We start from the raw sequence: 448,610 nt of genomic DNA on the forward strand, positions 1-448,610 counted from the left end.
CCCTGGACCTGCCGGGCCATGAAGTGGTTGGACGGAAACACCACGTCATAACCGGAGTTGCCGGTCATCAGCTTGCCGTCGAGGGTCTCGTTGCTGTCGTACACGTCGTAGGTCGGCACGATGCCGGTGGCTTGCTGGAAGTTCTTCAGGGTGTCGGGCGCGACATAGCTGGACCAGTTGTAGATCTTCACCGTGTCGGCGGCGCTGGCCACGCTGGCGGCCAGCATCAGGGGTGCGATAAGGAGCGTGCGCATGTCGGGGTTACCTTGCTTTGTCTGTTGTTATCGAAGGCAGGCGATCAGCGGATCAGAAGATGAGAACGTAGGTCTTGCGCACGGTTTCCTGGATGTCCCAGATACCGGTGCTGTTGGCCGGTAGCATCAATGCGTCTCCGGCTTCTATGAGCAGGGTCTCGCCACCGTCGGGGGTGAAGGTGCAGCGGCCCTTGATGAAATGGCAGAACTCCTGTTGCACGATCTGCCGCCGCCAGCGCCCGGGGGTGCACTCCCAGATGCCGGTCTCGACGCCGTCGCTGCGCTCCACGCAAGTGACCGAGGCCACTGACACGGGTTCGCCAAGGGGTACCGCGACCGGGTTGGCGCTGTCCAGCACGGCGCTGTCGGTGTGTTTGAACTGGGTGATGCTCATTGCCGGTGAGTCCTGTGCAGATGAAAGGGAAGTCAGTGCATGAAGCCTTCCATGAAGTCCGCGAGCGAGCTGGCCAGGCGCCGCCTCCAGGGCGCGCTGGCGGGGTTGGCGAGGGTCCGGTCCTCGTGGACGAAACTCTGGATGATGGCGTTGTAGCCCAGCCAGCGGCAGGGTTCTGGCGGCCAGCTGGCCAGGCTCGACAGCGGGCGGTTGTCGAGCACCCAGGGCTGGGCGGTCAGTTCGTTGTGCTGGTTGAGGATCAGTGCTGCCAAGGTGCGCCCACCCAGGTTTGTGGCGCCGACGCCTTCGCCGCCGTAGCCGCCGGACAGGGCGATACCGCGCTGGCGGTCGCACAGCATGTGCGGGCGGAAACGCCGGGCCATGCCCAAGTTGCCGCCCCAGGTATGGGTGATGCGCACGTGCTTGAGCTGCGGGAAGAGTTCGCTGAACAGGTAGCGGCGCAGCTCCACTTCGGCTTCGGTCAGGGTGAAGTTCTCGCGCAGCCGGCCGCCGAAGCGGTAGCCGCCACGGGCGCCGAACACCAGGCGGTTGTCGGCGGTGCGCTGGCCATAGGTGACCTGGCGGCTGTTTTCGCTGAACGCTTGACCTTGGGCCAGGCCGATCTGTTGCCAGGTCGACTCGGGCAGTGGTTCGGTGGCGACCAGCAGGCTTTGCACGGGGAGCTGGTGCTTGCCCAGGGGCGGCAGGCTGGCAGCGTAGCCTTCGACTGCAGGCACCATCCATTGGCAGCGCAGGCGGGCCAGCGGAGTGCGCACTTCGCCAGGCTGCCAGTCGATGGCCGGGGTGTTTTCATAGATGGGCACGCCCAGCGCCTCTACCGCCCGGGCCAGCCCTCGCACCAGCTTGGCCGGCTGGATGGTCGCGGTGTGCGGGCTGTAGATGGCGCCATAGGCATTGCTCACCCGCAACTGCGCCGCCAGTTGTTCGGGGCCGAGCCAGCGGTAGTCCTCCTCGCGCATGCCCTGGCTGTACAGGTCATCAAGGTAGGCACGCAGGCTGCGCTCCTGTTCCGGGTAGCGGGCGGCGCAATACAGCACGCCACCTTTGCGGAAGTCGCAGTCGATGGCCTCGCGCTGCAGCACGGCATGAACTTCATCGGGGATGCCTTGCAGCAGGTCGATGCTGGCGCGTCGCTGCTGAGGCGACAGGCTGGCCAGCAGGCGGTCTTCGCCGAGCATGTTGCCCATCAGCCAGCCGCCGTTGCGCCCGGAGGCACCGAAGCCGGCGATATTGGCTTCGATCACGGCGATATTCAGGTGCGGGGCCTGGCGCTTGAGGTAGTAGGCGGTCCACAAGCCCGTGTAGCCGGCGCCGATGATGCACACGTCCAGGTCGAGGTCTTCGCGCAGGGCCGGGCGGGCGCACAGCGGCTCGTCGAGCTGGTCCATCCACAGGCTGAGCGTGCGCAGGGGTTGCATTGGGTTCGGCTCCACATCCGTCTAGGTCTGTGGGCGATGCTAGTGGGGTTGGCGGATGGCTGTCCTACGTGCGTGCACGCAGGGAATTTTGCTTGAGGTAGGCCTTGGGCGTGAGCCCGGTGTGCTCGCGGAAGCACTTGTAGAACGCCGACAGGGAGTTGAAGCCGGCGCTGAATGCCAGGTCGTCGATCGACGCCGCACGGCTGTGGTCGCCAAGGCTGGCCATCAGGTGTTGCAGGCGCGCCTGGTTGACGTAGCGGTAGAAGCTCTGGCCGAGCACCTGGTTGAGCAGATAGGAGATCTGGTTGCGGCTGTAGCCGCTGGCATCGGCCACTTGTTGCAGGTCCAGTTCTGGGTCGAGGTACGGGCGCTTGCGCTGGAAGTAGTGCTCCAGGTCCTGGGCCATGGTTGACAGCTGCCGGGGCGACAGGCCCAGGCGGCTGGTAGCCGGGCGCGGGCCGCTGCGGGTCAGCCCCGGGCTGTTCTGTCGGACCAGCGTGGCGTATTCGTTGACCCGCCAGATAAGCCCGTCCCTGACCGTGATCGCTTCGCTCGACTGGAAGGCCACCAGGCCTTCGCCACCCTGTACCGTGACCTGGTACTGGATGAACGCGGTGCAGCCATCGACACGGATGCGGTCGCTGTGGACGATGTCTTCGCCAGCCTCGTGCGGCAAGCAGGCGCGCACGTAGTCGCGCAGTTCGCGATACCCGAGCACGCGGTTCTGGAAGAAGTCGTGGTACTGGATCTCGGGGTGATAGAGCGCGATCACGCCGTCGAGGTCGCGGTGCTTCCAGCACAGGTGGTAGCGCAGGACCGTTTCGGCGGTGATCGGCGTTTGTTCGGGGCCGTCGGGGAGTGTGTTCGGGCTCATGCGCAGATAGTGCCGAGGGGCGGGAATGGAGGCAAGTCAGTGCCGGCCATTTCGCGGGGCTCGCATTGCATAAACCCTGAGCCATTAGCCGTAATCCGGGATTTTTGCACGATGTAAAAACAGCGAGTGAGGCTAAACCCTTGAATTTGCTGAAAGTCATTTTTTGACACATTTGGCACAGCCTCTGCACCGGTAATAGCGCGACTGGTCTTGCTGCTCACAACAAAAGGCGAAAATCACATGATCCCCTCTGCCGAATACCCCTATGCCGATGCTCAGTCCCGCTCAGGCGTGTCCTGGGCGGCCATCTTTGCCGGTGCCGCTGCGGCGGCGTCCCTTTCCCTGATCCTGGTAGTACTCGGTGCAGGTCTCGGCTTTGCCGCCACCTCGCCCTGGGCGAATGAAGGTGCCAGCGCCAAGGCGTTAGGTATCTCGACGATCATCTGGCTGTTGCTGACCCAGATCCTCGCCTCCGGCCTGGGTGGCTACATTGCCGGTCGCCTGCGGGTGAAGTGGGCCAACCTGCACGGTGATGAGGTGTATTTCCGTGACACGGCCCATGGCTTCCTGGCTTGGGCGGTTGCCACGCTGGTGGCAGCCATGTTGATCGTGAGTACCGCCGGTGGCCTTGCGAGTGCCGGTATTCAAGCCGGGGCGAGTGCCGTGGGCGCTGCCGCGAGCATGGCACCTAAGCCTGACCCCAACGCCTATTTCGTCGACAGCCTGTTCCGTGGCGACGGCCCGGCTCCGGTAAGCGAGGATGCCGCCAACGGCATCGCGGCGCGGATCATCGCCAAGTCGATCACGCAGGGAACGCTTGAAGAAGGCGACCGTGCCTACCTGGCGCAGCTGGTGGCGCAACGTACTCGCTTGAGTCAGCCCGAGGCCGAAGCACGGGTGGATCAGGTGTTCGCACAGGTGCAACAGGCCAAAGTACAAGCCAAGCAGGCGGCCGATACCGCAGCCAAAGTGGCGGCATGGACCGCGCTGTGGACATTCGTTGCGCTGTTGTGTGGGGCGTTCTTTGCCAGCCTGGCCGCGCTGTTCGGTGGCCGTCAGCGTGACCGTGTGCTGTGGCTGGAAGGGGAAGGGGTGGAATACACCGCGCGTCGTACCGTTCAACGTTGAGGAAGGAGAAACGTCATGCGCTCATTACTGCTGTGGATGCTTGGGGTACCGATTCCGGTGATCATCCTGATCGCGATATTCATGCATTGAGATCGTCGGGGCCGCTTTGCGGCCTATCGCCGGCAAGCCGGCTCCCACAGGGGCATCACTGTTACCTGTGGGAGCCGGCTTGCTGGTGAAGGCGATGCGGGGCTAGAGGAACTGCTCGGCGTAGTGACAGGCTACTTGGCGTGTACCTACCTGCCGAAACGCTGGCACTTCCTTGGCACAGCGCTCCGTGGCATACGGGCAGCGCTTGTGAAACGCGCACCCATCCGGCGGGTTCAACGGGTTGGGCAACTCCCCGGCAATGCGGATCTTCGGCTTCAACGGGTCCGGATGAATCGCCGGAGTGGCCGACAACAACGCCTGCGTATACGGATGCAGCGGCTTCTCGTAGATATCCTCCTTGGGCCCCATCTCCGCCGGCCGGCCCAGGTACATCACCAGTACCTGGTCCGCTACATGGCGCACCACCGCCAGGTTGTGGGAGATGAATACATAGGCCGTGTTGAATTCCTTCTGCAAGTCCATGAACAGGTTAAGCACCTGCGCCTGGATCGACACGTCCAGTGCCGAGGTCGGCTCGTCCGCCACCAGCACTTTTGGTTGCAGCATCATCGCCCGGGCCAGGGCGATGCGCTGGCGCTGACCACCGGAGAACATGTGCGGATAACGCTGATAGTGCTCGGGGCGAAGGCCGACCTGTTCCATCATCTTCTGCACTTTCTCACGCCGCTCCGTCTTGCTCAGCGCGGTATTGATCAGCAGCGGTTCGGCCAACTGGTCGCCGATCTTCTGCCGTGGGTTGAGCGAGGCGTAGGGGCTCTGGAACACCATCTGCACATCGCGGCGCAGTTGCTTGCGCTCTTGCTTGCTGGCGCCCTTGACCTCGGTGCCGGCAATCTGCAGCGAACCCGAGGAGGGCTCCTCGATCAGGGTCAGGGCACGTGCCAGGGTCGACTTGCCACACCCGGACTCTCCGACCACGGCCAGGGTCTTGCCTGCCTCCAGTTCGAACGACACGCCATTGAGTGCTCGCACCAGGGCGTGGCCCTTGAACAGGCCGCGTGAAACCTCGTAATGCCGGGTCAGCTCCCGTGCGGTTAGAACGACGGCCATCACGCCACCTCCTGGTTCAGCGGGTAGAAGCAACGCACCAGGCTGTGGGCCTGGGGATCGAGGGTGGGGCGCTGGCGCCGGCAGTTGTCCTGCACGTACGGGCAGCGCGGTGACAGCAGGCAGCCGTCGGGGCGGTCGTAGCGGCCGGGGACGATGCCGGGCAGGGTAGCCAGGCGTTCGGCGCCGATGCTGTGCTCGGGGATCGCCGCCAGCAGCGCTTCGCTGTAGGGGTGGGCCGGGACGTCGAACAGCTGCGGCACCTGGCCCACTTCCACGGCCTGGCCGGCATACATCACGCATACGCGCTTGGCGGTTTCCGCGACCACGGCGAGGTCGTGGGTGATCAGGATGAGCGCCATGTTGCGCTCCTTCTGCAGGTTCACCAGCAGCTCCATGATCTGCGCCTGGATGGTCACGTCCAGCGCGGTGGTCGGCTCGTCCGCGATCAGGAGCTTGGGCTCGCCGGCAATCGCCATGGCGATCGCCACGCGTTGGCTCATGCCGCCCGAGAGTTGGTGCGGGTAGGCGTCCAGGCGACTTTCGGCGGCCGGGATCTCGACTTTTTTCAGCAGCTCCAGGGCGCGCTGGCGTGCAGCCTTGCCCTTGAGCCCCAGGTGCTGGCGCAGCACCTCCTCGATCTGGAAGCCGACGGTGTAGCTCGGGTTGAGCGCGGTCATCGGGTCCTGGAAGATCATCGCGATGTCCTTGCCCACCACCTTGCGCCGCTGGCGGCCGCTGAGCTTGAGCATGTCGGTGCCGTCGAAGCTGAGGGTGTCGGCGGTGATGCGCCCCGGCGCGTCGATCAGGCCCATGAGGGCCATCATGGTCACCGACTTGCCCGAGCCGGATTCGCCGACGATGGCCAGGATCTCGCCAGCTTCGACCGACAGGTCCAGGCCGTCGACCACGGGTACGGCATTGGCGTCGCCGAAGCGCACGTTCAGGTTGTTGATCTGCAACAGTGACATGGCGCTCTCCTCAGGCGGCGTTCTTGAGTTTCGGGTCCAGCGCATCGCGCAGGCCGTCGCCCATCAGGTTGATTGCCAGCACACTGAGCAGAATCGTCAGGCCGGGCAGGCTCACCACCCACCAGGCGCGTTCGATGTAGTCACGCGCCGAAGCCAGCATGGTGCCCCACTCCGGGGTCGGCGGCTGCACGCCCAGGCCCAGGAAGCCCAGCGCGGCGGCATCGAGAATGGCGGAGGAAAAGCTCAGGGTGGCCTGCACGATCAGCGGCGCCATGCAGTTGGGCAGCACGGTGACGAACATCAGCCGCGGCAGGCTGGCCCCGGCCAGGCGTGCGGCGGTGACGTAGTCGCGGTTGAGCTCGCCCATCACGGCGGCGCGGGTGAGGCGCACATAAGAGGGCAGGGAGACGATGGCGATGGCGATCACCGTGTTGATCAGGCCAGGGCCGAGGATCGCGACAATCGCCACGGCCAGCAGCAGCGACGGCAGGGCCAGCATCACGTCCATCAAACGCATGATCGACGGGCCGAGGATGTGCGGGAAGAAGCCGGCCAACAGGCCCAGGAGGATGCCGGGAATCAGCGACATCACTACCGAGGAAAGGCCGATCAGCAGCGACAGCCGCGCGCCCTGGATCAACCGCGAGAGCAGGTCGCGGCCCAGTTCGTCGGTGCCGAGGATGAACTGCCAGTTGCCGCCTTCGAGCCACACCGGTGGCGTCAGCAGGAAGTCGCGGTATTGCTCGCTCGGGTCGTGCGGGGCGACCCACGGCGCGAACAGGGCGCAGAACACCACCAGGCACATGAAGGCCAGGCCCATTACCGCGCCCTTGTTGCGCGAGAAGGCCTGCCAGAACTCTTTGTACGGTGAGGGGTAGAGCAGGCTCTGGTCCACCGGGTTGGCCGGCGCGACGGATTTCGGGATCGGGCTAGTCATGACGAGGGCCTCAGCGCTGATGACGGATGCGTGGGTTGGCCAGGCCGTAGAGGATGTCCACGACGAAGTTGACCAGGATCACCAGGCAGGCGATCAACAGGATGCCGTTCTGGACCACGGGGTAGTCACGGGCACCGATGGCTTCGATCAGCCATTTGCCGATGCCCGGCCAGGAAAAGATGGTTTCGGTGAGCACGGCACCGGCCAGCAGGGTGCCGATCTGCAGGCCGAACACCGTCAGTACCGGCACCAGCGCGTTGCGCAGGCCGTGCACGAACACCACACGGGCCGGCGAGAGGCCCTTGGCGCGGGCGGTACGGATGTAGTCCTCGCGCAGCACTTCAAGCATCGACGAGCGGGTCATGCGGGCAATTACCGCCAGCGGGATGGTGCCCAGCACGATGGCCGGCAGGATCAGGTGCATCACCGCATCCTTGAATGCGCCTTCTTCGTCGCTGAGCAGGGTATCGATGAGCATGAAGCCGGTTTTCGGCTCGATGTCGTAGAGCAGATCGATGCGCCCTGAGACCGGCGTCCAGCCCAGGCTCACCGAGAAGAACATGATCAGAATCAGGCCCCACCAGAATATCGGCATGGAATAGCCGGCGAGCGAGATGCCCATCACCCCATGGTCGAACAGCGAGCCGCGCTTGAGGGCGGCGATCACACCGGCCAGCAGGCCTACGGTGCCAGCGAACAGCAAGGCGGCGAACGACAGTTCCAGGGTGGCCGGGAACAAGGTGAGGAACTCGGTCCACACGCTCTCGCGGGTGCGCAGGGATTCACCCAGGTCGCCCTGGGCCAGCTTGCCGACGTAGTCCAGGTACTGGACCGGTAGCGGCTTGTTCAAGCCCAGGCGCTCCATGGCCTGGGCATGCATCTCGGGGTCGACCCTGCGCTCGCCCATCATCACTTCCACCGGGTCGCCGGGGATCAGGCGTATGAGCGCGAAGGTCAGCAAGGTGATGCCGAAGAAAGTCGGAATCAGCAAGCCCAGGCGCCGGGCAATAAAACTCAACATTGTCGGGGTTACCTCATCAGCCGTTGTACGGCGGTGCCGCCGGTGCCCGTGTGGGTTGCCGGCGATCGTTGTTGTTCTACTTCACCTTGGTGGTGGCGAAGTTGTTGTTGGTCAGAGGGTTGATCACGTAACCCTCCACGTTTTCACGCATGGCGGTGAACATCTTCGGATGGGCCATGCTGATCCAGGGTTGATCGTCATCGTACACCTTCAATGCCTCGGCATAGAGCCTTGCGCGTTCGTCGTTGTCGATCACTTCGCGGGCGCGAGTGATCAGGTCCTGGAATTTCGAGTTGCACCAGCGGGCGTAGTTCTCGCCGTTGCTGGCGGCTTCGCAGCTCAGCAGCGGGCTGAGGAAATTGTCCGGGTCGCCGTTGTCGCTGGCCCAGCCGGTGGACACCAGGTCGGCCTCGCCTTTCTTGGCACGGCGCAGCATTTCAGCCCACTCCATCACGCGGATATCCAGCGTGAGGCCGATCTGCTTGAGGTCGGCCTGGAGCATTTCGGCGGACAGGCGCGGATTGGGGTTGGTGGGGCCGCCGCCGTTGCGGGTGAACAGGGTGATCACCGTGCCTGGTGGCAAGCCAGCTTCCTTGAGTAGTTCACGGGCCTTGTTCAGGTCGCGGGGTGGGTTCTTGTTATCGGTGTTGTAGCCGATCATGGTCGGTGGGTACGGGTTTACCCCGACCAGCGCATTACCCTTGCCGAACAGCTGATCGACGTGGGTCTGACGGTCGAAGGCCATGTCGATGGCTTTGCGCACACGTACGTCGCTCAAGTACTTGTGCTGGGTGTTCATGGCGATGTAACCGGTGACCAGGGCTTCGGTCTCGGCCACCTTGAGCCTGGGGTCGGCCTTGATCGAGGGAACGTCGTCCGGTTTGGGGTACAGCGCCACCTGGCATTCGTTGGCGCGCAGCTTCTGCAGGCGCACGTTGCTGTCGGTGGCGATGGCGAAGATCAGCGCATCGCTTGGCGGCTTGCCGCGGAAGTAGTCAGGGTTGGGTTTGAAGCGGACCTGGGCGTCCTTGTTGTAGCGCTGGAAGATGAACGGGCCGGTGCCGATCGGCTTGCTGTTGAGCTCGGCCGTCTTGCCGGCCTTGAGCAGTTGGTCGCCGTATTCGGCAGAGTAGATCGAGGTGAAGCCCATGGCCATGTCCCGCAGGAAGGGGGCTTCCGGGCGCGTGAGGGTGATGACCACGGTGTGGTCGTCGGTCTTGGCCACCGACTTGAGCAAGTCCTTGAAGGCCATGCTTTCGAAGTACGGATAGCCGACGCTGGTCTTGGCGTGCCAGGGGTGGTTCGGGTCGAACTGGCGGTTCAGGCTCCACAGCACGTCGTCGGCGTTGAAGTCGCGGGTCGGCGTGAAGTAGTCGGTGGTGTGGAACTTCACACCTTGGCGCAGGTGGAAGGTGTAGGTCAGGCCGTCGGGCGAGATGTCCCAGCGCTCGGCCAAGGCCGGCTGGATGTCGGTGGTGCCGGGCTTGAAGTCGACCAGGCGGTTGAACACCGTTTCGGATGAGGCATCGAAGGTGACCGCCGTGGTGTACTGAACGACGTCGAAGCCTTCCGGGCTGGCTTCGGTGCACACTACCAAGGGCTTGGCCGCCAGTTGCCCGGCCGTGCCAAGAATGATCGCGGCCAGGGCCGCGCGCAGTGCTAGCGATGTCATGGAACCTCCCTGCTGCATTGATTCTCCAGCGTAGCCGCCACGGCTCGGGGCGAGCGGGCCGTGGCGTCAACGGTCAGAGGATGTTGAACGGAATGGTGGTGACGATGCGCAGCTCGTCCAGGCTGCCATCGCCCTGGGCCTTGCTGGCGCGGTGTGCGGTGTAGGTGGCGCGGATGCTGGTGTCTTTCAGCGGGCCGCTCTGCACCGCGTAGCTGGTGCCGATGCCCCACTCGTAGTGGGTCTCGCCGTCGAGGCCATTCACGTCATAGGCGGTGCCACGGTAGTGGGTGCCGTCGATGCCCCAGCCGCGGGCGTTGTACAGATTGAACTTGAGGCCTGGCACGCCATAGGGCGCCATGTTCAGCACGTACGAGAGCTGCAGGGATTTCTCGTTGGGGCCGTTGAAGTCCGAGAGCAGCGAGTTGGCCAGGTAGATGCCGTTGGTTTCGTGCAGGTAGTCGAAGTATTCGTTGCCGTTGACCTGCTGCCACGATGCCGTGAGGGTGTGCGCCTGGTGGGTCAGGCCGAACGACAGGCTGTAGGTGTCGTTGTCGATTTCGCCCATCTTCTTGCTGCCTTCGTCCACGGTCTTGTAGTAGTTCAGACCGGTGGTCAGGCTCAGTACCGCGTTGTCGCCCAGTACATGGTTGGCGCCGAAGTAGTACTGGTTCCAGAAGTCATCGACCTTGCTGGCGTAGAGGCTGGTGGTCAGGCTCTTGAATGGCTGGTAGTTGACCCCGGCGGTGCTGGCGCGGTCGGTTTCCACGCCGGTGGCGCTGTATTCGGTGCGGAACTTGCTCAGGCTCTGTTCGGTGCGTGGCGAGACGCGGTCGAAAGTGCCCAGGTCGAATGACAGGTTGTCGAACTCGGCGCTGTGCAGGAACGCGCCCTGGAAGCTTGAGGGCAGGGCACGGTTGCCGATGTAGGCGATCATCGGTGTATCCACCGATTGGCGGCCCACGGTCAGGGTGGTGTTGGACACGCGTGCCTTGACGTTCGCCAGGCCCATCTTGCTCCACTGGCCGACGGGGTCGCCGTCGCTGTGGGTAAGGGTGCGGTTGTTCGGCCCGGCGATGGCCGCGCGGCCCTGCTCCAGGGCGATGGCGTTGTAGCCGGCGGCTTCCACGGCGAAGCCCACGGTGCCCTGAGTGAAGCCCGAGCTGTAGTTGAGGATGGTGCCTTGCACCCAGTTGTCGCGGCTGTGTGTGTCGTGGCGCGTGCCGTCGCTCTTGTAGTACTTCCACAGTGGTGCGCGGGTGGCGCGTTCGCGGGCGTACCAGTTGCGGGTGCTGCCGGACAGGCTCTGCCCGTCGATCAAGCCCTTGGCCTGCTCTTGTTCGCTGGTGGTTTTGAGGGTGAACGGGACGTAGTCCTGGCTCTGGGTGTCGGCCTGGGCCATGGCGCAGTACGTGCCGATGGACAAAGCCAGTGCGGTGAGCGTGAAAAGTCTCAAGGTTAAAGCTCCCTTTCTGTTCTTTTAGTTATTGCCTGGCCTTGTGGGCCGGGTGATTTGCTGCGGTGTTGCCAGGGTTGCCGCGGGGTCGCCGGGCAGAATCGAGGGCGTTGTGTTGAGCCCTATCGCTGGCAAGCCAGCGCCCACAGAGGGTGCACAAGCCTCGGGATCTGTAGCGATCCCTGTGGGAGCCGGCTTGCCGGCGATAGAGCCAGTACAGGTCAGAACCTAATCAACACTCACACCGGAAAAGTCATTGGAGGGTGAACACCACTGTCAGCGGGCTGGTCTTCTCGATGGCGGCGATGTTCTTGACCAGGCCCATGTCGGTGTAGGAGGGGAATTCGGTGGGGTAGGCCTTACGGAACGGGTGGGCCTTGTCGAGCATGCGGTTGAAGGTGAACAGCACATCGTCGGCGTTGAAGTCACGGCTGGGTGTGAAGGCCTTGTTGGCGTGAAACTTCACGCCTTTGTTCAGGTGGAAGGTGTAGCGCAGGCCATCGTCGGATACGTCCCATCGGCTTGCCAGCGCCCGGTGTACGGCTGTGCCGCCGCGTTCGAATTTCACCAGGCGGTTGTAGATCGGCTTGGTGGTGTCGAAGCCGGCCGGGCTGCCCTCGGAGCAGAACACCAGGTTGTTGGCCAGCAGTGCAGGGGTCTGGCCCATGAAGCCGAGGCCGAGCAGGCTTGAATTCAAGGTGAGGTGGCGCATGTACAGGTCCTTCTCCGTCTGTTTTCACCGCCTCGGGGTAGGAAGGCCGGCAACAGGAGCCCAGCCCCGGCGCGGGTAGCGTCGGGGTGGGTGTGGTTTACGGGAGTGGGCGAGGGTTGCCCGGGGTTATTTGTCCACGCTGACGCCGTAGAACGCATTCAGCGCGAACGGACTGATCTTGAAGTCCTTCACCTTGGCGCTCATCGGCTGGTACACGGTGGAGTGGGCGATCGGGGTGATCGGCACCTGTTCCTTGAGGATGTGTTGAGCCTTCTTGTACAGCTCGGTGCGCTTGGCCTGGTCGGAGGTGGCCTTGGCTTGCTTGATCAGGTCGTCGTAGGGCTTGTAGCACCACTTGGAGAAGTTGTTGCCGTCGACCGCATCGCAACCGTAGAGGGTGCCCAGCCAGTTGTCCGGGTCACCGTTGTCGCCGCTCCAGCCGATCAGCATGGCGCCCTGTTCGCCGCCTTTGGAGCGTTTGATGTACTCGCCCCACTCGTAGCTGACGATCTTGGCCTTGATGCCGATCTTGGCCCAGTCCGATTGCAGCATCTCGGCCATCAGCTTGGCATTGGGGTTGTAGGGGCGTTGCACGGGCATGGCCCACAGGGTGATCTCGGTACCTTCCTTGACGCCGGCTTTCTTGAGCAGTTGCTTGGCTTTCTCGGGGTCGTAGGCGGCGTCCTTGATGCTGTCGTCGTAGGACCACTGGGTCGGCGGCATGCCGTTGACGGCGAGTTGGCCGGCGCCCTGATAAACCGATTCGATGATCTTCTTCTTGTCCACGGCCATGTCCAGTGCCTGGCGCACTTCAAGCTTGGCCATCGGATTGGGCTCGTTGCTGCCCTTGATCTTGTCCATCACGTTGTAGGCGATGTAGCCCAGGTTGAAGCCGGCCTGCTGCGGCATCTGCAGATTCTTGTCGGCCTTGAGCGGTTCGATGTCCGCCGGGCGCGGGAACAGGGTGACCTGGCACTCGTTCTTCTTCAGCTTCTGCATGCGCACCGAAGCGTCGGTGGTGATGGCGAAGATCAGGTTGTCGATCTTCACGTCTTCGGGCTTCCAGTAATCCTTGTTGCCCTTGAAGCGGATCTGCGCGTCCTTTTGGTACTTGCTGAACACGAACGGCCCGGTGCCGATCGGTTTCTGGTTGATGTCGGCGGCCTTGCCTTGCTTGAGCAACTGGTCGGCGTACTCGGCCGACTGAATCGAAGCGAAGCTCATCGCCAGGTTCTGAATGAACGCAGCGTCCACTTCGTTGAGGGTGAACTTGACGGTGTGATCGTCGAGCTTCTCCACCTTGGCGATGTTCTTGTCCATGCCCATGTCGGTGAAGTAGGGGAATTCGGTGGGGTAGGCCTTACGGAACGGATGGTCCTTGTCGAGCATGCGGTTGAAGGTGAACAGCACGTCGTCGGCGTTGAATTCGCGGCTGGGTTTGAAGTAGTCGGTAGTGTGGAACTTCACGCCTTCTCGCAGGTGGAAGGTGTAGGTCTTGCCGTCGTCGGCCACATCCCAGGTGGTCGCAAGACCCGGAATGACCGCGGTACCGCCGCGCTCGAACTGGGTCAGGCGGTTGAACACGGTTTCGGCCGAGGCGTCGAAGTCGGTTCCGGTGGTGTATTGCCCCGGGTCGAAGCCAGCCGGGCTGCCTTCGGAGCAGAACACCAGGTTGGACGCGGCATGGGCGAGTGGTGCGCCGGTGAGCAAGCCTGCGCCTAGCAGGAACGGAATGACTGCGTGTTTGAGCATGGTGGCCTCATTGTTGTCATTTTTGGATTGAGGTGGCCTCGTGAGCCGACCTGCGGATACTTATGCAGGGGGTGTTCCCAATGCAACACTCAGAAGGTTAGTTGGCAGTAGAAAGGTTGTACGAACGTACATGGATGTCGCATCGCTGTAACTTTCGAGGAAGTTGAACGTTTGCGCGGGCAAAATGATGGCTTTTTGCAGAATATTTCGGGGATGGGATTTCTATCAGATGCACCGTCGCAGTGCGTAGGAAAAGTCTAAAAGCTTTGTAGTCAGTGCTAGCCCAATCACTGGCAAGCCAGCGCCTGTATGGAGCCGACTTGCTCGCGATCGGGCCGCTAGGTCAAGGCATCTGCACTTCGATCAAACCATCGGCATTCATGCTGACTTCGCTGGTACCCGCTTCGATATCCGGCGCTGGCGCGGCTTCATCGGCGCCCATGGCCTTCATGGCCATCGGTGCACTGCGCAGGTAAGGGCGTGGGTAGCCACTGCTGTTGAGGTTCAGGTTGACCACTTTGTAGCCCTTGCCACCCAAGGCCTCGGTGGCCAATTGGGCGCGCGCCTTGAAGGCATCGACCGCATCCTTGAGCAACGCGTCTTCGCTGGCCTTGCGCGTGGCCGGGGCGATGGAGAAGTCCATGCCGCCCATCTTCAGGTCCTGCAGCAGCTCGGCGGTGAGCTTGGAAAGGGCAGGGAAATCGGCACTTTCCAGGCGCAACTCGGCGCGCTCGCGCCAGCCAGTGATCTTCTGGCCCTTGCTGTCGTAGATCGGGTAGCTGTTGCGGCTGCCCTGGCTGATCTTCACGTCCTTGACCTGGCGCGCCTGCTGCACCGCCTTGTTCATGGTCTCGGTGATCTGCTTGGCGAGCTTGCCGGGGTCGTTGTCCTGGGCTTCGCTATAGAGGGTCACGACCATCAGGTCGCGCGGTACTTCCTTGCTGACTTCGGCGCGCAGCGATACCTGGTTGAAGCGCGGCTCATCGGCTGCCAGCACTGGCAGGCTGGCAAGCAGGCCGCAGGACAGGATCAGGGCCGCGCCGCGACGTGGGATTTGCATGGGATACTCCTTGGCAATAATAGGCGTGGGGTCTGGCCATCCATTCCACGCATGGCCCATCAGACCGAAACCAGTGTAGTGGGTTCAAAAGTGCCATCATGAACCTGTGACAAAGTGTGGCGGTTTGCCGCATCGCTGCAGTGAAGGGCCTCGCTTCGGTATACTCCAGCCGATTTTCCTGGAGCACTCATCAGGAGAGCTCATGCTCGCCGCCGCACAACCGCTGTCCGCTACCCGTCAGAATCTCTGGCGTCTGACTGTCATTCGCGTCCTGGTCCTGGCTGCTCAGGCTGGCTCCGTGGGCGTGGCCTACTGGACCGAACTGCTGCCGCTGCCGTGGCTATCGCTGGCCGCCACGCTGGCGCTGTCATCCTTGCTGTGCGCCTTCACGGCGCTGCGCTTGCGCCTGTCGCTGCCGGTCACCGAACTTGAATACGCCCTGCAACTGGCCTGCGACCTGTTGATTCACAGTGCCTTGCTCTACTACTCCGGCGGTTCGACCAACCCGTTCGTTTCCTACTACCTGGTGCCGCTGGCGATTGCCGCGGTGACCTTGCCCTGGCTGTATTCGCTGATTCTTTCCGGCATCGCGCTGACCGCCTACAGCCTGCTGCTGGTGCAGTTCTACCCGCTCGAAGGGCTACCGATGGCGCGGGACAAGATGCAGGTCTACGGCATGTGGCTGAGCATCGCCCTGGCCGCTGCGGTCATCACTTTCTTCGCCGCACGCATGGCAGAAGAACTGCGTCGCCAGGAGAAACTGCGCTCCGAGCGCCGTGAAGAAAGCCTGCGCGACGAGCAACTGCTGGCCGTGGCCACCCAGGCTGCCGGTGCTGCCCACGAGTTGGGTACGCCACTGGCGACCATGAGCGTGCTGCTCAACGAAATGCGCCAGGATCACCCCGACCCACTGCTGCAGGAAGACCTGCAGATACTTCAGGACCAGGTCAAGCTGTGCAAGGAGACCCTGCAGCAGCTGGTACGTGCTGCCGAGGCCAACCGCCGCCTGGCGATCGTCGAGCAGGACGTCACCGCCTGGCTCGATGAAGCGCTCAACCGCTGGCACCTGATGCGCCCAGAAGCCAGCTACCGCTTCCAGCGCCTGCGCGACGGCCAGGTGCCGCGCCTGACACCGCCGCCCGACCTGACCCAGGCGTTGCTCAACCTGTTGAACAATGCCGCCGATGCCTGCCCCGACGACCTGGAAGTGCGCCTGGACTGGGACGCCCACGACATCGTCATCAGCATCCGTGACCATGGGCCCGGCGTGCCGCCGGCCATCGCCGAGGCGATCGGCAAACCTTTCATTACCACCAAAGGCAAAGGCTTCGGCCTGGGCCTGTTCTTGAGCAAGGCCAGCGTGACCCGTGCGGGCGGTTCGGTGAAACTCTATAGTCATGAACAGGGTGGCACCCTGACCGAATTGCGCCTGCCCCATGGCAAGCGAGGAGATGAATGATGAGCGAAGAAAACCAGGTCGAAGGCGAAGAGCTGCCGCACCTGCTGTTGGTGGATGACGATGCCACCTTCACCCGGGTGATGGCCCGAGCCATGAGCCGTCGCGGTTTCCGCGTGAGCACGGCGAGCTCCGCCGAAGAAGGGTTGATCCTGGCCCAGCAGGACCTGCCGGACTACGCCACGCTGGACTTGAAGATGGAAGGTGACTCGGGCCTCGTGCTGCTGCCCAAGCTGCTGGAACTGGACCCGGAAATGCGCGTGGTGATCCTGACCGGTTACTCGAGCATTGCTACCGCGGTGGAAGCGGTCAAGCGCGGGGCCTGCAACTATCTGTGCAAGCCGGCGGACGCCGATGATGTGTTGGCGGCGCTGCTGTCGGAGCATACTGACCTGGATTCCCTGGTGCCGGAAAACCCGATGTCGGTGGACCGCCTGCAGTGGGAGCACATCCAGCGCGTGCTCAACGAGCACGAGGGCAATATTTCGGCTACAGCGCGGGCGTTGGGCATGCACCGTCGGACGTTGCAGCGCAAGCTGCAGAAGCGGCCGGTCCGGCGCTGAATCGCGCTGCCTTCATCGCCGGCAAGCCGGCTCCCACAAGCTCAGCGCTGATCCCTTGTGGGAGCCGGCTTGCCGGCGATGAGGCCGGTACTGACGGAAATTTCCTAAAATTGCAGCCGATTCCGCAACTCCTGGCGCGTTGACGTATCATTAACCGCCTCAGCGCTGATCCCTTGTGGGAGCCGGCTTGCCGGCGATGAGGCCGGTACTGACGGAAATTTCCTAAAATTGCAGCCGATTCCGCAACTCCTGGCGCGTTGACGCATCATTAGCCGCCTCAGCGCTGATCCCTTGTGGGAGCCGGCTTGCCGGCGATGAGGCCGGTACTGACGGAAATTTCCTAAAATTGCAGCCGATTCCGCAACTCCTGGCGCGTTGACGTATCATTAGCCGCCTAACGGCAACCCTCCCAGGATCGCTTGCGCATGCTCGCCCTTCTCATCCAGACGCTGAACATCACGGCGCCAGTCTTCGCCATGCTGTTCATGGGCGTGCTGCTCAAACGCATCCACCTGATCGACGACAACTTCAACCGAGTTGCCTCGCAGCTGGTGTTCAACGTGTGCATGCCGGCACTGCTGTTCCTCGGCATCTACCATGCGGACCTGGCCACCGCGGTCAAGCCAGGCGTCCTTCTCTATTTCGTCGCCGCCACCCTGATAGGGTTCGCCATTGCCTGGGGCCTGGCCATCTGGCGCAGCCCACTGGCCGATCGCGGCATCTATACCCAGGGCGCGTTCCGCGGCAACAACGGTGTGATTGGCCTGGCCTTGGCCGCCAGCCTGTATGGCGACTACGGCATTTCCCTGGGGGCGGTGCTCGCGGGCCTGGTGATCCTGATGTACAACTCGCTGTCGGCCGTGGTGCTGGCGGTGTACAGCCCAGACCTGAAATCCGACCCCTGGAGCATCTGCAAGAGCATTTTCAGCAACCCGCTGATCATCAGCGTGCTGGTGGCCACGCCCATGGCCTACGGCCAGGTGCCGTTGCCCAACTGGTTGCTCACTTCAGGCGACTATCTGGCGCAGATGACCTTGCCACTGGCCTTGATCTGCATTGGCGGCACGCTATCGTTGGCGGCGCTGCGCGACAGCGGCAAACTGGCCGTCGATGCCAGCCTGGTGAAGATGGTCTGGTTGCCGCTGCTCGGCACCCTCGGTGCCTGGCTCTGCGGCTTTCGCGGGGCGGAGCTGGGGATCCTGTTCCTGTACATCGGCAGCCCGACCGCTGCGGCCAGCTATGTCATGGCACGCGCGGCCAACGGCAACCATGAGTTGGCCGCCTCGATCATCGTGATAACCACGCTAATGGCGGCGATCACCACCAATATTGGGATTTTCATCTTGCAGTGGGGCGGATGGATCTAGATCCTTCACTGCACACAACGACACTTGCCTCACTGAGCTAAAGGACACTTCATGCAAGACCAGAGCACGCCCGAGCGCTTGCAGCGCGGGCTGAAGAACCGCCATATCCAGCTGATTGCGCTGGGTGGGGCCATCGGCACCGGGTTGTTTCTGGGCATCGCCCAGACCATCCAGCTGGCCGGCCCCTCCGTGCTGCTGGGCTACGCCGTGGCTGGCCTGATGGCCTTCCTGATCATGCGCCAGCTCGGCGAAATGGTGGTCGAGGAGCCGGTGGCAGGCAGTTTCAGTCACTTCGCCCACCAGTACTGGAGCGAGTTTGCCGGCTTCGTTTCGGGCTGGAACTACTGGGTGGTATACGTGCTGGTCGGCATGGCCGAGCTCACCGCCGTGGGCATCTACGTGCAGTACTGGTGGCCGGAGTTCCCGACCTGGGCCACGGCAGCGATCTTCTTCGTGGCAATCAACCTGATCAACCTGACCCAGGTGAAGGTCTACGGCGAAATGGAGTTCTGGTTCGCCCTGGTCAAGGTGGTGGCGATCGTCAGCATGATCGGTTTCGGTGCCTGGCTGCTCGGCAGTGGCCACGGTGGCCCGGATGCCAGCGTGGCGAACCTGTGGCAGTACGGCGGGTTCTTCCCCAACGGCGTCACCGGTCTGGTGATGGCCCTGGCGGTGATCATGTTCTCCTTTGGCGGCCTGGAGCTGGTGGGCATCACCGCCGCCGAGGCAGACAACCCGCGCCAAAGCATTCCCAAGGCCACCAACCAGGTGGTGTACCGCATCCTGATCTTCTACATCGGTGCCCTGGCAGTACTGCTGTCACTGTACCCGTGGCAGAAGGTGGTGCAGGGCGGCAGCCCGTTCGTGATGATTTTCCACGAGCTGGACAGTGACCTGGTGGCGACCATCCTCAATGTCGTGGTGCTGACGGCTGCGCTGTCGGTCTACAACAGCTGCGTCTATGCCAACAGCCGTATGCTGTTCGGCCTGGCCAGCCAGGGCGATGCGCCGCGCCAGTTGCTCAAGGTCAGCCGTAGCGGTGTGCCGCTGACGGCGCTGGGCGTGTCGGCATTCGCCACGGGCTTGTGTGTACTGATCAACTATTTGATGCCGGGTGAGGCGTTCGGCCTGCTGATGGCGCTGGCGGTGTCGGCGCTGGTGATCAACTGGGCGAGCATCAGCATCACTCACCTGAAGTTCCGCAAGGCCAAGCTGGCGGCGGGGATCACTCCGTTCTACCGCAGCTGGGGGCATCCACTGACCAACTACCTGTGCCTGGCGTTCATCGTGCTGATTCTGGTGGTGATGTACCTGACCCCGCCGATCCGGATTTCGGTGATGCTGATCCCGGCGTGGATTGCCGTGCTTTATGTGGCCTTCCGCTTGAAGAAGGCGCGGCAGGCCAAGGGCTGAGGCTGCAGCGGCCCTATCGCCGGCAAGCCGGCTCCCACAGATAATCAGCAGCGCTGAGGTCGATGTGGGAGCTGGCTTGCCAGCGATAGGGTCAAGGCTGATAACTGTCGATCACTTCCTGCGCCGCCCTGAACGCATCGATCGCCGCCGGCACCCCCGCATACACTGCGCAATGCAGTAGCGCTTCGCGAATCTCCTCCACCGTGCATCCATTGTTCAATGCCCCGCGCACATGCCCTTTGAGTTCCTGTGGGCACTTGAGCGCCGTCAGCGTGGCCAGTGTGATCAGGCTGCGGGTTTTCAACGGCAGCCCGTCACGTGCCCAGACACTGCCCCAGGCATGTTCGTTGACGAAGTCCTGCAGCGGTTGGGTGAACTCGGTGGCGTTGCCCAGGGCGCGGTCGACGAATGCATCGCCCATTACCTGGCGGCGGATCTGTTCGCCGGTCTTGCTTTCAGCCATGTTGTTTTCCTTAGTGTTGGCGGCGCCAGGCGCGAACCGTGGTGAACAGCAGCACCACGCCGAGCACTGGCAGGACATAGAACAGCATCAACCGCTCCAGGCGGCCGGCCAGCGGCATGCCGGTGGTGAACGCCACCACGTGCAGGCCGTAGGCCAGGTACAGGCACAGGAACACCAACCCTTCGGCACGGGTGATCCGGTAGCCGGAGTAGAACACCGGCAGGCTCAGGGCAGCGACGCCCAGCATCACGGGCAGGTCGAAGCCCAGGGCATTGGGCGAAATGGTCAACGGTTCGGGGGTGATCAACGCGGTCAGGCCCAATACCGCCAGCAAGTTGAACAGATTGCTGCCGATGACCGTACCGACGGCAATTTCTCGCTCGCCACGCAGGGCGGCGATCAGTGCAGCGGCCAGTTCAGGCAGCGATGTGCACACCGCCACGACGGTCAGGCCGATGATGCGTTCGGACAAGCCAAGGTCGGTCGCCACCTCCACGGCAGCTTCCAGCAACAGATGGCCAGCCAGGCTCAGCAAGCCGAGGCCGAACAACACCTGCAGCAGCGTGCCTGACCAGAAGCGTGCATTGCTGCTGGCAAGCGGGCGTGGGGCGGGATAGGTGCGGGCATAGTGCCGTGACTGATGCCAGAGCATGGCCAGGTAGCCAAGCAGGCCGAGCAGCAGCAACAGGCCCTCCACTCGCCCCAGGTGGCCATTGGCTGCCAGCGCATACACCAGCCCGCTGGCGAGGATCATCAGCGGAATGTCCAGGCGCACCAGCTGGCGGGAAACACGCAATGGGATGATCAGGGCCGCCAGGCCGAGGATGACCAGTACGTTGAAAATGTTGCTGCCTATCACGCTGCCCACGGCCACGTCGGGCGCGCCCTGGTAGGCCGCCTGCAGGCTCACGGTCATCTGCGGCGCGGTGCTGCCGAATGCTACCAGGCTCAAGCCGATGATCAGCGGGCGCACATGCAGGCGCAGGGCCAGGCGCAGGGCGGCTCGCACCAGCAGTTCGGCACCGGCCACCAGCAACAGCAGGGCAGTGCCCAGTTGCAGGAGGCTGAAGGTGGGGAGGGTGGCCAGGTCGAAAATGGTCGGGGCTCCAGTGGCGTCAGTCGCTCAGACCTTGTACCCGGACGCGCGCCGTTCCGCTACGGACCATGCCGATTTTTTCTGCTGCAGCACGTGACAGGTCGATCAGCCGGCCGCGGGTATGCGGGCCGCGGTCGTTGATGCGGACCACCACGCTGCGCTTGTTGGCAAGGTTGGTGACCAGTACCCGGCTGCCGAAGGGCAGGGAGCGGTGGGCGGCAGTGAGGCCATTCTGGTTGAAGGCTTCGCCGCTGGCGGTGCGTTTGCCGTGGTGGCGCGAGCCGTAGTAGGAGGCGGTGCCGGTCTTGTCGTAACCGCTGGGGTCGATGTCTTGGCTGGCGCAGCCGGCCAGGAGGGAGAAGAGGGCGAGCGTGGTGAGGGATCGTTTTAGCAAGTCGGATGCTCCGGTGCTGCTGTTGGGGCCGCTGTGCGGCCCATCGCCGGCAAGCCGGCTCCCACAGGTGATCCTGGGAGTTGGCTTACCGGCGATCGAGGGCAAAGCCCTCGCCGCAGTTTTCAGCTCACCCTTCGAGCTTGGCCTTGAGCAATTGGTTCACTTGCCCGGGGTTGGCCTTGCCCTTGGATGCCTTCATCGCTTGGCCGACGAAGAAGCCGAACATCTTGCCGCGCTTGGCCTCGTCAGCGGCGCGGTACTGTTCGACTTGCTCGGCGTTGGCAGCGAGCATTTCGTCGAGCATCTTGTCGATCGCACCGGTGTCGGTGACCTGCTTCAGGCCTTTGCTTTCGATGATGCTGTCGGCATCGCCTTCACCGGCGGCCATGGCCTCGAACACGGTCTTGGCGATCTTGCCGCTGATGGTGTTGTCGCGGATGCGCAGCAGCATGCCACCCAGTTGCGCGGCGGAAACCGGCGCCTGGTCGATCTCGATGCCCAGCTTGTTCAGCAGGCTGCCCAGCTCGACCATGACCCAGTTGGCGGCCAGCTTGGCATCACCACCGATCTTCACCACTTCTTCGAAGTAGTCTGCCTGCTCACGGCTGGAGGCCAGCACGTTGGCGTCGTAGGCCGACAGGCCGTACTGGCTCTGGAAGCGCTCGACCTTCTGCGGTGGCAGCTCCGGCAAGCCGGCACGGACGGTTTCCAGGAAGCTGTCCTCGATGACCACCGGCAGCAGGTCCGGGTCGGGGAAGTAACGGTAGTCGTTGGCTTCCTCCTTGCTGCGCATGGAACGGGTCTCGTCCTTGTTCGGGTCGTACAGGCGGGTTTCCTGTACCACCTTGCCGCCGTCCTCGATCAGGTCGATCTGGCGCTGGATCTCGCTGTTGATGGCGCGCTCGATGAAGCGGAACGAGTTGACGTTCTTGATCTCGCAGCGAGTGCCGAATTCGACCTGGCCTTTCGGACGGATCGACACGTTGCAGTCACAACGCAGCGAGCCTTCGGCCATGTTGCCGTCACAGATGCCCAGGTAGCGCACCAGGGCGTGGATCGCCTTGACGTAGGCCACGGCTTCCTTGGCGCTGCGCATGTCCGGCTCGGAGACGATCTCCAGCAGCGGTGTGCCGGCGCGGTTCAGGTCGATGCCGGTGGAGCCGCTGAAGTCTTCGTGCAGGCTCTTGCCGGCGTCTTCTTCCAGGTGCGCACGGGTCACGCCGATGCGCTTGATGGTGCCGTCTTCCAGGGCGATGTCCAGGTGGCCCTTGCCGACGATCGGCAGATCCATCTGGCTGATCTGGTAGCCCTTGGGCAGATCCGGGTAGAAGTAGTTCTTGCGCGCGAACACGTTGCGCTTGCCGATCTCGGCATCGATCGCCAGGCCGAACATGCAGGCCATGCGCACGGCTTCCTGGTTCAGCACCGGCAGTACGCCAGGCATGCCCAGGTCAACCAGGCTGGCCTGGGTGTTCGGCTCTGAGCCGAAGGTGGTGGCGCTGCCGGAGAAGATCTTCGACTGGGTGGCCAGCTGGGTATGAATTTCCAGCCCGATCACAACTTCCCATTGCATGTGTGAATTCCTCAGAAGCCGTTGGGGGCGCGGGTGTGCCAGTCGGTGACTTGCTGGTAGCGGTGCGCGACGTTGAGCAGGCGGCCTTCCTGGAAGTACGGGGCCAGCAGCTGTACGCCGACCGGCAGGCCATCGACGAAGCCGGCTGGCATCGACAGGCCCGGCAGGCCCGCCAGGTTGGCGGTGATGGTGTAGACGTCTTCAAGGTAGGCGGCGACCGGGTCGCTGCTCTTGGCGCCGAGTTTCCAGGCCGGGTTCGGTGTGGTCGGGCCAAGGATCAGGTCGACATCTTCGAAGGCGGCCATGAAATCGTTCTTGATCAGACGGCGAATCTGCTGCGCCTTGACGTAGTAAGCATCGTAGTAGCCAGCCGACAGGGCGTAGGTGCCGACCATGATGCGCCGCTGCACTTCGGCACCGAAGCCTTCGCCACGGGAGCGCTTGTACAGGTCGGTGAGGTCTTTCGGCTCCTCACAGCGGTAGCCGAAGCGCACGCCGTCGAAACGCGACAGGTTGGAGGAGGCTTCGGCGGGCGCGATCACGTAGTACGCCGGAATGGCGTGCTGCATGTTCGGCAGGCTGATTTCCTTGATCACCGCGCCGAGCTTCTCCAGCTCCTTGACGCTGGCCTGCACCAGTTCGGCGATGCGCGGATCAAGGCCTGCACCGAAGTACTCCTTCGGCAGGCCGATGCGCAGGCCCTGGAGCGAGGCATTGAGGTTGGCGCTGTAGTCCGGCACCGGCTCGTCGATGCTGGTGGAGTCCTTGGCGTCGAAACCGGCCATGCCTTGCAGCAGCAGGGCGCAGTCTTCGGCCGTGCGGGCCAGCGGGCCGCCCTGGTCGAGGCTGGAGGCGTAGGCGATCATGCCCCAGCGCGATACACGACCGTACGTCGGTTTCAGGCCGGTGAGGTTGGTCAGTGCCGCCGGCTGACGGATCGAGCCGCCGGTGTCGGTGCCGGTGGTGACTGGCAGCAGGCGCGCGGCCACGGCAGCGGCGGAGCCACCGGACGAACCGCCAGGCACGTGCTCCAGGTTCCACGGGTTCTTCACCGCACCGTAATGGCTGGATTCGTTGGCCGAACCCATGGCGAACTCGTCCATGTTGGTCTTGCCCAGGGTGACCATGCCGGCTTCGGCCAGCTTGGCCACCACGGTGGCGTCATACGGCGCCTTGAAGTTGTCGAGCATCTTCGAGCCGCAGCTGGTGCGAACGCCGTTGGTGCAGAACAGGTCTTTGTGGGCGATCGGCGCTCCCAGCAACGCGCCGGTCTCGCCAGCGGCGCGACGGGCGTCGGCGGCACGGGCCTGGCCCAGGGCCAGTTCCTCGGTGACGCTGATGAAGCTGTTGAGTTGCGGGTCGAGCTGCTTGATGCGCGCCAGCAAGGCGCCGGTCAGCTCTTCGGAGGAAAACGACTTGTCGGCGAGTCCGCGGGCGATCTCGGCCAGGGTCAATTGATGCATGGCAGGCTCTATCCCTTACTCGATGACTTTCGGAACCAGGTACAGACCGCTTTCGGTCGACGGTGCGATGGCCTGGTAGGCGTCGCGCTGGTTGCTTTCGGTGACTTGGTCCGGGCGCAGGCGCTGGCTGGCCTCCAGCGGGTGGGCCAGGGGCTCGATGCCGGTGGTGTCGACCGCTTGCATCTGGTCGACCAGGCCGAGAATGCTGTTCAGGGCGTCGGTAATGCGTGGCAGTTCGCCTTCATGCAGGCCCAGGCGGGCCAGATGGGCGATCTTTTCCACGTCGCAGCGTTCAAGCGCCATGGGAATCTCCAGGGGAAACAAAGAACGGAAAAGGGTCCGCGATGAGGAACATGTCAGCTTTCTGGCGGTCATACGGCCGCGATCATCGGCTGGCATGCTCGGAAAAACGACCAATTTAACATATTGGCTCCTTGCCCAAAATCCCTGCCATTGTTAGAGTTTGCCGCACTTTTTTACCCACGCTTTCCCAGGGTCACTTTCCCATGTTCAAGAAACTGCGTGGCATGTTTTCCAGCGATCTGTCCATCGACCTGGGTACTGCCAACACCCTTATTTACGTGCGTGAGCGCGGTATCGTCCTGAATGAGCCCTCGGTTGTTGCCATCCGTACCCACGGCAACCAGAAAAGCGTCGTCGCCGTCGGTACCGAAGCCAAGCGCATGCTGGGCCGCACGCCTGGCAACATTGCTGCCATTCGTCCGATGAAGGACGGCGTCATCGCCGACTTCAGCGTTTGTGAAAAAATGTTGCAGTACTTCATCAACAAGGTTCATGAGAACAGCTTCCTGCAGCCCAGCCCTCGCGTGCTGATCTGCGTGCCGTGCAAGTCGACCCAGGTAGAGCGCCGCGCCATTCGTGAGTCGGCCCTGGGTGCCGGTGCCCGTGAAGTGTTCCTGATCGAAGAGCCGATGGCCGCTGCCATCGGTGCCGGCCTGCCGGTTGAAGAAGCACGTGGCTCGATGGTCGTCGATATCGGTGGTGGTACCACCGAAATCGCCCTGATCTCGCTCAATGGCGTGGTCTACGCCGAGTCCGTACGCGTCGGCGGCGACCGCTTCGACGAAGCCATCGTCACCTATGTGCGCCGCAATTACGGCAGCCTGATCGGCGAATCCACCGCCGAACGCATCAAGCAGGAAATCGGTACCGCCTATCCGGGCGGCGAAGTGCGCGAAGTCGACGTGCGCGGCCGTAACCTGGCAGAGGGCGTACCACGCGCCTTCACCTTGAACTCCAACGAAGTGCTGGAAGCGCTGCAGGAATCGTTGGCGACCATCGTCCAGGCGGTCAAGAGCGCCCTGGAGCAGTCGCCGCCTGAGCTGGCCTCCGACATCGCCGAGCGCGGCCTGGTGCTGACCGGTGGTGGCGCGCTGCTGCGCGACCTGGACAAGCTGCTGGCACAAGAAACCGGCCTGCCGGTGATCGTCGCCGAAGACCCGCTGACCTGTGTCGCCCGTGGCGGTGGTCGCGCGCTGGAAATGATGGACAAGCACGCGATGGACCTGCTCTCGAGCGAGTGATATCCGCCGCTTTCCAGTGCCCGGTTTACAGGTAGCACGCGCAGTGCTACCTGTATGCGCTGGGCTGGCGTCCTTCCGGGCGTCGTTTCCGTCAACCCGCAACCAGGCTGGTGCGTTGTCCCATGTCCAATGACCTCCTGAGTCGTCCACGAGGAACGGCCCATTAAACCGCTTTTCTCCAAGGGCCCGTCGCTGGGCGTTCGCCTGCTCGTTCTGGTAGTGATGTCGGTCGCGTTGATGGTTGTCGACGCGCGTTTCGACGTGCTCAAGCCAGTGCGCAGCCAGATGGGCCTGGTGCTGATGGAGTCGTACTGGATCACCGACCTGCCGCAGCGTGCGTGGCAAGGAGTGGCCGGCCAGTTCGGCAGCCGTACCGAGCTGATCGCCGAAAACGAAAAACTCAAGACCGAAGCCCTGCTGCTGCAGGGGCGCCTGCAAAAACTGGCGGCCCTGACCGAGCAGAACGTGCGCCTGCGCGAGCTCCTCAACTCTTCGGCGCTGGTCAATGAAAAGGTCGAAGTGGCCGAGCTGATCGGGGTCGATCCCAACCCGTTCACCCATCGAATCCTGATCAACAAGGGCGAGCGCGATGGCGTGTTCCTCGGCCAGCCGGTGCTCGATGCCCGCGGCCTGATGGGCCAGGTGGTCGAGCTGATGCCATACACCTCGCGGGTATTGCTGCTCACCGACACCACCCATAGCATCCCCGTGCAGGTCAACCGCAACGGTTTGCGCGCTATCGCCAGTGGTACCGGTAACCCGGAGCGCCTGGAGCTGCGCCACGTGGCGGATACCGCCGACATCAAGGAAGGCGACCTGCTGGTGAGTTCCGGCATGGGCCAGCGTTTCCCTGCGGGCTACCCGGTGGCCACGGTCAATGAAGTGATCCACGACTCCGGCCAGCCTTTCGCGATCGTTCGTGCCATTCCTACCGCCGCCCTCAACCGCAGCCGCTACATGTTGCTGGTGTTCAGCGACCGGCGTTCGCCGGAGCAGCGTGCCACCGATGCCGCGATTGCCCAGGAAGAAGCCGATCGCAAGGGGGCGACCAGCCCGGCCCAACCTGCCGCCAGTGGCGATCAGGTCGCGCCGACCAGCGCACCGGCTCCTGCCGGCGCAGCGCCTGCTCCCGCCGCAGCACCTGCACCCGCTGCAGCGCCGGCCAGTCCAGCCCCGGCGCCTGCTGCGCCGGCTCATCCACGGAGGCAATGATGGCCAAGTCGCGCCGTAATCACGGTTGGGTCATCTGGCTGACGTTCGCCATCGGCCTGCTGCTCAGCGTTTCACCCATGCCCCAGTTTCTCGAAGTGTTCCGGCCCATGTGGCTGGCGCTGCTGGTATCGTTCTGGACGCTCATGGTACCGAACAAGGTCGGCATGACCACCGCGTTCCTGCTGGGCCTGGCCGAGGATGTGCTGTACGGCACCCTGCTTGGGCAGAACGCCCTGATCCTGACCCTGATCACCTTCCTGGTGCTGTCCCTGCAGCAGCGCCTGCGCATGTTCCCGATGTGGCAGCAGAGTTTGGTGATACTGGTGATCTTCGGTATCGCCCAGCTGATCCAGCTATGGCTCAGCGCCCTCACCGGCAACCGTCTGCCAACCTTGGCGCTGGTCTGGTCTGCAGTCATCAGCGCCTTGCTCTGGCCATGGATCAGTTTCGCCCTGCGCGACCTGCGCCGGCGCTTGCATATCAACTGACGGCGCTGCCGCGACTGACAGGGAGATGTCTGCATGAACCCGCTTTACCTGGCCTCCGGCTCGCCCCGTCGGCGTGAACTGCTAACTCAGATCGGGGTGCCGTTCACGCTCATCAGTGCTCCCATCGATGAAACCCCTCTGCCGGGCGAAAGCGCCGTGGCCTACGTCGAGCGCCTGGCCCTGGCCAAGGCCGAAGCCGGCCTCGCCAGCTTGTCGGGCCCGGCAGTAGCGCTCGGGGCTGACACCGCAGTGGTGCTCGATGGTCGAATTCTCGGCAAACCTGAAAACCGTGAACATGCCTTGGCCATGCTGGCCGAGCTGGCCGGCCGAGAGCATCAGGTGCTGACTGCGGTAGCGCTGAGCGATGGCCAGCGCAGCCAGAGCCTGTGTGTCACCAGCACCGTGCGTTTTCGCCCCATCAGCAACACGGAAGCCGAGCGCTATTGGGCCAGCGGCGAGCCTGCGGACAAGGCGGGTGGCTATGCCATCCAGGGCTTGGGTGCGGTGTTCGTCACCGGGCTCGAGGGCAGCTATTCCGCGGTGGTTGGCCTACCGTTGAGCGAAACGGCCGACCTGCTCGCCCAATTCGGTATCGCCTGCTGGCAGGTACCGGCGCTTTGCCAGAGGTAACAAACCAGCGGTGGCCAGCCTGGCACGCGCGATCCATCATTAGCGAATACCTTTGACGAGAGCCTGCCATGAGTGAAGAGATCCTGATCAACATCACCCCGATGGAATCACGTGTGGCGGTGGTGGAAAACGGGGTGCTGCAGGAAGTGCACGTAGAACGCACCCTGCGCCGCGGCATCGTCGGCAATATCTACAAGGGCAAGGTGGTGCGCGTGTTGCCGGGCATGCAGGCGGCATTCGTCGACATCGGCCTCGAGCGTGCGGCGTTCATCCATGCCTCGGAAATCTCCCAGCGCGAAGGCTCGGCGGTGGAAACCATCACCGCCCTGGTGCATGAAGGCCAGGCCCTGGTGGTCCAGGTGACCAAGGACCCGATCGGTACCAAGGGCGCACGCCTGACCACCCAACTGTCGATTCCATCGCGCTATCTGGTGTACATGCCGCGCAGCAGCCATGTGGGCATTTCGCTGAAGATCGAAGACGAGGCCGAACGCGAGCGCCTCAAGCAGGTGGTCAGCGACTGCATGAACAACGAGAACATCAAGGACGCCGGTGGTTTCATTCTGCGTACCGCGGCCGAGGGCGCGCGCGCCGAAGAGATCGTCCAGGACATCCGCTACTTGCGCCGCCTGTGGGAGCAGATCGGCAGCCAGATCCAGACCTGCGGTGCGCCGACGGTGATCTACGAGGATCTGGGCTTGGCCCTGCGTACCCTGCGCGACCTGGTGAACCCGAAAATCGAAAAAATCCGTATCGATTCGCGGGAAACTTTCCAGAAGACCACGCAGTTCGTCGCCGAATTGATGCCAGAGATTGCCGATCGTCTGGAACATTACCCGGGCGAGCGTCCAATTTTTGACTTGTATGGCGTCGAGGACGAGATCCAGCGCGCACTGGAACGCAAGGTTCCGCTCAAGTCGGGTGGCTACCTGGTGGTCGACCCGGCCGAAGCGATGACCACCATCGACGTCAATACCGGCGCCTTCGTCGGCCACCGCAACCTCGAAGAGACCATCTTCAAGACCAACCTCGAGGCGGCCACCGCCATCGCTCGGCAACTGCGCCTGCGCAATATCGGCGGCATCATCATCATCGACTTCATCGACATGGAGGACGAGGAGCATCAGCGCCAGGTGCTGCGCACGCTGGAGAAGCAGCTCGAACGTGACCATGCCAAGACCAACATCATCGGCATTACCGAGCTGGGCCTGGTACAGATGACCCGCAAGCGCACCCGTGAAAGCCTTGAGCAGGTGCTGTGCGAGCCGTGCGTCGCCTGCCAGGGCCGAGGCAAGCTGAAAACTCCGGAAACCATCTGTTACGAAATCTTCCGCGAGATTCTTCGAGAAGCCCGGGCATACCAGGCCGAAGGCTACCGGGTGCTGGCCAACCAGAAGGTGGTCGACCGCCTGCTCGATGAAGAATCGGGCAATGTGGCCGAGCTGGAGACCTTCATCGGCCGAACCATTCGCTTCCAGGTCGAGTCGATGTATTCGCAGGAACAATACGATGTGGTGCTGCTCTGAGGCCTTCTGACGCACGCTACAGGATGGCCGGGCTGGCAAAAGCGGCACCAGCAGCCATCATGGATAAACGAACCGGAGGGCCATGGCCATGGGACGTCTGACCCGCGTTCTTGTCGCCTTGACCCGTTGGGGCCTGGGTATCTGCGCCCTGTTGGCGGTGCTCGTGGCGTTGTATGTCAGCCTTGGGCGCGAGCTGGTGCCACTGGTGGCCGAGTACCGCGCCGATGTCGAGAGCAAGGCCGAAAAGGCCTTGGGCATGCCGGTGCATGTGGGCGCCCTCGAGGGGCGCTGGAGTGGCCTGGCCCCGGTGCTCAGCGTACGTGACCTGCAGCTGGGCGAGGGCGCCTCGGCCTTGCGTCTCGATGAGGTGAAGCTGGTGCCCGACCTGTGGGCCAGCCTGACTTCGCGCGAAGTGCGGCTGGCGCATGTCCAGCTCGCAGGCCTGCAACTTATTCTGCGTGAAAACGAGCAGGGTGCCTGGGCCCTTGAAGGCCTGCCGAAGAAAGACGACGCACCATTGGACCCGGCCGAGATCCTGGAACGCCTGCGCCAGCTCGGGCGCCTCGATGTATTCGACAGCCAGGTCACGCTGCAGCCATGGCAACGCGATCCCCTGACCCTCACCTACGTCAGCCTCGGCCTCAAGGCCGGCGCCTCGCGCCAGGCACTCGACCTGCGTGCGACCTTGCCGGACGGCCAGCCGCTGGCGGTCAACCTGCGCAGCCGGGCAACGGCCAAAGACTGGCGTGACGGCCAGGTCGAGGCTTACCTGAGCCTGCCGCAGAGCGACTGGGCAAACTGGTTGCCACCCCGCCTGCTTGGTCAGTGGCATGCCGAAGCATTGCGTGCTGGTGGCGAATTCTGGGTCGACTGGGGCAAGGGGCAACTGCAACAGGCTGTGGTACGCCTCAATGCCCCTCAGTTGCGCGGCGCCTATGCCGAGCGCAAGGCCGTCACTCTTGACAACCTGGCGCTGTCGGCCTGGTTCCAGCGTCAGGAGCAAGGGTTCGATGTGGTGGTCGATTCATTGGCCGCCAACATCGGCAAGGCCCGCTGGGAGTCGCACCTGCAGCTACGCCAACAGCCCGGCGAGAACCCTGCGGCCGAAAGCTGGCAAGTGCAGGCCGACCGCCTCGATCTGACGCCACTGACGCCGTTGATCGATGCACTGGCACCGCTGCCGGAAAAACTCATGGCCGTGGTCGATGGCCTGAAAGTCACGGGCGCGCTGCGCAATGTACGGCTCGACGTGCGGCCCAAGGCCGAGGGCGACCAGCGTCTGCAGTTTGCCGCGAACCTTGAGAAGGTCGGTTTCGATGCCTATCACGGTGCGCCCGCCGCCGGTAACGTCAGCGGCAGCATTAGCGGCGACCTGGGGCATGGAGAGCTGCGCCTGGATACCGATGCATTCATGCTGCACCTGTACCCGATCTTCGCCAAACCCTGGCATTACGAGAAAGCCAATGCCAGGTTGACCTATGCCCTGGACAAGGACGGTTTCACCCTGACCGCTCCCTACCTCAAGGTGTTGGGCGAGGAGGGCAGAATTGCCGGCGATTTCCTGATTCGCCTGCTGTTCGCCGAAGGCGCCGAGAGCTACATGGACCTGCGTGTCGGCCTGACCGAAGGCGACGGCCGCTACACCGCCAAATATCTGCCCGAGGTGCTCAGCCCGGCCCTCGACGAGTGGCTGCGCAGTGCCATCGTCAAAGGCAATGTGGACCAGGGCTACTTCCAGTACCAGGGTTCGCTGAACCATGGCGCCACGCCTGAAGCACGCAGCATCAGCCTGTTCTTCAAGGTGCATGACGCGGCATTGGACTTCCAGCCGGGCTGGCCCCAGGTACAGCACGTCGATGGCGATGTGCTGATCGAAGACAGCGGTGTGCGCATCAAGGCCAGCAAGGGCCTGCTGCTGGACACCCAGGTCAGTGATGTCAGCGTCGATATTCCCCACGTCGAGGGCAATGAGCACAGCCACCTGTTCCTGGATGGCCGCTTCGACGGCACGCTCGGTGACGGCCTGAAAATCCTGAAAGAAGCGCCTATCGGCACGGGCGAGATCTTTGCGGGTTGGGAAGGTGAAGGCCCGCTCAAAGGCAAGATCAAGCTCGACATCCCCCTGGCTCATGGCGAACGGCCGAAGGTCCAGGTGGACTTCGCGACTGCCGATGCACGCCTCAAGGTGGCCCCGCCGACCCTGGAGCTGAGTCGCCTCAAGGGTGATTTCAGCTTCGATTTCGACAAAGGGCTGAGTGGCAAGAATATCGCCCTGCAGGCGTTCGGTAAGCCGGTTACCGCACAAATTACCGCCGAAGGCCAGGCCGGGCAGATGCAGACGCGCATCAATGCCAATGGCCAGGTATCGCTCAAGGCCCTGACCGAATGGTTGCAGTTCAAGCAAGCCTTGCCTGCCTCGGGCGATCTGCCTTACCAATTGCAAGTCAACCTGGGCAGCCGTGACAACAGCCTGAACGTCAACTCTTCGCTCAAGGGGCTGGCCATCGACCTGCCGGCACCGTTTGGCAAGGCTGCGCAGGAAACCCGGGACACGCGCTTCAACATGAACCTGCAGGGGCCGGAGCGGCGCTTCGATGTTGCCTATACCGATCTGGCCCGCTTTGCCTACGCTGCCCCCTCCGACAAGCTGAGCCAGGGCCGTGGCGAGCTGTTGCTGGGCGCAGGCACTGCGCAATTGCCTGCCAGCCCGGGCCTGCGCGTGCGCGGGCGGCTGGAAAAGCTGGATCTGGCACCTTGGCAGGAACAAGCGTCGCGGCTGGCCGGTGACGATCCTGGGGGCAATGCCCGGCAGAACCTGCAGAGCGTCGACCTCAGCATCGGCCAGTTGAAGGCCTTTGGCATTGACCTGAACCAGGCGGTGGTGCGCCTGGCGCGCAGTGGCCCGGCCTGGGACGCGCGCCTGGACAGCAAGGAAGTGATCGGCAATGCCCGGTTGCCGGATGCCAAGGCCGCAGCGATGACCGTGCGCCTGCAGACCTTGCGCCTACCTGCCGCCGACCCGGCCCAAGCCCAGACCGAGGAAGGCCCTGACCCGCTGGCTACATTCGACCCGCGCAAGGTCCCCGCACTGGACCTGACCATCGACAAGCTGTACCGCGGCAACGACCTGTTCGGCAGTGCCGCACTGAAGTTGCGCCCGACCGCTCGCGGTGTGGCCGCACAGGATATAGAGCTGGACTTCAAGGGGCTGCACGTCGACGGCAGTGGCGGCTGGGAGGGCAATCCTGGGGCTACCAGCAGTTGGTACAAGGGCCGCTTGGACGGCAAGAACTTGGCCGACGTGCTCAAGGCCTGGGGCTTCGCTCCCACCGTTACCAGCCGCGATTTCCGCCTGGATGTGGATGGCCGCTGGCCAGGCTCACCGGCATGGGTAGGCCTGAAGCGCTTCTCCGGTAGCATGGATGCGGCCCTGCGCAGTGGCCAGTTCGTTGAAGTGGAGGGCAGTGCCCAGGCGTTACGTGTGTTTGGCCTGCTCAACTTCAACTCGATCGGCCGGCGTCTGCGGCTGGACTTCTCCGACCTGTTCGACAAAGGCCTGGCCTATGACCGGGTCAAGGGCCTGCTGGTCGCCAGTGATGGTGTCTACGTCACCCGCGAACCGATCACCGTGACCGGGCCTTCGAGCAATTTCGAACTCGATGGCACCCTCGACATGGTCCGAGACCGGGTCGACGCCAACCTGCAGGTGACATTGCCGGTGACCAACAACCTGCCGCTGGCGGCATTGATCGTGGGTGCGCCGGCGGTCGGCGGTGCGCTGTTCCTGGTGGATCGGCTGATCGGCGACCGTGTCTCGCGCTTCGCGAGCGTGCACTATCGCGTCGAAGGGCCGTGGAAAGAGCCTAGAATCACCTTTGTGAAACCCTTCAACAAGTAGTCTCGGGAGTGCCCATGAAGGCAGCGGTAATCCAGATGGTCAGCCAGGACGATGTGCTGGCCAACCTGCAACGGGCGGGTACTCTGCTTGAACAGGCGGCCTTTGGAGGTGCGCGGCTGGCCGTGCTGCCCGAGAACTTTGCGGCCATGGGGCGCAAGGATGCCGCTGCAATCGGCCGGGCTGAAGCGTTGGGCGAGGGGCCGATCCTGCCCTGGTTGAAACGCACCGCCCGCGACCTCAGATTATGGATAGTTGCCGGCACCTTGCCGCTGCCTCCCGAGGGTCGGCCAGAGGCCAAGGCCCATGCCTGCTCGCTGCTGATCGACGAGCATGGCGAGGTCGTGGCGCGCTATGACAAGCTGCACCTGTTCGACGTCGACGTGGCCGATAACCGTGGGCGCTACCGCGAGTCCGACGACTATGCCCATGGCGCCCAGGTGGTGGTTGCCGATACGCCGGTGGGGCGCCTGGGGCTCAGCGTCTGCTACGACCTGCGCTTCCCCGAACTGTACAGCGCGCTGCGTGGCGCCGGCGCGGAACTGATCACGGCACCTGCCGCCTTCACTGCGGTCACAGGGGCAGCGCACTGGGAAGTGCTGATTCGCGCCCGCGCCATCGAGACCCAGTGTTACGTGCTGGCAGCTGCCCAGGGCGGCACCCACCCCGGCCCGCGGGAGACCCACGGGCATGCGGCGATCGTCGACCCGTGGGGGCGGATCGTCGCCGAACAGGCGCGTGGCGAGGCGGTATTGATCGCCCCGCGCGACACAGATGAACAAGCGTCCATACGGGCGCGCATGCCGGTGGTTTCGCACCGGCGCTTTTTCTCGCAGGACGCCTTGCGGCCTGCGCACACTTCGGAGTGACTATGAGCCAGATGTTATCCACCGTCAGCGAGCAGCTCCTGGCCCCAGGCGGATTGACCCTGGACAGCCTGCAGGCTGTGCTGGGCGAGTTGGCCGGCCCGGGCATCGACGCCGCCGACCTGTACTTCCAGGGCCAGATTTCGGAAACCTGGGCGCTGGAGGACGGTATCGTCAAGGAAGGCAGCTTCAACCTCGACCAAGGTGTGGGCGTGCGTGCCCAGTCGGGTGAGAAGACCGGTTTTGCCTACAGCAACGCGATCAACCTGGAAGCGCTGACCTCGGCGGCACGCGCTGCCCGTTCGATTTCCCGTGCCGGGCAGAATGGCCAGGTGCAGGCCTTCCGCAGCCAGGACGTCGCGGCGCTGTATGCGCCCGATAACCCGCTGGATGTGCTCAGCCGCGCCGAGAAGGTCGAGCTGCTCAAGCGCGTCGATGCCGCCACCCGTGCCCTGGACCCTCGTATCCAGCAGGTCAGCGTGAGCATGGCCGGGGTCTGGGAGCGCATTCTGATTGCGGCGGCCGATGGCAGTCTGGCTGCCGACGTGCGTCCGCTGGTGCGCTTCAACGTCAGTGTCATCGTCGAGCAGAACGGCCGCCGCGAGCGCGGTGGGCAGGGCGGTGGCGGGCGTACCGACTACCGTTTCTTCACCGAAGAAAAAGTCATGGGCTATGCCCGCGAAGCACTGCGCCAGGCGTTGGTGAACCTGGAGGCGATCCCGGCACCGGCAGGCACCCTGCCGGTGGTACTGGGTTCCGGCTGGTCCGGCGTATTGCTGCACGAGGCGGTCGGCCACGGCCTGGAAGGCGACTTCAACCGCAAGGGTAGCTCGGCGTTCAGTGGCCGCCTGGGCGAGAAAGTAGCGTCGAGCCTGTGCACCATCGTCGACGATGGCACCCTGCCGGGGCGCCGTGGTTCGCTGAGTGTGGACGACGAAGGCACTGCGACCGAATGCACCACGCTGATCGAGAACGGCGTGCTCAAGGGCTACATGCAGGACAAGCTCAATGCCCGCCTGATGGGCATGGCCGTCACCGGTAACGGCCGCCGCGAATCCTATGCTCACCTGCCGATGCCGCGCATGACCAACACCTACATGCGTGCCGGAGAAAGCGACCCTCAGGAAATCATCGCGTCCGTGAAGAAAGGCATCTACTGCGCCAATCTCGGCGGTGGCCAGGTGGACATCACCAGTGGCAAGTTCGTGTTTTCAACCAGCGAAGCCTACCTGATCGAGGACGGCAAGATCACTGCCCCGGTCAAAGGCGCGACATTGATCGGCAATGGGCCTGAAGCGATGAGCCGGGTATCGATGGTCGGCAACGACCTGGCGCTGGACAGTGGCGTGGGCACGTGCGGCAAAGATGGGCAATCGGTGCCGGTGGGGGTTGGGCAGCCGACCTTGAAGCTGGACGCAATCACCGTCGGCGGTACCGGCGCGTGATGGCTGCACCGGGGCTGCAGCAAAGGCAGCCCCAGGTGCTTGCCATCAGCGCAGGCCGCGCTGAATTTCGTCGAGGTCGCGAATGTACTTGAACACCTTGCGCGCAGCGGCAGGCGGCTTGTTCCGCGCCTTTTCGTGCTGGGCATGGCGGATCAGCGAACGCAGTTGCTGGCGGTCGGTGTCGGGGTATTCGTTGACGAAGCGCTCGAGGTCTTCGTCATTGCCGTCGATCAGGCGGTCGCGCCAGCGTTCCAGGTTGTGGAACCGTTCGTTGTACTGGCGGCTGGAGCTGTCGATCTGTTCGAGCACCGCGTGGATGGCGTCCAGGTCCTGGTCGCGCATCAGCTTGCCGACGAACGACATGTGCCGTTTGCGCGCGCCGTGGGCAGTGTGTTTGCTGGCATCGGCCAGGGCCTTGCGCAGCTCGTCGGTCAGCGGCAGGCGCGCCAGGGTATCGGCCTTGACCGTGGTCAGGCGTTCGCCGAGTTCGACCAGTGCATGCAGCTCGCGCTTGATCTGGGTTTTGCTTTTTTCGCCGTCGAAGGCGTCGTCGTATGAATCAACCATGGTGGCAGTCCGCTAGAAATCGCCGCCATGATAACCAGTCGGGGGCCGCTTGTCCGGCCCGGTCGTAGAATGACCCTCGCCGAACGCAGAATTTGAGTGGAGAAAACCATGAGTGCAGTCCAGAGCGTAGGCCCCAAGGACCTGCCAGCGTTGCAGGAGCAGGTCGAAGCGATCGTCGCCGAGGCGCGCCGGCAGGGCGCCAGTGCCTGCGAGGTGGCAGTATCGCTGGAGCAAGGCCTGTCCACCACGGTGCGTCAGCGTGAAGTCGAGACGGTCGAGTTCAATCGCGACCAGGGCTTCGGTATCACCCTCTATGTCGGCCAGCGCAAGGGCTCGGCCAGCACGTCGGCCAGTGGCCCGGACGCCATCCGCGAAACCGTTGCTGCCGCACTCGCGATTGCCAAGCATACGTCGGAGGATGAGTGCGCCGGCCTTGCCGATGCAGCGTTGATGGCCCGCGAGATTCCCGACCTCGACCTTTACCATGACTGGGATATCGAGCCGGAGAAGGCTATTGAAATGGCCTTGGCCTGCGAGGCTGCGGCGTTCGACGCCGACCCGCGCATTCTCAATGCCGATGGCACCACCTTGAATACCCACCAGGGTTGCCGGGTATATGGCAACAGCCACGGATTCATCGGCGGCTACGCCTCCACCCGGCACAGCCTGAGCTGCGTGATGATTGCCGAGGGTGACGGGCAGATGCAGCGCGACTACTGGTATGACGTGAACCGCCAGGGCAGCCTGCTGGCCGACCCGCGCAGCATCGGCCAGCGCGCTGCCCAGCGTGCCGCGAGCCGCCTCGGCGCCCGCCCGGTGCCGACCTGCGAGGTTCCGGTGCTGTTTTCCGCCGAACTGGCGGGTGGTTTGTTCGGCAGCTTCCTCTCGGCCATTTCCGGCGGCAACCTGTACCGCAAGTCGTCGTTCCTCGACGGCGCGATGGGCCAGCGGTTGTTCCCGAGCTGGCTGACCCTCGATGAACGCCCACATATTCCACGCGCATTGGGCAGCGCTGCCTTCGACGGTGATGGCCTGGCAACCTATGCCAAGCCGTTCGTCGACAAAGGCGAGCTGGTGTCCTACCTGCTGGGCACCTATTCCGGGCGCAAACTTGGGTTGCCGAGTACGGCGAATGCCGGTGGTGTACATAACCTGTACGTCACCCATGGCGTGGAAGACCAGGCGGCGTTGATCCGTCGCATGGGGCGCGGGCTGCTGGTGACGGAGTTGATGGGGCATGGCCTGAATATGGTGACGGGCGACTATTCGCGCGGCGCAGCGGGCTTCTGGGTCGAGAATGGCGAGATTCAGCATGCCGTTCAGGAAGTGACCATTGCCGGCAATATGAAAGACATGTTCCAGCAAATTGTCGCGATTGGCAGCGATCTTGAAACCCGCAGCAATATTCATACAGGCTCGGTGCTGATCGAACGGATGACGGTCGCAGGTAGCTGATACTTTGCCCTTGCCGGCCTTGTCGCGGGCTTGCCCGCGTTAAGGCCGGTACATCCACAACACGCCAACCTGCAAAAAAGAACCCGGCCCTCGCGCCGGGTTTTTTACTTTCGTTGTATGCCTCTTGAAGTGATTCTATTTATCACTTAATAATGAATATCATTATCCAGTAACCCGGCGATGATGTTCATGAAACCCGTCCTCCAAGAACTGCCCTACCTGGAAAACTGGCGCTGGCTCAGCCGGCGTATCCGCTGCGCCCTCGAACCCGACGAGCCGCGCCTGATCGAGCATTACCTGGCCGAAGGCCGCTACCTGGTGTGCTGCACCGAAACCTCGTCATGGACGGTGGCGCTGACGTCGTTCCGCCTGCTCCTGGATACCGCCTGCGATCGCATGCTGCCGTGGCATTGGCGCTGCCTGTGCCTGGACCAGGCCTGGCGCCCGTTGCTCGACCTGCGCAACCTCGACCGCCGCGAGCAGAACCAGCGCTGGCAACCCTATGCCTTGCAACTGGCCAATTGCCGGTTGCTGCCGTCGATCTCTCCCGATGAACTGATGCAAGGATTTGATGATGAGTGATACCCGTATCGAGCGTGACAGCATGGGTGAACTGCAGGTGCCGGCCCAGGCCCTGTACGGCGCCCAGACCCAACGCGCGGTCGACAACTTCCCGATCAGCGGCCAGCGCATGCCGGCCCAGTTCATTCGTGCCTTGCTGCTGGCCAAGGCCGCAGCGGCAAAGGCCAACATCGAACTGGAACAGATCTCGGCAGGGCAGGGCGAGGCCATCGTCAAAGCGGTCGAGCAACTGCTTGCCGAAGGTTTCATCCAGCACTTCCCGGTGGATGTGTTCCAGACCGGCTCCGGCACCAGCTCCAACATGAACGCCAACGAAGTGATCGCCACCCTGGCCAGCCGTGTGCTGGGCGAGTCGGTCAACGCCAACGACCATGTCAACTGTGGCCAGAGCAGCAACGACATCATCCCCACCACCATCCACGTCAGTGCCGCGCTTGCCCTGCATGAGCAGCTGTTGCCGGCGTTGAGCCATCTGGTACAGGTGATCGAAGGCAAGTCGGTGCAGGTGCATCAGTACGTGAAAACCGGCCGTACCCACCTGATGGATGCGATGCCGGTGCGCATGAGCCAGGTGCTCGATGGCTGGGCAGCACAGATCAACGGCGCCAAGGCGCACCTCGAAGCCACGTTGCCGAGCCTGCAGGCCTTGGCCCAGGGCGGTACCGCCGTGGGCACCGGCATCAATGCCCATCCACAGTTCGCCGCCGGCTTCGCTCGGCAGTTGAGCGCCTTGACCCAGGTCGAGTTCACCCCTGGCAAGAACCTGTTCGCCCTGATCGGCTCCCAGGACACCGCCGTGGCGCTGTCCGGCCAGCTCAAGACCACCGCCGTGGCACTGATGAAAATCGCCAACGACCTGCGCTGGATGAACTCCGGTCCACTGGCCGGCCTTGGCGAAATCGAACTGCAAGGCCTGCAGCCGGGCTCTTCGATCATGCCTGGCAAAGTAAACCCGGTGATCCCGGAGGCCACCGCCATGGTTGCTGCGCAAGTGATCGGCAACGACGCCACCATCGCGGTCGCCGGCCAGTCGGGCAACTTCGAACTCAACGTCATGCTCCCGGTGATTGCTCGCAATCTGCTGGAAAGCATCGAGCTGATGGCCAATGCCAGCCGCCTGCTCGCCGACAAAGCGATCGGCAGCTTCAAGGTCAACGAAAGCAAGCTCAAGGAGGCCTTGGCGCGTAACCCGATTCTGGTTACCGCGCTGAACCCGATCATCGGCTACCTGAAGGCCGCCGACATCGCCAAGACCGCCTACAAGCAGGGCCGGCCGATCATCGACGTGGCCCTGGAGCACACCGACCTGTCGCGCGACCAGCTCGAAGCGCTGCTGGATCCGGAAAAACTCACCGCTGGCGGCATCTGACCTGCGTCAGCGCCCTGGAGACGTGTCATGCAGCACTGGAAACGCACCACTCAAGCTGCCAATCGCTTGTTCGAACAGGGCGATTTGGTTGATGCGCGGGAACTCTACCTGCAAGCACTGGCCCTGGCCCAGGTGCTGTTCGAGCGCTGGCATGACGTCGATGAGGCGGTGGCGGCGTTCGTCATCGCCCACCACAACTTGGCCGACCTGCACCTGCGGCTGAATCAGCCTCAGGAAAGCGCTGACTACCTGTGTGCGGCTCACCAGCGCCTGCTGCAGGCCAGCCAGGAATCCCGGCTGCCGCAGGTGCTGCGAGCTGCAGCGCTGCGCCACAGCGGGCGTACCTACACCGAGCTGCTGAGCTTCATCGCCGAATACGGCCAGTACCCGCGTACCGAACGCCTGCTCAATCGTCACACCCCGGGGGCCAGCGAGCTGGCCGGCCGGGCTGAAGTGACACCTTGCCCCCCAATCTACGGAATCCATTGACATGCCCCATACCTTGCCTGCGTTGCCCTATGCCTACAACGCGCTGGAACCGCACATCGACACCCAGACCATGGAGATTCACCACACCAAGCATCACCAGACCTACGTCAACGGCATCAATGCAGCCATCGAAGGCACCGAATGGGCCGAGTGGCCGGTTGAAAAGCTGGTCGGTGCGGTCAGCCAGTTGCCGGAGAGCCTGCGAGGGGCGGTGATCAACCACGGTGGTGGCCATGCCAACCACTCATTGTTCTGGACCGTCATGTCGCCACAGGGCGGCGGCCAACCGAAGGGGCAGGTGGCCAAGGCCATCGAGGCCGAGCTGGGTGGTTTCGACGCCTTCAAGGACGCTTTCACCAAGGCCGCCCTGACGCGCTTTGGCAGTGGTTGGGCCTGGTTGAGCGTCACGCCAGAAAAGACCCTGGTGGTGGAAAGCAGCGGTAACCAGGACAGCCCGTTGATGCACGGCAACACACCCATTCTCGGCCTGGATGTCTGGGAACACGCCTACTACCTGAAGTATCAGAACCGCCGTCCGGAATACATCGGTGCCTTCTACAACGTCATCGATTGGGCGCAAGTGGAACGTCGTTACCTTGAAGCCCTGAAGTGAGTCGAACCGGTATGCGCTCGGAGGTCATGTCTGTCAGTAGTGTGCGCCTGTTCCGCCTGGCCATAGGTACGCTGTTGCTTCTGGTCGGCACGGCCTTGCTGGTGGCGCGGGGCATCGCCTGGCTGGACCTTGAGCCGCGCATGCTGCGCGCTCTCGAGGGCGGTGCGCTGTGTGCACTCGGCACGGCGCTGGGCGCGGTACCGGTGTTGGTTATTCGCAATATGCCGGTGGCCCTGGCCGATACCTTGCTGGGTTTTGGCGCCGGGGTGATGCTGGCAGCCACTGCGTTTTCCCTGATCATTCCTGGGCTGGATGCTGCCCAGTCTATCGGCTTCAGCCCATGGGGCGCCGGCGCCCTGATCAGCTTCGGTCTGCTGTTCGGGGCAATGTGCCTGTTCGTTGTCGATCTGAAGGTGTCCGGTGCGTCGCCGGAGGCATTGGTCGGCAGCGAGCAGCAACCGGTGATCGCGGCGCGGATCTGGCTGTTCGTGATTGCCATCATTGCTCACAACATTCCCGAAGGCATGGCCATCGGCGTATCGGCCGGTGGTGGAATGGCCGATGCCGACAGCCTGGCGATGGGCATTGCGTTGCAGGATGTTCCCGAGGGCCTGGTGATTGCGCTGGTGCTGGCGGGGGCGGGCATGCCGCGCATCAAGGCGTTTCTGATTGGCGCCGCGTCTGGCCTGGTGGAACCGTTGGCGGCGGTGTTGTGTGCGTGGCTGGTGAATGTCGCCGAGTTGCTGTTGCCGTTGGGCCTGGCTTGCGCGGCGGGGGCGATGTTGCTGGTGGTGACTCAGGAAATCATTCCCGAATCGCGCAGCAATGGGCATCACCGGCTGGCCAGCCTGGGGCTGTGCGTTGGGTTCTGCCTGATGATGGTGATGGATACGGCGATGTCTTGAGTTGACAATACTGGCCCTATCGCCGGCAAGCCGGCTCCCACAGGTACGGCGCTATGCTTGACCTGTGGGAGCCGGCTTGCCGGCGATAGGGCAGGTTCAATCAGCTTAGATGCAGCGGCTCACTCGCCTTCGTCGAAGTAGTTGTTGATCAACGCTACCAGCGCTTCCAGCGCTTCGTTGTCCTGCTCGCCCTCGGTATGCAGGTGCACTTGGGTGCCTTTGCCCGCCGCGAGCATCATCACGGCCATGATGCTCTTGCCGTCCACCATTTTGTCTGGCGCACGCCCCACCCGCACCTGGCAAGGGAAGCGCCCGGCCACGCCAACGAACTTGGCGGCCGCCCGGGCATGCAGCCCCAGCTTGTTGATGATGGTGATTTCGCGGGCGGGCATCGTGGGGCGGATCCTGTGGGCTAGAGGTCGCGGTGGCGGACCTGGACGTTTTTCAGGGACTGTTGCAGCAGCTGGCCAAGGCGTTCGGTGATATAGACCGAACGGTGATGGCCGCCGGTGCAGCCGATGGCGATGGTGACATAGGCGCGGTTGCTGGCGGCGAAGCGCGGCAGCCATTTGAGCAGGTAACTGGAAATGTCGTTGAACATTTCTTCGACATCCGGCTGGGCGGCGAGATAGTCGATAACTGGCTGTTCCAGGCCGGAATGCTCACGCAGCTCGGGTTTCCAGTACGGGTTGGGCAGGCAGCGCACGTCGAACACCAGGTCGGCATCGACCGGCATCCCGCGCTTGAAGCCGAACGACTCGACCAGGAACGCGGTGCCAGGCTCAGGCTGGTTGAGCAGGCGCAGCTTGATCGTGTCGCGCAGTTGATAGAGGTTGAGATTGGTGGTGTCGATCTTCAGGTCGGCAAGGTCGGAGATCGGCCCCAGCAACTCGCTTTCCACGCGGATCGCTTCGGCCAGCGAACGGTCGGCGTTGGTCAGCGGGTGACGGCGACGGGTTTCGGAAAAGCGCTTTAGCAGCGTTTCTTCATCGGCGTCGAGAAACAGCACATCACACTTGATATGGCGGCCGCGGGCTTCCGAAAGCAGCTCGGGAAAACGTGACAGGTGGCTGGGCAGGTTGCGCGCATCGATCGAGACGGCCACTTTCGGCTGCAACAGCTCGGTGTTGATCAGCGCATTCTCCGCCAGTTGCGGCAGCAAGCCGGCCGGCAGGTTGTCGATGACGTAGTAGCCGTTGTCTTCCAGCACATCGAGGGCGGTACTCTTGCCGGAGCCGGACCGGCCGCTGACGATGATCAGGCGCATGTTCAGTGCTCGTTCTGTGCGTCCAGGACAACCTGGTACAGGGCCTCGCTGCTGTGAGCAGCACGCAGGCGCTCGCGAACTTCCTTGCGATCGAGCATGCTGGCGATCTGGCGCAGCAGTTCCAGATGGGCATCGGTAGCGGCCTCTGGCACCAGCAGGACGAACAGCAAATCGACCGGTGCGCCATCGATGGCGTCATAGTCGATCGGAGCATCCAGGTGCAGCAGGGCGCTGACGGGTGAAAGGCACCCTTCGAGCCGGCAGTGGGGAATGGCAATGCCATTGCCGAAACCAGTGGAGCCGAGTTTTTCCCGGGCGATGAGCTTTTCGAAGACGTCTTGCATCTCAAGCTCGGGTACTTGCTCGGCAATCAGGTTGGCGACCTTTTCCAGGGCGCGCTTCTTGCTGCCGCCCGGCACGTTCACCAAGGAACGGCCGGGGGTCAGGATGGTTTCAAGTCGGATCATGGATGAGGGGGATCAGCGGGCGGCTGCACCTTGCAGCAGGCTTTGCTGTTTTTCCTTGTGTTTTTTCAATTGGCGGTCGAGCTTGTCGGCCAAGGCGTCGATCGCTGCATACATGTCTTCGTGTTCCGCGTTGGCAACCACTTCGCCGCCAGGAATCTGCACGGTCGCTTCGACCTTCTGTTGCAGCTTCTCGACCTTCATGATGACCTGCACGTTGGTAATCTTGTCGAAGTGACTCTCCACCCTGGCAAGCTTTTCAAGCACGTAATCGCGCAGCGGCTGGGTGACTTCTACATGCTGTCCACTGATATTGACTTGCATACAGCTTCTCCTTTGTTGCCCGTGCATAAAGAGGCAGGTATTGCACCTGCCCCACAAACGCTGTGGCACACCCAGGGGCTACATCAGTCGCTTGCGCTCGCTCGACGGTGCGATGCCGAGGGACTCGCGGTACTTGGCGACGGTGCGACGGGCTACCTGGATGCCTTGTGCCTCCAGTAAACCAGCGATCTTGCTGTCACTCAATGGCTTTTTCTGATTTTCCGCCGCAACCAGTTTCTTGATGATCGCGCGGATCGCCGTGGACGAGCATTCACCGCCCTCGGCGGTGCTGACGTGGCTGGAGAAAAAGTATTTCAGTTCGTAGATGCCGCGCGGCGTGTGCATGTATTTCTGCGTGGTGACCCGCGATATGGTCGACTCGTGCATGCCCACTGCTTCGGCGATATCGTGCAGCACCAGCGGCTTCATGGCTTCGTCGCCGTGGTCGAGGAAACCACGCTGGTGTTCGACGATCTGTGTGGCCACCTTCATCAGTGTTTCATTGCGGCTTTGCAGGCTCTTGATGAACCAGCGCGCCTCTTGCAGCTGGTTGCGCATGAAGGTGTTGTCGGCGCTGGTGTCGGCGCGGCGGACGAAGCCTGCGTACTGCGGGTTGACCCGCAGCCGTGGGATCGCCTCCTGGTTCAGTTCGACCAGCCAGCGCTCGCTGTCCTTGCGCACGATCACGTCGGGCACCACGTATTCGGGTTCGCTGGATTCGATCTGCGAGCCTGGGCGCGGGTTGAGGCTCTGCACCAATTCGATGACCTGGCGCAGCTCATCTTCCTTGAGCTTCATGCGGCGCATGAGCTGGCTGTAGTCGCGGCTGCCGAGCAGGTCGATGAAATCGCTGACCAGGCGCTGGGCTTCGCTCATCCAGGGGGTGCTGGAAGGTAGCTGGCGCAGTTGCAGCAACAGGCATTCACCCAGGTTGCGCGCGCCTACCCCGGCGGGCTCGAACTGCTGGATGCGGTGCAGCACCGCTTCGACCTCGTCCAGTTCGATATCCAGCTCAGGGTCGAAACCGGCACAGATCTCTTCGAGCGTGTCTTCCAGGTAGCCTTGGCCGTTGATGCTGTCGATCAGGGTGACGGCGATCAGGCGGTCGGTGTCGGACATCGGTGCCAGGTTCAGTTGCCACAGCAGGTGGCTCTGCAGGCTCTCGCCGGCAGATGTGCGGGTGGTGAAGTCCCACTCGTCGTCATCGTTGCTCGGCAGGCTGCTGGCGCTGGTCTGGTAGATGTCTTCCCAGGCGGTGTCGACCGGAAGCTCGTTGGGGATGCGCTCGTTCCACTCACCCTCTTCCAGGGTTTCGGCACTGCTGGTGCTTTCCTGGAAGCTGTTGTCCTGCGCTTCGGCGACTGGCTTGTTCTCGGCGTTGTCCGCCATAGGGTCGCTGTTGTCGAAGTCGTCGCCGTCTTCCTGACGTTCGAGCATCGGATTGGACTCCAGCGCCTCCTGGATTTCCTGCTGCAGGTCCAGGGTGGAAAGCTGAAGTAGGCGAATGGCCTGTTGCAACTGCGGGGTCATCGTCAGTTGCTGGCCCATTTTTAGGACGAGCGATGGTTTCATGGCAGGGGCTAAATACCTTGTTCGCCGGCGCGCATGCGCCATCCACTACACGAGGGCGCCGAAGCGCCAAATTCAAGCAAGTTTTATGCCTTAAATTGTAGCGTTTGCCTAGAGCACTGTAACAACTTAAGCCCCGTCAAGGGCGGTTTGCCAGTGCTCCAGGCCTACCTCGGATTCAGAGTCGGAACTCGTGGCCCAGGTAAACTTCCTTGACCAGGTCGTTGGCCAGGATGGTTTCGGCATCGCCTTCGGCGATCAGTTGGCCATCGTTGACGATGTACGCGGTTTCGCAGATATCCAGGGTTTCGCGGACGTTGTGGTCGGTGATCAGTACACCGATGCCCTTGGCCTTGAGGTGGTGGATGATCTGCTTGATGTCGCCCACGGAAATCGGGTCGACACCGGCAAAGGGTTCGTCCAGCAGGATGAACTTCGGTGCGGTCGCCAGTGCACGTGCAATCTCGACGCGGCGGCGTTCGCCACCGGAAAGGCTCATGCCGAGGTTGTCGCGGATATGGCTGATGTGGAACTCCTGCAGCAGGCTTTCGAGCTCCTTGCGCCGGCCTTCACGATCGATGTCCTTGCGCGTTTCGAGGATCGCCATGATGTTATCGGCCACCGAAAGCTTGCGGAAGATCGAGGCTTCCTGGGGCAGGTAGCCGATGCCGGCACGGGCGCGGCCGTGCATGGGCTGGTGGCTGACATCGAGGTTGTCGATCAGTACCCGGCCCTGGTCGGCCTGGACCAGGCCGACGATCATGTAGAAGCAAGTGGTCTTGCCGGCGCCGTTGGGGCCGAGCAGGCCGACGATCTGCCCGCTGTCGATCGACAGGCTGACGTCACGCACGACTTGCCGCCCTTTGTAGCTCTTGGCCAGGTGCTGGGCTTTGAGGGTTGCCATTTACTCGGCCTTCTTCTTCGGCTGGATCACCATGTCGATACGCTGACGTGGTTGAGTCACGTTACCACCGCGACCGGCGGTCGCAACCTGGGTCTTGGTGTTGTAGACGATCTTCTCGCCTTCGGTGGTGTTGCCTTCGTTCTCGACTTTGGCGCGGTCGGTGAGGATCACCATGTCTTTCTGCGCCTGGTACTGGATGGTAATTGCCCAGCCTTTCATCTTGTCGGGCTTGGCGGTGCTCTGCTGCTGCTCGAAATAGGCCAGGTTGCCCACCGAGGTGACCACGTCGATGTCGCCGTTGGCGGCGCGGGTCATCGTCACGGTGTTGCCTTTGATCATCATGGAGCCTTGGGTGATGATCACGTCACCGGTGTAGGTGGCCACGCCTTGCTTGTCGTCCAGGTGCGCGTTGTCGGCCTGGATGCGGATAGGCTGGTCACGGTCGGTCGGCAGGGCGAAGGCGCTCGCGCTTCCCAGTGCTGCGCTCAGGCTGAGCAAAAGGGGGAGGGTTTTAACGAGCCTCATACTGTCCTCTTACGTTAGAAAGCAGGTCCATCCTGCCTTCTTTCAAATACGCTTTCATTCCCTTGCCTGTGGTCGTGCCACCGGCGCCGTCGATTCTAACGGCTTGCTCGGTCTGCGCATATTGCTTCTGTGGGAATACGGTCATGCGCGAGCTGGTAATGATGAGTTCGCGCTGTTTTTCGTCAGTGCGGGCGACACGCACCTGGTCGATCAGTTCGACCTCGCTGCCGTCGGGGTTGACCTCGGCGCGAACGCTCTGCACATGCCATGGGTACTCCGTACCCCTGTACATATGCAGGTCCGGCGTGGTCAGCAGTGTGACCTCGCTGGCCTTGAGGTGTTCGACCTTGTCGGCAGTCATTTCGTACTGCAGCTTGCCGTCGGGAAGAAATTGCAGGCTGTGAGCGTTGGTCGCGTAGTAGTCGATGGCCGTTTCGTCCACCTCGGCCACGGGTTTGTCGAGGAAGCTTTCAGGGCTGACGTTCCAGTAGCCGATCGCCACCAGCACGGCGGCGATCAGCGTTAGCAGCACAACATTGCGGGCTTTCTTGCTGAACATGGTCGGCCTTAGAGGTAATGGGCGTTGGCAGCGTCCAGGGTGCCCTGGGCCTGCATGATCAGTTCGCAGAACTCGCGGGCAGCGCCTTCGCCGCCGCGCGCCTGGGTCACGCCGTGGGCGTGCTGGCGAACGAATGGCGCGGCATTGGCCACCGCCATGCCCAGGCCCACTCGGCGAATCACCGGCAGGTCGGGCAGGTCGTCGCCCAGATAGGCGACCTGTTCATAGCTTAGGCCCAGTTCGGCGAGCAGGCCGTCGAGCACGACCATTTTGTCTTCGCGGCCCTGGAACAGGTGTGGAATACCGAGGTTCTTCGCCCGGCGCTCGACCACCGGAGTCTTGCGCCCGCTGATGATCGCCGTGGTCACGCCCGAGGCCATGAGCATTTTGATGCCGTGGCCGTCGAGGGTGTTGAAGGTCTTGAACTCGCTGCCGTCCTCGAGAAAGTACAGGCGCCCGTCGGTGAGCACGCCGTCGACATCGAAAACCGCGAGTTTGATGGCTTTGCCGCGTTGCAGCAGATCCTGGGTCATTAGCAGGGTTCTCCTTACATCACGCCAGCGCGCAGCAGGTCGTGCATGTTCAAGGCGCCGGTCGGGCGGTCGTCCTTGTCCACGACCACCAGGGCGCTGATCTTGTGGTCTTCCATGATCTTGAGCGCTTCGGCTGCAAGCATGTCGGCGCGGGCAGTCTTGCCGTGCATGGTCATCACCTGGTCGATCAGGGTGGTGTGCACGTCGATGCTGCGATCCAGGCTGCGGCGAAGGTCACCGTCGGTGAAGATCCCGGCCAGCTTGCCGTCGCTTTCCAGGACGACGGTCATGCCCAGGCCCTTGCGGGACATTTCCAGCAGTGCGTCCTTGAGCAGTGTGCCGCGTTGTACCTGCGGCAGCTCGTCACCGGCGTGCATCACGTTCTCGACCTTGAGCAGCAGGCGACGGCCCAGGGCGCCGCCTGGGTGCGAGAAGGCGAAGTCTTCGGCGGTGAAGCCGCGCGCTTCGAGCAGGGCAATGGCCAGCGCGTCGCCCAGTACCAGCGATGCCGTGGTGGAGGACGTGGGGGCCAGGTTCAGCGGGCAGGCCTCCTGGGCGACACGGGCGTCGAGGTTGACCTCGGCGGCCTGGGCCAGTGGGGAGTCCGGGTTGCCGGTGAGGCTGATCAACTGGATGCCAAGGCGCTTGATCAGCGGCAGCAGGGTGACGATCTCGGCGGTGCTGCCCGAATTGGACAGGGCGAGAATGACGTCATCGCGGGTGATCATGCCCATGTCACCGTGGCTGGCTTCGGCCGGATGCACGAAGAACGCCGGAGTGCCGGTGCTGGCCAGGGTGGCGGCGATCTTGTTGCCGATATGCCCCGACTTGCCCATGCCGACGACCACGACCCGGCCCTTGCTCGCCAGGATCAGTTCGCACGCCTTGACGAAGTTGGCGTCGATACGGGCCATCAGGCCTTCTACGGCCTCGAGTTCAAGGCGCAGAGTACGCTGGGCGGATTGGATCAACTCGCTGGATTGGCTCATGTGTCAAAAACGATGCCTGATGAAAAGGCGGCGATTATAGCCGCAATGTAAGAAAGCCTCACCCTTTCGATTGCGCTGACAAATGTCATGAAAGCCTGTCGTTGGCCTGAACGACTCGTTTCATGGCCTTGGGGGCGCGCTGTGAGCGGTGCTATAGTTCGCCGCTATTCGGCCCGTCAGGGGCGCGTGTGCCTTCATGAAGGGGGCCGGCGTCCATTAGGACGAGGCTGCACTAGCAAGGAGTCTAGATGAGTGTGGATAGCGCCTACGCGGTCGAGTTGAAGGGAGTCACCTTCAAGCGCGGTTCGCGCAGCATTTTCAGCAACGTCGACATACGCATCCCGCGTGGCAAGGTCACCGGTATCATGGGCCCGTCGGGCTGCGGCAAGACGACGCTGCTTCGTTTGATGGGGGCTCAGTTGCGCCCGTCGAGCGGTGAGGTATGGGTGGCCGGGCAGAACCTGCCGAGCCTGTCGCGCAGCGACCTGTTCGATGCGCGCAAGCAGATGGGCGTGCTGTTCCAGAGCGGTGCGCTGTTCACCGACCTCGATGTGTTCGAGAACGTCGCGTTCCCGCTGCGTGTGCATACCCAGCTTTCGGACGAGATGATCCGCGATATCGTGCTGATGAAACTGCAGGCCGTTGGCCTGCGCGGGGCCATCGACCTGATGCCCGATGAGCTGTCGGGTGGCATGAAACGTCGGGTGGCACTGGCCAGGGCAATCGCGCTCGATCCGCAGATCCTCATGTACGACGAGCCGTTCGTCGGCCAGGATCCGATCGCCATGGGCGTGCTCGTGCGGCTGATCCGTCTGCTCAACGATGCCCTGGGCATCACCAGCATCGTGGTGTCCCATGACCTGGCGGAAACTGCCAGCATCGCCGACTACATCTACGTGGTGGGTGATGGTCAGGTATTGGGCCAGGGTACCCCGGACGAGTTGATGGGCTCGGACAATCCGCGCATTCGCCAGTTCATGAAAGGCGACCCGGACGGCCCGGTGCCATTCCACTTCCCTGCGCCTGACTACCGCGCCGATCTGCTGGGGGCGCGTTGATGCGCAGAAAATCCTTACTCGAACGTATCCGCCTGCTTGGCCGCTCGGCCATCGACGTGCTGGCGGTGCTGGGGCGCTCGTGCCTGTTCCTGTTCCATGCGCTGGTCGGCCGCGGCGGCATTGGTGGCGGCTTCCAGCTGCTGACCAAGCAGCTTTACTCGGTGGGCGTGCTGTCGCTGGCGATCGTGGTGGTGTCGGGCGTGTTCATTGGCATGGTGCTGGCCCTGCAGGGCTACAGCATCCTGACCAAGTACGGCTCCGAGCAGGCTGTCGGGCAGATGGTCGCCCTGACCCTGCTGCGCGAGCTGGGCCCGGTAGTGACCGCGCTGCTGTTCGCCGGGCGTGCAGGTTCTGCCTTGACGGCCGAAATCGGCAACATGAAGTCGACCGAGCAGCTGTCGAGCCTTGAAATGATCGGCGTCGACCCGCTCAAGTACATCGTCGCACCGCGCTTGTGGGCCGGTTTCATTTCCCTGCCGTTGCTGGCGCTGATCTTCAGCGTGGTCGGCATCTGGGGTGGCTCGTGGGTCGCGGTAGACTGGCTGGGTGTTTACGAGGGCTCGTTCTGGGCCAACATGCAGAACAGTGTTTCCTTCACCGACGACGTGCTCAACGGGCTGATCAAGAGCCTGGTGTTCGCCTTCGTCACGACCTGGATCGCCGTATTCCAGGGGTACGACTGTGAGCCCACCTCAGAGGGGATCAGCCGTGCCACCACCAAGACCGTGGTCTATGCCTCGTTGGCAGTACTGGGTCTGGACTTTATTCTGACCGCCTTGATGTTTGGAGATTTCTGATGCAAAACCGCACCCTGGAAATCGGTGTCGGCCTGTTCCTCCTGGCCGGGATCCTGGCGCTGCTGCTGCTGGCCCTGCGTGTCAGCGGGCTGTCGGCCAGCCCGAGCAGCGATACCTATAAAGTTTATGCCTACTTCGACAATATCGCCGGTTTGACGGTCAGAGCTAAAGTGACCATGGCCGGTGTGACGATCGGCAAGGTCACCGCCATCGATCTGGACCGTGATTCCTACACCGGTCGGGTGACATTGCAGCTGGACAAGTCGGTGGATAACCTGCCGACCGACTCCACGGCCTCGATCCTGACTGCCGGCCTGCTTGGCGAGAAGTACATCGGTATCAGCGTGGGCGGCGAAGAAGAGGTGCTCAAGGACGGTGCAACCATCCATGACACCCAGTCTGCCCTGGTGCTGGAAGATCTGATTGGCAAGTTCCTGCTCAACACCGTTGGCAAGGAACCGAAAGAAGCGCAACCGGCTAATTAAGGAGTTTCCATGATTTCGATCTTGCGACGTGGCCTGCTGGTCCTGCTGGCGACCTTCCCCCTGTTGACCCTGGCAGCGCAATCGCCCCATGACGTGGTGCAGAACACCACCAACGCGCTGTTGAGCGATCTGAAGGCCAACAAGGAGCAGTACAAGACCAACCCGAACGCCTTCTACGATGCGCTCAACAACATCCTGGGCCCGGTGGTCGATGCCGATGGCATTTCCAGGAGCATCATGACTGTCAAGTACTCGCGCAAGGCTACGCCCGCGCAGATGCAGCGCTTCCAGGAAAACTTCAAACGCAGCCTGATGCAGTTCTACGGCAATGCCCTGCTCGAGTACAACAACCAGGGTATCGTGGTCGATCCGGCCAAGGCTGACGACGGCAAGCGCGCCAGCGTCGGCATGAAGGTCACCGGCAACAACGGTGCCGTCTACCCGGTGCAGTACACCCTGGAAAACCTCGGTGGCGAGTGGAAGGTGCGTAACGTGATCGTCAACGGCATCAACATCGGCAAGCTGTTCCGTGACCAGTTCGCAGATGCCATGCAGCGCAACGGCAACGACCTGGACAAGACCATCGACGGCTGGGCCGGCGAAGTGGCCAAGGCGAAGCAGGCTGCCGAAAACTCCGATGAGAAGACCGTCAAATGAGTGAGACCGGCGTAAGCATGGCCGAGCCGGGCGTGCTGCGCCTGGCCGGTGTGCTGGATTACCGCAGCGGCCCGGCCTTGCGCAAGCAGGGCAAGGCGCTGATCGCCGCCGCCCGCGAAACACAGCTGGTGCTCGATTGCTCGTCGGTCGAGAAGTCGTCCAGCGTTGGTTTGTCGCTGCTGCTGGCGTTCATGCGCGATGCCCAGGCGGCTGGCAAGGTCTGCGAAGTGCGCGGCATGCCGGACGACATGCGGGAAATCGCCGGGGTCTATGACCTCGATGAAGTACTGGCGAGCTGATGGCTCGTTACTGATGGTAGGCCCCTCGGTCAGCGCGCTCACTCGGTGGGCTTCGCAGGCGAGGGGCTTTTTTGTATGATGGCCGACCCGTGCGCATCGGGCGCCGATTGAGGTTGAGCATGCAGGCCGTAGAAGTTAAGAGCTTCCTTGAAGAGAAATTGCCGGGATCCCGGGTCGAAGTTGAAGGCGAAGGCTGCAACTTCCAGTTGAACGTGATCAGCGACGAGTTGGCTGGCCTGAGCCCGGTCAAGCGCCAGCAGGCAATCTATGCTCACCTGAATCCCTGGATCGCCAATGGCAGCATCCATGCGGTAACCATGAAATTTTTCAGCAGCGCAGCCTGGGCTGAGCGCACCTGAGCCAACTTGGCGGCGAGACTCCAATGGACAAACTGATTATTACTGGCGGCGCTCGCCTTGACGGCGAGATCCGCATTTCGGGCGCGAAGAACGCGGCCCTGCCGATTCTGGCGGCGACCCTGCTGGCCGATGGCCCGGTCACCGTGGGCAACCTGCCACACCTGCACGACATCACCACCATGATCGAGCTGTTCGGTCGCATGGGCATCGAGCCTGTGATCGACGAGAAGCTGGCGGTGGAGATCGACCCACGCACCATCAAGACCCTCGTGGCGCCATACGAGCTGGTCAAGACCATGCGCGCCTCGATCCTGGTGCTCGGCCCGATGGTCGCGCGCTTCGGCAAGGCCGAGGTGGCTCTGCCGGGTGGCTGTGCCATCGGTTCGCGCCCGGTTGACCTGCACATCCGCGGCCTGGAGGCCATGGGTGCGAAGATCGAAGTGGAAGGCGGCTATATCAAGGCCCAGGCGCCTGAGGGCGGCCTGCGTGGCGCGCACTTCTTCTTCGATACCGTCAGCGTGACCGGTACCGAGAACATCATGATGGCCGCAGCCCTGGCCAAGGGCCGCAGCGTCCTGCAGAACGCTGCGCGCGAGCCGGAAGTGGTCGACCTGGCCAACTTCCTGATCGCCATGGGCGCGAACATCCAGGGCGCCGGCACCGACACCATCACCATCGATGGTGTCGAGCGTCTGCACTCGGCCAACTACCGGGTTATGCCGGACCGTATCGAAACGGGTACCTACCTGGTCGCCGCTGCCGTGACCGGTGGCCGCGTCAAGGTCAAGGACACTGATCCGACCATCCTCGAAGCGGTGTTGGAGAAGCTCAAGGAAGCCGGTGCCGATGTCACTACCGGTGAAGACTGGATCGAGTTGGACATGCATGGCAAGCGGCCGAAAGCCGTCAACCTGCGTACCGCCCCGTACCCGGCGTTCCCGACCGACATGCAGGCGCAGTTCATCTCGCTCAACGCCATTGCCGAAGGCACCGGCGCGGTCATCGAGACGATCTTTGAAAACCGCTTCATGCACGTTTACGAAATGCACCGCATGGGCGCGCAGATCCAGGTCGAGGGCAACACCGCCATCGTCACGGGCGTGCCGGCACTCAAGGGCGCTCCGGTCATGGCTACCGACCTGCGGGCTTCTGCCAGCCTGGTGCTGTCGGCCCTGGTCGCAGAAGGCGATACCTTGATCGATCGCATCTACCACATCGACCGTGGTTACGAGTGCATCGAAGAAAAACTGCAGATGCTGGGCGCGAAGATCCGTCGCGTACCGGGCTAGTCATCTGCCTGGCGCAGGGACGCGCCTCACGAATTGAATGCGGCCAGGTCGACGACCTGGCCGGCAGTAGCCGCTTAAGGACCGACGTTCCAATGTTGACCATCGCGCTTTCCAAAGGCCGCATCCTCGACGATACCCTGCCGTTGCTGGCCGAGGCCGGCATTGTGCCGACCGAGAATCCGGACAAGAGCCGCAAGCTGATCATCCCCACCACGCAAGACGACGTGCGCCTGCTGATCGTGCGTGCCACCGATGTGCCGACCTATGTCGAGCATGGCGCCGCCGACCTTGGCGTGGCAGGCAAGGACGTGCTGATGGAGTACGGCGGTCAAGGCCTGTACGAGCCGCTTGACCTGCAGATCGCCCGTTGCAAGCTGATGACCGCAGGCGCGGTCGGTGCGCCGGAGCCCAAGGGCCGCCTGCGTGTGGCCACCAAGTTCGTCAACGTGGCCAAGCGCTACTACGCCGAACAGGGGCGCCAGGTCGACATCATCAAGCTGTACGGCTCGATGGAGCTGGCCCCCTTGATCAACCTCGCCGACAAGATCATCGACGTCGTCGACACCGGCAACACCCTGCGCGCCAACGGCCTGGAACCCCAGGAACTGATCGCCACGATCAGCTCGCGCCTGGTGGTCAACAAGGCATCGATGAAGATGCAGCACGCCCGCATCCAGAGCCTGATCGATACCCTGCGCCAAGCGGTCGAATCGCGACACCGCGGCTGACTTCCTTGCGCGACCTTCGCTGTCGCGCCCGTCTATCCGCGTCATAGCCATTTTTCTCGGGTGCCCGCGCGGATGGATTGGTAGCCTAGGGCGCCTGAGCATTCGCCAATAATCGAGGCCCTCGCCATGACCGTGTCCACTGCAATTGCCCGTCTCAACGCTGCTGATCCGGATTTCGCCCGACATCTGGATCATCTGCTGAGCTGGGAAAGTGTGTCCGATGACGCGGTCAACCAGCGCGTGCTCGACATCATCAAGGCCGTGCGCGAGCGTGGCGATGCGGCACTGGTGGAGTTCACCCAGCGTTTCGATGGTGTCGATGCCAAGACTATCGATGACCTCATCCTGGGGCGCGAGCGCCTGGAACTGGCCCTGACCCGCATTACCCCGGTCCAGCGTGAAGCCCTGGAGAAAGCCGCCAACCGTGTGCGCATGTACCACGAGCGGCAGAAGCAGGACTCCTGGCAGTACACCGAAGCCGACGGCACCGTGCTGGGCCAGAAGGTCACGCCACTGGACCGCGCCGGCCTGTACGTGCCGGGTGGCAAGGCGTCGTACCCGTCTTCGGTGCTGATGAACGCCATTCCTGCCAAGGTCGCCGGCGTCACCGAGGTGGTGATGGTGGTGCCGACCCCGCGCGGCGAGGTCAATGAGCTGGTGCTGGCAGCGGCCTGCATCGCCGGTGTCGACCGGGTGTTCACCGTGGGTGGCGCCCAGGCAGTCGCAGCGCTGGCCTACGGCACCGAGAGCGTACCGCAGGTGGACAAGATCGTCGGTCCGGGCAACATCTATGTGGCCACTGCCAAGCGTCACGTATTCGGTCAGGTCGGTATCGACATGATCGCCGGCCCTTCGGAAATCCTCGTGGTGTGCGATGGCCAGACCGACCCGGACTGGATCGCCATGGACCTGTTTTCCCAGGCCGAGCACGATGAAGACGCCCAGGCCATCCTGGTCAGCCCTGATGCTGCGTTCCTCGACCGGGTTGCCGCCAGCATCGACAAGCTGCTGCCAACCATGGAGCGCGCCGAGATCATCGAAAAATCCATCAATGGCCGCGGGGCGCTGATTCAGGTGCGTGACATGCAGCAGGCCATGGACGTGGCCAACCGTATCGCTCCGGAGCACCTTGAGCTGTCGGTCGCCGATCCGCAGGCCTGGCTGCCGCAGATTCGCCACGCCGGCGCGATCTTCATGGGCCGCCACACCAGCGAGGCACTGGGCGACTACTGCGCAGGCCCCAACCATGTGTTGCCGACTTCCGGTACCGCACGTTTCTCGTCGCCGCTGGGGGTGTATGACTTCCAGAAGCGTTCGTCGATCATCTACTGCTCCGAGCAGGGCGCATCCGAACTCGGTCACACCGCCTCGGTGCTGGCCCGTGGCGAATCGCTGACCGCCCACGCACGCAGCGCCGAATACCGTATCCTGACCCAAGACAAGGGGAACTGAGCATGAGTCGATTCTGGAGCCCCTTCGTCAAGGACCTGGTGCCTTACGTGCCGGGCGAGCAGCCAAAGCTGGCGCGGCTGGTCAAGCTGAACACCAACGAGAACCCGTATGGCCCGTCGCCCAAGGCGCTGGACGCCATGCGCGGTGAGCTCAACGACAACCTGCGCCTGTACCCGGACCCGAACAGCGACCGGCTCAAGCAGGCAGTGGCCGAGTATTACGGTGTAACGCCCGCCCAGGTGTTCGTCGGCAATGGCTCGGACGAGGTGCTGGCGCATATCTTCCACGGTCTGTTCCAGCACGGCGGCCCGCTGCTGTTCCCCGACGTCAGCTATAGCTTCTACCCGGTGTACTGCGGCCTGTACGGCATTGCGTTCGAACAGGTGCCGCTGGACGAGCAGTTCCAGATCCGTGTCGAGGACTACAACAAGCCCAACGCCGGCATCATCTTCCCCAACCCTAACGCGCCGACCGGCTGCCTATTGCCGCTGCAGGCGATCGAGCACATGCTGCAGGCCAACCGCGACTCGGTGGTGGTGGTGGACGAAGCCTACATCGACTTTGGCGGTGAGACGGCCATCAGCCTGGTAGGGCGCTACGACAACCTGCTGGTCACCCAGACCCTGTCGAAGTCGCGCTCCCTGGCCGGCTTGCGCGTCGGCCTGGCGGTCGGCCATCCGGACCTGATCGAGGCGCTGGAGCGGATCAAGAACAGCTTCAACTCCTACCCGCTGGACCGCATGGCGATCGTCGGTGCGGCGGCGGCGTTCGAAGACCGTGCGTATTTCGATGAGACCTGCCGCAAGGTGATCGACAGCCGCGAGGCGTTGGTCGAGCAGTTGGTGGCCAAGGGGTTCGAAGTGCTGCCGTCGGCTGCCAACTTCATCTTCGCCCGCCATCCGCAGCAGGATGCCGCGCAACTGGCGGCGCGCCTGCGTGAACAGGGCGTGATCGTGCGCCACTTCAAGCAGCAGCGCATTGCCCAGTTCCTGCGTATCACCATCGGTACGCCGGAGATGAACCAGGCGCTGATCGACGCATTGGGCTGATTGCCATCGGGGCCGTACTGCGGCCCCTTTGTTCAATAGGCAACTCTCTCGTTGGCGGGCGGTTTACCGGCCGGTTCATTGCGTACCGCTGCCGCTGTGCCATTGAGCATCAGCAGGTAATCATTGACCTGTTCCATCCCGTCCGGATCTGTCCACTGCCCGTGAGCCGCTGGCACTTCTGTCAGCAGCTGCCCGTTCCTGTAGATCGTTACGCCTGCGCTGGAAGTGCTGTTCCATAACAGGCGCGCGCGGCTTTCGTCGGCCCTTGCCTTGCGCACCCCGGTTTCGCCCAGTAGCGGAGTGCCGTCGAGGTTCCATTGGGGCTGCAGATCGACCCCCATGTGCCGTAGCACGGTGGGCGCAACCGACGTTTGCGCGGCATGGCTGTACAGATTGTTGGGGCCTGGGTTGTCTTCTGGAATGCTGGGCTCGGTCAGCTCTTCGTTCAGCACCTTGTTGCTGGCGATGAACACGGTCTTTTCCTGCTCCGTCACGCCGCCATGTCCTTTGCCCCAGAAGTCGCGGCCATGGTCCGTGCTGACGATGACCAGCCAATCTTCCTGGGGATGTTCCTTCACGCGTACTTCGATCTTGTCCAGCAACCGCCCGATTCGGTTGTCGGTTTCGCGCAGCGCGAACTGATAGCGCTCGCCGAAACCGCTGCTATGGCCAACCTGGTCAGGCTCATCGAGCTGGATGAAGGTGAAGTCGGCAGATTGCCTGTCGAGAATTTCCAGGGTGCGCTCGACGACCTGATCATCCGACAAGCCGCTTTCACGCACATCATTGCCCTGTGCGTCTTCGAGCAAGAACGAGGTGTTGATGGGAGGCCAGTTCACCACGCTGGCCAGGTAGGCATTCGGCAACGCCTGTCGCAGCCTTTTGAACAGGCTGGGGAATGCAGGATCGACCCGTAGTGACTCGGCATTGGAGGTAACGCCATGCTTGTTCGCCCACACGCCGGTCAGCAAGGTGATCCAGCCGGGGCCGCTGACGGTCGCTTGTTCGCTGGCCCGGCCGTTGATGCCGCCAGCGTATGCCTTGGCGTAGTGCAAGCGGCGCTTGAGCTGGGTGTCGTCACCCAACGCTTCGTAGTGCTGCAGTTGAACGCCATCGATACCGATGAACAGAGTCTTGGGCTGCGACACCTGAGATCCTGCGCCGCAGCCTGATAGCAGCAGGCATGCCAGCAGTAGCGAGTCGGTCATGCGCATGAGGTGGCATCCCTGATCCTTTTGTCGGAAGCGTTGCAACAAAATGCGGCATTCACAACTGGTAAAAATGTCAGTTGCATTGAAGACCCGAGAGTGTTCGAGTAAGCTTCGAAAATTCATCGGATGATTGGTTGAGTACCATGAGTAGCGAATTGCCTCGGCGCTCCCTGGTCGAGCTCGCCGTCGAGCGGATGCGCGAACGCATCCTCCAGGGCGACTGGGCCGTTGGGGAGCGCTTGCCGACCGAGCCTGTGCTGGCAGTGGAAATGGGCATCAGCCGCAACACCGTGCGGGAAGCCATGCGCGTGTTGGCATTCAGCGGCCTGGTAGAGATTCGTCAGGGAGATGGTAGCTACCTGCGCACCTGCCAGGACCCCTTGCAAGCCGTGCTGGCCATGTCCCGCTGTACGCCTGAGCAGGCCCGGGAGACCCGGCACATTCTCGAAAGCGAAGCCATCGGGCTTGCGGCGCTGCGGCGCACCGACGAGGACTTGCGAGGCTTGCACGAAGCCCTTCAAGCCAGCGCAGCGCACTTTCACGGCGACATCAATGCATATGTCAGCTGCGACCTGGTATTTCACCAGCGCCTGATCGATGCCGCACATAACCCGGCCCTGAGCGAGTTGTACCGTTATTTCTCGGGCGTAGTCAGCGCGGCCTTGCAGCGCAACATGGCCACGGTGCCCCGCTGCCAGGCGACTTTCGACCTGCATGGGCAGATCCTCGTCGCCATCGAACAACGCGATCCGGAGCAGGCCAAGCGCCTGAGCCGCACCCTCATCGAATCCTGAACACGAGAAGGCCATGGCTGAACCTGTCACCCGCGAGCGAGAGCTCGATGAACTGCTGATCGACGCCGAAGCCGACGACGCCCAGGTACAGCAACAGGCTGTCGTGCTGCGACGGCCATGGCTCTTGTTGCTTGGGCTGGTGCTGGTGGCGCTGAACCTGCGCCCAGCGCTGTCGAGCATGGCGCCTGTGCTGGGCCAGGTGTCTGAGGGCCTGGGCCTGAATGCATCGCAGGCCGGCCTGCTGACCACCCTGCCAGTACTCTGCCTAGGGTTGTTCGCGCCACTGGCGCCGATGCTTGCGCGCCGGTTCGGCAGCGAGCGGGTAATCCTCGGCATCTTGTTGACCCTAGCGCTGGGCATCCTGGTGCGCAGTGCATTGGGGGCAGTCGGGGTGTTCGTGGGCAGCCTGATGGCGGGCGCCAGTATCGGCGTCATCGGCGTGTTGCTGCCGGGTATCGTCAAGCGGGATTTCCCTCAACATGCCGGGACCTTGACCGGGGTCTATACCATGGCACTGTGCCTTGGGGCAGCCATGGCCGCTGGCGCCACCGTGCCACTGAGCCAGCATTTCGACGACAGCTGGGCCGCTGGCCTGGGCTTCTGGATGCTGCCGGCGCTGCTGGCGATGCTGGTCTGGTTGCCCCAGGCGCGTCAGGGCCATGGCTTGCACAAGGTGGCTTATCGGGTGCGCGGATTGTGGCGTGATCCGCTGGCATGGCAGGTCACCTTGTACATGGGCCTGCAGTCGTCATTGGCCTATATCGTCTTTGGCTGGTTGCCGTCGATCCTCATCGGCCGTGGCCTGAGCCCGACCGAGGCCGGCCTGGTGCTGTCCGGCTCGGTGATCGTGCAGTTGATCAGCTCGTTGGCTGCACCGTGGCTGGCGACGCGGGGTAAGGACCAGCGGCTGGCCATCGTGATCGTGATGCTGGTCACCCTGGCTGGCCTGTTCGGCTGCCTGTATGCGCCCATCGAGGGGCTCTGGGGGTGGGCGGTTCTGCTCGGGTTGGGGCAGGGGGGTACCTTCGCCCTGGCGCTGACGCTGATCGTGCTGCGCTCGAAGGATGCGCATGTGGCTGCGAACCTTTCGAGCATGGCTCAAGGGGTGGGGTACACGCTGGCGTCCATGGGGCCTTTCGCAGTCGGCCTGGTGCACGACGTGACCGGTGGCTGGGCGGCGGTGGGGTGGATCTTCGCCGTACTGGGCGTTGGGGCCATCGTGTTCGGACTCGGCGCCGGGCGGGCGCTTCATGTGCAGGTGACCAGCGAAAGGCTCTGAGGGTTGGCCTGGCCTTCACTGGCCCTGTCGCCGGTACTGGCGAAGCCAAGCGGGGCAGATTATTGTGCTGCTTTCAACTGCCAGGAGGTCCCCGCCCATGAGCGACGCCAATCGTGACCTGATCACCCGCTTCTACCAGGCCTTCCAGCGCCTGGACGCCGAAGCCATGGTGGCCTGCTACAGCGATGACATCGTCTTCAGCGACCCAGTCTTCGGCACCTTGCGTGGGCGGGATGCCGGTGACATGTGGCGCATGCTCACCATCCGAGCCAAGGACTTCTCCCTGACCTTCGACCAGGTACGCGCCGACGTAACCAGCGGTTGCGCCCATTGGGTGGCGACGTACCTGTTCAGCCAGACTGGCCGAGTTGTCATCAACGATATTCAGGCGCGCTTCGTCATCCGCGATGGCCTTATCTGCCAGCATGACGACAGCTTCGACCTGTGGCGCTGGTCGCGTCAGGCACTGGGCATGCCAGGCGTGTTGCTGGGCTGGACGCCGCTGTTGCAGAACAAGGTCCGCCAGCAGGCGTACAAGGGACTGCGCGCGTACCAGCAGGCGAGTTGAAGGAAGGTGAGTGACGTGATCGCAACCCCAGTTGGCAAACCCTGGTTCGTCTACCTGGTACGGGCTGCCAATGGTTCGCTGTACTGCGGCATCAGTGATGACCCGCAGCGGCGTTTCGTGGCGCATCAGAAAGGGCAGGGAGCACGCTATTTCAAGACCAGCCCGGCGCAGGCGTTGGTCTATGTCGAGCAGTGGCCGGACAAGGGCGAAGCGCTGCGCCAGGAGCGTCTGGTGAAGCGGCTGCGAAAGTCTGCCAAGGAGGCCCTGGTGGCCTCCTATGCCGCCAGCTGATCAGTCCTTGCGGCGCTTCAGCTGATCCACCAGCTGGGTGGGCAAACCTTTGATGATCAAGGTGCCGGCCACCTCGTCGTACTCCACCTTGTCACCCAGCAGGTGTGCTTCGAAGCTGATCGACAGGCCCTCGGCGCGGCCGGTGAAGCGGCGGAATTGGTTGAGCGTGCGTTTGTCCGCCGGAATCTCTGGCGACAGGCCATAATCCTTGTTGCGAATGTGGTCGTAGAACGCCTTGGGGCGGTCTTCGTCGATCAGGCTCGACAGCTCTTCCAGGGTCACAGGTTCGCCCAGCTTGGTCTGGGTGGTGGCGTAGTCGACCAAGGTTTGGGTCTTTTCCCGGGCAGATTCCTCAGGCAGGTCCTCGCTTTCGACGAAGTCGCTGAAGGCCTTGAGCAGGGTGCGGGTCTCGCCCGGGCCGTCGACGCCTTCCTGACAGCCGATGAAGTCGCGGAAGTAGTCCGATACCTTCTTGCCGTTCTTGCCCTTGATGAACGAGATGTACTGTTTGGAGTTCTGGTTGTTCTTCCACTCCGACAGGTTGATGCGCGCTGCCAGGTGCAGCTGGCCCAGGTCGAGGTGGCGCGAAGGCGTCACATCCAGTTCGGCGTTCACCGCCACGCCTTCACTGTGGTGCAGCAGGGCGATCGCCAGGTAGTCGGTCATGCCTTGCTGGTAATGGGCGAAGAGGATGTGGCCGCCGGTGGAGAGGTTGGATTCTTCCATCAGTTTCTGCAGGTGTTCGACGGCTACCCGGCTGAAGGCTGCGAAGTCCTTTTCCTCTTCCAGATACTGCTTGAGCCAGCCGCTCAGCGGGTAGGCGCCCGATTCACCGTGAAAGAAACCCCAGGCCTTGCCCTGTTTGGCGTTGTAGCTGTCGTTGAGGTCGGCCAGCAGGTTTTCGATAGCGTCCGATGCCGCAAGCTCCCTGTCACGTGCATGGAGCACGGCGGGGCTGCCATCGGGCTTCTTGTCGATCAGGTGGACGATGCAGTGACGGATTGGCATGGGGGTCTCGGCGAGTCTGGGGCGGTCAGGGGCCGCGCTGCAAAAGTCGTCCAGTTTACCCCAGGTCACAGGTGGTGCAGTGGCCGGATGTTGGCAGAAATGCCGGTTGTTCGTTTTTTGTTCAATTTTGTGCGTTTTTGGCTAAAACCCCCTAAAAACCTGCATAAAAACCAAGTGGGCAGCGGATATTTATCCATTCCTGTGGTAGCTTTGCGCGGTCTTGCGCACCTCGGGTGGCGCATTGCTGGCAGCGTACTCATGCCGTGTCGAACCAAACGCCAATTTGCGTATCTACATTCGCGATTGGCGCGGCCCTCCAGTATTCAGGGGCTGGCCCGATAACGTCGTAGAACGCTGCATAACCACTGAATTAGATAGGGAAGGAACACCACCATGGCATTGACCAAAGACCAACTGATTGCCGACATCGCCGAAGCCATCGACGCGCCGAAAACCACCGCCCGCAACGCGCTGGAGCAACTGGGCCAGATCGTTGCCGACCAACTGGAAAACGGTGCTGAAATCACCCTGCCAGGCATTGGCAAGCTGAAAGTCTCCGAGCGTCCTGCCCGTACCGGCCGCAACCCTTCGACTGGCGCCGCCATCGAAATCGCTGCCAAGAAAGTCGTCAAGTTCGTTCCGGCCAAAGGCCTGACCGACGCCGTCAACAAGTGATTTGTTGATGCATTGACGAAGCCGCGCCCGGCTTGTCCGGGCGCGGCTTTTTCATGCCTGTGTTTTGCGCCGGGCGTGCCAGGCTTGGCGTGCAGCTTCGTCATGGAAGCTCCAGGCGACCATCCGGCTCTGCTTCTGCCCCTGGCCCATTTCGACGATGCGCCGGGCTTTGACGCCAGCCTTGTCCAGGGCCGCTTCGATACCAGGCAGGTTGCTGGCCTTGGACACCAGGGTGGTGAACCACAGCACCTGTTCAGCGCACTGCACGCTTTCGCCGACCAGTTGCGTGACGAAACGAATCTCGCCGCCCTCGCACCACAATTCGTTGTTCTGCCCGCCGAAGTTCAGCACCGGCAGCTTTCGCTTGGGGTCCTGCTTGCCCAGGTTCTTCCACTTGCGCTGGCTGCCACGGGTGGCTTCATCACGTGAGGCGTGGAAGGGTGGGTTGCACAGGGTCAGGTCGAAGCGTTCATCGGCTTGCAACAATCCGCCAAGGATGTGCTTGCGGTTGCCCTGCTGGCGCAGGGCAATGCCCTTGACCAGGCCGTTGGCCTGCACGATGGCCTTGGCCGAGGCCAGGGCCACAGGGTCGATGTCGCTGCCGAGAAAGCGCCAGCGGTAGTCGCTGTGGCCGAGCAGCGGATAGATGCAGTTGGCGCCCACGCCAACGTCCAGGGCGCGCACCTGGGCACCCTTGGGCACCTCACCGGCATTGTCCTCGGCTAACAGGTCGGCGACCACGTGGATGTAGTCGGCGCGACCAGGTATGGGTGGGCACAGGTAGTCGGCGGGGATGTCCCAGTGCTGGATGCCGTACTGGGCCTTGAGCAAGGCGCGGTTGAACACCCGCACGGCTTCGGGGTTGGCGAAGTCGATGCTGGGCTTGCCATGGGGGTTGGTGATGGTGAAGCGAGCCAGGTCCGGGTGGGCCTTGATCAGGCTGGGGAAGTCGTAGCGGCCCTGGTGGCGGTTGCGCGGGTGAAGGGTGGGTTTCTGGGTCATGTTTTGGATCCTGAAAAGCATCGCCGGCAAGCCGGCTCCCACACACAGGTACAGCGCTGTACTTGTGGGAGCCGGCTTGCCGGCGATGGGCTGCAAAGCAGCCCGCTATGGCTTCACGTTAGGTTACAGCGCAGCGATCCGCGCATGCTGCTCGGTGAAGTTCGCCAGCGCCTGCTCGGACTCAGCCAGCTTGGCGCGCTCCTTTTCGATCACCGCAGGCGGTGCCTTGTCGACGAAGGCCGCGTTGGACAGTTTGCCGCCCACGCGCTGCACTTCACCTTGAAGGCGCTGGATTTCCTTGTTCAGGCGAGCCAGCTCGGCGTCCTTGTCGATCAGGCCGGCCATCGGTACCAGCACCTGCAGGTCGCCGACCAGTGCGGTAGCCGACAGCGGGGCTTCGTCGGCATCGCCGAGCACGGTGAACGACTCGACCTTGGCCAGCTTCTTCAGCAGCGCTTCGTTCTCTTGCAGGCGACGCTGGTCGTCGGCATTGGCGTTCTTGAGGAACAGCGGCAGTGGCTTGCCCGGGCCGATGTTCATCTCGGCGCGGATGTTGCGCAGGCCGACCATCAGCTGTTGCAGCCATTCGATATCGCCTTCGGCGGCCACGTCGATACGGGCCTCATTGGCCACCGGCCACGGCTGCAGCATGATGGTCTTGCCATCGATGCCGGCCAGCGGCGCGATGCGCTGCCAGATCTCTTCGGTGATGAACGGCATGAACGGGTGCGCCAGGCGCAGCGCCACTTCCAGCACGCGAACCAGGGTGCGACGGGTGCCGCGGGCGCGCTCGACCGGGGCATTCTCGTCCCACAGGACCGGCTTGGAAAGCTCCAGATACCAGTCGCAGTACTGGTTCCAGATGAACTCGTACAAGGCCTGGCTGGCCAGGTCGAAGCGGAACTGCTCGAGCTGGCGGGTCACCTCGGCTTCGGTGCGCTGCAGCTGCGAGATGATCCAGCGGTCGGCCAGCGACAGCTCGTAGGCTTCGCCGTTCTGGCCGCAGTCCTCGCCCTTGTCCAGGACGTAGCGGGCGGCGTTCCAGATCTTGTTGCAGAAGTTGCGGTAGCCTTCGACGCGGCCCATGTCGAACTTGATGTCGCGACCGGTGGAGGCCAGCGAGCAGAAGGTGAAGCGCAGGGCGTCGGTGCCGTAGCTGGCGATGCCTTCGGGGAACTCGGCCTTGGTCTGCTTGGCGATCTTCTCGGCAAGCTTGGGCTGCATCATGCCGCTGGTGCGTTTTTCCAGCAGGGCGTCGAGGGTGATGCCGTCGACGATGTCCAGCGGGTCGAGGACGTTGCCCTTGGACTTGGACATCTTCTGGCCCTGGCCGTCGCGGACAAGGCCGTGCACGTACACGGTCTTGAACGGTACCTGCGGGGTGCCATCCTCGTTCTTGATCAGGTGCATGGTCAGCATGATCATGCGCGCAACCCAGAAGAAGATGATGTCGAAACCGGTGACCAGCACGTCGGTGGAGTGGAAGGTCTTGAGGAATTCGGTCTGCTCAGGCCAGCCCAGGGTGGAGAAGGTCCACAGACCCGAACTGAACCAGGTGTCGAGCACGTCGTCGTCCTGGCGCAGCTTCACGTCGGCGCCGAGGTTGTGCTTGGCGCGCACTTCTTCCTCGTTGCGGCCTACGTAGACCTGGCCGGCTTCGTCGTACCAGGCCGGAATGCGGTGGCCCCACCACAGCTGGCGGCTGATGCACCAGTCCTGGATGTCGCGCATCCAGGAGAAGTACATGTTCTCGTACTGCTTGGGCACGAACTGGATACGGCCATCTTCCACGGCAGCGATCGCAGGCTCGGCCAGCGGCTTGGTGGACACGTACCACTGGTCGGTCAGCCACGGTTCGATGACGGTGCCGGAGCGGTCGCCTTTCGGCACTTTCAGGGCGTGGTCGTCGATGCTGACCAGTAGGCCCTGGGCATCCAGATCGGCGACGATCTGCTTGCGCGCGACGAAGCGGTCGAGGCCGGCGTACTGGGCAGGCAGGCTGGTGTCGACCTGCTCGTTGACGCTGCCGTCGAGGTTGAAGGCCTGGGCGGCGGACAGCACCAGGGCATTCTTGTCGAAGATGTTGAGCAGCGGCAGGTTGTGGCGCTTGCCGACTTCATAGTCGTTGAAGTCGTGGGCCGGAGTGATCTTCACGCAGCCGGTGCCGAACTCGGGGTCGCAATAGTCGTCGGCGACGATCGGGATGCGACGGCCGACCAGCGGCAGCTCGACGAACTTGCCGATCAGTGCCTGGTAGCGCTCGTCGGTCGGGTTGACCGCGACCGCGGCGTCACCCAGCAGGGTTTCCGGACGCGTGGTGGCGACCACCAGGTAGTCCTTGCCTTCGGCGGTCTTGGCGCCGTCGGCCAGCGGGTAGCGCAGGTTCCACAGGTGGCCTTTCTCGTCGTGGTTTTCCACTTCGAGGTCGGAGATCGCCGTGTGCAGCTTGGTGTCCCAGTTGACCAGGCGCTTGCCGCGGTAGATCAGGCCATCTTCGTGCAGGCGCACGAAGGCTTCCTTGACCGCTTCGGACAGGCCGTCGTCCATGGTGAAGCGCTCGCGGCTCCAGTCGACCGACGAACCCAGGCGGCGGATCTGCCGGCTGATGTTGCCACCGGACTGCTCCTTCCATTCCCAGACCTTGTCGAGGAAGGCCTCGCGGCCCAGGTCGTGGCGGTTCTGGCCCTTGGCTTCGAGCTGGCGCTCGACCAGCATCTGGGTGGCGATACCGGCGTGGTCGGTACCCGGCTGCCACAGGGTGTTGCGGCCCTGCATGCGGCGGAAACGGATCAGGGCGTCCATGATCGCGTTGTTGAAACCGTGGCCCATGTGCAGGCTGCCCGTCACGTTCGGTGGCGGGATCATGATGGTGTAGGACTCACCTGCACCTTGCGGGGCGAAATAGTTCTCGGACTCCCAGGTGTTGTACCAGGAAGTTTCGATGGCGTGCGGCTGGTAGGTCTTATCCATGCGCGGCGGGACCCTATGGCATTTATTCGGGAAAGCCGGGAAGTATAACCAAGGTGGGGGCCGCAGGCGACAGCTGTACTTGTGTTGCCCGTATGGGCCTGATCGCCGGCAAGCCGGCTCCCACAGGTTCACCAATGCGCTGGGGGCTGGTGCTTTACCTGTGGGAGCCGGCTTGCCGGCGATGAGGCCGGTGCAGTCTTATTCGGAGCGCTGGATCAGCCGCTCGATGCGCGCATCCAGCCGACGCTTGATCTCGGTCTCGATATGCGGGGTGAAGTCGTTGATCACGTCCTGCATGATCAACTGCGCCGCGGCACGCAGTTCGGCTTCCAGGTGCAGCAAGGTGTCCTGGCGGCGGGTCTGCGGGTCATCCTCGGGCTCGGCCTTGGCCGGCTCTGGTGCGGGCTCGGCGTCGCCGGTCGGGGTGTCCAGCAACAACGGAATCTGCTCGACCGTCTCGGTCAGCAACGGCGGCTGCAGGTCGGCATCGCCCAGCAGCTGGCGAATCGACTCCAGGTCGTCGAGCAGATGGGCGGAATCGGGTAGGGCGGAAGGCTTGTCCATCGTCGTCAAAGTCGCTGTAAGCGGTGGTCTTGCAGAGCATAGCCCTGTTCGCGGTAGAAACGGAAACGTTCACGGGCCGATTGGCGGATGCCAGGCTCCTCGACCACGATCTCGGCAACCCGCTCGAACTGGCCGACGAACGTGGGCACATCGGCACCCAGGTTGATCAACAGGTCGTGGTGTTCACCGGCATTGTCGGCCAGGCCCAGGGCGACAGTGGCATCGGCATGGGCTTCGGCCAGGTCGTGGGGGACGAATGCCTCGCCCTTGAAACGCCACAGGCGCTGGTCCAGCGCCTCGCGTTGTTCGGCGTCCTGGCAATGCAGGTAGACGCGGTGACCGAGGCGCCAGGCCTTCTCGCACAGCTTGCAGGCGAAATCCAGCCGCGCCGACAGCGAGTCGGTGGGAAGGATGTAGAAATCGACTTTGCTCATGGTCAGTTCTGCCGACCGGCGGCGCCTTCAGGCGCCACCAGCCTTGCGCCGTCAGGCGCCGGCGCGGTCCAGCAGGTACTGGGTCAGCATCGGCACAGGACGGCCAGTGGCGCCCTTGTCCTTGCCGCCGCTGATCCAAGCGGTACCGGCGATGTCCAGGTGCGCCCAATCGTAGGCTTTGGCAAAGCGCGAAAGGAAGCAGCCCGCAGTGATGGTGCCGGCCTTCGGCCCGCCGATGTTGCCCATGTCGGCGAACGGGCTGTCCAGTTGCTCCTGGTACTCGTCGAACAGCGGCAGCTGCCAGGCACGGTCATCGGCACGCTTGCCAGCGTCCAGCAGTTGGCCGACCAGTTCGTCGTTGTTGCCCATCAGGCCCGAAGTGTGGCTGCCCAGGGCGACGATGCAGGCACCGGTCAGGGTGGCGATGTCGATCACGGCCTGCGGCTTGAAACGCTCGGCGTAGGTCAGGGTGTCGCACAGCACCAGGCGGCCCTCGGCGTCGGTGTTGAGGATCTCAACCGTCTGCCCGCTCATGGTAGTGACGATGTCGCCTGGGCGGGTGGCGCCGCCACTGGGCATGTTCTCGGCACAGGCGAGCAGGCATACCAGGTTGATCGGCAGCTGCAGTTCGAGCACCGCGCGCAGGGTGCCGAACACGCTGGCGGCCCCGCACATGTCGAACTTCATCTCGTCCATGCCGGCGCCTGGTTTCAGGCTGATGCCGCCGGTGTCGAACGTGATGCCCTTGCCGACCAGCACGAAGGGTTTGTCGGCCTTCTTGCCACCCTGGTAGTTCAGCACGATCAACCGTGGCGGCTGGTCGCTGCCCTGGCCCACGGCGTAGAACGCACCCATGCCCAAGTCCTTGATCTTCTTCTCGTCCAGTACTTCGACCTTCAGGCCCTTGTGGGCCTTGCCCAGGTCCTTGGCCTGTTCGGCGAGGTAGCTGGGGTGGCACAGGTTCGGCGGCAGGTTGCCCAGGTCGCGGGTGAAAGCCATGCCGGTGGCGATGGCGCTGGCATGCTTGACGGCGCGCTCGACCTCGGCCTGGCCGGCCTTGTCGGCCAGCAGGGTGATCTTCTTCAGGGCGCGAGGTTCGGCTTTCTGGCTCTTGAAGCGGTCGAACACGTATTCGCCGTCGAGCAGGGTCTCGGCCAGCAGGCGGTATTTGCCGTAATGGGCATCGCGGTTGTTGACGGCGATGTCGTCCAGGGCGAGCACGGCATCGCTGCCGTTCAGGCCCTTCAGCACGCCAGCCACACTGGCGACCAGCTTGCGCCAGGCGCGGTCGCCGAGGGCTTCGTCCTTGCCGCTGCCTACCAGCAGTACGCGCTCGGCTTTAAGGCCCGGCAGGCTTTGCAGCAGTAGGGTCTGGCCAGGCTTGCCGGCCAGGTCACCACGCTTGAGCACGGCGCTGATGGCGCCTTCGCTGGCCTGGTCGACGGCCTTGGCAACGGCGCCGAGCTTGCGGCCTTCACCCACTGGAACGACCAGTGTGGCGGTTTTTACGGATGCAGCGGCTACGCTTTTTACAACCAGTTCCATGTCAGGATCCCCGAATGGTCTATGCAGTTGGCGCTTGGAGGTCTCGCGCTCTGGACGGGCCTGGCCGCGTGCTCGCGTACCAGTGGAAAAGCTGCCAGTTTGAGCCTCTGGCAAGCGTGCTGACAACCCCGTTGTCCGCCTTCATGCGCGGCCAAGTGACAGGCGCGGCCAATCACAGGATAATGCGCGCACTTTACATGGAGGTTCGCCCCCGGCGAACCGGCATTGGTCTTGGCTGTCGTAAGCCTTTGTTTGGCAATCCGCCCCTGACAACCCAGGAGTGTCTGGCTTGATCGTCTTTCGTTATCTGTCCCGCGAGGTCCTGTTGACCTTGAGCGCCGTCAGCGCCGTGCTGCTGGTGATCATCATGAGCGGGCGCTTCATCAAGTACCTGGCCCAGGCGGCCCAGGGCGTGCTCGACCCGAGCGTGCTGTTTCTGATCATGGGTTTCCGCCTGCCGGGCTTTCTGCAACTGATCCTGCCACTGGGGCTGTTCCTCGGCATCCTGCTGGCCTACGGGCGGTTGTACCTGGAAAGCGAAATGACCGTGCTGTCGGCCACTGGCATGAGCCAGCAGCGCCTGCTCGGCCTGACCATGGCGCCGGCTGCACTGGTGGCGCTGCTGGTGGCCTGGCTGAGCTTGAGCCTGGCGCCGCTGGGTGTGGCCCAGGTGCAGCAGATCATCAGCCAGCAGGACGCCCTGACCGAGTTCGATACCCTGGTGCCCGGTCGCTTCCAGACCCTGCGCGATGGTTCGCGGGTGACCTACACCGAAGAACTGTCGGATGACCGCAGCAACCTCGCCGGTGTGTTCATCTCCGAGAAGCGCTTCAATCAGGACAAGACCAAGGACCGCGCGCCTTCCGTTCTGGTCGCCGAAAAAGGCCACCAGGAAGTGCAGGCCGACGGCAACCGCTACCTGGTTCTGCAAAATGGTTATCGCTACGACGGCAACCCCGGCCAGGCCGACTACCGCGCGATCAAGTACGACACCTACGGTGTGCTGCTGCCAAAGCCGGAAGTCACCGAGGAAGTGACCGAGCGTGAAGCGATCCCTACCTCGGAGCTGTTCGGCAGCAACGGCCTGCGCGAGCGAGCCGAGCTGCAATGGCGGATCTCGCTGCCGATCCTGGTGTTCGTGGTGACCCTGCTTGCGGTGCCGCTGTCCAGGGTCAACCCGCGCCAGGGCCGCTTCCTCAAGTTGTTGCCGGCGATTCTTCTGTACATGGCTTACCTGACAATGCTGATTTCCGCTCGCGGCGCCCTGGAAAAGGGCAAGTTGCCGATCGCCCTGGGCCTGTGGTGGGTGCATGGGCTGTTCCTGTTGATCGGCCTTGGCCTGATGTACTGGGAACCGCTGCGCCTGAAGATGGCTGCCCGTCGTGCGGAGGTGGCCCATGGCTAAGCTCGATCGCTATATCGGCCAGAGCGTACTGCTGGCCATTCTGGCCGTGCTGGGGATCATCCTCGGCCTGGCCTCGCTGTTCGCCTTCATCGATGAGATGAGCGACCTGAGCGACACCTATACCGTGATGGAAGCGGGCAGCTTCGTGTTGCTGACCGCCCCGCGGCGCCTGTACGACATGCTGCCGATGGCCGCCCTGATCGGCTGCCTGATCGGCCTGGGCAGCCTGGCGAGCAGCAGCGAACTGACCATCATGCGTGCTGCCGGGGTTTCCATCGGCCGTATCGTCTGGGCGGTCATGAAGCCGATGCTGGTGCTGATGCTGGCGGGTGTGCTGATTGGCGAATACGTGGCCCCGGTAACCGAGAACAAGGCCCAGGCCGATCGTTCCCTGGCCCAGGGTGGTGGTGAAGCGCAGAGCTCCAAGCGCGGCATGTGGCATCGTCAGGGCGAAGAGTTCGTGCACATCAACGCCGTGCAGCCCAATGGCCTGCTGCTGGGTGTGACCCGTTACCACTTCGACAGCGAGCGCAAGATCGTCACCTCGAGCTTCGCGCGCCGTGCGCAGTACAACCAGGACCACTGGTTGCTCAGCGATGTCAGCACCACGTATTTCCGTGGCGACCATACCGAAGTGGTCAAGGCCCCTGAAGAGCGCTGGGATGTGTCGGTGACGCCGCAGTTGCTCAACACGGTGATCCTGGCGCCTGAATCGCTGTCCATCTCGGGGTTGTGGGACTACATCCACTATCTGTCCGACCAGGGACTGAACAACTCCCGCTACTGGCTGGCGTTTTGGACCAAGGTCTTGCAACCGATCGTGACCGCAGCGTTGGTGCTGATGGCGATTTCCTTCATCTTCGGGCCGCTGCGTTCGGTGACCCTGGGCCAGCGCGTGTTCACCGGTGTTCTGGTGGGCTTTGTGTTCCGGATCGCCGGCGATCTGCTGGGCCCTTCGAGCCAGGTGTTCGGCTTCCCGCCGTTGCTGGCGGTGGTGATACCGGCGGGGGTGTGCGCCCTGGCAGGGATCTGGTTGTTGCGCCGGGCCGGATAATGGCCTGAGCGACACAAGAAAGCCGACCTTGAGGTCGGCTTTTTCATTGGCCCCTATCGCCGGCAAGCCGGCTCCCACAGGTTCATCGCAACCTTTGAACGCTGCGGCGTACCTGTGGGAGCCGGCTTGCCGGCGATAGGGCGCTTTGCTATTTGCTCCGCTTCGGCACCCGCACCAGTTGGGTCTCCGAATAGATGTCATGCCAGCCGCGCTTGCGTTTGTCTTTCAGCGACCAGAAGAACCCCAGCCCCAGGCACAGCCACGAGGCGATCGACACCACGAAGCGCAGCAACGCCTGCCACAGGCTGATGGCGCTGCCATCGGCATTCTGCACACGCACGCCCCACACCTGCATGCCAAGGGTCTGGCCGCCATGGGTCCAGAACTTGGCAAAGAAGCCGAACAGCACGAACAGCAACACCGTTGACAGCAGCGGGTCGCCATCCAGGGCGCCAGCTTCGGTCAGTTCGCGCATGCGCGCTTCACCGATGATCGCCATCTGGATCATCTTGTAGGCGCCAGCGGTCACGATCAGCAGCGCCGTGCACAGCAGGAAGTCATAGAACATCGCCGCCAGGCGCCGGCCGAAGCCGACCGGTGGGAAATCACCCTGGGGTGAGAGCAGAGGCTTGGACATGCAAAACGGCTCCGAAAGGCGAAGCCGGTATTCTACGGGCAAAAAAAAGCCCCTGCACTGGGCAGGGGCTTTCTTGTAAGTCTCGAGCCGCTTAGCCGAGGACCTGAACCTTGTCAGCCTGCATGCCTTTCTGGCCTTGGACTGCTTCGAAGGTTACTTTCTGGCCTTCCTTCAGGCTCTTGAAGCCGTTGCCTTCGATGGCACGGAAGTGCACGAACAGATCAGCACCGCTTTCCGGGGTGATGAAGCCGTAACCTTTTTCGTCATTGAACCACTTGACGGTACCGTTCTGACGCTCAGCCATTGTCTTATTTCCTATGAAGCTTGAATTTTAATGACAGTTTCTTTCACGTTATAAAAGAGTGAAAGATTACTGGGCTGGGTTGCAGGAAAGTAAGAGACGTCGAACGGGTTGTAGCAGATTGCGGCTACTGGCCCAGGTCACGAACTGTTGCGACCCATGCAAACACAGTGCAGTGACTCTACGCCAACTCCCGAGAAAAAAACAAGCCCTTGGTCGAATGGAAAATCAGGCTTTTTCCGGGAACCTATCAATTTGTTGGAAACGGCGTGGCGCCTGGCCTGGCGCCATGTTCAAAAGTTATTGGGCAGGTTCGAAATCGAATATCGCGAACCTGCCGAAAAACCTCACAGAGTGCCTTCAACCCCGATAGTAACGTTGCGGAACAAAAGGCATTTTGCTGACTTTCAAGGCAACCTTCTTTCCTCGCACCATGGCATACAGTGGTGTATCGATTGCGCCATGTTCGATATCGACATAGCCCATGGCGAGCGGTGCGCCGAGTGTCGGACCAAAGCCACCACTGCACACTTTGCCTACCACTTTGTCGGCTGCATCGACGATCTCGGCGCCTTCACGTACCGGCGTACGTTCCTGTGGCAACAGCCCGACACGCTTGCGTGCCACACCTTGTTGCTGCTGGGTGAAGATCGTCTCGGCACCGGGGAAGCCGCCGGCGCGGGCGCCGTCGGCGCGGCGCACCTTGGAGATCGCCCAGAGCAGGCTGGCTTCGAGGGGCGTGGTGCCGGTGTCCATGTCGTGGCCATACAGGCACAGGCCGGCTTCCAGGCGCAGCGAGTCGCGCGCACCCAGGCCGATCGGTTGTACTTCGGCTTCGGCCAGCAGGCGACGAGCGAGGGCTTCGGCGGCGTCTACCGGCACCGAAATCTCGTATCCGTCTTCACCGGTGTACCCCGAGCGACTGACGAAGCAGTCTTCGCCAAGCAGCTGGAGCGGGCGGAACTGCATGAAGGTCATGCCGGCCACTTCCGGCGCCAGGCGCTCCAGCACCTTGACCGCAGCAGGGCCTTGCAGGGCAAGCAGGGCACGTTGCTCGAACAACGGCTGGATCTCGCAACGATCACCGATGTGCTTTTGCAAGTGAGCCAGGTCCTGCTCCTTGCAGGCTGCATTGACCACCAGGAACAGGGTGTCGTCACCCAGATTGGCGACCATCAGGTCATCGAGGATGCCGCCTTGCTCGTTGGTGAACATGGCATAGCGTTGCATGCCTACCGGCAGATCGACGATATCCACCGGCACCAGGCTTTCCAGGGCCTGGGCGGCATCCTTGCCGCACAGCATGATCTGGCCCATGTGGGAGACGTCGAACAAGCCGGCCTGCTCGCGGGTGTGCAGGTGCTCCTTGAGCACGCCGAGCGGGTACTGCACCGGCATCTCGAAGCCGGCGAACGGCACCATGCGCGCGCCCAGTTCAATGTGCAGGGCGTGCAGCGGGGTCTTTTGCAGTGTTTCGGACATCGGTGACTCCTTGGTTTTATTGTCGGGTCAACATTCGATGATGTTGACGGCCAGACCGCCGCGAGCGGTCTCCTTGTATTTGCTTTTCATGTCGGCGCCGGTCTGGCGCATGGTGCGGATGACCTTGTCGAGCGAGACGAAGTGCTGCCCGTCGCCACGCAGGGCCATGCGCACAGCGTTGATCGCCTTCACCGAGCCCATGGCATTGCGCTCGATGCACGGCACCTGGACCAGCCCGCCGATCGGGTCGCAAGTCAGGCCCAGGTTATGTTCCATGCCGATCTCGGCCGCATTCTCGACTTGCTGCGCAGTGCCGCCCATCACCTCGCACAAGGCCCCAGCAGCCATCGAGCAGGCCACCCCGACCTCGCCCTGGCAGCCGACTTCGGCCCCGGAGATCGAGGCGTTTTCCTTGTAAAGGATGCCGATAGCGGCAGCAGTGAGCAGAAAACGCACAACGCCGTCCTCGCTAGCACCAGGCACGAAGCGCATGTAGTAGTGCAGCACCGCCGGAACGATACCCGCCGCGCCATTGGTCGGTGCCGTGACCACGCGCCCGCCGTAGGCATTCTCCTCGTTTACTGCCAAGGCATAGAGGTTGACCCAGTCGAGCACCGACAACGCATCACGCAGGTTGGCTTCCGGGTGCTGGCTGAGCTGGCGATACAGTGCCGGGGCTCTGCGTTTCACTTTCAGCCCGCCCGGCAGGATGCCTTCATGCCGGTAACCGGCCTGGACGCAATCCTGCATCACCTGCCAGATGCGCAGCAGGCCGGCACGGGTTTCGGCCTCCGGGCGCCAGGCCGCCTCGTTGGCCAGCATGATCTGGCTCACCGATTGGTGTTGCGCGGTGCAATGCCCGAGCAGTTCCTTGGCAGTCTTGAACGGGTAGGCAAGCGGCGTGCTGTCCTCGACGATACGGTCGTGGCCGGCGGCATCTTCGTCGACCACGAAACCACCACCGACCGAGTAGTACTCGCGGCTGCGGATCTGCAGGCCGGCCTGGTCGAAGGCGCGGAAGATCATGCCGTTGGGGTGGTAGGCCAACGGCTTGCGGATCATCGCCAGGTGCTGCTTTTCAACGAACACGATGTCGTGCTCGCCGAGCAGGCGCAGGTGGCCGCTGTCGCGGATTGCCTGCAGGCGGGAGGGGATGGTTTCGGTGTCGACGGTATCGGGGTGCTCGCCTTCCAAGCCGAGCAACACCGCCTTGTCGCTGCCATGGCCCTTGCCGGTGGCACCCAGCGAGCCATACAACTCGGCCTTGACGCTGGCAGTGCTGGCCAGCAGGCCGTCGCGGCGCAGGCCTTCGGCAAAGCGTGCGGCGGCGCGCATCGGGCCGACCGTGTGGGAGCTGGAGGGGCCGATGCCGATCTTGAACAGGTCGAAGACACTCAGGGACATTGCTCATACCCTCCAGAAGGTAAATACGAGTGCTGCGCACTCGATCGCTGGCAAGCCAGCTCCCACAGGTACAGCGCCGTCCATGTGGGAGCCGGCTTGCCGGCGATGGGCCGCGCAGCGGCCCCTCACTATCAGGCGTCCTGATAGCTCTCGATCGATGGGCAGGCGCAGACCAGGTTACGGTCGCCGAACACGTTGTCGACCCGCCCGACCGGTGGCCAGTACTTGCCTTCGACCAGGCTCGGCAGCGGGTACACCGCCTGCTCGCGGCTGTAGCCATGGGCCCATTCGCCAACCAGCTCGGCCGCGGTGTGCGGGGCGTTCTTCAGCGGGTTGTCGTCCTTGTCCAGGCTGCCATTTTCCACGGCGCGAATTTCTTCGCGGATCTTGATCATGGCATCGCAGAAGCGGTCCAGTTCTTCTTTAGACTCGCTTTCGGTCGGTTCGATCATCAGCGTGCCGGCCACCGGGAAGGACATGGTCGGGGCGTGGAAGCCGAAGTCGATCAGGCGCTTGGCCACGTCGTCGACGCTGATGCCGCTGGTGTCCTTCAGCGGGCGCAGGTCGAGGATGCATTCGTGGGCGACCAGGCCATTGCCGCCGGTGTACAGGACAGGATAGTGCTCTTCCAGGCGACGGGCGATGTAGTTGGCGTTGAGGATCGCCATCTGCGACGCACGCTTGAGGCCGGCACCGCCCATCATGCGGATGTACATCCAGGTGATCGGCAGGATGCTGGCGCTGCCGAACGGTGCGGCGCACACCGCGCCCTCGCGGTTTTCCAGCTGGGCATGGCCCGGCAGGAAGGGCGCCAGGTGCGACTTGACGCCGATCGGGCCAACGCCCGGGCCGCCACCGCCGTGGGGAATGCAGAAGGTCTTGTGCAGGTTCAGGTGCGAGACGTCGCCGCCGAACTTGCCGGGGGCGCACAGGCCGACCATGGCGTTCATGTTGGCGCCATCGATGTAAACCTGGCCGCCGTTGTCGTGGATGATCGCGCAGATCTCGCCGATCGCTTCCTCGAACACGCCGTGGGTCGACGGGTAGGTGATCATGATCGCGGCCAGGCGCTCGCGGTGCTCGATGGCCTTGGCGCGCAGGTCTTCAACGTCCACGTTGCCACGGGCGTCACAGGCGGTGACCACCACGCGCATGCCGGCCATGTGCGCGGTTGCCGGGTTGGTGCCGTGGGCCGAAGACGGGATCAGGCAGATGTCGCGATGGCTTTCACCGCGGCTGCGGTGGTAGGCACGGATCGCCAAGAGGCCAGCGTACTCGCCCTGGGAACCGGCGTTGGGTTGCAGCGACACGGCGTCGTAGCCGGTGGCGGCGCACAGCATCGCCTCGAGCTCCTGGGTCATCTGCAGGTAGCCCTGGCTCTGCTCGGCGGGGGCGAACGGGTGCAGGTTGCCGAACTCGGCCCAGGTCACCGGGATCATTTCGCTGGCGGCGTTGAGCTTCATGGTGCACGAGCCCAGCGGGATCATGCTGCGGTCCAGCGCCAGGTCCTTGTCGGCCAGGCGGCGCAGGTAGCGCATCAGCTCGGTTTCGCTGTGGTAGCGATTGAATACCGGGTGTTCGAGGATCGCCGACTGGCGCAGCAGGGCGGCAGGCAGGCGCGAGCCAGTGCTGGCGGCCAGGGCCGCGAAGTCAGGTTGTGCCTGGTCGCCGGCGAACAGCTGCCACAGCGTTTCGACATCGGCCTGGGTGGTGGTTTCATCGAGCGACAGGCCAAGCTTGTCGGCATCGATCTGGCGCAGGTTGATGCGCTGGGCGCGGGCTTTGTCGTGCAGGCTCGCGGTCGCGGCGCCGGTGGCCAGGGTCAGGGTGTCGAAGGCAGTTTCGCCGATCACGTCGATGCCCAGGGTCTTCAGGCCGGCGGCAAGGATCGCGGTCAGTGCATGGGTGCGTTCGGCAATGCGCTTGAGGCCGGCCGGACCGTGGTAGACGGCGAACATGCTGGCGATGTTGGCCAGCAGCACCTGCGCGGTGCAGATGTTGCTGGTGGCCTTCTCGCGGCGGATGTGCTGCTCGCGGGTTTGCATGGCCAGGCGCAGGGCGGTCTTGCCGAAGCGGTCGATCGACACGCCGACCAGGCGGCCTGGCATGTCACGCTTGAAGGCATCGCGGGTGGCGAAGTAGGCCGCGTGCGGGCCACCGAAGCCCAGTGGTACACCGAAGCGCTGGGCGCTGCCGATGGCCACGTCGGCGTCGAATTCGCCCGGCGGGGTCAGCAGGGTCAGGGCCAGCAGGTCGGCGGCCACGGCCACCAGGGCGTTGGCGGCATGGAAGCGCTGTACCAGTTCGCGGTAGTCGAACACTTCACCGTTGCTGGCCGGGTACTGCAGCAGGGCGCCGAAGAAGGCGCTGACATCGCTCAGCTCACGCTCGTCGCCGACCACGATTTCGATACCCAGTGGCTCGGCACGGGTGCGCAGCACGTCGAGGGTTTGCGGGTGGCAGTGCACGGAGACGAAGAAGGCATGGCTGGCCTTGTTCTTCGACAGGCGCTTGCAGAAGGTCATGGCCTCGGCGGCGGCAGTCGCCTCGTCGAGCAGGGAGGCGTTGGCGATCGGCAGGCCGGTCAGGTCGCTGATCAGGGTCTGGAAGTTCAGCAGGGCTTCCAGGCGGCCTTGGGAGATTTCTGGCTGGTACGGGGTGTAGGCGGTGTACCAGGCCGGGTTTTCCAGCAGGTTGCGCAAGATCGGCGCCGGGGTATGGGTGTTGTAGTAGCCCTGCCCGATGTAGTTCTTGAACAGCTGGTTGTTGCCGGCGATGGCCTTCAGCGCGGCCAGTGCATCGGCTTCGCTCTGGCCGTCTTCGCTGCCGAGCACGCTGGTGCCTTTGATGCTGTCGGGGATGACAGCGGCGCTCATGGCTTCCAGCGAGTCGAAGCCCAGGGTGGCCAGCATGGCCTGCTCGTCGGCGGCGCGCGGGCCGATGTGACGGGCGATGAATTCGTTGGCGGTGCCGAGGTTGTGGGTCATGGTCAGGTTCCTCAGGCGTCGTCGTTGGCTTTGATCAGGCGGTCGTAGGCGTCCTGGTCGAGCAGGGCGGCCACTTCACTGGCGTCGGCGGGGATGAAACGGAAGAACCAGCCTTCGCCCAGCGGGTCTTCGTTGACCAGTTCGGGGCTGTCATTGAGCGCATCGTTGACGGCGACCACTTCACCAGCCAAAGGCATGTACACGCCGCTGGCGGCCTTGACCGATTCGACGGTGGAGGTTTCGGCAGCTTTGTCGTAATGCTGCAGCTCTGGCAGTTGCACGTAGACCACATCGCCCAGGGCATTCTGCGCGTAGGCGGTGATGCCCACGGTGACGCTGCCGTCGGCTTCTGTGCGCAGCCATTCGTGATCTTCGGTGAAACGCAACTCGCTCATGGGGAATCCTCGGGGGCAGGGCATGGGGCGCGGTGGGTTCGCGCTCTTGGGTTGGGATTCACCAAGCAAAAATTCAGCCAATTACAAAAAAATGATAATTATCAGCTACATATGTCAAATTCTGACGACACGATTGAAGCCTTCGTAATGAAATCATTCCACTAGTTGTCGCTACTGAAACACGCTTTGGAATCATGGCCTCGGCATTACTGGGCAAAGTAGGCGTGTAATGAATTCAGTACGATGTATCGAAATCAATACGCCAGCGTTGGGCACTTTGAATAAGTGCTTGGAAGTACATTGGGTAGTTCTCGTAGTCCGCTTTTTTCCTTGCCTTCTTTTTGCTTGGTTTAAGTATTTATAATTTTCTGTCTTTTAGCGGGTAGCTTTACCTTCTGCAACTTGGGGTTTGTTTTTGTGCAAATTCCTCGCTGGCTGCTGATGATTGGGTGGTCGGTTGAAGTTTTGTGTAAGTGTAAAAATGTGCCCAATCTATTGTAAAGAGCAGCTGCCTATTCGAACACATGTTTTCGAGGAAAAATGGATGTCCAGAAAGCGCAGGCAGATTGAGTTACCCCACAGTTATGTGGAAGGAAAGCCACCTGAAGGTGCATTTACACTTCCTCCCGGTTATTCAGGGCCGCTACCACCTTTGGGTAATAATCCTCATGGTGACTGGTTGAGAAGGCTGAATTCCGGTAGTAAAGATGCAAAGCAACAGTTGGCACTTTTCAATAAAGCGCCATATGTCATGAAAGCGGCTGATGATGATGCGAAGAATGAGTATGTGACAAAGCTGGCAACGGCGTCGCAGCGCATTGAATTGGATGCACAAACCCTTCGCCAGAGCTTGGGTGGCCAGCCACAATCTCATATTGATGTGCTGAGGCAAGACATGGCTGTAAGGAATTTGCTAGTCGAGCGAAAAACACAAGACTTAAGTAGGCATCGCGCGGCTGCAGATAGTTATTTTGGGTCGACGCCGTTCGGCAAAGGCCCAGTTGAATATGCAATTGCCACGCATCGCTTGATGGTACGGATGCGTCTGCGGCCTCCGGCGTTGGAACAAGCTTTGAAAAGTGCCTACCACGCTGCTTATTCGGCTCAGTTGGATGAAGCTGAGATACGTCTACTTCAGACGCAGATCGGAACGTTGCATCAGGCCATTGCTAATGCCGAAGCACAAGCGCTAGCGCAGGCCGAGGCTGCGGCCAGAGCCAAGGCAGAAGCGGAAGCTGCGGCCAGAGCCAAGGCAGAAGCGGAAGCTGCGGCCAGAGCCAAGGCAGAAGCGGAAGCTGCGGCCAGAGCCAAGGCAGAAGCGGAAGCTGCGGCCAGAGCCAAGGCAGAAGCGGAAGCTGCGGCCAGAGCCAAGGCAGAAGCGGAAGCTGCGGCCAGAGCCAAGGCAGAAGCGGAAGCTGCGGCCAGAGCCAAGGCAGAAGCGGAAGCTGCGGCCAGAGCCAAGGCAGAAGCGGAAGCGGAGGCCAGAGCCAAGGCAGAAGCGGAGGCTGCGGCCAGAGCCAAGGCAGAAGCGGAAGCTGTGGCTAAAGCCAAGGCACAGGCGGAAGCTACCCGCCTGGCAAACACTTTTACTATGTCCGGGGCCACTACTTTCGGTGGGCCATTCGTCGTCACCGCTGCCGGGCATGTTGTTTCAACAGCCCTGAACATTTCTCTGTCAGCTTCAATCGGGGCAGCATTGGCGGCTCTTCGCGGAGCAGCGGGCGGTGTGGCAGTCCCATTAGTCGCTGGTGTAGCAGCGCTCTTGTACTCCTCTCGTCTTGGCAATGGTGAACTGCCGGAACGCTACGTCCTGCAAACGCCTCTGGAGACGCTCGATCCTCAAATTGATTTGCCACTGGGACCCGGTAATGCGATTGGCAGCCATGCCAAACTCCCATATCGCTTCAGTTCCCAAGCCACCGAGGCAGGTGATTCTGAAATACTCGTCATCAAGACAGACGGGCAGGTCGTGCCTTCGCAAGTGCGCGTCCTGACTGCTACTCATGATCGAGAGCGCAATCTCTATAGCGCCACCACCACGGATGTGCCGACCCGGACCTTAATCTGGACACCTATCGCACAACCGGCTAATGCCTCGACCGGCTTGCCTGCCGAGCAACCGGAGGCAGCGATATATGAAGGGGCGACGTTGACACCGGTCGAGGTGAGGATCGACAGCTATCCAGGTGTCGCCTACGCGAGCCTGGATGACTACATCATCGTTTTTCCGGCAGACTCGGGGTTGCCGCCGCTGTATGTGGTGTTCAGGGATCGGCGGGAGGAGCCAGGCACAATGAAAGGCTTCGGCCAACCCGACGCAACTGTCTGGCTGGCAGGTGCCAATCAAGGTCAGGGAGTTGCCATTCCACCTCGCATAGCTGACAAATTGAGAGGAAGAAATTTCAGTAGCTGGAGGCGTGCACGTGAAGCAATATGGGCTGCAGTCAGTGAGGATCCGATCCTGTGAGAATCACCACTCCAAAAAATCACGTGCGGATACACAGAAATAAAGGTGCCGATAAATGATTCTTAAAAATAAGATTGAAGAATATTCAGAAGCTGAATTCACTGAGTTTCTGAATGAGTTTTTCGAAAACCCTAGGCAGCTCAAAGGCGATGCACTGGGGGCGCATATCAACCGATTGACCGATTACTTTGAAAGTCTTATCGATCATCCAGATAAAAGCGGTCTGATCTTCTATCCTGCAGAGGGCGTTGAAGATAGCCCCGCCGGGGTGATTTCGGTTTTGAAAGCGTGGCTCGCTGCAAATGGAAAACCCGGGTTTCGCCAGGACTGAGTCAACGCTAAATCCGTCTCCATGATTCACTTCATCATCCCCCTTTCTGACGTAATCCGCGAAGGGGGATGATTGCATTGCCTCTCTGTAACGCTCAGTACGGCGCACTAAGATCTGTAATGTATCGCGTATCAGAGAGCGGTGAAGAAGGGCAGTGCAAGGTAGAGCTTGATCACGATCACATTGATGATGTCGATGAAGAACGCGCCCACCATCGGCACCACCAGGAACGCGATCTGCGAAGGGCCGTAGCGTTGCGTCACCGCCTGCATGTTGGCAATCGCCGTCGGTGTGGCGCCCAGGCCGAAACCACAGTGCCCGGCCGCCAGTACTGCCGCATCGTAGTTGCTGCCCATGACCCTGAAGGTCACGAATATCGCGAACAACGCCATCACCAGCGTCTGCACCGCCAGGATGATGAAGAACGGCAGCGCCAGCGCCGCCAGGTCCCACAGCTTCAGCGACATCAGGGCGATCGCCAGGAACAGTGACAGGCTGACATTGCCCAGCACCGAGACTTCCCGCTCGAACACCTGGTACAGGCCGATCGCTGCAAGCCCGTTGCGCACCACGACGCCTACGAACAGGACACAGACGAAGGTCGGCAGTTCGAACGAAGTACCGAGCAACAGGCCGTTGAGCAAGGAGCCGCCCATCAGGCTGATCGCGATCAGTGCGAGGGACTCGATCATTGAAAAAGGCGTGATCAGACGTTCCTTGTTCGGCTGTTCGAAGCCTTTGGGCACGCGGGGTGTTTCCTGTTCGAGGCCGGGTGTCTGCACGCGGCTGATCAGCAGGCGGGCGACGGGTCCGCCAATCAGGCCGCCGAGGACCAGGCCGAATGTCGCGGCGGCCAATGCCAGTTCCGAAGCGGAGGCAAGCCCGTACTTTTCGCTGAAAGTCGCACCCCAGGCAGCGCCTGTGCCATGACCGCCCGCCAGGGAAATCGAACCTGACAGCAGGCCCATCAAGGGGTCGAGCCCCAGTGCCGTAGCCAGGCCGATGCCCATGGCGTTCTGCACCACCAGCAGGCCGGTGACCGCAAAGAGGAAGATAGCCACGACGCGGCCGCCCTTCTTCAGGCTGGCCAGGTCGGCGTTCAGGCCGATGGTGGCGAAGAAGGCGAGCATCAGCGGGGATTGCAGCGACGTGTCGAACTGCACCTGCACATCGAAGCTGCGCAGGGCCAGCAGTATCAAGGCAACCACCAGGCCGCCGGCTACCGGTTCCGGAATGTTGTAGATACGCAGGAAGGTGACGCGGGTGACGAGGCCGCGCCCGAGTAGTAGGACCAATGAGGCGGCGACCAGCGTTCCATAGAAATCGAGTTCAAGCATCAGGTAGCTCTTTGTTATTTCAGCAACGTGAACGGGACCTCCATTTTCGTGGCGAAACTGCCTGTAGATGTGTAAGGGAAATCTGAAAAAGCTTAGGAATTAGTTTTCGGAATGCCGTATTTGCGCAGGCGCTGGGCAATCGCGGTATGTGAGGTCTGCAAGCGCCCGGCCAGTTGCCGTGTCGACGGGTAGCTGGCGTACAAGCGCTGCAGCAGTTCGCGTTCGAAATCGCCCACCGCCTGTTCCAGGCTCGCCACTTCGCCATCCTGCCCGCGTGCCACCGAAGTCCCGGCGATGTCGAGGTCGCCGATGTCCACCAGGTTGCCTTCGCAAATGGCTGCGGCGCGGAAGATCACGTTCTGCAACTGGCGCACGTTGCCCGGCCAGGGGTTGGCCAGCAGGGCCGAGTGGGTGGCAGGCGTCAGCCGGCAGGGCGGGCGCTGGATCTGCGTGCAGGCCTGCTGCATGAAGAAATGCGCGAGCACGAGGATGTCCTGACCACGGTCACGCAGCGGTGGTACCTGCAGGTTGAGCACGTTCAGGCGGTAGAACAGGTCTTCGCGGAAGGTGCCTTCGGCGACCATGCGTTCCAGGTCGCGGTGCGTGGCGCTGATGATGCGCACATCGACTTTCACTTCCCGGTCGCCCCCCACGCGCCGGAAGCTGCCGTCGCTGAGAAAGCGCAGCAGCTTGGCCTGCAGGTAGGGCGACATTTCGCCGATTTCGTCGAGAAACACCGTGCCCTGGTTGGCCAGCTCCATCAGCCCCGGCTTGCCACCGCGCTGGGCGCCGGTGAAGGCGCCGGGGGCGTAGCCGAACAGTTCGCTTTCGGCCAGGCTCTCGGGCAGGGCGGCGCAGTTCAACGCGAGGAACGGTGCCGCGTGGCGGCTGCTGATGGCATGGCAGGCGCGGGCCACCAGCTCCTTGCCGGTACCGGTTTCACCATGCACCAGCAGCGGGGCATCCAGCGCCGCCACGCGCAGGGCGCGGGCCTTGAGGGTGCGGATCGCCGGGGACTCGCCGAGCAAGGCATCGAAGCCTTCGGCATGGTCGTGGTGCAGGGCCGACAGGCGTTCTCCCATGCGGTTGGGCGGGTACAAGGTCAGGAGGCCGCCGGCGTTGGTGATGGGTGTGGCGTCCAACAGCAGGCTCTGGCCGTTGAGCTGCATCTCGCGCATCGGCAGGTGGAAGTTGTTGTCCAGCAAGGCTTGCAGCAGGCCGGGGTCGTTGAACAGCTCCCCCACCGAGCGCCCGGCCGATTCGCGGCCACACAGGGCGATCAGCGCAGGGTTGGCCAGCAGCACCTTGCCTGCACTGTCCACCGCCAGTACCGGATCGCTCATGGCGGCCAGCAGGGCATCCAGCTGCAGGTGGCGGCGTTGGCCGGGGAGGATGTCGACCACGTCCACCGATTGCACGCCACGCACATCGAACAGTGCATCGTGCAATTCTTCGAGCACCGCGGGGCTGAGGGTCGGGGCGTCGATGTAGACGTTCGGCGGGACCATCTCCACGGCGTCCAGGTTGAGGTTGCGGGCACCGAGCAAGGCCAGGACTTCCTGGGTAATGCCGACGCGGTCGATGAAGCTGACGTGGATGCGCATGGGGAGGGCAGGGGTGGTTGCCTGAGGAGGGCAGTAGTATGCCTTGGCTTATGGGTGAAGCCCAATCGCCGGCAAGCCGGCTCCCACAGGTACTGCGCTATTTTGGGTTCAGCGCAGTACCTGTGGGAGCCGGCTTGCCGGCGATGGCTTCACTCCAGGTGTTCGGGCTTGATCGGGTCGCCAGATTTCACATCCAGCTGTTTGCGTACATCTTCGAACATCTGGTCGTAGTAATCATGCATCGACCCGATGCTGCTGGCTGATTTGGGGATGCCGTACTTTTCCGCCACCTTGGTCACATACCGTGCGAAGTCGAACGCTTGGTCCTTGGGCAACGTGAACCCCTCATTTTTCGCGAGCTCCTTGCCCTGAATGGTTCCACGCATGTCGAACCTCATTCCCCTGCCTTCCTTGGGATCCTGCACAACCTGGTAATCAATGTGCAGGTCGTAGCTGACGTCGTTGTTGTTCAGCGCATGTCGCTCGATGTGCAGATGGCCGGGTTCGAACTGAGCCATGACGAAATCCTCCAAAAGGTTGAAAACGGCGGGCACCCTGGTGCCCGCCTACTGCAGTCAACGGTAGCTGATTCCTGGCTTGGCGATGCTGACACGGGTGCCGCCGGTGCCTTGAACGATCTTTTCGATGTTCTCCAGTGAACCAATCACCGCAACCCTACCGGTCAAACGAGCAAACTCACAAGCCGCCTGGACTTTCGGCCCCATGGACCCCGCTGCAAAGCCCAGTCGCTCGAGTTCGTCGGGGTGTGCTTCTGCGATGGCTTTCTGGGTAGGCTTTTTGTAATCGATGTACGCCGCGTCGACGTCGGTGGCGATCACCAGCAGATCGGCGCGCAGCTCCCTGGCCAGCAGGGCCGAGCACAGGTCTTTGTCGATCACCGCTTCGATGCCCTTCAAGGTGCGTTTGGTCTTGTCCGGGTCGTACATGGTGGGGATACCACCGCCGCCGGCGCAGATCACCACGGTGCCGCGCTCGAGCAGCCAGGTGATCGGCTTGATCTCGAAAATACGGATCGGCTTGGGGCTGGCGACGACACGGCGGTACTTGTCGCCGTCGGGTTTGACCTTCCAGCCTTTTTCGTCGGCCAGGCGCAGTGCTTCATCTTTTTCGTAGACCGGGCCGATGAACTTGGTCGGGTCTTTGAAGGCGGGGTCGTTAGGGTCGACTTCGACCTGGGTGAGCAGCGAGGCGAACGGCACTTCGAACGGCAGCAGGTTGCCCAGCTCCTGTTCGATCATGTAGCCGATCATGCCCTCGGTTTCGGCGCCGAGCACGTCCAGGGGGTAGGCTTCGTCCGGCTTGTAGGAGAGGCCCTGGAGGGCCAGCAGGCCGACCTGCGGGCCGTTACCGTGGGCGATGACCAGCTCGTTGCCAGGGTGAACCTTGGCGATCTGTTCGGCGGCGGTGCGGATATTGGCGCGCTGGTTGTCAGCGGTCATGGGCTCGCCGCGGCGCAGCAGGGCGTTGCCGCCCAATGCAACAACGATACGCATGGGGAATGTCCTTTGCGAAGATGGGGTGAACGCCTCGTTGCTGGGTGGGAGCCGGCTTGCCGGCGATCACCGGCGAAGCCGGTGCCTTGCACCGTGTTGCCTGCATCGCCGGCAAGCCGGCTCCCACAGTAGCGAGGTAGTTGTCAGAGATCGGCCAGGGTCGAGACCAGGATCGCTTTGATGGTGTGCATGCGGTTTTCAGCCTGCTCGAAGGCGATGCACGCTGGCGACTCGAACACGTCGTCGGTCACTTCGATGCCGTTGGCCAGGTCCGGATACTGTTCGGCAATCTGCTTGCCGACCTTGGTTTCGGAGTTGTGGAACGCTGGCAGGCAGTGCATGAACTTGGTGCGTGGGTTGCCGGTAGACTTCATCAGCTCCTTGTTCACCTGGTAAGGCTTGAGCTGCTTGATGCGCTCGCCCCAGGCTTCGATCGGCTCGCCCATCGATACCCAGACGTCGGTGTGCACGAAGTCCACGCCCTTGACCGCCGCTTTCGGGTCTTCGGTCAGGGTGATGCGTGCGCCGCTTTCTTCCGCGTATTTCTTGCAGCGCTCGACCAGGTCGTCGTGTGGCCACAAGGCCTTGGGCGCGGCGATGCGTACGTCCATGCCGAGCTTGGCACCGATCAGCAGCAGCGAGTTGCCCATGTTGTTGCGGGCATCGCCCAGGTAGGCGTAGCTGATGTCGTGCAAGGGCTTGTCGCTGTGCTCACGCATGGTCAGCACGTCGGCGATCATTTGGGTCGGGTGGTATTCGTCAGTCAGGCCGTTGAACACCGGCACGCCGGCGAACGTGGCCAGCTCTTCGACGATTTCCTGCTTGAAGCCACGGTATTCGATAGCGTCGTACATGCGCCCGAGTACGCGGGCGGTGTCCTTCATGCTTTCCTTGTGGCCGATCTGCGAGGAGTTGGGGTCGATGTAGGTGACGTTGGCGCCTTGGTCATAGGCGGCGACTTCGAAGGCGCAGCGGGTGCGGGTCGAGGTCTTCTCGAAGATCAGGGCGATGTTGTTGCCCTTGAGGTGCTGCTGCTCGGTGCCGGTGTACTTGGCGCGCTTGAGGTCGCGGGACAGGTCCAGCAGGTACTTCAGCTCGCGGGTGGTGTGGTGTTCGAGGCTGAGCAGGTTGCGGTTGTGGATATTGAACGCCATGACAGTTTCTCCTTGAGTTTGGTGAACATCCCGGTCGCGGCCTTGTGGGCGCGACCGGGCGTATGGACGTTAGTAGTCGATAGGGTCGCGGACGATCGGGCAGGTCATGCAGTGGCCGCCGCCACGGCCCCGGCCCAGTTCGCCGGCGCTGATGGTGATGACCTCGATCCCGGCCTTGCGCAGCAGGGTATTGGTGTAGGTGTTGCGGTCGTAGCCGATGACCACGCCGGGCTCCATGGCCACCACGTTGTTGCCGTCATCCCACTGTTCGCGCTCGGCGGCGAAGCTGTTGCCGCCGGTCTCGACCACGCGCAGCTTGACCCCAAGCTGCTCGCCCACCACTTCGATGAACGACTTGTTCACCCGGCGCACATCCATGCCATATGGCTTGCTTTCGTCCGGGCGGATGATGAACGGCACGATCTCTTTCACCACTTCCGGGAAGACCGTTACCAGGTCGCGGTCGCAGAAGCTGAACACGGTGTCCAGGTGCATGGCCGCACGAGACTTCGGCAGGCCGGCGACGATCACTTCCGTGACTGCACCCTTGGCGAACAGGTTCTGTGCCAGGGTACCGATGGCCTGGCGCGAGGTACGCTCGCCCATGCCGATGAGCACGATGCCCTTGCCGATCGGCATCACGTCGCCGCCTTCGAGGGTGGCGTTGCCATGGTCCTTGTCAGGGTCGCCGTACCAGACCTGGAAGTCGGCGTTGGTGAATTCCTTGTGGAACTTGTAGATGGCGGTGGTCAGCAGGGTTTCCTGACGTCGCGCCGGCCAGTACATCGGGTTCAGCGTCACGCCACCGTAGATCCAGCAGGTGGTGTCGCGCGTGAACTGGGTGTTGGGCAGCGGTGGCAGGATGAAGCTGGAATGTCCCAAGTAGTCGTTGTACATCTTGACCACGTCGGCGCCTTCGCTCTGCGGCAGGTCCTGGCCTGCCACGCCACCGATCAGGAATTCGGCCAGGTGGCGAGGTTCGAGGCCTTCGAGCCAGCTGCGCACTTCGTTGGTCAGGCCTACACCGACGGTGTCAGGGGTGATCTTGCGGTCGAGGATCCACTTCAGGGCCTCTTTGTTCTGCACGATGTCGGTCAGCAGGTTGTGCATTTCCAGCACATCCACACCGCGCTCGCGCATCTTGGTGACGAAGTCGAAATGGTCACGCTTGGCCTGGTCGACCCAGATCACGTCATCGAACAGCAATTCGTCGCAGTTGCTCGGCGTCAGGCGCTTGTGCGCCAGTCCCGGGGAGCAAACCATCACCTTGCGCAGCTTGCCGGCTTCGGAGTGGACACCGTACTTCTGTTTTTCAGCGGACATGGTTCAATCCTCCATTAGTGCAAAGACGTGGGATCACAAAGTCAGGAAGCCGTCGTACAGTCCATAGGCCGCCACCAGGGCGCCGATGACCACGGCTGCGAAGAGCAGTTTTTCCACGTTGGTGAAGATCGGTTGGCCAATTTCATGTTTGGCCTTGGCGAACAGGATCACGCCCGGGGCATACAGCAGGGCGGAGAGCAGCAGGTACTTGGTGCCACCGGCGTACAGCAGCCAGATGGCGTAGATCAACGCGACGGCGCCGATGAACAGGTCCTTGCTGCGTTCCTTGGCAGCCTGTTCATAGGTTTCGCCGCGCATGGCCAGCAGGAATGCATAGGCCGCCGACCACAGGTAAGGCACCAAGATCATCGAGGTGGCGAGGTAGATCAGCGACAGGTAGGTACTGCTGGAGAAGAGGGTGATGACCAGGAAGATCTGCACCATGGCGTTGGTCAGCCAAAGCGCATTGGCCGGTACCTGGTTGGCGTTTTCGCGGCGCAGGAACTCCGGCATGGTGTGGTCCTTGGCCGCGGCGAACATGATCTCGGCGCACAGCAGCACCCACGACAGCAGGGCACCTAGCAGCGAGATGATCAGGCCGACGCTGATCAGCACCGCACCCCAGTGGCCGACCACGTGCTCGAGCACGGCCGCCATCGACGGGTTCTGCAGCTTGGCCAGTTCCGGTTGAGTCATCACGCCCAGCGACAGCACGTTGACCAGCACCAGGAACAGCAGCACGGTGATGAAGCCGATGACCGTGGCTTTACCCACGTCGGAGCGTTTTTCCGCACGGGACGAGAAGATGCTCGCGCCCTCGATACCGATGAACACCCAGACGGTGACCAGCATCATGTTGCGCACCTGGGTCATTACGCTGCCCAGTTCAGGCGTACCGGTGCCCCAGATGTCAGCGGTGAAGATGTCGAGTTTGAAGGCGAACAGGCAGATCAGAGCGAACAGCACCAGCGGCACGACCTTGGCCACGGTGGTGACCAGGTTGATGAACGCCGCTTCCTTGATGCCGCGCAGCACCAGGAAGTGCACTGCCCAGAGCAGGATCGAGGCACCGATGATGGCGGCGGGGGTGTTGCCTTCGCCGAAGATCGGGAAGAAGTAGCCGAGGGTACTGAACAGCAGCACGAAGTACCCGACGTTACCCAGCCAAGCACTGATCCAGTAACCCCAGGCCGACGAGAAGCCCATGTAGTCACCGAAACCGGCCTTGGCGTAGGCGTATACCCCGCCGTCCAGGTCAGGCTTGCGGTTGGCCAGGGTCTGGAACACGAACGCCAGCATCAGCATGCCCACGGCTGTGATAGCCCAGCCGATCAGCACGGCGCCGACGCCGGCACTGGCCGCCATGTTTTGTGGCAGCGAGAAGATCCCGCCGCCGATCATCGACCCGACGACAAGAGCAACTAACGCGCCGAGTTTTAGTTTTCCGGAAGAATCAGACATTTAACAACTCCTGCCAGGAGAAAGTTGCGACAGAATAGATCCGACGCCGGGACCATGCCCTGACCTAGATCAGTTTCATGGTCACGCGATGTAGGAAATGCCCTACATGCGGCTCCTGGAGAGTGCCGACAGCTCTGCTGCAGGCCTTGTGCGCTGGCACCTCCATGTACGTCTAGAGCAAACGCTCTGTTACACCTGCGATGTCTGAAGCTAGCCGTTTTTGTCGCTTTCGCAAATTTTTCACAAGAATATTGAGTTTTATCAGTTTCTTTTCTAGTTGCTCGGTAGCTGCTAATTTTCACAGGTAGGGTTGATAGACAAAGCAGTTATGAGCACGCTGTCTTAAATACCCCTGCTTATATAAGCGAGTAGTATTCATATGGCCATCACGGCTGTTTCAAATGCATGACAACACAGGAAAAAAGATCTCCATGAGCGAACCAGGACAGAAGCTACGCCTTGGTGCATTGATCGCGCTGGTGGTCGGTTCGATGATCGGCGGCGGGATCTTCTCGCTGCCACAAAACATGGCGGCGCGTGCCGATGTCGGTGCGGTGCTGATCGGTTGGGGTATCACGGCGGTGGGCATGCTGGCGCTGGCGTTCGTGTTCCAGACCCTGGCCAACCGCAAGCCTGAGCTGGACTCCGGGGTGTACGCCTACGCCAAGGCCGGCTTTGGCGAGTACATGGGCTTCTCCTCGGCCTGGGGTTACTGGATCAGCGCCTGGCTGGGCAACGTCGGGTACTTCGTGCTGCTGTTCAGCACCCTGGGCTTCTACTTTCCGGTGTTCGGTGAGGGCAACACACCGGTCGCCATCGGCTGCGCTTCGCTGCTGCTCTGGGCTGTGCACTTTCTGGTGCTGCGTGGCATCAAGGAAGCGGCCTTCATCAACCAGGTGACCACCGTGGCCAAGGTGGTGCCGCTGCTGATCTTCATCGTCATTGCCGCCTTCGCCTTCCGCGCCGACATCTTCACCCGTGACATCTGGGGCCTGAGCAACCCGCAGTTCGGCAATGTGCTGGACCAGGTACGCAACATGATGCTGGTCACCGTGTTCGTGTTCATCGGCATCGAAGGCGCCAGTGTGTACTCCGGGCGAGCGCAGCGGCGCTCGGATGTGGGTAAGGCCACGGTGATCGGTTTCATTGGCGTGCTGGCGCTGCTGGTGCTGGTCAACGTGTTGTCACTGGGGGTGATGACCCAGCCGGAACTGGCCGGGTTGCAGAACCCATCACTGGCCACGGTGCTCGAGCATATCGTCGGCCCCTGGGGCGCCTTGCTGATCAGTATCGGCCTGGCCATCTCGCTTTTGGGCGCGTTGCTGTCGTGGGCGCTGCTGTGTGCCGAGATTCTCTTCGCCACGGCCCGGGACAAGACCATGCCGCGCTTCCTGGCCAAGGAAAACGCCAACCATGTACCCGCCAATGCCCTGTGGCTGACCAACTGCATGATCCAGGGCTTCCTGCTGATCACCCTGGTGTCGGCAGGGACCTACACCAGCCTGATCTACCTGGCGTCGTCGATGATTCTCGTGCCTTATCTATGGTCGGCGGCCTATGCGGTGCTGCTGGCCGTGCGTGGCGAGAGCTACGCCGGGCAGCCGGCACTGCGTCGCAAGGACCTGCTGGTGGCGTCGGTGGCGTTGCTGTATGCGGTGTGGCTGCTGTACGCCGGTGGCCTGAAATACCTGCTGCTGTCGGCGCTGCTGTACGCCCCGGGGGTGATCCTGTTCGCCCGGGCCAAGCGTGAGCAGGGGCAGCCCCTGTTCACCCACTGGGAAAAGCTGATTTTTGCGGCAGTGCTGGCCGGCGCGGCGGTGGCGGCCTACTTGCTGTACTCAGGGCTGTTGAGCTTGTGACCCGGCAGGGCATGGCCGCTCCGGGCGCGACCAGATCCACAGGTTGCCCAGGGTCATGCCGGCAATGGCCAGGAACACTGGCCAGTGGTGTTCGAGGAAGGTCAGCATCAAGGCTGCGCATAGCAGCATGCTGACAGTGGCGCTGACCTTGTCCCGGCGCTGGATCACCTTGCCGTTGCGCCAGTTGTAGAGGATCGGCCCGAACAGCCGGTGGTTCTCCAGCCAGGCCGACAGCCTTGGCGAGCTGCGGGTCGCGGCCCAGGCGGCCAAGAGAATGAACTCGGTGGTCGGCAAGCCGGGAATCACGATCGCCACGAGGCCAATGCCCAGGCTCACGTAAGCCAGGATGCCGTACAGCAGGCGCGACAGTTTCGAGCGGGCAGGTCGGGTCATGGTCTCACTGCGTAAAACGTCCGGCCGCCGGAGGGGCGGCCGGGTGATGCGTATCAGGCCAGCGCGGCGTCAGCGGCGTAGGCATGCTTGAGCAGTTCGGTGAAACGCTCGAAGGCGGCGACTGCACCGCGTTCGGCAGCAGCGTCTTCTTCGTCCGACAGCGTCAGGCCATCGAGGATACGGGTGAACTGCTTCCAGCCTTCGGCACGGCCACCGGCCGGTTCGCCCAGGTGGCGAGCACCGAAACTGTCGGACAATTCCAGCGCCACGGCACGCTTGATCAGAAACGCAGCGCCCAGTTTGGAGCCTTCGGAGACGAAGATCCAGCCCAAGGCCTCACCCAGGCTCGGCTTCTGCAGCGCGCCGGGTACCGCTGCCGGCACTTCGGTGTCGAGGTCGGCGAGGTCAAGGCGGGCCTGCTCGGCGCGGCAGCGCTCTGCCAGGTCGGGGACGATGGCAATCAGTTGCGGGTCGTTGTACAGGGCCTGCAGTTCGGACTGGAACAGGTACTGGGCGACGACGAAGCGGGCGAAGCTTTCGCGGCTGTCGAATGGCTTGTGGGATTTGACCAGGGCGTCGAGCTCGGTGTGCGGGGCGTGGGTGACCTGGTTGAGGCGTTGCGAGCGCAGGGCTGGGCGGTCGGTCATGGGGTGGTCCTTGGAAAATGAGGGCGTCTAGTGACAAGACGAAGCAACGGGGTGGGGAGAGTAAAAAAATGCGATCTTGGGTGGTTTGTGCTGGCCTCATCGCCGGCAAGCCGGCTCCCACAGGTACACCACAAGTCTTGAAATCTGTGGTGTACCGGTGGGACCCGGCTTGTCAGGCGATGGGGCCTGATCGGATCAGATGTCCCACACCACATTGATGGCGAAGTTACGCCCCGGCATGGTCAGGCGATCCAGGTTGGCCGGCTGAGTCACAGCGGCCTCGCCCTGGCCGTCGTAGCCGCGCACGTCATCCCACTGCCAGTACTTCTTGTCGGCCAGGTTGTAGAGCCCGGCATTGACCGTCACATCGTCGGTGACTTTGTAGAAGCCAGTCAGGTCCAGCACGCCGTAGCCCGGCGTGCGGAACTGCGAGCTCGCGCCGTCGGGGGCGAAGAAGGTGGTGTCGTCGACGCGGGTCTTGCGCTTGACCAGGGTCCAGCTCAACAGGCCGCCGTAGTTCGGCTGCTCATAGCCCAGGCCGAACACGCCGGTCAGCGGGTTGACGCTGTTCAGCGGCTGGCCGTTGTCATCGTTGCGACCGTGGGCGTAAGCGATCGAGCCCTGGGTGTAAAGACCCTGCGGTGCACCGAAGTGGTCGAGGTTGAGGCGGCCCTTGACCTCGGCACCCTTGATGGTGGCGTGCTTGATATTGTTGGCCTGGAAGGTGGTGCCCAGGTTGGCCGACTGCACGGCGTCTTCGTCGATGAAGTCGCGGTACTTGTTGTAGAACACCGCAGCGCTGAAGTTGCCGGCATCGAAGTTGCCGCGCAGGCCGGTTTCGTAGCTCTTGCTCTTTTCCGGCTCGAGCCCTGGGTTGCCGCGCACGCTGTAGCCCAGGCTCGGGTTCTCGAAGCGGCCGTACATTGATTTGGCGGTCGGTGTGCGGAAGCCTTCGGCGTACTGGCCGTACCAGGTGTAGTGGTCGTTGAAGGCGTAGGTCAGGCCGAACTTCGGCGATACGCGGTGCCACTTCTTGTCCGAGTCGTCGAGTTCGGTAGGCGCCGTGCCCGACCCCTGAATGCCGCGCAGGAATTCGTCGGTGAACTTGGGCTCCATGCGCGTGTAGTCATAACGGGCACCGGGCAGGAAGGTCCAGTTGTTCCAGCGGATTTCATCCTGCACGAACAGGCTGTAAGTGTTGACCGTCGGATCCGGGAAGTCGCTGACCAGTGCCTGGCCGTCGCGCGGGCTGTCCTGGCCGATCGCCGTGCAGCCACCACCAATGGCCACGCAGGTGCCGGAGCCGCTGCGTGAACCGGTCACTTCTTCATGCTTGATCGTGGTGCCGTAGGTCAGCAGGTGGTCGGTCTGGCCAAGGCTGAAGGCTTTGTCCAACTGAGCGTCGAAGACCCATTGGCGGTCTTTGTAGGTGGTCTGGCGGTCGCGGAACACTTGCCGTCCCGAGGCGACATACAGCTCATCCGTGCGTTGGTCGGTCTTGGCAATCTGATAGTTGAGGCTCCATTTGACATGGTCGGCGACCAGGCTATCGAGGCCGAACTCGTGGTTGATGCCAAAGCGCTCGCGGGTGACGGTGTCGTTGCCCTGGCGCATGCGGTAGGCGTTCATCCCGCCGAAGCCTGGAATGAAAGGCCCGCCTACGGCACTGAGGATGTTCTGGTCGCGGTCATCCTTGTAGCGCTCGTAGGTGAAACCCAGGCGCGCATCGTCGGCGTAGTTCCAGCCGAGCTTGGCTAGCACGTTGGTGGTGCGCACATCTTCCGGGTTGGCTTCGGTACGGGAAAGGCCGGTGCCGCCGTGCTCGCCATAGGATTCGGTTTCATGGCCGTTGCGCTGGCTCAGGTGCAGCAGGCCGTCGAAGTCGCCCTGGCGGCCGGCCACGGTGGCCGAGGTCAGCCAGCTTTCGTCTGCCGAGCTGTAGCCGGTCTTCAAACGTGCACCCACGTCCTTGCCGGGCTTGATGATGTCGTCCGGGTCGAGGGTGAAGTAGCTCACCGCGCCGCCGATGGCATTGCTGCCGTACAGCACCGAGGCCGGGCCGCGGAGGATTTCCACGCGCTTGACGATCTCGGGGTCGACGTAGTTGCGCTGGGTCTGGGCGTAGGGGCCGTAGAAAAAGCTGTCCGGGATCGACACACCGTCGACCTGGGTCAGGATGCGCTCACCGTCGATGCCGCGGATGTTGTAGCCGTTCAGGCCGCTGCGCTGGCCCACACCACCGACCGAGACGCCTGGCTCGTAACGCACCAGTTGCTTGATGTCGTTGACGTTCTGCCGGTCCAGTTGCTCGCGGGTCTGCACGCTCACGGTGCTCGGTACCTGGCTCACGTCCTGGGCGCTGCGGGTAGCGCTGACGGTCATCTGCTGCAGGGCGATGGCGTTGCCCGCCGACTGGCGCTCCAGTACCACGTTGCCGTTGCTGATCTTGCGATAGCCCAGGCCCGTGCCTTGCAGCAGACGTTTGAGCGCGGCTTCCGGCGCCAGAGAACCCTGCACGCCAGGCGATGCCACGCCGTCGGCCAGCTCTGCGCTGAAACCGACCTGCCAGCCGGTGACCTGGCTGAAGGCATTGATTGCTTCGACCAAAGGCTGCTGGGCGATGCTGAAGCGGTAGTCGCCCATGCGCGGGCTGCTGGCCTGGGCTGGTTCTGCAGCCAGCGCCGGCAAGCTGCAGGCGCCGCTGGCGAGCAGGGCCAGCGTCAGCAGCGACAGTTGCCCTGTACGGCGGGGAAGGGTGGACGGGCGAGTTGGACCTGTGGACATCGAAAGCGCTCCCTGACGCGCGAACTGTTATAGGTGATGACCGTTCCTGTTTTGAAACAAGAATCAGTTGCATTGGCTATAACGAGACGGACGGGGCAGCGCGATCGCGTAAAAATAAATTTCAGGTCAGTTGAGGATCACCACGGCAGGGTATTCGTGTAGCTGCGCCGAGGTGATGTGAGCCAAGGCGCGCAGGGTCTCCAGGGGCTGGTCGAGGCGGTAGTTGCCGGTCACGGCCATGTCATCGAGGTGGCTGTTGCGGTTTATGATCCAGCCAGGGTAGTAACGCCGCACTTCGGCCAGTACCTGGCTCAGCGGGCAGTTCTCGAACACCAGGCGGCCTTCGACCCAGGCCAGGTCCTTGTGCATGTCTGGCCGCTGGCGCTCGCCGAAGCCCTGGGGGCCGACACTTATGCTGTCGCCGGCGCTGAGGCGGATTCGCTGGTCGCTGGCGGCTTGCAGGTCGACATCGCCGCGTTGCACGCGGACCTGCGCTTCGCCATCGAGGAAGCGCACGGCGAAATCGGTGTCGCGCACCTGCGCGCGCAGCGGGCCGGCCTGAACCTCCAGGGGCATTTGCGCACCGCCTGCTACCTGGAAATACGCCTCGCCTTGCAGCAAGCGCGCCACCTGGCGGCCCTCACGCACGTCGCTGGCGAACGCCGAGTTGGTGTTGAGCAGCACCTTGGCGCCGTCATCGAGTTGCACACGCTGGCGCTCGCCAACCACGGTCAGGTGGTCGGCCTGCAGGCGCACCGGCAGGTTGCCGACAGTGAACAGCCCGACCAGCAGCACGGCTGCAGTGGCCAGGGGTTTCCAATGGCTGCGCAGGCGACCGCGCAAGGACCGCCGCCGACCGTGGTGCATCTGGGTGGCGGCCTGGCGCAGTGGCGTGCCGTTCCACAGGGCCTCGGCCTCGACGTAGGCCTCGGCATTTTCCGGGGCCGCACTGAGCCACTGCTCGAAGGCCAGGGTATCGGCGTCGCTGGCGCATTGCAGGCGAACGAGCCAGTCTAGTGCCTCGTCCATCGCACGGGCGCGGGCGTCGAGCCCGGCGGCAGACGGGCGAGTGACGGGGCTGTCGGTCACGGTGAGTCCTTGAATGGAATTTTTCGAATGATCAAGGCTAAGGCGGGACGTGGCAAGGGCTTCGGTTCATTCAGGCGGCCAACGGTCGGCTCATTTGAGGCGATCGGCCACGCCCATGCAGATGGCCATGATCAGTTTCAGTTCCTTCTGAACTGTACTGGCCGAAACCTTGAGTTGATCGGCAATTTCCAGGTAGCTGGCGCCGTGCAGGCGGCTGAGGATGAAAATCCGTTGCTGGCGCTCGGTGAGCTGGTTGAGGCTGACGCTCAGGTGCTTGAGCAACTGCTCGGCATGAGCGGCGTCCTCGCTGCTGCTCAGCGGCGCTGCGACATTGTGCAGGACGTCGTCGGGCACATCGTCTACCAGCATGCGCGCTTGCACCCGGCGTGTGCGCAGATGGTCCAGGGCCAGGTTGCGGGCGGTCTGGAAGACGAACGGTTCGAGGTGCTCGATGGGCCGTTCGCCGAGGGCACGGGAAACCCGCAGGTAGGTCTCCTGAAGCAGGTCCTCGGCAGTGCTGGGGTTGCCCACCATGCGCTGCAAGGTACGCAGCAGGGAAAGGCGCTGGACAAGGAAGACGGAGTTGAACCGGGACTGATTCACGGGGGGACCTGGCCGACGAAAGGTGAATGATAATGCTTATCATCTTGTCTGTAGGTCAAGCCTGGAAGTGTTATGGAAAAGTAAAGATTGTAGTTTTCCGGGGCGGCCCTATCGCCGGCAAGCCGGCTCCCACAGGTTGGGTCCGGTTCCTGTGGGAGCCGGCTTGCCGGCGATAGGGCCAATGCAGATCAGCGGGCGTTGCACAACGCCAGGCAGTTATCCAGCATGCGGTTGGAGAAGCCCCACTCGTTGTCGTACCAGGCCAGTACCTTGAGCATCCGCCCATTGGCGCGGGTGTGGTTGGCATCGAAGATCGACGACAGCGGGTTATGGTTGAAGTCGCACGACACCAGCGGCAAGGCGTTGTAACCGAGCACCTTGGAATGCAGGCTTGCCTCCTGGAACAACTGATTGACCTGCTCGGCAGTGGCCTCGCGCCTGAGGTTGACGGTGAGGTCGACCAGCGACACGTTGATCACCGGCACCCTCACGGCCATGCCGGTCAATTTGCCGGCGAGCTCTGGCAGCACCAGGCCCACGGCCTCGGCGGCGCCGGTCTTGCTCGGGATCATCGACTGGGTCGCGGAGCGGGCACGGTACGGGTCGCTGTGGTAAACATCGGTCAGCACCTGGTCATTGGTGTAGGCATGGATAGTGGTCATCAAACCCTGCTCGATACCGAATTCGCGGTGCAGCACCTGAGCGATCGGCGCCAGGCAGTTGGTGGTGCAAGAGGCGTTGGAGATGACCTGGTGCGAAGCGCGCAGGATGTCATGGTTGACCCCGTACACCACCGTGGCGTCGGCGCCCTTGGCCGGCGCCGAGACGATCACCTTGCCAGCCCCCGCAGCCAGGTGTGCGGCCGCCTTGGCGCGGTCGGTGAACAGCCCGGTGCATTCGAACACCACGTCGATCGCCTCGGCCTTCCAGGGCAGTTCGGCCGGGTTGCGGATGGCACTCACGGCGATGCGGTCGCCGTTTACCGTCAGGCTTTCGTGATCGGCCTCGACCGATGCAGCGAATGTGCCGTGCACGCTGTCGAACTTGAGCAAGTGAGCGTTCATCGCGCTGTCGCCCAGGTCGTTGATGGCGACGACCTGCAGGTCCTGGCGGTAGCCTTGGGTATAGAGTGCGCGCAGGATGTTGCGCCCGATGCGTCCGAATCCGTTGATGGCGATGCGTAGGGTCATGGCAGTACCTCTGGCAGTCCGAGTGAAACCTGTGACACAAAGTAGCTTCACTGAAACGGTTTTGTTGTTGGAATTACAAGATTATTCACTGAGAGATAGAAAACAAGCCTTTTTGCTGGCAGTATTTTGTTTAAATATACAACGAGCGGTCGAGCAAGCCGTCTCCGTCGATTCACTGGGCCTCTTACCTTGAGCCTAGGTCGCAATCGTTTGGAGGGGAAATGCCTGGTAAACCGCCCTAATCGTTAGCCTGGAGTCCAGTACATGCACCCGCGCATCCTTGAGGTCACCCAACGGCTGATCGAACGCAGCCGTGCCACCCGTGAACGCTACCTGAAGCTCATTCACGGTGCGGCCAGTGACGGACCCATGCGGGCCAGCCTGCAGTGCGCCAACTTCGCCCACGGCGTGGCTGGGTGTGGCGCCGAAGACAAGCAGAGCCTGCGGCTGATGAACGCGGCCAACGTGGCCATCGTCTCGGCCTACAACGACATGCTGTCGGCCCACCAGCCCTACCTGCACTTCCCCGAACAGATCAAGAAGGCCCTGCGCGAGGTCGGCTCGGTCGGCCAGTTCGCCGGTGGGGTGCCGGCCATGTGCGATGGCGTGACCCAAGGCGAGCCCGGCATGGAGCTGGCCATCGCCAGCCGTGAAGTGATTGCCATGTCCACCGCAGTGGCGCTGTCACACAACATGTTCGACGCCGCGCTCATGCTCGGCATCTGCGACAAGATCGTGCCTGGCCTGATGATGGGTGCGCTGCGCTTCGGCCATCTGCCGACCATCTTCGTCCCCGGCGGGCCGATGGTGTCGGGCATTTCCAACAAGCAGAAGGCCGATGTGCGCCAGCGCTATGCCGAGGGCAAGGCCAGCCGCGAGGAGCTGCTGGAGTCGGAGATGAAGTCTTACCACGGCCCCGGCACCTGCACCTTCTACGGCACCGCCAATACCAACCAGCTGGTGATGGAAGTGATGGGCCTGCACCTGCCGGGTGCCTCGTTCGTCAACCCCTACACCCCGCTGCGCGATGCCCTCACCGCCGAGGCTGCGCAGCAGGTCACGCGTCTGACCAAGGCCAGCGGCAGCTTCATGCCCCTGGGCGAGATCGTCGACGAGAAGGCGCTGGTCAACTCGATCGTGGCCCTGCACGCCACGGGCGGCTCCACCAACCACACCCTGCACATTCCGGCCATTGCCCAGGCCGCCGGCATCCAGCTTACGTGGCAAGACATGGCCGACCTCTCCGAGGTGGTGCCGACCCTGTCCCACGTCTACCCCAACGGCAAGGCTGACATCAACCACTTCCAGGCGGCAGGCGGCATGGCTTTCCTGATCCGCGAGCTGCTTGATGCCGGCCTGTTGCACGAAGATGTAAACACCGTGGCTGGCCACGGCTTGCGTCGCTATACCCAGGAGCCGTTCCTCGACAACGGCAAGCTGGTATGGCGCGAAGGCCCGCTGCAGAGCCTGGACGAGAGCATCCTGCGCCCGGTGGCGCGGCCGTTCTCGGCCGAAGGCGGCCTGCGGGTGATGGAAGGCAACCTCGGTCGCGGGGTGATGAAAGTGTCTGCCGTGGCCCCTGAGCACCAGGTGGTGGAAGCCCCGGCGCGGATCTTCGATGACCAGCAATCGTTGGCCGATGCGTTCAAGGCTGGCGAGCTGGAGTGCGATTTCGTCGCCGTGGTGCGCTTCCAAGGGCCGCGTTGCAACGGCATGCCGGAACTGCACAAGCTGACGCCGTTCCTCGGCGTGCTGCAGGACCGCGGCTACAAGGTGGCGCTGGTGACCGACGGGCGCATGTCCGGCGCTTCGGGCAAGATCCCGGCAGCCATCCATGTGTGCCCCGAAGCGTTTGACGGTGGCCCGCTGGCACGGGTGCGCGATGGTGATATCGTGCGCGTCGATGGTGTCGAAGGCACGCTGCAGGTGAGGGTGTCGGCCGAGGAATTGGCCAGCCGCGACCTGCCGGCACCGCCCCAGGGCAACGACCTGGGCTGCGGCCGCGAGTTGTTCGGCTTCATGCGCATGGCGTTCAGCCCGGCAGAGCAGGGTGCAAGCGCCTTCACCTCGGCCCTGGAGAACCTCAAATGAAAGACTTGCTGGTTGGCGACATCGGTGGCACCAACGCCCGCTTTGCCATGTGGCGCGGCAACCAGCTGCATGAGGTGAAGGTCTTCGCCACGGCGGACTACACCAGCCCCGAGCAGGCTATCGAGGCGTACCTGGATGACCAAGGCATTGCCCGCGGTGGATTGTCGGCGGTATGCCTGGCGGTGGCCGGGCCGGTCGATGGTGATGAGTTTCGCTTCACCAACAACCATTGGCGGCTGAGCCGCAGTGCCTTCTGCAAGACCTTGCAGGTCGAGCGGCTGATGCTGATCAACGACTTCTCGGCCATGGCCCTGGGCATGACGCGTCTGAAGCCCGGTGAATACCGCGAGGTGTGCCCCGGCCAGGCCGACCCGGTGCGGCCGGCGCTGGTGATCGGCCCGGGCACTGGGCTTGGCGTCGGCAGCCTGCTGCGTCTGGGCGAGCAGCGCTGGCTGGCACTCCCAGGCGAGGGCGGGCATGTGGATCTGCCCGTGGGCAATGCCCGCGAGGTGGCGATCCATCAGCAGATACACCAGCAAATCGGCCACGTCAGCGCCGAGACAGTGCTCAGTGGTGGTGGCCTGGTGCGCCTGTACCAGGCCATTTGTGCGCTGGACGGTGACACACCACGACACAAGACGCCTGCGCAGATTACCGATGCCGCCTTGAGCGGCGAGCCAGGGGCGTTGGCGGTGGTCGAGCAGTTCTGCCGCTTCCTCGGACGGGTAGCCGGTAACAATGTGCTGACCCTGGGCGCGCGGGGTGGGGTCTATATTGTCGGCGGCGTGATTCCGCGTTTTGCCGAGCTGTTCCTGCGCAGTGGCTTTTCTGCGAGCCTTGCCGACAAGGGCTGCATGAGCGGGTACTTCGCCGGGGTGCCGGTGTGGCTGGTGACGGCGGAGTTTTCCGGGTTGCTGGGCGCAGGGGTGGCCTTGCAGCAGGCGCTGGAGCATTGATTTGACAATGGGGCTGCTTCGCAGCCCAATCGCTGGCAAGCCAGCTCCTACAGGTGCTGTGTGATCCCTGGGGGCACGGTGTCTGTAGGAGCTGGCTTGCCAGCGATTGGGGCGCGAAGCGGCCCCTGAAACAGGCAACAAAGACCTGTGACAACAACAAGAGGGGCGGGACACCTTGAGCACTGCCGGTAAATCGATCCTGATGGTCGACGACGACCAGGAAATTCGCGAGCTCCTGCAAACCTACCTGAGCCGCTGCGGCCTGCAGGTGCATGCCGAAGCCGACGGCCAGGGCTTTCGCCGGGCGCTGGAAAACACCGCGTGCGACCTGGTCATCCTCGATGTGATGCTGCCCGACGAAGATGGCTTCAGCCTCTGCCGCTGGGTGCGCCAGCACCCCCGCCAGTCGCGGGTACCGATCATCATGCTGACGGCCAGTTCCGACGAAGCCGACCGTGTCATCGGCCTGGAGCTGGGTGCCGACGACTACCTCGGTAAGCCTTTCAGCCCGCGCGAGCTGCAGGCACGAATCAAGGCCCTGCTGCGCCGCGCGGAGTTCGGCCAGGCAGCGCCGCCCAGCGCCGTACTGGCCTTCGATGAGTGGCGCCTGGACACGGTCAGCCATCGCCTGTTCCACCGTGACGGTGAAGAGGTGATTCTCTCGGGCGCCGACTTTGCCCTGCTCAAGCTGTTTCTCGATCACCCCCAGCAGATCCTCGACCGCGATACCATCGGCAACGCCACCCGTGGCCGCGAGCCGATGCCGCTGGACCGCATCGTCGACATGGCCGTCAGCCGCCTGCGCCAGCGGCTGCGTGATACCGACAAACCACCCCGGTTGATTCGCACTGTGCGTGGCAGTGGCTACCTGTTGGCGGCGCATGTCTGCTGTGCGAGCTGAGCGGCGCTGGCGCCTGTTGCCACGCTCGTTGCTGGGGCGGATGCTGCTGCTGACCCTGCTGGTGGTGCTGCTGGCCCAGGGGCTGTCCAGCGTGATCTGGGTTGCCCAACTGCGTGCCAGCCAGTTGCAGGGCTTGCGCGCCAGCGCCAGCAGCCTGGCCCATTCCATGAGCGCCAGTGTCAGCTACTTCCGCTCCTTGCCCGTGGGCTATCGGCCCATGGTGCTCGACCAGCTGCGCAGCATGGGCGGTACGCGCTTTTTCGTCTCGCTCAACGACAAGCCGCTGGACATGCCGGTATTGCCCGTCACGCCGCGCAAGCAGGCGGTCATCGACGTGTTCCAGCAAGTGTTGCACGAACGCCTGGGCGCGCAGATGGACATCTCGGTAGAGTTCGTCGGCCCGGATGACCTGCGCATCTTCAACAGTGGCTTGAAGCTCGACGAACTGCCTCGCTCCTGGGCGCACTATTCCCTGACGCTGGAACCGCTCAACCCGCCCGTTCTGGTTACTCAGATTCGCCTCGGCGAGGGCGAGTGGTTGTACATCGCATCGCTGTTGCCCGAGCCGTACACCAGCCTTGAGGCCGAACGCCTGCCGCGCCAGCAGATCGGCTTCATCGTGCTGACCACCGCCTTGCTGCTGCTGTTCATCGGCCTGCTGGTGCACTGGCAGAGCTGGCCGCTCAAGCGCCTGGCCCGCGCCGCCCGCGAACTGTCGCTAGGCGCCGATGTGGCGCCGGTGGCCGAGGGAGGCGGCAGCGAGGTGGTCGAGGTGGGGCGGGCCTTCAACAGCATGCGCGAGCGCATCAGCCGTTACCTTACCGAGCGTTCGCAGTTGTTCAGCGCGATCTCCCATGACCTGCGCACGCCGATCACGCGGTTGCGGCTGCGTGTGGAACTGCTGGAGGACGAACGTCTGCAGGCCAAGTTCAGCCAGGACCTGGACGAGTTGGAACTGCTGGTCAAAGGCGCGCTGCAATGCGTTAAGGACACCGATATCCACGAGAACATCGAGCCGATCGACCTCAATCAGGTGCTGGAAATCCTCGCCGAGCCGTACCTGGGCGATGGCCGCATCACGGTCGAGGGCCAGGCCCTGGCGCCGTACCCGGGCAAGCCGCTGGCGGTGCGGCGGTGCATCGGCAACCTGATCGACAATGCCATCAAATATGGTGAACGGGCCCGCCTGCGCATCATCGACAGCGCCGAAGCCTTTGTGCTGCAGGTCGATGACCAGGGGCCGGGCGTTCCGCAACAGCGCCTGGAGCAGGTGTTCGAGCCGCATTTCCGGCTGGCCGGTCAGCAGCAGGGTTATGGCCTGGGCCTGGGGATCGCGCGCAACATCGCCCACAGCCATGGCGGTGAGGTGAGTTTGCTGAACTTGCGCGAGGGTGGGTTGCGGGTGACGTTGTACCTGCCGCGGGGCGTCGACTGACACAGGCAAGTGTCACCGGTTTGTGACACAGCCACTGGCCTTCGTGACATTCCAGCCAGGACGGCTGGCTAGACTCTGCAAACTTTTGGCATGGATGAAGCCATAACATGGACCACCTGGATTTTCCCACCGAGCCCTGGCTCATTGCCGAAGGCCAGCGCTTGTTGGCTTTCGCCAAGGCCTCGCGGGTACCCCTCGGCTTCGCCAGCCTTGATGCGAACGGCGAGCTGGCACCTTTGGCCGCAGCCGAAACGCTCATCACCGCCCGCATGACCCACAGCTTCGCCCTGGCCCACCTGCAGGGCGAGCCCGATTGCCTGGCCTTGGTCGAGCATGGCGTAGCCGCCTTGCGTGGGCCTTTGCACGATGGCCAGAACGGTGGCTGGTTCACCACGCCCTTCGGGCACCCCGATCAGCGCAAGGCCGCCTACCTGCATGCCTTCGTCGCCCTGGCCGCCAGCTCCGCCGTGGTGGCCGGCGCACAGGGCGCGCAAGGGTTGCTGGTGGATGCGATCCGCGTCATCGAGGCGCATTTCTGGAGTGAGGAAGAAGGCGCGCTGCACGAGTCATTCGCCACGGACTGGCTGCAGCCCGAGGCCTACCGCGGCGCCAACAGCAACATGCACGCCCTTGAGGCGTTTCTGGCGCTGGCCGACGTCACTGGCGACACCCTCTGGCTCGATCGCGCCCTGCGCATCGCCGAGCGCATCATTCACCGCCACGCCGCCGCCAACGGATACCGTGTCATCGAGCATTTCGACGCGCACTGGCAACCCTTGCCCGACTACAACCGCGAACATCCCGCCGACCACTTCCGCCCCTATGGCACCACCCCAGGCCATGCCTTCGAGTGGGCGCGCCTGCTTCTGCACCTGGAGGCGGCGCGGCGCTTGGCTGGGCTCGAAGCGCCCGAGTGGTTGCTGGGCTGTGCCCGTGGCCTGTTCGACAGTGCCTGCCGGCTGGCGTGGGGCGTCGATGGCGAAGCAGGCCTGGTCTACACCCTGGATTGGGATGATCGGCCACGGGTGCGCGAGCGCCTGCATTGGGTGCATGCCGAAGCCTGCGCCAGTGCCGTGGCCCTGCTGCGGCGCACTGGCGAGCAACCCTACGCGCAGTGGTATCGCCGCTTCTGGCGGTTCATCGACCGCCATTTCATCGACCGCAGCGCCGGTAGCTGGCATCACCAGCTCGACCCAGCAAATCAGCCAGCCGGCACCATCTGGGCCGGCAAGCCGGACCTTTACCACGCCTATCAGGCCGTACTGCTGCCAAGGCTCGCGCTGGCACCCAGCCTGGCGTGCAATGTAACCAAACGATGACATTCACGCATCGCTTCGTTACCTGGCGCAGCGAGCACTCTGTTTAGACTCCATGCAATGCAAGCGACAGACTTGCCCGCATAACAACAAGAAAGGTACTCCGATGAACTCCACGCTCCGTCTCGCTGCCGCGATCTCCCTTGCATCAGTCTTCCCGCTCAGTGCCCTGGCCGCCGACTCCAAAGGCAGCGTCGAGGTAGTGCACTGGTGGACCTCCGGTGGCGAAAAGGCCGCCGTCGATGTGCTCAAGGCCCAGGTCGAGAAAGATGGTTTCACCTGGAAGGACGGCGCGGTTGCCGGTGGCGGCGGCGCCACGGCGATGACCGTGCTCAAGAGCCGCGCCGTGGCCGGCAACCCGCCGGGCGTGGCCCAGATCAAGGGGCCGGACATCCAGGACTGGGCAGCCACCGGCCTGCTCGATACCGATGTGCTCAAGGATGTGGCCAAGGAAGGGAAGTGGAACACGCTGCTCGACAAGAAAGTCGCCGACACCGTCAAGTACCAAGATGACTACGTGGCCGTACCGGTGAACATCCACCGCATCAACTGGCTGTGGATCAACCCCGAGGTGTTCAAGAAGGCCGGCATCGACAAGGCGCCGACCACCCTCGATGAATTCTACGCGGCCGCCGACAAGCTCAAGGCCGCCGGTTTCATTCCACTCGCCCATGGTGGCCAGCCCTGGCAGGACAGCACCGTGTTCGAAAGCGTGGTGCTCTCGGTGATGGGTGTGGACGGCTACAAGAAAGCCCTGGTCGACCTCGATGACGCGACGCTAAAAGGGCCGGAAATGGTCAAGTCGCTGACCGAGCTGAAGAAGGTCGCCACCTACATGGACCCGGACGGCAAGGGCCAGGACTGGAATTTGGAAGCGACCAAGGTGATCAACGGCAAGGCCGGCATGCAGATCATGGGCGACTGGGCCAAGAGCGAGTGGACGCTGGCGAAGAAGGTCGCCGGCAAGGACTACGAGTGCGTGGCGTTCCCGGGCACCCAAAAGGCCTTCCTGTACAACATCGACTCGCTGGTGGTGTTCAGGCAAAAAGACCAGGGCACGGCCGCAGGTCAGCAGGACATCGCGAAGAGGGTCCTGGATGAAAACTTCCAGAAGGTCTTCAGCACCAACAAGGGCTCGATTCCGGTGCGAAACGACATGCTCGCCGACATGGGCAAGTACGGATTCGACACCTGCGCACAGACCTCTGCCAAGGATTTCCTTGCCGATGCCAAGAGCGGCGGCCTGCAGCCGAGCATGGCGCACAACATGGCCACCACCCTGGCCGTGCAGGGTGCGTTCTTCGATGTGGTAACCAACTACATCAACGACCCCAAGGCCGACCCGGCCGATGCGGCGAAGAAGCTGGCAGCGGCGGTGAAGGCGGCCAAGTGAAGGCCTGACGGCCTCATCGCCGGCAAGCCGGCTCCCACAGGTACTTCGCCGATTTCGAAAGCAGCGCTCCCTCACCTGTGGGAGCTGGCTTGCCAGCGATGAGGCCAGTACTGACAACACAAGAGGCAGTGCTCGACACTGCCCAGCCTTCGGGTAGACAACCCATGACTACAGCAACCGCCCAACTGCGGGCCTCCCCCCTGGACGCGTTGCAGCGCTGGCTACCCAAGCTGGTGCTGGCGCCGAGCATGTTCATCGTCCTGGTGGGCTTCTACGGCTACATTCTCTGGACGTTCGTCCTGTCCTTCACCACCTCGACCTTCCTCCCCACCTACAAGTGGGCAGGCCTGGCGCAATACGCCCGCCTGTTCGACAACGACCGCTGGTGGGTGGCGAGCAAGAACCTGCTGCTGTTCGGCGGCCTGTTCATCGCCATCAGCCTGGCCATCGGTGTGTTGCTGGCGGTGCTGCTCGACCAGCGCATACGCCGCGAAGGTTTCATCCGTACCATCTACCTCTACCCCATTGCGCTGTCGATGATCGTCACCGGCACCGCCTGGAAGTGGCTGCTCAACCCCGGCATGGGGCTGGACAAGCTGCTGCGCGACTGGGGCTGGGAGGGTTTTCGCCTGGATTGGCTGATCGACCCCGACCGGGTGGTGTACTGCCTGGTGATCGCTGCTGTCTGGCAGGCCTCTGGCTTCATCATGGCGATGTTCCTCGCCGGCCTGCGCGGTGTCGATCCATCGATCATCCGCGCCGCACAGATCGACGGTGCGAGCTTGCCGCGCATCTACTGGAGCGTGGTGCTGCCCAGCCTGCGCCCGGTGTTCTTCAGTGCGTTGATGATCCTCTCGCATATCGCCATCAAGAGCTTCGACCTGGTGGCGGCAATGACCGCCGGTGGCCCGGGGTACTCGTCCGACCTGCCGGCAATGTTCATGTACTCGTTCACCTTCAGCCGCGGCCAGATGGGCATGGGCTCGGCCAGCGCCATTCTCATGCTCGGGGCGATCCTGGCGATCCTCGTGCCGTATCTATACTCGGAGCTGCGGAGCAAACGCCATGCATAGCCCTGCTGCAAAATTGAGCCTGAGCCGCATCGCCATTCACGCCGTGCTGCTAGCGGCCGTGCTGCTCTACCTCGTGCCGCTGGTGGTGATGCTGCTGACCAGTTTCAAGACCCCGGAAGACATCAGCAGCGGTAACCTGCTGAGCTGGCCCGCCGTGTTTAGCGGCATCGGCTGGGTCAAGGCCTGGGACACGGTCAGTGGCTATTTCTGGAACTCGATCATGATCACCGTGCCGGCGGTACTGATCTCAACCGCCATCGGGGCGCTGAACGGCTATGTGCTGTCGATGTGGCGCTTTCGCGGTTCGCAGCTGTTCTTCGGCTTGCTGCTGTTCGGTTGCTTCCTGCCGTTCCAGACCGTGCTGCTGCCGGCCTCGTTCACCCTGGGCAAGCTGGGGTTGGCCAGCACCACCGAGGGCCTGGTGCTGGTGCATGTGGTCTACGGCCTGGCGTTCACCACGCTGTTTTTCCGCAACTTCTACGTCAGCGTGCCCGATGCGCTGGTCAAGGCCGCACGCCTGGACGGCGCCGGCTTCTTCACCATCTTTCGCCGCATCATCCTGCCGATGTCGACGCCGATCATCATGGTCTGCCTGATCTGGCAGTTCACCCAGATCTGGAACGACTTCCTGTTCGGCGTGGTGTTCTCCAGCGGCGATTCGCAACCGATCACCGTGGCCCTGAACAACCTGGTCAATACCAGCACCGGAGCCAAGGAATACAACGTCGACATGGCGGCGGCGATGATCGCCGGCCTGCCAACCCTGCTGGTCTACGTGGTGGCAGGCAAGTATTTCGTCCGCGGGCTCACTGCCGGCGCCGTCAAGGGGTAAGTCATGGCAACACTTGAACTTCGCAATGTGAACAAGACCTACGGCAGCGGCCTGCCGGACACCCTCAAGGACATCCAGCTGTCGATCAAGGACGGCGAATTCCTGATCCTGGTCGGCCCTTCGGGCTGTGGCAAATCGACCTTGATGAACTGCATCGCGGGGCTGGAAAACATCACCGGCGGGGCGATCCTCATCGACGAGCAGGACGTCAGCGGCATGAGCCCCAAGGATCGGGACATTGCCATGGTGTTCCAGTCCTACGCGCTGTACCCGACCATGAGCGTGCGCGAGAACATCGAGTTCGGCCTGAAGATTCGCAAGATGCCGCAGGCGGCCATCGACGAGGAGGTGGCGCGGGTGGCCAAGCTGCTGCAGATCGAGCACTTGCTGGCGCGCAAGCCGGCGCAGCTCTCCGGTGGTCAGCAGCAACGGGTGGCCATGGGCCGGGCGCTGGCGCGGCGGCCGAAGATCTACCTGTTCGACGAACCGCTGTCGAACCTCGACGCCAAGCTGCGAGTCGAGATGCGCACCGAAATGAAGCTGATGCACCAGCGCCTTAAGACCACCACGGTTTACGTCACCCACGACCAGATCGAGGCCATGACCCTGGGCGACAAGGTGGCGGTAATGAAGGACGGCATCATCCAGCAGTTCGGCACTCCGCAGCAGATCTACAACGACCCGGCCAACCAGTTCGTCGCCAGCTTCATCGGCTCGCCACCGATGAATTTCATTCCGGTACGCCTGACCCGTCAGGACGGGCGCCTGCTGGCCCTGCTCGACAGTGGCCAGGCCCGATGCGAGCTCCCTCTGGGAATGGCCAGTGAAGGGCTGGAGGGGCGTGAAATCATCCTCGGTATCCGCCCGGAGCAAATCACGCTGGGTAGCGGGGAGGGTAATGGCCTGCCAGGCATCCGCGCCGACGTGCAGGTCACCGAGCCTACCGGGCCGGACTTGCTGGTGTTCGTAACCCTCAACCAGACCAAGGTCTGCTGCCGCCTGGCGCCGGATGTGGCGTGCCGGGTTGGTGACAGCCTGCACCTGCAGTTCGACCCGGCGCGGGTGCTGCTGTTCGACGCCGCCACCGGCGAACGCCTGGGCTTGGGCAGCGGCAACGCTTCAGTGAAGGACAACGTGGCTCACTTCAAGAGCCGTTGAATCGTCTACACCATCAATAAGAAAAAAGAGGACGCAAAGGGATGGAACAGCGCAATCGCATCAGAACCTTGGGCTCGCTGGCCTTGCTCGCTGCGGTCGGCAGCAGTGGCGTGCAGGCCGCCGAGGCCTTTTCCAGCGAGTCGAAATGGATGACCGGCGACTGGGGCGGCACCCGCACCGAACTGCTGGAGAAAGGCTACGACTTCACCCTCGATTACGTCGGTGAAGTGGCCGGCAACCTCAACGGCGGCTACAACGACGACAAGACCGCCCGCTACAGCGATCAGTTCGCCCTTGGTGCCCACCTCGACCTGCAGAAGATCCTTGGTTGGCATGATGCCGAATTCAAACTGGCGATCACCGAGCGCAGCGGCCGCAACCTGTCCAACGACCGCATCAGCGACCCGCGTGCCGGGCAGTTCAGCTCGGTGCAGGAGGTGTGGGGGCGAGGCCAGACCTGGCGTCTGACGCAGATGTGGGTCAAGCAGAAGTACTTCGACGGCGCTCTGGATGTGAAATTCGGCCGCTTCGGCGAGGGCGAGGACTTCAACAGCTTCCCCTGCGACTTCCAGAACCTGGCCTTCTGCGGTTCGCAGGTGGGTAACTGGGTGGGCGGCATCTGGTACAACTGGCCGGTCAGCCAGTGGGCGCTGCGGGTCAAGTACAACATCACCCCCGACTTCTTCGTCCAGGTCGGCGCCTTCGAGCAGAACCCCTCGAACCTGGAAACCGGCAACGGCTTCAAACTCAGCGGCAGCGGTACCAAGGGTGCGATCCTGCCGGTGGAAATGGTCTGGTCGCCCAAGGTCAACGGCCTGCCGGGTGAATACCGTCTGGGCTACTACTACAGCACGGCCAAGGCCGACGACGTGTTCGATGACGTCAACGGCAACCCGCAGGCGCTGACCGGTGCAGACTTCAAGTCACATTCGAGCAAGCACGGCTGGTGGGTGGTGGCGCAGCAGCAGGTCACGGCCCATGCCGGCGACGTCAACCGCGGTCTGAGCCTGTTCGCCAACTTCACCGTTCACGACAAGGCCACCAACGTGGTCGACAACTACCAGCAGGTCGGCCTGGTCTACAAGGGTGCCTTCGATGCCCGTCCCAAGGACGATATCGGCTTCGGCGTGGCGCGCATTCACGTCAACGACGATGTGAAGAAACGTGCCGAGCTGCTCAATGCCCAAAGTGGCATCGACGACTACGACAACCCAGGTTTCGTGCCGCTGCAGCGTACCGAGTACAACGCCGAACTCTATTACGGCTTCCACGTCACCAACTGGCTCACCGTGCGGCCCAACCTGCAGTACATCAAGAGCCCGGGTGGCGTTGACGAGGTGGACAACGCGCTGGTCGCCGGCCTGAAGATTCAGTCGTCATTCTGAGCAGATTTGTTGTAAATTTACGCCAATCCAATTCGGCTCCCGGCATCCACTGGCTTGCAGTGGTTGTCGGGAACAGGCCGAGACAGCGCTATCTCAAACAACAAGAGCTTGGAACCATGCCCGAACATCCGCTACATCGCTTCTTTACCTCGCAACGGCCCAGGCCGACATTCGAGTGGGAGCGTTACCAGCAGCGCGATGTGCTGATCATCGATCACCCTCGCTGCCAGGCGGCCTTCAGCCGCCAGGGCGCGCAACTGCTGCACTTCCAGCCCGCCGGTGAACGGCCCTGGCTATGGTGCGCCGAGCAGTGGCCGCAGGTGGGGGCAATTCGCGGTGGTGTGCCGGTGTGCTGGCCCTGGTATGGCCGCCACCCCAGTGAAGACCTGTGGCCGGCCCATGGTTGGGCACGCTTGCTGGACTGGAAGCTGGTGGACAGCCGCGAAGACGAGGAGGGCGTGACGCTCAAGTGGCGGCTCGACGTGTGCGACTGGCAGGTGGACTTGCAGGCAAGGCTGGGCAGCCGCATGGAGTTGAGCCTGAGCACCGAGCACCAGGACAGTGAACCTTGCCAGTTGAGCCATGCTCTGCTGGCCTACTGGCGTATCAGTGACGTTTCCGAGATAGCGCTGTCTGGGCTCGAGGATATCGAAGGCTACGACCGCCTTAACCGTCAGGCCTGCCGGGAAGACGGTGCCTTGAAGGTCAAGGGCGGATGCCAGAAGGTCTACCCCGGCACGCCGCGGGTGCAGTTGCAGGACCCGGCGTGGCAGCGTGAGCTGTGCATCGACACCGGCGATAGCGATGACACCGTGGTCTGGCACCCTGGCAACCGCCCGTTGATGGGCGTGAGTGGGCGGGAGAGCCAGGGTTTCGTCTGCGTCGAGGCCGCCAGCGGCAGCGGCGAAGGCCTGAGCTTGGCGCCAGGCCAGCGCGCCCATCTGCGCTTGCAGGCGCACCGGCTCAGTTGAGTTCGTCGTCCTCGATCGGGTAGCGGCTGGCGTTGAGGCTTTCCTTGATCTTGCGCAGGTGTGGCTGGAAGTCCACGCCGCGGCGCAGGGTCATACCGGTGGCCAGCACGTCGAGCACGGTGAGCTGGATGATCCGCGAGGTCATCGGCATGTAGATGTCGGTGTCTTCCGGCAGCGGAATGTGCAGGCTCAGGCTGCAAGCCTGGGCCAGTGGCGAGCCGGCGGCGGTCAGGCCGAGCACCGAGGCGCCGTTTTCCCGCGCCAGGCGTGCCACCTCGACCAGCTCGCGGGTGCGCCCGGTGTAGGAGATGATCACGAACAGGTCGCCGGTGTGAGCCACCGAGGCCAGCATGCGTTGCATCAGTACGTCGGCATGAGCCGACACCGCCAGGTTGAAGCGGAAGAACTTGTGCTGGGCGTCGAGGGCCACCGGGGCCGAGGCGCCGAGGCCGAAGAAGTGGATCTGCCGGGCCTGGATCATCATGTCCACGGCGCGGCTGACCTGCTGCGGGTCGAGTTGCTGGCAGGCGGCGTCGAGCGAAGCGATGGCGCTGCCGAAGATTTTCTGCGTGTAGGCCGCCGGGTCATCGTCGGCCTCCACCGCACGGCTGACGTAGGCTGCGCCGCTGGCCAGGCTCTGCGCCAGTTGCAGCTTGAGCTCCGGGTAGCCGCTGACGCCGAATGAGCGGCAGAAACGGTTGACGGTCGGCTCGCTGACCTTTGCCGCCTGAGCCAGCGCGGCAATGCTGAAGCGGGTGGCTTGTTGCGGGTTGAGCAGAATGACTTCGGCGACTTTGCGTTCGGCCTTGTTCAGCTCGTCGAGGCGTCCCTGGATCTGCTCCAGGAGGTTTCGCACGCGGTCCATGGGGGTGTCCTTGGGTCGGAAAGACAGCCGGCTGACGGAGCAGCAGGCTTCTTGCAGGGTCCTGTATCGTACTGTTGGTGCGGGTGGCGCACCACTTGTCTGTAATCTTAGTGTGTAATGTTGTGGTTTTTACTACATTATTCCTTGAAAACCGTATGTGAAAGCGGTATTCCTAGACCAACTTTAGGAAAGAACCAACATCATGGCTGCGATCAGTGTCGAACCTTGCACCTTTGCCCTGTTTGGCGCCTTGGGCGACCTGGCATTGCGCAAGTTGTTTCCCGCGCTCTATCAGCTCGACCGTGCCAATCTGCTGCATGCCGATACTCGGCTGCTGGCGTTGGCCCGCGAGGCTGGTAGCGCGCAGGAGCATTTGAATACCATCGAAGCCCACTTGCGCCGGCACGTCTCGGAAGGTGACCTGGAGCCCGCGGCGCTGGGGCGTTTCCTTGGCCGCCTGAGCTACCAGCATCTGGACTTCCTGCAGCCTGAGGGCTACCAGGCCCTGGCTGAGCAGGCGCCCGGCGAGTTGCCGTTGATCGCCTACTTCGCGACGGCCGCCGCCGTGTATGGCGCCATCTGCGAAAACCTCGACAGGGCCGGCCTGGCTACGCGCACCCGGGTCGTGCTGGAAAAGCCCATTGGCCACGACCTGGAGTCGTCGCGCCGGGTCAACGATGCCGTGGCGCGCTTTTTCCCGGAAAGCCGGGTGTACCGCATCGACCACTATCTGGGCAAGGAGACGGTGCAGAACCTGATCGCCCTGCGCTTTGCCAACAGTCTGTTCGAAACCCAGTGGAACCAGAACTCGATCTCCCATGTGGAGATCACCGTGGCCGAGAAGGTCGGCATCGAAGGCCGCTGGGGCTATTTCGACAAGGCCGGGCAGTTGCGCGACATGATCCAGAATCACCTGTTGCAGTTGTTGTGCCTGATCGCCATGGACCCGCCCAGCGACCTGTCGGCCGACAGCATCCGTGACGAGAAGGTCAAGGTGCTCAAGGCGCTGGCGCCGATCACGGGCGATGGGCTGAGCACTCGCGTGGTGCGTGGCCAGTACATTGCCGGCTACAGCGACGGCAAGGCGGTGCCCGGCTACCTGGAAGAAGACAACGCCAACGCGCAGAGTGACACCGAGACGTTTGTCGCCCTGCGTGCCGACATCCGCAACTGGCGTTGGTCTGGCGTGCCGTTCTACCTGCGTACCGGCAAGCGCATGCCGCAGAAGCTGTCGCAGATCGTCATCCACTTCAAGGAAACGCCGCACTACATCTTTGCCCCGGAACAGCGTTTGCAGATCGGTAATAAACTGATCATCCGCCTGCAGCCGGACGAAGGTATCTCTCTGCGGGTGATGACCAAGGAACAGGGGCTGGACAAGGGCATGCAACTGCGTAGCGGCCCGCTGCAACTGAATTTTTCCGACACCTGGCGCACTGCACGGATTCCGGATGCCTACGAGCGCTTGCTGCTCGAAGTGATGCGCGGCAACCAGAACCTGTTCGTGCGCAAGGACGAGATCGAGTACGCCTGGAAGTGGTGCGACCAGCTCATAGCGGGCTGGCGCAACGCAGGCGATACCCCCAAACCTTACGCGGCCGGTTCCTGGGGGCCAATGAGCTCGATTGCACTGATCACTCGTGATGGGAGGGCGTGGTATGGGGATATCTGACCTGAAATTGCCGGCAACCGTTAGGGCGCATGCGCTGGCCGACGCCGGGACGCTTTCGACAACCCTGGCCGCTGACGTGGCCGAGCGTCTGCGTGCCGCGATCAGCGGCAAGGGCCAGGCCTGCCTGGTGCTTTCCGGCGGCCGTAGCCCGGTGCCGTTTCTTGAGCAGTTGGCAACCGAGACGCTGGACTGGTCGAAGGTCACCGTCAGCCTGGCTGACGAGCGCTGGGTGCCGGTCGAGCATGCCGACAGCAACGCAGGCCTGCTGGCTCGCCATCTGTTCCAGGGCGCTGCGGGCAAGGCGCGTTTCATTAGTTTGTATCGGCAGGCCGAGAGCCTTGAGGCTGCAGCTCAAAGTGCCGACCAGGCCCTGGCCGAACTGCCAGCCATCGATGTGCTGGTGCTCGGCATGGGTGACGACGGCCATACCGCGTCGCTGTTCCCTGGCAGCCCCAACCTGGCCTCAGGCCTGGACCGCGACAGCCAGCGACGTTGCCTGGCGATGCTGGCGCCGAGCGTACCGCATCAGCGCCTGTCGATGACCCGCTCGCTGCTGGCCAGCGCCGCTTTCATCGCACTGTCCGTGCAAGGCCCGGGCAAACTCGCTACCCTGCGCGCCGCGCTGGCGGGCAACGACCCATCCGAAATGCCGATTCGCGCCTTTCTTCACGACCCCCTGGACATCTACTGGTGCCCATGAGCCAAGGATCCACTGTCATGACCACCCTCGAACGCCCACAGCCCAAGCTCTCGATGGCCGAGAAAGCCGCCCGGATCGACGCGATCTGTGGCGCGGCGCGTATCTTGCCGGTAATCACCATCGCCCGCGAAGAAGACATCCTGCCCCTGGCCGATGCCCTGGCTGCCGGCGGCATCCGTACCCTGGAAGTGACCCTGCGCTCGCAGCATGGCCTGAAGGCGATCCAGGTGTTGCGCGAGCAGCGCCCGGAGTTGTGCGTTGGCGCCGGCACGGTGCTCGATCGCAGCATGTTCGCTGCCGTTGAAGCGGCGGGTGCCCAATTTGTCGTGACGCCGGGCATCACCCAGGACATTCTCGAAGCCGGTGTGGACAGCGAGATTCCGCTGCTCCCAGGCATCAGCACGCCATCGGAAATCATGATGGGCTACGCCCTGGGTTACCGCCGCTTCAAGCTGTTTCCGGCGGAAATCAGTGGTGGCGTAGCAGCGATCAAGGCCTTTGCCGGGCCGTTTGGTGATATCCGCTTCTGCCCGACCGGTGGGGTAAACCCGGCCAATGTGCGCAATTACATGGCTTTGCCCAACGTGATGTGCGTGGGTGGAACCTGGATGCTCGACAGCGGCTGGATCAAGAACGGCGACTGGGCACGGATCGAGGCGTGCAGCGCCGAGGCCATGGCCTTGCTGGACTGAAATTGAATTTGTTGTGTGCTTTACGGCTTATGGGGCGCTTGGTCGGCGCCCCTTTTTTTGCCTGCAGGTTTTGTGCGGCAGCGTCAGGCCCTCTCGGCGGCAAGCCGGCTCCCACAAGGTCGCCACAGATCTCAACAACGGTGGAGTACCTGTGGGAGCCGGCTTGCCGGCGATAAGGCCAGTACAGGCAAAAAAAAGGCCCGCATCCAGGATGCAGGCCTTGGTCTTTGCGAAGCTGCTTACGCCGCCTTGGCCTCTTGCTGGCTCAGTGAGCGGTTCAGTGCACTGAACAGTGCCTTGAAGCTTGCGGTGGTGATGTTTTCGTCGATACCCACGCCGTGCACCGGGCGACCACCGGCCACGCGCAGCTCGATGTAGGCCGCTGCCTTGGCGTTGGTACCGGCGCCAATGGCGTGCTCGTTGTAGTCCATGATTTCCACGGCGATTGGCAGGCCGGCAACCAGGGCTTCCAGGGCGCCATTGCCCTTGCCGCGCCAGTGCAGGGTGGTTTCGCCTTCACCGGCGACTTCCACTTCCACGGCGCTGTGGCCGTTTTCTTCCTGCAGGCGATGGCTGACCAAGGCGTACGGGCTGTTGGCCTGGAGATATTCCTTGTGCAGCAGGCTGTAGATCTGCTGGGCGGTCATTTCCAGGCCCAGGCGGTCGGTTTCACCCTGCACTACCTGGCTGAATTCGATCTGCATGCGGCGCGGCAGGCTGATGCCATATTCCTGTTCGAGCAGGTAGGTGATACCACCCTTGCCAGACTGGCTGTTGACGCGGATGACCGCCTCGTAGCTGCGGCCGATGTCGGCCGGGTCGATCGGCAGGTACGGCACTTCCCACAGTTCGCCTTCCTGCTGCTTGGCGAAGCCCTTGCGGATGGCGTCCTGGTGCGAGCCGGAGAACGCGGTGTGCACCAGGTCGCCGACATACGGGTGACGTGGGTGAACCGGCAGTTGGTTGCATTCTTCGACCACCTTGCGCACGCCGTCGATGTCGGAGAAGTCCAGTTGCGGGTCGATACCCTGGGTGTAGAGGTTCAGCGCCAGGGTTACCAGGTCGACGTTGCCGGTACGCTCGCCGTTGCCGAACAGGCAGCCCTCGGCGCGGTCGGCGCCGGCCATCAGGCCCAGCTCGGTGGCGGCGATGCCGGTGCCACGGTCGTTGTGGCAGTGCAGGCTGATGATCACGCTGTCACGGCGGCTGACGTTGCGGCAGAACCACTCGATCTGGTCGGCGTAGATGTTCGGCGTGGCGACTTCCACAGTGGCCGGCAGGTTGAGGATGACCTTGTGCTCAGGGGTCGGGTTCCACACCTCGATGACCGCGTCGCAGACTTCCTTGGCGAACTCCAGTTCGGTGGCGCTGAAGGTCTCGGGTGAGTACTGGAAGGTCCAGTGGGTTTCCGGCTGCTGGGCGGCATATTTGACGAACAGCTTGGCTGCGTTCACCGCGATGTCCTTCACGCCTTGCTTGTCCTGGTTGAAGACGATGCGGCGGAACGACGGGCTGGTGGCGTTGTACAGGTGGACGATGGCCTTCTTGGCACCGCGCAGCGACTCGAAGGTGCGGGCGATCAGGTCCTCACGGGCCTGGGTGAGCACCTGGATGGTGGTGTCGTCCGGGATGTGGCCATCTTCGATCAGGGTGCGCACGAAGTCGAAGTCGGTCTGCGACGCGGATGGGAACGAGGCTTCGATTTCCTTCACGCCAACCTGCACCAAAGTCTTCCAGAAACGCAGCTTCTTCTCCGAGTCCATCGGCTCGATCAGCGACTGGTTGCCATCACGCAGGTCGGAGCTGCACCAGATCGGCGCCTCGGTGATGGTCTTCGACGGCCAGGTACGGTCCGGCAGGTCGATGGTCGGGAAAGCGCGGTACTTCTTCGATGGGTCTTTGAGCATGGTCATGGAAGCAATCCTTTTGTGTGCGGCCGAGATCGGGCCTGCCGAGCGATAACGAGATGAAGAGGCGAGGCGACGCGATTCAACCTGGTAGTCGGGCGCTGACCAGGCAGAGGCTGCGATGTTGTCGGAGCAGGATGAGGGTGCTGAAGGTTTTCATGCCTTCAACCCTAACCAGTGGGGTGGGGGATGGCAAGTGCTGGCGGAAAATTGAGAGGAATGCTTAAAAAAAGCTTAATGACGAGATTTTATAGCTTGAATTCTTTTCAAGCTTTTAGCGTGTTGCGCTGTATTTTTTGATCGCGCAAGACGGGGGAAGTGATGCCGAGGGTGCTGGCCCCATCGCCGGCAAGCCGCCTCCCACCAGGACAGCGGCGATCCTTGTGGGAGCCGGCTTGCCGGCGATGCGGGCGCTACGGTCTCAGGGCTGGAACGCGCCAATGAAGATTGCCGGATCCACCCGTGCATCGTTCAGGCTGACATTCCAGTGCATATGTGGCCCGGTGGCCCGCCCGGTCGAGCCGACCCGGCCAACCACCTCGCCCCGGCGCAACTGCTGGCCGACCGCCACATCGATCTTCGACATATGGCAGAACATGCTGATGAACCCCTGTCCATGGTCGACAAATACCGTGCGTCCGTTGAAGAAATAGTCGCCCACCAGAATCACCTTGCCATTGGCAGGTGTCTTGATCGGCGTACCCGCCGGCACCGCAAAATCCAAACCCGCATGCGGGTTGCGCTCCTCCCCATTGAAGAAGCGGCGCACGCCGAACTTGCTCGACAGCGGCCCGCTCACCGGCTTGTCGAGCACCAGGTTGCTCGGCAGGGAGGGGCTGAAGCTGCGGTAGGCCTTGATCTGTTCGGCCAGTTCACGGTCGATACGCTTGAGGTCGTCGGGGTTCGGGTTGACCTGGCGGGTGTTCTTCAAGGTGATGTGTTGCTCGGGGTACTTCTTGCTGCCTACGGTGAAAGGCAGGCTGCGACCGCCCTGGGTGAGTACCGCGGTGCCGGGCTTCTGAGTCAGCGGTATGCCGACGATGGCCAGCCAGTTGTCCTGCTCCTTGACCACCAGCACCGGCTTGCCGTCGAAGCGTGCGCCCGGTGCCGTGGCCGCCGGGCCGAGGTCGACCACCGCCACGCCTCCGGGGACGGGCTTGTTCAAGGTGCGGGTGATGTAGCTGGCCTGGGCGCCACTGGCCAGCAACAGGAGGGAGAGAGCGAGCAGGGGCGCGAACAGGCGGGGCATGTGTCAGTCCAGTAGGGAAAGGGTGACCGGGGTCAGGTGATTGTCCTCGACCCGCACCTGCAGCTCACCTTCGTTCAGGCGGGCAGTCAGGCGCTGGCCGTTGTGGGTCTGCTCGGCGCTGCGGATGGCTTGCCCCCGCTCGTCGAGGAGGATGCTGTAGCCACGCGCCAGGGTGGCCAGCGGGCTGACCACCTGCAGCGTCTGCAACTGCGCCTGGAAACGCTGGCGGCGGTCCTTGAGCACGTCGCGCATGGCCCGTGGCAGGCGTTCGGCGAGGCTGTCCAGGCGCTGCCCGAGCAGCTTCAGGGTGCGGCCCGGATGCTGTGCGGCCAGGCGTGTGTCCAGGCGTGCCAGGCGCTCGCGGCGCTGGTTGAGGTTGAGCATGAACGCGCGGCGCAGGCGCATGTCCAGGTCATCCAGGCGCTGGGCCTGTTGGCGCAGGCGCTCGCCGGGGTGGCGCAGGCGCCGGGTCAGCGAGTCCAGGCGCAGGCGGTCGTGGGTCAGGCGGTTCTGCATGCGCAGCAGCAGGCGCCGTTGCAGGCCGTCCAGGCGTTGCTGCAAGCCACTGTTGTCGGGGGCCAGCAACTCGGCGGCGGCAGACGGCGTGGGGGCGCGTACGTCGGCGACGAAGTCGCTGATCGATACATCGGTTTCATGGCCCACGGCGCTGACGATCGGCGTCACGCAGGCGGCCACCGCACGCGCCACGGCTTCTTCGTTGAAGCACCAGAGGTCTTCCAGCGAACCGCCGCCACGGGCCAGGATCAGGGCATCGAAGCCAAGCCGGTCGGCCTGCTGCAAGGCACGGACGATCTGGTTGATCGCCTCGCGGCCCTGAACGGCGGTGGGAATCAGGTTCAGCTCGACCTGGGGCGCGCGGCGGCCGAACACGCTGATGATGTCGCGGATCACTGCGCCGGTGGGCGAGGTGATGATGCCGATGCGCTGTGGGTGGGCCGGCAGCGGCTTCTTGCGTTCGGCACTGAACAGCCCCTCGGCGCCGAGTTTTTCTTTCAGCGCCTCGAAGGCCAGGCGCAGCGCGCCGTCACCGGCCGGCTCGACCGTATCGAGAATCAGCTGGTAGTCGCCCCGCCCTTCGAACAGCGAAACCTTGCCGCGTACCCGCACCGCCAGGCCGTCGCGCAGGGCCTGGCGCACCCGCGTTGCGTTCTGCCGGAACAGCGCGCAGCGCACCTGGGCGCCACTGTCCTTGAGGGTGAAGTACAGGTGGCCGGAGGCCGGGCGGGCGAGGTTGGAGATTTCGCCTTCCACCCAGACGCTGCGGAACACGTCTTCCAGCAGCACGCGAGCGCGGCCGTTGAGCTGGCTGACGGTGAGGACCTCGCGGTCCAGGCCAAGTCGTTCGAAGGGGTCTTTGATCATGGTGGGCATCATAAAGGACATGGCGGGCCGATGCACCGTGTAGCACGTTGCACCTTCTGCGGTGGGGGGATGGGGACTACTGCCCTGGTCGACGATGCGGACTTACCTGGCCGCGGGGCGTGAATCTATCTTTTGCGCTCCTTCCAAATGAGCAACTGCCGTGTACGACATCGACGCCACGACGTATCGCTCCCAGGCTTACAGCAGACGGGTGCGTTTTCTCGTATTCCATTACACCGCACTGAATTTCAACGGTTCGGTCAACGCCCTGGCCAAAGGTAGCGAAGTCAGTGCCCATTACCTGTTGCCGACGCCAACGGACCCGAGCTACCGGCGTGCGGGGTTCGACAAGGTTCGCATCTTCAATCTTGTCGATGAGCACGAACGGGCGTGGCATGCCGGCGTCAGCGCATGGGGCGGGCGCAATAACCTGAACGATACGGCGATTGGCATCGAACTGGTCAACGAGGCTTCGATGAGTGACGGTCAGTTCAACTTCGTGCCCTACCATCCGGAGCAATTGGCAGCGTTGGTGCAACTGAGCCAGGACATCCTTCGGCGCTATCCGGATATCACCCCGACGCATGTGCTGGGCCACAGCGACATCTCCATCGGGCGCAAGAGCGACCCCGGCGCCGCGTTTCCCTGGCACAGCCTGCATCAGGCGGGTATCGGGGCCTGGTATGAAGAGGCAACCAAGGCACGCTACCTGGAACAGTTGGCAGGCAACATGCCGGAACCCGCCGTGCTTGTCGAAAAGCTGCGCGCCTATGGCTACCACGTTCCTGATCAGCCGGATGCGAGGTATGTGCGGTCGTTGCTCAGGGCGTTTCAACTGCATTTTCGTCCCGCCGACCACCGGGGTATGGCGGATGCCGAGACGGTCGCGATTCTGTACGCCTTGGTGGAGCGCTATAACGCCTGAGGCGTGCGCATCACGTTGACGAACTGCCTCAGCAGGCCCACGGCGCCTTGTTGGCAGGCCAGGGCCACGGTGCTGTTGCACGTCTCCTGCACAGGGATGAAACGTACCGAGGTGGGTGCCAGATCGCGCGTGGGTGGTTAACCTTCCGCGTGTCTCCCAAGGAAGTGACGCCATGTTCGCTCAACTGTCTATTTCCGGCCTCGACTGGCTGCCCATCCTGCTCGGTGTCGGTGTGGCCTACATCGTTTTCGGCATCGCCGGCTTCGGCACTGCGCTGGTGGCCGGCCCGATACTGATCCATTTCATGCCGCTGTCACGCATCATCCCGCTGCTGGTGCTGCTGGATTTCGTCGCCGCCTTCGGCAACCTGCTGCCGTCGCGCCGGGATGTGGTGCGCAGCGAACTGCTGCGCCTGCTGCCGTGCATGGCCATCGGCTGCACCGTGGGCGTGGTGTTCCTGCTGCACCTCAACTCCGATCTGTTGCTGTTGCTGATGGGGCTTTTCGTGACGGCCTATGCGCTTTACATGCTGGCGGTGAAAGTACGACCGGCCAGGCTGTCCGGTTTCTGGGGAGTGCCGATGGGCACGCTGGGCGGGCTGTTCGGTGCGCTGTTCGGCAGTGGCGGTTTCCTCTATGCCCTCTACCTGAGCGCGCGGCTGGAGCTAAAAGAGCAGGTGCGCGCCACGCAAAGCGCGCTGATCAGTTGCAGCACCGTGGTCCGCCTGTCGCTGTTCCTGATCGCCGGCGTGTATGCCGATACCAGCCTGCTGTTGCTCGCCGCCTGCCTGCTGCCGGTCATGCTCATCGGCCTCTGGGCGGGCCGTCGGTTGACGCTGAAACTGTCCCGCGAAGCCTTCGTGCGACTGGTCACCTGGCTGGTGCTGGCCAGCGGCCTGGCGCTGATCGGTCGCTACCTGGGAGCGTGAGCGGTAGAATTGCGCCATCACCGCAATCCCCAGGCCTGTTTCGCCAATGAACACCCAGAGCATCATCGTTCCCAAACTCTCTACCGTGCCGGTGCACGAGGCCCGCGCCAGGGCCATCCTGCGCTGGCTGGTGCGCGAGAAGATCGTCGAAGAGCAACTGACCACCTGCGGTCGCACCGGCAACCGCATGGGCCATGCCTTAGCCGCAGGCGCACGCAAAGTGGCCCTGCACCCTGAAAAGTTGCCACTCGGCGAACAGCTCAACGGCCTCGAAGTGGTACTCAAGCGCTGCATCTATACACCCAGCGACGGCTTCCTGGAAGAAGCCGGCTGCCCGGAGTGCCGACGCGAGGTGGGTGAGCCGTTGTTCGAGAGCCTGGAAGAGTGGATGCCGGGAGTGAGCGACAACTTCACCTGCCCGCTGTGCGGCTTCGAGGACGACATCAATGGCTTCATTTACCTGCAGCCATGTGCCTTTTCCAACCTCGGGTTCATCTTCAACAACTGGGGCGAGGCCGGGTTCACTCAGGCCTTTCTCGACAGCTTCGCCGACTGGCTCGACCAGCCGGTGGCGGTGGTGCAGGTAAAACTGCCAGAACGCTGACCGAAGGCCCTTATTTTGCATTGAGCGGCGCGCCGTGGATGAGTATAATGGCGCGCTTCCATTTTTCCCGCCCGGGAGCCCCCGCGATGCTGCGTATCAGCCAAGAAGCCCTGACCTTCGACGATATCCTCCTTGTACCTGGCTATTCCGAGGTACTGCCCAATGAAGTCAGTCTCAAGACCCGTTTGACCCGTGGCATCGAGCTGAACATTCCGCTGGTCTCCGCCGCCATGGACACCGTGACCGAAGCGCGCCTGGCCATTGCCATGGCCCAGGAAGGCGGTATCGGCATCATCCACAAGAACATGACCATCGAACAGCAGGCCGGCGAAGTGCGCAAGGTCAAGAAGTTCGAGGCTGGCGTGGTCAAAGACCCGATCACCATCGACGCCGACGCCACCGTGCGTGACCTGTTCGACCTGACCCGCCTGAACAACATCTCGGGTGTTCCGGTGCTGGAGAACGGCGACCTGGTCGGTATCGTCACCTCCCGTGACGTGCGCTTCGAAACCCGCCTGGATGCCAAGGTGCGCGACGTGATGACGCCCAAAGAGCGTCTGGTCACCGTCCGCGAAGGCGCCGACAAGAACGAAGTGCGCGAGCTGCTGCACAAGCACCGCCTGGAAAAGGTCCTGATCGTCGACGACAAGTTCAGCCTCAAGGGCATGATGACCGTCAAGGACATCGAAAAGGCCAAGGCCTACCCGCTGGCCAGCAAGGACGACCAGGGTCGTCTGCGCGTTGGTGCTGCAGTCGGCACCGGCAAGGACACCGGCGAGCGCGTTGCCGCCCTGGTGGCTGCCGGCGTTGACGTGGTTGTCGTCGACACCGCCCACGGCCACTCCAAAGGCGTGATCGACCGCGTTCGTTGGGTCAAGGAAACCTACCCGCAAGTGCAGGTGATCGGCGGCAACATCGCCACCGGCGCTGCGGCCAAGGCCCTGGCTGAAGCCGGCGCCGACGCCGTCAAGGTTGGTATCGGCCCAGGCTCGATCTGCACCACCCGCATCGTCGCCGGTGTCGGTGTACCGCAGATCAGCGCCATCGCCAACGTCGCTGCCGCACTGGAAGGCACTGGCGTGCCGCTGATCGCCGATGGCGGCATCCGCTTCTCGGGTGACCTGTCCAAGGCCATCGTCGCCGGTGCTTCCTGCGTGATGATGGGTTCGATGTTCGCCGGTACCGAAGAAGCACCGGGTGAAGTCGAGCTGTTCCAGGGCCGCTCCTACAAGGCGTACCGCGGCATGGGCTCGCTGGGTGCCATGGCACAGGCACAAGGCTCCTCCGACCGCTACTTCCAGGACTCCTCGGCCGGCGCCGAGAAGCTGGTACCGGAAGGCATCGAAGGCCGCGTACCTTACAAAGGTGCCCTGGCCGCGATCATCCACCAGCTGATGGGCGGCCTGCGTTCGTCCATGGGCTACACCGGCAGCGCGACCATCGAAGAGATGCGTACCAAGCCGGAATTCGTGCGCATCACCGGTGCCGGCATGGCCGAGTCCCACGTGCATGACGTGCAGATCACCAAAGAAGCCCCTAACTACCGCGTAGGCTGAGGCTTCCAGCTACTACAGAAGCGGGGCTGTCACGACAGCCCCGCGTCGTTTCCGATTTCCACTGACGAGATTGAGTCATGGCCCTCGACATTCACGCTCACCGCATCCTCATCCTCGATTTCGGTTCCCAGTACACCCAGCTGATCGCCCGCCGCGTGCGCGAGATCGGCGTGTACTGCGAACTGCACCCGTTCGACATGGACGATGAAGCGATCCGCGAATTCAACCCGCGCGGCATCATCCTCGCCGGCGGCCCCGAGTCTGTCCACGAAGCCAACAGCCCGCGTGCCCCGCAGGCCGTGTTCGACCTGAACGTACCGGTGCTGGGCATTTGCTACGGCATGCAGACCATGGCCGAGCAGATGGGCGGCAAGGTCGAAGGTTCCGACCTGCGTGAGTTCGGTTACGCCCGCGTCGACGTGGTCGGCAAGAGCCGCCTGCTCGACGGCATCGAAGACCACGTCGACGACGACGGCGTACTGGGCCTGGACGTGTGGATGAGCCACGGCGACAAGGTCACCCAGATGCCGGGCAACTTCCACGTGCTGGCCAGCACCCCGAGCTGCCCGATTGCCGGCATGTTCGACGATAGCCGTGGCTACTACGGCGTGCAGTTCCACCCGGAAGTGACCCACACCAAGCAGGGCGGTCGCATCCTGTCCCGCTTCGTGCAGGACATCTGCGGCTGTGAAGCCCTGTGGACCCCGTCCAACATCGTCGAAGACGCCATCGCCCAGGTGCGTGAGCAAGTCGGTTCGGCCAATGTCCTGCTGGGCCTGTCCGGCGGCGTCGACAGCTCCGTGGTTGCCGCGCTGCTGCACCGCGCCATCGGCGACCAGCTGACTTGCGTGTTCGTCGACAACGGCCTGCTGCGCCTGCACGAAGGCGACCAGGTGATGGCCATGTTCAAGGAGAACATGGGCGTCAAGGTGATCCGTGCCGATGCCGAGAAGCAGTTCCTCGACAACCTGGAAGGCGAAGCCGACCCGGAGAAGAAGCGCAAGATCATCGGCCGCACCTTCATCGACGTGTTCGATGCCGAAGCCAGCAAGCTGGACAACATCCAGTTCCTCGCCCAGGGCACCATCTACCCGGACGTGATCGAGTCGGCGGGCGCCAAGAGCGGCAAGGCCCACGTGATCAAGTCGCACCACAACGTCGGTGGCCTGCCGGAGGAAATGAACCTCAAGCTGGTCGAGCCACTGCGTGAACTGTTCAAGGACGAAGTACGCAAGATCGGCCTGGAGCTGGGCCTGCCGTACGACATGGTCTACCGTCACCCGTTCCCAGGCCCGGGCTTGGGCGTGCGCATCCTGGGTGAAGTGAAGAAGGAATACGCCGACATCCTGCGTCGTGCCGACCACATCTTCATCGAAGAGCTGCGCAAGGCTGACTGGTACCACAAGACCAGCCAGGCCTTCGTGGTGTTCCAGCCGGTCAAATCGGTCGGTGTCGTTGGCGACGGTCGTCGCTACGCCTGGGTCGTGGCACTGCGTGCCGTCGAGACCGTGGACTTCATGACCGCGCGCTGGGCGCACCTGCCGTACGAGCTGCTGGAAACCGTCAGCGGCCGCATCATCAACGAAATCGACGGTATTTCCCGCGTCACCTACGACGTGTCGAGCAAGCCGCCAGCCACCATCGAGTGGGAATGAGTTGAGCCACAAGGGCGCCGCAAGGCGCCCTTGTCGTATCTGCCTGACGGCGCTACTCGCGGTAGCGCAAGCCCCAGCGTTCCAGCAGGCTGCGCATTTCCTGCAGACCGGCCAGGTGCCTGCCGCTGATCCACGGCCAATCGGGCGTGTCGACCTGGAAGTAGCGGCCATGCTGCTGTACGGGTGTGTATTTGAATAGGCCGTCGCGGCTGCGATGGATCAGTTGCAACTGGCCGTCAAGCGTGCTGAAGGTGAAATCACCGGGGTTGCCCAGCTTGCCTTGCAGCTCAAGCTGGGCGGGCCGGGCGGGCCTGATCGCGACCTGCAGGCGCAGATCGCCCTTGACTGTGCGGACCGACAGATCGTGACGAGGGACCGCCATGCCAGGGTCGGGGCCGATACCGCCCACCTTGCTAGCTGCAATGTCCTCGATGCGCAGGCCAATCACGCCCTCCAGTTCGCTGATGCCTGGCACGCCTTCGAAGGTGTTGGCGTGAGAGTTGCCAACCAGTGCCACCCATTTGCCCGGCCCGCGTACCGACTGGTCTGCCTCGATGATCAGGTGGGCGAAGTAGTTCATCATCTTCTGCCTGGCCAGTGCTGGCGGCAGATCCTCCCAAGCCTGGCGATAACTGGCCACGCAGTCGATAGGCTGAATGCGGATACCTTGCTTCTGGGCGCTGATCATCACCTGCTCGAAGGTATAGCGCCCCGCGCGGTCGGTGAAGTGGCCGGTATCTTGACCCTGCACATACTTGCGCAGCTCGGGCGACATCTGCCCGGTACGGTTGAACTGGTCCAGTTCGGCCTGGTGGAACTCGGTCATGAAGTGCTCCATGTAAAGCACCTTGACCTGCGCTTTCTTCAGTTGCGCCATGTTGTCGATGAGAAAGCGTTTGCTACCCAGTTCCGAGTGGCCTTCACCGATGACCAGCCCGTTGCAGCGCTCGAATACACTGCGAATGATCTGTTTCGGGCTGGCTTGGCGAGGCAGTTCTGGCGCTTCCGGCCTGTAGGGGAGCTGGGTCGATTGCAGGAATGTATCGGCATCCGCCAGCAGCCTGTCACGCAGCCCTCTGAACATGCTGGCAAGCCTGTCGCTCTCGGCGGTATCGGCAGATGAGGTAACACCGCTCAGCACATTTAGGTCGCCTTTGAGGGCAGGGCGCTTCATCGCGGGGCGCTGCTCGACGGGTACCTCATAGGGCGTCACCGATAGTTCTGGCAACGTGGGTGCGCTGGGTGGGCGACCCCATAGTCGCAGCATACTGAGGCGAAAGCCGCCGCCTCGCAGGTTGGGCCGCTCGAACGGCCGCCACTGGCCGACCATCCGGCGGATGGGCACATTGCGCTGAAACGAGAATGGGTTGACGGGGTCGACGACCACCCAGGTATGCAGCTCGGCAACCTGCCGGACCTGATAGGGCTGAGCGTGAATCATGACGTAATGGTTACCGTCTTGCTCGTAGATACCTTCCATGGCTCCGCTACCTGGCTCTCCCGTCAAGGTAACATTGGCGCGCAATGGGCGCAGTGCCTCATCGCCTTCGCCGATTGGCTGGCTCGGTGGCACCCAGTCTTGCCATTGCGCTTGGGTGGCCAGCGTCGAGGCGTCGTCAGGCACGGGCTCGGGTAACTGGCCTGACGGAATCTCGATCTCGTTCAGTTCGCCTGCCGGCGAGCTGAAAAGGAAGGGCGCGTTGAATAGTGTGTTGATCGCCGCCAGGATGGCGCCGACGGTTCCGGCTTGGCGCTCTGCGGTGGTGTGGCCATGGATTGCCTGGTCGATATTCAGGCCGACCTCGGCCACGCCAGCGCCCACCACCGCCAGCGCCACTGGCCAGCCGACGGCGGACATGGGCCCGAATACCTGGCCGAAGGCTTGCAGGTAGCCGATCCACATCTGCTTGCGCAGGTCTGCATTGGAGCGCAGGGCGAAGTGGGCGTCATCGTTCATGCGCTGGCGGGCGTTGTCGCGCAGGTGGCTGAAGGCATCGCCGTGGATAAGCCCATCGAGCGTATTCAAGCCAGGGTGGTCGTCGCCCCCCCAGTTGAAGAACAACAGGTCGATGAGGTGGTTGAGGCCCACAGTGGTATTGCCTTGGGCGTAGCTCGACAGGGCGAAATGGCCCATGAAGCGGGTGCGGTTATCGACTGCGTTGGTCGTGTTCAACACCCACCAGTACAAGTCCTTCTGGTTGGCGAACAGTTGCAGCGGTTCGTCCTCGCCGGGGATGTACAACAGCTGGTAGCCGTCGTCCATTTCCACGCGCAGGATGTCACTCGCCGGGTAGCCGCCGATATCGAAGGTGCGCAGGCGGTAGCCGCTGGCAGGGGGCACTTCTTGCTGCAGTTGTTCGAGTGTGGGCGGCCAGTCGCAGGTGCCGACCAATGCCTGGGCAACCAGGCGGGCGCGCTTGGCCAGCTCGCTAGTGGCGTCTGCGTGCTGGGCTTCATTCACCTTGCTCAGGAAGCTGACCTTGGCCAGGGTCCGAAAGTCATCGGCGTGTGTGTTCCAGAACTGCGTCAGGCGTTGCTGAAACCGGGTGCAGAAGTCGATTTTCCAGAAATCGGCCAGGACGTCACGTGGAGCGATGGGGATTTCATTGCGTTCATCGAATTGGTTGTGGTCTGCGCCGTCGCGATAAAAACCCGCGAGGTAGCTCAGCAAATCGGCATTGTCCTGGTCCTGGGCGTCGAAACGGTGCATTACCAGTTGTGGCAGGGTGAACGATTGCAGAGGTGTTTCGTAGTGCTCCCAGCCGCTGAAGGTGTGGGGGCAGGTGCTGGCCATGGCGAAGCGGTTGAGGAACACCTGGTCCGGGTCCAGGCTTGCGAAGCCGCGTGCACGAAGCATGTCGCACGCTACTTCCCGGGCCATCTGACGCATGTCGGGGCAGCTGGCGACCATGACGGGTGCCAGTTGCTGGAGCTGATCAAGGGCTTTCTGTTGCTGCGGGTTGAGCGTCATGAGGCCACCTCGTCTACAAAAGCGCTCAGGCTGCAGGGAGCGTCGAAGTGGCGAGCGGTACATATGGCTGGCGCTGACGCCCGTGACAATCCTTCACTTAATATTTCTCAATCGCAGGTGTATCGTATGGGCCCTTCATCGCCAGCCCTACTGGCAGACTGATTGCGCACTAACGAGGTACCCGCACCGATGTCCTTCACCCGTCGACAAATGCTCAAGGGCCTGACTGGCCTTGTTGTGGTAGGCCTGGGCGCTGGAGGCGCAGCGCGCTACTGGCTGGGCAAGGTGGAGGACGAGAACGCCGGGCACGACTATGAGCTGATCGCAGCCCCGCTGGACGTCGAGTTGGTGCCTGGCTTCAAAACCGAAGCCTGGGCCTTCGGCCCGTCGGCGCCGGGCACCGAGCTGCGGGTACGCCAGGGCACTTGGCTGCGGGTGCGATTCATCAACCATCTGCCAGTCGAGACCACCATCCACTGGCACGGTATACGCCTGCCGCTGGAAATGGATGGCGTGCCATATGTCTCGCAACTGCCGGTCAAGCCGGGCGAGTACTTCGACTACAAGTTCCGCGTGCCTGACGCCGGCAGCTATTGGTATCACCCCCACGTCAGCAGCTCGGAAGAGCTCGGCCGCGGCCTGGTCGGGCCGCTGATCGTCGAGGAGCGCGAGCCCACGGGGTTTCTTCACGAGCGCACGCTGAGCCTGAAGAACTGGCACGTGGACGAGCAGGGCGCCTGGCTGCCGTTCAGCATCCCCCGCGAGGCGGCACGCAATGGCACCGCCGGGCGGCTGATCACCATCAACGGCCAGGCCGGCTCGGTGACCGAGCTACCGGCCGGCCAGGTGGTGCGCCTGCGGCTGCTGAACCTGGACAACACTTGGACCTACCGCCTCAATCTCAAGGGCAACTGCGAAGCCAGGATCTACGCCCTCGACGGCAACCCGGTGACCCCGCGGCCCATGGACGACGAGTACTGGCTTGGTCCTGGCATGCGCATTTGCCTGGCCATTCGCATCCCCGAGGCGGGCGAGGAAATTTCCCTGCGTGACGGTTTCGTGCGCCTGGGCACCTTGCGCTCGGTGGCTGGCAACGACGCGCCGAGCGATTGGCCGCCAGCACTGCCGCCCAACCCGGTAGCCGAACCAGACCTGGAGAATGCCGAAAAGCTCAACTTCAATTTCGAATGGGTTGGCAAGGTTTCGGTGAACACCGAGAATGGCAGGCCGCCGAGCCTGTGGCAGATCAACGGCCAGGCATGGGACATCACCGACAAGACCTGCGCCGACCGCCCGATCGCCACGCTGCAGAAGGGCAAGAGCTACATCTTCGAGCTGAAGAACATGACCCAGTACCAGCACCCGATCCACCTGCATGGCATGAGCTTCAAGGTGATCGCCTCGAACCGCCGCGACATCGTCGAGCCGTGGTTCACCGACACCTACCTGCTGGGCAAGAACGAACGTGCCCAGGTGGCACTGGTGGCAGATAACCCAGGCACCTGGATGTTCCACTGCCACGTCATCGACCACATGGAAACCGGCCTGATGGCCGCGATCGCGGTCGTGTGATGCGCCCGCAGATCATCGATCGCAGCCGCGATCAGGAATTCATGCGCCTGGCCCTGGACCTGGCGGCACAAGGCGCCGCACTGGGCGAGGTGCCGGTGGGCGCGGTGCTGGTGCAGCATGGCCAGGTGATCGGGCAGGGCTTCAATCGGCCAATCATCGACAGCGACCCCAGTGCCCATGCCGAGATGGTGGCGATTCGCGCGGCAGCCAGGTCGGCCAGCAATTACCGCCTGCCGGGCAGCACCCTGTACGTGACGCTGGAGCCTTGCAGCATGTGCGCGGGGTTGATCGTGCATTCGCGGGTGGCGCGGGTGGTGTACGGGGCGCTGGAGCCCAAGGCAGGGGTCGTGCAGAGCCAGGGGCAGTTTTTCAGCCAGGGGTTCCTGAACCACCGGGTGATGTTCGAGGGTGGGGTACTGGCCGAGGCGTGCGGGCAGATATTGAGCGAGTTCTTCAAAGCTCGTCGGGCCAAGGGCTGATCTGTTCTGGCCCTGTCGCCGGCAAGCCGGCTCCCCACAGGTACGCCACTGTCCACCCTGTAGGAGCCGGCTTGCCGGCGATAGGGCCCTGAAACCTTACATTGGCGGCGACTGCTCCGCCGGCTTGTCCTTGTTGACCCCCGGCACATGCAGGCCGCCTTCGGCCACCTGGCCCTCGAGCTGTGGTTGGGTCACCCAGGTGAGAATGTCGTAGTAACGCCGGATGTTGGCGACGAAATGCACCGGTTCACCCCCGCGGGCATAGCCGTACTTGGTCTGCCGGTACCATTGCTTCTGCGACAGGCGCGGCAGCATCTTCTTCACATCCAGCCACTTGTTCGGGTTGAGCTTCTCGCGCTTGGCCAGGGTGCGGGCGTCTTCCAGGTGGCCGCTGCCGACGTTATAGGCCGCCAGGGCGAACCAGGTGCGGTCCGGTTCCTGGATGCTGTCGTCGAGCTCGGCCTTGATCTTCATGAAGTACTTGGCGCCGCCCTGGATGCTCTGCTTGGGGTCCAGGCGGTTGGACACGCCCATGGCCTGGGCGGTGCGCTGGGTCAGCATCATCAGGCCGCGTACGCCGGTCTTGGAGGTGACTTCCGGTTGCCACATCGATTCCTGGTAGCCAATCGCGGCCAGCAGGCGCCAATCGACCTGTTCGACCTTGGCGTAGCTCTTGAAGTGCTTCTCGTACTTGGGCAGGCGCTGCTGCAGGTGCTGGGCGAAGGTATAGGCGCCTACATAGCCCAGTACATCGACATGGCCGTAGTAGCGGTCTTTCAGGCGCTGCAGGGTGCCGTTCTTCTGCGCTTTGTCGAGGTATTCGTTTACCTCGTTGAGCAGGCTGTTGTCTTCGCCTGCCGCTACCGCCCAGCGCTGGTCGCGGGCGTCACCCAGGTCGAAGGCGACCCGCACGTTGGGGAAGTACACCTGGTTCATCGCCAGTTCGTTGGAGTCGACCAGGGTCAGGTCGATCTGGCCCTCATCGACCATGCGCAGCAGGTCGACCACCTCGACCGCGTCGGATTCTTCGTATTGCAGGCCCGGGTACTGCTTTTTCAGCTCGGCCAACTGGTCAGCATGGGTGCTGCCCTTGAGCACCATGATCTTCTTGCCGACCAGCCCTTTGGCATCGGTGGGGCGAGGGCGGCCGTTGCGGTAGATGACCTGTGGGGTCACTTCGAGGTAGGGATGGGAGAACTTGGCCTGCGCTTTGCGCCGCTCGCTGCTGACCAGACCGGCCGCTGCCAGCACCGGGCCGGAGGGCTTGCCGAGGTCGTCGAACAATTCATCTAGATTGTCGGCCGTCTCGATCTCCAGCTTGACGCCGAGATCGTCGGCGAAATGCTTGACCAGTTCATACTCGAAGCCGGTTTCGCCGTTGCGGTCCTGGAAGTAGGTGGCCGGGCTGTTGCGGGTGATGACGCGCAGCACGCCATCCTCCTTCACGCGCTCGAGGGTGCTGGGTTTTTCAACGCAGGCACCGAGCATCAGAAAGAGTCCGGTTGCGAAGAGCCATTTGGCGCATCGCTGGCGCAAAGCAGTGTGGGCGAACATAGGTTGCAGTATACGCAAAGGACTGGCACTGCCATATCTCGACAACTGATAGCTTGTCTGCTAGCGCGTTCTGTGCTGCACGGGCCCTATCGCCGGCAAGCGGCGTGAATCCTGTGGGAGCCGGCTTGCCGGCGACAGGGCCTGAACAGGCAAGACACGGCAAAATTTTTTGACCCGCAAGTCCGGTTCCGCCGCCCGGCAGCCTTGGCTTAGAGCGGGTGCCGAAAAGCGCGGAATTAGGCTAGAATGCACGGCCTCTAAGCACACCCCTTCCTGAGGCTGTCCCGACGATGTTGATCCTGCGCGGCGCTCCTGCCCTTTCTGCCTTTCGCCACGGTAAATTACTCGAGCAACTGAGCCAGAAAGTCCCCGCTGTTACTGGTTTGTATGCCGAATTTGCCCACTTCGCCGACGTTGACGGCGAGCTGACCGCCGACCAGCAGCAGGTGCTGGGCCGTCTGCTCAAGTACGGCCCGAGCGTGCCGGTACAGGAGCCGACCGGCCGCCTGTTCCTGGTGGTGCCGCGCCTGGGCACCATCTCGCCTTGGGCCAGCAAGGCCAGCGACATTGCCCACAACTGCGGCCTGCAGTCGATCCAGCGCCTGGAGCGCGGCATCGCCTACTACGTCGCGGGTGAGCTGAGCGAGGCCGACGCCGCACTGGTTGCCGCCGAACTGCACGACCGCATGACCCAGCGCGTGCTGGCCCAGCTGGAGCAGGCATCCGATCTGTTCAGCCACGCCCAGCCAAAGCCGATGACCTCGGTCGACATCCTCGCCGGTGGCCGCGCCGCCCTGGCCCAGGCCAACATCGACCTGGGCCTGGCCCTGGCCGAAGACGAGATCGACTACCTGGTCAACGCCTTCCAGGGGCTTGCGCGCAACCCGAACGACATCGAACTGATGATGTTCGCTCAGGCCAACTCCGAGCATTGCCGCCACAAAATCTTCAACGCCAGTTGGGACATCGACGGCCAGGCTCAGGAAAAGAGCCTGTTCGGCATGATCAAGAACACCTACCAGATGCACAACGAAGGTGTTCTGTCGGCCTACAAGGACAACGCTTCGGTCATCGTCGGCAACGTCGCCGGGCGCTTCTTCCCGAACCCTGAAACCCGCCAGTACGGCGCGGTGCAGGAGCCGGTGCACATCCTGATGAAGGTCGAGACGCACAACCACCCGACCGCCATCGCCCCGTTCTGCGGTGCCTCCACCGGTTCCGGCGGCGAGATCCGCGACGAAGGTGCCACCGGCCGTGGCGCCAAGCCCAAGGCCGGCCTCACCGGCTTCACCGTGTCCAACCTGCGCATCCCGGGCTTCGAACAGCCGTGGGAGCAGGCCTACGGCAAGCCCGAGCGTATTGTCGACGCCCTTGACATCATGATCGAAGGCCCGCTGGGTGGCGCCGCGTTCAACAACGAATTCGGTCGCCCGGCCCTGACCGGCTACTTCCGGACCTTCGAGCAGGCCATCAACACCCCGCACGGTGAAGAAGTGCGCGGCTACCACAAGCCGATCATGCTCGCAGGCGGCATGGGCAACATTCGTGAAGACCACGTGCAGAAGGGCGAGATCACCGTTGGCGCCAAGCTGATCGTGCTCGGCGGCCCGGCCATGCTGATCGGCCTGGGTGGCGGTGCGGCATCGTCGGTCGCTACCGGCGCAAGCTCCGCCGACCTGGACTTCGCCTCGGTGCAGCGCGAAAACCCGGAAATGGAGCGCCGTTGCCAGGAAGTCATCGACCGCTGCTGGCAGCTGGGCGACGCCAACCCGATCGCCTTCATCCACGACGTCGGCGCTGGTGGTATCTCCAACGCCTTCCCCGAACTGGTCAACGATGGCGGCCGCGGTGGCCGCTTCGAACTGCGCAACGTGCCCAATGACGAGCCGGGCATGGCCCCGCACGAGATCTGGAGCAACGAATCGCAGGAGCGCTACGTGCTGGCCGTCAGCGCCGTCGACTTCGAGCGCTTCCAGGCCATCTGCGAACGCGAGCGCTGCCCGTTCGCGGTTGTCGGCGAGGCCACCGAAGAGCCGCACCTGACCGTGACCGATAGCCACTTCGACAACACGCCGGTGGACATGCCGCTAGACGTGCTGCTGGGCAAACCGCCGCGCATGCACCGTTCGGTCACCCGCGAAGCCGAGCTGGGCGATGATTTCGACCCGAGCAAGGTGGACCTGGACAACGCCGTGCAGCGTGTCCTGAACCACCCGGCCGTGGCCAGCAAGAGCTTCCTGATCACCATCGGCGACCGCACCATCACCGGCCTGGTCGCCCGCGACCAGATGGTCGGCCCGTGGCAGGTACCGGTGGCCGACTGCGCCGTCACCGCCACCAGCTTCGACGTCTACACCGGTGAAGCCATGGCCATGGGCGAGCGTACCCCGTTGGCCCTGCTCGACGCCCCGGCTTCCGGCCGCATGGCGATCGGCGAAACCCTGACCAACCTGGCGGCTGCACGAATTGAAAAACTGTCCGACATCAAGCTGTCGGCCAACTGGATGTCCGCCGCCGGCCATCCGGGTGAAGATGCCCGCCTGTATGACACCGTCAAGGCCGTCGGCATGGAGCTGTGCCCCGAGCTGGGAATTACCATCCCGGTCGGCAAGGACTCGATGTCGATGAAGACCAAGTGGAGCGAAGACGGCGTCGAAAAGAGCGTCACCTCGCCGATGTCGCTGATCATCACCGGCTTCGCCCCGGTCTCCGACATCCGCAAGACCCTGACACCGCAACTGCGCATGGACAAGGGCGAAACCGACCTGATCCTGATCGACCTGGGCCGTGGCAAGAACCGCATGGGCGCGTCGATCCTGGCGCAGACCCACGGCAAGATCGCTGCCCAGGCACCTGACGTCGACGACGCCGAAGACCTCAAGGCCTTCTTCGCCGTGATTCAGGGCCTGAACGCCGACGGCCACCTGTTGGCCTACCACGACCGTTCCGACGGCGGCTTGCTGACCACCGTGGTGGAAATGGCCTTTGCCGGCCACTGCGGCCTCGACCTGCAGCTCGACCCACTGACCGACAACCGCAATGACGTGCCGGCCATCCTCTTCAACGAGGAACTGGGTGCGGTCATCCAGGTGCGTCAGGATGCTACCCCGGACGTGCTGGCGCAGTTCAGCGCCGCGGGCCTGGGTGAAGGTTGCGTGGCAGTGATCGGCAAGCCGGTCAACAACGCCGAAGTGTCCATCAGCCTGAACGGTGAAGTGCTGTTCGACGACGACCGTCGCATGCTGCAGCGTCAGTGGGCCGAGACCAGCTACCAGGTCCAGCGCCTGCGTGACAACGCCGACTGCGCCGATCAGGAATTCGACGCGCTGCTCGAAGAAGACAACCCAGGCCTGTCGGTCAAGGTTGGCTACGACGTCAACGAAGACATCGCTGCGCCGTACATCAAGAAAGGCGTGCGCCCGCAAGTGGCGATCCTGCGTGAGCAGGGCGTCAACGGCCAGGTCGAGATGGCTGCTGCCTTCGACCGCGCCGGCTTCGCCGCCATTGACGTGCACATGAGCGACATCCTCGCTGGTCGTGTCGACTTCGAAGCCTTCAAGGGCCTGGTCGCCTGCGGTGGCTTCTCCTACGGTGACGTGCTGGGTGCCGGTGAAGGCTGGGCCAAGTCGGCACTGTTCAACACCCGTGCCCGCGATGCTTTCCAGGCCTTCTTCGAGCGTACCGACAGCTTCGCCCTGGGCGTGTGCAACGGTTGCCAGATGATGTCCAACCTGCACGAGCTGATCCCAGGCACCGAGTACTGGCCGCACTTCGTGCGCAACCGCTCGGAGCAGTTCGAGGCACGCGTGGCCATGGTCGAGGTGCAGAAGTCCAACTCGATCTTCCTGCAGGGCATGGCCGGTTCGCGCATGCCGATCGCCATCGCCCACGGTGAAGGCCACGCCGAGTTCGCCAACGAAGAGGCATTGCTGGAAGCCGACCTGTCCGGTTGCGTGGCCCTGCGCTACGTCGACAACCACGGCAAGGTCACTGAAGCCTACCCGGCCAACCCGAACGGCTCGCCGCGTGGTATCACCGGCCTGACCAGCCGCGACGGGCGCGTGACCATCATGATGCCGCACCCGGAGCGTGTGTTCCGCGCCGTGCAGAACTCCTGGCGCCCGGACGAGTGGCAGGAAGACGCCGCGCTGATGCGCATGTTCCGCAATGCGCGGGTGTGGGTGAACTGAGGCGTGTACAAGCTCGCCTTCTTCGTCCCGGCCAGCCATGTGGAGGTGGTCAAGGCCGCTGTATTCGCCGCCGGTGGCGGGCGTATCGGCGACTACGACCACTGCGCCTGGCAGACGCTGGGCCAGGGCCAGTTCCGCCCGTTGGACGGCAGCCAGCCGTTCCTCGGGCAAGCTGGCCAGGTCGAGTTGGTCGAGGAGTGGAAGGTGGAGCTGGTGGTGGCTGACGACCTGATTGCCCAGGTCGTCGCTGCACTCAAGCAGAGCCATCCGTACGAGACGCCAGCCTATGAGGTCTGGCGGCTCGAGGCCTTTTGAAACTCAACCGAACGGGAACGCGTTGCTGATGATGTCTGAAACGCTATTGGGGGCGTTTCTAAAGCTTTCACCCAACACTCTCACTCGTTCCTCTTCTTCCTTTGCAAGTTGCGCCTGCAGTTCTGCAAGGTCACCGAGGTTGCCACCCAGGCGGATCATCTTTCGCGCTCGCTCACGGTCCATTGCTTCCCACGCCGCGACGATGTCGTCATGCCAGAAATCATCATTGGGGTGCTGGATGAAGCTCATGGCCACGGTAGCGGGGTCTCGCTCAGTGTCGCCCTGCCAGTACTGATACATCGAACGGCCCACTTCCTGCACTGCATAGGTGGCCAGGTAGGCTGCCAAGTCATGGAATGGGTGAGTATCGTGATCTTTGGCAAGTTGAGAGTGAGTCGGATGCAAGCCGGCTATCTCATTGGGATTGTGGCCGGACAGTGTCTGGTAGTCGTCGATGTTGTCGCCCAGCCAGTGGAGTATCCCCTGAATAGTGGTGTTGATTGCATTCTGCAACAGCATCAGTGGAACCTTGGCTATCCAGGTGCTGACTTCGTATAGACCAAACAGTGGATCTGCCGCTGCCTGGTCTCGCCACGCGAGGAACTGGTTCAGCCACGCCAGTGGTATATCGCTCTCGTGTTCTGCGAGCAATATGAGCAACACCTGTTCTGCATCACTGCGATCGCCCGGCTTTGTGCGTTTGAAGTCGAGATTCTGCACCTCGAAGAAAATCTTGCCCAACGGCTCGGCGATGCTGGCGATGACGTCCAGGCCGCCGAACATGCCGGTAACTATGGGAAACCCATGCTTGCAGTTCGTTTCAGTGGTCCAGGGGAGTACGTCATACCCCCGTTTACGCAGGCACAGTTCGACGAAGTTTGAATGGGAAAAGTAATCTTCCAGTACATGCAGCGCTTCACCAAAATAGCGCCTGCCCTCGATGGTGTTACCTGCTTGCATGGCATCGATGAGCTTGTCATACATGTAGCGTGCAGCACGTGTGACGTAGGCAGACATCGAGCTTTGCTGGTCGACCTCCAGTAAGGAATGCCCCTGCGTTACCAGGGGTTCGAAATCCGTATCGATGTGTTGCGGGTCGAGTGCGTCAGTGGCCGGGTTCAGTGGGTTGTCAATATGCTCTGATGGGCGATAGACCCCTAGCATGTGAGGCACCACGGTATAGGCCTGGCGTTCTTCCGGCGTCACCTGAAGATCGTGAAACGCCTTGAGTGCCAAGAGGTCGACCAGTTGCGTCAACGCTATCCGAGACAGTTTTGAAGGAAAGTTCTTGGGCTCGTCATGCTTGCGCACGATCTTCGGATCCAGCAGTTGCGAGTAATCACGCAGCCAGTTGCCAAAATAGATACTCCGGCGTTCCTCATTGGTGAAACCTACGGCTGCCAAGCCATTTTCGAGGGACTCGTGACCAAACGAGCCAGGTTTTTCATCCCCATCGCCTGCAGAAAATCTTGCCGCTTTGGGGAGACGTTCCTGGTTGGGTAATGTCAGGTGCAAATCGTCTCCGGCGCAGGTGGCGAACACGACACCGTCCGCCGTTCTGGGCCCGCAGAAAAAGATCATTGCCGCATAATCGGTGCCAACCTCGTGCTTCACAGGTGACCGACGTGAAGTGATCGGAGTGAGTTCGCCAACGTCTTGCCTGATCACGCTATCGAGGTATTCGCCAAATGCCCGGGTCATGGCATTGAGCAGGTTTAGGCTTTCAAAATCTTGGGATCGTGCCTGCGCGATCTCAGTCTCGGCCACGAAAATCGTGCGGACCGTAGCGTCATAATGGGTGGCGGCGCTGCTTTGTGACTCAACCTGATACAGCGGGTTGGCCATGCTGCCCTCAAGCAAGGCTGCATGCAGTTTTGTATAGGCCTCCACATTCAAGTCTGTGCCAAAAACGGACATGAGCAGCGCTGCAAAAAGATTCTTATCGGTGTGCTGGGCAAAGGCTACTAGTTGGTTCAGCGCATAGGTGCTTTCAAAAATTGGGCTGTTGGCGTCTGTGTCGGTATGCATGGCATATTCCCTCGGAAAGTTGGACGCCGAGCTTGATTATTCACCTTGCCTGGATGAACCGAGCAGTATTGCCAGTGCGGGAAATCTGCCCACCTGCAGACAGCGTTAGATGCGGGCAAGGCAGGCTTGCCCGCTTTGCAGAGCTGTGTCATCGCAGGGGAGTGTGTCAGGCGGTCCCAATCTCACCGCCATCATCCCGCTGGATCACCACCGTTGAAGCTCGCGGCCGCACTTTGGTCCCCGCTGGGGTGACGTCGGTTGCCTTGTCGGAATACGGCCAGTTTTCCGGGTGCTGGATGTTGATGAACAAGGTCTTGTTGTCCGGAGTGAGGGTGATCCCCGTCACCTCGCAGCCGTTCGGCCCGACGAAGAAACGGCGCAAATCTCCCTGATTCCTGGCGTTGACCGGTAACTGCTTGCCGGTGGCGTCAACCAGCTGCGTGGGGATCACCGCCAGCAACTGATCGTTGGTGTAGTCGGTCAGGGTGGTTTCGCTGTTGTCGGTCTCGAACCAAAGAACGCCACGGCTATCGAAACTCATGCCGTCGGGGCTTGCGAACTGGTTGAGCTCGGTCAGACCCGAGCGGTTGATATCGGCAGTGCCGGCAGCGTTGGCGCCGAATACGAAGATGTCCCAAGTGAAGCTCGAATGATCGTCGCTGTCGTGCCAGCGGATGATATGGCCGTGACGGTTCGGGCCGCGTGGGTTGGCCGCGTCGACCTGTGCAGGGGTGCGGACGCTATTGTTGGTCAGGGTCAGGTAGGCATCGCCATTGAGCGGATTGACCGCCGTCCATTCCGGGCGGTCCATTGGGGTCGCCCCAACGGCATCGCCTGCGCCGCGGGTATTGAGGATGATGCCCGGCAAGTCGCCGTACAAGGCCCCGAGGGTGCGGCCATCCTTGGTTGGCGTGGCAACGTCCAGCAACAGCCAGGCGCCCGTACCATCGGCATTGAAGCGGGCCACGTAGAGCTTGCCCTGGTCCATGTACTTGGCACCTGTGGCCATGCGGTCGGCAGGGTTCGCGTCGGCGGCGTCCCACAACGCATTCGAGACGAACTTGTAGAGATATTCATTGTTGGAGTCGTCGCCCATGTACCAGACCAGAGGCTTGCCAGCTACCGGCAGGCCCGGGCAGCAGCCTTCGTGGCGCAAGCGACCAAGGGCGGTGCGCTTGGTCGCCAGGGTGCTGCTGTCGTAAGGGTCGATCTCGACGATGTAGCCGTACGTGCTGGCTTCATTGCGGTAATCGTCGGTGGCGCTGGCGCCCCTGGGGGTCACGTCGAAGCGGGCGAATTCGTCGTCCACTTCGCTGCTGTCACCCGCTGCGCTCTCCCACTGGTACAGGCCGCTGGAGGTGCCGACGCCAATTCGGCGCTGGTCTTGCGCCAGGGTGCCTTTGTTGACGAATATGCCCGGCCAATTTTCTTCGCACGTAAGATAGGTGCCCCACGGGGTATAGCCATTGCCGCAGTTGTTGTTGGTGCCGCGGCTGTGGGTGCCGGCCGGCGAGTACTTGGTCCTGACATGCTCGGTGCCACGCAGCGGGCCGCTGATCTGCATGCGCGAGGCGGTGGTGAAGCGGCGGTTGAGCGGGTCGTTGTCGACCACCTGCCAGCGCCCGTCGATCTTTTTCAGGCGAACCACACCGGCACCGTGGGCGTTGATTTCCTTGCGCACTTCTTCGGCAGGGCGCTTGCCCTGCGTGTCGGTGGTCGGGCCGTTGGGGTGCAGGGCAGCGGTGTCGATGTATTCGAAGTTGATCGCCAGCAGGCCATCCTCGGTGCTGCCATCGATCGGGAAGAAGTGCATGCCGTCATGGTGCATGCCCATGGCATTGGCCTGGTCGGCGGCAGTATTGCTACCGTCCGCTTTCCAGGGGTTGCCGTGGCGGTTGAGCGGGGTGCCCCACGGCGCCAGGACATAGGCGCTGTAGCCGGCGGCGACGGCACAGCCATCGGTGCGCGAACCGGCAATGGACTGGAAGCCCAGCGCCAGTTTTGGTCCGGGTCCGGCTGCCGGTGGCGGGGTTGCCGCATGACCGTTGTCGGAACCGCCAGCGCTGTCGAAACAGCCTGTCAGGCCAGCACCCGCGATCATGGCAATGGCTGCGCCGAGGCTGCCACGCATCATGCTGCGGCGGCTCAGGTAGACGTCCATGATGCTGGCCATCGGCATGTTGTCGCTGTGGTTGCGGTCCTGGTTGTCGCCGGTTTCTCGACTCATCAAGACGTCCTTAGGTTGGCTGAGTTGGAGGAATCCGCGACTTTAGTGCGCAAACATGATGATTTCTTTACAGAAATGTTGACGGGCTTTTCACGCACATGTGCAACGGCCTGCACGCAGGCCGCTGCACTGCAAGGGCGTGTCTCAGTCTCTCTTGCCCTGCATGCTCGAAGCCCACTGCTCGCTCCGGCTATGCCCACTGGTACGCAGCAGCCCGAGATCCAGTGCGTTCTCCCCATCCGCCGCACCTTTGCCTTTGGCCATCTCTGCAATAGCGGTCCCCAGGTCCACCGGTGAATTGGACGCATCGATCGACACATCCCGACGGTAGTCGTTGCCGGTCAAGGCTTCCTGGGTCACGGCATTGGCATCGAGCGCAACCTCACCCTTCGCCGATTGCAGCTTCGCTCCCAACAGATGGGCATCACCCCCCACTTTCAGGTCGATGCCTTCACTGCCATTGAGCACGGTTTGCCGGGCCACGCTGTCGCGCTGCACATGCGATACATCCAGGCGCAAGGTCGGCGAGAAACCTGGGTCTGCCTTGCTCAAGGCGGCGCCTGCCTTTTCACTGACCTTGCCTCCCAGTGGCCCGGCCATGGCAGTGGCGGCATTGACGTAGCCCTGCGGGTTCTTTTCCTGGCTCAGGCGGGCGTCAGCCTTAACGCTCAGGGTATCGACACGGTCCTTGCGACTGGCAATGCGCAGGTTACCGTCGATTTCCCCTTGAATGCGCCCGGCTTCCAGAGTTGCGCCCTCGATACGGGTATCACCGCGGCTTTTCAGGTCGATGCGTTCGGCGCGCAGGTTGCCGGCGTTCCAGGTGAGGTTGTCGCGCTTGTCCAGGTCGACCTGAACCCGGCCATGCAGGCCGCGGGTGTCGGTGCTGCCTTTGGCCAGGTTGAAGCCGGCGCCGGCGGTAATGCCAAGGTTGTCGCGGCGCTCGGCGTTGGACGAGGCCTCGATCAGCACGCCGCCGTTGGCGGCGTCGATGTCGATCTCCTGCGCGGTCGCCTGCAGGCCTTCCAGGTGCACGGCGATGTCCTCGCGAGCACGACTGCCGAGGGTCAGCTTGCCCGTGCTGTGGGCTTGTGCGTCGATGGCCTGGCGGGCGTCTTCGGTCTGCTTGCTGTGGTTGAAGTGGCCGCCGATGGCACCGCCTTGGCTGCTGCCGGTCTTCGCGGCCAACTCCATGCCGCCGCCCAGGCTGCCGCCGCTAGCCTGCTGGGTATCGCTGGCAGCCTTGACGTGCAAGCGGCCGCCGCTCTGCACCTGCACATCGCCAACCTTGGCCTCGCGGCTGCCGATGCGAGTGCCTTCCAGCAGCATGTCGCCTGCGCTGGTCAGGCGCACGTCGCCTTTGGCATCGATGTGCCCCACCTGGGCTTTGGTCTGTGTGCTCTCTCGCTGGCTGTGGTCGAGGTAGCCACGCATGTCGATACCCGTGCTGCCTGGGCGGTTGCCGAGCTTGGCCCAGGCATTGCCGTCGAGTTGACGAAGGGTTTGCTGAGCGTGGTCGGTGGCCTGGATAAGCGCCAGGGTGCCAGCGCTCTGGATGACCACGTTGCCTTCACCGCCGTCGATGCGTGTGCCTTCGTAGCGCCCGTCGCTACCCAATTGCACCTGGATACCCTGTTGCCCGTAGAGGCTGCCCGGCACCGCGGTGCTGGTGGATTCCTGCTTTTCCAGCGAACCGCCCTTGCCGGATGCGCGCCCGTTCACATCGTTGCCGGTGCTGGTATCCACCCGCAGATCACCGCCATAGGCCAGGCGCTGTACTGTGTTTTGCTGGGTGTTCTCGGCGGCGCGCTGGTGGTGTTGCTGGGCGTCGATCTGCAGCGTGCCGGCGTTGGCGCGCCAGGCAGTGCCGTGATCGTCGACGGTCTGGGCCTTGACTTCGACGTTGGCCCCAGACAGCTCGCTGACCTGGGCAAAGCCTCGGCGCTGGTTTTCCAGGCGCTTGAGGTGGTCGACGGTCATGTCGGCGCCGGCGCTGGGCGCCACCATGGCATCTTCGGGTGAGGCTTGTTGGAAGCGCGCTGCTTCTTCGCCCAGGACCAGCCGTTCGATCGGGCGGGTCAGGTCGCGGTACTCCAGGCTGGCACCGAGGCTGCCGGACCATTCGTTACGGCGCTCGTCACGTTCGTACGTATCCTGCAAGGCACGGTTCTCGATGCGTTCGGCGGTCACCTTGAGGGTCTTGCCTGCGGCCACCCGGGCGGCCTCGGTGACCAGTTCTTCGGCGTTGAGCTTCAGGCCGCCACCGGCCTGCAAGTCAGTACGCTGCACCATGCTTTCTCTGTCGGACACCTCCTCGACCTTGTGATGGCCTTCGAACAGGCTGCCAAGCCGATCGATGCCGCCCGTCACCGTCAGGCCGCCACCGCTGCGGCTGGTCGTGGTGGACGAGGACTGCTCATTGCGTGTAGCGCCGAGGGTTATCTGCCTGCCCTGCATGCTCAGGTCGCCAGTACTGGCCTGTACCTTGGAGCCGTTCACCTGCAGATGGGCGCCGCTGTCCAGACCCACCGTCGCGCCCTTCAGCTCGCTGGCCACCTGCGATGTCTGGCGTTGTTTGCCGGTGCTGGTAGTCACGTCGTATGCCACACCGGCGGTGTACTGGCGGGATTCGGGTTTGCCGTCCTCGCCCTTCTGGGTCTGGCTGGCGCTGGCAGTGAAACCGCGCTGCTGGCTGCGGGTCTCGCTCTCATCGACCGACTGGGCGCTGTCGATCAGTACATCGCCTTTGGCCTCGACCTGCAGATGCCCGCCGGCCTCGACCTTGGACCCGCGGATACGCATCTCCTCGGCACTGGCCAGGCGCAAGTTGCTGGAAGAGCTGACGTCGCTGATCAGGACCTGCTGCTTGCGCTCTGAGCGTTCGCGGTCGTTGCCGATCAGGCCGAACAGTTTGCTGGTGCTGTCGCGCTCGGTGGACGTGGTGTTGCCGTGGTCCGCTTCAATCGCCAGCATGCCTTTTTCGCTGTAGAGCACCGAGTCTTTCTCGCCATGAACGGTACTGCCCTTGATGCTCACCTGGTCAGCGGCCATGTTCAGTTTGCCACCCGCCGTGACGCTGCTGCCCACAACGCTCTGGCCTTGGGTGTCGTCCCCCTTGCGGTCAGCGAAGAAGGTGCCGGAGACCAGGTCGCCCCGGTAGTTACGGCGCGTGCCGTGTTCCTGCAAGACGGTGGTGCCGATGGTGGCCTGCTTCGCATTAATGCCCAGGTCGCTGCGGCTGTGCAGTTTGCTGCCTTGAACGGTGAGCTTGTCGTTGGCCTTGACCGTCATGCGCTCGGCCTCCAGCGTGCTGCCGTGGGCCGATTCTTTGTACTGGCTGATATCCGTGTCTCCACGCCACAAGTCTTTGCGGTGGCGTATCTGCTCTTCGATACGCTGGCTTCTCTTGCCAGCGGCAATGTCCAGGTTGGCGCCGCTGTCGAGTTTCAGCTCGCCTGCGGCTTTCACGTCGGCGGCTACCAGGCGCATGTCTGCGCCGGACTGCAGCACAATGTCGCCACTGCCTTGCAAGCGGGTACCGCGCAAGTCCTGGTCGGTGGTAGTGCGCTCGCGCTTGTAGGTCTCGCGGGTGACGAACAGGAACTTCTTGTTCCATTCGTCACGTTCGCGGGTGATGCGTTCGCGGCTGTCGGCATCGAGGGTGAGCTGCTTGCCTGCCTTGATCTCGATGCGTTCGGCCTTGCCGTCGACGGCCTTCAGCGTGAGGTCATCGGCGGCGGTGAGGAGCAATGTGCCGCGCTCGGTGATCAGTTCGGCGGGCCGTTCGGCGTTGCCATTGACCTGCAGTGCGCCGGCTGATTGCAGGGTGATGCCTTGATCGGCGTTGATCGGCGTTGCCCCCACGCGCACCCCGGCACCTTCGGCGGTGCTGACCACCCGAATGCGGCCGGCGCGCATGGCGCCGAACAGGTTGGCGTCGATGCTGCCTGGGGTACTCGGCAGGTGCTCGATGACCTGCCCATCGGCATAGCCGATGCGGTTACGGCCAACGGTAATGCCGAGGTCGTGCTTGGCCATGAGCAGCCCTTTGCTGTCCAGCTTTGGCGCGATCAGGTCCAGCGCGCCCTGGGTATTGGTCTGGCCGCCTGCGAGCACGTGCAGGGTGCCATTGGCGTTGAGGGTATTGAGGCTTTTCAGCCGCTCCTCCTGCAATTGCGGCGTGCCGACCACGAACCCGGCACGGGTGGTGTTGATGAAGCTGCCACCGTTGAGTGTGATGCCGTTGGGGTTGGCCAGGATGTAGTCGGCCGGGCGACCGAAGATTTCCTGTGGGCCCTGGATCAGCGAGCTATTGCGGCTTACCACCTCGTTGAGGATGGTCGATGCGGCCTGACCCTGAAATTGCGGGTTGGCGGACAGTGCGCCGGCCAGTTGCGATTGCCCGGCCTGGGTAGCGTTGTTGAGCACTACGCCAGGGGTGCCGACGTTGTAGTCGAGAAACTGGTTGTGTGACAGGCCGCTGCCGTTGGGCGCGACGATGTCGATGACCGGCACCCCGTGCGCATCGTTGATCACGGGCGTCCCCCCAGGGCCTTTGGCCGGTTGCAGGCCGCCCTGTGCCAACGCGGTAGTGGAACCGAGCAGGGCGAGGAAGATGGCCCAACGCAAGGTGTCGGGGCGGATAGACGGTATTTGCGAGAGTGTATGCATGGTCTCGTTCTCTTTGTTGTGGGTGAATCAGATGGACAGGGTCCACTCCAGCACCCAGAAACCGGGCTCCAGGGGCTGACGGGTGCGGTTGCTGGCCTGCAGGGCGCGCTGGTAGTCGAGGCGCAGGCGGTTGTAGGGCAGGGTCAGTTCGATACCAGCCGCCATGCCGGTCAGGTGCTGCGAGGCTTGGCTGCGGTCCTGGCGCAGCCAGCCACGGTCCAGGCCCAGGTACGGGCGGATTTGCACGGGGTGGGTCCAGGGCAGCGGCAGTGAGTGGCTGAACGTGTTGCGCCAGACGGCAGCGCTGGCGCCTGTGTAGGTGTGCTGACGAAAGCCGCGCACGCCCGAGTCGTCGCTGAGCAGCAGTTGTTCGACGGCGGGCAGGTCGTCGGCGCTGTATTGCAGGGCCAGCTCGCTCTGCCAGCGCCATGGCCACTGTGGCGGGCCCTGGCGCAGATGCAGCAGGCTGGCGCGGTACTTGCGAAAGTCCGGCCGTGGCGCACCTGCACGCGCAATCGGGCGGTCGGCACCGAGCCAGTCAGTGCCCTGGGCGACGCCGAGGTAGCCATTCCACAGCCCGGCATCCAGCCAGAGCAGGTTGAGGCCGGCTTCCACACTGCTCAAGGTCGGGCTCTGAATGGCCATCACAGCGCCGTTGGTGCGGTTGGTGAGCTGCTTGTGGTCGAGCCGGGCGCTGGCACTGAGCATGCCGTGCTGGTTGCGCCACAGCAGGCGCTCGACACTCATGCCCTGGTAGCTGCTGTCGCCGCTGCTCAGGTAGCGGCCTTGCGCGATGGGCGCGGCGTAACGCATCTGGCTGGCGTTGAGGCTGAAGGTCCAGGGGCCGTAGGGGATGCTGTAGTAGAGCGTTACACCTTGGCTGTGGCCGGGGGCGTCGAAGACCGTCTTGGCCAACGACAGGCGGAGGTCGCCGTTGTGGCCGAACGGGCTGTCTATGCCAAGGCCGAGGTTCATACGGTAGCGACCGGTCAGCTCGCTGCCACGGTTGTCGAAGTGGCTGTCGAGGTGCCAGCGTGATGCCACCTGGCGCCCCTGCAGCACGATGCGGGTACCGCCCTGCAGCTCGCCAGGCAGCAGGTTGGCGCTCAGCTCAAAGGCGCGCAGGCGGTTGAGCTGGTCCAGCCCTTGTTCGAGTTGTGGCAGGTACAGCGGCTGCCCTAGCAGGTCGGGGAATGCGCCTTCGAGCGAGAGGGGCAGGTCATCCGCCAGCTCGATCGACTCCACGAAGCCTTCGAGAATGACGATGTCGAGCGGGGTGTTCGCTTGGGGAAGGTGGCGCAGGTAGGGGCGGCTGGCGGGGTAACCGGCCTCTACGTAATGTTGCGTGATGGCCTTCAATAGGCGGTTGATATCGTCCACGCCCATGCAGGGTCGCAGCTGGTTGGCCACGGTGGGTTCCAGCTCTTGTGGGAGCACGCGCTGGTTGCCGGCCAGCCTTACACCGCTGATTGCCAGGCAGCGATCGTGTTCAGGGGCGGTGGGGGCGGGGCTTTCGTCGGCGCTGGGCGAAGGCGCTCGTTGCCAGCGCTGCAACCGTTGTCGCTGTTCCAGCTGGCGCTGCGTCTGCTGCTGATCGCGTAACTGCTGGCTGGCAGGGTCGTCGGCCAGTGCCGGTAGCGCGGCCAGGCATGCCGCAATGCAGCAGGCGGCGATGTGAAGCGATGGGAACGGCATGGAAGCACCCCGCAAATGGCGTACGGCTCACGTACTTGTTTGCGTGGATGCTAAGAATTTGCCCATCCGATTGGATGCAGTCCCGTGCCTACACTGGCGTAGGACGGGAGTGGAACTGCGGTGCGAAAGCTCCTACAGCTTCAGTTGTAGCGACGGATTGTCATGGCCGAATTTCGATCAACGTCCCATCCCGCACCAGATCCCAAACTTCCTGCATGTCGCGGTTGCGCATGGCGATGCAGCCGTCGGTCCAGTCGAGCGTGTGGAAGTACCACTCAGGGTAGTTGTCGTTGATCGGTGTGCCGTGAATCATGATCATGCTGCCGGCGCTCACGCCTTCGCGAGTGGCACGGGCGGCGTCGGTGATGTTCGGGTAGGTGATGTGCATGGCCAGGTTGAAGCGGTCGCTTTCCTTGCGCCAGTCGAGCCAGTACAGGCCCTCGGGCGTCTTCTTGTCGCCTTCGCGTTCCTTGGCGCCCTTGGGTTGCTTGCCCAGGGAAATGCGGTAGGTCTTGAGCGGTTCGCCACGGCTGATCAGTTGCAGGCGCCGCTCGGACTTGATCACCAGTACCTTGTCGATCAGCGGTTGCATGGCCGCCTGCGATTGTGACTGTTGCGGCACGGGCGGTTGCGGCTTGCGAATGATGGTCTCGGTGAAGGCCGCCTGGGACACCGAGGTAACGCAAAGGCAGAAAAAGGCGAGCAACCAACGCATGAAACGGTATCCCTGAAGGCATTAAGTAATGGGCGAAACGGTCATCGGTGGCAGGTATTCATGGCCCACGGGGTAGTGCTGCCCGATGCGGTCGCGATAATAGCATTCTAGTGTGCGTGTGACGGTCCGGAAAGCCAGGTGGTCCCACGGGATCTCGTGCTGCTCGAACAACCTCACCTCCAGGCTTTCGACGCCGGCAGCGAAGTTCAGGTCAGCCAGCTCGGCGCGGAAGAACACGTGCACCTGGTTGATGTGCGGTAAGTCGAACAACTGGTAGAGGGCCATCGAGCCTACCCGGGCACAGGCTTCCTCGACGGTTTCGCGACGGGCGGCCTGGTCCAGGGTTTCGCCGTTTTCCATGAAGCCGGCGGGCAGGGTCCAGAAGCCGCGGCGCGGTTCGATCGCACGGCGGCAGAGCAGCACTTGGCTGCCCCATGCAGGCAGCACCCCGGCAACGATGTTGGGGTTCTGGTAGTGGATGGTCTGACAATTATCGCAGACGTACCGCAGGCGGCTGTCGCCTTCGGGGATCCGCTGAATGACCGGCTGGCCGCACGCGCTGCAGAATTTCATGCTGTCTCCCTTTCGTTACGGCTATCTTGGCGCGTCAGGCAGTGGCGCCGCAAGCGTGCGGGGCTTGGGTGACGCGTGGCTTTTGGTGCATCATGCAGGGCAGGCCTTGGAAACGAGAGTGCGCAATGCTGGACGAGCTACTTCGCCGAATGAGCAACCACCAACCGGCTTCGCTGGAAACCGACCGACGGTTCCCCGAAGCGGCGGTCCTTCTGCCCATTACTCGCAGCGAAGCGCCCGAACTGGTCTTGACCCTGCGTGCCAAGGGCTTGTCCACCCACGGCGGCGAAGTCGCCTTCCCCGGAGGCCGACGCGATCCGGAAGACCCAGACTTGGTATTCACCGCCCTGCGCGAAGCCGAAGAAGAAATCGGCCTGCCGCCAGGCTTGGTGGAGGTTATCGGCCCGCTCAGTCCGTTGATTTCCCTGCATGGCCTGAAAGTGACGCCATTCGTCGGGATAATCCCCGATTTCGTCGAGTACCACGCCAATGATGCGGAGATCGCGGCAGTATTCACCGTGCCGCTGGAATTCTTTCGTCAGGACCCGCGTGACCACACCCACCGTATCGATTACCAGGGCCGCAGCTGGTACGTGCCCAGCTATCGCTATGGCGAATACAAGATCTGGGGGTTGTCGGCGATCATGATCGTCGAGCTGGTCAACCTGCTGTTCGACGCCGGCATCAGCCTGCACCAGCCCCCCGAGCGCTACATAGAAATCTGAGTGGGGCTCACCCCGCCGCCGTTGCTACCCTGAGGAGCGAACATGAAATACCGCCTGGGCGACCTGCGGGTCGAATGCCATCCCACCAGCTGGGCCGCACCCAATGCCACGCTGATCGGCCGCGTGCGCCTGCAAGCCCGCGCCAGCGTGTGGTTCGGCGCAGTGCTGCGCGGCGACAACGAGCTGATCGACATCGGTGAAGACAGCAACGTGCAGGACGGTACGGTGATGCACACCGACATGGGCTCGCCGCTGACCCTGGGCAAGGGCGTGACCATTGGCCACAACGCCATGCTGCATGGCTGCAGCGTGGGCGATTACAGCCTGATCGGCATCAATGCAGTGATCCTCAATGGCGCGCGCATCGGCAAGCACTGCATCATCGGCGCCAACGCGCTGATCCCGGAGGGCAAGGAAATTCCCGATGGTTCGCTGGTGATGGGCTCGCCGGGCAAGGTGGTGCGCGAGCTGAACGAGCAGCAGAAGCGCCTGCTCGAGGCCAGCGCCGCGCACTACGTGCACAATGCCCAGCGCTATGCGCGAGAGCTGGTGGTTGACGATGAGTGAAGGGGTCGTGGTCGAGCGGCCGGTGGCTTCGCCTTGCGTAAGCATCTGTGCGCTGGATGAGCAGGATGTCTGCACCGGGTGCCAGCGCACGGTGGCGGAGATCGGCCGTTGGGGGCGGATGGACAATACCGAGCGCCGGGCGGTGCTCAAGCTATGTCATGAGCGGGCGGTGGCGGCCGGGTTGATCATGGGGCAGTGAGTGCGGTGTCGGCCTTATCGCCGGCAAGCCGGCTCCCACAGGGGTCACCACTCATTACCTTGTGGGAGCCGGCTTGCCGGCGATGAGGCCAGTCGCAACAACACAAGGTCGTGCACCTGGCTGCCATTGACTCGAAAATCAAGTAATCTGTGCGGCTTGCCCGACGGTCCCATGCGCCCATGTTCTATCTCATTGCCTACATCAGCAGCGTAGTGCTGATCAACTACGCCTTCTCCAGCGCCCCGCACCTGGATGTGATCTGGTCTGCCTGGGGCGGCCTGGTGTTCATCCTGCGCGACATGGTGCAGACCCGCTACGGCCACGGCGCGCTGATCGCCATGCTGATGGCGCTGGTGCTGTCCTACGTCACTTCGGAACCGGCCATCGCCCTGGCCAGTGCCACCGCTTTCTTCGTCTCCGAACTGATCGACTGGCTGGTGTTCAGCATCACCCGTAGGCCCCTGCGTGACCGCCTGTGGCTGAGCTCGGCGTTGAGCATTCCGGTCGACACTTTCATCTTCTTCGGCATGATCGGCGCCCTGACCCCGGCCGTGATCGGCACCGCCATGGCTTCCAAGTTCGCCGGCGTGACGGCGGTGTGGCTGGCCATGGCATTTCGCGCGCGGCGGGCTGCCGTAGCCGGCTGATGGTGTAGAATACCGGTCCTTTTTCAGCGGGCTGCGCCAAGCCTGGTGCGGCCCCGGACGCCTTCGAGGACCTGAAATGACCCGTATCGGAACCCCATTGTCGCCCACCGCGACCCGAATACTGCTCTGCGGCTGCGGCGAGCTGGGCAAGGAAGTGGTGATCGAGCTGCAGCGCCTGGGCGTCGAAGTGATTGCCGTGGACCGCTACGCCAATGCCCCGGCGATGCAGGTCGCGCACCGCAGCCACGTGATCAACATGCTCGATGGTGTTGCCCTGCGGGCGGTGATCGAAGCTGAAAAGCCCCATTACATCGTCCCCGAGATCGAAGCCATCGCCACCGCGACCTTGGTGGAGCTGGAGAACGAAGGCTTCAATGTGGTGCCGACTGCCCGTGCTACCCAGCTCACCATGAACCGCGAAGGCATTCGCCGCCTGGCGGCCGAAGAGCTCGACCTGCCCACCTCGCCGTACCACTTTGCCGACACCTATGAAGACTACGCCAAGGCCGTGGCCGACGTCGGCTACCCGTGTGTGGTCAAGCCGGTGATGAGCTCGTCGGGCAAGGGCCAGAGTTTGCTGCGCAGCGATGCCGACCTGCAGAAGTCGTGGGACTACGCCCAGGAAGGCGGGCGTGCCGGCAAGGGCCGGGTGATCATCGAAGGTTTCATCGATTTCGACTACGAAATCACCCTGCTGACCGTGCGCCACGTGGGCGGCACTACCTTCCTGGAGCCGGTCGGCCATCGTCAGGAGAAGGGCGACTACCAAGAGTCCTGGCAGCCCCAGGCCATGAGCGCGAAAGCCTTGGCCGAATCGCAGCGGGTGGCCAAGGCGGTCACCGATGCACTGGGTGGGCGCGGGCTGTTCGGGGTGGAGTTGTTCGTCAAGGGCGACCAGGTGTGGTTCAGCGAGGTCTCGCCACGTCCGCATGACACTGGTCTGGTCACCCTGATTTCCCAGGACCTGTCGCAGTTCGCCCTGCATGCCCGTGCAATCCTCGGCCTGCCGATTCCGGTGGTACGCCAGTTCGGGCCTTCGGCTTCTGCGGTGATCCTGCCGGAGGGGCAGTCGCAGCAGACCAGCTTCGCCAACCTGGGGGCGGCGTTGAGCGAGCCGGATACCGCCATTCGCCTGTTCGGCAAGCCGGAAATCAACGGTACCCGCCGCATGGGCGTGTGCCTGGCGCGTGACGAGTCGGTCGAAGCGGCGCGGGCCAAGGCGACCCGGGCTTCGCAGGCGGTCAAGGTCGAGTTCTGATCTGAAATCGCAGGGGCCGCTTTGCGGCCCAATCGCCGGCAAGCCGGCTCCCACAGGGTACGAGGCACCACCAGGCACTCTGTAGGAGCCGGCTTGCCGGCGATTGGGCTGCAAAGCAGCCCCTGTCACTCACAGCTCGTTATTGCGGGTCTCTTTCAGGCACAGCACAGCGATCAGGCTGATCACCGCCGCCACCGACACATATCCCCCCACCCAGCTCAACCCGCCCATGCTCACCAGCTTCTGCGCAAAGAACGGCGCCGCCGAGGCCCCGACGATGCCGCCCAGGTTATAGGCCGCCGAAGCACCGGTATAACGCACGTGCGTCGGGAACAGCTCCGGCAGCAAGGCGCCCATCGGAGCAAAGGTCACCCCCATCAGGAACAGCTCGATGGCCAGGAACAGTGCCACGCCCGTGGTCGAGCCCGAGGTCAGCAGCGGTTCCATGGTAAAGCCCGATGCCACCGCCAGCAGGCCACCGACGATCAGCACCGGCTTGCGCCCGTAGCGGTCGCTGAGCCAGGCCGACAGCGGCGTGGCCAGGGCCATGAAGACCACGGCAAAGCACAGCAGGCCGAGGAAGGTTTCGCGGCTGTAACCCAGGGTTGTCACGCCATAGCTCAGCGAGAACACCGTGGAAATGTAGAACAGCGCATAGCACACCACCATCGCCGCCGCGCCCAGCAGGGTCGGCATCCAGTACTTGGCGAACAGGTCCACCACCGGCATCTTCACCCGCTCATGTCGGGCGACCGCCTTGGCGAACACCGGGCTTTCTTCCAGCTTGAGGCGCACATAGAGGCCGACCAGCACCAGCGCGGCGCTGAGCAGGAAGGGAATACGCCAGCCCCACTCACGGAACTGCTCGTCGCTGAGCACCAGGGCCAGGGTCAGGAACAGGCCGTTGGCCGCCAGAAAGCCGATCGAAGGGCCAAGCTGCGGGAACATGCCGAACCAGGCGCGCTTGCCCTCCGGTGCGTTCTCGGTGGCCAGCAATGCCGCGCCACCCCATTCACCACCCAGGCCCAGGCCTTGGCCGAAGCGCAGCAGGCAGAGCAGGATCGGCGCCCACACGCCAATGCTGTCATAACCTGGCAGTACGCCGATCAGGGTGGTCGAGACCCCCATCAGCAGCAGCGAGGCGACCAGGGTCGACTTGCGCCCGATACGGTCGCCAAAGTGCCCGAACAGGGCCGAGCCCAGCGGGCGGGCGAGGAAGGCGATGCCGAAGGTGAGGAAGGCCGCCAGCATTTGCGCGGTGCCCGACCCGGACGGGAAGAACACCGGGCCGATCACCAGGGCGGCAGCGGTGGCATAGACGTAGAAGTCGTAGAACTCGATGGCCGTGCCGATGAAGCTGGCGGTGGCTACCCGCGCAGGCGAATTGACCGGCGCGGCGGGCGCTTGGGCGTAGGTGCTGCTGGTGGTCATTTAAGTAGGTCCCTAACAGTCTGTTCGTGCTCCATGGGCTTTGCCCGCGCGTACCCAGGCAGGCACGGTGTCGCGGACGCCGGAGCGTATTGTTGTGGTCGCGTGACTGACGATAGCCCAGGGCGGGTAGGGGCGGGGTGCGGGCACTGTTCGGGGTGATGAAGCAGGGCCGCGAGGCGCGTCAGTGGAGCGGACTGGCCGTGTAGCGCCGGGTGCGGGTAGCAGGCGGGACGGCGGGGCTGGGTAAGCGTGACCCGAGTATAGCTAGCGGGTCACGGTCCACACCAGTACCTTGCTGGCGCAATTGTCCTCTGTTTCGAGGATTTCCAGGCGATAACGGCCGATCTTCAGGCAAACAGCGCTTTCCGGGATACTTTCCAGTGCTTCGGTGACCAGCCCGTTGAGGGTTTTCGGGCCGCCGTCGCAGGGCAGGTGCCAGCCGAGCGTGCGGTTGATTTCCCGTAGCGAGGCGGTGCCTTCGATGACGAAGGTGCCGTCGGCCTGAGGGTGTACGTGGGGGTTGTCCAGGCTCTGCTCGTCCTCGAACTCGCCGACGATTTCCTCGAGGATGTCTTCCAAGGTGACGATGCCTTGCACCTCGCCATACTCGTCGACCACCACGCCCAGGCGCCTTTGCTGCTTGTGGAAGTTCAGCAGCTGCAGCTGCAGGGGCGTGCTTTCCGGGACGAAGTAGGGTTCGTAGCAGGCGCTGTGCAGCGCCTCCAGGGTCAGCTCGGCCTTGGGCAGCAGGTGGCTGATGAGTTTGGTATTGAGGATCGCTTCGACCTGGTTGATGTCATTGTGATAGATCGGCAGGCGGGTGTGGCGGCTGACGATGAGCTGTTCGATGATGCGCTCGATCGGCTCGTCCAGGTTGATGCCGTCGACCTCGTTGCGCGGCACCAGAATGTCATTGACGGTGATCTTGTCCAGAGACTGCAAGCCATCCAGCAAGCCGTGGCGCGGTGGCTCGAACGCGTCGTCCTCGTCGAATTCGTCATCCTCCTGAGGGTGCAGGGCGACGGCCGTGGGTTGCACGCGAAATGGGCGCAGCAACAGCTTGGCGCAACCATCGAGCAGGCAGGCCAGGGGCTGCAGCAGGGTAAGGGGCGGCTTGAGCAGGCTGATGCCGAGGCTGATGAACGCTTGCGGATTGCGCCGTGCAAGGCGCCGAGGGAGGTATTCGGCGAAGACCAGCAAGCCCAGGGTCGCCCCAACGCCCGCCAGCCAGAAGCCATGCTCGCCGTTGTAGCGCTGGCCGATCAAGCAGGCCAGGCCGAGCACCAGCAACTTGCCCAGGCTGGCGCAGAGCACCAGGGCCTGGGCCGGCAGCGGTGGTTGGCCGTCTTCGCCATTGCGCAGCGAACCGTTGAGTTGCAAACGGGCAGCATCCACTGCGGTGAACAGCGCCGACCACAGCAGCGCCAGTGCCAGAGTGCCGAGTAGCGGAGCGTACGGCAGGGTGTCCATGGGCGACCGTCAGATATGCAGGATGAATTCGCGAACCAGCTTGCTGCCGAAGTAGGCCAGCATCAGCAGGCAGAAACCGGCCAGGGTCCAGCGGATGGCCTTGTGGCCTCGCCAGCCCAGGCGGGTACGCCCCCACAGCAGCACGCTGAATACCACCCAGGCCACACAGGCCAGCAGGGTTTTGTGCACCAGGTGCTGGGCGAACAGGTTGTCGAGGAACAGCCAGCCGGAAATCAGCGACAGCGACAACAGGCACCAACCTGCCCACAAGAAGCCGAACAGCAGGCTTTCCATGGTTTGCAGGGGCGGGAAGTTGCGGATCAGGCCGGACGGGTGCTTGTTCTTCAGCTGGCGATCCTGCAACAGCAGCAGCAGCGACTGGAACACGGCGATGGTGAACAGCCCGTAGGCCAGGATCGACAGCAGGATATGCGCAAGGATGCCGGGTTCTTCGTTGATCAGCGGCACGGTGCCGGGTGGCGCGAACTGGGCCAGCAGTGCGGTGACCGCACCGAGCGGGAACAGCAGCACCAGCAGGTTCTCCACCGGGATGCGCAGGCAGGCCAGCAGGGTCAGGGCGATGACCGCCACGGCGATCAGGCTGGCGGCACTGAAGAAATCGAGGCTCAGGCCAAGTGGCGTGATCAGCTGGAAGAACAGGGCGCCGGCCTGAGCGAGCACGGCGAGGGCGCCGAGTACGCCAAGCAGCCGCTTGTCGGCCTTGTTCGAGTGGGCCAGGCGCGAGCCTTGATAGACGGTCGCTGCTATATAAAGGCCGGCGGCGATCAGGTTGGGGATGAGGCTGGGTGAGGAGACCATAAGTCCTGGTTGGCGAGCCTTAAAGAGACGGAGTTTGGCATAGATCGTCAGTGCCAAGGAAGTCTGGCAGGGCCCTATCGCCGGCAAGCTGGCTCCCGCAGGTACAGCGCAGCGCTCAAGTGCGGCGAAAGGCCTGTTGGAGCCGGCTTGCCGACGAATAGGGGGCACCAGTCATCCAGGCCGATCAGCGCGTAGGTGTGCGCCGCCGCCGCTCTTCGCTATAATCGCCGCCTTGCTGTGCCCGGCGCGTGTGCATTTTCACCTGGGCACCTGACAAACCTCGGCTTTTACTGGGCCTGAAAGGATCACCATGTTCGAAAACCTGACCGACCGCCTGTCACAGACGCTGCGCCATGTCACCGGCAAGGCCAAGCTGACCGAAGACAATATCAAGGACACGTTGCGCGAAGTGCGCATGGCCCTGCTCGAGGCCGACGTTGCCCTGCCGGTGGTCAAGGATTTCGTCAACAGCGTCAAGGAACGTGCAGTCGGCACCGAAGTGTCGCGCAGCCTGACCCCAGGCCAGGCCTTCGTGAAGATCGTCCAGGCCGAACTGGAAAGCCTGATGGGCGCGGCCAACGAAGACCTCGCACTCAATGCTGCACCACCTGCCGTGGTACTGATGGCCGGCCTGCAGGGCGCTGGTAAGACCACCACCGCCGGCAAGCTTGCGCGCTTCCTCAAGGAGCGCAAGAAAAAGAGCGTGATGGTGGTCTCGGCCGACGTTTACCGCCCGGCGGCGATCAAGCAGTTGGAAACCCTGGCCAACGACATCGGCGTTACCTTCTTCCCGTCCGACATCAGCCAGAAGCCGGTGGCCATCGCCGAAGCGGCGATCCGCGAGGCCAAGCTCAAGTTCATCGACGTGGTCATCGTCGACACCGCCGGCCGTCTGCATATCGACGCCGACATGATGGATGAGATCAAGGCGCTGCATGCCGCGGTCAAGCCGATCGAGACCTTGTTCGTGGTCGACGCCATGACCGGCCAGGACGCCGCCAATACCGCCAAGGCCTTTGGCGAAGCCCTGCCGCTGACCGGCGTGGTGCTGACCAAGGTCGACGGTGACGCCCGTGGCGGTGCCGCGCTGTCGGTACGTGCCATCACCGGCAAGCCGATCAAGTTCATCGGTATGGGTGAGAAGACCGAGGCCCTCGAGCCCTTCCACCCGGACCGTGTCGCTTCGCGCATCCTCGGCATGGGCGATGTGCTCAGCCTGATCGAGCAGGCCGAGCAGACCATCGACAAGGCCAAGGCCGACAAGCTGGCCAAAAAGCTGAAGAAGGGCAAGGGCTTCGATCTCGAAGACTTCCGCGACCAACTGCAGCAGATGAAGAACATGGGCGGCCTGGGCGGGCTGATGGACAAGCTGCCGAGCATCGGCGGCGTCAACCTGTCGCAGATGGGCAACGCCCAGGGCGCGGCCGAGAAGCAGTTCAAGCAGATGGAAGCGATCATCAACTCGATGACCCCGGCCGAGCGCCGTGACCCTGACCTGATCAGCGGTTCGCGCAAGCGCCGTATCGCCCTAGGCTCCGGTACCCAGGTGCAGGATATCGGCCGGCTGATCAAGCAGCACAAGCAGATGCAGAAGATGATGAAGAAATTCTCTGCCAAGGGCGGCATGGCCAAGATGATGCGCGGCCTGGGCGGGATGCTGCCGGGCGGCGGCATGCCGAAGCTGTAACCCTATTCCGAGGGGCCGTTCGTCATCGTGCGCCCCCTCAGAACCCCCGCTTGAGCGGGGCAACGGCCGCGAATTCGCGGCGCAACCGGCAAATCTGGACGGCAGGGCGTGGCCTTGCCGAAAAAGTCATTTGCAAATGTCCGTGTATTCCCCGAGAATATGCGGCCTTTTGGGCACCCGTGTGCCTATTTGGCATTCAGATTTGCAGTACCAACTGCAGCACCGACTATAGGAACGATGTTCACATGGTAACCATTCGTCTGGCCCGTGGCGGCTCGAAAAAGCGCCCATTCTACCACCTGACCGTGACCAACTCGCGTAACGCCCGTGACGGCCGTTTCGTTGAGCGCGTAGGTTTCTTCAACCCGATCGCTGCTGGCGCCGAAGTCAAGCTGTCGGTCAACCAAGAGCGCGTCAACTACTGGCTGAGCCAGGGTGCACAGCCGTCTGAGCGCGTTGCTCAGCTGCTGAAGGACGCTGCCAAGGCTGCTGCCTGAGCAGTATGAACGCGACGCCAGAAAAGGCTGACGACCTGATCGTCGTTGGCAAGATTTTTTCGGTTCACGGCGTTCGCGGCGAGGTGAAGGTGTATTCCTTTACCGATCCGATTGAAAACCTGTTGGATTATCCGCGCTGGACGCTTCGGCACGAAGGCAAGGTAAAGCAGGTCGAGCTGGTCAGCGGTCGTGGCTCCCAGAAGGGCCTGGTCGTGAAACTGAAAGGCCTCGATGATCGTGATGAAGCGCGTCTTCTGAGCGGCTTCGAAATCTGCATTGCGCGGAGCCTTTTGCCCAACCTGGCCGCAGACGAGTACTACTGGTACCAGCTGCAGGGCCTGAAGGTCATCAACCAGGACGAACTACTGTTCGGCAAGGTCGATCACCTGTTGGAGACCGGTGCGAACGATGTAATGGTGGTCAAGCCGTGTGCAGGCAGCCTGGATGATCGCGAGCGTCTGTTGCCCTATACGGCGCAATGCGTGCTCAACGTCGACCTGGAAGCAGGCGTAATGCGGGTTGAATGGGACGCGGACTTCTAAACGATGGGTAACCTTCGCGTAGACGTCATCACGTTGTTCCCCGAGATGTTCTCGGCCATCACTGAGTACGGCATTACCAGCCGCGCGGTGAAACAGGGGTTGCTTCAGGTGACTTGCTGGAACCCGCGGGACTACACCACAGATCGTCACCATACGGTGGATGATCGGCCGTTTGGCGGTGGTCCGGGCATGGTGATGAAAATCAAGCCTCTGGAAGACGCCCTGGTTAGCGCCAGGCAAGCGACCGGAGCATCGGCAAAGGTGATCTACCTTTCGCCGCAAGGCCGCAAGCTGACTCAGCAGGCGGTCAAAGGCCTGGCAGAGCAGGAATCGTTGATCCTGATCGCCGGTCGTTATGAAGGCATCGACGAGCGCTTTATCGAGGCTCATGTCGATGAGGAGTGGTCGATTGGCGACTATGTGCTTTCCGGTGGCGAGCTGCCGGCCATGGTACTGATCGATGCGGTTACGCGGCTGCTGCCCGGAGCTTTAGGGCATGTGGACTCGGCGGAAGAAGATTCCTTCACCGACGGTCTGCTCGATTGCCCGCACTACACCCGACCCGAGGTGTATGCGGATCAGCGCGTTCCCGACGTGTTGCTAAGTGGCAACCATGCACACATCCGGCGTTGGAGGATGAAGCAGTCCCTTGGTAGGACCTTCGAACGACGCGCCGATCTTCTGGAAAGTCGCTCGCTTTCTGGAGAAGAGAAGAAGCTGCTCGAGGAATACCTCCGCGAGCGGGACGATAGTTAAACGTATCGATGGTGGATCACGTATCCATCTTAGGAGCACAGCATGACCAACAAGATCATCCAGCAGCTCGAAGCCGAGCAGATGAGCAAGGAAATCCCGACCTTCGCACCAGGCGACACCGTTGTCGTCCAGGTTAAAGTGAAGGAAGGTGAGCGTTCCCGTCTGCAGGCGTTCGAAGGCGTCGTCATCGCCAAGCGTAACCGCGGTCTGAACAGCGCCTTCACCGTGCGCAAGATCTCCAGCGGCGTTGGCGTAGAGCGTACCTTCCAGACCTACAGCCCGCAGATCGACAGCCTGGCCGTGAAACGTCGTGGTGACGTGCGTAAAGCCAAGCTGTACTACCTGCGCGACCTGTCCGGCAAAGCCGCTCGCATCAAGGAAAAACTGTCCTGAGTACAGTTTGCCCGGTGGCTCAGGCCGCCTAGCGAGAAAAAAGCAGCCTTCGGGCTGCTTTTTTGCTTTTTGAATCCCCTGCGATGTACCAGACATGACTGCCAGAGACCAGGAAATCCAGCGCCGCACCGAACTGTCGGTGACCCGCGTGACCAAAGCCGTTTTCCCCAATACCACCAACCACCACAACACCCTGTTCGGCGGCACCGCGCTGGCGTGGATGGACGAAGTGTCGTTCATCGCCGCCACGCGTTTCTGCCGCCTGCCACTGGTGACCGTATCCACCGACCGTATCGACTTCAAGCACCCTATTCCAGCGGGTTCCATCGTCGAACTGGTCGGTACGGTGATCAAGGTCGGCAACACCAGCCTGCAGGTGCAGGTCGACGTGTTCGTCGAGAACATGTACCTGGACGGCCGCGAGCGGGCCATCCATGGCGTGTTCAGCTTCGTTGCCATCGACGAGGACAAGCGCCCGGTACCCGTGCTGCCTCAGGCCTGATTCAACTCCGCTACTGCAGGTTCCACCAACGCCACCAGCGTCCAGCCAGCTTGAGGTTGCAGCGGTTCGTCAGGGCTGGCGACATGCACCCAACCGTGTTCGTCACGGGCAAACAGCAGGTGCGCCCGTTCGCCATGCAGGGCTCGGTAATCCTCCCAGTCGAAGCCTTCGGTAAGCGTGGTGCTGTAGAACTCCGCGCCTTCGTGCAGGCGGTTTGCCAGTTGCAGATAGGTCATCGGGCTTGCGCCGAGCAGATGCCCGCGGTGCTCTTCGGCGGCCCGGTGCTTGTCGCTGCGCTGCTTCTCCAGGCCGCTGGCCAGCACGAACAGGCGGTCATGGCCAAAATCATGGCGAAAGCGGGCGCAGGCCAGGGCATTGATCTCGCCCGCAGGCGACAACCCCAGCAGATGGCCCAGGCCGACCAGGTCCAGGTGCGCATCGGCATGCTGCGAGGCCGGGTTGCCAAAATAGGTGGGCAGCCCGTCCATGCGCGCTGCGCGAATGTTTTCCCAGCTCGAATCGGTCAGCAGCACGCGACAGCCCAATTGCTGCAAGGCCTTGGCAATGGCCCGGGCCGGCTCGTTGGCGCCGACGATGAGAAAGCCGCTGGGCGCCGGCTCTGCAACCTTGAGCAGGCGTGCCAGGGGGCGTGCCGTGGCGCTTTGTATGACCACGGTGCCGATGATCACGGCGAAGGTCAGCGGCACCAGCAGCAGGGCGCCCTGGTGGCCGGCTTCATGCAGGCGGATGGCGAAGATCGCCGACACCGCCGCGGCGACGATGCCGCGTGGCGCGACCCAGGCGAGCAGGGCGCGTTCGCGCCAGTTCAGCGATGAGCCCAAGGTCGACAGCGCCACATTGAGCGGCCGCGCCAGCAACTGGATCACCAGCAGCAGTGCCAGCACAGCCGGCCCCAGGCCGATCATGGCGTGCAGGTCGAGGCGCGCGGCGAGCAGGATGAACAGGCCGGAAATCAGCAATACGCTGAGGTTTTCCTTGAAGTGCAGGATCTGCCGCACATCGACCCCGCGCATGTTGGCCAGCCACATGCCCATCACCGTGACGGCCAGCAGCCCGGACTCGTGGACGATCTGGTTGGCGGCGATGAAAATGCCCAGTACCGCGGCCAGCGAGGCCAGGTTGTGCAGGTATTCCGGCAGCCACTGTTCGCGCATGATCTGCCCGAGCAGCCAGCCGCCTGCCGCACCCAGGGCGCTGCCGCAGAAGATCACCCCGGCGAAGGTCACCAGGCTCTGGGTCAGGCCGTCGCCCGCGCCACTGGCGATGATGAAGCTGTACACCACCACGGCCAGCAGGGCTCCGATCGGGTCGATCATGATGCCTTCCCAGCGCAGGATATTGGCGATGGCTGCCTTGGGCCGTACCACCCGCAGCATCGGCACGATCACGGTGGGGCCGGTGACCAGGGTCAGGGTGCCGAACAGGATCGCCAAGGGCCAGTCGAAGCCCAGCAGCCAGTGGGTGGCCAGCGCGATCACCAGCCAGGTCGACAGCGCGCCCACGGTAACCAGCCGGTGCACCACGCTGCCGATGTCGCGCCACTGCGACAGGTGCAGGGTCAGGCTGCCCTCGAACAGGATCAGCGCCACTGCCAGCGACACCAGCGGCATCAGCAATGGGCCGAACAGCGCTTGCGGGTCGAGCCAGCCAAGGATCGGGCCGGCGAGGATGCCGGCCAGCAGGAGAAACAGAATGGCGGGTAATTTCAAGCGCCAGGCCAGCCATTGGCAGGCCAGGGCGGCAGCGCCGATACCGCCGACGCTGAGAAGGATCTGCTGTTCGTTCATGCGGGCTCCCTATGCCGGCGTGGTTATGAAAGACTAAGCGCCATTTCGTCGTTTGCCACCGAGTTTTCATGCCTGCCCTCGACCACCCCCTGATCGACCAGTTCCTCGATGCCCTGTGGCTGGAAAAAGGCCTGTCCGACAATACCCGCGTTTCCTATCGCAGCGATCTGGCGCTGTTCAACGGCTGGTTGCAGGAGCATGCCGTCAGCCTGCCTGATGCGGGGCGCGAGTTGATCCTCGATCACCTGGCCTGGCGCCTCGACCAGGGTTACAAGCCGCGGTCCACGGCGCGCTTTCTCTCCGGCCTGCGTGGCTTCTTTCGTTACTTGCTGCGGGAAAAGCTGGTAGCCGTCGACCCGACCTTGCAGGTGGAAATGCCGCAATTGGGCCGGCCTTTGCCGAAGTCATTGTCGGAAGCCGACGTCGAAGCGTTGCTGCAGGCGCCGGACCTTGGCGAAGCGATCGGCCAGCGCGACCGAGCCATGCTCGAAGTGCTCTACGCCTGCGGCTTACGGGTGACCGAACTGGTCAGCCTGACCCTCGACCAGGTCAACCTGCGCCAGGGCGTGCTCAGAGTGATGGGCAAGGGCAGCAAGGAACGGCTGGTGCCCATGGGCGAGGAAGCAGTGCTGTGGCTGGAGCGCTACCTGCGCGATGGCCGCGCAGAGTTGCTCAACGGGCGGCCAAGCGATGTGCTGTTCCCCAGCTTGCGCGGCGAGCAGATGACCCGCCAGACCTTCTGGCACCGCATCAAGCATCACGCCCGTGTCGCCGGCATCGACAAACCTCTGTCGCCGCATACCCTGCGTCACGCTTTCGCCACCCATCTGCTCAACCATGGCGCCGACCTGCGGGTGGTGCAGATGCTGTTGGGCCACAGTGACCTGTCGACCACCCAGATCTACACCCATGTGGCCAAGGCCCGCTTGCAGCAATTGCACGCCCAGCATCACCCGCGTGGATGAATGATTTTCATGTTCCGCCCGCCGGTACCTGCAGACCCCTTCATTGGCGGTGCGATGTGGTAGGCTTGGGCGGTTTGCACCAAGGGCCGCACGGTCGCCGCGTTTTTTGCGCAGGTGACGCCCTCCGGCCCCTGTCCGCCTTCAGGAGTTCCCCATGCGCGTGACCCAGATCTTCGCCGCCGCCGCGTTGGCGCTGGCCAGTACTTTCGCCGTTGCCGCGGCGACCGAGAGCAATGCCGTTGCCGAGCAGGCCATCCGCAAGTCGCTGCAGAACCTCGAGCTGGAAGTGCCCGTCGAAAGCGTGGCCAGCAGCCCGGTCAGCGGCCTTTACGAAGTCAAACTGCAGGGCGGCCGTGTGCTGTACGCCAGCGGCGACGGCCAGTTCGTCATGCAGGGTTACTTGTTCCAGATCCAGGACGGCAAGCCGGTGAACCTGACCGAGAAGACCGAACGCCTGGGCATCGCCAAGCTCATCAACGGCATTCCAGCCGCCGAGATGGTGGTTTATCCTGCCAAGGGCGAGACCAAGTCGCACATCACCGTCTTTACCGACACCACTTGCCCGTACTGTCACAAGCTGCACGCCGAAGTGCCGGAGCTCAACCGTCGCGGTATCGAAGTGCGCTATGTCGCCTTCCCGCGCCAGGGCCTGGGTTCGCCGGGCGATGAGCAATTGCAGGCCGTGTGGTGCTCCAGCGACCGCCGCGCGGCGCTGGACAAGATGATCGACGGCAAGGAAATCAAGGCCGCCAAGTGTGCCAACCCGGTGGGCAAGCAGTTCCAGCTCGGCCAGTCGATCGGGGTCAATGGCACCCCGGCGATCGTGCTGGAGAACGGCCAGGTGATCCCGGGTTACCAGCCGGCGCCACAGGTAGCCAAACTGGCCCTGGCCGGCCAGCAGCAGGCCGCCAAGTAATCATTCAGTACGCCGTCGTCATGGGGTGACGGCATGTTTCACGGTCGGCGCAGGTGCCGGCCGTTCAATGGGGAGTTCACAGTGAAACCGGTCAAAGTAGGCATCTGTGGGTTGGGGACCGTCGGTGGCGGTACCTTCAATGTACTTCAGCGCAACGCCGAGGAGATTGCCCGCCGTGCCGGGCGCGGTATTGAAGTGGCACAGATCGCCATGCGCTCGCCCAACCCGAACTGCCAGATTACCGGTACCCCCATTACCGCTGATGTGTTCGACGTTGCGAGCAACCCGGAGATCGACATCGTCATCGAGCTGATCGGTGGCTATACCGTGGCCCGTGACCTGGTGCTCAAAGCCATCGAGAACGGCAAGCACGTGGTTACCGCCAACAAGGCGCTGATCGCCGTGCACGGCAACGAAATCTTCGCCAAGGCCCGCGAGAAGGGCGTCATCGTCGCCTTCGAGGCCGCGGTGGCCGGTGGCATTCCGGTGATCAAGGCGATTCGCGAAGGCCTGTCGGCCAACCGCATCAACTGGCTGGCCGGCATCATCAATGGCACCGGCAACTTCATCCTCACCGAAATGCGCGAAAAAGGCCGTGCCTTCCCCGACGTACTGGCCGAAGCCCAGGCCCTGGGTTATGCCGAAGCCGACCCGACCTTCGACGTCGAAGGCATCGATGCCGCGCACAAGCTGACCATCCTCGCCTCCATTGCCTTCGGCATCCCGTTGCAGTTCGACAAGGCCTACACCGAGGGCATCACCCAGCTGACCACCGCTGACGTGAACTACGCCGAAGCCCTGGGCTACCGCATCAAGCACCTGGGCGTGGCCCGCAGCACCGATGCCGGTATCGAACTGCGCGTGCACCCGACGCTGATCCCGGCCGACCGCCTGATCGCCAACGTCAATGGCGTGATGAACGCGGTGATGGTCAACGGTGACGCGGCCGGCTCCACCCTGTACTACGGCGCCGGCGCCGGCATGGAGCCGACCGCTTCCTCGGTGGTCGCCGACTTGGTAGACGTGGTCCGCGCCATGACTTCCGACCCGGAAAACCGCGTGCCGCACCTGGCCTTCCAGCCGGACTCGCTGTCGGCTCACCCGATCCTGCCGATCGAAGCCTGCGAAAGCGCCTACTACCTGCGCATCCAGGCCAAGGACCATCCGGGCGTACTGGCCCAGGTGGCGAGCATCCTGTCGGAGCGTGGCATCAACATCGAGTCGATCATGCAGAAGGAAGCAGAAGAACAGGACGGCCTGGTGCCGATGATCCTGCTGACCCACGGTGTGGTCGAGCAGCGCATCAACGACGCCATCGTCGCACTGGAAGCCTTGCAAGACGTGGTCGGCAAGGTTGTTCGCATCCGCGTCGAACAGCTCAACTAAATTCCCCCACGGGCCGCGACGGCGGCCCGGGCCCAGTATCGAAGGTTTGTAGCCATGCGTTATATCAGCACCCGCGGCCAGGCACCGGCCCTGAATTTCGAAGACGTCCTCTTGGCCGGCCTTGCCAGCGATGGCGGCCTGTACGTACCCGAGAACCTGCCCCGCTTCACCCAGGAAGAGATCGCCTCGTGGGCCGGCCTGCCGTACCACGAGCTGGCCTTCCGGGTGATGCGCCCGTTCGTCACCGGCAGCATTGCCGATGCCGACTTCAAGAAGATCCTCGAGGAAACCTACGGCGAGTTCGCCCACGCCGCGGTCGCACCGCTGCGTCAGCTGAACAGCAACGAGTGGGTCATGGAGCTGTTCCACGGCCCGACCCTGGCCTTCAAGGACTTCGCCCTGCAACTGCTCGGCCGCCTGCTCGACCACGTGCTGGCCAAGCGCGGCGAGCGCGTGGTGATCATCGGCGCCACCAGTGGTGACACCGGTTCCGCCGCCATCGAAGGCTGCCGCCGTTGCGACAACGTCGACATCTTCATCCTGCACCCGCACCAGCGCGTGTCGGAAGTGCAGCGTCGGCAGATGACCACCATCTTCGGTGACAACATCCACAACATCGCCATCGAAGGCAACTTCGACGACTGCCAGGAAATGGTCAAGGCCAGCTTCGCCGACCAGTCGTTCCTCAAGGGCACGCGCCTGGTGGCGGTCAACTCGATCAACTGGGCGCGGATCATGGCCCAGATCGTCTACTACTTCCATGCTGCCCTGCAGCTGGGCGGCCCGGCCCGTTCGGTGGCGTTCTCGGTGCCGACCGGCAACTTCGGCGACATCTTCGCCGGTTACCTGGCGCGCAACATGGGTCTGCCGATCAGCCAGCTGGTGGTGGCAACCAACCGCAACGACATCCTGCACCGCTTCATGAGCGGCAACCAGTACGTCAAGGAAACCCTGCACGCGACCCTGTCGCCGTCGATGGACATCATGGTCTCGTCCAACTTCGAGCGCCTGCTGTTCGACCTGCATGGCCGCAACGGCGCCGCCATCGGCGAACTGATGGCCAACTTCAAGCAGGGTGGCGGCTTCAGCGTCGAGCAAGACCGCTGGACCGAAGCCCGCAAGCTGTTCGATTCGCTGGCCGTGAGCGATGAGCAAACCTGCGAGACCATCGCCGAAGTGTTTGCCAGCACCGGCGAAGTGCTCGACCCGCACACTGCGATCGGCGTCAAGGCCGCCCGTGAGTGCCGCCGCAGCCTGGACACGCCGATGGTGGTGCTGGGCACCGCACACCCGGTCAAGTTCCCGGAAGCGGTGGAGAAGGCCGGTGTTGGCAAGGCGCTGGAACTGCCTGCGCACCTGACCGACCTGTTCAGCCGTGAAGAGCGTTGCACCGTTCTGGCCAATGACCTGAAGGCTGTCCAGGCCTTCGTCAGCCAGCATGGTAACCGCGGCAAACCGCTTTAAGTGCTAGAGAAGGGGCCGCTGTGCGGCCCATCGCCGGCAAGCCGGCTCCCACAGGTACACCACAGGCTGTGAAGGCAGTGGTTGTACTTTTGGGAGCCGGCTTGCCGGCGATGGGCCGCGCAGCGGCCCTTCTTTTGTAGCGTTTTCCTACGCTCCGTCCAGAATTTTCCTGTTCAGAACAGGCTTTGCGTTACATAGAGTTGCTGATCCCTTCCCAAAGGAGCGGCTCATGCGTCAGCCTTACGTGTTGATACACCAGGCACGGCCTTCCCACCAGATCCTCCTGCACCAGGCCTGCAATGCCCTGGGTTTATTCGACGTGCGCGTAACCGAGGACCTGAACGACCTCAAGGCCTGCCTGGTACGTGATCGCGGTGCCGACCTGCTGATTCTCGATCATGCGGGTAACGATGGCCTAGCCGTGCTCGAGCAGGTCAGTTGCGAGCCTCCGCGCGCTGTACTGTTTGTAGGTCAGGTAGATACCGGCCAGAGGGACCTGGCCAGTGCAGCACGCCAGCACGGCCTGTGGGTGCTCGCCGAGCTGCCTTGGCCATTGCCTATGCAGCGCTGGCAACAGGCCTTGCGGCATATTCAAACTGTCACATCGCCCACGCATGCTCACTGAGCCAGCCGCAGCCGGGCGAACTTTCCGCTGCGCTTGTTGGTCAGTTGCTGTATGTCCCACTACCTGCGCGAGTGATCCGGATGGAAAGAATCTGCAGACTGCTCAACGACGCCCTGGCCCCTTACCAGGCCCACCTCGACGCCGCCGATGCCAGCGGCAACCGCCAATTGATCGTGTATGACAGCCTCGGCAGCACGGCGTTGCGCCGCACTGTCAGTTTGCGCCAGTTGCAGGAACAGAGCCTTCTGATCGACCTGGTGGACGGCCTGCACCGCGACCTGCAGATCGTCGAGGGGCGCTTGCAGCCCTGTGTGATCGCAGCATTGCAACAGCGCCAGCAGCCTCGGGGAACCTTTGCCTGATTGGCTTATCAGACGCAGTAGGGCAATTCACCTGCGCACCGCTCCGGTGCAGGTGGGTTGTCACGGGAAGCCCGCAAGGACTTTCGCTTGGCCCCGGGCGTCTTCCCCAGCGTACCGGGGTTTCTTTTTTTCTAGTGGTTCTCGAAAAACCGCTTGCTCTGTTCCAGGTAGTCAGCGCGCAATTCAGGGTCCAGCCAGCGGGCATATAGCGCCGGCAGCGTGGCCTGGCGTATCGCAGGCACTAGCTGGTCGATGTGGGCAACGGCCGCGCGCCCCAGCGGCGAGTCCGAGCAACCCACGTGGAGGAACTGGTAGCGGTTCACGCCCTGGATCGGGTGAAAGTGGTACTCATCCAGCGCGCCACCTTGTTGCTGAATCAGGTATCGCATCTCCGGCCAGTAGCCCAGCACCAGTTGCAGGCGCCCGAGTTGTTGCATCTGCAGCAGGCTGGCAGTGGCGTCGTTGCCGTAATGGCGGCTGAAAACGGTGTCGGGCAACTGGCGCAGGATGTCGTCGATCTGGGTGCTGTAACTGCGTTCGGCGACGATACCCAGCTTCAGTTGCGTGCTGCTCAGCAAACCCTTCAGGTCCACCTGCTGGTCAGCGAGAAAGGGTGCCAGCAACGCTTCGCCTTGCGTGCGAACCACCACGCCACCACTCATCACGCCCAGTGTCGGCACGGAGAAGTGCACGAACCTGGCACGCTCCGGAGTCCACAGCAGGGTCGGGTCGCAGGCAAAATTCTTCGGGTCTTGCAGCATCTGGATACCACGTGCGCGGTTGACCCGCACGATGGTGTGGTCGTATTCGGGCATCTGCTCGATCAGCAGTGGCAACATCTGGTCGACCACGCCCTGGCCTTTTTCCGCGCCCTCGAAGATGGTGAAAGGCGGCAGGTCACGGACCAGCCACAGCAAGCGCTCCTTGGCCTGCACCGGCGCCGTGGCCAATACGAGCAACAGCCCGCAGACCAAGGACCGGAGGCGCATGGGCAGGGGCAATCTCAGACCGTGCCCGCTGTGCGCAGCCTGGCGATGGCGGCCGTGTCATAACCCAGCCTGGTCAGCAGCGCCTCCGTATGCTCGCCCAGGGCTGGGCCAACCCACTCGGTAGAGCCGGGGGTGTCCGACAGTTTGGGTACGATGCCGGGCATTTTGAACGGCTTTCCATCTGGGAGGCGGGCCTGCAGGATCATCTCTCGCGCCAAGTACTGTGGGTCGTTGAACATGTCTTCGGCCGAATAGATTCTGCTCGCGGGTACCTCGGCGTCGTTGAGTGCGCGCATGACCTGCTCAAGCGGCAGGCTGTTGGCCCAGCGGTCGATCACCCCGTACAACTCGTCACGGCGCGCGTCACGGCCATCGTTGCTGGCCAGCGACGGGTCGTCGGCCAGGTCGTTGCGGCCGATGGCCTGCATAAAGCGCTTGAAGATCGCATCGCCGTTGGCGCCGATCTGCACGTGCTTACCGTCGGCCGTGGTATGGATGGAGGAGGGGGTGATGCCCGGCATGATGTTGCCGGTGCGTTCGCGAATGAAACCGAACACGTCGAACTCCGGCACCATGCTTTCCATCATGGCGAAGATCGCTTCGTACAGCGCCACGTCCACCACCTGGCCCTGGCCGCCGTTGACTTCACGGTGACGCAGCGCCATCAGTGCGCCAATCACACCCCACAATGCGGCGATCGAATCGCCGATGGAGATGCCGGTGCGCACCGGCGGGCGGTCGTCGAAACCGGTGATGTAGCGCAGGCCGCCCATGGACTCTCCAACCGCACCGAAGCCCGGCTGGTCTTTCATCGGCCCGGTCTGGCCGAAGCCCGACAGGCGGACCATCACCAAGCGTGGGTTCAGCGCATGCAGCACATCCCAGCCCAGGCCGAGCTTTTCCAGCACGCCAGGGCGGAAGTTCTCGATCAGGATGTCCGCTTCGGCCAGCAGGCGCTTGAGGATTTCGCGGCCGTCGGGGTGTTTGAGGTTGAGCGTCAGCGACTGCTTGTTGCGCGCCTGGACGAACCACCACAACGACGTGCCCTCGTACAGCTTGCGCCATTTGCGCAGCGGGTCGCCGCCGTCGGGCGATTCGACCTTGATCACCTCTGCGCCGAATTCGGCGCAGATGCGCGAGGCGAACGGGCCGGCGATCAGGGTGCCGAGTTCGATGACTTTCAGGCCGGCGAGGGGTTTGCTGGGCGTAGACATGGGGCATCCGTGGCAACTGGGCAGAGCCGTGGTTTTATCATAGGTCGGTAACGGCAGATACTGCCGCGGGGCAACGAAGATCAGGATCGGTTAGACTGTGTGACTTTTCTTTGCGCAAGAAGCCCGTCGACCATGGCCCAGCCGTCCACCACCTACAAGTTCGAACTGAATCTGACCGATCTTGATCGCAACGTTTACCAGAGCGTCAAGCAGACCATTGCTCGTCACCCTTCGGAAACCGAAGAGCGGATGGCCGTTCGTCTGTTGGCTTATGCGCTCTGGTACAACGAGAATCTGTCGTTCGGTCGCGGCTTGTCGGATGTCGATGAACCGGCCTTGTGGGAAAAGAGCTTGGACGACCGTGTTTTGCACTGGATCGAAGTTGGCCAACCGGACGCCGACCGCCTGACCTGGTGTTCGCGCCGCACCGAGCGTACCAGCCTGCTGGCCTACGGTAGCCTGCGCGTGTGGGAGACCAAGGTACTGAGTGCGGTCAAGGGCCTGAAAAACCTGAATATCGCCGCAGTGCCCCAAGAGGTGCTGGAAACCCTGGCAACCGACATGCCGCGGTCGATCAAATGGGACGTGATGATCAGCGAAGGCACGGTGTTCGTCACCGACGACCGTGGCCAGCATGAAGTGCAGCTCGAGTGGCTGCTCGGCGAGCGTGGTTGAGCCCAAGCCCCATGCGTATCGAACCTCGCCCGCTGCCGCCGACCCTGCCATTTCTGGGTAACCTGCCACCCTTGCTGACCCGCCTGTACGCCGCCCGCGGCGTGCAGTCCGAAGCCGAACTGGACAAGAGCCTGGCGCGGCTGCTGCCGTACCAGCAGCTCAAGGGCATCGAGGCCGCTGTGGACCTGCTGGTCGAGGCCCTCGACCAGCGCCAGCGCATCCTCATCGTCGGCGACTTCGATGCCGATGGCGCCACCGCCAGTACCGTTGGCGTGCTGGGCCTGCGCCTGCTGGGCGCGGCCCATGTCGATTACCTGGTGCCCAACCGCTTCGAGTACGGCTACGGCCTGACCCCGGAAATCGTCGAGGTGGCGCTGCAGCGCCAGCCGCAATTGCTGATCACCGTCGACAACGGCATCTCCAGTGTCGAGGGTGTCGCGGCGGCCAAGGCAGCCGGGCTCAAGGTGCTGGTCACCGACCACCACCTGCCGGGCGCGCAACTGCCCGAGGCCGACGCCATCGTCAACCCGAACCAGCCGGGCTGCACGTTCCCCAGCAAGTCGCTGGCGGGCGTAGGGGTGATCTTCTATGTGCTCATGGCCTTGCGCGCGCGCTTGCGCAGCCTGGGGCGCTATGAGGCGCAGCCACAGCCGAACATCGGCGAACTGCTCGACCTGGTCGCCCTCGGCAGCGTCGCCGACGTGGTGCCGCTGGATGCCAACAACCGCATCCTGGTGCACCAGGGCCTCGAGCGCATTCGTGCCGGCCGCGCGCGGCCTGGCCTCAAAGCGATTCTCGAGGTGGCGCGCCGCGACCATCGGCGCATCACCTCCACCGACCTCGGCTTCATCCTCGGCCCACGGCTGAACGCCGCCGGGCGCCTGGACGACATGAGCCTGGGCATCGAATGCCTGCTGTGCGAAGACGCCACCCTGGCTCAGGACATGGCCCAGCAGCTCGATGACCTGAACCAGGACCGCAAGTCGATCGAACAAGGCATGCAGCGCGAGGCCCTGGCCCAGCTCAAGGACCTGCCGATCGAGTCCATGCCCTATGGCCTGTGCCTGTTCGACGCCGACTGGCACCAGGGCGTGATCGGTATTCTCGCCTCGCGCCTGAAGGAACGTTACCACCGCCCGACCATCGCCTTCGCCGATGCCGGTGACGGCATGCTCAAAGGCTCGGCCCGCTCGGTGCCGGGCTTCCACATCCGCGATGCGCTGGATGCAGTGGCGGCGCGCCATCCGCAGCTGATCAGCAAGTTCGGCGGGCATGCCATGGCTGCCGGCTTGTCCTTGCCCGAAGGCAACTTCCCTGCGTTCGCCGAAGCGTTCGACGAAGAAGTGCGCCGCCAGTTGCGCGAAGAAGACCTGACCGGCCGCCTGCTGTCGGACGGCAGCCTGGCCGTGGAGGAGTTCCACCTCGACCTGGCCAAGGCCCTGCGCCATGCCGGGCCCTGGGGCCAGCACTTCCCCGAGCCGCTGTTCCATGGCGTGTTCCAGCTGGTGGAGCAGCGCGTGGTCGGCGAGCGCCACCTGAAGGTGGTGCTCAAGAGCGAATGCGGTTCGGTGCGCCTGGATGGCATCGCCTTTGGCATCGACCGCGAGGTATGGCCGAACCCGACCGTGCGTTGGGTGGAGTTGGCGTACAAGCTGGATGTGAACGAGTTTCGGGGTAATGAGAGCGTGCAGCTGATGATTGCCCACATGGAGCCGCGCTGAAGGTGATCGTGTCACGTTGCTTTTAGTGTTCGAGCAGGGCCGGTTCAATGAATGAGATTTTCTCTGATTTGACTGAAGTGGTGATCAGCTTTTTGAAGTGCGGTACTTCACCACTCCGGCCCCTAAGAGAGACAAAATACCCATAATGAAGAAGCATGTTATGGCGGTTATGGTTTCTCTATTTATGGTATTGATCACCCGTGCTTCCAGTAGAGGGTCGTATAGAAACATGCCTGCTGTGGTGATCACGCGCTTGATGCTCGGTCCATTTGTCGTGTTCTCGATGTCGATGAAAAGGACGGAGTTGGAATTTAGATAGGATGCCTCATAATAAATTCTTTCTGCATAACTACGCGCAGTGTGGGTCTGGCCGTCTGGCGTTCTGTACCTGATTCGATAAGTATAAAGCAACTCATCATTTTCCCAAGTCTCGGCTTTCGAGATTAATGAGGCGGGAAGTCGCAGCAATTGTCCCTCGTTGGGAGTGGGGTTTTCTTGTAACATGAATGAAAGGCCCGCAGCCAATGCAAGGAGAAGTAATCCGCTAAGTAAAAGAGATTTTACTTGGTCGCGGTGAGAGAGTGATTGCATTAGATTCAGCCAAGAACGCCAGGTGAGCATTTTAGCCTTAGTCAGTTGTCGTCGGTTAGGTATTGGGGTTGTGCTTAAAAGTATTGATCCTGCTGCGCGCCGTTACAACACGCATAGCTATCTTGCTTTTCGTCGATAGGCGTTGTTAAGGATGGTGCCGGGTCTGGAGAGGTTACACCATTAAGACTTTCGATGATCATTGTAATGGAGGCGCCATCTGGAGACATAGTGGGCCTAAAGCTAGGCACAGAACTGCTTGATCCCCCGGAGGGGCCCATGAGTGTGGTGTCATCTAAAGGTGTTAGGATCCTTGTGCCTAATGCTACCTCTAAAGTGTCAGGGTTCCAGTTTACCGTGGCTATCAAACTCTGGTGATTGAGCATGATTACATTTGCGGGTGCGAGTGTCAGGTCAGGTGCAATGAAGGGCGTATCTTGCCCGCCTGTGGAGTCATAATTATAAATATAAGGGAAGATCGGCGCTATCTTGTCGTGGATGGCTTTTGCCAAGTTTGAATCATAAATGCCGGCTAAAGCAGTGGCGACTGCTACAGCAGTGAATGCAGCCCCGGCGTAAGGAGCTCCCGCCAAAATGGCAAACGAAGCAATGACACCTGCAGCGTTTCCAGTGAGGGTGACTAAGTCTCCTGTATTGAATGTTGCGTCTGATTTGTACTCAGCAACAATTTTCAGGAAGGTGACGCTGCCGGCTAGAGTATTGGTAACGACATTTATAAAGGGTACGGCACCAGTGGTCAGTTGAGAGACTGATAAGACGGAGGCAATCGCAGAAGCTGTTTGTGTTGTTTGAACGACAAGGGAAAATCCTTTTTGGTCGGTGTTGAACTGTCCATGAATTGCTGCGGCACCTGCCGTTTGATTGACAGGCTTTGCAACGCCATCCACTACGGCTACGAATAATTCAATGCGTGAGGTCATGGTTTAACATTCCTTGTTAATGGTTTTGAAGGCGATGGTGATTCGTAATTGACTGCAATCAATAGCGGGGGATCTTGCCCGGTGTGGAATTTGGCCATCAAAAATGACGATTCGACCAGGTCTGGGCGGTACTGAGTGGATGATGTCATTTTTGCTTTCGTTAAAAAGAATTAGCTCTCCTCCCCAGGAAGTTGACCAATACTCATTACAGAACAGAACTGCGGTTTTTCCTGGCTTGCTCGCCCGGTTATCTCTATGGATAGGGCTGTCCTGTCCAAATGTTTGACCATTTGCGTAGACGCCTAATAAAGTGGTGTTTCTTAATTTCTTATCTTTTAAGCGCTGCCAGATGGCAGCTAAAAAAGCCCATTGATTATTATTTATTAGCTCTTTTTCGCATGACTCGAAAGAAGAGCGCTTGCTGCCAGCGATGAAGAAGTGCCAGCAGGGGCGTGCAAAAGGAGTTGAACTTATAGGCCAGCCAAGTCTCCATGTTGCGTTTGATAATGCATGTGTGATTTGGGCTTGCTCGTCACTGCTGATCGCTTCGTCAATAATTTCTATTTTTTCAGCCTTCATTGGGTTGGTTCTTTTTGGTTTGTGTTTGGAGTTGTGTGGTTGTGGCCGGTTGCAAATACGGCCTGTGAAATTTAAGTGTTTTGGGTTTTTTCGGAAGTAGGGAGTGAGGGATCCCGTTTGGAAAGAATTTCCCAGGCAGATGTAAGGTTTTGGGAGGTTGAATGTAGGATATTTTCAGGTAGGCAATAGGGGGGAGGATAATTCGTTGAAAATATTAGTTTTTAACGGGAGTTTTTAAGATTGATTAGCTGGCGGAGCTACGGCCGTAAGCATTCTGGTCTAGTCTGATTAATGACCGATACCGGACCAGCGTCGTGCATGAGTGTCCGGGCCGGATCACCATTGGAGTCCTTGGGAGGTGCCCTCATGAGCCTGCTGCTCGAGCCTTACACCCTGCGTCAGCTAACCCTGCCCAACCGCATCGCGGTTTCGCCAATGTGCCAATATTCCGCGGTCGATGGCTTGGCCAACGACTGGCACCTCGTTCACCTGGGCAGCCGCGCCGTGGGTGGCGCCGGGCTGGTCATCACCGAAGCGGTGGCGGTCACCGCCGATGGCCGGATCACCGCCGAAGACCTGGGCCTGTGGGACGATGCGCAAATCGCGCCGCTGCAGCGCATCACCCGTTTCATCACCGCCCAGGGCGCCGTGCCGGGCATCCAGCTCGCCCACGCCGGGCGCAAGGCCAGCACCCACCGCCCATGGCTGGGCAAGCAGGGCAGCCTGAAGATCGAAGACGGTGGCTGGCAGCCGGTGGGGCCGTCGAAGATTGCCTTCGACCCGCAGCACACCCCGCCACGTGAGTTGACCCAGGATGAAATCCACGGCGTGATCGCCGCGTTCGTTGCCGCGACCGAACGGGCGCTGCAGGCAGGGTTCAAGGTGGTCGAGATCCACGCCGCCCACGGTTACCTGCTGCATCAGTTCCTCTCGCCGTTGAGCAACCAGCGCCGCGACGACTATGGCAGCAGCTTCGAGAACCGCATTCGTCTGACCCTGCAGGTCACTGAAGCGGTGCGCAAGGCGTGGCCCCAGGAGTTACCGGTGTTCGTCCGCGTGTCGGCGACCGATTGGGTGGAAGATGGCTGGAACCCGGATGAAACCGTCGAACTGGCCCGTCGCCTGCGTGTGCTCGGGGTCGACCTGATCGATGTGTCCTCGGGTGGCACCTCGGTCAACGCCGAGATCCCGACCGGCCCCGGCTACCAGACCCGCTTCGCCGAGCGTGTGCGCAAGGAATCGGAAATCGCCACCGGCACGGTGGGCATGATCACCGAGCCGGCCCAGGCGGAGCACATCCTGCGCACCGGGCAGGCCGATGTCATCTTCCTCGCCCGTGAGCTGCTGCGCGACCCGTACTGGCCGCTGCATGCCGACGATGACCTGGGCGGCAACAAGGCGACCTGGCCGGCGCAATACCAGCGCGCAACCAGCCGGGCGAACCCCATTCATGAGTCGGATCTGCGGGATTAGGCATCGCCTGTTCCAGCCCTATCGCCGGCAAGCCGGCTCCCACAGGTACCCCACTGTCCTCGAGTTCAGTGGGGTACCTGTGGGAGCCGGCTTGCCGGCGATAGGGCCGGTGAAGTCACCGCAAAATCAATGCTTGATCATCACATGCCGCACACAGGTGTAATCCTCCAGCCCATACATCGACATGTCCTTGCCATACCCCGAATGCTTCTGCCCGCCATGGGGCATTTCGCTGACCAGCATGAAGTGGGTATTGACCCAGGTGCAGCCATACTGCAACCGCGCCGCCATGCGGTGGGCGCGGCCGGTGTCGCGGGTCCAGACTGAGGACGCCAGGCCGTACTCCGAGTCGTTGGCCCATTCCAGCGCCTGGGCTTCGTCGGTGAAGCGCGTCACCGACACCACAGGCCCGAAGACTTCGTTGCGCACGATCTCGTCGTCCTGCAAGGCGTCCGCCAGTACCGTCGGCTCGAAGAAGAAACCGTCCCCGGGCAGTGCCTTGCCACCGGTGACCAGGCGGATGTGCGGCTGCGCAATGGCGCGGTTCACCAGGCCTGCCACCTTGTCGCGGTGCTGGGCACTGATCAGTGGGCCCAGTTCGGTGTCCTCGGCATCCTGTACGCCGGGCTTGAGGCTCGAAACCGCCTTGCCCAGGCGCTCGACGAAACGCTGGTAGATACCGCTCTGCACATACAGTCGGCAGGCCGCCGTGCAATCCTGGCCGGCGTTGTAGAAGCCGAAGGTGCGGATACCCTCGATGGCCGCATCGATGTCGGCATCGTCGAACACCAATACCGGCGCCTTGCCGCCAAGCTCCATGTGCATGCGCTTCACGCTGTCGGCGGTGGCACCGATGATGTGCGCGCCGGTGGGGATCGAGCCGGTCAGCGAAACCATGCGCACCTTGGGGTGGGTGACCAGCGGGTTGCCGACCGTTTGCCCACGGCCGAACAGAATGTTGAGCACCCCGGCCGGCAGCAGGTCCTTCGCCAGCTCGCCCACGCGCAGGGCGGTCAGCGGGGTCAGCTCGGACGGTTTGATGACCACGGTATTGCCGGCGGCCAGGGCCGGGGCGATCTTCCAGGCCAGCATCATCAGCGGGTAGTTCCACGGCGCGATCGAGGCAACCACGCCCAGCGGGTCGCGGCGGATCATCGAGGTATGCCCTGGCAGGTATTCACCGGCCGCCGAGCCGCCCAAGCAGCGGGTGGCGCCGGCAAAGTAACGGAACACATCGACGATCGCCGGTATCTCGTCGTTAAGTGCGGCTGCAAAAGGCTTGCCGCAGTTCTGCGATTCCAGCCTGGCGAGCTCATCGCCATGCGCCTCGATGGCATCGGCCAGCGCGAGCAGGGCCAGCGAACGCTCCTTGGGGCTGGTCTGTGACCAGCTGTCGAAGGCCTGGTCGGCGGCGCGTACGGCAGTATCGACCTGGGCCTCGGTGGCCTCATTGATCTGCACCAGGGCGCTGCCCTCGGCCGGATTGAGCACGGTCCAGGCCGCGCCCTCGCCAGGCACCAGGCGGCCATTGATCAGCATATTGATTTGCATGGGGGCTCCTTTGAGGTCATTTGCCGCTGCCCGCGACGCTTTCACCGCCGCGGGTCAGGTAGTAGGCGCCGAGGATCGGCAGCATGGTCACCAGCATCACCAGCATGGCGACCACGTTGGTCACCGGCACGTCACGCGGGCGACTCAGCTGGTTGAGCAGCCAGATCGGCAGTGTGCGCTCGTGGCCGGCGGTGAAGGTGGTGACGATGATTTCGTCGAACGACAGGGCGAAGGCCAGCATGCCGCCGGCCAGCAGCGCCGAGCCGAGGTTGGGCAGGATGATGTAGCGGAAGGTCTGCCAGCCGTCTGCGCCCAGGTCCATCGAGGCCTCGATCAGGCTCTGCGAGGTGCGCCGCAACCTCGCGATCACGTTGTTGTAGACGATCACCACGCAGAAAGTGGCGTGGCCGACCACGATGGTGAATATCCCCGGTTCTATGCCCAGGCTCTTGAACGCCGACAGCAGGGCGATGCCGGTGATGATTCCTGGCAGGGCGATCGGCAGGATCAGCATCAGCGAAATGCCCTCCTTGCCGAAGAAACTGCGCCGATACAACGCTGCCGACGCCAGTGTGCCAAGCACCAGGGCAATCAACGTCGCCAGGCACGCCACTTGCAGCGACAGCTTGATGGCCTCGAGCACGTCCGGGCGGGCGAAGGCCACGGTGAACCACTTGAGGGTGAAGCCCTGGGGCGGGAAGCTGAAGGCCGCATCTTCGGTGTTGAAGGCATACAGTACGATGATCAGGATCGGGAAATGCAGGAACAGCAAGCCGCCCCACGCCGCCAGACGCAGGCCGAGCGAGGCTTTTTCAGAGTGCATCGAAGGCCCCCAAGCGCTTGACGATCGACAGGTACACCGCAATCAGCACGATCGGTACCAGGGTGAACGCGGCGGCCATCGGCATGTTGCCGATGGCCCCTTGCTGGGCGTAGACCATGCTGCCGATGAAGTAGCCGGGCGGGCCGATCAGCTGCGGCACGATGAAGTCGCCCAGGGTCAGTGAGAAGGTGAAGATGGAGCCGGCGGCAATGCCGGGAATCGACAGCGGCAGGATCACTTGCCAGAACGTCTGCCTAGGCCGTGCGCCCAGATCTGCCGAGGCTTGCAACAGGGATGGCGGCAGGCGTTCCAGCGAAGCCTGGATCGGCAAGATCATGAACGGCAGCCAGATGTACACGAACACCATGAAGCGCCCCAGGTGCGAGGTCGACAGGGTGCTACCGCCGACCCCGGGTACGGCCAGCACGGCTTGCAGCAGCGCATCCAGGTGCAACTGCTGAACGAACCACTGCGCCACGCCGCCCTTGGCCAGCAGCAAGGTCCAGGCGTAGGTCTTGACGATGTAGCTGGCCCACATCGGCAACATCACCGCGATGTAGAAAAACGCCTTGGTCTTGCCGCTGGTGTAGCGCGCCATGTAGTAGGCGATGGGAAAGGCCAGCACCGCGCTGGCCAGGGACACTGCCACGGCCATGGTCAGGGTGCGCAGGATGATGTCGAAGTTGGCCGGGTTGAACAGGGCGGCGAAGTTGCCCAGGGTCAGCACGGGCGTTACTGCCATGGTGAAGTCGTCGAAGGTATAGAAGCCCTGCCACAGCAGGTTGAGCAACGACCCCAGGTAGATGGCGCCGAACCAGGTCAGTGGCGGAATCAGCAACAGTGACAGGTACAGGTTGGGGCGCCGGTAAAGCAGGTTGGAAAAACGCCGCAACGGGCTTGAAGGGTGTTGGGCCAGGCTCATGTCAGCGGCCCTCGGTCAGCACGGTTTCCTGCAGCGCCGTCATCGCTTCGCGCGGCCAGCGCAGCTGCACGCGCTGGCCGGCCTGCCAGGATTGCGGCTGGTCTTGCCAGCGGTCGTTGGCGTGGCTTACCGCCAGCAGTTGGCCGTTGTCCAGCTGCACTTCGTAGCGCGTGGCGCTGCCTTGGTACTGGATGTCGCGCAGCAGGCCGCCAAGCTGGACCTCCTGGCCGGTAACGGGCGATTCACCCAGGCGAATGTGCTCTGGGCGAATGGAGAAGGGTGAGCGCGCACCGCTGAGTTGCTCGGCCAGGTCGCCACGCACCACGTTGGAGGTGCCAACGAACTCGGCGACGAAGGTGGTGGCGGGCTTCATGTAGAGCTGGCGCGGGGTGTCCACCTGTTCGATGCGGCCGCGGTTGAACACCGCCACACGGTCGGACATCGACAGGGCTTCGGTCTGGTCGTGGGTGACGAAGATGAAGGTAATGCCCAGCTGGCGTTGCAGTTTCTTCAGTTCGCCCTGCATCTGCTCGCGCAGTTTCAGGTCTAGCGCGCCCAGCGGCTCGTCGAGCAACAGCACCCGCGGGCGATTGACCAGGGCACGGGCCAAGGCCACACGCTGGCGCTGGCCGCCAGAAAGCTGCACCGGCTTGCGTTCGCCGTAGCCGCTCAGGGCGACCATGGCCAGCGCTTCTTCGGCCCGTGCATGGCGTTCGGCCTTGGCCACGCCCTTGACCTTGAGGCCGTAGGCAATGTTGTCGCGCACGTTCATGTGGGGGAACAGCGCGTAGTCCTGGAACACCGTGTTGACGTCACGCTGATAGGGCGGCACGCCGGCGGCCTCGCTGCCATGGATGCGGATCGAGCCGCTGTCGGGTTGCTCGAAGCCGGCGATCAGGCGTAGGCAGGTAGTCTTGCCCGAGCCCGAAGGGCCGAGCATGGAGAAGAATTCGCCGTCTTCGATGTCGATGCTGACCTGGTCGACAGCCTTGACCTCGCCGAAGGTGCGGGAAACCTGGGTGAACTGGACGGCTAGGGGCATGGCACTACTCGGCTGTTGGTTGGGTTGCCTGGCCTCAGCGCCGGCAAGCCGGCTCCCACAGATCGGGTTCAGCGGTGTACCTGAGGGGGCCGGCTTGCCGGCGATGAGGTCAGTACAGGCTCAATCGACCTCAGCGACCTCCCATGATCGCAATGTAGTCCTGGGTCCATCGGCTATACGGCACGAACTTGCCCCCCTGGGCCTGCGGGGTTTTCCAGAAAGCAATCTTGTCGAAGTTGTCGAAACCATTGGTCTTGCACCCCTCTGCCCCCAGCAGCTCGCTGCCGGTACACGCCGCGGGCACCGCCGGCAACGAACCGAACCAGGCCGCCACATCGCCTTGCACCTTCGGCTGCAATGACCAGTCCATCCACTTGTAGGCGCAGTTGGGGTGCTTGGCTTCGCTGTGCAGCATGGTGGTGTCGGCCCAGCCCGTGGCGCCTTCCTTCGGAATGGTCGAGGCCACCGGCTGGTTCTCGGCCTTCAGGCCATTGACCATGTAGCCCCAGGAACTGGAGGCAACTACCCCCTCGTTCTTCACATCGCTCATCTGCACCGTGGCGTCGTGCCAGTAACGGTGAATCAGCGGTTGTTGCTGGCGCAGCAGTTCCAGCACCGCTTTGTATTGGGCTTCGTTCAACTCGTAGGGGTCCTGGATGCCCAGTTCAGGCTTGGCCGATTTCAGGTACAGCGCCGCATCAGCGATGTAGATCGGCCCGTCATAGGCCTGCACGCGGCCCTTGTTCGGCTTGCCATCGGGCAGGTCCTGCGGCTCGAACACCACCCCCCAGCTGGTCGGTGCCTGCTTGAAGGTATTGGTGTTGTACAGCAGTACGTTGGGCCCCCATTGGTACGGGGTGCCGTAGGCCTGCTTGTCGACCACGTACCAGCCGCCGTTCTGCAAACGCGGGTCGATGTTCTTCCAGTTGGGGATCAGCGCGGTGTTGATCGGCTGCACCTTCTTGCCGACGATCAGGCGCAGGGAGGCATCGCCGGACGCCGTGACCAGGTCGTAACCGCCCTTGTTCATCAAGCTGACCATTTCGTCGGAGGTGGCGGCGGTCTTGACGCTGACCTTGCAGCCAGTTTCCTTCTCGAAGCCGCTGACCCAGTCATAGGCCTTGTCGCTCTCGCCGCGCTCGATGTAGCCGGGCCAGGCGACGATATCCAGCTGGCCTTCGCCTTTACCTACCGCCTTGAGCATTTCGGCGGCCTGCAGGCTGGCACTGGCCAGCAGTGCGCCGGTCACGGCGCCGAGCAATGCGGTCTTGTGCACTGACATGGTGTTCCCTCTTGTTCTTGGAGATCTCGGTCGGGGCAGTCATCAAGAAAGCAGTGAAGCATTCGTTATAAGCGTAGTGCGCTTGCGCAGGATGTTGGCGATATCGAGTCTAGTTGGCTTTTTGCCAGCTAAAGCAACATCTGGAAGCAAATCCGCAGGTGGCCAGGCATTCGGCAGGGCTTACTCTGGCCGTTACTTTGCGCAACGTGGAGACATGCACATGAACACCCGGGGCTTGCTCGATCAATTGCTCAAATCCGGTCAGGAACTGCTGAACAAGCAGGCTGGCGCCGGTAAACCCGCTGCGGGCGGGAGTGGGCTAGGCAGTCTGTTGTCCGGAGCGGGCGGCGGCGCCCTGGCCGCTGGGGCCATGGGTTTGCTGCTGGGTAGCAAGAAGGGGCGCAAGGTGGGGGGCAAGGTGCTGACCTACGGTGGCCTGGCTGCCCTGGGGGTACTCGCCTACAAGGCCTATGGCAACTGGCAGGCCCGGCAAGGTACGCAGCAGGCCGCGCCACAGACCCTCGACCGCCTGCCACCTGCCGAGGCCGAGGTGCACAGCCAGGCAGTGCTGCGTGCACTGGTGGCGGCGGCCAAGTCCGATGGCCATATCGATGACCGCGAGCGCCAACTGATCGAAGGTGAATTCACCCGCCTGGACAGCGACGGTGAACTGCAGCAATGGCTGCACACGGAGCTCAACAAGCCGCTGGACCCGGCTGAAGTTGCCCGCGCGGCGCAAACGCCGGAGATGGCCGCCGAGATGTACCTGGCCAGCGTGATGATGGTCGATCAGGAAAACTTCATGGAGCGTGCCTACCTGGACGAACTGGCCCGCCAGTTGCGACTGGACCCTGCCTTGCGCCAGGAGCTGGAGAGCCAAGTGCGCCTTGCCGCGGCGCAATAAGTGGCAAAAGGCTTGTTTTATGGGCAAGGATGCCTGATTACCCCGCATGTCAGCCGCAAAAGCGTAGGACGCCTAGGCTATACTTCGGCGATTTTTCCCGCTCGTTGTGAATTCCTGAGGGCTGAATGTGAAGAACTGGACCTTGCGCCAACGGATCCTGGCAAGTTTCGCCGTGATCATCGCCATCATGTTGCTGATGATCGTGGCCGCCTACTCGCGGCTGGTGGCGATCGAAAGTGCCGAGGAGGCGGTGGGGACAGACAGCATTCCTGGGGTCTACTACAGCTCGATGATCCGCAGCGCCTGGGTCGACAGCTACGTGTCCAGCCAGCAGTTGGTGGGGCTGTCCAACCACCGTGAAATCACCTCGTCCGACATGGAGCTGTTCAAGAGCTTCGAGGACCGCCTCAAGCAGCACATGGCCAGCTACCAGGCCACCATCCAGGATCGCGACGACCAGACCCGGTTCGATGACTTCGTGAAGATGGAGGAAACCTACGTCAGGATCGTTGGTGAGGTGCTGGACGCGTATCGCCAGCACAACTACGCCGAAGCCCAGCGGCTGATCAGCGATGTCCTGACCCCGGCCTGGGTCGACGGGCGCAAGCACCTGAACACGGTGATCGAGCACAACCGCGAATCGGCCGACGCCGCCACCCACGAAATCGTCAGCGCCGTGAGCACCGCCAAGGGCAGCATGATGGTTTCGCTGTTGCTGGCGATCATTGCCGCCGGCATCTGCGGGCTGCTGCTGATGCGCGCCATCACGGCACCGGTGCAGCGGGTGGTGCATGCCCTCGACAAACTCCGCTCGGGCGACCTGAGCATGCGCCTGAGCCTGGACCGCAAGGACGAATTCGGCGCCATCGAGAGCGGTTTCAACGAAATGGCCGAGGCGCTGGCCAATCTGGTCTCCCAGGCGCAGCGCTCGTCGGTGCAGGTGACCACGTCGGTCACCGAGATAGCCGCCACCTCCAAGCAGCAGCAGGCCACGGCCACCGAAACGGCAGCCACCACCACCGAGATTGGTGCCACCTCGCGTGAAATCGCCGCCACCTCGCGTGATCTGGTTCGCACCATGACCGAAGTCACCAGCGCCGCCGACCAGGCCTCGAGCCTTGCCGGCTCCGGCCAGCAGGGCCTGGCGCGCATGGAAGACACCATGCACCAGGTCATGGGTGCCGCCGACCTGGTCAATGCCAAGCTGGCGATCCTCAATGAAAAGGCCAGCAACATCACGCAGATGGTGGTGACCATCGTCAAGGTCGCCGACCAGACCAACCTGCTGTCGCTCAACGCGGCCATCGAGGCCGAGAAGGCCGGCGAGTATGGCCGAGGCTTTGCTGTGGTTGCCACCGAGGTACGGCGCCTGGCTGATCAGACGGCCGTGGCCACTTACGACATCGAGCAGATGGTGCGGGAAATCCAGTCGGCGGTGTCGGCGGGTGTCATGGGCATGGACAAGTTCTCGGAAGAAGTGCGCCGCGGCATGTATGAAGTGCAGCAGGTGGGTGAGCAACTGAGCCAGATCATCCATCAGGTGCAGGCCTTGGCGCCGCGGGTGCTGATGGTCAACGAAGGCATGCAGGCCCAGGCTACCGGTGCAGAACAGATCAACCAGGCGCTGGCCCAGCTGAGCGATGCCAGTACCCAGACGGTGGAGTCGCTGCGTCAGGCCAGCTTTGCCATCGATGAGTTGAGCCAGGTGGCCGCAGGCCTGCGTGGCGGCGTGTCGCGTTTCAAAGTCTGACCGACATGACCGACCTGCATCCGCAAACGGCAGCGGTGGCCCGGGCCAAGGGCACGCTGTACCTGCTTTTTCGACTCGACCAGCAGCGCTTCGCCCTGGATGTGCGCGAGGTGATCGAGGTGCTGCCGCGCCGAACGCTCAAGCCTGTGGCCCAGGCACCTGCCTGGGTTGCCGGCATTCTCGCCCACCGTGGCGTGCTGGTGCCGGTGATCGACCTGTGCGCCTTGAGTTTCACCCGGCCCGCCGCCGAGCGCACCAGCACACGCCTGGTGCTGGTGCATTACCGCAAGGCACATCAACTGGGGTTGATCCTGGAACAGGCCACCGAAACCTTGCGCTGTCGCCCGGAAGAGTTCCAGCCCTATGGCCTGGATAACGGCGAAGCACCTTACCTGGGCCCGGTACGCCAGGATGCCCAAGGGATGTTGCAGCGCATCGAAGTCGATGACCTGCTCAGCGATGCCGTGCGCGAGCTGCTGTTCCCGGACCCACCAGGCCAGCAGCAGGTGGGCTCATGAGCCAGCATCGCTTTTTCCGTTTTTTGCAGGAGCGCATCGGCCTGGATGTCGAGTCGGTGGGCGTACCCATGGTCGAGCGGGCGCTGCGTCAGCGCTGTGTTGCACTCAACGCCGCGGACCTTGACGATTACTGGTTGCGCCTGCAGCAATCGACAGCAGAACAGCAGGCCCTGATCGAAGCGGTGATCGTGCCGGAAACCTGGTTCTTCCGTTACCCCGAATCGTTCACCGCACTGGGCGGGCTGGCCCACAAGCGCCTGGCCGAACTGGCCGGCGAGCGGCCCCTGCGTTTGCTCAGCCTGCCTTGTTCCACCGGTGAGGAACCCTACTCGCTGGCCATGGCCCTGCTGGATTCGGGGATGAACCCCGCTGCCTTCCAGATCGACGCCATCGACATCAGCCCCAACTCGGTGGCCAAGGCCGTGAGCGCGGTATACGGGCGCAACTCTTTCCGCGGCAGTGAACTGGCTTTTCGTGAGCGGTATTTCCACGAAGCCGGCGACAACCACGCGCTGGATGAGCGGGTCCGTCAACTGGTGAACTTTGAAGTGGGCAATGTGCTCGACCCGATACTGGTCAGCCGCAATGGCCAGTACGATTTCGTGTTCTGCCGCAACCTGCTGATCTATTTCGACGTGCCGACCCAGCAGCGTGTGTTCGAGGTGCTCAAGCGCCTGGTGCACGAGCTGGGCGTGCTGTTCATCGGGCCCGCCGAGGGGAGCCTGTTGGCGCGTCTGGGCATGCGTCCGCTTGGCATTCCCCAGTCGTTTGCCTATGTGCGCCAGCCTGTGGATAGCCTCGTTGCACCCCCGCAGCCGCCACGCAGCATGCCCGTCATCGCAGCGCCCGTTGCGTCGAGCAGGCCCATGCCCTTGCCACCGCCTCGCCGGGCGATACCGGCCGCCGCTCCGGTGGCCGAGGTGCGCGAGAGCGAAAGCGAGTTGCTGGCCAGCATCGCTCGCCAGGCCAATGCCGGCGACAGTGCGCAGGCGCGTGCAAGCTGCCAGCGTTACCTGCGCCAGTACGCGCCCAAGGCCCAGGTGTATTACTGGCTGGGGCTGCTCAGTGACACCGAAGGCGATGCGGCGCAAGCGCTGAGCCATTACCGTAAGGCCCTGTATCTGGAGCCGCAGCACCCCGAGGCGCTTCTGCACCTGGCCACGCTGCTGGCGGCACAAGGTGACAGCGCGGGGGCTCGCCGCCTGCAGGAACGCGCGGCGCGCGCCGGGCGGGAGTCTGAACGATGAGCGTCGAACATGCCCTGGAGCTGCTCGCCGAAGACGACCAGCAGATCGATGATTGCTGGAACCGTATCGGCGTGCATGGCAACAAGCAGTGCCCGCTGCTGGAACGGCATATCCACTGCCGCAATTGTGATGTTTACGCGGCAGCCGCTACGCGCCTGCTGGACCGCTACGCACTGGTTCAGGACGACCAGGTGCACGAAGCGCGGGCCAGCGACGCCCATGCCGGGCGCTCGCTGCTGCTGTTCCGCCTGGGCGAGGAATGGTTGGCCCTGGCCACCGCCTGCCTGGCCGAGATAGCCCCGGTGCAGCCGGTGCACTCGTTGCCGCACCAGCGCTCTCGGGTACTGCAGGGCGTGGCCAACGTGCGGGGGGCACTGGTCCCGTGTCTGTCCCTGAGCGACCTGCTGGGTGTCGAGCATCTGGCCGAGCAGCCGCGCAGCGCAAGGGCGATGCCCCGGCTGTTGATCCTGGCTGCGTCGGGTGGCCCGGTGGTGATGGCCGTGGATGAAATCGATGGCATTCACCGCCTCGACCTCGCATTGGCGGGCACTGCCGAGGAGGTCGCACCTTTCACCGCTGCGGTGCTGCAGTGGCGCGGGCGCAGCGTGCGCGTGCTGGACGAACAACAACTATTGTCTGCCGTGCAGCGGAGCTTGTCATGACCCCTGAGCAAATGCGCGACGCATCGTTGCTCGAACTGTTCAGCCTCGAAGCCGAAGCCCAGACCCAGGTGCTGAGCACCGGGCTGATGGCACTGGAGCGCAACCCGACCCAGGCCGATCAACTGGAAGCCTGCATGCGCGCCGCGCACTCCCTGAAGGGCGCAGCGCGCATCGTCGGCCTCGATGCCGGGGTCAGCGTTGCCCACGTGATGGAAGACTGTCTGGTGGCCGCGCAGGAAGGCCGGCTGCTGCTGCGTGCGGACCATATCGACGCATTGCTGCGGGGCACCGACTTGCTGTTGCACATCGCAACGCCCGGTGATTCGCAAGGCGAGGCCGCGGTGCCGGCGTTTCTCGTGCAGATGGCCGGCCTGATCGATCCCGGGGCCTTGCCTGTTACGCCTGCGCCGGTGACCCCTGTGTCACTGGCAAACGTGCCTGAGCCGATGCCCGCAGCCGCCGAGCCGTCGATACTTGAAGCCGACCCCGACAACGAGCCGCCAGCCCCGCGCAAGGCCGGCAAGCGCGGGGAGGGCGGCGAGCGGGTACTGCGGGTGACCGCCGACCGCCTCAACAGCCTGCTCGACCTGTCCAGCAAGTCACTGGTCGAAACCCAGCGCCTGAAGCCGTACCTGGCCAGCCTGCAACGCCTCAAGCGCATGCACGGCCAAGGCATGCGAGCCCTTGACGGCCTCAAGACCCAGCTTGAAGACAGCGGCCAGAGCCCGGAAGTGCTCGAAGCCCTGGCCCAGACCCAGCGGCTATTGCAAGAAACCCAGCAGATCCTGCAGCAGCAGGCTGCCGACCTCGATGAGTTCGGCTGGCAGGCCAGCCAGCGCGCGCAGCTGCTCTATGACACCGCCTTGGCCTGCCGGATGCGCCCGTTCGCTGACGTGCTTACCGGGCAGAGCCGCATGGTCCGCGACCTGGGGCGCTCGCTGGGGAAGCAGGTACGCCTGCAGATAGACGGCGAGAAGACCCAGGTTGACCGCGATGTGCTGGAAAAGCTCGATGCGCCCCTGACCCACCTGCTGCGCAATGCCGTCGACCATGGCATCGAACTGCCCGAGCAGCGCGTGTTGGCTGGCAAACCGGAGGAGGGCGCGATCCGCTTGCGGGCTTCCCATCAGGCGGGCTTGCTGATCCTCGAATTGAGCGACGACGGGGCCGGCATCGACCTCGACCGCTTGCGCCGCAGCATCGTCGAGCGCGGCCTGTCGCCAGCGGACACGGTGGCGCAGATGAGCGAGGCGGAGCTGCTGACCTTCCTGTTCCTGCCAGGCTTCAGCATGCGCGATAAGGTGACCGAGGTTTCCGGCCGTGGCGTCGGCCTGGACGCGGTGCAGCACATGGTCCGCGAGCTGCGCGGCTCGATCGAACTGACCCAGGTGGCCGGCCAGGGCTGCCGCTTCCACCTGGAGGTACCGCTGACCCTGTCGGTGGTGCGCAGCTTGGTGGTGGAGGTGGGCGGTGAGGCCTACGCCTTCCCGCTGGCGCATATCGAGCGCACCCTGGAGGTCAGCGCCGAGCAGATCGTGCAAATCGAGGGTCGCCAGCACTTCTGGCACGAGGGCCAGCATATCGGCCTGGTGGCTGCCAGCCAGTTGCTCAACCGGCCGGGCGGGCACAATGAGCAAGGCAGCTTGCGGGTGGTGGTGATCCGCGAGCGGGAACAGCTCTATGGTGTGGCCGTGGAGCGCCTGATCGGCGAGCGGGTGCTGGTGGTGATGCCTCTGGATCCGCGCTTGGGCAAGGTCCAGGACATTTCCGCCGGCGCCCTGCTGGACGACGGCTCGGTAGTATTGATCGTCGACGTTGAAGACTTGCTGCGCTCGGTCGAAAAACTGCTCAGCACCGGCCGCCTCGAGCGTATCGAGCGTGGCGCTCAGGCGGCCCGTGGCGCGGCGCGCAAGCGCATCCTGGTGGTGGACGACTCGCTGACCGTGCGCGAACTGCAACGCAAGTTGCTGAGCAACCGCGGCTACGAGGTGGCTGTGGCGGTGGACGGCATGGACGGCTGGAACGCCCTGCGTGGCGAAGACTTCGACCTGCTGATCACCGACATCGACATGCCGCGCATGGACGGCATCGAACTGGTCACCCTGGTGCGCCGCGATCAGCGCCTGCAGTCACTGCCGGTGATGGTGGTGTCGTACAAGGACCGCGAGGAAGATAGGCGGCGTGGCCTGGACGCTGGCGCCGACTACTATTTGGCAAAGGCGAGCTTCCACGACGATGCGTTGCTGGATGCCGTGGTCGAATTGATCGGAGGTGCTCAAGGATGAAGATCGCCATCGTCAACGACATGCCCATGGCCGTGGAGGCCCTGCGCCGGGCACTGGCCTTCGAGCCCGCGCATGAGGTGGTCTGGGTGGCCGGCAATGGCGCCGAGGCCGTGAGCCGGTGCGCAGAGGTCACGCCCGACCTGATTCTCATGGACCTGATCATGCCGGTGATGGACGGGGTAGAGGCGACCCGGCGGATCATGGCCGAAACGCCGTGCGCCATCGTCATCGTCACCGTCGACCGCAAGCAGAACGTGCACCGGGTGTTCGAGGCCATGGGCCATGGTGCCCTGGATGTGGTCGACACGCCGGCCCTTGGCGCGGGCGATGCGCGTGAGGCCGCAGCGCCGCTGTTGCGCAAGATCCTCAACATCAGCTGGTTGATCGGCCAGCAACGGCCCAGCACGACCAAACCGGTGGCCGCGCCACTGCGCGATGCCGCCCAGCGCCGTGGCCTGGTGGCAATCGGCTCCTCGGCAGGTGGCCCGGCTGCTCTTGAAGTACTGCTCAAGGGCTTACCCAAGGCGTTTCCTGCGTCCATCGTGCTGGTCCAGCACGTTGACCAGGTGTTTGCCGCCGGCATGGCCGAATGGCTCAGCAGCGCCTGCGGGCAGGAGGTGCGGCTGGCGCGTGAGGGCGAGCCACCGCAGCCGGGGCAAGTGCTGCTGGCCGGCACCAACCACCATATCCGACTGCTGCACAATGGCCAGTTGGCCTACACTGCTGAACCTGTCAACGAAATCTACCGGCCCTCGATCGATGTCTTTTTCGAAAGTGTGGCGCGCTACTGGCGCGGCGATGCGGTGGGTGTGCTGCTCACCGGCATGGGCCGCGACGGCGCCCAGGGTCTCAAACTGATGCGCGAGCAGGGCTTTCTGACCATCGCCCAGGATCAGTCCAGCAGCGCAGTCTACGGTATGCCCAAAGCCGCCGCGGCAATCGATGCAGCGGTGGAAATCCGTCCGCTGGAGCGAATTGCCGGGCGCTTGATGGAAATCTTTGCAAAATGACGATATGTATTGAGTCACGCCGCCTCGGCTGCAGTGATCAGGTGAAAATGGATGACTGATTTACCAATCGACGGTTTCGCGACGGCCAACGAAAACTCGGCGATGGTGCTGCTGGTCGACGATCAGGCAATGATCGGCGAAGCCGTGCGTCGTGGCCTGGCCCATGAAGAGAACATCGACTTCCACTTCTGCGCCGACCCGCATCAGGCCGTGGCCCAGGCCATGCGCATCAAGCCCACGGTGATTCTCCAGGACCTGATCATGCCCGGCCTGGACGGCCTGACCCTGGTGCGCGAGTACCGCAACAACCCGGCCACGCAGGACATTCCAATCATCGTCCTGTCGACCAAGGAAGACCCGCTGGTCAAGAGCGCCGCGTTTGCCGCCGGGGCCAACGATTACCTGGTCAAGCTGCCCGATACCATCGAGCTGGTGGCACGCATCCGCTACCACTCGCGCTCTTACTTGACCCTGCTGCAGCGAGACGAGGCCTACCGGGCCTTGCGTGTCAGCCAGCAACAGCTGCTCGACACCAACCTGATGCTGCAACGGCTGATGAATTCCGACGGCCTGACCGGGCTGTCCAACCGCCGCCACTTCGACGAGTACCTGGAGCTGGAGTGGCGCCGGGCCATGCGCGAGCAGCAGCAGTTGTCGCTGCTGATGATCGATGTCGACTATTTCAAGGTCTACAACGACAGCTTCGGTCACCTGGCCGGTGACGAAGCGCTGCGCCAGGTGGCGGAGGCCATCCGTGGCTCGTGCTCGCGGCCCACCGATCTTCCGGCGCGCTATGGTGGCGAGGAGTTCGCCTTGGTGCTGCCCAATACCTCTCCAGGCGGGGCGCGGCTGGTGGCGGAAAAGCTGCGTCAGACCGTGCTCGGCCTGAACATCCCGCACACCGCGCCCCAGACTGATTCGCGGCTCACTGTGAGTATTGGTCTGGCAACCCAGACGCCGCCGGTCGGCAGCCACTGCCGACAACTGATTTTGGCGGCGGACAAGGGCCTGTACCTGGCCAAGGACAGCGGTCGCAACCAGGTCGGGATTGCCTGAAGGGCCCTATCGCCGGCAAGCCGGTTTCCACAGGGTCTCCCGTGTCTCCAGAGCAGCGGTCAACCTGTGGGCGTCGGCTTGCCGGCGATAGGGCCATCCGGGGTTTCTACTGCCCGGCGGGTCTGCCGCCCGGCCCAAGACTCGGTTATACTCCCCGGCTTTTCACCGAATTCGCGCGAGTAGCCAGCCCATGGAAATCCAACCGATCCTGAACACCATCAAGGACCTTACCGAGCGTTCCCAGTCCATTCGGGGGTATCTTTGACTACGATCACAAGCATGACCGCCTGATCGAAGTCAACCGCGAGCTGGAAGACCCGGCCGTCTGGAACAAGCCCGAGTACGCCCAGGCCCTGGGCCGCGAGCGTGCCATGCTGGCGCAGGTCGTCGAGACCCTGGACAAGATGGCCAATGGCCTGGCCGACTGCAAGGACTTGCTCGACATGGCCGTCGAGGAGAATGACGAAAGCGCCGTCGGCGACGTCGTGACCGAACTGGAAGGCCTGGAAGAAAACCTGGCCCAGCTCGAGTTCCGTCGCATGTTCAGCGGCGAGATGGACATGAACAACGCCTACCTGGATATCCAGGCCGGCTCCGGCGGTACCGAAGCGCAGGACTGGGCCAACATCCTGCTGCGCATGTACCTGCGCTGGGCCGACAAGCGCGGTTTCGACGCCACCATCATCGAGCTTTCCGAAGGTGAAGTCGCCGGCATCAAGGGCGCCACCGTGCACATCAAGGGCGAGTACGCCTTCGGCTGGCTGCGCACCGAAATCGGCGTGCATCGCCTGGTGCGCAAGAGCCCGTTCGACTCCGGTGCCCGTCGCCATACCTCGTTCTCGGCAGTGTTCGTGTCGCCCGAGATCGACGACAAGGTCGAGATCGAGATCAACCCGTCCGACTTGCGCATCGACACCTACCGCTCCTCCGGGGCCGGTGGCCAGCACGTGAACACCACCGACTCGGCGGTACGTATCACCCACGTGCCGACCAACACCGTGGTGGCCTGCCAGAACGAACGTTCCCAGCACGCCAACAAGGACACCGCCATGAAAATGCTGCGGGCCAAGTTGTACGAGCTGGAAATGCAGAAGCGCAACGCCGCTTCCCAGGCACTGGAAGACAGCAAGTCGGACATCGGCTGGGGCCACCAGATCCGCTCCTACGTGCTGGATGACTCGCGCATCAAGGACCTGCGTACCGGCGTCGAGCGCAGCGATTGCCAGAAAGTTCTGGACGGCGACCTCGACCAGTACCTGGAAGCGAGCCTCAAGCAGGGGCTGTAAGCCGCACATCACCGCCGCGATACCAGGCCGCCCGCCGGTATCGCGTGCCCTGCCCGAAAAGGGCAACGAACACCTGATGGAAAGAATGACGACATGAGCGACCTCAAGACCGAATCGCAAGACCTGCAACAGGAAGAAAACGCCCTGATCGCCCTGCGCAAGGAAAAACTTGCCGCCGAGCGTGCCAAGGGCAACGCCTTCCCCAACGACTTCCGTCGCGACAGCTACTGCAACGACCTGCAGAAACAGTACGCGGACAAGACCAAGGAAGAGCTGGAAGCAGCCGCGATCCCGGTCAAGGTTGCCGGCCGCATCATGCTCAACCGTGGCTCGTTCATGGTGATCCAGGACATGACCGGTCGTATTCAGGTCTACGTCAACCGCAAGACCCTGCCGGAAGAAACCCTGGCCGCAGTCAAGACCTGGGATCTGGGCGACATCATCAGCGCCGAAGGCACCCTGGCCCGTTCGGGCAAGGGCGACCTGTACGTCGAGATGACCAATGTGCGCCTGCTGACCAAGTCGCTGCGCCCGCTGCCAGACAAGCACCACGGCCTGACCGACACCGAGCAGCGCTACCGCCAGCGTTACGTCGACCTGATGGTCAACGAAGAAACCCGTCACACGTTCCGTGTGCGTTCGCAGGTGATCTCGCACATCCGCAAGTTCCTCATCGACCGCGACTTCCTCGAAGTCGAGACGCCGATGCTGCAGACCATCCCGGGTGGTGCCGCGGCCAAGCCGTTCGAAACCCACCACAATGCCCTGGACATGGCCATGTTCCTGCGCATTGCGCCGGAGTTGTACCTCAAGCGGCTTGTAGTCGGCGGGTTTGAAAAAGTATTCGAGATCAACCGCAACTTCCGTAACGAAGGCGTTTCGACTCGGCACAACCCCGAGTTCACCATGCTCGAGTTCTACCAGGCCTACGCCGACTACCGCGACAACATGGACCTCACCGAGGAACTGTTCCGCGAACTGGCGCAGTTGGTACTGGGCAGCACTGACGTGCCGTACGGCGACAAGGTGTTCCACTTCGGCGAACCGTTCGCGCGCCTGTCGGTGTTCGATTCGATCCTCAAGTACAACCCTGAGCTCACCGCCGCCGACCTGCAGGACGTCGACCGTGCCCGTGACATCGCCAAGAAGGCCGGTGCCAAGGTGCTTGGCCACGAAGGCCTGGGCAAGCTGCAGGTGATGATTTTCGAAGAGCTGGTCGAGCACAAGCTGGAGCAGCCGCACTTCATCACCGAGTACCCGTTCGAAGTGTCGCCACTGGCCCGTCGCAACGACGACAACCCGGCCGTGACCGACCGCTTCGAGCTGTTCATCGGTGGCCGCGAGATCGCCAACGCCTACTCCGAGCTCAACGATGCCGAAGACCAGGCTGAGCGTTTCCTGGCCCAGGTGGCCGAGAAGGACGCGGGTGACGACGAAGCCATGCACTACGACGCCGACTTCGTGCGCGCCCTGGAGTACGGCATGCCGCCCACCGCAGGTGAAGGCATCGGTATCGACCGCCTGGTGATGCTGCTGACCAACTCGCCGTCGATTCGCGATGTGATCCTGTTCCCGCACATGCGCCCACAGGCCTGAGTGAAGTGAACAAGCCGCCTTTCGAGGCGGCTTTTTCTTGCCTGAAGGCTTATGTTGTGATTACTGGCCCTATCGCCGGCAAGCCGGCTCCCACAGGAGCGCCCCGGTACCCTGTGGGAGCCGGCTTGCCGGCGATAGGGCCGCCGCAGACAGCCGATGACTCGAACGATTGAGGTAACCCCGTGACACCCGCAATGGCCCAGCAAGGCGCCGCCGGCATCGCCAGCGCCGTCGCCGAGAGCGTGCAATACCAGGGGCGCAAGACCGCCCGTCAAGGCAGCGAGCAACGCCGCCAGCTCATCCTCGACGCCGCCATGCGTATCGTCGTGCGTGACGGCGTACGCGGTGTTCGCCACCGCGCCGTGGCAGCGGAAGCGGGCGTCCCGTTGTCTGCCACCACCTATTACTTCAAGGACATCGAAGACCTGCTCACCGATACCTTCGCCCAATACGTCGAACGCAGTGCCGCCTACATGGCCAAATTGTGGGCCAATACCGAGGTGGTGCTGCGCCAGCTGCTCGCCCAGGGCGACGGTAGCGCGCAATCGCGGGCGCGGCTTGCCGACGAAGTGGCGCGCATGACGGCCGACTACGTTTCGCGGCAACTGCTCAACCGCCGTGACTTTCTGATGGCCGAGCAGGCCTTCCGCCAGGAGGCACTCTTGTGCCCCCGTCTGGCCGAGCTTGTGTGCGCCCATGAGCAGATCCTGCTGCATGGCACGCGGCAACTACTGGAGGTCGTCGGCTCGCGCCAGCCGGAGCAGGACGCCCAGATGTTGACGGCGATTATCGAGCAGATGGAATATCAGGGCCTGCTCAAGGATGCCGACGCGCAGGCCGATGGGCAGATGCTCGCTATGCTTACCCGTTACCTGCACCTGGTGTTGGCATCGGCCTGAGCTGAGATCGACCCTTCAAGGAGAACCTGATGAAAGCCTGGCGTGTGGTGTTGTTGACGTTGTCATTCCTGCTGCTGGGCGGTTGTCTGGTGACCTTCCATGAGCCGTTGCCGAGCAACCAGGCGGCGCCCAAGGCCTTGCTGGGCAAGTGGCGCAGCAAGGATGCCTGGGGCGAGCCGCTGCAACTGGTGATCAGCCGCAGTGGCGCCGATGCCTACAAGGCGGTGGCCACGGCCAAGGGCAAGAAGCCTGAAGAATATGTGTTTACCGTCTCGCGCCACGGCAACCGCTGGTATCTGTCGGCTGGGGTGCCAAAGCGCTTGGGCGGCAATTTTCTGATCGGCGGTTTCGACATCGTCGATGGCAAGGAGCTGGTGCTCTACAACCTCGACGTCGAGCAGGTAGAGCAGGCGGTGGAGAAGAAAGAACTGACCGGACGCAGTACCGAGGTGCCGGAAGACAACGGCGAGGGCGTGCTGATCGACAGCCCGTCCGCTCGGGTGCTGGCCTACCTGGATGACCCGGCCAACTCGGACCTGTTCGTCGAGGTGGCGCGCTTCCAACGCTCCGGCAAATGACCGTGCGGGCCTCATCGCCGGCACGCCGGCTCCCACAGGGAGCTCACAATATTCAAGGTTTGTGGGATCCCTGTGAGTCGGCTTGTCGTGGCGACGAACCGCGTCGATAGGGCCGGTACAGGCGCCCTGTTCTAGAAAGGAGTCCCCGGTGGACGAGTACCAGCAAACCATTCGCGCCCTGTCCGATCGCATCGTCGCGGCGCAGACCCCGATCCGTGTGCTCGACGCTGTGAAGTGGGACGACAACATTCGCCAAGGCTTCCTCAAGGCCAAGGGCAAGGAGCCACCGGCGGTAGACCGTGCCTATTACCAGTCACGTCCGCTGTCGTTCGACTCCAACGCAGTCAAGGCCGAGTTCCAGAGCATCGAGCGCGATATCACCCGGCAGTTGGGCCAGTTCAACCCGGTTGGGCAGATCATGCGGCGCATGTGCAAGGAATACCGCATGGTGGTGCGCATGCTCGAAGCGCGCGGTACCGAAGACTTCGGCCTGATCTCCCAGGAACTGTACGGCGCCGCCTCCGATGCCTTTCACGCCGGTGACCCGACACTGGCCGACCTGGGCCTGATGCTGTCGGATTACCTGAACAATATCGATGGCCGTGGCGACCTCAAGGACGAGCCCAAGAACCTCACCGCCAAGGAGGCCGTGGACATCCTCCAGCACCGACTGAACAAGGTGTTCGGCGAGGCCGAGGAAACCATCCGCGTGTTCGAGTCCGACGGTATCGTCGCCGACGCGGCGGCGGGTGCCGACTACATCAAGATTCGCGCCGACGCCATGTTCAACAGCCGCGATGTGCGCGCGCTGGAAGTGCATGAAGGGCTGGTGCACGTGGGTACCACGCTCAATGGCCTGAACCAGCCGATCTGTACCTTCCTGGCCAAGGGCCCACCCTCGTCGACGGTGACCCAGGAAGGCCTGGCTATTCTCATGGAGGTGATCGCCTTCGCTTCCTACCCCAGCCGCCTGCGCAAGCTCACCAACCGTACCCGCGCCATCCACATGGTCGAGGAGGGCGCCGACTTTCTCCAGGTGTTCGAGTTCTTCCGCTGCCAGGGCTTCGAAATGGCGCAGAGCTACAGCAATGCCAGTCGGGTGTTCCGTGGCTCGGTGCCCGATGGCCTGCCATTTACCAAGGACTTGTCCTATCTCAAGGGCTTCATCATGGTTTACAACTACATTCAGTTGGCCGTTAAGAAGGGCAAGCTGGAGCAGATTCCGCTGCTGTTCTGTGGCAAGACCACCCTGGAAGACATGCGCACCCTTCGCCAACTGGTCGAAGAGGGCCTGGTCGAGCCGCCCAAGTACCTGCCTGAACAGTTCCGCGACCTCAACGCCCTGTCGGCGTGGATGTGCTTCTCCAACTTCCTCAACCACCTGAGCCTGGATCGCATTGAAGCCGACTACGCGAACATTCTCTGAGCGCTGCCGCCTGCTGGCCCTGGGCTTGCTCCTGCTGGGGCTTGGCGGTTGCAGCAGCCTGCTGTTCTACCCCGAGCCGGGCCAGGCGTTCACCCCCGAGCGGGCCAAGCTTCAATACCGTGATATCACCCTCACTACTTCCGATGGAGTACGCCTGCACGGGTGGTGGTTGCCGGTGAAGACAGGTGTCGCGGTCAAGGGGACGGTACTGCACCTGCACGGTAACGGCGGTAACTTGCCCGGCCACCTTGGCGGCAGCTACTGGTTGCCGGAACAGGGCTATCAGGTGCTGATGATCGACTACCGCGGTTATGGCCTGTCCCAGGGGCAACCCGGCTTGCCGGAGGTTTATGAAGATATCGCAGCCGCCATGGCCTGGCTCGACCAGGCCCCCGAGGTCAAAGGCACACCCCTGGTGCTGCTGGGGCAGAGTCTCGGCGGAGCGATGGCCATCCACTATCTGGCAGGGCACCCCGAACAGCGTCAGCGCTTCAGTGCGTTGGTGTTCGATGGTGTCCCGGCCAGTTACCGTGATGTCGGCCGTTATGCTCTGAGTACCTCATGGCTGACCTGGCCACTGCAGGTACCGTTGTCCTGGCTGGTGCCGGACGGCGACAGCGCGATTCGCTCGATCGAGCAACTTGCCAGCCCGCCCAAGCTGTTCTTCCACAGCATCGACGATACCTTGGTGCCGATGGGCAACGGCATTCGCCTGTACCAGCACGCACCGCCACCGCGTGTGCTGCAACTGACCCGTGGCGGCCATGTACAGACCTTCGCCGACCCGGTGTGGCGCCAGGTGATGCTCCGCTTTCTGGATGACCCCAGCCATTTCAACGGCCTGCGGCGGCTTGCCGAAGTGCCCAACTACCCTGACGAGAAGAACAAGCAATGAGTGAAGAACGCAACGCCATCCCACTGATCCTGACCGGTGTTGGTAGCATCATCGTGACGGTGGGGGCTCTCTGGTATTACGGCTACCTGCATTTCGCCAAGCCGGAGGATGCGCTGCTGCTGCAAGACTTCACCATGCTCAAGACCGTGCCGGGCGAAGATTACAAGGTCTCGCTGGAGCCTGCGGCGCAGGTGGCCCAATGCATGGATGGCGTGTTGGTGCTGTTCGATACGCAGCAGAAGGGCTTGACCGGGGTGCTGGTGGACAACCGCAAGCGTGCGGTGCGCTGCATGGGGGAGGAGACCCCGCAGCAGGTGCAGTGATGCGACTGACCCTATCGCCGGCAAGCCGGCTCCCACAGGTTCCCCACAATACGGAAGGCTTGTGGAGAACCTGTGGGAGCCGGCTTGCCGGCGACAGGGGCTGCTTAGCCAACAAAAAGCCCCGCATCGATCGCGGGGCTTTTGTTTCAGACACCCTGGCCGCTTACCGCTGGCTCACAGAACGCGGTGCAACCGGTTGGTTGTCATTGGAGATGGTCACCTCCACCCGACGGTTCTGAGCACGGCCCGAGTTGCTCGCGTTGTCCGCCACCGGGTACTCCTTGCCATATCCCTGGGCGACGATGCGCGCCGGGTCGACTCCAGCACGTACCAGCGCCATACGCACGGCAGCCGCGCGGCGCTCGGAGAGCGTCTGGTTGTAGTTGGCCGAACCTACGCTGTCGGTGTAGCCCTCGACGATGACCTTGCGCTCAGGGTTTTCCTGAAGGAACTGGGCCAGCTTGGTGACGTTGGGCAAGGCACTGCTCTTGAGCTCGGCCTTGTTGAAGTCGAACAGCACGTCGCCGAAGGTCACAAGCGTGCCGCGGTCGGTCTGCTTGGCGTTCAGGCTGTCCTGCAGCTTGGCGATCTGAGCGTCGCGGGCGTCGAGCTTGGCCTTGGCGCGCTCGGCGGACGCGTTCTTCAACTCGTTTTCGGCGCTACGCAGGGCAATGGTCTGCTTGGCCACCTCGACGCGCTGGTTGGTGAGGTAGGCCAACTGGTCGACCTTCTCGTTGTTCTCGCGCTCCATGAAGGCTTTGTCGGCCTTGTTCAGCCAGTCCTGGGCGTCCTTGGTTTCAAGGGCCGCGACCTTGCTCGACTGCGGGTCGCTCTGCAGCGTGGAGAAGTTGGTGCGGGCCGACTCCAGGTTGGGGTTCGGATCATGGGAGCAGGCAGCGAGACCGACGCTCAGGGCCAGCAGGGCGGGAATCATGACGTAATTGCGCATAGTGTTCATCCTTTGATCGATTGCGAAGGCTCAGGTTGGGGTGCCGCGCTCATTGAGCGCTGCGCATGCCTTCCTGACGCACGTCCTGGACGCCCTGACGGGCCTCCTGCACGGCCTTCTCGGCCTTGGCTGCCTGGGCTTTGCGTTCGGCGAGGCGAGCGTCCCACTCGGCCTGCTCGGCCAGGCGCTTGGCTTCGTCGTATTTTTTGTCGTGCATGGCTATTTCGGCCTGTTTGAACTTGTCCTGCGCCGCTTTCATTTCCACGGCGGCAAACTCGGTGCCGCCAGCGCTGACGGCGGAGTTCACGGCGGACTGGGTCACGGCGTACTGCTCGGTCGGCGGATTGCCTGCACAGCCGGCCAGGACCAGGCTACTGCCCAGGGCCAGCGCGGCCAGCTTGAGTCCGCGCACATGGGGGGATGAGAGTTTCGCGGTGCGGGTCTTCATGGTGGTCAGCTCCATTGGATCACTCCTGATAACGACAATGTCCGTAGCAGTCCATCGCTCAATCCCTGGCCTCTGTCCGCACTTTCGCTGAACGGTGCACGACGGCAGGTGTGCAGGGTTTTAGCGTGATGGCTATTGGCTGTGACCGAAGGCAATTTTGAATGGTTCAGAAAAAAATCCAGCTATTTCTGACTGCTCGGTCAGCGGTTTTTGCGGGAACTTTTCAAGGCGGGCGGGGGTATTCCGGGCCTTGGAGCAAGCCCGGAACAGTAGGGGAGGTATCAGTTGCCGGTGTCTTCGCCGGGGTTGCTGAGGTCGCGCAGGTGACGACGGGAGAGCGCCAGGAAGCGGGGTGTAGAGCCGATGTCTTCGTACAGCGGGTCGCCTTCTTCGTCAGTGGATATGACCTTCTGGCCCTGCACGTACGGGAAGCTTGCTTCCAGTTCTTCGAGCGCGGCGGCTACCAGTTCGCCTAGCAGTTCCTCGGCGGTGCGCTTGGGGTACATGTCGATGAGTGCAGCCAGGCGGGCCTCGGACTCCAGGTCCAGGTGCAGGCTATGACCAGTGGGGCTCAGGGTGCCTGCGGCATTCTGCTCCCAGTGCTGGGCGAGTTCGCGGATTTTCATGATGACCTCTGTGGACGCCTAAAGGCTGCATTGCATCGGACTGTTCACCACTTACTTTAGTTTGCTTTGCCCGATCCCGGCTTGCCATGGCGCCTCGCCTGTGGGCACTCTTGGGCATGTGCTGTTTCCTGGGCAGAGCGCGGGCCAGCCGCGCCGAAGAGAGGGCCAATGACCGATATCGATGTGCGCTTGCGTGAAGATGTCCATCTGTTGGGGGAGTTGCTCGGCGAAACCATCCGCCAGCAGCATGGTGAGGCGTTCCTGCAGAAGATCGAGGATATCCGCCACAGTGCCAAGGCCGACCGCCGCGGCCCCGGTGAGCAACTGAGTTCGACCCTCGGCGACCTTGCCGAGGACGACCTGCTACCGGTGGCGCGGGCGTTCAACCAGTTCCTCAATCTCGCCAACATGGCCGAGCAGTACCAACTCATTCGCCGCCGCGACGCCGAGCAGGGAGAGCCCTTCGAGGCGCGGGTGCTGCCGGAGTTGCTGGCGCGCCTGAAGCAGGCGGGGCACAAGGACGATGCCTTGGCCCGGCAGTTGGCCAAGCTCGATATCCAGTTGGTGCTGACCGCACACCCCACCGAAGTTGCCCGCCGTACGCTGATCCAGAAGTACGACGCCATCGCCGGCCAGTTGGCCGCGCAGGACCACCGCGACCTGACGCCCGTCGAACGCCAACAGGTGCGCGAGCGCCTGCGCAGGTTGATCGCCGAGGCCTGGCACACCGAAGAAATCCGCCGCACCCGGCCCACCCCCGTGGATGAAGCCAAATGGGGCTTCGCGGTTATCGAGCATTCCCTGTGGCACGCCATCCCCAGCCACCTGCGCAAGGTCGACAAGGCGCTGTTCGAGGCCACTGGCCTGCGTTTGCCGTTGGAAGCCGCGCCAATTCGCTTTGCCTCCTGGATGGGTGGCGACCGCGACGGCAACCCTAACGTCACCGCTACCGTCACCCGTGAAGTGCTGCTGCTGGCCCGCTGGATGGCGGCCGACCTGTTCTTGCGTGATATCGATGCGTTGGCTGCGGAGCTCTCGATGCAGCAGGCCAGCAGCGCCTTGCGCGAGCAGGTTGGTGACAGCGCCGAGCCCTACCGGGCGGTGCTCAAGCATTTGCGCGACCGCCTGCGGGCAACCCGTGCCTGGGCACATTCCTCCTTGGCCAGCTCCCAACCGGCCAGCGCCGATGTGCTGGTGGACAACCGTGACCTGATCGCTCCGCTGGAGCTGTGCTACCACTCGCTGCACGAATGCGGCATGGGCGTGATCGCCGATGGCCCGTTGCTCGACAGCTTGCGCCGGGCCGTGACCTTCGGCCTGTTCCTCGGGCGCCTGGACGTGCGCCAGGATGCCGCTCGGCACCGTGATGCGCTGTCGGAAATCACCGATTACCTCGGCCTGGGCAGCTATGGCGATTGGGATGAAGAGCAGCGTATCGCCTTCCTGCAGGCCGAACTGAAGAACCGTCGGCCATTGTTGCCCGCACATTTCCAGCCCCAGGCAGACACCGCCGAAGTGCTCGCCACCTGCCGTGAAATCGCTGCGGCGCCGGGTGCGTCGCTGGGTTCCTATGTGATTTCCATGGCTGGCGCCGCCTCCGATGTGCTGGCCGTGCAGCTGCTGCTCAAGGAAGCCGGGCTGACCCGGCCCATGCGCGTGGTGCCACTGTTCGAAACCCTGGCTGATCTGGACAATGCCGGGCCGGTCATGGAGCGTCTGCTGGGCCTGCAGGGCTACCGTGCAGGCCTGCGTGGGCCGCAGGAAGTGATGATCGGCTATTCCGACTCGGCCAAGGACGCCGGCACCACTGCCGCGGCCTGGGCCCAGTACCGCGCCCAGGAGAGCCTGGTGCGCATCTGCCGCGAGCACCAGGTCGAACTGCTGCTATTCCATGGCCGGGGTGGCACCGTGGGCCGCGGCGGTGGCCCGGCCCATGCGGCTATCCTGTCGCAGCCACCGGGTTCGGTGGCCGGGCGTTTCCGTACCACCGAGCAGGGCGAGATGATCCGCTTCAAGTTCGGCTTGCCGGGCATCGCCGAGCAGAACCTCAACCTTTACCTGGCGGCGGTACTCGAAGCCACCTTGTTGCCACCGCCGCCGCCACAGCCGGCGTGGCGCGAGCTGATGGACCAACTGGCGGCCGATGGTCTGCAAGCTTACCGCGGGGTGGTGCGCGAAAATCCCGATTTCGTCGAGTATTTCCGCCAGTCCACGCCTGAGCAGGAGCTTGGGCGCCTGCCGCTGGGCAGCCGCCCGGCCAAGCGCCGCGCCGGGGGCATCGAGAGCCTGCGGGCGATTCCATGGATATTCGGCTGGACCCAGACGCGCCTCATGCTGCCCGCATGGCTGGGTTGGGAGACAGCGTTGAGCAACGCTCTGGCGCGCGGGCAGGGCGAGTTGCTGGCGCAGATGCGCGAACAATGGCCATTCTTCCGCACCCGCATCGACATGCTGGAGATGGTCCTGGCCAAGGCCGATGCACAAATCGCCGAGGCCTACGACCAACGTCTGGTGCAACCGGGCTTGCTTCCTTTAGGTGTGCACCTGCGCGACCTATTGTCGCAGTCCTGCCAGGTGGTGGTGGGCCTGACCGGGCAGCCGGTGCTACTGGCGCACAGCCCGGAGACGCGTGAATTCATCAGCCTGCGCAACACCTATCTGGACCCGCTGCACCGCCTGCAGGCCGAGCTGCTGGCGCGCTCGCGCAGCCGAGAAGCCGCTCTGGACAGCCCGTTGGAGCAGGCCTTGCTGGTGACCGTGGCGGGTATCGCAGCGGGCCTGCGTAACACCGGCTGACGCGTTGTGGAGCTGCCCGAACCAGGCGTCGCCGCCTGGGCCAGGGCAAGGCGGGAAGGGTGGTTGCGCCCGGCGCAACCACCCTTGGCCGAGGCTATCGATGGCGCATTCCTGCAACTTTGGGACGCTTGTCTGGCTGCCGAGCGCTGTGTATCTTGAGCAGCCTTCTGACCGATTTATGGTCATACCCGATTTTCCGGACTTGGCCCTGGTTGCCGAATCCATTGAATTTCATAAAAAAATTTGAGGAGCACGAGATGCGCGTAATTCTGCTGGGAGCTCCCGGGGCCGGTAAAGGTACTCAGGCAAAGTTCATCACCGAGAAGTTCGGTATTCCACAGATCTCCACCGGTGACATGCTGCGTGCCGCCGTCAAGGCCGGCACCCCACTGGGCCTGGAACTGAAGAAAGTCATGGATGCTGGCCAGCTGGTCTCCGACGAGCTGATCATCAGCCTGGTCAAGGAGCGCATCGCCCAGCCTGATTGCGTCAATGGCTGCCTGTTCGACGGCTTCCCGCGGACCATTCCGCAGGCTGAAGCCATGGTCGCGGCCGGTGTCGATATCGACGCCGTGGTCGAAATCGCCGTCGACGACGAAGAAATCGTCGGCCGCATGGCGGGCCGCCGTGTGCACCTGGCCTCGGGCCGCACCTACCACATTCAGTACAACCCGCCGAAAGTGGAAGGCAAGGACGACGTCACCGGCGAAGACCTGATCCAGCGCGACGACGACAAGGAAGAAACCGTGCGTCACCGCCTGTCGGTCTACCACAGCCAGACCAAGCCCCTGGTGGACTTCTACCAGAAGCTGTCGGCTGCCAACGCCGGCAAGCCGAAGTACAGCCACATCGAAGGCGTGGGTTCGGTCGAAGCAATCACCGCCAAGGTCCTGGCAGCCCTGAGCTGATCCAGCACCATGCGTAACAACGGCCCGCTTGCGGGCCGTTGTCGTTTATACTGCCGCTCTTTTCACTTGCACCTGGATACCCGTTCGATGACCACCCTGCTGGCCCTGGATACCGCCACCGAAGCCTGTTCCGTCGCGCTGCTGCATGATGGCAAGGTAACCAGCCATTACGAGGTGATCCCGCGCATGCACGCGCAGAAGCTGCTGCCGATGATCAAGCAGCTGCTGGGCGACTCCGGCGTGGCCCTGAACGCCCTCGACGCCATTGCCTTCGGCCGTGGCCCAGGCGCCTTCACCGGCGTGCGCATTGCAATCGGTGTGGTACAGGGCCTGGCCTTTGCGCTGCAGCGCCCGGTGCTGCCAGTGTCCAACCTGGCCGCGTTGGCCCAGGGGGCACTGCGCGAGCATGGCGTCCAGCAGGTGGCGGCGGCCATCGATGCGCGCATGGACGAAGTGTACTGGGGCTGCTTTCAGGCGGTGGACGGCGAAATGCGTCTGCAAGGCCTGGAAGCCGTGCTGCCACCGGAGCGCGTTGCCTTGCCGCAAGGCAGCAGCGGCGACTGGTATGGCGCCGGTACCGGCTGGGGCTACGCCGAGCGCCTGGCGGTCAAAGCCAGTGCCAGTAACCCGGCAGCGCTGCCCAATGCCCTGGATATTCTGAGCCTGGCGCGCTTCGCTTGGGCCCGCGGCGAGGCCATCGTCGCCGAGCAGGCGCAACCTGTGTACTTGCGCGATAATGTAGCTACGCCTAAAGCACGTTGAGTGCTGTTCGTCGGTTATCGCGGTTGTCGATAAAACCTTTGGCGTGAACTGTGGTCCAGTTATCACTCGAGCATTAGCGACGGAACTCTGATGCTGCTAAATTGCCATCATTGGTCCTGAGTGCTCACTTCATGCGTATCGACGGTTTCTCATCGCAGTCCTACCCGGTCAAGCGCGCACCGCGCAAAGCAGCGGTGCGCGATGAGGCCATCGACGATGCCGAACTGATCGAAGAAGGCGAAGTGGTTCAGGAGACGGCACCACGCCGCCGCACTGGTGGCCTGCCAGCACGCCAGCAGGACATGGTCTTCCCTCGCGCCCGCGACCGCCGTACTGCAACGGCGCTGGCCAGCTACCTCAGCACCGCCGGCTTCACCGACTGGGACATGGAAGTAATGGGGCTCGACCTGTACATTTGAGGGATGAACCCATCCCACCTGCCTTATTTTCTCGGTTGCCCGTCATGGAGCGAAAGCGCCTGGCGCGATTACCTGTATCCCGCTGACGCCCGCACCACCGAATACCTTGGCCTGTATAGCCAGGTGTTCAATGCGGTCGAGGGCAACACCACCTTCTATGCCCGCCCTGCGCCTGCCACTGTCGCGCGCTGGGCCCAGGCCATGCCCGAGCACTTTCGCTTCACCGCCAAGTTTCCCCGTGACGTCAGCCATGAAGGCGACCTGCGCGATCGGCTCGATGCGGCATGCGACTTCAGCCGATTGCTCGCACCGCTGGGCCGGCGCGTGGCGCCTTACTGGCTACAATTGCCGGCCCAGTTCGGCCCGACTCGCCTGGCGGAACTGAGCCATTTCCTTGACGAGGTCGGCGTCCCGGTGGCCGTGGAGGTGCGTAACCAGGCCTTCTTCGCCAAGGGCGAGGACGAACGCTTGCTCAATCGCTTGCTGCGTGAGCGCGGCGTTGAGCGCATATGCCTCGACCCACGTGCACTGTTCAGCTGCACCTCGAGAGAGGCCGCGGTGCTCGATGCACAAGCCAAGAAACCCAAGGTGCCGCCGCGCCCTGCAGCCTTCAGCCAATATCCGCAGGTGCGTTTCATCGGCCACCCTGACCTCGAAGCCAACGAGTCATTCCTCACGCCGTGGGTGGAAAAGGTCGCTGGCTGGATCGAAGAAGGCCGCAGCCCCTACATATTCCTGCATACCTCCGACAACCGCCTCGCTGCCGCGCTTGCGCGACGTTTTCACCAACGGCTGATGACGCGCCTGCCCGGCCTGCCAGCTTTGCCGGAATTGCCGCGCGCGCCCGAGGTCGAACAACTGGGACTACTCTGACCTTTCCCCGACCACCCGGAGGTTGTGACCATGGATGTACAAACCCTGCGTGCCGAAGCGTTCAAGGCGCTGCACGAGCGTGATGGCGCCTTCGTCATCCCCAACCCTTGGGATGCCGGATCCGCCAAGCTCCTGGCCAGCCTGGGCTTCGAGGCGCTGGCCACGACCAGTGCCGGCCTTGCCTTCAGCCTTGGGCGGCCGGATGCCGAGGGCGCCTTGAGCCTGGATGAAACGCTCGACAACGCCGGGCACATCGTCGACGCCACCGCCTTGCCAGTTGCTGCCGACCTGGAAAACGGCTTCGGCGACTTGCCCGATGACTGCGCCCAGACCATTCTGCGGGCCGCTGAAACGGGTCTGGTGGGCGGCTCCATCGAAGATGCCAGCGGCCGCAGCGATGCACCCATCTATGACTTCGGCCTTGCCGTGGAGCGAGTGCGTGCCGCCGTGCAGGCCGCACGCAGCCTGCCATTTCCGTTTACCCTCTGTGCCCGCGCGGAAAACCTCCTGCACGGGCGGATGGACCTGGATGACACCATTCTGCGCCTGCAAGCCTATGCCGAAGCGGGCGCCGATGTGTTGTATGCACCAGGCCTGCGCAGCATCGACGAAATTCGTGCGGTGGTGCAGGCCGTGGCACCGAAACCGGTGAACGTGTTGATGGGGCTGGCGGGTGTGCCGCTGAGCGTCAATCAGTTGCAGGACCTGGGCGTGCGCCGTATCAGCGTGGGTTCGTCGTTGGCCCGTGCGGCGCTGGGGGCGTTCCAGCGGGCGGCGCTGGAAATTCGTGACCAAGGGACGTTCGGTTATGGGCAGGAGGCGTTGCCCTTCGCCCAGCTCAACGACCTGTTCCGCCGCTGAGGCGGCGTGCGCGTCCTGGCCTGGTTGTGTGGCCTGCTGTTGCTGGCGGCGGGCGTGGCCTCGCAATTCGGCTGGCGCCTGCCGAACGCCTGGAACCCCTGGGCGGCGCTGGATGTGCGCCAGCCGCCCAACTTGTTGACCCCCTACAAGCTTTCACGCTTGCGCAACGACCCAGGCTTGTGTCGCCAGGCCCTGGAAACCAGTGAGCTGCGCTACAAGGCGCAGGCCGACAGCCCCGCAAGCGCCAACTGCCCACTGCAGGATGTGTGGCGTATCGAGCAGGGCCAAGCGCGCCTGAGCAGCAGTTTTCTCGCCAGCTGCCCACTCGCGGTGGCCTATGCGTTGTTCGAAGTGCATGGGCTGCAGCCGGCAGCGCAACGGATATTTGGCCAGCCTGTGGCACAGGTTGAGCACCTGGGCAGCTTCGCCTGCCGCAATGTCTATCACCGCAAGCAGGGCCGGCCGAGCCAGCACGCCACGGCGAATGCGCTGGATATCAGCGGTTTTCGCCTGCAGAACGGTGAGCGCATCGTGCTGGCGCGGGACTGGCAGGGAGACGGGGACAAGGCGCGGTTCCTGCGCGAGGTTCGGCAGGCCGCGTGTGAAAGCTTCAATACGGTACTAGGCCCGGACTACAATGCCGCCCACCACAACCACTTTCATCTGGACATGGGGCATTGGCAGGTCTGCCGCTGATCTCAGGCGTGGACGCGGACGTTGTTCAGTACCACCGGGCGTGCCCAGTGGATGTCGAACTCCAGGTCGTTCTGCTGCTGGGCGAGGGTTGCGGGCTCGAAGGGCTCGGGCGCCGGGTCGAGCAGGTTCATCTCGAACTCGGCAATCGGCAGGTGCAGGGGGCGTGGCGAGGGTGCAGGGCCAGGCTGTGGAGACGGCTGACCTTGGCTCATGACCACGGGCCGCAGCCAGGTGTTGCTGATGTCGAGCTGGCGCTGTTGCTGGATCATGTCGGCGGTGCTGAAAGGCTTCGGAGCCGGCTCCAGCAAGCTGGCCTCGAGTTCCGCCTTGGGCAGGAACAGCGGTTCGGGTGGTGCGACGATAGTGTCGTGCACAGAGCAGGCGCGCTGGGCGTCGATCAGAGCCAGGGCTTTGGCTCCACCGATTGGTTCGCCACTTTCCTGGTCGTATTGCACCATTGCCTGGCTGACGCTGTCGGGTTCCTGCCCTTGCTGCTCGGCCATGGCGCGTGCAAAGAAATCCTGCCACAGGTGGCTGACGCCCCCGAGTGCCTGGGTATTCTGCCGACCGTAGTTGCCGACAGGCGACAGGTAGGTCAAGCCGATGGGAAGAGTATCTGTCATGGCAGTCGCGCGCGTTGTGCTCTGGCAGAATAGCGGGATATTGCCTGTATCGGCCGGTACGGCCGATTCATTAAGGGCTTGGTTCGTTTTTTTAGGTGTGGACGATGGAAGAGCAAGGCACGGGTATCAGGGTCGAAGCGATGTCGGCTGAGTACGCGCAACAGGCCACGGTATGGGCCGAGCGCCTGGGCCTGCCGTTGCAGGACGATGACGCCGGCTTCGCCGTGCAGGTAGGCGCCGAAGGGTTGCAGATCCAGCAGTTGGGCCCGCAGGCACCCGGGCCGGTGCGGGTGGACTTCGTCGAAGGCCAGGCAGCGCATCGGCGCCAGTTTGGCGGTGGCAACGGGCAGATGATCGCCAAGGCCGTGGGCATTTCCCAAGGCGTGCGGCCGCAGGTACTGGATGCCACCGCTGGGTTGGGCAAGGATGCGTTCGTGCTGGCAAGCCTGGGTTGCCAGATGACCCTGATCGAACGTCAGCCGCTGATAGCCGCCTTGCTGGAGGATGGCCTGGCACGGGCCCGTGCGGATGAGGAAGTGGGCCCTATCGTCGGGCGCATGCGCCTGCTGACCGGCAATGCCATCGAGCGCATGCGCGCCTGGGAAGGGGAGGCGCCGCAGGTGATCTATCTCGACCCGATGTTCCCGCACCGGGACAAGAGCGCACTGGTGAAGAAAGAAATGCGCGTGTTCAGGCCCTTGGTCGGCGATGACCTGGATGCGCCGGCGTTGCTCGAGGCCGCGCTTGCCCTGGCCAGTCACCGGGTGGTGGTGAAGCGGCCGCGCAAGGCGCCGATCATCGACGGGCCGAAGCCGAGCCATAGCCTGGAAGGCAAGTCGAGCCGGTATGACATCTATCCCAAGAAAGCGCTGAAGGCTTGATCCGGATGCGGTGCTGAATCGACTGGTCCTATCGCCGGCAAACCGGCTCCCATACGCAGCCCCACCGCTCTCAGGCGCTGTGGGGTATCTGAGGGGGCCGGCTTGCCGGCGATAGGGCCAGTACTGTCAGCCACGAATCAAGGCTGGAATGCCCGAATGAACACCCCAACCACCTCGCGAACATGCGCCTCGGCCTCTTCCCCCACAAGCGGCCCCGCACACCCCAGCAGCAACCGGTAGTCCGGCGCGCCCTTGACCAGGCAGAAAAAGTGTTCGGCCGCCCTCAACGGATTGTCGATGCGCAATAGCCCGCGCTCGTCGACCCCGCGCAACAGTGCTTCCATCCCCGCCAGCACGCGCTTGGGCCCGGCCTCGTAGAAGAACTCGCCAAAGCTCGGATCCTGGCCGCCCTGGGCCATGATCAAGCGGCTCAGCTTGACCGCTTCGTCACTGCTGACCAGCGCCTGGAAGCCTCGGGCAATGCTCAGCAACACCTCTTCAACCGCGGCACCTTCGGGGTACTCGAAGATCAGGTCGGGCAGCTGGTTCTGGCAGGTCGCCATGACCGCCGAGCCGAACAGGGTCTGCTTGTCGTTGAAGTGGCTGTAGACGGTGAGTTTCGAAACACCTGCCGCCGTAGCGACCGCATCCATGCTGGTGTTGGCATAGCCAAGGCTGAGGAACAGTGTCTTGGCGGCTTCGAGGATCGCCTCGCGCTTGGCGAGGTCCTTGGGCCGGCCTGGGCCGATAGGTGCGTCGTTGGGCATTGGAGTCCGCATCTGTTTGAAGGGGCGCACATCTTACCGGCTAAGGCGGCTTCCGGCTGTAGGGGGCGACCAATCGTTAATGTTGATTTTCTTTCCGACGCTGGCTTCCCGGCCTCGGTTCCCTGACTTAATATACTCGCCAGTATAAATATTCGATGCGCCCGTCGCGAAAGGATTCATCATGTTGCGTCATGCCTTGTCCCTCGCTTTGCCCGCTGCCGCCGTATTGCTGCTCGCAGCCTGTGGCCAGGAGGCTGCGGCGCCCGCCGCGCCGCGCCCGGCCCTGGTGGTCCAGCCGCAGCCGGCCGAAGCCGCCGCCGACAGCTACCCCGGTGAAGTGCGCGCGCGCTTCGAGCCAGAGCTGGCCTTTCGCATTGGCGGCAAGGTGAGCAAGCGGCTGGTGGAGGAGGGGCAACGGGTCAAGGCCGAGCAGCCGCTGGCCGAGCTCGATCCCCAGGACGTGCGCTTGCAACTGGAAGCCAACCGCGCCCAGATGGCCGCCGCCGAAGCCAACCTGTCGCTGGTGCGCACCGAGCGTGACCGCTACCAGAAACTGCTGGAGCGGCAGATGGTCAGCCACTCCCAGTACGACAATGCCGAGAACCTCTACCGCGCCGGCCTGGCCCGCCTGAAGCAGGCCAAGGCCGAATTCGATGTGGCCGGCAACCAGGCTGAATACGCTGTGTTGCGCGCACCACAGGCTGGGGTCATCGCCAAGCGCCAGGTCGAGGTCGGCCAGGTGGTTGCCGCCGGACAAACGGTGTTCACCCTGGCCGCCGACGGCGAGCGCGAGGTTGCCATCGGCCTGCCAGAGCAGCAGTTCGCCCGATTTGCCGTAGGCCAGCAGGTCAGTGTCGAGCTGTGGTCGCACCCTAACCAGCGCTTCGAAGGCCGCATACGTGAGTTGTCGCCCGCTGCCGACCCGCGGTCACGCACCTTCGCGGCGCGCATCGCCTTCACCTCGGCCAAGGCGCCGGCCGAGCTTGGGCAGAGTGCGCGGGTATTCATCGCTCATGAAGGCGTGATCCCGTTGTCGGTGCCGTTGTCGGCGGTGACGGCAGAAAACGGCCAGGCCTATGTCTGGCGGGTCAAGCAGGACAGCCGCCTGGAGCGCGCCGTGGTGCGCCTCGGGGCCTACGGGGCAGATAGCGTGCCGGTGCTCGAAGGCCTCGAGCCGGGCGACTGGGTGGTCGCCGCCGGCGGCCATGTGCTGCGCGAAGGGCAGGAGGTGCGACCTGTGGATCGCACCAATCGTGTGGTGAACCTGACGGCCAAGGAGTAAGTCCCGATGGGTTTCAACCTTTCCGCCTGGGCGCTGCGCAATCGCCAGATCGTACTGTTCCTGATGATCCTGCTGGCTGTCATCGGCGCCATGTCCTACACCAAGCTGGGCCAGAGCGAAGACCCGCCATTCACCTTCAAGGCCATGGTCATCCGCACCCTGTGGCCGGGGGCTACGGCCGAGGAAGTGTCGCGCCAGGTCACCGAGCGCATCGAAAAGAAACTGATGGAAACCGGCGAGTACGAGAAGATCGTCTCGTTCTCTCGGCCGGGTGAGTCGCAGGTCACCTTCATGGCCCGCGACTCGCTGCATTCCAAGGACATTCCCGAGCTGTGGTACCAGATCCGCAAGAAGGTTTCGGACATTCGCCACACCTTGCCGCCGGAAATCCAGGGGCCATTCTTCAACGACGAGTTCGGTACCACCTTTGGCAATATCTACGCGCTGTCCGGTAGCGGCTTCGACTACGCGGTGCTCAAGGATTACGCCGACCGCATCCAGATCCAGCTGCAGCGGGTGAAGGACGTGGGCAAGGTCGAGCTGATCGGCCTGCAGGACGAGAAGATCTGGATCGAGCTGTCCAACCTCAAGCTGGCCACCCTCGGCGTGCCGCTGGAAGCGGTGCAGCAGGCGCTGCGAGAACAGAATGCGGTGAGCACTGCCGGCTTCTTCGAGACCCCCAGCGAACGCCTGCAATTGCGGGTCAGTGGGCGTTTCGACAGTGTCGAGCAAATTCGCCAGTTCCCCATTCGGGTGGGGGATCGCACCTTCCGCATCGGTGATGTCGCCGACGTACACCGCGGCTTCAACGACCCACCTGCGCCGCGCATGCGCTTCATGGGCGAAGACGCCATCGGCCTGGCGGTGTCTATGAAGGATGGCGGTGACATCCTTGTGCTCGGCAAGGCCCTGGAGGGCGAGTTCGAACGCCTGGCGCGCAATCTGCCGGCCGGCATGGAACTGCGCAAGGTGTCGGATCAGCCAGCCGCAGTGAAGGCCGGCGTGGGCGAATTTGTGCAGGTGCTGGTCGAGGCGTTGGTAATTGTATTGCTGGTGAGTTTCTTCTCGCTCGGCCTGCGTACCGGCCTGGTGGTGGCGCTGGCCATTCCGCTGGTGCTGGCCATGACCTTCGCCGCCATGCACTACTTCGGCATCGGCCTGCACAAGATCTCGCTCGGGGCGCTGGTGCTGGCCCTGGGCTTGCTGGTCGATGACGCGATCATTGCCGTGGAAATGATGGCTATCAAGATGGAGCAGGGGTTCGACCGGCTCAAGGCGGCCAGTTACGCCTGGACCAGCACGGCCTTTCCGATGCTCACCGGCACGCTGATTACTGCTGCCGGCTTCCTCCCCATTGCCACCGCCGCCTCCAGCACCGGTGAATACACCCGTTCGATTTTCCAGGTGGTGACCATCGCGCTGCTGACTTCGTGGGTGGCGGCCGTGGTGTTCGTGCCCTACCTGGGTGAACGTTTGTTGCCGGACCTGGCGAAGCTGCATGCGGCCCGCCATGGCAACGGCGCGCCAGACCCTTACGGCACACCGTTCTATCAGCGCGTTCGGCGCGTGGTGGAGTGGTGCGTGCGGCGGCGCAAGACGGTGATCCTGCTGACCATCGCGGCCTTTGTCGGTAGCATCCTGCTGTTTCGTTTCGTGCCCCAGCAGTTCTTCCCGGCCTCCGGGCGCCCGGAGCTGATGGTCGACCTGAAACTGGCCGAAGGCGCGTCGCTGGCCAATACCGCCGAGCGGGTCAAGCAGCTGGAGGCGCTGCTCAAGCAGCAGGACGGCATCGACAATTACGTGGCCTATGTCGGCACCGGTTCGCCGCGCTTCTACCTGCCGCTGGACCAGCAATTACCGGCGGCCAGTTTTGCCCAGTTCGTGGTGCTGGCCAAGTCGATGGAAGATCGCGAGCGCCTGCGCAGTTGGCTGATCGATACCATGGACCAGCAGTTCCCTGACCTGCGCGCCCGCGTTACCCGCCTGGAAAACGGCCCGCCCGTGGGCTACCCAGTGCAGTTCCGGGTCACCGGCGAGCATATCGAGAAGGCCCGTGCACTGGCGCGCGAGGTGGCCGACAAGGTGCGCGAGAACCCGCATGTGGTGAACGTTCACCTGGACTGGGAAGAACCAAGCAAGGCTGTATTCCTTGAAATCGATCAGGACCGTGCGCGCGCCTTGGGCGTGAGTACATCGAGGCTGGCGAGCTTCCTGCAAAGCTCGCTCACCGGTACCACCGTCAGCCAGTACCGGGAGGACAACGAACTGATCGAGATCCTCCTGCGCGGCACCTCGCGCGAGCGCAGCGAGCTGGGCAACCTCGCCAGCCTGGCATTGCCCACCGACAACGGCCAGAGCGTGGCGCTGTCGCAGGTGGCGACCCTGGAGTATGGTTTCGAGGAAGGCATCATCTGGCACCGCAACCGCCTGCCGACGGTGACCGTGCGCGCCGATATCTACGACAAGGAGCAGCCGGCGAGCGTGGTCAGGCAGATTGCCCCGACCCTGCAGGCGATCAAGGACAAGCTGCCCGATGGTTACCTGCTGGAAGTGGGCGGCACGGTCGAGGATTCCGAGCGCGGGCAGAAATCGGTCAACGCCGGCATGCCGTTGTTCATCGTGGTGGTGCTCAGCCTGCTGATGATCCAGTTGCGCAGCTTCTCGCGCACGGTGATGGTGTTCCTCACCGCGCCGCTGGGGCTGATCGGCGTGACCCTGTTCCTGCTGGTGTTCCGCCAGCCGTTCGGCTTCGTCGCCATGCTCGGCACCATCGCCCTGGCGGGCATGATCATGCGCAACTCGGTGATCCTGGTTGACCAGATCGAACAGGACATTGCCTCTGGGCTGGACCGTTGGCACGCGATCATCGAGGCTACGGTGCGGCGCTTCAGGCCGATCGTGCTGACGGCACTGGCGGCAGTGCTGGCGATGATTCCGTTGTCGAGGAGTGTGTTCTACGGGCCGATGGCGGTGGCGATCATGGGGGGCTTGATCGTGGCTACGGCGCTGACGCTGCTGTTTCTGCCGGCGTTGTATGCGGCGTGGTTCAGGGTGAAGAAGACGTGAGTGAGCAAGGCGCGGCAGTGTCTGCCGCGCCAAGTGTTGAGCGTTACCAGCTAAAGCACATCGCCGTTCGCCCCATGCAAGGTCCATGACCTGTTTGCAGGGGCATTTCCAGCGTTGATTTGTCCGTCAGGGTGAAATCCAGCTGGCCACGCACGCGCGCGCTGCCGTTGAGAGGCTGCTGGGTATTGACCTTGTACTGAAGCGTCGCACGATAAGACTTGCCGATTTGTAGCGACTTGCCGTCGATGACGAAGGTGAAGGTTTGTGGCAGGGATAATTCGCCATCCTGCTGGATGGTAATTATCGGATACATCACTGACTTACCCTCGGCAGCCCCCCAACCCTGTAACTCCTCGCTCAGCACCAACTCGTAACCCGCCGATGAATCGGGGGCAATTTGTTCCTTGTCTTTACAATCGATGAAGATCTGGAAGTGTTGAGTAGATGGCATGATTGAAGCTCCTCATGGATAAGAGCTACTAGCATGCTCACTAGGAGAGTGACGAAGGAGCAGGGAAGGTCTTGATCTGAAGCGGCCACTGCACCTCAAGCTGGCCGCTCCATAGTCTTCGGATCAAAGCGTGCCGAACACCTTCTTGGCCAGGCTAGTGGCCGCCTGTGCCGGGTTCTGGCGCAGGTTCTGCTCCTGCTTGCCAATCATCTCGAACAGCCCGTCCAGCGCCTTCTCGGTCACGTAGTTCTCGATGTTGGCGTCATCCTTGATCAGCCCCAGGCCCTTGGCCTGGCCGGCAAAGCTGTTGTACTGCTGGGCCAGGCCGACCTTGTCGGTGGCCTGCTTGACGATGGGCAGGAACTTGGCGCGGATCTGCTCGCGGCTGCTCTTGTTCAGGTATTGGGTAGCCGATTCGTCGCCACCGCTGAGAATGCCCTTGGCGTCGCTGACGCTCATGTTTTTCACGGCGTCGACCAGAATCGCCTGGGCTTGCGGTACGGCGGCTTCGGCGGCCTTGTTCATGCTGGCTTCGAGGGCATCGACCTGGTCACCCTTGCCGAACATCTTCATGGCCTTGGCGGCCTTGCCGAGGTTGCCCGGCAGCTCGATGCGCACGTCCGGGTTGTTGTTGAAGCCGCCTGGGGTGCTCAGTTGCTTGACGGCAAGTTGGGCGCCCTGGGTGAGGGCGTCCTTGAGGCCACCGGTGGCGTCCTTCTGGCTCAGGTCGCCGAGCGACAGGGCCAGGGCGCTGGCCGACAACAGCAGGCCGGCGCACAGGGTGGTGAAGCGCAGGGAAGAGCGAATCATGCAGCGTTCCTTCTAGACGAATACAAAAAGCGCGTCAGCGCACCGGATCGACCTTGATCCGCACGGGCTGCGGGTCGCTGCCGTCGAGCTTGACGCCGTGGTGTTCGGTATTGATGAACAGCAGCTTGCCGTCCAGTTCGATGCGCGCGCTGACCGCGTAGCGGTGGCCGGGCTTGATCTGGGCCGGGTCATAGCTGAGGTGGAAGGGCAGCGGCACGTTGCCCTTGACCGGGCCAGCCTGGCTGGCCAGGGTCACGGCAGGGGCATCCATCAGCGAAACATCCTGCAGGCTCACGCTCAAGGTGGCGGCCGGCGGCAGGGCGATGCGCTGCAAGTAGAAGACTTCACCGTCCAGACTGGCCTGGCTCGATGGGGTTTGGCTGGAACAGGCTGCGAGCAGGGATGCGCAACACAGCATAAAGAGCTTTTTCATGGAATCTCCGATGTCCTTAGGGTTGGCTTTTGGCCAACCCCAGGGACTTTAGCGGATTTTCCGCCGTCAATCAGCGATCCGTCGGCGTATCTATCCGTCTGCCCTCAGTTAAAGCCATCGGTCATCGAGGCGATTTTGTCGACGGTTACCCGGACCTTGCCCGTGACTTTGTCCAGTTCGACTTCATGTTTGAGGGTATTGATGTAGAGCAGCCGGCCATCCTGCTCGATACGCGCCGAGAGTGCATACGTGTGGCGCGGGACGATTTGCTGGCTGTCATAGTTCAAGCGCAGGTTGATCGGCATCGCGCCGGCGCAGCGAAGGCGCAGTTGGGCATGGCAGATAGCTGGCGCATCTGCCAGTGAAACGTCATCCAGGCTCACCTGCACGAGCCCCGAAGGCGGCACGGTGCCGTCGCTCGAGGCCACGATTTCGATGTCCAGGGATTGGATGGAAGTGTCGTTCATGTCTGTACTCCGAAGGGGTAAGGAAGGTCCATCGAACCCATCCTCATCCCTTCGGCCTGCCTTGCGGCAGCAACAAACCTTACCCCGTGAAGGCCTCCACCGCCTCGTCACGGTGTAGTGCAACCTGGCGGATCGATAGCCGCAGTTCGGCCGACAGCACGCGCTTGGCCACACCCTCGGCGAGCTCACCGAGTTTTTCGTGATAACCCAGCTTGCCGTCAGGGCCAGGGCGTAGCACTTCTTGCTCGATCAAGGTCTGGATGAAGTGACGGAACAGGGTCTTGTCGAAGAATTCCGGGGCGTTCAGACCCTGCAGGATCGACAGGCGCTGAGCCATCATCACGCACAGGTCTTCCAGCTCATCGGCGCTGAGGCTCTGCTGGCCACTGTTGAGCAACAGTGACGTCGCCATGTAGAAGCGCTGCAAGGTCTGGGTGATGGTGCGGGCGAGCAGGGTCAGCAGGACGAACTGGCGCGAACTCGGTGCCGGGCGAATGTACATGTCGCCCTCGTGGCGCAGCAGGCCTTGTTCGACCAATGCGACCAGCCACTGGTCGATCACCTCGTCGAGTTGTTCGGGTTCCCAGCGTAGGAACAACTCGGCCTGCAGGTACGGGTACAGTGCGTGCACATACTGACCAAGCAGTTCGCGGCTCATCCGCGAACTGCTGTGGAAGAAGCTCGCCAGCAACGCCGGCAGGGCAAAGATGTGCAGGACGTTGTTGCGGTAATAGGTCATCAGCACCGCGTTGGCTTCATCCAGATACAGGATGCGGCCCAGCGCGTCTTTCTGTTCGGCCAGCAGGTCCATGTTCCTGACGTGTTCGATCAGGGCTTTGCCGTCACCTTCCGGCAAGGTGGTGTGCGCGGAATAGGGCACCTTGCGCAGCAGCGCCAGGTACACGTCGAGCACTCGGGTCAGGGCCTGCTCGTCCAGGGCCAGGCGGCTGGTGGACAGTAGCGCCAGGGCCACCAGGTTGACCGGGTTGACCGCCGCGGCCTCGTTCAAATGCCGGGCCACGGTGTCGCCCAGGCGCGTGGTGGCTTCGTTGAGCCAGGCCGGGCGGAACTGCGGGCCATGCTCCTGCTCTCGCCAGCCGGGTTGCTGCTGGTCGAGGAAGCCGCCCAGGCGGATCGGTTCGCCGAAGTTGACGTAGACCTGGCCGAAACGCTGTTTCAGTGCGCCGATCACCTTGAAGATATCGAAGATCGATTCTTTCTTCTTGCTTGCCCCGCGCAGTTCGCCCAGGTAGGTGCGGCCTTCGAGCACCCGTTCGTAGCCGATGTACACCGGGACGAAGACAATGGGCGTGCGTGACGAGCGCAAGTAGCTGCGCAGAGTGATCGCCAGCATCCCGGTGCGCGGCTGCAGCATGCGCCCGGTGCGCGAGCGCCCGCCCTCGACGAAGTATTCCACCGGGAAGCCTTTGGTGAACAGGGTGTGCAGGTATTCGTTGAATACCGCGGTGTACAGCGGGTTGCCCTTGAAGGTTCGGCGCATGAAGAACGCGCCACCACGGCGCAGCAGGCCGCCGATCACGGGCATGTTGAGGTTGATGCCGGCGGCGATGTGTGGCGGCGTCAGGCCATTGCGGAACAGCAGGTAGGACAGCAGCAGGTAGTCGATGTGGCTACGGTGGCAGGGCACATAGATCACTTCGTGGCCCGGGGCGATGCCTTGCACCTGCTCGATATGGTTGACCTTGATGCCGTCGTAGATCTTGTTCCAGAACCAGCTCAGCACCACCTCGAGAAAGCGGATGGCGGTGTAGGTGTAGTCCGAGGCAATCTCGTTGCCATAGCGCAGCGCCTGGGCCTCTGCCTTGGCTTGGGGGATGTTCTCGCGCTGCGCTTGCTCGGCAATGGCCTGGCGCACCAGCGGTGCATGTACCAGGCCCTTGACCAGGTTGCGTCGGTGCGAGATGTCCGGGCCGATCACTGCGGTCTTGAGGTTGCGAAAATGCACGCGCATCAGGCGCTGGGCCATGCGTACAGTGCGCTCATGACCCTTGTTGTGCTGCACCAGCTCGCGCACATGGATGGGGGCGGAGAATTGCACCCGGGTCTTGCGCCCCAGAATAAGGATCGTCAGCAGTCGGCGCAGGCGCCCGGTAACCGCCCAACTGTCGGCGAACAGCAGCTTCCAAGGGCTGGACTCGCTGGCGGGTGTCTGCCCCCAGAACACGCTGACCGGGATGATCTGCGCGTCTTCTTCGGCGTGCTGGGTCACCGCAGCGACCACGCGCTCCAGGGTGGGCGGCGCGCCGCGCTTGTCTTGACGGCCCAGCCAATCCGGCTCGGGGGTCAGGTAGAAGAACCCGGCGGGTTCGTGCAGCGGGCCCACCGCCACCGGCAGCACCGGGCGCGGCAGCCCAGCCTTGGTGCATTCGTGGTCAAGTACCGCCAGGTCGCTGAGCGATGGCGAGGGCAGGGCATAGAACACTGGCCGGCTGCGGTCGAGATTGAGGCTCATCGACGATTGGTTGATGGTCTCGGAGCGCACCCACAGGTACAGCAGGCGACGCAAGGCACCGAAGATCAGGCGGCGCAGGGGGGAACGGGTCATGGGGTGTGTGCCCTGGGTATCATTTGAGGTGGTGATTTTGCTGCGTATGCAGCCAATTAGTCTGCCGTATCTGCGCAAGTTCAGCAAAATCCTGCACGCCGCACCGCAGTCATGAAATTTATTTGTTCTGTGTCATATACTCGGCCTGCCACTTGCAGGATATTCCAGCAAGCGGCGTCGGCATGGGGTGGAGTCCCTGTGCCTGCAAGGCGATCTTCACAATAAAAATCCGGAGTAGTTCAGATGTCGTCTCGTGAGACTGGGAATGTAAAGTGGTTCAACGATGCCAAGGGCTATGGCTTCATTCAGCGCGAAGGTGGTGCGGATGTGTTCGTCCACTATCGGGCGATCCGCGGTGAGGGGCATCGTACCCTGGTCGAAGGGCAGCGGGTGGAATACGCCTGCGTGCAGGGCCAGAAAGGCCTGCAAGCCGAGGACGTAGTCGGGCTCTGAGCGAGTAGGAGCTGGCTTGTCGGCGATCAGCCGCATGCACCGCGGTGCCTGCATCGCCGGCAAGCCGGCTCCCATAGAGACGTTATGTATTCATGTACGCCAGGTGATTTCTTCCTCACCGTCGGCACTGATGCGGACCCAGCGGTCGGCATCTTCTTCTCCATCTTCCTCGACCCAGCCACCCGGTGCGCAGCGCACTTCGACGCCCAATGCGACGAACGCGGCGCGGGCGCAGGCGATGTCATCGGCCCATGGCGTCTGGTCGCTTTCCAGGTAGAGGCTGTTCCATTTCCCTACAGCCTTGGGTAACCAAGTGACCGGAATGTTACCGGCTTGGCATTTGAAGGTCTGGCCTTTCTGCTGCCAGTCGCTGCACGGGCCGATCGCTTCGGCCAGCCACTTGGCAATTTGCTTGTGGTCGACGTCGGCGTCCTTCAGGTAGATCTCGATATCAGGTTGGCGCATAAGGGCTCCGGGTGTGCTCAGTCTTGGCGCACGAAATAGTCATAACGCATGGAAACCGTGACCTCGAACGGCTCGGGCTGGTCGATCACCTGGGCACGCTTCTCGGCGCTGGCACGCCAGCCGTGCGGGGTCATTGCCAGCAGGTCGGCGCGAGCCTTGGGTGCAGCCAGGCTCAGGCGGAACTCGAGGGTTTCGCTGTGGGCGTGGACCATGCCTTGCGGCACCAGGGCCAGGTGCTTGTCGTCGGCGTAGGGGCGTACTTCATCGTAGAGCACTTCGCGCAGTTCCATCAGGTGCCCGCTGGTCGGGCCAACCCGCATCAGGCCACCGCCGGGGCTGAGCAGGCGCCTGGCTTCGTCCCAGTCCAGCGGGCTGAACACGCTGGCGATGAACTGGCAGCTGGCATCGGCCAACGGCACGCGGGCCATGCTGGCGACCATCCAGGTGACTGCAGGGTCGCGCCGGCAGGCGCGCTTGACCGCTTCACGAGAGATGTCCAGGGCATAGCCGTCGGCCTGTGGCAGGGCCTGGGCCAGCTGCGCGGTGTAGTAACCCTCGCCGCAGCCGATGTCCAGCCAGGTGCCGGGCGTGCGTTCGGCGGCCAGCTCTGCCAGGCGGCGGGCCACCGGGGCATAGTGGCCGGCGTCGAGGAAATCACGGCGTGCTTCGACCATGGCCTGGTTGTCACCTGGGTCGCGGCTGTTCTTGTGCTGCACCGGCAAAAGGTTCAGGTAACCCTGGCGAGCACGGTCGAAGTGGTGGCCGGCCGGGCACACCACGCCATTGTCGAGGCGCGCGAGGGCGGCCTGGCAGAGAGGGCAGGCGAGCATCAGGCGAGCAACCGAACCAGGGTCTGGTAGTAGATCTCGGTCAGCAAGTCGAGGTCGCTGGCCAGGATCCGTTCGTCGACCTGGTGGATGGTGGCGTTGACCGGGCCGAGCTCGACCACCTGGGTGCCCATGGTGGCGATGAAGCGGCCATCGGAGGTGCCGCCGCTGGTGGAGGGCTGGGTGTTGCGGCCGGTGACGGCCTTGATGCTGACCGAAACCGCATCGAGCAGTTCGCCGGGTTCGGTGAGGAACGGCAGGCCCGACAAGGCCCAGTCGATCGACCAGTCCAGCTCATGCTTGTCGAGGATTGCCGACACCCGCGCTTGCAAGCCTTCGACGGTCGACTCGGTGGAGAAGCGGAAGTTGAACAGCGCGGTCAGCTCGCCCGGGACCACGTTGGTGGCGCCGGTACCCGAATTGAGGTTGGAGATCTGGAAGCTGGTCGGCGGGAAGAAAGCATTGCCTTCGTCCCAATGCTCGGCAGCCAGTTCCGCCAGCGCGGGTGCAGCCAGGTGAATCGGATTGCGCGCCAGGTGCGGGTAGGCCACGTGGCCCTGCTTGCCGCGCACGGTCAGCTTGGCGCCGAGCGAGCCACGGCGGCCGTTCTTGACCACGTCACCGAGCAGGTCGGTGCTCGACGGCTCGCCGACGATGCACCAGTCCAGGCGTTCGTTGCGGGCTTTGAGGCGTTCGACCACGGCTTTGGTGCCATGGTGTGCCGGGCCTTCTTCGTCGCTGGTGATCAGGAAGGCGACCTTGCCGCGATGGCCCGGGTAGTCACGCACGAAGCGCTCGCTGGCCACCACCATGGAGGCCAGGCTGCCTTTCATGTCGGCAGCACCACGGCCGCAGAGCATGCCGTCAGCATCGATCAACGCCTCGAAGGGCTCGTGTTGCCACTGCTGCACCGGGCCTGTGGGCACCACGTCGGTGTGGCCGGCGAAGCACAGCACCGGGCCGTCCTGATCGCCATGGGTGGCCCAGAAGTTGTCGACGTCTTCGATGCGCATCGGCTCGAGCTGGAAGCCCACTGCGCCCAGGCGATTCATCATCTGTGCCTGGCAGTCGGCATCGACGGGGGTGACCGAAGGGCGACGAATCAGGTCGCAGGCCAGTTGAAGGGTGGGCGAGAGCTCGGCTGGGGCCGTCATGGGGAACTCCGGGACAAGGCAGGGCGAGGAAACGAGGGGCGTTATCTTATATCAAGCGAGGGGGTTCGGCACGGGCAAAGGGGCCGCTGTGCGCCCCAATCGCCGGCAAACCGGCTCCCACATGTACTGCGCTGACCTCCTGTGGGAGCCGGCTTGCCGGTGATTGGGGCGCACAGCGGCCCCCAACAGTCTCAGGCTTCCTGCGCTTCTGCCACCTTGGCCGCAGGCTTGGGCAGCGACGACAACAGCGCCATCACCAATGCCGCAAGGTAGGGCAACGACTGCACCAGCAGCATCACCACCCAAAAGCGCATGTCCGAACTCGGCAGCCCTTGCACCAGGTAGATCCCGGCCGCAGCGCCCCACAGCAGCAGCATGATGAACAGCTCTTCCCGCGCTTCGGAAATTGCCACCAGTACCCCATGGCTGTCGGCGTTTTTCGGTGTGCGGAAGAACGGCATGCTGCTGGTGAAGACCCCGTAAAGCACGGCCTTGGCGATCGTGTGCGACAACGCCAGCCCGGCCAGCGCTGCCGCGAAGGCGTCCTTGAGGTTGACCCCCACCGCACGGCGGTACAGGAAGATGATCTTGCCCACCTTGAAGAAGAACAGCGCCAGCGGCGGAATGGCGAAAATCATCAGCGGTGGATCGACCCGGTGAGGCACGATGATCATCGCCGCCGACCACAACAAGGCGCCCACGGTGAAGAAGATGTTCATGCCATCGGCAATCCAGGGCAGCCAGCCGGCCAGGAAGTGATAGCGCTGGCCCCGGGTCAGCTCGCTGCCCTTGCCGCGCAGCAGGGCGGCGGCATGGTGCTTGATGATCTGGATGGCGCCATAGGCCCAGCGGAAGCGCTGCTTCTTGAAGTCGATGAAGGTGTCGGGCATCAGGCCCTTGCCATAGCTGTTGTGGGCGTAGGCAGCCGACAGCCCTTTCTCGAATACGCGCAGGCCCAGTTCGGCGTCCTCGCAGATGCACCACTGCGCCCAGCCCAGCTCTTCGAGCACCGTGCGCCGGGTCATGGTCATGGTGCCATGCTGGATGATCGCGTCGCGGTCGTTGCGGGTGACCATGCCGATATGGAAGAAGCCCTTGTATTCGCTGTAGCACAGCTTCTTGAAGGCACTCTCGTGTTGGTCGCGGTAGTCCTGCGGTGACTGCACCACGGCGATTTTCGGGTCGGCGAAGTGCGGCACCATGTGCTTGAGCCAGTTGCGGTCGACGCAGTAGTCCGAGTCGATCACCGCGATCACTTCGGCATCCTTGGCGGTGTGCGGGATCAGGTAGTTCAGCGCTCCGCCCTTGAAGCCGGCCAGGGGCGCGACGTGGAAGAACTTGAAGCGCTCGCCGAGCTTTTCGCAGTGGGCCTTGAGGGGCTCCCACACGGCCGGGTCCTTGGTGTTGTTGTCGATCACCAGCACTTCATAATCCGGGTAGTCCAGGGCAGCCAGAGCATCCAAGGTCTGTTTGACCATTTCCGGCGGCTCGTTGTAGCACGGCACATGCACCGAGACCTTCGGCCGGTAGGCGCTGTCGCCTTGCACTGGCAGGAATTCGCGGCGGCGTTTGTGGATCCACACCGCCTCGGCCAGTTCGTGGGCTTCGGTCAGCAGCACGATGAACACGCCCAACGCGCCCAGCGCCAGCAACACCCCGACCGTGAGGCTGAACCAGGTGCTGTACTGCTGGCTGTAGTCGTAGCCGATCCACACCAGCACCGATCCACAGAGGAAGGTAATGAAGGTAAGGAAGGTTCGCCCCCGTTGGCGCAGGGCCGATCCATCGATCAGCAGCACGGTCAGGGCGATCATCGCCAGCACCACCGAGGCGACCGCCAGGGCTCGCCATTGTGGGATCGCGACCACCGGCCCGTCGAAGTTGAATTTCTGCTGGCGCTCGGCGTTGAACACCCCCCAGTAGGCGCCCACCGAGCCTTCGTCACTGGCCTTCCATGGCTGGTCATAGGCTTCGATGACGAAGTAGTTGTAGCCACGGCGGTTGAGGGTGTTGACCAGGGTGCGCAGATAGATGGCCTGATCGGCTTGGGTGGCATCGGCACCGCCGCGCATGCGGCCATTGCTCGGCCAGCCCACTTCAGACAACAGCAAGGGCTTGCGCGGGAACTGCTGCTTCAATTCGCGGGCCCGGTCGAGCACGAACGCCACCGAGTCTTTCATCGGTACGAATTCCCAGTAGGGCAGGATGTGCGCGGCGATCAGATCGACGTGCTTGGCCAGCTCCGGATGCTCTTTCCAGATGTGCCACTGCTCGCTGGTGGTTACCGGCACCTTGACGGCGGCTCGTACCCGGTCCAGGTACTGGATCAGGGCTTCGGGGGTGACTTCCTCGCGGAACAGGGCCTCGTTGCCCACCACCACGCGCACCACGCTGCGCGAGTTATTGGCCAGTTCGATGCCTTTGGCGATCTCGCGCTCGTTGCGCTCCAGGTCGGTGCCGATCCAGATGCCCAAGGTCACACGCAAGCCGAACTCTTCGGCCAGACGCGGAATTTCCGCCTGTGTACCTTCGACGGTATAGATGCGGATGCTGTCGGTCAGCTTGTTCATCTGTTCCAGGTCCTGGCGCATCTCGTCATCGCTTGGGTACTGGCCCTTTTGCGGGCTTTCTCCCAGGCGAAACGGCGAGTACGAGAACCCTGAGATCTGCTCCGGCCAGGCAGGCGCGGAAACCGGGCGGTTGACCAGTGCCCAGAACCCGGTAAACAAGGCAGCGATGGCCAGCACAACCACCAGGTTGAGGCCGAATTTGCGTGAAGACATTGTGATCCAGTTCTGTCCAGGTGATAGGACATTAAAGCAGTATTGGTAGGCTCTTTCCTAACGATGGAGCTGATGGCAGCCTCTGGCCTATAATGCGCGCCGCTTTTTTTGGCGGTATCGAGTTTCGGGGAAGCAACATGAGCACAGAAGATCCACGCTTTGCCGGCGTCGCCCGGCTTTACGGCGACGAAGGCCTGCAACGCTTGAGCCAGGCCCACGTGGCGGTCGTCGGTATCGGCGGGGTTGGCTCGTGGGCGGCCGAGGCTCTGGCGCGCAGTGGGGTAGGTGAAATCACCCTGTTCGACCTCGATGATGTCTGCGTCAGCAACACCAACCGCCAGGCCCATGCGCTGGACGGCCAGGTCGGCCGACTCAAGGTCGAGGTGATGGCCGAGCGCCTGCGGGCGATCAACCCGGCGTGCACGGTGCATGCGGTGGCCGATTTCGTTACCCGCGACACCATGGCCGAATACATTACCGAAAACCTCGATGCGGTCATCGACTGCATTGACAGCGTGATGGCCAAGGCGGCTCTGATCGCCTGGTGCCGGCGGCGCAAGATCGCCATCGTCACCACAGGCGGTGCGGGCGGGCAGATCGACCCGACGCAGATTCAGATCGGCGATCTCAACAAGACGTTCAATGACCCACTGGCGTCGCGGGTGCGTTCGACCTTGCGCCGTGACTACAACTTCTCGCGCAATGTCAGCCGTAACTACGGTGTGCCGTGCGTGTTTTCCAGTGAGCAGCTGCGTTATCCCAAAGGGGATGGCAGCGTTTGCCTGCAGAAGAGCTTCGTTGGCGAAGGCGTGCGCCTGGACTGCGCGGGGGGCTTTGGCGCGGTGATGATGGTGACCGCGACCTTTGGCATGGTCGCGGCGAGCAAGACCGTGGAGAAACTGGTTGCCGGTGCTCGTCGGCCGTCGGAGCGGGTGAAGGCTCAATAGCCCTATCGCCTGGCCATCCCGGTGGGAGCGGGCTTGCCGGCGATGAGGCCAGTGCAGGCAGAAGCGGGCAGCTGATGATCCCAGGCATGACAGTCGCCTCGGGCTGGCAGTCAGGGCCCTATCGCCGGCAAGCCGGCTCCCACAGGGTAAGGGGGGGCACCGGCTGGAGCGTCACTGCAGATGTCGAGTTAATTCGGCCATACGCTGCAATACGGCATGCAGCCCGTTGCTTCGCGAGGGTGATAGCTGGCGTTCCAGCCCAAGCTGGGTAAACCAGTCCTGTAGATCCAGCCCAGCCAGTTCAATGCTGGACAACCCCTGCACTCTTACCAACAGCAACGCCAGCAATCCGCGCAACAGCCGCGCATCACTGCTGGCCTTGAACCGCCATTGGCCTTCGCGCTGCTCAGCTACCAACCACACCAGGCTTTCACAGCCATGCACGCGATTGTCTTCGGACCTTTCTGCATCGCTGAGCGGCTCCAGGGTATCGCCCATCTGCATCAGCAGCCGCGCACGTTGTTCCCAGCCGCGGGCTGCCTCGAAACGAGACAGTGCTTCAAGGGCCTCTGCTGGCAAACTCATCGCAGCAGCTCCAGGCCCTGATCGAGCGCCTCGAAGAACCGCTGCAGGTCATCGCTGTCGTTATACAGCGCCAGCGACACGCGGATCGCCCCTTCCAGCCCCAGGCCCTTGAGCAGCGGCATGGCACAGTGATGCCCCGCACGCACGGCAATACCTTGTTCGGTCAACAGGTGCGCGATATCCGCGTTGTGCACGCCCTCGATGACAAAACTGGCCAGGGCGCTTTGCGGTGTACCAAGCACATGCACACCCTCGCGGTCTGCCAGCCCGCGCAGCAGCGCTTGATGCAGGTGTGCTTCGTGGGCCTCTACGGCCGGGGCGTCCAGGCAGGCCAGGTAGTCGAGAGTCGCGCCCAGGCCGATCACGCCGGCAATCGCTGGGGTGCCAGCCTCGAAGCCCAGCGGTGCCGGGCGGAAGCTGGCGCTCTGGTAGTCGGCCAGTTGCACCATCTCACCGCCGAACTGCCAGTGACGCAAAAGCTCCAGCGCCTGGCTGCGGCCATACAGCACGCCGACACCATCGGGCCCGTACAGCTTGTGGCTGGAGAACACATAGAAGTCGCAGCCCAGTTGCTGCACATCATGACGGCCATGTACCACGCCCTGGGCACCATCGACCACGGTCAGCGCACCCTGGGCGCGGGCATGTGCCAGCAACGGGGGCAATGGCTGCCAGGTACCCAGCACATTGGACAGCTGGCTGAGCGCAACCAGCCGAGTGCGTGGGCCGATCAATTGCAGCGCTTGCTCCAGGTCGATACGGCCATGGGCGTCCAGCGGCAGCACCACCAGGCGCAAGCCGCGACGCCGGGCCAGTTGCTGCCAGGGCAGCAGGTTGGCGTGGTGCTCCAGGGCGCTGATGGCGATTTCGTCGCCCGCCTCGAAGCGGTGTTCCAAGCCAAAGGCCAACAGGTTCAGGGCCGAGGTGGCGCCGTGGGTGAAAACGATCTGCTGCGACTGCTGCGCATTGAGCCAGGCGGCAACCTTGTCGCGGCTGGTTTCGAACGCCTGGGTCGCCAGGGCACCCGGCAAGTGCTGGGCACGGTGCACGTTGGCCGCGCCATGGCCGTAGTAATGGCTCAGGGCATGGAGCAAGGCCTGGGGCTTCTGGGTGGTGGCGGCGCTGTCCAGGTAGGTCTGGTGCTGCCGTTGCAGGGCGGCGATGGCGGGGAAGTCGGCACGCCAGGGGGAGGGCTGGAACATGATCACGGGGCCTGGAATGAAAATCGGGTCTGGCGTGAGTGCGCCAGACCCGATCTTAACACTTCGAACCCGCAGGGAGTTCTCAGTTGTGGGCGTGCAGCGCCTCGTTCAGCTCGATCGCCGACTTGTGCGTCTTGCACTCGACGGCGCCGTTGAGCGAGTTGCGGCGGAACAGCAGGTCGGTCTGGCCGGCCAGGTCACGGGCCTTGACCACCTTGACCAGCTCGTTGTTCTCGTCGAGCAGGTTCACTTTGGTGCCGGCGGTGATGTACAGGCCAGCTTCGACGGTGTTGCGATCGCCCAGCGGGATGCCGATACCGGCGTTGGCGCCGATCAGGCAGCCTTCGCCGACCTTGATGACGATGTTGCCGCCACCGGACAGGGTGCCCATGGTCGAGCAGCCGCCGCCCAGGTCCGAACCCTTGCCGACGAATACGCCAGCCGAGACGCGGCCTTCGATCATGCCTGGGCCTTCGGTGCCGGCGTTAAAGTTGACGAAGCCTTCGTGCATGATGGTGGTGCCTTCGCCGATGTAGGCACCCAGGCGCACACGGGCGGTGTCGGCGATACGCACGCCGGCCGGGACAACGTAGTCGGTCATCTTCGGGAACTTGTCCACCGAGAATACCTCCAGCAGCTCGCCCTTCAGGCGTGCTTCCAGTTGCAGCTCGGCCAGTTCGCTCAGGTCGACGGCGCCCTGGTTGGTCCAGGCCACGTTCGGCAGCAGCGGGAAGATGCCAGCCAGGCTCAGGCCGTGTGGCTTGACCAGGCGGTGCGACAGCAGGTGCAGCTTGAGGTAGGCCTCCGGGGTGGAGGTCAGGGCTGCGTCTTCGGCCAGCAGGGTGGCGACCAGTGGCTTGTGGCTTTCGGCCAGGCGGGTCAGCAGGGCGGCCTGGGCGGCATCGACGCCTTTCAGGGCTTCGGCCAGCTGGGCGGCTTGGGCATTGCTGAAGGCGATGGCCTGGTTGCCACCTTGGTAACTCAGGATCGGGGCTACAGCGGCAACCAGCTCGGCGCTCGGGTTGAGCAGCGGTTGTGCGTAGAAGACTTCAAGCCAGGTGCCCTGGCGGTTCTGGGAGCCGACGCCGAAGGCCAGGCTGAACAGGGAATTGGACATGTGATTACCTCGTGCGAAATAGGGTAGGGGCTCAGGCCAGCGCGGCGGCGTAAAGATCGGGCTTGAACCCGACCAGCGTGCGCTCGCCCAGGTCGAGCACCGGGCGCTTGATCATCGACGGCTGGGCCAGCATCAGTTCCACGGCCTTGGCCTGGTCGAGGTCGGCCTTGCTGGCGTCGTCGAGCTTGCGGAAGGTGGTGCCGGCACGGTTCAGGATGACTTCCCAGCCGTGCTCGTCGCACCAGCGGTTCAGGCTGTCGCGGTCGATGCCTTGAGTCTTGTAGTCATGGAATTCGTAGGCGATGGCCTGGTCTTCGAGCCAGGTGCGCGCTTTTTTCATGGTGTCACAGGCTTTTATGCCGTAGAGCGTATGGGTCATTGTGTGCATTGGGGTCAAAAGTTTCCCCAATCTCTCCCTGTCTGATAGTCAGTCGCGGGATTATGCGGGATCGATTCTTTCGGCGCCACGGGTGTGGGGCACAGATTGCTCTGCTTGGGATTCGCCATGTTTCGCACATCGAGACCCGCCCTCGCGGCGCATCGCGGATAAATCCGCTTCAGCATTTGTTGCAACGTGGCGTTGCCTGTCGGCGCAGGGTTGTCAGCCTTCGGCTCCTGCCGAAATCCGAGGTCAGTATCATTGTGTTACACATTGATTCTTCACCTGCGACTATCGTGCAGCGGTCGCATTTCCCATCACACCGCTAACATATTGTTTCAATGGCGATGTTTCGCCCGGTTGTAGTTTTTGGTTCACAAAGGAAGCTTTCACGGATGCAGTCCGCCTATACCGTCCTCATCCTGCTGACGCTGGTAAGCCTGTCGAAACTGGTCGGGCGGGTCATTCCGCTGCCCTTGCCGCTGGTGCAGATCGGTGCCGGTGCCTTGCTGGCATGGCCAACCCTTGGCCTGCATGTTGCCCTGGATCCTGAGCTGTTCCTCTTTTTGTTCCTGCCGCCGCTGTTGTTCGCCGACGGCTGGCGCATGCCTAAGCGCGAGCTGTGGCGCATCCGTGGTCCGGTCGTGGCGTTGGCCGTGGGGCTGGTGCTGTTCACCGTGGTGGGAGCGGGCTATTTCATTCACTGGCTGCTGCCGACCATCCCTCTGCCGGTGGCCTTCGCACTGGCAGCAGTGCTTTCGCCGACCGATGCGGTGGCGGTGTCTGCCATCACCCAGGACCGTTTGCCGACGCCGCTGATGCACATGCTGCAGGGCGAGGCGTTGATGAACGACGCCTCGGGCCTGGTGACCTTCAAGTTCGCCCTGGCTGCGGCGATCACCGGGGCCTTCTCGCTGGCCGACGCCAGCTTCAATTTCGTCCTGGTCGCCCTGGGCGGCCTGGCGGTGGGGGTGGCCTTGAGCTGGCTGATCGGCCGCCTGCGCGCCTGGATGATCGCCCGCGGCTGGGATGACCCGGCCACCCATGTGGTGTTCATGTTGCTGCTGCCGTTTGCCGCTTATGTGCTGGCGGAGCGGCTGGGTGTTTCCGGCATCCTCTCGGCGGTGGCGGCCGGCATGATGCAGAGCTGGCTCGACCTGCTGCCGCGTCAAACCAGCACTCGCCTGCTCAATCGCAGCGTCTGGTCGCTGCTGGAGTTTGCGTTCAACGGCCTGATCTTCCTGCTCCTGGGGCTGCAACTGCCGGATATCATCAAGGCGGTGGTCAGCCATGAAGCCACAGTGTGGCCGACCCTGGCCTGGCGTTGCCTGGATGTGCTGGCGATCTTCGCAGCGCTTATCCTGCTGCGCTTCATCTGGGTACAGAGTATCTGGCGTGCAATCGGCGTGGTCCGCCGGTGGCGGGGCAAACCGGCCCTGGTGCTGATGCCCACGGCCCGCTCGTGCTGGTTGCTGACCTTGGGTGGCGTGCGCGGGGCGGTGACCTTGGCCGGTGTGATGTCGGTGCCGCTGTTGATCAGTGCGGGCACGGCGTTTCCCGAGCGGGACTTGCTGATCTTCATTGCCGCCGGCGTCATTCTGCTGTCGCTGATCAGTGCCTGCATCGCGCTGCCGTTCCTGCTGCGCGGCGTGACCAGAACCCCCGATGAGCGGTTGCATCAGGAAGTGCTGGAAGCTTGGCGGCGTACGGTGGAGGCGGCGATTCATGCCCTGGAGGCCGAAGAGGTGATTGACGCCAGTGCACCCCAGGATGCGGCGCAGGCGACGATGGCCACCGAACTCAAGGCCAGGTTGATGGCCGAGTACCGGGACGAACTCGACAGTTACAACGACACGGCTGAGGCGAGGGCGCTGGCCGAGCAGATGGACTTGCTGGAGCGGCGTTTGCGCCTACGGGCGCTGAGGGCGCAGCGTTTGGAGTTGTACAATCTGCACCGTCAGCACCTGGTAGGCGACGAAGTTGTGCGTCAGGTGTTGGGAGAGCTGGACTTGAGCGAAGCAAATCTGGGCTCGGTCAGGTAGGGCGGTCAGCCATGCGGGTACGCCAGACGCATGAACTCAAGGTCTTTCTCGCTGAGTTCGTGGTTGATGCCGATTTCTTCGCCCCAGGTCCAGGCCTTCGGCACCGAGTAATGCATGATTGAGGTAGGGTCGTAGGCGGTTTTGATCATGTCCTCGGTGCGTTTGTTGAAAAAGTTGTGGTCAATTTCATGGTCTGACCAACCGAGCATTTCGTGGTACAGGCGCAAAGCAGGTTCATTCCACGGGATGTTTGCTTCGGGGTGCTGATGCTCGTGATCCATTCCCAGTGCGTGGCCAAATTCATGGAGAACTATGGCCTGGAAGTCTTTGTGGTCTGGCTTGACGTTCAGCACCATGGAGGCCTCGGTAGGGGCGAGTGAATCGGTACCGATAGCGCTTTCGCTATACAAGGATTGAGTTTCGGTCAGTATTCTGATCTGTGCCCTCAGGTCATTGTTTTCGGCCAGGTCGAACTCGATATTGGCTTCTGACAGGTCCGTCCATTGGCTGGCCAGTTCGAAAATCGCCATTTTGAGGTTTCGGTCTGGGGCGCCGACAAACGAAATCCAAAGCGTTCTGCCGGGTTGCCAAAGGCACCTGGAACCCGCGACTCCACGCTTACCATGACCTCCAGTGGAGGCAGTAGCGTTGCGTGGGTTTTCATTAATAGCCAGTTCATAGGACAGTTGTGGGTCTATCTGGCGGTGGCAGCGGTGATAGTGAGGCAGGTCCATCGAGATTCTCCAGCTCGAATAAAGGAAGCTGAGTCTCGCAAGTGGTGGGTTTATGCGGTGCTGAATAAGTACAACGCAACCACGTTTTCTATCCGGGACACCTGCCTGCTCAAGGCAGGTGTCGCCTCCTTGTCCGCCCCTTTGCCTGTCAGCGGCTCAGGAATTCGCGAATCCGCCCGGCGGCCTCGATACATTCGGCCAATGGCGCAACCAGTGCCATGCGCACTCGCCCTGCACCTGGATTGACCCCATCCACTTCGCGGGACAAGTACGAACCGGGCACCACGGTCACGTGCTGTGCTTCGAACAGATCCCTTGTGAAGTCAGCATCACAACCTGGCACCTTGGCCCACAGGTAGAAGCTGCCGTCCGGTCGCTGCACGTCCATTACCGGCTGCAGGATGTCCAGCACGGCGTCGTACTTGGCCCGGTACTGGTCGCGGTTGGCCCGCACATGGGCTTCGTCCTGCCAGGCAGCGACGCTGGCCAGCTGGGTTTGCACCGGCATCGCGCAGCCGTGGTAGGTGCGGTACAGCAGGAACGGCTTGATGATCTCGGCGTCACCGGCGACGAAGCCTGAACGCAGGCCTGGCAGGTTGGAGCGCTTGGACAGGCTGTGGAACACCACGCAACGCTTGAAGTCGCTGCGCCCCAGCTCCGCGCAAGCACTCAGCAGGCCCGGTGGTGGCGCGTCTTCGTCGAAGTACAGCTCGCTGTAGCACTCATCGGCGGCGATCACGAAGTCATGCTCGTCGGCCAGCGCGATCAGCTTTTTCAGGGTGTCCATCGGCACCAGCGCACCGGTGGGGTTGCCCGGCGAGCACAAGAACAGGATCTGGCAGCGCTGCCAGACGTCGGCCGGCACCGCATCGAAGTCGGGGTTGAAACCATTGCTTTCCAGGCACGGCAGGTAGTGCGGCGTGGCGCCGGCGAGCAGGGCCGCGCCTTCGTAGATCTGGTAGAAGGGATTGGGGCTTACCACAAGGCCATCATCGGCACGGTTGACCACGGCCTGGGTGAAGGCGAACAGGGCTTCACGGGTACCGTTGACCGGCAGGATATGGCGGTCTGCATCCAGCCAGCCAGCAGGTACGCCGAAGCGGCGCTCGCACCACTGGCCGATGGCCTGGCGCAAGGCCGGTAGGCCCAGGGTGCTGGGGTATACGGCGAGCTTGTCGAGGTTGTCAGCCATGGCCTTTGCGACGAAGGCCGGCGATTCGTGCTTCGGTTCCCCGATCGACAGGGCGATGGCGCGTTTGTCTGCCGCCGGCTTCACGCTGCCCAGCAGGGCGCGGAGTTTCTCGAACGGGTAGGGCTGGAGCTGGGTCAAGGCGTGGTTCATCGGCGCAAGGTCTCGTCAATCGTCTAATCGTTAAAAGGTCACGCGGTTCGGGCTGGCTTCGCTGGCCTGGCCAGCCTGCAATTGCTGCACGATGGCCTCCTGCAGGCGGCTGCACAGTTGCGGATCGGACAGCGGCTGGTTGTCGGCGTCGGTGATGAAGAACACGTCCTCGACGCGCTCGCCGAGGGTGGCGATCTTGGCGTTCTGCAGCGACAGGTCGAACTCGAGGAAGATGCGCCCCAGCCTTGCCAGCAGGCCCGGGCGATCTGGTGCGGTGATCTCGAGGATGGTTACTGGCCGCTGGGCATCGTTGAGGATGGTGACCTGCGGCGGGAAATTGAAGTGCTTGAGCTGGCGCGGCACCCGACGCTGGATGATGGTCGGGTAGTCCTCGGGGTTGCGCAGCGCTTCAGTCAGCCCGTCGCGAATCTGCTTGACCCGCTGCGGGTTGTCGCCGATCGAGCCGCCGTCGTTGTCCAGCACGATATAGGTATCGAGGGTGAACTGGCTGCTTGAGGTGATGATCCGCGCGTCATGGATGTTCAGATTGAGCTGCGACATGGCCGCCACTGTCACGGCGAAGAAGTCGTGCTGGTCGGGAGCATAAATGAAGATCTGCGTGCCGCCCTCGAACTCGCGCTGAGTGGTTTCCTTGATCAGTACCAGCGGCCCGCCATCGGCCGGCTGCTGCAGAATGGCATCACTGTGCCAGGCAACGTCGGCAGCGGTGTGCTTGAGGAAGTAATCGTCGCCCAGTTGCGACCAGAGCTGCTCGACGTCGTCCGGGTCGGTGCCTTCGCGGATCAGGATGTCCAGCGCAGCGCTCTGGGTCTGGCGGATCTGCTCTTCACGGTCCAGCGGGTTTTCCAGGCCGCGGCGCAGGGCACGCTTGGTCTCGGTATAGAGCTGGCGCAGCAGGCTGGCCCGCCAGGAGTTCCACAGGCTGGGATTGGTGGCGTTGATGTCGGCCACGGTCAGCACATAGAGGTAGTCCAGGCGTATTTCATCCCCCACGTGCAGGGCGAAGTCGTTGATCACCTGCGGGTCGGAAAGGTCCTTGCGCTGGGCGGTGGTGGACATCACCAGGTGGTTCTGTACCAGCCAGACGATCAGCCGGCTGTCCCAGGCAGGGAGCTGATGGCGTTCGCAGAATTTCTGCGCGTCCACCGCGCCGATGTCCGAGTGGTCACCCTGGCGGCCCTTGCCAATGTCGTGGTACAGGCCGGCCAGGTAGATCAGCTCGGGCTTGGGCAGGCGGCCCATGAGTTTGCTGGCCAGCGGGAATTTTTCTGAAACTGGTGTGTATTGCAGCTTGCGCAGGTGCTTGATGAGATTGAGGGTGTGCGCGTCGACCGTATAAATGTGGAACAGGTCGTGCTGCATCTGCCCGACGATCAGGCCGAACTCCGGCAGGTAGCGCCCGAGTATGCCGTAGCGGTTCATCCGCCGCAGGTTGCGATGGATACCGATCTCGCACTTGAACAGCTCGATGAACAGGCTGGTATTGCGAATGTCGTGACGGAAGGTGTCATCGATCAGGTGCCGGTGTTCGCGCAGCAGGCGCACGGTGTCGGCCCGCACGCCCTTGATTTCCGGGTGCTGGGCCATCAGCACGAAGATCTCCAGCATGGCGAACGGCGTGCGCTTGAACACGTTCGGCCTGACCGCTTCTATATAGCCGTCATGCAGGCGAAAGCGGGCGTTCAGTGGCTGGGTGGTGCCGCTGTCGTCATCGGCGAGGATGACTTCCTCGAAGTGCTGGATGATCAGGTCGCAGAGCTGGCTGATGCTCATCACCACCCGGTAGTACTGCTGCATGAACTGTTCGATGGCGCGCTTGGGGTTCTCGTCGCTGTAGCCGAGCAGGGCGGCGATACTGCGCTGGTGGTCGAACAGCAAGCGGTCCTCGGCGCGCCCGGCGAGCATGTGCAAGGCGTAGCGCACTTTCCACAGGAAATCCTGGGAGGAGGCCAGCAACTCGTTTTCGCTTTCCAGCAGGAAACCTTCGCCCGCCAGCGCATGCAGGTTGAGTGTGCCGTACTGGCGGCGCGCCACCCAGAGCACCGTCTGGATGTCACGCAGGCCGCCGGGTGAACCTTTGACGTTGGGTTCGAGGTTGTATTCGGTGTCGTTGTATTTGTGGTGGCGGGCCTTGAGTTCGGCACGCTTGGCCAGGAAGAACTCCTTGCTCGGCCACATATGTGCCGTGCTGGTGACGTCCAGCATTCGCTGGCGCAAAGCTTCGGGGCCGGCGATGGTGCGGCTTTCCATCATGTTGGTGATGACGGTCAGGTCGGCCCGAGCCTGTTCGGCACATTCATCCACGGTGCGCACGCTCTGACCGACTTCCAGGCCGATGTCCCAGAGCAGGGTGAGAAACCGCTCGATGGCGTCGCGGTACTGCTCGTGCTCGGCGGCACCGAGCAGAATCAGCAGGTCGATGTCCGAGTGCGGGTGCAGTTCGCCACGTCCGTAGCCACCGACGGCGATCAGGGCGATACCGCTAGGGTCGCCCCAGTCGAATTGCTTCCAGGCCTGTTGCAGGATGTTGTCGACGAGCCAGGCGCGGTCCTCGATCAGGCGACGGATTTCGCGGCCCTCGCGAAAACGCTTGTCGAGCACTTCGCCGGCCTGGCGGATGGCTTTCTTGAAGGCGGCGATGGGGCTCGCCTTGAGGGCCAGTTCCGCCTGGAACTGGCCGCGGTCGAACAGCTCGGGATCCACTTGGGGCATCGCGTCGCGTTCCTGTCGTAGGGTGGCCTTGGGGCAGAGTCAGCGGCGTAATCAGGCCGAAGTGCGCGCGATGGTGTCGTCCTTGCGCAGGGTGAAGATCTCGTAGCCGGTCGCAGTCACCACCAGGGTGTGTTCCCACTGGGCGGAGAGCTTGCGGTCCTTGGTGATGGCGGTCCAGCCATCGCCCAGCACCTTGGTGTCGGCCTTGCCCTGGTTGATCATCGGCTCGATGGTGAAGGTCATGCCTTCCTTGAGTTCCATGCCGGTGCCGGCCTTGCCGTAGTGAAGGATCTGCGGCTCTTCGTGGAACACCTTGCCGATGCCGTGGCCGCAGAACTCGCGCACCACCGAGAAACCGTTCTTTTCGGCATGCTTCTGGATCACTTCACCGATATCGCCCAGGCGGCAGCCCGGCTTGACCAGCTCGATGGCCTTGTACATGCACTCTTGGGTGACCTTGGACAGGCGCTCGGCCCATACGGGCACGGTGCCGACGTGGAACATGCGGCTGGTGTCGCCGTGGTAGCCGTCCTTGATCACGGTGATGTCGATGTTGAGCGTGTCACCATCCTTGAGTGGCTTGTCATTGGGGATGCCGTGGCAGACCACGTGGTTGATCGAGGTACAGATCGACTTGGGGTAGCCTTTGTAGTTGAGCGGCGCCGGAATCGCCTGCTGAACGTTGACGATGTAGTCATGACAGATGCGGTCGAGCGCTTCGGTGGTAACACCGGGCTTGACGTGTTCTTCGATCATCTCCAGCACTTCGGCGGCCAGGCGGCCGGCGATGCGCATCTTCTCGATGTCTTCTGCGGTCTTGATGGTGACGGTCATTACAGGCTCTCTACGGCGCCGTGCACGGCGCGAACAAACGGGAAAGGCCGGATTCTAGCAGAGCAGGGCGCCGATCGGTCGGGATACGGCTAGAGAATTGGGGCTGCTGCGCAGTCCATCGCCGGCAAGCCGGCTCCCACGCCGATCGCGTTATCATTGTGGGAGCCGGCTTGCCGGCGATGGGGCGCCAAGCGCCGCCCATGTCCGAAAAGCTGCCTGCCATGGGTCCATTCTGGCCTCTTTGGCGGGGTGCTGCAAAAACCGCTGACGGACGCATCTTTATCCGGGTTCCGTTCGCCCGCGGTCTGTGGTATAAAATGCGCCGCTTTCGGGGACGACCCCGGTAGCCCTAAACCCACACACGTGTCGACACGATGACCTGGGTGCCCGGTACCTTCGAACTTCGGTTCGGGTGCATGGGTTGGTCATTGGGATACGTGGAGGCCCAACCCGACTTATCAAGGAACTATCATGTCCCAAGTCAACATGCGCGATATGCTGAAGGCCGGTGTGCACTTCGGCCACCAGACCCGTTACTGGAACCCGAAAATGGGCAAGTTCATTTTCGGCGCGCGTAACAAGATCCACATCATCAACCTGGAAAAAACCCTGCCGATGTTCAACGACGCTCTGTCGTTCGTAGAGCGCCTGGCCCAGGGCAAGAACAAGATCCTGTTCGTCGGCACCAAGCGTTCCGCCGGCAAGATCGTCGCCGAGCAAGCTGCTCGTTGCGGTTCGCCATACGTTGACCACCGTTGGTTGGGCGGCATGCTGACCAACTACAAAACCATCCGTGCTTCGATCAAGCGTCTGCGCGACCTGGAAACCCAGGCCGACGATGGCACCTTCGCCAAGCTGACCAAGAAAGAAGCCCTGATGCGTTCCCGCGACCTGGAAAAACTGGATCGCAGCCTGGGTGGTATCAAGGACATGGGCGGCCTGCCTGATGCCCTGTTCGTGATCGACGTTGACCACGAGCGCATTGCTATCACCGAAGCCAACAAGCTGGGCATCCCGGTCATCGGCGTTGTCGATACCAACAGCAGCCCAGAAGGCGTTGACTTCGTTATCCCAGGTAACGATGACGCCATTCGCGCTATCGAGCTGTACATGACTTCGATGGCTGACGCCGTCATCCGCGGCCGCAACAACGTTGCTGGCGGCACCGAAGTCTACGCTGAAGAAGCGGCTGCACCAGCTGCTGAGTAATAGGCGCTAGCGTCTACTTGGCACGCGAAAAGGGGGCTCTGCCCCCTTTTTGCCACCTTGAAATCCTGCTGTCAGCATGCGCCCCGCATCATGGGCCGGCTGGATCAAAAACAGCGGATTTGCAGAATTGAACGCCCGTGATGAGCGGGTGGAATGGTTGAAAAACTTTCCAAGAGGATTTTGAAATGGCAGCAATTACTGCAGCGCTGGTGAAAGAACTGCGCGAGCGTACCGGCGAAGGCATGATGGATTGCAAAAAGGCCCTGGAAAAGGCCGGCGGCGACATCGAGAAAGCCATTGACGACATGCGTGCCTCGGGCGCCATCAAGGCCGCCAAAAAGGCTGGCAACGTCGCTGCTGAAGGCGCTATCGCCGTCAAGACCGACGGTAAATCTGCCGTCCTGCTGGAAGTGAACTCGCAGACCGACTTCCTGGCCCTGCAAGACGACTTCAAGAACTTCGTGGCTGAAAGCCTCGAAGAAGCCTTCGCCCAGAAGCTGACCGACGCAGCTCCGCTGATCGCTTCGCGTGAAGCAGCTCGTGAAGCCCTGGTTGCCAAGTGCGGCGAAAACGTCAACATCCGTCGCCTGGCGCGCGTTGAAGGCGACGTTGTCGGCGCCTACCTGCACGGCAACAAGATCGGTGCTGTCGTTGTCCTGAAAGGCGGCGACGTCGAGCTGGCCAAAAACATCGCCATGCACGTTGCAGCGTCGAACCCAGAGTTCCTGGATGCGTCGGAAATCTCCGCCGAGGCTATCGAGCGTGAGAAGAACGTCTTCCTGCAGCTGAACGCCGACAAGATCGCCGGCAAGCCGGAAAACATCGTTGAGAACATGATCAACGGCCGTATCACCAAGTTCAAGGCCGAAGCCTCGCTGAAAGAGCAGGCTTTCGTCATGAACCCGGAAGTCAAGGTTGGCGAACTGGCCAAGAAAGCCGGTGCTGAAATCGTTTCCTTCACCTACTTCAAGGTTGGCGAAGGCATCGAGAAGCCAGTCGACGACTTCGCTGCTGAAGTTGCCGCTCAGGTAGCTGCTGCCAAGCAGTAAGACAGCCCCGTCTGTCGCCCCAAAGAGGCTGCCCGCTCACGCGCGCAGCCTCTTTGTCAAAACGGAGAAGGGTTTATCCGGCCCGTCTCCGCTGGCACCAAAACGGTGCCACGCTACAGTTAGCAGGCTGAAAACAGCCCGCACGAATTTTCTAAAAGTACGCCGCAGGAGAGACTCGCAATGGCTCAGCAGGTGAGTGGTCGCCAACCTCGCTATAAACGCATTTTGCTCAAACTTAGCGGCGAGGCCCTGATGGGCTCGGAAGACTTCGGTATCGATCCGAAGGTGCTCGATCGCATGGCCCTTGAAGTGGGCCAGTTGGTAGGTATCGGTGTCCAGGTCGGCCTGGTGATCGGTGGTGGCAACCTGTTCCGCGGCGCCGCGCTCAGCGCAGCCGGCATGGACCGCGTCACCGGTGACCACATGGGCATGCTGGCCACCGTGATGAACGGCCTGGCCATGCGCGATGCGCTGGAGCGCTCGAACATCCCGGCCCTGGTCATGTCGGCCATTTCCATGGTTGGTGTCACCGATCATTACGATCGTCGCAAAGCTATTCGCCACCTCAACTCCGGGGATGTGGTAATTTTCTCCGCCGGTACCGGCAACCCGTTCTTCACCACCGACTCCGCAGCCTGCCTGCGCGCCATCGAAATCGATGCCGACGTGGTATTGAAGGCGACCAAGGTCGATGGTGTGTACACTGCCGATCCATTCAAGGATCCACATGCCGAGAAGTTCGATCACCTGACCTACGATGAGGTTCTGGATCGCAAGCTCGGCGTCATGGACCTGACCGCAATCTGCCTGTGCCGTGACCACAAGATGCCATTGCGGGTTTTCAACATGAACAAACCTGGCGCCCTGCTGAACATCGTGGTGGGTGGCGCTGAAGGTACTCTGATCGAGGAAGGTCAAGCATGATCAACGACATCAAGAAAGACGCCCAGGATCGCATGGGCAAGTCCATCGAGGCGCTGGGCCGCAACCTGGCGTCCATTCGCACCGGTCGCGCCCACCCAAGCATCCTGGACAGCGTCAAGGTCACGGCCTGGGGTAGCGAGATGCCGCTGAATCAGGTAGCTGCGATCACCGTCGAGGATGCCCGCACCCTGAAGATCGTCGCCCACGACAAGAACCTCAGCGCTGCCATCGAGAAGGCTATCCTGACTTCCGATCTCGGCCTGAATCCGTCCAGCGCCGGTACTACCATCCGTGTACCGATGCCAGCCCTGACCGAGGAAACCCGCAAGGGCTACACCAAGCAGGCCAGCGGCGTTGCCGAGGATGCCAAGGTTGCCGTGCGCAACGTGCGCCGTGACGCATTGGCCGAGCTCAAGAAGCTGACCAAGGACAAGGCAATCAGCGAGGACGAAGAGCGTCGCGCCGCTGATGAAATCCAGAAGCTGACCGACAAGTTCGTCGCCGAAATCGACGCTGCGTTCAAAGCCAAGGAAAAGGACCTGTTGGCCGTCTAAGGCCGAGGTTTTTTAATGGAAAAGACCAAGCTGGCGGCACCGTCCTCGGTGCCGCGTCACGTCGCGATCATCATGGATGGCAACAATCGCTGGGCGAAGAAGCGCCTGTTGCCCGGCGTTGCCGGGCACAAGGCGGGTGTGGACGCCGTGCGTGCGGTTATCGAAGTCTGCGCAAAATCCGGCGTCGAGGTGCTGACCCTGTTCGCGTTCTCCAGCGAGAACTGGCAGCGCCCGGCCGAAGAAGTTGGAGCGTTGATGGAGCTGTTCTTCTCGGCCCTGCGCCGTGAGGCCAAGCGCCTCAACGAGAACAACATCAGCCTGCGCATCATCGGCGACCGCTCGCGTTTCCATCCAGAGCTGCAGGCTGCCATGCGCGAAGCCGAGGCCCTGACTGCGGGCAATAATCGCTTCATCCTGCAGATCGCCGCCAACTATGGTGGCCAGTGGGATATTGCCCAGGCTGCCCAGCGCCTGGCGCGTGAGGTTCAGGCCGGGCACCTGCGCCCGGACGACATCACCCCAGGCCTGTTGCAGACCTGCCTGGCCACGGGCGAGCTGCCGTTGCCCGACCTGTGCATCCGCACCGGTGGCGAGCACCGCATCAGCAACTTCCTGCTGTGGCAGTTGGCCTACGCCGAACTGTACTTCTCCGACCTGTACTGGCCGGACTTCAAACACGAGGCCATGCGCAATGCCCTGGCCGATTTCGCTTCGCGCCAGCGCCGCTTTGGTAAGACAAGCGAGCAGGTCGAGGCTGGAGCTCGTGCTTAATGCTTAAACAACGCATCATTACCGCGCTGATCCTGCTGCCGATCGCGCTGGGTGGCTTCTTCCTGCTCGAAGGGGGGGATTTCGCCTTGTTCATCGGCTTCGTGGTGACCTTGGGCGCCTGGGAGTGGGCGCGCCTGGCCGGCCTGATGGCCCAGCCGCTGCGCATTGCCTATGCCGCAGTGGTCGCCGGAGCGCTGATGCTGCTCTATCTCATGCCGGACCTCGCGCCTTGGGTGCTCGGAGCTTCGGTGATCTGGTGGGGGCTGGCCACCTGGCTGGTGCTTACCTATCCGCGTAGCAGCGAACTCTGGGCCAGCGCCGCCTGCCGCCTGCTGATCGGCCTTCTGATTTTGCTGCCGGCTTGGCAAGGGCTGGTACTGCTCAAGCACTGGCAGCTGGGCAACTGGTTGATTCTGTCGGTCATGGTGCTGGTCTGGGCGGCCGATATCGGTGCCTATTTCTCCGGTCGGGCCTTCGGCAAGCGCAAGCTGGCGCCGCTGGTCAGCCCCGGCAAGAGCTGGGAAGGTGTATATGGCGGCCTGGCGGTCAGCCTGGTGATAACCCTGGTGGTCGGCATCAGCCGCGACTGGGGTGTCGGCCAGATCCTGCTGGGGCTGCTGGGCGCGGCGCTGGTGGTGATGGCTTCGGTGGTCGGTGACCTGACCGAGAGCATGTTCAAGCGCCGCTCCGGGATCAAGGACAGCAGCAATCTGCTGCCGGGGCACGGTGGCGTGCTTGATCGCATCGACAGCCTGACGGCCGCCATCCCCTTGTTCGCGGTGCTGCTGTGGGCGGCCGAATGGGGTGTGATGTGAGTGGCTTGCAGCGCATAACCGTTCTGGGGGCGACCGGGTCGATCGGCCTGAGCACCCTGGATGTGATTGCCCGTCACCCTGAGCGCTACCAGGTGTTCGCCCTGAGTGGTTATTCGCGCGTCGATGAATTGCTGGCCCTGTGTGTGCGGCATCGTCCGGCTTTCGCCGTGGTGCCGAATGCCGAGGCGGCTTTGCGCCTGCGTGAAGGCCTTTTGGCGGCCGGTTGTGATACCGACGTCCTGGAAGGTGAAGCAGGGCTCTGCGAAGTGGCCGCTGCACCTGAGGTGGATGCGGTGATGGCTGCCATCGTCGGCGCCGCAGGCTTGCGTCCGACCTTGGCGGCTGTGCAGGCCGGCAAGAAGGTATTGCTGGCCAACAAGGAAGCGCTGGTGATGTCCGGTGCGCTGTTCATGGATGCGGTGCGCCGGAGTGGGGCGGTACTGCTGCCCATCGACAGCGAACACAACGCGATCTTCCAGTGCCTGCCCGGCGACTATGGTCGTGGCCTGAGCCAGGTGGGCGTACGCCGCATCCTGCTGACCGCCTCGGGCGGGCCGTTTCGCGAAACGCCGCAGGCGGCATTGGCCGACGTCACGCCAGAGCAGGCCTGTGCGCACCCGAACTGGTCCATGGGTCGCAAGATCTCGGTGGACTCCGCCAGCATGATGAACAAAGGTCTGGAGCTTATCGAGGCCTGCTGGCTGTTCGATGCGGCGCCGGCCAAGGTCGAGGTGGTGGTGCACCCCCAGAGCGTGATCCATTCCCTGGTCGATTATGTTGACGGCTCGGTATTGGCCCAGCTGGGTAATCCCGACATGCGCACGCCCATCGCCAACGCCCTGGCCTGGCCTGAGCGGATCGATTCCGGAGTCGCCCCGCTCGATCTGTTCGCCATTGCCCGACTGGATTTCCAGGCCCCTGATGAACAACGTTTTCCATGCCTGCGCCTGGCGCGGCACGCAGCCGAAGCGGGCAATAGTGCGCCGGCGGTGCTCAATGCGGCCAACGAGGTTGCAGTCGAGGCATTTCTCCAGCGGCGTATCCGCTTCCCGGAGATCGCGGGTATGATCGAACAGGTGCTCGATCAGGAACCTGTGGTGCCGCTACCTTCGCTGGATACGGTGTTTGCCGTTGACCAGCGCGCCCGCGAGCTGTCCCGCGAGTGGCTTCGTCGCCACGGCCGCTGATCGCCGGCCCGGGGTTCCGCTGAACGTCATTCGGAGATAGACATGACTGCGCTCTACATGATTATCGGCACCCTGGTGGCCCTGGGTGTACTGGTCACGTTCCACGAATTCGGCCACTTCTGGGTGGCTCGCCGCTGCGGTGTGAAAGTGCTGCGTTTTTCCGTGGGCTTTGGTACGCCGCTGTTGCGCTGGCACGACCGTCACGGCACCGAGTTCGTGGTGGCGGCGATTCCCCTGGGTGGCTACGTCAAGATGCTCGATGAGCGCGAAGGCGAAGTACCTCCCGCGCTGATCGATCAGTCGTTCAATCGCAAATCCGTGCGCCAGCGAATTGCCATCGTGGCCGCGGGTCCGATTGCCAACTTCCTGCTGGCCATCTTTTTCTTCTGGGTGCTGGCGATGCTGGGCACCCAGCAGATACGCCCGGTGATCGGCGCGGTCGAGTCGGGTAGCCTGGCGGCCTCCGCGGGCCTGGTGGCTGGCCAGGAAATTGTATCCATCGATGGCAAGGCGACCAGCGGTTGGTCGGCGGTCAACTTGCAACTGGTACGCCGCCTGGGCGAGAGCGGCACCTTGCAGGTTGGCGTGCGCGACGAGGGCGCCAGTGCCGAGCGCCAGCTGCCGATCAAGCTCGATAGCTGGCTCAAGGGGGCCGACGAGCCCGACCCGATCCAATCCCTTGGGCTGCGCCCATGGCGCCCTGCGGTCGCACCTGTGCTGGCCGAGATCGATCCCAAGGGCCCAGCCGCCGCTGCCGGCCTGAAAACCGGTGACAAGCTGCTGGCCTTGGACGGTGTGGTGCTCAATGACTGGCAGCAGGTGGTCGACAGCGTGCGCGCGCGCCCCGAAGCCAAGGTCGTGATTCGTGTGGAGCGCGATGCCGCCACCCTGGATGTGCCGGTAACCCTTGCCCGCAAGGGTGAAGGCAAGGCCTCCGGTGGTTACCTGGGGGCTGGCGTGAAAGGCGCCGAATGGCCTGCCAACATGCTCCGCGAAGTCAGCTACGGCCCGCTGGATGCCGTGGGCGAGGGCCTCTCGCGCACCTGGAACATGAGTGTACTAACCCTCGAATCGCTGAAGAAAATGCTGTTCGGGGAGCTCTCGGTAAAAAACTTGAGCGGACCGATAACCATTGCTAAAGTGGCGGGCGCTTCGGCCCAGTCCGGCGTGGGGGATTTCCTGAATTTCCTAGCCTACCTGAGCATAAGCCTGGGGGTTCTTAACCTGCTGCCCATTCCTGTACTGGATGGGGGGCATTTGCTGTTTTACCTGGTCGAGTGGGCGCGCGGTCGTCCGCTGTCGGATCGGGTGCAAGGTTGGGGGGTCCAGATCGGTATCAGTTTGGTCGTAGGGGTGATGTTGCTCGCCCTGATCAACGATCTGGGTCGACTATAAAAGCTTCGCATTGCGAACCTGCCGCCACTTCGCGGCAGGTTGTTTATTGCCAGTTGGAATAAAAGGACTTCATGAAACGTCTGCTGCTAACTGCGGTCCTCTCCGCACTGATGATCGCTGAAGTTCACGCCGAGTCCTTCACCATCTCCGATATTCGTGTCAACGGCCTGCAGCGGGTATCCGCCGGCAGCGTCTTTGGTGCCTTGCCGCTCAACGTCGGCGACCAGGCCGATGACCGCCGTCTGGTGGAATCGACCCGTTCGCTGTTCAAGACCGGCTTCTTCCAGGACATCCAGCTGAACCGCGACGGCAATGTCCTGATCATCAACGTGGTCGAACGCCCATCGGTGTCGAGCATCGAGATCGAAGGCAACAAGGCGATCAGCACCGAAGACCTGATGAAAGGTCTGAAACAGTCGGGCCTGGCCGAAGGCGAGATCTTCCAGCGCGCCACCCTCGAAGGTGTGCGTAACGAGCTGCAGCGCCAGTATGTGGCCCAGGGCCGCTACTCGGCCGAAGTCGACGCCGAGGTGGTGCCGCAGCCGCGCAACCGCGTCGCGTTGAAGATCAAGATCAACGAAGGCACGGTCGCTGCCATCCAGCACATCAACATCGTCGGCAACACCGTGTTCGACGATGAAGAGCTGTCGCAGCTGTTCGAGTTGAAGACCACCAACTGGCTGTCGTTCTTCAAGAACGACGACAAGTACGCCCGCGAAAAACTCTCCGGTGACCTGGAGCGCCTGCGTTCCTACTACCTGGACCGCGGTTACATCAACATGGACATCGCGTCCACTCAGGTGTCGATCACCCCGGACAAGAAACACGTCTATATCACCGTCAACGTCAACGAAGGCGAGAAGTACACCGTCCGTGACGTGAAGCTTTCCGGTGACCTCAAGGTGCCGGAAGACCAGGTCAAGTCACTGCTGCTGGTGCAGCCGGGCCAGGTATTCTCGCGCAAGGTGATGACCACCACGTCCGAGCTCATCACCCGTCGCCTGGGTAACGAGGGTTACACCTTCGCCAACGTCAACGGCGTGCCACAGCCGAACGACCAGGATCACACCGTCGACATCATGTTCGTGGTCGACCCGGGCAAGCGTGCCTACGTCAACCGCATCAACTACCGCGGCAACACCAAGACCGAAGACGAAGTACTGCGTCGCGAGATGCGCCAGATGGAAGGCGGCTGGGCTTCGACCTACCTGATCGACCAGTCCAAGACCCGTCTCGAGCGCCTGGGCTTCTTCAAGGAAGTCAACGTCGAAACCCCGCCGGTGCCTGGCACCGACGACCAGGTCGACGTCAACTACAGCGTCGAGGAGCAGGCCTCCGGTTCGATCACCGCCAGCGTCGGTTTCGCCCAGAGCGCCGGCCTGATCCTCGGTGGCTCGATCAGCCAGAGCAACTTCCTGGGTACCGGTAACAAGGTGTCCATCGGCCTGACCCGTTCCGAGTACCAGACCCGCTACAACTTCGGCTACGTCGATCCCTACTTCACCGCCGACGGTGTGAGCCTGGGTTACAACGCCTTCTACCGCAGCACCGACTACGATGACCTCGATGTCGACGTGGCCAGCTATGCGGTGGACAGCTATGGCGCAGGTGTGAGCCTGGGCTACCCAATCAGCGAAACCTCGCGCCTGACCTATGGCCTGAGCGTGCAGCAGGACAAGATCAAGACTGGTAAGTACACCGTTGACGAAATCTTCGATTTCCTCAAGGAAGAAGGCGACAACTTCCTGAACTTCAAGGCCTCGATCGGCTGGTCCGAATCGACCCTGAACAAAGGTGTGCTGGCGACCCGTGGTCACTCCCAGAGTCTGACCCTGGAATCGACCATTCCTGGCAGCGACCTGTCGTTCTACAAGCTCGACTACCGTGGCCAGTTGTTCAAGCCGATCACCAATAACTACACCCTGCGCCTGCACACCGAACTGGGCTATGGTGATGGTTTCGGTGGTACTTCCGGCCTGCCGTTCTACGAGAACTACTACGCGGGTGGCTTCAACTCTGTCCGTGGCTTCAAGGACAGCAGCCTGGGCCCACGCAGCACGCCTAGTACCGGCAAGAACCCTGGCACCATTGCCGACCCGGATCAGGATCCGCTGCCGTTCGGTGGCAACGTGCTGGTGCAAGGTGGCGTCGAGTTGCTGTTCCCGCTGCCGTTCGTCAAGGACCAGCGTTCCCTGCGCACTTCCGTGTTCTGGGACGTGGGTAACGTGTTCGACACCAATTGCGGCAGCAAGCCGGATTGCGAGAAGGTCGGCTTCTCGGGCATGGCCAGTTCGGTCGGCCTGGGCGTCACCTGGATCACGGCCCTGGGCCCGTTGAGCTTCAGCCTGGCAATGCCGGTGAAGAAGCCGGACGATGCCGATACCCAGGTGTTCCAATTCTCTCTGGGCCAGACCTTCTAAGGTCGGCCCTTGCTTAACGACAACGGTTTATCCAGGAGTGCATCGTGCGTAAGTTGACTCAACTGGCCGTAGTGGCCGCGGCGCTGGTCGCCACCCCGGCTTTCGCCGAAATGAAGGTTGCCGTTCTGAACTACCAGATGGCCCTGCTCGAATCCGATGCCGCCAAGAAGTATGCGGTCGATGCCGAGAAGAAGTTCGGCCCGCAGCTGACCAAGCTCAAAGGCCTGGAAAGCAGTGCCAAAGGCATCCAGGACCGTTTGATCAAAGGCGGCGACAAGATGGCGCAGCCGGAGCGTGAGCGTCTGGAGCTCGAGTTCAAGCAGAAAGCCCGCGACTTCCAGTTCCAGTCCAAGGAGCTGAACGAAGCCAAGGCCGTTGCAGACCGCGACATGCTCAAGCAGCTCAAGCCCAAGCTCGACGGTGCCGTCGAGGAAGTGATCAAGAAGGGCGGTTACGACCTGGTTCTCGAGCGTGGCGCGGTCATCGATGTCAAGCCTCAGTACGACATCACCCGCCAGGTCATCGAGCGTATGAACCAAGCCCGTTGATATGACCGTGACCATGACGCTCGGCCAGCTGGCCGAGGCCCTCGGGGCCACTCTCCAAGGCCCCGAGGCGCTGCAGATTACCGGCCTGGCCACCTTGCAAGAGGCTGGCCCCGGTCAATTGAGCTTCCTTGCCAACCCGCAATACCGCAAATACCTGGATAACAGCCAGGCTGCTGCGGTGCTGCTCAAGGCTGCGGATGCCGAAGGCTTTGCCGGCAATGCGCTGATCGTGCCCGACCCGTACCTGGCGTACGCACGCATTTCTCACCTGTTCGATCCCAAGCCCAAGGCTGAGGCGGGTATTCATCCCAGCGCCGTGGTTGCCGAAGATGCCCAGGTGGACGCCAGCGCCAGCATCGGGCCGTTCGCGGTCATCGAGAGCGGTGCGCGCATCGGCGCCAACGTCAGCATCGGCGCGCATTGCGTGATCGGTGCTCGCTGCGTGGTGGGTGAAGGTGGCTGGCTGGCACCGCGGGTCACGTTGTATCACGACGTGACCATCGGCAAGCGGGTGGTCATTCAGTCGGGCGCAGTGATCGGTGGCGAGGGCTTCGGTTTCGCCAATGAGAAAGGCGTGTGGCGTAAGATTGCCCAGATCGGCGGCGTCACCCTCGGTGATGACGTGGAAATCGGCGTCAACACCGCCGTCGACCGTGGCGCGCTGTCCGATACGCGGATCGCCGACGGGGTCAAGCTCGACAACCAGATCCAGATCGCCCACAACGTGCAGATCGGTGAGCACACTGCCATGGCCGCTTGCGTCGGGATTTCCGGCAGTACGCGCATCGGCAAGCACTGTACCATCGCCGGCGGCGTCGGTATGGTCGGCCACATCGATGTGTGCGACAACGTATTCGTGTCCGGGATGACCATGGTGACCCGTTCGATCACCGAACCGGGCGCCTATTCTTCCGGCACTGCCATGCAGCCGTTGGCTGACTGGCGCAAGAGCGCCGCGCGTATCCGCCAGCTGGACGACATGTCCAAGCGTCTCCAGCAGCTGGAAAAACGTGTCGATACCGTGACCTCAGGTGGCCAGCCGACATCAGAAGGCTGATACCATTTTCCTGAGCAAGAGTGAACAGTCGCTAGCTGGCTCCTCTTTGGATTGCAAAAGGAGCGTGTGGTCAGCACCTGCGCTCCCTATTCTTATTACAGGCTTCCCCCCGAAATGATGGACATCAACGAGATTCGCGAATACCTGCCTCACCGTTACCCGTTCCTGCTGGTGGATCGCGTGACGGACCTGGATTTCGAGGCCCAGAGCATTCGTGCCTACAAGAATGTCAGCATCAACGAGCCGTTCTTCAATGGCCATTTCCCGGCGCACCCGATCATGCCGGGCGTTCTGATCATCGAAGCGATGGCCCAGGCGGCCGGTATCCTTGGTTTCAAGATGCTTGATGCCAAGCCCGCCGATGGCACCCTGTACTACTTCGTCGGCTCCGACAAGCTGCGTTTCCGCCAGCCGGTGCTGCCGGGTGACCAGCTGGTGCTGGAAGCCAAGTTCCTCAGCCGCAAGAGCATGATCTGGAAATTCGAGTGTCGCGCCCTGGTCGACGGCAAGCCAGTGTGCTCGGCAGAAATCACCTGTGCGGAACGCTCCCTATGAGTTCGATTGACCCACGGGCGATCATCGACCCCTCGGCCAAGCTGGCCGCGGGTGTCGAGGTTGGCCCGTGGTCGATTGTCGGCCCTGACGTGGAAATCGGCGAGGGCACGGTCATTGGCCCTCACGTGGTGCTCAAGGGCCCGACGCGGATTGGCAAGCACAACCGCATCTACCAGTTTTCCTCGATTGGCGAAGACACCCCGGACCTCAAGTACAAGGGCGAGCCGACGCGTCTGGTGATTGGTGACCACAACGTGATTCGCGAAGGTGTGACCATCCACCGTGGTACGGTCCAGGACCGTTACGAAACGACGCTGGGTGACCACAACCTGATCATGGCCTATGCCCACATCGGCCATGACAGCGTGATCGGCAACCACTGCATCCTGGTCAACAATACGGCGTTGGCTGGCCATGTGCACGTAGGTGACTGGGCGATCCTGTCCGGTTTTACCCTGGTGCACCAGTACTGCCATATCGGTGCGCATGCGTTTTCCGGCATGGGCACGGCGATCGGCAAGGACGTGCCGGCATTCGTCACGGTCTTCGGCAGCCCTGCCGAAGCCCGCAGCATGAACTTCGAAGGCATGCGTCGCCGCGGTTTCAGCGATGAGGTGATCCACGCCTTGCGCCGCTCGTACAAAATCGTCTACCGCCAGGGCCTGACCGTCGAAGAGGCGATCAAGGAACTGGACGAACTGTCTGGCAAGCACCCCGAGGTCGACCTGTTCCGCCAGTCCATCGTGAACTCCGCTCGCGGCATCACTCGCTGACATGGCGCAGCTTTGCGTAGCACTGGTTGCGGGTGAGGCCAGCGGCGATATTCTCGGGTCCGGCTTGATGCGTGCCCTCAAGGCGCGCCATCCCGATGTGCGGTTCATTGGCGTCGGCGGGCCGCTGATGGAGGCCGAAGGCCTGCAGTCGTATTTCCCCATGGAGCGCCTCGCGGTCATGGGCCTGGTCGAAGTGCTGGGACGCCTGCGCGAACTGCTCAAGCGGCGCAAGGATCTGATCCAGACGCTGATCGCTGAAAAGCCCGATGTGTTCATCGGCATCGACGCCCCCGATTTCACGCTCAATATCGAATTGAAACTGCGCCAGGTCGGGATCAAGACCGTGCACTACGTCAGCCCCTCGGTTTGGGCCTGGCGGCAGAAGCGCGTGCTGAAGATCCGTGAAGGCTGCGACCTGATGCTGACCTTGCTGCCTTTCGAGGCGCGCTTCTATGAAGAGCAAGGTGTGCCCGTGCGTTTCGTCGGTCACCCGTTGGCCGATACTATTCCGCTCGACGCCGACCGTCAGGCAGCTCGCCAGGCCCTGGGCCTGACCGACGGGCCGCTGGTGGCGTTGATGCCTGGCAGCCGTGGCGGAGAGGTGGGGCGGCTAGGCGCGCTATTCCTCGATGCGGCGCAACGGCTGCGCGAGCAGGTACCGGGTGTGCGTTTCGTGCTGCCCTGTGCCAATGGCGCGCGGCGCGAGCAGATCGAACAGATGCTCGAAGGCCGCGATCTGCCATTGACCTTGCTCGACGGCCAGTCGCACCTGGCCCTGGCAGCCTGCGATGCAGTGCTGATCGCCTCGGGTACTGCGACCCTGGAAGCGTTGCTGTACAAGCGGCCGATGGTCGTGGCTTATCGACTGGCGCCGTTGACCTACTGGATTCTCAAGCGTCTGGTAAAAAGCCCCTACGTGTCGTTGCCGAACTTGCTTGCTCAGCGCGAGCTGGTGCCTGAGCTGCTGCAAGATGCTGCCACCAGTGAAGCCCTGGCCACTGCCCTGGCGCCCTTGGTGGCTGATGGCAGCCAGCAGACCGAACGCTTCGACGAGATTCACCGCACCTTGCGCCGCGACGCCTCCAATCAGGCGGCGGATGCGGTGCTGGCTTTGCTCAAGGCTCGCTGATATGCAGATAGGACTGGATTTCAACCTGGTCGAAGACCTGGTTGCCGGTGTTGATGAAGTGGGCCGTGGCCCGCTGTGCGGCGCGGTGGTCACCGCCGCCGTGATTCTAGATCCGGCGCGGCCGATCCTTGGCCTGAACGATTCGAAGAAGCTGACCGAAGCCAAGCGTGAAGCGCTGTTCGACGAAATTTGCGAAAAGGCCCTGAGCTTTTGCATTGCGCGCGCCGAGGTGGAAGAAATCGACCGCCTGAACATTCTGCAGGCCACCATGCTGGCCATGCAGCGTGCGGTAGAAGGCTTGAGCGTTATACCCAAGCTTGCCCTGATTGACGGTAACCGCTGCCCCAAGCTGGCAGTGCCGGCGGCGCCGGTGGTCAAAGGTGACAGTCAGGTACCGGCGATCGCTGCTGCGTCGATCCTGGCCAAGGTGACCCGTGACCGGGAGATGAGCGCATTCGAGCTGATCTATCCGGGGTATGGGATCGGGGGGCACAAGGGGTATCCGACGCCGGTGCATCTGGAAGCCCTGGCGCGGTTGGGCCCTACGCCGATTCATCGGCGCTCGTTTGCACCGGTACGTGCCGCATGGGAAGCCCGTGAGGGCGTTACCGACTCCCTGATCTAGTGTCTGGGGCCGCTTGGCGGCCCCAACCCCCCCTTCGCATTTACGCTACAATCCCGCCCTTGTCGTTCAGCACTGCTACAGGATCATCCATGTCGGTTCCCTTCGTTCACCTGCGCGTCCACTCCGAATTCTCGCTGGTCGACGGCCTGGTGCGGATCAAGCCGCTGGCCAAGGCGCTGGCGGGGATGAACATGCCGGCGGTGGCGATCACCGACCAGAGCAACATGTGCTCGCTGGTGAAGTTCTACAAGACCGCCATGGGCGCCGGGGTCAAGCCGATCTGCGGTGCCGACCTGTGGCTGGCCGGGGCCGACCCGGAGGCGCCGCTGTCGCGCATCTGTTTCCTGGCCATGGACCCGAAGGGCTACCGCAACCTCACCGAGTTGATTTCGCGTGGCTGGACTGACGGCCAGCGCAATGGGTTGGTGATTCTCCAGCGCGAATGGATCGCACCGGCCAGCGAGGGGCTTATTGCCCTGTCTGCGGGCAAGGAAGGCGACATCGGCCAGGCACTGATGGCCGGCCGCAACGATGAGGCCGAAGCACTGCTGCGCGACTGGATGGGCATGTTCCCACAGCGCTTCTACGTCGAACTGCAGCGCACCAACCGTGCCGGCGACGAAGATTACGTGCATGCCGCCGTGGCCCTGGCCGACAAGCTCGGCGCGCCGCTGGTGGCGACCAACGATGTGCGCTTCATCAAGCAGTCTGACTTCGATGCCCACGAAAGCCGCGTCTGCATCGGCGAAGGCTGGACCCTGGACGACCCACGTCGCCCGCGGATGTACAGCGACCAGCAGTACCTCAAGAGTGCGCAGGAGATGGTCGAGCTGTTCAGCGACCTGCCAGACGCCATTGCCAACACGGTGGAAATTGCCAAGCGCTGCAACATCCAGGTACAGCTGGGCAAGTACTTCCTTCCCGACTTCCCGACGCCCAACGGCATGGGCATCGACGACTACTTGCGTCATGTCTCCCACGAAGGCCTTGAAGAGCGTCTGGCGGTACTCTGGCCGAAAGAGACCACGCCCAATTACGAAGAGAAGCGCCAGGTCTATCTCGACCGCCTGAAGTTCGAACTGGACATCATCATCCAGATGGGTTTCCCCGGTTACTTCCTGATCGTGATGGACTTCATCAAATGGGCCAAGAACAACGGGGTACCGGTCGGCCCTGGCCGTGGGTCGGGCGCAGGTTCCCTGGTGGCCTACGTGCTGAAGATCACCGACCTCGACCCGCTGGCCTACGACCTGCTGTTCGAGCGCTTCCTCAACCCTGAACGTATTTCCATGCCCGACTTCGACGTCGACTTCTGCATGGATGGCCGTGACCGGGTGATCGACTACGTGGCCGAAGCCTACGGCCGCAACGCGGTCAGCCAGATCATCACCTTCGGCACCATGGCCGCTAAGGCGGTGGTGCGCGACGTGGCGCGGGTGCAGGGCAAGTCATACGGTCTGGCTGACCGTCTGTCGAAGATGATCCCGTTCGAAGTGGGGATGACCCTGGAGAAGGCATACGAGCAGGAAGAGATTCTGCGCGACTTCCTCAAGGGCGACGAAGATGCCCGGGAAATCTGGGACATGGCGCTCAAGCTCGAGGGTGTCACCCGCGGTACCGGCAAGCACGCCGGTGGTGTGGTTATCGCACCCACCAAGCTGACCGATTTTTCGCCGATCGCCTGCGACGAAGAGGGCGGCGGCTTGGTAACCCAGTTCGACAAGGATGACGTGGAGGCCGCCGGCCTGGTCAAGTTCGACTTCCTCGGCCTGCGAACCCTGACCATCATCAAGTGGGCGATGGAGACGATCAACCGCGAGCAGGCCAAGAACAACCTGCCCGACGTCAATATCGACTTCATACCGCTGGATGACCGCAAGACCTACGAGCTGCTGCAGAAGGCCGAAACCACGGCGGTGTTCCAGCTTGAATCGCGCGGCATGAAAGAGCTGATCAAGAAGCTCAAGCCCGACTGCCTGGAAGACCTCATCGCACTCGTGGCGCTGTTCCGCCCCGGCCCGCTGCAGTCGGGCATGGTGGACGACTTCATCAACCGCAAGCACGGCCGCGCCGAACTGGCCTACCCGCACTCCGATTACCAGTACGAAGGCCTCAAGCCTGTACTGGCTCCGACCTACGGCATCATCCTGTACCAGGAACAGGTGATGCAGATTGCCCAGGTCATGGCCGGTTACACCCTCGGTGGCGCTGACATGCTGCGCCGGGCCATGGGCAAGAAAAAGCCCGAGGAAATGGCCAAGCAGCGCGGCGGTTTCATCGAAGGTTGTGTCGCCAACAATATCGAAGCGGACCTGGCCGGTAACATTTTCGACCTGGTGGAGAAGTTCGCCGGTTACGGCTTCAACAAGTCTCACTCCGCCGCCTACGGCCTGGTCTCCTACCAGACGGCGTGGCTGAAGACCCACTACCCAGCGCCGTTCATGGCCGCGGTGCTGTCTGCGGACATGCACAACACCGACAAGGTGGTGGTGCTGATCGAGGAAGTGCGCAGCATGAAGCTGCGCCTCGATGCACCCGACGTGAACGCCTCCGAGTTCAAGTTCACGGTCAACGACGACGGCCGCATCATCTATGGCCTGGGCGCTATCAAAGGTGTCGGTGAAGGCCCGGTGGAAGCCATCGTCGAAGCGCGCGCCCAGGGTGGGCCATTCAAGGACCTGTTCGACTTCTGCGAGCGCGTCGACCTCAAGCGGGTCAACAAGCGTACCCTCGATGCGCTGATACGCAGTGGCGCGCTGGATCGCCTCGGCCCGCACTTCCATGACGAGATCAAGGCCTACCACGCCAGCATCGACATCAACCGTGCGACCTTGCTCTCGGCCCTGGAAGAGGCCATCAAGGCTGCCGAGCAAACTGCACGCACGGCTGACAGCGGTCACGTCGACCTGTTCGGCGGCTTGTTCGTCGAGGAAGACTCCGATGTCTATGCCAACCATCGCAAGGTGCGCGAGCTGACCCTCAAGGAGCGCTTGAAGGGCGAGAAGGACACCCTCGGCGTATACCTGACCGGTCACCCGATCGATGAGTATGAAGGTGAAATCCGCCGCTTCGCTCGCCAACGCATCATCGACCTGAAACCATCGCGCGAGACGCAGACCATCGCCGGCATGATCATTGCCCTGCGGGTGATGAAGAACAAGAAGGGCGACAAGATGGGCTTCGTCACCCTCGACGACCGCTCCGGGCGCATCGAGGCATCGCTGTTCGCCGATGCCTTCATGGGCGCCCAGGCATTGTTGCAAAATGATGCAATGGTGGTGGTGGAAGGAGAGGTCAGCAACGACGATTTCTCCGGTGGCCTGCGCCTGCGCGTGAAGCAGGTGATGACCATGGAAGATGCCCGCACCAAGCTGGCCGAGAGCCTTCGCCTGAAGGTGGCCCATGATGCCCTCAAGGGCGATCGCCTGAACTGGCTGGGCGAGCTGATCACCCGCCACCGCGGTGGTTGCCCGATCACCCTCGAATACACCGGCAGCGATGCCAAGGCCATGCTGCAATTTGGCGATCAATGGTCGATCGACCCTGCCGACGGCCTGATTCAGGCGCTGCGTGACCAGTTCGGGCGTGAGAACGTCTTCCTGCAATATCGTTGAACCGACGAAATTTAATCTCGACCTGAATGCGCCTGATCCCTTAAGGTAGGGCGCCAAACGGATCAACCGGCCGGCCGCCTGGCCGTAGACCCAAGACGGATGACTATGAACCCGAATTTTCTCGATTTCGAACAGCCGATTGCCGACCTGCAAGCCAAGATCGAAGGGCTGCGCCTGGTGGGCAACGACAACTCGCTGAACATCAGCGATGAAATTGCCCGTCTGCAAGACAAGAGCAACACCCTGACCGAAAGTATCTTCGGCAACCTGACCAGCTGGCAGATCGCGCGCCTGGCTCGTCATCCACGTCGTCCATACACGTTGGACTACCTGGAGCACATCTTCACCGAATTCGAAGAGCTGCACGGCGACCGCCACTTCTCCGACGATGCCGCCATCGTCGGCGGTACAGCGCGTCTGGACGGCAAGCCAGTCATGGTGATCGGCCATCAGAAAGGCCGTGAAGTGCGCGAAAAGGTGCGCCGCAACTTCGGCATGCCGCGCCCTGAAGGCTACCGCAAGGCCTGCCGCCTGATGGAGATGGCCGAGCGCTTCAAGATGCCGATCCTGACCTTCATCGACACCCCGGGCGCCTACCCGGGCATCGACGCCGAAGAGCGCAACCAGAGCGAAGCGATTGCCTGGAACCTGCGCGTCATGGCGCGCCTTAAAACCCCGATCATCGCTACCGTGATCGGTGAAGGTGGTTCCGGCGGTGCGCTGGCCATCGGCGTGTGCGACCAGCTGAACATGCTGCAGTACTCCACCTACTCGGTGATCTCGCCGGAAGGTTGTGCCTCGATCCTGTGGAAGACCGCCGACAAGGCTGCCGATGCTGCCGAGGCCATGGGCATCACCGCCGAGCGCCTCAAGAGCCTGAACATCGTCGACAAGGTCATCCAGGAGCCGCTGGGCGGCGCCCACCGTGACCCGGCGAAGATGTCCGAAAGCATTCGTGCCGACCTGGTGCAGCAGCTGGACATGCTCGGCAAGTTCGACAACGACGCGCTATTGGCCCGTCGCTATGAGCGCCTGATGAGCTACGGCCTCTGATAGAAGGCCAGGGCCGCCCTGCGGCCCGATCGCCGGCAAGCCGGCTCCCACAGAAATCAGCGGCGACGCGTACATTGTGGGAGCCGGCTTGCCGGCGATCGGGGTGCAACGCGCCCCGGCCATCTCAAACCCTGTGAGGCCCCATGATCAACCTCACCCCCTGGCTCAACGCCCCCGCCTGGTACATCGCCTTCTCCGGCGGCCTCGACTCCACCGTCCTCCTGCACCTACTGGCCGATCACGCCCGCCGCCACGCCACGCCCCCCCTGCACGCCATCCACATCCACCACGGCCTGCAACCTGCCGCCGATACCTGGCCAGCCCACTGCAAGGCGGTCTGCGAGCGCCTGGGCATCGAACTCCGCGTCGTCCACGTCCAGGTCGCTCCCGGCGCCAGTCTCGAACAGGCCGCTCGCGATGCGCGCTATGCGGCATTTGAGCGCATCATCGGCCCCGGTGACGTGCTGTTCACCGGCCAGCACCGCGAAGACCAGGCAGAAACCCTGCTCTTTCGCCTGCTGCGGGGCACCGGCCTGCGTGGCCTGGCGGCTATGCCCACACAGCGTCAGATGGGGCAGGGTTATCTGGCCAGGCCGCTGCTGACGTGTTCACGCCAGCAATTGCATGACTATGCACAAACCCATGGGTTGGTCTGGATCGAAGACCCGTCCAACCGCGACACGGCTTTTGCCCGTAACTTCCTGCGCAACGACGTGTTCCCGCTGCTCCAGCAACGTTGGCCGCAGGCCAGCGGGAACCTGGCCCGCTGCGCCGAGCACCTGGGTGAAGCACAGGGGCTGCTCGATGAGCTGGCGGAGAATGACCTGGCAACTGCCGAGGAGGGCGCCCCCAGCGCCTGGCCCGGGCTGGACTCCCTCGACCTGGCGGCCCTTGCCGGGTTATCGCCGGCGCGTCAGCGCAATGTGTTGCAGTATTGGCTCAGCCAGCGCACCCGGTTGCCCGACGCCCGCCATTGGGCTGGCTGGGCGGACCTGCGTGATGCTGCAATAGATACCCAGCCGGTCTGGCAGCTGACAGACGGTCGCCTGCTGCGCAGTCACGGTCGGATCTGGTGGTTGAGTGGTGATTGGCTGCAGCCTACCGCAGGGCCGCAGCGCTGGCTCCAGCCTGAAATACCGCTGCCGCTGCCTGGCAACGGCAGTGTCCAGCTGCAGGGGCGCCCCGTGGGCGATCTGCATATTGCCTACCGCCAGGGCGGCGAAACGCTGGACGTTGCCGGGCGTGGCCGGCGCGATCTCAAGCGCTTGCTCAACGAGTTGCAGGTGCCGCATTTCGTGCGTCCGCGGCTGCCGTTGCTGTACCGCGGCGATCAGTTGCTGGCGGTGGCCAACCTACCCGCACTCGGGCAGGCGGATTGCCAGCTTCACTGGGTGCCGCCGACGAACGCGCAAGGTTTGAGCTGAAGGGTACATTCCGGTAGACTACCCTCCCTTCTTGATACAACTTCTGTGGGTTCCGCGAAAACACAGGAGTTGCCGATTACCAAGCAGTTTTTTGCTGGGCTGATTCTTAAAATGACGAGCGAGCTCCATGCCGGGGATTCCCCTGGTCTGTACAGACGCGGCAGTTTTTCGAGATGCACTGTGATTGACGCAGGTGATCGGGGGCTTCGGCCTTCCTTCGCTTTCTCCGGCGGCGCTGGCCGCCTTAACGCAGACTTCTAGGGTTTTTCATGACGCGCTACATATTCGTCACGGGCGGTGTTGTTTCTTCATTGGGGAAAGGCATTGCCTCGGCTTCCCTGGCGGCCATCCTGGAAGCGCGGGGGCTCAAGGTCACCATGCTCAAGCTGGATCCGTACATCAACGTCGATCCTGGCACCATGAGCCCGTTCCAGCACGGTGAGGTGTTCGTCACCCACGACGGCGCCGAGACCGACCTTGACCTGGGCCACTACGAGCGGTTCATCCGCACCACCATGACCCAGAACAACAACTTCACCACGGGCCGTATCTACGAGCACGTGCTGCGCAAGGAGCGTCGTGGTGACTACCTGGGCGCGACCATCCAGGTCATCCCGCACATCACCGACGAGATCAAGCGTCGCATCATCAAGGGCGCTGGCGATGCCGACGTGGCCCTGGTGGAAATCGGCGGTACCGTGGGTGACATCGAGTCGCAGCCGTTCCTCGAGGCAATCCGCCAGCTGCGTGTCGAAGTGGGCTCCAAGCGCGCCATGCTGATGCACCTGACGCTGGTGCCGTACATCGCCACCGCTGGCGAGACCAAGACCAAGCCGACCCAGCACTCGGTGAAGGAGCTGCGCTCCATCGGCCTGCAGCCTGACGTGCTGATCTGCCGTTCCGACCACCCGGTCGATGCCTCGTCGCGCCGCAAGATCGCGTTGTTCACCAACGTCGAAGAGCGTGCGGTCATCTCCCTGGAAGACGTCGACACCATCTACAAGATCCCGGGTGTACTGCACGCTCAGGGCCTGGACGACTTCGTCGTCGAGCGCTTCGGCCTGCAGTGCAATGGCGCCGACCTGTCCGAATGGGACAAGGTGGTCGATGCCAAGCTCAACCCTGAGCACGAAGTGACCATCGCCATGGTCGGCAAGTACATGGAGCTGCTGGATGCGTACAAGTCGCTGATCGAAGCGATGAGCCACGCCGGTATCACCAACCGTACCAAGGTCAACCTGCGCTACATCGACTCGGAAGACATCGAGAACCAGGGCACCAGCCTGCTGGAAGGCGCTGACGCCATCCTGGTACCAGGTGGTTTCGGCCTGCGCGGTGTGGAAGGCAAGATCACCGCGGTGCAGTACGCCCGTGAGAACAAGGTGCCGTACCTGGGTATCTGCCTGGGCATGCAGGTTGCCGTGATCGAGTTCGCCCGTAACGTAATGGGCTGGAAAGACGCCAACTCCACCGAGTTCGACCGCAACAGCGGCCACCCGGTCGTGGGCCTGATTACCGAGTGGGCCGATGCCACCGGTGCCGTCGAGACCCGTACCGAAGCCTCCGACCTGGGCGGCACCATGCGCCTGGGCGCGCAGGACTGCCAGCTGGCTGCCGGCTCGAAAGTGCACGACTGCTACGGCAAGGACGTGATCACCGAGCGTCACCGCCACCGCTACGAAGTCAACAACAACCTGCTGCCACAACTGGTCGACGCCGGCCTGGTGGTTTCCGGTCGTTCCGAAGACGGTGCGCTGGTTGAAGTGGTCGAGTCCAAGGATCATCCATGGTTCGTGGCTTGCCAGTTCCACCCGGAGTTCACCTCGACTCCACGTGACGGCCACCCGCTGTTCAGCGGCTTCGTCAAGGCCGCCTTGGCCCAGAAGAGCAAGGCCTGAGCCCAGGCTTTGATGAGTTTTCCGACGGTAGAAACCGCGCAAAGCTCATTTCTCGGGTAAAGTACCGCCCGTTCTGCCCCTGACCTGCCGGTCAGGGGCTGCTTCTGCCAGGCCTGCCTGCTGCATATTCGCCTGGCACAAGGCAAGAATTTCCTAAAGCTGCGTTGTTTTCGTCAATTCTGGAGTGCTTACAACAATGGCAAAAATCGTCGACATCAAAGGTCGTGAAGTTCTCGATTCGCGTGGCAACCCCACCGTGGAAGCCGATGTACTGCTCGACAACGGCATCATCGGCAGCGCGTGCGCGCCGTCCGGTGCTTCCACCGGCTCGCGCGAAGCGCTGGAGCTGCGTGATGGCGACAAGAGCCGTTACCTGGGCAAGGGCGTGCTGAAGGCAGTTGCCAACATCAACGGCCCGATCCGTGACCTGCTGCTGGGCAAGGACCCTTCCGATCAGAAGGCCCTGGACCGCGCCATGATCGAACTGGACGGTACCGAGAACAAGGCCAAGCTGGGCGCCAACGCCATCCTGGCCGTTTCCCTGGCTGCCGCCAAGGCCGCTGCCCAGGACCAGGATTTGCCGCTTTACGCGCACATCGCCAACCTCAACGGCACTCCGGGCCAGTACTCGATGCCGGTTCCGATGATGAACATCATCAACGGCGGCGAGCACGCCGACAACAACGTCGATATCCAAGAGTTCATGGTGCAGCCGGTTGGCGCCAAGACCTTCTCCGACGGCCTGCGCATGGGTACTGAAATCTTCCACCACCTCAAAGCCGTGCTGAAGGCCCGTGGCCTGAACACTGCCGTAGGTGACGAAGGTGGCTTCGCCCCGAACTTGGCCTCCAACGAAGACGCTCTGGGCGCCATCGCCGAAGCCGTGGAAAAAGCGGGCTACAAGCTGGGCACCGACGTAACCCTGGCCCTGGACTGCGCGGCTTCCGAATTCTACGAAGACGGCAAGTACAACCTGTCCGGTGAAGGCAAGTCGTTCGACGCCGAAGGTTTCGCCGACTACCTGAAAGGCCTGACCGAGCGCTTCCCGATCATCTCGATCGAAGACGGCCTGGACGAGTCCGACTGGGCTGGCTGGAAGATCCTGACCGACAAGATCGGTGAAAAGGTGCAGCTGGTCGGTGACGACCTGTTCGTGACCAACACCAAGATCCTCAAGGAAGGCATCGAGAAGGGCATTGGTAACTCGATCCTGATCAAGTTCAACCAGATCGGCTCGCTGACCGAAACCCTGGAAGCCATCCAGATGGCCAAGGCTGCCGGCTACACCGCGGTGATCTCGCACCGTTCCGGTGAAACCGAAGACTCGACCATTGCCGACCTGGCCGTGGGTACCGCTGCCGGCCAGATCAAGACTGGCTCGCTGTGCCGCTCCGACCGCGTTTCCAAGTACAACCAGCTGCTGCGCATCGAAGAGCAACTGGGCGCCAAAGCGGTTTACCGTGGTCGTGCCGAGTTTCGCGGCTAAGCAAGAGATGGTAAAAAGACAGCAGCCGAGGCTGTCGGAACTTTCGTGCTGAAATTTCCGACGCTTCAAGCGGGTTTCTGTCGACGAAGCCTGGCCTCGGCCAGGCTTCGTGCTATTTGAGACCTGCCCGGTGCGGCGGTCTTTTTAACCTGGATACCTTGATGCGCAGTCCCTATTGGTTGTTCCTTGTCCTGCTCCTGCTGCTCGGTGGCCTGCAGTACCGCCTTTGGGTGGGTAACGGCAGCCTGGCGCAAGTGGCAGAGCTCAAGCAGCAGATCGACGAGCAGCATGCCGAGAACGAGCGGCTGCTGGAACGTAACCGCGTGCTCGACGCCGAGGTGCTGGAGCTGAAGAAAGGTATGGAGACCGTGGAAGAACGGGCTCGTCATGAATTGGGAATGGTCAAAGAGGGCGAAACCCTCTTCCAGCTGCCGCAAAAATGAATGAAATGCTACCGGCCTTCTGGGCCGTGATTCCTGCCGCGGGCGTTGGTGCCCGCATGGCTGCCGACCGCCCCAAGCAATACCTGGAGCTGGCCGGACAGACGATTCTCGAGCACAGTCTCGACTGTTTTCTTGGCCATCCCACGCTCAAGGGCGTGGTGGTCAGCATTGCCGAAGACGACCCTTATTGGCCGGGCCTGCGCTGCGCCAGCGATCCGCGCATCCAGTGTGCCCCGGGTGGGCGTGAGCGCGCCGATTCGGTGTTGAATGCCTTGCTGCTGCTGCATGCCCAGGGGGCAGCGGACAGCGACTGGGTGCTGGTTCACGATGCGGCGCGGCCGAACCTGGCGCGCACGGATCTTGACCGTTTGTTGTCGGATTTGGCTGACGATCCGGTTGGGGGGCTCTTGGCAGTGCCTGCCCGGGATACGCTCAAGCGTGCGGATGCCAAGGGGCGTGTCAGCGCCACGGTGGACCGCAGCACCATCTGGCAGGCCTATACGCCACAGATGTTCCGCCTGGGCGCCTTGCACCGGGCCCTGGCCGAGTGCCTGGTGTCCGATGTGGTGGTGACCGACGAGGCCTCTGCCATCGAATGGTCCGGGCAGGCGCCGCGGTTGATCGAAGGGCGCAGCGACAATATCAAGGTGACCCGGCCGGAAGACCTGGAGTGGTTGCGCCAGCGTTGGGCTGGGCGTCGCTGAAGTTGCCGGGCCCGCTTTGCGGGCCAATCGCCGGCAAGCCGGCTCCCACAGGATCACCGCTACCTCTTTGTGGGAGCCGGCTTGCCGGCGATTGGGCCGCATAGCGGCCCCGGCAGATCATCAGCCCCCCCGATATTCGGGCAGCCCCGCCAGCCCTTCCTTCAGATAGTCCACCAACCGCCGAACCTTCGGCGAAAGGTGCCGCTGTTGCGGATACAGTGCCCACACCGCCGTGTTCGGCGGCTGATGCGACTCCAGTAGCGACACCAGCGCACCACTGTTCAGATGCTCCAGCACGTAATAGTCCGGCAACTGGCACAACCCCATCCCCTGCAACGCCGCATCCAACACGGCCTGCCCGCTGTTGCAGCGCCAGTTGCCCTGCACCCGCTGACTGATTTCACGGCCATCCTGCTGCAGTGCCCACAGGTCGGAGCTCCCCACCAGGCAGTTGTGCCTGGCCAACTCCGACAGGCTATGCGGCCGGCCATAACGCTCCAGGTATGCAGGCGAGGCGCACAGGTACATGCGCCGCGGCGCCAGCCGTGTGGCCACTAGCCGTGAGTCGGCGAGCCGGCCCAGGCGGATGGCCAGGTCCATGCCTTCGTGCAACAGGTCCAGGGTGCGATTGCTCAGTTCCACCTCGACCCGCAACTGTGGGTACAGCGCCATGAAGCGTGTCACCAATGGCACGATGAAGCGCTCGCCATAGGCCACCGCGCAGGTCATGCGCAGCAATCCCTTGGGTTCGCTGGCCAGGTCGCCCATGGCTCGCAGGGCTTCCTCGCGGCCGTCCTGCAGGCGCTGACAGTGTTGCAGGAAGGTCTGCCCGGCCTCGCTCAAGGTCACACGTCGAGTGCTGCGGTACAGCAGTCGGGTTTGCAGGCGCTCTTCCAGGCGGGCGATCTGACGGCTGATGTGCGACGAGGACACACCCAGGCGCTCGGCCGCCGCCGTGAATTGGCCGGACTCGGCCACGGCGACGAACTCGTCGATCCCTTCCCAGCGACTGCTCATTGATTATCCCTGTGCAGCAATAATGTTTTGTCTTGGCCTGGATTATTCATCAAATTAGCATGAATTACACTGCAGGACTGAATCGAACCCCTGCCTGGAGATCCCCATGATCAAGTCCCGTGCTGCCGTTGCCTTCGAGGCCAAGAAACCCCTGGAAATCGTCGAAGTGGACGTGGCCATGCCGAAGGCTGGCGAAGTGCTGCTGCGTGTGGTGGCCAGCGGTGTGTGCCATACCGATGCCTATACGCTGTCCGGCGCAGACCCTGAAGGTATCTTCCCGTCGATCCTTGGTCATGAAGGTGGTGCAATCGTCGAGGCGGTGGGCGAGGGCGTTACTTCGGTGGCAGTCGGCGACCACGTGATCCCGCTCTACACCCCCGAATGCGGGCAGTGCAAGTTCTGCCGCTCCGGCAAGACCAACCTGTGCCAGGCCATTCGCGCCACCCAGGGCAAGGGCCTGATGCCCGACGGCACCACGCGTTTTTCCTACAAGGGCCAGCAACTGTTCCACTACATGGGCACTTCGACCTTCTCCGAGTACACCGTGCTGCCGGAAATTTCCGTGGCCAAGATCCAGAAGGAAGCCCCGCTGGAGAAGGTCTGCCTGCTCGGTTGCGGCGTCACCACCGGTATCGGTGCGGTGCTCAACACCGCCAAGGTCAAGCCGGGTGACACCGTGGCCATCTTCGGCCTGGGCGGCATCGGCCTGTCGGCCGTGATCGGCGCGGTCAAGGCCAAGGCCTCGCGCATCATCGCCATCGACATCAACCCGGCCAAGTTCGAGATCGCTCGCCAGCTGGGCGCTACCGACTGCATCAACCCGAAAGACTACGACCGCCCGATCCAGGAAGTGATCGTCGACCTCACCGACGGTGGCGTGGACTTCTCCTTCGAGTGCATCGGCAATGTGCAACTGATGCGCGCGGCACTGGAATGCTGCCACAAGGGCTGGGGCGAGTCGGTGATCATCGGCGTCGCCGGTGCCGGCCAGGAAATCGCCACGCGCCCGTTCCAGTTGGTGACCGGCCGCGTCTGGCGCGGTTCGGCGTTCGGTGGGGTGCGTGGCCGCAGCGAGCTGCCGAGCTATGTTGAAATGTCCGAGAAGGGCGAGATTCCGCTGGATACCTTCATCACCCACACCATGGGCCTGGAAGACATCAATAAAGCCTTCGACCTGATGCACGAAGGCAAGAGCATCCGTAGCGTGATCCACTTCTGAGGTCCGTCATGAGCCTGGATAACATTTCCTGTCAGAAGAGCTTCGGCGGCTGGCACAAGCGTTACCGGCATCACGCCAAGGTGCTGGGCTGCGACATGGTGTTCGCCGTCTACCTGCCGCCGCAGGCCGAGCTGGGCGAGAAGCTGCCGGTGCTGTACTGGCTGAGCGGTCTCACCTGTACCGATGAGAACTTCATGCAGAAGGCCGGCGCCCAGCGCCTGGCTGCCGAGCTGGGCCTGATCATCGTCGCCCCCGACACCAGCCCGCGTGGCGAGCAGGTGCCGGGCGACCCGGACGGTGCCTGGGATTTCGGTCTTGGTGCCGGCTTCTACCTCAATGCCACCCAGCAGCCGTGGGCGCAGCATTACCGCATGCACGACTATGTGGTGCAGGAGCTGCCAGCGCTGATCGAGGCGCACTTCCCGGCGTCCGGCCAGCGCAGCATCAGCGGCCACTCCATGGGTGGGCATGGCGCACTGGTGTGCGCCTTGCGCAACCCGGGACGCTACCGCTCGGTGTCGGCGTTCTCGCCGATCAGCAACCCCGTGGACTGCCCCTGGGGCGAGAAGGCCTTCAGCCGTTACCTGGGTGAAGACCGTGCTCGTTGGCGCGAGTGGGATGCCAGCGTGCTGCTGGCCGAGACACCGGCAGGCGAGTGCCCACCGTTGCTGGTGGACCAAGGTGACCGTGATGACTTCCTCGAGAAGCAGCTCAAGCCTGAAGCATTGGAGCAGGCGGCACGCAAAGGCGGGCATGAACTGACCTTGCGTTTGCAGCCTGGCTACGATCACAGCTACTACTTCATCGCCAGCTTCATCGACGAGCACCTGCGCCATCATGCAATGGCATTAGGCCGGCTGTAACACCCCAACCGGTGTGGGGGCCGGCTCGCCGGCGAAGGGGCTGCGAAGCAGCCCCATTACCGCATAAAGCAGGTAGAATCACGCCCTGACTCAATCAGGGCGTTTTTCTATGCGTATTGGCCACGGCTACGATGTGCACCGTTTCTGCGACGGTGATTTCATTACCCTGGGTGGGGTGCGTATCCCTCACAAATACGGCCTCCTGGCCCATTCCGACGGCGACGTGCTGTTGCACGCCCTGAGCGATGCCTTGCTTGGCGCTGCGGCGCTGGGTGATATCGGCAAGCATTTCCCCGACACCGATCCGCAGTTCAAGGGCGCCGACAGCCGCGCACTGCTGCGTCACGTGGTCGCAATCGTCAAGGCCAAGGGCTGGCAGGTCGGCAACGTCGACGCCACCATCGTCGCCCAGGCGCCGAAGATGGCCCCGCATATCGAAACCATGCGAGAAATGATCGCCGAAGACCTGCAAGTCGAACTGGACCAGGTCAACGTCAAGGCCACCACTACCGAGAAGCTCGGCTTCACGGGCCGCGAGGAGGGCATCGCCGTGCATTCGGTCGCCCTGCTGCTGCCAGCATGACCGAACTGGAACTGCTGGGCCCGCGTTCATCGGGTGAATCCCTCGGCACCGCTGTGCTCAAGGCTGTGGCGGAAGACTTTCAGGTCGACGAAGTGTTGGACATTCCGTTGTCCGGCCAGGGCGAACACCTGTGGTTGTGGGTCGAGAAGCGCGACCTGAACACCGAGGAAGCGGCGCGCCGCCTCGCACGTGCTGCCGGCGTGCCGGTGCGTTCGATCAGCTACGCCGGCCTCAAGGATCGCCAGGCCCTGACCCGTCAATGGTTCAGCCTGCACCTGCCGGGCAAGGCCGACCCCGATCTTACGCGTGCAGAAGACGAGACCTTGCGCGTGCTCAAGCAGGTGCGCCACCAGCGCAAACTGCAACGCGGCGCCCATTCGGCGAACGGCTTCACCCTGCGTCTGACCGCACTGGCGGCTGATCGGCAGGCCCTTGATGCTCGGCTGGAGTCGATCAAGCAGCACGGCGTGCCGAACTACTTCGGTAGCCAGCGTTTCGGCCATGGCGGCGGCAACGTCCACGATGCCCAGGATTGGGCTGCGCGCAAGGCCCTGCCAGAGCAACGCAACGTGCGTTCGCGGCTACTTTCGGCGGCACGCAGCTATGTGTTCAACCAGGTGCTGGCGGCACGCGTTGCCGATGGAAGCTGGCAGCGCGCGCAGGTGGGCGACCTCCTGGCGTTCACCGACAGCCGCAGTTTCTTTTCGGCAGGCGAAGAGGAATGTTCCGATCCGCGTCTGGCCATTCTCGACTTGCACCCGACCGGCCCGATGTGGGGCGAAGGCCCTTCGCCTGCGGCTGGCGCGACCTCGGCGCTGGAGTCGGCAATCGCCGAGCAGCACCCGACACTGTGCCAATGGCTGGCCAATGCGGGCATGAGTCACGAACGGCGAATCCTCCGGCTCCCTATTGGCGGCCTGACGTGGCATTATCCCGAGCCTGATATCCTGCAACTGGAATTCGTCCTTCCGGCCGGATGCTTCGCCACCGTGGTGGTGCGCGAACTCGTCGATCTGGTGCCGGCAGGGCAGACGGACAGCCCATGCGTATTCTGATTTCGAATGACGACGGTGTTACGGCACCAGGCCTCGCCGCACTTCACGGTGCGCTGGCGGATTATGCCGAGTGCGTGGTAATCGCCCCGGACCAAGACAAGAGCGGTGCCGGCAGTTCGCTGACGCTGGACCGGCCGCTGCACCCGCAAACCTTGGCCAATGGTTTCATCAGCCTCAATGGCACGCCCACCGATTGCGTGCACCTTGGGCTCAACGGCTTGCTGCCGGAACCCCCTGACATGGTGGTTTCCGGCATCAATCTGGGCGCCAACCTGGGCGATGACGTGATCTATTCCGGTACGGTGGCCGCCGCGCTGGAAGGCCGCTTCCTGGGGGGCACTTCGCTGGCGTTTTCGCTACTGTCGCGCCTGCCCGACAACCTGCCGACCGCAGCTTTCATCGCGCGTCGCCTGGTGGAAGCGCAGTCGCGCCTGGAGCTGCCGCCGCGTACCGTGCTCAACGTCAACATCCCCAACCTGCCACTGGAGCACATCCGTGGCATCCAGCTCACCCGCCTCGGTCATCGGGCGCGGGCGGCGGCGCCAACCAAGGTGGTCAACCCGCGTGGCAAGGAAGGGTACTGGATTGCCGTGGCCGGCGATGCCGAGGATGGCGGGCCTGGCACCGACTTCCATGCGGTCATGCAGGGCTACGTGTCGATCACCCCGTTGCAGCTGGATCGCACCTTCAACGATGCCTTCGAGCAGCTCGACGGTTGGTTGGAGGGCCTGCTCTGATGCGCGAACAGGACGATCTGCAGCGTCGTGGTATCGGCATGACCTCCCAGCGTACCCGGGAGCGGCTGATCCAGCGCCTGAGCGAGGAAGGGGTGTCCAACCCCAAGGTGCTCGACGCCATCCGCCGTACCCCGCGCCATCTGTTCGTCGATGAGGCCCTCGCCCATCGCGCCTATGAAGACACCGCGTTGCCGATCGGCCACAACCAGACCATCTCTCAACCGTTCATGGTCGCGCACATGAGCGAACTGTTGCTGGAGGCTGGTCCACTGGACAAGGTGCTGGAGATCGGCACGGGCTCGGGCTACCAGACCGCTATCCTGGCCCAGCTGGTCGAGCGAGTGTTCTCGGTGGAGCGGATCAAGGTGCTGCAGGACCGGGCCAAGGAGCGCCTGGTCGAGCTCAACCTGCGCAACGTGGTGTTCCGCTGGGGTGACGGTTGCGATGGCTGGCAGGCGTTGGCGCCGTACAACGGCATCATCGTCACCGCTGTGGCACCGGAAGTGCCGCAGGCGTTGCTCGATCAACTGGCACCGGGCGGCCGCATGGTGATCCCGGTGGGGCCGGCTGGCGAGGTACAGCAACTGATGCTGATCGTCCGCGAAGAGCAGGGCTTTTCCCGGCGAGTACTGGGGGCGGTGCGCTTCGTGCCGTTGCTCAACGGCCCACTGGCCTGACCTCGGCGGAATATTTCCAGCGGCGACGAATTCTTGCCGTTTCGCCCTGTCTATCTGGCGGGGTGCGCCTGCGCCGCATCGCTTCGGCCAGGCCTTCGCCGCCCGCCTCACAGAGACGGCGGGCTCGGTTATAATTGCAACAATATTGCATTTCTTGTCGTTTTATCGATTTCGGCACCATGAGGGGAGCGCGGGTGGGGCACACAGTCATTCGGCAGCGCAAGGATCGGTCGGGTTTCACGCTTCTGGTGATTGCTCTGGCCATGGGCACCCTGCTGACAGGTTGCTCGAGCAGCAGCACGAGCGGCTCAAGTGGTGCGCGTGTGGTCGACCGCAACAATGCGGCGCCCAAGCGGCCAGCCGTGACCTCTGGCCAATACATCGTCAAGCCTGGCGACACCCTGTTCTCCATCGCCTTTCGCTATGGCTGGGATTACAAGGAGCTTGCCGCACGCAATGGCATCGCCGCTCCGTATACCATCCGCCCAGGCCAGGCCATACGCTTCAGCAGCGCCTCCACAGGCACCACCACGGTAGTCTCAAGCCCGTCGTCCTCGAGCAAGACCACGGTCATTCGTCGGCCTGTAGGCGCGCCTATCACCCCACCCGCCAGCGGCGTAAAGCCGGCGCCAACAACACCCGCCACGCCTACCCCGGTGGTTACCACGGTGCCCGCCGCAGAGCGCGTGGTAGGGGGCTGGACCTGGCCTGCCAATGGCGTGCTGATTGGAAAATTCGCTTCAAACGGTAGTTTGAATAAAGGCATTGATATCGCCGGTGATTTGGGACAGCCTGTTTTTGCTGCGTCTGATGGTGCGGTGGTCTACGCCGGGAGTGGCTTGAGGGGCTACGGCGAGCTGATCATCATCAAGCATAGCGACACCTACGTCAGTGCCTACGGCCACAACCGCAGGCTGTTGGTTCGGGAGGGGCAGCAGGTCAAGGCAGGGCAGTCGATTGCTGAAATGGGGTCTACGGGCACTGATCGGGTGAAGCTGCATTTCGAGATTCGCCGCCAGGGCAAACCCGTCGATCCGCTCCAGTTCCTGCCACGTCGTTGACCTTTGTACCCGGCCTGTTCCTGTGATGTAGAGGGGACAGGCTCCAGCGCTGCCAGGGACACAGGCGCCGCTCGAGTCTGAGTTCGAACTCAGCAAAGGACTATAACAATGGCTCTCAATAAAGAAGCGCCGGAGTTTGACATCGACGATGACGTCCTCCTGATGGAGACGGGTATCGTTTTGGAAACGGATGTGGTGTCAGACGAACCTGCTGTACCGTCGGTTCGGACCAGGGCCAAATCAGGCTCTACGCTAAAGCAACACAAGTACATCGATTACAGCCGGGCGCTAGATGCCACCCAGTTGTATCTCAACGAGATTGGTTTCTCGCCTCTGCTTTCGCCGGAAGAGGAAGTGCACTTTGCGCGTTTGTCGCAAAAGGGCGATCCCGCTGGCCGCAAGCGCATGATCGAAAGCAACCTGCGCCTGGTTGTGAAAATCGCCCGTCGTTACGTGAACCGTGGCCTGTCGCTGCTCGACCTGATCGAGGAAGGCAACCTGGGGTTGATCCGTGCAGTCGAGAAGTTCGACCCGGAGCGTGGTTTCCGCTTCTCGACCTATGCGACCTGGTGGATTCGCCAGACCATCGAGCGGGCAATCATGAACCAGACTCGCACCATTCGCCTGCCGATCCATGTGGTCAAGGAGCTCAACGTATACCTGCGTGCTGCGCGGGAGTTGACCCAGAAACTCGATCACGAACCCTCGCCGGAAGAAATCGCCACCTTGCTGGAAAAACCCGTTGCCGAGGTCAAGCGCATGCTCGGTCTCAACGAGCGGGTATCGTCGGTGGATGTGTCCCTCGGGCCGGATTCGGACAAGACTCTGCTCGATACCCTGACCGACGATCGTCCAACCGATCCGTGCGAGTTGCTGCAGGACGACGACCTGTCGCAGAGCATCGATCAGTGGTTGGGTGAGCTGACCGACAAGCAGCGCGAAGTGGTGGTGCGCCGTTTCGGACTGCGTGGCCATGAGAGCAGCACACTGGAGGATGTGGGCCTGGAGATTGGCCTGACCCGCGAGCGTGTAAGGCAGATTCAGGTAGAAGGGCTCAAGCGCCTGCGCGAGATCCTGGAGAAGAATGGCCTGTCCAGCGAGTCGCTGTTCCAGTAGTTCTAACCCCGTGTACAAAACGCCCCGATGACCTCGGGGCGTTTTTGTTTGCACGCATCTTTAAAGCCCGCGCGATCTCTGTGGGAGCCGAAGCCGGCTGCCGCAGGGGAGCGGTTTACACCGCGAAATGGCCATCAAACATTATGTATCGCGCTACCGGCGTTGCATTGCTTGTAAGCCTTTGCTTACTCGTTGTGTAAGCCATCCATGTAATGACTAGTAAATCATTGTCGTTTCCAAACCCTGCAAATTCGTAATTCATTGAAAACATTGAATTTTATAGATTTGTGGAAATGTATCCTCGGTAATGTCTTGTGAGGTATGGCGGTTGCCTGCCCCGCGGAAATCGCTAGTATTCGAACTGTGCACACGGACACGCACAGGCATTCAGGACGAAAGCCAAGGACATCGCAAGAAGCGATTTCATCAGGATGATGTTTGGGACAAGCAGGGACTACGGAAAAAATGTGGGCGGGTCAAACCGCCCCTTTTTTTTGCCCGCGCAAAAATGAAAAAAGGCCCGTTGCGGGCCTTTTTCGTGTCTGGGCGCTATCAGCGCTCCAGATCGGCAATCTTGCCTGGCTTGCCATCCCACTCTTCAGCGTCAGGCAGGGCATCCTTACGTTCGGTGATGTTCGGCCAGATTTCCGCCAGCTCTGCGTTGAGCTCGATGAAGTTTTCCATGCCGGCAGGCACTTCGTCTTCCGAGAAGATCGCTTGGGCCGGGCATTCAGGCTCGCACAGTGCACAGTCGATGCACTCGTCCGGGTGAATCACCAGGAAGTTCGGGCCTTCGTAGAAGCAGTCCACCGGACAGACTTCCACGCAGTCGGTGTATTTGCATTTGATGCAGTTGTCGGTGACGACGAAGGTCATTTCTAGTTTTCTCCTCAGGCGACGGCGGCGGCCCTTCCTCTCAGGGCCGCGCGGTTTACGGGTACATGGCTGCAGGCCAGGCTAATAACCTGCAGCACCAGCAAACCGCGGCGGATTCTACCAGCTTGTAGTGGGCGCCGTTATAACAGGTTCTTTAGTTGATATAGCATTTCGATAGCTTGACGCGGGGTCATGTCATCCAGCTCCAGCTTGCCCAGCTTCTCGATGGCCGGGTGTGGCAGGCTGGCGAACAGGTCGCTCTGGTGCGGTACGTGCGGCTCGCCCTTGGCTTTGCTCGCTACCACCGGCTCAGCCGGCAGGCTGGCGGTTTCCAGGCGGCCCAGGTGCTCGCGGGCCCGCTGGATGACTGGCCCTGGTACACCCGCCAGCTGGGCCACGGCCAGGCCGTAGCTCTGGCTGGCCGGGCCGGGCAGCACATGGTGCAGGAACACGATGCGTTCGTTGTGCTCGGTGGCGTTCAAGTGCACGTTGGCCACCAGCGGCTCACTCTCTGGCAGCACGGTCAGCTCGAAATAGTGAGTGGCGAACAGCGTATAGGCGCGCAGTTGCGCCAGGCGCTCGGCTGCAGCCCAGGCCAGCGACAGGCCGTCGAAGGTGCTGGTGCCCCGGCCCACTTCGTCCATCAGTACCAGGCTGCGGTCGGTGGCGTTGTGCAGGATATTGGCGGTTTCGCTCATCTCGACCATGAACGTCGAACGCCCGCCGGCCAGGTCGTCGCTTGAGCCGATGCGAGTGAAGATGCGGTCGACCAGTGACAGCTCGCAGCTGGCCGCCGGGACGAAGCTGCCGATGTGCGCCATCAGCACGATCAGGGCGGTCTGGCGCATGTAGGTGGATTTACCGCCCATGTTCGGGCCGGTGATGATCAGCATGCGCGTGCTGTTGTCCAGGCTCAGGTCGTTGGCCACGAACGGTGTGGTCAGCACCTGCTCAACCACCGGGTGGCGGCCCTGGTCGATACGCAGGCATGGTTCGTCGACGAAGCGTGGGCAGTTCAGGTCGAGGGTCAGCGCACGCTCGGCCAGGTTGCTCAGCACATCCAGCTCGGCCAGCGCGGCGGCGCTGTCCTGCAGCGGTGCAAGATGGCTGATCAGGGTTTCCAGCAGTGCGTCATAGAGCATCTTTTCGCGGGCAAGGGCGCGACTCTTGGCCGACAGCGCCTTGTCTTCGAAAGCCTTGAGCTCCGGTGTGATGAAGCGTTCGGCGCCCTTGAGGGTCTGGCGGCGAATATAGTCGCCTGGTGCCTGTTCGGCCTGCTTGGTGGGTAGTTCGATGAAGTAGCCGTGCACGCGGTTGTAGCCGACCTTGAGGTTGGCAAGGCCGGTGCGGGCTTTTTCGCGGGCTTCCAGGTCGATCAGGAACTGGCCGGCGTTCTCGCTGATGGCCAGCAGTTCGTCCAGCTCGCTGTCGTAGCCGGCCTTGAGCACGCCGCCGTCGCGGATGACCGCTGGCGGGGTGTCGATGATCGCCCGCTCCAGCAGGCTGGCCAGCTCGGGGTAGGTGCCGGTGATGGCGGCCAGGCGCGCCAGGTGAGGCGCCTCCAGTTCAGCCATGGCGTTCTGCAGTTCAGGCAGGGCGCCGAGGGCATCGCGCAGGCGCGCCAGGTCGCGTGGGCGGGCATTGCGCAGGCCGATACGGGCGAGAATCCGCTCGATATCGCCAATTTCCTTGAGCTGAGGCTGCAGTTTTTCGAAGCGGTAGCCATCGAGCAGGCAGCGGATCGAATCCTGTCGTGCCAGCAACACCTTGGGGTCGCGCAGCGGGCGGTTCAGCCAACGCGTCAACAGGCGGCTGGCCATGGCGGTCTGGCAGCGGTCGATCACCGACTGCAGGGTGTTGTCACGGCCACCGGCCAGGTTGATGTCCAGCTCCAAGTTACGGCGGCTGGCGCCGTCGAGGATCACCGTGTCATCCAGGCGCTCGTGGCGCAGACTGCGCAGGTGGGGCAGAGCGGTACGCTGGGTTTCCTTGGCGTAGGTCAGCAGGCAGCCGGCAGCGCCAATGGCCAGGGTCAGCTTGTCGCAGCCGAAGCCTTTGAGGTCCTTGGTCGCGAACTGCTGGCACAGGGCTTTGCGCGCCGAGTCACGGTCGAAGTCCCACGGCGCGCGACGGCGTGCGCCCGGGCGCTTCTCGGCCGGCAGGTCACGCGGCCAGTCGTCGGGGATCAGCAGTTCGACCGGGTTCAGGCGTTCGAGCTCGGCCAGCAGGTTTTCCCAGCCCTTGATTTCCTGAACGCTGAAATTGCCGCTGGTAATGTCCAGCACCGCCAGGCCGAACAGGCGCTCGTCACCCAGCAGTGCTGCAATCAGGTTGTCGCGGCGCTCGTCCAGCAGCGCCTCGTCACTGACCGTGCCCGGGGTGATGATACGCACCACCTGGCGCTCGACCGGGCCCTTGCTGGTGGCCGGGTCGCCGATCTGCTCGCAGATCACCACCGACTCGCCAAGCTTGACCAGCTTGGCCAGGTAGCCTTCCAGCGAATGGAACGGAATTCCGCACATGGGGATGGACTGGCCCGCTGACTGACCGCGTGCGGTCAGCGTGATATCCAGCAGTTTCGCGGCTTTTTTCGCATCTTCGTAGAAGATTTCGTAAAAGTCGCCCATGCGGTAGAACATCAGCTGATCCGGGTGCTGGTTTTTCAGCTTCCAGTACTGCTGCATCATTGGGGTGTGTGCGGAGAAGTCAGAAATTGCTTTGTTCATCAGTAGCTTATCGAAAATCTCTGAGCCGGCTGGGGCAAAAATGGGGCTGCGGGAGGCTTTTTTCGCTCGGACCAGCCGTTTGGCACGTAGGGTATCACGAGAGGGCGTGGCGGAAGAACGCGTGGCTTGAATCATACATCTAAGCGGCTGTCAAAGCAGAGAGAAACGAGGCATCATCGCTCGTTCACAGGACTTGAAGTCGACATGATGACGATCTCTCTGGAAAAAAAGCTCTGGCTTCCTGATGGCCAGCCACCAGGCAATACAATCACTAAGACTGTTAAGTCCCCCGAGCGTCTGTGCCTCTATAGAGCTGAGTGGTATGACGAAACGTTAGCGTTTTTCAACGAATTCGATACGCTTGTACTTCGTCAGGGTTTTTATGTTGTATTAGATTTTTCTGACCTTAAAGAACTGACCGCAGCTGCATCCCTAATGCTCTTTGCTAAGGTTACGCGTTGCCAGTGCTGTGTGCCCAAAGTTTTTGCTTACCCTGGTGCAGTAGTGAGTTATATCCTGCCCGAAGACAAGGCGGTCCGAGATGTTTTCAGGAAAAGTGGTTTATGGGCCGCCATTAAGCCGGGCGGTGAGAGTAAGCTAGATCGTCTCTGGAATGATATTAATAATCCGTATAAGACTGGTAATGATCCGTCGAGTCAGATGGGCGCAATTATTGAGCAGCTACTGAAGCAGGTTGGCAAACTGCCGAGGAAGATTGTGTCTGCTTTACAGGAGTCTTATTTAAATATCGCTCATCATGCGTATGAAGGCTTTAAAGGCGGTCCTGTTCCTCTGCATGAATTTATGGTTGGCAGGTGGTGGCAGTTTGTGAAATGGAATCCTAAGGCCAATAGGCTGTCGCTGGTTTTATATGATATGGGTGTAGGCATTCCAGACTCTATAAGGCCTATTAGTCATGCGGTGGAGCAGAAGGTCTCTGACTGTGCTAGTATTGCTCTAGCTATGAAATCCGGTGTGACAAGATTCAAGATTCAGGGGCGTGGTCGAGGTTTTAATGACATTAAAAGCCCTATTGATGCTAACCCCAGTGCCGAATATCTGTTGGTTTTTAGCGGTAACGGTCTGGTAGTGTATAGAAGTGGTAAGAAGGTAGAGGAAAAGTTGCACGGATTTAGTATTGGTGGCACTCTCATAGAGTGGACATTTTCAGGAGTCGGAAAATGAACGTTCATACAATTGACATGCAGCAGTTTTCTAGGACGCCTTTTGGCCGCTATGCTGATGATGGTACAGGTAACGGCACGGCATTCCGTGAAAATTACCTTTATGGCCCTATGGCAGATCCAAGTGTAGATCTAGTGGTCGTAAAGTTGGACTCAGTAGCTCCAGGTTATGAGTATGGTTCTTCTTTCTTGGAAGAAGCTTTCGGCGGGCTGGTTAGGGTTCATCATCTGGATGGGTCAATGGTTTTACGAAAACTCAAGGTTGATACTGAATTTCCTGACTATGCTATGGAGATACGTAGTTACATTGAAGAGGCAGGTGCTTGATGGCGTTGTTTGTTAGTCTAATATCGCCGTTTTTAGTCCTTGCAGGATGGTTTTTTGTTTATCGGAACTCTAATAGGATTGCGAAGCGTTCCGAGTCTTATGCTCTTGTCACCAAGGCGCTGGATAAGGTATTGGATATTGATAAGCGCTGTGTGGAATTCTGGGCTGGTAGCAAAGATAAGAGAGAGTCGGCAGTGGTCTGGGTGGCAGGGACCCTTTCTCTTTTGCATGGGTTGCGGACTCTCTTGGAGATTCTCGAAAAACATCACGGTTTTCCGGATAAGGACTTGTTGATGATGATGCTTCGTATGTCTGCGACCTTGGATGCTGAATATATTGATAAGCTCAGCGATGAGCAGGTTGCTAAAAAAAGAGTGAAGCAGGCAGAAGCTTTGAGCTTTGCTCTTCACTCTTTATATGGTTACTATCGTCAGAAATGCGACTGATAAACCTTAATCGACTGCCAGATTCTATTAAGTTCAGAGGTGGACTCGTCATCCATCCACTTCGCATAGACCTCTACCAGCATCGAGAAGTCCTTGTGCCCCATCTGCTTCGCGATGAACGCAAGGTTTCCTCGGGCAGTTAGGCACCAGCAAGCGTAGGTGTGCCGCGTCTGGTACGGGCGCCTTGGTCGGATACCGGCGCGGCGCTGAATCCCTGCCCATTTCGTATTCCAAGCAGTTGAGACGAACCACTCGTTGATTACCTTTTTCCGTGCCTGGGTGCTTGGCGACAGGAGCGGGGTGACCGACTCGTCTCGCCATTCGTGCCGGTTGTGGTACACCCGGATGTCTCGCTTGGGGTGCTTGGCCACGATGGCTATCAGTGTTCTGCAGGCCTCGATCGCTGGCTCCATTAACAGCACTGTGCGGGGCTTACCTGTCTTGGGAAGTTTGAATGTGCCGTCGGCGGTGATCGCCCTGGTTATTTCAATCTTCCCCGCCTGTAGGTCGATGTCTTCCACAGCCAGTGCGCAGAGCTCGCCTGGGCGCAGTCCGGTGTAGACGGCAAGCGTGGTTGCCGCCACATCTTGAGGATGCAGGCAGCCCTTTGTGACGAGCAGGTCGAACTCCTCGTGCGTTAGTGGATCCGGCTCTTTCTCGCTCATGGCAAAGCGGGTGCACGCAGCAGCGAGCCCGGCCACGCAGTACTTGTTGTTCTCGCACCAGCTGAGGAAGCCGGCGAAGGTGGCCAAGTAATGGTTGGCGGTCGATGGGGCGCGAGTCTCGATCAGTCGCGCCCGGAGTAGGTGGATATCCTCGGGCAGCAGGATGCCTGCCAATCGATCCTTTCCCACCAGCTCGACGCATATGTCGATGGCGTACGCGTATTTCTCCTCGGTCATGGGGGTGATGTCGATGGCCTTCAGCGGTTTGTAGCGTTCTGCCAGTGCCTCCAGGCGCTCGTCCTTTGCGCTGCTGTAGTTCCCGGCATGCTTCGAGTTCGGGAAGTGTCGCCCGTACTCGAAGGTATTGGTCTTGATCTCATGAAGAATCGCCGCCCTGAGTAGGGCGGCATGTTTGATGTTGGCTTTGGTCACCGGCAGGCCAAGGGACTCACGGCAGCGGATGCGGCGCCACATGAAGACGATCCGCAAGTTGCCGCCGTGTATCTCGATACCAGTGTGCTTCGCCAGCTCGGCCTCTAGGCCACTTGTGATGCGCTCTCGGCCCACTTGTCATACTCTGCGATGTTGATGGTTATGCGGCCGTCAGGGGCCTTCCGCCAAATTCGGCCTTGTGCCCAGGTTCCGTTTTTCACCTTGTGGCGAATGGCGTCTTCGGAATAGCCAGTTAGCTCGGCTGCGCGATTGATAAGTACCCAGCGAGGTGTGCTCATTTACTCACCTCGTTGCTGCTCACTGCTTCGCTGCCATTTTCCAGCGCTTCAACTGGCGAGGTTGGCTTGTCAGGATGGATGTTGTTGTCGGGCGTACCGCCCTCCGCATTGTTGAGGCTTCGGTAAGGCGATGCATCTGCGCGGCGCTTCTCATTGGTTGTGAGGCCCGACACTTTGCGGATCTGTGAGCAGCGTTCGTGGTTTCCGCGCGTGCGAGTGGTGTTGCAGACGTCGCACATGACCGACATGGCGGGACGGCTGAAGGTCTGCACGCCCTTGGCGTCCCTGGCGTTCGGTATATAAGTGGATGTATTGATCACAGCGAGTACCTCTCATGGGCTCGGCGGGAGTTCGGGCTCAGTGCCAGTTGCTCAGGGGGCGTGCCGCTATCAATAGTCGATGAGGTGCCTGTCACAGGGCGGTTGGTGGGGGTGGTGCGGTCGAGCTTGATCAGGGCGAGAATCAGTGCCACAGCTAGCATCAAGCTGATCAGCTGCCAGGTACGTGTTGAATTACCCATGTCGGCGTCCCTCACTGATCTGTCTGATTACCTGCTTGCTGGCAAGGTTGAACAGCTCGTCGGCGGAAACCGGCGTGACGGACTGCTCGAAGTTGCTGACGGCGTCAAACCGAGTGCGGTACAGCCCGGCCCGGCCGAGCCAAGCCGCTGCGTCGAGTTTTGCGTCAGGTGCTGGATGATCGTGCAAGCTCATACTGCATTCCCCGCTGTCGCAGTGCTGGCCGGAGTGGTGCGCAGTTGCGAGTGGATGCGCATGGCGAGCGCTTGGATGTCTTGGTGTTGTTGCATGGCCCGGGTGCACCACGGCTCTGTGCCTTGGGCGGCCTTCCACGTTTTCTTAGCCAGGGCCAGTGTCTCGCTGGCATTGATCAGCAAGTCGTAGTCGGACTTGGTCACGGCAAGTCCGGTATAGGACATGATCCGTTCTTCAAGCTCTTTGATCGTGCGTCTGAGTGCTGCCACGGCCATGTGATGCTTGCGTTGGTCGGCATCGGTATTGATCCGAGCTTCGTCCAGATCGTCTCTGAGTCCTTTGATCTGCAGTTTGAGGTCAGCTTTATGCAGCTGCTTGCCCACTTCAATGCCGCGGTTGAAGGCGCGGTGGCGCGCTTTGGGAATAATGAAAGTTAGGGCGATCAGTGAGATCAGCCACAGGATGCCCATGGCGAGAACTTGTTGATGCGGTTGCATGTGCTGTGCTCCAAATGAGCCCGCCGCCGTGGGTTTGAGAGCCGGTGACGGGCTTGATGCCCCTGATGGCCGGGGTCGCCTGGTTCAAGCGAATTGGTTGGCTGACTCAGCTTGGCGATCGATGTATGCGGCCAGGTTGGTCAGGTAAACCACGTGCTGAGCCTTCGCCGAGTTGTGCAGCTTGCTCAGCTTCAAGTCGATCTGGCCCTTATTGATGAGCTCCCTGAGCCGACGGTCAGAGCCGATGTGAGGGAAGTAGCGCTCCCTCACTGCGGACAATGTCGGGCAGGGTGTGGCGAACTCGCTACGTAGGTGTTCCAGCGTGCTCACGCGCACTTCCCGAGGCCTTCGGGGCCGGGCTGGAGCTTTGCGCGTACTGCGGCGGCGAGGTGCTCTTTGCAGGTCCCGGTGACCGCGACGCAAACATCGCCCTGGTCGTTGGTCACGACTGCACCCAGGGGTAGCTCACGGTTGACGGTTGCGATGACGTATGCGGTCTGACCGGTTTGGAGCACCTCTTCCACGCTTACCTGCGCCTCCATGAGTGCGAGCGCCTCTTCCGACTGTGCGCCGGAGTCAGAGCGGCCATTAGCAAGGTTTTGCAGGAAGTCCCGCAGGGACTGGCACTTGGTGGAGAGTCCACGTGGAAGGCTCAAGCTGCTAAGCAGCGGTCCAATCGTCACCTTGATTCGGTGATGGGTTGCGTCGTTCTCGATCTCGAGCTGCGCGTCGACGGACACTTCCGGCCGTAGCAACTTGCAGATCGCTGAGCCGCCCTTATCCAGAGTGCTCTGCAGCAGCATGATCTGGCGGAGAGGTATCTGGAACTCGCTCATACCGCACCTCCAGTACCAGCTATAGCGTGGGCTTTGCCACTCGGTGAGACGACTAACTGCAAACCGGTGCTGCGCTGGAATGCCTGGATCTTTGCAAGGCTGCTGCAGGCGGTGGGATGTATCAGGACCGCGACCGATCCGTTGTGCTGTGCTGATTTCATTCTTCCGTGTCCTTGATGTGAGAGAGGGGCACGGGGCTGAAATTAGCAAAGGCTAAATAATTGTTCAATAGCAAATGCTAAATTATAAGGGCGTGGTTGCGCTCCGGCAGATGACCGGTATTGCGCAACCTGGGTTGTTAGAGCTTCTTAGCGTTCCATGCCAGCAAGACGCGGGCCTGTATGTGCATTCGCTCGATCATCGACTCATCAATCATGATCGGTGGGTAGATGGGATTATCAGAAATCATCCGCAAGAGGCCTCCGGTCAGGCGCTGTAGGCGCTTGATGTAGAGGTCGCCGTCGAGGGTGAAGACATAGATTGCGTCGGTTTTTACCTCGGTAATGCCGCGATCTACAAGAAGGGCGTCTCCATCTGCGAACGTCCCAGACATACTGTCGCCGTCACCGGTGATGATGGCCAGGTTGTCGACGTTCGAAAAGCTGAGGCCTTGCATCCTGAGCCAGTCGAGGTGAACCGTCATGTCGCGGATAACTTCAATGTGCATTGGGGCTGCCTTGCCATTCCCCATGGATGCCGCGATATCCAGATGCGGGATCAGCACGAAGTTCTTGTCCTTTGCCGGCCGGGTTGGCAGGCGAAGCACGTTTGCTGGGGCTGCAGTGGAGGGCTCCTCCAGCGGAGGAGACGTCAGCGTCCCTGCTGCAAGTCCAATCTTGAGTTCGAGATTTAGCGCAGCCTTCTCCCCCAGCTTGCGATGGCCGTTGAGAAGCTGCGACAGGTACGACGCGTCCAGGTCATGAGCCTCGGCGAATTCCTTTTGGCTCAGGGTACCCATGATCGTACGGAGGGAGGCGATACGCCTTTCATTGATGTCCATTTGTCGATGATTGCTTTCCGTTAGCAAACAGTAAATTACGTTTTGCTATTGCCTTGATAATTAGCAATTGCTAATCTCTTCGCCAATGGAGGTGTCTATGACGCTTAGCGATTACTTGAAGACGATGGACAAGGAAGGGCTCGATGGCCTCGCACGGCGTTGCGGGACATCGGTTGGCCAGTTGAAACAGGTGGCATATGGGAACCGGCGCGCAAGCGCGGGATTGGCGGTCAATTTGGATCGGGAAACAGGAGGGCAAATTCTCTGTGAGTCGCTACGGCCGGATATCGACTGGGGCTACTTGAGACAGGGAAAGCATTAAGAACGCTGGGCCAGGACTCTCACCTCCCAACCCAGCTATGACAGAGCAGAGCACCATCACTCCCGTCATCCGGCGGCCTCTCACCACAAGAATGGCCGGATGACTGCAACCGCATGTCGTGCTCCACAGCACGCAAAGCGCAACATACCGGTCGTGGTCACAGGATAGGGCGTACGCATCCCTGTGGCTACACCGTTAACTGAGGTTTAACGGTTATGAGTCGCATCGACACCCTGCCGGACACAGGTCCGGCTCTTTCCCTACGTCATGCACTGTATCGCGCAGGTCGCGAATATAAAGGCGGTCTCACCACGCTGGCTTTCGATATGGGCATGGACTTTGACGCCCTGCAGAAGAAGCTGAAGCATGACGAAGAGCGCCGTTGGCTCAACCCTGACGAGCTTGAAGAGGTACTGCAGTGGACCTCTGATAAGCGCGTCCTTGATGCCCTGGGTAGGGCAGCAGGGGTGGTCTGGTATCGCCCGCAGCCGATTCCTGCAACCAATGAGCAACTGAAGGCGGTCGCCCAGCTGCTTGAGGAAGCGGCGCAGTTTGTCAGCAGCATGCATGAAGGCGCAGCTGACAACGTCTGGGAAAGGCATGAAGTCCAGAAGCTTGAAGCCTGTGGGATGGACGTCATTCGCCAGGTACTTGCAATCACTGCAGGTGCGCGCCAAGCCATGGAGGACGAAGCCCATGGCTGACGCCGTAGATTTCGCCAACGATCACGCCGAGTACTTCCTGCAGCTGTCGCTACAGCGTCTTGCTCGACTCCCCGAAAAGCCCAGCGCCCAGTTCTGCGAGGACTGCGACGGGGCGATACCGCTGGCACGTCAGCAGTCTGTCGCAGGTTGCGAGACCTGTGTCGATTGCCAGGAGCTACGGGAGCTCCGGAGATGAACGAGCGCCCAACTCCTGCCACAGCTGATTGGGCGCGGCGTTACATTGAAATCTTCGGTCTCGCCCTGGTTCCCATCGAGCCAGGTGAGAAGGGGCCGAAGGGGGCCGGCTGGAACAAGCCAGGTGGCTATTTCACGGATGCCTCGAATGCTGAAGCCTTCTGGACTGCGAGCCCGAATCACAACCTCGGCGTTGTGCTCGGGCCGAGTCGTGTCTGCTCGCTCGACGTTGATGACATTGAGCTGACCCGCCAAGTTCTGCAACAGACCCTTGGCCTCGACGTCGATGCTCTGGCAGATGCGTATCCGACCTCCGTGGGCAACCCGGAGCGGTTCCGCGTTATGTTCCGCGTGCCCGAAGGTGTGGAGCTGAGTCGCCACGCCCTGGTCTGGCCGAACAAGAACGATCCCGATGGCACTATTTACAAGGGGCTCATGGCGCAAGTGAAGGCCGCGCAGGAGGAAGGCGATGCTGCCCGCGAGGCAGCTTTCCGCATGGCGGCTGAGCCCTTCAAGAAAGTGACGGTTTTCGAGCTTCGGGGCGGCCTGGTACAAGACGTCTTGCCGCCGTCCATCCATCCAGGCACCCGTAAGCCCTACACATGGCGTACCCCGCCGAGTGCCGAAGGGCTACCAGAGTTGCCGGCTGACTTGCTGGCCATCTGGCAGGATTGGGACGAGTTCAAGCCGAAGGGGGAGGCTGTTTGCCCGTGGAAGCCGAAGACGGCAACGCTTGTGCCTGCTGCCCGCCCCTCGTCCAGGCCATTACCAGCTGCTGCACGATCTGGTGATCGGCTACCTGAGGTAATTCCTGAATTCAACCGCATCCATGACATCGCCACGATGATCGAGGCGCACGGCTACAAGCGCATCGACGGGAAGTGGTTGAGCCCGCACAGCAGCTCTGGTGCGCCTGGCGTGACTATCACGGATGGCAAGCTGTACTCGCATCACACATCGGATCCGCTGGCGAACGGGCACAAGAACGACGCGTTCGATGTTTTCTGCATACTAATGCACGACGGGGACCAGAGGGCTGCGACCAGGGCGGCTGCTCAGCTCCTCGGCATTGACGCGAAATCTCGTCCGCCAGCACCGCCGCCATTGGGCGAGCTTCCCCGTACCCCATCGGTGGTTGAGCAGGCCGACCAAGGGCCAGTCGTCGACAGTAATGTCGATCACCTTCCCCGCACCCCATCGGACGTCGAGGCGCCGAGCCCGGCCGGCTTCTCGGCCAACGGGGGGGCAGGGGGTGGCACCTTCGATATGGAAGTTGCGATGCGGCGTTTCGCCCTGGTCGAAGGCACCACCAGTGTGTGGGACTTGGACAAAGGGAAGTCGATGAAACGGACAGGCTTCGAGGCCCTGGTCGGCAAGCCGCTCGCGAAGGAGTGGATGGAGCGGACAGACAAGAAGCTCATCGCCTCCGAGAAGGTGGCTGAGCTTGAGCAGGCCCGAAAAATGTCCAGTAAGAAGGGTGGGGCGCTAAAGCTGGAGCCGCTCGATCGGTACATCTACATCGATGGTACGAAAGAGGCCTGGGATCGCGAGAAGAAACGCCGTCTACCTGAGGGCAGCGTGAAAATGGCCTTGGGTGACGCCTATCAGCTCTGGTTGAACAGCCCGGAACGGCGGGTGGTGGACGTCGACCACATCGTGTTCGACCCGACGATGACCAAGGATCCGGCGATCTACATCAACACGTTCGAGGGCTTGCCGCTTGAGCCTGCCCGCGACGACGCGGCTTGCGAGAATCTGCGTTGGCTGATCTCGTTCCTTTGCAACCATGACGCAGAGGCGTTGGACTGGCTGGTGAAGTGGCTGGCGTACCCGCTGCAGCATATGGGCGCGAAGCTGGACACGGCGATCCTGTTCCACTCGACCATGGAAGGCTCGGGCAAGAGCCTGCTGTTCGCAGACATCATGGGCGAGTTGTACGGTGAGTACGGTGCCACCGTTGGGCAAGACCAGCTGGAGGGCAGCTTCAACGCTTGGCGAAGCGGCAAGCTCTGGGCTGTGTTCGAAGAAGTCGTGAGCCGTGACCAGCGCTACAACCAGGTCGGCAAGATCAAGCACATGATCACCGGCAAAACGGTGCGCATGGAGTCGAAGTTTATCAACGGCTGGGAAGAGACCAACCACATGAACGCGGCTTTCTTGAGCAACGAGATCATGCCGTGGCCGATCAGCGAAGACGACCGCCGAATGCTGGTCATGTGGCCCTTGGAGACGCTTCCCGCTGAGAGGCAGAAGGCAATCGCCAGGGAGCTGGCGAACGGTGGGGTGGCTGCATTGTACGGATGGCTGCTGAGCGTCGACCTCGAGGACTTCAATCAGCGCACGCGTCCACCGAAGACCGAGGCCCGGCAGCGCCTGGTTGAGCTGAGCCGTACGGCCTGGCAGACCTTCTTCCACCTCTGGCGAAATGGTGAGCTTGGGTACGGCCTATGGGGCTGCTGCCTGACCTCGGATGTGTACGCCATGTTCATTGAGTGGTGCGCCCACAACAAGGAGCATGCGATGAGCCAGACCAAGTTCTCACTGATGCTCAGTGCGAAGGTAGAGAAGACGAGGGCCATCCCCTGGACGGACTGTTCCACGGAGCACGGGATGCGTCGTTTCGCAGCGTTCTTCATGCCCAACGATGGTGATCCTTCCCTGCCCCCATCCATGAATGCGGCCGTGCTGGGCAAGAACGTTCGCGAGTGGCGCGAGCGAGCGAAGCTCGCGGGCTGGACGGTGGAAGCCTGGGACCACATCAAGAGGGTTGCAGCATGACTCAGCCGGTAAGCGTGTTGGGTGTGTTGGGTTGGTGTTGGGTTGGTTTCTGCAAGTCAACACAGGTTTACGCCCCGGAATCTGTGGCTTGGCAGCGTTGTGTGTTGAGTGTGTTGGGTTCGCGCACGCGCGCGCGCATGCGACCTACTTCAACAGCAGGAATTGAACGGGGAATAAATCTCTATGCGAACCCTGAAAATCCCAACACACCCAACACACTAAACACTGCTGTTCCAAATCCATTGAATTCATTGGGCTTCGTGTGTGTTGGGTTTGTGTCGGGTTGGCTAAATGTGTGTTGGGTGCTGATTTCGGAGGAATGGCGATGACGATGGACCAGGAAAGATGCCTTCAACGCCAGGTGCAAGTGGCCCAGCACCTGAAAGACATGGCGGAATTGATTGACCAGGCGGAGCGCCTGCGGCTGGTGGGCGGGCTAATGCAGCACTGGGGCGAGCAGCGTAGGCAATTGGGGCTGGAAGCCAGCCTTGGCAGCCAGATGGGCACGATCATGGAGTGGAAGGGAGCGGCACCACGCACAGGGTCGTCAGGTGCGCGGATCCTGATGGCGGGCGCCGGCCTGGATCACGCTGCCGCGGAAGTCGACGCAGCCGTTGCTGAGTTGGCACGCGGGGACAAACGGGCGGCAACGCTGGCCAAGTTGGCCGAGCTGCGTTACGTCCATCAGGTTACGATCAGGGAGCAGATGCGCGAGGTCGGGCTTGCTGAAGGTGCGGAGCGGACCTACCGGAATTGGGTCAAGTCGCTGCACCTGCGAGTGTTCGCCCTGCTGGCTGCCCGCGCTGGCCGAGCGCGACGCTATACCGTTCGTCGGGTCGGCATGCGACTTGTGTGCAACATTGATGCGACATAGCCACCACATGGCGACGAACCGAAAACAGGCTCTTTTCGGTTTTTCCGGTGCCATGTAAAAAGTCCCCACGATATCAAAAGTGCGCTTAGGCGCTTACCCCACAAGCACTGTGCTGTGCAACCCGCCCCGCTCTGTCGGTGCATCGAGAACCCTGCCACCTGGCGGGGTTTTCTTTTTCCGGCGCCGTGCTTTTGCCAATGAGGCCTGCATGAACAGCGAGCAACAAGCATTAGTCGAGATGCCGATCTGGATGGTGATCATTCTTTCCTTAGTCGGCGGTGTGTCGGGTGAGATGTGGAGGGCTGACAAAGCTGGGGTCCGTGGTTGGGCGCTGGTTCGGCGCATCATCTTGCGCTCGGGTGCCTGCATTGTTTGCGGCCTGTCCACCATCATGCTGCTGTATTCGATGGGGGCATCGCTCTGGGCGGCTGCAGCGTTCGGGTGCCTGACCGCGATGGCAGGTGCTGATGTCGCTATCAGCCTTTACGAACGTTGGGCAGCGAAGCGGCTGGGCGTTTGCGAAGTGCCGCCGGTGAGCCGTGAAGGGTAACGAACGGCGGGGCAGTAGCGCATCGCGTGGCTACGGTCACCGCTGGCGGTTGGCTCGGGAGGTGTTTCTCGGGGCCAACCCGTTCTGCTCAATGTGTTCGACGGCCTTCCGGCCGGTGGCTGCCACGGTGGTAGACCACAAGGTCGCGCCCCGTCTGCAGGAGGCAAAGGAATTCGGTGACCCTGACAAGATCAAGGCCGCGTGGAAGCTGTTCTGGGATCAGGGCAACTGGCAGCCACTGTGCAAACTGTGCCATGACTCGGTGAAGCAGAGGCTGGAGCGCAGCGGGCGGGTGGCTGGCTGCAGCCCGTCCGGCATGCCGCTTGACCCCAACCACCACTGGAACCGGCGTTGAGCCGACCCCCGCCCGCCCTGGTCTGCCGGGGTAGGGGGGGTAAAAAACTTTTTGCTCGCCCTCTCGTTGACCGCATGCCCACCTCCGTGTGCAAAACCGGGAAAAATGGAGGAGGGGGGGTATCAGATTTTGGAGGTTTCCATGGCCGGAAACGGTAACTCCGGGCGGCCTGGGCTGCCCGCATCGGTGCATCTGCTCAACGGCAACCGCAGCAAGCTTTCACCTGCGCAGCTGATGAACGAAATCAAAGACCCTGCGGTGCCGGTCGGCGTGCCGCCTATGCCGGACTTCCTCACGGGCGACGCGGCCGCTGAGTGGACACGCATCACTGAGGCGCTACTTGCACTGGGTTGGGTGTCACGGCTCGACCAGTTGGCGCTTGCGACGTACTGCCAGGCCTACGGCGACTGGCTGCGCTTCCAGCGTTTGATCGCTGAGCGCAATGCTCAGTCACTGGACGGCCTGGGCGGTGAGGTGCAGACCTTCAAGACCGGCGCGCAGCAGACCCATGTGCTGCGCCAGTTGGCCAACGACGCTGAGAAGCGAGCCAACGCGGCCGGTGCTCAGTTCGGGTTATCTCCCCTGGCGCGCCGGAACATGAGAGCCGCACCGGCGGCACAAGGAGATTTGTTCCCGAATGCAGAACGAGACGCTGCCTCAAAGTATTTCAGCTGACTGCCGGGTAAAGGCGTTTGCGGACCAGGTGCTGGCCGGTTCAATCGTCGCCGGGCCGGATGTTCGCAACGCTGCGCGGCGCCATCTGTTGGACCTGGACAGCGGGCATGAGCGCGGGTTGATCTGGAATGCCGAAGCTGCCTTACGCGCCATAGGTTTTTTCGAAGACGTGCTTCGATTGAACGGTGGCGACTTTGAGGGGCTGCCCTTTCGCCTCGCACCGTGGCAAGCGTTCATCGTCGGTAGCCTGTTTGGCTGGTACACCGATGATGGCTACCGCCGGTTTCGCCAGGCGTACATCGAAACCGGCAAGGGCTCGGGCAAGTCGCCGCTTGTTGGCGGGATCGGCCTTTATGGCTTGGTTGCTGACGGCGAGCAACGAGCGGAGGTGTATGCAGCGGCCACGAAAAAGGACCAGGCGCAGATCCTGTTCCGCGATGCGGTAGCGATGGTCAACATGGCGCCGCATCTTGCCGGGCGTCTTGTCCAGTCCGGACGTGATGAGAAGGTCTGGAACCTTTTCTATCCCGCGACCAACAGTTTTTTCCGCCCGATCAGCTCCGACGACGGCCAGTCCGGCCCCCGGCCCCATGTGGCGTTGATCGATGAGCTGCATGAGCACAAGACCGCCAGTGCCGTGAACATGATGCGAGCCGGTACCAAGTTCCGGCGCCGGGCATTGATCGTGATGATCACCAACAGTGGTTCCGATAAGGGCTCGGTGTGTGGCCAGTATCACGACCTTGGTGTGCGAATCTGTGAAGGAAAAGAGCATAACGACGCGTTCTTTGCCTTCATCTGCTCGCTCGATAAGGGGGACGACCCTTTCAAGGACGAAGCGTGCTGGCCGAAGGTGAACCCGTCGCTGGACTACATCCTTGAGGGGCAGACCGATGGCATTCCTGGTCGTAAGTATCTGCGTGAGCAGGTGGCCGAGGCTAAGGGGTTGCCAGCCAAGGAGGCTGTGGTCAGGCGCCTGAATTTCTGCGAGTGGACACAGGCGACATCGCCGTGGCTGTCGTGGGAAATCTGGAGCGGTGCGGCCGAGCGGGTGCCGATGCGAGTTCTACGCAACAGGCCATGCGTCGGCGGGCTCGACTTATCCAGCACCACGGACCTGACGGCGTTCGTGCTGATGTTCAGCCCAACGCCTTACGACCCTCATTGGCGCTCTCTGTCGTATTTCTGGATCCCCGACGAGGACCTGGTGGGGCGGGAGAAACGCGACCGTGTTCCGTACCTGCAGTGGATCAAAGAGCGCCACCTTGAAACGACGCCGGGTCGGGCCATCAGCAAGCTGCACGTGCTCAGGCGGCTACAGACGATCTGCGATTTCTTCGACGTGCGGCGTATTGCCTACGATCGATGGCGGATCGAGGACCTACTGCAGCTGATGACCGACAACGGCATCACGCTGCCGGAGCTCAAGCCTTTTGGCCAAGGTTTTAAGGACATGGGGCCGGCGGTGGATGAGTTCGAGCGGCGCTTGTTGGGCCGCAAGGCCGAGCCATCTGAGGTGATCGAGCTGGACCCCGAGGATTTCGAGGTTGTGTCGGAGGTCACCACGGTCTCAGAGGTGGTCGAGACCCTGCTGCACGACGACAACCCCGTGATGACCTGGAACGCAGGCAACGCGGTGATCGTCTTCGACCCAGCCAACAATCGGAAGGTCGACAAATCCAAAGCCACGGGCCGTATCGACGGCATTGTCGCTGCTGTGATGGCGGTTGGCATCAGCAGCGACATTTCCGAAGCATCAGGCACGTCGGTTTACGACGAAGGGGTAGGTATATGAAGTTGGTAATTGCATCCTGGGTGGCGGGCCTTCTGGGCTTCGCGCTGCTGGTCGCGGGTGTCTGGATGGTGCATCGACCTGCCGCATTCATCGTCGCGGGGGTAGGGCTGTTGGTCTGGGCCAAGTTGGCCGATCAGGCAGCGGCGCACCAAGTGGCAAGGGAAGGAGGCTGACCATGTTCTTTTCCAGCTTGCTCGCTTCGGGCGCGGGCACGTTGACCAATCCGGACAGCGGCTTTTGGCGCGGTCTGCTCGGTGGCGGTCGAAGCTCGGCTGGTGTAGCGGTAACGCCAGAGTCTGCGCTTGCCCTGCCCATCCTGCAAAACTGCGTCACCTTGCTGGCCGAAACGGTGGCGCAGCTGCCTCTTGACCTGTTCCAGCGCAAGGATAAGGGGCAACGGGATGCGGCGATCAATCACCCGTTGTACGACGTGCTGCGCTATCAGCCCAACCCGTTCCAAACACCCTGTGAATACATGGAGCGGCACCAGGGGGCGGCCGGCCTGCGGGGTAACGCCTTCAGCTTCATCGACCGGCGCGAAGACGGCAACGTCACGGCGCTGTGGTCACTAAAGAACGAGCAGGTCCAGGTGCTTAAGGGCGCCGATCTGTTGCCTTACTACCGGATTGGTACCAGCGAGTCGGTGCCCATGCGGATGGTGCATCACGTTCGCTGGTTCGGTACGAACCCTTATGTCGGGCTGTCACCCATAGAGTTGCATGCTGACGCGATTGGGCTGACTCAGGCGGTACGCCAGTACACCGGCAAAAGCTTTGCCAACGGCGTGGCCGTGTCCGGCGTGATCGAGCGACCCCGCGAGGCACCCGCGATTAAAGATCAGGGCACCATCGACAAGATCGTCGATCAGTGGGGGCAGAAGTTCGGCGGTATGGACAACGCCAAGAAAGTCGCCCTGCTGCAGGAAGGCATGACCTTCAAGCCGGTGTCGATGACCAACGTTGACGCTGAAATCGTCGGCATCATGAAGCTGACCGGCCTGGACATTGCGCGGATCTACAAGATACCCCTGCCCATGGTGAACGACCTGGAGAAGTCGAACTACAACACCCTGGAGCAGTTGATGATCCAGTTCGTGGTGTTCGCCTTACTGCCCTGGGTGAAGCGCCATGAACAAGCGATGATGCGCGACTTCCTGCTGCCGAAGGATCGCCGGGAATACTTCATTGAGTTCAACCTGTCCGGGCTGCTGCGCGGCGACCAGAAAAGCCGCTATGAGGCTTACGCTATCGGTCGCCAGTGGGGTTGGCTGAGCGTGAACGACATCCGGCGGTTGGAGAACATGCCGCCCGTGCAGGGCGGTGATATCTACCTGCAGCCCCTCAACATGGTTGACGCTGGCAAGCAGCCCGACCTGAACAACCCCACCGTGCGCGCCCAGCTGGAGCTGCAGCACGCCGAGATCGGGAGGATCCTCGCCCAATGAGTAAGCGCTATCTGCGGGCCTCCAGCCTGCTGTTCAATCAACCCCTGCTGGTCACGCCAGACATGCTCGACCTGGGCGTGCGTTGGGCCAATCAAACCATGAGCCTCAACATCATCAACCTCGGAGGCAGCTCGGCCCAGCTCTGGAAGGATGATGATCCGATCGACCGGGTGGCCTACGCAGACGAGCAGCGGCGCAATGCCATTGCCCAGACCGGGATTGAGGTCATCCCGGTCAGCGGTGTGCTGGTCAGTCGCGGCAGTCACCTTAACGCGTGCGAAACCATGACCAGTTACGAAGGGCTGCGCTCCCAGCTGCAGCGCGCAGTAGCTGATCCATTGGTCGAACACATCGTGCTGGATATCGACAGTCCTGGTGGCTCTGCCGTGGGCGCCTTCGAGCTGGCCGAGGATATCCGGGCGATGACCGCGCAGAAGCCTATCACCGGCTTGGTGAACTTCATGGCGTACAGCGGCGGCTACCTGATCGGCTCGGCGTGCAGCGAGATCGTGGTTAGTCGCACTAGCGGTGTCGGCTCCATCGGGGTGATTGCCAGTCACATGGACCGTTCGAAGATGGAAGAGGGGATGGGGGTCAAGGTGACCACGGTGTATGCCGGGGCACACAAGAACGACCTCTCGCCGCATGAGCCCATTACTGAGCAGTCGATGAAGTTCCTCAACGAGCTGGTGCAGGAGAGTTACCAGATGTTTGTCAGTGCTGTTGCCGAGTATCGCGGCCTTCCGCTTGCCAAAGTGATTGGCACCGAGGCTGCGCTCTATCGCGGTCAGAATGCAATCAATGCAGGCCTGGCTGACCGCCTGCAGAACCCTCAACACACCGTTGACGAGCTGTCTCGAGCCGTTGCGCAGAACCGTGCAACACGCCAGACGGGCCGTATCAGCGTGCGAGCAGCAGCGTTAGCGATGCAGTCGCTCGCCTGATTCCACCGTATCAACTGTATCTCGACCCGCCTAGTGCGGGTTTTTTTATGCCCAGGAGGCAGCATGTCCCTTGTACTTCAAATGCGTAACGAGCGCGCCGGCCTGGTCGCCCAGGTGCAGGCCCTTGCCCAAATCGAGGCAGGCGGCGGTAGCTTGACCGCCGAGCAGTTGCAGCAATTCACCAGCCTCGAAACGCAGATCAATGATCTGACGGCCAAGATCAAGCGTGCCGAGTCGGCCGAGCAGCTGGCTGCAGCCAGCGCGGTACCTATCACCGAGTCGGCTCAAGGCGTCACTGGCCCGCCGGGCAGCAATATTTCCGGCCCATTCAGCGAAAAGGCCAAGCCTGGTACCGGCATGGCGCAGATGGCTCGTTTGTTGGCCTCTGCCCACGGCAACCAGCAGACAGCCGCCCAAATGGCGAAGGACGGCGGTTTCCCCGCTGATGTCCACATGGCGTTGAGCGTCGTAACTCCGGGTGCCGGCGGTGTGCTGGTGCCGCAGAATTTCGCTACCGAGGTCATCGAGTCGCTTCGGCCGGTGTCCATTGTCCGCAAGATGGGCGTCACCAGCTTGCCGCTGAACAACGGCAACCTGACCCAGCCGCGTATCACCGGCAACACCGTGGTGACATACATCGGCAGCGATACCGATATCCCGATCACCGGCATGGCGTTCGCCGACACCAAGCTTTCGGCGAAAAAGGCCGCCGCTATCGTGCCGATTTCCAATGACCTGTTAGCCATGAGCGGGGTTAACCCTCGGGTCGATGGCCTTGTGCTCAGTGACCTGACCGTGAGCATGGGCCTGTCGGAGGATCTGCACTTTATCCGCGCTGATGGCTCTGGCTCGCTGCCCAAGGGGATGCGCTACTGGGCGCTGCCGTTCAACGTCTTGCCAGCGCCTGCGGTCGATGGCCTGACGCTGGAAAAGATCGACCTGTTCCTGGGCGGCATGATGCTGCGCCTGGAAACCGCGAACGTGATGATGAAGTCGTGCGGCTGGCTGATGGCGCCGCGTGTGTTGCGTTGGCTGCAGGCGCTGCGTGACGGCAACGGCAACAAGGCCTATCCGGAGATCGATCAGGGCATGCTGAAAGGCTACCCAGTCGGTTTGAGCAACCAGATTCCGGTCAACCTCGGCGCCGACGGCAATGAAACCGAGATCTACTTCGTCAACTTCGCCGACTGCATGATCGGCGAGGACATGGACCTGACCCTGAGCTTCAGCAACGAGGCCTCCTACAAGGACGCCGAGGGCAACATGGTCAGCGCCTTCCAGCGTGACCAGACCTTGCTGCGTGTCATCGCGAAACACGACTTCGGCCCGCGTCACGTCGAGAGCATCGTGGTGGCGGTCGCCGTGAAGTGGGGCGCAGGCATGTAATCCCTGGCCCCGGATTGGCCGGGGCCGCTCGACTGGATGGAAGTTATGGCAAAGGTAATTGTTGTGTTCACCGGTTCCTGGCGCGGTTACAGCAAGGGCGAAGTGGCGGGCTTCGAGGAAAATGTTGCGCAGTCGCTGATCGAAGGCGGCCGTGCTGAGCTGCACGACGGCAAGAAAACTGGCAAGTCCAGTGGTGGTAAGGGCAAGCCCGCTCCGGCGGCGAAAGAGCCACCCCAGCCCGGCCCGTCGACGGAGCCACCACCGAATCCGGATTCGACCACCGCTGATCCGGATGACGACGAAGAGAAACCCTGATCATGGCGCGTCGCATCGCCTACACGGGGGCGCCCGTGCTGACGTTGGAACAGGTGGCATTTCAGTGCCGGGCTGAGCCAGAAGACCTGCAGCCCGAGCTGATCGACCTGATCATCATCCCTGGGGTTACTGCACAGGGTGAATCGAAAACAGGGGCGGCGATCCGTGAAGCAATCTACGAGGAGGACTGGCCGGCGACGTATCCGTCGGGCCATTCGTTGGACATTGGCCAGGTGGTTGCCGTCGAGTCCGTGGTGGTGCTGGGAGAAACTGGCCAGGTGACTCCCTTCACCGGCCAGCTGGAGCTTAGCCAGGGTGGTAAGGAGAGTTATCTGCTTTTCCCTGGTGGCCGTCCTGCTGGCCGGCTTCGCATCCGGTACCGCGCCGGGGTGGACTTAGAGGCTCACCCCGGTGTGTTGAGCTGGTTGCTGATGGCGGCGGAAACGGCGTTCACCCACCGCGGACTGTTGGTTGTGAGGCAATCCCTTGCCGAAGTGCCGTCGAGCTTCGTTGACCATCTGCTGGCGGATGTCACTGTTCCTCCGAGGTTCTAATCATGGCATTGCGAGTGAGTACGCGGGCACCTGCCTCGGGTGAGTTGAAGCATCGCATGCAGGTGCGGAAAAGAGCTGACAAGCCGTCAGGGCCGGGGCTTGAGTCTGAACTCACGCATGTTTGCTGGCGTTGGGTGAAGGTTGAGCCGTTGGGCACCGCGACCTATGCCGCGGCTCAGCAAACAAACACCGGGGTCACGCACCGTTTGTACTGCCGCTTCATTCCCGACTTGGCTTCAGATTGCGAATTCGTTGGTCGGGGGCGGATTTATCGGGTGAAGCGTCCCACTGAGCTTGCGGGCGAGCAGATCTGGTCGGTGGTGGAGGTGGAAGAGCTGGGAGCGCAGCCTGCTCAGGCGGGAGGTGGCCGTGGCCAACTCCGTTTCGATTGACGGCTACCTGCACGTTGATGGCTTCGACAAGTTCGAGCAGGAGGCCTTCAACAAGCGAAAGATCCGCGCCGGCATGCGCAAGGTTGGCCAACTGATCACCGGCCGGGCGCAGATGAACCTGGCGCTTGGCGGTGGCCAAGAGGGCTACCCGATCAACCGCACCGGTGCGACCACCGACTCGATCGGTTTCAAGCTGTCGCGCTCGGGGTTCCTGGTGCGGGTCGCACCGAACAAGACCGCGAGCATGCGGGCGTTCTATCCGGCGTATCTGCATTACGGCGTTCGCCGCAAGCAGGGCGGCGGGTGGCGCATCAAGCCCCGCGACAACTACATGACCGACGCGCTGACCGACAGCCGCGCCGACGTACAACGCATCCTGCAGCAGGCTTTCGCCGCCGCGCTGCTCAACTGAGAGCCGACATGAAAATCACGCCTGTGATCGAGCAGCTGCGCGCCTATGCGCCTGGCTTAGAAGGGCGCGTGGCCGGTGGCCTGGATTGGGACCCGACTGCCGACAGCGGAAAGCTGGAAATCCCGGCGGCGTACGTGATCGCGGTGGGCGACTCGGCCGACGAGCCGACCGCGCAGAACGTGTACACGCAGGCCGTCCGCGACGCGATCGACGTGTGCGTGGTGCTGCCCACCGACGACGAGCGCGGGCAATCGGTGGCTGACCCGCTGCACGACCTGCGCGCCCAGCTGTGGCGCGCCCTGGTGGGCTTCGAGCCTGACCCGGAGTCGGGGCCGCTGCTCTACGACGGCGGCCAGCTGCTGCTGATAGACCGCGAGCGGGTGGTTTACCGCTACCGCTTCTATGCCGACCTGCAGCTGGGTCGCTGGGAGCAGAACGGCCAGGGCAAGCCGCAGACCTGGCAGGAATGGCAGCTGGCCGGCCTGCCCGAGCTGGAAGGGATCGACACCCGCTTCGACTTCATCAACCCCCTGAAAGACTCCAACGTCACGGCCCCAGGCCCTGACGGGCGAGTCGAGTTCACCACCCGGGAGAACCTGACCCCATGAAGACCATCAACCTCAAGCCGGCACCCGGGCGCGAGTGCCCGATGCCGCACAACCCCCGCGAGCTGCTGCCCGCCGGCGGCGCCCCGGTGCCGCGTAATGCGTACTGGGAGCGCCGTATCAGCGACGGTGATGCCGTCGAGCAGAAAGCCAGCAGCAAACCCAAGGGGAGCACGGCGGAATGAGCGTAAGTTTCAGCAACATCCCCAGCGACATTCGCGTGCCGCTGTTCTATGCCGAAGTCGACAACTCCATGGCCAACAGTGGCGCATCGAGCTTGCGCCGGCTGCTCATTGGCCAGGTCAACGACGATGCCGACGGCGCCGAAATTGGCCGCCTGACGCTGGTGTCGCGGACCAGCGAAGCCAAGGACATTGGCGGCGCCGGCTCGATGCTGGCCAGCATGCACGCCCGTTGGCGCGCCATCGACGTCGCCGGCGAGGTGTGGTGCCTGCCGCTCAAGGTCGCCACCGGCGTGGCTGCCACGGGCACCGTTACCGTAACGGGGTCGGTTGAGTCGGCTGGCCTGGTCAATCTGTACATCGCCGGGCAGCGCGTGCGCGCCCTGGCGGTGGCGGGCGCTTCGGCCGATGCGGTGGCCACCGCCCTGGCGGCGGCCATCAATGAGGCGATCGACCTGCCGGTTACCGCCACGGTAGCCGCCGGCGTGGTCACCCTGCAGGCCAAGTTCAAGGGCGAGCTGGGCAACGACATTCAGCTGCAGCTCAATCGCCTGGGCCGTGTGAACAGCGAGGTTACCCCGGCGGGGTTGACCATCGTCACCACCGGCATGACCAGCGGTGTCGGCAGTCCTGACGCCGCTGCCGCGCTGGCGGCGCTGGGCGACGAAGAGTTCGAATTCATCGCCCAGCCTTGGAGTGATGCCGACATCCTGGACGCCTGGAAAGAAACCATGGACGACAGCGCCGGCCGCTGGTCCTGGGCAAAGCAGCTGTACGGCCACGTCTACACCGCCAAGCGCGGCACCCTCGGTGAGCTGGTGGCGGCCGGCCGCCTGCGCAATGACCCGCATGTCACGGTGCATGGCTTCGAACGGGGCGTGCCGCAGCCAGCGTGGGAAGTGGCGGCGGCCTGGGCAGCGCGCACCGCCGTGTTCATCAGTGCCGACCCGGCGCGGCCGACGCAAACCGGCTCGCTGGCTGGCATCGACCCGGCCGACGCGAGCGATCGTTTCACCCTGACCGAACGGCAGTCGCTGCTGACCAGCGGGGTGGCCACCGCTGGCTACAACGGTGGCAGCTACCGGATCGAGCGCGCCATTACCACGTATCAGCGCAACGCCTACGGGCAAGCCGATGATTCGTACCTGGACAGCGAGACGCTGCACCAGTCGGCGTATGTGATCCGCTACCTGCGCAGCATCATCACCAGCAAGTACGGCCGCCATAAGCTGGCCAACGACGGCACCCGCTTTGGCCCCGGCCAGGCGATCGTCACGCCGAAGGTGATTCGCGGTGAGCTGATCGCGGCCTACGGCGCGCTCGAGCGTGACGGCATTGTCGAGAATGCCGAGATGTTCAATCAGTACCTGATCGTGGAGCGCGACGCCAACAACCCGAACCGGCTCAGCGTGCTGTTCCCGCCGGATCTGGTGAATCAACTGCGCGTGTTCGCGCTGCTGTACCAGTTCCGCCTGCAGTACCCCGAAGCGACTTAATCCGCATCGTTCAACCCCGGCCCGCCTTGTGCGGGCTTTTTTCTGGGAGATCCCTTTATGGGTCAGAAAGTCGCAGGCACCTGTTACATCAAGGTCGACGGCGATCAGTTGGTCATCACCGGCGGCGTGGAGTGCCCGCTGTCGGACGTGAAGCGGGAGACCGTCACGCGGGGCTACTTCAAAGAAGAAGACCTGATCCCTTACGTCGTCGTTGACGCGGTGAAAACCGCCAACTTTCCCCGGGCCAAGCTGGCCGCCGGTATTGCCATGACCGTAACGGCTGAACTCGCCGATGGCTCCGTGTACGTGCTGAGCGGTGCGTACCTGGTCGATGAGGCCAAAGTGACCGGCGACGACGCCAAGGTCTCGCTCAAATTCGAAGGCATCCAAGGAGACTGGCAGTAATGAGCACCGTAACCCACACCCTCGCCGAACCGATCCAGGCCCATGGCGATGAAGTCAACGAACTGACCCTGCGCCGTCCCACCGTGCAGGAATGCCGGGCCATCAAGGCGCTGCCCTACAACATCGGCGAGAGCGGTTACCCGATCCTCGACGTGGAGGTGGCGGCCAAGTACATCGCCGTGTGCGCGACCATCCCCGCCAGTTCGGTAAACCAGTTGGCGCTGCCCGACTTGAACAACGTGGCCTGGCTCATCGTGGGTTTTTTCATGCCCCGCGATTCGGAACAGTCGGCAGCCTAACCGAGCTGGCCTATGACCTCGCTTGGTGGTGGAAAGCCACCCCGGGCGAGGTGCTGGGCTGGACCCTCGACACGCTGTTCGAGAGCGAGGAAAACGCGTGGCGCATCAACGCGCTGACTGGGGGTGGCAATGGCGGATAAATTCCAGCTAAAGGCCCTGATCACCGGCGTCGACAAGCTGTCGCCGGTGCTCAGTGGCGTGCGCAAGAACGCGGCGATGCTGCGCAAGCAGTTGAACAGCTCGGGCCTGGGCAAGATCACCTTTGGCGAGGCCCTGCAGGGCGGCGCCATTGCGGCGCCGTTTGTCATGGGCGTGAAGGCCGCTATGGGCTTTGAGAGCGCCATGGCCGACGTGAAAAAGGTGGTCAACTTCGACACGCCGGCGCAGTTCAAGGCGATGAGCGACGACGTGCTGGGCCTGTCCGAGCGGCTGCCGATGGCGGCCGAGGGCATCGCGCAGATCGTTGCGGCGGGTGGTCAGTCGGGCATTGCCCGGGAAGAGCTGAACCGCTTTGCCGAAGACGCAGTAAAAATGGGCGTGGCCTTCGACCAGACGGCCGAAGAGTCCGGTTCGATGATGGCCAAGTGGCGCACGGCCTTCAAAATGAATCAGGCCGAGGTGGTGACCCTCGCTGACCAGATCAACTACCTGGGCAACACCGGCGCCGCGAGCACCGGGCAGATTTCCAACATCCTAACGGCCATCGGCCCGCTGGGTGAGGTGGCCGGTGTCAGCGCGGCCCAGCTGGCCGCCATGGGTTCAACCCTGGCCGGCGTGGGTATCGCCCAGGACGTGGCGGCCACTGGCATCAAGAACTTCATGCTGACCCTGACCGCCGGTACGGCGGCCACCAAGTCGCAGAAGGAGGCGTACAAGGCGCTGCGCCTGGACGCCAACGAGCTGGCCAAGGGCATGCAGAGCGACAGCGAGGGCACGATTAACCGCGTGCTGCAGACGCTGGCTCAGGTCGAGAAGAGCAAGCAGGCGGCCGTGCTGACCAACTTGTTCGGCAAAGAGTCGGTGGGGGCCATTGCGCCGCTGCTGACGAGCCTGGCCACCCTGCAGAAAAACTTTAGGTCGATCGGCGATGAAACGCAGTACGCCGGTTCGATGAACAGCGAGTATGCCGCCCGGGCAGCCACCACACAGAACGCCATGCAGCTGCTGCAGAACCGCGTGACCCGTCTGGGTATCACGGTCGGCAGCATGCTGTTGCCGCCGCTGAACGACTTCATGGCCACCGTGGGGCCGATTATCAGCAGTGTCGGCGCCCTGGCTGCAGCTCACCCCTGGTTGATCAAGGGCGTGCTGGGCGCGGCGGTGGGCTTCACAGTGCTGCGCCTGGCCACGGCCGGCGCTACGGCAGCCCTGGCGATGATGAACGGGGTGGCGAGCATGAGCCCGATCGGGATGATCGTGCGCGGCATCGCCATCGCCGCCGGCGTACTGATCGCCAACTGGTCGACCGTGGCACCGTATTTCCAGGCGGTGTGGGACAAGATCAAGGGGCCAGCGATGGCCCTGTGGGGCTGGATGAAAACGGCCTTCGCCTGGTCGCCGATTGGTTTGATCGTGGCCAACTGGGAGCCGCTGAGCCGGTACTTTGTGGCCCTGTGGGATGAGATCAAAGGCCCGGCGATGGCCGTGTGGGGGTGGATGAAAACCGCCTTTGCCTGGACGCCGCTCGGCCAGATCGTCGCCAACTGGCAGCCGCTGAGCCGGTTCTTTGCCAGCCTGTGGGGCTTGGTCAAGGCGCTGTCGGTGCCCTTCATGGGCTTTATGCGGACCCTGTTCGACTACTCCCCGCTGGGGTTGATCGTCAACCATTGGGGGCCGATCAGCGGGTTTTTCCAAGGCGTTTGGGAGGCGATCAAGGCGCTGTCGGTGCCGTTCCTCGACTTCCTGAAAACCCTGTTTGACTGGTCGCCGCTGGGCTTGCTGGTCAAGCACTGGGAGCCGATCACGGCCTATTTCAAAGGGCTGTGGGAGAAGCTGCGGCCGATCGTTGAACCCATGATGAAATTCTTGGGGTTCAGCTCCGAAGGCGGGGTGATCGGGGCCGCGACCAACAAGGTCAACGCCTGGACGGAGCAGCAGCAGGCGCGCAACGCAGCGGCCCAACCGGTGCCGGGCGCCCTGGTGCGGCCAATGGCTGAGCCGGTGCAGCTGCTGCCCGAGGCCACCAGCGCGGCCAGCCTGTTGCGGGTGCCTGGGCAAGCGCCGGAGCGGCCGCCGCTGCGCCTGGTGTCGTCGGCACCGGCGCTTACGGCCTCGCAGCTGGGCGAACAAGCCAAGGAAAGCTATGCCAAGGGGCTGACCCAGGCCGAGGCGCTGAAACAGGCTGAAACGACCGTTGTGCAGCGCCCTGGCCTGACGTCCGTGGCCGCCCCGGCGCTTGGTGGTTTGCCGGCGTCGCGGGGTTCGCTGGTCCAGCAGTCGGCAGCGGCCAACAAGACCCAGCTGGAAGGGTCGATGGTGGTCCGCTTCGACAATGCCCCGCAGGGCATGCGCGTCGAACAGGGCGAATCCAACCAGCCCGGCCTGCAGGTAACCCCGCAGGTCGGCTATCGCTCATTGGGTAGGGGGGCAGGATGACCACGTGGCGGGACGAGCTACACCCGGCCTCCTTTCGGGGGGTGCCGTTTCACGTCGACAGCGACAGCATGCCAGTCGGTCGGCGCACCCAGGTGCATGAGTACCCCCAGCGGGACAAGCCGCTGGTGGAGGACCTGGGCCGCGTAACCCGCGAAATCAAGATGGCAGCCTTCGTGATCGGCGAAGACTTCCTGATCAAGCGTGATGACCTGCTGAATGCGTTGGACAAACCCGGCGCCGGGGAACTGATCCACCCCTGGTATGGCCGCCTGATGGTCACGGCGACCGGTTGTTCGGTGGGGCATGAGCGCCGCGAAGGCGGCATGGCGCGCTTCGACCTGGTGTTTGTGGAAGACGGCGAGAAGGGGTTTCCCGCCGGCGTGCCGAACACGGCGCGGCAGCTGGAAGAGTCGTCGGAAACCCTGCTGCAGTCGGCGATCCGGCGTTACAAGGAAGCCATGGCGGTGGTGAACCGGGCGCGCCTGGCGGTGGTGATGCTGCAGAACGGCATCGCCGGCGTGCAGATGGCCATTGCCCAGGAACTGCGCCAGTTGACGGGCCTGGTCAGTTCGGTGGAGGCGCTGGCCGACATGCTGATCAACGCCCCGGGCAACTTCGCAGCGATGATCCGGGGGCAGTTCTCGAGCGTCGGCGGCAGCCGTTCGACCGGTTACCGCTGGGGGCCATCGAGCAGCACGTTGTCGAGCAGCGCGAGCAGTACCGCGTCGGCATCGTCCAGTGTTTCCAGCATCGAAGCCGACCCGGAGTTTGCCAGCACCGTGGCCGGCCTGCCCGAGGCTGAACCGGAGTTTTCCAGCTTTGCCGCATCGAGCCGGGCCATTACCTCGCAGGTCGAGCAGTCCCGCGAACTGGCGGCGCAGGTGGTAGCCGCGGCTGCAGCGATCGAGGCCGGTAGCAGTGCCGCCGGTGGTGCTGCCACGGCGGCGGTGATCGAGGCCGCCCGCGAGCTGGTGCGCGATGCGCTGATTGTCCTGGCCGTGCGCACGGCCGCCGCCATGCCAGTGGTGCAAGCGCCGGCGCCGCTGTCGGGGTATCCGTCCCTGCAGCAGCAAGTGGCTTCGCCGATCGCACGCCCTGACGTGCCGGTGACTGCTGACGTGGTGGCCGTTCGCGACGCGATCGAGGCCGCGCTAGTGGCCGCCGAGCAGACCGCCCCGCATGAGCATTTCGAGGTGCTGGAGGTGGTGCGCAAGCAAGTACGCGCCCACCTGACAGAGGTGGCCCGCGCCGGCGTGCGTATGGCTGAGATGACCACGCTGGAGAGCCTGCCGGCGGTGGTGCTGGCCTATCAGCGCTACGGCGACGCAACCCGCGCCGCTGAAATCGTTACACGTAACAAGGTCGCACACCCGGGCTTCTTGCCTGCCGGGGTGCTGTCCGTCGCTCAAGAGTAAGCCTATGGATGACATGAATGCTGTCACGCTGAGCGTGAACGGCCTGGACTATCGCGGCTGGAAGAAAGTCAGCATCAGCGCGGGGATCGAGCGGCAGAGCCGTGATTTCCGCCTGGGGGTGACGTGGCGCTGGCCCGGCCAGGCGGTGGAAATCCCGGTGCGGCAGGGTGACTACTGCGAAGTACGCATCGGCGACGACCTGGTGCTGACCGGGTGGGTGTTCGCCACGCCGATCAGCTACGACAGCCGCAGCGTGGAACGGTCGGTGTCCGGCCGCTCGCTGACCGCCGACCTGGTGGACAGCTCGGCGGTCAACAAGCCCGGGCAGTGGCGCGGGCAGAGCGTGCAGAAGATCGTCCAGGCGCTGGCCGAGCCTTACGGGGTCAAGGTGCTGAGCGAGGTGGCCGAAACCACCAAGCTGGCCGATCACCAGATCGAGCCGGGCGAAACGGTGTTCGAGTCGGTCGACCGGCTGCTGACGCTTTCCCGTCTGCTGTCGACCGACGACGCCCGGGGCCGGGTGGTGATCATCAAGCCCGGCAGCGCCGGCCGTGCGGTCGATCGCCTGGAACTGGGGCAGAACATCCTGACCGGCCGTGCCGAGCTGGATTTCTCCGGAGTGTTCTCCGAATACCGTGTGACCGGGCAGCGCTCGGGGTCAGACGGCACCTACGGTGAGCAGGCCAGCGAGGTCAAGGCCGAACTGGACGACCCACGCGGTACCCGTCACCGCGTGCTGCTGATTCATGAGAGCGGTCAGATGACCCCGGAGCTGGCCCAGGCCCGGGCCAACTGGGAGCGCGGCAGCCGCATGGGTAAGGCGCTGACCCTGAACTATCAGGTGCAGGGGTGGCGGCAGTCCAACGGCGCGCTATGGCTGCCGAACATGGTGGTGCGGGTGGTCGACCCGCTGATCGGCATTGATCGCGACATGCTGATCAGTGAAATCGAATACGTGCTGGATGACGCCGGCACGGTGGCCAACATCGTGGTAGGCCCGCCGGATGGCTTCGACCCAGAACCGAAAGACCCGCACAAGTCGCGCAAGCTCAAGAAGGGCGGCAAGGCCGACAACTTCGAATACCTGATTCCTGCTGACTGGAAGCCTGGCCCATGAAACCCATGAGAAATTTCTTTGCCCGGGGCGTCGTCGCCCTGGTCGATGCTGGCCGCAAGCTGCAGAGCCTGCAAATGCGCCTGACCGCCGACGAAGTGAAAGACGGTATGGAGCACTTCGAGCCTTACGGCTTCACGTCCAACCCGCATCCGGGCGCTGAGGGCCTGGCGGCGTTCCTGGGCGGCGATCGCTCCCATGGGGTGGTGATCTGCGTGTCAGACCGCCGCTTTCGCCTGCAGGGCATGCAGAGCGGTGAAGTGGCCCTGCACACCGACGAAGGCGACGTGCTGCATTTCAAGCGCGGCCGGGTGATCGAGGTGCAGACCGCGACATTTCGGGTCAAGGCCGACACGGCGGTCGAGTTTGATACGCCGCTGATCAGCACCACCGGGCGCATCGTGTCGGACGGTGACCAGATCGCCGCTGGCGTCAGCACCTCGCTGCACGTTCACGAAGGCTCGGACAAGAAGCCGGTTAAGGGAGGCTGACATGGCGCTATTCAGCGATGACGGCTCGGAACAGGCCTGGCAGCGCGCCGTGGTGATCAGCCTGCTGACCTGGCGGCGCGCCGAGGATGGCGACCAACTGGACGACGACCAGCGCTATGGCTGGTGGGGCGACACCTTCCCCACGGTCGAGCGCGACCGCATCGGCTCACGCCTCTGGCAGCTGCGCCGGCGCACGCTGACCGATGACACGGTGCGCGATGCCGTAGCGTTCGCCCGCGAGTCGCTGGCCTGGCTGGACGATGACGACCGGGTGGCGACCGTTACCGTAACGGCGTCGCGGGAGGTCACCCGGCTGAACCTGCAGGTGGTGCTGTCGATGCGCGACGGCTCAGTGATCGATGTTCAACTAGACAAGCTGTGGCAGGTGATCAATGCCGTTTGAAACCCCTACGTTGCCCGCGCTGATCGCCCGGGCACAGTCCGACCTGTCCGGCGGCAGTGCGCTGCTACGTTCCGACGCCGAGGTGCTGGCCCGTGTCCTGGGCGCGGCCAGTTACGGGCGCTACGGCCATCAGCAGTACATCGCCGACCAGATCCTGCCCGACACGGCCGACGAAGAAACCCTGCTGCGCATGGCCCGCGCGCGGCTCAAGCGCGACCGTCTGGAAGCCGTGGCAGCCACTGGCCCGGCGGCCTTCACCGGCGCCGTGTCGGCACTGTTGGACGCCGGCACGCTGCTGCAGCGCGATGACCAGGTGCTGTTCCGGGTGCGCGCCACGGTCAAGCTGACCGCCACCTCGGGGGTGGCCGAGATCGAGGCGCTGGACGCCGGTGAGCTGGGCAACACCCCGGCCGGTACCCAGCTGCGCCTGGTGTCGCCGGTGCTGGGCGTCAATGAGGTGTTCACTGTCGGGGCGGACGGCCTGGCCGGTGGCACCGAGCAGGAGAGCATCGAGACGCTGCGCGGGCGGGTGATCCGTTCTTACCGGGTCATTGCCCACGGCGGCAGCAAGAGCGATTACGAAACCTGGGCGCTGGAGGTGGCCGGCGTGACCCGGGCCTGGGTGGTGCGTCGCTGGGTTGGCCCGGGCACGGTGGCGGTGTTCTTCGTGCGGGATGGCGATATCGACATCATCCCCAACGCCGAGGCGCTGGCCACCGTGGCGGCCTACATCGAGCAGGAGCGCCCGGTGACGGCCGAAGTATACGTGCTGCCCCCGGTGGAAAAGCCGGTGCAGTACCAGCTGACGGTCACCCCGGACAGCAGCGCCGTTCGCCGCGCCGTGGAAGCCGCCCTGGTCGACCTGCACAACCGCGAATCGGAGCTGGGTGGCGGTCTGCTGGCCACGCACATCGCCGAGGCCATCAGCGGCGCCGTGGGCGAGCGCGACCACAAGGTGCTGGCTCCGATCGGCGACGTAACAGCGGCCACTAATCAGCTGCTGACCTATGGGGGTGTGCTGTGGTCGTGAGAACGGTGGACGACTACCTGGCCCAGCTGCGCGCCCTGTTGCCCCCGGGGCCGGCCTGGGATCGCGAGTTCAACCCCGGCGTTGACCAGTTGCTGCAGGCGGCCGCCGAGGAACTGGCCCGTGAGGATCTGCGCGCCGTGGCCCTGCTCGCCGAAAGCGAGCCGGCCACCGTGCGCGAGCTGGTGCCCGACTGGGAACGGGTCATGAGCCTGCCCGACCCGTGCATGGGCGACTCGCCGTCGTTCCAGGACCGGCAACTGGCTGTGCGCCGGCGGTTGCTGGAGGTGGGTGGGCAGACGCCGGCGTACTTCGTTGACTTGGCTTTCACCCTCGGTTACCGCCAGGCGCGGGTGGTCGAGCACCGGGCGCCGCGCTTTGGCCGTTCGCGCTTTGGCTCGGCCCGCTTCGGCACCTGGGGCGCGCAGTTCATGTGGACCCTGGAAACCGGCCCTCGCCAGGCCGCCGGCAGCCGCTTCGGCTTCAGCCACTGGGGGCAATCCTTCGGCGTCGCCTCGAATGGCGCCCTTGAATGCCTGGTCAGCCGTTCGGCGCCGGCGCACACACTTGAAACCATCAACTACGGATAAGCACCATGGATTACCCGAAAAGCACGCCCAACGTGGGCTTGGTCGGCGGCAAGTTCGTCGACGAAAACACCAGCACCGGGCAAGCCGGGTCGCTGATCCCGGCGACCTGGGGCAACTCGGTTACGGACGAACTGCTGGCCGTGATCGTCGCGGCCGGCCTGACGCCCAGCGAAGGCGACCTGACCCAGTTGCAGAAGGCTATCCAGACACTGGCAGCCAGCGACGTGAAACGTACCGTGCGCGTCGCCACTACCGGCGCCATTGCGCTGTCCGGAGTGCAGACTATTGACGGCGTGGCCCTGGTCGCCGGTAACCGGGTGCTGGTGAAGGATCAGGCGGCCGGCTCGCAGAACGGTATCTACACCGTCGCTGCCGGCGCCTGGGTGCGCGCCCTGGACACCAACGAAAGCGCCGAATGTGTGCCCGGGCACCTGGTGATTGTCGAGAGTGGTACCGCCCACGGCGGGGCGATCTGGCAGCTGGCGAACACCACGTTGCCGACCCTTGGTACCACCGCCCTGGTGTATGCCCGTGTGTTTGGCAAAACTGGCGTGGCCGCCGGCACCTATCGTTCGGTGACCATTGACGTACAGGGCCGGGTCACAGCTGGCAGCAACCCGACCACGCTGGCCGGGTACGGCATTACCGACGTCTACACCCAGGCGCAGGTCGACAACCTGTTGGCGGGCAAGGCGGGTAACGCCACCACTCTGGCCGGCTATGGCATCACGGATGCGTACACGCAAAGCCAGGTCAACACGTTGTTGGCTGCCAAGGCGCCATTGGCCAGCCCGGCCTTCACTGGCATCCCCACGGTGCCCACGGCGGCTGCAGGCACCAACAACCTGCAGGCGGCTAGCACGGCGTTTGTGCAGGCCGCGATCGCCGCCCTGGTCGGCTCGTCGCCGGCAGCGCTGGACACGCTCAAGGAGCTAGCCGACGCGATCGGCAACGACCCGAACTTTGCGACCACCATGGTCAATGCCCTGGCCGGCAAGGCCAACAAGGCCACGACGCTGGCGGGTTACGGCATCACTGACGGGGTGAAGTTTGGCGACTATGGCCTGGGCAAGCCCATTACCCTGGAGGGCGGCTCCAACCTGAATGCGCTGGTACAGCCAGGCATCTACCTGTTTGGCTCGGGCACGGCGCTGGTCAACGCGCCGATCACCGGGGCCAGTTATGTGATCGTGCGCGGCTCTGAGGTGTACCCGCACCAGGAGCTGCGGCGTATCTATCAGAACCGGGTATTCATCCGGGCGGCAAAAACGGCGAATCCCACTACAGCTGCGGCTGATTGGATGGACTGGGAAGAGCTGCTGACCTCGGGCAATCATGTCCAGTCGACGGCAGATGAAGCGCAGGCCGGCGTTGCAACATCCGGCTGGATGACGCCCTTGCGCGTCTATCAAGCGGTTCGCTCGGCGGTGTATCGCTGCACCGAAGCGGCCTGGGGCGTCATTCGCTTGGCCACACAGGATGAGACGGACGCGGGCGCGCTGGACGTCGCTGCAGTCACCCCGTTGAAGCTGAAAAAGCACAGCAGCATCGGGGTCGGGCAGACCTGGCAGAACGTGCTGGCTTCGCGTGCGCTGAACACCACGTACACCAACAGTACCGGCCGCCCAATCATGATCACTGTCGCACTGCGCGATCAGGGCAGCTACATGTCGGAGATGTATGTGGCCGGTGTGCAGGTCGGTACGTGGGACCAGTCCACCAGCATCACCTACACGCAAACTTTCATTGTCCCAGCCGGCGCCACTTACATGGTTACGGGTAACGGCGGTTCCGCCGGCGGGAACACCCTTGTGCTTTGGACGGAGCTGCGCTGATGAAATATTTCAAGAATCCCGAGGGCGGCCAGGTGTTTGCCTTTGCGGCGGATGGCTCCGACGATGAGTACATTCCCGCCCACCTGGTGCCGATGGATGACGCCGAAGTGGCTCTGCACCTGAACCCTGCAGCGGCAGCGCCCACCCGCACCATGATCGAGGCCGAGCGCCTGCGTGCTTACGCTGACCCGTTGATCGGCAGCGATCGCTACTTTGCCGAGGCGCAGCGCGAAAGCCTACTGGGCAATGCTGAGAACGCCGAGACGGCCAAGCGCCTTGGCTTGGAACGGTTCGCCGAGATCCAGGCCGAGTACCCCTGGCCGGATGAAGACACCGGCGCCGCCTCCTAAAGCCCCGCACTGCCGGGGCTTTTTCTTTCCTGCTATTCGAGGTTTTCATGCTTAAACACGTATTCCTGGCGGCCCCCCAGTGGCTGCTGCTGTTTCCTGTGCGCGTTGCGCTGATCCTGATCGGCCTGGTGGTCGTGCCGCTGGCCATGCCGTTACTCGTAACGGAAGGCCCGCCGGTGCCCTTCACCCAGGCCCCCGGCAACTGGCAGTTCAAGCGACTGCCTGCATGGGCTTGGTTGTGGTCGAACGATCGCGACGGCGCCGCCGGCGATAAGCGCGGCTGGTGGCACCTCAACGCGCCGTTCGGGCTGGGCGCCTATCACCCGCTGTCGATGTTCGTGTGGTTGGCCCTGCGCAACCCGGCCAACAACATGCGTTTCACGCGCTGGCTGGGCTGCCCGGTCACCGAGTGTGATTACCGATACTGGGGCGACGAGAACGTCGAGGATCGGCCAGGGGAGGGTGGTCGCCGCCTTTTACTTGCCACTCACAAAAAAACAGGGCGCCGCTACTACGGCTTCTACGGCGTGTGGGAATGGTCGACTACTCGCGCCGTAGTCATACAGATCGGCTTCAAGGGTGAGCCAAAGGACTGGGCAGAGGACTACACCGGCGATCTTTCCCGCCAATGGGCTGGCATGACTTTCGAAATCAACCTGTTTAAGGACATCTCGTAATGGCTATCACCGAAAAACAGCTGCAGCAGATTCTTCCTAACGCCGGCCGCCAAGCCGGCGTTTTTGTTCCTGGCCTCAACGCGGCAATGGGCAAGTACGGCATCGTCACCCGTTTGCGCATGGCGGCATTCCTCGCCGAGATCGGCCATGAGTCTGGCCAGCTGCGCTATGTGCGTGAACTTGGAAATGATGCCTACCTGGCCAAGTACGACACCGGCCGCCTGGCCCAGCGCCTCGGCAATACGCCTGAGGCCGATGGTGATGGCCAGAAGTATCGCGGTCGTGGCCTGATCCAAGTCACCGGGCGGGCCAACTACGAAGCCTGCAGCGAGGCCCTGTTCGGTGACGCTCGCCTGCTGGCCACCCCGGAGCTGCTCGAGCATCCGGTCTACGCCTCAATGTCGGCAGGTTGGTTCTGGCACAAGAATGGCCTCAACAGCCTGGCCGACAAGGGCGACTTCCTGTCGATCACAAAGCGGATCAACGGCGGTACCAACGGCTTGGAGGATCGCGAAGCGCTCTACAAGCGAGCGCTTGAGGTGCTGCAGTGAAGGCCCTGGATTGGCGTCTGGCTTGCCTCGCGCTGCTGCTGGGCTTGGCCCTGGGTGGGCGTGGCGCCTGGTTGTGGCAGGCCTGCACCTACGGTAAGCAGCTTGCCGAACAGGCTGCGGACTACGGCCGTCAGTTGGCGGCAAAGGATCGCGATCATGGCCGGGAGCGTGAGCAGGCTGCTGCGGCGGCACTCGATCAGATGGCGGAACAGCAGGGTGCGCGCCGCGCCCTGGAGGGGCGCCTGCAGGAACAGAATCAGACCCATTGGAAGGAGATGGCGGATGCCAAAAAAACTCGGGATCGCCTGCGCGATCAGCTTGCTACTGCTGACGTGCGGCTGTCAGTCCTTGTCGACGCCGGAGCCTTTGCCTCCCAGAGTTGTGACGGTGAGGTGCGAGAAACCACCAGCCCCGGAGGCGTGGTTCATGGAATCATTCGAGCCGACGTTGACCACGCGTTTGCTCAACGAATTCTCGCCATCACCCAAGAGGGCGACCGGGGGTTGATCGCGCTAAAGGCGTGCCAGGCTTACGTCTCGGAAATTATCAAATGATACTTAGAGCGTTCCCAGCCAAACGAGGCTGGGGACGTTTTTTTGGGGACTGGAGACTTTAAAAAATTAGAGTTATAAAAAGCACTGAAAATGTGACATGCATGGAGTGGCTATGAGGTTCACTAGCAAGCAGGTATATAAAGGGCTGTGGCTCGATGATGGTCTTGAAGTCACAGGGAGTGTTGCCGTGCTCACTGGTAAAAACGGCTGCGGAAAGACTAGGTTTCTTGAGGCTGTGCGAGGAAGTTTCGAGGTGACCATTGAGGGTGAGATTCTAGATCCAAATAATATCTTATATCTCCCTCAAGGTGAAATGCAGGGTAAGTTTGGGGGCGGGTTTTCTGGTGTGGAGCACGAACAAAGAATACAGAGTCTTATTCGATGGTATGGTTTTAATAAAGGGTTTCTGGCTGAGCCATTCAATCCAATAGGGGATAGAGGCTATCCTATGGATTTGCCATATGGCCTCGAGCAATTGCACAAGTCACTAAGCTACGTGGCGTCCAGGCTTAACAAAGATGTGCTTGACTTATCCTCAGAGGAAATACGTCTCAACTTTGTAGAGCCCAATAATTTTGCCGGTCATCTCTCTATAGCTTCGATCTGCAACGAATATATAGTTAGGGAGCGGCAGAATCTCTATCACATGTGGCTCAGTAAGGAGTTTGGCAAAAATGTACTCTGGATTGAGCCGGGCGAGTTTTTGAAGCGATTCGGCACTCCTCCCTGGAGTCTTTTTAATGATATTGTTAAAGAGCTGTTTGATGGTAAATTTTTTATGTCAGAGCCGCTGCTTGATGACGTCTATTCGGACTATCAGCCTGAGTTTTTTGAGGTTGAAACAAAAGCGAAGGTGGAGTTGGAGTCGCTGTCATCTGGTGAAAAAAATTTGCTTTGGATGGCAGTGAGCATATTTAAGCTTCAGTACCAGCGCGGGCCGCTAATCGGTATTCCTAAACTAATTTTAATGGATGAGCCAGATGCGCTGCTTCACCCAAAAATGGTACTAAAGCTGTACTCTGTCATTAGGATGCTGGCTGATCATTTTGGTTGCGTTGTCATTTTTTCCACCCACTCACCGACAACTGTTGCACTGGCATCGGAAGGTGAGGTTTTTAGAGTGGAGAAAAACAAAATAGTTGGGGTTGATAGAGATTCGGCAATCTCGGATCTTCTTGAAGGTGTAAGTCAGATTTCGCTTAATCCGAATAATAGGAGAGAGGTTTTCGTTGAAAGCTTGGCTGATGTTAATGTGTATAGGTATATTTTTGATCGGATGAGGTCTCGGTTTGAAAGTGTTGATCCTAAAATTTCGCTTTCATTCTTGGTCGCTGGGCCGAAAATGAAAGCGGGCCAAGTGGCCGACAAGTTTAGGCAGCATTTCGGTAAGGTTTCTGAAGAGTTGATAGAGAGCTTCTCGGAGAGTCTTAACGGTGTGGGAAATAGCGGTCAAGTAGAGGAGATGGTTCACTCACTCTCTAGTTTGGGGAATAGAAGTGTAAAAGGAGTAATCGATTGGGACCTAAAAAATACACCGTCAAACGGTGTGTCTGTCCTGGGGTATGAACTGTTTTATACTCTTGAAAATATCCTCCTAAATCCAATTTATGTGGTGCGCTTATTGTATAGGTTGCAGCCTCGTCTTTATGATTTTGAGAGGTTCTGTGGTGAGAGTTTGTCTGTGGAGGAATGGAAGGAGGATTATAATCTGTTACAAAGAACTGTTGATTCATTCATTGAGGAGGTGTTGGGTAGTGGGGAGGATGATTGCGGAGAGATTGAGTTTCTTTCCGGTGGGTCTATTAAGGTTCGGTCGGACTTTTTAAGGCATCAAGGACATAAGTTGAAGGGCATGATTGTTGAAAAGTTTCAGGTGCTTAAGTCCTGTGATAAGAGGGAGGGGGACCTACTGCTGGAGTTGACACGTGTAATGATTGATGATTTTGGTTGGAGATTTGTGCCTAAGGTTTTCGATAAGTTGTTTTGCGAACTGCAGTCGTAAGGATTGGATGGTCTGTCGGTCGAGTCGCACGGTTTAAAATTCCCATCCCTTCTTTGCCTGGGGGTTCGCTATAGTGTTCGATGCGTCTTGTGCTTTAGTGTGAAGAGGGAAGATCTCTGGTATAAGTACGGCTTTGGAGTGAAGATGGGTAGCTTAGGTTATTTCGAAGAGGTTTTTGGTAAGCATGGCTTGATGATCCCAGTATTTTCTAATTTTGGGATTTTGCAGGATCTTTGCGCAGAACTGGCTGGAGTAGAAAATCCATCTGATGAAGAGATTCAAAGTGTTCTGTCAATGGTTTATACCCCGGGGCATTTAGCTGCTATGGTTCTCTCCCGGTATCCTACCGTGCCGTTTGTTTCGGATTTTAAAGTGTCGATAGCTGAGTCGGTAGAAGCACATTTTTTAGGTCTAGGTCATGTAGCAGTCGCTGGACTTATGCCGGTGGTTGAAGGGGTTGGTCGTAGATTATATGAGCATAAAAAGCTAGGGCCGCGTCGGGGGAATGGGATTGTAAATAGATTTAATGCGCTCACGGATTTTGCCATCGCGGAGGTAAATGAGCGGAAGCTTGGAGATTATGCAGAGGTGCATTCAATGTTGAATTCGTTTAGGGTGTTTTTGGGTGGTTTTTTTTACTCGGACTCTGAAGTGTACCCGATAAGCGATAAAACAAATCGTAATGGCGTAACACATGGTGCCTATGATGATGGCGATTTTGGAAGTCCTTTAAATTTCTATAAAACTTTAGGGGCGATCGATATGCTTTGCTTAATTGCTAGCTTTCAAGTGTTTCCTCCAAAGGCAACGCCAGAGAGCAATGCGTTAGCAATGCATTATCAAAGTATACGGAATTTAAATAATTATAGTCGAGATAAGTGGAGTAAATTCTTTGCGGAGCCCTAAGGCAAAAGATAGATGCTTGTCCAGCGCATCAACGTCGTGCACAAAGGGGCTAGATGAATGACCGGCGGCGCACTTTCAGAAATACTGCCCCAATCCATCATCGGTGGCAGTCACGCTGCAGGGGCCGGCTCGGCCGCCCGATGGAGCATCGGAGGTAGTGGGCACCTTTGCTGATTCAAGCTCGGAGGCGCTCGATCCCGACCGAGATTGCTTCCGAGTGGGTGTCCAGCGTCATCAGGGCTACCATGACGTTGTCATGGATATGGATCGAGCCACGTTGACTAACCCAGAGGGACAGCTCTTCTAGTGCTGCTCTGATGGCAGTTTGGTTGAGTAGCAGCAGCTCCAGGGTGTCTGCTGTGATTTCGGCTTTCTCGTCCATGATAGGCTCCCAATACCGTAGATATTTTTAGGGCAAATTTAGGGCAGATTCTGGGACGCCTGAGGCCAGAATGGGCCATTTGCTCAGGTGAGAATAACCGTTTTTACTGGCCTATAGTGGCCCACCGAGCATGTCGGGCGGGTTCAAATCCCTATCCTTAGTTAAGGCAGGGATCAATGCAGGCCCTGGCTCGGCCTCCATGGGCGAGAGCGGGTCTGACCTTGGGGCAAAAATGGGGCAAACCATGCGCCATTTCATGCCAATCTATGCCAATGCATACGCTTATGCTGCAAGCCTCAAAGGCGCTCAAGTCCCAGTTCTGCGGGGCTTTGGCGCCTTTTCACGTTACTACTCAAGCACAATCGGTGTGTGTGCGGAAAGATCAGACATTCAGGGCCTTACAGCGGGTGATCTGGTTGGCGATTGTGAAACCGGCAATGGTACAGGCTTTTTCAACGAGATGCAGAAAGAGCCCATGGGGCATGAGCGCGCAGCAAGGTGCGTTGCATTTCATGCCGCGCGCCTGCATTATGCACGCTATGCAAAAACGCAACGTAGCCACCGTACTTAGAGAACTGCTCGACCGCCACGGCCTGTCCCCGACGGAGCTGCACCGGCGCACGGGCGTACCGCAATCCACCCTGTCGCGTATTCTCGGCGGCAAGATCGTCGACCCGTCAGACAAGCACGTGTCGAAGATCGCCGACTATTTCGGAGTCAGCACCGAGCAGTTGCGTGGCCGTGCCGCACTTGGCCAGTCACACGAGGCCGCGCTGCCGGCCCATGGCCATGCGGACCTCGGCGACATCAGCCTGTGGGACGATGAAACCCCCGTCGAGGACGACGAGGTGTCGGTACCCTTTCTTCGCGAGGTCGAATTGGCAGCAGGATCAGGAAGATTCGTCATCGAAGAGAGCGAGCGCGCGCGCTTGCGCTTCGGCAAGCGCAGCCTGCGCCACAATGGCGTTCAGTTCGATCAGGCCAAGTGCGTGACGGTCCGCGGCAACAGCATGCTGCCGGTGTTGCGCGATGGCGCCACGGTCGGGGTCAATACCGGCAAGTGCTCGATTGGCGACATCATCGATGGCGACCTTTACGCCATCAACCACAACGGCCAGCTGCGGGTGAAACAGGTCTATCGACTGCCCACCGGCATTCGCCTGCGTAGCTTCAACCGTGACGAACACCCCGATGAAGACTACAGCTTCCAGCAGATGCAGGACGAGCAGATCAGCCTGCTCGGGCATGTGTTCTGGTGGGGCATGTACGCCCGCTAAATACCCCCAGCTTCAAGAAAACCCGCCTCGGCGGGTTTTTTTTCGCCTGAAGAAAAGGCCTACAAGGCAGATGGTGCAAGGCCTCCATGCATATCAGCAAAATCCAGTGCATAGAAATTTCAAGAAATGCATTGACTGCATATGCATGAATGCATAGCCTGTGTCTCAAGCCGGACGGAAACCGGTTGTTACACAGGCAGCGATGGACAGGCCTCAACTGTCCAGAGGGTTGGCAACTGGCCCGGGTGTGCAGCGTAAAGCACCACGATCAGTTTTCCGGCGGGCAGGTTGCCGCGGTCGGAGTCAATAACTTGAAGCGTAACCGCTCGGTGTCACCAGTCGTGGCCGGCGGTTGGACAACGCATTACTGAAAAGCCTGCCTCGCCGGGCTTTTTGGAATGCCGGGTCTTTGAACTCAGAGTACCCACAACCCGCCTGTTGGCTCCCGCCAACAGGCATTACACAGGAGACAGGACAGTGACGAACGAGCAACAAGCGTTACTGGAGATGCCGCTCTGGCTGGTGATCGTCCTGGCATTGCTGGGCGGCCTGAGCGGCGAGATGTGGCGGGCCGACAAGGCCGGCGCTACCGGCTGGTCACTGCTGAGGCGGCTGGCGCTGCGCTCCGGGGCCTGCATGGTCTGCGGGGTATCGACGGTGATGCTGCTGTATGCCGGCGGCCTGTCGATCTGGGCAGCCAGCGCATTCGGCTGCATGACTGCAGTAGGCGGCGCCGATGTGGCGATGCGGCTGTATGAACGCTGGGCAATTCGGCGTTTGGGCTTGCGCGACAGTACGCAGACCGATGAGCGATAGGAGGAATATGCATGAGCGAATTGTCTACTTTGCATTCGGCAGTGACGGCAACCATTCGTAGGGCGATGCCGGAGCTGGCTTCAGTCGATGCTTATACGGCTGTAGGAAATGCACCGGAACGGCCGGCGCTACGTCATGGCATCGTGCGTATGACGGCCGACGCAGCACCACGGGATGGTCGCTCGGTACTGGTCGCCACCTTCGAGGCGGACATCACGGCCGACAGCGCCAACCCCGAAGCACGCCTGCAGGGCAGCCTGCTGGCCGCGCAATTGATGGACTTGCTGCGCCAGCAGCATTGGGCGCTGGACTTCGTCGAGGCCAGCCGCAATGTCCAGGCGCAGTTCGAAGGCAGCGCCTGGACTGTGCGCTGGGATCAGCCGGTGCTGCTCGGCGATCCGAACTGGAACTGGCCGGACCAGCCTCCCGGCAGCCTGATGCTGGGCTTTGCGCCCGACATAGGCCTGGACAATGAAGCGCATTACATTGCCCCGGAGACGCTGACATGAGCTACGTCAGCGCCATGCATGACCGCATGCTGGCGTGCCTGCTCATACCCTGCCGGGTGGTTGCGCTGGACCTTGACGCCGCCCGGGTGCGGGTATCCGATGGCAGCGGCTGGACCAGCGCCTGGTTGCGCTGGCATGCCCAGGCCGCCGGGCAGGCCCGCCACTGGCGGGCGCCCAGCGTGGGTGAGCAGGGCGTGTTGCTCAGCCCCAGTGGCGAGCCGGCCCAGGGTACTTTCATCGCCGGCCTCTATGGCAACGCCGGTAGCGCTGCAGACAACCGCGGGCACGTCGAGGTGTGGCGTTTTGCCGATGGCGGCTCGCTCAGCTACGACTGGCAGGCCAGTCATTACGACATCCAGCTGCCGGGCGGTAACGCCACCGTCCGGGTCGGCGACAGCACCGTGCAGGTCAGTGACGGCGCAATCAGCCTGCAGGCCGCCGCGATCAAACTCACGGGCAATGTCACCGTCGACGGTCCGCTGCAGGTCAGCGGCGATATCAACGGCGGTGGGCGGATCATCGACACCGCCGGCAACACCGCTAACCACAAACATTGAATCAAGCCCGCCACTGCGGGCTTTTTCATGCCTGGAGAATGCCATGCAAACCCATGAACAGGGCGCTGCCACGGGAGGTGCGCCATGATCGGCCTGGACCGCCGCACCGGCCAGCCACTGGCCGGCATCGGCCACCTGCGCCAGTCCATCGAAGACATCCTTGGCACACCGTTGGGCAGCCGCCGCATGCGGCCCGAGTACGGCAGCCAGCTGCGGCGCTTTGTCGACCTGCCCGTCAACGAGGGCTGGAAGAGCGCCGTGCAGGCCGAGGTGGCCCGCGCGCTAGGCCGGTGGGAACCACGCCTGCAGCTTGAGCGGGTGACGGTGGTCGCGGTGCTCGATGGCCAGGTCAGCCTGGCGCTGAAAGGCCGCTACCTGGGCGACGACGCCCTGCTGGAGGTGAGCCTATGAGCCAGGTCGACCTGTCGAAACTGCCAGCGCCACAGCTACTGGAAGATCTCGATTTCGAAGCGCTCTACCAAGCTGACCTGGAGACTTTCCGCGAATACCTGGGCGATGCCTGGACCGCCAACCTGGAAAGCGACCCGGTCACCAAGCTGCTCGAGGTAGGTGCCTACCGCAAGCTTCTAAACCGCGCCCGCATCAATGATGCCGCCAAGGCGCTGTTGCTGGCTTATGCCCAGGGCAGTGACCTGGACCAGTTGGCGGCGAACGTCAGCCTGCAGCGCCTGGTGATCCAGGTCGAAGACCTGAGCAGCGTGCCCCCCATCGAAGCGCTACTGGAATCGGACGACGCCCTGCGCGAGCGAGTGCAGCTGGTTTACGAAGGCCTGACCACTGCCGGCCCGCGCAACAGTTACATCCTGCATGCCCGCAACGCCTCGGGGCAGGTGGCTGACGCCACCGCCGAAAGCCCGTCGCCGGCGGTGGTGGATGTGACCGTGCTGGGCCTTGAGGGTGATGGCAAGGCCAGCGCCGAGCTGCTGGTGCAGGTGGCTGCCTACCTCAATGACGACGACATTCGCCCGGTCGCCGACCGGGTCAATGTGCGCAGCGCCGAGGTACTGCCGTATCGCATCGATGCCGTGCTCTATTTCGCCGACAGCGGGCCCGAGTACGAGGCGATTCTCGCCGAGTGCCAGCGTCGCCTGGAAGCCTGGGTCAACCCGCGACGGCGCCTGGGGGTTGAGGTGGCCCGCTCGGGTATCGACGCCCAGCTGCACATCGATGGCGTCAGCCGGGTGGAGCTGAACAACTGGGCCGACATTCGGCCGAGCAAGGCGCAGGCAGCCTGGTGCAGCGGTTTCACCTTGACGCGGGGAGGCTGACGACATGCAGAGTCTATTGCCGCTCAACCGTACAGCGTTGGAGTGCGCCATCGAACGTGCGGCCGACGAAGACCTCAAGGTCAGCCTGCGGCTGCTCTACAGCCCGGACAGCTGCCCCGCCCACCTGCTTTACCACTTGGCCTGGGCATGGTCGGTGGACCGCTGGGAAGACAGCTGGAGCGATGAGATCAAGCGTTCGGTGATCCGCTCGGCGTTCTTCGTTCACGCTCACAAAGGCACCCTCGGTGCCCTAAGGCGGGTGGTGGAGCCCTTCGGTTACCTGATCGAAGTACAGGAGTGGTGGCAAGCCACGCCGCCCGCGCAGGCGGGCACCTTCACCTTGAAGGTCGGCGTTTCCGATGCGGGCATCAGCGAAAGCACCTACCAGGAACTGTCATCGCTGATCGATGACGCCCGCCCGGTCAGCCGCCACCTGACGGGCCTGGTGATCAGCCTTGAAAGCCGTGGCGCCCTTCATGTCGGCTGCGCGATCCAGGACGGCGACGAATTGGACATCTACCCGTTGGCGCCGCGTGACATCGAGGTCGCCGGTGCCATAGGCCGCGGCGGCCGCGAACATACAATCGATACCTTGGACATAGCACATGGTTGACCAGACTTCTCAGTTCTACGCCATCCTCACCAACGTGGGCGCGGCGAAACAAGCCAACGCGGATGCCTTGGGCATCGCATGGAAAATCACCCAGATGGGCGTCGGCGATGCCAACGGTACCGACCCCACCCCCAATGCCACCCAGACCAGCCTGATCAACGAATGGCGCCGCGCGCCCTTGAATCAGTTGAAGGTGGATGACAAGAACAGCGCGATCATCATTGCCGAGCAGGTGATTCCGGCCGATGTCGGTGGCAAGTGGATTCGCGAAATCGCGCTGTACGACACTGATGGCGACATGGTCGCCGTGGCCAACTGTGCGCCGACCTACAAGCCACTGTTGAGTCAGGGTTCCGGACGTACCCAGGTGGTGCGGATGAACCTGGTGGTCAGCAGCGCCAGCAACGTGCAGTTGAAGATCGATCCGGCGGTGGTGCTGGCGACTCGGGAGTGGGTTACCGAAGAGTTGGCCAGGCAGGATTTCAAGCATTCGGTGTTGGTTGCAACTACTGCGAATATCACCTTGAGTGGACTGCAATCGGTTGATGGTGTTGCGCTTGCTGTTGGGGTGCGGGTGCTGGTGAAGAACCAGGCGGTGGCGAAGGATAATGGAATTTATCAAGTGGCCGCCGGTGCATGGGCCCGCAGTAGCGATGCGGATACCGATCCCAAGGTAACTCCGGGAATGTTGGTGCTGGTAGAGCGCGGGACGGTCAACGCTGACAGCGCATGGCAACTGGTGACTGATGCGCCGATTACTTTGGGTGTAACTGCCTTGGCCTATGAAATGGCCTTTGGCCGCACTGGTGTGGCTGCAGGCACTTATCGCAGCGTGACGGTGGATGCCAATGGCCGGGTAACCGCTGCGACTAACCCGACCACGGTGGCGGGTTATGGGTTGACCGACGTTTACACGAAGACCCAAATTGATCAGGCCCTTGGTCTCAAAGCTGCACTGGTCAGCCCAGCGTTTACCGGTGTACCGAGTGGCCCTACAGCGGCAGCGGGTACCAATTCAACTCAACTTGCCAGTACTGCATTTGTGCAGGCTGCCATCGCCGCATTGGTTGCGTCTTCGCCTGCAGCCCTGGATACCTTAAACGAACTGGCCGCGGCCCTGGGCAATGACCCAAATTTCGCGGCCACCATGACTAATGCACTTGCATTGAAGGCCCCCTTAGCTAGCCCCGCCTTCAGTGGGGCACCAACTGCTCCGACACTATTGGGGACAGATAAGAGCACGAGGTTAGCGAGCGCAGCGACCGTGCGAGCGATCATGGCTCAATATGGTATGGCATCGGGAGCGGTCAACTACGTCGGCAGCATCGATTCGCTAAACGAGACGGGCATCTACCTGGTCACCAGCGCCACTTCCGGAACAAAACCGGAGAGTACTGCGCAAGTAGGGGGAGGGCAAATTCCACAGGGTACAGTTCTTCATTTGGAGCGCGGTAGCAGCAACATGGCTACTCAAATGTGGGATTCACTGATCAATACGACCTCGCCGATAACCTGCTTGCGAACCAGGAACTCAGCCGGAGTTTGGACGTCCTGGCAAGCAATAGTGACCACAGCCGGGACGATTACACCTGCGCGAGGTGATGCAAGCTCGAAGGTTGCAACAACTCAATTCGTTAGAGAGGCAGGTTTAAATTTCCCGACGCAAAGAGTGTGGCTGGAAAGTGGCGATACGCTGAAGCAGGCTCATGCGGGTGCTCATGTGTCCATGGGGTATTCAGGTACGTGGACAGGTGAACTAAATCTGCCGCCGACAGGTATCGGCATAGGCTCGATTTTCACTATGAGTGTTAGCTCAGGTATGGGAACACTAGTAGTAAATGCCCCCGCAGTACCTGGATATATCGCCGTTGGTACAAATGCTCTCAAGACCATCACTCTCACCCATCAAGATCCACCTCTACAGCTAGTGTGTCTTGCGGATGGCGTATACCAAGTGCTGTGTGCAAGTGCCTTCTCTATATCAAGCAACAACTTTCCTTATAGATCGAAAATTTTTTACAAAGTTGCCGGTATCTATCAATGGACGGTACCGACAAATGTCACCCGGGTTTCGGTACATGTTCGCGGAGGGGGGGGCAGTGGCTCATTCGTTATCGACTCTGTGTCACGTGGTGCCGGTGGTGGCGGTGCTGGCGGTGTATGCGAACGATTCTGTGCAGTTACGCCCGGTAGTGTCATTACTGTCACCGTCGGTGCGGGCGGCACTGCCGTAACGACTGATGGTGAAGCGGGCATTACCGGAGGCACATCCTCATTTGGTACGTTTTGCTCTTCAACGGGCGGCCGAGGCGGTAACGTGAACGGCGGCGCTGCAGGTGGGGTTGGTATTGGGGGGGACTTCAACGCCTCGCTAGGAATGGGCTTTCCGCCGGTTCGAAATCTCAACAATACGGGGTCTTGGGGAGGGCAAGGAGGGGGTGGTGAGAGCATCTTCGCGGCTGCGGACTCAGCACTTCTGACACAGCCTGGCATGGGCGGCGGCGGACGATCTATTACCAGGTCACAACCTGGAGTTGATGGTTGCGTGATTATCACTTATTGAGGTCACATTATGTGGGCACTAGTAATAGATGGTGTTGTAACAGACATAACGGCATCCAGTCCCGAGGGCCGGTTTCACCCTGACATGGATTGGAAGTTTAGCAGTGTAAATGTTCAGCCAGGATGGCTGTACGCAAATGGCGAATTTGCAAAGAAGGTAGAACAGTTGGACGAGCGGATGTCCGCGGAGCGCGAATGGCGTGACGGCGAATTAGTTGCTCGCCAATGGTTGCGCGATAGGCATCGAGATGAGCAGGACCTGAACATTCCCACATCAATCAGCAACGAGCAGTTCGTGGAGCTTCTGGAGTATATGCAAGCACTTCGAGAATGGCCCAATTCTCAATCATTTCCCACTGTTGCAATGCGGCCAATCTCACCGATCTGGCTTGAGTTGATCAAACCATAACGCTCCGCCACCGGCGCGTTTTTTGTAACACCATCCAGGCCCTGCACCGCAGGGCCTTTTCACATCTGGAGACTTTATGAGCGGATTCTTCCACGGCGTCACCGTGACAAACGTCGACACCGGCGCCCGCAGCATCGCGCTGCCTTCTTCCTCGATCATCGGCCTGGTCGACACCTTCACCGAAGGCGCTGGCACCACCGCCAAGGCCAACGACCTGGTGCTGATCACCAGCGAACGTGAAGCCGTCGCCGCGTTCGGCGAAAACGCGGCCATCACCAAAGCCTGCCGTGCCATCTACACCCGCGCCAAGGCTGTCATCGTCGCCTGCGGCGTGGCCAAGTTCGAAGACGCCGCCGAGCAGACCGCAGCCATCATCGGCACGGTGCAGGCCGACGGCAAGCGCACTGGCCTGCAGGCGCTGCTCGACGGCAAGAGCCGTTTCAACGCCCAGCCCCGCTTGCTGGCTGCACCACGCCACACCGCCACCCAGGCCGTCGGCACTGCCTTGGTCGCCCTGGCCGACAAGCTGCGCGGCATTGCCATCATCGACGGCCCCAACACCACCGACGAAGCGGCCATCGACTATGCCAAAAACTTCGGTGCCAAGCGTGCCTTCCTGGTCGACCCCGGCGTGCAGTACTGGGACAACGGCGAGGAAGCCACCGTCGATGCGCCCGGCTCGGCCTGGGTGGCCGGCCTGTTCGCCTGGACCGACCGCGAATACGGCTTCTGGGCCTCGCCATCGAACAAAGAGTTCGTCGGCATCACCGGTACCACCCGCCCGGTGGAGTTCCTCGATGGCGACGACACCTGCCGCGCCAACCTGCTGAACAACGCCAACATCGCCACCATCATCCGTGACGACGGCTTCCGCCTGTGGGGCAACCGCACCTTGTCCAGCGACCCTAAATGGGCCTTCGTCACCCGCGTGCGGACAATGGACATCGTCATGGACGCGATCCTCTACGGGCACAAATGGGCCGTCGACCGGTCCATCACCGCCACCTACGTCAAGGACGTGACCGAAGGCCTGCAAGCCTTCATGCGCGACCTGAAGAACCAGGGCGCGATCATCAACTTCGAGGTCTTCGCCGACCCGGAGCTGAACACTGCCAGCCAGCTCGAGCAGGGCAAGGTGTACTGGAACATTCGCTTCACCGACGTGCCGCCTGCCGAAAACCCCAATTTCCGCGTTGAAGTCACCAACCAGTGGCTGACCGAAGTCCTCGATTCCGCCGCTTAAGGAGCGCATCTACATGGCAATGATTCCCGAAACCCTGGCCAACCTGAACCTGTTCGTCGATGGCGTCAGCTTCCAGGGCGATGTACCCAGCCTGACGCTGCCCAAGCTCACCCTGAAAATGGAGGAGCACCGCCCCGGCGGCATGGACATGCCGGTCGAGATGGACCTGGGCATGGAGAAGCAGGAAGCGGCCTTCACCACCAGCGGCGTGCGCCGCGAAGCGCTGAAGTTCTTCGGCCTGGCTGATGGCAGTGGATTCAACGGCACCTTCCGCGGTGCGTTCAAGGGTCTCAAGGGCAAGATCAACCCGGTGATTGTGACCCTGCGTGGCACGCTGAAAGAAATCGACATGGGTGATTGGAAATCCGGCGACAAGGCCGAGATCAAGCACAGCGTCGGCCTGACCTACTACAAGCTCGAAGTCGATGGCCGCCTGGTCTACGAGATCGATGCACTGGGCATGAAGCGGGTCATCGACGGTGTCGACCAACTGGCCACCCAGCGCGCCGCGCTCGGTTTGTAAGGAGGCGAACATGGCTCAAGCGAAAAAGCAGCCGCAGTGGCTGACCCTGAATGCCGACCGCGTCACCGTGCGCCTGTCGCGCCCCAGCGAGGCTAATGGCGTGCTGGTCGACAGCCTGTCGCTGCGGGCACCGACCGTGCGTGATATCCGCAACGCCCAAGCCGGTGGCTCTGGCGATGACGAGCAGCGTGAGCTGAACCTGTTCGCGTCGCTGGCCGAAGTCGGCATCAAGGACCTCGAAGGCCTTGCCCTGAAAGACTATGGCCGCCTGCAAAGCGGCTATTTTCGCCTGGTGCAGGACGACGAACTTTGACCCGGCCCGGCAGAAGGCCGCCGCCAGGCGGCTGGCCAAGGAGCTGAACTTTTCCGCGAGCGAAATCATGGCCATGTCGTTTAGCGACATGGTCTGGTGGCTCGCGCCGTGACAAGGAGGAACCTATGGCTAACACACAGGTGTTGACCCTCGGGCTCGGCGTCACCGTCATCAATCCCCTGGGGCAGGCCATCGACTTGCTGCGCCGGGATGTCGAACGCCTGCGCAGGCAGGTCGACGACACTCGGCTCGGCAGGCTCGTCGGCGAGGTGATCCGACTGGGGCTGGAGCTCGGTAAGGTACGTCAGGTCGAGCGCCAGCTAGCGCTCGACCAAGAGCAGCAACACGAAGAGCAGGTCGCCCGGTTGGGTGATGAGATTGATGCTGTCGAGCGTTTGCGTAGGCATTATCTGCTGCTGGACCAGGTGATCGCTGGGATGACGCGGTTACAGCCGCTGCCCGGTCAATGGGCGATCAATGTTTTGCAGCCGCCGCCGTATGCGGCAACTGATGCTGCAACACCCAAGCCGCAAGCCGCCGAGCAGCCGACCTCGGTAACTAACGTCAACGCCAACGTGCCCCTGGCCAGAGGTGTGGCGGCTGCAGCAGGGATGGGCTTGGCGGCGCTGGCCGGCAGGTATGGAGCGCGTGAAATCATCCGGCGCCAACCCCGTGACACTCAGCGAAGGATCGCCAGGGGCGCCCGTAAGGAATGGCAGGAGAACCGTGTCGATGCCATCGGCAAGGTCGGCAAGGCGCTGATCTCCGGCGAGGACGGAAAGGAGAAAGCACAAGGAGTCGGTGCTGCTGTTGGCGAAATCGGTGGTCGTGTGCTGGGGGCGGTGCTGCCTTTGCTCAGCAAGAGCAAGTCGGCCAGAAAGCATGGAGCCAAACTGGGCGGCTATCTGGGGGAGGCAGTGGGTGAACTGGCTGGCGGCAAACTGTATGCCTGGGCCACCCAGGAGACGGACGCCGAGATCGGTGCTCCCGATGCAGTGGCGAGTGCAGTGACGGGCGAACAAGCAGGTAAACGGCCAGAGGCACCCGCAGGCAGGGCTGTCGCCATGGCCAGCGGACTGTTGGCAGTCGCAGGTTATGCCGCTTACAACAGGCGCCGGCGTTTGCCAGCCGACACCCGACAACGGATTGCGCGCGTGACCCGCAAGGAATGGCGGGATAACCGTATGGACACCGCTGGCAAGATCGGCCAAGCCCTCATTACCAGTGAGGACGGTGAGGAACGGGCCAGTGGCGTGGGAGCTGCTGTCGGTGAAATGGGCGGCAGGCTGCTTGGCGCTGCCTTGCCCCATTTGACTCGGAACCGATGGGGCCGCACACACGGTGCCAAGGTAGGAGGTTACCTGGGTGAGGCGCTAGGAGCGCTGGCCGGTAGTGGCCTGTTCAACTGGGCTGTCCAGGCTAGCAACACGCAGGGTGAGGCGCTTTCAGCAGTTGACGAGGCGGCAGCGCCGCCGCCCGGCGAACAGGCCCCCACTGCGCAAAAGCCCGAAATTCCAGCAGCTCCTCTGGTTGCAATGGCAGGGGCAGGCCTGCGCATGCCGGCTGCCGCAAAGCTGCTCAAGCGGGTCCCAGGCGCAGCGCTGCTGGATGCCACATCGCAGATCGTGCACACCTACAACAGCGACGGTACGCCTGCGCAGAAGCTGGAAGGCTACGGCACGGCCGTCGGTGGTCTGGGTGGCAGCCTTGCGGGTGCAGCAGCAGGGGCTGCGATCGGCTCGGTGGTCCCCGGTTTCGGCACCCTGATCGGCGCTCTTATCGGTGGCGCGGTGGGCGGCATGGGGGGCGAGGGTGTTGGTGGGTGGCTGGGCAGGGCGGTGGCTTCGGTCACCCAGGATGCGGAGCCAGCCGCCGGCAAGTCCGCGGCAAAGTCACCCGGCCAGGCATCCCCGGCGCAAGGCCTCGAGGATGTCTCCCCACCGCGGCCTGCGGCTTCAGTGCAATGCTCGCGGTCCGCGTCGCAGGCTGAAGCGCCCCCCGTCATCAACCAGCAGTTCACGTTCACCGCGAACATGCCGGTGACCTTCAACAACAGCCTCAACGACCCGACCACCCGGCAGCAACTGGAAGCCATCACCCGTCGCGTGCTCGACGACCTGATGCGTCAGGCGCGATCGGTGCAAATGGCCGATCAACCCCAACCATGAGGAGTACCCATGACCTACCTGGAACAGTTGCAAGGCGGCTTGCATGCACTGGTCAAGGCGGCAGAGGCGGGGCGTCGGCGTGCCGACGCCATGCTCGACCCGATGAACCAGGCGGTCGGCCATGTCAAGGAGGCGGCCGCCGAACTCGAGGGCCTGCCATGGATCGGCCCGGCTATCGGCAAGCGCCTGCAACGCACGATGCGCGCCATCGATTCGGCCAAGCAGCGCGTCGACAAAGTGATGGCCAAGTACGACCACGCCGTCGACGTGGTGCGCAAGGTGCAGGACCGTGTCGACGCCTTCGCCGAACACCTGGGCAAGGCCGGTGCGGCCATTCGCCGGGTGATCGGGGATGCGCGCGCGGTCGCCAAGGGCGTGCTCACGACCTTTGGCTTCGCGCCCGACGCAACCCCTGCAGCAGAGGCGATCAAACCGTTCGCGCACTTGCTGGTGCTGCAGCCATTGAAGGCCAATGCCGCACCTTACTACTTCAATCTCGACACTGCTGCCTTCGACCAGCTACGCCGGCAAACGCGTTTTCGCTGGGCCGGGCAAGAACGCCTGAGCCGCGAGAACGCTCAGCAGGCAGTAAGCCTTGGCGAAGAAACCATCAGCATCCGTGGTGCGATCTTCCCTGGTTTCAAGGGTGGACTGGGGCAGTTGCAGGCGCTGCGTGGCATCGGCCGCCAGCTCTTGCCGCTGTCGTTGACCACCGGCTACGGCGAAGTGCTCGGTACCTGGTGCCTGACCAGCATCGAGGAAGAGCAGGGCGCCTTGCTGGCCGGCGGCATTCCCCGCAAACAGGGTTTTTCACTGGAGTTCGTCAGCTATGGTCAAGACCTGCAAAACGTCTGAGGGCGACGTGCTCGATACCCTCTGTCATCACTATTACGGGCACCTCGATGGCAGTGTCGAGGCCGTGCTGCAAGCCAACCAGGGGCTGGCCGAGGAGGCCCAGCCTTTTCGCAGCGGCGTGAGCATCCGCTTGCCAACCTTGGCGACGGTGCCGGCCAATACCGTGCAGCTCTGGGACTGATGCCATGAAACCGCTTTTTCGCATTCAGGCCGATGGCCGGGATATTACTGGGTTGATCAATGATCGCCTGTTGCTGCTGCGCACCACCGACAAGCCAGGGATGGAGTCGGACGACTTCGAGCTGCGCATCGACGCCCGCGACGGCACTGTGGCGTTGCCCGCCCGCGGCGCGCTGATCGAGGTGCATCTGGGCTACGCCGGCCAGCCGCTGACCCGGCTGGGGCGTTACACCGTCGATGAGGTCGAGCTGTCCGGCCCACCCGACACCCTGGTGATTCGCGGCAAGGCCAGCGACCTGCGTGGCAGCGGCAGGACCGTGCGCAGCGGTAGCTGGGAGTCCGTGCCACTGCAGCGTATCGTCACCGAGATCGGTGCACGCAATGGCTGGCAGACGATCTCCCCGGTGCTCACCCTGGTACCACGCGTCGATCAATACAACGAGTCGGACTTCAACTTCATCACCCGCTTGGCCCGCCAGTACGACTGCACCGCCAAGCTCGCCAACGGCCAGTTGCTGGTGCTGCCGCGCCAGGGCGGGCAGAGCGCCAGCGGCAAGCCCCTGGATGTAGTCGGCATTGCCCGAAACGAGGTCAGTCAGTGGCATTTCCGCCTGGACGACAAGGCTGCACGCAAGGCTGTGCGCACCCGCCACCTGGACGCGGCCAGCGGTGAGACGAAGACCGTGGAGCGGGTCAACGATGAGGCAACCGATGGCCAGCGACCGGTGCATACCGATCGCCATCTGTACCCCAACCGTGCTGCGGCCGAGCAAGCGGCCCGGGCGCGGCTTGCCAGCTTCAATCGCGACACTGCCAGTGTGCGCCTGGAGCTGCCAGGGCGCACCGACCTGTTTGCCGAGCGCAGCATCGATCTGCAGGGTTTTGTCCATGGGCTGGACGGGCAGTACCAGATCGACTCGGTGGAGCAGGTGTTTACTGAGTCGGGGTGGCGTACCACGGTGCAAGGCAATGGCGGCAAGGCAGGCAAGTTGAAGGCCAAGGGCACGGCGCCGCGCCGTGGGGCCACGACCAAGGCCTGAAGGGCAATTCACTCAAGGAGGTCAGACATGCTCACAGAAACGCAATTGTTACAGATCTTGCCTAACGCCCGCCCCGTCGCGGGCGTTTTTCTTTCTGCGCTGAATGTTACGTTGCCACGCTGGGAAATCGACAGTCCCAGGCGCGTGGCGGCATTCATCGCCCAGGTCGGCCATGAGTCCGGCCAGTTTCGCTACGTGAAGGAACTCGGTAGTGATCGTTATCTGGCCCGTTACGACACTGGTAGCCTGGCACGGCGCCTGGGCAACACACCGCAGGCAGATGGCGATGGCCAGTTGTACTGCGGGCGCGGCCTGATCCAGGTCACCGGGCGCAACAATTACCAGGCCTGCAGCCGTGCGCTGTTCGGCGACGAGCGTCTGCTGGCGCAACCGCAGCTGCTCGAGCAACCGCGCTGGGCCTGCGAGTCGGCGGCGTGGTTCTGGCATTCGCGTGGGCTCAATGCCTTGGCCGACCGGGGCGACTTCAACCGTATCACGCGCCATATCAATGGCGGGCTCAATGGGCTGGAGGAGCGCCTCACGCTCTGGGCAAGGGCGCGTGAGGTGCTGTGTTGAGTCGGTTGCAACGAGGGCTTGGCGCACTTTTGCTTGTACTTTGCGTTGCGCTGACCTGGCAGGTTCAAGGCTGGCGCTACGGGCGGCAGTTGGCCCAGCAGGCGCAAGCGCAGGCCGAAGCCGAAGCTGCGCGGCAGCTTGCCGAGCGTGAGCAGCGCCAGGCCCTCGAGCAGCGCCTGGAGGAAAGTGAAACCCGTCACTTCGAGGAGCTTACCCATGTGCAACAGTCTCAGGTTCGCCTGCGTGATCGCCTTGCTACTGCCGATCTGCGCCTGTCGGTCCTGGTCGAGCGCGGCGCCGTCTGCGGTGCAGTGCCTGCCGCCGCCAGCGCCGGCGGCGTGGATCATGCAACCGTACGCGCCGGACTTGAGCCGGCGCATGCTGGACGAATTATCGCCATTACCGACGAGGGGGACCGGGGGTTGATTGCGTTGCGGGCTTGTCAGGATTATGTGCGGGGGTTGCGGCGGTGATTGTTGTGGGGAGTAAGTGCTTGCCTTCAGCTTTTTTGTGTTCATGAGACCGAGCGCCGCCCGCGCGACGCTCGGTTTCAACCGCGCCATAGCATTCGATCCGTGCCCCCGGCTCACTCCCTCCAAGACATGCCCCACCCCCAAATGCTACGGTGTCCCGCATCCCCCAAGGAGCCCACCATGGACCCGATCACCGCGCTTTCCACCCGCCTGGGCGAGCACCTGCGCCGGTTCAACGCCCAGGTGACCACCGCCGAATCCTGCACCGGCGGCGGCATCGCCGAGGCCATCACCCGCGTGCCCGGCAGTTCAGCCTGGTTTGAGGCCGGCTATGTCACCTATTCCAATAGCCAGAAAACCCGCCAGCTGAACGTGCCCGCTGGGTTGTTCACCCAGGTAGGTGCAGTCAGCCAGGAGGTGGTCGAGGCCATGGCCCGTGGCGCCCGGCTCGCCAGCGGGGCGCGCTTTGCGGTGGCCGTCAGTGGTATTGCCGGGCCCGACGGCGGCTCGCCGGCAAAGCCGGTGGGCACCGTATGGCTGGCCTGGGCCGATGGCGATCATGTGTACAGTGAGCGCCGCCACTTCGACGGTGACCGCGAAAGCGTGCGCCGACAGACGGTGATCGCCGCGTTAGACGGCTTGTTACAGCTTGGTGCCGAGTAATTCGACGACAGGGGTTTGCTCAAGCGCTTGGCTGTGGAATAATACTGGCTACTTATACAGGTATTCCGGCCATCAGGGCCACGTCGAACACGTGAGGATTTCAATGGACGACAACAAGAAGCGCGCCTTGGCTGCGGCCCTGGGTCAGATCGAACGCCAATTCGGCAAAGGCGCTGTCATGCGCATGGGCGATCACGAGCGCCAGGGTATCCCGGCCATCTCGACCGGTTCGCTGGGCCTGGACATTGCTCTGGGCATCGGCGGCCTGCCAAAAGGCCGCATCGTCGAGATCTATGGCCCGGAATCGTCGGGTAAGACCACGCTGACCCTGTCGGTCATCGCCGAAGCCCAGAAAAACGGCGCCACCTGCGCCTTCGTCGACGCCGAACACGCCCTCGACCCTGAATACGCCGGCAAGCTGGGCGTCAACGTCGACGACCTGCTGGTCTCGCAGCCGGACACCGGTGAGCAGGCCCTGGAAATCACCGACATGCTGGTGCGCTCCAACGCCGTTGACGTGATCATCGTCGACTCTGTGGCTGCCCTGGTACCCAAGGCCGAAATCGAAGGCGAGATGGGTGACATGCACGTCGGCCTGCAGGCCCGTCTGATGTCCCAGGCGCTGCGCAAGATCACCGGCAACATCAAGAACGCCAACTGCCTGGTCATTTTCATCAACCAGATCCGTATGAAGATCGGCGTGATGTTCGGTAGCCCGGAAACCACCACTGGTGGTAACGCCTTGAAGTTCTACGCCTCGGTGCGCCTGGACATCCGCCGCACTGGCGCGGTAAAGGAAGGCGACGAAGTGGTGGGCAGCGAAACCCGCGTCAAGATCGTCAAGAACAAGGTCTCACCACCGTTCCGCCAGGCCGAGTTCCAGATTCTCTACGGCAAGGGCATCTACCGTAACGGTGAGATCATCGACCTGGGTGTATCCCAAGGGCTGGTGGAGAAGTCCGGTGCCTGGTACAGCTACCAAGGCAACAAGATCGGTCAGGGCAAGGCCAACGCCGCCAAGTACCTGCAAGAAAACCCGGCCATCGGTGCCGAGATCGAGAAGCAGATCCGCGAAAAGCTGCTCAACTCGGGTGCTGTTGCTGCTGCCGGCAAGGCCGCGGCTACTGAAGCCGATGCCGACGATATGGCTGATGCCGACGCCGGTTATTAATCTGCGTTGGTAGAGCGACTGTATGTCCGTCGTACTCGACACCCCCGTCGCCGTCCGGCGGACAGCCATGGACCTGCTCGCGCGCCGCGAGCACGGTCGCGTCGAGCTGACGCGCAAACTGCGTCAGCGCGGCGCTTCGGATGAACTGATCGAGCCTGAGCTCGATCGGCTCGCCGAAGAGGGGCTGCTTAGTGAAGCTCGCTATCTTGAGAGTTTTATCCGATACCGCTCCAATGCAGGTTATGGTCCCGCACGTATTCGTGAGGACTTGGGCCAGCGTGGTCTGAACCGCGGCGACATCGACCAGGCACTACGCGAAAGCGGTGTGGACTGGGCGGAGCGGTTGCAGGAGGCCTGGCAGCGCAAGTTCGCCGGCCAGCGCCCGCAAGACCCCCGTAGCCGTGCTCAGCAGACCCGATTTCTCGCGTACCGTGGGTTTCCCATGGACATGATCGGCCGCCTGCTCAGCGGCCGAGATTTGTACGACTGAAGCCGCCTAACTGACCTTCAACGCTTCCCGTGCTCGTTGCGTGGTATGCATGGGCTGCGGCTTTGCCCAGTTCTCCGGCAGGTTGATGAAGTCCACCAGCTCACGCAGGCGGCCTTGATCGCGCCCATTGAAGGCAAAGGTCAGTCGGGTCAGGTGGCTGAAGTTGCCAACCTCATGCTCTGCGCCACTGTCTGCATGCTGATGGTATTTGCCGCTCAGGCGCAAATCGGCGAAACCTTCCTGAATCTCGAACAGCGCGGCATCGCTGAGCCGGTGGTGCATGCGTATCACGAACTGGTTCTTCAGCCAGCGGCTGGAGTGATAGTTGCTGTAGAACTGGTTGATCTCCTCCACCGCGTCGTCAGCGCTGTACACCAGGCGCAACAGCTTCAGGTCGCTGGGAAGGATGTAGCGGTTTTCCTGCAATTGGCGGCTGATGAAATCCAGGCAATCGCGCCAGAACGTGCCGCCCGGCGAGTCCAGCAGGACCACCGGCACCAGCGGGCTTTTGCCAGTCTGAATCAACGTCAATACTTCGAGTGCTTCATCGAGGGTGCCAAAGCCACCTGGGCAAAGCACCAGGGCATCGGCTTCCTTGACGAAAAACAACTTGCGAATGAAAAAGAAGTGGAACGGCAACAGCTTGTCGGTACCGTCCACGGTCGGGTTGGCATGTTGTTCGAAGGGCAGGGTGATGTTGAAACCAAGGCTGTGCTCACTCCCGGCGCCTTCGTGGGCTGCCGCCATGATCCCGCCGCCGGCGCCGGTAATGACCATGAGATCGGAACGGGCCAGGGTAGCCCCCAGTTCGCGTGCCAGTGCATACATCGGATGCTCGATCGGGGTGCGCGCCGAGCCGAACACGGTCACCTTGCGCCGCCCCTTGTAGCGCTGCAGGGCGCGGAAAGAATGGTCGAGTTCGCGAAGCGCCTGCAGGGTGATCTTGGCGCTCCAGCGGTCACTGTCATCGTGGGCCATGCGCAGGATGGTCAGCATCATGTCGCGGTACAGGGGCAGGTTGGGGCTGTCAGGCGCGACCAGTTGCAACTGCTCGTCGATCTTGCTCAGGTCGATGCCGCTGTCCCTGAAGTGATTGAACAGATGTTCATTCGATTGGTAAGGCATTCAACGTCTCCTTCTGCAGCAAAACCTCTGACCGAGCCGATGGCGTGGCTCGGCCGCGACACTGCGTGTGTCGCTGGCTGCTCTGGCTCGAGTGTGCATCCCGAGCATTGCAGTTGGCCTTCAGGCCGTGATGCAGGGTGTCAGTCCATCTTGTTGTTTTGTCACTCTTCGCTATCAATCTAGACCCTTGCGCACGATCGTGCAGGCAAGGAGCGTGGGGCCACTCGTCGGGGTCTGGCCATCGTTGCCGAGGGTTTGGTTAACTGGAGAAGCGAAACGTGTCGATGCAGGAGGTGGCCTATGCATCGCTTGGTCATCAAGGTGGACCGGGAGCTCTATCAGCAACTGGAAAATGCCGCGCAGGATCACCATGTGAGCCTGGAGGAGGAGTGTCGCCGAAGGTTGGCGACGCTGGAGTGCCAGTCACGCTACCTGCAGGCGCTGCTGGCGGAGATGCGCGCCGACGAAGAGGCCCGGCGCGCCGAAGGTGTGCAGGTTACCTGATCACTTCTTCTTGTTGCCGGCGGAGCAGCTGGCAGCATCGAAAGCCTGGTCCATGAACGGCTGGTTGGTCTTGTAGACGGTGAAGTGGTAGACCATCACTGCGCCTTTGGACATCAGGTTACGATAACCACTGTTGCGGCATACGCTGTCGCCGAGCTGGCTGCGCACCTGTGCCGGGTTTTCCTGCATGCGCGCGGCATGCTCGGCGCGTACGCTGAGGTGGTTGATCAGCGCATTATCTTTGACGGTGTAGCCCTGGTCGAGAATGTCCTCGTTGATGGCGCGTGGGGTGCCGACACTGCTTTCCTGAGCAACTTTCTGCAGCATCTTGTTCAACTCGAACTCCTGCTTGGACGCTGCCTGGGCGGCGAGTGGCAGTGCGAGCAAAAGGCTCAGGGTCGGGGCGATAAGACGCAGCATGAATCTCTCCTGGTTCGATGACTGGCGCTTTGACATGCGCCGGTGGCTGGCGTTCCATGAACACTTCGGCTTCACCGGCAAATTTCCAGCCGCCAAAGCGCCGATTATAGGGGACCAGCGCGTTCCGCTGCACGGCAAATGACGCACGCTCTGGTAGACTGGCGCTTTGTTCAAACCGAGTTTTCGCAGTGTCCAGTCACAACCCTGTCAAAGGCTTGCCAGCATGAGCCATGCGGTAGCGCGCCTGCGCGCCGAACGCCTGGCACGTAGTAACAAACCGTTCATCGCTCGCGGCTCACGTGCCGAGCGCTGCCCTGGCTGCCGGGTCATTGCCACCCATTGCCTGTGCGCCTGGAAGCCGCGCGTGCAAGCCGACTCAGGGGTGTGCCTACTGATGCATGATACCGAGCCATTGAAACCGACCAATACCGGCTGGCTGATCGCCGACCTGATCGAGGACACTTCTGCCTTCGGCTGGTTGCGCACCACGGTGGACGAAGGTCTGCTGGCGCTGCTCGACGACCCCCAATGGCAGCCCTACATTGTCTTCCCCGGTGAATTCGTGGCCCAGGAGCGTGTGGTGAGCGAAGTGCAGCGCGTAGCGGGCAAGCGGCCGCTGTTCATCCTGCTCGATGCCACTTGGACGGAAGCGCGAAAGATGTTTCGCAAGAGCCCGTACCTGGATCGGTTTCCGGTGCTGAGCCTGCAGGCCGAGCAGATGTCGCGCTATCGCCTGCGCCGTTCCAAGCGCGACGACCATTTTTGCACGGCCGAAGTCGCGGCCATGTGTTTGGAGCTGGCAGGCGACAGCCAGGCCTCCCAAGCGCTGGATGCGTACCTGGACGTGTTCAGCCTGCACTATCTCAGTGGCAAGCGCCGCCTGCCGCTGGATGAGCAGGATGACGTCCACCAGCGTTTGCATACCTTCCTATAGTCCAAGGGGCAGCAGCTCCACTTTGGTTCATAATGACGGGGCTGGCAGCCAGGGTGGGCGAGGCGGCGGGGCGATTGGCTTGACCACTCCTGACCGTGCTCGGCATCCTTGGCGCCGATTCCCCGCCAGGCGCTATCACTACCCCGCATGCGCCTGCACAGAACAGGATCCATAGATCGATGGCCACTTACGAAATCCTGATAGCCGATGACCACCCGCTGTTTCGTAGCGCTCTGCGCCAGGCCGTTACCCTCGGCCTGGGCACGGATGTGCGTCTGGTTGAAGTGGCGAGCATCGCCGAGCTGGAAACCCGCTTGAGCGAAAAATCCGACTGGGACCTGGTCCTGCTCGACCTGAACATGCCGGGCGCGTATGGCTTCTCTGGGCTGGTCCTGTTGCGAGGGCAATATCCGCAAATTCCGGTTGTGATGGTTTCCGCCCAAGAAGAGGCTGCGGTGGTGGTCAAGTCGCGCGAATTTGGCGCCAGTGGCTTCATTCCCAAGTCCAGCGGCCTGGAAGTCATTCAGGACGCCGTGCGCAAGGTGCTCGACGGTGACGTCTGGTGGCCACCCCAGGCCTTCGAGAAGGTCGACGTGTCGGCCGAAGCCAAGGCCGCCAGCGAAGGCCTGGCCAGCCTCACGCCGCAGCAGTTCCGCGTGCTGACCATGGTCTGCGAAGGCTTGCTGAATAAGCAGATCGCCTACGAGCTGAATGTGTCGGAAGCGACCATCAAAGCCCACGTGACGGCTATCTTCCGCAAGCTCGGCGTGCGCACCCGGACGCAGGCGGCGCTGTTGCTGCAACAACTTGAATCGGTTGCAAGTAGTTGAGATCCTGCGTCTTCACGCTTTTTTGACCCGCGCCGGTCTAGTCTGCTGGCCTTTTATCTGTGAAGTGACTCACATGTCGCCATTCAAAGGCCAGACCGGCCTCAAACGCATCTTCAACGCCGCCGGCTATTCGCTGGACGGTTTGCGCGCCGCCTTCAAAGGTGAAGCAGCCTTCCGCCAGTTGGTATTGCTCAATGTCCTGTTGATTCCGATCGCCTTCTGGCTGCCAGTCAGCCGTGCCGAACGGGCGATCATGATCGCGGTGTGCCTGCTCGGATTGATCGTCGAGCTGTTCAACTCTGCAGTGGAGGCGGCCATCGACCGAATCTCCCTCGAACGCCACCCGTTGTCGAAGAACGCCAAGGACATGGGTAGCGCCGCGCAGCTGGTGGCGCTGACCATGGTCGCGCTGGTTTGGGGCGTGATTCTGCTTTAAGCGATAGGCGGCAATACGATTTCATCACTGCGGGTAAAGCCCGCAGTGAAGTTGCGACAGAGTTCGAGAAACTCGCGCATGGCCGAAGTCTGGTACTTTTGTTTGTGCCAGATGAAATAGAACTGTCTCATCAGGTCCAGCTCCGGTGTCTCCACCGGTACCAGGCTGCCACGGCGGAATGCATCACGCAGGGCCATGCGCGAAATGCAGCTGATGCCCAACCCCGACTCCACGGCCCGCTTGATCGCCTCGGTGTGCTCCAGCTCCAAGCGGATGTTCAGGTTGGCGCGATGATGACGCATGGCCTGGTCGAAGGTCAGGCGCGTGCCGGAGCCCTGTTCGCGCACGATCCAGTCCTCATGGGACAAGCGCTCGACATCGGCCCGGCCAAGCTTGGCGAGTGGATGTTGCGGGGCACAGAACACCACCAGCTCGTCTTCGACCCAAGGTTGCACCTCAAGGTCCGGGTGGTTGCAGTCGCCTTCAATCAGACCCAGATCAATTTCGTACTGTGCCACCTGGTGCACTATGTGAGCTGTGTTCTGCACGTGCAGTTTCACCTGGCTTTCCGGGTGTACCTGCATGAAGCTGCCGATCAGCAGCGTGGCCAGGTAGTTACCGATGGTCAGCGTAGCGCCCACCGCCAGCGAGCCGAAACCGGACTTGCCGTTGAGCAAGTCTTCAATTTCCTTGGCCTGGTCGAGCAGTGCAACTGCCTGAGGCAATAGCTGATGGCCAAGGGCGTTGAGGGCCAGACGCTTGCCCGCGCGGTCGAACAGTTGGCAGCTTGATTGCCGCTCAAGCTCGGTGATCGATGTACTGGCGGCCGATTGCGACAAAGCCAGCACGCTGGCGGCTCGAGAGACGCTTTGGTGCTGGGCTACGGCAACGAAGACCTGGAGCTGACGAAGTGTAAATCGCATATCTATATAACCGATAACACATATCTTGATAATTCAGTTAACAGATATTGTCGCTGCCCCTAAACTATCGCGCAACTGCGCGTCTTGCGCGCTGCGTTTTTCTTCAGGAGCCCCATAGATGAGCAACATGAACCACGAACGTGTCCTCAGTGTGCATCACTGGAACGACACCCTGTTCAGCTTCAAGTGCACCCGCGACCCGGGCCTGCGCTTCGAGAACGGTCAGTTCGTGATGATCGGCCTGCAACAGGACAATGGCCGTCCGCTCATGCGCGCCTATTCCATCGCGTCGCCGAACTGGGAAGAGCATCTGGAATTCTTCAGCATCAAGGTGCCGGACGGCCCGCTGACTTCCCAGCTGCAGCACCTGAAGGAAGGCGACGAGATCATCATCAGCAAGAAGCCTACCGGCACACTGGTACTTGACGACCTGAACCCAGGCAAGCACCTCTACCTGCTGAGCACCGGCACCGGCCTGGCGCCGTTCATGAGCGTCATTCAGGATCCGGAAACCTACGAGCGTTTCGAAAAGGTGATCCTGGTGCACGGCGTTCGTTACGTGAACGAAGTGGCCTATCGCGAGTTCATCACTGAACACCTGCCGCAGAACGAGTTCTTCGGTGAGGCCGTGCGTGACAAGCTGATCTACTACCCGACCGTGACTCGCGAGCCGTTCGAGAACCAGGGCCGCCTGACCGACCTGATGCGCAGCGGCAAGCTGTTCAGCGACATCGGCCTGCCACCGATCAACCCGCAGGATGACCGTGCGATGATCTGCGGTAGCCCGAGCATGCTCGACGAGACCAGCGAAGTGCTCGACAGCTTCGGTTTGAAGATTTCGCCGCGTATGCGCGAGCCGGGTGATTACCTGATCGAGCGTGCCTTCGTCGAGAAGTAATGCGAATGCAGCAATAAAAAACGCAGGCCTTGGCCTGCGTTTTTTATTGCTCAAGGTTCATGGGCTTCAGCTTTCGCGTACCACTTCCAGCACCCGAATCACATCGGCCTGGGGGTATTGCCAACGGACCTGCACATCCCAGAACTTCACCCCGTACACGCGCTCCGGCGCAGGCACCTGGTAGGCCGGACGTGGGTCCTGGGCCAGGCATTGCTCGATCAGCTCCACCAGCGGCTCGCCCAGGCGCAGTGCATGGGCCCTGGCCTGGGGCAGGGCAACGTCGCCCCATTGCACGGCAATTGCCTGAGGCGCAGCGCTGGCCATGAGGTTGCTCGCCCCGGCGATGCTGTCGGCGTAAGGCACATAGGGCTTGATGTCGAGCACTGGTGTACCGTCGAGCAGGTCGATCCCCGACAGCAGCAGCCGCCCCGGCTCCACGCCCTCCAGGCGCACCACCGATTGGCCGATGCCATTCGGGCGGTGCGTCGCACGGGTGGCGAACACCCCCATGCTCTTGTTGCCGCCCAGGCGCGGTGGGCGCACTTTCAGGCGTGGCTTGTCTTCCAGGGCCTGATGGAACAGAAACAGCAGCCAGACATGGCTGACCTGCTCAAGGCCCTCTACGGCATCGCCCTGGTCGAAGGGCGGCAGCAGTTCCAGCACGCCACGTGCCGCGGGCGCCAACTGCGGCTGGCGCGGAATGGCGAACTTCTCCTTGAAGCAGGAGCGCACGATGCCGACTGGTGTGACCGTGTGCTGCATGGTCACTTAGCCACGCACCCGAAGGGTCAGGCCCTTGAGGAAGTTGCGCAGCAATTGGTCGCCGCACGGGCGGTAGTTGTCATGGCCGACCTTGCGGAACAGCGCGCTGAGTTCGGGTTTGGACACCGGGAAGTTGACCGATTTGAGGATCACGTGCAGGTCCTCTTCCTTCAACTCGAAGGCCACCCGCAGCTTTTTGAGGATGGTGTTGTTGGTCACTGGCAGTTCGACCGGTTGCGGTGCACGGCTGTCGTCCTTGCCGCGGCGGTGGATCACCAGGCCGTCGAGGAAGTGCGCCATCACCCGCTCTGGGCAGCGTACAAAACCTGCCTCGTCTTCTTTCTTCAGGTAGGTGGCGAGCACCACCGGGTTTACCTCGAGGCCGGACAGCGCGATGATTTCGGCCATCTTGGCGTCGTTCACCTTGAGCATGTAGCGCAAGCTGCGAAGGACATCGTTGTGGTTCATTGCTACAGAATCCTGTTCAGAAGCCGTGCCTGAGCGCGGCGTATTACTTAGAAACGTTCGGTGCTGGCCAGGTAGCGCCATTGCCCCAGGGGCAGTTTGCCCATGGCCACGCCACCCAGGCGAATGCGGCGCATGCTGCGCACTTCCAGGCGCAGGTAGGCGCACAGTTCGGAAATCTGTCCGGGTTGCGGGTTCTTCAGCGCCAGGCGCAAGTGGGTTTCGTTCTGCCAGCTGGCCTTGGCCTTCGGCAACTCCCGGTCATTGCGGGTTGCCCCGCGCGCCAGCCTTTCCAAAGCCTGCGGCGTGGTCTCGCCGCGCACCTCGATGATGTATTCCTGCTCCAGCTTGCGCAGGTCGGCGTCGATCTTGCGGGTTACCCGCCAGTCCTGGGTATATACCTGCAGGCCGCTGGCGCCGCGTTCCAGCGGTGCGACACAGGACAGCCGGGCGAAGTGCCCGTGCAGCGGCCGTACACCTTCGCGATGGGCTTCGCTGAGGTTGCCCAGATTGATGCTGGCGCGCGCCGTCTCGCTGTCGATGCCTGCTTGCTGGTTGAGCAGCAAGGTCACCGGTTCAAGGGTTTCTGCCCTGGCGCCTGGCAACAGCGCGATGCGCTGGGCGTCCACCTTGAACTGTGGTTGCTCGACCACGATGCCATCGACCGTGACCCAGCCCCCCTCGATATACAGCTCGGCCTCGCGGCGGGAGCAACCGAGCTGCTCGATGAGGCGTTTGGACAGGCGGACGGGTTCGGACATGGAGGTCGATTCGCAATGCAGGGAAAGACCGCCATTGTACCTGCCCATGGCCGCTAGATGATGGGAATCTGTGTCAAATGCGCCATTTCAGAAACATTGCACGGCTTCCTACTTAGGCGTCCTAGGACGTTGTACGAATCAGTTTCATATGGAGCAGGGGATAGGGTTGCCCCAAACCGTCGGTTTCCGAGCGGCCAATCACTTCGAAGCCTTCGTGCAGGTAGAAGCCCAAGGCCTGCGGGTTCTGCTCGTTGACATCCAGGGTCTCGGCGTTGAGCTCGGCGATGGCGTAGCGCAGCAGGCGTCTGCCGACGCCCCGGCCGCGATAGGCTGGAGCGACGAACAGCATGTCGACACGGCCGTTGGCGACACCGGCGAAGCCGCAGATGCGTTGGTGGTCTTTGCAGCAGATGAGCATCACGGCGTCGAGATAGCTGCGCAGGACATGTTCGCGCAACAGCAGGATGTAGGCATCGGGAAGGAAATCGTGGGTCGCGCGTACCGAGTCTTCCCAGACCTGGACCAGCGCCGGGTAGTCTGTCAGATGCGGGGTTTGCAGCGTCAGTGCCGAATGCATGGCGATGTCCTCTGGGGCCCTGAGGAAACCATAGATGCAAAAAAAAACCCCGCCAGTAGGCGTTTCGAACTAGTCGGGGGTGACCTGGCCACTTGCGATAAAATTTCTAGCGCTGTCGACGGGGGGGGGCTGGATGTGGGCATTGATGGCGACCCTAGTCCGCTAGAGGCCTCAGGCGACCCATAGGCATAAATGTAAGTTGGTGGTAATTCGATAATGTCACTCATAAAAAAGCACCTTTTGAGTTAAATGACTTTCGCGAATAATTTCGCTTGTATGTCGCTCAAAGGCGATGGCTCGGGGCTCAGGGCCCTCTCATGATTCAATGTCCCACAACGGGAGCACTTGATCTGGAGCTGGGTGACTCCCGCCACTCGGGCGAGAAGTCGTTTGCAATTACCGCAACGGATGTCTCTAAGCATCTGCAAAGCCTTAAGTTTTTCTGCTAGGCTCCGCCACGCTCGCGCGAGCAGTGAGGCCTTGGCTGGCTTGCAGGCTATCTCTGCGATCTGGCGTCTCCCTTGGGTGTGTCAGCACCCTCTGGAGTCGCCCTCTCTTTTTCTCGCCGCACAAATGACAGGCCGGTTTGAAGCGTATGTCCGACGGTGTTCGACCAAAGGCAGGCTTGGCTGGCCTCCCGGTGGATGATGTTGTAAGCCAGCAACAGTCCCCAGACTTCCTGATAAATCAGCTCGACCTTCTTGCTGCGCAGCGTCACGGCATTCTGCTGCATCGAGCTTTTGATAGCTCGAAAGCCTAATTCAATCTCCCAGCGCTCCAGGTACAGCTCGGCCACGGCCTTCGCGCTGTAGCCTTCCGTTGGCAGTGAAGTGAGTAGCGATCGGATCTGTCCTTGGCTTTCATAGCTGACCTCCCGCACCTCCCAGTGTGTGGGCAAGTTCGGGTTTCGCTTTCGAGCCTGAGGCGAGACCTTCATCCGCACACGGCGATCGTGCTCGCCATAACGCTCGACTTCCTCCATGACCAGGTTCTTGCGGGCCGGCGTTAACCAGTGGCGATTGTCGCCACCCTCGGCGACGCTCAGCAACAAGTCTGCCCCCAAAAGCCTTCGAACAAGGTGGTCGAATTGTCCGGAATCTGCCCCGCAAAGGTCTCAGCCAAGCGCATCTCGCTGCCACGGTAGGGGCTGTGTTGGGCGTCGAGAATCACGTGGGAACGTACATTCATCAGTGCAACGAGGCGTAGCATCGGGAATGGTGTCTGGCGTTCAGTGCCGGTGTTGCCCGAGCCGAAATGCTCTCGCAACTCAGGCGAGTCGGGCGTTCGCAGTAATGCGCCGTCCACCGCGAACACTTGCAGGACGTTCCAGTCATCACCTTCGTATCGCTCGCAGCCCCACTGTTTACCGGTCTGGCGGAACAAGGAGTCGACTGGGTCGGCACCCAATCGTTTACGTGCTTCGGTCACGCCGCTACGCGCCAACAACTGGTCAGAAGCCAAGCCTTGAGCGCAGATATTCAGCCGCCTGGCCACTTCATGAACAGGCTCATCGCGGAACAGGGCCATGCCCAGCACCAACCAAAGCACCTGATCGCTTGGCAGGCGCCGCCGCCGGATGGTGGCTTGCGCCGAGAGGTTAAGCGCACTGGCAACCCACTCAACAGGGATATTCTGGGTGAAGGCGCTAAGGTCGGAGAAATTGAAGAGATCGCCGAGATCGAGCAACTGCTGCTGATTGGGCACAAAAAATCCGATACCAGGGGGCTGGTATCGGATTCTCTAGAAACCCCGGCTTGGACTCAAATGCTTAAGTGAACAGCATTACGCCAGTAGGCGGGGCTTGGTTGCGGGTGCAAGCCTCAGACAGGCTCGGCCCACATGTCATACTCGTCGGCATCGACGACTCGGCAACGTACCTTGTCACCCGGCTTGAAGCCGTGGTTGCCATCGATGAACACGCTGCCATCGATCTCCGGTGCATCGAAGAAGCTGCGGCCCACCGAGCCCTGCTCCTCGACTTCGTCGATCAGCACTTCGATTTCCTTGCCGATGCGCAGTTGCAGGCGTGCGGCGCTGATCGCCTGCTGGTGGGCCATGAAGCGATCCCAACGGTCCTGTTTGACGTCGTCCGGCACTTCGTCCAGGCCCAGGTCGTTGGCGGGTGCGCCCTCGACCGGCGAATACTGGAAGCAGCCGACACGGTCGAGCTGCGCTTCGGTCAGCCAGTCCAGCAGGTACTGGAAGTCTTCTTCGGTCTCGCCCGGGAAGCCGACGATGAAGGTCGAACGGATCACCAGTTCAGGGCACTGTTCGCGCCAGTTCTTGATGCGCGCCAGGGTGCGGTCTTCGAAGGCGGGGCGCTTCATCGACTTGAGTACCTTGGGGCTGGCGTGCTGGAACGGGATGTCCAGGTACGGCAGGATCTTGCCGGCCGCCATCAGCGGAATCACGTCGTCGACGTTCGGGTATGGGTATACATAGTGCAGGCGCACCCAGGCACCCAAGCTGCTCAGTGCTTCGCACAGCTCCAGCATGCGGGTCTTGACCGGGCGGCCGTTCCAGAAGTCGGTCTTGTACTTGACGTCGACGCCGTAGGCGCTGGTGTCCTGGGAGATCACCAGAATTTCCTTGACGCCGGCCTTGACCAGGCGCTCGGCCTCACTAAGCACTTCGCCGACCGGGCGGCTGACCAGCTTGCCGCGCATCGACGGGATGATGCAGAAGCTGCAGCTGTGGTTGCAGCCCTCGGAAATCTTCAGGTAGGCATAGTGGCGCGGGGTCAGCTTGACGCCCTGCGGTGGTACCAGGTCGATAAGCGGGTTGTGGTCCTGGCGTGGCGGCACCACTTCGTGCACGGCGTTGACCACCTGCTCGTACTGCTGCGGGCCGCTGACCGACAGCACGCTCGGGTGCACGTCACGGATGTTGCCTTCCTCGACGCCCATGCAGCCGGTGACGATGACCTTGCCGTTTTCCTTGATCGCTTCGCCGATCACTTCCAGCGATTCGGCTTTGGCGCTGTCGATGAAGCCGCAGGTGTTGACCACCACCACATCGGCGTCTTCGTAGGTGGGCACGACTTCATAGCCTTCCATGCGCAGTTGGGTGAGGATGCGCTCGGAATCGACCAAAGCCTTCGGGCAGCCCAGGCTGACGAATCCGACCTTAGGGGTGGCGGGAGTGGTGGACATGACTAACCTCGGTATTGAATGCAGCTCGCCCCACCGGTGGCAGGGCGAACCTGGCGGGCGCTGTGGGCGCCTCTGATCAAAAAGTGCGCAATTCTAGCGAGCGCAAGGTCGCTTGACCAGCACAAAAGCGACGAACGCTGCGCTATGCTTCGCACCGTTGCGTCCAGGCGTCGGTGATGCCTTGGCGCGGGGGTGAAATCTACCGGTCGTTGCGGCCGTTTGCGGGAGTGGTCGATGGTTCAGGCAAGCAGTCACGCCGAGGGCGGGCAGGGGGCGACACGCTCGATCAGCCTACTGGTGGCAGCTGTTGGGGTGGTCTATGGCGATATCGGCACCAGCCCGTTGTATACCCTCAAGGAAGTCTTCACTGGCGGTTATGGCGTTCCGGTCAATCATGATGGTGTGCTGGGGATTCTGTCGCTGATTCTCTGGTCGCTGTTGTGGGTGGTATCTTTCAAGTACGTGATGTTCATCCTGCGAGCCGACAACCAGGGTGAGGGCGGTACCATGGCGCTGACCGCGTTGGCGAGGCGGGCTACGGCCGCCTACCCGAGGCTGCGCACGCTGATGGTCATCTGCGGGCTGATCGGTGCCTCGCTGTTCTACGGCGACAGCATGATCACCCCGGCGGTTTCGGTGCTGTCGGCGGTAGAGGGCATGGGCCTGGCGTTCGATGGCATCGACCACTGGGTGGTGCCGATCTCGCTGGTGGTGCTGGTGGCGCTGTTTCTGGTGCAAAAGCACGGCACGGAAATAATCGGCAAGGCGTTCGGCCCGATCATGGTCGCCTGGTTTCTGGTACTGGGGGCGTTGGGGGTGCATGGCATTTCGCAGACCCCGGAAGTGCTAAAGGCCTTCAACCCAGGCTGGGCGGTGAACTTCTTCGTGGTCCACCCCGGCATGGGCGTGGCCATCCTTGGCGCCGTGGTGCTGGCATTGACCGGCGCCGAGGCGCTGTATGCCGACATGGGGCATTTCGGCCGCAAGCCGATCGCCCGCGCCTGGTTTGCCTTGGTGTTGCCGGCGTTGGTGCTCAACTATTTCGGTCAGGGCGCGATCCTGCTGCAGAACCCCGACGCGGCACGCAACCCGTTCTACCTGCTGGCGCCTGGCTGGGCCCTGCTGCCGTTGGTGGGGCTGGCGACCATGGCCACGGTGATTGCCTCGCAGGCGGTGATTTCGGGCGCCTTCTCCCTGACCCGGCAGGCCATCCAGCTCGGTTACATCCCGCGCATGCAGATCCAGCACACCTCAAGTGACGAGCAGGGGCAGATCTACATTGGTGCGGTGAATTGGACGCTGATGGTTGGCGTGGTGCTGCTGGTGATCGGCTTCGAGTCGTCTGGTGCCCTGGCGGCGGCCTACGGCGTGGCGGTGACTGGCACCATGCTGATGACCACCATTCTGGTGTCGGCGGTGATGCTGCTGTTGTGGAAGTGGCCACCGGTGCTGGCGGTGCCCGTGTTGCTGGGCTTCCTGTTCGTCGATGGGCTGTTCTTTGCCGCCAACGTGCCGAAGATTCTCCAGGGCGGTGCTTTCCCGGTGCTGGCGGGTGGCGTGCTGTTCCTGCTGATGAGCACGTGGAAGCGCGGCAAGCAGATCCTGGTCGAACGCATCGATGAAGGCGGTTTGCCACTGCCGGTGTTCATCAGCAGCATTCGCGTGCAGCCGCCACACCGGGTCGAAGGTACGGCGGTGTTCCTGACTGCACGGCCTGATGCCGTGCCCCATGCGCTGTTGCACAACATGCTGCACAACCAGGTTCTGCACAGCCAGGTGGTGTTGCTGACGGTGGTCAGCGAAGACCGACCGCGGGTGCCGGAGCAGGAGCGCTTCGAGGTGGAGTCATACGGCGACGGGTTCTTCCGCGTGCTGCTGCACTTCGGCTTCATGGACGAGCCGGATGTGCCTGCTGCGCTGAAGCTGTGCCATCTGGACGAGCTGGATTTCAGCCCGATGCGCACGACTTATTTCCTGAGCCGGGAAACGGTGATTGCGTCGCGGTTGGAGGGGATGTCGCGCTGGCGGGGGAACCTGTTTGCGTTCTTGCTGAAGAATGCCAACGGTAACTTGCGCTTCTTCAACCTGCCGCTCAACCGGGTGATCGAGCTGGGGACGCAGGTCGAGATCTGAATGAGGCCTGGGGCTGCTTGGAAGCCCCATCGCTGGCAAGCCAGCTCCCACACTGTACCTGTGGAGCTGGCTTGCCAGCGATGGGGCGCGCAGCGCCCCCTGATTCACTTCAATTCTTGTCAGCGACGCTCGATTTTCCCTGGCGCGTCTCGATTTCATCGATCAAGCGCTTGGCCAGCTGCGGGTAGTTCTCGTCGAAGTGATGCCCACCCGGCAGTTTCATGCGCTCGCCCACGGCTGTCTTGTCGGTGCAACCGCTCTCGTCGGTCTCTTCCACACCGTACACGCACACCACTTTGGACGCTGGCAGCTTGGCCATTTCCGGCCCGGTCGGCGCTTCCTGGCCTTCCTTGCCCAGCCAACCTTCCACCTCGATTTCGAAGCTGCCGCTGCGGGCAAAGGCGAGCAGCATCACCGCGTCGATGCGCTGCTGGTCTTCGGCGGGCAGGCGGTTGTAGATCGCCGGCAACACGTCCGCACCGAACGAGTAGCCGGTCAGCACGAACCGTTTTGTACCCCACTTCTGACGGTAGTGCTGCATCAGTTCGGAGAGGTCGGCGGCACTCTGTTCGGGCGTCTTGTGCTGCCAGTAGTAGCGCAGGGTGTCGATACCCACCACCGGATAACCGAGCTTGGCCATCTCGCCGGCCACGTCGCGGTCCAGGTCACGCCATCCACCGTCGCCGGACAGGAACAGGGTGACGGTGTCTGTGGTCTGTCCGGCCGGCACTTCAACCACCGGGATGGCCAGGGCATTACCGTCATGGCCCACCAGCGCTTGGGTCAGCTGCGCCTTGAGCACCTGTGGCAGGTGGATGTCGTAGTCGCTGATGCTGGTTTCGGCATTGGCCTGATCGCGCACGAAGGCGGCGCTGGCGTCATCCGGATTGTCGTTCCAGGCAACGTTCCAGTGACCGTGTGCAGCTGATTTCGGCAGCGCGACAGTGCAGCCGGGCTGTTCGACGTTGAAGTCCACCGATATGGCCTTGGCCTTGTCGTCGGTTTGCGCAGCCAGCCAGCGCCAGGCCTGGGCTGCGCCTGGGCCGATACCGGCGACCAGGGTTGGTTTGTCGGACAACTGGGTCAAGGCCTGATCCATGGCCTGTTGCTGCTTGCTGCAATCGCCAGGCGGCAGGATCACCTGCACCAGCTGGGCTTCACCGGCCTGGCTCAGGTCCAGCAGTTGCTTGTCGGTAAGCACCTGGTCCTGGGGAACACCGATGGCGACCCGGGCCTTGGCATGCACGCCGGGGGTGACGCGGGTGATGCTGGTGTCATTCAGGGTGAGTTGCTCCAGGCGTGCTTCCGGAGCCGGGCGGGTCCACAACCAGAACGCCGCACCACCGGCAAGGGCAGCCAGCAACAGGGGTATCAGTACATACAGCCAATAGCGTCGGATCATCAGCGTTTCACCAATCCAGTCAAGCCGCCAGCAATCAGGGCGGCGGTGTCGGCCAGTGCAACCAGCGGGTCGAGCCCAGCTGGCACGGCCATGTAACGAGGTTCCCAGTCCGGCTGAAACTTGTCCTTGAAGCGCCGCAGGCCCTGGAAGTTGTAGAGTTGTTCGCCGCGGCGGAACACCATTGAGCCAAGGCGCTGGGTCAAGGGTGCGCCACGTCGCGGTTGCAGCCCGGATAGCGGGACCATGCCCAGGCTGAAGCGGCCATAGTCATGGCTTTTGTAATGCAGGATCAGGCCAACCATCATGAACTCCATGGTCAGCTTCGGCGCCTCGGGATGCGCGCGCATCAGGTCGAGGCTGGCCAGTTCGTTGCCATGGGTTTCCAGCAGGTTGGCAAAGGCCACCGGGCGGCCCTGGAAGCGGATTAGGGCGATGCGAAAATGCTGCAGGTACTCGGGGCTGAAGCGCCCCAGCGAGAAGCCTTTCTCGCGCACGTTCTTGCCGCCGAGCCAGGCGTCGGAGATTTCCTTGAGCTCGGCCAGCGGTGCGTGGCCCGGTTCGTGGATTTCCAGGCTCAGGCCGTCGCGGCCGCCTCGGTTCCACGTGTAGCGAAGGTCCTTCATCTCCTTGCCCTTGGCTTCGATGTCGAAGCGGCGCAGGTCGACCCGGGCCTCCTCGCCCAGCTTGAGTGCGGTCAGGCCGATGTCCATGTAGAACGGCAGATTCTCCGCCCGTACCTGATAGAACACCGGACGGGCATGGTGCAAATCGCACAAGTCGCGGAACTGCCAGATCATCTCGGCGCGTTCCTGGGCCGGGCCGATCGGGTCGTATAGCGCCACCAGGCTGCGGCCACGGCGGGCATACATGAGGAAGGCGTTGTCACTGGGGTGGAACAGCAGAGCCTTGTCGCCGGTCAGCGCCAGACCGCCGTCGGGTTGGTCGGAAGCCAGCAGAATCCGGTTGGCGCGCTGCAACTCATCCGCGTCGGGCAGGTGGATGGTCGGACGCGCTGTACGCAACAGCCAGGTCAGGGAGACGATTACCAGCAGTACGGCGCTGCCCATGGCCGCTCGCAGGCCGCGCGGGGCATCGGCATCCAGGGTGAACTGCCACCACAGCTGATGGCTGTAGGGCACATCCTGGTAGGCAAATAGCAGCAGCCATACCGAAGCGCCGACCACGCAGGCGCTGGCCACGAGGTAGATGGGTGAGAAGGGCAGTTCCAGCAGGCGGCTCGGGCGATAGAACGAGCGGCGGAACAGCGCCAGCAGCGCGGCGGTGGACGTCAGCAGCGTAGCCTCCTCCCAGTCGAAGCCCTTGAGCAGGGACAGCACGGCGCCCATCAGCAACAGCACGGTGGTCAGCAGCCAGGCGGCAGACAGGCGCCGGCGCAAGCCTTGGGCCAATAGCAGGCAAAGCACGCCGATCAGGCTGGCGCCGAAGTGCGAGGCATCGATCAGGCGGTGCGGTACCAGGAACCCCATATGTTCCAGGCGGGTATCGATTTCCGGGGTGGCGCCGGAGAACAACAGGACCACGCCAGACAAGAACACCAGAATGGCCAGGATTGGCGCCGCCAGACCGGACGCGGCCTTGATTGCCTGCTGGGCGAACAGCAGGCGGCGCGCTTCGTTGGCCAGCAGCAGCACGCACGCTACCAGTAATGGCAATACCACGTAGATCAAGCGGTACAGCAGCAGGGCAGCTGCCAGTGGCGCGGCGCCGAGCTGGTCGGCGAACGCCGCCAGCAGAATCGCTTCGAACACCCCGACACCGCCCGGGACATGGCTGAGCACGCCGGCTGCCAGGGCCAGCAGGTAGACCAGTACGAAAGCACCGAATGGCGGCGCTTCCGGCAGCAGCAGGTAGAGCACGGTAGCGGCGGCCGCGACGTCCAGGGCGGTGATCAGCAGTTGCAGTGCCGCCAGGCGGGCCCCAGGCAGGCGCAGGGTGCGTCGGCCAAGTTGAACCAGCAGGCTGTCTGCCAGGGGCTGCTCTGCCAGGCGGCGTCGGTACAGCCCGATGGCCAGGACGGCGGTCAACGCCAGTACCGCGATGGCAATCCCGGCCAGCACGCTCGATGGCAGGCGCAGGGCGGCCGAGGCTGCCGGCAGGTTGCTCAAGGTGGCGAGCGCGGCCAAGGGGGGCAGTGCACAGCCCAGGGAAAGGCTGGCAAACACCGTCATACGCGCCACTTCGGCGGCCCCCAGGCCTTGGCGGGCATACAGGCGATAGCGCACAGAGCCACCCGACAACATTGACAGGCCAATGGCATTGCCGATGGCGAATGCGCTGAAGCCGCCGAGCAGGAGGGTACGCGCAGGCAGTTTCACGGCAGCATAGCGGCTTGCCGACCATTCGTATCCCAGCAGAATCACGAAGCCGATGACTGTTGCAAGCAGTGCGCCGAGCAGCGATTGGGTCGGCACGCTGAGCATGGCATCGTGCAGTGCATAGATGTCCAGCTCGCTCAGCAGGTGGCGACAGGCAATCAATGCCAAGGAGAACAGCAACAGGGTAATGCCGAGGCCGATCGGTTGACGGTAGCGGCTCAAGCGTTCGAGCCAGGGCAGGCGTTGCGCGGCTGTGGGCAATGCGGCGGCAAGTGGAACCTGGGGTTCGGGATTATGGGAGGTCATGGATTACCCCGTGCATACAGCGCGAGGTGCGGGAAAGGTGCGGCCAAGTGGAAGTCCCTTTGGAAAACGTATCCAGATATTACTCCGGCCAACGTTACTTTCAGTCGTCCGGCACGGTTAAAGATAGTTCATCCTGAAGGAGATATCTCAAACCTGCGGGTTCCCGGGCGGCAAAGGGGAGGGGTGAGGTTTTTAGTCGATGAAATGCAACAAACCCCGCGCTGCTGTTACACAGGCGGGGTTTGTTCTGACGAATATGGTTGCGGGAGCCGGATTTGAACCGACGACCTTCGGGTTATGAGCCCGACGAGCTACCAGGCTGCTCCATCCCGCGTCAGAGGGGCGCATTCTACAGCTTCATACCTTGGGGTCAAGCATTATCGCTAATTCCCACGCTTTTAATTCATTTCCACTTTTTATGGCGCAAAGAAAAAGGCCACTGCGTAAACAGTGGCCTTTTCTCGAATATGGTTGCGGGAGCCGGATTTGAACCGACGACCTTCGGGTTATGAGCCCGACGAGCTACCAGGCTGCTCCATCCCGCGCCTGTGGGATCGAATTCTACAGTTTCACAGCCAGCCGTCAAGCGTTACTTGTTGATTTACTTGAAATTAACGTCGCTGCCATTATTTTCGGGCAAAAGAAAAAGGCCACTGTATGAACAGTGGCCTTTTCTCGAATCTGGTTGCGGGAGCCGGATTTGAACCGACGACCTTCGGGTTATGAGCCCGACGAGCTACCAGGCTGCTCCATCCCGCGCCTGTGAGATCGAATTCTACGGATTTACTTCCCTATGTCAAGTATTTACTTCAGAAAAACCTTTTTCGTTCAAACCCTTAGCGTTTGCTAGGAGGCTGCAGCGCAGGCGCGGCGGGGCTTTCAGGCCGATTATCGAGGCGGGCTGTAAGGCATGGGGGTGCATGCGCTACTATCTGTATGAATTTACAGTACTGACGGTCGTCCATGTCTTTGCGCAAGATCATCCATATCGACTGCGATTGCTTCTACGCCGCCATCGAGATGCGTGATGACCCGCGCCTGGCTGGTCGGCCCATGGCGGTGGGCGGCTCCCCTGACCATCGAGGGGTGATCGCCACTTGCAACTATGAGGCTCGCGCCTACGGTGTGCGTTCGGCCATGTCTTCGCGCCACGCTCTCAAGCTCTGTCCCGATCTGCTGATCGTCAAGCCGCGCTTTGAGGCCTACCGCGAAGCCTCGCGTGAGATTCACACGATTTTCCGTGACTACACCGATCTGATCGAGCCCTTGTCCCTGGACGAGGCCTATCTGGATGTCAGTGACAGCCAGTGGTTCGCCGGAAGCGCCACGCGCATAGCTGAAGACATTCGCCGGCGTGTTGCCCGTACCTTGCACATCACCGTGTCGGCCGGGGTGGCGCCCAACAAGTTCCTGGCCAAGGTCGCCAGCGACTGGCGCAAGCCCAATGGGCTGTTCGTTATAACGCCCGACCAGGTGGAGGCCTTTGTCGCTGCCCTGCCGGTCGCCCGGCTGCATGGAGTGGGCAAGGTCACGGCAGACAAGCTCGCTCGCCTGGGTATCGATACCTGCCAGGACCTGCGCGAATGGTCCCGCCTGACCCTGGTGCGCGAGTTCGGCAGTTTTGGCGAGCGGCTATGGGGGCTGGCGCGAGGCATCGATGAGCGGGCGGTGCACAACGACAGCCGCCGGCAGTCGGTGAGTGTGGAGAACACCTACGATACTGATCTGCCAGACCTGGCCAGTTGCCTGGAGCGTCTGCCGGAGCTGCTTGAAAGCCTGAACGAGCGGATTGGGCGAATGGACAACAGCTACCGGCCTGAAAAACCCTTCGTCAAAGTGAAGTTCCACGACTTCAGCCAAACCACCCTGGAGCAGGCGGGAGCAGGGCGAGATCTGGAAAGCTATCGGCAATTGCTGCGCCAAGCCTTCGCCCGCGGCGGCAAGCCGGTGCGATTGTTGGGCGTCGGTGTGCGGTTACGGGATTTGCGCGGTGCGCATGAGCAGCTGGAGTTGTTCACGGATAAATGAAAAGGGCTGCTAAAAGCAGCCCTTGTTCAATCATTGCACGCCTGGATCGGCCACCAGCCGCCCCGTGGCTTTGGTCAGAGCCTGCAGAAACTCCTGCTGCAGCTCCGGATCGTTGCGAGTCAGCTCGACCAGGCTCTGCTCCATCTCGCTGGCTTCCTCTTCCAAGCCCAGTTCCGACAGGCGCTTGACCCGATGCACCCACTGACCGACATCGTCATCTTCGAGGTCGTCGAAGATCAGTTCGTGGGCTTCTTGCAGCTTGTTGCGCAAGGTGGCGCTGACCAGCAGGCTGGCGTCGCCGCGCACCGCGTTGTCCTCGTCGACCACCTGCATGTGCAGGGTGCCGACGTGGTTGAGGTGCTGCTCGGAGAACGGGCTGTCCAGGAGGTTCAGGCGCAGTACGCCGTTCCTGTCGGTGGTCAGCTCGTGGGTCAGCTTGCCAGCCTTCACTTCGACGAGGCGCTCGCTCCAGGGCAGGCTGGTGGATTCTTCGCGCTTGTCCTTCTGCACTTCGCTGATCCCGGCCAGGTTCTGCTGAGCGCGTCCGTTGGACTGCACGTTCATGAACGGGTTGATCCCGGCCACGCCATAGCTGAGCCAGTCGTGGGTCATGCTGTCGGGCAGGTTGCCCAGCGCAAAGACGTTGACCACGTTGGCGCCGACCCCGGCCACAACGGCGACCGCACCCAGCGGAATCTCGTAGATCTCCCGCCAGGGTTGGTAAGGCGTATAGCGGTCGTAGCGCCGAGTCACTTCGAACTCGGTGACTTCGAAGCGCTTCTGTTCATGAATGCGCACGCGCCGTTGCGGAAGCTCCATCACCTTGGGCTCGCCGACATCGATCTGCAGGGTGTGCTCGAGCAGTTTGCGCTCGACGCGCTCCTCATGCTCGCTGCGCTGGGACATCTGGTTGGCGCAGCCGCTGACGAGCAGGGTGCCGCACAGTGCGGCACCCCCCAGGGTAAAGGTACTTCGCTTGGACATGATCACTCGTGCATTGATTATCAGCGGCGAACGCGGGCCTGCAGGAAGCTCAGCACTTCATTGAGCGGCAGCGGTTGGGCGTCCTGCTCGGTGCGGTGCTTGTATTCCAGGTTGCCATCGGCCAGGCCACGGTCGCTGACGACGATACGGTGTGGAATGCCGATCAGCTCCATGTCGGCAAATTTGATGCCCGGGCTGGTCTTCTTGTCGCGGTCGTCCAGCAGCACTTCGAAGCCGGCGGCGGTCAGTTCGGCATACAGCTTGTCGGTCGCCTCGCGCACCACCTCGGTTTCGTAACGCAGCGGTACCAGAGCGATCTGGAACGGGGCCAGGGCGTCGTTCCAGATGATGCCCTTGTCGTCGTAGCTCTGCTCGATGGCCGCGGCAACCACACGGGACACGCCAATGCCGTAGCAGCCCATGGCCAGGGTCACCGGCTTGCCGTTCTCGCCCAGTACCTGGCACTTGAGAGCCTCGCTGTACTTGGTGCCGAGCTGGAAGATGTGGCCCACTTCGATGCCGCGCTTGATCACCAGGGTGCCTTGGCCGTCCGGGCTCGGGTCACCTTCGACTACGTTGCGCAGGTCGGCGACCTGAGGTACTGGCAGGTCACGCTCCCAGTTGACGCCGAAGTAGTGCTTGTCGTCGATGTTGGCGCCGATGCCGAAGTCGCTCATCAGGGCGACGGAGCGATCGATCACGCATTCAAGCGGCAGGTTCAGCGGGCCGAGGGAACCGGCGCCGGCACCGATGGCATCGCGCAGTTCGGCATCGGTAGCCATGACCAACGGGTCGGCAACCTGTTCCAGCTTGGTGGCCTTGATTTCGTTCAGCTCGTGGTCACCACGGACCACCAATGCCACCAGCTTGCCTTCTTCGGCGCCGCGCACGATCAGGGTCTTGACGGTTTTTTCGATCGGCAGGCCGAAGTTTTCGACCAGCTGGGCGATGGTCTTGGCATCCGGAGTGTCGACCAGGCGCAGCTCCTCGGTCGGGGCTGGGCGCACGGTTTCGCGCGGGATGGCTTCGGCCTTCTCGATGTTGGCGGCGTAGTCGGAGCTGTCGCTGAAAATCACGTCGTCTTCGCCGGACTCGGCCAGTACGTGGAATTCATGGGAATAGCTGCCACCGATGGAGCCGGTGTCGGCCTGCACTGGGCGGAAGTCCAGGCCCAGGCGGGTGAAGACGTTGGAGTATGCCTGGTGCATGCGGTCGTAGGTTTCCTGGAGGGAAGCCTGGTCGGCATGGAAGGAGTAGGCATCCTTCATGATGAACTCGCGGCCGCGCATCAGGCCGAAGCGCGGGCGGATCTCGTCACGGAATTTGGTCTGGATCTGGTACATGTTGAGCGGCAGCTGTTTATAGCTGGACAGCTCGTTGCGGGCCAGATCAGTGATGACTTCCTCGTGGGTGGGGCCCACGCAGAAGTCACGGTTGTGGCGGTCTTTCAGGCGCAGCAGCTCGGGGCCGTACTGCTCCCAGCGGCCGGACTCCTGCCACAGCTCGGCAGGCTGGATGCTCGGCATCAGCACCTCTAGGGCGCCGGCGGCGTTCATTTCTTCGCGCACCACGGCTTCGACCTTGCGCATGACTCGCAGGCCCATCGGCAGCCAGGTGTACAGGCCGGAGGCCAGTTTGCGGATCATGCCGGCACGCAGCATGAGCTGATGGCTGATGACCACTGCGTCGGCAGGGGTTTCTTTCTGGGTGGCGAGCAGATATTGACTGGTGCGCATGGTTAGCCGTGTCGATTGCCTAAGACATTGAAATGACCCCGCATTGTACGGGGGCGAAACGAAGGCGTACAGAATGCCCCAGGTGGGGGCAGTTGTCAGCCAAGAAAAAGCCCGGCGGGTTCGCCGGGCTTTTTCAGGTGCGGGGCACTATAAGCCAGGCTTACAGAATGCTCAGCGGGTACTCCACGATCAGGCGCAGTTCGTCCAGCGATGGGGAGCCGTAGTAGACGCCATCGGAAGAACGGTAGGTGGCCTGACGTACGCGGAAGCTCAGGTCCTTGGCCGGGCCTTCTTGCAGCACGTACTTGATATCGATGTCGCGTTCCCATTCCTTGCCGTTGCTGGTGCCGGCGACGTTGGCATCGGTACCGCGCACGTAGCGAGTCATGAAGGTCAGGCCGGGTACGCCGAACTCGGCGAAGTTCAGGTCGTAGCGCGCCTGCCAGGATTTTTCGTCTTCGGCGTTGAAGTCGGAACGGGCGACCGAGTTGCCGAGGAAGATGGTGCCGCCACCGTCTACGCCGTAGCCGTAGTCGCCGTCACCGTGAACGCGCTGGTGCACGACGGTGAAGGTGTGGGCGCCGATGTTCCAGGCAGCCGACAGGCTGAAGGCGGTGTTGTCGAGCTTGTCGCCATCGAACGCTTTGTAAAGGGCGCTGCCTTCGCTCTTGGTGTCATAGATGTTGAAGTCGAACACCAGGCCTTGCTTGTCGGAGATCGGCAGTGCCCAGTTGATGTTGCCGTAGTACTTGCGCCAGTAGTCTTCGACCTTGGAGTAGTACAGGCTGGTGCTGAGGTTGTCGGTGAAGGCGTAGGTACCGCCGACAACGTCCGCTTGGGTCAGGTGCAGGCTGTCACGGTCAGTTTCAGCCTGGGCTTTCATGGCGGTGAAGTGACCTGCGTGCAGGGTCAGGCCTTCGATCTCGTTGCTGGTGATCAGGCCGCCTTCGGCAACTTCCGGCAGCAGTCGGCTGTCGTCGGTGGCGAAGACGGGCAGGGCGGTGAACTGGCTACCGTATTTCAGTACGGTGTTGGAGAAGCGCAGTTTTACTGCAGCGCCGCCCGAGGAGTAATCGTCTTGCGAACGGTCGTCTTCGCCCGTTGGGAACAGGCCGGTACCGGCGCGACCTTTGCCGCTGTCCAGTTTCAGGCCGAGCATGCCGATGGCATCGACGCCGACGCCGATGGCGCCCTGGGTGAAGCCCGATTCGAAGGTGCCGAGGAAGCCGAGGCCGGTTTCTTCTACGCGGCTCTGACGAGCACCGGTAACCGGATCGCGCTCGTTGTTACGGAAGTCGCGGCTGAAGTACAGCATGCGAGTCTTGACGTTCAGCTGGCTGTCTTCGATGAAACCCTTGGACTCGTCTTGGGCGGAGGCCAGGGCCAATTGCGAGGTCCCTGCCGAAACGGCCAGGGCGATCATGCTCCACTTCATCACGCGCATCGTGACTTGCTCCTTTGGTTTTTAGGAAGAGTACCGCTGCGCCCAAGTCTTTTAGTTATATGGGGCAGCTCTTTCTTGTTATGTCGGCGGAAATGTATAGCACGCTGACTGTTGTTGGCGATATGGGCATATAAAACCTTTCGGGAACTTTATGGCCATGTCGCTCATAGGTATTTCCGTGTCGCAAATCACGCTCCGGGTTTTCCGGGCGTACAACCCCAGCGCTGCTCCTGTCACCGTATGCAAACCGTAAGTATCGGTTGCGGTTGAAGAAACTCCCTGGTCAGTCCAATGCCGCTGTTGTTATTTGTCGCGTCCACCGCTTCATGCAGGTGTCGTGCCGACTTGGCGTGAAAGGAATGCAACAAGCGTGCTCAAAATTAACAACGCTTGATGAAATTTTCACAAACGCACGGGCGTCAGGTACCAAAGTGCCGAAAACACGGGGTCAGGGTTGTCTGATGGTGTGCCAAAACAAATGTGACAGGAAAAAGAAAATCCTGCCATAAAAGTCAATGTGTTACCGGCTACTGTTGATGTTGAGTAGATGGGCTGGGTAAAAGCGTAGTGGTGTGTACCGACAAAGCCTCATTTTGGTGCGAAAAGTAGCGCTGTGTTACCGGGTTTGTGCAGGGGGTCACGGTTTGCTGAACTGAAAGCGTGCAGCAAGGTATCCTTGCGGCCATGTTCCCGTAGTCGCGGGCTGTTTCGCTTGATGGAGGTTTGCCGTGTTTATGATGGATTCACGTTTGCAGCAGGATTCCCTGGTCCTGGGCGATTTTCCGCTGTGCCGACTGCTGCTGAGCAAGGATGCCAACTACCCCTGGTTCATACTGGTGCCCAAGCGTGCAGGCGTGAGTGAGCTGTTCGACTTGAGTCAGGAAGATCAAGCGCAGTTGTGGAAAGAAACCACTTACCTGGCCGAGGCACTGAAGCGCGAGTTCGCCGCCGACAAGATGAACGTTGCCACCTTGGGCAATGTGGTCAGCCAGATGCACATGCACGTGATCGTTCGTCATCAGCATGACGCCGCATGGCCGGCGCCGGTGTGGGGCAAGGTGCCTGCCGTTGCGTACGAACCGCAGCAGGTCGAGTCGATTCGCGTGCGACTGCGCGCGTTGCTCAATGACGATTATCAGGAGGCCTGACATGTCGCTGGAATCGCGCATCATCGAGCTGGAAACCCGCCAGGCCTTCCAGGATGACACCCTCCAGGCGCTGAATGACGTGGTGGCCGAGCAGGGGCAGGTGATCGAGCGTCTGCAATTGCAGATGGCCGAGTTGATCAAGCGATACGAGGAGATGGTCGGCCAGTACGGCAGTGAGGGGGAGGAGGCGCCGCCGCCGCATTACTGAGAAGCGCAGCCCTGGGGTTGCCCCAGGGCTGGCAGGCGTCAGCGGCGATTGACCGCGACCACGTCTTCGGCCTGAAGGCCTTTGTCACGGTGCATTACCGAAAACTCCACGCGCTGGCCCTCGACCAGGATGCGATGGCCTTCGCCGCGAATGGCGCGGAAGTGGACGAAGATATCGTCACCCGAATCGCGCGAGATGAAGCCGAAGCCCTTGGAGGTATTGAACCATTTCACGGTGCCGGTATCCCGTTTGCCAGCTTCTTGCAGGGCGCCTGGGGTTGCACGTGCCTTCCTGCCGCTGCGGGCAAAACCGACTGCCAGGTGCAGAGCAACTGCCAGGGCGGCACACACCAGGGCGGCCAGGTTGCCCATTTCCGGGCGGGCGAGCAGGGTCAGTGTCTGCAGCACCACGGCCACTACCAGCAGGGCGCAGGCCAAGTGTTGCAGTTGCTGGCGTGCTCCGCGGTAATACAGGGGCACGACCGGCGCCAGCAGCAGGTTGAGCAGGCCGAGCAGGGCCAGGTAGACCGCGTCGGGTTGCTGCAGGAAGGGTGTCGCATCGGTTTTCAGGCTGGGTATGAGCGAGAGCAGCAAAGCCGCAACGCCCGTCACCAGGTGGACGATCTTGAACATGGGTTGGCTCGCAATTGATAAGGCCGATCACAGGAAGAGCTGGCGGCACGGTGCGCATGAGGTGTAGAGCGCGAAAACGCGGTACGCCAGCCTATGCACCCGGCAATAACAGTCCGCACGGGTGGCACGGTGCCTATTTAACAGCAAAGGCGGGCCCTTCTCAAACCGAGGGGGCCGGTGGTGATGACTTGCCCTGTGTCATGGGCGGGTTGGGCAAAGTGTTGATACAGTGTGTCAGGCCTGCTTGATCATCAAGCCAAATGGAAAGGGGAACTTCATGGCAATTGATATCGGTATCAGTGAAGAAGATCGCAAATCCATCGTCGAAGGGCTTTCCCGCCTGTTGTCGGATACCTACGTGCTGTATCTGAAAACCCACAACTTCCACTGGAATGTCACAGGTCCGTCTTTCCGCACCCTGCACTTGATGTTCGAGGAGCAGTACAACGAACTGGCGCTGGCGGTCGACTCGATCGCCGAACGCATTCGCGCGCTGGGCTTCCCGGCGCCTGGGTCCTATGCCTTTTATGCGCGTCACTCCTCCATCAAAGAAGAAGAAGGCGTGCCGGCGGCCGACGAGATGATCCGCCAGCTTGTGCAGGGCCAGGAAGCCGTGGTCCGCACTGCGCGCAGCATCTTTCCGGTGGTGGACAAAGTCAGTGATGAGCCTACCGCCGACCTGCTAACCCAGCGCATGCAGGTGCATGAGAAAACTGCCTGGATGCTGCGAGTGCTGCTCGACGGTAAATAGTTGAATAGTCTTGTAGGCTCCATCCGAAAGCCTGGCCGAAATTTATTCGGCCGGGCTTTTTCGTTTGTGCGGGAAAGCTTTGCCGCTGCTTTGAATTCGCCTGTACGCGCTTGATTTGACCCCAGGTACCTGCATTTGAGGTGCAGGGGTAGTTGGTGGTAATCAGTGGGTGGGGCGCATGATTCAAGCGACTAAGCGGCGAGTTGGGCAGGGGTGCTGGCCAGGCAAGCAGTGCATCGATCCGTTCAAGACCGATTTCGACATGTTGCAGGTTCAACCGGTGTCGCGCTCGGTTCGGCTCAACGGTTTTTCCACCTGCTTGCGCCTGGAAGCGGTCTACTGGGGAATTCTCGAACGCATCGCCGAGGCCAATCAGTGTTCGGTCAGTGCCGTGTTGTCGTACGTGGACCGTGAAGTGCACCTGCGCCAGGGCGGGGTACGCAACTTCAGTGGGCTGATCCGGGTGATCTGTGTCGCCTGGCTGCTGGACCCGCCAAGTGTACGCTGATCGCCGGGCGGGCTGCGCAGTGCCTGTTAACCATATATAATCTCGCTTTTTGCTGCCCTGGCAGCCCGCGTTGTGGTTGACGAGAGACGTCCATGCCCCTTTATGACTATCAATGTGCATCCTGCAATCACCAGATGGAGGTGCTGCAGAAGATCAGCGCCGCACCGCTGACCGATTGCCCGGCTTGCGAAGCGCCTGCATTGAAGAAGCTGTTGTCGGTCCCTGGCTTTCGCCTGAGCGGCAACGGCTGGTACGAAACAGACTTCAAGACCGGGGCAAAAAAGAATCTGGCAGGCGGCGACAAGGCCGACTGAGTTGAATTGCAGTAGCTGGGTCTTGCAGTATTAACCCTCTGGGCAAGGCCTCCACCGAATACACGAATCACGAGAAGCGAAACCACCATCATGATGCGCAGCCATTATTGCGGCCAACTGAACGAGAGCCTGGACGGCCAGGAAGTCACCCTTTGCGGCTGGGTCCATCGTCGCCGCGACCACGGCGGGGTGATCTTCCTCGACATCCGTGACCGCGAAGGCATGGCCCAGGTCGTGTTCGACCCGGACCGCGCCGAAACCTTCGCCGCCGCCGACCGCGTGCGCAGCGAGTACGTCGTGCAGATCACCGGCAAGGTGCGCAAGCGCCCCGATGGTGCGGTGAACGCCAACATGGCCTCCGGTGCCATCGAGATTCTGGGCTATCAGCTGAACGTGCTCAACGAAGCGGAAACCCCGCCGTTCCCGTTGAACGAATACTCCGACGTCGGCGAGGAAACTCGCCTGCGCTACCGCTTCATCGACCTGCGTCGCCCGGAAATGGCCGACAAACTGCGCTTGCGCTCGCGCATCACCAGCAGCATCCGTCGTTTCCTCGATGAAAACGGCTTCCTCGACGTCGAGACGCCGATCCTCACCCGTGCCACTCCGGAAGGCGCGCGCGACTACCTGGTGCCGAGCCGTACCCACGCTGGCAGCTTCTTCGCACTGCCGCAGTCGCCTCAGCTGTTCAAGCAGCTGCTGATGGTGGCCGGTTTCGACCGTTACTACCAGATCGCCAAGTGCTTCCGTGACGAAGACCTGCGGGCCGACCGCCAGCCGGAATTCACCCAGATCGACATCGAGACCAGCTTCCTCGATGAAAGCGAGATCATGGGCCTGACCGAAAGCATGATCCGCAAGCTGTTCAAGGAAGTACTGGACCTGGAGTTCGGCGAATTCCCGCACATGACCTTCGAAGAAGCCATGCGCCGCTACGGTTCCGACAAGCCTGACCTGCGTATCCCGCTGGAACTGGTCGACGTTGCCGATCAGCTCAAGGACGTCGACTTCAAGGTCTTCGCAGGCCCTGCCAACGATCCGAAATGCCGCGTCACTGCCCTGCGCCTGCCAGGCGGTGCCAGCATGCCGCGCAGCAAGATCGACGAGTACACCAAGTTCGTCGGCATCTACGGTGCCAAGGGCCTGGCCTACATCAAGGTCAACGAGCGCGCCAAGGGTGTCGAGGGTTTGCAGTCGCCGATCGTCAAGAACATCCCCGAGGCCAACCTCAACAACATCCTCGACCGCGTTGGCGCCGTAGACGGCGACATCGTGTTCTTCGGTGCCGACAAGTTCAAAGTGGTCAGCGAAGCCCTGGGTGCGCTGCGTATCCGCCTGGGCCACGACTTCGAGCTGCTGACCTGCGAGTGGGCGCCGATGTGGGTCGTCGACTTCCCGATGTTCGAAGAAAACGAAGACGGTAGCTTCACTGCGCTGCACCACCCGTTCACCGCACCGAAGTGCACCCCTGAAGAGCTCGAGGCCAACCCGGCTACCGCCCTGTCCCGTGCCTACGACATGGTCCTGAACGGTACCGAGCTGGGTGGCGGTTCGATCCGTATCCACCGTAAAGAGATGCAACAGGCGGTATTCCGTCTGCTGGGTATCGAGGCAGCGGAGCAGGAAGAGAAATTCGGCTTCCTGCTCGATGCCCTGAAATTCGGTGCTCCACCTCACGGTGGCCTGGCCTTCGGCCTGGACCGCCTGGTCATGCTGATGACCGGCGCCCAGTCGATCCGTGAAGTGATCGCCTTCCCGAAAACCCAGAGCGCCGCGTGCGTCATGACCCAGGCTCCAGGCATGGTCGACGCCAAGGCCCTGCGAGAGCTGCACATCCGCCTGCGCGAACAGACCAAGGTCGAGTAAGCGGACCCCGGGCGCATCCACATGGATGCGCCTTTGCGTTACGGCGCAGGAATTTGTCGTTGCGCCCCGTCAGGGGCGTAACTGTTTGTGTTTCAAGGATTTGGAGTTGTTATGGCTGGTCATTCCAAGTGGGCGAACATCAAGCACCGCAAAGAGCGCCAGGATGCCAAGAGAGGCAAGATCTTCACCAAGTGGATCCGTGAGCTGACCGTTGCTGCCAAGCAGGGCGGCGGTGATCCAGCCTCCAACCCGCGCCTGCGTCTGGCACTGGACAAGGCCCTGGGCGCCAACATGAGCCGCGATATCATCGATCGCGCCGTGGCCCGTGGTGCTGGCACCAACGAAAGCGACAACGTCGAAGAGCTCAGCTACGAGGGTTACGGCCCGGGCGGCGTGGCGATCATGGTCGAAGCCATGACCGACAACCGCAACCGTACCGCTGCCGCCGTGCGACATGCCTTCACCAAGTGTGGCGGCAACCTCGGTACCGATGGTTCGGTAGCCTACCTGTTCGAGCGCAAGGGGCAGATCAGCTTTGCGCCGGGTGTCGACGAAGATGCGTTGATGGAAGCGGCCATGGAAGCCGATGCCGACGACGTGGTGGCCAATGAAGACGGTTCGTTCGAGGTGTTTACCTCGTTCAACAGCTTCTATGCCGTGCGCAACGCGCTGGAAGAGGCGGGCTTCAAGGCCGCTGACGCGGAAATCGTCATGCAGCCGACCACCAGCGCCGAGCTGGATCAGGAGGGCGCGGAGAAGGTGCTGAAGCTGATCGACATGCTCGAAGACCTGGATGATGTGCAGAACGTCTATTCCAATGCGCAGATTTCCGACGAGATCATGGAAAAACTCGGCTAAGGTGTCGCCAACGAAACCGTAATTGGGGCTGCTGTGCAGCCCATCGCCGGCAAGCCGGCTCCCACGGGTGCAGCGGATTCTTCAGGCCTGCACTGTACCTGTAGGAGCTGGCTTGCCGGCGATGGGCCGTGCAGCGGCCCCAATGGTCTTCAAACATGAGCTTCAAACGACAGGCGCTATGACTCTGATTCTTGGTATCGACCCCGGCTCGCGCATCACCGGTTATGGCGTGGTGCGCCAGACCGCTCGCGGTTGCGAGTACGTGGCGTCGGGTTGTATCCGCACTGGTGCCGGCGAGTTGCACGAGCGCCTGCAGATCGTCTTTCGCGGCGTCAGCGAAATCATTCGTACCCACGAGCCGGTGACCATGGGCATCGAGCGCGTGTTCATGGCCCGTAACGCCGATTCGGCGCTCAAGCTCGGCCAGGCGCGTGGGGCGGCCATCGTTGCCGCCGCCGAGGCTGGCCTGGAGATCGCCGAATACAGCGCAAGCCAGGTCAAACAGGCCGTCGCCGGCAGCGGTGGCGCCAACAAGGAGCAGGTGATGCTGATGGTCATGCACCTGCTCAAGCTCACCCAGAAGCCGCAGATCGACGCATCCGACGCCCTGGCAATCGCCCTGTGCCATGCTCATACCCGCTCCAGCCTGGTGCCCCACGGCCTGGCCACGGCGCGGCGGCGTGGCGGGCGCTTGCGTCTGTAGTGCGCTTCATGCGCTGATACATTTTTTGTCCGGGTGACACGTTCACCCGTTGCATTTGCTGATAGGGTTGACCGGTCTTTGACCGGCCCCGAGAGGAAGGATCGGAACGTGATTGGACGTTTGCGCGGTACCCTGGCGGAAAAACAGCCACCGCACCTTGTTATCGATGTCAACGGCGTGGGCTATGAACTCGAAGTGCCCATGACTACCCTGTATCGCCTGCCTAAAGTTGGCGAAACCGTGACCGTGCACACCCATCTGGTGGTGCGTGAAGATGCCCACTTGCTGTACGGCTTTCATGAAAAGCGCGAGCGAGAGCTTTTCCGTGAGCTCATTCGGCTCAATGGCGTGGGCCCGAAGCTGGCGCTGGCACTGATGTCCGGCCTTGAGGCCGACGAACTGGTGCGCTGCGTGCAGGCCCAGGACACCTCCGCGCTGGTGCGCGTGCCAGGAGTGGGCAAGAAGACCGCCGAGCGACTGCTGGTCGAGCTGAAGGACCGCTTCAAGGCCTGGGAAACCTCCCCGGCCATGTTCACCCTGGTTTCCGATGGCCCCGTGCCAGTCAGCAGTGGCTCCACGGCCGAGGCCGACGCGGTCAGCGCCCTGGTTTCCCTGGGCTACAAGCCTCAGGAGGCGAGCAAGGCAGTGTCCGCCATCAAGGACAAGGCCGGCATGAGCAGTGAAGACCTGATCCGCCGCAGCCTTAAAGGGATGATTACCAAGTGATCGAAGCCGACCGCCTGATCGCCGCCAGTGGCCGCGACCGTGAAGAAGTCCAGGACCGTGCGATCCGCCCGCTGCGTCTGGACGAGTACATCGGCCAGCCGGTGGTGCGCGAGCAGATGGCGCTGTTCATCCAGGCCGCGCGCGGTCGCAACGAGTCGCTCGACCACACCCTGATCTTCGGCCCGCCCGGGTTGGGCAAGACCACCCTGGCCAATATCATCGCCCAGGAAATGGGCGTTTCGGTCAAGAGTACTTCCGGGCCGATCCTGGAGCGCCCGGGCGACCTGGCGGCCATGCTGACCAACCTCGAGCCCCACGATGTACTGTTCATCGACGAGATCCACCGGCTCTCGCCGGTGGTCGAAGAGGTGCTGTACCCGGCCATGGAAGACTTCCAGCTCGACATCATGATCGGTGAGGGGCCGGCGGCGCGGTCGATCAAGCTCGACCTGCCACCCTTCACCCTGGTCGGCGCCACTACCCGTGCCGGGATGCTGACCAACCCGCTGCGCGACCGCTTCGGGATCGTCCAGCGCCTTGAGTTCTACAGCGACAAGGATCTGGCGACCATCGTCAGCCGTTCCGCCGGTATTCTCGGCCTGGTCATCGAAGACCAGGGTGCCTACGAGATTGCCCGCCGCGCCCGCGGTACGCCGCGTATCGCCAACCGCTTGCTGCGCCGTGTGCGTGACTATGCCGAGGTGCGCGGCAAGGGGCAGATCACCAAGGCGGTGGCCGACATGGCGCTGAACCTGCTGGATGTCGACGAGCGCGGTTTCGATCATTCCGACCGACGCCTGCTGCTGACCATGATCGAGAAGTTCGACGGTGGCCCGGTAGGGGTGGACAACCTGGCGGCAGCGATCAGCGAGGAGCGTCACACCATCGAGGATGTGCTCGAGCCGTACCTGATCCAGCAGGGCTATATCATGCGCACGCCCCGTGGGCGTGTGGTGACCCGTCATGCCTATTTGCACTTTGGCCTGAATGTTCCCGGGCGCCTGGGCGATGGGGGAGATTTTTCCGAAGCAGGCGATGAATGACAGATCGAAACCGGCTTTTCGTGGTCCTACCGCTGGCATGCCCTAGGGGCGCTGGCAATACGACATTAATGAGCAAAAAACAGTTGCCGCAGCGGATTGGCAAGCTGAGGAGTAAGCACTAGAGTATGCGCGCGCAAAATGGCCTGGAACCTTTCGCACACCGTTGTCGCGTCTATTACGAGGATACCGATGCCGGTGGCGTGGTGTATTACGTCAACTACCTGAAATTCATGGAGCGCGCGCGTACCGAGCGGCTGCGGCACCTGGGCTTTTCCCAGCAGCAACTGGCCGGGGAAAACCTGTTGTTCGTGGTCCACTCCAGCGAAGCGCGCTATCACGCGCCGGCGCGCCTGGACGATGAGCTCCGGGTGACCGCGCAAGTACTTGAACTCAATCGCGCCAGTCTGCGTTTCGTACAGCAGGTCTGGCGGGAAAAGGATGAAACGCTGCTCTGTGAAGGGCAGTTCCTGGTGGCCGCCGTGCGCGCCGACACTTTCAAACCCCGAGCCTTACCCCCGGAGCTGCGCGACGCCTTTGTGGCGGACGGCTCGGGTACTCAATCGAACGCAGGAGAATAAGCGTGGAAGCTAACGTCGTCGACCATACCTCCATGTGGAGTCTGGTCAGCAATGCCAGCGTGGTGGTACAGCTGGTAATGCTGACCCTGGTGGCCGCCTCGGTCACCTCATGGATCATGATCTTCCAGCGCAGCACCATGCTGCGCGCCGGTCGTCGTGCGCTGGATGCCTTCGAGGAACGCTTCTGGTCGGGTATCGACCTGTCCAAGCTGTACCGTCAGGCAGGCAGCAACCCAGATCCGGATTCGGGTGTGGAGCAGGTCTTCCGGGCCGGCTTCAAGGAATTCTCGCGCCTGCGCCAGCAGCCGGGCGTCGATCCCGATGCGGTCATGGAAGGTGTGGGCCGAGCCATGCGCGTGGCCATTTCGCGTGAGGAAGAAAAGCTCGAGCAGAGCCTGCCGTTCCTCGCCACCGTCGGTTCCACCAGCCCGTACATCGGCCTGTTCGGTACCGTCTGGGGCATCATGAACTCCTTCCGCGGCCTGGCCAGCGCCCAGCAGGCCACCCTGGCCACGGTTGCTCCCGGTATCGCCGAAGCACTGATCGCCACCGCCATCGGTCTGTTCGCGGCAATCCCTGCGGTCATCGCCTACAACCGTTTCGCTGCCCGCAGCGAAGTGCTGATCGGTCGTTACTACACCTTCGCCGACGAGTTCCAGGCGATCCTGCACCGCAAAGTGCACACCAGCGAAGAGTAATCAGGTAGAAGCCCATGGCCCGAGTTCGCCACAAACGCAAGCCGGTCGCCGAGATGAACGTGGTGCCCTACATCGACGTGATGCTGGTGCTGCTGGTCATCTTCATGGTGACGGCCCCCATGCTCAACCAGGGCGTGAAGGTCGACCTGCCCAAGGTTTCCAGCGAAGCCTTGCCGCAGGACAACAACGTCCAGATCCTCACCATCTCCATCAAGGCCGACAAGACCTACTACTGGAACCTCGGCAGCGAAGTCGATACCGACAAACAGATGGACAAGGCCATGACCTTGCCCGATATGACCAGCGCAGTGACCAAGATCATTGCCGCCGGTCGTGACCAGGGCAAGCAGACCCAGGTCTTCATTCGTGGCGACAAGGCTGTCGACTACGGCGCGGTCATGGGTGCCATGGGCGGGTTGCAGAAGGCCGGTGTCGGTAACGTTGGCCTGATTACCGAGGCGCCCTGATGCAACAGCGAGAGCCATCCGCCTCGGAAAGCTACTTCTGGCCCAGCGTCTGGGCCATCGGCCTGCACGTGCTGGTGTTCGCGCTGCTGTTCGTCAGTTTTGCCATGACGCCTGAGCTGCCGCCTTCCAAGCCGATCGTTCAGGCTACCCTGTATCAGCTCAAGTCCAAGAGCCAGGCGACCACCCAGACCAATCAGAAGATTGCCGGGGAAGCGAAGAAAACCGCCTCGCGCCAGACTGAAGTCGAGCAGTTGGAGCAGAAGAAGGTCGAGCAAGAGGCCATCAAGGCCGCGGAACAAAAGAAAGCCGACGCCGCTCAAAAGGCCGAGGAAGCCCGCGAAGCCGCCGAGGCCAAGAAAGCCGAAGAGGCTGCCAAGGCCAGCGAAGCCAAGAAGGCCGCTGAAGCCAAGAAGGCCGAGGAAGCGAAGAAAGCCGCCGAGAAGCAACAGGCCGACATCGCCAAGAAAAAGGCTGAAGAAGAGGCCAAGAAGCAGGCCGAGGAAGAAGCCAAGAAGCAAGCAGCCGAGGAAGCCAAGAAAAAGGCCGCCGAGGACGCGAAGAAGAAAGCAGCCGAGGACGCCAAGAAGAAAGCGGCGGCGGCCGAGGATGCGAAGAAGAAGGCTGCTGAAGAGGCCAAGAAAAAGGCCGCTGCAGACGCCCAGAAGAAAAAGGCACAGGAAGCGGCCCGCAAGGCGGCAGAGGACAAGAAGGCCCAGGCTTTGGCCGAGCTGTTGTCCGATACCACCGAGCGGCAGCAGGCGCTGGCCGACGAGCAGGGTGACCAGGTGGCCGGCGACTTCGACGACCTGATCCGTATGCGCGCGGCCGAGGGCTGGGCACGGCCACCTTCCGCGCGCAAGGGCATGACGGTGACCCTGCAGGTCAGCATGTTGCCGGATGGCACCATCACCGGTGTCAGCGTGACCCGGTCCAGTGGTGACGGTCCGTTCGACAGTTCGGCAGTGGCTGCAGTCAAGAACATTGGTCGTCTGACCGAGATGCAGGGTATGAAACCGAGCGATTTCAATCGTTATCGTTCGTTCAAGATGACATTTACACCTGAGGATCTAGCGTTGTGATTAAACTCCTTCGAGGAATGCTGGTCATGCTCTGCTGCGTGGCTGGCATGGCCATGGCAGAGGAAAAGAACATCCTGGTCACCAGCGGCAGCGATCGGGCAACGCCCATCGCGGTAGTGCCGTTCGGTCTGCAGGGTGGCAGCGTACTGCCGGAAGACATGGCCGATATCATCGGTAACGACCTGCGCAACTCCGGCTACTACTCGCCGATCCCGCGCCAGAACATGATCAGCCAGCCGACCCAGGCCAGCGAAGTCATCTTCCGCGACTGGAAAGCCCTGGGTGCCCAGTATGTGATGGTCGGCAGCATCGTGCCTTCGGGCGGCCGCCTGCAGGTGCAGTACGCGCTGTTCAACGTCGCGACCGAGCAGCAAGTGCTGACCGGCAGCGTCGCGGGCACCGCGGACCAGCTGCGTGACATGTCGCACTACATTGCCGACCAGTCGTTCGAGAAGCTCACCGGCATCAAGGGTGCGTTCTCGACCCGCATGCTGTACGTGACCGCCGAGCGCTTCTCGACCAACAACACCCGCTACACCCTGCAGCGTTCGGACTACGACGGTGCCCGTGCAGTGACCCTGCTGCAATCGCGCGAGCCGATCCTGTCGCCGCGCTTCGCGCCGGATGGCAAGCGTATCGCTTACGTCTCGTTCGAGCAGAAGCGTCCACGTATCTTCATTCAGCACATCGATACCGGTCGCCGCGAACAGGTCACCAACTTCGAGGGCCTGAACGGTGCGCCGGCCTGGTCGCCAGACGGTACCCGCCTGGCATTCGTGCTGTCCAAGGACGGTAACCCGGACATCTACGTGATGAACGTGGCTTCGCGCCAGATCAGCCGTGTCACCGCTGGCCCGGGCATCAACACCGAGCCGTTCTGGGGCAAGGATGGCAACACCCTGTACTTCACCTCCGACCGTGGCGGCAAGCCGCAGATCTACAAGCAATCGGTCAGTGGTGGTGGTGCCGAGCGCGTAACGTTCGTGGGTAACTACAACGCCAACCCTAAACTGTCGGCTGATGAAAAGACCCTGGTAATGATCCATCGCCAGCAGGGTTTCACCAACTTCAAAGTGGCGGCACAAGACTTGCAGCGCGGAAGTGTAAAGATTCTGTCTGAAACAAGTCTTGATGAGTCTCCCACTGTTGCGCCAAACGGCACCATGCTAATCTACGCCACCCGCCAGCAGGGCCGGGGAGTCTTGATGCTCGTGTCGCTTAATGGCCGCGTGAGGCTCCCACTTCCTACCGCTCAAGGCGAAGTCAGAGAACCGTCCTGGTCCCCTTACCTGAACTGATTGCGGCGTAATACTTTTGCTTAACACACTGGGGTTTCATTAGGAGTTTCACGATGGAAATGCTGAAGTTTGGTAAATTTGCTGCGCTGGCTCTGGCCATGGCCGTAGCTGTAGGTTGCTCCTCGAAAGGCGGTGACAACGCTGGTGAAGGCGCTGTTGATCCGAACGCTGGTTACGGCGCCAACACCGGTGCTGTCGACGGCTCCCTGAGCGAAGAAGCGGCCCTGCGCGCAATCACCACCTTCTACTTCGAATACGACAGCTCGGACCTGAAGCCAGAAGCCATGCGCGCTCTGGACGTTCACGCCAAGGACCTGAAAGCCAACGGCAACCGCGTTGTTCTGGAAGGCAACACCGACGAGCGCGGCACCCGCGAGTACAACATGGCTCTGGGTGAGCGTCGTGCCAAGGCCGTTCAACGTTACCTGGTTCTGCAGGGCGTTTCCCCTGCTCAGCTGGAACTGGTTTCCTACGGCGAAGAGCGTCCAGTTGCCACCGGCAACGACGAGCAGTCCTGGGCTCAAAACCGTCGCGTAGAACTGCGTAAGTAAGTTCTTATGCGTATGTGCCGTCGTGCTGTAACCGTCCTTGCACTCAGCCTTCCGCTTTCAGCGTGGGCTGCGGTTCCTGTAGTAGATGACAACGGAGGTGCTTACCCACCTTCGGGTTATGGCACGAGCGGCGCCTATGCCGGGGCAGGGGCTTCGACCCCTGCCTCAGCACAGGGCCAGCTGTTCATGCAGCTGCAACAGATGCAGGACCAGATTTCCCGCCAGCAGGGCATCATCGAAGAGCTGCAGAACGATGTGGCCCGCATGAAGCAGGAAAACCTGGAGCGATACCAGGATCTGGACCGTCGCATCAACAGTGGTGGCGCGCCTGCCGCGACCCCCGATAATTCCTCCACCGGTGCTGCACCCGATGCCGCCGCCGGTGCAGCAGCAGGTGCCACAGGCGCTGCTGCACAACAACCGGCCGCCAGCAGCGAGCCGGGCGATCCGGCGAAAGAGAAGCTCTACTACGATGCTGCTTTCGACCTGATCAAGCAAAAGGACTTCGACAAGGCCAGCCAGGCATTCAATGCCTTCCTGCGCAAGTACCCCAACAGCCAGTACGCCGGCAATGCCCAGTACTGGCTGGGCGAGGTGAACCTGGCCAAGGGTGACCTGCCAGCCGCCAGCCAGGCGTTTGCCCAGGTCAGCCAGAAGTATCCCAAGCACAGCAAGGTACCGGATTCCCTTTACAAGCTGGCCGATGTCGAGCGCCGCATGGGCCACACCGACAAGGTCAAGGGTATCCTGCAGCAGGTCATCACCCAGTACCCCGGCACCTCCGCCGCGCAACTGGCGCAACGCGACCTGCAAAAGCTCTAAGCTGTACCGTTGGAAAGAAACCCGCGCTCGTCGCGGGTTTTTTCGTTAGAATCACTGCCCTTTTTTCTTAAACACGCTGCCGCGGATAACGCCATGTCGAGTCCGCTGCAGTGCCTGACGGAGGCGGACAGCCTGTTTAGCTGTCACGCCCGTGGCGATCATGCAAGACACATTACGCATCACCGAAGTCTTTTACTCGTTGCAGGGTGAAACACGAACGGCTGGGCTGCCCACGGTATTCGTGCGCCTGACCGGTTGCCCCCTGCGCTGTCAGTACTGCGACAGTGCCTACGCCTTCAGTGGCGGCACCGTGCGCACCCTCGACTCGATCATGGAGCAGGTGGCAGGTTTCAAACCGCGCTATGTCTGCGTCACCGGTGGCGAGCCCCTGGCCCAGCCGAATGCCTTGCCCCTTTTGCAGCGCCTGTGCGATGCCGGCTACGAGGTTTCGCTGGAAACCAGCGGCGCCCTGGATATCTCGGCGACCGATGTGCGCGTCAGCCGCGTGGTCGACCTCAAGACCCCGGGCTCCGAAGAGTCCCATCGCAATCTCTACGCGAACATCGAGCACCTGACCCGCAACGACCAGGTCAAGTTCGTCATCTGTTCACGCGAGGACTATGACTGGGCAGTGTCCAAGCTGATCCAGTACAACCTCGCCGAGCGTGCCGGCGAGGTGCTGTTCTCGCCAAGCCACCACCAGGTGAGCGCTAGCGAGCTGGCCGACTGGATCGTTGCTGACAACCTGCCCGTGCGTTTCCAGCTGCAGTTGCACAAGTTGCTGTGGAACGACGAACCCGGACGTTGATTGAGAGTAAGAGCAAATGACTGAGAAACGCGCGGTAATCCTGCTGTCTGGCGGCCTCGACTCGGCCACCGTCGTAGCCATGGCCAAGGCCGAAGGCTACAGCTGCTACACCATGAGCTTCGACTATGGCCAGCGCCACCGGGCCGAGCTCAACGCCGCCGCCCGCGTTGCCCGCGACCTGGGCGTGGTCGAGCACAAGGTGATCGGCCTGAATCTCGATGGCATCGGTGGTTCAGCCCTGACCGACAGCAGCATCGACGTGCCAGAAGCCCCCGGAGAAGGCATTCCGGTCACCTACGTGCCGGCTCGCAACACGGTGTTCCTGTCCCTGGCGTTGGGCTGGGCCGAGGTGCTGCAGGCGCGCGATATCTTCATCGGCGTTAATGCCGTGGACTACTCCGGCTACCCGGACTGCCGCCCGGAGTTCGTCGAAGCGTTCGAGCGCATGGCCAACCTGGCCACCAAGGCGGGTGTGGAAGGGCAGGGGTTCCGTATCCAGGCGCCGCTGCAGAACCTGAGCAAAGCGCAGATCGTACAGGCCGGTATCGCCCGTGGTGTCGACTACAGCCTGACTGTTTCCTGCTACCAGGCCGACGACGAAGGGCGCGCCTGTGGCAAGTGCGACAGCTGCCGCCTGCGCGCCGATGGTTTCAAGGCTGCCGGGGTTGAAGACCCAACCCGCTATTTTTGAAATTTTTTTTGATGGGGTGTTGATTTCCCGTTAGAAATCAGTATTATACGCGCCATCCAACGGGTCGTTAGCTCAGTTGGTAGAGCAGTTGGCTTTTAACCAATTGGTCGTAGGTTCGAATCCTACACGACCCACCATACGCAGTAAGTCAAAGCCCGCAACCGGCAACGGTTGCGGGCTTTTTCGTGAGTGGTTTTCTGTTGTGGCCTCATCGCCGGCAAGCCGGCTCCCACAAATACATCTCTGTGTTCGCAACCTGTGCTGTACCTATGGGCGCCGGCGATGAGGGCCTCAGAGTGGCCGCTTATTCCGCCCACTCCGGGTCGCCGGTGAACACCACGGTGATCCAGCGATCCGGCCCCTCGCCACCCACGGCATCGCCGATCTCGTTGCGCAGCGCATCCCACTCGTCGATGGATTTGGCGCCCATGCTCTTGGGGACGATGAAGTACAGTTCGATCTCCCGCGAACGGCCGACCTTGGCCACATAGGCCCGGTACGACTGCAGCCCGTGCTTGCTGACAAAGGCTCGCGACACTTCATCGACGTGCTGCTTGAGGTCGCCTGGAGTCACCAGGAAGATTTCCGACATGGCCTGGCGTACCACCGACAGGGGCAGCGGGATGATCACCAGGCACACCAATGCCAGTACCGCCGGGTCGATGTAGGGCGACACCCACTCCCACTGGGTGCCTTGCACCGCGTAGCCAAAGCAGAAGGCGATGAGCAAGGCCGCAGTGATGCTGGCCGACATGATCCAGCCCTTGACGTCCATGCGCACGAAGTCGGACTTCAGTTTGCGGTTGGCGCGTGCCTCGACGTAGGCGATGGTGGCGCAGGCGATCACGGTCAGTACCGCGTAGATCATCGCAATGCCGAATTCCAGGTGGCGGCCACCCTGAAGCAGGCTACTGACGGCGTTGATCAGTGCGTAGATGGCGACACCGCTGAGCAGGATGCCGTTGAGGGCGAGGACCATCGGTTCCAGGTGCCAGAAACCCATGGTGAAGCGCTCGCGCAGCTTGCGTGATAGCTGCAGGCTGGTGGCGTGGGAGGTGATCAGCTTGACCACCACCAGCGACAGGCCGCTCATGCTGGCGTCGACCAGCGAGTAGACGCCGTCGAACACGATCGAGAACGAGCCGGAGGCCAGACCGAAGGCAATGCCGATGGTGGCGATGAACAAGGTGACGGCGATCGAGGTGCGTAACAGGCCCTGTTCGCTGGTGATGTCGAAGAAGGGTGGTTTGTTGGGGGATTGCATGGGGTAGAACTCTTTCAATTGATTGGTTGCCGTTACTGGCCTCATCGCCGGCAAGCCGGCTCCTACAGGCTGTGGTGTTCCTGTGGGAGCCGGCTTGCCGGCGATGAGGCCAGTACAGACTAGACGCGGAACTGTTCCATCAAAGCTTGCTGTTGATTGGCCAACCGGTTCAATGCCAGGCTGATCCGCGCCGATTCATCCGCCTGGCCCGACAGCGATTCTGTCACGTCGCGGATACCGGCCACGTTGCGGTTGACCTCCTCGGCCACCGCGCTCTGCTCCTCGGCCGCCGAGGCAATCTGCAGGTTCATGTCGCTGATCACCGTCACCGCTTCGCCAATCCGTTGCAGTGCCGGCAGCGCCTGCTCCATGCGCGTTGCACTGGCCTGCGCCTGGCGCTGGCCTTCATGCATGGCGCCGACCACGTCCTGGGTGCCTTGCTGCAGGCCTTCGATAACCTGGCGAATCTCTTCCACCGACACCTGGGTGCGCTGGGCCAGGCTGCGCACTTCGTCGGCAACCACGGCGAAGCCGCGTCCGGCTTCCCCGGCGCGTGCAGCTTCGATGGCGGCATTGAGCGCCAGCAGGTTGGTCTGCTCGGCAATGGCGCGGATCACCTCCAGTACCGAGCCGATCTGCTCGCTGCGATTTTCCAGGGCGCGGGCTTCGTCCATGGCCGCGTTCATTCCGGCCGCCAGCTGGTCGATGGCCTGGCGGGTGCTGGCAATCAGCTGCAAGCCTTCGCGGCTGGCTTGGTCGGCGCCACGTGCTGCCTGGGCGGCCTGCGCGGCATTGTGGGCGACATCCTGGGCGGTGGCACTCATCTCGTTGGCGGCAGTGGCCACCTGTTCGATCTCGCGTTGCTGCTGTTGCATGCCACTGCTGGTCTGGCTGGCGATGGCTGCCGACTGATCGGCGGTACCGCGGGCTTCCTGCAGCGAGCCCTTGACTTGGGCAATCACCGGTTGCAGCTTGTCGAGGAAGCGGTTGAACCAGCCACTGAGCTGGCCCAGTTCGTCCTGGCGGGCGTAGTCCAGGCGGCGGGTGAGGTCGCCTTCGCCGCTGGCGATGTCTTCCAGCCGTGCGGCTACGGCCAGGATCGGCCGGGTCACGCCGCGGGCGGTCAGCCAGACCAGCAGCAGGCCGATTACTGCAGCGCCCAGGCCTATCAGCAGGCCGATCAGGTTGGCGCTCTGGTTGTGCGCGTCCAGACGCTGGTTGAGGGCCACGGCGGGGGCCTGAAGCACGGCCTCTGGCAATTCAAGAAGCACTTGCCAAGGGGCTGCATCGGGAATCGGCGCGAACTGCCTGGCGACGCGCAGCAGGCCATTGGCCACGGCCTGGTCCATCGGTGCACCCAGCTTCGAGCTGTCGCGGCTGTGGCCGGCCAGCAGCCCGCTGGCGCTGACGATACTGACCTGGCCCTGGCCGTCGAACAGGTCCTGGCGGCCTTGCAGGCTCAGCTGTTGCAGGTTGTCCAGGCCGATGTCCAGGCCGACCACGCCCACCACCTTGCCATTCTCCAGCAGCGGCAGGGCAATGCTGGTCATCAGCACCTGGTGGCCATTTACTTCGTCCAGATAAGGCTCGAGCACGCAGGCTTTGGCCGTTTCCAGTGGGCAGGTCAGCCAACGGTTCTTGGGCGCACCGTTGGTGCCGAGGCTGCTGTCGTTGAGCATTGCTTCGGGCATCGCTTCGCGCTCCAGCTTGCCGGCGCTTGGCTGCGACCAGTACAGCGAGAAGCGCCCGCTTTCGTTGCTGCCCAGCGTGTCCTGGCCGACGAATTGGCTGTCCTGGTGATCCAGTGCATTCGGCTGGAACACCAAGTACAGGCCGATCACGTCCGGGTTGCCGGCAAGGCTGGCATGAGCCTGACGGGTCAGCTCGGCGCGCAAGTCGCTGCCGCCTCGGGCCTTGAGTACCTGTGCCAGGCGGGCAAAGCCGTTGGCGTACTGGTAGGCATCCATGAAATACCGCTGGATGCGCAGGGCCTGGGTTTCGGCGTGAGCTTGCAGGCGCAGGCGTGCGCTGTGATCGAGCATTTCGCTGTTGGCCTGGCTGACCAGGGCCGCGCTACGTCGGGCCTGGGTCAGCGAGGTGGCAACCAGCAAGGCAACGATGGCCAGCAGGCAGAGGCCGGCGAGCAGGGTGATCTTCCATTGGATGGACAGGCGGCGCAGCGGCATCTGGGCTTTCCTTTTCGAAGATGAACAACGCCCGCGTTCAGGCGCGGGCGTTGTCGGTGGCGAGTGTCATTCGGCGATGTAGTTCGGCGGTGCGACTCGGAAGGCCTTGGTCAGCCAGGCCAGGTGCACCAGACCCAGCAACGCCCAGAGGCCGCCGAACACCAGCGAGTGCTCGTTGAGGTCGAGCCAGAGCTTGGCAATGATGCAGAAGCCGATGGTCGGCAGCACCAGATACTTCAGCTTGTTGGCCAGCCCCTGACGGTTGCCTTCGCGCAGGTAGCAATGGCAGATCACCGACAGGTTGACGAAGCTGAAAGCTACCAGCGCGCCGAAGTTGATGATCGAGGTGGCGGTCACCAGGTCGAAGTAAATGGCCGACAGGGCAATCACGCCAACCACGGCAATGTTCACCACCGGGGTCTTGTAACGCGAATGCAGGCGAGCGAATACGCTGCTGGGGATCACGTTGTCGCGGCCCATCACGTACAGAAGGCGCGACACGCTGGTTTGCGAAGCCAGGCCCGAGGCGATGGTGTTGATCACGGTGCAGGCGATGAAGATCGACTGGAACAGCTTGCCACCGACGTACAGGGCGATTTCCGGCAAGGCCGCTTCCGGGTCGTGGAAGCGGGCATTGTTCGGGAAGTACGCCTGCATGAAGTACGACACTGCGATGAACACCACGCCGCCGATCAGGGCGGTGAGGAAAATTGCCCGCGGAATGATCTTGCCCGGGTCCTTGGTTTCTTCCGAAAGGCAGGTTACCGCGTCAAAGCCCAGGAACGAGAAGCACAGGATGGTCGCGCCGGCAGCCAGGGCGCTGAACTGCGTCTGCGAGTCGGCAAAGGGTGTCAGGCTCCAGGTGGTGCCCAGCCCTTCGCCTTGGCCCAGGCCTCGCACGCAGAGGTAGATGAACACCGACATGATCGCCAGTTGTACAACCACGAACAGAAGGTTGAAGTGCGCCACCAGGTTGATGCTGCGCATGTTGATCAGGCTGATCAGGGTGACGAAGCCAGCCACCCACATCCACTCTGGCACCTCAGGGAACATGGCCGAGAGGTACAGCTTGGCCAGCAGCGCGTTGACCATGGGCAGCAACAGGTAGTCGAGCAGCGACGACCAGCCGACCAGGAAGCCCACGTGTGGGTTTATGGCGCGTTGGGTATACGTGTAGGCCGAACCCGACTGTGGGAAACGACGCACCAGGGTGCCGTAACTCACGGCAGTGAACAGGACGCCGGCCAAGGCCAGCAAGTAGGCGCTGGGAACGTGACCGGAGGTAATGCCGGAAACGATGCCGAAAGTGTCGAACACGGTCATTGGCGTGAGGTACGCCAAACCGATGATAACCACGTGCCAGAGGCGCAGGGATTTACGGAATTGGCCGTTGCCGGTGGCGTTGTGGTCAGTCTGCATGCTGGTGTGGCTCCATGTTGTTCACCTTTTTGTTCGGAGCAGAGGTAGGCGCGGGCTAGGCGCCGATGTCAGGCTGGCAGTGCCTTGACCAGGAGAGTGAAGCGTGCGGGCAGGGGCATCCGAGCATCATGACGGCGCGACTTTTTCTTCTTCGTGGATCGGGCGCTGGGCGAGGTGGTGAAAATAAAAAACGATGGGCCGATAGGTGTCAAGTTAAACATGACAAGATGTTACTAAATTGAAATATTTATCGGCTAAAAGGCCGTAATGTTCGGTTTTTGCGCGTTTTTTTGCGATTTCGATCGATGCGAATGTTCGTAAAATTGAACGAATAAGAATCTTCGTGTGTTGTTGTAGGGCGTGTCTGAAACGAACCATTTCGTCTCGGTGGCCACCCTTTCGCCAGGGGCAGGGTGATATCCTTTTGCACCCTGCGCGGCCGCTGGGCTGCGAACCCACCCATATGGACATCGATCGGTTCTATTCATGAAGAAATCAGTAAGCATCCTTTCCGGCCTGGCCATCGCCATTGCCGTCGCAACCACCGCAGGCGCCTGGTACACCGGCAAGCAACTGCCCAAGGAGCTGGAACACTCCGTCAACGTGGGCAATGCCGAGCTGAAGAAGGCCCTGGTGGGGACCGGCGGCAGCGTGACCATTGAGCTGGTCGGGCTGGAGCAGCACTTCTTCACCAGCACCGCGCAGTATCGGCTCAAGGCCCGCGACATCAACCTCGGCCATGGCGAGGCGGTCAATTTCGAGGTTGGCCTCACCGACCAGATCGAGCATGGTCCGTTCCCCTGGTCGCGGGTGAAGGCGCTGAAGCTGATGCCGGTGATGGCCACCAGCAACAGCGTGCTGCAAAAAGACGACGTCACTGCGCCTTGGTTCGCCGCGACTGGCGATAAGCCGCCGGTTACCGCACAGGTCAGCTTCGGTTACGGCGGCAGTGTCGACAGCATCGTGCAGGTGGCGCCGTTCACCTTCAAGGAAGACAGCGGCAGCAGTATCGATTTCTCGGGCCTGCGCCTTGAAGCCACGGGCGACCGGGATGGCAAGGCATCGAAGTTCCATGGTGCCGCTGAGCGCATGGACATCAAGCTGGTGAGCGATGACCATCCGCCAGCGACCTTCGCGCTGCAGGGCTTGAAAATCGGCGGCAACCTGGCGGCCACTGAGCACGACATGGTCTATGTCGGCAATTTCGACCTGCTGCTGGCCGAGGCCAAGGCCACGCTGGGGTCCAAGCAGCAGGTGCTGTTGCTCAAGGGCCTTGAGCAGAATGCCTTGCAGACCCTCGATGGCCCCAACACCGTGGGTGGGCGCGTGGATTACAAGGTGTCGGACATTACCTGGGACGGTCGCGCGGTCGGCAGCGGGCAAATGGGGGTGAGCATCAAGTCGATCAATGCCCCGGCCTTGCAGGCGCTGTCCCAGTGGTACCAGGCGCATTTGCCGGAGTTCGAGGCGGCCGCCGCAGCCGGCCAGCCGATGCCGGAAATCCAGATGGGTGACGCCGAGAAGGCCAAGTTCCAGGGCGACCTGCAGCAGTTGCTGGCTTCCAAGCCGCAGTTGGCGGTGGAAAACCTGTCGTTCAGGACGGCCAATGGTGAAAGCCGCTTCGACCTGGCAATGGACTTCGCCAGCCCGAGCTCCTTCGACTTGCCGCCTGACCAGCTGAGCAAGCAGCTCATCACCCAGGTCAAGAGCAAGCTCTCGCTGTCCAAGCCGATGATCGGTGACCTGGCTACCCTGCAGGCCTTGCTCGAAGGGCAGACCGACGCCCAGGCAATTGCCATGCAATCCAGCCAGGCCGGCGAGATGGTCGGCATGATGGCGCTGCAGAGCGGCATGGCGACCGTGCAAGGCAATGACGTGGTGTCGAGCCTGCACTATGCCGACGGTATGGTCGACTTCAATGGCAAGAAGATGACTGTCGAGGAATTTGCCATGATCCTGGCAGGGCACTTTGCGGCGATGCAGCCGCAAGAGGGCTGAGTCTGTAATGGCCCCATCGCCGGCAAGCCGGCTCCCACAGTTGCGCTATCTCTGTGGGAGCCGGCTTTGCGGCGAGAGGGCCCTTGCAGGCAACACAAAAACCGCTTTAGAAATCCCTTGATTGTCTGTAGCCTTCGGCGTCCGATAATAATCCGCGCCCGCAGAGGGCCGTGGCGGCATGCCTGCCGTCCGGCACCCTTAGCCGATCTGCCAGGGCCGGGTGATACACTCGATTTGACGCGCACGCGCGCCTGCAGGTCCAGCGATCATGACCCAGATTTCCGAACGCCTGTTGGTTCAGGCCCACCTTGATGCCAAGCAGCCCAACCCGCTGACCGCCGAGCAGGAGGCCGAATACCGTGCGGCCATCGCTGCCGAGCTGAAGGCGCAGAATGCCGTACTGGTCGCTCACTACTACTGCGACCCGGTGATCCAGGCGCTGGCCGAAGAAACCGGCGGTTGTGTCTCCGACTCGCTGGAAATGGCCCGCTTCGGCAAGAACCACCCGGCCGAAACGGTGATCGTCGCCGGCGTGCGCTTCATGGGCGAGACGGCCAAGATCCTCACCCCGGAAAAACGCGTGCTGATGCCGACCCTGGAGGCCACCTGTTCGCTCGACCTGGGTTGCCCGGTCGAAGAGTTCTCGGCCTTCTGCGACCAGCACCCGGAACGTACCGTGGTGGTCTACGCCAACACCTCGGCAGCGGTGAAAGCACGGGCCGACTGGGTGGTGACCTCGAGCTGCGCGCTGGAGATCGTCGAAAGCCTGATGGACAACGGCGAAACCATCATCTGGGGCCCGGACCAGCACCTGGGCCGTTACATCCAGAAGCAGACCGGTGCCGACATGCTGCTGTGGGACGGTGCCTGCATCGTTCACGAAGAATTCAAGTCGCGCCAGCTGGCCGACATGAAGGCGCTTTACCCGGATGCGGCGATCCTGGTGCACCCCGAATCGCCGGAGGCAGTGATCGAGCTGGCCGACGCGGTGGGTTCCACCAGCCAGCTGATCAAGGCTGCGCAGACGCTGCCGAACAAGACCTTCATCGTCGCCACCGATCGCGGCATCTTCTACAAGATGCAGCAGCTGTGCCCGGACAAGGAGTTCGTCGAAGCGCCCACCGCCGGTAACGGCGCGGCCTGCCGCAGCTGCGCGCATTGCCCGTGGATGGCGATGAACACCCTGGAGCGGGTGCTGGATTGCTTGCGTAACGGGAGCAACGAGATTTTCGTTGATCCGGCGCTGGTGCCCAAGGCGATCAAGCCTCTGAACCGGATGCTGGACTTTACCCAGGCGGCACGGCTGAAGCTTTCCGGTAACGCCTGAGGCCCAATCGCCGGCAAGCCGGCTCCCACAGGTCTGAGGTCGATGCAGTACCTGTGGGAGCCGGCTTGCCGGTGATTGGGCTGCAAATCAGCCCCTCTAGCGCCCCATCATCTCCTGAACCATGCGCCGCTGCTCCATGATCTCCCGCTGGCGCTGGTCGATCTGCGAAGCCAGCGGGAAGTTGCCACCCGCACGGCGCTTGGCGTAATCCAGCTGCTGGATCGCCTGGTCAAAGTCCCCCACCAAGGTGAAGTACTCGGCTCGCGCCCGGTGCAGGCCAATGGTGTTGCCCGACAACCCACGTACTTCCGCCATGTCGTACCACACGTCCGGATCGTCCGGGCGGCTCTTGAGCAGGTCGTTCAATACCTTCTCCGCCTCTGCCGGTTTGTTCTGCTTGACCAGCAAGTCGGCGCGCACCTGTTTCAGCGGGTAGTTGCCTGGATACAAGCCTTGCATGCGCTCGGCCCTTTGCTGGGCATCGGCCAGGCGGTTATTGGTGATATCCAGGTCGATCTGCGCCAGGTTGTAAGTGATGTCGTTAGGCGCCTTGGCCAGCAGCGGCTTGAGATTCTCACGCGCTTCGTTGAGTTGCCCCCCCTTGATTTGGGCCAGGGCCAGGCCGTAGCGGGCGGCGTCCAGCTTGGGGTCTTCGTCGAGCTGGGCACGGAAACGCTTGGCGGCGAGGCCTGGGGTGCCTTCGTAAGTAAGTGCCACGCGGGCACGAATCAGCTGATAGCGCTGGCTGTCTTCGACGCCGCCCTTGGGCGCCTGCTCGGCGCGGTTGCGGGTGTCGGCGATACGCGATTCGGTCACCGGGTGGGTCAGCAGAAATTCCGGTGGCTTGGCGTCGTAGCGGTACTGACGCGCCAGGCGCTCGAACATGGTTGGCATGTTGCGAGGGTCGTAACCGGCCTTTTCCAGGTTCTGGATGCCGACACGGTCGGCCTCTTGCTCGTTCTGCCGCGAGAAACGCCGCTGCTCCTGGATCGCCGCCGCCTGGGTGCCGGCAATCATGCCAATACCCGCATCGCCAGCACCCCCGGCTGCCAGCACGATACCCGCCAGCAACGCGGCCATCATCGGCAGTTGCATACGTTGCTGGGCCTCGACGCCGCGGGCGAAGTGGCGCTGTGACAAGTGCGCCAGTTCGTGGGCCAGTACCGAGGCGTATTCACCTTCGGTCTGGGCATTGAGGAACAGGCCTCCGTTGACCCCGACGATGCCACCGGGGGCGGCAAAGGCGTTGAGTTCCTTGCTGTCGATGAGGATGAATTCCAGGCGCCGGTCCTGCAGCTGGCTGGTTTCGGCCAACCGGTACACCGTGGTCTCGACGTAATCCTTGAGCTGCGGGTCGTTCAGCTGGTTGACCTGGCCGCGCAGCAGGCTCAGCCAGGCGCGGCCGAGCTGGTGTTCCTGCTGTGGCGAGACGATCGCGGAACTGGCGTCGCCCAGTGATGGCAGGTCGTCAGCATGGCCGGGGAGGGCCATCAGGCAGGCCAGCGTCAGCAGGGTAGGGCGCAGTAGGTTCATGCACGAAGCTCGCGTCGGATAAAGCACCTACTGTAGCCGGCTCACACGTTGGCGACCAGTGGCGGTATCCTAGCCAGCCTGTCTGCCCCGCTTGTGGAGAATGCCCCGATGAGTGACACCCTGACCTGCGACGCCGAACTGGACGCCAGCGGGCTGAACTGCCCCTTGCCCCTGCTCAAGGCGAAGATGGAACTCAATCGCCTGGCCAGCGGCGCGGTGCTCAAGGTGATCGCCACCGACGCCGGTTCCCAGCGCGACTTCCGCACTTTTGCCCAGTTGGCCGGTCATACGCTGCTGCGTGAAACGGCCGAGGCCGGCACCTACACCTACTGGCTGCGCAAGGCCTGAGTCTCAATCAAGGATCGTCAATGTTCAAAGTGCTTCGCGACTGGCTGCATCGCTACTTCTCCGATGAAGAGGCGGTGGTGCTGGCGGTGCTGCTGTTCCTGGCCTTCACTGCGGTTCTGACCCTCGGCGGCATGCTCGCGCCGGTGTTGGCGGGGATGGTGCTGGCGTTCCTGATGCAGGGGTTGGTCAATGCCCTGGAGCGCATCCGGGTGCCGACCCGGCTTGCGGTGATGCTGGTGTTCGCCCTGTTCATGGGCGCGCTGGCGGTGTTCCTGCTGGTGCTGGTGCCGCTGCTCTGGCACCAGCTCATCACCTTGTTCAACGAGTTGCCGGGCATGCTCGGCAAGTGGCAGTCGCTGTTGTTGCTGTTGCCGGAGCGTTACCCGCACCTTGTGTCGGACGAGCAGGTGCTGCGCGCCATCGAGTCAGTGCGCGGCGAGATCGGCAAGTTCGGCCAGTGGGCGCTGACCTTCTCGCTGTCGAGCCTGCCACTGCTGGTCAACGCCATGATCTATCTGGTGCTGGTGCCGATTCTGGTGTTCTTCTTTCTCAAGGATCGCGAGCTGATCGGGCGCTGGGTCAGTGGTTATCTGCCGCGCCAGCGGACCCTGCTCAACCGTGTGGGCAGCGAGATGAACCGGCAGATCGCCAACTACATTCGCGGCAAGGGCATCGAGATCCTGATCTGCGGGATAGCCACCTACATCGCTTTCATCAGCCTGGGGCTCAACTACGCCGCCTTGCTGGCGCTGCTGGTTGGGTTGTCGGTGGTGGTGCCGTATGTGGGGGCGGTGGTTGTGACCGTACCAGTGACACTGATTGCGCTGTTCCAGTGGGGGTGGGGTGACCAGTTCATCTACCTGATGACGGTGTACGCGATCATCCAGGCCCTGGATGGCAACGTGCTGGTGCCGCTGTTGTTCTCCGAAGCAGTAAGCCTGCACCCGGTGGCGATCATCTGCGCGGTGTTGCTGTTTGGCGGGCTGTGGGGGTTCTGGGGGATCTTCTTTGCGATCCCACTGGCGACGCTGATCAAGGCGGTGCTGGATGCCTGGCCGCGGCAGGAGGTCAGCGTTTCACCGATACTCTGAATGCAATCGGGGCCGCTTCGCGCCCCATCGCCGGCAAGCCGGCTCCCACAGATAGTGCATGTACTTTTTCTGTGGGAGCCGGCTTGCCGGCGATGGGGCGCGAAGCGGCCCCGCTCGATCTCAAGCCTTGTCCAGCGCCTGAGCCGCCGCCAGCACTGCATCCACATGCCCGGGCACCTTCACCCCACGCCATTCCTGGCGCAGCACGCCGTTCTTGTCGATCAGGAAAGTGCTGCGGTCAACCCCCATGTATTCCTTGCCATAAAGCTTCTTCAGCTTGATCACGTCGAACAGCTGGCACAGGGCTTCGTCCTTGTCGCTGATCAGCTCGAACGGGAAGCCCTGCTTGGTCTTGAAGTTCTCGTGCGACTTGATGCCATCGCGCGACACGCCGAACACCACGGTGTTGGCCGCGGCGAAGGCCGCGTGCTGGTCACGGAAGCCCTGGCCTTCGGTGGTGCAGCCCGGGGTGCTGTCCTTGGGGTAGAAGTACAGCACCACTTGCTGGCCCTTGAGCTGAGCCAGGCTGACGGCCTGGCCGCTGGTGGCCTGGGCCTGGAAGTCGGTGACAGGTTGGTCGAGTGCTACAGCCATGACGGGTTTCCTTACACGGGGTTCTGTGGGCGCCAAGGTTCGATCAGCGCATCCAGGTTAAGGGCGTCGGCAAAGTCGAGGAACTGGTCGCGCAGCCAGCTGATCTGGGTGCCGGCCGGCAGGATCACGGTGAACTGGGCATTGAGCATGCTGCTGCCGGTCTGCGGCGCCAGGTAGGTGTCGCAGGTCATGGCTTCGAGCTCGACGCGGTGGTCGAGGAAGAACTGGCACAGTTCGTTGATGATGTCCGGGCGATAGGCGGCGCTGACGTAGGCCACATAAGGCAGGGCCTGCGGGCGCACCTCCTGGTCGGCGCTGCGCACCACGTCGAGGGTCAGGCCGTGCTTCTTGCCCAGGCCCGGCAGGGTGGATTCGAGGCGCGCCAGGGCGTCCCAGCTACCGCCCACCTGCAAGACCAGGGCGCTGGTCTCGCCATGCCGGCTCAGGCGCGAGGTGACTACCGCGCAGCGGTTTTCGAAGGCGGCGCGGCTGAGGACGTTGGCCAGCTCCATCGGGTTGGGGCCCAAGGCGCTGATGACGAGGAATTGTTCGCGGACGGTGGGGGTGGACATGCAGCATTCCTAAAGCGATGAGCGGTCGGTGCAGGACGGGCAAAAGCCTCCTGTCGGCAGGGCCCGGGGCTCGCAAGCGAGGACGTGGACGCAGGCCGGGGAGCAAGGTCGACGGCCCGGCGGGCCGCGCTGCACCGATCAAAGGGTCAAGGGTAGCGAAATAAGGCGCCGAGGGGAATGCTCCGCCCGCCTGCTTCGCTTGTGCAAGGCCGATGCCCCCAGTACCATTACCGCTCTCTTTTTCCGGCAGGAGCAGTTACATGATTGCGGGCAGTATGGTGGCATTGGTCACACCCATGGATGCACAAGGGCGTCTTGACTGGGGCAGCCTCGACAAACTTGTAGACTTCCACCTGGAAAATGGCACCCACGCGATCGTCGCTGTCGGCACCACCGGTGAGTCCGCCACGCTGGATGTCGAAGAACACATCCTGGTCATCAAGCACGTGGTCGAGCGCGTCAAGCACAGCAAGAAGCCGATTCCGGTGATCGCCGGTACCGGCGCCAACTCCACCGCCGAAGCCGTGCACCTGACCCAGAACGCCAAGAACGCCGGCGCCGACGCCTGCCTGCTGGTGGTACCGTACTACAACAAGCCGACCCAGGAAGGCCTGTACCAGCACTTCAAGCACATCGCCGAAGCCGTCGACATCCCGCAGATCCTCTACAACGTACCCGGCCGCACCTCCTGCGACATGCAAGCCGAGACCGTGATCCGCCTGTCGAGCGTGCCGAACATCATCGGTATCAAGGAAGCCACCGGCGACCTGGTGCGCGCCAAGGCCATCCTCGATGGCGTCGACAAGGACTTCATCGTCCTGTCCGGCGATGACCCGACCGCCGTCGAGCTGATCCTGATGGGCGGCAAGGGCAACATCTCCGTTACCGCCAATGTCGCCCCGCGCGAAATGGCCGATCTGTGCGAGGCCGCCCTTGAGGGCAATGCCGAGAAGGCCCGCGCGATCAACGAAAAACTCATGCCGCTGCACAAAGACCTGTTCTGCGAAGCCAACCCGATCCCGGTGAAATGGGCGCTGGTTGAAATGGGCCTGATGCACAAGGGCATTCGCTTGCCGCTGACCTGGCTGAGCGAAGGCTGTCACGAAAAAGTCCGTACTGCCTTGCGCCAGTCCGGCGTACTGGTTTAAGAGGAAGTACACCGCATGAAGCGACTGGCTGGTCTTTCCGCGCTCGCCCTGATTATCTCCAGCACCAGTGGGTGTGGCTGGCTGTGGGGCGAGGATGGCTATTTCCGCGACCGCGGCAGCGATTACCTGCAGGCTCACCCGACCGCACCGATGCAACTGCCGCAGGACGCCAGCAACGTCAAGCGCCTTGATCCGCTGCTGCCGATCCCGCGCAATGTGGCCGATGACCGCGCCACCGGCGAATTCGAAGTACCACGCCCGCAGCCACTGGTGGGCGGTGCAGAAGTCAGCGATTTCACCCTGCAGCGCAGCGGCAGCAGCCGTTGGGTCCTGGCCCAGCGCTCGCCGGCCGAAGTGTGGCCGGTGGCCCGCCAGTTCTTCGAGGACAACGGTTTCCGCATCGCTGAAGAGCGCCCGCAAACCGGCGAATTCAATACCACCTGGCAGCGTTTCGACGAACTGTCGGCTTCGCTCGGCCAGCGCCTGGCCAGCACCGCAAGCAGCGGTGACAGCGAAGTGCGCGTGCGTGTTCGCATGGAGCCCGGTGTGCAGCGCAACACCTCCGAGGTGTACATCGTCAGCGTCGAGCGCCCGGCGGGCAGCACGGCCGAGCCTGCGTTCCCGTCCACTTCCAGCAATACCGGCGCCGATGCGCTGCTGGTCGACGAAATGCTTGCCAGCATGAACCGCAGCGCCGAGAAGGGCGGTTCGGTGTCGCTGCTGGCCGCGCGCGACTTCGACGCGCCGAGCCGCGTCAGCCTGAGCGAAGACGGCAGCGGCAACCCGGTGCTGTACCTGGGTGCCGACCTGGACCGTGCCTGGTCTAGCGTAGGCCGCGCCCTGGAGCAGGGTGGCGAATGGCGCGTCGAGGACATCAACCGCAGCCTGGGCCTGTACTACATCAACCTGTCGGAAAAACCAGACGACAAGCAGAACCAGCCGGGCTTCTTCAGCCGCATGTTCGGCAGCGAACCGTCCAAGGAAGAGCGTGAAGCCCGCGCCGAGCGCTACCAGGTCCGCCTGAGCAAGGTGGGCGAGAGCGTGCAGGTTACCGTCGAGAAGAACATCAACACCGTGGCCCCGGCCGATGTCGCCCGTCGCGTGCTGAGCGCCATTCAGGACCACCTGGGTTAAGTGCGCTTCGCGGTACTCGGAAGCGGAAGCCAGGGAAATGGCACGCTGATCGCCAGTGGTGACACCTTCATCCTGGTCGATTGCGGGTTTTCCCTGCGCGAAACCGAGCGGCGCCTGGCGCTGCTCGGGGTGTCGGCGGCGCAATTGAGCGCGGTGCTGGTCACCCACGAACATGCCGACCATGTGCATGGGGTGGGGTTGCTCTCACGGCGCTACAATGTACCGGTCTACCTCAGCCAAGGGACCTTGCGCGGCTTGCGCAAGCCGGTGGAGGTGGCCGGTTTTCTCGCCTGCGGCGACACCCTGCGCATCGGCTGCCTGGACGTAAGTGCGGCGCGGGTCGAGCACGACGCCTACGAGCCGCTGCAGTATGTGCTCAGCGACGGCCACCGGCGCTTTGGCATGCTCACCGACCTCGGCTCCTACGACGCCCGGTTGCTGGAGCGCTACCAAGGCCTGGACGCCCTGCTGATCGAAGCCAACCACTGCCGCGACCTGCTGGCACGCGGGCACTACCCGTACTTCCTCAAGCAGCGCGTGGGCGGCATGCAAGGCCATTTGAACAATCACCAGGCTGCCAGCCTGGTGCAAGAGTTGGGCTGGAGCAACCTGCAACACCTGGTACTGGCCCACCTCAGCAGCAAGAACAACCTGCCACAACTGGCCCGCCAGTGCTTTGTCGACACCCTCGGGTGCGACCCGGACTGGCTCCAGGTGGCAAATCAGGAACATGGGCTCGACTGGCGCGAAATCGCCTAGCCCAACACTCAAGCAAGCGGAGCCCTCCACCATGGAAAAACGCGACGAACTCTACCGCGGCAAAGCCAAATCGGTTTACAAGACCGACGACGCCGACCGCTTGATCCTGCTGTTCCGTAACGACACCTCGGCGTTCGACGGCAAGCGCATCGAACAACTCGACCGCAAAGGCATGGTGAACAACAAGTTCAACGCCTTCATCATGCAGAAGCTCGAAGAAGCCGGCGTGCCGACCCAATTCGACAAGCTGCTGGGCGACAACGAGTGCCTGGTGAAGAAGCTGGACATGATCCCGGTCGAGTGCGTGGTGCGTAACTATGCCGCCGGCAGCCTGGTCAAGCGCCTGGGCGTGGAGGAGGGCATCAAGCTGGAGCCTTCCACCTTCGAGCTGTTCCTGAAGAACGACGAGAAGGGCGACCCCTTCATCAACGAATCCCACGTTGTCGCGTTCGGTTGGGGTACCGCCGAGCAGCTGGTTGAAATGAAGAAGCTGTCGCTGAAGGTCAACGAAGTGCTGAGCAAGCTGTTCGACGACGCCGGCCTGCTGCTGGTCGACTTCAAGCTGGAGTTCGGCGTGTTCCACGGCCAAATCGTCTTGGGTGACGAGTTCAGCCCGGACGGCTGCCGCCTGTGGGACAAGGAAACCCGCAAGAAGATGGACAAGGACCGCTTCCGCCAGGGTCTGGGCGACGTGATCGAAGCCTACGAAGAAGTTGCCAAGCGCCTTGGCGTGCCGCTGTAAGCGGCGCGTTCACGCAAGCGCCTGATACCACGCGATTTTTTTGAAAATAAAGGTTTGCGTTTTCAGAATTCGCTGGTATGATGCGCGGCATTGGAGAGATGCCGGAGTGGTCGAACGGGACGGATTCGAAATCCGTTGTACTGGCAACAGTACCTAGGGTTCAAATCCCTATCTCTCCGCCATATATAGAAAGCCCTTGTAATTCAATGAGTTACAGGGGCTTTTTCTTTTCTGTTTTACTACTTGCTTTTACTACTCATTTCCCAATCGGTTATCCTCTGATTCGAGAGTGCTGGCGCATTGCCCACTCTGAGCGATCACGGAGGAAAAATGGCGGTTAATTCGTTCAGCCCTAAGAAATATGTGGACCATACCATCGTTGATGAAAATGGCTACACGGTCGGCCATATTCGCGTGAAGCCAAGCGGAGTGCTGTGGTCCCCAAGCGGAGGCAAGGGGTGGTATGGGATTCCGCTCGAAGATTTCGCAGCCTTCATGGTTAACCATGGAAGCAAACAGACGAAGTAGCTCTGGCGAGAGGGCAGCATTGTCAAGCGGGATCGGTAAATGAGAAATCCTACCATCTGTGCTTTATAGAAATATCGAGGGCTACGCCTGTAGCCCTGCCGTTCTCCTTCATTTGTTCCAATGACGTTTGACTGTCGCTATCCCAAGGCCCAATTTATTGGCTGTCTCGCTCTGACTCAAATTGTCTGTCTTGCACGCCTGAACCTTTGCAATCGTTTCTGTAGCTTCTGGGCGTCCCAGTTTCTTGCCCTCAGCCTTTGCACGGATAAGACCTTGCTGTGTGCGTTCTATCAGCAGGTCACGCTCAAACTCTGCTACAGCGCTCAATACCTGCATAGTCATCTTGCCTGCTGCGGATGTGAGGTCTACGCCGCCGAGGGCCAGGCAGTGAACACGAATTCCGTGATCTGCGAGATGCTCAACAGTTTGACGGACATCCATTGCGTTACGGCCCAGTCGGTCAAGCTTAGTAACGATCAACACGTCTCCCGATTCCATCCGCTCCAGCAGCTTTTGAAAACCCTTACGTTCCTTAGCAGCAACACTGCCCGATACTGTCTCTTCCACTACACGGCTGACCTGCACGTCAAAGCCTGCTGTCTTAACTTCTTGCAGTTGGTTTTCAGTGAACTGGTTGGAGGTACTGACACGGGCGTAGAGGAAAGTGCGAGACATTTGATTGATCCCTTCAAGTATCATTTAACGTAGGATCATTATAGATTGGTATCGAAAACTACGTAAAGCTATTTTTATGATCCTCTATACCGTCTGTCAGATTGGTATCGTTTAACGGTCGATTCTTGATACCGAGGACGGTCCTGCTTGAAGGAACCCCGGCGTAGTGGCAATGTGTCCTCATCGTTCAAGGATGGAAGGTGTGGTGATGGCGCTGATTGATTGCTACGAATGCGGAAAGCGGATTAGTGACACTGCTGCATCGTGTCCAAGCTGTGGAGCGCCTGCGAAGAAAAAAACTCCTGACAGGATCGACGCGAGCTTTCAGATTCCATCGACGCCATCGCGAGTGGTCAGCTTCCCCTTGTTTCTGGCGGTGATCTTTGCACCCTTCATTTTTTTTTGGTTTCTCTTGAGGCATGGATACAGTAGTAAGGTCAGGGCCTTGGGCCTATGCTGGCTGGTCATTTTCGTTTACTTGTATTTTGCGTCCAATAACTTGCCAAATGGGCCCGAGTCGCAGATAGCTGCCGCCCCCCCACCTAAATCTAAGCTGCAATTGTTAGATGAAAAATACCCTGAAAGCAGTGCCCTCTATGAGGAGGTCAACTCAGCAGTGGGCTGTGGCAGTAAATTCAGTGATCAAAAAAAGAAGGATATTTTTGACAGAGACTACAAGAATCACTGGATGACCTGGAGAGGTGTAGTCGCTCTAGCTGATGCCGATGACGTGTCGCTAAATCTCGATGGTGTAGGGATACAGGACTTGCAGGTTGATTTCCTGAGCAAGGGCGCTGGTTACGACCTGAAGAAGGGGGATAAGATTCAGGTGAGGTTTCTCATGTCCACTGCTGGTGGCTGTTTCTTACCATTCTGGGGTGACTACGCTGTTATTGATGGCAAACGTAGTGCCGGTATCGAACAGGCAGCGGTTCAGGACATTAAATCGCAGGCTGGCATGCTCGACGATGTAGATGCAAAATCCGGTGCCTTACGCTGGTCGATTCAGGTGGCATCGCTGTCAGATCAATCTACAGCTGAATCATTGGTCAGCACTCTCAAAAGATCGGGATACGTCGCCTATTTGACACGCACCGACAACGTTAGCCGCGTATTCATCGGCCCGTTAACTGAGCGAGCAGAGGCTGACCGTCTTAGAGAACAGCTAAAACAGAGCTTCCACCTTAATGGTTTTGTTGTCAGATATGTCCCAAGACAGATATGACCAGATACTTTGCGATAGCGCTGATTTCAGCTTGGTACTGAGGGAGATCTACGACGAAGCTAGGAGAACGTCAATGCATCTGCTGGCGTGCCTCCATCACACTCACACGACCCTCAAGCCTGTTCGCGTTCGTGTCCAATCTCTCCGAGAGGTTGTTTAACCGTAGCTCGGCATAACTGGCTTGAGATAGCTGGATAGTCTGTAGCTGATCCACACGGCTTGATAGTTGAGCTACCTGCTCCGATGTGGCGTTCGCTATGGTGTGGGTGTGAATGGTGAGCGCGAGTGTGGACACTGTCATCAGCGTCATTACCGCGCTAATTGTTAAATTTATTTTCGTGTTAATTGTAATTTTCTCGTTGTTGTGGGCGGAAAGCAATCGTGCTTGACATGTAAACATCAAAGGTCAATAAACATGCGGGTTGTAGAGGTGTAGGAGGCCCATTAGACCTCCGTTATCTATCCTGATTAGTGCTCTTTATTGTTGGTATCGCTCCAACAAAATTTTGTGCGTTAGGTCAGCACTCTCATTCATCAACCTTTCTAACCTTGATGTTGGAGCAGGTTTCGATGCTTCGAGCATCTTATCAATATGATGCTGAATTTCTTCTTCTGACAGTGACGCCTCAACCGGCTCAGCTTGTGTTGCCGGTGTTTGTTTCTTGGCTGCATTGCGAGCCAGGGCACGCTCAAGTTGCTTATTAAGGCTATTGTAATTGATAGGCATTATTGTTTATCCTTTTCAAATGAAAGATTGGCGAAGAATTCTTCTGCTTCAGCCAGGGCGTTAGCCCGGTCTTTATCTTCTTTTGCTTGCAGAGCCTTGGCTTCTTTTTCTTTCTTCTGATGGAAAAGTTGCTCTGCGAGTAGAAGTTTGTTTTTCTCTTTTAGGGCTTCCAGTTCTTCAAGGTAATTTTCTTCCGTTTGTTTGGCAACATCGCTTAGCAAATCAGCAATGTTGGTTTTCTGAAGGTACACAGTAAGCGTGAACGTCGCGTCAGTTTTGTGATGCTCTGAAAGTGTGCGACCTTCCTTAAACAGCATTTCAAGTTGCGGCATCAGAATAGCGGCGGGGCCATCAAGTCGATCAACTGAATTGAAACTGCGGAGAAACAGTTTCTTAGCTTTCTCAATTCGACTATCAAGTTCTGTTTGAGAGAAAACGAACTCGTTAATGTTCACATGTTTGGTTTTATTAATCATGATTTATTACCTTTTGGTTTTGGATGGGCAAAGAGTGCCCGTTGTTTGCTCATATGAGCAAATTCGTTGAGAATTTTATTAATGCCTTTTTAAAGGCGGGAGAAGCATCTTCGCGCTACACTACGTTACGCTATCGTCAATTTCGCTTCGCTCTCTTGACTAACCTTAATACTTATAATAATACTCGGAACGACCCTTCAGACTATTCAGGGTTGGCTATGACATGTTACTAGTAAGATCTACAGGTCTGAATGTTAAATATAAGTTGCGCAGAGTATGCTTCAGACTATTCAGAGAGAATTCAGAAAGCGTTGAGGTTTAGCTTCTTTAGCTCGTCTTTTAAATATTTCGGAGCGGAGTCTTTATTGAAGCCCCTTGCAATGCCAGCAGGGGTGATGTGTAGAACCCCCTCATCCGTTCGCTTTGATATACAGCCAAGTTGCTCCAGCACAGCAGCAATCTTTCTGTCCGATATTGGTTGCTGACTGTCTACTGACAGACAAGCCTTGATACTAGACACGTTGACCACGGGAGCCTTTTCAATCATTTTTTCGATCTGCTCTGCAATCTTATCCTCTAGAGACCAGCCTAGGCGGGCCTGTTTACTTTCTGTCATGATCGCTGGCGCGTAGGGGCTGTATTTATACAGATCCACAGTCTCAAGATAGTCACGTACTTTCTGAAAGCCCCCGCAATCGAGCCAGTGGGCAAACTTACCGATGAAGCTCTGCGACTCAGCTTGATTAACTTTATATTCAATGAATTCAGGGATGAAAAAACGTCGATCAGATGATTCAAAATAGACAGGATCATAATCATTAGAGGCAATCATAAGATTTAATTTGTTGTCCACAGTAACCACTGGTAGTCCTTTACGATTTATCATAAGTGTTTCGTTGCTTTGATAAATTTTAAGTACGTTGGTAGTCCGTCTTTTATCTACATAGCACTCATCACAGAGCAGCGTGGTTTTACCTATCAGGGCATCTTGGAACGTCCCTACGATATCTGACAGAGAGCATACATCCGCGCTCACTCCCATAATTCCTCTCATCAACGTACCCACCATGAAGGTTTTACCAATCCCCTGACGCGAACGTAGAACGGGAGTAGCAATTATCTTCTGTTCTGGACGACGAATAGCGTGTGCTACCCACCAGAGCATGTAGTCTCGCTCGGCTTCAACCTTGAACATCCGTTGCATATAATCAAGGAAAGGGCCTACGTCTTCGGCAGGGACATTGGAACCTGAATAGCTGACCTTATGAGCCTTCCAAGTGTTGACCAATCCACCGGGCAAGAATGCGGGACCGTTGGGTACGAAGCCGTCCCCGTAGGAGTAATCAAGGCAAGCGAGAAGATATGCGCCTGATGCTTTTGAATCTGTCCCGCCCATTTGTTTATAAAATGCTCTGAGGACGCCTGTGCCGCCTTGCACGGTGCCTGTTACCAAGTCCATAAACTTATCGTTCGCGGTGTTGGAGGGTACGCCTATAAAGCGTTTCTTTACGGCGGCTACTGCGTTGTTATGGCTGTTATCGGTTGTTGTTGCTGGGTTCGTCATTGGTGTTTACCTCGATAGATGGGTTTTTATTTTCAAACAGTGCTTTGTATAGGCCGCTGATCATTAAGTTGAGTTGATGATTGGTGCTTGTGTTGCCGTAATACTGCATGATCTTCAAAAGCTCAGACGAAGATCGCTCATTGAGATGTATTCTCATTAGATGTTACCTCTTGATATGTATGCTTGCGGTTGGGTTAATGGGCTGAAACAGCCGTTTCTTTCATAACAGCTTGTGCTGTCAGAAACTCTTGCATCTCTGCCAAGTGGTTAAATACCTCGCTAGGCGAGAGAGCTGGGAAAAGTTTTACTCTTGCTCTGTGCCACTTTCCGTGGCAGGTCGAGGAGCAGATTGCTCGATTGGAGCGCTTGGTTAACATTTGTGTGCCACATACAATACATGGGCGAAATATAGCGGCCATAAAGATTCCTTTCGGCAGAAGGGGGTGATCGCGAAAAATAATAAATTCGATTCGAGAGAAAGCCCCACTAACTCACGAGGAATAGATAAGCTGACGGGGCTTGGGTGTCTGATGCTGCCTGCGTAATAACATCAGAAGGAATTGCTGTCGCGGTAGTAAGGAGAGGAAAAACTAACGGACAACAAATATCAACATTTGTCACATTGAAGAAAGGCGAAGAATGTTGATGGTGAAACGAAAGTGACGCAGAGGATTAAATGGTTTTTCTCGTTGCGAGATAAATTTAATCCATGCATCTATTATACAGGTCTACCCCCTAATTTTGCAATGGGGGCAAGCGAACTTGTCGCGTATGGAATATATATTGTCGCATTTGCGGCAACAATTTAAACGTGGTCTTCATAGTTTAATTGCTTTCACTGTTTAGACGCATCTCAACACCAAAAAGTCACATCTTACAGCGACTTTTATAAAATATTTTCTGGTTGAGTGGTGCGCATAATTTTAGCATTGAGTTTATCAAGTTAGTTTAAAGGCGAGCTTTTCTATCGCGGCGGACTTCTGCCCTTCGCTATGGCCAGCACTGTAGACATCAAACGTTACTGTTCCTGTTTCGTGGCCTACCAATTCAGCGATGAGGATGCCGGGAACGTCCTGGCGTTGTAGCTGGGTAATAACGGTTTTCCGTATAGAGTGGAATACGTACGCCTTGCCGAATGAAAGCTCTTTTTTCAAGCGTCCAAAGGCTTTGCTTAGCCCGTCAGATCTATTGCCGTATTTGTTATTGGAAGCGGTAGATATCAGGTAGCCGTCTTTTGTGTTAGTCACTAAACGATTAATCAGCGGCTTGATATGGCTATGTATGGGGACTGATCGAATACCTGCACGGGTCTTGGAGTCTTCGATTTTGAAACTCTCGATGCCTTCGATTGCCACGACGCTCTCTGTGCGAAGTCTGCATAGCTCCTCGATACGGCAGCCTGTATAGGCCCCAAGCTGGATGAGCACACACAGTCGGTCATTACCCTTCGTTTTGGCGTGCTCGTAAATCTTTTCGATTTCTTCGGGGGTAAATGCTAGTCGTTCAGTTTCGGCTTTAGCCTTCCCTAAGCTTGGGGAGGTCGTGATTTTCAAACGGGTTAGCTTTTTCCTTGAAGTCTTTGCTCCATGCACTGTCATGCTTCATAGCCCATTTCCAGAACGTGTTACCGGCCAGAAGGTATTGAGCCTTGGTTTTGGAAGACAGGCCAAGTGAATCAAGCCATGATCCTATCGAGTCGGTATTAAGCTCAAGACTCTCTGTTTTCAAAAACTGAGAAAGCTTTTTGAGTTTGGATTCTTGCTGATCGACCGTTTTGGCGGGTAATCCGTTGGACAACCTGAACTCTTTGAATTTGGCTAGTCGTGTATCCGTGATTGGGGAGCGCATAGGAACAAGGTCAGGGTTGGCCCGGATGGATCTGGCTTCCTCGATCTCTTGTGGAGACAAGCTATAGGAGGCTATGAGAGCTTCACTCCCCAGCTTTTGGAATGCATTGGATACCTTCTGAGCAAGGCCTGCTGCTGAAATACTGTCAGGCAGACCTTTCTCCAGCGAATCTAGGTATTCCAGCATCACCTCACCGAATTCACTCACCTGCTGATGCAACCCATGCTCCATCATCTCGACCAATATGGGCTCCAATTCGGTGAAGAATGAGAGGTCGATGGGGGCGATGGCCCGTTGCTTCCTGACACTAGAAAATATGCTTTGTAGACGCTGATTCAGAGTCTCTTGTGAGCTACGGCTAAGCGCTGCTACATCTTCACGCCAGCGTGTTGCATCCTCAAGCTTACCTGCACGTATGGCCTGGAACTGGGCTTTCCAAGCTGAAATTATGGGCCAGCGCCGTTCTTTGGCTTCGGCTAGGTTACTGGTCCCAGTGGTTTTGGTGAGGGTGCTTTGTCCGTCGTAGGCGTGGCGGATGTCCACGGGGATGACGATGCGGGCGTAGTATGTGGACTCGCCTTTTTTCTGAATGAGATAGCTAGCTTTCATTCCCCAATACCGAGCAATTTTACTACTCATTTTTACTACTGTTGATCTCTGTAGTCCAGCATTGCTGGGCTCAATGGCTGAAAACCTCTTTGGCAGAGAATCCCTATCTCTCCGCCATACGCGAAGTAGTCGAAGCCCCCGAAAACATTGATGTTTTCGGGGGCTTCGTCGTTTCAGGATCCGGTTTCAGGGCAAACCTTGCATCCCACGCCGTCGTGCTTTAAAACCTTCCTGTCAGGATGATGGCTAAATGCCTGTCCGTCTTCGCCGACGATATTGCCCTTTAACAGCTAAGCTCCTCGCGGTAGGTGTAAAGCCGGCATCATCGACATGGCCGACATTTCTCTTCAAGTCGCTGCACATGGAGCACCTGGGATGGGCTATGTGTTGTTGGGTCACGGTGCCGGGCTGGCAGATTACGGGGTGATGTACGCCGCACTTGCAGCTCACGCTGCCAGACGTTCGCGCTAGCAGCCGCAACAGCCATGAACGACCAAGGACGTAGCATCTCGCTACAGCTGCTGGTGACCCTGGCCATCTTGCTGGGCATGCTGCTGCTCGGTATGGGCCTGGCCTGGCAGGGTTATCGCGGCACCCAGCAGGCACTGGTGGCCGCCGCCGGCGATGCCGCCCAGCAACTGGGCAAGACCATCGACGAGCGCGCCCGGCGTCTGCTCGACCCGGCGCAAAGCAGTATCCGGCTGCTCGCCTTCAATCCGGCTGCCAGTAGCTTGGCCGAGCGCCTTGAGCGCCTGCCGCAGCTGGTCGAGAGCCTCAATGCCAACAAGATGCTCAGCGCCGCTTATGTCGGTTACCCCAATGGCGAATTCCTGCTGGTCCGCCGGTTGCGCGACCCGCAATTATTGCAACGTTACGCTGCGCCAGCAGGCACCCGCTTTCTGGTTCAGAGCGTCAGCAAGGCGGGGGACGGTAGCGGTCAGGGTGAGTGGCGCTTCTACGATCAGCAATTGAACCTCCTGCAAACCCAGTCCAAGCCGGACTATCGCTACGACCCGCGCCCGCGTCCCTGGTTCGTCGAGGCCTCTGGGCGCTCGACCACCGTGCTCACCAACCCTTACGTATTCTTCACCACCCGTGAAGTCGGCATGACCATGGCCCAGCGTAGCGTCGACGGCGCGGCGGTGATCGGCATGGATGTGTCGGTCAATGATCTGGTCAGCGAGAGCCAGGATTTGCGCATGACCCCCGGCACCGAGACTGCCGTCATCGATGAGCGGGGCAATGTGGTGGCGTACCCGGATCTGAAGCGCGTCATTCTGCAGGAAGGGGAGGCGGTGCGCCTGTCGCGTATCGATGAACTGGGCATTCCCAGCCTCGAGCGCATCCACGCCAACCCGCTCCAGGGCGGCCGGCCGCAACCCTATGAAGTGCAGGGCAAGACCTGGTATGGCATGCGCCTGCCGCTCACCTCGCTGGTCGGCGAAAACTTCCAGGTGCTGATTGCCGTGCCGGGCGATGAGTTGCTGGCCGATGCGCGCAAGGTCCTGTTCGAGCAGATGCTCTGGGCGGCGGCGCTGATGGCCGTGCTATTGCTGCTGGGCGTCGTGCTTGGCCAGCGTATCGTCCGCCCGCTGCGCCTGCTGGCCGAGCAGGTGCGCGGCATTGCCGGGTTCGATTTCAGCCGCGAGGTGGGGGTGACGTCACGGGTGTCCGAGGTGCGCGAACTGAGCCAGGTACTGAGCCGCATGTCCGGCACCATCCGCAACTTCCAGGCGATCACGCTCACGTTAAGCCGGGAAAGCCAGCTGGAGCGCATGCTGGAGGGGGTGCTCAAACATCTGGTTGACGCCGCTGGCGTCAAGGCGGGCGCGGTCTACCTGTTCGATGACGACCAGTCCCAGCTGCGTCTGGCCGCTTCATGCCGGGGCGAGGGCTACCCGGACGTAATGACGGTGGCCGCGCATGAGCATGAAAAGCTGGCGGAGGTCGTGAAGCGTACGCTGGAGCTGCGCGGGCGAAGTCTAGCGGTGCTGCTGCGGGACCGTGGCCAGGTGCTGCTTGGCATCCTGGTGTTGCAACTGGATGAGGGGCAGGCGGGGGATGAAGTGGGCCAGCCGTTCCGGCAGTTCGTCGAGGAGCTGTCCGGTACTGCCGCGGTGGCCATCGAGACGCGGCAACTGGCCGAAGCTCAACAACGGCTGCTGGACGCCATGATCAAGCTGCTGGCTGATGCCATCGATGCCAAAAGCCCGTATACCGGCGGCCATTGCGAACGGGTACCGCAACTGGCGCAGATGCTGCTGGACCAGGTGGTGCAGGCCGACAGCGGCCCCTACGCCGACTTCGGCATGACCGAGGTCGAGCGCTACGAGTTTCGGGTGGCCGCCTGGCTGCATGATTGCGGCAAGATCACCAGCCCCGAGTATGTGGTGGACAAGGCGACCAAGCTGGAGTCTTTGTACAACCGCATCCACGAAATCCGCATGCGTTTCGAGGTGCTCTGGCGAGATGCCGAGCTGGCTTATTGGCAAGGGCTGGCGAGCGGGGCGGAGCAGCAGGCGCTGCAAGCGTCGCTGGAACGTTGCCAGGCCGAGTTGCAGGAGGAATTCGCCTTCGTCGCCAAGGCCAACTTGGGTGGCGAGTTCATGGAAGCGGGCGATATCGAACAATTGCAGCAGATCGGCCAGCGCCGCTGGCGGCGGCATTTCGACAACCGCCTGGGTATTTCCCGTGACGAGGAAGAGCGTTTCAAGGGTGTACCGCTGCTGCCGTTGCCGGTGGATGAGCGGCTCCTGGCCGACCGCCCCGAGCATCGGTTGCCCTGGGGGGCGCGCAAGCCGCCGGTGGTCAAGGGCGACCCGCGCAATGCCTGGGGCTTCGACATGAGGCTGCCGGCGAATGTGAGCGATCAGGGCGAGTTGTACAACCTGTCGATCCGACGCGGCACGTTGAACGACGAGGAGCGCTTCAAGATCAACGAACATATTGTGCAGACCATCATCATGCTTTCCAGCTTGCCGTTCCCGCGTCATCTGCGCAGGGTGCCGGACATCGCCGGCAATCACCACGAGAAGATGGATGGCAGCGGGTATCCGAGGCGCCTGGGCAAAGATGAGCTGAGCATCGCCGAGCGGGTGATGGCGATCGCCGACATCTTCGAGGCGCTGACGGCTGCCGACCGGCCGTACAAGGCGCCGAAGACCTTGTCAGAGTCGGTGAAGATCATGGTGTCGATGGCGCGAGACAATCACATCGACGGGCAGCTGATGCGGCTGTTCCTCAGCAGCGGTGTGTATCGGCAGTATGCCGAGCGGTTCCTCTGCGAAGAGCAGATCGATGAAGTGGATGTGGAATACTGGTTGGCGCAGATAGGCGGCTGCTGACGCAGGATCGCTTTGCGGCCCATCGCCGGCAAGCCGGCTCCCACAGAGCGTTGCGCGATGCAGTTGGAGCGGTGGGTTATCCCGTCTTTCTATCCTCTGCCCCGACCTGCATTTCAACTGCGCAACCGGCAACATGGCGCAGTACGCCGTGACAACCTGCCGCTGAGGCAACCTGCCGTCTTGACGCCCGGCCCCTCGGTTTGTTTGTGCTGGCAATTCAGAATACAATCAGCGAAACGATTCAGCTTTGTTGGTCAATTCGACAAAAGCCTGGGTCGTTTTCTGGTTCTCTGGCCGCTGAACAATGACCATAACAAGCCTGCGCGGAAGAACATGAAACACCTGGGCCAGCCACAGGCCCGTCCTCCGTTCTACAGACTGGAATTGATAAATGTTCAAGAAAGCTGGCAAGACCTTGCTGGGTCTGGCTGTCGCTGCGAGCTTCATGCAAGCGCACGCCGCAGAAACCAAGAAAGTCGATGTGCTGCTGGTCGGCGGCGGCATCATGAGTTCCACCCTGGCCGTGTGGCTGCACGAGCTGGAGCCGAGCTGGTCGATGGAAATGGTCGAGCGCCTCGATGGCGTCGCCGAAGAAAGCTCCAACGGCTGGAACAACGCCGGCACCGGCCACTCCGCGCTGGCCGAGCTGAACTACACCCCGGAAGACAAAGACGGCAACGTCAACATCTCCAAGGCCATCGAAATCAACGAAGCCTTCCAGATCTCCCGTCAGTTCTGGGCCTGGCAAGTGCGCCAGGGCGTGCTGAAGAACCCGCATTCGTTCATCAACACCACCCCGCACATGAGCTTCGTCTGGGGCGATGACAACATCAAGTTCCTCAAGAAGCGTTACGACGCGCTGCAAGCCAGCCCGCTGTTCCGCCCGATGCAGTACTCCGAGGACCACGCGCAGATCGCCAAGTGGGTCCCGTTGATGATGGAAGGCCGCGACCCGAACCAGAAGCTGGCCGTGACCTGGACGCCAATCGGCACCGACGTCAACTTCGGCGAGATCACTCGCCAGTTCGTCGGCCACCTGAAGACCCAGGAAAACTTCAACCTGCAGCTGTCCAGCGAAGTGCAGGACATCACCCGCAACGAAGACGGCTCCTGGCACGTCGAGTACAAGAACCTGAAGGACGGTACCAAAACGGCCACCGACGCCAAGTTCCTGTTCATCGGTGCCGGCGGCGGCGCGCTGAAGCTGCTGCAGAAGTCGGGCATTCCTGAAGCCAAGGAATACGCAGGCTTCCCGGTGGGCGGCTCGTTCCTGGTGACCGAGAACCCAACCATCGCCATGCAGCACATGGCCAAGGCCTACGGCATCGCCTCGACCGGTGCACCGCCCATGTCGGTTCCGCACCTCGATACCCGCGTGTTGGACGGCAAGCGCGTGATCCTGTTCGGGCCATTCGCCACCTTCTCGACCAAGTTCCTGAAGAACGGCTCGTACCTGGACCTGCTGAGCACCACCACCCCGCACAACGTGTGGCCGATGACCAAGGTCGGTATCGAGCAGTACCCGCTGGTCGAGTACCTCGCCGGTCAGCTGATGCTGTCGGACGACGACCGCTTCGAAGCCCTGCGCACCTACTTCCCGAACGCCAAGAAGGAAGACTGGAAGCTGTGGCAAGCCGGCCAGCGCGTGCAGATCATCAAGCGTGACGAAGAGAAGGGCGGCGTGCTGAAGCTGGGTACCGAAGTGGTGGCCTCGCAAGACCGCACCATCGCCGGCCTGCTGGGTGCATCGCCGGGCGCTTCGACCGCTGCGCCGATCATGCTGAACGTGCTGGAAACCGTGTTCAAGGAAAAGGTGGCGACGCCTGAGTGGCAAGCCAAGATCAAAGAGATCGTGCCGAGCTACGGTACCAAGCTGAATGCTTCGGCGGCTGCTACGCAGAAAGAGTGGAACTACACCGCTGAAGTGCTGCAGCTGGGGAAACCGCCGGTGATCGACGAGGGCGTCGGTACCACCACTGGCGTGGTCAAGCCGGTTGAGAGCAAGCCTGAGAACGACATGGCGCTGTAAGCAGCGGCCTTGTTGAGATCGAAAGCCACGGGGGTGACCTCGTGGCTTTTTTTTGCCTGTACCGGGCCCTATCGCTGGCAAGCCAGCTCCCACAGAATGCGCGCAGTTTTGAAACATTGCGCGGGACCGGTGGGGGCTGGCTTGCCAGCGATAGGGCCGGACAGACCACCACCGATCGGAAATCCCGCTTGAGGCCGCATGTTGCGGGGTGGGCAAGTGTGTCGCTTCGCGCTGCGCAAGACCGACATTCGATAAAGACACCCGCACCTTGCGCCTGCAGCGATCCCTTGTGGGAGCCGGCTTGCCGGCAATGAGGCCGGGGCAGGCACAACACCATCACCCTGTACAGCCTGTTCGGGCCCTATCGCCGGCAAGCCGGCTCCCACAGGAAGGACATGCTGCTGTTCATTGCTGACGGAGGATGCATTCCAGCAGCCCTGGGAACCGGCCGTCGAGCATTTCGCTGCGCAACGAGTTCATGTGGGTAGTCCCCACGTTCCGGGTGTGCACCAGCCCCGCATCGCGCAGCACGCGAAAGTGATGCGACATGCTCGACTTCGGCCGGCCGCCATCCAGCTCGCCGCAACTGGCTTCGGTGACACCTGCCAGGTGGCGCACGATCTCCAGGCGCACGGGGTCGCTCAGCGCATAGAGCACGCGCTCCAGGATCAGGTCTTCGGGGTTGGGATGTTTGTAGGCTCGCATGGTCGCCATGATAACGGGGGTTTCACAAATTGCCATAGTTCGAATATGATCGAACAATCGTATTCAGATGACCCCGGAGTCTGCTCATGTCTGCATTGTTCCAACCCTATACCCTCAAGGACGTCACCCTGCGCAACCGCATCGCCATCCCGCCGATGTGCCAGTACATGGCCGAGGACGGCATGATCAACGACTGGCACTACGTGCACCTGGCAGGCCTGGCGCGTGGCGGCGCGGGTTTGCTGGTAGTCGAGGCCACTGCGGTGGCGCCGGAAGGGCGTATCACCCCTGGCTGTGCCGGTATCTGGAGCGACGCCCATGCCCAAGCTTTCGTGCCGGTGGTGCAGGCGATCAAGGCCGCAGGTTCCGTGCCTGGCATCCAGATCGCCCACGCCGGGCGCAAGGCCAGCGCCAACCGCCCGTGGGAGGGTGACGACCATATCGCTGCGGATGACGCACGCGGCTGGGAAACCATTGCCCCGTCGGCCATCGCCTTTGGCGCACACCTGCCGAAAGTGCCGCGGGAAATGACCTTGGACGACATTGCCCGGGTCAAGCAGGACTTCGTTGACGCCGCCCGTCGTGCGCGTGATGCCGGCTTCGAGTGGATCGAGCTGCATTTTGCCCATGGCTATCTGGGCCAGAGCTTCTTCTCCGAGCATTCCAACCAGCGCACCGACGCCTATGGTGGCAGCTTCGAGAACCGTAGCCGCTTCCTGCTGGAAACCCTGGCTGCCGTGCGTGAGGTATGGCCGGAAAACTTGCCGCTGACCGCCCGTTTCGGTGTGCTGGAGTATGACGGCCGTGATGAGCAGACCCTGGATGAGTCCATCGAGCTGGCGCGCATGTTCAAGGCCGGTGGGCTGGACCTGCTGAGCGTCAGCGTGGGCTTCACCATCCCGGAAACCAACATTCCGTGGGGGCCGGCGTTCATGGGGCCGATTGCCGAGCGCGTGCGCCGTGAGGCAGGGTTGCCGGTGACTTCGGCGTGGGGCTTTGGAACCCCGCAATTGGCTGAGGCCGCGCTGCAGGCAAACCAACTGGACCTGGTATCGGTGGGGCGTGCGCACCTGGCTGATCCGCACTGGGCGTATTCTGCAGCCAAGGCATTGGGCGTGGACAAGGCCTCCTGGACCTTGCCTGCGCCCTATGCGCATTGGCTTGAGCGGTATCGCTGAGTGACCTGGGGGCTGCTGCGCAGCCCAATCGCCGGCAAGCCGGCTCCCACAGGTACAGCACATGCCTGAAGGGCAGTGATATCCCTGTGGGAGCCGGCTTGCCGACGATTGGGCCGCACAGCGGCCCTGCATCAAAACCGATCCAGCCGATAAGCCCCCATCCCGCTGCCGCCCTGACATTCAGCCAACCGCCCCACCCATTCCGCCGTCACCGCTGCCTGGGTGAGCCCCAGGTGCTGATGCCCGAAGGCCAGCAACACCCGCCCAGCACACACCCGGTCGATCACCGGCAACGAATCCGGCAACGACGGCCTGAAGCCCATCCACGGCGTCGCCCCCTCGATCTCCAGATCCCGCGTGAACAACCCCTTGCTCAGCCGGTGCAACTGCCACGCCCGTTGCATGCTCGGTGGCGCATCCAGCCCCGCGAACTCCACCGTACCGGCCAACCTCAGCCCAGCGGCCATCGGCGTCATGATGAACTTGCGCTCCAGCGAGGTGACCGCGAACGGCAGGCGCTGGTGCTCGCCCGGCAACATCAGGTGATAGCCGCGTTCGGTGTCGAGCGGCACCCGCTTGCCAGTCAACGCGGCCGTCAGTTGTGCAGAATGTGCGCCGCAACTGATCAGCACCTGGCGCGCACTGAAGGTGCCTTGGTCACTGCTCAGCGTGACGCCATTGCTATCCAGTTTCCCGCCATTGACCTGCCCCTGCACGAAGCGCACGCCGTTGGCCTTGGCCGCCTCGAACAATTCGCAAACCACGCGGTAGGGGTCGAGAAAATGCCCCGTACGGGGGAAGAACAGGCCACCCAGGATCGACGGGTTCAACTGCGGCGCAGCGTCATGCACCGCGCCGGCCGACCACATGTCCAAAGGCACACCCTGCTGCTGCATGCGTACACGCAACGCTTGCAGTGCCTGACGCGACTCGGGTCGTTCGAACACCAGCAGCGACCCATCTTCCTTGAACAGGTCGCTGCGCCCGATCGAGCCCAGCAAGCGCTGCCAGGCGCCGAGGCTGCCTTCGTTCAACGCGCGGATGCCGGCCACGCTACGCTGGAACGGTGCCGGGCGCAGGTTGAGCAGCAGCCGGGTGAACCAGGGCAGGGCCTTGGGCAGGTATTTCCAGTCCAGCCGCAACGGGCCCATCGGGTCCAGCAGCATGCGCGGCAGGCGTTTGAGGATCGACAGGTCGGCGATGGGGAACACCTGCTCGGTCGCCAGGTGCCCGGCATTGCCGTAGGACGCGCCATGGCCTGGTGCCTGGCGGTCGATCAGCAGCACCCGGCGGCCCTGGCGGGCCAGTTGCAGGGCGCAGGCGACGCCGACGATGCCGGCGCCGACCACGGCGATATCGGTGTCCGCTGAAGAGTGGGCGTCGTGCATGCTTCAGCCTTCCCGCTTGCCGTCGAGCAACCGCCGCAGACGCAGCGGGTTGTCATGTCGCAATGCCTGGGGGAGCAAGCCATCGGGGAAGTCCTGGTAGCACACCGGGCGCAGGAAGCGCAGGACCGCCGCGGTGCCCACCGATGTGCTGCGGGCATCGGATGTGGCCGGGAACGGGCCGCCGTGGACCATGGCATCGCAGACTTCCACGCCGGTTGGCCAGCCATTGACCAGGATGCGCCCGGCCTTGCGTTCCAGGGTCGGCAGCAGCGCCCGAGCGCTGTCGAGGTCGCCGTCGTCCAGGTGCAGGGTGGCGGTCAGCTGGCCTTCCAGGTGTTCGGCGAGCTGTCGCACTTGCTCTTCGGTTTCGCAGGCGACCACCAGCGAGGCGGCGCCGAACACTTCGGCCTGCAGCGCCGGGTCGGCGAGAAATGCATTGGCCTGGGTGACGAACAGCTGCGCCTGGCACTGGTTGGGGCCCTGCTGCGGCAGGCCGCTGGCGGCCACCTGGGCATGGGCGTTGTCGGCCAGTGCAGCGACGCCAGCGGCGTAGGCGCCGTGGATGCCAGGGGTGAGCATGGTCTGCGCCGCGGCTTGGCGCACGTGCTCAGCGGCAGTCGTGATGAAGCGTTGCAATGCCGGCCCCTGGCGGGCGATGACCAGGCCGGGGTTGGTGCAGAACTGGCCTGCACCCTGGGTCAACGAGGCGACGAAGCCTTGTGCCAGTGCTTCGGCGCGGGCCTGCAGGGCCGCGTCGAACAGGAACACCGGGTTGATCGAGCTCATTTCCGCATACACCGGGATCGGCTCCGGGCGTGCCTGGGCGGCCTGGCACAGGGCGATGCCGCCGCTGCGCGAACCGGTGAAGCCGACGGCCTTGATGCGCGGGTCGCTGACCAGGGCGATGCCGACTTCACGGCCCGCGCCATAGAGCAGCGAAAACACCCCTTCAGGCAGCCCGCACCGTTTCACGGCGCGGGCCACGGCCTGGCCGACCAATTCGCTGGTGCCTGGGTGGGCGCCGTGGGCTTTCACCACCACCGGGCAGCCGGCCGCCAGGGCCGAGGCGGTGTCGCCACCGGCCACCGAGAAGGCCAGCGGGAAGTTGCTGGCGCCGAACACCGCGACCGGGCCCAGTGCTACCTTGCGCTGGCGCAGGTCGGCGCGAGGCAGGGGCTGGCGCTCGGGCAGCCGGTTGTCGACCCGCACATCCAGCCATTCGCCGTCGCGTACCACACGGGCGAAGGTGCGCAGTTGCGTGCAGGTTCGGCCACGCTCGCCCAGGATGCGCGCCTTGGGCAGGCCGCTTTCGGCCACGGCGCGGTCGATCAGTGCATCGCCGAGCGCTTCGATCTGCTCGGCGATGGTTTCAAGAAACACCGCTCGTTGTTCGGGCGACGTCTCGCGGTAAGGGTCGAACGCTGCCCAGGCCAGGGCACAGGCCTGGGCCACGTGTTCGCCGGTGCCGCCGGCGTATGCGGGTTCAAGCGCCTGGTTGGTGGCCGGGTCGATGGCGCGGATGGCTGCTTGGCTGCCGGTCACGGCGCGTTGGCCGATCAGCAGGTTGCCTGTCAGGGTCATGGGGCGTCCTTGGGTGTTGGGTTCGGGAAAGCGGGCCGCTGTGCGGCCCATCGCCTGCAAGCCGGCTCCCACATCGGGGCATCACAGGTTTCGGTGCTGTGGGAGCCGGTTTGCCGGCGATGGGCTGCACAGCAGCCCCGGGATCAGGCCAGGTTCTGCTCGGCCGACCAGTTGGCGTACCAGTTGCGGAACAGCGCGTACTGCTGTTCGGCGTAGTTGCGCTGGGCATCGGTGAGTACGTCGGTCTCGTTGAAGTGCAGGCTGTACTCGGTGTCGCCGTTGAGCACCATCAGGTGCTTGTAGTACAGCACCAGGTCGCAGCCTTCATCGAACGACGACAGCACCGCCAGCGCCGACTCCAGCTCACGGGCCTGGCGGCGGGCGCGGGCATCGCCCTTGGCCGCCTGCTTGCTCAGGCTCACCAGTTGCAGCACCTCGCGCGGCAGGGCGTTGCCGATGCCGGTGATGGCGCCGGTGGCGTTGCAGTTGACGAAGCCATGCACCACCTGGGTGTCGACGCCGACCATCAGGGTCACGTCGTCATCCTTGGAGGTGATGTGCTCTGCCGCGTAGCGCAGGTCGGCGCCGCCACCGAACTCCTTGAAGCCGATCAGGTTCGGGTACTCACGGCGCAATTCGAAGAACAGATCGGCGCGGGTGGCGAAGCCGTAGTAAGGGCTGTTGTAGATCACTGCCGGCAGTTTCGGCGCGGCGGCGAGGATCGCCGAGAAGTGGTGCTTCTGGGCGATCAGCGAGGCGCCGCGGGACAGCACGCGGGGGATGACCATCAGGCCGGCGGCGCCGACCTTGGCCGCATGGGCGGCGTGGGCCACGGCTTCGCGGGTGTTCACCGCACCGGTGCCGACGATGGTCGGAATGCCGGCGGCCACCAGGCGTGCCACGCCTTCCTGGCGCTCGGCCTCGGTCAACAGCGGCCAGTCGCCCATCGAGCCGCAGTACACCACCGCGCTCATGCCGGCCTCGATCAGCTCCTGGCCCTTGCGCACCAGGGCGTCGAAGTCCGGTTTGCGGGCGGCGGTGCACGGGGTCATCAGGGCGGGCATGCAGCCGGTGAAGATGTTGTCGCTCATGGGTGTCACTCCTTGCAGTGTTCAGTCGGGGTTGCGAATAAAAGACCTGGGCCGTCAGATGCCCCAGGCAAAGGGATCCTGTTCGTCGATCAGCAGGGTGCTGTCGGCGGTCATGTAGGCGCGGCCGGTGATGAATGGGCGAATACGCTCGCCTTCGCGCTGATAGCGGCCGTGGAACTGGCTGCCGGTGATGCTCGCCTGGACCCAGGTCTGGCCTTCGGCGAGCTTGCCGTCGGCGGCCAGGCACGCAAGCTTGGCGCTGGTGCCTGTGCCGCAGGGGGAGCGGTCGTAGGCCTTGCCGGGGCACATGACGAAGTTGCGGCTGTCGGCGTTGGCGTCATCGGCAAACAGCTCGACATGGTCGATCAGGGCGCCGTGCTCGCCAGTGATGCCCTGGGCTTCGAGGGCCTTGAGCATGGCCCAGGTGTACTCGGTGAGGGCTTCGCGGTTGTCCAGCTCGATGCGCTGGCCATGCTCGGACACCAGGAAAAACCAGTTGCCGCCCCAGGCGATGTCGCCGTGAACCATACCGTGGCCGGGCACCTCGACCGGCACCTGCTGGCGGTAACGGTAGGCCGGCACGTTGCCGACAGTGACCGCACCGTCTTCATGCAACGTGGCGGTGACCTGGCCGACCGGGGTGTCGATCTTGTGTTCGCCCGGCTGGATCATGCCTAGATGCTGCAGCGAGGCGACCAGGCCGATGGTGCCGTGGCCACACATGTTCAGGTAGCCGGTGTTGTTGAAGAAGATCACCCCGCAGGTGGCGTCGGCCGACACCGGTGGGCAGTACAATGCGCCAACCAGCACGTCGTTGCCGCGTGGTTCCAGCAGGCAGGCGCGGCGCCAGTGGTCGTGCAGCTCGCGCAGTTCGTCGCGTTGTTCGGCCATGTTGCGGCCTTGAAGGCTGGGGAAGCCTTTCATCACCAGGCGGGTCGGTTCGCCGCCGGTGTGGGAGTCGATGATGTGAACGTGTTTCATGGCATCTCCGAATCTTTGTGGTTATTGCGGGCCTCATCGCCGGCAAGCCGGCTCCCACAATCACTGCGCACGCCGGACCCTGTGGGAGCCGGCTTGCCGGCGATAGGGCCAGCAGCCGTCACGAAGCCAGTGCAGCCGGGCGCTTGGCTGTGTGCACCTCGTGGCTTGTTTCGCTTTCATCCTCGCCTTCCAGGCGCACCAGGTGAGCCGGTACCCCGGTGGCAGCGCCCCAGTAGTAGATGCCCAGTGCACAGGCGGCCACGGCAAGGGTGTCGAACGGGTGAGCAAGGACGCCCAGCCCGCCGAAGCTCCCCAGCCAGGACAACAGGATGGTCACCGCGTAGAAGCCGATCAGCCACGCCGAGGAGCGCACTTGCTGGGCCAGCGACAGGTGTTGAGTGGGCACGAAGCGGCCGCACAGTAGGTACAACACGAACATCACGATCTGCAGGGCCAGCAACCACGACACGGTGTTCCAGCCGGACCAGTACACGATCAGCGCGGCGATGATGAATGACAGCGGGCCGAGCACACCCATGCCCATCACCCGGAACGGGCGCGGCATGTCGGGTGCATTGCGGCGCAGGGCGGCGACGGTGACCGGGGCCACGGCGTAGCTCAGTACCAGGGCGGCGGAGACCACGTTGATCAGCGCTTCCCAGGACGGGAACGGCAGGGTCCAGAACACCGACAGGCCGAAGGTCAGCCACAGGGCAGGGCGCGGGATGCCGGACTGCTCGTCGATGCGGGTGAAGTACTTGAAGAAGGTGCCGGTCTGCGCCCAGCCGTAGACCACGCGGGGGGTAGCGTTCATGTAGATGTTGCCGCAGCCGCTGGGCGAGATCACCGCATCGGCCACCACCAGGTAGGCCAGCCAGCCGACGCCCAGGGCCAAGGCGATGTCGCGGTAGGGCAGGGCCAGCTCCTTGGTGACCGCAGCCCAGCCATTGCTGAGCATTTCGGTCGGCACGCTGCCGAGGAAGGCCAGTTGCAGCAGGGCGTAGATCGCGGTCGAGAGCAGTACCGAGAGGATCAGCGCAATCGGGATGGTGCGCTGCGGGTTCTTCACTTCACTGGCCACCGAAATGATCGGTGTCAGGCCCAGGTAGGCGAAGATGATGCCGCCGGCCGACACCGCCATTTCCACGCCGGACAGGCCGAACGGAGCAAACCCCTGGACCTCGAAGTTCTCCGGTTTGAAGAAGGTGAACAGCACGCCGATCACCAGCAGCGGCACGATGAACTTGAACACGCTGACCAGGTTGTTGGCCTTGGCGAAGGTCTTCACGCTGCGGTAGTTGAGGAAGAAGAACAGCCCCAGCAAGGCGAACTGCACCAGCCAGCCAAGCACGGTGGGGTCGCTGGAGCCGGCCTTGGTCAGCCCGGGGAACCAGGCGGCGGCGTATTGGCGAGAGGCGACCACTTCGATGGCGATCAGGCTGGAAAAGGCGATCAGCGTGATGAAGCCCATCAGGTAGCCGAGCAGCGGGCCGTGGGAATACACCGGGTAGCGCACCACACCGCCGGCACGCGGCAGGGCGGCGCCAAGCTCGCAGTAGACGATGCCCAGCAGCAACACGGCAAAGCCGCCGAGGAACCAGGAGAGGATGCCGGCCGGGCCGGCGATGGCCGACACGTGGCTGGCGGCGAACAGCCAGCCGGAGCCGAAGATGGCGCCGAGGCCGATGAAGGTGAGGTCGAGCAATGACAGCTGTTTCTTGAATTTGCCTGACATGGGTGCGCCTTTTTGTAGGTTTTGGATAGGCAGGTCTGATGTCACGTGATGCGGCTTTTACGGCCGCACTCTTGTAGGTATGGGCGGCTTGCGTGGGGCATAGAGTGAACCGGGTGGGGGTGGGGGTTCTTGATGGTTTTCTGCAGGGAGGATGACGAAATCGGCACAGTTGCAGAAAAAGATGGTGCGCGAACTGGCGCGGTGGATAGGCTGTAGGTCATGCCGGACAAGGGCTTGAGAGATTTACTGACAGGGCCGGCCCAATCGCCGGCAAGCCGGCTCCCACAGGTATCCTGCAAGGCTCGGGTCCGCTGCCGTTAACTGTGGGAGCCGGCTTGCCGGCGATGAGGCGGTAAAGACAATGGAGAGATGACCGATGACAAACGAGCCCCTGGCAACCCTCAACCAGCACCTCGCCCAGCACCGCCCCGCCACCCTCGAAGCTCTGCTGGCCAGCGTCTCCCTGCTGCTGCCGATCCTCGACGCCATCCCCAACGCCGCGATCTTCATCAAGGACCCGGACGCCCGCTACGTGCTGGCCAACACCACGCTGGTCCAGCGCTGCGGCCTCAAGCGCCTGCAGCCGCTGCTGGGCAAGACCAGCGCCGAAGTCTTCCCGGCGCAGCTGGGCCCCGGCTACACCGAGCAGGATCGCCGTGTGCTGCAACAGGGCTTGATACTCGAAGACCAGCTTGAACTGCACTTGTACGGCAGCCGTGAACCCGGCTGGTGCCTGACTCATAAGCGCCCGCTGTACAACCCGGCAGGCGAGATCATCGGCCTGGTCGGCATCTCCGTCGACCTGCAGTCAGCCGCCGACACCCACCCGGCCTACCAGCGCCTGGCGGCCGTGGACGAGCACATCCGCGGGCATTTCCATCAGCCGATCAGCATGGGTGAGCTCACCCGCATCGCGGGCATTTCCGTAGCGCAACTGGAGCGCTACTGCAAACGGGTATTCCACCTGACGCCTCGGCAGATGATCCACAAGGCCCGCCTGGAGCATGCCCACCGTCTGCTGCACAGCGACCTGCCGATCACCGAGGTGGCGCTACAGTGCGGCTATACGGACCACAGCGCGTTCAGCCGGCAGTTCAAGCAGCTGACTGGTTTCACCCCAAGGCAATATCGGCAGGCGACAGCGCCTCAGGTGGGTTGATACAGCGCGCGGGCCTCGTCGAAACATTGCTCGGCAATCGCCGAGCGCGGTTCGCTGCGTCGCAGCAGCAGGCCCACCGGGCTGTGGATGCTGGCGTCGGTGATGGGGATGATGCGCAGGTGTTCGCTCAGGTCTTCGAGGCCGAAATGCAGCGGCATCACCGCGCAGCAGACGCCGGCGGTGATGGCCTGGATGAGCTGGAAGCTGGAGTCGCTTTCCAGCACCGCCATGGGTTCCAGGCCGCGGCTGCGCAAGCTCAGGTCCAGCGACTGGCGGTAGTGCATGCCTTTGCTCAGCAGGCCCAGCGGCAGGTCGGCCAGCTCGCTCCATTGCAGCTCTGCTGTATCGAGCTGGAAGTGCCGGGTGTCGTACAGCAGGCCCATGGTGGTGGTGCCCAGTTCGATCACTTCGAAGAAACTGGCGTTGACCTGGTCCAGGTAGCAGATGCCCAGATCGAGCTGGTTGCGGCTCAGGCCGTCCATGATCTGCTCGGTGCTGTGGGTGCTGAGCTGGAACTGCAGCTCGGGGTACTTTTCGCGCAGCGGCATCAGCAGGTTCATGGTGTTGAAGCTGGCCAGCGGCACACTGCCCAGGCGCAGGCTGCCGACCACTTGGCCACGGCAACTGGCGGCCTCGGCCTGCAGGCCGTCATGGGCGGCGAGCAGGGTGCGGGCCCAGGCCAGGATACGCTCGCCGGCTTCGGTGAAGCCTTCGAAACGCTGGCCGCGCTTGACCAGTACCAGGTCCAGTTCGTCCTCCAGGTTGCGCAGGCGCATGGACAGCGTCGGCTGGGTGATATGGCACAGCGCCGCAGCCTGGCCGAAGTGGCGGGTCTGGTCGAGGGCGATGAGAAACTTGAGCTGCTTGATGTCCATGAGGAAGCCTGGGGTTGGTTATGGCAGACCTTAACCAAGTCTGCGATAGATGTCATTGATCGGCCGGTTCGCCATATCGATTGGACGCCTTGGCGCAGTGCCTCTAGCGTTGCGGCATAGCCCATTCAAGGAGCCACGCCGTGCGCGTCAAACCCGATGCGGTCTTCGTACCGCTCAACATCGCCGTGCTGACTGTCAGCGATACCCGCAGTTTCGACAACGATACCTCCGGCGAACTGCTGGCCAACCGTTCGGTGCAGATCGGCCATCGCCTGGTGGCGCGGGTGCTGCTCAAGGACGACCTGTACAAGATACGCGCCCAGGTTGCGACCTGGATCGCCGACGACAAGGTACAGGTGGTGCTGATCACCGGCGGCACCGGCTTTACCGGGCGTGACAGTACCCCGGAAGCGGTGCAGTGCCTGTTCGACCGGCATATCGACGGTTTTGGCGAGCTGTTCCGGGCGCTGTCGATTCTCGATATCGGTAGCTCGACCGTGCAGAGCCGGGCCTTGGCCGGTATGGCCAACGGTACCCTGGTGTGCTGCCTGCCAGGCTCGACCGGGGCTTGCCGTACGGCGTGGGAGGGGATTCTGGCCGAGCAGTTGGATGCGCGGCACATGCCCTGCAATTTTGTGAAGCATCTGAAGCCGATCCAGCCCTGCGAGAGTCGCGGTTGACTGCGCTGGCCCTATCGCCGGCAAGCCGGCTCCCACAGGTACCGCGCAAACCCTCGTGGGAGCCGGCTTGCCGGCGATAGGGCCCTCAACTCAACACATAATCCACCGGCAGCAACGCCGGTGGCAGTGGCTCCACCTCCAGCGCCCCCAGCACATCCCGCTCCACCGTGCGCACCAGCGCATCCATCGGCAGGTCGTTCTCGTCCCGCCCGAACGGGTCTTCCAGTTCGTTGCCAATCGCATCCAGCCCAAAGAACGTATAGCCGACGATGGTGGTGAACAGCGGCGCCAGCCAGCCCAGCGGCTCGGCCAAGGCAAACGGCAGCAGCAGGCAGAAGATGTAGATGGTGCGGTGCAATAGCAAGGTGTAGGGGAAGGGCAGCGGCGTGCCCTTGATCCGCTCGCAGGTCGCCTGGACCTCGGTCAGGCCGGCCAGGCGCTGCTCCAGCAAGGTATAACGCCATTCGCTGATAAGTTGCTGTTCGGCCAGGCGTGAGCACTGCACGCCGATCTCGCGCAGGATGCCGTCACAGACGTTGTGCGCGACCACCGGCGTGTTATCGCCCAGCCAAGGCCGTGCGGCGCCCACTTCGTCCTCGTTGCGCAAGCGTGCACTCAGCGCGTGGGCAAAGCCGCACAGGCTGCGCAACAGCTCGGCACGCAACCGGGTGTCGGCGATCACCGTGCTCTCGCGCACGAACGAACGCGTCTCGATGATCAGCTTGCCCCACGCCTTGCGCCCTTCCCACCAGCGGTCATAGCAGGCGTTGTTACGAAAACTCATGAAGATCGACAGCGACAGGCCGAGCAGGGTGAAGGGCGTGGCACTGACCGGGTAGAAAAACGCCGGGAAGTGGCGCTCGACCAGCACGATCAATGCGGCCAGCAAGGTGACCATCAGGCAGCGCAGGGCAATGCGCTTGACGATCGAACCCTTGAGGGTGAACAGCACACGCAGCACATCGGGGCGGGGGTGGACGATCATGGAAATCCAGAGGCAGCGGGTCAGCCGCCGGTCATGTTCATGAAGCGCAGGATCTGCACATCGCCACCCACCTCGAAGTGGTGGCGGTAAGGCTTGAGGTGCAGCGAGTCGCGGATGGCTTTTTCCAGCCGTTCGGCGTTACCTGGGTGAGCCCGCAGCACTTGCTTGAGGTCCACCGAGTGTTCGTTGCCCAGGCACAGCAGCAGCCGGCCTTCGACGGTCAGGCGTACACGGTTGCAAGTGGCGCAGAAGTTGTGGCTGTGCGGCGAGATGAAGCCGACACGGGTATTCGCGGCTTCTGCCAGGCGCCAGTAGCGCGCCGGGCCTTGGGACGACTCGGTCGATTCGATCAGGGTGAACTGCTCGGCCAGGCGTGCGCGCACTTCATCGCTGGAGCAGAACGACTCGCCGCGTTCGTGCTCGCTGATAACGCCCAGGGGCATTTCCTCGATGAAGGTGATGTCCAGTTCGCGGTCGATGGCGAAGCGCACCAGGTCGACCAGTTCGTGGTCGTTGCGGCCCTTGAGCACCACGCAGTTGAGCTTGATGCGCTGGAAGCCGGCGCGGCGGGCGGCGTCGATGCCGGCGATTACCTGTTGCAGGTCGCCGGTGCGGGTCAGTTGCTTGAAGCGTTCGCTATCCAGGCTGTCGAGGCTGATGTTCAAGCGTGACAGCCCGGCGTCGAACAGCGGCTGGGCCAGCCGCCCCAGCTGCGAGCCGTTGCTGGTCATGCACAGTTCGCGCAGGCCGGGCAGGGCGGCGATGCGCCCACACAGGTCGACGATGCCCTGGCGCACCAGCGGCTCGCCGCCGGTCAGGCGGATCTTGCGGGTACCCAGGGCGACGAAGCGCTCGGCCACCTGGAACAGCTCTTCGAGGCTGAGGATCTGCTGGCGCGGCAGGAACTGCATGTCTTCGGCCATGCAATAGACGCAACGGAAGTCGCAACGGTCCGTCACCGACATCCGCAGGTAGTCGATTTTGCGGTTGAAGCCGTCGATCAGGGGCCGGAGGGTCTGTTCCACGTGGGCGCTCAGAAGAGTGGAGGTGTTAGGTCCAAGCTATTACCTGGCGGGGCGCGCGTCAAATTGCTTTGCCCGACTGTTTGATAAGTCTCCTCTATCAAGGCCGGTAAGCGCCGCCAACCCATGATCGAAACGGCCTATCACGCCGTCAGCCATATCGATTGGACGGCTCTACACCGGCCTCCATAGGCTAGGAAAAAGCCGGACAACCCGATCCGACGCCTCTTTTCAATGCCGCGTGAGGATTCACCCCATGAGCCAGGACCAACACATCAGGGACTACAAAGGCCCCGCAGCCGGCTGGGGCGCGCTCAAGAGCGTGACCAAGAGCTGGCTGGGCAGCGAGAACGCCTTCAAGAACCTGCGGGCCATGCTCAAGACCAACCAGAACGGCGGCTTCGACTGCCCGGGCTGTGCCTGGGGCGAGTCGCCGGAAAGCGACATGGTGAAGTTCTGCGAGAACGGCGCCAAGGCGGTGAACTGGGAGGCCACCGGCCGCTCAGTGGACCCGGCCTTCTTCGCCAAGTACAGCGTCAGTGCCCTGGCCGAGCAGACAGATTACTGGCTCGAGTACCAGGGCCGGCTGACCCACCCCATGCGCTACGACGCCGCCACCGACCATTACGTCGAAACCACCTGGCAAGAGGCGTTCGCCCTGATCGCCAAGCACCTGCGCTCGCTCGATTCGCCCAACCAGGCCGAGTTCTACACTTCGGGCCGGGCCAGCAACGAGGCGGCGTTCCTCTACCAGCTGTTCGTGCGCGCCTACGGCACCAACAATTTCCCCGACTGCTCGAACATGTGCCACGAAGCCAGTGGCGTAGGCATGTCGGAAACCCTCGGGGTCGGCAAGGGCACGGTGGTGTTCCATGACCTGGAGCTGGCCGACGCGATCTTCGTCATCGGCCAGAACCCCGGCACCAACCACCCGCGCATGCTCGAACCGCTGCGTGAGGCAGTCAAGCGCGGTGCCCAGGTGGTGTGCTTCAACCCGCTCAAGGAGCGCGGCCTGGAGCGTTTCCAGCACCCGCAGCACCCGTTCGAGATGCTCAGCAACGGCTCAGAACCGACCAACACCGCCTACTTCCGCCCGGCCCTGGGCGGCGACATGGCGGCCATGCGCGGTATTGCCAAATTTCTCCTGCAGTGGGAACGCGAGGCCCAGGCCAAGGGTGAGCCGGCGGTGTTCGACCATGCCTTCATCGCCGAGCACACCAGTGGCGTGGATGCCTACCTGGAGGCGGTGGATGCCACCTCGTGGGCACACATCGTCGAGCAGTCGGGCCTGACCCTGGCCGAGATCGAGCTGGCCGCGCGCATGTACCGCAAGGCCGAACGGGTGATCATGTGCTGGGCCATGGGCGTGACCCAGCACCGCCACTCGGTGCCGACCGTGCAGGAGCTGGTCAACCTGCAACTGCTGCGCGGCAATGTCGGCAAGCCGGGTGCCGGCCTGTCGCCGGTGCGCGGCCACAGCAACGTGCAGGGTGACCGCACCATGGGCATCGACGAGAAGCCCAAGGCGGCCTTGCTCGATGCCCTGGAAAAACGCTTCCAGTTCCGCGTACCTCGCGTCCACGGGCATAACGCCGTGCTGGCGATCAAGGCCATGGAGGAGGGGCGGGCCAAGGTATTCATCGGGCTGGGCGGCAACTTCGCCCAGGCCACGCCGGATACGCCACGTACCCACGCGGCCATGCGCAACTGCGCGCTGACCGTGCAGATTTCCACCAAGCTCAACCGCTCGCACCTGGTCACCGGCGGCGATGCGCTGATCCTGCCGTGCCTGGGCCGTACCGAGATCGACCTGCAGGCCGAAGGCCCGCAGGGGGTCACCGTGGAGGACACGTTCAGCATGGTGCACATTTCTCACGGCCAGCTTCGCCCGCGTTCACCGCACCTGCGCTCCGAGCCCTGGATCGTGGCGGGCATGGCCAAGGCCACCTTGGGCAATGCGCCGATCGACTGGGAGTATGCCGTGGCCGATTACGGCCGAATTCGCAGCATGATCGCCGACGTCATTCCAGGCTTCGCCGATTTCAACGAGCGCCTGCAGCATCCCGGCGGCTTCCACCTGGGCAACAGCGCGGCCGAACGCAACTGGCGTACCGCCACCGGCAAGGCCCGTTTCAGCCCCAGCGCATTGCCCGAGCAACTGGTCAACGCCAAGGTGCTGGCGCGGGGGGAAAAGCCGGACCTGATCCTGCAGACCATGCGCTCGCATGATCAGTACAACACCACGTTGTATGGGCTCGATGACCGCTATCGCGGGGTGTTCGGGCTGCGCGAGGTGGTGTTCGTCAGCGAGGCGGACATTCGCCGGCTGGGCTTTGAGCCCGGTGAACATGTGGATTTGGTGTCGTTGTGGGAGGACGGTGTGGAGCGGCGGGTGTCGGGGTTCCGTCTGGTGCCCTATGACATTCCGGATGGGCAGGCGGCGGCGTATTACCCGGAGACCAATCCGCTGGTGCCGTTGGAAAGCTATGGCGAGGGGACCTACACGCCGACGTCCAAGTTCGTGGCCATTCGCTTGGAAAAGGCCAAGCCGGGGAACCGGATCGAGGCGGTGCTGGCAGTTGATTGATCTGTTGGCTTCAACGGCCCTATCGCCGGCAAGCCGGCTCCCACAGGCACCCCACTGAACCGCAGGGCAGTGGACCACCTGCGGGAGCCGGCTTGCCGGCGATAGGGCCGGTAGATCCAGCGACGCTCAGGAACGATGCACCGGAAACGCCGTGGTGTACTTCATCTGCTCCATGGCAAAACTGGACGTGATATTGGAAAGCCCGTCGGTACTGGTAATCAGCTTTTTGTAAAACCGGTCATACGCGGCAATATCTCCCACCACCACCCGCAGCATGTAGTCCCAGTCCCCGGACATTCGGTACACCTCCATCACCTCCTCGAACCCCGTCACCGTCGAAGCAAACTGCTCCAGCCACGCACTGTCGTGGCGCTGGGTCTTGAGCTGGACGAACACCGTCAACCCCAGCCCCAGGCGTTCGGGGTCGAGCAGGGCGACCCGGCCGAGGATGTAGCCGTCCTCCTCCAAGCGCTTGACCCGTTTCCAGCACGGGGTGGTCGACAGGTTCACCGCTTCGGCAAGGTCCTTGAGCGAGATCGAGGCGTCGCGCTGGAGCAAGGTAAGAATGTGCTGGTCGAAGCTGTCCATATCGATCGGGAACCGGTAAGAAAAATATTTCCCAGACTACCCCAGCGCTAGAAAAATTTCCTGGAGGGGTGGGCGTTGTAGCGGCCTTTGGTTGTGCGATAGTTGCAGCCTTACCACTCCTGCCAATGGGCCTGACCATGTCCGACAAGCCGCGCAATTTCGCCACCCTTGCCATCCACGCCGGCGAGCAGTCCAGCGTCGCTGACAACGCGATCTTCCCGCCGATCTACACCGCCAGTTCCTACATCAAGCGCAGCCTGGACGATAACCCCGAGTACGCCTACAGCCGCGTCGGCAACCCCACCCGGCATGCCTACGAAAGCTGCGTTGCTGCGCTGGAGGAAGGCGTTGGCGCGGTCGCCTGCGCATCCGGGGTGAACGCCACGGCCACCGTGCTCGAGCTGCTGCCCAAGGATGCCCACGTGGTGGTGATGAACGGTGTCTATGGCGGCACCTTCCGCATCCTCGAAGACTATCGGGGGCGCACCTCGGGGCTGACCACCACCTACGTTGACCTCAACGACCTGGATGCCGTGGCGGCGGCCATCAGGCCTGAAACCCAGCTGATCTGGATCGAGTCGCCGACCAACCCGTTGCTGCACCTGGTCGATATCAAGGCCGTGTGCGACCTGGCGCGGGCGCGTGGCATCCTCACCTGTATCGACAATACCTTCTGCTCGCCTTGGAACCAGCGCCCGATCACCCTCGGCGTGGACCTGGTGATGCATTCGGCCAGCAAGTACATTGGTGGCCACTCCGACCTCACCGGTGGGGTGGTGGTGGCGGCCAACGAAGCGCTGCTGGGCCGCCTGCGCAAGATCAGCATGGCGGTCGGCGCCATCCAGGGGCCGTTCGACTGCTACCTGGCGCTGCGTGGCCTGAAGACCCTTGACGTGCGCATGGAACGCCAGTGCGCCAACGCGCTACAGGTGGCGCGCTTTCTCGAAAACCACCCACAGGTCGAGCAGGTGTTCTACCCGGGGCTGGAGAGCCACCCGCAGCATGAACTGTGCAAGCGCCAGATGCGCGCAGGCGGGGCGGTGGTGGCGATGAAGGTCAAGGGGGCTGATCGGGCGGCGCTCAATCGCCTGGTAGAGGCCTTGGGCATCTTCGTGCTGGCCGACTCGTTGGGCGGGGTGGAGAGCATGATCAACCACTCCTGGAGCATGTCGCATAACTCCCTGAGCCCGGAACAGAAGGGGCTGATGGGGATTAGCGAGAACCTGCTGCGGCTATCGGTGGGGATCGAGGATTACCGGGACCTGATCGAGGATCTGGAGGGGGCACTGAAGGCATCGGCTGGGGTGTGAAGGTTGCTGGCCCCATCGCCGGCAAGCCGGCTCCCACAGACGTTCCAGTGGGGTACCTGTGGGAGCCGGCTTGCCGGCGATGGGGCCGATTGATTCAGCTTGAATCCATCAGGATTTATGCGTCTCAATGATCCGTTCGATCTTGTCCTTGATCAGCAGGCGCTCCTTGCGCAGGCGGTTGACGGCATCGTCGTTGGTGCCATTGCCTTCGGCGGCGACCACCTCCTTGTCCTTGGCGTTGTAATCCTTGTGCAGCTTGTGTAGGTCCTGGTCCTTGTCTATCAGTGCCTGGAATGCGTCAGCGGTAACGTGCAAGTCAGCGAGCAGATCATGCGGAACTGGCATTTCTTCACCTCTGTCAGGTTGTCGTTAAGGTCCTGACCTTTGAGGATAGACGCCTTTGCGCGGGTAGGGGACTGGGGTAGGCTGTCGCATCCCCCCTCATGCCTGGAGCCTGCGCCATGCCTCATCTGAACCTGGAATACAGCGACAACTTGCCGGCCCTGAACGTCGACGTGCTGCTGTTGCGCCTGAACCACGCCCTGGTCGGCAGTGGCCAATTCGCCGACGAGGCAGATATCAAGAGCCGCGCCCAGGCGTTCCAGCACTATCGGGTGGGTATCGCGCCGGGTGAACGCGCCTTCGTTCATGTGCGCCTGGCAATCCTTGGCGGGCGTTCGGTCGAGGTCAAGCAGCAGCTCTCCAACAGCTTGCTGGAGGTGCTGCGCGAGGCCACCACGGAGCATACCGGCGTGGACCTTCAGCTTTGCGTGGAAGTGCTCGATATCGAACGCGAGCCGTACGCCAAGCTTCGCCTGCCAGGCTGAATGGCAGCTGAACAAACTTCAGTTATCAGGTGAAAAGTGCCGTTTCACGGATTTATTGGCGTCTTTTTCACAAAAAATTGATGGTGCGCTTTCTAGAGTTTCGCCACTTTCCCACGGTGCCGTCTGCCCGGGGGTTGATAATCACTCTTGATTGCGAACACCCATGCCGAACTTCAAATCCCTGCGGACCGAATGGGTCACGCTGCTGGCCAGCGTGTACCTGCTGATCGGCTTCAACATGTTTCTCTGGGAACACCTGCAGCAGGTGGTGCCGGCCGGGCTAGCGGGGCTGTGGCTGAGCCTGGCGTTCGCGGCGTTGATGCTGTTCGCGTTCAACCTGATATTGACCCTGTTTGCCTTCCGTTATGTATTGAAGCCATTGTTGATCGTCTTGTTCATGAGTGGCGCGGGCGTCGCTTACTTCATGAACCAATATGGTGTACTTATTGACGCCGGCATGTTCCGAAACATGGCCGAGACCAATGCGGCAGAAGTGCGTGACTTGCTGTCTTTCAAGTTTGCCGCTTATATCCTGTTGTTGGGCGTAGTGCCGTCGCTATTGCTGTGGAAGGCGCCGATCAGCTACCGCGCCTGGCACCGGGAGTTGCTCGGTAAACTGGTGGTCAGCGGCGCCTGTGTGGTCGCCCTGGGCGCGGTGGCGCTGGTCAACTACCAAGGGCTGTCGTCGTTGTTTCGCAACCACCACGAACTGCGCCTGATGCTCACCCCGAGCAATATCGTCGGAGCCTCCATCGGTTATGTCAGCGAGCGCGTCGGCACGGCTGCCCGGCCGTTCCAGAACTATGGCGAAGATGCCAAGCGTGATGCTGCCTGGCAGCACCATGAGCGAAAATCGCTGACGGTGCTGGTGGTGGGTGAGAGCGCCCGGGCGGACCATTTCGGCGTGCTGGGCTATGACCGCGATACCACGCCGAAGCTAGCCAAGGAGCAGGGCCTGCTGGCGTTTTCCGATGTGCATTCCTGCGGCACTGAAACGGCCGTGTCGGTGCCTTGCATGTTCTCCGGCATGCCGCGCAAGGATTACGACGCCCGTGTGGCGAAGAACCGCGAAAGCCTGCTGGACATCCTCCAGCGCGCCGGCCTGGTCGTGCAATGGCGCGATAACCAGTCGGGTTGCAAAGGCACCTGCGATCGCGTGCAGTTCATCGATGTCAGCAACCTCAAGGACCCGGCGCTGTGCGCCGACGGTGAATGCCATGACGAGATCCTCTTGCAAGGCCTGGCCGAGCTGATCGACACCCTCGACAAGGACACCGTGCTGGTGCTGCACCAGATGGGCAGCCACGGCCCCGAATACTTCAAGCGCTACCCCATGGCAGGCGAACGTTTCACCCCCGTGTGCCAGAGCAATGCCCTGAACCAGTGCAGCGAGCAGGAAATCATCAACGGCTACGACAACACCCTGGTCTATACCGACAAGGTGCTGTCGTCGCTGATCGACACCCTGCGCAGCAAGCAGGACAAGGTCGACACGGCGATGATCTACCTGTCCGACCACGGCGAGTCGCTGGGCGAGTACAACCTGTTCCTCCACGGCACGCCTTATGCCATCGCTCCGGAGCAGCAGAAGCACGTGCCCCTGCTGACCTGGTTCTCCGACAGCTACAAGGAAGACTTCGGCCTGGACACCGATTGCCTGGCCAAGCTCAGCGATGCGCCGCTGTCGCAGGACAACCTGTTCCACTCGATGCTTGGCCTGTTGCAGGTGCGCACCGAGGTCTACCAGCAGTCGCTGGACATGTTCGCCAGCTGCCGGCCGTGGTTGGCAGCCAAGCGCTGAATCCATCCTTCGCGCAGCCCATGGAAGGCGCGGCGGTCGCCAGGTTTCACCCACAGTGCCCGCGCCGTATATACTGCGCGCCAACGTTAGTGGGAGAGCCTCGTGGCCATCGAAATACACTGGATCCGTGACGACCAGACCCTGGCCGAAGGCTGCCGCAAGTGGCGTCAACTGCCCTTTGTGGCCGTTGACACCGAATTCATGCGGGTCGACACCTTTTACCCCAAAGCCGGCCTGATCCAGGTCGGTGACGGCCAGTGCGCTTTCCTCATCGACCCGTTGCTGATCAATGACTGGCAGCCGCTTGCTGACCTGCTCGACGACAGCGCCGTGGTCAAGGTGCTGCATGCCTGCAGCGAAGACCTCGAGGTGCTGTTGCGCCTGACCGGCAAGCTGCCGCAGCCGCTGTTCGACACGCAACTGGCCGCCGGTTACCTGAACCTGGGTTTCTCAATGGGCTATTCGCGCCTGGTGCAGGAGGTGCTCGCCATCGAGCTGCCCAAGGGCGAAACCCGCTCCGACTGGCTACAGCGCCCGCTGTCGGAAACCCAGGTCAGCTACGCCGCCGAGGATGCCGTGCACCTGGCCGAGCTGTTCGCCGCCCTGCGCCCGCGGCTGTCTGACGACAAATACGCCTGGGTGTTGGATGACGGCGCCGAACTGGTCGCGGCCCTGCGCCGCGAAGTCGAACCGCAAACCCTGTATCGCGACGTCAAGTTGGCCTGGAAGCTGAGCCGTCAGCAACTGGCCGTGCTGCGCGAGCTGTGCGCCTGGCGCGAACGCGAGGCCCGCAGCCGCGATGTGCCGCGCAATCGCATTCTCAAGGAGCACTCGTTGTGGCCCATGGCCAAGACCCAGCCGGACAACCTGTCGGCGCTGGCCAAGATCGAAGAAATGCACCCGCGCACCATCCGCCAGGACGGCGCCCACCTGATCGAGCTGATCAAGCGCGCAGGCAGCCTGCCGCCTGAGCAATGGCCACCGGCACAGCCCGAGCCGCTGCCGATCGAAGCCTCCGGCATCCTCAAGCGCCTGCGCGCCATCGGCCAGGCCGAAGGCGAGCGCTTGGGGATCGCCCCGGAGCTGATGCTGCGCAAGAAGACCCTGGAAGCGCTGCTCAAGAGCGGCTACCCCAATGGCCCCTATCAACTGCCCGATTCGCTGCGCGGCTGGCGCCGTGAGCGCATGGGCCAGGCCCTGCTGGATGAGCTGGCAGGCGCCGGAGAAACCCGATGAAACGTATCTGCTCGATCTACAAGAGCCCCCGCAAGAACGAAATGTACCTTTACGTGCTCAAGGCCGAGGGCCTGGAGCGTGTGCCCGAGGGCTTGCTGCCGTTCTTCGGCACTCCCGTGCACGCCTTCGACCTGGTGCTGACCCCCGAGCGCAAGCTGGCCCGCGAAGACATCGCCAAGGTGCTGGAGAACCTCGACAACCAAGGCTATCACCTGCAGATGCCGCCGCAGGACGATGACTACATCGAGCACCTGCCCGAAGAGCTGCTGCGCCGTAACGACCCTGCTTGACCATGCGCGTTCTGATCGCTGAACACAGCCACGACCATTACGCCCGATTGCTCGCCGAGGCCGCCCCTGATCTGGAAATCCTGACCAGCGGCGATTCGGCCGAACTGGCCGCCCAAGCCCCGCAATGCGCTGTCTGGCTGGGCCAGCCAGACCTGCTGGCGAGCCTGCTGCGCCAGGGCCACAAGCCGGCCTGGTTGCAATCGACCTGGGCGGGCATCACGCCGTTGCTGGCCGAGGGGTTGCCGCGGGATTACCGCCTGAGCCGTGCGGTGGGCATCTTTGGCCAGGTGATGGCCGAATACATGCTCACCTACATGCTCGGCCACGAGCGCGAAGTGCTGTCGCGCCTGGTCAGCCAGGTCGAGCGGCGCTGGGACGACCGCCCCGGGCGAACGCTGGAAGGCCGCAAGGTGCTCATCGTCGGGACCGGTGACATCGGCCAGCGCGTGGCCGAGTTCCTCGTGCCCTTCGGTGTGAGCGTGTACGGCATCGCCAGCAGTGCCCGCAGCCAGGCACCGTTCGTCGAGGTGGCAGGGCTCTCGGAGCTGCCGCGTCTGGTTGGCGAGGTGGACTACGTGCTCAACCTGCTGCCGGACACCCCGGCCACGCACGATCTGTACGATGCGGCGCTGTTCCGCCGCTTCCAGCCCACGGCGCTGTTCATCAATGCAGGGCGTGGCGCGGCGGTGGTCGACGCTGATCTGGTCGAGGCGTTGAAGGAAGGGCACCTGGCGGGTGCAGTGATCGATGTGTGCCGGCAGGAGCCGCTGCCGCAGCGCCACCCGTTCTGGACAGCCTGGGGGTTGTTGCTGACCGGGCACAGCTCGGCACCGACCTCGCCGGCGGCGATGGTGCGGTTGTTTGTCGAGAATGCGCGGGCGTATGCGGCGGGGCAGGGGCTGCGTGGGGAAGTGGATTTCGCCAAGGGTTACTGATGCCTGTATCGGCCTCATCGCCGGCAAGCCGGCTCCCACAGTGAAAGTACCGCTGTACCCGTGGGAGCTGGCTTGCCAGCGATAGGGCCAGGGCAGGCGCCATCAATTACAGGCTGAAATCACCTTCCGCCGCCAGCTCGCTCAGCGGCTTGCGCGGGCTCGGCACTTCGCGCGCCTGCAGGGCCTCGTCGAGGCTGGCCTTGTCGCCCAGCTTGCCGATCGCCACCATGGCATGCAGTTCGTAGCCTTCCGGCACCTTCAGCTCGGACCGCGCCAGTTCCTTGTCGAAGCCGGCCATGCCGTGGGTGTGCCAGCCGCTGATGCTCGCCTGCAGCGCCAGGTGACCCCAGGCGGAGCCGGTGTCGAAGGTGTGCCACAGGGCCGGTTTTTCCTCGGTGGAGCCAGGGGCCGCGAAGGTGGTCTTGGAAATCACCAGCACCAGCGCCGACGCCTGCTGCGCCCAGCTGCGGTTGAACGGCACCAGCAGATCCAGGTAGCGCGCCCAGTTCGGCGTGTCGCGGCGCGCGTAGAGGAAGCGCCACGGCTGCGAGTTGTAGGCCGACGGCGCCCAACGCGCGGCTTCCAGGAAGCTCAACAGCGTCTGTTCGCTGATCGGCTCGGCGGTGAAGGCGCGTGGCGACCAGCGGTTGATGAACTGCTCGTTGATGGCGTAATCGGCGATGCGGGGGGTGGCGCTCATGGCTGCTCCTGCAAAGGGATGGGAAACGTTGCACGCTACTGCGTCCTCCCGTCACTGACAAGCGGTCTGGCGTTGCCGAATGCCAGGCTCTAGACTGGCGCCGCCGCGCGCCGCGGCCCCGTATGAATGCAGGAAACCCGTGTGATGATCGCTGAAAGCGCGCCGTTCTGGCGGCGCAAGACCCTCGAACAACTCGACCCGCAGGAATGGGAGTCGCTGTGCGACGGCTGTGGCCTGTGCTGCCTGCAGAAGCTCGAGGACGAAGACGACAACAGCGTCTATTACACGCGCATCGCCTGCAAGCTGCTCGACCTCGATACCTGCCAGTGCAGCGACTACCCCAACCGCTTCGCCCAGGTGCCCGATTGCATCCAGCTCACGCCGGGCAAGGCCGATCAGTTCAAGTGGCTGCCGAGCACCTGCGGCTATCGCCTGGTGAGTGAAGGCAAGGATCTGCCGGCCTGGCACCACCTGGTCTGCGGTGACCGCAAGCAGGTTCATGAACAGCGTATTTCCCAGTCGGGGCGTATGCTCAGTGAACATGATGTAGATGAAGACGACTGGGAAGACCACCTGATCTTTCGCGCCAGCTGAACGGCCTGGCCGGTCGCCTCTGGGGAACAAGGAGTTTCAGTATGCGTTGCCAGCTGTTGCTGTTCCTGGGCCTTGTAGCCTGCTCGCCGGCCTGGGCGAAGAAAGTCGACCTCGACTACCAGGTGCGCCTGTTGCCCACCAGTGGCCAGGCCGAAGTGCGCCTGACCCTGGGCGAAGGCAGCGCGGTGCGCAGCCTGGATTTCGACTTGGGCAAGGCCAATGCCTACAGCGGCTTCCAGGCTGACGGCCAGTGGCAGCAGCAGGGCGAGCGGGGTGTCTGGCACCCGGCTGCGGGCAAGACCAGCCTCAGTTACCGGGTGAAGCTGGACCAGAAGCAGCGCAGTGGCGCCTACACCTCGCGCATGACGCCGCATTGGGCGCTGTTCCTCGGCGACCAGCTGGTGCCGCCGGCGCGGCTCGATCAGCAGGACGGCACCGAGCTGGTGGCGCGCCTGTCGGTCGATTTGCCCGAAGGTTGGAAAAGCATCGAAACGTCCTGGCCGCGCATCGGCAAGGACAAGTTCCGCATCGATAACGTCTCGCGCCTGTTCGATCGCCCGACCGGCTGGATGCTCGCCGGCGATCTTGGCAGCCGCCGCGCACGCCTGGGCGAAACCGAGGTGACCGTGGCCGCGCCGGTAGGGCAGGGTATGCGGCGGATGGACACCCTGACATTGCTGACCTTCGTCTGGCCGCAGTTGCAGGCGGTATTCCCGCGCAACCCGCCCAAGCTGCTGCTGGTCGGCGCCCGCGATGGCATGTGGCGCGGGGCGATGGCGGCGGAGCATTCGCTCTATCTGCACAGCGGCCGGCCGATGATCAGCGAGAGTGGCAGCAGCCCCTTGCTGCGCGAGCTGGTGCAGTTGTTTGCGCAGATCCGTGTGCGGGATCACAGCGACTGGCTTGGCGAAAGCCTGACCGATTACTACGCCAACGAGCTGTTGCGCCGGGCCGGAGGGGTCAGCGATGACCGTTATCAGGTGTGGCAGGCGCGCTTGCAGAAGCAGGGTGCCAAGGTCACCCAGCTGCGTGGTGACCGAGCCAACCCGGCGCAGGTGGCGCGAGGTGTGTTGCTGTTGCAGGCGCTGGACAAGGAGATTCGCATCCACACCCAGGCCAAGCGCTCGTTGGATGATGTGACCCGGGCGCTGATGCGCCTGCCGAGTGTCAGCACCGAGGAATTCGTGCAGATCAGCGAGAGTGTGCTGGGGCGGCGTTCGGAGGTGCTGCAGAGCAAGGCCCTGCAATAGTTGGCCCTATCGCCGGCAAGCCGGCTACCACCGGCACCGAGCACACCCCCGATCCCGTGGGAGCCGGCTTGCCGGCTATAGCGTCCGTGCAGGCAAATCCGTCACTCGCCCGTCACCGTCACCCCACGGGTCGCCGCCCTGGCACTGCGCTTGAGCGCTTCAAGTTCCGCGGCACTGCGCTCGATGTCCGAACGCAGGCGGTGATACTCCTGGCGATGTTGCTGCCACCAGGCCTTGGTCGAGCAATGCCCGCTGACCCCGCGGGCCACCGCCAGGCCACCGATCACCACCTGCAGCATGCCGATCAGGCCGCCATGGCGCAGCCCCTTGGTGACCATCAGCGCCCCACCGGCCAGCGAACCAAGTCGCTCGAGCCCCTGGACATTGTGCTGCGAAGCGTCTGGAGTGGAATGGATATCAAGCATGGCAAGGCCTCCCTGTAGTGTGTAAGCAGCTGACTCCCGACCAACGGCCGACGTTCACTCTGCTTGCTCCAAGGGCGGTCGGGCTTACTTGAACTTCGGCCCCGAACGGGTATTCAGCCCTTTGGCCAAACGGTCATACAGCACCACATTCACCGTCGCGGCGAGGTTCATGCAGCCTTCGGTCGGGATGTAGATCGTCTCTTCGCACCACGCTCGAACCTCGGCACTCAAGCTGCCGTCTTCAGGCCCGAAGATGTAGATGGCACGGTCCGGGTGGGTGTACTCGGGCAACGGCCGCGCGCCTTCGACCAGTTCGACGGCCACTGGCGTGCAGCCCAGGGGAATGATGCGTTGCAGGTCGTCGATGCCGATCAGCGGAATGTCGTAGTGCACCCGCTTGGTATCGGTGACGAAATCGCGCGCGCGTTCATAGCGCTTGCCGGTGTAGAACACCGAGTTGACGCCGTAGCAACCCGCTGCGCGCATCACCGAACCGACGTTCTCCGCAGACTTGGGGTTGAACAGGCCGATGCAGCTGTACCGTTTGTTTGCCACGTGCCGGGGCCTTTCGCAAAAAAAGCGCGATTATACGGGCTTGCCGGCAGCAGCGGGGGATGGGAAGGCTCGACGGTCAGTCTTTCTTGAGCATGCCCGCCAGCCCGGCGAACGGGTTGTGGGTAGCCTTGGCGATGCTCGGGGTACTGGTGGAGCCTTCGCTGAAGTACTGCTGGTCGGTGTAGCGCGAGTGCTCATTGTCGTGGCAATAAAGGCACAGCAGCTCCCAGTTGGAGCCGTCCTGGGGGTTGTTGTCGTGGTTGTGGTCACGGTGGTGCACGGTCAGTTCGCTCAGGCGCTTGCCGGAGAACTCGCGGGCGCAACGCCCGCACACATGCGGGTACATTTTCAGCGCCTTGTCGCGGTAGCCCATTTCCTTGTCGCGCTTGGCGTCGGCGAGGATGCGGTCGAGGCGGGCGGTGGCGGCGGATGTGGAAGCCGAACTCATGGTGTTTCCTTTGTTCTGATCAGGCATGTGACGGTTATGGCAATGAGTCTAGCGCGCTTACCGTGCAGGCGGACAGGCAAAAACATCAATAACGGCGTAGCCTGTAGGAAGGTTCCCGACAGGAGGTTGCTGATGTTCCATGCGATCCTCACCGCGCTGCTGCTGGCCGCACTGCCTCTGGCCGAGGCGGCGAGCACGCCACCGCGCCTGAACACCCCCGTGCCCGGCGCGCCCGGCACGCCGACGCCCACACCGTACCCGCAGATCACCCCGAGCACGCCGCCCAAGGCCTACGACAACCAGCCTGGCGCGCCTTTGCTGCCGCCCATGCCGGTGCCGGGGCCGCCCAAGGACCAGCCGCTGCCAGGCTTGCGCCAGGAACCGGCGAAACCGCCGGCCGAAGACGACTAGAGCGACAGCCGCTGGCCATCCTGCATGCGCAGGCGTTTCGACAACGCCACGGCCAGGGCGCGGATGATCCGCGCGGCGATGCGCGGTGCTTCGTTGAGCATCTTTTCCAGCGAGTCCTTGCCCAGGGTCAGCAGTTGGCAGTCGCTGGCGGCCACGCAACTGGCCGAACGGCGCTCACCGTCGAGCACGGCCATTTCGCCGAAGGCACGGCCACTGCGCAGGGTGGCGATCTCCACGGGGTGGCCGTTGCCATCGGTCTTGCGCACGCTGACCACGCCGCGGTGCAGGATGCACATGAAGGTGCCGGCGTCGCCTTCGTTGAAGATGACTTCGCCTTCAGTCATGGCGGCCAGGCTGAAGTAGCCGGCGACGGTGTGGAAGTCGGCGAGCTGGAGGGAATCGAACAGGCCGCAGTCCATGAGCATGTCGCGGATTTCGGCGCTGAGGTGGGTTGGGTCGGGCATGTGTTGTTCTTCTTGGCGGCTGTTGTCCGAGAGCTTCGTTGAGGTTGATGGCCCTATCGCCGGCAAGCCGGCTCCCACATTGATCAGCGCTGACCCTGTGGGAGCCGGCTTGCCGGCGATAGGGCCATCAGCACTTGCGAAGCTATGACAACAAAATTCGCGTTTTACACCACACCCAGCTCATTGAAGACAAACGCGTATTCCAGCGCCACATCGCGCAGCCCCTGGTAGCGCCCGCTCATGCCGCCGTGGCCGGCCCCCATCTCGGTCTTGAGCAGCAACAGGTTGTTGTCGGTCTTCAGTGTGCGCAGGCGAGCCACCCACTTGGCCGCTTCCCAATACTGCACGCGGCTGTCGTTGTAGCCGGCGACCACCAGCATGGCCGGGTAAGCCTGGGCCGTGACGTTCTCGTAGGGCGCGTAGGCCTTGATCCGCTCATACACTTCAGGCGCTTGCGGGTTGCCCCATTCGTCGTACTCGGTGACGGTCAGCGGCAGTTCGGGGTCGAGCATGGTGTTGAGTACATCGACGAACGGCACTTCGGCAATGGCGCAGCGGAACAGTTCGGGCCGCTGGTTGAGCACCGCGCCCATGAGCAGGCCGCCGGCGCTGCCGCCACTGATGGCCAGGCGTTCGGACGAGGTCACGCCCTGGGCGATCAGGTGTTCGGCGCAGGCGATGAAGTCGCTGAAGCTGTTGTGCTTGTGCTCCTGCTTGCCGGCGCGGTACCAGGCTTCGCCCAGCTCGCCGCCGCCGCGCACATGGGCGATGGCAAAACCCACGCCGCGTTGCAGCAGGCTCAGGCGGGCATGGGAGAACCACGGGTCGAGGCTTTCGCCATAGGCACCGTAACCGTACAGGTACAGGGGCACCGTCTGGCCCTGGTCCTGCTTGCGACGTACCAGGCTGATCGGCACCTGGGTGCCATCGGCGGCGGTGGCCCACAGGCGCTCGCTGACATAATCGTCGGCGTCGAAATCACCCAGCACCGGGGTTTGCTTGAGCACGGCCTGCTCGCCTGTGGCCAGGTCCAGCTGGCGCACCTGAGCGGGGCGGTTGAGCGCTTCATAACGCAGGCGCACGCGGCGGCTGGCGAATTCCAGGCTGTCCTGCACATACAGGCTGTAGGCGGCGTCGGGCAGTTCCACACGGTAGCTGGCAAGGCCCTGCGGGCGCACTTCGATGATCGGCAGGCCGCCTTCGCGCAGGCTCAGGGTAAGGGCGCTGGCATTCAGGCTGAGGCCTTCGAGCATCACATCGTCACGGTGTGCCACCATTGGTTGCCACTGCGCACGGGCGGGCACCTGATCGGCCGGGGCGTGGTAGAGCGCGAAGTTGATGCCGTCCTGGTTGGTGCGGATGAACCAGCACCATTGGCCGTCGAGCTGGCCATGGTCGGGGAAGTATTCGTGGCCTTCCATCCGCGGTGCCAGGCAGGTGAAATCGGCCTGGGGCGTGTGGGCATCGAGCACCCAGGCTTCACTGGTGGTCTTGCTGTTGAGCAGCAGCACCAACTGCAGTTCGGAGCTTGCGCGGTAGCAGTGCAGGAAGAAGCGACCGTCGGGCTCTTCGAACACGGTCTGCGCGTCGGCTTGGCCCAGGGTGTGGCGACGCAGGCGCCAGGGGCGGTGGGTGTCGTCCAGTTCGGCGAAGAACAGCGTCTGGTTGTCGTTGGCCCAGGTCAGGCTGCCGTCGCAGTCGTCGAAGGGCAGGGTGATCAGCGCGCCGCTGGCCAGGTCCTTGACGTACAGGGTGTAGATTTCGTCGCCACTGGTGTCGAGGCTGTAGGCCAGCAGGCGGTGGTCGGGGCTGATGCTGAAGGCGCCCAGCGACAGGAAGCCACCATTGGCCAGGGCGTTGGGGTCGAGCAGCAGCTGCTCCTGGCTTTCGTCCACGGTGTTGGTGTCGTCCGCCGGGCGCGGGCAACGGTAGTGGCGTGGGTATTCGTCGCCCGCCGTGGTGCGGGTGTAGTACAGGTACGGGCCCCAGGGCGAAGGCAGCGACAGGTCGGTTTCCAGGATGCGGCCCTTGATTTCTTCGAACAACTGTTCGCGCAGGGGCGCCTGGTCGGCCAGGCAGGCTTGCTGGTAGGCGTTTTCGGCCTGCAGGTAGTCGAGCACTTCAGGGGTGTCGCGCTGTTGCAGCCAGGCGTAGGGATCGGCGGCCTGATCCTGGCGGGCGATGGGGGGCTGGAGCGCGTTGGGCATCGGGGATCTCTTGGCTGGGGGGCGCCTGCGCCCGGAAAAGTGTTTATCATAGGCATCTCTTTGCCTGGCTTGCACGATCACCATGACCGAGAACGACTATACCCTCGCCTGGGGCCTCTACGCCGTGGCCGCCCTGGGCTGCCTGTGGGTGGGTTTCAAAATCACCGGCTGGATGTGGCGTTGGCTGCGTGAGCCGCTGCGGGTGATCCTGGCGGTGCTGCTGCTGACCCCGACCGTGGTCGACCCGGCCAAGGATGCCGTTGCCCCGGCCATCGCCATCACCGCCCTGGACCTGGCCTTCAAGGTCGGCAACAACGCCTGGCGGGCAATTTCCGACTTTGCCATGTACGGCATGATCGCCTTTGCGGTGTACGCGCTGTTCGTGCTGCTGCGCTGGCCGCTGGAAAAACGCGCCCGCGAGCGCCGCGAACAGGCCGAGGCCAGCGCCCAGCGCCAGGCCGCCGAGGACGCCCGGCTCGATGCTGGTGCGCCGTTGGCTGCCGAGCGCCACGACCGCTACCGCGATGACCTGCCGCCCGCCGCGCCCTCTGGCGGCCGTGGCCGGGTCGAGCCCCGTTTGTAAGCGGAGACTGCGAACATGTGCGAACTGCTGGGCATGAGCGCCAACGTCCCCACCGACATCGTCTTCAGCTTCACCGGCCTGATGCAGCGCGGCGGGCGAACCGGCCCGCACCGTGATGGCTGGGGCATCGGTTTCTACGAAGGCCGCGGCCTGCGCCTGTTCCAGGACCCTGCCGCAAGCAGCGAGTCGGAAGTGGCCAACCTGGTGCAGCGCTACCCGATCAAGAGCGAGGTGGTCATCGGCCACATCCGCCAGGCCAACGTCGGCCGGGTGTGCCTGTCCAATACGCACCCGTTCGTCCGCGAAATGTGGGGCCGCAACTGGTGCTTCGCGCACAACGGCCAGCTCGGCGACTTCAAGGGCGAGGCGACCTTCTACCGGCCCATCGGCGACACCGACAGCGAGGCCGCCTTCTGCGACCTGCTCAATCGCATCCGCGCTGCCTTCCCGGAGCCTGTCGAAGTGGAACAGCTGCTGACGGTGCTGGTCGAAGCCTGTGCCGAGTACCGCGGCAAAGGCGTGTTCAACTGCCTGCTCAGCGACGGCGACTGGTTGTTCTGCTTCTGCTCGACCAAGCTGGTCCACATCACCCGTCGCGCGCCTTTTGGTGCCGCACGGTTGAAGGATGTCGACCTGATCGTCGACTTTCACACCGAAACCACCCCCAATGACGTGGTGACGGTGATCGCCACCGAGGCCTTGACCGAGAACGAGACCTGGCGGCGCTACGAGCCCGGCCAATGGGGTTTGTGGCGGCACGGAGAATGCGTTTCGCAAGGCCAGAGCTAAGGACGCTGCATGTTCAGAAGTTACCTGCGGTTGCTGCTGTTCACCTTCGGCCTGCTGGCCGGTATCCAGGTCCCCGGGCTGGTCAAGGACTATAGCCAGCGGGTCGAGGCGCACTTGTTCGAATCGCGCCAGGCGCTCGATGGCTTCAAGCAGACCGCCGAACGCTTCTTCAAGGGCGACCTGCAGGCGCTGGTGCGGCATTACCGCAGCAGTGACGACCCGGTGTTCAACAGCGATGCCAACAGTATCGAGAGTCTGTTGATACGTAATCAGCTGCTGGAGAACGAGTGGCAGGCGCTGCAGGGGTCGTGGGTGACGACGACCTGGCATGTGCTGGTGCAGCCGGATCCGCAGTTGCGCGAAGAGACGCTCAAGGGGTACAGCTATCAGATTCTGCTGGTACCCGAGGCGATAGGCTGGGGCGTTGGGGCAGGGTTTGTGCTGGCGTTTGTGGTCGAGAGCCTGTTGCTGGGGATTGGCTGGGTGCTTTTGGGTGGGCGGCGCAAGGCAGTTAAGGAGAGCTGGCGTTGATGGACGATGACTAGGCTTTTGCTAGCGCTCTGTGGCCTGGGATTCTGACCTTAGTTCATATAGGGCTTGCTCAAGGCTGCTCACATCTGATCGATCACCGTCGCGATCATTCTTGCGAAGCCAAACGGGTGCTCTAATATAAAGAGCCCGTACCAAAGATGTTACAACCCTTAATTTATCAACTTGGCCAAGCAACAAAAACTTAAACTTATCGAAGTTTGATGGAGTTCAGGAAATGGTTCGGTTGGTGTGTGGGGGTAGTATGTTCTCGCTAAAACATTCTTGTGCTCTTCATTTTCGGCAGGTTGCGCGCACAAAGTATGGCGCTTGACGTTCTCGTAAAAGTCGTGATCATTGCGTGCTACACTTTGATTTTAATTCCGCGAGTGGCATTACTTTCAATTAACATCTTAACGCGAGCGGTGACTACGATTGTGGTACTTTCTCCTTGCGCTCTTACGGTATCGCTAGAAAGCTCCAGATCATGCTTTAAAACGATTTTGGTACGCCATTGTTGGCCATCGGGTAAGCAACTAGGCAAGGCTCGCTTACAGAATTGCTCAAATCGAGCGCGAACAGCGTCATTGATGATGGCGCTTTATTTTAATAATTCAGGGTCTTCGCCCGTAAGAACCCTGGTCTTAAGCCAGTAGCTTTCTGGGTAGTCATCTTAAATGTATTGTATGAAGTTTCCGGTCATATCGTGATGGTTCGCCATTTGTCGTTGAAGCTCAGGATACCCTTTCTGTTTGTTTTTCATGTCTAATTGTAAATAATCAAATGAAGCTTTTGAGCAGGTTTGTGTGGCTTTGTTTCTAGAGGCCTTTAAGAAAAGCCAAGTATTTTTTATCGAAGCCTTGGAAAGCTCTATCTCCACCCATGACGAACGCTTTCTTGAGCAGCTCTTTAGCGTGATCATTTTCATGCAAGCCAAGATAGGACGCACCCAAAATTATTAAGCTCGAAGTTTCGCGTGGGGGCTTGGTCTCAACTGCCACAAGCGCCCAATCTTTTGCGGTTTTGAAATCACTTGTCTTGAGGGACAGGCCAGACATACATTTGGCAATCCAATGAGAGAGGTCCCAGGCGTTTTGGGGAGCAGGGAGCATGCTCCAAGATGCTTTGTATTTTTCAAAGGCTTGACTGAATTTTCCAGATTCTTCGTATTCATTCCCTTCTTCTATTGTGGCAACAATTTTTTTAGATAGCTGCAAATTAGTTTCTGATAGTTCTTTCATAAAGTTCTCAGTAGCTGAAGCTTTCGTGTGGTCCAATGATTCTATCTGGAGATTTATATAATTCTATCAATTTCGCTCCTGCTGATCTGTTGTGCGAATAATGTTCTAGTTCGTAGTTTTTTGGATCCAGCATCCATTTCCGAACCTCTTTGGATTTGGCACCAAAGAAGCCACCCCGCTCATTCCAGTATGTTACAGCATCACGCTTATGTGCCATGTCTGCTTCCCGAATGGGTACCATTGTCTATCACTCAGGCTTTTGAATTCCATTGCATCACCTTTACCTCGAATTCGACCCTCATCTCTCATTCTTTCAATTACCAATTTCCCAGTTTTGCTGGTCTTGCCCGTCGGCCTGATGCGCATCGCGGGTGATCGCAGCCAAACTGACATTACCCTTCATGATGTAAGTTATCGGTCCAATATCTTCATGAATTTGCTTTCCCATCGGAAATTCAAGATGATCAGGGATGCCTTGATGGTCCTACTTGATCCAGTGCTTTTCCGGGTAGCTCACGGAAGGAATCAAAATCTTCATTGATAAGCACCTCTTATCGAATTTTGTTTGGTTTTATTTGTTGCACCTAATCCTTGGTGATTATCACATGCACTTGCATGGGTTCAGTTTGGAATTGTCAATAAAGCTTCTTCAGTTCGCGCTCTTAACTCTGTAAGGTTATGAGCGACCGCCGAATAGGTAGGGTTTTCCCAGTCGAAATTTTTCACAACTACTGCAAAGAAATTTCCGCGCAGATCGAAGGATGGCCGCCATCCAATATCAAGGATATATCCGTTGGGGAATTCGACTTGCAACATGTCTTCTTTGAGTTCGTCAGCGTGGAGTTCAAGTGCTTCTGTTTCTGGAAGATTGAAATCATCAAACAAAACTTTTCCGTTTTTTAAGTCAAGATTAGGTATCATGTTTTTGTCAGTCTCAAGAATTCATTAAGTGAAATTGGATGTCCGTGTATCGTCCCTGCGCTTTCTTCTACGCGTATCCATTGGCTGGATTTTCCTTCACTAGCTCCTATAATCTCATGCATATCCTTTACCTTCCAGGGTTTGCCATTGGTGACCTGCTGACCAACCGAATGAACGTGGCGCTCCAGTAGTTCGATGTCTGTTCCTGGTTTGTACTTTGCGGGTCCCGTTTTGGTTGATTCAATAACTGATTTCCAGCTCGCATTTTTTGGGGCCGCATGTTTATATCCATGGGGAGTCCATTGAGGCGGTTTTGTTAGCGAGCATGGAGATAGACCTAAGCTGTCGCTCCAGCCCAAAGGGTTAGAGGCGTATTGGTAAAAATTGATGCTGCCTGCTAGTCCAATTGGGTCTTGAGTAATGAACCTTCCAATATTTTGATCGTAGTATCTGAACGTATTGAAGTGTAGCTCTGTTTCTAAGTCGAAGTATTGCCCTTGAAATCGAAGGTTCTGTTGAATTTTACTGGTTGACAGATGCTCTATTGCACCCCACGAGCGGTAAGCGGCTTGCCATACAATTTCGCCTTCGCGTGTGCTTAGCTCTAGCGGCGTTCCGATCTGGTCGTTATGGAAATAGTATATTTCTTGCTTTTTACCTTCAGCGTTGTCCACACGCGCCAACGGCGCATAGCTACCCGGCTCATACAGATACAAGATGCTCTGCCCAGGCATCTCCTCACGCAGCATCCGTAATCCTTGCCAGAGGAAGCGCTTCTGTTCCACCACTCCATCGATTTCCGCATGCTTGGCCACTCGCCGCCCCAGGCTGTCATACCGATAGTGCCCAGTACGCTCAAGCCGACCCTCAACCCAGGTCTCTGCCCGAACCAATCGGTTCTCGCAGTCATAGGCAAAATGCTGCAGCTTGCTGTGCCCGGAGCTCTTCTCGATCAAGTTGCCCCAGGGGTCATAGCGATACTCGTGGTTCTGCCAGTTCGGGATCCGGTTGTCCCTGACCTTGGCGAACCGCCGCGCATTGAAGTCCAGGCGATTACCGGCCGGGTCGTAACGAAATTCCTCGCTGCCTACCAGTGAGCCGGTATCCCGGCTGCGCAACCGGCCATTGGCTTCATAGTCGTACTTGATCTCGCCGCGAAGCTTGTCCAGCGTGCGGGTCAACTCACCCGCGGGGTCGTACTGGTATCGCCGGTGGATCGGGTTGTAGGCATGTTCCACCAGCAGTGATGTGTGGATCCCAGCGTTGTGCACCTGGGAGAGTTTGTCGGCGGGTAAGGTCGACGCGAACTGCCAGGCCTTGCGCCCCATGGCGTCATAGCCGAAGCAACTGGTCAGCTTGCCCTGGGTCCGGTACACCTCGCGGTGCAGGTCGTCGCGCTCGATATCGCTGATCACCTGGCCGTCCAGGTTCAACTGGTGCAGGTGACCGCTGCCGTAGTACAGGTGGTTGAGCTTGCGCCCGTCCGGCAGGGTGAGGGTGGTCAGATTGCTCAGCAGGTCATATTCGTAAGCCAGGACGCCCTCGGCGGTGATTTCCTGCGTCAGGCGGCCGAGCAAGTCGTAGCGGTATCCCAGCGTCTCCTCGGTGACGCCGAGTTGCTTGCCGATGCCGCTTGGCGTGCGCCGGATGCTCAACAGGCGGTCCGCGTCGTCGTAGTCGAATGCCTGATGCGCATCGCGGGTGATCTTGGCCACAAGACGGCCAATCGCATCGCGCTCGAACAGCGTATGACGCTCGGGTTGCTCGGCGTTTTCGCCGTAGCCGGTCTCATCCAGTCGAATCAGGTGGCCGCCGGCGTTGTAGCTGAAGCGCCGGGTCAGGTTGTCCACCCGCACTTCTTCGATCAGCCGGTCCGATGCGTCGTAGGCGAAGCGATAGCTCGCATGGTTTTCGTTGACCAAGGCCGTCAGCCTTAGCGCCTTGTCGTACTCGTAGCGAACGAACGCCCCTTCGGCGTCCTGGCGATAGCTGGGGAGGCCACGCGAGGTCCGCTGCAAGCGCGTGATCTGGCCTTTACCGTCAGTGTGGCTGAGCACCTGCCCGAGGTCGTTGTAGGTAAAGGTTTCTGCCGAACCGTCCGGGTGATTGATGCGCAGCACTTCACCGTCGGGCTTGCGCTCCAGCATGGTGGTGTTGTTCAGCGCGTCGGTGACGGCGACCAGATGTTGGCGTTGGTCATAGCGGTAGTAGGTGCTCTTGCCTGAACAGTCCTGATAGCGCTCGACCTGGGCGTAGGCGTTCCACCACAGGTACTTGGACTTGAAGGTTGGATCGATGATCGTGTGGGGGAGGCCATCGTCGCCGTTGAGGTACTCGGTCTTGTGACCCAGCGCGTCGAAGTCGGCGATCAGGTTGCCCTTGTCGTCGTAGCGGGACTTCCACACGCTGCCATCCGGGAAGCGGGTTTCGGTCACCAGCGGCGTGGCGAAATGGTGCTTGTAGCGCAGGGTGCGGCCGAGCGGGTCGGTTTCTTCGATCAGCCTGGAAAGGTCGTCGTGCTTGAACGCCAGATGGTTGCCATCCGGCAGTTCGATGCCGGCGATATTGCCGAAGGCATCCAGGGCGATTGTGTAGCGTTCGCCGCCGAAGTCGCGGCTGGCGACGATGCGGTTGTCTTCGTTGTACTGGATCTGCAGTTCGCGGCCCAGCGCATCGGTGGCCCAGCTGGTTCGGGCAGCCGTGTCATAGCGCAAGTGGTAGTGCTCGCCGTCGCTGGTCGAATGTTCGACCACGCGCCGCTGACCCTCGACCTCAGCCCAGCGGTACTCGCAGATCAGGCCCAGGGCATTGCTGTGGCGGTCCATGAGGCCATCGGCGTAGCCGAAGGTGCGGGAGGTATCGCCGTTGCGGTTGGTGACGTGGACCAGTTGGCCTGCGCTGTCGTAGCGATACTGCACGAGGGTTTCGACGGCAGCATCGTCAACGATGCGCTTGACCGATGTCAGGCGGCCGAAAGGGGCCTCGTAGTGCAGGTGCAGCCGTATCCCGCCGGGTGCGCTGATGTCGGTGAGGCAACCGTCGGCGTTGCGGGTGAGGTGCAGGTAATGGCCCAGGGCGTTTTCCAGGCGCTGCAGGGGCACTTCACGGTTGTCGTTGGGCACTTCGCCGAAATAGAAGAACAGGTTGTCGAGGGTCTGCAGGATGTAGTGCCCACCGAGGGTGCGGACCAGCGTCAGTTGCTCGTGCGGGTTGTAAATGCGCTCACCCGGCTCGACATCGACGAAGGGAAGGCTGCGACCCTGGTTGTCCTTCAGGTACACGAAACAGCCTTGCGGCGCAGGCTCTGTTCCCAGGGCAAGGTCCAGCCACGCCCGAGCACGCTGCCGGTATCCAGGTCACTGGCGTAGAACCGTGACCATTCGATGGGCATGAGGCCGGGGATGACGAAATCGGTTTCGTCCGTGAGTACCTTGCGCCCGCAGGTGAGATCCACCGGGTTGCCGAGCAGCCCGCCCAGGGCGCGCTCCACGGCAGGGCCGATGATGTAGCGGCCTGCCAGGTAGCTGCCGGCGATGGCCAGCCCCACTTGCAAGGCACAGGGCCTGGCGGCCTTGAGGCCGGCCTGCAGGCCCATGGTCGCGACGTTGAACACCGAGCGGCCCATCGAGGCCACGACCATCAGCACATCGACGGTGACGCGCAGCTCGTCCGGCACCTCTTCGCTGACCTTGAGGTAGCGCTGGGTGCCGCCACCGATGAACACGTTGTTCGAGCCACTTGCGATCGTCGCGCCGCAGGTCAGCTTGTCACCCTTGCGCGCCGCTGCGACGCCGTTGATGAAGACATTGCCGGAACCCTCCGCAACCTGCACCGGCGCCGGGTGCTGCTCGCACACCGCGGTGCTTTGCACGACATGTGCGGCATTGCGGCCATTGATGAAGACGTTGGGTGAACAGCCAGGTCGCTCGATCTGTCCGGCGGGTGAGCCAAAGGTCGAGCCGAACTCTTCGCCCAGCTTGGGCAGGGCGCTGGCACCCAGGCCGATGACCATGGCCAGCAGAATGCTGCCGAACCCGGCCGTGCAGATGATGAACGAGGCGGCGGCAACCATGGCCAGCCCGGCCACGGCACCCGCCAGGAACCCGGTCAGCGCCGAGGTGTGCTCGATATCGTCGCCCCAGCGTGCTGCTTCGAACATGGCGCCTACTCCTGGGCAACTGCGGGGGCGCAGGTGATGTTGGCGACCATCGCATCGAAGGTGATCAACCAGCTGGCCAACGCCTCCTGGTCGGGGTCGACGATCGTGGAGAGGGTGAGCGCCTGTGCTTGCTGGCCGACGCTCTCGGGGACCAGCAGCATCACGGCCTGGCAGTGCCGTGCCTCATCGGCGTTACAGAAGTGGTAATCCAGGCGCAGCGCGTCGTGACCGGCGAAGCTGCAGGCCTGCTTGCGGATGAGGGTGATTTCGGTGTGGCGCTGGCGTGCCTCTGCCAGGTGCTGTTCGAGCACTCGTTCGAGTGTCTGTCCCTGCGCAAGGGGACTGCGTTGCGTATGCAGGGTGACCTGATGCTGCCCGACCTGAAGTGTCGTGGTGCAAACGCGCAGCTCAAACCCTGGTGGCATGGACAGGCGCAAGCCGGCAAGGGTCAGTTCGTTGCGGTCGGGAACCAGTGGCAGCGGTCGGGCACGTTCTGCCAGTTTTGCGGCTTGCAAGGCCGCTTCAGCAGCGGCGTCACGTTCCGCCTGTTCCCTGGCCGCCTTTTCAGCGGCTTCACGCTTTTCTGAAATGCGGTCGTAGAGGCTGGTTCTTCTGATCATGGCCGGCCGCCTTGTCTGACAGAGACGAGGCGGCCATGTGCTGCAGTGCGCATGGCAAAGGTATCTCCCTGATAATTTGGCTAGCCCGCTAGTGCGGTGCTCCTTGCTCTGGCCTTGGACCGCGCAGAGTTAATACCCGGGAAAATTGTGCTGTCAATGCGCTGCGCCCCAGAGAAATCAGGGGTCTCAGCCCTGTTAGGTGATGGCAGATTGCTTCATGAGGGCAATGTTGGCGGGGTGGCGGGAGGTAGCTGAGCCCTTGACCCATCGGGTCTGCAGATAGGCGAGTGGAAACCTGCAGGGCCTGTGAGCGAGGGGCATGTGAACAAGTTGTAAACGTTTGTGGCGATGGATCAGTTTCAGAAGTTTCCGTAGGAAGAGTTACTGAGTTGGCGTATTCCAGTTCCGTCAGGTTCGGCCCTATCGCCGGCAAGCCGGCTCCCACAGAGACCTGAGGGTGTCAGAAATTTTGTGTTCGGGCATAACATGAGTAAGAGGTGCATGTATGCCAACCAAAAAGAAACCCCTGCGTGACCTGCCCAAAATCCCCAAAGAGCTGCTGGAGCAGTTCGGTGAGGGCCTGATGACCGCAGAAGCTATCGAGGATGCCTCTGCGGCGTTCAAAAAGGCCTTGATCGAGCGTGCTCTGCATGCCGAGCTTGGTCACCACCTGGGTTATCCGCCGGGCGCGCAGCGCCCAGAGGATGAAACCAACCAGCGTAACGGCAAGAGTGGCAAGACGGTTTTGACCGGCGATGGCCCGCTGCGGCTGGAAATTCCTCGTGATCGAGACGGCAGTTTTGCGCCCATTCTGATCCCTAAGCACGAACGGCGGTACACCGGTTTCGATGACAAGATCATCGCCATGTACGCCCGTGGCATGACGGTCAGAGAGATCCGAGCGTTTCTGTCCGAGCAGTATGGAACCGACGTTTCGCCCGATTTCATCAGCTCTGTGACAGACGAGGTCATGGAAGAGATTGGCGCGTGGCAACAGCGGCCATTGGAGCCGATGTACCCGGTCATTTTCTTTGATGCGCTGCGGGTGAAAATTCGCGAAGAAGGCCTGGTGCGCAACAAGGCCATTTACCTGGCTTTGGGCGTTCTACCCGACGGGACGCGCGATATCTTAGGCATCTGGATCGAGAACACCGAGGGTGCGAAGTTCTGGATGAAGGTTTTTAACGATCTCAAGACGCGTGGTGTCGAGGATGTGCTGATTGCCGTGACCGATGGCCTCAAAGGCATGCCAGAGGCTCTCAGCGCCGTGTTTCCAGAAACGACGCTGCAGACGTGCATCGTGCACCTGATCCGCAACAGCCTCGACTACGTGGCTTGGGACAAGCGCCGGGCACTGGCCAAGGCGTTGAAACCGATTTACCAGGCCATCAATGCAGAAGCGGCTGAGCAGGCATTGGATGAGTTTGAAAACGGACCCTGGGGCAAACAGTATCCAACGGTCGTGGCAGCCTGGAGACGCGCCTGGGATCGAGTGATTCCCTTCTTTGTCTTCCCACCTGCCATCCGCAAAGTGATCTACACCACCAACGCTATTGAGAGCATCAACGCCCAGCTACGCAAAATCATTAAAACTCGGGGGCATTTCCCGAACGATGAAGCAGCCACCAAGCTGATCTGGCTGGGGCTGCGGAACATCACGGCAAACTGGGGCTCGGCGGCGCATGATTGGAAAAGTGCGATGAATCAATTCGCGATTCTGTACGGGGATCGGTTCATCAGGCCGACGTGGTGAAAATCGGGCCTGCCTAACGGCAGGCCATTACCGGCCCGAACACAAAAAAACTGACAGTCCCAGAGACCTCGCAGTTCACTTACCTGTGGGAGCCGGCTTGCCGGCGATAGGGCGGGACTGGCACTGGAAAACCATCAGACCAGCACAATCCTCTGCGCCCCGACATCCCGCGCGTACCGCTCCAGCACCTGCCGGCATACCCCGACCACCTCATCCACCAACGCCACCCCGGTCTGCCAGGCGACGACCAGTTCCAGGCTCGGCGGTGGCTGCAAGCCTTCGAGCAGCACCAGTTCGCCGCGGCTCAGCTCTTCACCGACCAGCGCCGGCGGCAACGCACCGATGCCGAAGCCATCGCGCAGCAGGCGGGTAATCGCCGCCACCGAGTTCACGCAGTTCAGGCGCGGGGCCTGGGCGCCTGCGGCTTGCAGCATGCTGAGCACTTCCTGGTGGGGACGCGAGTTCTTCGAGAAGGTCACGATCCGCTCGCGGGCCAGTTCGGCCAGGGACGCGTAATCGCGGTGCTGGGCGGCACCAGCAGCCACCACCCAGCCCATGGGGTAGCGCGCCAGGTCCTGGCTGCGGATCGACCGCTCACGCAACAGGTCGGTCTGCAGGATCACATCGAGAAAGCCTTTTTGCAGCTGTTCGCGCAAGTTCAGCGCGGTATCGGCGACCAGTTCGATCTCTACCTGGGGATAGCGCTCGGACAGTTCCGCCACCAGTGCGCTCATCCAGGTGTGAATGACCGTGTCCATCACGCCAAGGCGAATGCGCCCGACCTTGGCGCGGTCGCTGTCCAGCGACTGCTTCATCGCCTTGGCGGTGTCGAGCATGCGCTCGGCGTACTCCAGCACCTTGGTGCCTTCCGGGGTCAGGCTGACGCCACGTGAGTCGCGCAGCAGCAGTTTCACCCCAAGGTCCGCCTCCAGCGCGGCGATGCGGCTGGAGACCGATGCCTGGGTGGTGAACAGTTTTTCGGCAGTGAGGCGAAAGCTCTTGAGCCGGGCGACCCAGACGAAGGTTTCGAGGAAGCGAAGGTTCATGATCAGTTTTTCTTGTTCCAGACCGGCGGTTTTTCTCGTTGGACGCACGTGACGCGGGCTCTGAACAATGGTGCCCAGGCCGCGACGCCAGACGTCGCCCATAAAACAATACCAACAAGCCGAGGCAAGCATGAACCCGACCGGCGTGCAGCAGCAGGTTTCGCCCTCATCTTCCACCGGGCCTTTCGCCTGGTACCGCGACATCGACTCCCAGCAACGTCGCACCTTCTGGAGCTGCAAGATCGGCTATGGCCTGGACGGCATGGACACGCAGATGCTCAGCTTCGTCATCCCCACGCTGATCATGCTGTGGGGCATCAGCACCACCGAGGCCGGGCTGATCCACACCAGCACCCTGATCGCCTCGGCCCTTGGCGGCTGGATCGCCGGCATTCTCTCCGACCGCATCGGCCGCGTGCGCACATTGCAACTGACCGTGCTGTGGTTCGCCTTCTTCACGTTCCTTTGCGGCTTCGCCCAGAACTACGAACAACTGCTGATCGCCCGTACCTTGATGGGCTTCGGTTTCGGCGGCGAGTGGACCGCGGGTGCGGTGCTGATCGGCGAAGTGATCCGCGCCCAGGACCGTGGCAAGGCGGTCGGCATGGTGCAGTCCGGGTGGGCCCTGGGCTGGGGGGTCACGGCGATCCTCTATGCGCTGCTGTTCTCCTGGCTGCCTGCCGAGCAGGCCTGGCGTGCGCTGTTCCTGCTCGGCCTGGTGCCAGCCATCTTCGTGATCTTCGTGCGTCGCCTGGTCAAGGACCCCGAGGTGTACCGCCAGGCCAAGGCGGTGGAGCAGGTCGAAGCGCCTTCGCACTTCTACGAGATTTTCGCCCCCGGCATGCTCTGGACCACTGTGCGCGCGTCCTTGCTGACCACTGGTGCGCTCGGTGGCTACTACGCCATCACCTCGTGGCTGCCGACCTTCCTCAAGAACGAGCGCGGCCTCAGTGTGCTGGGCACCGGCGGCTACCTGGCGATGGTGATCGTCGGCTCCTACGTGGGCTACGTGATCAGCGCGTACCTGTCCGATATCCTCGGGCGCAAGAAGAACTTCATCCTGTTCGCCGTGGGTTCGTTCATCATCGTGCTGCTGTATACGCAGATGCGCGTCAGCGATGACCTGATGCTGTGGCTGGGCTTCCCGCTGGGCTTCTTCGCCTCGGGCATCTTCAGCGGCATGGGCGCGTTCCTCACCGAACTGTTCCCCACCCGCATCCGTGGTTCGGGGCAGGGCTTCTGCTACAACATCGGCAAAGTGATCGCGGCGCTGTTCCCGTTGCTGATCGGCCTGCTCAGCCAGCAGGTACCGCTGGGCCTGGGGATTGGCGGTTTTGCCGCGGTGTCTTACGGTGTGGTGATCCTGGCGGCCTTGAGCCTGCCGGAAACCCGCGGCAAGCAACTCAACGCGCGCTAAGGTAGGCACATGAACATCGACACGGGAGCACGCCAGGTGAAACGCCTGCTACTCAATTGCGACATGGGCGAAAGTTTCGGTAGCTGGCGCATGGGCCGGGATGCCGAGGTAATGCCTTACATCGACTGCGCCAACATCGCCTGCGGCTACCACGCCGGCGACCCTGGCACCATGCGCCGTACCGTGGCCCTGGCGCTTGAGCATGACGTCGCCATCGGTGCCCACCCGGCCTACCCGGACTTGGTCGGCTTCGGCCGCCGCTCCATGGCTTGCAGCAGCGAGGAAATCCGCGACCTGCTGCATTACCAGATCGGCGCCTTGCAGGGCATCTGCAAGGCCCTTGGCGCTCGTGTGGCCTACGTCAAGCCCCATGGCGCACTGTACAACGACATGATGGCCGACCCCCTCAAGCTGCGTGCCGTGCTCGAAGCCATGGCGGCTTACGACAGCAGCCTGCCGTTGATGCTCATGGCCACCGCCGACAACAGCGCCGCCCAGGCCCTGGGCAACGAGATCGGCGTGCCGCTGTGGTTCGAAGCCTTTGCCGATCGCGCCTATACCGCCAGTGGCCACCTGCAGTCACGGCGCCTGCCGGGCGCGGTGCATCACGCCCCGGCGTTGGTGGTTGAACAGGCCCTGCGGCTGGCCCGGGGCGAGACGCTGGTGGCCGACGACGGCAGCGCGGTGCGCCTGCACGCCAGCACCTTGTGCGTGCACGGTGACAACGACAGTTCGGTGGCAGCGGTGCGGCAGATTCGCCAGGCCCTCGATGGGCTGGAGCAGGCATGAAGCTACGCATCGAAGTGGTGGCGATCGACAGCCTGATGGTGCGCCTGTTCGACGCCATCGATGAAGCCAACATGCCGTGGATGCTCGCGGCCAGCCAGCGGCTGGGTGCGGCGTTCGGCGAGCACCTGCTGGACCTGGTGCCGTCCTATACCACGCTGATGGTGCAGTTCGACCTGCCGCCCAGCGAGGCGAGGGCACTGATCGTTCAAGCGTTGCACGGCTTGCAGCCGGACGCCGGAAGCGCGGGGCGTCGCCACCAGATCCCGGTGTGGTACCACGCCAGTGTCGGCCCCGAACTGCCCGTGCTGGCCGCCCGCAGCGGCTTGAGCGAGGACGAAGTGATCCGCCTGCACAGTGAGCGCGACTATCCGGTATTCGCTCTGGGCTTTGCCCCCGGCTTCGGTTTCATGGGGCTGGTGGACGAGAGGCTGGCCACACCCCGCCTGAGCACCCCGCGCAAGCGCGTGGCAGCCGGCAGCGTGGGCATCGCCGAGCGCCAGACGGCAGCCTACCCTGCGGTCTCGCCCGGTGGTTGGAACCTGATCGGGCGTACCCCCGTGCGCCTGTTCGACCGTGACCGTGAGGGTTACAGCCTGCTGCAACCCGGCGACCGGGTGCGCTTCGTGGCGGTTTCCCATGCCGAGTTCATGGCATTGGGCGGTGATGACACGGCGTTGGAGGCCGGGGCATGAAGCAGTTGACGATCGAGGCCAGCACCCCGCTGTGCCAATTGCAGGACGCCGGGCGTTTCGGCGTACGCCACCTGGGCGTGACCCAGGGCGGGGCGCTGGATTGGGTGGCGATGTACTGGGCGAATTGGCTGCTGGGCAACGCGCTGGAGGCAGCCGTGATCGAGGTGACGCTGGGCGGGTTCAGCGTGCTGGCCGAAGAGGACTGCGTACTGGCCCTGGCCGGCGCCGACCTGGATGCGCGGGTCGACGATCAGCCGCTGGCGCCCTGGCGCAGCTTCACCCTGGCCAAGGGGCAGCGGTTGACCTTGAAGCAGCCGAAGCAGGGCGTGCGCGCCTACCTTGCGGCGCCGGGCGGCTTCCACGGGGAAGCGGTACTCGGCAGTTGTGCCACCGTGGTGCGTGAAGCGCTGGGCGGTATCGATGGGCATGGCGCTGCGTTGGGCAACGGTCAGGTGCTGCGTTTCGCCGGTAGCTCGGCCGGGCAGCGAGAGGTGCCGCAAGCGCTGCGTCCGGTTTATGCGCAAAAGCCGCTGCTCGATCTGGTGATGGGCGCGCAAATCGGTGATTTCAGCGGCACCAGCCTGTTCGAGGCGTTCAACAGTGACTGGACACTGGACAGCCGGGCCGATCGCATGGGCATCCGCTTGTTGGGGCCGCAGTTGGTCTACCAGGGAGCGCCGATGATCTCCGAAGGCATTCCTTTGGGCGCGATGCAGGTGCCACCGGATGGGCAGCCGATCGTGCTGCTCAATGACCGTCAGACCATTGGCGGGTATCCGCGGCTGGGGGCGTTGACGCCGCTTGCGTTGGCGCAGCTAGCGCAGTGCATGCCAGGGGCGGCGGTGCGGTTCAAGGCGGTGGTGCAGGAAGAGGCTTGGCGGGGGCAGCAGGTGTATCTGCAGCGCTGGGGGTGAGGCTGCTGGCCCTATCGCCGGCAAGCCGGCTCCCACAGGTACACCACGATTTCAAGATGTGTGGGGTTCCTGTGGGAGCCGGTTTGCCGGCGATAGGGCCGGTACAGACTGACCGTTACTTGGACAGGTAGCGCATCCCTTCTTCCAACCCCTGCAAGGTCAGTGGATACATCTTGTCCTCGATCAAATCCCGCACCAGGTGGGTCGAGGCCGTGTAGTCCCAGGCCTGTTTCGGGTACGGGTTGATCCAGATGACCTTCTTGAATTTCTCCATGAAGCGCTGAATCCACACGTAGCCTGCCTCTTCGTTCCAGTGCTCCACGCTGCCGCCCGGCTGGGTGATCTCGTAGGGCGCCATGGCCGCATCGCCGACGAATACCACCTTGTAGTCATCGCCGTACTTGTGCAGCAGGTCGAACGTGGAATACCGCTCCGAAGTGCGACGTAGGTTGTTCTTCCACACCGACTCGTACACACAGTTGTGGAAGTAGTAATACTCCAGGTGCTTGAACTCGGTCTTGCAGGCCGAGAACAGTTCTTCGCAGACCTTGACGTGGGCATCCATCGAGCCGCCGATGTCGAACAGCAGCAACAGCTTCACCGTGTTGCGCCGCTCGGGGCGCATCTGGATGTTCAGCAGCCCGGCATCACGGGCGGTGTGGTCGATGGTGCCGTCGATATCCAGCTCCTCGGCAGCCCCTTCGCGGGCGAACTTGCGCAGCCGGCGCAGGGCCAGCTTGATGTTGCGTGTGCCCAGTTCGACCTGGTCGTCGAGGTTCTTGTACTCGCGCTGGTCCCACACCTTCACCGCCTTGCCCTGGCGCTTGCCGGCCTCGCCCACGCGGATGCCCTCGGGGTTGAAACCGCCCGAGCCGAACGGGCTGGTGCCGCCGGTGCCGATCCACTTGTTGCCGCCGGCGTGGCGTTCCTTCTGTTCTTCGAGGCGCTTCTTGAATGCTTCGATCAGCTTGTCCAGGCCCCCCAGGGACTGGATCTGCGCGCGCTCTTCATCGGTCAGCGAACGCTCGAATTCCTTGCGCAGCCAGTCTTCGGGGATCAACGCCTCAAGGTGCTGGTCGAGGTTCTCCAGGCCCTTGAAGTAGGCCGAGAACGCCCGGTCGAACTTGTCGAAATGGCGCTCGTCCTTCACCAGGATGGCCCGGGCCAGGTAGTAGAACTCGTCCATGTCGGCGAACACCACGCGCTTTTGCAGGGCGTTCAGCAGGTCGAGCAGCTCGCGTACCGACACCGGCACCTTGGCCGCGCGCATTTCATTGAACAGGTTGAGCAGCATGGCCGGCTCCTGTCAGCGGTTGCCGCGCCGGCTCATGAAGGCCAGGCGTTCGAGCAACTGCACGTCCTGCTCGTTCTTCACCAGGGCGCCGGCCAGCGGTGGAATGGCTTTGGTCGGGTCGCGCTCGCGCAGCACCGCTTCGCCGATGTTGTCGGCCATCAGCAGCTTGAGCCAGTCGACCAGTTCGGAGGTGGACGGCTTCTTCTTCAGGCCCGGCACCTTGCGCACATCGAAGAACACGTCCAGCGCCTCACTGACCAGCGATTGCTTGATGTCTGGGTAGTGCACATCGACGATCTGCTGCAGCGTGGCGCGGTCGGGGAAGGCGATGTAGTGGAAGAAGCAGCGACGCAGGAAGGCGTCGGGCAGTTCTTTTTCGTTGTTCGAGGTAATGATGATGATCGGGCGCTGCTTGGCCTTGATGGTCTCGTCGATTTCGTAGACGTAGAACTCCATCTTGTCGAGTTCCTGCAGCAGGTCGTTGGGGAACTCGATGTCGGCCTTGTCGATCTCGTCGATCAGCAGGATCACCCGCTCCTCGGCTTCGAAGGCTTCCCAGAGCTTGCCCTTCTTCAGGTAGTTGCGCACGTCATGGACCTTGTCCACGCCCAGTTGCGAGTCGCGCAGGCGGCTGACCGCGTCGTACTCGTAGAGGCCCTGGTGGGCCTTGGTGGTGGATTTGATGTGCCAGGTGATCAGGCGGGCGCCGAAGGAGGCGGCCAGTTGCTCGGCCAGCATGGTCTTGCCGGTGCCGGGCTCGCCCTTGACCAGGAGCGGGCGTTCGAGGGTGATGGCCGCGTTGACCGCCAATTTCAAGTCGTCTGTGGCGACATAGTCGCGGGTGCCTTCGAACTTCATCGGGAGTGTCCTCTGTGGGGTGCCCGTTGCGGCCCTATCGCCGGCAAGCCGGCTCCCACAGGTGCTCCACACGTCTCGAAATCTGTGGGGTGGCTGTGGGAGCCGGCTTGCCGGCGATAGGGCCAGGGCAGGCAGCGTATGTTGTCATTTGCCAACGACTATAACGCGGGCCTCGGCAGCTGGAAACGCAGACCGGCTATTCAGTCCCTGAATGGCCCGTCACACCCGCTCAGTCGGAATCGGGCGCCGACTTCTCATAACGTGCATTGAATGCCTGGATGAACCCGTTGCGCAGAATCTGCAAAAACGCTTCGAAGGCACTGATGTCCTGCTGGTGCACGCTACCGCTCAGCTCCACGCGGGTGGCGAACTGGTTCTTCGGCTGGTTCTTCAGCACCGTTTCGCTGGCCCCCACCAGCGCTTCCCACACCGATCGGAAGAAGCCCTTGTTCTTGTTTTCCACGTCCTGCTGCCAGTTGAACACGTCGACATCACGCAGCAGGGGTTTGATATAGCCGTTCAGCCGGCCATTCTCCGCTTGGGCCTCGATCACCACATCGCCGTGCCCGGCATTGAAGTCGAACTTGCCGTAGGCGCTGGCGAAGTCGTTGAGCCTGCGCAGCTCGATGCCGGTGGCGCGCAGGCGGAACTGGAAGTCGTCGAAGTCGCTGAATGGGTCAAAGGTGGCGCGGCTCTCTACCTTGGCGTCGCCCAGCAGCAACGCGGTGGCCTCGAAGCTGGCGTCGCGTCGGCCTTTCTGGTCGCGCACGTTGGTCAGGTTGCGGATGTTGGCATCCAGTTGGGTGGCCTTGAGGTCGACTGGCGGCTTGGAGTTGAAGTTGCGAAAGGTCAGGGTGCCATTGTCGATGCGCACTTCGTTGAGGGTGATGGGCAGCAGCTTTTCCAGCTGCTGGCGCCAATCGGTGCCCTGGCCGGTCTGCGAGGCCTGCTTGCTGCCACCGTCGACGAAGTTGAGCACGGGCTTGACGAAGGTGACTTCGGCCACCACGGCGTGGTCGTACCACAGCGAATGCCAGCTCACCGACAGGTCGATCAAGGGGGCATCGAGCAGCGGCACCGGCACCTTGCCGCTGGTCTTGACGATCTTCAGGCCATTGATCTTGTAGGCGCCGCGCCACCAGGCGAGGTCCACGTCGATGACCCGGCCACGATATTCGCCCATGTCGGCCAGCTTTTCGTTGAGGTAGTCGCGCACCAGGTAGGGGAGCGCCAGGTGCAAGGCCACCAGC

Annotated in this window: 428 protein-coding genes, 5 tRNA genes and 6 pseudogenes (2 of these 439 only partly in view); 264 read left to right on the forward strand and 175 right to left on the reverse strand. The window is 62.3% G+C overall.

Annotated features, from left to right (window positions below; all coding sequences use genetic code 11):
* The 4 genes from KU43P_RS04750 to KU43P_RS04765 form a co-directional block, all read right to left on the reverse strand.
* Positions 1-254, reverse strand: partial view of a polyamine ABC transporter substrate-binding protein gene (locus KU43P_RS04750; protein ID WP_317661278.1) — the 5' portion only. It extends 826 nt beyond the left edge of the window; only the first 254 of its 1,080 coding nucleotides appear in the window; it begins with the start codon at positions 252-254; the stop codon falls past the left edge of the window.
* A gap of 52 nt (positions 255-306) precedes the next feature.
* Positions 307-648: a cupin domain-containing protein gene (locus tag KU43P_RS04755; protein WP_317661279.1), complete on the reverse strand. Its 342-nt coding sequence runs from the start codon at positions 646-648 to the stop codon at positions 307-309.
* Between the two features lie 32 nt (positions 649-680).
* Positions 681-2,087, reverse strand: a complete 1,407-nt coding sequence (locus KU43P_RS04760; protein ID WP_317661280.1) for an NAD(P)/FAD-dependent oxidoreductase — start codon at positions 2,085-2,087, stop codon at positions 681-683.
* 64 nt (positions 2,088-2,151) lie between these two features.
* Positions 2,152-2,961, reverse strand: coding sequence for an AraC family transcriptional regulator (locus tag KU43P_RS04765; protein ID WP_317661281.1), 810 nt, complete (start codon positions 2,959-2,961; stop codon positions 2,152-2,154).
* A 240-nt stretch (positions 2,962-3,201) separates the two neighbouring features.
* Here KU43P_RS04765 and KU43P_RS04770 point away from each other — a divergent pair, with 240 nt between their 5' ends.
* A complete protein-coding gene (locus KU43P_RS04770; protein ID WP_317661282.1) occupies positions 3,202-4,089 on the forward strand; it encodes a hypothetical protein in 888 nt (295 codons plus the stop codon).
* 192 nt (positions 4,090-4,281) lie between these two features.
* Here KU43P_RS04770 and KU43P_RS04775 read toward each other — a convergent pair whose 3' ends face one another.
* The 9 genes and pseudogenes from KU43P_RS04775 to KU43P_RS04815 form a co-directional block, all read right to left on the reverse strand.
* A complete protein-coding gene (locus KU43P_RS04775; RefSeq protein ID WP_317661283.1) occupies positions 4,282-5,250 on the reverse strand; it encodes a peptide ABC transporter ATP-binding protein in 969 nt (322 codons plus the stop codon).
* A complete protein-coding gene (locus KU43P_RS04780; protein WP_317661284.1) occupies positions 5,250-6,218 on the reverse strand; it encodes an ABC transporter ATP-binding protein in 969 nt (322 codons plus the stop codon). The genes KU43P_RS04775 and KU43P_RS04780 overlap by 1 nt, the downstream gene beginning before the upstream one ends.
* Before the next feature lie 10 nt (positions 6,219-6,228).
* Positions 6,229-7,155, reverse strand: a complete 927-nt coding sequence (locus KU43P_RS04785; RefSeq protein WP_317661285.1) for an ABC transporter permease subunit — start codon at positions 7,153-7,155, stop codon at positions 6,229-6,231.
* 10 nt (positions 7,156-7,165) lie between these two features.
* Positions 7,166-8,176 (reverse strand): ABC transporter permease subunit, encoded by a 1,011-nt coding sequence (locus tag KU43P_RS04790; protein WP_317661286.1) that lies wholly within the window; start codon positions 8,174-8,176, stop codon positions 7,166-7,168.
* Positions 8,177-8,252: 76 nt separating this feature from the next.
* Positions 8,253-9,848: an ABC transporter substrate-binding protein gene (locus KU43P_RS04795; RefSeq protein WP_317661287.1), complete on the reverse strand. Its 1,596-nt coding sequence runs from the start codon at positions 9,846-9,848 to the stop codon at positions 8,253-8,255.
* Between the two features lie 73 nt (positions 9,849-9,921).
* Positions 9,922-11,301, reverse strand: a complete 1,380-nt coding sequence (locus KU43P_RS04800) for an OprD family porin (protein ID WP_317661288.1) — start codon at positions 11,299-11,301, stop codon at positions 9,922-9,924.
* Positions 11,302-11,560: 259 nt separating this feature from the next.
* Positions 11,561-12,013, reverse strand: a pseudogene (locus KU43P_RS04805) (ABC transporter substrate-binding protein); the annotation flags it as partial.
* 126 nt (positions 12,014-12,139) lie between these two features.
* Positions 12,140-13,765, reverse strand: coding sequence for an ABC transporter substrate-binding protein (locus tag KU43P_RS04810; RefSeq protein WP_317661289.1), 1,626 nt, complete (start codon positions 13,763-13,765; stop codon positions 12,140-12,142).
* Between the two features lie 343 nt (positions 13,766-14,108).
* Positions 14,109-14,825, reverse strand: coding sequence for an SIMPL domain-containing protein (locus KU43P_RS04815; RefSeq protein WP_317661290.1), 717 nt, complete (start codon positions 14,823-14,825; stop codon positions 14,109-14,111).
* A gap of 202 nt (positions 14,826-15,027) precedes the next feature.
* On the opposite strand from KU43P_RS04815, the gene KU43P_RS04820 reads away from it, so the two are divergent.
* The 4 genes from KU43P_RS04820 to KU43P_RS04835 all read left to right on the forward strand — a co-directional run bounded on the left by KU43P_RS04820 (position 15,028) and on the right by KU43P_RS04835 (position 19,624).
* On the forward strand, positions 15,028-16,284 hold the full coding sequence (locus tag KU43P_RS04820) for an ATP-binding protein (RefSeq protein WP_317661291.1): 1,257 nt from the start codon (positions 15,028-15,030) through the stop codon (positions 16,282-16,284).
* On the forward strand, positions 16,284-16,844 hold the full coding sequence (locus tag KU43P_RS04825; protein ID WP_015269045.1) for a response regulator transcription factor: 561 nt from the start codon (positions 16,284-16,286) through the stop codon (positions 16,842-16,844). Before KU43P_RS04820 ends, KU43P_RS04825 begins: the two co-directional genes overlap by 1 nt.
* A gap of 425 nt (positions 16,845-17,269) precedes the next feature.
* On the forward strand, positions 17,270-18,211 hold the full coding sequence (locus KU43P_RS04830; protein WP_317661292.1) for an AEC family transporter: 942 nt from the start codon (positions 17,270-17,272) through the stop codon (positions 18,209-18,211).
* A gap of 51 nt (positions 18,212-18,262) precedes the next feature.
* Entirely contained in the window at positions 18,263-19,624 is a 1,362-nt protein-coding gene (locus tag KU43P_RS04835) for an amino acid permease (RefSeq protein WP_317661293.1), read from the forward strand.
* A gap of 91 nt (positions 19,625-19,715) precedes the next feature.
* Here KU43P_RS04835 and KU43P_RS04840 read toward each other — a convergent pair whose 3' ends face one another.
* From KU43P_RS04840 to gatC, 6 genes are all read right to left on the reverse strand, one after another.
* The gene (locus KU43P_RS04840; RefSeq protein WP_317661294.1) at positions 19,716-20,087 is read right to left on the reverse strand and encodes a carboxymuconolactone decarboxylase family protein; all 372 of its coding nucleotides are present in this window, start codon (positions 20,085-20,087) and stop codon (positions 19,716-19,718) included.
* A gap of 10 nt (positions 20,088-20,097) precedes the next feature.
* Positions 20,098-21,141: a calcium/sodium antiporter gene (locus KU43P_RS04845; RefSeq protein ID WP_317663732.1), complete on the reverse strand. Its 1,044-nt coding sequence runs from the start codon at positions 21,139-21,141 to the stop codon at positions 20,098-20,100.
* 61 nt (positions 21,142-21,202) lie between these two features.
* Positions 21,203-21,577, reverse strand: a complete 375-nt coding sequence (locus tag KU43P_RS04850) for a septal ring lytic transglycosylase RlpA family protein (protein WP_043172448.1) — start codon at positions 21,575-21,577, stop codon at positions 21,203-21,205.
* 127 nt (positions 21,578-21,704) lie between these two features.
* Positions 21,705-23,150: an Asp-tRNA(Asn)/Glu-tRNA(Gln) amidotransferase subunit GatB gene (gene gatB, locus KU43P_RS04855; RefSeq protein ID WP_317661295.1), complete on the reverse strand. Its 1,446-nt coding sequence runs from the start codon at positions 23,148-23,150 to the stop codon at positions 21,705-21,707.
* An 11-nt stretch (positions 23,151-23,161) separates the two neighbouring features.
* Positions 23,162-24,613 carry an Asp-tRNA(Asn)/Glu-tRNA(Gln) amidotransferase subunit GatA gene (gene gatA, locus KU43P_RS04860; protein ID WP_317661296.1) on the reverse strand — a complete coding sequence of 484 codons (1,452 nt, stop codon included), beginning with the start codon at positions 24,611-24,613 and terminating at the stop codon, positions 23,162-23,164.
* 15 nt (positions 24,614-24,628) lie between these two features.
* Positions 24,629-24,916, reverse strand: a complete 288-nt coding sequence (gene gatC / locus KU43P_RS04865) for an Asp-tRNA(Asn)/Glu-tRNA(Gln) amidotransferase subunit GatC (RefSeq protein ID WP_008092515.1) — start codon at positions 24,914-24,916, stop codon at positions 24,629-24,631.
* Between the two features lie 203 nt (positions 24,917-25,119).
* Between gatC and mreB the strand changes: the two genes are divergently transcribed.
* From mreB to tldD, 8 genes and pseudogenes are all read left to right on the forward strand, one after another.
* The gene (gene mreB, locus KU43P_RS04870; protein WP_003255163.1) at positions 25,120-26,157 is read left to right on the forward strand and encodes a rod shape-determining protein MreB; all 1,038 of its coding nucleotides are present in this window, start codon (positions 25,120-25,122) and stop codon (positions 26,155-26,157) included.
* 222 nt (positions 26,158-26,379) lie between these two features.
* Positions 26,380-27,369 (forward strand): rod shape-determining protein MreC, encoded by a 990-nt coding sequence (gene mreC, locus KU43P_RS04875; RefSeq protein ID WP_411567234.1) that lies wholly within the window; start codon positions 26,380-26,382, stop codon positions 27,367-27,369.
* The gene (gene mreD / locus KU43P_RS04880) at positions 27,369-27,857 is read left to right on the forward strand and encodes a rod shape-determining protein MreD (protein ID WP_317661297.1); all 489 of its coding nucleotides are present in this window, start codon (positions 27,369-27,371) and stop codon (positions 27,855-27,857) included. Before mreC ends, mreD begins: the two co-directional genes overlap by 1 nt.
* Before the next feature lie 33 nt (positions 27,858-27,890).
* Positions 27,891-28,543, forward strand: a pseudogene (locus KU43P_RS04885) (Maf family protein).
* A gap of 12 nt (positions 28,544-28,555) precedes the next feature.
* On the forward strand, positions 28,556-30,013 hold the full coding sequence (gene rng, locus KU43P_RS04890) for a ribonuclease G (RefSeq protein ID WP_317661298.1): 1,458 nt from the start codon (positions 28,556-28,558) through the stop codon (positions 30,011-30,013).
* 82 nt (positions 30,014-30,095) lie between these two features.
* Positions 30,096-33,911, forward strand: coding sequence for a YhdP family protein (locus KU43P_RS04895; RefSeq protein WP_317661299.1), 3,816 nt, complete (start codon positions 30,096-30,098; stop codon positions 33,909-33,911).
* A gap of 14 nt (positions 33,912-33,925) precedes the next feature.
* Positions 33,926-34,777 (forward strand): carbon-nitrogen hydrolase family protein, encoded by an 852-nt coding sequence (locus KU43P_RS04900; RefSeq protein WP_317661300.1) that lies wholly within the window; start codon positions 33,926-33,928, stop codon positions 34,775-34,777.
* A gap of 2 nt (positions 34,778-34,779) precedes the next feature.
* Positions 34,780-36,219, forward strand: a complete 1,440-nt coding sequence (tldD, locus tag KU43P_RS04905) for a metalloprotease TldD (protein ID WP_317661301.1) — start codon at positions 34,780-34,782, stop codon at positions 36,217-36,219.
* A 45-nt stretch (positions 36,220-36,264) separates the two neighbouring features.
* Here the strand turns inward: tldD and yjgA are convergent, their stop codons facing one another.
* Positions 36,265-36,786, reverse strand: a complete 522-nt coding sequence (gene yjgA / locus KU43P_RS04910; RefSeq protein ID WP_317661302.1) for a ribosome biogenesis factor YjgA — start codon at positions 36,784-36,786, stop codon at positions 36,265-36,267.
* A 108-nt stretch (positions 36,787-36,894) separates the two neighbouring features.
* On the opposite strand from yjgA, the gene pmbA reads away from it, so the two are divergent.
* The 6 genes from pmbA to KU43P_RS04940 all read left to right on the forward strand — a co-directional run bounded on the left by pmbA (position 36,895) and on the right by KU43P_RS04940 (position 42,199).
* Complete coding sequence (pmbA, locus tag KU43P_RS04915) at positions 36,895-38,241, forward strand: metalloprotease PmbA (protein ID WP_317661303.1); 1,347 nt, start codon at positions 36,895-36,897, stop codon at positions 38,239-38,241.
* Positions 38,242-38,421: 180 nt separating this feature from the next.
* Positions 38,422-38,823 carry a FagA protein gene (locus tag KU43P_RS04920; protein ID WP_317661304.1) on the forward strand — a complete coding sequence of 134 codons (402 nt, stop codon included), beginning with the start codon at positions 38,422-38,424 and terminating at the stop codon, positions 38,821-38,823.
* Positions 38,816-40,192: a class II fumarate hydratase gene (locus tag KU43P_RS04925; protein WP_317661305.1), complete on the forward strand. Its 1,377-nt coding sequence runs from the start codon at positions 38,816-38,818 to the stop codon at positions 40,190-40,192. Before KU43P_RS04920 ends, KU43P_RS04925 begins: the two co-directional genes overlap by 8 nt.
* 27 nt (positions 40,193-40,219) lie before the next feature.
* Positions 40,220-40,681 (forward strand): hypothetical protein, encoded by a 462-nt coding sequence (locus KU43P_RS04930; RefSeq protein WP_317661306.1) that lies wholly within the window; start codon positions 40,220-40,222, stop codon positions 40,679-40,681.
* Position 40,682: 1 nt separating this feature from the next.
* Positions 40,683-41,294, forward strand: coding sequence for a superoxide dismutase (locus KU43P_RS04935; RefSeq protein WP_317661307.1), 612 nt, complete (start codon positions 40,683-40,685; stop codon positions 41,292-41,294).
* 11 nt (positions 41,295-41,305) lie between these two features.
* Positions 41,306-42,199: a ZIP family metal transporter gene (locus KU43P_RS04940; protein ID WP_317663735.1), complete on the forward strand. Its 894-nt coding sequence runs from the start codon at positions 41,306-41,308 to the stop codon at positions 42,197-42,199.
* Positions 42,200-42,318: 119 nt separating this feature from the next.
* Here the strand turns inward: KU43P_RS04940 and KU43P_RS04945 are convergent, their stop codons facing one another.
* The 10 genes from KU43P_RS04945 to KU43P_RS04990 all read right to left on the reverse strand — a co-directional run bounded on the left by KU43P_RS04945 (position 42,319) and on the right by KU43P_RS04990 (position 49,333).
* A complete protein-coding gene (locus tag KU43P_RS04945; protein WP_317661308.1) occupies positions 42,319-42,591 on the reverse strand; it encodes an HPr family phosphocarrier protein in 273 nt (90 codons plus the stop codon).
* A gap of 20 nt (positions 42,592-42,611) precedes the next feature.
* Positions 42,612-43,466, reverse strand: coding sequence for an RNase adapter RapZ (gene rapZ, locus KU43P_RS04950; protein ID WP_317661309.1), 855 nt, complete (start codon positions 43,464-43,466; stop codon positions 42,612-42,614).
* A gap of 2 nt (positions 43,467-43,468) precedes the next feature.
* Positions 43,469-43,933 (reverse strand): PTS IIA-like nitrogen regulatory protein PtsN, encoded by a 465-nt coding sequence (ptsN, locus tag KU43P_RS04955; protein ID WP_317661310.1) that lies wholly within the window; start codon positions 43,931-43,933, stop codon positions 43,469-43,471.
* A 12-nt stretch (positions 43,934-43,945) separates the two neighbouring features.
* Positions 43,946-44,254: a ribosome hibernation-promoting factor, HPF/YfiA family gene (gene hpf, locus KU43P_RS04960; RefSeq protein ID WP_317661311.1), complete on the reverse strand. Its 309-nt coding sequence runs from the start codon at positions 44,252-44,254 to the stop codon at positions 43,946-43,948.
* Between the two features lie 78 nt (positions 44,255-44,332).
* Positions 44,333-45,826, reverse strand: a complete 1,494-nt coding sequence (locus KU43P_RS04965) for an RNA polymerase factor sigma-54 (RefSeq protein ID WP_317661312.1) — start codon at positions 45,824-45,826, stop codon at positions 44,333-44,335.
* Between the two features lie 175 nt (positions 45,827-46,001).
* Entirely contained in the window at positions 46,002-46,727 is a 726-nt protein-coding gene (gene lptB, locus KU43P_RS04970) for an LPS export ABC transporter ATP-binding protein (RefSeq protein ID WP_027920214.1), read from the reverse strand.
* On the reverse strand, positions 46,728-47,252 hold the full coding sequence (gene lptA / locus KU43P_RS04975; protein ID WP_317661313.1) for a lipopolysaccharide transport periplasmic protein LptA: 525 nt from the start codon (positions 47,250-47,252) through the stop codon (positions 46,728-46,730).
* Positions 47,239-47,811, reverse strand: a complete 573-nt coding sequence (gene lptC / locus KU43P_RS04980; RefSeq protein ID WP_317661314.1) for an LPS export ABC transporter periplasmic protein LptC — start codon at positions 47,809-47,811, stop codon at positions 47,239-47,241. The genes lptA and lptC overlap by 14 nt, the downstream gene beginning before the upstream one ends.
* Positions 47,812-47,819: 8 nt before the next feature.
* Positions 47,820-48,344 carry a KdsC family phosphatase gene (locus tag KU43P_RS04985; protein ID WP_176514583.1) on the reverse strand — a complete coding sequence of 175 codons (525 nt, stop codon included), beginning with the start codon at positions 48,342-48,344 and terminating at the stop codon, positions 47,820-47,822.
* A gap of 14 nt (positions 48,345-48,358) precedes the next feature.
* Positions 48,359-49,333 (reverse strand): KpsF/GutQ family sugar-phosphate isomerase, encoded by a 975-nt coding sequence (locus tag KU43P_RS04990; RefSeq protein ID WP_317661315.1) that lies wholly within the window; start codon positions 49,331-49,333, stop codon positions 48,359-48,361.
* A gap of 248 nt (positions 49,334-49,581) precedes the next feature.
* On the opposite strand from KU43P_RS04990, the gene KU43P_RS04995 reads away from it, so the two are divergent.
* The 10 genes from KU43P_RS04995 (at position 49,582) to hisC (ending at position 57,506) form a co-directional block, all read left to right on the forward strand.
* Positions 49,582-50,391, forward strand: a complete 810-nt coding sequence (locus tag KU43P_RS04995; protein WP_043213285.1) for an ATP-binding cassette domain-containing protein — start codon at positions 49,582-49,584, stop codon at positions 50,389-50,391.
* Positions 50,391-51,188 (forward strand): lipid asymmetry maintenance ABC transporter permease subunit MlaE, encoded by a 798-nt coding sequence (gene mlaE, locus KU43P_RS05000; protein ID WP_317661316.1) that lies wholly within the window; start codon positions 50,391-50,393, stop codon positions 51,186-51,188. The genes KU43P_RS04995 and mlaE overlap by 1 nt, the downstream gene beginning before the upstream one ends.
* Entirely contained in the window at positions 51,188-51,673 is a 486-nt protein-coding gene (gene mlaD / locus KU43P_RS05005; protein WP_176514589.1) for an outer membrane lipid asymmetry maintenance protein MlaD, read from the forward strand. Before mlaE ends, mlaD begins: the two co-directional genes overlap by 1 nt.
* Positions 51,674-51,682: 9 nt before the next feature.
* A complete protein-coding gene (locus tag KU43P_RS05010) occupies positions 51,683-52,330 on the forward strand; it encodes a phospholipid-binding protein MlaC (RefSeq protein WP_317661317.1) in 648 nt (215 codons plus the stop codon).
* Positions 52,327-52,629: a lipid asymmetry maintenance protein MlaB gene (locus tag KU43P_RS05015; RefSeq protein WP_317661318.1), complete on the forward strand. Its 303-nt coding sequence runs from the start codon at positions 52,327-52,329 to the stop codon at positions 52,627-52,629. Before KU43P_RS05010 ends, KU43P_RS05015 begins: the two co-directional genes overlap by 4 nt.
* Positions 52,630-52,748: 119 nt before the next feature.
* Positions 52,749-52,988 (forward strand): BolA family protein, encoded by a 240-nt coding sequence (locus KU43P_RS05020; RefSeq protein WP_003255121.1) that lies wholly within the window; start codon positions 52,749-52,751, stop codon positions 52,986-52,988.
* 23 nt (positions 52,989-53,011) lie between these two features.
* On the forward strand, positions 53,012-54,277 hold the full coding sequence (gene murA / locus KU43P_RS05025) for a UDP-N-acetylglucosamine 1-carboxyvinyltransferase (RefSeq protein WP_317661319.1): 1,266 nt from the start codon (positions 53,012-53,014) through the stop codon (positions 54,275-54,277).
* Between the two features lie 92 nt (positions 54,278-54,369).
* Complete coding sequence (gene hisG, locus KU43P_RS05030; protein ID WP_060478751.1) at positions 54,370-55,005, forward strand: ATP phosphoribosyltransferase; 636 nt, start codon at positions 54,370-54,372, stop codon at positions 55,003-55,005.
* A gap of 126 nt (positions 55,006-55,131) precedes the next feature.
* A complete protein-coding gene (gene hisD, locus KU43P_RS05035; RefSeq protein ID WP_317661320.1) occupies positions 55,132-56,457 on the forward strand; it encodes a histidinol dehydrogenase in 1,326 nt (441 codons plus the stop codon).
* A gap of 2 nt (positions 56,458-56,459) precedes the next feature.
* Positions 56,460-57,506, forward strand: coding sequence for a histidinol-phosphate transaminase (gene hisC, locus KU43P_RS05040; RefSeq protein ID WP_317661321.1), 1,047 nt, complete (start codon positions 56,460-56,462; stop codon positions 57,504-57,506).
* Between the two features lie 32 nt (positions 57,507-57,538).
* On the opposite strand, the gene KU43P_RS05045 is transcribed toward hisC, so the two are convergent.
* Positions 57,539-58,720 carry an alkaline phosphatase family protein gene (locus tag KU43P_RS05045; RefSeq protein WP_317661322.1) on the reverse strand — a complete coding sequence of 394 codons (1,182 nt, stop codon included), beginning with the start codon at positions 58,718-58,720 and terminating at the stop codon, positions 57,539-57,541.
* Positions 58,721-58,860: 140 nt separating this feature from the next.
* Here KU43P_RS05045 and KU43P_RS05050 point away from each other — a divergent pair, with 140 nt between their 5' ends.
* The 4 genes from KU43P_RS05050 to KU43P_RS05065 all read left to right on the forward strand — a co-directional run bounded on the left by KU43P_RS05050 (position 58,861) and on the right by KU43P_RS05065 (position 61,649).
* The gene (locus KU43P_RS05050) at positions 58,861-59,511 is read left to right on the forward strand and encodes a FadR/GntR family transcriptional regulator (RefSeq protein WP_317661323.1); all 651 of its coding nucleotides are present in this window, start codon (positions 58,861-58,863) and stop codon (positions 59,509-59,511) included.
* Between the two features lie 13 nt (positions 59,512-59,524).
* Positions 59,525-60,790, forward strand: coding sequence for a CynX/NimT family MFS transporter (locus KU43P_RS05055; protein ID WP_317661324.1), 1,266 nt, complete (start codon positions 59,525-59,527; stop codon positions 60,788-60,790).
* Between the two features lie 97 nt (positions 60,791-60,887).
* A complete protein-coding gene (locus KU43P_RS05060) occupies positions 60,888-61,358 on the forward strand; it encodes a nuclear transport factor 2 family protein (protein ID WP_317661325.1) in 471 nt (156 codons plus the stop codon).
* 6 nt (positions 61,359-61,364) lie between these two features.
* A complete protein-coding gene (locus tag KU43P_RS05065; protein WP_317661326.1) occupies positions 61,365-61,649 on the forward strand; it encodes a GIY-YIG nuclease family protein in 285 nt (94 codons plus the stop codon).
* Here the strand turns inward: KU43P_RS05065 and yejK are convergent, their stop codons facing one another.
* Complete coding sequence (yejK, locus tag KU43P_RS05070) at positions 61,650-62,657, reverse strand: nucleoid-associated protein YejK (protein WP_317661327.1); 1,008 nt, start codon at positions 62,655-62,657, stop codon at positions 61,650-61,652.
* A 393-nt stretch (positions 62,658-63,050) separates the two neighbouring features.
* On the opposite strand from yejK, the gene KU43P_RS05075 reads away from it, so the two are divergent.
* The gene (locus tag KU43P_RS05075) at positions 63,051-63,332 is read left to right on the forward strand and encodes an HU family DNA-binding protein (RefSeq protein ID WP_027920195.1); all 282 of its coding nucleotides are present in this window, start codon (positions 63,051-63,053) and stop codon (positions 63,330-63,332) included.
* 51 nt (positions 63,333-63,383) lie between these two features.
* Here KU43P_RS05075 and rlmF read toward each other — a convergent pair whose 3' ends face one another.
* The 5 genes from rlmF to KU43P_RS05100 form a co-directional block, all read right to left on the reverse strand.
* On the reverse strand, positions 63,384-64,334 hold the full coding sequence (rlmF, locus tag KU43P_RS05080) for a 23S rRNA (adenine(1618)-N(6))-methyltransferase RlmF (protein ID WP_317661328.1): 951 nt from the start codon (positions 64,332-64,334) through the stop codon (positions 63,384-63,386).
* Between the two features lie 123 nt (positions 64,335-64,457).
* On the reverse strand, positions 64,458-67,304 hold the full coding sequence (locus tag KU43P_RS05085; protein WP_317661329.1) for a valine--tRNA ligase: 2,847 nt from the start codon (positions 67,302-67,304) through the stop codon (positions 64,458-64,460).
* A gap of 198 nt (positions 67,305-67,502) precedes the next feature.
* The gene (locus tag KU43P_RS05090) at positions 67,503-67,868 is read right to left on the reverse strand and encodes a DNA polymerase III subunit chi (RefSeq protein ID WP_317661330.1); all 366 of its coding nucleotides are present in this window, start codon (positions 67,866-67,868) and stop codon (positions 67,503-67,505) included.
* 5 nt (positions 67,869-67,873) lie between these two features.
* Positions 67,874-68,302 (reverse strand): DNA polymerase III subunit chi, encoded by a 429-nt coding sequence (locus KU43P_RS05095; RefSeq protein WP_317661331.1) that lies wholly within the window; start codon positions 68,300-68,302, stop codon positions 67,874-67,876.
* A gap of 51 nt (positions 68,303-68,353) precedes the next feature.
* Positions 68,354-69,847: a leucyl aminopeptidase gene (locus KU43P_RS05100; RefSeq protein ID WP_317661332.1), complete on the reverse strand. Its 1,494-nt coding sequence runs from the start codon at positions 69,845-69,847 to the stop codon at positions 68,354-68,356.
* A 289-nt stretch (positions 69,848-70,136) separates the two neighbouring features.
* On the opposite strand from KU43P_RS05100, the gene lptF reads away from it, so the two are divergent.
* Positions 70,137-71,252: an LPS export ABC transporter permease LptF gene (lptF, locus tag KU43P_RS05105; RefSeq protein WP_317661333.1), complete on the forward strand. Its 1,116-nt coding sequence runs from the start codon at positions 70,137-70,139 to the stop codon at positions 71,250-71,252.
* Positions 71,245-72,306: an LPS export ABC transporter permease LptG gene (gene lptG / locus KU43P_RS05110; RefSeq protein ID WP_317661334.1), complete on the forward strand. Its 1,062-nt coding sequence runs from the start codon at positions 71,245-71,247 to the stop codon at positions 72,304-72,306. Before lptF ends, lptG begins: the two co-directional genes overlap by 8 nt.
* 148 nt (positions 72,307-72,454) lie before the next feature.
* On the opposite strand, the gene KU43P_RS05115 is transcribed toward lptG, so the two are convergent.
* The 6 genes from KU43P_RS05115 to gcvH form a co-directional block, all read right to left on the reverse strand.
* A complete protein-coding gene (locus KU43P_RS05115) occupies positions 72,455-72,943 on the reverse strand; it encodes an RDD family protein (RefSeq protein WP_317661335.1) in 489 nt (162 codons plus the stop codon).
* Between the two features lie 91 nt (positions 72,944-73,034).
* Positions 73,035-73,247, reverse strand: coding sequence for a cold-shock protein (locus tag KU43P_RS05120; RefSeq protein WP_008094261.1), 213 nt, complete (start codon positions 73,245-73,247; stop codon positions 73,035-73,037).
* A 357-nt stretch (positions 73,248-73,604) separates the two neighbouring features.
* Positions 73,605-74,726 (reverse strand): glycine cleavage system aminomethyltransferase GcvT, encoded by a 1,122-nt coding sequence (gene gcvT, locus KU43P_RS05125; protein WP_317661336.1) that lies wholly within the window; start codon positions 74,724-74,726, stop codon positions 73,605-73,607.
* A gap of 27 nt (positions 74,727-74,753) precedes the next feature.
* On the reverse strand, positions 74,754-76,130 hold the full coding sequence (locus KU43P_RS05130; protein ID WP_317661337.1) for an L-serine ammonia-lyase: 1,377 nt from the start codon (positions 76,128-76,130) through the stop codon (positions 74,754-74,756).
* Positions 76,131-76,261: 131 nt separating this feature from the next.
* A complete protein-coding gene (gene gcvP / locus KU43P_RS05135) occupies positions 76,262-79,117 on the reverse strand; it encodes an aminomethyl-transferring glycine dehydrogenase (RefSeq protein WP_317661338.1) in 2,856 nt (951 codons plus the stop codon).
* 11 nt (positions 79,118-79,128) lie between these two features.
* Complete coding sequence (gene gcvH, locus KU43P_RS05140; protein ID WP_317661339.1) at positions 79,129-79,512, reverse strand: glycine cleavage system protein GcvH; 384 nt, start codon at positions 79,510-79,512, stop codon at positions 79,129-79,131.
* 544 nt (positions 79,513-80,056) lie between these two features.
* Here gcvH and KU43P_RS05145 point away from each other — a divergent pair.
* Complete coding sequence (locus KU43P_RS05145) at positions 80,057-81,979, forward strand: S-type pyocin domain-containing protein (RefSeq protein WP_317661340.1); 1,923 nt, start codon at positions 80,057-80,059, stop codon at positions 81,977-81,979.
* Between the two features lie 55 nt (positions 81,980-82,034).
* Positions 82,035-82,310 (forward strand): bacteriocin immunity protein, encoded by a 276-nt coding sequence (locus KU43P_RS05150; protein WP_317661341.1) that lies wholly within the window; start codon positions 82,035-82,037, stop codon positions 82,308-82,310.
* Positions 82,311-82,441: 131 nt separating this feature from the next.
* Here KU43P_RS05150 and gltS read toward each other — a convergent pair whose 3' ends face one another.
* The 7 genes from gltS to arcD (KU43P_RS05185) all read right to left on the reverse strand — a co-directional run bounded on the left by gltS (position 82,442) and on the right by arcD (KU43P_RS05185) (position 90,703).
* The gene (gene gltS / locus KU43P_RS05155) at positions 82,442-83,647 is read right to left on the reverse strand and encodes a sodium/glutamate symporter (RefSeq protein ID WP_317661342.1); all 1,206 of its coding nucleotides are present in this window, start codon (positions 83,645-83,647) and stop codon (positions 82,442-82,444) included.
* A gap of 92 nt (positions 83,648-83,739) precedes the next feature.
* Complete coding sequence (locus KU43P_RS05160) at positions 83,740-85,251, reverse strand: sigma-54-dependent transcriptional regulator (RefSeq protein ID WP_317661343.1); 1,512 nt, start codon at positions 85,249-85,251, stop codon at positions 83,740-83,742.
* Positions 85,252-85,400: 149 nt separating this feature from the next.
* Complete coding sequence (locus tag KU43P_RS05165) at positions 85,401-85,769, reverse strand: DUF5064 family protein (protein ID WP_317661344.1); 369 nt, start codon at positions 85,767-85,769, stop codon at positions 85,401-85,403.
* Between the two features lie 57 nt (positions 85,770-85,826).
* Positions 85,827-86,765, reverse strand: coding sequence for a carbamate kinase (gene arcC / locus KU43P_RS05170; protein WP_317661345.1), 939 nt, complete (start codon positions 86,763-86,765; stop codon positions 85,827-85,829).
* 143 nt (positions 86,766-86,908) lie between these two features.
* Positions 86,909-87,919 carry an ornithine carbamoyltransferase gene (locus KU43P_RS05175; protein ID WP_317661346.1) on the reverse strand — a complete coding sequence of 337 codons (1,011 nt, stop codon included), beginning with the start codon at positions 87,917-87,919 and terminating at the stop codon, positions 86,909-86,911.
* 69 nt (positions 87,920-87,988) lie between these two features.
* Complete coding sequence (gene arcA / locus KU43P_RS05180; RefSeq protein ID WP_317661347.1) at positions 87,989-89,242, reverse strand: arginine deiminase; 1,254 nt, start codon at positions 89,240-89,242, stop codon at positions 87,989-87,991.
* 33 nt (positions 89,243-89,275) lie between these two features.
* Positions 89,276-90,703: an arginine-ornithine antiporter gene (gene arcD, locus KU43P_RS05185; RefSeq protein ID WP_317661348.1), complete on the reverse strand. Its 1,428-nt coding sequence runs from the start codon at positions 90,701-90,703 to the stop codon at positions 89,276-89,278.
* A gap of 431 nt (positions 90,704-91,134) precedes the next feature.
* Here arcD (KU43P_RS05185) and arcD (KU43P_RS05190) point away from each other — a divergent pair, with 431 nt between their 5' ends.
* Positions 91,135-92,562, forward strand: a complete 1,428-nt coding sequence (arcD, locus tag KU43P_RS05190; protein WP_317661349.1) for an arginine-ornithine antiporter — start codon at positions 91,135-91,137, stop codon at positions 92,560-92,562.
* On the opposite strand, the gene KU43P_RS05195 is transcribed toward arcD (KU43P_RS05190), so the two are convergent.
* The 6 genes from KU43P_RS05195 to gap form a co-directional block, all read right to left on the reverse strand.
* Positions 92,542-92,955 (reverse strand): YbaN family protein, encoded by a 414-nt coding sequence (locus KU43P_RS05195; protein ID WP_317661350.1) that lies wholly within the window; start codon positions 92,953-92,955, stop codon positions 92,542-92,544. The two genes, arcD (KU43P_RS05190) and KU43P_RS05195, sit on opposite strands and share 21 nt — an antisense overlap.
* A 53-nt stretch (positions 92,956-93,008) precedes the next feature.
* Entirely contained in the window at positions 93,009-93,602 is a 594-nt protein-coding gene (locus tag KU43P_RS05200) for a biliverdin-producing heme oxygenase (protein ID WP_317661351.1), read from the reverse strand.
* A 195-nt stretch (positions 93,603-93,797) separates the two neighbouring features.
* The gene (locus KU43P_RS05205) at positions 93,798-96,386 is read right to left on the reverse strand and encodes a TonB-dependent receptor (RefSeq protein ID WP_317661352.1); all 2,589 of its coding nucleotides are present in this window, start codon (positions 96,384-96,386) and stop codon (positions 93,798-93,800) included.
* 126 nt (positions 96,387-96,512) lie between these two features.
* Positions 96,513-97,475 carry a FecR family protein gene (locus KU43P_RS05210; protein ID WP_317661353.1) on the reverse strand — a complete coding sequence of 321 codons (963 nt, stop codon included), beginning with the start codon at positions 97,473-97,475 and terminating at the stop codon, positions 96,513-96,515.
* 90 nt (positions 97,476-97,565) lie between these two features.
* Positions 97,566-98,078 carry an RNA polymerase sigma factor gene (locus KU43P_RS05215; protein ID WP_317661354.1) on the reverse strand — a complete coding sequence of 171 codons (513 nt, stop codon included), beginning with the start codon at positions 98,076-98,078 and terminating at the stop codon, positions 97,566-97,568.
* A gap of 188 nt (positions 98,079-98,266) precedes the next feature.
* Positions 98,267-99,268, reverse strand: coding sequence for a type I glyceraldehyde-3-phosphate dehydrogenase (gene gap, locus KU43P_RS05220; protein ID WP_317661355.1), 1,002 nt, complete (start codon positions 99,266-99,268; stop codon positions 98,267-98,269).
* A 264-nt stretch (positions 99,269-99,532) separates the two neighbouring features.
* Between gap and edd the strand changes: the two genes are divergently transcribed.
* The 11 genes from edd to KU43P_RS05275 all read left to right on the forward strand — a co-directional run bounded on the left by edd (position 99,533) and on the right by KU43P_RS05275 (position 112,779).
* On the forward strand, positions 99,533-101,359 hold the full coding sequence (gene edd, locus KU43P_RS05225; protein ID WP_317661356.1) for a phosphogluconate dehydratase: 1,827 nt from the start codon (positions 99,533-99,535) through the stop codon (positions 101,357-101,359).
* The gene (locus tag KU43P_RS05230; protein ID WP_317661357.1) at positions 101,356-102,315 is read left to right on the forward strand and encodes a glucokinase; all 960 of its coding nucleotides are present in this window, start codon (positions 101,356-101,358) and stop codon (positions 102,313-102,315) included. The genes edd and KU43P_RS05230 overlap by 4 nt, the downstream gene beginning before the upstream one ends.
* Positions 102,316-102,490: 175 nt before the next feature.
* Positions 102,491-103,216, forward strand: a complete 726-nt coding sequence (gene gltR / locus KU43P_RS05235) for a two-component system response regulator GltR (RefSeq protein ID WP_317661358.1) — start codon at positions 102,491-102,493, stop codon at positions 103,214-103,216.
* Positions 103,197-104,651 carry an ATP-binding protein gene (locus tag KU43P_RS05240; protein WP_317661359.1) on the forward strand — a complete coding sequence of 485 codons (1,455 nt, stop codon included), beginning with the start codon at positions 103,197-103,199 and terminating at the stop codon, positions 104,649-104,651. The genes gltR and KU43P_RS05240 overlap by 20 nt, the downstream gene beginning before the upstream one ends.
* A 107-nt stretch (positions 104,652-104,758) precedes the next feature.
* Positions 104,759-105,970 carry an AGE family epimerase/isomerase gene (locus tag KU43P_RS05245; RefSeq protein WP_317661360.1) on the forward strand — a complete coding sequence of 404 codons (1,212 nt, stop codon included), beginning with the start codon at positions 104,759-104,761 and terminating at the stop codon, positions 105,968-105,970.
* Between the two features lie 103 nt (positions 105,971-106,073).
* The gene (locus KU43P_RS05250) at positions 106,074-107,360 is read left to right on the forward strand and encodes an ABC transporter substrate-binding protein (RefSeq protein ID WP_317661361.1); all 1,287 of its coding nucleotides are present in this window, start codon (positions 106,074-106,076) and stop codon (positions 107,358-107,360) included.
* Positions 107,361-107,524: 164 nt separating this feature from the next.
* A complete protein-coding gene (locus tag KU43P_RS05255; protein ID WP_317661362.1) occupies positions 107,525-108,433 on the forward strand; it encodes a carbohydrate ABC transporter permease in 909 nt (302 codons plus the stop codon).
* Complete coding sequence (locus KU43P_RS05260) at positions 108,426-109,265, forward strand: carbohydrate ABC transporter permease (RefSeq protein WP_317661363.1); 840 nt, start codon at positions 108,426-108,428, stop codon at positions 109,263-109,265. Before KU43P_RS05255 ends, KU43P_RS05260 begins: the two co-directional genes overlap by 8 nt.
* A gap of 3 nt (positions 109,266-109,268) precedes the next feature.
* Positions 109,269-110,423 (forward strand): ABC transporter ATP-binding protein, encoded by a 1,155-nt coding sequence (locus tag KU43P_RS05265; RefSeq protein ID WP_317661364.1) that lies wholly within the window; start codon positions 109,269-109,271, stop codon positions 110,421-110,423.
* 41 nt (positions 110,424-110,464) lie between these two features.
* A complete protein-coding gene (locus KU43P_RS05270; protein WP_317661365.1) occupies positions 110,465-111,808 on the forward strand; it encodes a carbohydrate porin in 1,344 nt (447 codons plus the stop codon).
* Between the two features lie 116 nt (positions 111,809-111,924).
* Positions 111,925-112,779 (forward strand): D-hexose-6-phosphate mutarotase, encoded by an 855-nt coding sequence (locus KU43P_RS05275; RefSeq protein ID WP_317661366.1) that lies wholly within the window; start codon positions 111,925-111,927, stop codon positions 112,777-112,779.
* Here KU43P_RS05275 and hexR read toward each other — a convergent pair.
* Entirely contained in the window at positions 112,772-113,635 is an 864-nt protein-coding gene (gene hexR / locus KU43P_RS05280; protein WP_317663737.1) for a DNA-binding transcriptional regulator HexR, read from the reverse strand. The two genes, KU43P_RS05275 and hexR, sit on opposite strands and share 8 nt — an antisense overlap.
* A gap of 211 nt (positions 113,636-113,846) precedes the next feature.
* Here hexR and zwf point away from each other — a divergent pair, with 211 nt between their 5' ends.
* From zwf to KU43P_RS05295, 3 genes are read left to right on the forward strand one after another with little or no spacing between them, the layout of a single operon-like run.
* The gene (gene zwf / locus KU43P_RS05285; RefSeq protein WP_317661367.1) at positions 113,847-115,316 is read left to right on the forward strand and encodes a glucose-6-phosphate dehydrogenase; all 1,470 of its coding nucleotides are present in this window, start codon (positions 113,847-113,849) and stop codon (positions 115,314-115,316) included.
* A complete protein-coding gene (gene pgl / locus KU43P_RS05290; protein WP_317661368.1) occupies positions 115,303-116,016 on the forward strand; it encodes a 6-phosphogluconolactonase in 714 nt (237 codons plus the stop codon). Before zwf ends, pgl begins: the two co-directional genes overlap by 14 nt.
* A 17-nt stretch (positions 116,017-116,033) precedes the next feature.
* On the forward strand, positions 116,034-116,708 hold the full coding sequence (locus KU43P_RS05295; protein ID WP_317661369.1) for a bifunctional 4-hydroxy-2-oxoglutarate aldolase/2-dehydro-3-deoxy-phosphogluconate aldolase: 675 nt from the start codon (positions 116,034-116,036) through the stop codon (positions 116,706-116,708).
* A 239-nt stretch (positions 116,709-116,947) separates the two neighbouring features.
* Here the strand turns inward: KU43P_RS05295 and leuA are convergent, their stop codons facing one another.
* The 3 genes from leuA to xseA all read right to left on the reverse strand — a co-directional run bounded on the left by leuA (position 116,948) and on the right by xseA (position 121,247).
* On the reverse strand, positions 116,948-118,621 hold the full coding sequence (gene leuA / locus KU43P_RS05300) for a 2-isopropylmalate synthase (RefSeq protein WP_317661370.1): 1,674 nt from the start codon (positions 118,619-118,621) through the stop codon (positions 116,948-116,950).
* Positions 118,622-119,036: 415 nt separating this feature from the next.
* Positions 119,037-119,864: a peptidoglycan DD-metalloendopeptidase family protein gene (locus KU43P_RS05305; RefSeq protein WP_317661371.1), complete on the reverse strand. Its 828-nt coding sequence runs from the start codon at positions 119,862-119,864 to the stop codon at positions 119,037-119,039.
* Between the two features lie 3 nt (positions 119,865-119,867).
* Positions 119,868-121,247, reverse strand: a complete 1,380-nt coding sequence (gene xseA, locus KU43P_RS05310; protein WP_317661372.1) for an exodeoxyribonuclease VII large subunit — start codon at positions 121,245-121,247, stop codon at positions 119,868-119,870.
* Positions 121,248-121,407: 160 nt separating this feature from the next.
* On the opposite strand from xseA, the gene KU43P_RS05315 reads away from it, so the two are divergent.
* From KU43P_RS05315 to guaA, 5 genes are all read left to right on the forward strand, one after another.
* A complete protein-coding gene (locus KU43P_RS05315; protein ID WP_317661373.1) occupies positions 121,408-122,172 on the forward strand; it encodes an N-acetylmuramoyl-L-alanine amidase in 765 nt (254 codons plus the stop codon).
* A 172-nt stretch (positions 122,173-122,344) separates the two neighbouring features.
* Entirely contained in the window at positions 122,345-123,100 is a 756-nt protein-coding gene (locus KU43P_RS05320; protein ID WP_317661374.1) for a sulfite exporter TauE/SafE family protein, read from the forward strand.
* A gap of 46 nt (positions 123,101-123,146) precedes the next feature.
* Positions 123,147-123,704, forward strand: a complete 558-nt coding sequence (locus tag KU43P_RS05325) for a sugar ABC transporter ATPase (RefSeq protein WP_317661375.1) — start codon at positions 123,147-123,149, stop codon at positions 123,702-123,704.
* A gap of 86 nt (positions 123,705-123,790) precedes the next feature.
* Positions 123,791-125,260 (forward strand): IMP dehydrogenase, encoded by a 1,470-nt coding sequence (gene guaB / locus KU43P_RS05330; protein ID WP_186556408.1) that lies wholly within the window; start codon positions 123,791-123,793, stop codon positions 125,258-125,260.
* A gap of 77 nt (positions 125,261-125,337) precedes the next feature.
* Entirely contained in the window at positions 125,338-126,915 is a 1,578-nt protein-coding gene (gene guaA, locus KU43P_RS05335) for a glutamine-hydrolyzing GMP synthase (RefSeq protein WP_110637348.1), read from the forward strand.
* 52 nt (positions 126,916-126,967) lie between these two features.
* Here guaA and KU43P_RS05340 read toward each other — a convergent pair whose 3' ends face one another.
* The gene (locus KU43P_RS05340; protein WP_317661376.1) at positions 126,968-129,886 is read right to left on the reverse strand and encodes a membrane-targeted effector domain-containing toxin; all 2,919 of its coding nucleotides are present in this window, start codon (positions 129,884-129,886) and stop codon (positions 126,968-126,970) included.
* Between the two features lie 189 nt (positions 129,887-130,075).
* On the opposite strand from KU43P_RS05340, the gene KU43P_RS05345 reads away from it, so the two are divergent.
* A complete protein-coding gene (locus KU43P_RS05345; RefSeq protein WP_317661377.1) occupies positions 130,076-131,458 on the forward strand; it encodes a multicopper oxidase family protein in 1,383 nt (460 codons plus the stop codon).
* The gene (gene tadA, locus KU43P_RS05350; protein ID WP_317661378.1) at positions 131,458-131,937 is read left to right on the forward strand and encodes a tRNA adenosine(34) deaminase TadA; all 480 of its coding nucleotides are present in this window, start codon (positions 131,458-131,460) and stop codon (positions 131,935-131,937) included. The genes KU43P_RS05345 and tadA overlap by 1 nt, the downstream gene beginning before the upstream one ends.
* A gap of 96 nt (positions 131,938-132,033) precedes the next feature.
* Here tadA and mltF read toward each other — a convergent pair whose 3' ends face one another.
* Positions 132,034-133,491: a membrane-bound lytic murein transglycosylase MltF gene (mltF, locus tag KU43P_RS05355; protein ID WP_317661379.1), complete on the reverse strand. Its 1,458-nt coding sequence runs from the start codon at positions 133,489-133,491 to the stop codon at positions 132,034-132,036.
* Positions 133,492-133,781: 290 nt separating this feature from the next.
* Between mltF and purL the strand changes: the two genes are divergently transcribed.
* Both purL and KU43P_RS05365 read left to right on the forward strand, forming a co-directional pair.
* Entirely contained in the window at positions 133,782-137,681 is a 3,900-nt protein-coding gene (gene purL / locus KU43P_RS05360; RefSeq protein WP_317661380.1) for a phosphoribosylformylglycinamidine synthase, read from the forward strand.
* Between the two features lie 3 nt (positions 137,682-137,684).
* Positions 137,685-137,996, forward strand: coding sequence for a YqfO family protein (locus KU43P_RS05365; RefSeq protein ID WP_317661381.1), 312 nt, complete (start codon positions 137,685-137,687; stop codon positions 137,994-137,996).
* A 3-nt stretch (positions 137,997-137,999) separates the two neighbouring features.
* On the opposite strand, the gene KU43P_RS05370 is transcribed toward KU43P_RS05365, so the two are convergent.
* The 6 genes from KU43P_RS05370 to KU43P_RS05395 all read right to left on the reverse strand — a co-directional run bounded on the left by KU43P_RS05370 (position 138,000) and on the right by KU43P_RS05395 (position 149,905).
* A complete protein-coding gene (locus tag KU43P_RS05370) occupies positions 138,000-140,024 on the reverse strand; it encodes an HET-C-related protein (protein ID WP_317661382.1) in 2,025 nt (674 codons plus the stop codon).
* 166 nt (positions 140,025-140,190) lie between these two features.
* Entirely contained in the window at positions 140,191-142,251 is a 2,061-nt protein-coding gene (locus tag KU43P_RS05375; protein ID WP_317661383.1) for a PhoX family protein, read from the reverse strand.
* A gap of 144 nt (positions 142,252-142,395) precedes the next feature.
* Positions 142,396-146,922, reverse strand: coding sequence for a hemagglutinin repeat-containing protein (locus tag KU43P_RS05380; protein WP_317661384.1), 4,527 nt, complete (start codon positions 146,920-146,922; stop codon positions 142,396-142,398).
* 27 nt (positions 146,923-146,949) lie between these two features.
* A complete protein-coding gene (locus tag KU43P_RS05385; protein WP_317661385.1) occupies positions 146,950-148,617 on the reverse strand; it encodes a ShlB/FhaC/HecB family hemolysin secretion/activation protein in 1,668 nt (555 codons plus the stop codon).
* Between the two features lie 160 nt (positions 148,618-148,777).
* On the reverse strand, positions 148,778-149,332 hold the full coding sequence (locus KU43P_RS05390; RefSeq protein WP_317661386.1) for a murein L,D-transpeptidase family protein: 555 nt from the start codon (positions 149,330-149,332) through the stop codon (positions 148,778-148,780).
* Positions 149,333-149,353: 21 nt separating this feature from the next.
* Positions 149,354-149,905, reverse strand: coding sequence for an NUDIX hydrolase (locus tag KU43P_RS05395; protein ID WP_317661387.1), 552 nt, complete (start codon positions 149,903-149,905; stop codon positions 149,354-149,356).
* A gap of 125 nt (positions 149,906-150,030) precedes the next feature.
* Here KU43P_RS05395 and KU43P_RS05400 point away from each other — a divergent pair, with 125 nt between their 5' ends.
* From KU43P_RS05400 to purT, 5 genes are all read left to right on the forward strand, one after another.
* Positions 150,031-150,630, forward strand: a complete 600-nt coding sequence (locus KU43P_RS05400) for a CoA pyrophosphatase (RefSeq protein ID WP_317661388.1) — start codon at positions 150,031-150,033, stop codon at positions 150,628-150,630.
* Positions 150,631-150,672: 42 nt separating this feature from the next.
* A complete protein-coding gene (locus KU43P_RS05405) occupies positions 150,673-151,197 on the forward strand; it encodes a gamma carbonic anhydrase family protein (protein ID WP_317661389.1) in 525 nt (174 codons plus the stop codon).
* Positions 151,190-151,396, forward strand: coding sequence for a DUF1289 domain-containing protein (locus KU43P_RS05410; protein WP_317661390.1), 207 nt, complete (start codon positions 151,190-151,192; stop codon positions 151,394-151,396). Before KU43P_RS05405 ends, KU43P_RS05410 begins: the two co-directional genes overlap by 8 nt.
* A gap of 179 nt (positions 151,397-151,575) precedes the next feature.
* Positions 151,576-152,043 (forward strand): VUT family protein, encoded by a 468-nt coding sequence (locus tag KU43P_RS05415; protein ID WP_317661391.1) that lies wholly within the window; start codon positions 151,576-151,578, stop codon positions 152,041-152,043.
* A gap of 76 nt (positions 152,044-152,119) precedes the next feature.
* Positions 152,120-153,301, forward strand: a complete 1,182-nt coding sequence (gene purT, locus KU43P_RS05420) for a formate-dependent phosphoribosylglycinamide formyltransferase (protein WP_317661392.1) — start codon at positions 152,120-152,122, stop codon at positions 153,299-153,301.
* Positions 153,302-153,430: 129 nt separating this feature from the next.
* Here the strand turns inward: purT and KU43P_RS05425 are convergent, their stop codons facing one another.
* From KU43P_RS05425 to KU43P_RS05435, 3 genes are all read right to left on the reverse strand, one after another.
* The gene (locus KU43P_RS05425; RefSeq protein ID WP_317661393.1) at positions 153,431-154,732 is read right to left on the reverse strand and encodes an MFS transporter; all 1,302 of its coding nucleotides are present in this window, start codon (positions 154,730-154,732) and stop codon (positions 153,431-153,433) included.
* Between the two features lie 264 nt (positions 154,733-154,996).
* Positions 154,997-156,202, reverse strand: a complete 1,206-nt coding sequence (locus KU43P_RS05430; protein ID WP_317661394.1) for a transporter associated domain-containing protein — start codon at positions 156,200-156,202, stop codon at positions 154,997-154,999.
* Positions 156,203-156,211: 9 nt separating this feature from the next.
* The gene (locus KU43P_RS05435; RefSeq protein ID WP_317661395.1) at positions 156,212-157,021 is read right to left on the reverse strand and encodes an inner membrane protein YpjD; all 810 of its coding nucleotides are present in this window, start codon (positions 157,019-157,021) and stop codon (positions 156,212-156,214) included.
* A 310-nt stretch (positions 157,022-157,331) separates the two neighbouring features.
* Between KU43P_RS05435 and ffh the strand changes: the two genes are divergently transcribed.
* The 6 genes from ffh to KU43P_RS05465 all read left to right on the forward strand — a co-directional run bounded on the left by ffh (position 157,332) and on the right by KU43P_RS05465 (position 161,398).
* On the forward strand, positions 157,332-158,708 hold the full coding sequence (gene ffh, locus KU43P_RS05440) for a signal recognition particle protein (RefSeq protein ID WP_012270758.1): 1,377 nt from the start codon (positions 157,332-157,334) through the stop codon (positions 158,706-158,708).
* A gap of 245 nt (positions 158,709-158,953) precedes the next feature.
* On the forward strand, positions 158,954-159,205 hold the full coding sequence (gene rpsP / locus KU43P_RS05445) for a 30S ribosomal protein S16 (protein ID WP_003259424.1): 252 nt from the start codon (positions 158,954-158,956) through the stop codon (positions 159,203-159,205).
* Between the two features lie 5 nt (positions 159,206-159,210).
* Positions 159,211-159,747 (forward strand): ribosome maturation factor RimM, encoded by a 537-nt coding sequence (gene rimM, locus KU43P_RS05450; protein ID WP_317661396.1) that lies wholly within the window; start codon positions 159,211-159,213, stop codon positions 159,745-159,747.
* A gap of 3 nt (positions 159,748-159,750) precedes the next feature.
* Positions 159,751-160,503 (forward strand): tRNA (guanosine(37)-N1)-methyltransferase TrmD, encoded by a 753-nt coding sequence (trmD, locus tag KU43P_RS05455; RefSeq protein WP_008094486.1) that lies wholly within the window; start codon positions 159,751-159,753, stop codon positions 160,501-160,503.
* A 42-nt stretch (positions 160,504-160,545) separates the two neighbouring features.
* Complete coding sequence (gene rplS / locus KU43P_RS05460) at positions 160,546-160,896, forward strand: 50S ribosomal protein L19 (protein WP_003252148.1); 351 nt, start codon at positions 160,546-160,548, stop codon at positions 160,894-160,896.
* 94 nt (positions 160,897-160,990) lie between these two features.
* Positions 160,991-161,398 carry an acyl-CoA thioesterase gene (locus KU43P_RS05465; RefSeq protein WP_008094490.1) on the forward strand — a complete coding sequence of 136 codons (408 nt, stop codon included), beginning with the start codon at positions 160,991-160,993 and terminating at the stop codon, positions 161,396-161,398.
* On the opposite strand, the gene KU43P_RS05470 is transcribed toward KU43P_RS05465, so the two are convergent.
* A complete protein-coding gene (locus KU43P_RS05470; protein WP_317661397.1) occupies positions 161,389-163,206 on the reverse strand; it encodes a cation:proton antiporter in 1,818 nt (605 codons plus the stop codon). The two genes, KU43P_RS05465 and KU43P_RS05470, sit on opposite strands and share 10 nt — an antisense overlap.
* A gap of 68 nt (positions 163,207-163,274) precedes the next feature.
* Here KU43P_RS05470 and xerD point away from each other — a divergent pair, with 68 nt between their 5' ends.
* The 6 genes from xerD (at position 163,275) to KU43P_RS05500 (ending at position 168,924) form a co-directional block, all read left to right on the forward strand.
* Positions 163,275-164,171, forward strand: a complete 897-nt coding sequence (gene xerD, locus KU43P_RS05475) for a site-specific tyrosine recombinase XerD (RefSeq protein ID WP_317661398.1) — start codon at positions 163,275-163,277, stop codon at positions 164,169-164,171.
* Positions 164,172-164,325: 154 nt separating this feature from the next.
* Positions 164,326-165,087, forward strand: a complete 762-nt coding sequence (locus KU43P_RS05480) for a thioredoxin fold domain-containing protein (protein WP_317661399.1) — start codon at positions 164,326-164,328, stop codon at positions 165,085-165,087.
* Positions 165,088-165,168: 81 nt separating this feature from the next.
* Positions 165,169-166,473 (forward strand): homoserine dehydrogenase, encoded by a 1,305-nt coding sequence (locus KU43P_RS05485; protein ID WP_317661400.1) that lies wholly within the window; start codon positions 165,169-165,171, stop codon positions 166,471-166,473.
* Positions 166,474-166,527: 54 nt separating this feature from the next.
* On the forward strand, positions 166,528-167,937 hold the full coding sequence (thrC, locus tag KU43P_RS05490) for a threonine synthase (protein ID WP_317661401.1): 1,410 nt from the start codon (positions 166,528-166,530) through the stop codon (positions 167,935-167,937).
* 229 nt (positions 167,938-168,166) lie between these two features.
* Positions 168,167-168,562 carry a histidine kinase gene (locus tag KU43P_RS05495; protein WP_317661402.1) on the forward strand — a complete coding sequence of 132 codons (396 nt, stop codon included), beginning with the start codon at positions 168,167-168,169 and terminating at the stop codon, positions 168,560-168,562.
* An 80-nt stretch (positions 168,563-168,642) separates the two neighbouring features.
* Complete coding sequence (locus KU43P_RS05500) at positions 168,643-168,924, forward strand: DUF3509 domain-containing protein (RefSeq protein ID WP_317661403.1); 282 nt, start codon at positions 168,643-168,645, stop codon at positions 168,922-168,924.
* Positions 168,925-169,055: 131 nt separating this feature from the next.
* On the opposite strand, the gene KU43P_RS05505 is transcribed toward KU43P_RS05500, so the two are convergent.
* Together KU43P_RS05505 and KU43P_RS05510 are read right to left on the reverse strand one after the other, a co-directional pair.
* The gene (locus KU43P_RS05505; protein WP_317661404.1) at positions 169,056-169,913 is read right to left on the reverse strand and encodes a TIGR02285 family protein; all 858 of its coding nucleotides are present in this window, start codon (positions 169,911-169,913) and stop codon (positions 169,056-169,058) included.
* A gap of 14 nt (positions 169,914-169,927) precedes the next feature.
* Positions 169,928-171,127, reverse strand: coding sequence for a CaiB/BaiF CoA transferase family protein (locus KU43P_RS05510; RefSeq protein WP_317661405.1), 1,200 nt, complete (start codon positions 171,125-171,127; stop codon positions 169,928-169,930).
* A gap of 132 nt (positions 171,128-171,259) precedes the next feature.
* Between KU43P_RS05510 and KU43P_RS05515 the strand changes: the two genes are divergently transcribed.
* Together KU43P_RS05515 and recJ are read left to right on the forward strand one after the other, a co-directional pair.
* Positions 171,260-171,802, forward strand: coding sequence for a YaeQ family protein (locus KU43P_RS05515; RefSeq protein WP_317661406.1), 543 nt, complete (start codon positions 171,260-171,262; stop codon positions 171,800-171,802).
* A gap of 11 nt (positions 171,803-171,813) precedes the next feature.
* A complete protein-coding gene (gene recJ, locus KU43P_RS05520) occupies positions 171,814-173,523 on the forward strand; it encodes a single-stranded-DNA-specific exonuclease RecJ (protein WP_317661407.1) in 1,710 nt (569 codons plus the stop codon).
* 84 nt (positions 173,524-173,607) lie between these two features.
* On the opposite strand, the gene KU43P_RS05525 is transcribed toward recJ, so the two are convergent.
* The 3 genes from KU43P_RS05525 to KU43P_RS05535 are packed head-to-tail and all read right to left on the reverse strand — an operon-like array spanning position 173,608 to position 175,631.
* Positions 173,608-174,144 (reverse strand): hypothetical protein, encoded by a 537-nt coding sequence (locus KU43P_RS05525; protein WP_317661408.1) that lies wholly within the window; start codon positions 174,142-174,144, stop codon positions 173,608-173,610.
* Positions 174,145-174,188: 44 nt separating this feature from the next.
* Positions 174,189-175,052 (reverse strand): hypothetical protein, encoded by an 864-nt coding sequence (locus KU43P_RS05530; RefSeq protein ID WP_317661409.1) that lies wholly within the window; start codon positions 175,050-175,052, stop codon positions 174,189-174,191.
* Between the two features lie 3 nt (positions 175,053-175,055).
* The gene (locus KU43P_RS05535; protein WP_317661410.1) at positions 175,056-175,631 is read right to left on the reverse strand and encodes a 2OG-Fe(II) oxygenase; all 576 of its coding nucleotides are present in this window, start codon (positions 175,629-175,631) and stop codon (positions 175,056-175,058) included.
* 366 nt (positions 175,632-175,997) lie between these two features.
* On the opposite strand from KU43P_RS05535, the gene KU43P_RS05540 reads away from it, so the two are divergent.
* Positions 175,998-177,104 (forward strand): NADH:flavin oxidoreductase/NADH oxidase, encoded by a 1,107-nt coding sequence (locus KU43P_RS05540; protein WP_317661411.1) that lies wholly within the window; start codon positions 175,998-176,000, stop codon positions 177,102-177,104.
* A gap of 126 nt (positions 177,105-177,230) precedes the next feature.
* On the opposite strand, the gene KU43P_RS05545 is transcribed toward KU43P_RS05540, so the two are convergent.
* From KU43P_RS05545 to ydcS, 5 genes are all read right to left on the reverse strand, one after another.
* On the reverse strand, positions 177,231-178,655 hold the full coding sequence (locus KU43P_RS05545; RefSeq protein ID WP_317661412.1) for a gamma-aminobutyraldehyde dehydrogenase: 1,425 nt from the start codon (positions 178,653-178,655) through the stop codon (positions 177,231-177,233).
* 16 nt (positions 178,656-178,671) lie between these two features.
* Entirely contained in the window at positions 178,672-179,478 is an 807-nt protein-coding gene (locus KU43P_RS05550; protein ID WP_317661413.1) for an ABC transporter permease, read from the reverse strand.
* The gene (locus KU43P_RS05555; protein ID WP_317661414.1) at positions 179,468-180,400 is read right to left on the reverse strand and encodes an ABC transporter permease; all 933 of its coding nucleotides are present in this window, start codon (positions 180,398-180,400) and stop codon (positions 179,468-179,470) included. Before KU43P_RS05555 ends, KU43P_RS05550 begins: the two co-directional genes overlap by 11 nt.
* A 1-nt stretch (position 180,401) precedes the next feature.
* A complete protein-coding gene (locus tag KU43P_RS05560) occupies positions 180,402-181,442 on the reverse strand; it encodes an ABC transporter ATP-binding protein (protein WP_317661415.1) in 1,041 nt (346 codons plus the stop codon).
* A 130-nt stretch (positions 181,443-181,572) separates the two neighbouring features.
* Complete coding sequence (ydcS, locus tag KU43P_RS05565; RefSeq protein ID WP_317661416.1) at positions 181,573-182,724, reverse strand: putative ABC transporter substrate-binding protein YdcS; 1,152 nt, start codon at positions 182,722-182,724, stop codon at positions 181,573-181,575.
* 220 nt (positions 182,725-182,944) lie between these two features.
* Between ydcS and KU43P_RS05570 the strand changes: the two genes are divergently transcribed.
* From KU43P_RS05570 to KU43P_RS05640, 15 genes are all read left to right on the forward strand, one after another.
* Positions 182,945-183,628 carry a tellurite resistance TerB family protein gene (locus KU43P_RS05570; RefSeq protein WP_317661417.1) on the forward strand — a complete coding sequence of 228 codons (684 nt, stop codon included), beginning with the start codon at positions 182,945-182,947 and terminating at the stop codon, positions 183,626-183,628.
* A gap of 127 nt (positions 183,629-183,755) precedes the next feature.
* Positions 183,756-185,378 carry a methyl-accepting chemotaxis protein gene (locus KU43P_RS05575; protein ID WP_317661418.1) on the forward strand — a complete coding sequence of 541 codons (1,623 nt, stop codon included), beginning with the start codon at positions 183,756-183,758 and terminating at the stop codon, positions 185,376-185,378.
* A 5-nt stretch (positions 185,379-185,383) separates the two neighbouring features.
* Positions 185,384-185,896, forward strand: coding sequence for a chemotaxis protein CheW (locus KU43P_RS05580; protein ID WP_317661419.1), 513 nt, complete (start codon positions 185,384-185,386; stop codon positions 185,894-185,896).
* Positions 185,893-187,143, forward strand: a complete 1,251-nt coding sequence (locus KU43P_RS05585) for a CheR family methyltransferase (RefSeq protein ID WP_317661420.1) — start codon at positions 185,893-185,895, stop codon at positions 187,141-187,143. Before KU43P_RS05580 ends, KU43P_RS05585 begins: the two co-directional genes overlap by 4 nt.
* On the forward strand, positions 187,140-187,805 hold the full coding sequence (locus KU43P_RS05590; protein ID WP_317661421.1) for a chemotaxis protein CheW: 666 nt from the start codon (positions 187,140-187,142) through the stop codon (positions 187,803-187,805). Before KU43P_RS05585 ends, KU43P_RS05590 begins: the two co-directional genes overlap by 4 nt.
* The gene (locus tag KU43P_RS05595) at positions 187,802-190,090 is read left to right on the forward strand and encodes a hybrid sensor histidine kinase/response regulator (protein ID WP_317661422.1); all 2,289 of its coding nucleotides are present in this window, start codon (positions 187,802-187,804) and stop codon (positions 190,088-190,090) included. The genes KU43P_RS05590 and KU43P_RS05595 overlap by 4 nt, the downstream gene beginning before the upstream one ends.
* Entirely contained in the window at positions 190,087-191,100 is a 1,014-nt protein-coding gene (locus KU43P_RS05600; RefSeq protein WP_317661423.1) for a chemotaxis response regulator protein-glutamate methylesterase, read from the forward strand. The genes KU43P_RS05595 and KU43P_RS05600 overlap by 4 nt, the downstream gene beginning before the upstream one ends.
* A 51-nt stretch (positions 191,101-191,151) precedes the next feature.
* Positions 191,152-192,156 (forward strand): Wsp signal transduction system regulator diguanylate cyclase WspR, encoded by a 1,005-nt coding sequence (gene wspR, locus KU43P_RS05605; RefSeq protein WP_317661424.1) that lies wholly within the window; start codon positions 191,152-191,154, stop codon positions 192,154-192,156.
* A 190-nt stretch (positions 192,157-192,346) separates the two neighbouring features.
* Positions 192,347-193,442 (forward strand): peptide chain release factor 2 gene (prfB, locus tag KU43P_RS05610; protein WP_317661425.1). Its coding sequence is split into 2 segments (ribosomal slippage): positions 192,347-192,418 and positions 192,420-193,442, totalling 1,095 coding nucleotides; the frame shifts between segments, so codons are not numbered across the junction.
* A gap of 93 nt (positions 193,443-193,535) precedes the next feature.
* Positions 193,536-195,038: a lysine--tRNA ligase gene (gene lysS, locus KU43P_RS05615; RefSeq protein ID WP_317661426.1), complete on the forward strand. Its 1,503-nt coding sequence runs from the start codon at positions 193,536-193,538 to the stop codon at positions 195,036-195,038.
* 194 nt (positions 195,039-195,232) lie between these two features.
* Positions 195,233-195,937, forward strand: a complete 705-nt coding sequence (locus tag KU43P_RS05620; RefSeq protein ID WP_317663739.1) for a TetR/AcrR family transcriptional regulator — start codon at positions 195,233-195,235, stop codon at positions 195,935-195,937.
* 29 nt (positions 195,938-195,966) lie between these two features.
* Positions 195,967-196,515: a hypothetical protein gene (locus KU43P_RS05625; protein ID WP_317661427.1), complete on the forward strand. Its 549-nt coding sequence runs from the start codon at positions 195,967-195,969 to the stop codon at positions 196,513-196,515.
* Between the two features lie 148 nt (positions 196,516-196,663).
* Positions 196,664-197,941: a flavohemoglobin expression-modulating QEGLA motif protein gene (locus KU43P_RS05630; RefSeq protein WP_317661428.1), complete on the forward strand. Its 1,278-nt coding sequence runs from the start codon at positions 196,664-196,666 to the stop codon at positions 197,939-197,941.
* On the forward strand, positions 197,913-198,836 hold the full coding sequence (locus KU43P_RS05635) for an alpha/beta hydrolase (protein WP_317661429.1): 924 nt from the start codon (positions 197,913-197,915) through the stop codon (positions 198,834-198,836). Before KU43P_RS05630 ends, KU43P_RS05635 begins: the two co-directional genes overlap by 29 nt.
* Positions 198,833-199,159, forward strand: coding sequence for a hypothetical protein (locus KU43P_RS05640; protein ID WP_176513594.1), 327 nt, complete (start codon positions 198,833-198,835; stop codon positions 199,157-199,159). Before KU43P_RS05635 ends, KU43P_RS05640 begins: the two co-directional genes overlap by 4 nt.
* A 163-nt stretch (positions 199,160-199,322) precedes the next feature.
* Here the strand turns inward: KU43P_RS05640 and KU43P_RS05645 are convergent, their stop codons facing one another.
* The 3 genes from KU43P_RS05645 to KU43P_RS05655 form a co-directional block, all read right to left on the reverse strand.
* The gene (locus KU43P_RS05645) at positions 199,323-200,108 is read right to left on the reverse strand and encodes an OmpA family protein (protein WP_317661430.1); all 786 of its coding nucleotides are present in this window, start codon (positions 200,106-200,108) and stop codon (positions 199,323-199,325) included.
* A 49-nt stretch (positions 200,109-200,157) separates the two neighbouring features.
* Positions 200,158-200,571, reverse strand: a complete 414-nt coding sequence (locus KU43P_RS05650) for a DUF4398 domain-containing protein (protein WP_317661431.1) — start codon at positions 200,569-200,571, stop codon at positions 200,158-200,160.
* Positions 200,572-200,837: 266 nt separating this feature from the next.
* The gene (locus KU43P_RS05655; protein ID WP_317661432.1) at positions 200,838-201,182 is read right to left on the reverse strand and encodes a pilin assembly protein; all 345 of its coding nucleotides are present in this window, start codon (positions 201,180-201,182) and stop codon (positions 200,838-200,840) included.
* 168 nt (positions 201,183-201,350) lie between these two features.
* Between KU43P_RS05655 and ppc the strand changes: the two genes are divergently transcribed.
* The 7 genes from ppc (at position 201,351) to KU43P_RS05690 (ending at position 208,497) form a co-directional block, all read left to right on the forward strand.
* Complete coding sequence (ppc, locus tag KU43P_RS05660; protein ID WP_317661433.1) at positions 201,351-203,978, forward strand: phosphoenolpyruvate carboxylase; 2,628 nt, start codon at positions 201,351-201,353, stop codon at positions 203,976-203,978.
* A gap of 257 nt (positions 203,979-204,235) precedes the next feature.
* Positions 204,236-204,886, forward strand: a complete 651-nt coding sequence (gene adk, locus KU43P_RS05665; protein WP_317661434.1) for an adenylate kinase — start codon at positions 204,236-204,238, stop codon at positions 204,884-204,886.
* An 87-nt stretch (positions 204,887-204,973) separates the two neighbouring features.
* The gene (gene tsaB, locus KU43P_RS05670) at positions 204,974-205,648 is read left to right on the forward strand and encodes a tRNA (adenosine(37)-N6)-threonylcarbamoyltransferase complex dimerization subunit type 1 TsaB (protein WP_317661435.1); all 675 of its coding nucleotides are present in this window, start codon (positions 204,974-204,976) and stop codon (positions 205,646-205,648) included.
* A gap of 131 nt (positions 205,649-205,779) precedes the next feature.
* On the forward strand, positions 205,780-206,067 hold the full coding sequence (locus KU43P_RS05675; protein WP_317661436.1) for a hypothetical protein: 288 nt from the start codon (positions 205,780-205,782) through the stop codon (positions 206,065-206,067).
* A 3-nt stretch (positions 206,068-206,070) separates the two neighbouring features.
* The gene (locus KU43P_RS05680; RefSeq protein WP_317661437.1) at positions 206,071-206,940 is read left to right on the forward strand and encodes a DUF72 domain-containing protein; all 870 of its coding nucleotides are present in this window, start codon (positions 206,071-206,073) and stop codon (positions 206,938-206,940) included.
* Between the two features lie 30 nt (positions 206,941-206,970).
* Positions 206,971-207,801 (forward strand): oxaloacetate decarboxylase, encoded by an 831-nt coding sequence (locus KU43P_RS05685; protein ID WP_317661438.1) that lies wholly within the window; start codon positions 206,971-206,973, stop codon positions 207,799-207,801.
* Between the two features lie 6 nt (positions 207,802-207,807).
* Positions 207,808-208,497, forward strand: a complete 690-nt coding sequence (locus tag KU43P_RS05690) for an extensin family protein (protein WP_317661439.1) — start codon at positions 207,808-207,810, stop codon at positions 208,495-208,497.
* A gap of 2 nt (positions 208,498-208,499) precedes the next feature.
* Here KU43P_RS05690 and KU43P_RS05695 read toward each other — a convergent pair whose 3' ends face one another.
* Positions 208,500-209,120, reverse strand: coding sequence for an energy transducer TonB (locus KU43P_RS05695; RefSeq protein ID WP_317661440.1), 621 nt, complete (start codon positions 209,118-209,120; stop codon positions 208,500-208,502).
* Between the two features lie 104 nt (positions 209,121-209,224).
* On the opposite strand from KU43P_RS05695, the gene KU43P_RS05700 reads away from it, so the two are divergent.
* Positions 209,225-210,001 carry a class I SAM-dependent methyltransferase gene (locus KU43P_RS05700; protein ID WP_317661441.1) on the forward strand — a complete coding sequence of 259 codons (777 nt, stop codon included), beginning with the start codon at positions 209,225-209,227 and terminating at the stop codon, positions 209,999-210,001.
* A 137-nt stretch (positions 210,002-210,138) separates the two neighbouring features.
* On the opposite strand, the gene KU43P_RS05705 is transcribed toward KU43P_RS05700, so the two are convergent.
* Positions 210,139-210,780 carry a TetR/AcrR family transcriptional regulator gene (locus KU43P_RS05705; RefSeq protein ID WP_317663741.1) on the reverse strand — a complete coding sequence of 214 codons (642 nt, stop codon included), beginning with the start codon at positions 210,778-210,780 and terminating at the stop codon, positions 210,139-210,141.
* Positions 210,781-210,949: 169 nt separating this feature from the next.
* Between KU43P_RS05705 and KU43P_RS05710 the strand changes: the two genes are divergently transcribed.
* Together KU43P_RS05710 and KU43P_RS05715 are read left to right on the forward strand one after the other, a co-directional pair.
* Positions 210,950-212,050 carry an efflux RND transporter periplasmic adaptor subunit gene (locus KU43P_RS05710; protein ID WP_317661442.1) on the forward strand — a complete coding sequence of 367 codons (1,101 nt, stop codon included), beginning with the start codon at positions 210,950-210,952 and terminating at the stop codon, positions 212,048-212,050.
* Between the two features lie 6 nt (positions 212,051-212,056).
* Complete coding sequence (locus tag KU43P_RS05715) at positions 212,057-215,116, forward strand: efflux RND transporter permease subunit (protein ID WP_317661443.1); 3,060 nt, start codon at positions 212,057-212,059, stop codon at positions 215,114-215,116.
* 43 nt (positions 215,117-215,159) lie between these two features.
* Here the strand turns inward: KU43P_RS05715 and KU43P_RS05720 are convergent, their stop codons facing one another.
* The 5 genes from KU43P_RS05720 to plsB form a co-directional block, all read right to left on the reverse strand.
* The gene (locus KU43P_RS05720) at positions 215,160-215,567 is read right to left on the reverse strand and encodes a hypothetical protein (RefSeq protein ID WP_317661444.1); all 408 of its coding nucleotides are present in this window, start codon (positions 215,565-215,567) and stop codon (positions 215,160-215,162) included.
* Positions 215,568-215,690: 123 nt separating this feature from the next.
* Positions 215,691-216,377, reverse strand: coding sequence for a DUF4197 domain-containing protein (locus KU43P_RS05725; RefSeq protein ID WP_317661445.1), 687 nt, complete (start codon positions 216,375-216,377; stop codon positions 215,691-215,693).
* 34 nt (positions 216,378-216,411) lie between these two features.
* Positions 216,412-216,810 (reverse strand): YbaY family lipoprotein, encoded by a 399-nt coding sequence (locus KU43P_RS05730; protein ID WP_317661446.1) that lies wholly within the window; start codon positions 216,808-216,810, stop codon positions 216,412-216,414.
* A 104-nt stretch (positions 216,811-216,914) separates the two neighbouring features.
* Positions 216,915-217,277: a YbaY family lipoprotein gene (locus KU43P_RS05735; RefSeq protein ID WP_317661447.1), complete on the reverse strand. Its 363-nt coding sequence runs from the start codon at positions 217,275-217,277 to the stop codon at positions 216,915-216,917.
* Positions 217,278-217,356: 79 nt separating this feature from the next.
* Positions 217,357-219,843 (reverse strand): glycerol-3-phosphate 1-O-acyltransferase PlsB, encoded by a 2,487-nt coding sequence (gene plsB, locus KU43P_RS05740; RefSeq protein ID WP_317661448.1) that lies wholly within the window; start codon positions 219,841-219,843, stop codon positions 217,357-217,359.
* 243 nt (positions 219,844-220,086) lie between these two features.
* Between plsB and KU43P_RS05745 the strand changes: the two genes are divergently transcribed.
* On the forward strand, positions 220,087-220,296 hold the full coding sequence (locus tag KU43P_RS05745; protein WP_003252255.1) for a cold-shock protein: 210 nt from the start codon (positions 220,087-220,089) through the stop codon (positions 220,294-220,296).
* A 90-nt stretch (positions 220,297-220,386) separates the two neighbouring features.
* On the opposite strand, the gene KU43P_RS05750 is transcribed toward KU43P_RS05745, so the two are convergent.
* The 4 genes from KU43P_RS05750 to KU43P_RS05765 form a co-directional block, all read right to left on the reverse strand.
* The gene (locus tag KU43P_RS05750) at positions 220,387-220,761 is read right to left on the reverse strand and encodes a hypothetical protein (RefSeq protein ID WP_317661449.1); all 375 of its coding nucleotides are present in this window, start codon (positions 220,759-220,761) and stop codon (positions 220,387-220,389) included.
* A gap of 17 nt (positions 220,762-220,778) precedes the next feature.
* Positions 220,779-221,591, reverse strand: a complete 813-nt coding sequence (locus KU43P_RS05755; RefSeq protein WP_317661450.1) for a putative RNA methyltransferase — start codon at positions 221,589-221,591, stop codon at positions 220,779-220,781.
* A complete protein-coding gene (gene dapE / locus KU43P_RS05760; RefSeq protein ID WP_317661451.1) occupies positions 221,591-222,742 on the reverse strand; it encodes a succinyl-diaminopimelate desuccinylase in 1,152 nt (383 codons plus the stop codon). Before dapE ends, KU43P_RS05755 begins: the two co-directional genes overlap by 1 nt.
* A gap of 191 nt (positions 222,743-222,933) precedes the next feature.
* On the reverse strand, positions 222,934-225,525 hold the full coding sequence (locus tag KU43P_RS05765) for a glycosyltransferase (RefSeq protein WP_317661452.1): 2,592 nt from the start codon (positions 225,523-225,525) through the stop codon (positions 222,934-222,936).
* Between the two features lie 137 nt (positions 225,526-225,662).
* On the opposite strand from KU43P_RS05765, the gene tcdA reads away from it, so the two are divergent.
* The gene (gene tcdA / locus KU43P_RS05770) at positions 225,663-226,472 is read left to right on the forward strand and encodes a tRNA cyclic N6-threonylcarbamoyladenosine(37) synthase TcdA (RefSeq protein WP_317661453.1); all 810 of its coding nucleotides are present in this window, start codon (positions 225,663-225,665) and stop codon (positions 226,470-226,472) included.
* 171 nt (positions 226,473-226,643) lie between these two features.
* Here the strand turns inward: tcdA and KU43P_RS05775 are convergent, their stop codons facing one another.
* The 4 genes from KU43P_RS05775 to KU43P_RS05790 form a co-directional block, all read right to left on the reverse strand.
* The gene (locus KU43P_RS05775; RefSeq protein ID WP_317661454.1) at positions 226,644-227,057 is read right to left on the reverse strand and encodes a SufE family protein; all 414 of its coding nucleotides are present in this window, start codon (positions 227,055-227,057) and stop codon (positions 226,644-226,646) included.
* Positions 227,054-228,259 carry an aminotransferase class V-fold PLP-dependent enzyme gene (locus tag KU43P_RS05780; RefSeq protein WP_317661455.1) on the reverse strand — a complete coding sequence of 402 codons (1,206 nt, stop codon included), beginning with the start codon at positions 228,257-228,259 and terminating at the stop codon, positions 227,054-227,056. The genes KU43P_RS05775 and KU43P_RS05780 overlap by 4 nt, the downstream gene beginning before the upstream one ends.
* 82 nt (positions 228,260-228,341) lie before the next feature.
* Positions 228,342-229,376: a 2,3,4,5-tetrahydropyridine-2,6-dicarboxylate N-succinyltransferase gene (gene dapD, locus KU43P_RS05785; RefSeq protein WP_317661456.1), complete on the reverse strand. Its 1,035-nt coding sequence runs from the start codon at positions 229,374-229,376 to the stop codon at positions 228,342-228,344.
* Between the two features lie 31 nt (positions 229,377-229,407).
* Positions 229,408-229,755: an ArsC family reductase gene (locus tag KU43P_RS05790; RefSeq protein ID WP_317661457.1), complete on the reverse strand. Its 348-nt coding sequence runs from the start codon at positions 229,753-229,755 to the stop codon at positions 229,408-229,410.
* Positions 229,756-230,150: 395 nt separating this feature from the next.
* Here KU43P_RS05790 and KU43P_RS05795 point away from each other — a divergent pair, with 395 nt between their 5' ends.
* Positions 230,151-231,797 carry a Na+/H+ antiporter gene (locus tag KU43P_RS05795; protein ID WP_317661458.1) on the forward strand — a complete coding sequence of 549 codons (1,647 nt, stop codon included), beginning with the start codon at positions 230,151-230,153 and terminating at the stop codon, positions 231,795-231,797.
* 5 nt (positions 231,798-231,802) lie between these two features.
* Here the strand turns inward: KU43P_RS05795 and KU43P_RS05800 are convergent, their stop codons facing one another.
* The 4 genes from KU43P_RS05800 to map form a co-directional block, all read right to left on the reverse strand.
* Entirely contained in the window at positions 231,803-232,531 is a 729-nt protein-coding gene (locus KU43P_RS05800) for a M12 family metallopeptidase (protein ID WP_317661459.1), read from the reverse strand.
* Between the two features lie 148 nt (positions 232,532-232,679).
* Positions 232,680-233,873 carry a succinyldiaminopimelate transaminase gene (dapC, locus tag KU43P_RS05805; protein ID WP_317661460.1) on the reverse strand — a complete coding sequence of 398 codons (1,194 nt, stop codon included), beginning with the start codon at positions 233,871-233,873 and terminating at the stop codon, positions 232,680-232,682.
* Positions 233,874-233,903: 30 nt separating this feature from the next.
* Entirely contained in the window at positions 233,904-236,606 is a 2,703-nt protein-coding gene (locus KU43P_RS05810; RefSeq protein ID WP_317661461.1) for a [protein-PII] uridylyltransferase, read from the reverse strand.
* A 51-nt stretch (positions 236,607-236,657) separates the two neighbouring features.
* Complete coding sequence (gene map / locus KU43P_RS05815; RefSeq protein WP_317661463.1) at positions 236,658-237,440, reverse strand: type I methionyl aminopeptidase; 783 nt, start codon at positions 237,438-237,440, stop codon at positions 236,658-236,660.
* Positions 237,441-237,911: 471 nt separating this feature from the next.
* Here map and rpsB point away from each other — a divergent pair, with 471 nt between their 5' ends.
* From rpsB to ispD, 22 genes are all read left to right on the forward strand, one after another.
* On the forward strand, positions 237,912-238,649 hold the full coding sequence (gene rpsB / locus KU43P_RS05820; RefSeq protein WP_176513532.1) for a 30S ribosomal protein S2: 738 nt from the start codon (positions 237,912-237,914) through the stop codon (positions 238,647-238,649).
* 185 nt (positions 238,650-238,834) lie between these two features.
* On the forward strand, positions 238,835-239,698 hold the full coding sequence (gene tsf, locus KU43P_RS05825; protein ID WP_317661466.1) for a translation elongation factor Ts: 864 nt from the start codon (positions 238,835-238,837) through the stop codon (positions 239,696-239,698).
* Between the two features lie 180 nt (positions 239,699-239,878).
* A complete protein-coding gene (gene pyrH, locus KU43P_RS05830) occupies positions 239,879-240,622 on the forward strand; it encodes a UMP kinase (RefSeq protein ID WP_003252294.1) in 744 nt (247 codons plus the stop codon).
* Positions 240,619-241,176, forward strand: a complete 558-nt coding sequence (gene frr / locus KU43P_RS05835; RefSeq protein WP_317661468.1) for a ribosome recycling factor — start codon at positions 240,619-240,621, stop codon at positions 241,174-241,176. The genes pyrH and frr overlap by 4 nt, the downstream gene beginning before the upstream one ends.
* A 15-nt stretch (positions 241,177-241,191) precedes the next feature.
* Positions 241,192-241,947 carry a polyprenyl diphosphate synthase gene (uppS, locus tag KU43P_RS05840; protein WP_286913891.1) on the forward strand — a complete coding sequence of 252 codons (756 nt, stop codon included), beginning with the start codon at positions 241,192-241,194 and terminating at the stop codon, positions 241,945-241,947.
* On the forward strand, positions 241,947-242,762 hold the full coding sequence (locus tag KU43P_RS05845) for a phosphatidate cytidylyltransferase (RefSeq protein ID WP_317661469.1): 816 nt from the start codon (positions 241,947-241,949) through the stop codon (positions 242,760-242,762). Before uppS ends, KU43P_RS05845 begins: the two co-directional genes overlap by 1 nt.
* Entirely contained in the window at positions 242,759-243,949 is a 1,191-nt protein-coding gene (gene ispC, locus KU43P_RS05850; protein WP_317661470.1) for a 1-deoxy-D-xylulose-5-phosphate reductoisomerase, read from the forward strand. Before KU43P_RS05845 ends, ispC begins: the two co-directional genes overlap by 4 nt.
* A 42-nt stretch (positions 243,950-243,991) precedes the next feature.
* Positions 243,992-245,344 carry an RIP metalloprotease RseP gene (gene rseP / locus KU43P_RS05855; RefSeq protein ID WP_317661471.1) on the forward strand — a complete coding sequence of 451 codons (1,353 nt, stop codon included), beginning with the start codon at positions 243,992-243,994 and terminating at the stop codon, positions 245,342-245,344.
* 71 nt (positions 245,345-245,415) lie between these two features.
* Positions 245,416-247,764 (forward strand): outer membrane protein assembly factor BamA, encoded by a 2,349-nt coding sequence (gene bamA / locus KU43P_RS05860; protein WP_176513520.1) that lies wholly within the window; start codon positions 245,416-245,418, stop codon positions 247,762-247,764.
* Between the two features lie 44 nt (positions 247,765-247,808).
* Positions 247,809-248,312: an OmpH family outer membrane protein gene (locus tag KU43P_RS05865; protein ID WP_317661472.1), complete on the forward strand. Its 504-nt coding sequence runs from the start codon at positions 247,809-247,811 to the stop codon at positions 248,310-248,312.
* Between the two features lies 1 nt (position 248,313).
* Positions 248,314-249,369: a UDP-3-O-(3-hydroxymyristoyl)glucosamine N-acyltransferase gene (gene lpxD, locus KU43P_RS05870; protein WP_317661473.1), complete on the forward strand. Its 1,056-nt coding sequence runs from the start codon at positions 248,314-248,316 to the stop codon at positions 249,367-249,369.
* A 114-nt stretch (positions 249,370-249,483) separates the two neighbouring features.
* A complete protein-coding gene (gene fabZ / locus KU43P_RS05875; protein WP_003252314.1) occupies positions 249,484-249,924 on the forward strand; it encodes a 3-hydroxyacyl-ACP dehydratase FabZ in 441 nt (146 codons plus the stop codon).
* Positions 249,921-250,697, forward strand: coding sequence for an acyl-ACP--UDP-N-acetylglucosamine O-acyltransferase (gene lpxA, locus KU43P_RS05880; protein ID WP_317661481.1), 777 nt, complete (start codon positions 249,921-249,923; stop codon positions 250,695-250,697). Before fabZ ends, lpxA begins: the two co-directional genes overlap by 4 nt.
* Before the next feature lies 1 nt (position 250,698).
* Positions 250,699-251,826 (forward strand): lipid-A-disaccharide synthase, encoded by a 1,128-nt coding sequence (gene lpxB / locus KU43P_RS05885; RefSeq protein WP_317661483.1) that lies wholly within the window; start codon positions 250,699-250,701, stop codon positions 251,824-251,826.
* A gap of 1 nt (position 251,827) precedes the next feature.
* On the forward strand, positions 251,828-252,451 hold the full coding sequence (rnhB, locus tag KU43P_RS05890; RefSeq protein WP_317661485.1) for a ribonuclease HII: 624 nt from the start codon (positions 251,828-251,830) through the stop codon (positions 252,449-252,451).
* 89 nt (positions 252,452-252,540) lie between these two features.
* Entirely contained in the window at positions 252,541-256,065 is a 3,525-nt protein-coding gene (dnaE, locus tag KU43P_RS05895) for a DNA polymerase III subunit alpha (RefSeq protein WP_317661487.1), read from the forward strand.
* A gap of 105 nt (positions 256,066-256,170) precedes the next feature.
* Positions 256,171-257,118, forward strand: coding sequence for an acetyl-CoA carboxylase carboxyltransferase subunit alpha (locus tag KU43P_RS05900; RefSeq protein WP_003252323.1), 948 nt, complete (start codon positions 256,171-256,173; stop codon positions 257,116-257,118).
* Positions 257,119-257,261: 143 nt separating this feature from the next.
* The gene (tilS, locus tag KU43P_RS05905) at positions 257,262-258,542 is read left to right on the forward strand and encodes a tRNA lysidine(34) synthetase TilS (RefSeq protein WP_317661490.1); all 1,281 of its coding nucleotides are present in this window, start codon (positions 257,262-257,264) and stop codon (positions 258,540-258,542) included.
* 269 nt (positions 258,543-258,811) lie between these two features.
* Positions 258,812-260,440 carry a CTP synthase gene (locus KU43P_RS05910; RefSeq protein ID WP_317661492.1) on the forward strand — a complete coding sequence of 543 codons (1,629 nt, stop codon included), beginning with the start codon at positions 258,812-258,814 and terminating at the stop codon, positions 260,438-260,440.
* Between the two features lie 196 nt (positions 260,441-260,636).
* Positions 260,637-261,926 carry a phosphopyruvate hydratase gene (eno, locus tag KU43P_RS05915; RefSeq protein ID WP_003252333.1) on the forward strand — a complete coding sequence of 430 codons (1,290 nt, stop codon included), beginning with the start codon at positions 260,637-260,639 and terminating at the stop codon, positions 261,924-261,926.
* Positions 261,927-262,087: 161 nt separating this feature from the next.
* Positions 262,088-262,369 (forward strand): cell division protein FtsB, encoded by a 282-nt coding sequence (ftsB, locus tag KU43P_RS05920; RefSeq protein ID WP_023534037.1) that lies wholly within the window; start codon positions 262,088-262,090, stop codon positions 262,367-262,369.
* Positions 262,366-263,073, forward strand: coding sequence for a 2-C-methyl-D-erythritol 4-phosphate cytidylyltransferase (gene ispD, locus KU43P_RS05925; RefSeq protein WP_317661497.1), 708 nt, complete (start codon positions 262,366-262,368; stop codon positions 263,071-263,073). Before ftsB ends, ispD begins: the two co-directional genes overlap by 4 nt.
* A gap of 120 nt (positions 263,074-263,193) precedes the next feature.
* Here the strand turns inward: ispD and KU43P_RS05930 are convergent, their stop codons facing one another.
* Complete coding sequence (locus KU43P_RS05930) at positions 263,194-264,090, reverse strand: LysR substrate-binding domain-containing protein (RefSeq protein WP_317661499.1); 897 nt, start codon at positions 264,088-264,090, stop codon at positions 263,194-263,196.
* Between the two features lie 106 nt (positions 264,091-264,196).
* Here KU43P_RS05930 and KU43P_RS05935 point away from each other — a divergent pair, with 106 nt between their 5' ends.
* The 8 genes from KU43P_RS05935 to rpoS all read left to right on the forward strand — a co-directional run bounded on the left by KU43P_RS05935 (position 264,197) and on the right by rpoS (position 271,401).
* A complete protein-coding gene (locus KU43P_RS05935; RefSeq protein ID WP_016392290.1) occupies positions 264,197-265,309 on the forward strand; it encodes an S-(hydroxymethyl)glutathione dehydrogenase/class III alcohol dehydrogenase in 1,113 nt (370 codons plus the stop codon).
* A gap of 8 nt (positions 265,310-265,317) precedes the next feature.
* The gene (gene fghA / locus KU43P_RS05940) at positions 265,318-266,172 is read left to right on the forward strand and encodes an S-formylglutathione hydrolase (RefSeq protein ID WP_317661501.1); all 855 of its coding nucleotides are present in this window, start codon (positions 265,318-265,320) and stop codon (positions 266,170-266,172) included.
* A 109-nt stretch (positions 266,173-266,281) separates the two neighbouring features.
* On the forward strand, positions 266,282-266,755 hold the full coding sequence (gene ispF / locus KU43P_RS05945; RefSeq protein ID WP_317661503.1) for a 2-C-methyl-D-erythritol 2,4-cyclodiphosphate synthase: 474 nt from the start codon (positions 266,282-266,284) through the stop codon (positions 266,753-266,755).
* Positions 266,752-267,810 carry a tRNA pseudouridine(13) synthase TruD gene (truD, locus tag KU43P_RS05950; RefSeq protein WP_317661505.1) on the forward strand — a complete coding sequence of 353 codons (1,059 nt, stop codon included), beginning with the start codon at positions 266,752-266,754 and terminating at the stop codon, positions 267,808-267,810. Before ispF ends, truD begins: the two co-directional genes overlap by 4 nt.
* Complete coding sequence (gene surE / locus KU43P_RS05955; RefSeq protein ID WP_317661507.1) at positions 267,798-268,547, forward strand: 5'/3'-nucleotidase SurE; 750 nt, start codon at positions 267,798-267,800, stop codon at positions 268,545-268,547. Before truD ends, surE begins: the two co-directional genes overlap by 13 nt.
* A 38-nt stretch (positions 268,548-268,585) precedes the next feature.
* Positions 268,586-269,224 (forward strand): protein-L-isoaspartate(D-aspartate) O-methyltransferase, encoded by a 639-nt coding sequence (locus tag KU43P_RS05960; protein ID WP_317663742.1) that lies wholly within the window; start codon positions 268,586-268,588, stop codon positions 269,222-269,224.
* A gap of 194 nt (positions 269,225-269,418) precedes the next feature.
* The gene (locus KU43P_RS05965; RefSeq protein ID WP_317663743.1) at positions 269,419-270,285 is read left to right on the forward strand and encodes a peptidoglycan DD-metalloendopeptidase family protein; all 867 of its coding nucleotides are present in this window, start codon (positions 269,419-269,421) and stop codon (positions 270,283-270,285) included.
* Between the two features lie 108 nt (positions 270,286-270,393).
* Positions 270,394-271,401 (forward strand): RNA polymerase sigma factor RpoS, encoded by a 1,008-nt coding sequence (gene rpoS, locus KU43P_RS05970; protein ID WP_012315872.1) that lies wholly within the window; start codon positions 270,394-270,396, stop codon positions 271,399-271,401.
* A 552-nt stretch (positions 271,402-271,953) separates the two neighbouring features.
* Here rpoS and fdxA read toward each other — a convergent pair.
* Together fdxA and mutS are read right to left on the reverse strand one after the other, a co-directional pair.
* Positions 271,954-272,277, reverse strand: coding sequence for a ferredoxin FdxA (gene fdxA, locus KU43P_RS05975; protein ID WP_016392282.1), 324 nt, complete (start codon positions 272,275-272,277; stop codon positions 271,954-271,956).
* A gap of 140 nt (positions 272,278-272,417) precedes the next feature.
* Positions 272,418-274,991: a DNA mismatch repair protein MutS gene (gene mutS, locus KU43P_RS05980; RefSeq protein ID WP_317663745.1), complete on the reverse strand. Its 2,574-nt coding sequence runs from the start codon at positions 274,989-274,991 to the stop codon at positions 272,418-272,420.
* A 216-nt stretch (positions 274,992-275,207) separates the two neighbouring features.
* Between mutS and KU43P_RS05985 the strand changes: the two genes are divergently transcribed.
* Genes KU43P_RS05985 through KU43P_RS05995 form a run of 3 tightly spaced genes read left to right on the forward strand, consistent with a single transcriptional unit; the run spans position 275,208 to position 276,960 of the window.
* Complete coding sequence (locus KU43P_RS05985) at positions 275,208-276,188, forward strand: hypothetical protein (RefSeq protein WP_317661512.1); 981 nt, start codon at positions 275,208-275,210, stop codon at positions 276,186-276,188.
* Positions 276,185-276,514 (forward strand): DUF4325 domain-containing protein, encoded by a 330-nt coding sequence (locus KU43P_RS05990; RefSeq protein WP_317661514.1) that lies wholly within the window; start codon positions 276,185-276,187, stop codon positions 276,512-276,514. The genes KU43P_RS05985 and KU43P_RS05990 overlap by 4 nt, the downstream gene beginning before the upstream one ends.
* Positions 276,514-276,960: a hypothetical protein gene (locus KU43P_RS05995; RefSeq protein ID WP_317661516.1), complete on the forward strand. Its 447-nt coding sequence runs from the start codon at positions 276,514-276,516 to the stop codon at positions 276,958-276,960. The genes KU43P_RS05990 and KU43P_RS05995 overlap by 1 nt, the downstream gene beginning before the upstream one ends.
* On the opposite strand, the gene KU43P_RS06000 is transcribed toward KU43P_RS05995, so the two are convergent.
* The 8 genes from KU43P_RS06000 to KU43P_RS06035 all read right to left on the reverse strand — a co-directional run bounded on the left by KU43P_RS06000 (position 276,945) and on the right by KU43P_RS06035 (position 281,402).
* The gene (locus KU43P_RS06000; protein ID WP_317661518.1) at positions 276,945-278,192 is read right to left on the reverse strand and encodes a site-specific integrase; all 1,248 of its coding nucleotides are present in this window, start codon (positions 278,190-278,192) and stop codon (positions 276,945-276,947) included. The two genes, KU43P_RS05995 and KU43P_RS06000, sit on opposite strands and share 16 nt — an antisense overlap.
* A gap of 160 nt (positions 278,193-278,352) precedes the next feature.
* On the reverse strand, positions 278,353-278,676 hold the full coding sequence (locus KU43P_RS06005; protein ID WP_317661519.1) for a hypothetical protein: 324 nt from the start codon (positions 278,674-278,676) through the stop codon (positions 278,353-278,355).
* A complete protein-coding gene (locus KU43P_RS06010) occupies positions 278,673-278,876 on the reverse strand; it encodes a hypothetical protein (protein ID WP_317661520.1) in 204 nt (67 codons plus the stop codon). Before KU43P_RS06010 ends, KU43P_RS06005 begins: the two co-directional genes overlap by 4 nt.
* Positions 278,869-279,069 (reverse strand): hypothetical protein, encoded by a 201-nt coding sequence (locus KU43P_RS06015; RefSeq protein ID WP_317661521.1) that lies wholly within the window; start codon positions 279,067-279,069, stop codon positions 278,869-278,871. The genes KU43P_RS06010 and KU43P_RS06015 overlap by 8 nt, the downstream gene beginning before the upstream one ends.
* Entirely contained in the window at positions 279,066-279,566 is a 501-nt protein-coding gene (locus KU43P_RS06020) for a hypothetical protein (protein WP_317661523.1), read from the reverse strand. The genes KU43P_RS06015 and KU43P_RS06020 overlap by 4 nt, the downstream gene beginning before the upstream one ends.
* An 84-nt stretch (positions 279,567-279,650) precedes the next feature.
* A complete protein-coding gene (locus KU43P_RS06025) occupies positions 279,651-279,896 on the reverse strand; it encodes a pyocin activator PrtN family protein (RefSeq protein ID WP_317661525.1) in 246 nt (81 codons plus the stop codon).
* On the reverse strand, positions 279,893-280,402 hold the full coding sequence (locus KU43P_RS06030) for a hypothetical protein (protein WP_317661526.1): 510 nt from the start codon (positions 280,400-280,402) through the stop codon (positions 279,893-279,895). Before KU43P_RS06030 ends, KU43P_RS06025 begins: the two co-directional genes overlap by 4 nt.
* Positions 280,403-280,700: 298 nt before the next feature.
* Positions 280,701-281,402 carry a S24 family peptidase gene (locus tag KU43P_RS06035; protein WP_317661527.1) on the reverse strand — a complete coding sequence of 234 codons (702 nt, stop codon included), beginning with the start codon at positions 281,400-281,402 and terminating at the stop codon, positions 280,701-280,703.
* Positions 281,403-281,499: 97 nt separating this feature from the next.
* Here KU43P_RS06035 and KU43P_RS06040 point away from each other — a divergent pair, with 97 nt between their 5' ends.
* From KU43P_RS06040 to KU43P_RS06215, 36 genes are all read left to right on the forward strand, one after another.
* The gene (locus KU43P_RS06040) at positions 281,500-281,724 is read left to right on the forward strand and encodes a transcriptional regulator (RefSeq protein ID WP_317661528.1); all 225 of its coding nucleotides are present in this window, start codon (positions 281,500-281,502) and stop codon (positions 281,722-281,724) included.
* Positions 281,725-281,939: 215 nt separating this feature from the next.
* Positions 281,940-282,428 carry a phage regulatory CII family protein gene (locus tag KU43P_RS06045; RefSeq protein WP_274084643.1) on the forward strand — a complete coding sequence of 163 codons (489 nt, stop codon included), beginning with the start codon at positions 281,940-281,942 and terminating at the stop codon, positions 282,426-282,428.
* Positions 282,421-282,624, forward strand: coding sequence for a TraR/DksA C4-type zinc finger protein (locus KU43P_RS06050; protein WP_317661530.1), 204 nt, complete (start codon positions 282,421-282,423; stop codon positions 282,622-282,624). The genes KU43P_RS06045 and KU43P_RS06050 overlap by 8 nt, the downstream gene beginning before the upstream one ends.
* Complete coding sequence (locus KU43P_RS06055) at positions 282,621-285,401, forward strand: bifunctional DNA primase/polymerase (RefSeq protein WP_317661531.1); 2,781 nt, start codon at positions 282,621-282,623, stop codon at positions 285,399-285,401. Before KU43P_RS06050 ends, KU43P_RS06055 begins: the two co-directional genes overlap by 4 nt.
* A gap of 325 nt (positions 285,402-285,726) precedes the next feature.
* Positions 285,727-286,275, forward strand: a complete 549-nt coding sequence (locus tag KU43P_RS06060; protein WP_317661532.1) for a hypothetical protein — start codon at positions 285,727-285,729, stop codon at positions 286,273-286,275.
* Between the two features lie 208 nt (positions 286,276-286,483).
* Entirely contained in the window at positions 286,484-286,825 is a 342-nt protein-coding gene (locus KU43P_RS06065; protein ID WP_161551255.1) for a phage holin family protein, read from the forward strand.
* Entirely contained in the window at positions 286,815-287,180 is a 366-nt protein-coding gene (locus KU43P_RS06070) for an HNH endonuclease signature motif containing protein (RefSeq protein WP_317661535.1), read from the forward strand. The genes KU43P_RS06065 and KU43P_RS06070 overlap by 11 nt, the downstream gene beginning before the upstream one ends.
* Before the next feature lie 141 nt (positions 287,181-287,321).
* Positions 287,322-287,855, forward strand: a complete 534-nt coding sequence (locus tag KU43P_RS06075) for a phage terminase small subunit P27 family (protein ID WP_186719970.1) — start codon at positions 287,322-287,324, stop codon at positions 287,853-287,855.
* Complete coding sequence (locus KU43P_RS06080; RefSeq protein WP_186719972.1) at positions 287,818-289,650, forward strand: terminase large subunit; 1,833 nt, start codon at positions 287,818-287,820, stop codon at positions 289,648-289,650. The genes KU43P_RS06075 and KU43P_RS06080 overlap by 38 nt, the downstream gene beginning before the upstream one ends.
* On the forward strand, positions 289,647-289,823 hold the full coding sequence (locus KU43P_RS06085; protein ID WP_186719974.1) for a hypothetical protein: 177 nt from the start codon (positions 289,647-289,649) through the stop codon (positions 289,821-289,823). Before KU43P_RS06080 ends, KU43P_RS06085 begins: the two co-directional genes overlap by 4 nt.
* A 2-nt stretch (positions 289,824-289,825) precedes the next feature.
* Complete coding sequence (locus KU43P_RS06090) at positions 289,826-291,094, forward strand: phage portal protein (RefSeq protein WP_317661541.1); 1,269 nt, start codon at positions 289,826-289,828, stop codon at positions 291,092-291,094.
* Positions 291,091-292,038, forward strand: coding sequence for a S49 family peptidase (locus KU43P_RS06095; RefSeq protein WP_317661542.1), 948 nt, complete (start codon positions 291,091-291,093; stop codon positions 292,036-292,038). Before KU43P_RS06090 ends, KU43P_RS06095 begins: the two co-directional genes overlap by 4 nt.
* Positions 292,039-292,101: 63 nt before the next feature.
* Positions 292,102-293,424 carry a phage major capsid protein gene (locus KU43P_RS06100; RefSeq protein WP_317661543.1) on the forward strand — a complete coding sequence of 441 codons (1,323 nt, stop codon included), beginning with the start codon at positions 292,102-292,104 and terminating at the stop codon, positions 293,422-293,424.
* Positions 293,425-293,469: 45 nt separating this feature from the next.
* Positions 293,470-293,739 carry a hypothetical protein gene (locus tag KU43P_RS06105; protein WP_317661545.1) on the forward strand — a complete coding sequence of 90 codons (270 nt, stop codon included), beginning with the start codon at positions 293,470-293,472 and terminating at the stop codon, positions 293,737-293,739.
* A gap of 2 nt (positions 293,740-293,741) precedes the next feature.
* Complete coding sequence (locus tag KU43P_RS06110) at positions 293,742-294,293, forward strand: hypothetical protein (protein WP_317661547.1); 552 nt, start codon at positions 293,742-293,744, stop codon at positions 294,291-294,293.
* Between the two features lie 56 nt (positions 294,294-294,349).
* Positions 294,350-294,685 (forward strand): head-tail adaptor protein, encoded by a 336-nt coding sequence (locus KU43P_RS06115; RefSeq protein ID WP_317663747.1) that lies wholly within the window; start codon positions 294,350-294,352, stop codon positions 294,683-294,685.
* Complete coding sequence (locus tag KU43P_RS06120) at positions 294,663-295,097, forward strand: hypothetical protein (protein ID WP_317661549.1); 435 nt, start codon at positions 294,663-294,665, stop codon at positions 295,095-295,097. The genes KU43P_RS06115 and KU43P_RS06120 overlap by 23 nt, the downstream gene beginning before the upstream one ends.
* 8 nt (positions 295,098-295,105) lie before the next feature.
* Positions 295,106-295,705, forward strand: coding sequence for a hypothetical protein (locus tag KU43P_RS06125; RefSeq protein ID WP_317661551.1), 600 nt, complete (start codon positions 295,106-295,108; stop codon positions 295,703-295,705).
* A complete protein-coding gene (locus KU43P_RS06130) occupies positions 295,702-295,887 on the forward strand; it encodes a DUF2635 domain-containing protein (protein ID WP_152954965.1) in 186 nt (61 codons plus the stop codon). The genes KU43P_RS06125 and KU43P_RS06130 overlap by 4 nt, the downstream gene beginning before the upstream one ends.
* Entirely contained in the window at positions 295,884-297,380 is a 1,497-nt protein-coding gene (locus KU43P_RS06135) for a phage tail sheath subtilisin-like domain-containing protein (protein ID WP_317661552.1), read from the forward strand. The genes KU43P_RS06130 and KU43P_RS06135 overlap by 4 nt, the downstream gene beginning before the upstream one ends.
* 57 nt (positions 297,381-297,437) lie before the next feature.
* A complete protein-coding gene (locus KU43P_RS06140; RefSeq protein ID WP_186719997.1) occupies positions 297,438-297,785 on the forward strand; it encodes a phage tail tube protein in 348 nt (115 codons plus the stop codon).
* Positions 297,785-298,084, forward strand: coding sequence for a phage tail assembly protein (locus KU43P_RS06145; protein WP_317661554.1), 300 nt, complete (start codon positions 297,785-297,787; stop codon positions 298,082-298,084). The genes KU43P_RS06140 and KU43P_RS06145 overlap by 1 nt, the downstream gene beginning before the upstream one ends.
* Before the next feature lie 129 nt (positions 298,085-298,213).
* Entirely contained in the window at positions 298,214-300,679 is a 2,466-nt protein-coding gene (locus KU43P_RS06150; RefSeq protein WP_317661556.1) for a phage tail tape measure protein, read from the forward strand.
* A complete protein-coding gene (locus KU43P_RS06155) occupies positions 300,676-302,094 on the forward strand; it encodes a DNA circularization protein (protein WP_317661558.1) in 1,419 nt (472 codons plus the stop codon). The genes KU43P_RS06150 and KU43P_RS06155 overlap by 4 nt, the downstream gene beginning before the upstream one ends.
* A 4-nt stretch (positions 302,095-302,098) precedes the next feature.
* Positions 302,099-303,211: a phage baseplate assembly protein gene (locus KU43P_RS06160; protein WP_317661560.1), complete on the forward strand. Its 1,113-nt coding sequence runs from the start codon at positions 302,099-302,101 to the stop codon at positions 303,209-303,211.
* Positions 303,208-303,699: a phage baseplate assembly protein V gene (locus KU43P_RS06165; protein ID WP_317661562.1), complete on the forward strand. Its 492-nt coding sequence runs from the start codon at positions 303,208-303,210 to the stop codon at positions 303,697-303,699. Before KU43P_RS06160 ends, KU43P_RS06165 begins: the two co-directional genes overlap by 4 nt.
* Before the next feature lies 1 nt (position 303,700).
* Positions 303,701-304,102, forward strand: a complete 402-nt coding sequence (locus tag KU43P_RS06170) for a phage GP46 family protein (protein ID WP_317661564.1) — start codon at positions 303,701-303,703, stop codon at positions 304,100-304,102.
* Positions 304,092-305,132 carry a baseplate J/gp47 family protein gene (locus KU43P_RS06175; RefSeq protein ID WP_317661566.1) on the forward strand — a complete coding sequence of 347 codons (1,041 nt, stop codon included), beginning with the start codon at positions 304,092-304,094 and terminating at the stop codon, positions 305,130-305,132. Before KU43P_RS06170 ends, KU43P_RS06175 begins: the two co-directional genes overlap by 11 nt.
* Positions 305,123-305,719 carry a YmfQ family protein gene (locus KU43P_RS06180; RefSeq protein ID WP_317661568.1) on the forward strand — a complete coding sequence of 199 codons (597 nt, stop codon included), beginning with the start codon at positions 305,123-305,125 and terminating at the stop codon, positions 305,717-305,719. Before KU43P_RS06175 ends, KU43P_RS06180 begins: the two co-directional genes overlap by 10 nt.
* Before the next feature lie 5 nt (positions 305,720-305,724).
* Complete coding sequence (locus tag KU43P_RS06185; protein WP_317661570.1) at positions 305,725-307,554, forward strand: pyocin knob domain-containing protein; 1,830 nt, start codon at positions 305,725-305,727, stop codon at positions 307,552-307,554.
* Positions 307,554-307,904, forward strand: coding sequence for a hypothetical protein (locus tag KU43P_RS06190; protein ID WP_317661571.1), 351 nt, complete (start codon positions 307,554-307,556; stop codon positions 307,902-307,904). Before KU43P_RS06185 ends, KU43P_RS06190 begins: the two co-directional genes overlap by 1 nt.
* A gap of 47 nt (positions 307,905-307,951) precedes the next feature.
* A complete protein-coding gene (locus KU43P_RS06195) occupies positions 307,952-308,581 on the forward strand; it encodes a hypothetical protein (RefSeq protein WP_317661573.1) in 630 nt (209 codons plus the stop codon).
* Positions 308,581-309,132 (forward strand): glycoside hydrolase family 19 protein, encoded by a 552-nt coding sequence (locus KU43P_RS06200; protein ID WP_317661574.1) that lies wholly within the window; start codon positions 308,581-308,583, stop codon positions 309,130-309,132. The genes KU43P_RS06195 and KU43P_RS06200 overlap by 1 nt, the downstream gene beginning before the upstream one ends.
* Positions 309,129-309,686, forward strand: a complete 558-nt coding sequence (locus KU43P_RS06205; RefSeq protein WP_317661576.1) for a lysis system i-spanin subunit Rz — start codon at positions 309,129-309,131, stop codon at positions 309,684-309,686. Before KU43P_RS06200 ends, KU43P_RS06205 begins: the two co-directional genes overlap by 4 nt.
* Before the next feature lie 112 nt (positions 309,687-309,798).
* Positions 309,799-311,688 (forward strand): AAA family ATPase, encoded by a 1,890-nt coding sequence (locus KU43P_RS06210; RefSeq protein WP_317661578.1) that lies wholly within the window; start codon positions 309,799-309,801, stop codon positions 311,686-311,688.
* A 144-nt stretch (positions 311,689-311,832) separates the two neighbouring features.
* Complete coding sequence (locus KU43P_RS06215) at positions 311,833-312,594, forward strand: hypothetical protein (RefSeq protein WP_317661580.1); 762 nt, start codon at positions 311,833-311,835, stop codon at positions 312,592-312,594.
* Between the two features lie 175 nt (positions 312,595-312,769).
* On the opposite strand, the gene KU43P_RS06220 is transcribed toward KU43P_RS06215, so the two are convergent.
* Complete coding sequence (locus KU43P_RS06220; RefSeq protein WP_317661581.1) at positions 312,770-312,976, reverse strand: hypothetical protein; 207 nt, start codon at positions 312,974-312,976, stop codon at positions 312,770-312,772.
* Positions 312,977-313,220: 244 nt separating this feature from the next.
* On the opposite strand from KU43P_RS06220, the gene KU43P_RS06225 reads away from it, so the two are divergent.
* From KU43P_RS06225 to recX, 23 genes and pseudogenes are all read left to right on the forward strand, one after another.
* Positions 313,221-313,547, forward strand: a complete 327-nt coding sequence (locus KU43P_RS06225) for a hypothetical protein (protein ID WP_317663931.1) — start codon at positions 313,221-313,223, stop codon at positions 313,545-313,547.
* Positions 313,507-314,253, forward strand: a complete 747-nt coding sequence (locus KU43P_RS06230; RefSeq protein WP_317663749.1) for a helix-turn-helix transcriptional regulator — start codon at positions 313,507-313,509, stop codon at positions 314,251-314,253. Before KU43P_RS06225 ends, KU43P_RS06230 begins: the two co-directional genes overlap by 41 nt.
* Positions 314,254-314,730: 477 nt before the next feature.
* A complete protein-coding gene (locus KU43P_RS06235; protein WP_317661583.1) occupies positions 314,731-315,069 on the forward strand; it encodes a phage holin family protein in 339 nt (112 codons plus the stop codon).
* A 149-nt stretch (positions 315,070-315,218) separates the two neighbouring features.
* The gene (locus KU43P_RS06240; protein ID WP_317661584.1) at positions 315,219-315,578 is read left to right on the forward strand and encodes a hypothetical protein; all 360 of its coding nucleotides are present in this window, start codon (positions 315,219-315,221) and stop codon (positions 315,576-315,578) included.
* Positions 315,575-316,135 carry a phage baseplate assembly protein V gene (locus tag KU43P_RS06245; protein WP_317661585.1) on the forward strand — a complete coding sequence of 187 codons (561 nt, stop codon included), beginning with the start codon at positions 315,575-315,577 and terminating at the stop codon, positions 316,133-316,135. Before KU43P_RS06240 ends, KU43P_RS06245 begins: the two co-directional genes overlap by 4 nt.
* A gap of 84 nt (positions 316,136-316,219) precedes the next feature.
* Complete coding sequence (locus KU43P_RS06250) at positions 316,220-316,546, forward strand: GPW/gp25 family protein (RefSeq protein ID WP_317661587.1); 327 nt, start codon at positions 316,220-316,222, stop codon at positions 316,544-316,546.
* Positions 316,543-317,424 carry a baseplate J/gp47 family protein gene (locus KU43P_RS06255; RefSeq protein WP_317661589.1) on the forward strand — a complete coding sequence of 294 codons (882 nt, stop codon included), beginning with the start codon at positions 316,543-316,545 and terminating at the stop codon, positions 317,422-317,424. The genes KU43P_RS06250 and KU43P_RS06255 overlap by 4 nt, the downstream gene beginning before the upstream one ends.
* 4 nt (positions 317,425-317,428) lie before the next feature.
* Positions 317,429-318,037, forward strand: coding sequence for a phage tail protein I (locus tag KU43P_RS06260; protein ID WP_317661590.1), 609 nt, complete (start codon positions 317,429-317,431; stop codon positions 318,035-318,037).
* Positions 318,030-319,100: pseudogene (locus KU43P_RS06265) on the forward strand (phage tail protein); the annotation flags it as partial. The gene KU43P_RS06260 and the pseudogene KU43P_RS06265, both read left to right, overlap by 8 nt.
* A gap of 756 nt (positions 319,101-319,856) precedes the next feature.
* Entirely contained in the window at positions 319,857-320,600 is a 744-nt protein-coding gene (locus KU43P_RS26970; protein WP_411567247.1) for a glycine-rich domain-containing protein, read from the forward strand.
* Between the two features lie 84 nt (positions 320,601-320,684).
* Entirely contained in the window at positions 320,685-321,008 is a 324-nt protein-coding gene (locus tag KU43P_RS06270; protein ID WP_317661591.1) for a phage tail assembly chaperone, read from the forward strand.
* 76 nt (positions 321,009-321,084) lie between these two features.
* The gene (locus KU43P_RS06275; protein ID WP_317661592.1) at positions 321,085-322,251 is read left to right on the forward strand and encodes a phage tail sheath family protein; all 1,167 of its coding nucleotides are present in this window, start codon (positions 321,085-321,087) and stop codon (positions 322,249-322,251) included.
* Between the two features lie 13 nt (positions 322,252-322,264).
* A complete protein-coding gene (locus KU43P_RS06280) occupies positions 322,265-322,774 on the forward strand; it encodes a phage major tail tube protein (RefSeq protein ID WP_317661594.1) in 510 nt (169 codons plus the stop codon).
* Between the two features lie 10 nt (positions 322,775-322,784).
* On the forward strand, positions 322,785-323,087 hold the full coding sequence (locus tag KU43P_RS06285; RefSeq protein WP_317661596.1) for a phage tail assembly protein: 303 nt from the start codon (positions 322,785-322,787) through the stop codon (positions 323,085-323,087).
* 125 nt (positions 323,088-323,212) lie between these two features.
* Positions 323,213-325,255 (forward strand): hypothetical protein, encoded by a 2,043-nt coding sequence (locus KU43P_RS06290; RefSeq protein WP_317661598.1) that lies wholly within the window; start codon positions 323,213-323,215, stop codon positions 325,253-325,255.
* 9 nt (positions 325,256-325,264) lie between these two features.
* Positions 325,265-326,110 carry a phage tail protein gene (locus KU43P_RS06295; RefSeq protein WP_317661600.1) on the forward strand — a complete coding sequence of 282 codons (846 nt, stop codon included), beginning with the start codon at positions 325,265-325,267 and terminating at the stop codon, positions 326,108-326,110.
* Positions 326,085-326,291 carry a tail protein X gene (locus KU43P_RS06300; RefSeq protein WP_317661602.1) on the forward strand — a complete coding sequence of 69 codons (207 nt, stop codon included), beginning with the start codon at positions 326,085-326,087 and terminating at the stop codon, positions 326,289-326,291. Before KU43P_RS06295 ends, KU43P_RS06300 begins: the two co-directional genes overlap by 26 nt.
* Before the next feature lie 4 nt (positions 326,292-326,295).
* Positions 326,296-327,330 (forward strand): phage late control D family protein, encoded by a 1,035-nt coding sequence (locus KU43P_RS06305; RefSeq protein ID WP_317661604.1) that lies wholly within the window; start codon positions 326,296-326,298, stop codon positions 327,328-327,330.
* 27 nt (positions 327,331-327,357) lie between these two features.
* Positions 327,358-327,906 carry a glycoside hydrolase family 19 protein gene (locus KU43P_RS06310; protein ID WP_317661605.1) on the forward strand — a complete coding sequence of 183 codons (549 nt, stop codon included), beginning with the start codon at positions 327,358-327,360 and terminating at the stop codon, positions 327,904-327,906.
* A complete protein-coding gene (locus KU43P_RS06315) occupies positions 327,903-328,379 on the forward strand; it encodes a lysis system i-spanin subunit Rz (protein WP_317661607.1) in 477 nt (158 codons plus the stop codon). The genes KU43P_RS06310 and KU43P_RS06315 overlap by 4 nt, the downstream gene beginning before the upstream one ends.
* A gap of 180 nt (positions 328,380-328,559) precedes the next feature.
* Positions 328,560-329,042: a CinA family protein gene (locus KU43P_RS06320; protein ID WP_317661609.1), complete on the forward strand. Its 483-nt coding sequence runs from the start codon at positions 328,560-328,562 to the stop codon at positions 329,040-329,042.
* A gap of 103 nt (positions 329,043-329,145) precedes the next feature.
* On the forward strand, positions 329,146-330,213 hold the full coding sequence (gene recA / locus KU43P_RS06325; protein ID WP_317661611.1) for a recombinase RecA: 1,068 nt from the start codon (positions 329,146-329,148) through the stop codon (positions 330,211-330,213).
* Positions 330,214-330,235: 22 nt separating this feature from the next.
* Entirely contained in the window at positions 330,236-330,703 is a 468-nt protein-coding gene (gene recX / locus KU43P_RS06330; protein WP_317661612.1) for a recombination regulator RecX, read from the forward strand.
* A 6-nt stretch (positions 330,704-330,709) separates the two neighbouring features.
* Here the strand turns inward: recX and KU43P_RS06335 are convergent, their stop codons facing one another.
* Entirely contained in the window at positions 330,710-331,828 is a 1,119-nt protein-coding gene (locus KU43P_RS06335; protein WP_317661613.1) for an LOG family protein, read from the reverse strand.
* A 300-nt stretch (positions 331,829-332,128) separates the two neighbouring features.
* On the opposite strand from KU43P_RS06335, the gene KU43P_RS06340 reads away from it, so the two are divergent.
* Positions 332,129-332,332: a hypothetical protein gene (locus tag KU43P_RS06340; RefSeq protein ID WP_317661615.1), complete on the forward strand. Its 204-nt coding sequence runs from the start codon at positions 332,129-332,131 to the stop codon at positions 332,330-332,332.
* Here KU43P_RS06340 and KU43P_RS06345 read toward each other — a convergent pair whose 3' ends face one another.
* On the reverse strand, positions 332,333-332,752 hold the full coding sequence (locus KU43P_RS06345) for a quorum-sensing-regulated virulence factor family protein (protein ID WP_317661616.1): 420 nt from the start codon (positions 332,750-332,752) through the stop codon (positions 332,333-332,335). It abuts the gene before it with no gap.
* Here KU43P_RS06345 and KU43P_RS06350 point away from each other — a divergent pair.
* The 4 genes from KU43P_RS06350 to KU43P_RS06365 all read left to right on the forward strand — a co-directional run bounded on the left by KU43P_RS06350 (position 332,751) and on the right by KU43P_RS06365 (position 334,952).
* Positions 332,751-332,894: a hypothetical protein gene (locus KU43P_RS06350; RefSeq protein ID WP_317661618.1), complete on the forward strand. Its 144-nt coding sequence runs from the start codon at positions 332,751-332,753 to the stop codon at positions 332,892-332,894. The genes KU43P_RS06345 and KU43P_RS06350 overlap by 2 nt on opposite strands.
* 81 nt (positions 332,895-332,975) lie before the next feature.
* Positions 332,976-333,686, forward strand: a complete 711-nt coding sequence (locus KU43P_RS06355; protein ID WP_317661620.1) for a tRNA-uridine aminocarboxypropyltransferase — start codon at positions 332,976-332,978, stop codon at positions 333,684-333,686.
* 179 nt (positions 333,687-333,865) lie between these two features.
* A complete protein-coding gene (gene erdR / locus KU43P_RS06360; RefSeq protein WP_317661621.1) occupies positions 333,866-334,516 on the forward strand; it encodes a response regulator transcription factor ErdR in 651 nt (216 codons plus the stop codon).
* 73 nt (positions 334,517-334,589) lie between these two features.
* Positions 334,590-334,952 (forward strand): diacylglycerol kinase, encoded by a 363-nt coding sequence (locus KU43P_RS06365; RefSeq protein WP_008094698.1) that lies wholly within the window; start codon positions 334,590-334,592, stop codon positions 334,950-334,952.
* Here the strand turns inward: KU43P_RS06365 and finR are convergent.
* Complete coding sequence (gene finR / locus KU43P_RS06370; RefSeq protein ID WP_317661624.1) at positions 334,949-335,875, reverse strand: LysR family transcriptional regulator FinR; 927 nt, start codon at positions 335,873-335,875, stop codon at positions 334,949-334,951. The genes KU43P_RS06365 and finR overlap by 4 nt on opposite strands.
* A 118-nt stretch (positions 335,876-335,993) precedes the next feature.
* Between finR and fpr the strand changes: the two genes are divergently transcribed.
* Complete coding sequence (gene fpr, locus KU43P_RS06375; protein ID WP_023381933.1) at positions 335,994-336,773, forward strand: ferredoxin-NADP reductase; 780 nt, start codon at positions 335,994-335,996, stop codon at positions 336,771-336,773.
* A 66-nt stretch (positions 336,774-336,839) separates the two neighbouring features.
* On the opposite strand, the gene tsaA is transcribed toward fpr, so the two are convergent.
* The 7 genes and pseudogenes from tsaA to rimO all read right to left on the reverse strand — a co-directional run bounded on the left by tsaA (position 336,840) and on the right by rimO (position 342,490).
* Positions 336,840-337,535 carry a tRNA (N6-threonylcarbamoyladenosine(37)-N6)-methyltransferase TrmO gene (gene tsaA, locus KU43P_RS06380; protein ID WP_317663750.1) on the reverse strand — a complete coding sequence of 232 codons (696 nt, stop codon included), beginning with the start codon at positions 337,533-337,535 and terminating at the stop codon, positions 336,840-336,842.
* Positions 337,536-337,541: 6 nt separating this feature from the next.
* Complete coding sequence (locus KU43P_RS06385) at positions 337,542-338,003, reverse strand: DUF1456 family protein (RefSeq protein ID WP_317661625.1); 462 nt, start codon at positions 338,001-338,003, stop codon at positions 337,542-337,544.
* 47 nt (positions 338,004-338,050) lie between these two features.
* Positions 338,051-338,761, reverse strand: coding sequence for an rRNA pseudouridine synthase (locus tag KU43P_RS06390; protein ID WP_317661627.1), 711 nt, complete (start codon positions 338,759-338,761; stop codon positions 338,051-338,053).
* A 121-nt stretch (positions 338,762-338,882) separates the two neighbouring features.
* Positions 338,883-339,338 (reverse strand): GNAT family N-acetyltransferase, encoded by a 456-nt coding sequence (locus KU43P_RS06395; RefSeq protein WP_317661629.1) that lies wholly within the window; start codon positions 339,336-339,338, stop codon positions 338,883-338,885.
* A 245-nt stretch (positions 339,339-339,583) separates the two neighbouring features.
* Entirely contained in the window at positions 339,584-339,766 is a 183-nt protein-coding gene (locus tag KU43P_RS06400) for a zinc finger domain-containing protein (protein ID WP_317661630.1), read from the reverse strand.
* A 148-nt stretch (positions 339,767-339,914) separates the two neighbouring features.
* Positions 339,915-341,042 (reverse strand): annotated as a pseudogene (locus KU43P_RS06405) (IS4 family transposase); the annotation flags it as partial.
* 116 nt (positions 341,043-341,158) lie between these two features.
* Positions 341,159-342,490, reverse strand: a complete 1,332-nt coding sequence (gene rimO / locus KU43P_RS06410) for a 30S ribosomal protein S12 methylthiotransferase RimO (RefSeq protein WP_317661631.1) — start codon at positions 342,488-342,490, stop codon at positions 341,159-341,161.
* A gap of 234 nt (positions 342,491-342,724) precedes the next feature.
* Between rimO and KU43P_RS06415 the strand changes: the two genes are divergently transcribed.
* Positions 342,725-344,623: a potassium transporter Kup gene (locus tag KU43P_RS06415; RefSeq protein WP_317661632.1), complete on the forward strand. Its 1,899-nt coding sequence runs from the start codon at positions 342,725-342,727 to the stop codon at positions 344,621-344,623.
* A gap of 109 nt (positions 344,624-344,732) precedes the next feature.
* Here KU43P_RS06415 and KU43P_RS06420 read toward each other — a convergent pair whose 3' ends face one another.
* The 5 genes from KU43P_RS06420 to KU43P_RS06440 form a co-directional block, all read right to left on the reverse strand.
* On the reverse strand, positions 344,733-346,025 hold the full coding sequence (locus tag KU43P_RS06420) for a virulence factor family protein (protein ID WP_317661634.1): 1,293 nt from the start codon (positions 346,023-346,025) through the stop codon (positions 344,733-344,735).
* Positions 346,025-348,667, reverse strand: a complete 2,643-nt coding sequence (gene mprF / locus KU43P_RS06425; RefSeq protein WP_317661636.1) for a bifunctional lysylphosphatidylglycerol flippase/synthetase MprF — start codon at positions 348,665-348,667, stop codon at positions 346,025-346,027. The genes KU43P_RS06420 and mprF overlap by 1 nt, the downstream gene beginning before the upstream one ends.
* Positions 348,668-348,924: 257 nt before the next feature.
* Positions 348,925-349,001: transfer RNA gene (locus KU43P_RS06430), tRNA-Met, on the reverse strand.
* A 134-nt stretch (positions 349,002-349,135) separates the two neighbouring features.
* A tRNA-Met gene (locus KU43P_RS06435) sits at positions 349,136-349,212 on the reverse strand.
* 137 nt (positions 349,213-349,349) lie between these two features.
* A tRNA-Met gene (locus KU43P_RS06440) sits at positions 349,350-349,426 on the reverse strand.
* A gap of 210 nt (positions 349,427-349,636) precedes the next feature.
* On the opposite strand from KU43P_RS06440, the gene dinB reads away from it, so the two are divergent.
* A complete protein-coding gene (gene dinB, locus KU43P_RS06445) occupies positions 349,637-350,695 on the forward strand; it encodes a DNA polymerase IV (protein WP_317663751.1) in 1,059 nt (352 codons plus the stop codon).
* 30 nt (positions 350,696-350,725) lie between these two features.
* On the opposite strand, the gene KU43P_RS06450 is transcribed toward dinB, so the two are convergent.
* The 3 genes from KU43P_RS06450 to KU43P_RS06460 all read right to left on the reverse strand — a co-directional run bounded on the left by KU43P_RS06450 (position 350,726) and on the right by KU43P_RS06460 (position 354,859).
* Entirely contained in the window at positions 350,726-351,679 is a 954-nt protein-coding gene (locus KU43P_RS06450) for a hypothetical protein (protein ID WP_317661638.1), read from the reverse strand.
* A gap of 20 nt (positions 351,680-351,699) precedes the next feature.
* The gene (locus tag KU43P_RS06455; protein WP_317661640.1) at positions 351,700-353,415 is read right to left on the reverse strand and encodes a proline--tRNA ligase; all 1,716 of its coding nucleotides are present in this window, start codon (positions 353,413-353,415) and stop codon (positions 351,700-351,702) included.
* 160 nt (positions 353,416-353,575) lie between these two features.
* Positions 353,576-354,859 (reverse strand): OprD family porin, encoded by a 1,284-nt coding sequence (locus KU43P_RS06460; RefSeq protein ID WP_317661641.1) that lies wholly within the window; start codon positions 354,857-354,859, stop codon positions 353,576-353,578.
* Positions 354,860-355,587: 728 nt separating this feature from the next.
* Between KU43P_RS06460 and KU43P_RS06465 the strand changes: the two genes are divergently transcribed.
* Positions 355,588-356,007: an HIT family protein gene (locus KU43P_RS06465; protein ID WP_317661643.1), complete on the forward strand. Its 420-nt coding sequence runs from the start codon at positions 355,588-355,590 to the stop codon at positions 356,005-356,007.
* A gap of 1 nt (position 356,008) precedes the next feature.
* Positions 356,009-356,215: a SlyX family protein gene (locus KU43P_RS06470; protein ID WP_317661645.1), complete on the forward strand. Its 207-nt coding sequence runs from the start codon at positions 356,009-356,011 to the stop codon at positions 356,213-356,215.
* A 38-nt stretch (positions 356,216-356,253) separates the two neighbouring features.
* Here KU43P_RS06470 and KU43P_RS06475 read toward each other — a convergent pair whose 3' ends face one another.
* Positions 356,254-356,847, reverse strand: a complete 594-nt coding sequence (locus KU43P_RS06475; protein WP_317661647.1) for a cold-shock protein — start codon at positions 356,845-356,847, stop codon at positions 356,254-356,256.
* Between the two features lie 277 nt (positions 356,848-357,124).
* On the opposite strand from KU43P_RS06475, the gene KU43P_RS06480 reads away from it, so the two are divergent.
* The 18 genes from KU43P_RS06480 (at position 357,125) to KU43P_RS06565 (ending at position 370,745) form a co-directional block, all read left to right on the forward strand.
* Complete coding sequence (locus tag KU43P_RS06480) at positions 357,125-357,598, forward strand: Dps family protein (protein WP_023381917.1); 474 nt, start codon at positions 357,125-357,127, stop codon at positions 357,596-357,598.
* Between the two features lie 178 nt (positions 357,599-357,776).
* Positions 357,777-358,106 carry a ribbon-helix-helix domain-containing protein gene (locus tag KU43P_RS06485; RefSeq protein WP_317661651.1) on the forward strand — a complete coding sequence of 110 codons (330 nt, stop codon included), beginning with the start codon at positions 357,777-357,779 and terminating at the stop codon, positions 358,104-358,106.
* Between the two features lie 92 nt (positions 358,107-358,198).
* Positions 358,199-358,420 (forward strand): FmdB family zinc ribbon protein, encoded by a 222-nt coding sequence (locus tag KU43P_RS06490; RefSeq protein WP_176511589.1) that lies wholly within the window; start codon positions 358,199-358,201, stop codon positions 358,418-358,420.
* 90 nt (positions 358,421-358,510) lie between these two features.
* A complete protein-coding gene (aspS, locus tag KU43P_RS06495; RefSeq protein WP_317661655.1) occupies positions 358,511-360,286 on the forward strand; it encodes an aspartate--tRNA ligase in 1,776 nt (591 codons plus the stop codon).
* Positions 360,287-360,397: 111 nt separating this feature from the next.
* On the forward strand, positions 360,398-361,144 hold the full coding sequence (locus KU43P_RS06500; RefSeq protein WP_012315821.1) for a YebC/PmpR family DNA-binding transcriptional regulator: 747 nt from the start codon (positions 360,398-360,400) through the stop codon (positions 361,142-361,144).
* A gap of 178 nt (positions 361,145-361,322) precedes the next feature.
* Complete coding sequence (gene ruvC, locus KU43P_RS06505) at positions 361,323-361,847, forward strand: crossover junction endodeoxyribonuclease RuvC (RefSeq protein WP_176511592.1); 525 nt, start codon at positions 361,323-361,325, stop codon at positions 361,845-361,847.
* A 108-nt stretch (positions 361,848-361,955) separates the two neighbouring features.
* Positions 361,956-362,573, forward strand: coding sequence for a Holliday junction branch migration protein RuvA (gene ruvA, locus KU43P_RS06510; RefSeq protein WP_317661659.1), 618 nt, complete (start codon positions 361,956-361,958; stop codon positions 362,571-362,573).
* Entirely contained in the window at positions 362,570-363,616 is a 1,047-nt protein-coding gene (ruvB, locus tag KU43P_RS06515) for a Holliday junction branch migration DNA helicase RuvB (protein WP_317661661.1), read from the forward strand. Before ruvA ends, ruvB begins: the two co-directional genes overlap by 4 nt.
* A 125-nt stretch (positions 363,617-363,741) precedes the next feature.
* The gene (ybgC, locus tag KU43P_RS06520; protein WP_317661663.1) at positions 363,742-364,194 is read left to right on the forward strand and encodes a tol-pal system-associated acyl-CoA thioesterase; all 453 of its coding nucleotides are present in this window, start codon (positions 363,742-363,744) and stop codon (positions 364,192-364,194) included.
* 2 nt (positions 364,195-364,196) lie between these two features.
* Entirely contained in the window at positions 364,197-364,892 is a 696-nt protein-coding gene (gene tolQ, locus KU43P_RS06525; protein ID WP_010952367.1) for a protein TolQ, read from the forward strand.
* 14 nt (positions 364,893-364,906) lie between these two features.
* Entirely contained in the window at positions 364,907-365,359 is a 453-nt protein-coding gene (tolR, locus tag KU43P_RS06530) for a protein TolR (protein WP_008090221.1), read from the forward strand.
* Positions 365,359-366,438 carry a cell envelope integrity protein TolA gene (gene tolA, locus KU43P_RS06535; RefSeq protein ID WP_317661667.1) on the forward strand — a complete coding sequence of 360 codons (1,080 nt, stop codon included), beginning with the start codon at positions 365,359-365,361 and terminating at the stop codon, positions 366,436-366,438. Before tolR ends, tolA begins: the two co-directional genes overlap by 1 nt.
* Before the next feature lie 26 nt (positions 366,439-366,464).
* Positions 366,465-367,736, forward strand: coding sequence for a Tol-Pal system beta propeller repeat protein TolB (tolB, locus tag KU43P_RS06540; RefSeq protein WP_411567248.1), 1,272 nt, complete (start codon positions 366,465-366,467; stop codon positions 367,734-367,736).
* Between the two features lie 53 nt (positions 367,737-367,789).
* On the forward strand, positions 367,790-368,287 hold the full coding sequence (gene pal / locus KU43P_RS06545; RefSeq protein WP_023381906.1) for a peptidoglycan-associated lipoprotein Pal: 498 nt from the start codon (positions 367,790-367,792) through the stop codon (positions 368,285-368,287).
* A 6-nt stretch (positions 368,288-368,293) separates the two neighbouring features.
* Complete coding sequence (gene ybgF / locus KU43P_RS06550; RefSeq protein ID WP_317661669.1) at positions 368,294-369,109, forward strand: tol-pal system protein YbgF; 816 nt, start codon at positions 368,294-368,296, stop codon at positions 369,107-369,109.
* A 160-nt stretch (positions 369,110-369,269) separates the two neighbouring features.
* The gene (gene queE, locus KU43P_RS06555) at positions 369,270-369,917 is read left to right on the forward strand and encodes a 7-carboxy-7-deazaguanine synthase QueE (protein ID WP_317661670.1); all 648 of its coding nucleotides are present in this window, start codon (positions 369,270-369,272) and stop codon (positions 369,915-369,917) included.
* Positions 369,918-369,933: 16 nt separating this feature from the next.
* Positions 369,934-370,608, forward strand: a complete 675-nt coding sequence (gene queC / locus KU43P_RS06560) for a 7-cyano-7-deazaguanine synthase QueC (RefSeq protein ID WP_317661671.1) — start codon at positions 369,934-369,936, stop codon at positions 370,606-370,608.
* A 61-nt stretch (positions 370,609-370,669) separates the two neighbouring features.
* Positions 370,670-370,745 (forward strand) — tRNA-Lys (locus KU43P_RS06565).
* Positions 370,746-370,912: 167 nt separating this feature from the next.
* Here the strand turns inward: KU43P_RS06565 and KU43P_RS06570 are convergent.
* The 4 genes and pseudogenes from KU43P_RS06570 to KU43P_RS06580 all read right to left on the reverse strand — a co-directional run bounded on the left by KU43P_RS06570 (position 370,913) and on the right by KU43P_RS06580 (position 375,477).
* Entirely contained in the window at positions 370,913-371,872 is a 960-nt protein-coding gene (locus KU43P_RS06570; RefSeq protein WP_317661672.1) for a cation diffusion facilitator family transporter, read from the reverse strand.
* 119 nt (positions 371,873-371,991) lie between these two features.
* The gene (locus tag KU43P_RS26975) at positions 371,992-372,747 is read right to left on the reverse strand and encodes a methyl-accepting chemotaxis protein (RefSeq protein WP_411567249.1); all 756 of its coding nucleotides are present in this window, start codon (positions 372,745-372,747) and stop codon (positions 371,992-371,994) included.
* A gap of 102 nt (positions 372,748-372,849) precedes the next feature.
* Positions 372,850-374,058, reverse strand: a pseudogene (locus KU43P_RS26980) (HAMP domain-containing protein); the annotation flags it as partial.
* Positions 374,059-374,124: 66 nt separating this feature from the next.
* On the reverse strand, positions 374,125-375,477 hold the full coding sequence (locus KU43P_RS06580) for an APC family permease (RefSeq protein ID WP_317661674.1): 1,353 nt from the start codon (positions 375,475-375,477) through the stop codon (positions 374,125-374,127).
* A 486-nt stretch (positions 375,478-375,963) separates the two neighbouring features.
* On the opposite strand from KU43P_RS06580, the gene KU43P_RS06585 reads away from it, so the two are divergent.
* Both KU43P_RS06585 and nadA read left to right on the forward strand, forming a co-directional pair.
* The gene (locus KU43P_RS06585) at positions 375,964-377,475 is read left to right on the forward strand and encodes a YdgA family protein (protein ID WP_317661675.1); all 1,512 of its coding nucleotides are present in this window, start codon (positions 375,964-375,966) and stop codon (positions 377,473-377,475) included.
* Positions 377,476-377,743: 268 nt separating this feature from the next.
* Entirely contained in the window at positions 377,744-378,802 is a 1,059-nt protein-coding gene (nadA, locus tag KU43P_RS06590; protein ID WP_019472564.1) for a quinolinate synthase NadA, read from the forward strand.
* Positions 378,803-378,898: 96 nt separating this feature from the next.
* Here the strand turns inward: nadA and KU43P_RS06595 are convergent, their stop codons facing one another.
* Entirely contained in the window at positions 378,899-380,335 is a 1,437-nt protein-coding gene (locus KU43P_RS06595) for a M48 family metalloprotease (RefSeq protein WP_317661676.1), read from the reverse strand.
* A gap of 108 nt (positions 380,336-380,443) precedes the next feature.
* Between KU43P_RS06595 and KU43P_RS06600 the strand changes: the two genes are divergently transcribed.
* Together KU43P_RS06600 and KU43P_RS06605 are read left to right on the forward strand one after the other, a co-directional pair.
* Positions 380,444-380,683 (forward strand): sulfurtransferase TusA family protein, encoded by a 240-nt coding sequence (locus KU43P_RS06600; protein WP_008097503.1) that lies wholly within the window; start codon positions 380,444-380,446, stop codon positions 380,681-380,683.
* A 20-nt stretch (positions 380,684-380,703) separates the two neighbouring features.
* Positions 380,704-381,774 (forward strand): AI-2E family transporter, encoded by a 1,071-nt coding sequence (locus KU43P_RS06605; RefSeq protein ID WP_317661678.1) that lies wholly within the window; start codon positions 380,704-380,706, stop codon positions 381,772-381,774.
* 120 nt (positions 381,775-381,894) lie between these two features.
* Here the strand turns inward: KU43P_RS06605 and KU43P_RS06610 are convergent, their stop codons facing one another.
* The gene (locus KU43P_RS06610) at positions 381,895-382,368 is read right to left on the reverse strand and encodes a peroxiredoxin (protein ID WP_317661680.1); all 474 of its coding nucleotides are present in this window, start codon (positions 382,366-382,368) and stop codon (positions 381,895-381,897) included.
* Between the two features lie 11 nt (positions 382,369-382,379).
* Positions 382,380-382,940, reverse strand: a complete 561-nt coding sequence (locus KU43P_RS06615) for a glycine cleavage system protein R (RefSeq protein WP_008097509.1) — start codon at positions 382,938-382,940, stop codon at positions 382,380-382,382.
* A 260-nt stretch (positions 382,941-383,200) separates the two neighbouring features.
* Between KU43P_RS06615 and dapA the strand changes: the two genes are divergently transcribed.
* From dapA to KU43P_RS06645, 6 genes are all read left to right on the forward strand, one after another.
* Entirely contained in the window at positions 383,201-384,088 is an 888-nt protein-coding gene (gene dapA / locus KU43P_RS06620) for a 4-hydroxy-tetrahydrodipicolinate synthase (protein ID WP_317661682.1), read from the forward strand.
* Between the two features lie 15 nt (positions 384,089-384,103).
* The gene (bamC, locus tag KU43P_RS06625) at positions 384,104-385,222 is read left to right on the forward strand and encodes an outer membrane protein assembly factor BamC (protein ID WP_317661684.1); all 1,119 of its coding nucleotides are present in this window, start codon (positions 384,104-384,106) and stop codon (positions 385,220-385,222) included.
* Positions 385,223-385,981: an MBL fold metallo-hydrolase gene (locus KU43P_RS06630; protein WP_317661685.1), complete on the forward strand. Its 759-nt coding sequence runs from the start codon at positions 385,223-385,225 to the stop codon at positions 385,979-385,981. It begins immediately after the preceding gene.
* A gap of 31 nt (positions 385,982-386,012) precedes the next feature.
* A complete protein-coding gene (purC, locus tag KU43P_RS06635) occupies positions 386,013-386,723 on the forward strand; it encodes a phosphoribosylaminoimidazolesuccinocarboxamide synthase (protein WP_011535129.1) in 711 nt (236 codons plus the stop codon).
* Positions 386,724-386,815: 92 nt separating this feature from the next.
* Positions 386,816-386,905: transfer RNA gene (locus KU43P_RS06640), tRNA-Ser, on the forward strand.
* 148 nt (positions 386,906-387,053) lie between these two features.
* Complete coding sequence (locus KU43P_RS06645) at positions 387,054-387,251, forward strand: hypothetical protein (RefSeq protein ID WP_024717632.1); 198 nt, start codon at positions 387,054-387,056, stop codon at positions 387,249-387,251.
* A gap of 108 nt (positions 387,252-387,359) precedes the next feature.
* Here the strand turns inward: KU43P_RS06645 and KU43P_RS06650 are convergent, their stop codons facing one another.
* On the reverse strand, positions 387,360-387,926 hold the full coding sequence (locus KU43P_RS06650; protein ID WP_317661692.1) for a recombinase family protein: 567 nt from the start codon (positions 387,924-387,926) through the stop codon (positions 387,360-387,362).
* A gap of 208 nt (positions 387,927-388,134) precedes the next feature.
* Here KU43P_RS06650 and KU43P_RS06655 point away from each other — a divergent pair, with 208 nt between their 5' ends.
* Positions 388,135-389,151: an SPOR domain-containing protein gene (locus KU43P_RS06655; protein ID WP_317661693.1), complete on the forward strand. Its 1,017-nt coding sequence runs from the start codon at positions 388,135-388,137 to the stop codon at positions 389,149-389,151.
* A gap of 478 nt (positions 389,152-389,629) precedes the next feature.
* On the opposite strand, the gene KU43P_RS06660 is transcribed toward KU43P_RS06655, so the two are convergent.
* The 5 genes from KU43P_RS06660 to KU43P_RS06680 all read right to left on the reverse strand — a co-directional run bounded on the left by KU43P_RS06660 (position 389,630) and on the right by KU43P_RS06680 (position 394,405).
* Positions 389,630-389,878 (reverse strand): hypothetical protein, encoded by a 249-nt coding sequence (locus tag KU43P_RS06660; protein ID WP_317661694.1) that lies wholly within the window; start codon positions 389,876-389,878, stop codon positions 389,630-389,632.
* A complete protein-coding gene (locus KU43P_RS06665; protein ID WP_317661695.1) occupies positions 389,878-390,354 on the reverse strand; it encodes a hypothetical protein in 477 nt (158 codons plus the stop codon). Before KU43P_RS06665 ends, KU43P_RS06660 begins: the two co-directional genes overlap by 1 nt.
* 301 nt (positions 390,355-390,655) lie before the next feature.
* Positions 390,656-391,918 carry a primase-helicase family protein gene (locus KU43P_RS06670; RefSeq protein WP_317661696.1) on the reverse strand — a complete coding sequence of 421 codons (1,263 nt, stop codon included), beginning with the start codon at positions 391,916-391,918 and terminating at the stop codon, positions 390,656-390,658.
* A gap of 938 nt (positions 391,919-392,856) precedes the next feature.
* Entirely contained in the window at positions 392,857-393,471 is a 615-nt protein-coding gene (locus KU43P_RS06675) for a tyrosine-type recombinase/integrase (protein ID WP_317661697.1), read from the reverse strand.
* Complete coding sequence (locus tag KU43P_RS06680) at positions 393,434-394,405, reverse strand: DUF6538 domain-containing protein (RefSeq protein ID WP_317661699.1); 972 nt, start codon at positions 394,403-394,405, stop codon at positions 393,434-393,436. The genes KU43P_RS06675 and KU43P_RS06680 overlap by 38 nt, the downstream gene beginning before the upstream one ends.
* Before the next feature lie 455 nt (positions 394,406-394,860).
* Here KU43P_RS06680 and KU43P_RS06685 point away from each other — a divergent pair, with 455 nt between their 5' ends.
* A complete protein-coding gene (locus KU43P_RS06685; RefSeq protein ID WP_317661701.1) occupies positions 394,861-397,719 on the forward strand; it encodes an HD domain-containing phosphohydrolase in 2,859 nt (952 codons plus the stop codon).
* A gap of 391 nt (positions 397,720-398,110) precedes the next feature.
* Positions 398,111-399,748: a malate dehydrogenase (quinone) gene (gene mqo / locus KU43P_RS06690; protein ID WP_317661703.1), complete on the forward strand. Its 1,638-nt coding sequence runs from the start codon at positions 398,111-398,113 to the stop codon at positions 399,746-399,748.
* Positions 399,749-400,153: 405 nt separating this feature from the next.
* On the opposite strand, the gene KU43P_RS06695 is transcribed toward mqo, so the two are convergent.
* Positions 400,154-400,489, reverse strand: a complete 336-nt coding sequence (locus KU43P_RS06695) for a helix-turn-helix domain-containing protein (protein WP_317661705.1) — start codon at positions 400,487-400,489, stop codon at positions 400,154-400,156.
* A 50-nt stretch (positions 400,490-400,539) separates the two neighbouring features.
* Between KU43P_RS06695 and xenA the strand changes: the two genes are divergently transcribed.
* Positions 400,540-401,631 carry a xenobiotic reductase XenA gene (gene xenA / locus KU43P_RS06700; protein ID WP_317661707.1) on the forward strand — a complete coding sequence of 364 codons (1,092 nt, stop codon included), beginning with the start codon at positions 400,540-400,542 and terminating at the stop codon, positions 401,629-401,631.
* 131 nt (positions 401,632-401,762) lie between these two features.
* Here xenA and KU43P_RS06705 read toward each other — a convergent pair whose 3' ends face one another.
* The 5 genes from KU43P_RS06705 to KU43P_RS06725 form a co-directional block, all read right to left on the reverse strand.
* Positions 401,763-403,019 (reverse strand): NAD(P)/FAD-dependent oxidoreductase, encoded by a 1,257-nt coding sequence (locus KU43P_RS06705; protein WP_317661709.1) that lies wholly within the window; start codon positions 403,017-403,019, stop codon positions 401,763-401,765.
* A 3-nt stretch (positions 403,020-403,022) separates the two neighbouring features.
* Positions 403,023-404,600, reverse strand: a complete 1,578-nt coding sequence (locus tag KU43P_RS06710) for an aldehyde dehydrogenase (NADP(+)) (RefSeq protein WP_317661710.1) — start codon at positions 404,598-404,600, stop codon at positions 403,023-403,025.
* A gap of 143 nt (positions 404,601-404,743) precedes the next feature.
* On the reverse strand, positions 404,744-405,691 hold the full coding sequence (locus KU43P_RS06715) for a dihydrodipicolinate synthase family protein (RefSeq protein ID WP_317661711.1): 948 nt from the start codon (positions 405,689-405,691) through the stop codon (positions 404,744-404,746).
* Positions 405,692-405,745: 54 nt separating this feature from the next.
* The gene (locus KU43P_RS06720) at positions 405,746-406,672 is read right to left on the reverse strand and encodes a 4-hydroxyproline epimerase (RefSeq protein ID WP_317661712.1); all 927 of its coding nucleotides are present in this window, start codon (positions 406,670-406,672) and stop codon (positions 405,746-405,748) included.
* Positions 406,673-406,790: 118 nt separating this feature from the next.
* Positions 406,791-408,407, reverse strand: coding sequence for an APC family permease (locus tag KU43P_RS06725; RefSeq protein WP_317661713.1), 1,617 nt, complete (start codon positions 408,405-408,407; stop codon positions 406,791-406,793).
* A 376-nt stretch (positions 408,408-408,783) separates the two neighbouring features.
* Between KU43P_RS06725 and KU43P_RS06730 the strand changes: the two genes are divergently transcribed.
* Positions 408,784-409,566 (forward strand): AraC family transcriptional regulator, encoded by a 783-nt coding sequence (locus tag KU43P_RS06730; protein WP_317661714.1) that lies wholly within the window; start codon positions 408,784-408,786, stop codon positions 409,564-409,566.
* Here KU43P_RS06730 and KU43P_RS06735 read toward each other — a convergent pair.
* Entirely contained in the window at positions 409,554-410,441 is an 888-nt protein-coding gene (locus KU43P_RS06735; RefSeq protein ID WP_317661716.1) for a LysR family transcriptional regulator, read from the reverse strand. The two genes, KU43P_RS06730 and KU43P_RS06735, sit on opposite strands and share 13 nt — an antisense overlap.
* A gap of 140 nt (positions 410,442-410,581) precedes the next feature.
* Between KU43P_RS06735 and moaB the strand changes: the two genes are divergently transcribed.
* The gene (gene moaB / locus KU43P_RS06740; protein ID WP_317661718.1) at positions 410,582-411,121 is read left to right on the forward strand and encodes a molybdenum cofactor biosynthesis protein B; all 540 of its coding nucleotides are present in this window, start codon (positions 410,582-410,584) and stop codon (positions 411,119-411,121) included.
* A gap of 85 nt (positions 411,122-411,206) precedes the next feature.
* On the opposite strand, the gene KU43P_RS06745 is transcribed toward moaB, so the two are convergent.
* Entirely contained in the window at positions 411,207-412,106 is a 900-nt protein-coding gene (locus KU43P_RS06745; protein ID WP_317661720.1) for a bestrophin family protein, read from the reverse strand.
* Between the two features lie 20 nt (positions 412,107-412,126).
* The gene (gene moaA / locus KU43P_RS06750) at positions 412,127-413,131 is read right to left on the reverse strand and encodes a GTP 3',8-cyclase MoaA (RefSeq protein WP_317661722.1); all 1,005 of its coding nucleotides are present in this window, start codon (positions 413,129-413,131) and stop codon (positions 412,127-412,129) included.
* Positions 413,132-413,384: 253 nt separating this feature from the next.
* On the opposite strand from moaA, the gene KU43P_RS06755 reads away from it, so the two are divergent.
* Positions 413,385-415,715 (forward strand): FdhF/YdeP family oxidoreductase, encoded by a 2,331-nt coding sequence (locus KU43P_RS06755; protein ID WP_317661724.1) that lies wholly within the window; start codon positions 413,385-413,387, stop codon positions 415,713-415,715.
* Between the two features lie 126 nt (positions 415,716-415,841).
* On the opposite strand, the gene KU43P_RS06760 is transcribed toward KU43P_RS06755, so the two are convergent.
* Positions 415,842-416,303: an Lrp/AsnC family transcriptional regulator gene (locus KU43P_RS06760; RefSeq protein ID WP_317661726.1), complete on the reverse strand. Its 462-nt coding sequence runs from the start codon at positions 416,301-416,303 to the stop codon at positions 415,842-415,844.
* Between the two features lie 125 nt (positions 416,304-416,428).
* On the opposite strand from KU43P_RS06760, the gene KU43P_RS06765 reads away from it, so the two are divergent.
* Positions 416,429-417,613: a trans-sulfuration enzyme family protein gene (locus KU43P_RS06765; RefSeq protein WP_317661727.1), complete on the forward strand. Its 1,185-nt coding sequence runs from the start codon at positions 416,429-416,431 to the stop codon at positions 417,611-417,613.
* 108 nt (positions 417,614-417,721) lie between these two features.
* On the opposite strand, the gene KU43P_RS06770 is transcribed toward KU43P_RS06765, so the two are convergent.
* Positions 417,722-417,958, reverse strand: a complete 237-nt coding sequence (locus KU43P_RS06770; RefSeq protein WP_317661729.1) for a YdcH family protein — start codon at positions 417,956-417,958, stop codon at positions 417,722-417,724.
* 116 nt (positions 417,959-418,074) lie between these two features.
* Here KU43P_RS06770 and KU43P_RS06775 point away from each other — a divergent pair, with 116 nt between their 5' ends.
* From KU43P_RS06775 to KU43P_RS06795, 5 genes are all read left to right on the forward strand, one after another.
* Positions 418,075-418,440 carry a 5-carboxymethyl-2-hydroxymuconate Delta-isomerase gene (locus tag KU43P_RS06775; RefSeq protein ID WP_317661730.1) on the forward strand — a complete coding sequence of 122 codons (366 nt, stop codon included), beginning with the start codon at positions 418,075-418,077 and terminating at the stop codon, positions 418,438-418,440.
* 163 nt (positions 418,441-418,603) lie between these two features.
* The gene (locus tag KU43P_RS06780) at positions 418,604-420,241 is read left to right on the forward strand and encodes a phosphoethanolamine transferase (protein ID WP_317661732.1); all 1,638 of its coding nucleotides are present in this window, start codon (positions 418,604-418,606) and stop codon (positions 420,239-420,241) included.
* Positions 420,242-420,343: 102 nt separating this feature from the next.
* On the forward strand, positions 420,344-421,477 hold the full coding sequence (gene rnd / locus KU43P_RS06785) for a ribonuclease D (protein WP_317661734.1): 1,134 nt from the start codon (positions 420,344-420,346) through the stop codon (positions 421,475-421,477).
* Positions 421,474-421,767: a YcgL domain-containing protein gene (locus tag KU43P_RS06790; protein WP_317661736.1), complete on the forward strand. Its 294-nt coding sequence runs from the start codon at positions 421,474-421,476 to the stop codon at positions 421,765-421,767. Before rnd ends, KU43P_RS06790 begins: the two co-directional genes overlap by 4 nt.
* Before the next feature lie 2 nt (positions 421,768-421,769).
* Positions 421,770-422,702, forward strand: coding sequence for a D-2-hydroxyacid dehydrogenase (locus KU43P_RS06795; protein ID WP_317661738.1), 933 nt, complete (start codon positions 421,770-421,772; stop codon positions 422,700-422,702).
* A 106-nt stretch (positions 422,703-422,808) separates the two neighbouring features.
* Here the strand turns inward: KU43P_RS06795 and KU43P_RS06800 are convergent, their stop codons facing one another.
* Positions 422,809-423,402, reverse strand: coding sequence for a nitroreductase family protein (locus tag KU43P_RS06800; protein WP_317661740.1), 594 nt, complete (start codon positions 423,400-423,402; stop codon positions 422,809-422,811).
* Positions 423,403-423,546: 144 nt separating this feature from the next.
* Between KU43P_RS06800 and KU43P_RS06805 the strand changes: the two genes are divergently transcribed.
* Positions 423,547-423,996 (forward strand): YcgN family cysteine cluster protein, encoded by a 450-nt coding sequence (locus tag KU43P_RS06805; protein ID WP_317661742.1) that lies wholly within the window; start codon positions 423,547-423,549, stop codon positions 423,994-423,996.
* Positions 423,997-424,037: 41 nt separating this feature from the next.
* Entirely contained in the window at positions 424,038-425,246 is a 1,209-nt protein-coding gene (locus KU43P_RS06810) for a hypothetical protein (RefSeq protein ID WP_317661744.1), read from the forward strand.
* Positions 425,247-425,347: 101 nt separating this feature from the next.
* Here KU43P_RS06810 and KU43P_RS06815 read toward each other — a convergent pair whose 3' ends face one another.
* From KU43P_RS06815 to KU43P_RS06825, 3 genes are all read right to left on the reverse strand, one after another.
* Positions 425,348-425,671: a YgaP-like transmembrane domain gene (locus KU43P_RS06815; protein WP_317661746.1), complete on the reverse strand. Its 324-nt coding sequence runs from the start codon at positions 425,669-425,671 to the stop codon at positions 425,348-425,350.
* An 84-nt stretch (positions 425,672-425,755) separates the two neighbouring features.
* Complete coding sequence (locus KU43P_RS06820) at positions 425,756-426,226, reverse strand: RNA methyltransferase (protein WP_176517064.1); 471 nt, start codon at positions 426,224-426,226, stop codon at positions 425,756-425,758.
* A 76-nt stretch (positions 426,227-426,302) separates the two neighbouring features.
* Complete coding sequence (locus tag KU43P_RS06825) at positions 426,303-426,674, reverse strand: YajD family HNH nuclease (RefSeq protein WP_023381762.1); 372 nt, start codon at positions 426,672-426,674, stop codon at positions 426,303-426,305.
* Positions 426,675-426,806: 132 nt separating this feature from the next.
* Here KU43P_RS06825 and KU43P_RS06830 point away from each other — a divergent pair, with 132 nt between their 5' ends.
* A complete protein-coding gene (locus KU43P_RS06830; protein WP_317661749.1) occupies positions 426,807-427,085 on the forward strand; it encodes a hypothetical protein in 279 nt (92 codons plus the stop codon).
* Here the strand turns inward: KU43P_RS06830 and KU43P_RS06835 are convergent.
* Together KU43P_RS06835 and KU43P_RS06840 are read right to left on the reverse strand one after the other, a co-directional pair.
* On the reverse strand, positions 427,082-427,549 hold the full coding sequence (locus tag KU43P_RS06835; protein WP_317661751.1) for a cyclic nucleotide-binding domain-containing protein: 468 nt from the start codon (positions 427,547-427,549) through the stop codon (positions 427,082-427,084). The genes KU43P_RS06830 and KU43P_RS06835 overlap by 4 nt on opposite strands.
* A gap of 164 nt (positions 427,550-427,713) precedes the next feature.
* The gene (locus tag KU43P_RS06840) at positions 427,714-429,756 is read right to left on the reverse strand and encodes a S9 family peptidase (RefSeq protein ID WP_317661753.1); all 2,043 of its coding nucleotides are present in this window, start codon (positions 429,754-429,756) and stop codon (positions 427,714-427,716) included.
* Positions 429,757-429,838: 82 nt separating this feature from the next.
* On the opposite strand from KU43P_RS06840, the gene KU43P_RS06845 reads away from it, so the two are divergent.
* From KU43P_RS06845 to KU43P_RS06855, 3 genes are read left to right on the forward strand one after another with little or no spacing between them, the layout of a single operon-like run.
* On the forward strand, positions 429,839-430,339 hold the full coding sequence (locus KU43P_RS06845) for an MFS transporter (RefSeq protein WP_317661755.1): 501 nt from the start codon (positions 429,839-429,841) through the stop codon (positions 430,337-430,339).
* Positions 430,340-430,354: 15 nt separating this feature from the next.
* Positions 430,355-431,128, forward strand: a complete 774-nt coding sequence (locus KU43P_RS06850) for a class II glutamine amidotransferase (protein ID WP_317661757.1) — start codon at positions 430,355-430,357, stop codon at positions 431,126-431,128.
* Between the two features lie 9 nt (positions 431,129-431,137).
* Entirely contained in the window at positions 431,138-431,659 is a 522-nt protein-coding gene (locus tag KU43P_RS06855) for a DUF2937 family protein (RefSeq protein ID WP_317661759.1), read from the forward strand.
* An 815-nt stretch (positions 431,660-432,474) separates the two neighbouring features.
* Here the strand turns inward: KU43P_RS06855 and KU43P_RS06860 are convergent.
* From KU43P_RS06860 to KU43P_RS06885, 6 genes and pseudogenes are all read right to left on the reverse strand, one after another.
* Positions 432,475-432,897, reverse strand: a complete 423-nt coding sequence (locus tag KU43P_RS06860) for a hypothetical protein (protein WP_317661761.1) — start codon at positions 432,895-432,897, stop codon at positions 432,475-432,477.
* 7 nt (positions 432,898-432,904) lie between these two features.
* Positions 432,905-433,114, reverse strand: coding sequence for a GH-E family nuclease (locus KU43P_RS06865; RefSeq protein WP_317661762.1), 210 nt, complete (start codon positions 433,112-433,114; stop codon positions 432,905-432,907).
* A gap of 96 nt (positions 433,115-433,210) precedes the next feature.
* On the reverse strand, positions 433,211-433,345 hold the full coding sequence (locus tag KU43P_RS06870) for a hypothetical protein (protein WP_317661763.1): 135 nt from the start codon (positions 433,343-433,345) through the stop codon (positions 433,211-433,213).
* 173 nt (positions 433,346-433,518) lie between these two features.
* Positions 433,519-433,818 carry a hypothetical protein gene (locus tag KU43P_RS06875; RefSeq protein WP_317661765.1) on the reverse strand — a complete coding sequence of 100 codons (300 nt, stop codon included), beginning with the start codon at positions 433,816-433,818 and terminating at the stop codon, positions 433,519-433,521.
* A 329-nt stretch (positions 433,819-434,147) separates the two neighbouring features.
* Positions 434,148-437,977 (reverse strand): annotated as a pseudogene (locus KU43P_RS06880) (RHS repeat-associated core domain-containing protein); the annotation flags it as partial.
* A gap of 5 nt (positions 437,978-437,982) precedes the next feature.
* The gene (locus KU43P_RS06885; RefSeq protein ID WP_317661767.1) at positions 437,983-438,597 is read right to left on the reverse strand and encodes a DcrB-related protein; all 615 of its coding nucleotides are present in this window, start codon (positions 438,595-438,597) and stop codon (positions 437,983-437,985) included.
* A 505-nt stretch (positions 438,598-439,102) separates the two neighbouring features.
* On the opposite strand from KU43P_RS06885, the gene KU43P_RS06890 reads away from it, so the two are divergent.
* The gene (locus tag KU43P_RS06890) at positions 439,103-440,350 is read left to right on the forward strand and encodes an IS256 family transposase (RefSeq protein ID WP_317658073.1); all 1,248 of its coding nucleotides are present in this window, start codon (positions 439,103-439,105) and stop codon (positions 440,348-440,350) included.
* Between the two features lie 134 nt (positions 440,351-440,484).
* Here KU43P_RS06890 and KU43P_RS06895 read toward each other — a convergent pair whose 3' ends face one another.
* Positions 440,485-441,396, reverse strand: a complete 912-nt coding sequence (locus KU43P_RS06895) for a LysR family transcriptional regulator (protein WP_317661769.1) — start codon at positions 441,394-441,396, stop codon at positions 440,485-440,487.
* Between the two features lie 130 nt (positions 441,397-441,526).
* On the opposite strand from KU43P_RS06895, the gene KU43P_RS06900 reads away from it, so the two are divergent.
* The 4 genes from KU43P_RS06900 to KU43P_RS06915 are packed head-to-tail and all read left to right on the forward strand — an operon-like array spanning position 441,527 to position 445,208.
* Complete coding sequence (locus tag KU43P_RS06900; RefSeq protein ID WP_317661771.1) at positions 441,527-442,813, forward strand: MFS transporter; 1,287 nt, start codon at positions 441,527-441,529, stop codon at positions 442,811-442,813.
* A gap of 9 nt (positions 442,814-442,822) precedes the next feature.
* The gene (locus KU43P_RS06905) at positions 442,823-443,602 is read left to right on the forward strand and encodes a 5-oxoprolinase subunit PxpA (protein WP_317661773.1); all 780 of its coding nucleotides are present in this window, start codon (positions 442,823-442,825) and stop codon (positions 443,600-443,602) included.
* Positions 443,599-444,294 (forward strand): 5-oxoprolinase subunit PxpB, encoded by a 696-nt coding sequence (gene pxpB, locus KU43P_RS06910; RefSeq protein ID WP_317661775.1) that lies wholly within the window; start codon positions 443,599-443,601, stop codon positions 444,292-444,294. The genes KU43P_RS06905 and pxpB overlap by 4 nt, the downstream gene beginning before the upstream one ends.
* A complete protein-coding gene (locus KU43P_RS06915) occupies positions 444,291-445,208 on the forward strand; it encodes a biotin-dependent carboxyltransferase family protein (protein ID WP_317661777.1) in 918 nt (305 codons plus the stop codon). Before pxpB ends, KU43P_RS06915 begins: the two co-directional genes overlap by 4 nt.
* A gap of 115 nt (positions 445,209-445,323) precedes the next feature.
* On the opposite strand, the gene KU43P_RS06920 is transcribed toward KU43P_RS06915, so the two are convergent.
* The 3 genes from KU43P_RS06920 to KU43P_RS06930 form a co-directional block, all read right to left on the reverse strand.
* The gene (locus KU43P_RS06920) at positions 445,324-446,502 is read right to left on the reverse strand and encodes a vWA domain-containing protein (protein ID WP_317661778.1); all 1,179 of its coding nucleotides are present in this window, start codon (positions 446,500-446,502) and stop codon (positions 445,324-445,326) included.
* Between the two features lie 12 nt (positions 446,503-446,514).
* Complete coding sequence (locus KU43P_RS06925; protein ID WP_317661779.1) at positions 446,515-447,360, reverse strand: AAA family ATPase; 846 nt, start codon at positions 447,358-447,360, stop codon at positions 446,515-446,517.
* A gap of 229 nt (positions 447,361-447,589) precedes the next feature.
* On the reverse strand, positions 447,590-448,610 hold the 3' portion of the coding sequence (locus KU43P_RS06930; RefSeq protein WP_317661780.1) for a DUF748 domain-containing protein. 53 nt of this gene lie beyond the right edge of the window; the window shows 1,021 of its 1,074 coding nt (coding positions 54-1,074); its start codon lies off the right edge, out of view; it ends in the stop codon at positions 447,590-447,592.

The organism is Pseudomonas sp. KU43P (assembly GCF_033095865.1).
Lineage (GTDB): Bacteria > Pseudomonadota > Gammaproteobacteria > Pseudomonadales > Pseudomonadaceae > Aquipseudomonas.

What these genes read in the sequence shown, in the direction of transcription:
- KU43P_RS06420 (WP_317661634.1), bottom strand. Translation starts at nt 346,025, where the DNA reads ATGATCCGACGCTATTGGCTGTATGTACTGATACCCCTGTTGCTGGCT.
- yjgA (WP_317661302.1), bottom strand. Translation starts at nt 36,786, where the DNA reads ATGGTTGATTCATACGACGACGCCTTCGACGGCGAAAAAAGCAAAACC.
- ybgC (WP_317661663.1), top strand. Translation starts at nt 363,742, where the DNA reads ATGCGCGCGCAAAATGGCCTGGAACCTTTCGCACACCGTTGTCGCGTC.
- KU43P_RS04945 (WP_317661308.1), bottom strand. Translation starts at nt 42,591, where the DNA reads ATGCCCGCCCGCGAAATCACCATCATCAACAAGCTGGGGCTGCATGCC.
- KU43P_RS04795 (WP_317661287.1), bottom strand. Translation starts at nt 9,848, where the DNA reads ATGACATCGCTAGCACTGCGCGCGGCCCTGGCCGCGATCATTCTTGGC.
- KU43P_RS04815 (WP_317661290.1), bottom strand. Translation starts at nt 14,825, where the DNA reads ATGCAAATCCCACGTCGCGGCGCGGCCCTGATCCTGTCCTGCGGCCTG.
- KU43P_RS06840 (WP_317661753.1), bottom strand. Translation starts at nt 429,756, where the DNA reads ATGCCCAACGCGCTCCAGCCCCCCATCGCCCGCCAGGATCAGGCCGCC.
- leuA (WP_317661370.1), bottom strand. Translation starts at nt 118,621, where the DNA reads ATGACCATGCTCAAAGACCCATCGAAGAAGTACCGCGCTTTCCCGACC.
- KU43P_RS05250 (WP_317661361.1), top strand. Translation starts at nt 106,074, where the DNA reads ATGAACTCCACGCTCCGTCTCGCTGCCGCGATCTCCCTTGCATCAGTC.
- dapD (WP_317661456.1), bottom strand. Translation starts at nt 229,376, where the DNA reads ATGTCCAATTCCCTGTTCAGCCTGGCCTTCGGCGTCGGCTCCCAGAAC.
- ptsN (WP_317661310.1), bottom strand. Translation starts at nt 43,933, where the DNA reads ATGATCCGACTTGAAACCATCCTGACCCCCGGCCGTTCCTTGGTGAAC.
- KU43P_RS06250 (WP_317661587.1), top strand. Translation starts at nt 316,220, where the DNA reads ATGATCGGCCTGGACCGCCGCACCGGCCAGCCACTGGCCGGCATCGGC.
- erdR (WP_317661621.1), top strand. Translation starts at nt 333,866, where the DNA reads ATGGCCACTTACGAAATCCTGATAGCCGATGACCACCCGCTGTTTCGT.
- KU43P_RS06220 (WP_317661581.1), bottom strand. Translation starts at nt 312,976, where the DNA reads ATGGACGAGAAAGCCGAAATCACAGCAGACACCCTGGAGCTGCTGCTA.
- frr (WP_317661468.1), top strand. Translation starts at nt 240,619, where the DNA reads ATGATCAACGACATCAAGAAAGACGCCCAGGATCGCATGGGCAAGTCC.
- KU43P_RS05545 (WP_317661412.1), bottom strand. Translation starts at nt 178,655, where the DNA reads ATGCAAATCAATATGCTGATCAATGGCCGCCTGGTGCCTGGCGAGGGC.
- KU43P_RS06310 (WP_317661605.1), top strand. Translation starts at nt 327,358, where the DNA reads ATGCTCACAGAAACGCAATTGTTACAGATCTTGCCTAACGCCCGCCCC.
- KU43P_RS04930 (WP_317661306.1), top strand. Translation starts at nt 40,220, where the DNA reads ATGCAGCACTGGAAACGCACCACTCAAGCTGCCAATCGCTTGTTCGAA.
- gatC (WP_008092515.1), bottom strand. Translation starts at nt 24,916, where the DNA reads ATGGCGCTTGAACGCTGCGACGTGGAAAAGATCGCCCATCTGGCCCGC.
- rapZ (WP_317661309.1), bottom strand. Translation starts at nt 43,466, where the DNA reads ATGCGCCTGATCATCGTCAGCGGCCGGTCCGGCTCCGGCAAGAGTACC.
- KU43P_RS06705 (WP_317661709.1), bottom strand. Translation starts at nt 403,019, where the DNA reads ATGCACGACGCCCACTCTTCAGCGGACACCGATATCGCCGTGGTCGGC.
- KU43P_RS05705 (WP_317663741.1), bottom strand. Translation starts at nt 210,780, where the DNA reads ATGCGGACTCCAATGCCCAACGACGCACCTATCGGCCCAGGCCGGCCC.
- KU43P_RS05710 (WP_317661442.1), top strand. Translation starts at nt 210,950, where the DNA reads ATGTTGCGTCATGCCTTGTCCCTCGCTTTGCCCGCTGCCGCCGTATTG.
- KU43P_RS04940 (WP_317663735.1), top strand. Translation starts at nt 41,306, where the DNA reads ATGCGCTCGGAGGTCATGTCTGTCAGTAGTGTGCGCCTGTTCCGCCTG.
- gatB (WP_317661295.1), bottom strand. Translation starts at nt 23,150, where the DNA reads ATGCAATGGGAAGTTGTGATCGGGCTGGAAATTCATACCCAGCTGGCC.
- KU43P_RS05405 (WP_317661389.1), top strand. Translation starts at nt 150,673, where the DNA reads ATGAAATACCGCCTGGGCGACCTGCGGGTCGAATGCCATCCCACCAGC.
- KU43P_RS04900 (WP_317661300.1), top strand. Translation starts at nt 33,926, where the DNA reads ATGAAGGCAGCGGTAATCCAGATGGTCAGCCAGGACGATGTGCTGGCC.
- KU43P_RS05275 (WP_317661366.1), top strand. Translation starts at nt 111,925, where the DNA reads ATGCCCGAACATCCGCTACATCGCTTCTTTACCTCGCAACGGCCCAGG.
- KU43P_RS06580 (WP_317661674.1), bottom strand. Translation starts at nt 375,477, where the DNA reads ATGCAGACTGACCACAACGCCACCGGCAACGGCCAATTCCGTAAATCC.
- KU43P_RS06270 (WP_317661591.1), top strand. Translation starts at nt 320,685, where the DNA reads ATGGATTGGAAGTTTAGCAGTGTAAATGTTCAGCCAGGATGGCTGTAC.
- KU43P_RS05535 (WP_317661410.1), bottom strand. Translation starts at nt 175,631, where the DNA reads ATGAAGGCTGAAAAAATAGAAATTATTGACGAAGCGATCAGCAGTGAC.
- KU43P_RS04755 (WP_317661279.1), bottom strand. Translation starts at nt 648, where the DNA reads ATGAGCATCACCCAGTTCAAACACACCGACAGCGCCGTGCTGGACAGC.
- KU43P_RS04935 (WP_317661307.1), top strand. Translation starts at nt 40,683, where the DNA reads ATGCCCCATACCTTGCCTGCGTTGCCCTATGCCTACAACGCGCTGGAA.
- recJ (WP_317661407.1), top strand. Translation starts at nt 171,814, where the DNA reads ATGCGTATCGAACCTCGCCCGCTGCCGCCGACCCTGCCATTTCTGGGT.
- KU43P_RS05590 (WP_317661421.1), top strand. Translation starts at nt 187,140, where the DNA reads ATGAGCGTCGAACATGCCCTGGAGCTGCTCGCCGAAGACGACCAGCAG.
- gcvP (WP_317661338.1), bottom strand. Translation starts at nt 79,117, where the DNA reads ATGACCCACAACCTCGGCACCGCCAACGAATTCATCGCCCGTCACATC.
- KU43P_RS06035 (WP_317661527.1), bottom strand. Translation starts at nt 281,402, where the DNA reads ATGGACATCAATGAAAGGCGTATCGCCTCCCTCCGTACGATCATGGGT.
- recX (WP_317661612.1), top strand. Translation starts at nt 330,236, where the DNA reads ATGTCCGTCGTACTCGACACCCCCGTCGCCGTCCGGCGGACAGCCATG.
- aspS (WP_317661655.1), top strand. Translation starts at nt 358,511, where the DNA reads ATGATGCGCAGCCATTATTGCGGCCAACTGAACGAGAGCCTGGACGGC.
- KU43P_RS26970 (WP_411567247.1), top strand. Translation starts at nt 319,857, where the DNA reads ATGGGAACACTAGTAGTAAATGCCCCCGCAGTACCTGGATATATCGCC.
- KU43P_RS06475 (WP_317661647.1), bottom strand. Translation starts at nt 356,847, where the DNA reads ATGTTCAAGATCGTCCACCTGGTGACGGGCGTTGCGGCTTTGCTGCTC.
- KU43P_RS05390 (WP_317661386.1), bottom strand. Translation starts at nt 149,332, where the DNA reads ATGCGTTGGTTGCTCGCCTTTTTCTGCCTTTGCGTTACCTCGGTGTCC.
- tsaB (WP_317661435.1), top strand. Translation starts at nt 204,974, where the DNA reads ATGACCACCCTGCTGGCCCTGGATACCGCCACCGAAGCCTGTTCCGTC.
- mprF (WP_317661636.1), bottom strand. Translation starts at nt 348,667, where the DNA reads ATGACCTCCCATAATCCCGAACCCCAGGTTCCACTTGCCGCCGCATTG.
- KU43P_RS06275 (WP_317661592.1), top strand. Translation starts at nt 321,085, where the DNA reads ATGAGCGGATTCTTCCACGGCGTCACCGTGACAAACGTCGACACCGGC.
- KU43P_RS06155 (WP_317661558.1), top strand. Translation starts at nt 300,676, where the DNA reads ATGACCACGTGGCGGGACGAGCTACACCCGGCCTCCTTTCGGGGGGTG.
- KU43P_RS06085 (WP_186719974.1), top strand. Translation starts at nt 289,647, where the DNA reads ATGAAGTTGGTAATTGCATCCTGGGTGGCGGGCCTTCTGGGCTTCGCG.
- KU43P_RS06775 (WP_317661730.1), top strand. Translation starts at nt 418,075, where the DNA reads ATGCCTCATCTGAACCTGGAATACAGCGACAACTTGCCGGCCCTGAAC.
- KU43P_RS05700 (WP_317661441.1), top strand. Translation starts at nt 209,225, where the DNA reads ATGGAAGAGCAAGGCACGGGTATCAGGGTCGAAGCGATGTCGGCTGAG.
- uppS (WP_286913891.1), top strand. Translation starts at nt 241,192, where the DNA reads ATGGAAAAGACCAAGCTGGCGGCACCGTCCTCGGTGCCGCGTCACGTC.
- KU43P_RS06735 (WP_317661716.1), bottom strand. Translation starts at nt 410,441, where the DNA reads ATGGACATCAAGCAGCTCAAGTTTCTCATCGCCCTCGACCAGACCCGC.
- gcvT (WP_317661336.1), bottom strand. Translation starts at nt 74,726, where the DNA reads ATGTCCGAAACACTGCAAAAGACCCCGCTGCACGCCCTGCACATTGAA.
- lpxD (WP_317661473.1), top strand. Translation starts at nt 248,314, where the DNA reads ATGACCGTGACCATGACGCTCGGCCAGCTGGCCGAGGCCCTCGGGGCC.
- KU43P_RS06830 (WP_317661749.1), top strand. Translation starts at nt 426,807, where the DNA reads ATGTTCCATGCGATCCTCACCGCGCTGCTGCTGGCCGCACTGCCTCTG.
- KU43P_RS05730 (WP_317661446.1), bottom strand. Translation starts at nt 216,810, where the DNA reads ATGAAAAAGCTCTTTATGCTGTGTTGCGCATCCCTGCTCGCAGCCTGT.
- KU43P_RS05260 (WP_317661363.1), top strand. Translation starts at nt 108,426, where the DNA reads ATGCATAGCCCTGCTGCAAAATTGAGCCTGAGCCGCATCGCCATTCAC.
- KU43P_RS06915 (WP_317661777.1), top strand. Translation starts at nt 444,291, where the DNA reads ATGAAGCAGTTGACGATCGAGGCCAGCACCCCGCTGTGCCAATTGCAG.
- KU43P_RS06415 (WP_317661632.1), top strand. Translation starts at nt 342,725, where the DNA reads ATGGTTCAGGCAAGCAGTCACGCCGAGGGCGGGCAGGGGGCGACACGC.
- lptA (WP_317661313.1), bottom strand. Translation starts at nt 47,252, where the DNA reads ATGAGGCTCGTTAAAACCCTCCCCCTTTTGCTCAGCCTGAGCGCAGCA.
- KU43P_RS05200 (WP_317661351.1), bottom strand. Translation starts at nt 93,602, where the DNA reads ATGACCGACCGCCCAGCCCTGCGCTCGCAACGCCTCAACCAGGTCACC.
- rimM (WP_317661396.1), top strand. Translation starts at nt 159,211, where the DNA reads ATGAACGCGACGCCAGAAAAGGCTGACGACCTGATCGTCGTTGGCAAG.
- dapE (WP_317661451.1), bottom strand. Translation starts at nt 222,742, where the DNA reads ATGACGGCCCCAGCCGAGCTCTCGCCCACCCTTCAACTGGCCTGCGAC.
- KU43P_RS04895 (WP_317661299.1), top strand. Translation starts at nt 30,096, where the DNA reads ATGGCCATGGGACGTCTGACCCGCGTTCTTGTCGCCTTGACCCGTTGG.
- KU43P_RS06280 (WP_317661594.1), top strand. Translation starts at nt 322,265, where the DNA reads ATGGCAATGATTCCCGAAACCCTGGCCAACCTGAACCTGTTCGTCGAT.
- KU43P_RS04830 (WP_317661292.1), top strand. Translation starts at nt 17,270, where the DNA reads ATGCTCGCCCTTCTCATCCAGACGCTGAACATCACGGCGCCAGTCTTC.
- KU43P_RS06595 (WP_317661676.1), bottom strand. Translation starts at nt 380,335, where the DNA reads ATGAACCTACTGCGCCCTACCCTGCTGACGCTGGCCTGCCTGATGGCC.
- KU43P_RS06290 (WP_317661598.1), top strand. Translation starts at nt 323,213, where the DNA reads ATGGCTAACACACAGGTGTTGACCCTCGGGCTCGGCGTCACCGTCATC.
- hisC (WP_317661321.1), top strand. Translation starts at nt 56,460, where the DNA reads ATGAGTCGATTCTGGAGCCCCTTCGTCAAGGACCTGGTGCCTTACGTG.
- guaB (WP_186556408.1), top strand. Translation starts at nt 123,791, where the DNA reads ATGCTGCGTATCAGCCAAGAAGCCCTGACCTTCGACGATATCCTCCTT.
- KU43P_RS05650 (WP_317661431.1), bottom strand. Translation starts at nt 200,571, where the DNA reads ATGGAGCTGACCACCATGAAGACCCGCACCGCGAAACTCTCATCCCCC.
- KU43P_RS06685 (WP_317661701.1), top strand. Translation starts at nt 394,861, where the DNA reads ATGAACGACCAAGGACGTAGCATCTCGCTACAGCTGCTGGTGACCCTG.
- mltF (WP_317661379.1), bottom strand. Translation starts at nt 133,491, where the DNA reads ATGTTCGCCCACACTGCTTTGCGCCAGCGATGCGCCAAATGGCTCTTC.
- fghA (WP_317661501.1), top strand. Translation starts at nt 265,318, where the DNA reads ATGAGCCTGGATAACATTTCCTGTCAGAAGAGCTTCGGCGGCTGGCAC.
- KU43P_RS06030 (WP_317661526.1), bottom strand. Translation starts at nt 280,402, where the DNA reads ATGAGCGAGTTCCAGATACCTCTCCGCCAGATCATGCTGCTGCAGAGC.
- pgl (WP_317661368.1), top strand. Translation starts at nt 115,303, where the DNA reads ATGGGGATATCTGACCTGAAATTGCCGGCAACCGTTAGGGCGCATGCG.
- pyrH (WP_003252294.1), top strand. Translation starts at nt 239,879, where the DNA reads ATGGCTCAGCAGGTGAGTGGTCGCCAACCTCGCTATAAACGCATTTTG.
- KU43P_RS06895 (WP_317661769.1), bottom strand. Translation starts at nt 441,396, where the DNA reads ATGAACCTTCGCTTCCTCGAAACCTTCGTCTGGGTCGCCCGGCTCAAG.
- arcD (WP_317661348.1), bottom strand. Translation starts at nt 90,703, where the DNA reads ATGTCTGATTCTTCCGGAAAACTAAAACTCGGCGCGTTAGTTGCTCTT.
- KU43P_RS05435 (WP_317661395.1), bottom strand. Translation starts at nt 157,021, where the DNA reads ATGGTCTCCTCACCCAGCCTCATCCCCAACCTGATCGCCGCCGGCCTT.
- KU43P_RS06165 (WP_317661562.1), top strand. Translation starts at nt 303,208, where the DNA reads ATGAAACCCATGAGAAATTTCTTTGCCCGGGGCGTCGTCGCCCTGGTC.
- KU43P_RS06665 (WP_317661695.1), bottom strand. Translation starts at nt 390,354, where the DNA reads ATGATTAATAAAACCAAACATGTGAACATTAACGAGTTCGTTTTCTCT.
- KU43P_RS06660 (WP_317661694.1), bottom strand. Translation starts at nt 389,878, where the DNA reads ATGCCTATCAATTACAATAGCCTTAATAAGCAACTTGAGCGTGCCCTG.
- KU43P_RS05645 (WP_317661430.1), bottom strand. Translation starts at nt 200,108, where the DNA reads ATGCGCAATTACGTCATGATTCCCGCCCTGCTGGCCCTGAGCGTCGGT.
- KU43P_RS05270 (WP_317661365.1), top strand. Translation starts at nt 110,465, where the DNA reads ATGGAACAGCGCAATCGCATCAGAACCTTGGGCTCGCTGGCCTTGCTC.
- wspR (WP_317661424.1), top strand. Translation starts at nt 191,152, where the DNA reads ATGACTGATTTACCAATCGACGGTTTCGCGACGGCCAACGAAAACTCG.
- gcvH (WP_317661339.1), bottom strand. Translation starts at nt 79,512, where the DNA reads ATGAGCGAGTTGCGTTTCACCGAAGATCACGAATGGCTGCGCACAGAA.
- KU43P_RS05465 (WP_008094490.1), top strand. Translation starts at nt 160,991, where the DNA reads ATGACTGCCAGAGACCAGGAAATCCAGCGCCGCACCGAACTGTCGGTG.
- KU43P_RS05560 (WP_317661415.1), bottom strand. Translation starts at nt 181,442, where the DNA reads ATGCCCCTAGCCGTCCAGTTCACCCAGGTTTCCCGCACCTTCGGCGAG.
- KU43P_RS06040 (WP_317661528.1), top strand. Translation starts at nt 281,500, where the DNA reads ATGACGCTTAGCGATTACTTGAAGACGATGGACAAGGAAGGGCTCGAT.
- KU43P_RS06215 (WP_317661580.1), top strand. Translation starts at nt 311,833, where the DNA reads ATGGGTAGCTTAGGTTATTTCGAAGAGGTTTTTGGTAAGCATGGCTTG.
- pxpB (WP_317661775.1), top strand. Translation starts at nt 443,599, where the DNA reads ATGAAGCTACGCATCGAAGTGGTGGCGATCGACAGCCTGATGGTGCGC.
- KU43P_RS06255 (WP_317661589.1), top strand. Translation starts at nt 316,543, where the DNA reads ATGAGCCAGGTCGACCTGTCGAAACTGCCAGCGCCACAGCTACTGGAA.
- KU43P_RS06200 (WP_317661574.1), top strand. Translation starts at nt 308,581, where the DNA reads ATGGCTATCACCGAAAAACAGCTGCAGCAGATTCTTCCTAACGCCGGC.
- KU43P_RS04925 (WP_317661305.1), top strand. Translation starts at nt 38,816, where the DNA reads ATGAGTGATACCCGTATCGAGCGTGACAGCATGGGTGAACTGCAGGTG.
- KU43P_RS04920 (WP_317661304.1), top strand. Translation starts at nt 38,422, where the DNA reads ATGATGTTCATGAAACCCGTCCTCCAAGAACTGCCCTACCTGGAAAAC.
- KU43P_RS06170 (WP_317661564.1), top strand. Translation starts at nt 303,701, where the DNA reads ATGGCGCTATTCAGCGATGACGGCTCGGAACAGGCCTGGCAGCGCGCC.
- KU43P_RS04820 (WP_317661291.1), top strand. Translation starts at nt 15,028, where the DNA reads ATGCTCGCCGCCGCACAACCGCTGTCCGCTACCCGTCAGAATCTCTGG.
- KU43P_RS06055 (WP_317661531.1), top strand. Translation starts at nt 282,621, where the DNA reads ATGAACGAGCGCCCAACTCCTGCCACAGCTGATTGGGCGCGGCGTTAC.
- KU43P_RS06770 (WP_317661729.1), bottom strand. Translation starts at nt 417,958, where the DNA reads ATGCCAGTTCCGCATGATCTGCTCGCTGACTTGCACGTTACCGCTGAC.
- KU43P_RS04825 (WP_015269045.1), top strand. Translation starts at nt 16,284, where the DNA reads ATGAGCGAAGAAAACCAGGTCGAAGGCGAAGAGCTGCCGCACCTGCTG.
- KU43P_RS06090 (WP_317661541.1), top strand. Translation starts at nt 289,826, where the DNA reads ATGTTCTTTTCCAGCTTGCTCGCTTCGGGCGCGGGCACGTTGACCAAT.
- KU43P_RS06650 (WP_317661692.1), bottom strand. Translation starts at nt 387,926, where the DNA reads ATGTCTCGCACTTTCCTCTACGCCCGTGTCAGTACCTCCAACCAGTTC.
- adk (WP_317661434.1), top strand. Translation starts at nt 204,236, where the DNA reads ATGCGCGTAATTCTGCTGGGAGCTCCCGGGGCCGGTAAAGGTACTCAG.
- KU43P_RS06160 (WP_317661560.1), top strand. Translation starts at nt 302,099, where the DNA reads ATGGATGACATGAATGCTGTCACGCTGAGCGTGAACGGCCTGGACTAT.
- KU43P_RS06570 (WP_317661672.1), bottom strand. Translation starts at nt 371,872, where the DNA reads ATGCAATCCCCCAACAAACCACCCTTCTTCGACATCACCAGCGAACAG.
- KU43P_RS04840 (WP_317661294.1), bottom strand. Translation starts at nt 20,087, where the DNA reads ATGGCTGAAAGCAAGACCGGCGAACAGATCCGCCGCCAGGTAATGGGC.
- KU43P_RS05765 (WP_317661452.1), bottom strand. Translation starts at nt 225,525, where the DNA reads ATGTCTTCACGCAAATTCGGCCTCAACCTGGTGGTTGTGCTGGCCATC.
- mqo (WP_317661703.1), top strand. Translation starts at nt 398,111, where the DNA reads ATGTTCAAGAAAGCTGGCAAGACCTTGCTGGGTCTGGCTGTCGCTGCG.
- trmD (WP_008094486.1), top strand. Translation starts at nt 159,751, where the DNA reads ATGGGTAACCTTCGCGTAGACGTCATCACGTTGTTCCCCGAGATGTTC.
- KU43P_RS06190 (WP_317661571.1), top strand. Translation starts at nt 307,554, where the DNA reads ATGAAATATTTCAAGAATCCCGAGGGCGGCCAGGTGTTTGCCTTTGCG.
- KU43P_RS06305 (WP_317661604.1), top strand. Translation starts at nt 326,296, where the DNA reads ATGAAACCGCTTTTTCGCATTCAGGCCGATGGCCGGGATATTACTGGG.
- arcD (WP_317661349.1), top strand. Translation starts at nt 91,135, where the DNA reads ATGAGCGAACCAGGACAGAAGCTACGCCTTGGTGCATTGATCGCGCTG.
- surE (WP_317661507.1), top strand. Translation starts at nt 267,798, where the DNA reads ATGCGTATTCTGATTTCGAATGACGACGGTGTTACGGCACCAGGCCTC.
- KU43P_RS06295 (WP_317661600.1), top strand. Translation starts at nt 325,265, where the DNA reads ATGACCTACCTGGAACAGTTGCAAGGCGGCTTGCATGCACTGGTCAAG.
- KU43P_RS05525 (WP_317661408.1), bottom strand. Translation starts at nt 174,144, where the DNA reads ATGCTCACCTGGCGTTCTTGGCTGAATCTAATGCAATCACTCTCTCAC.
- KU43P_RS06680 (WP_317661699.1), bottom strand. Translation starts at nt 394,405, where the DNA reads ATGAGTAGTAAAATTGCTCGGTATTGGGGAATGAAAGCTAGCTATCTC.
- KU43P_RS05750 (WP_317661449.1), bottom strand. Translation starts at nt 220,761, where the DNA reads ATGCGCCAACCTGATATCGAGATCTACCTGAAGGACGCCGACGTCGAC.
- KU43P_RS06715 (WP_317661711.1), bottom strand. Translation starts at nt 405,691, where the DNA reads ATGAGCGACAACATCTTCACCGGCTGCATGCCCGCCCTGATGACCCCG.
- KU43P_RS05780 (WP_317661455.1), bottom strand. Translation starts at nt 228,259, where the DNA reads ATGTTCCAGCCCTCCCCCTGGCGTGCCGACTTCCCCGCCATCGCCGCC.
- KU43P_RS06240 (WP_317661584.1), top strand. Translation starts at nt 315,219, where the DNA reads ATGACGGCCGACGCAGCACCACGGGATGGTCGCTCGGTACTGGTCGCC.
- KU43P_RS05935 (WP_016392290.1), top strand. Translation starts at nt 264,197, where the DNA reads ATGATCAAGTCCCGTGCTGCCGTTGCCTTCGAGGCCAAGAAACCCCTG.
- KU43P_RS06760 (WP_317661726.1), bottom strand. Translation starts at nt 416,303, where the DNA reads ATGGACAGCTTCGACCAGCACATTCTTACCTTGCTCCAGCGCGACGCC.
- gap (WP_317661355.1), bottom strand. Translation starts at nt 99,268, where the DNA reads ATGACCCTACGCATCGCCATCAACGGATTCGGACGCATCGGGCGCAAC.
- hisD (WP_317661320.1), top strand. Translation starts at nt 55,132, where the DNA reads ATGACCGTGTCCACTGCAATTGCCCGTCTCAACGCTGCTGATCCGGAT.
- tsf (WP_317661466.1), top strand. Translation starts at nt 238,835, where the DNA reads ATGGCAGCAATTACTGCAGCGCTGGTGAAAGAACTGCGCGAGCGTACC.
- xseA (WP_317661372.1), bottom strand. Translation starts at nt 121,247, where the DNA reads ATGATCAAAGACCCCTTCGAACGACTTGGCCTGGACCGCGAGGTCCTC.
- KU43P_RS05985 (WP_317661512.1), top strand. Translation starts at nt 275,208, where the DNA reads ATGATGACGATCTCTCTGGAAAAAAAGCTCTGGCTTCCTGATGGCCAG.
- KU43P_RS05995 (WP_317661516.1), top strand. Translation starts at nt 276,514, where the DNA reads ATGGCGTTGTTTGTTAGTCTAATATCGCCGTTTTTAGTCCTTGCAGGA.
- lysS (WP_317661426.1), top strand. Translation starts at nt 193,536, where the DNA reads ATGAGCGACCTCAAGACCGAATCGCAAGACCTGCAACAGGAAGAAAAC.
- KU43P_RS05470 (WP_317661397.1), bottom strand. Translation starts at nt 163,206, where the DNA reads ATGAACGAACAGCAGATCCTTCTCAGCGTCGGCGGTATCGGCGCTGCC.
- KU43P_RS04965 (WP_317661312.1), bottom strand. Translation starts at nt 45,826, where the DNA reads ATGAAACCATCGCTCGTCCTAAAAATGGGCCAGCAACTGACGATGACC.
- KU43P_RS06890 (WP_317658073.1), top strand. Translation starts at nt 439,103, where the DNA reads ATGCCAACCAAAAAGAAACCCCTGCGTGACCTGCCCAAAATCCCCAAA.
- rlmF (WP_317661328.1), bottom strand. Translation starts at nt 64,334, where the DNA reads ATGACCCAGAAACCCACCCTTCACCCGCGCAACCGCCACCAGGGCCGC.
- KU43P_RS06790 (WP_317661736.1), top strand. Translation starts at nt 421,474, where the DNA reads ATGAAACGTATCTGCTCGATCTACAAGAGCCCCCGCAAGAACGAAATG.
- KU43P_RS04785 (WP_317661285.1), bottom strand. Translation starts at nt 7,155, where the DNA reads ATGACTAGCCCGATCCCGAAATCCGTCGCGCCGGCCAACCCGGTGGAC.
- xenA (WP_317661707.1), top strand. Translation starts at nt 400,540, where the DNA reads ATGTCTGCATTGTTCCAACCCTATACCCTCAAGGACGTCACCCTGCGC.
- lptG (WP_317661334.1), top strand. Translation starts at nt 71,245, where the DNA reads ATGGCTAAGCTCGATCGCTATATCGGCCAGAGCGTACTGCTGGCCATT.
- KU43P_RS06710 (WP_317661710.1), bottom strand. Translation starts at nt 404,600, where the DNA reads ATGACCCTGACAGGCAACCTGCTGATCGGCCAACGCGCCGTGACCGGC.
- KU43P_RS06210 (WP_317661578.1), top strand. Translation starts at nt 309,799, where the DNA reads ATGAGGTTCACTAGCAAGCAGGTATATAAAGGGCTGTGGCTCGATGAT.
- dapA (WP_317661682.1), top strand. Translation starts at nt 383,201, where the DNA reads ATGATTGCGGGCAGTATGGTGGCATTGGTCACACCCATGGATGCACAA.
- KU43P_RS05775 (WP_317661454.1), bottom strand. Translation starts at nt 227,057, where the DNA reads ATGAGTTTGCCAGCAGAGGCCCTTGAAGCACTGTCTCGTTTCGAGGCA.
- KU43P_RS05055 (WP_317661324.1), top strand. Translation starts at nt 59,525, where the DNA reads ATGGCTGAACCTGTCACCCGCGAGCGAGAGCTCGATGAACTGCTGATC.
- KU43P_RS06485 (WP_317661651.1), top strand. Translation starts at nt 357,777, where the DNA reads ATGATTCAAGCGACTAAGCGGCGAGTTGGGCAGGGGTGCTGGCCAGGC.
- pmbA (WP_317661303.1), top strand. Translation starts at nt 36,895, where the DNA reads ATGAGTGCAGTCCAGAGCGTAGGCCCCAAGGACCTGCCAGCGTTGCAG.
- KU43P_RS06645 (WP_024717632.1), top strand. Translation starts at nt 387,054, where the DNA reads ATGGCGGTTAATTCGTTCAGCCCTAAGAAATATGTGGACCATACCATC.
- ispF (WP_317661503.1), top strand. Translation starts at nt 266,282, where the DNA reads ATGCGTATTGGCCACGGCTACGATGTGCACCGTTTCTGCGACGGTGAT.
- KU43P_RS05430 (WP_317661394.1), bottom strand. Translation starts at nt 156,202, where the DNA reads ATGGACACCCTGCCGTACGCTCCGCTACTCGGCACTCTGGCACTGGCG.
- KU43P_RS06805 (WP_317661742.1), top strand. Translation starts at nt 423,547, where the DNA reads ATGATCGCTGAAAGCGCGCCGTTCTGGCGGCGCAAGACCCTCGAACAA.
- KU43P_RS05245 (WP_317661360.1), top strand. Translation starts at nt 104,759, where the DNA reads ATGGACCACCTGGATTTTCCCACCGAGCCCTGGCTCATTGCCGAAGGC.
- KU43P_RS04760 (WP_317661280.1), bottom strand. Translation starts at nt 2,087, where the DNA reads ATGCAACCCCTGCGCACGCTCAGCCTGTGGATGGACCAGCTCGACGAG.
- mreC (WP_411567234.1), top strand. Translation starts at nt 26,380, where the DNA reads ATGTCGGTCGCGTTGATGGTTGTCGACGCGCGTTTCGACGTGCTCAAG.
- KU43P_RS06245 (WP_317661585.1), top strand. Translation starts at nt 315,575, where the DNA reads ATGAGCTACGTCAGCGCCATGCATGACCGCATGCTGGCGTGCCTGCTC.
- KU43P_RS06865 (WP_317661762.1), bottom strand. Translation starts at nt 433,114, where the DNA reads ATGGCACATAAGCGTGATGCTGTAACATACTGGAATGAGCGGGGTGGC.
- KU43P_RS05900 (WP_003252323.1), top strand. Translation starts at nt 256,171, where the DNA reads ATGAACCCGAATTTTCTCGATTTCGAACAGCCGATTGCCGACCTGCAA.
- KU43P_RS06470 (WP_317661645.1), top strand. Translation starts at nt 356,009, where the DNA reads ATGTCGCTGGAATCGCGCATCATCGAGCTGGAAACCCGCCAGGCCTTC.
- recA (WP_317661611.1), top strand. Translation starts at nt 329,146, where the DNA reads ATGGACGACAACAAGAAGCGCGCCTTGGCTGCGGCCCTGGGTCAGATC.
- rng (WP_317661298.1), top strand. Translation starts at nt 28,556, where the DNA reads ATGAGTGAAGAGATCCTGATCAACATCACCCCGATGGAATCACGTGTG.
- rseP (WP_317661471.1), top strand. Translation starts at nt 243,992, where the DNA reads ATGACTGCGCTCTACATGATTATCGGCACCCTGGTGGCCCTGGGTGTA.
- ppc (WP_317661433.1), top strand. Translation starts at nt 201,351, where the DNA reads ATGACCGATATCGATGTGCGCTTGCGTGAAGATGTCCATCTGTTGGGG.
- KU43P_RS06195 (WP_317661573.1), top strand. Translation starts at nt 307,952, where the DNA reads ATGCTTAAACACGTATTCCTGGCGGCCCCCCAGTGGCTGCTGCTGTTT.
- KU43P_RS06670 (WP_317661696.1), bottom strand. Translation starts at nt 391,918, where the DNA reads ATGACGAACCCAGCAACAACAACCGATAACAGCCATAACAACGCAGTA.
- bamA (WP_176513520.1), top strand. Translation starts at nt 245,416, where the DNA reads ATGAAACGTCTGCTGCTAACTGCGGTCCTCTCCGCACTGATGATCGCT.
- KU43P_RS05510 (WP_317661405.1), bottom strand. Translation starts at nt 171,127, where the DNA reads ATGTCTACGCCCAGCAAACCCCTCGCCGGCCTGAAAGTCATCGAACTC.
- KU43P_RS04985 (WP_176514583.1), bottom strand. Translation starts at nt 48,344, where the DNA reads ATGACCCAGGATCTGCTGCAACGCGGCAAAGCCATCAAACTCGCGGTT.
- KU43P_RS05725 (WP_317661445.1), bottom strand. Translation starts at nt 216,377, where the DNA reads ATGATTCGCTCTTCCCTGCGCTTCACCACCCTGTGCGCCGGCCTGCTG.
- ispD (WP_317661497.1), top strand. Translation starts at nt 262,366, where the DNA reads ATGAATGAAATGCTACCGGCCTTCTGGGCCGTGATTCCTGCCGCGGGC.
- KU43P_RS06175 (WP_317661566.1), top strand. Translation starts at nt 304,092, where the DNA reads ATGCCGTTTGAAACCCCTACGTTGCCCGCGCTGATCGCCCGGGCACAG.
- KU43P_RS05720 (WP_317661444.1), bottom strand. Translation starts at nt 215,567, where the DNA reads ATGCCATCTACTCAACACTTCCAGATCTTCATCGATTGTAAAGACAAG.
- KU43P_RS05620 (WP_317663739.1), top strand. Translation starts at nt 195,233, where the DNA reads ATGGCCCAGCAAGGCGCCGCCGGCATCGCCAGCGCCGTCGCCGAGAGC.
- KU43P_RS05580 (WP_317661419.1), top strand. Translation starts at nt 185,384, where the DNA reads ATGACCGACCTGCATCCGCAAACGGCAGCGGTGGCCCGGGCCAAGGGC.
- KU43P_RS05145 (WP_317661340.1), top strand. Translation starts at nt 80,057, where the DNA reads ATGTCCAGAAAGCGCAGGCAGATTGAGTTACCCCACAGTTATGTGGAA.
- KU43P_RS05045 (WP_317661322.1), bottom strand. Translation starts at nt 58,720, where the DNA reads ATGCGCATGACCGACTCGCTACTGCTGGCATGCCTGCTGCTATCAGGC.
- KU43P_RS05695 (WP_317661440.1), bottom strand. Translation starts at nt 209,120, where the DNA reads ATGACAGATACTCTTCCCATCGGCTTGACCTACCTGTCGCCTGTCGGC.
- KU43P_RS06385 (WP_317661625.1), bottom strand. Translation starts at nt 338,003, where the DNA reads ATGAACCACAACGATGTCCTTCGCAGCTTGCGCTACATGCTCAAGGTG.
- KU43P_RS06150 (WP_317661556.1), top strand. Translation starts at nt 298,214, where the DNA reads ATGGCGGATAAATTCCAGCTAAAGGCCCTGATCACCGGCGTCGACAAG.
- KU43P_RS05480 (WP_317661399.1), top strand. Translation starts at nt 164,326, where the DNA reads ATGCGCGTGACCCAGATCTTCGCCGCCGCCGCGTTGGCGCTGGCCAGT.
- bamC (WP_317661684.1), top strand. Translation starts at nt 384,104, where the DNA reads ATGAAGCGACTGGCTGGTCTTTCCGCGCTCGCCCTGATTATCTCCAGC.
- KU43P_RS05265 (WP_317661364.1), top strand. Translation starts at nt 109,269, where the DNA reads ATGGCAACACTTGAACTTCGCAATGTGAACAAGACCTACGGCAGCGGC.
- KU43P_RS05655 (WP_317661432.1), bottom strand. Translation starts at nt 201,182, where the DNA reads ATGAAAATCCGCGAACTCGCCCAGCACTGGGAGCAGAATGCCGCAGGC.
- KU43P_RS05675 (WP_317661436.1), top strand. Translation starts at nt 205,780, where the DNA reads ATGCGTATCGACGGTTTCTCATCGCAGTCCTACCCGGTCAAGCGCGCA.
- tilS (WP_317661490.1), top strand. Translation starts at nt 257,262, where the DNA reads ATGATCAACCTCACCCCCTGGCTCAACGCCCCCGCCTGGTACATCGCC.
- arcC (WP_317661345.1), bottom strand. Translation starts at nt 86,765, where the DNA reads ATGCGTATCGTTGTTGCATTGGGCGGCAACGCCCTGCTGCGCCGCGGC.
- KU43P_RS05795 (WP_317661458.1), top strand. Translation starts at nt 230,151, where the DNA reads ATGCAGTCCGCCTATACCGTCCTCATCCTGCTGACGCTGGTAAGCCTG.
- KU43P_RS06695 (WP_317661705.1), bottom strand. Translation starts at nt 400,489, where the DNA reads ATGGCAATTTGTGAAACCCCCGTTATCATGGCGACCATGCGAGCCTAC.
- KU43P_RS06825 (WP_023381762.1), bottom strand. Translation starts at nt 426,674, where the DNA reads ATGAGTTCGGCTTCCACATCCGCCGCCACCGCCCGCCTCGACCGCATC.
- murA (WP_317661319.1), top strand. Translation starts at nt 53,012, where the DNA reads ATGGACAAACTGATTATTACTGGCGGCGCTCGCCTTGACGGCGAGATC.
- KU43P_RS05230 (WP_317661357.1), top strand. Translation starts at nt 101,356, where the DNA reads ATGAAAGACTTGCTGGTTGGCGACATCGGTGGCACCAACGCCCGCTTT.
- KU43P_RS05095 (WP_317661331.1), bottom strand. Translation starts at nt 68,302, where the DNA reads ATGAGCAAAGTCGATTTCTACATCCTTCCCACCGACTCGCTGTCGGCG.
- KU43P_RS06260 (WP_317661590.1), top strand. Translation starts at nt 317,429, where the DNA reads ATGCAGAGTCTATTGCCGCTCAACCGTACAGCGTTGGAGTGCGCCATC.
- KU43P_RS04765 (WP_317661281.1), bottom strand. Translation starts at nt 2,961, where the DNA reads ATGAGCCCGAACACACTCCCCGACGGCCCCGAACAAACGCCGATCACC.
- yejK (WP_317661327.1), bottom strand. Translation starts at nt 62,657, where the DNA reads ATGCCAATCCGTCACTGCATCGTCCACCTGATCGACAAGAAGCCCGAT.
- KU43P_RS05325 (WP_317661375.1), top strand. Translation starts at nt 123,147, where the DNA reads ATGAACACCCAGAGCATCATCGTTCCCAAACTCTCTACCGTGCCGGTG.
- KU43P_RS04775 (WP_317661283.1), bottom strand. Translation starts at nt 5,250, where the DNA reads ATGGCCGTCGTTCTAACCGCACGGGAGCTGACCCGGCATTACGAGGTT.
- KU43P_RS05960 (WP_317663742.1), top strand. Translation starts at nt 268,586, where the DNA reads ATGACCTCCCAGCGTACCCGGGAGCGGCTGATCCAGCGCCTGAGCGAG.
- KU43P_RS06300 (WP_317661602.1), top strand. Translation starts at nt 326,085, where the DNA reads ATGGTCAAGACCTGCAAAACGTCTGAGGGCGACGTGCTCGATACCCTC.
- KU43P_RS06080 (WP_186719972.1), top strand. Translation starts at nt 287,818, where the DNA reads ATGCAGAACGAGACGCTGCCTCAAAGTATTTCAGCTGACTGCCGGGTA.
- KU43P_RS06725 (WP_317661713.1), bottom strand. Translation starts at nt 408,407, where the DNA reads ATGTCAGGCAAATTCAAGAAACAGCTGTCATTGCTCGACCTCACCTTC.
- KU43P_RS05050 (WP_317661323.1), top strand. Translation starts at nt 58,861, where the DNA reads ATGAGTAGCGAATTGCCTCGGCGCTCCCTGGTCGAGCTCGCCGTCGAG.
- KU43P_RS04780 (WP_317661284.1), bottom strand. Translation starts at nt 6,218, where the DNA reads ATGTCACTGTTGCAGATCAACAACCTGAACGTGCGCTTCGGCGACGCC.
- KU43P_RS05755 (WP_317661450.1), bottom strand. Translation starts at nt 221,591, where the DNA reads ATGCTCGCCTGCCCTCTCTGCCAGGCCGCCCTCGCGCGCCTCGACAAT.
- KU43P_RS06185 (WP_317661570.1), top strand. Translation starts at nt 305,725, where the DNA reads ATGGATTACCCGAAAAGCACGCCCAACGTGGGCTTGGTCGGCGGCAAG.
- KU43P_RS04810 (WP_317661289.1), bottom strand. Translation starts at nt 13,765, where the DNA reads ATGCTCAAACACGCAGTCATTCCGTTCCTGCTAGGCGCAGGCTTGCTC.
- KU43P_RS06130 (WP_152954965.1), top strand. Translation starts at nt 295,702, where the DNA reads ATGAAGACCATCAACCTCAAGCCGGCACCCGGGCGCGAGTGCCCGATG.
- KU43P_RS05015 (WP_317661318.1), top strand. Translation starts at nt 52,327, where the DNA reads ATGAGTGAGACCGGCGTAAGCATGGCCGAGCCGGGCGTGCTGCGCCTG.
- pal (WP_023381906.1), top strand. Translation starts at nt 367,790, where the DNA reads ATGGAAATGCTGAAGTTTGGTAAATTTGCTGCGCTGGCTCTGGCCATG.
- xerD (WP_317661398.1), top strand. Translation starts at nt 163,275, where the DNA reads ATGCCTGCCCTCGACCACCCCCTGATCGACCAGTTCCTCGATGCCCTG.
- KU43P_RS06920 (WP_317661778.1), bottom strand. Translation starts at nt 446,502, where the DNA reads ATGCTGCTCAACCTGTTCAATGAAATGCGCGCGGCCAAGGTGCCGGTG.
- KU43P_RS06355 (WP_317661620.1), top strand. Translation starts at nt 332,976, where the DNA reads ATGAGCCATGCGGTAGCGCGCCTGCGCGCCGAACGCCTGGCACGTAGT.
- eno (WP_003252333.1), top strand. Translation starts at nt 260,637, where the DNA reads ATGGCAAAAATCGTCGACATCAAAGGTCGTGAAGTTCTCGATTCGCGT.
- KU43P_RS05555 (WP_317661414.1), bottom strand. Translation starts at nt 180,400, where the DNA reads ATGAGCCTGGCCCAACACCCTTCAAGCCCGTTGCGGCGTTTTTCCAAC.
- tolA (WP_317661667.1), top strand. Translation starts at nt 365,359, where the DNA reads ATGCAACAGCGAGAGCCATCCGCCTCGGAAAGCTACTTCTGGCCCAGC.
- hpf (WP_317661311.1), bottom strand. Translation starts at nt 44,254, where the DNA reads ATGCAAGTCAATATCAGTGGACAGCATGTAGAAGTCACCCAGCCGCTG.
- KU43P_RS06110 (WP_317661547.1), top strand. Translation starts at nt 293,742, where the DNA reads ATGGCGCGTCGCATCGCCTACACGGGGGCGCCCGTGCTGACGTTGGAA.
- KU43P_RS06490 (WP_176511589.1), top strand. Translation starts at nt 358,199, where the DNA reads ATGCCCCTTTATGACTATCAATGTGCATCCTGCAATCACCAGATGGAG.
- KU43P_RS05060 (WP_317661325.1), top strand. Translation starts at nt 60,888, where the DNA reads ATGAGCGACGCCAATCGTGACCTGATCACCCGCTTCTACCAGGCCTTC.
- KU43P_RS05085 (WP_317661329.1), bottom strand. Translation starts at nt 67,304, where the DNA reads ATGGATAAGACCTACCAGCCGCACGCCATCGAAACTTCCTGGTACAAC.
- KU43P_RS06350 (WP_317661618.1), top strand. Translation starts at nt 332,751, where the DNA reads ATGAATCTCTCCTGGTTCGATGACTGGCGCTTTGACATGCGCCGGTGG.
- KU43P_RS06605 (WP_317661678.1), top strand. Translation starts at nt 380,704, where the DNA reads ATGTTCAAAGTGCTTCGCGACTGGCTGCATCGCTACTTCTCCGATGAA.
- KU43P_RS05540 (WP_317661411.1), top strand. Translation starts at nt 175,998, where the DNA reads ATGAGCCTGCTGCTCGAGCCTTACACCCTGCGTCAGCTAACCCTGCCC.
- KU43P_RS05375 (WP_317661383.1), bottom strand. Translation starts at nt 142,251, where the DNA reads ATGAGTCGAGAAACCGGCGACAACCAGGACCGCAACCACAGCGACAAC.
- KU43P_RS06815 (WP_317661746.1), bottom strand. Translation starts at nt 425,671, where the DNA reads ATGCTTGATATCCATTCCACTCCAGACGCTTCGCAGCACAATGTCCAG.
- KU43P_RS05010 (WP_317661317.1), top strand. Translation starts at nt 51,683, where the DNA reads ATGATTTCGATCTTGCGACGTGGCCTGCTGGTCCTGCTGGCGACCTTC.
- KU43P_RS06780 (WP_317661732.1), top strand. Translation starts at nt 418,604, where the DNA reads ATGCCGAACTTCAAATCCCTGCGGACCGAATGGGTCACGCTGCTGGCC.
- KU43P_RS05385 (WP_317661385.1), bottom strand. Translation starts at nt 148,617, where the DNA reads ATGCCGTTCCCATCGCTTCACATCGCCGCCTGCTGCATTGCGGCATGC.
- KU43P_RS06810 (WP_317661744.1), top strand. Translation starts at nt 424,038, where the DNA reads ATGCGTTGCCAGCTGTTGCTGTTCCTGGGCCTTGTAGCCTGCTCGCCG.
- KU43P_RS05790 (WP_317661457.1), bottom strand. Translation starts at nt 229,755, where the DNA reads ATGACCCATACGCTCTACGGCATAAAAGCCTGTGACACCATGAAAAAA.
- KU43P_RS06755 (WP_317661724.1), top strand. Translation starts at nt 413,385, where the DNA reads ATGAGCCAGGACCAACACATCAGGGACTACAAAGGCCCCGCAGCCGGC.
- KU43P_RS06095 (WP_317661542.1), top strand. Translation starts at nt 291,091, where the DNA reads ATGAGTAAGCGCTATCTGCGGGCCTCCAGCCTGCTGTTCAATCAACCC.
- KU43P_RS06395 (WP_317661629.1), bottom strand. Translation starts at nt 339,338, where the DNA reads ATGCATTCGGCACTGACGCTGCAAACCCCGCATCTGACAGACTACCCG.
- plsB (WP_317661448.1), bottom strand. Translation starts at nt 219,843, where the DNA reads ATGACCCGTTCCCCCCTGCGCCGCCTGATCTTCGGTGCCTTGCGTCGC.
- KU43P_RS06870 (WP_317661763.1), bottom strand. Translation starts at nt 433,345, where the DNA reads ATGGGAAAGCAAATTCATGAAGATATTGGACCGATAACTTACATCATG.
- KU43P_RS05530 (WP_317661409.1), bottom strand. Translation starts at nt 175,052, where the DNA reads ATGACCTCACGCATTGAATTATTCGTAGCCGTAGTGGATGGCGTTGCA.
- KU43P_RS06585 (WP_317661675.1), top strand. Translation starts at nt 375,964, where the DNA reads ATGAAGAAATCAGTAAGCATCCTTTCCGGCCTGGCCATCGCCATTGCC.
- tldD (WP_317661301.1), top strand. Translation starts at nt 34,780, where the DNA reads ATGAGCCAGATGTTATCCACCGTCAGCGAGCAGCTCCTGGCCCCAGGC.
- KU43P_RS05120 (WP_008094261.1), bottom strand. Translation starts at nt 73,247, where the DNA reads ATGGCTGAGCGTCAGAACGGTACCGTCAAGTGGTTCAATGACGAAAAA.
- KU43P_RS04770 (WP_317661282.1), top strand. Translation starts at nt 3,202, where the DNA reads ATGATCCCCTCTGCCGAATACCCCTATGCCGATGCTCAGTCCCGCTCA.
- KU43P_RS06065 (WP_161551255.1), top strand. Translation starts at nt 286,484, where the DNA reads ATGAACAGCGAGCAACAAGCATTAGTCGAGATGCCGATCTGGATGGTG.
- KU43P_RS05550 (WP_317661413.1), bottom strand. Translation starts at nt 179,478, where the DNA reads ATGCACTCTGAAAAAGCCTCGCTCGGCCTGCGTCTGGCGGCGTGGGGC.
- KU43P_RS06885 (WP_317661767.1), bottom strand. Translation starts at nt 438,597, where the DNA reads ATGATCAGAAGAACCAGCCTCTACGACCGCATTTCAGAAAAGCGTGAA.
- KU43P_RS05165 (WP_317661344.1), bottom strand. Translation starts at nt 85,769, where the DNA reads ATGGCTCAGTTCGAACCCGGCCATCTGCACATCGAGCGACATGCGCTG.
- lpxA (WP_317661481.1), top strand. Translation starts at nt 249,921, where the DNA reads ATGAGTTCGATTGACCCACGGGCGATCATCGACCCCTCGGCCAAGCTG.
- KU43P_RS05150 (WP_317661341.1), top strand. Translation starts at nt 82,035, where the DNA reads ATGATTCTTAAAAATAAGATTGAAGAATATTCAGAAGCTGAATTCACT.
- KU43P_RS06795 (WP_317661738.1), top strand. Translation starts at nt 421,770, where the DNA reads ATGCGCGTTCTGATCGCTGAACACAGCCACGACCATTACGCCCGATTG.
- KU43P_RS05205 (WP_317661352.1), bottom strand. Translation starts at nt 96,386, where the DNA reads ATGTCCACAGGTCCAACTCGCCCGTCCACCCTTCCCCGCCGTACAGGG.
- KU43P_RS05810 (WP_317661461.1), bottom strand. Translation starts at nt 236,606, where the DNA reads ATGCCCCAAGTGGATCCCGAGCTGTTCGACCGCGGCCAGTTCCAGGCG.
- guaA (WP_110637348.1), top strand. Translation starts at nt 125,338, where the DNA reads ATGGCCCTCGACATTCACGCTCACCGCATCCTCATCCTCGATTTCGGT.
- KU43P_RS05410 (WP_317661390.1), top strand. Translation starts at nt 151,190, where the DNA reads ATGAGTGAAGGGGTCGTGGTCGAGCGGCCGGTGGCTTCGCCTTGCGTA.
- KU43P_RS05415 (WP_317661391.1), top strand. Translation starts at nt 151,576, where the DNA reads ATGTTCTATCTCATTGCCTACATCAGCAGCGTAGTGCTGATCAACTAC.
- mreB (WP_003255163.1), top strand. Translation starts at nt 25,120, where the DNA reads ATGTTCAAGAAACTGCGTGGCATGTTTTCCAGCGATCTGTCCATCGAC.
- KU43P_RS06615 (WP_008097509.1), bottom strand. Translation starts at nt 382,940, where the DNA reads ATGTCCACCCCCACCGTCCGCGAACAATTCCTCGTCATCAGCGCCTTG.
- KU43P_RS05370 (WP_317661382.1), bottom strand. Translation starts at nt 140,024, where the DNA reads ATGCATACCGACACAGACGCCAACAGCCCAATTTTTGAAAGCACCTAT.
- dapC (WP_317661460.1), bottom strand. Translation starts at nt 233,873, where the DNA reads ATGAACCACGCCTTGACCCAGCTCCAGCCCTACCCGTTCGAGAAACTC.
- KU43P_RS06045 (WP_274084643.1), top strand. Translation starts at nt 281,940, where the DNA reads ATGAGTCGCATCGACACCCTGCCGGACACAGGTCCGGCTCTTTCCCTA.
- fpr (WP_023381933.1), top strand. Translation starts at nt 335,994, where the DNA reads ATGAGCAACATGAACCACGAACGTGTCCTCAGTGTGCATCACTGGAAC.
- KU43P_RS06015 (WP_317661521.1), bottom strand. Translation starts at nt 279,069, where the DNA reads ATGAGCTTGCACGATCATCCAGCACCTGACGCAAAACTCGACGCAGCG.
- tolB (WP_411567248.1), top strand. Translation starts at nt 366,465, where the DNA reads ATGCTCTGCTGCGTGGCTGGCATGGCCATGGCAGAGGAAAAGAACATC.
- ydcS (WP_317661416.1), bottom strand. Translation starts at nt 182,724, where the DNA reads ATGTCAGTGCACAAGACCGCATTGCTCGGCGCCGTGACCGGCGCACTG.
- KU43P_RS05685 (WP_317661438.1), top strand. Translation starts at nt 206,971, where the DNA reads ATGGATGTACAAACCCTGCGTGCCGAAGCGTTCAAGGCGCTGCACGAG.
- tsaA (WP_317663750.1), bottom strand. Translation starts at nt 337,535, where the DNA reads ATGCAGCACACGGTCACACCAGTCGGCATCGTGCGCTCCTGCTTCAAG.
- hisG (WP_060478751.1), top strand. Translation starts at nt 54,370, where the DNA reads ATGTTGACCATCGCGCTTTCCAAAGGCCGCATCCTCGACGATACCCTG.
- KU43P_RS06365 (WP_008094698.1), top strand. Translation starts at nt 334,590, where the DNA reads ATGTCGCCATTCAAAGGCCAGACCGGCCTCAAACGCATCTTCAACGCC.
- KU43P_RS05500 (WP_317661403.1), top strand. Translation starts at nt 168,643, where the DNA reads ATGGAAAGAATCTGCAGACTGCTCAACGACGCCCTGGCCCCTTACCAG.
- ruvC (WP_176511592.1), top strand. Translation starts at nt 361,323, where the DNA reads ATGACTCTGATTCTTGGTATCGACCCCGGCTCGCGCATCACCGGTTAT.
- KU43P_RS05195 (WP_317661350.1), bottom strand. Translation starts at nt 92,955, where the DNA reads ATGACCCGACCTGCCCGCTCGAAACTGTCGCGCCTGCTGTACGGCATC.
- KU43P_RS05400 (WP_317661388.1), top strand. Translation starts at nt 150,031, where the DNA reads ATGCTGGACGAGCTACTTCGCCGAATGAGCAACCACCAACCGGCTTCG.
- KU43P_RS04835 (WP_317661293.1), top strand. Translation starts at nt 18,263, where the DNA reads ATGCAAGACCAGAGCACGCCCGAGCGCTTGCAGCGCGGGCTGAAGAAC.
- KU43P_RS06600 (WP_008097503.1), top strand. Translation starts at nt 380,444, where the DNA reads ATGAGTGACACCCTGACCTGCGACGCCGAACTGGACGCCAGCGGGCTG.
- KU43P_RS06100 (WP_317661543.1), top strand. Translation starts at nt 292,102, where the DNA reads ATGTCCCTTGTACTTCAAATGCGTAACGAGCGCGCCGGCCTGGTCGCC.
- thrC (WP_317661401.1), top strand. Translation starts at nt 166,528, where the DNA reads ATGCGTTATATCAGCACCCGCGGCCAGGCACCGGCCCTGAATTTCGAA.
- KU43P_RS06225 (WP_317663931.1), top strand. Translation starts at nt 313,221, where the DNA reads ATGCGCCATTTCATGCCAATCTATGCCAATGCATACGCTTATGCTGCA.
- KU43P_RS06745 (WP_317661720.1), bottom strand. Translation starts at nt 412,106, where the DNA reads ATGATCGTCCACCCCCGCCCCGATGTGCTGCGTGTGCTGTTCACCCTC.
- KU43P_RS06115 (WP_317663747.1), top strand. Translation starts at nt 294,350, where the DNA reads ATGCAGGTGCGGAAAAGAGCTGACAAGCCGTCAGGGCCGGGGCTTGAG.
- KU43P_RS06455 (WP_317661640.1), bottom strand. Translation starts at nt 353,415, where the DNA reads ATGCGCACCAGTCAATATCTGCTCGCCACCCAGAAAGAAACCCCTGCC.
- fabZ (WP_003252314.1), top strand. Translation starts at nt 249,484, where the DNA reads ATGATGGACATCAACGAGATTCGCGAATACCTGCCTCACCGTTACCCG.
- KU43P_RS06345 (WP_317661616.1), bottom strand. Translation starts at nt 332,752, where the DNA reads ATGCTGCGTCTTATCGCCCCGACCCTGAGCCTTTTGCTCGCACTGCCA.
- KU43P_RS06835 (WP_317661751.1), bottom strand. Translation starts at nt 427,549, where the DNA reads ATGCCCGACCCAACCCACCTCAGCGCCGAAATCCGCGACATGCTCATG.
- KU43P_RS05100 (WP_317661332.1), bottom strand. Translation starts at nt 69,847, where the DNA reads ATGGAACTGGTTGTAAAAAGCGTAGCCGCTGCATCCGTAAAAACCGCC.
- KU43P_RS05715 (WP_317661443.1), top strand. Translation starts at nt 212,057, where the DNA reads ATGGGTTTCAACCTTTCCGCCTGGGCGCTGCGCAATCGCCAGATCGTA.
- KU43P_RS05595 (WP_317661422.1), top strand. Translation starts at nt 187,802, where the DNA reads ATGACCCCTGAGCAAATGCGCGACGCATCGTTGCTCGAACTGTTCAGC.
- KU43P_RS06010 (WP_317661520.1), bottom strand. Translation starts at nt 278,876, where the DNA reads ATGGGTAATTCAACACGTACCTGGCAGCTGATCAGCTTGATGCTAGCT.
- KU43P_RS06050 (WP_317661530.1), top strand. Translation starts at nt 282,421, where the DNA reads ATGGCTGACGCCGTAGATTTCGCCAACGATCACGCCGAGTACTTCCTG.
- KU43P_RS06075 (WP_186719970.1), top strand. Translation starts at nt 287,322, where the DNA reads ATGGCCGGAAACGGTAACTCCGGGCGGCCTGGGCTGCCCGCATCGGTG.
- map (WP_317661463.1), bottom strand. Translation starts at nt 237,440, where the DNA reads ATGACCGTCACCATCAAGACCGCAGAAGACATCGAGAAGATGCGCATC.
- purT (WP_317661392.1), top strand. Translation starts at nt 152,120, where the DNA reads ATGACCCGTATCGGAACCCCATTGTCGCCCACCGCGACCCGAATACTG.
- rpsB (WP_176513532.1), top strand. Translation starts at nt 237,912, where the DNA reads ATGTCCCAAGTCAACATGCGCGATATGCTGAAGGCCGGTGTGCACTTC.
- KU43P_RS06800 (WP_317661740.1), bottom strand. Translation starts at nt 423,402, where the DNA reads ATGAGCGCCACCCCCCGCATCGCCGATTACGCCATCAACGAGCAGTTC.
- KU43P_RS06145 (WP_317661554.1), top strand. Translation starts at nt 297,785, where the DNA reads ATGAGCACCGTAACCCACACCCTCGCCGAACCGATCCAGGCCCATGGC.
- KU43P_RS06285 (WP_317661596.1), top strand. Translation starts at nt 322,785, where the DNA reads ATGGCTCAAGCGAAAAAGCAGCCGCAGTGGCTGACCCTGAATGCCGAC.
- KU43P_RS05020 (WP_003255121.1), top strand. Translation starts at nt 52,749, where the DNA reads ATGCAGGCCGTAGAAGTTAAGAGCTTCCTTGAAGAGAAATTGCCGGGA.
- KU43P_RS06480 (WP_023381917.1), top strand. Translation starts at nt 357,125, where the DNA reads ATGGCAATTGATATCGGTATCAGTGAAGAAGATCGCAAATCCATCGTC.
- KU43P_RS06450 (WP_317661638.1), bottom strand. Translation starts at nt 351,679, where the DNA reads ATGTCCAAGCGAAGTACCTTTACCCTGGGGGGTGCCGCACTGTGCGGC.
- KU43P_RS05340 (WP_317661376.1), bottom strand. Translation starts at nt 129,886, where the DNA reads ATGACGCTCAACCCGCAGCAACAGAAAGCCCTTGATCAGCTCCAGCAA.
- KU43P_RS06135 (WP_317661552.1), top strand. Translation starts at nt 295,884, where the DNA reads ATGAGCGTAAGTTTCAGCAACATCCCCAGCGACATTCGCGTGCCGCTG.
- ffh (WP_012270758.1), top strand. Translation starts at nt 157,332, where the DNA reads ATGTTCGAAAACCTGACCGACCGCCTGTCACAGACGCTGCGCCATGTC.
- zwf (WP_317661367.1), top strand. Translation starts at nt 113,847, where the DNA reads ATGGCTGCGATCAGTGTCGAACCTTGCACCTTTGCCCTGTTTGGCGCC.
- ftsB (WP_023534037.1), top strand. Translation starts at nt 262,088, where the DNA reads ATGCGCAGTCCCTATTGGTTGTTCCTTGTCCTGCTCCTGCTGCTCGGT.
- KU43P_RS05130 (WP_317661337.1), bottom strand. Translation starts at nt 76,130, where the DNA reads ATGTCCCTGAGTGTCTTCGACCTGTTCAAGATCGGCATCGGCCCCTCC.
- KU43P_RS04995 (WP_043213285.1), top strand. Translation starts at nt 49,582, where the DNA reads ATGAGTGTGGATAGCGCCTACGCGGTCGAGTTGAAGGGAGTCACCTTC.
- KU43P_RS05495 (WP_317661402.1), top strand. Translation starts at nt 168,167, where the DNA reads ATGCGTCAGCCTTACGTGTTGATACACCAGGCACGGCCTTCCCACCAG.
- edd (WP_317661356.1), top strand. Translation starts at nt 99,533, where the DNA reads ATGCACCCGCGCATCCTTGAGGTCACCCAACGGCTGATCGAACGCAGC.
- KU43P_RS05345 (WP_317661377.1), top strand. Translation starts at nt 130,076, where the DNA reads ATGTCCTTCACCCGTCGACAAATGCTCAAGGGCCTGACTGGCCTTGTT.
- KU43P_RS05305 (WP_317661371.1), bottom strand. Translation starts at nt 119,864, where the DNA reads ATGCCCCGCCTGTTCGCGCCCCTGCTCGCTCTCTCCCTCCTGTTGCTG.
- tolR (WP_008090221.1), top strand. Translation starts at nt 364,907, where the DNA reads ATGGCCCGAGTTCGCCACAAACGCAAGCCGGTCGCCGAGATGAACGTG.
- KU43P_RS05090 (WP_317661330.1), bottom strand. Translation starts at nt 67,868, where the DNA reads ATGGACAAGCCTTCCGCCCTACCCGATTCCGCCCATCTGCTCGACGAC.
- finR (WP_317661624.1), bottom strand. Translation starts at nt 335,875, where the DNA reads ATGCGATTTACACTTCGTCAGCTCCAGGTCTTCGTTGCCGTAGCCCAG.
- KU43P_RS05515 (WP_317661406.1), top strand. Translation starts at nt 171,260, where the DNA reads ATGGCCCAGCCGTCCACCACCTACAAGTTCGAACTGAATCTGACCGAT.
- KU43P_RS06340 (WP_317661615.1), top strand. Translation starts at nt 332,129, where the DNA reads ATGCATCGCTTGGTCATCAAGGTGGACCGGGAGCTCTATCAGCAACTG.
- mlaE (WP_317661316.1), top strand. Translation starts at nt 50,391, where the DNA reads ATGCGCAGAAAATCCTTACTCGAACGTATCCGCCTGCTTGGCCGCTCG.
- KU43P_RS06105 (WP_317661545.1), top strand. Translation starts at nt 293,470, where the DNA reads ATGGCAAAGGTAATTGTTGTGTTCACCGGTTCCTGGCGCGGTTACAGC.
- KU43P_RS06850 (WP_317661757.1), top strand. Translation starts at nt 430,355, where the DNA reads ATGTGCGAACTGCTGGGCATGAGCGCCAACGTCCCCACCGACATCGTC.
- KU43P_RS05075 (WP_027920195.1), top strand. Translation starts at nt 63,051, where the DNA reads ATGGCATTGACCAAAGACCAACTGATTGCCGACATCGCCGAAGCCATC.
- KU43P_RS06860 (WP_317661761.1), bottom strand. Translation starts at nt 432,897, where the DNA reads ATGAAAGAACTATCAGAAACTAATTTGCAGCTATCTAAAAAAATTGTT.
- KU43P_RS06140 (WP_186719997.1), top strand. Translation starts at nt 297,438, where the DNA reads ATGGGTCAGAAAGTCGCAGGCACCTGTTACATCAAGGTCGACGGCGAT.
- KU43P_RS05255 (WP_317661362.1), top strand. Translation starts at nt 107,525, where the DNA reads ATGACTACAGCAACCGCCCAACTGCGGGCCTCCCCCCTGGACGCGTTG.
- KU43P_RS05680 (WP_317661437.1), top strand. Translation starts at nt 206,071, where the DNA reads ATGAACCCATCCCACCTGCCTTATTTTCTCGGTTGCCCGTCATGGAGC.
- KU43P_RS06390 (WP_317661627.1), bottom strand. Translation starts at nt 338,761, where the DNA reads ATGTCCGAACCCGTCCGCCTGTCCAAACGCCTCATCGAGCAGCTCGGT.
- KU43P_RS06905 (WP_317661773.1), top strand. Translation starts at nt 442,823, where the DNA reads ATGAACATCGACACGGGAGCACGCCAGGTGAAACGCCTGCTACTCAAT.
- KU43P_RS05115 (WP_317661335.1), bottom strand. Translation starts at nt 72,943, where the DNA reads ATGTCCAAGCCTCTGCTCTCACCCCAGGGTGATTTCCCACCGGTCGGC.
- KU43P_RS06060 (WP_317661532.1), top strand. Translation starts at nt 285,727, where the DNA reads ATGACGATGGACCAGGAAAGATGCCTTCAACGCCAGGTGCAAGTGGCC.
- mlaD (WP_176514589.1), top strand. Translation starts at nt 51,188, where the DNA reads ATGCAAAACCGCACCCTGGAAATCGGTGTCGGCCTGTTCCTCCTGGCC.
- KU43P_RS05175 (WP_317661346.1), bottom strand. Translation starts at nt 87,919, where the DNA reads ATGGCGTTCAATATCCACAACCGCAACCTGCTCAGCCTCGAACACCAC.
- KU43P_RS06655 (WP_317661693.1), top strand. Translation starts at nt 388,135, where the DNA reads ATGGCGCTGATTGATTGCTACGAATGCGGAAAGCGGATTAGTGACACT.
- dnaE (WP_317661487.1), top strand. Translation starts at nt 252,541, where the DNA reads ATGTCGGTTCCCTTCGTTCACCTGCGCGTCCACTCCGAATTCTCGCTG.
- KU43P_RS05735 (WP_317661447.1), bottom strand. Translation starts at nt 217,277, where the DNA reads ATGAACGACACTTCCATCCAATCCCTGGACATCGAAATCGTGGCCTCG.
- KU43P_RS05625 (WP_317661427.1), top strand. Translation starts at nt 195,967, where the DNA reads ATGAAAGCCTGGCGTGTGGTGTTGTTGACGTTGTCATTCCTGCTGCTG.
- purL (WP_317661380.1), top strand. Translation starts at nt 133,782, where the DNA reads ATGTTGATCCTGCGCGGCGCTCCTGCCCTTTCTGCCTTTCGCCACGGT.
- tcdA (WP_317661453.1), top strand. Translation starts at nt 225,663, where the DNA reads ATGAGCACAGAAGATCCACGCTTTGCCGGCGTCGCCCGGCTTTACGGC.
- KU43P_RS06925 (WP_317661779.1), bottom strand. Translation starts at nt 447,360, where the DNA reads ATGAAGTTCGAAGGCACCCGCGACTATGTCGCCACAGACGACTTGAAA.
- KU43P_RS05395 (WP_317661387.1), bottom strand. Translation starts at nt 149,905, where the DNA reads ATGAAATTCTGCAGCGCGTGCGGCCAGCCGGTCATTCAGCGGATCCCC.
- KU43P_RS05745 (WP_003252255.1), top strand. Translation starts at nt 220,087, where the DNA reads ATGTCGTCTCGTGAGACTGGGAATGTAAAGTGGTTCAACGATGCCAAG.
- KU43P_RS05240 (WP_317661359.1), top strand. Translation starts at nt 103,197, where the DNA reads ATGTCTGCTGTGCGAGCTGAGCGGCGCTGGCGCCTGTTGCCACGCTCG.
- rimO (WP_317661631.1), bottom strand. Translation starts at nt 342,490, where the DNA reads ATGTCCACCACTCCCGCCACCCCTAAGGTCGGATTCGTCAGCCTGGGC.
- lptC (WP_317661314.1), bottom strand. Translation starts at nt 47,811, where the DNA reads ATGTTCAGCAAGAAAGCCCGCAATGTTGTGCTGCTAACGCTGATCGCC.
- KU43P_RS06320 (WP_317661609.1), top strand. Translation starts at nt 328,560, where the DNA reads ATGGACCCGATCACCGCGCTTTCCACCCGCCTGGGCGAGCACCTGCGC.
- KU43P_RS05930 (WP_317661499.1), bottom strand. Translation starts at nt 264,090, where the DNA reads ATGAGCAGTCGCTGGGAAGGGATCGACGAGTTCGTCGCCGTGGCCGAG.
- KU43P_RS05800 (WP_317661459.1), bottom strand. Translation starts at nt 232,531, where the DNA reads ATGGACCTGCCTCACTATCACCGCTGCCACCGCCAGATAGACCCACAA.
- KU43P_RS04990 (WP_317661315.1), bottom strand. Translation starts at nt 49,333, where the DNA reads ATGAGCCAATCCAGCGAGTTGATCCAATCCGCCCAGCGTACTCTGCGC.
- KU43P_RS05845 (WP_317661469.1), top strand. Translation starts at nt 241,947, where the DNA reads ATGCTTAAACAACGCATCATTACCGCGCTGATCCTGCTGCCGATCGCG.
- rplS (WP_003252148.1), top strand. Translation starts at nt 160,546, where the DNA reads ATGACCAACAAGATCATCCAGCAGCTCGAAGCCGAGCAGATGAGCAAG.
- KU43P_RS06855 (WP_317661759.1), top strand. Translation starts at nt 431,138, where the DNA reads ATGTTCAGAAGTTACCTGCGGTTGCTGCTGTTCACCTTCGGCCTGCTG.
- KU43P_RS06500 (WP_012315821.1), top strand. Translation starts at nt 360,398, where the DNA reads ATGGCTGGTCATTCCAAGTGGGCGAACATCAAGCACCGCAAAGAGCGC.
- KU43P_RS05295 (WP_317661369.1), top strand. Translation starts at nt 116,034, where the DNA reads ATGACCACCCTCGAACGCCCACAGCCCAAGCTCTCGATGGCCGAGAAA.
- KU43P_RS06875 (WP_317661765.1), bottom strand. Translation starts at nt 433,818, where the DNA reads ATGATACCTAATCTTGACTTAAAAAACGGAAAAGTTTTGTTTGATGAT.
- KU43P_RS05910 (WP_317661492.1), top strand. Translation starts at nt 258,812, where the DNA reads ATGACGCGCTACATATTCGTCACGGGCGGTGTTGTTTCTTCATTGGGG.
- lpxB (WP_317661483.1), top strand. Translation starts at nt 250,699, where the DNA reads ATGGCGCAGCTTTGCGTAGCACTGGTTGCGGGTGAGGCCAGCGGCGAT.
- queC (WP_317661671.1), top strand. Translation starts at nt 369,934, where the DNA reads ATGACTGAGAAACGCGCGGTAATCCTGCTGTCTGGCGGCCTCGACTCG.
- mreD (WP_317661297.1), top strand. Translation starts at nt 27,369, where the DNA reads ATGGCCAAGTCGCGCCGTAATCACGGTTGGGTCATCTGGCTGACGTTC.
- nadA (WP_019472564.1), top strand. Translation starts at nt 377,744, where the DNA reads ATGACCCAGATTTCCGAACGCCTGTTGGTTCAGGCCCACCTTGATGCC.
- KU43P_RS04790 (WP_317661286.1), bottom strand. Translation starts at nt 8,176, where the DNA reads ATGTTGAGTTTTATTGCCCGGCGCCTGGGCTTGCTGATTCCGACTTTC.
- tadA (WP_317661378.1), top strand. Translation starts at nt 131,458, where the DNA reads ATGCGCCCGCAGATCATCGATCGCAGCCGCGATCAGGAATTCATGCGC.
- queE (WP_317661670.1), top strand. Translation starts at nt 369,270, where the DNA reads ATGCAAGACACATTACGCATCACCGAAGTCTTTTACTCGTTGCAGGGT.
- purC (WP_011535129.1), top strand. Translation starts at nt 386,013, where the DNA reads ATGGAAAAACGCGACGAACTCTACCGCGGCAAAGCCAAATCGGTTTAC.
- KU43P_RS06125 (WP_317661551.1), top strand. Translation starts at nt 295,106, where the DNA reads ATGAAAATCACGCCTGTGATCGAGCAGCTGCGCGCCTATGCGCCTGGC.
- gltS (WP_317661342.1), bottom strand. Translation starts at nt 83,647, where the DNA reads ATGCTTGAACTCGATTTCTATGGAACGCTGGTCGCCGCCTCATTGGTC.
- arcA (WP_317661347.1), bottom strand. Translation starts at nt 89,242, where the DNA reads ATGTCCGCTGAAAAACAGAAGTACGGTGTCCACTCCGAAGCCGGCAAG.
- rnhB (WP_317661485.1), top strand. Translation starts at nt 251,828, where the DNA reads ATGCAGATAGGACTGGATTTCAACCTGGTCGAAGACCTGGTTGCCGGT.
- KU43P_RS05425 (WP_317661393.1), bottom strand. Translation starts at nt 154,732, where the DNA reads ATGACCACCAGCAGCACCTACGCCCAAGCGCCCGCCGCGCCGGTCAAT.
- KU43P_RS06845 (WP_317661755.1), top strand. Translation starts at nt 429,839, where the DNA reads ATGACCGAGAACGACTATACCCTCGCCTGGGGCCTCTACGCCGTGGCC.
- KU43P_RS06900 (WP_317661771.1), top strand. Translation starts at nt 441,527, where the DNA reads ATGAACCCGACCGGCGTGCAGCAGCAGGTTTCGCCCTCATCTTCCACC.
- KU43P_RS06730 (WP_317661714.1), top strand. Translation starts at nt 408,784, where the DNA reads ATGACAAACGAGCCCCTGGCAACCCTCAACCAGCACCTCGCCCAGCAC.
- KU43P_RS05570 (WP_317661417.1), top strand. Translation starts at nt 182,945, where the DNA reads ATGAACACCCGGGGCTTGCTCGATCAATTGCTCAAATCCGGTCAGGAA.
- KU43P_RS06765 (WP_317661727.1), top strand. Translation starts at nt 416,429, where the DNA reads ATGGGCCTGACCATGTCCGACAAGCCGCGCAATTTCGCCACCCTTGCC.
- KU43P_RS06230 (WP_317663749.1), top strand. Translation starts at nt 313,507, where the DNA reads ATGCACGCTATGCAAAAACGCAACGTAGCCACCGTACTTAGAGAACTG.
- lptB (WP_027920214.1), bottom strand. Translation starts at nt 46,727, where the DNA reads ATGGCAACCCTCAAAGCCCAGCACCTGGCCAAGAGCTACAAAGGGCGG.
- rpsP (WP_003259424.1), top strand. Translation starts at nt 158,954, where the DNA reads ATGGTAACCATTCGTCTGGCCCGTGGCGGCTCGAAAAAGCGCCCATTC.
- KU43P_RS05505 (WP_317661404.1), bottom strand. Translation starts at nt 169,913, where the DNA reads ATGCGCCTCCGGTCCTTGGTCTGCGGGCTGTTGCTCGTATTGGCCACG.
- KU43P_RS06610 (WP_317661680.1), bottom strand. Translation starts at nt 382,368, where the DNA reads ATGGCTGTAGCACTCGACCAACCTGTCACCGACTTCCAGGCCCAGGCC.
- KU43P_RS05640 (WP_176513594.1), top strand. Translation starts at nt 198,833, where the DNA reads ATGAGTGAAGAACGCAACGCCATCCCACTGATCCTGACCGGTGTTGGT.
- KU43P_RS05600 (WP_317661423.1), top strand. Translation starts at nt 190,087, where the DNA reads ATGAAGATCGCCATCGTCAACGACATGCCCATGGCCGTGGAGGCCCTG.
- KU43P_RS05380 (WP_317661384.1), bottom strand. Translation starts at nt 146,922, where the DNA reads ATGCATACACTCTCGCAAATACCGTCTATCCGCCCCGACACCTTGCGT.
- gatA (WP_317661296.1), bottom strand. Translation starts at nt 24,613, where the DNA reads ATGCATCAATTGACCCTGGCCGAGATCGCCCGCGGACTCGCCGACAAG.
- KU43P_RS06460 (WP_317661641.1), bottom strand. Translation starts at nt 354,859, where the DNA reads ATGCGCGTGATGAAGTGGAGCATGATCGCCCTGGCCGTTTCGGCAGGG.
- KU43P_RS26975 (WP_411567249.1), bottom strand. Translation starts at nt 372,747, where the DNA reads ATGCAACAGCAGCAACGCGAGATCGAACAGGTGGCCACTGCCGCCAAC.
- KU43P_RS05585 (WP_317661420.1), top strand. Translation starts at nt 185,893, where the DNA reads ATGAGCCAGCATCGCTTTTTCCGTTTTTTGCAGGAGCGCATCGGCCTG.
- KU43P_RS05990 (WP_317661514.1), top strand. Translation starts at nt 276,185, where the DNA reads ATGAACGTTCATACAATTGACATGCAGCAGTTTTCTAGGACGCCTTTT.
- rpoS (WP_012315872.1), top strand. Translation starts at nt 270,394, where the DNA reads ATGGCTCTCAATAAAGAAGCGCCGGAGTTTGACATCGACGATGACGTC.
- KU43P_RS05160 (WP_317661343.1), bottom strand. Translation starts at nt 85,251, where the DNA reads ATGCGCATCCACGTCAGCTTCATCGACCGCGTCGGCATTACCCAGGAA.
- KU43P_RS06720 (WP_317661712.1), bottom strand. Translation starts at nt 406,672, where the DNA reads ATGAAACACGTTCACATCATCGACTCCCACACCGGCGGCGAACCGACC.
- truD (WP_317661505.1), top strand. Translation starts at nt 266,752, where the DNA reads ATGACCGAACTGGAACTGCTGGGCCCGCGTTCATCGGGTGAATCCCTC.
- KU43P_RS06020 (WP_317661523.1), bottom strand. Translation starts at nt 279,566, where the DNA reads ATGCAACCGCATCAACAAGTTCTCGCCATGGGCATCCTGTGGCTGATC.
- ybgF (WP_317661669.1), top strand. Translation starts at nt 368,294, where the DNA reads ATGCGTATGTGCCGTCGTGCTGTAACCGTCCTTGCACTCAGCCTTCCG.
- fdxA (WP_016392282.1), bottom strand. Translation starts at nt 272,277, where the DNA reads ATGACCTTCGTCGTCACCGACAACTGCATCAAATGCAAATACACCGAC.
- KU43P_RS05320 (WP_317661374.1), top strand. Translation starts at nt 122,345, where the DNA reads ATGTTCGCTCAACTGTCTATTTCCGGCCTCGACTGGCTGCCCATCCTG.
- KU43P_RS06335 (WP_317661613.1), bottom strand. Translation starts at nt 331,828, where the DNA reads ATGCCTTACCAATCGAATGAACATCTGTTCAATCACTTCAGGGACAGC.